The sequence below is a fragment of the Oryzophilus luti genome, assembly GCF_059726245.1.
This window is the reverse complement of sequence record NZ_AP040874.1, coordinates 2,133,093-2,594,465: the sequence shown is the minus strand read 5'-3', so window position 1 is coordinate 2,594,465 and position 461,373 is coordinate 2,133,093. Positions and strand designations below refer to the sequence as shown.

The following is a 461,373-nucleotide window of genomic DNA, read 5'->3' as shown; positions in this document are numbered from 1 at the left end:
CCCATTTATCTACCGGCTGGCGACCGAACTGGACCTCGCGGGCTGGGTAAACAACTCCTCGCAGGGCGTCTTCATCGAAGTGGAAGGGCCGCGTGAGAAGCTCGACAGCTTCCTGCTGCGCGTGCCGAAAGAGAAGCCCGCCATCGCCTTTGTGCAGAGCATGGAGAGCAGCTTTGCCGACGCCACGGGCTACACCACATTTGAAATCCGCGAGAGCTCGCAGGGCGAAAAGACCGCGCTGGTGATGCCGGACGTGGCAACCTGTCCCGACTGCCGCCGCGAAATCTTCGATCCCGCGAACCGCCGCTTCCGCTATCCATTCACCAACTGCACCAACTGCGGGCCGCGCTTCACCATTATTGAAGAGCTGCCGTACGACCGCCCGCGCACCACGATGAAGAAGTTCAAGATGTGCCCCGAGTGTGCGCATGAGTATAAGGACCCGCGCGACCGGCGCTTCCACGCGCAGCCGAATGCCTGCCCCGTGTGCGGGCCGCAACTGGAATTGTGGGCGGCCGATGGCCGCGTGCTGGCCCGGCGTGATGAGGCATTAATGCGGGCGGTGGCGGCCTTGCGCGATGGCCGCGTGGTGGCCGTGAAGGGACTGGGCGGGTTCCACCTGATGGTGGATGCGCGCAATGACGATGCCGTGCGGCTGCTGCGTACCCGCAAGCATCGCGAGGAAAAGCCGTTCGCGCTGATGATGCCCTCGCTCAAGGCCATTCGCGAAGAGTGCGAAGTGAGCGCGCTTGAAGAGCAGTTGCTGACCTCGCCGGAAAGCCCGATTGTGCTGCTGAAGCGGCATGCGGCGAGCAAACTGGCGCCGCAGGTGGCGCCGGGGAATCCGTGCCTGGGCGTGATGTTGCCTTACACGCCGCTGCACCTGCTGCTGATGGCGGAGCTGGACTGCCCGGTGGTGGCCACCAGTGGCAACTCCAGCGACGAGCCAATCTGCATTCGCAACGAAGAGGCTCTGGAGCGGCTGGCAACGCTGGCCGACGTGCTGCTGGTGCATGACAGGCCCATTCTGCGCCACGCGGACGACTCGATTGTGCGCGTGGTGGCCGGGCGGCAGATGATTCTGCGCCGCGCGCGTGGTTTTGCGCCGCTGCCGGTGACGGTGAAAGACGATGTCGGCCCGCTGCTCGGCGTGGGCGCTCACCAGAAGAACACGGTGGCGCTGGCCGTGGGCAAGCAGGTCTTCCTCAGCCAGCACATTGGCGACCTTGAGACCGAGCAGGCGTTTGGAGCCTTCCGCAGCGTGATCGAGAGTTTCGAGACGCTGTACGAGACGCATCCCGAGACGGTGGCGTGCGACCTGCATCCGAATTACATGTCGAGCGAGTACGCCCGCGCACGCAGTCAGCACCCGGTGGGCGTGCAGCACCATTACGCGCACGTAATGGCCTGCATGGCGGAGAATGGTGTGGAGGCGCCGGCGCTGGGCGTGGCCTGGGACGGCAGCGGCTACGGGCCGGACGGCACCGTGTGGGGAGGAGAGTTCCTGCGCGTCACCGCCACGGGCTACGAGCGTTTCGCGCACCTGCGCACGTTCCGGCTGCCGGGCAGTGAGCGGGCCGTGCGCGAGCCTCGTCGTTGCGCGCTGGGCCTGCTGTGGGAGATGTACGGCGAGCGGATTGGCGAGCACGAGGCGCTGGCGGCGTTGCAGGCGATTCCGGCAACCGAGCGCGGTGTGCTGCTGAAGATGCTGACCAAGGGATTGAACAGCCCGCAGACCTCGAGTGCGGGACGGCTCTACGATGCGGTAGCATCGCTGGTGGGGCTGCGGCAGGTGGCGCGGTATGAAGGCCAGGCCGCGATGGAGCTGGAGTTCGAGGCGCTGAAGGATGACGCGCGCGAGCCGTACCCATTCGCGTTGCGCGAAGGCGTGCTCGACTGGGCGCCGATGGCGGAGGCCTTGCTGTTGGAAACGCAGACGGGCGCAAGCATCGCACGCATGGCGCGGCGCTTCCACGTCACGCTGGCGGAGATGATTGCCACGGTGGCCGAGGCTTCCGGCGAAACAAAGATTGCACTCAGCGGCGGCTGCTTCCAGAACCGCCTGCTGACGGAGTTGACCCTGGGGAGGCTGGAAGAACGCGGGCTGAAGGCCTATTGGCATCAGCGAGTGCCGCCGAACGATGGCTGCATTGCGCTGGGGCAGGTGATGGCCGCAGCGCGCGCACAACGGAAGAACGAGCAGTAGAACGATTGAGCAGCAAAAAAGGATAAACGCATGTGTCTTGCGGTTCCGGGAAAGATATTGAGCACGAAGGGCGAAGACTTCGCGCGTGAGGCGCGCGTGGACTTCGGCGGCATTGTGAAGGAAGTGAACCTGGCCTACGTGCCGGATGCGAAGGTGGGCGACTACGTGATGGTGCACGTCGGCATGGCCATTAGCGTGGTGGATGAGGAAGAGGCAAACCAGGTCTTTGGATACCTGAAGGCGATGGGCGACCTCGGTGAGTTGCAGGAGCTTTCGCCGGACGCTCCGAGCGGGAAGCCGCAGAACTAGGAGCGCGCGATGAAGTTTGTTTCAGAGTACAGAGACGCCGAGGCCGCGCAGGAGTACGCGCAGACCATCCGCAAGCTGACGACGCGCCCGTGGACGATCATGGAAATCTGCGGCGGACAGACGCACTCGATCGTCAAGTTCGGCATCGACGAACTGCTGCCCAAGGAGATCACGCTGGTGCACGGGCCGGGCTGTCCGGTCTGCGTTACGCCGGTGGAGCTGATCGACAAGGCGGTGCAGATTGCCGCGCAGCCGGATGTGATCTTCTGCTCCTATGGCGACATGCTGCGCGTGCCCGGCACCGAGCATGACCTGTTCTCAGTGAAGGCCAAGGGCGGCGACGTGCGGCTGCTTTACTCGCCGCTCGACTGCATCAAGATCGCCAAGGAGAATCCCGGCAAGCAGGTGGTGTTCTTCTCCGTGGGCTTTGAGACCACGGCCCCGGCGCATGCCATGGCCGTCTTCCAGGCCAAGCAGCAGGGCATCAAGAATTTCTCCATCCTGGTTTCGCACGTGCTGGTGCCGCCGGCGATGGAGGCAATTCTCGGCGCGCCAGACTGCCGTGTGCAGGGCTTCCTGGCCGCCGGACACGTCTGCGCCATCATGGGCTATGAGGAGTACTACCCGGTGGCCGCCAAGTACAAGGTTCCCATCGTGGTCACGGGCTTTGAGCCGCTCGATATTCTGCAGGGCATTGCCATGTGCGTGGCGCAGCTCGAGCAGGGCCGCTATGAAGTGGAGAACCAGTACTCGCGTTGCGTGCGTCGCGAGGGCAACCGCCCGGCGCAGGATCTGATCAAGAGGGTTTTCTGCGTGGTGAACCGCAAGTGGCGCGGCATTGGCGAGGTGGAACACAGCGGCCTCGGGCTGACGGAGGAGTTCGCCGAGTTCGACGCCGAGCACCGCTTTGGCGTGGCCGCCTATACGGCAGAGGAAAGCTCGGACTGCATCAGCGGACAGATTATGCGCGGGCTGGCGATGCCGAGCGACTGCAAGGCGTTTGGCACGCGCTGTACGCCGGAAAAGCCGCTGGGCGCGCCCATGGTGTCGAATGAAGGCGCCTGTGCGGCTTATTATCGTTATCGTCGCGCCGAGCTTGTGACGCCCGGAAAGGTTTAGGTTCGAAGGAATGTCTGAGATTAAAGACTTTACGTTGCAGTGCCCGATTCCGATTTCTGATTACCCCTCGGTTACGCTGGCCCACGGTGGCGGCGGCAAGCTGATGCACCAGCTCATTGAGCGCATGATCATGCCGGCGTTCAAGAGCGACCTGCTGGAGACTCGCCATGACGGAGCAGTCTTCCATCTGGGCGGCGCGCGGCTGGCCTTCACCACGGACAGCTATGTGGTGCATCCGCTGTTCTTCCCGGGCGGCGACATCGGCTCGCTGGCCATCAACGGCACGGTCAACGACCTTTCCATGTGCGGCGCCAAGCCGGTTTACCTGAGCTGCGGCCTCATCCTTGAAGAAGGCCTGCCCATGGAGACCCTGTGGCGCGTGCTGCAGACCATGAAGCAGTGCGCCGAGGAAGCTGGCGTGCAACTGGTCACCGGCGATACCAAGGTTGTGGACCGCGGCAAGGGCGACGGCATCTTCATCAACACCGCCGGCGTCGGCCTGGTGGAGCACAAGCTGACCATTGCGCCGTCGAGCGTGAAGCCGGGTGACGCAGTGCTGGTCAGCGGCGACATTGGCCGCCACGGCATCGCCATCATGGCCGTGCGTGAAGGGCTGGAGTTTGAAACGCAGATCGAAAGCGACTGCGCTCCGCTGAACCGTCCGGTGCAGGCCATGCTTGCTGCCGGAGTCGAAATACACTGCCTCCGCGACATCACGCGCGGCGGCCTTGGCACCACGCTGATCGAAATTGCCGAAGCCACCAATCTCCAGGTGCAGATTGAGGAGACGAAGATTGGCGTGCGCGAAGACGTGGCCGGTGCCTGCGAAGTGCTGGGCTTCGATCCTCTCTACCTGGCAAACGAAGGCCGCTTCATCGCCTTCGTGCCGGAGGCGCAGGCCGAACTGGCTCTGGAGACCCTCTCCATGGACCCCATCACGGCGGGCGCGGCGCGCATCGGCACCGTCAGTTCCACAGCGGGCGGCATTGTGACGATGAAGAGCCGCATTGGCACCACGCGGATCATCGACATGTTGAGCGGCGAGCAGTTGCCGCGCATTTGCTAAATTTTTCGCGAATAGTATAACGGCGCACGACTCGCAGTGAGCCACATCACATCGTTACGGTTGGCGGCCCAATACACTTGCTGGTCACGGTGGTAGAAAACCGTGACCACAGGCCGCCAGCGGGCGGCAGGGTAACGGTCGATGCTGAGAACATGCGACTCCACCGGGGCTCTGATGCCGAAGTGCCTGGTCCTTCTGCCGTTGCCGAAGTGTTCCCTAAAACATTATTTGCTGATTGAACCTGGATCGCTCCGGGGCGGCTGTTATTTCGTCCCGCGGAGCGGAGAATCTCGCGCGAGGAGGTGCTATGCAGGGATTTCCTGTAAAAGCAACACCGCCGTCTGACGATAAGCGATGGAAGATCGTGGACGGCACCATGCGCCGTCACGGTCACGAGCCATACGCACTCATAGAAGTCCTGCACACAGTGCAGGAGACCTTCGGATTCCTGACCGACGATGCATTGCGCTACGTGGCGGTGTCGCTGCGCATACCGTACAGCAAGGTCTACGGAGTGGCGACGTTCTACCACTTCTTCACCATGAAGCCGCCCGGAGAGCACACCTGCGTGGTGTGCACCGGCACGGCCTGCTACATCAAGGGCGCGGCCAGCCTGATTGAAGCCGTGCAGCAGGAAGCAGGCATCGAGCCCGGCCAGACGACCAAGGACGGCCGTGTGAGCCTGCTGACCGCACGCTGCCTGGGCGCCTGTGGACTGGCCCCCGCCGTGGTCTTTGACGGCGAAGTGGCCGGCAAGCAGACGGGCGAGGCCATCAAGAGCCGCGTGCGCGACTACCTGAAGGAGCCTGCGACGGCGGAGGCGAGCGCATGAACCACGAAGAGCTGGGCAACATAGCGGTCAAGACGAAGGAGACCGAAGGCCAGTACGAGCACACCATCAAGGTGTGCATGGCGGCCGGCTGCCTCTCTTCCCACTCCGACCAGGTGAAGACCGAGCTGGAGCAGGAAGTGAAGCGCCGCGGCCTGGACCAGTGCTGCAAAGTGAAGGGCGTGGGCTGCATGGGATTGTGTGCGGCCGGCCCGCTGGTGGCTGACGGCAAGAACGAGAAGATGTTTCAGGCGGTGACGCCCGCCGACGCTGAGTCAATCGTCGACGCGGTGGTGGAGGACAAGCCGGCGCACGAGGCCATCGTGCTCGACAGCCACCTGGACTTCTTCACCAAACAGAAGAAGATCGTGCTCGAGAACTCCGGCGAAATCGATCCGGAGAAGATTGACGAGTACATTGCCGCCGGTGGCTACGAGGCGCTGTTCAAGGCCATCACCTCCATGACGCCGCAGCAGGTCATCGAGCAGGTGACCAAGAGCGGCATCCGCGGACGCGGCGGCGCGGGCTTCCCCACGGGCTTGAAGTGGACGACCGTGGCCAAGGCCGCCGGGCCGAGGAAGTTCGTCATCTGCAACGCGGACGAAGGCGATCCGGGCGCGTTCATGGATCGCTCGGTGCTGGAGAGCGACCCGCACCGCGTGCTGGAAGGCATGGCCATTGCGGCTTACGCCGTGGGTGCCGAGCGCGGCTTCATCTACTGCCGCGCCGAGTATCCGCTGGCGGTCAAGCGGCTGCGCATCGCCATCAAGCAGGCGGAGCTGAATGGGTTGCTGGGCCAGAACATCGGCGAAACGCACTTCAACTTCAAGATTGAAATCCGGCTCGGCGCGGGCGCGTTCGTCTGCGGCGAGGAGACGGCGCTGATTGCTTCGGTGGAAGGTGGCCGCGGCACACCGCGTCCGCGCCCGCCGTTCCCTGCGCAGTCCGGCCTGTGGAACGCACCGACACTGATCAACAATGTGGAGACCTTTGCCAACATCGCGCCCATCATCCGACAGGGCGGTGAGTGGTACAGCTCCATCGGCACCGAGAAGAGCAAAGGGACCAAAGTGTTCGCCCTGGCGGGCCGCGTGCGCAACACCGGCCTCATTGAGGTTCCCATGGGCATTCCGCTGCGCGAGATCGTCTTCGACCTCGGCGGCGGCATTCCGGATGAGCGGCACTTCAAGGCCGTGCAGACGGGCGGTCCCTCGGGCGGTTGCGTACCGGAGCAGTTCCTTGACATGCCGGTGGATTACGAGTCGCTGGCAAGCGTGGGGTCCATCATGGGCTCCGGCGGCATGATCGTCATGGACGACAGCTCCTGCATGGTGGACGTGGCGAAGTTCTTCATGGACTTCTGCATGTCGGAATCCTGTGGCAAGTGCGTACCGTGCCGCGTGGGCACCAAGCAGATGCTCGGCATCCTGAAGCGGATTGTGAACGGCGAAGGACGTGCGGACGACCTGGAACTGCTCGGACGGCTGACCGAGATGGTGAAGTCGACCAGCCTGTGCGGACTGGGCCAGAGCGCGCCAAACCCGACGCTGACCACGCTGCGCTACTTCATGAACGAGTACAAGGCGCACATTGAGCAGAAGGAATGCCCTGCGGGCGTCTGCCTGAAGCACAAGAAGACCGAGGAGGTGGGAGCATGAGCACTCCTGGGGTTGGCATTCTGACGCTGAAGATTGACGGCAAGGAGTGCGGCGCGCGCGAAGGACAGACGGTGCTGGAGGTCGCGGAGGAGAACAACATCTTCATCCCGACGCTCTGCCACCTGGACGGCCTGAAGGACGTGGGCGCCTGCCGCCTCTGCCTGGTGGAGATCAAGGGCAGCAACAAGCTCCAGCCGGCCTGCGTGAGCAAGGTGCAGGACGGCATGGAGGTGACGGTTAACAGCGACCGGCTGGCCAAATACCGCAAGCTGACCATTGAAATGCTGTTCAGCGAGCGCAACCACATCTGCTCGGTGTGCGTCACCAACGGACACTGCGACCTGCAGGACCTGGCGGTGAAGCTGGGCGTCACGCACATCACGGTTCCGTACCTGCATCCGCGCATGCCGGTGGATGCTTCGCATCCGCGCTTTGTGGCCGACCACAATCGCTGCGTGTTGTGCATGCGTTGCGTGCGCGTTTGCAGCGACGTGGAAGGCGCCAAGACGTGGAACATCATGGCGCGCGGCACCGACGCCCGGGTAATCACCGACTTGAACCAGCCGTGGGGTGAGAGTGAAACCTGCACCGGCTGCGGCAAGTGCGTGCAGGTGTGCCCGACGGGCGCGCTGAGCGAGAAGGGCAAGTCGGCGGGCGAAATGCGCAAGCGCCGCCAGTTCCTGCCCTACCTGACGATGATGCGGGAGGAACGGTCATGAGCAAGCTGCGATTGGCAACGGTTTGGCTGGATGGATGCTCGGGCTGCCACATGTCGCTGCTCGACATGGATGAGCGGCTGCTCCTGGTGGCCGAAAAGGCGGACATCGTCTACAGCCCGCTGGTCGACACCAAGGAGTTTCCGGAGAACGTGGACGTCACGCTGGTCGAAGGCTCGGTGAGCAGCGAGGACGATCTCCACAAGATCCTCACCATCCGCAAGAATTCGCGCATCGTGGTTTCACTGGGCGATTGCGCGGTGACCGGCAACATTCCTTCCATGCGCGACCTGTTCCCGCTCGGCGACGTGATGGACCGCGTCTACTTTGAGAACGCGAGCCTGAACAAGCAGGTGCCGACGAAGGTGGTGCCGAAGCTGCTGCCGAGGGTGAAGCCGGTGCACGAGGTGGTGAAGGTCGACTACTTTGTGCCGGGCTGCCCGCCGTCGGCGGACACAATTTTCAATGTCGTTGTCGAGCTGCTGGAAGGCCATGAGCCGGAAGCAGCCATGGCGACGCGGTTCGGAGCATGAGCCGGTGATGCGAGTGGCCACGCCCTCGGGCGCGGAGCACGTCTTCACCGGAGAGGAATAATCTATGCGAACCATCACAATTGATCCCGTCACTCGTATTGAAGGCCACGCGCGCATTACCGTGCAGCTTGACGACAGCGGCGCGGTGCAGGATGCACGCTTCCATGTGACGCAGGTGCGCGGCTTCGAGAAGATCACCGAAGGCCGCCCGTTCACGGAGATGCCTGCCATCATGGCGCGCATCTGCGGCATCTGCCCGGTCAGCCACCTGCTGGCCTCGTCGAAGGCCTGCGACGCCATCATGGCAGTCTCCATTCCGGAGACCGGCTGGATGCTGCGCCGCATCATGAACCTGGCCCAGATCGTGCAGTCGCACGCGCTGAGCTTCTTCCACCTGTCCTCGCCCGACCTGCTGCTGGGCATGGACACCGACCCGGCTGAGCGCAACATCGTCGGCGTCATCCAGAAGCATCCGGAGATGGCGCGCAGCGGCATTCGCCTGCGCCAGTTCGGGCAGCAGGTGATTGAGACGCTCGGCGGCAAGCGCGTGCACCCGGGCTGGATCGTGCCGGGCGGCGTCAGCCAGCCGCTGGAGATTGCGCAGCGCGACCTGATTCTGTCGCAGATCCCCGAGGCCATCACCATCACCAAGAAGGCGCTGGAGTGGTTCAAGGGGCAGATTGAAAACTTCCGCGCCGAGATTCGCACGTTCGCCAACTTCCCCACGCTGTTCATGGCCATGGCGAATGAGGACAACGAGTTTTCGTCCTACACGGGCTGGCTGCGGGTGATCGATTCGGAAGGCAACATTGTTGCCGACCACATCGAGGGCGCGCAGTACCGCGACTACATCGGCGAGTACGACAACGACGATTCATATCTGAAGACGACGTACTTCAAGCCCTATGGCTACCCCGAGGGCGTCTACCGCGTGGGCCCGCTGGCGCGCATGAACATGTGCAAGTCGGCAGGTACACCGCTGGCGGACGAGGAACTGGCGGAGTTCCGCGAGCTGGAACGCCACACCGTGCTCAGCTCGTTCTACTACCACTACGCGCGGTTGATCGAAGTGCTGTTCGCGCTGGAGCGCATGAAGACCCTGCTTGAGGACAAGGACATCCTGAGCAAGCACGTGCGCGCCTTCGCCTCGGTCAACAGCCTGAACGGTGTGGGCATCACGGAAGCGCCGCGCGGCACGCTCATCCACGACTACACAGTGGACGAGAACGGCCTCATCCGCAACTGCAACCTCATCATCGCCACCGGACACAACAACATGGCCATCAACAAGGGCGTGTTGCAGGTGGCCAAGCACTTCGTCAAGGGTGACAAATTGGAGCAGGGCATGCTCAACCGCGTGGAAGCCGTGGTGCGCTGCTACGATCCATGCCTGAGCTGCTCCACCCACGCCGACGGCCACATGGCGATGCAGGTTGAGCTGCGCGCGCCGGATGGCCGCCTGCTCGACAGCATTACCCGCTAAGAATGACAATGGCCCCCACCGCGTGATCTCATGCGGTGGGGTTTCTTTTTGTGCGGAGAGGGCTCGCATGCTGCTGATCATCGGCTATGGCAATCCGCTGCGGGGAGACGATGGCGCAGGGCCGGCGGTGATTGAGGCTCTGGAGCGCACGCCGCTGGCGCAGCAGGCAAGACTCTTGCAGCGTCACCAGCTTGGGCCGGAACTGGCGGAAGAACTCGCGTATGCCGAGGCCGCCATCTTCATCGATGCCAGCGCCGAGGGCGCCCCGGGCGAAATCCGCGTGCGCGAACTCGAATCCTCCTCCGGCGAAGCCAGTGCACAACTCACGCACCACATGCCTCCACCACTCCTGCTGGCGCTCGCCAGCGAGCTTTACGGTGGCGCTCCGCGCGCGTTGCTGGTCACCATCGGCGGGCAGTCCTTTGCGGCCGGTGAGCCGCTGAGCGCGGTTGCACGAGCCGCGGTGCAAGGCTGCGCCGCGCGTGTGCAACAGCTTGCAGCACAGTTGATGCAAGGTTGAGGCGATTCACAAGCTTCCGCCGTTTTCCTTCGATTTCCACCTGAAATCCACCGGAAACTGGGGCCCATGGGGTTCCGTTCGGACGGCTCCGCGCTAGTCTGTGGAAGCCATGAAGCAGCCGCACAAATTGCCGTTCGTGCAGTACGACGTTTTCACCTCGCAGCCGCTGCAAGGGAACCCGCTTGCGGTGTTTCCCGACGCACGCGGACTGACCGAGGAGGAGATGCAGGCGATTGCGCGCGAGATGAACCTGAGCGAAACCACGTTCATCCTGCCGCGTGAAGCCGACGTCGAACGGCAGCACGGCGTGCGCGTGCGCATCTTCACCGTGCGGGAAGAGATGCCCTTTGCCGGGCATCCGACGCTCGGGACCGCCTTCTACCTTTACCAGCGCTACGGCCTGGAGACGGTGGAACTGGACCTGAACGTCGGCAAGATACCGGTGCGCTTTACGCGTGACGCCGCAGGACGTGTGAGCGGCGAGATGACGCAACGCAATCCGGAGTTCGGCGACGTCTACACGCCGGAGGAAATTGCGGAAGCGACCGGACTGCCACTGGAGGCGTTCGACCGCTCGTTGCCGGCACAGACGGTGTCGACCGGCAAGGCTTTCCTGATTGTTCCGCTCAAGAACCTGCAATCCATGCGGCGGTTGAGCTTCGATCAGGGACGCGCGGCGCGGTTCCTGGCCCAGAGCGATGCCATGTCGTTCTACTGGGTGACGCGCGAAGTGGTGACGGCGGGGGCCACGTTGCATGCCCGCATGCTGTTCTACAACGGCGAGGACCCGGCGACGGGTTCAGCCGGCGGTTGTTGTACGGCGTGGGCAGTGAAGCATGGCGTGCTCGGCAGTGACGTGCCGGGTGTGATTGAGCAGGGGTTGGAGATGATGCGTCCGAGCTACCTGAGGATACGCGCGACAAGCGCAGGCGGGAACGTGACCAACGTTCGCGTGGGTGGCGAGGTCGTTGAGGTGCTGCGAGGAGAACTGACGTTCTAGGTCGGTCTGCGAAAGGCGCATTCGCACGAGGTGAGTGAGCGAATGCTGCGGCGCAAACGGCGTTTGAAGGTGTGGCGGAAGTCACACTTCCTCTCCGCGTTATTGCACAAGAAGTCACTTTACAGAGCCGGGGGCGGCCCGTAGGATGCTTGCACTTCAAGCCTGCGACCGATCCGTTCCCGCAACGCAGGCGGAGACCTGCGAAGACGATCGGGGCAGATGAAACCTAAGAGAACGATTCTTTGCGTGGATGATAACGAACAGGCACTGTCGATCCGCAAGCTGATGCTGGAAACGCGCGGCTACCGCGTGGTGGCCTGCACGGAGACGGCCAGTGCGCTGCGGACCTTTGAACAGGGCGGCATCGACCTGGTGCTGGCGGATGCCATGGCTCCGTCGATGCGGGGCGCCGACCTGGTGGCGAAGATCAAGGACGTTGCGCCGCAGACGCCGGCCATCCTGTTCAGCAACAAGATTCGTGTGTACGAGGCGGACACGCGCGCCGATGTCTTCCTCCCCCGGGGAGCGTATTCTCCCGTCGACCTTCTGGAGCGCATCCGCGTGATGCTGATACGCAAGCGCGGCCCCAAGCCTGCGGCGGCCTCGGTCTCCGCGGCGGTGACGGCGCAGTTCTCGGTGGCCTAGCCGGGCGGGCTTTTCCGTGCCCGTTCGTGTATCATCAAAGCTTTGAGATGCCGCCCATTATTCAGGTAGAAAACGTCGTCAAGACCTATCGCATCGGCAAGGTGGAAGTGCCGGCCGTGCGCGGAGTTTCCTTTGAAGTGGAGAAGGGCGAGTTCCTCTCCGTCGTGGGCCCGAGCGGCAGCGGCAAGAGCAGCCTCTTCTACATTCTGGGCGGCCTGACCAAGGCCGACGGCGGTCGCGTGCTGATCGACGGCGTGGATTTCGCCTCGCTCAACGACGCCCAGCGCACCCGCCTGCGCAAGAAGAAGATCGGCTTCGTCTTCCAGAAGTTCAACCTGCTGCCGACGCTCGATGCGCGCGGCAACATTGAGATTGCGCGCGACATCGCGGGCGAAGACGCCGACCACGATCCGGAACACTTCAAGAAGATTACGGAACTGCTTGGGATTGCCAAGCGCCTGCACCATCGGCCCAGCGAAATGAGCGGCGGCGAGCAGCAGCGCGTGGCGCTGGCCCGCGCCCTCATCAACAAGCCGGCCATTGTGCTGGCGGACGAGCCGACCGGCAACCTGGACACGGAGAACTCGCAGATTGTGCTGGAGATGCTGCGCGAGAGCAACCGCGAGCTGAACCAGACGGTGCTGATGATCACGCACAATCCTGAGGCTGCGGCCTTTGGCGACCGCATGATCCACATTCGCGATGGACGGCTGGTGCAGCCGGAGCTGGATCCGCAGTGGACGGGCGGGAAGCGCTAGGCGGCGCGCAATAATCCACAGGCCGGGCGTTTGACCGGCTCGGACGGCTTTGTTAAGATAATTGAGTCGAGCGGGAGTAACTCAGTGGTAGAGTGCGACCTTGCCAAGGTCGAAGTCGCGGGTTCAAATCCCGTCTCCCGCTCCAGAGATTTAGCCCTCGCCTCAGGCGGGGGCTTCGTGTGTACAGCCCTTCAGGCGCGGTAGCCAAGTGGTAAGGCAGAGGTCTGCAAAACCTCTATTCGGCGGTTCGATTCCGCCCCGCGCCTCCAATTTCTTCCCCCACAATTTAGGAACAACGTGCGAGGCCCTTCACTACGCTTAGGGCGTGCCTGCGAATTCGTCGCGCTGCGCAAATCTTTGAAGCGAATCACCCCGTTACTCCAGCGCGATTCTCATGGGCGTTACGCTGCACACAGCGCTAGACGAAAAGCCCCGGTTCACGCTAGCCTAATATTGTCCTTCCTCGGTCGGCGCGGTAGCCAAGTGGTAAGGCAGAGGTCTGCAAAACCTTTATTCGGCGGTTCGATTCCGCCCCGCGCCTCCAATTCCTTCTCACAATTTGCGAACCAGACGCGAGGCCTTCGCTGCGCTCAGGGTATTGCCTGTGGGACCGCGGCTCGCGTTGCTCACCTCACGCCAGAAGGGCGCGCCACAAGAGTTCATTCGCCTCACCGGGTATTTTCTGCTAAGTTGGCCTCACGATCGGCCCCGGCGAGGTGCTACCTGTTCAGTCCCCGCTTGTGCATCGTTGTTCCCGGGACTCAACTCAATTCGCGAGACAAAATGCAGGCTCGCAGAGTTACCGAGGGTCCTCTGATGCGCTCCAGTTACGTTGCCACAATCCTTTCTGTCTTGTTGCTCGTCCTTCTCTTCAATCCTGTACGGGCCGCAGCGCAGGTGCTGCCGGGGAAGGCTTCCGATGATTCCAAAGAGGCATGGATTGTGGAGCACGAGTTGACGATGATCCGTGCTGAGGAATCGGGGCAGGACGTGCGCGAACACAGCGCGGAAGTGCGGGTGCTTGCTGATGCTGGCGTGAAGCAGTTCGCGGTGCTCAACGTGAGCTATTCCAGCGCGAACGAGAATGTTGAAGTCGACTATGTGCGCGTGCGCAAGCCCGATGGAACCGTGGTCGTCACGCCGAGTTACAACATTCAGGACATGCCCGCCGACATTACGCGGACAGCGCCAATGTACAGCGATCTTCACGAGAAGCACATCACTGTGAAAGGGCTTGGCGTGGGCGATGTGCTGGAGTACAAAGTCCGCTTCCGCACCACCACACCGCAAATTCCAGGACAATTCTCCTATTCGCTGGAACCCACCACGGACGAGATCGTGCGTGATGAACAGATTGTCCTGAACGTGCCCCGGTCAAAGCACTTGACGGTGAAGAGCGACGAATTGAAGCCGGAGGTGAGCGACGAGGGAGACCGCCGCATCTATCACTGGAGGTCCAAGAACCTTGCTCGCAAGGCGGAGGATGCGCTCGAGCTCAAGAGCCAGAAAGGCACGAAGCCTCCGGCGATTGAAGTGAGCACGTTTGACACCTGGGCGCAGATTGGGCAGTGGTATTCGGATCTGCAGCGCGAACGCGTGGCAGTAACGCCGATGATCACAGCCAAGGCTGCCGAGTTGACGCGGGGGCTGAAGACGGATGACGAGAAGCTGCACGCCATTTATTTCTTTGTCGCCATGCGAGTGCACTATGTCGGCCTGAATTTTGGAATCGGGCGCTACCAGCCACACGCCGCAGAGGATGTGCTCGACAACGCCTATGGCGACTGCAAGGACAAGCACACGCTGCTGGCCTCGCTGCTGAAGGCCGCCGGATATGATGCATGGCCTGCACTGATCCACACTGCGCGACGGCTGGATCCCGACGTACCATCCCTCGGGCAGTTCAACCATGTCATTACCGTGGTGCCGCGCGGCGACTCTCTGATCTGGCTGGATACAACGAGCGAGGTAGCTCCGTTTGGTTCCCTGTTGACCGTGCTGCGTGACAAGCAGGTTCTTGTCATGCCGCCCGGGAAGCCTGCGCTGCTGATGACTACGCCCGCGAACAACGCAACGCCACAGGAACAGCGATTCACGGCCACCGCCAAACTCGGTGCCGACGGAGTACTGAAGGGCCATATTGTGCAGCGTTACCGGGGCGATGTTGCCGTGGCTCTCCGCAGTGCACTTCGGAGTCAGCCGGAGGCGAAATGGACGGAGCTTGTGCAGCGCTTCAGCTACGCCATCGGGTTCGGCGGAGAAGTCAGCAACGTCAACATCAGTCCGGTTGAGGACCTCGATCACCCGTTGGAAATCTCCTATGACTACCTGAGAAAGGACTACGCGGACTGGGAGAACCGGCAGATTCTAACCCTGATGCCATCCTTCGGCCTGATGTCCCAAACGCTGGCATGGAAGGACAAGACGCCGACCGAACCGGTATACCTTGGAGAAATTGGAGAAATCCGTTACGAGTCGGAAATCGAGCTGCCGCCGGGGAGTTCTCTGGCGTCGCCCACGGATACCGACATTGTCGAGTCTTACGCGGAGTATCATTCGCACTCTTCGCTCGACGGGCAGACCTTGAAGACCCGCCGGCAATTGGTGGTGAAGAAAGCTGAAATCCCAATTGCCGACTGGGGCAGCTTCCAGAAAATGGCGAAAGCGGAAAGCGAGGATGCGCGCCGGTATCTGCCGCTGCGGGGACTTGGAAAGAATGCGGACGGCGAGCTTCATTATGCTTCGCCGGAGGTTCTTGCCAAGCTGAACGAGGCGGAGAATGCCATACGAATGGGTGATACTTCGCGCGCCAAGGAATTGTTTGAGCAGGTGATTGCCATGGATCCCAAGGTGCCAACCGCCCACCTGAGTCTTGGCGTAATCTATGCCACTTTGGGACGACTTAAGGATGCTCTGTCGGAATTTCGCAAGGAAGAGGAGATTTCTCCGAACGACACACGCGCCTATCGTGCGGCGGCCCTGAGCGCTGAAATGGCCGATCCGGAGTCTGCACTGGATGAGTGGCGAAAGCTGCTGAAGGTGGATCCTTCCAATAAGGAAGCGGCCAGAAAGTTGAGCGGAATGTTGCTGGCTCGCAGAAGAAATGCGGAAGCGGCCGAAGTGCTGGCCAAAGGCGTGGAGCAAGACCCGCAGAACATGAGCCTGCGCTATGAACTGGGCAAGGCGCTACTTGCGGGCGGCGAGAAGGAGAAGGCATTGCCGCATCTGCGGGCCACGGCTGAAAGCGCTCTGAAGTCAGCCACGCCCGATTACTTGCAGCTGAATGAGATCGCCTACACGCTGGCGGATTCCAGCGTTGAGCTGGACCTGGCCGCCGAGTGCGCGGACAAGGCTCTGGCGGAACTTGATCGCCGCGCGCATGCCGCCGGGAATTCGGAGCAGGAACAGACGTCGGTCACAAGCGGTTACTCCATGTTGTGGGATACCGTTGGCTGGATATGGTTTCGCAAGGGCGATTCCAAACAGGCTGTCAGCTATGTTCGCAGTGCTTGGCTGCTGGGGCAGGAAGGTGTCGTCGGAATTCATCTTGCCGAGATCTACGAAAAGCTGGGAATGAAGCAGCAGGCGGCGCACACCTACTTTCTGGTATCTGCCGCCACGGCGCTGGAGCGTTCCGCGCTGCCGCCGGGCTTGGCGCGAATACAGCGGATGCAGCTCAGTATGGACGCAAGTCGCAAGGCCTCCGAGCGCTATAGGGCGCTGACGGGCAAGTCTATCAACGCAACGGAGCGCCTGCCCAACGGCAAATGGCCGATCTCTGCCACCGAAGAACTCGGGCAGATGCGCGAGGTGAAGCTGGGGACAGCGCCCGGCCCGAATGGCTCGGCTACTTTTGCACTTCGCTTTGAACCAAGTGGAGTGCTCTCCGCCACATTCATTGAGGGCGCCAAGGCAATCCAGCCTCTGAAGAAGCGGTTGGAAGCCTCGAAGTTCAAGCTGGAATTCCCGGAGGGAAGCCATGCCATGCTCTATCGGCGGGCGAGCGTGCACTGCAGCCAGTGGGCTCCCTGCAGTGCGGTTCTGCTGCCCCCGGAGGCGGCCGTGGTGCAGTTGCAGTTGCGGTAACACCCAAGGTGTCGCGCCGTGCTCGATCATGACGCCACGTTCAATTCTGACTTGGCGCGTGCGTCGAGATGACACGCCAAGCCTAGGACGCAGGTTGCCAAAGAGGTGTACCCGCCGTGGACACCAAGCGGCAGGCTTTCTTCCTTGCCAGGACTTGCCAGCGTCCATCCGAAGTTGACAGGCTCCCGCCATCCTGGTGCCATTTTTCTCGAAAAAGTCTTCTTCCCCCTCGTAACTTTTCAGCCTCAACGTCCAATGAATGAAGTGAGAAGTAGAGAAGTAAGAACGTTCCGCGGAGAGCGCCATTGAGGGCACTGAATTGCGAAGCCGATGAACGGCGGCTGGTGGAAGCCGCTCAGCGTGACCGTAGCCGATTTGCGTTGCTGTACGAGCAGAACTTTGCCCGCGTCTATGCCTACGTGGCGCGGCGGAGCCCGGGCAGGGAAGTGGCAGAGGATGTCACCTCGGAAGTATTCAAAGAGGCGCTGAGCAGCCTTCCGGAATTTGAGTGGCGCGGCACGCCGTTCATCGCCTGGCTCTACGGCATTGCGGCAAACCTGCTGGCGGAGCACTGGCGCAAAGACCGCGGATGCCGTGAAGTGCAGTGCGAATCCCTGCCTGAGGTTGGGCATGAACCGTCTGTGGAACGCGCGGCAATGTTGGCACAATTGGTGGAAGCGCTGCCGGACGACCAGCAGCTCGTGGTTCGTGCAAGGTTCGTGGAACAGAAGAGCATACGCGAGATTGCGCAGCAGTTGAGGCGCAGCGAGGGCGCGGTGAAGCAGTTGCAATTCCGTGCCCTGCAGACGCTTCGAGCGCGATTGGGAGGCGGACATGTCGGATAGCAGGCTGGCAGAAGAATTGAATGACTTGATTGATGCGCGGCTGAATGGGCGGGAGCGTGCAGGCGGCCGATCCGAGTTGATGGAGTTGCTCGATGTTGCCGATCTGTTGCGGCAACTGCCGCGCCAGGAGTTTCAGGGAGAACTTCGAGAGAAACTGTTGGCGGAAGCTGAGGTTCAGGAGCGGTCCGGCCTGCGCCCGGTGCTGGTTCGGAAATCCGCAACGAAGAAGGAACAGCAGGTGCTTCCCTCGCTGTTTGCTGCGGAGAGGCAACAGACGGCGCGAGCGCGTTGGAACTTTGCAGCCTCGTTCGCGCTGCATGCTGCCATGCTGGCACTGGTGCTGACCTCCGGCTGGTGGGTGGCCAAGCCGAAGACAGCACAGGTCAGGATTGTTTCAACCATTGCTGATCCGGGCAAGTACGTGTTCTCCGTGGGAAGCGGCAACATGGGCGGAGGAGGCGGTGGTGGCGGCCAGGACGCGCTTCCTGCCTCGCGTGGCGTGGCGCCTCGGTTCGCCGCCGAGCAACTGGCCCCGCCCGTGGTGGTGCTGCGCAATGAGGAGCCGAAGCTGGCGGTTGAAGCAACCGTGATTGGGCCGCCCCAGGTGAACGTACAGGCCGGGCAAATGGGAAATCCGCTGTCGACTCTGAGTGCACTCTCCAATGGAACAGGGCATGGCGGCGGAATTGGCGAGGGCACAGGCACGGGCATTGGCACAGGGCGCGGACCCGGTGTCGGAAATGGCTACGGCGGCGGCTATGGTGGCGGAGTGTACCGGGTTGGCAACGGCGTGAGTGCGCCGCGGCCCATCTACAAGCCGGAGCCGGAGTACTCGGAAGAAGCGCGCCGGGCCAAGTGGCAGGGCACGGTAACCTTGTGGGCAATTATCGGGACGGATGGGCGTGTGCACGAGATGCGTGTGCTGCGCGCAGTGGGCATGGGGTTGGAAGAAAAAGCCAAGGAGGGCGTGCGTACCTGGCGCTTTGAGCCGGCGATGCGGGACGGGCAGCCGGTGCCGGTGCAGGTGGCGATTGAAGTGGAGTTCCACCTCTACTAGCAGTTAGCACTTAGTGGCGAAGGCAATGCCAGCAAAGCAGCTCTCGAACGCACTCGAAAAATCGCAAGCCTCGCGATACTCCTCGCGGGGCTTTGCTGTGCAGCGGCTCCTGCCTACTGCCACCGTTTGAACTTGTTGTATTCAATGCCGAAAACATCAAGGATCTTGCCGACCATGTGGTCCGTCATGTCTGCGATGCTCGCGGGCTTGGTGTAGTAGGTGAGCACGGGCGGCATGATGATGGCGCCAGCATCGGCGGCCAGTTGCATGTTGCGGAGATGCACGCGATTGAATGGTGTCTCGCGCACCAGCAGCAGCAGCTTGCGCCGTTCCTTGAGGGTCACATCGGCGGCACGCAGCAGCAGGTTCTGCGAAAATCCGCTGGCGACGCCGGCCAGGGTCTTCATGCTGCAAGGGACAATCACCATGCCTTCGGTTTTGAAGGTGCCGCTGGAAATGCTGGCTCCCACGTCGTCGAGTTTGTAGCTGCGGGTCGCCAGGGATAGCATCTCGTCGGCGGAAATCTCGCACTCGTGAGCAATGGTCCGGCGCGCGCCCTCGCTGATCACCAGGTGCGACTCCCAGTCTTCAAGGGTCTGCAACTGCCGGAGCAGTGCCAGGGCCAGGGGAGCGCCACTCGCGCCGCTTACTCCGACGACCAATCGCTTCTTCTGCTGCATCGCGCTGTGCTCCTTCCGAGAAATCGCCTCAACCCGTGAACGTAGTGTGCAAGTGCACGAGCCGCACTCTCCTCGAAATTCTAGCTTACATGGGTTCAAATATCGCCGCCTGCCGGTGCGATTGTTGCCACCATTGTGAAGGGCGCGTCTCCCGTCGCAGGGGGAGGGGGCCGCTGCAAACTGGGTCGACGATTTCCCGGATGCGCTGTCGCGGCTTCTGCGTGCGCGGCGTGTGAGCATCAGGTACCATGACCTCATGCGTCCGGAACTGGAACAGGCAGCGACGCTGCTGCACAGTGGCAAGCGGGAAGACCTGGAGCGCGCGCTGGAGTTGATGCAGCGCACGGTTTACTCGTTCAGCATGAAGGTGTGCGGGCATCCGGAAGATGCTGAGGACACCATGCAGGATGTGCTGATGAAATCGCTGCCGCATCTGCGCAAGATCGAGAACGCCAAAGCGCTTGCGGTGTGGCTCTACAAGGTCACGCGTAATCGCTGCTGGATGAGCCGTCGCCGCAGCAAGTTCGCACCGAGCGAGACGCTCTCACTTGATGAGTTGATGCCGGACTCCGCCGAGTTGGAATCGATCACGGCGCGTGAGGGTGCCGATCCGGAGACCGAAGTGGCGCGCGAGCAGGAGTCCGAGCGCGTGCGCGCTGCCGTGCAGCGCATTCCCGCCAAGTACCGGCTCATTCTTGTGCTGCATGACATGGAGGAGCTGACGACCGGCGAGGTCGCGCTCATCATGGGGCTGACGGAAGGCGCCGTGCGTGTGCGCCTGCACCGCGCGCGACTGTTTGTCCGGCGTGAACTGGCCGCGCCATCAGTAACTCCGAAACCGAAGCGCAAGAAGCAGCCGAAGCCGCTCAGTTGCCGAGAGATGTTCGCCGGGTTGAGTGAATACCTGGACGGTCGCATGGATGAGCTGAAGTGCGAGCGCGTGCAGAAGCACCTGAAAGATTGCCCCGCGTGCGTTGCCTTCCTCAATGATTTGCGGCGTGCCGTGGAGCGTTGTCACAACGCCGAGGTGCCGTGTGAGCCGGCGGCGGCAGCCGCGCTGCGCAAGGTCCTGCTGGACGAATACACGCGCATGGCGCAGGCCTGACGTCTTCTTTACGAGCAGAAAATCAGGTGGTGAACTTAGTGTCCGCCGCGGAAGCTGATGATGCGGCGGCGGTCGCGCTTGGATGGGCGATGCTCCGGCGCGGGCTCATAGAACGCCATGCTCTTGCGCGCGGCGGCCACGCGCTGGCGGGCTTCCCGGCTGGCGTCGGTTTCATGGTAGAGCTTCTGCGCTTCGGTGGCAGGGCCGCGCAGGTCGCTCAGGCCCAGCACCTCCACTTCAAAATCGCCGCCCTCGGTGGTGATCTTCAGCATGTCACCCACGCGGACGTCGCGCGCGGGCTTGGCGTTCACGCCCTGGCAGAAAACTTTGCCCAGTTCGCAGGCCTTCTTGGCCAGAGCGCGCGTCTTGAAGAAGCGCGCCGCCCACAGCCACAGGTCCATGCGCACGCTGTTCGCGGAGGAAGCCGAATCCGTCATGCGTCCATCATACGATGCAACGGCGCACGTAGCTCAAGCGCCGCCCGATTTGGCCGATAAGCGGGACAGCCGGAGTCTTCGGCTGCGCATTGTGCCGGGGAGTAAAGTCCGGATTGACAGAGGCGCGCCAACCCGGTAGAGTAACCAGATCATGTTGAGCATCCGCCCCATTATTATTTCGATTACATCGACAGGTACATTCGTACCTGGCCGGGCGGGAGTCTCTGCATGAGTTTTTAGTTAAAACCCAGCAATCATCAGAGAGCCCACCGAGCCACAAGGCCGGTGGGTTTCTTCTTTTTGTGCGGTTTTGTGCGGAAAGTTGAGGAGCGGCGATGTTGGTGATGAAGTTTGGCGGAACGAGCGTGGAGAGTGCAGAGGCAATCGCGCGCGTGGCCTCAATTGTCCAAGGCAGGCTGGCGGCCCGGCCGGCCGTGGTGGTCAGCGCCATGGGAGGCGTGACCGACCGGCTGGTGACGATGGGGCAACTGGCGGCGTCAGGCAAACGCGCGGAGGCCGCCGCGGTGCTCGAGGAGATTCGCGAACGCCATCACCGGGCGGCGCGAGAAATGCTCGGAGCGCCCGCCGAGGCGACCTGCGCGAAGCTCGAGCCGCTGTTCGCGCAATGCGAGCAACTTCTGGACGAGCTGGCCGCAACCGGCATGGTCAGCGGCTCACGCTCCGACCGATTACTCTCCTTCGGCGAAATGCTCTCCAGCCTGCTTGTTGCCGACGCCTTCCACGCCTTCCAGATTCCCTCCTTTCACGTTGATTCCCGCGACTGCATTGTGACCGACGAACACTTCACGCGCGCCGTACCGGACCAGGCTCGCACGGAAGTTGCGACGCAGCGCGCGCTGCTTGGCCCCATGCAGGCCGGGCAGGTGCCGGTGATGGGCGGTTTTATCGCGCGCAGCGTTCGAGGCGCGGCCACCACGCTTGGGCGCGGCGGGTCGGACTTTTCCGCCGCCATCGTGGGCGCGGCCATCGGCGTGGATCGCATCGAAATCTGGACGGACGTCGACGGCATCATGACCACCGATCCGCGCCTGTGTCCGGAGGCGGAGAAGATCGACGAGATCAGCTTTGACGAAGCGGCCGAGCTTGCCTACTTCGGCGCCAAGGTGCTGCACCCGGCAACGCTGATACCGGCCGTCGATAAGGACATTCCGGTTTTCGTATTGAATTCGCGCAATCCGCAGGGCAAGGGAACCTGCATTCGTGCACGCGCCAGCCACGGCCGCAGCGCCTTCCGCGCCATCGCCGTCAAGAAGGGTGTCACGCTCATCAACGTGAAGGCCCCGCGCATGCTGATGTCTTACAGCTACCTGCGAGAACTGTTCCAGTGCTTTGAGCGCCACGGCGTTCCGGCCGATCTGGTGTCAACCTCGGAGGTGAGTGTCTCCGTGGCGCTGGAGACGGCGCGCAACGTGGAAGCGTTGGCGAACGACCTGCGCAGGCTCGGCCATGTGGAGGTCAATCCGGGCAAGGCCATCATCTGCCTGGTGGGTGAGAACATCCGCGGCATCATCGGCATCGCGTCAGAGGTGTTTGGTGTGGTGTCCCGCGCTGGCGTGAACCTGCACATGATTTCGCAGGGCGCATCGGAGATCAACATCAGCTTTGCGGTGGAAGAAAAGCAGTCCGCCGAGGCCGTGCGTGCGTTGCATCGTCACCTGTTCGGCGCCAACGCACACAAGCTGCAACTGAGAGTGGCCGACACGGCCGCACAAACGGCACAGGCATAACGCCGAGGGGATGGAGAAACAGATGTCAGCAGGAAAGAGCAATTCGGAATGTAGCGCGCCGTTGCGCGTGGCGCTGGCGGGCTTCGGCACGGTAGGCAGCGCGGTGGCGCGGATTCTGTGCGGCCCCGAGCAGGCATCGCGCCTGCAACTGACGCACGTCTTCAACCGCGGCGTGGAGCGCAAGCGCGCCCAGTGGAATGGCCCGGAACTCCGTTGGACCGAGAGCATGGACGAGGTGCTGGCCGCCGACGTGGACGTGCTGGTGGAACTGGTGGGCGGCGTGGAGCCGGCAAACCAGTGGGTGCGCCGCGCGCTTGAAAGTGGCAAGCACGTGGTGACGGCCAACAAACAGCTCATTGCGCATCACGGGCCGGAACTAGCGGAGCTGGCGCACAAGTGTGGCCGCACGCTCGCTTTCGGCGCCTCCGTGGCCGGCGGCGTGCCAGTGCTGGATGCCTTGCAGGAAGGGCTCGCCGGAGACAATCTGTTCCGCGTGCAAGGCGTGCTGAACGGCACCTGCAACTACATTCTGAGCAAGATTGAGAACGAAGGCACACCGTTCGCGCAGGCGCTGGTGGAGGCACAGAAGGCAGGTTTTGCCGAGGCCGATCCGACCGCCGACGTGGATGGATACGATGCCCGCGCCAAGCTGGTGATTCTCTCTCGCGTGGGCCTGAATGCCGTGGTGAATCCCGACGAGGTGCTTTGCGAAACCATTCGTACCATCGGGCCGGTGGACTTCGATTACAGCCACCATCTTGATTGCACGGTGCGGCAGGTCTCTCGCGCGGAACTTTGCGACGGCCAGTACAAGGCCACGGTGCAGCCGGCGCTGGTTGCCCGCGACAATCCGCTGGCGGAACTGGTCGGCGGGCAGAACCTTGTCATCTCCACCGGCGTTTATGGCGGCGACACGATTTTTGCCGGTCACGGTGCTGGCGGCAATCCGACGGCCGTGGCCGTGGTCAGCGACCTGCTTGGAATTGCGCGACTTCATCCGCACACCAGCAACGGCTGGGCGCCGCAGCCGCGCTACGCGGTGAGCGCAGACTTTGTGAACCCTTGGTATCTTCGCTTCGTGGTCAAAGACCGGCCGGGCATTGTGGCAGCTCTGGCCAGCGCGCTGGCACGGCATGAGATCAACATTGATGCGCTGCTGCAGAAGCCGGGCTACGATAAATCCGCGCTGCCGTTCGTCATTACCCTGGAGCCGTGCAGCACGCTGAAGGTGAAGCAGGCGCTGGAAGAAATCGCGAAATTCGACTTCCTTGTGGAGAAGCCGCTCAGCCTGCCGATGCTGGGCTGAGGACACACGACATGCGAGAAGGAGACGGAATGTATCTGCGTTGTCATCGCCGGGAGTGCGGCACAAAGCTGGAGTTGCATGACCGGGCGCTGGAGTGTCCGCGTTGCGGAGACCTGCTGGAAGTTGCGGTGGACGAAGCGCCCATGCCGCCGGAGGCGCTGAAGCAGTTGTGGCGCGAGCGGCGGATGTCACGCGACCCGCGTGACGTGAGCGGCGTGTGGCGCTATCGCGAACTGCTACCTGACTACGCCGCCGACAAAGTGGTGACGCTTGGCGAGGGCAACCCGCCGCTGGTGCGCGGCCAGCGCACGGCGCAGTGGGCAGGCGTGCGCGACCTGCAATTCAAGCACTTGGGTTGGAATCCGACGGGCTGCTTCAAAGACCTTGGCATGACCACCGGCATGACCGAGGCCGTGCGTGCCGGAGCGCGCGTGGTGGCCTGCGCCAGCACGGGCAATACGGCGGCCTCAATGGCGGCCTACGCGGCGCGCGCGGGCGTTGTCGGCCGCGTCTATCTTCCGGCTGGACAAGTCTCGCTGAACAAGCTGGCACAGGCGCTCGACTTCGGGGCCGAGGTGGTGGAGGTCGAAGGCAGCTTTGACGATGCGTTGAACACGCTGCTGGCGGAGACCGGCAGCGAAATCTACTTTCTCAACTCGATCAACCCATTTCGCATTGAAGGCCAGAAGACGACGATGTTCGAACTGCTAGACCAGTTGAATTGGCAGGCGCCGGATTACCTTGTGGTTCCCGGCGGAAACCTAGGCAACTCGGCGGCGTTTGGCAAGGCGTTTGAGGAGATGCTCCGCTTTGGCCTGATTGAGCGTGCGCCGAAGATGGTAGTGGTGCAGGCCGCGGGCGCCAACCCGTTCGCGCAATTGTGGCAGAGCGGGGCAAGCGAGCTTACGCCGGTCGCGCACCCGGAGACGGCGGCGACGGCCATACGCATCGGCAATCCGCGCTCGTGGCGCAAATCTCTGCGTGGTGTGCAGGCCACTGGAGGATGCGTGCTCGACGTGAGTGAGGAAGAAATCTCCGAGGCGAAGGCAACCATTGGCCGCGATGGCATCGGCTGCGAACCTGCGTCGGCCGTGACCTTGGCGGGCCTGCGCAAGTTGCGGCGCGCCGGTACGGTGGCGGAAGATGCGAGCGTGGTGGCCATCCTCACCGGACATGTGTTAAAAGACACCAATTACATCATTCAGCAGCACAAGTCCCGCGCGACGGAGAGCGCCCATGCCGAATGAGAATCTTGTGAAACTGACCGCGGCGCTGCCGCTGCTCAAGGAGGGGCGCGTGGAGATTCGCGTGCCCGCCTCGTGCGCCAACCTCGGTCCAGGCTTTGACACGCTGGGCGTGGCGCTGCGGCTGTACCTCACGCTCAACGTGGAGCTGGCCGAAGGCGAGGGCGCGCTGGAGTTCGAGTTTGTGAACCAGCGGCTCGACGGCGAAAACTATATTGAGCGCGCGTTCCGCTTCCTGGAGCGCCAGCAGGGACGCGCGTTTCCGTCTATGCGCATCAAGGTTCACAGCGACATTCCAATGAAAGGCGGGCTGGGCAGCAGTGCGGCGGCCACCGTCGCAGGGCTGCGCTTGTATGAGGCCGTGGCGGGTGCACTGCCGGAGCAGGGCCTGCTCAACGCGGCCTGTACGCTCGAAGGCCACCCGGACAACGTGGCGGCGGCGCTGCTCGGCGGGCTGACCGCGAGCTGCCAGCTCACGGACGTCTCGGTGTTCGCGGCACGCCTGCGCTGGCCGGAGAACCTGCAGTTCATGGTCATCACACCGGAGATGGCGCTGGCGACCTCGACGGCACGCTCCGTGCTGCCGGACCTTGTGCCGCGCTCGCACGCAGTCTTCAACCTGCAGCGTCTCTCACTGCTGCTTCAGGCGTTGCAGACTTCGAACTTTGCATTGCTGCGCGAGGCCCTGCGCGACCGCCTGCATCAGCCCTTCCGCCAGAAGCTGGTGCCGGGGTTGGAGCAGATCCTCGCGCTCGATCATCCGGACCTGTTGGGTGCCTGCCTGAGCGGCGCGGGACCGTCGATCATGACGTTTGCCGAGCGCAATCTCGACGATGTGGAGCGCGCGCTACGTGAGACGTACGACAAGGTCGGCCTGCCATACAAGCTGCGCCGCCTGACGGTTCATCAGGAGCCGCTGGAGCCGGAAAGCTCGCTGGCCAACGCCCGCACGCTCTGCTGCTGAAACATCACGATAGGCAACGAAGCATCTGACATGAGAAAGGCCGGGCAATCCGCCCGGCCTTGTTCGTGAAGTTGCAGTTTTAAGGCTAGTGAGATGTGACGGCAGGCAGCGTGGTGCTGGCCAGCGGGCCGGTGCCGAGACCGAGCGCCTCGGAGAGTTCGCGTACGAACAACTCCGCGTCGGTTACAACTCCGAGCGCCTGGAAGGTGCCGCGGTCGGCGAGTTTGGTGACGACTGCGGGGTTGATGTCGACGGCGACGACCTTGGTCGAGGCTGGCAGCATGTTGCCCGTGGCAATGGAGTGCAGCATGGTGGCGATCATCAGCACCAGCTCCACGCCCTGCAACGCCGAGCGCATCTTTTTCTGCGCTTCCACCGTATCGGTGATCACGTCCGGCAGTGGGCCGTCATCGCGCACCGAGCCGGCCAGCACTAGGTCCACATTGTGTTTCACGCACTCATACATCACGCCTTCGCGCAGGATGCCCTGCTCCACGGCCTTGTGGAGAGAGCCTGCGCGGCGGATGACATTGATGGCGTGCATATGATGGCGATGTCCGCCTTCGACGGGCTCGCCGCTGCGTAGAGCCACGCCGAGCGAGGTGCCGAGCAGCACGCTCTCCACGTCATGCGTGGCAATGGCGTTGCCGCCGAAGAGCGCCTGCACATAGCCGCCCCGGATGAGGCGCGCGAGGTTCGGCCCGGCGCCGCTGTGAATGATGGCGGGCCCGGCGACGACGAGGATGCGTCCGCCGCGCGAGTGCACGCCCTTCATCTGCCGCGCAATCTGCTCAATCAGCAGGCGCTTGGGCCGTTCGCTGGAAACGTCGCTGGCCATGAAGGTGAACAGCTCGCGGTCGCGCGAACGTTCGGGCGGAATCACGCGGATGCCTTCGTGCCCGATGGCAACCAGGTCGCCCTTGCGCACGCTGGCCATGGGAAGCATGCGCGCGTGCTTCTTCTCGGCATCCACCACAATGACCAGATCCATCTCGGTACCGCCCACCGGCACCCACTGGCCAAGCAGGCGCACCTGCGTGGGCATGTGCGTGGTGGAGTAAAAGTCGTCGGGCAGAGCGCCGTCGCAAGGGGCTTCGCGCAACTGCACATCACCGTGCGAAGTCAGCACGGCGCCGTACTTCTGCAGCGCGACAAGAATGGCGTCGAGCTTGCTGTTGCTGTCGCTCGCCACCTGGAGGCGCGCAAACGAGGCTTCGTTCTTGCGCCGTCCCACCTGGATTTCCATGATCTCGAACGAGCCGCCCATGTCCATGATGGTGTCAAACACCTTGGGCAGCACCCACGAGTCAATGATGTGACCTTCGAGGATGATTTCTTCTGTATAACCGCTCATGATCCCTATTGCCTTAAATACGCGTCAACCGCGGCGGCGGCCTTGCGTCCTTCGCTGATGGCCCAGACGACCAGTGACTGTCCCCGGCGCATATCGCCGGCGGCGAAGACGTCGTTCACCGAAGTCTGGTAATTCTCGCTGGTCTTCACGTTGCCGCGCTGGTCAAGCTCGAGTCCGAGCTGCTCAATCATGCCGTTGCGCACCGGGCCGGTAAAGCCCATGGCGATCAGCACGAGTTCGGCCTTGACCGTGAATTCGCTGCCCGCGACAGGCTCGAACTTCGGCGGCGGACCCACCTTGATGCACCGCAATTCGCTCAGGTTGCCGTTGGCGTCGCCCACAAACTCCAGCGTGTTCACCGCCCACTCTCGCGTGCCGCCTTCTTCGTGCGCGCTCTCCGTGCGCAGTTGCAGCGGCCACAGCGGCCACGGCGTCTGCGGAGCGCGGTCCTCGGGAGGCTTGGGCATGATCTCAAACTGGCGGACGCTCGCCGCACCCTGTCGATGACAGGTGCCAAGGCAATCGGCGCCGGTGTCTCCGCCGCCGATGATGACCACGTTCTTGCCCGTGGCGAGAATCGATTCCTGCTCCGGCACCTCATCACCAAGGAAGCGGCGCGTGGCCTGTGGCAGAAACTCCATTGCAAAATGAATGCCCTTGAGTTCGCGGCCGGGGATGCGCAGGTTGCGCGGCGTCTCCGAGCCGCCCGCCAGCAGCAGCGCGTCGTAGTCATGGTGCAACTGCTCCACGCTGACGTTGACGCCCACATGCGCGTTGGTGACGAACTCGACGCCCTCGGCTTCCATCAGCTTCAACCGCCGGTCAATGATGTGCTTTTCCAGCTTGAAGTTCGGAATGCCATAGCGGAGCAGTCCGCCAATGCGGTCGTTCTTCTCGTAGACGCGCACGGTGTGCCCGGCGCGGCAGAGTTGCTGCGCGGCCGCCAGTCCCGCGGGGCCGGAGCCGATGACGGCTACGGTGCGCGCGGTGCGATGTGCCGGAGGCTCGGGGGCAATCCAGCCCTCGGCAAAGGCGTGTTCGATGATCGTCTTCTCAATCTGCTTGATGGTCACCGGCGGCTGGTTGATGCCGAGCACGCAGGCAGCCTCGCAGGGGGCAGGGCAGATGCGTCCGGTGAACTCGGGGAAGTTGTTCGTCGAGTGCAGCCGGCGGATTGCCTCTTCCCAGCGTCCGCGATAGGTCAGGTCATTCCAGTCGGGAATGATGTTGCCGAGCGGGCAGCCGTTGTGGCAGAAGGGCACGCCGCAATCCATGCAGCGCGAACCCTGTTTCTGAATCTTCTCCTGCGGCAACTCCACGTAAACTTCGTTCCAGTCGTGCACACGCTCGGTGGCGGAGCGGCGGCTGGCGACTTCTCGCGTGACTTCAAGGAATCCGGTGGGCTTACCCATGTTGCACCTCGCTGGCGGAGGCGGCGAGGGCGCGCCCCGGAATGTAAGCCTCGGTACATCGTTCACGCCCGAGTACACGTTTGTACTCGTGCGGGAAGACCTTGATGAAGCGCGGCAGAATCGTTGACCAGTTCTGGAGAATCCAGCGCGCGCGCGGGCTCGAGGTGAGTCCGGCGTGCTTGATGATGAGGTCGCGCACAAGCTTGATATCTTCTTCGCTCTCGACCGGTTCGAGATCCACTGAAGCCTGGTTGCAGCGATGCGTGGCAAAGTCACCCGCAAGATCGAGCACGTAGGCCACGCCACCACTCATGCCGGCCGCGAAGTTGCGCCCCGTGGAGCCGAGCACTAGTACCAGACCGCGCGTCATGTATTCGCAGCCGTGGTCGCCAACGCCCTCCACAACGGCGGTGGCGCCGGAGTTGCGCACGGCAAACCGTTCGCCCGCCATGCCGGAGAAGAAGGCTTCGCCGGTGGTGGCGCCGTAGAGCACCACGTTGCCGACGATGATGTTCTCCTCGGGCAGGAACGGCGAGGTGCGCGGCGGGTAGACGACGATGGTGCCGCCGCTCAGTCCCTTGCCAACGTAATCATTCGCGTCGCCTTCGAGCGTGAGCGAGATGCCGTGCGCGAGGAACGCGCCGAAGCTCTGACCGGCCGAGCCTTGGAAGGCAAGTTGAATCGTGCCTTCGGGCAGCCCCTCCGCGCCGTAACGCCGTGCCACTTCGCCACTCAGCATGGTGCCGACCGAGCGGTGCACGTTGCGGATGGCGTTGCTCTGTATCACGCGCGCGCGCGATTCCAGCGCCGCGCGGCACTGCGTGATGAGTTGGTGATCGAGCGACTGTTCGAGTCCGTGATCCTGTTTCTGCGTGCAGCGGCGTGAGACGCGTCCCGGCACCGGGGGCGCATAAAGAATGGTCGAAAGGTCGATGCCCTTGGCCTTCCAGTGGTCGGCCGCCAGTTGCACGTCGAGCATTTCAACGTGGCCCACCATGTCGTCAAACTTGCGGAAGCCAAGCTCGGCCATGTACTGGCGAACCTGCTCGGCAAGATAGAAGAAGAAGTTGACGACGTGCTCGGGCTGCCCTTGGAAGCGTGCGCGCAACGCGGGGTCCTGCGTGGCCACGCCCACCGGGCAGGTGTTCAGGTGGCACTTGCGCATCATGATGCAGCCGAGCGCGATGAGTGGCGTGGTGGCAAAACCGAATTCCTCTGCGCCCAGCAGCGCGGCAATCACCACGTCGCGGCCCGTCTGCAGCTTGCCATCGGTTTGCAGACGCACGCGGCTGCGCAGATCGTTGAGCAGCAGCACCTGCTGCGCCTCGGCCAGTCCAAGCTCCCACGGAATGCCCGCGTGGCGGATGGAACTGAGCGGCGAGGCGCCGGTGCCGCCGTTGTCTCCGCTGATGAGGATGACGTCGGCATGGGCCTTGGCCACGCCGGCGGCCACGGTGCCCACGCCGACTTCGGCTACCAGCTTTACCGAGATGCGCGCCTCGGGGTTGACGTTCTTGAGGTCGTAGATGAGCTGCGCCAGATCCTCAATGGAATAGATGTCGTGGTGCGGTGGCGGCGAAATCAATCCGACGCCGGGGATGGAGTGGCGCACCCGAGCGATGACGTCATCCACCTTGTGCCCGGGAAGCTGACCGCCCTCGCCGGGCTTTGCGCCCTGTGCCATCTTGATCTGCAGCTCGTCGGCGTTGACCAGGTAGTGCGTGGTCACGCCAAAGCGCGCCGAAGCCACCTGCTTCACGGAAGAGCGCCGCAGGTCGCCGTTGGCGTCGCGCGTAAAGCGTGCCTCGTCTTCGCCGCCCTCACCGGTGTTGGAGCGGCCGCCAATGCGGTTCATGGCGATGGCCAGTGTCTCGTGCGCCTCCTTGCTGATGGAGCCGAACGACATGGCTCCGGTGGCAAAGCGCTTCACAATCTCCTTTGCCGGCTCCACTTCTTCGAGCGGCACCGGGTGCGTGCCTTCCTTAAGGCGCAGCAGGCCGCGCAGCGTGCACAGGTCGCGGTTCTGGTTGTCGATCAGGTCCGTGTATTCGCGGAAGGTCTTCTCATTCGAGTTGCGCACCGCATGTTGCAGCTTGCTGATGGTGTTCGGGTTCAGCAGGTGCAATTCGCCGTCGCGGCGGAAGGCGTACTGCCCGCCGACGGTGAGGTCGGTTTCCGACTGCGTGAGCGGCTTCCACGCATAGGCGTGGCGCATGGCGGCTTCGCGCGCCACCACGTCCAGGCCAATGCCTTCAATGCGCGAGACGGTGCCCGCAAAGTAGGCGTCCACCAGTTTGCGGCTGAGGCCGATGGCCTCAAACACCTGCGCGCCGCGGTAGCTCTGCAGCGTGCTGATGCCCATCTTCGAGAACGTCTTGAGCAGGCCTTTGTTGATGGCCTTGGTGTAGTTCTTCACCGCCTTGTCGGCGGTCAGGCCTTCAGGCAGCAGGTTGCGCTCGGCCAGGTCTTCGATGGTCTCAATCGCAAGGTACGGGTTCACGGCACTGGCGCCGTAGCCGATCAGCAGCGCAAAGTGCATGACCTCGCGCGGCTCTCCGGATTCGAGAATGAGCGCCACCTGCGTGCGCGTGCCTTCCTGCACCAGCAGGTTGTGCACGGCAGTCATGGCCAGCATGCTCGGAATGGGCGCGTAGTTTTCGTCCAGACCGCGGTCGCTGAGGATGAGCAGCGTGTAGCCGTTGCGCACGGCCAGCGAGGCGCGTCGGCCCAGTTCGTCGATGGCGCGCTTCAGCCCGGCCTCGCCCTCTTCGGGACGGAAGGCGATGGTCAGCGTGGTGGCCAGCAGGTCTCCGTTCGAGATGCGGCGGAGTTTTTCCAGCTGGCGATTGGTCACAATCGGCTGCTCCAGGCGCAACGTGTGGCAGTTGCGCGGAGTCTCTTCGAGGATGTTGCGCTCGGTGCCGATGTAGCTGATCAGCGACATCACCATCTCTTCGCGGATGGGGTCGATGGGTGGATTGGTGACCTGCGCAAATAATTGCTTGAAGTAATTGAAGAGCAGTTGCGGCTTGCTCGACAGGCACGCCAGCGGCGTGTCCGCGCCCATGGAGCCGATGGGCTCCTGGCCGTTGGCGGCCATGGGTTCAAGGATGAACTTCAGGTCTTCGAGCGTGTAGCCGAAGGCGCGCTGGCGGCGCAGCAGGCTGTCCTGGTCAAAGCCGTGGACGCGCGCAGGCTCCGGCAACTGGCTCAGGCGAATTTGGTTTTCCTTCAGCCACTCGGCGTAGGGATGGCGCGAGGCCAGCGTCTGCTTGATCTCTTCGTCGCCAATGATGCGGCCCGCGACGGTATCGACGAGGAACATGCGCCCCGGCTGCAGGCGGCCCTTCTTCTTCACGTCCTCGGCGGGAATGTCGAGCACGCCTGCCTCGGAGCTGAGCACCACCAGGTCATTGTTGGTGATGACGTAGCGTCCGGGGCGCAGGCCGTTGCGGTCAAGCGTGGCGCCGATCAGGCGTCCGTCGGTGAAGGCAATGGCCGCGGGGCCATCCCACGGCTCCATCAGCGAGCAGTGGTATTCGTAAAACGCTTTCTTCGCGGGGTCCATGTGCTCGGCACCGGCCCAGGCTTCGGGAATCAGCATGGCGAGCACGTGCGGCAGCGAGCGTCCGGCCTGGAAGAGCAGTTCCACCGCATTGTCGAATGAAGCCGAATCGCTGCCGCCGGGCGTGATGACCGGGAACAGCTTTTTGATGTCGTCGCCGAACAGCGGGCTGGCCAGAATCGATTCGCGCGCGTGCATCCACGCCACGTTGCCTTTAAGGGTGTTGATTTCTCCGTTGTGGGCGATGTAGCGGTAGGGATGGGCGAGTTGCCAGCTTGGGAAGGTGTTGGTGGAGAAGCGTTGGTGAACCAGACACAGCGCACTGACCAGCTCTGGGTCGCTCAACTCCTGATAGAAGCGTTGGATTTGAGGCGCCAGCAGTAAGCCCTTGTACACGATGGTTCGACAGCTCAGAGAGGGGATGTAGAACGTTGAGCGGCTCTCGGCGTCGCGGGCAATCTCGTGCTCCACGCGCTTGCGAACGATGTAGAGCCTTCGCTCAAAGCTGTCTTCATCCATCTCGTCAGGCTTGGCCAGGAAGACCTGCTGGATGTAAGGCTGAGAGGCACGGGCCACGCGGCCGATCGCTTCGCCGTCCACCGGCGTGTCGCGCCAACCGAGCACGCTCAGCCCTTCCTCCTGCGCAATGCGCTCCAGTACGCCCTCGCAGCGGAGCCGCGCTTGGCGCTCAACAGGGAAGAAGACCATGCCGACGCCGTAATGTCCGGGTTCAGGCAGCGCAAAGCCCAGCGCCGCGCACTCACGCACAAAGAACGCGTGCGGAATCTGAATCAGAATGCCGGCGCCGTCGCCGGTCTCCGGGTCGCATCCGGCGGCGCCGCGATGCGTGAGGTTGATGAGGACCTGTATGCCCTGTTCGACGATGGTGTGGCTCTTGTCGCCGCCGATGCTGGCGACAAAGCCCATACCGCAGGCGTCATGCTCGTTGCGCGGGTCATAGAGACCTTGCGCGGGAGGCAGCCCGTAGCGAGTCTGCTGCTGAAGTTCCTCGCTTGCGGGACGCTGGTGGGCCTCCGGCGAGCTGGAGGTGGATTCGATCGGTTGCATCTCGTAACCCCCTTGGGTGCTCAAAGCTGAAAGTGTCTTGCGCCTGGGCCGAAAACTGGGCCGGAAAACGAAACCCGCCGCTGGTGGCGGCGGGTAGTGAACTTTATAGAGTGACTTTCTCTTTAGCTCTCCACCCGCTTTGGAATATGGGCCGACGGCACGGCCGGAATAATGGCTGTGCGCTTCAGCGGGGCGGGAATGGAGTGCTTCGTCATTGTGACAGTGAGAATACTGGAGACTTATGCATAAGTCAATTCGCATAAGCAAAAAACATGGCCGTCGTTACCGTTTCTGATGTGCCACTAACGTTGTGCAATGCCCCGATGCGTCACCAGATAAACGGCGAAGCTGCCGAGCCAGTGCCCGCCTTCATAGTGCTCGCCGGTGACGGCCGCAAGCCCCGCTTTGCGATGCGCGTCGGCGGCGGCCTGCAATGCGGCGCGGCGGGTGTCGTGCTTTGGCAATCCGCTCAACATGCCTTCCAGCATCCACGCACGGCTCAGGTTCAGGCCGTCCAGATGCGCGAGCTTCGGATCGCTTGGGTCGGGCGAGACTGCCACCGGCAGCCAGCGTGCGTCGGCCTTTGCCGGAATCTGCGGCAGGAACTGCGTCAGCCATTTGGCGTATTCGTTCGCGGGCAGCACGCGGCGCATCAGGTCGGCCTCGGCAATGCACGGCGAGAGGAAGGCTTCGCCATCCGGTTCATAGGCGAGCGGACAGTTGCGGTCCTTCAAAAAGAACTGGCGCGCCTTCTGGTCCAGCAGCGTGGTGAACTGCGTGTCGCCCGTGGTGCGTGCGTAGTCGAACATCAGCCCCATGGCAAAGGCCGTCTGCGCGTGTTCGCCAATGCGGATGGGGTGCGGCAGCTTGGGCAGCCACGTCTTCAGGCGCGTGAGCGCGGCATCCTCCACAGGATGCAGGTTTGCCGACCACTGCTTTGCCTGCGGATCATTCCACTCGTGCAGCTCGGCCGCCAGTTGCAGCAGCCAGGCCAGTCCGTAAGGCCGCTCGAAGCTGGCGCGGCCCTCACCTTTCAGGTAGAGAGTTTCCTGCGCAAGGTTCTCCGGGGTTAGGCTCTGCGCCAGCGCGGCGCGCGCGGCGGGCGCGAACTCGGCGTTCGGGAACGTGCGCGCCAGCCGGGCCAGCAGCCAATGTCCGTGCACGGAGCTGTGCCAGTCGAGGCAGCCGTAGAAGGCTGGCGTCAGCTTGTGGGGCGCGGCTACATCGGCATCGCTGTTCAGCGTGTGCGAGATATGGTTCGGATATTCCTTGTGGGTGCAATCGAGCGCAAGCTGCGCAAAGCGCGCGGCGGCCTTGGCGTCGAAGGCCGTGTCGTTGGAGGTCTGCGCGTAAAGAGCGGTGGAAGCCAGCAGCAGAATTGCAATTGAGAGAAACTTGGTCGCGGAGTTCACGTCCGCATTGTAGCGCGCAGGGTGTGCGGTGAGACGCAACGTGATTCGTGCGAAGCGAATTGAGCTGCAAATGAAAATGCGGAGAGGTTGTTGCCTCTCCGCACTCTTGTTGCAGAACAAATCAATAACTAGCAGCAGCCCATCTTCACCGTAGCGACTTCCGGCTTGCCGAAGGCCTCCTGCGGAATCGGCTTGCCTTTGAGCGTCTGGTAGCAGCGCCACACGGCGTTGCACACCACCAGCACCACGCCCACGATGAAGATGACCATCAGCGTTGAGTCGAGCAGTCCCTGGAAGTGCTTGCCCGGCTCCATCGTCAGCGGCCAGAAGATCTTCTGGATCGACAGCACGCCGGCCGTCACTGTGGTGACGCCGACAAAGAGCATCGGCACCACGGTGAAGATCGCATACTTTGCCTTGCCCATGTTCACCAGGAAGGTGCTGACCACGGCGAGCGCAATGGTTGCCAGTAGTTGGTTGCCGGTGCCGAACAGCGGCCAGATGGTGCTGATGTTGCCGGTGTAAATCAGGTAGCCCCAACTCATCACAACCAGGGCGGTGCAGAACAGGTTGCCGGGCAGCCATGCCTGCTTCTTGAACGGCGCGTAGGCCTTGCCGAGCAGTTCGCTCAGCACATAGCGGGCAACGCGCGTACCGGTGTCGACTGTGGTCAGGATGAACAGCGCCTCGAACATGATGGCGTAGTGGTACCAGTAGGCCATCAGCTTGTCCATGCCCGGAATGCCGCGGAAGATGTGCGCCATGCCCACCGCGAGCGAGACTGCGCCGCCGGTGCGTCCGGCTAGCGTTTCGCCAATCTCCTGCGAATAGGCGTTCAGCTCGACAGTGGGGAATGTGGAAGCGATCTTCGCGTACACCGCCGGCGGGCAGTTGATGGCGAAGTAGTCGCCGGGGAACATGGAGGTGGCGGCGATCAGCGCCAGCACGGCGACGATGCCTTCGCACATCATGGCGCCGTAGCCGATAAAGCGCGCGTCGGTTTCCTTGTCCAGCATCTTTGGCGTGGTGCCCGAAGAGACCAGCGAGTGGAAGCCCGAGATGGCGCCGCAGGCAATGGTGACAAACAGGAATGGGAAGAGCTTGCCCTTGATGATGGGGCCGCCGCCGTTCACAAAGCTGGTGACGCTGGGGAACTGTATGTTCGGATGCACCACCAGCACGCCGATGATGAGCAGCGCGATGGTGCCCAGCTTCACGTAGGTGGAGAGATAGTCGCGCGGTTCCAGCAGGAACCAGACCGGCAGAATCGAGGCGATAAAGCCGTAGGCGGCCATCAGGAAGGTGATCTGGTGCTCGTTGAAGTTGAGGTAGTGCGCGGCGCCGGAGTTGGCGAAAATGTGTCCGCCCCACACGGCGGTGAGCAGCAGGATGACGCCCACCACGCTCGGCATGCCCACGTTGACTTCACCGCCGTGGCCGGTCTTAAACATGGCAATGCCCATGCCGATGGCGATGGGGATGGTCATGCCGATGGTGAAGACGCCCCACGGACTGCCCGCCAGCGCCTTGACCACGACAATGCCAAGTCCGGCGAGCGTGACCAGCAGGATGAAGAGCACGGCGATCATCGCCACCAGTCCGGCGAAGCTGCCGATCTCGGTGCGTGCGATCTCCGCCAGCGATTTGCCCTGATGGCGCACGGACGCCACCAGCACCAGAAAGTCCTGCACGCAGCCGGCCAGCACGGCGCCGAACAGGATCCACGCCAGGCCGGGCGCAAAGCCGAATTGTGCGGCCAGCGTTGGACCCACCAGCGGACCGGCTCCGGCGATGGCGGCAAAGTGGTGTCCGAACAGAACCCACTTTGGAGAAGCCACGTAGTTGTGCCCATCGGCGTACAGGTGGGCGGGCGTTGTACGGCTGTCGTCGAGCGCCAGCGCCTTTGCCGCCAGGAATGCGCTGTAATAGCGATAGCCCAGGGCAAAAGCACAAAGCACGCCGATCATCACCGGCAGTGTGTTCATGTTGGTCATCTCCTCAATGAGTGCGAATCAATCTGGGATGGCGAACACGCGGCCGTCAAGGCTCCTCTGCTGTCACACCATGCCAGCAGCATCATTCCCATCCCTGGGTATGGCGCGGAATTGTATCCGAGTTACGGGGGAAACTCACGCCACTTTTTGGGCTGGCGGGGAATTGAGGCAAACGGACAACTCTGGTAGCGTGGTCGCGGCGATTGTTCGCACTGGTTTCGCTTCGGGAGGTATGTTTTGTACACCGCGCTCGAAAGCCGATACACGCAGATGACCTACCGCCGCTGCGGGCGCAGCGGTCTTCGCCTTCCCGCCATTTCGCTGGGCCTGTGGCACAACTTTGGCGGCGTGGACACCCTGGAGAACGCGCGCGCCATGCTCTGCCGCGCCTTCGACCTCGGCATTACGCACTTCGACCTGGCCAACAATTACGGCCCGCCGCCGGGCTCGGCCGAGGAAACCTTCGGCGTCATCCTGCGCCAGGAGTTGCGCCCCTATCGCGACGAGCTGATCATCTCCAGCAAAGCCGGTTACACGATGTGGCCGGGGCCGTATGGCGACTGGGGCTCGCGCAAGTATCTGGTGGCCAGTTGCGACCAGAGCCTGAAGCGCATGGGTCTCGATTACGTGGACATCTTCTATTCGCACCGGCCCGACCCGGAAACGCCCGTGGAAGAGACCATGGCCGCGCTCGACTTTATCGTGCGCAGCGGCCGCGCGCTCTACGCCGGGTTGAGCAACTACCGCCCGGAGCAGACGCGCAAAGCCGCCGCCATTCTGCGCGAACTGGGCACGCCGTTCGTCATCCACCAGGACCGCTACTCCATGTTCGACCGCTGGGTGGAGCCGGAGTTGCTGCCGCTGCTCGATGAGGAAGGTGTCGGCTGCATCGTCTTTACGCCGCTGGCGCAGGGGCTGCTCACGGATCGCTACCTGCACGGACTGCCCTCGGATTCGCGCGCCGTGCGCTCGGGCGTCTTTCTCAAGCCGGAGCAGATCACGGAGGAAAAGCTGGCGAAGGTGCGCGCGCTGAATGAAGTTGCCAAGGCACGCGGTCAAAGCCTGGCGCAGACGGCGCTGGCCTGGGTGCTGCGCAAGCCGACCGTGGTGAGCGCGCTTATCGGCGCCAGCCGTCCCGAGCAGATTGAGCAGAACGTGGCTGCGCTCGCCCGGCTGGAATTCAGCGAAGAAGAACTTGCGCGCATTGAGCAGATTCTGCGCTGAGCACGAGCGTTTATCCGCTGGGGTGAGACGTTTCGGGGCATACGCCTGACCGCGCATGCCTCGTCCGGAAACTTCATGCTTCCGGTTGCCGCGCGAGTCTGGTAGACCAGTATCGAGAGCATGAAGCTCGTACAATAGCCGCACGTTCCTGTGTGTGTGCGGTTGTGCGGAACGCAACAGCCTTGAGCCTGCGCTCGCGTAGCGCAGGAGAGTCCGTTTTCCGGAAGGTCCCCCATGAGTTTGAGCCCGTTTGATTGGCTCGCGATTCTCGGTTATCTCGCCATCACCCTGATTCTCGGTCTCTACTTCCGCTCGCGCTCCAGCCGCAGCGTGGACGACTATTTCGTCTCCGGCCGCAACGTGAACTGGTGGCTGGCCGGCACGTCGATGGTGGCCACCACATTTTCCGCCGACACGCCACTGGTCGTTGCCGGGCTGGTTTACACGCAGGGCATCAGCGGCAACTGGCTGTGGTGGGGCTTCCTGCTCTCGGGCATGATGACCGTCTTCCTGTTCGCGCGGCTGTGGAGGCGCAGCGGCCTGCTGACCGACGTGCAGCTCGCCGAGATCCGCTATTCGGGCAAACCGGCAGCCTTCCTGCGCGGCTTTCGCGCCATTTATCTCGGCCTGCTCATCAACTGCGTGGTGCTCGGCTGGGTCACCAAGGCCATGACGAACATCGTCAGCACCACGCTCGGCGGCTCCGGCCTGTTGAACGCGGTCGGCGGCTTCTGCGCCGCGCATCTCGGAGCCATGTGGGGAACCTCGGACGGTGCAGCGCTCGCCATCTGCGTCTTCATTCTCATCCCGCTCACAGGTCTCTATGTTTCGCTCGGCGGTCTGTGGGGCGTGCTCTGGACCGACCTGTTCCAGTTCGTGCTGAAGATGACCATCGTCATCCTCATTGCGTGGTACAGCGTGGCGGCCGTTGGCGGCATGGATGCGCTGCTGGCCAAGCTGGCTGCGGCCCGCGCGCAGGCCGGTCCCGGCGCAGCCAATCCGCTCAGCTTCTTCCCGGACTTCTCGCAGGGGCTTGGCGCGCAGCCGATGTGGTCGGTGCCGGTCACGGCGTTCCTCGTCTATGTGGCGCTGCAATGGTGGGCGTTCTGGTATCCGGGTTCGGAGCCCGGTGGCGGCGGCTACATTGCACAGCGCATCTTCAGCGCGCGCAATGAGCGTCATGGTCTGCTCAGTGTGCTCTGGTTCAACATTGCGCAATACGCCGTGCGCCCGTGGCCTTGGATCGTCACTGCCCTGGCAGTCATCGTGCTCTACCCGGGCCTGCAGCATCCGGAAACCGGCTACATGCTGGCGATGAACCAGCACCTGCCGCACTCCATGCGCGGCATCGCCATCGCCGGCTTCCTCGCGGCGTTCATGTCCACTGTGGCCACGCAGCTCAACTGGGGCGCGTCGTACATTGTCAGCGACTTCTATCGCCGCTTCATTCACCGCGAGGCCAGCGAGCACCACTACGTCATCGTTTCGCGCCTCTCGACCGTGCTGCTTGTCATCGCCTCGGCTTGGGTCTCGGTGAATCTGTCCTCCATCGGCAAGGGCTGGGAACTGGTGATGGAGATTGGCGCAGGCACCGGCGCGGTTTACATGCTGCGCTGGTACTGGTGGCGCATCAACGCTTGGAGCGAAATCAGCGCCATGGCGGCCTCGCTGGTTTCGGCCGTAACGCTGCACTTTGTGCAGCCCTTCCAGGGCAGCGAGCCCAAGGTGTTTGCCCAGACCGCGCTAACAACCACCGTCTTCTCGACCATTGTGTGGGTGGCGGTCACGTTCCTTACGCCGCCCGAGCCGCGTGAAACGCTGGAGGCCTTCTACCGCAAGGTGCGGCCTGACGCGCGCATGTGGCAGCCTATCGCGCGCCTGGTGCCCGACATGGAACAGACCCGCGACATTGGCGGCAACCTTGTCAACTGGGTGCTCGGCTGCGCCATGGTCTACCTGGCGCTGTTCGGCACCGGCAAAATCATCCTGCGCGAACCAGTGGGCGGAACCGTGCTGCTTGTCCTCAGCCTGGCGGCTGCTGTTGTGCTTTACCGGCGCATTCAGCGTGGCTGGAGCGAGAGCGAAGACGAAAGCTAGGCTCGCAACAGGCCAAACAGAAAGGCACGGCGGTGGCCGTGCCTTTCTGTTTGCAGCAAACTTCGCGATCAGCGTTTGTGCGCGGCCTTGGCTTTTGCCTTCGGTTTGGCCTTTGACTTGGCTGCGGCATTGTTCTTTGCTGCCTTGTCTTTGGGGGCAACGGGCACGGCCTGCGCGGTCTTGGCGGGCTGCTCGCCGGGGGCAAGCACGCGACGCACAATCGGGCCGATCATCCGGTACTTGCGCTGGGCCTCGGTGCCGTTATCGAGCTTCACGCGAATGGTGAAGACCGGCTGCCAGCCTTCGGGGAACTGCTCTGTCGCGGTCGTGACCGGCAGGTAGCCCATAATGTTGCGCTCGCGGTAGGCGGTTTCGTAGCGGTGCCGCTTCAGGTTCCAGCTGAAGACGCGGATCTGGTTGAAGTCGTACGGCAGGCCGTCTTTCGGCTCATTCAGCACCACAAGGTATTGCGCCACCTGCTTGTCGGCGTCCTGCACGGTGTTGAGCACGAAGGCTGCCTGGATGCGCTGGCCCTCGGCGTACTGCGCCACTTCCAGCGGCACGTCCAGGTCGATCATGCGTGCCAGCACCCAGCCCACGTGGCCGTCCTTGCTGCGAACCAGCCACCAGTCGTCATACTGCTTTGGCTTCTCTTCTTCGGGAGGCTGCTGCCCGCTGGCGGTTGTGTTTCCGGCTGTGGGGTTGCTCGCGGCGCTGCCCGGCTTGGTGCTTGCGGAAGGCGGCGGCGCGACGGGGCCCTTCGGCGGACTCGGCGGAAGCTGCTTTTCCGTGGCTTTGTTGGGCGTCTGCTTCGGAGCGGTTTTGACGGGCTTTTGCGGCTCGCCGCTGGCCTTGGCAATGGCGGCGGCCTTGGCGGCGGCAATCTGTTCGGGGGTGGCGCGCTCGGTGACGCCGCGGCGGATGATCTCGACCTTTTCGGCGTCGGCGAGCTGGTAGAGCGTTTCAGTCTCGCGACCGGGGGCGACGTGCATGTTCAACTCGGCGCGCGTCAGGCCGTGTCCCTGTACCGGGGACTGCTGGTTGTCCTTGGCCATCTTCTCAAAGGCTTTGAAGGTGTCGGCGGTCACCAGGCTACGCAGCTCCACCCAGCCTTCCTGCCCGCTCATGGTGCGGACACGGGCAAAACGCTTCACCTTCTCCAATACCTCCACGCGCTCGCCATTCTTGAGCGTGCCGGTCTTGTTGTAGACGGCGGCCACGCGGTCGCGCAGAGAGGTCTGCGGGGCCGAAACGTACATGGCCTCGTGCAGTTCGCGGGAGACGCGCTTGCAGGCCGCACCGGCCAGCAGCAGGCAGGCCATCAGCAGCAGTACCACACCGCGCCGCAACGCGCGGGAAACGTCAACAGTGTTCATTGCCACGCCTTCCACTATAGCGCAAGCAAAACGGCACGCCGTAGCGTGCCGTCTCACGGAAGTACAGAGGCTACTCGTCGCCGAAGTGCACGCCAATGGAGCGGGCGGTGCGGACCAGTTCGCCGTCCGGGTCCACGCACTTCATGCGGCCCAGGGCCTCGGCAATGTCCACATAGGCGATCTTGGCGCTGCGCAGGGCCACCATCTTGCCAAAGCCGCCTTCGGCAATCAGGTCCACGGCCGCCACGCCAAAGCGCGTGCTCAGGATGCGGTCATAGGCCGTGGGCGAGCCGCCACGCTGCACATGGCCCAGCACGGTGACGCGCACTTCCTTCTTCGACCCGGCCTCAATGGCCTCGCCGATGAGGGCGCCCACGCTGACCGCCTTCGGAATGGAGCCGTAGCGCTCCTTGTAATCGCGGACGATGTCCTCGGGAACCTTCACGCCCTCGGCCAGCGAAATGATCGTGTACTTCTTGCCGAAGATGTTCCGCTGATTGATAAACGAGCAGACGCTCTCGATGGTGAAGGGAATTTCCGGGATGAGGATGACGTGCGCGCCGCCGGCGAGGCCGGCTTCGAGCGCAATCCATCCGGCGTCGCGGCCCATCAGTTCCACCACCATGACGCGGTGGTGGCTTTCGGCCGTGGTGTGGATCTTGTCGAGCGCGTCGGTGGCGGCCGTCACCGCGGTGTCAAAGCCGAAGGTGACTTCCGTGGCGTCCAGGTCGTTGTCGATCGTCTTGGGCACACCGACCACGGGCAGGCCCTTCTTGGAAAGGTCGTAGCCGATCTTCTGTGTGCCGTCGCCGCCGACCACGATCAGGCAATCCAAGCCCATCGCCTTGGCGTTCTTGATGACCTCGTCGGAAAGGTCACGCGTGACCTCGCCGGAGTCGGTCTGGATTTTGTAGGCAAACGGGTTGCCGCGATTAGTGGTGCCCAGGATGGTGCCGCCGCGCGGCATCAACCCTGACACGTCATTGAGCAGCAGCGGACGGGTCTTTTCCGGCCAGATCAGGCCGTCAAAGCCGTCGCGCACGCCGATCACTTCCCAGCGGTACTTGAGCACCGCTGTCTTGACTGCCGCACGGATCACCGCGTTCAATCCGGGGCAGTCGCCGCCTCCAGTGCAGATGCCGATTTTGCGAATCTCAGTCATGAGTTTGCTCAATAAAGACGGAGAAGTTCCGTGTAGTATGAATCACCCTAAATTGTAACCTACGGACGGCGGGCGCCATAGGCTGCGTGCCTACTGGATGAGCGAAATGGCGAGGTCGTTGGACAAAGTGGAACTGGTGGTCGTTATGGTCGCGGTGATGGTGGGGCAGGTGATCAGCGTCAGCCCACCGCAGGCCGCCACAGGGGTGACCACGCCGCTGGAGCTGACCTTGGCGTAAGAAGTGTTGGAACTGCTCCAGGTGACGTATTTGGTGACCGCCGTATTGGTGCCATTGAGCACGACCGTCGCCGAATACTGCGCGGTGCTGTTCAGCGCGATGCTGGTGCTGCCGTTGACCGTGAGAGAAGTGGGGAGCGTGCTGGTGGTGACCAGTGCGTTCGCCGTGCCGGTCACGCCGCCGCTCTTGGCGCTGATGGTGGCTGCCGAGTAGCTGGCCGAGCCTGCCACCGCCGTTACCGTGCCGGAAGCGACGCTTGCCACCGAGCTGTCGCTGGTGGTCCATGTGGCGGAGGAGGTGACGTCGTTGCTGGTGCCATCGACCAGCTTGGCGGTGGCCGTGAGGCTGACTGTGTCGCCAGCTTTCAGCAGTACAGCCGAGGGCGAGAGCGTAACGGTGTTGACCGTGCTGCCGGAGACAAAGAAGTTTCCGCAACCGGCGCAGAACACTGTGAGAACCAATAGCACCGCCAATGCCACGCGAGCCCGTGCGCGAACCATCGCCTGCCTCCCTGTGTGCGCCCCAGTCCTCTGCCCAGGCCGTGCGCCCGTGGGGCCGGACGCGGCTGCCGCCATGCTACTCCAAATCGCTGGAGCTTGCCCCACCATCGGAGCCGGGGGCGTTGGCAATCCGCTCGTCGATCGGCTTGCGTCCGGCAAAGCCCTCTTCCACGCTGTGCCAGTGTGTGATGCGCTCTTCGCCCAGCCGCCAGCAGAGCAGCACAATCTCGCCGTCCACCCGGCAGGGAAAGTCGAGCAATCCGGTGTCGATGTCCTTGACCTGCACGCCGATGGCGTCGATCTCCTGTAACAGATCCTTGGCCTTCTGCAGGGCCTTTTCGCGCTCGGCCTTGCGGAGCGCCAACTGCTTCACGTCCACCAGCGTGCCGCCGTTGATGAAGATGCGGGCGTTCAGTTCCTGAAACTCGCTTTCGATCTGTTCAATCAACTTCTTGGCGCGTATGGAGCCGCGCAGCAGGGATTCGAGCACCGGCAGCATGGCTTCGGCTTCACGCAGGCTGAACGTGCGCATGGCTCCTCCTCATCCTCAAGCGGCAGAGACGCAGAGGGCGTGCCGTGGCACGCCCTCCCGCTCAACTCTTGATTACCGTATCTCCAGCATTCTGTCGAGAGCCACGCGCGCCCAGCGCTTGGTCTCCGGAGCCACCTTGATCTGGTTGACCACGTGTCCTTCCACAAGGTTTTCCAAGGCCCAGCACAGGTGCTGCGGTGAGATGCGGTACATCGTGGTGCACAGGCAGCCGGTGCTATCCAGCGAGATGATCGGCTTGTCCGGATACTGCTTGGCCAGCCGGTTCACCAGGTGGATCTCGGTGCCGATGGCGAATACCTGTCCCGACGGGGCCTCAGCCACCAGCTTGCGCAGACGGTCGGTCGAACCCAGCTCGTCGGCCTTCTGGCAAACCTCCCAGCGGCACTCGGGATGCACAATGACCTTGATGCCCGGATGCTCGGCGCGGACCTTGTCCACATGCTCCGGCAGGAAGCGCTGATGCACCGAGCAGTGTCCCTTCCACAGAATGACCTTGGCGGCTTTCAGCCGCTCGGGTGAGACGCCGCCGCCGATCATGTACGGGTCCCACACCACCATCTGGTCGAGCGGGATGCCCATGCCGTAGCCGGTGTTGCGGCCCAGGTGCTGGTCGGGCAGGAACAGAATCTTCCTGTTGCGCTCAAAGGCCCAACGGAAGGCCGCCGTCGCGTTCGACGAGGTGCAGACCGCGCCGCCGCGCTCGCCGCAGAAGGCCTTGATCGCCGCCGTTGAGTTCATGTAGGTCAGCGGCGTCATGCCGTGGCCTTCCTCGGTGGTGATGCCGAGACGCACAAGTTGCTCCCAGCAATCCTCCACCTGTCCAATCTCGGCCATGTCGGCCATGGAGCAGCCGGCGTTCAGATCGGGCAGCACCACGCTCTGGTCGCCGCGCGCCAGAATGTCGGCGCTCTCGGCCATGAAGTGCACGCCGCAGAAGACGATGTAGCGTCCCTTGGCCTGCGAGGCAAGCTGCGAAAGCCGCCAGCTATCGCCCTGGTAGTCGCTGAAGCGGATTACCTCGTCGCGCTGATAGTGGTGTCCGAGGATGACGCAGTCCTCGCCCAGCCGTTCGCGGGCACGGGCAATGCGCTCGTCCATGGAGTGATCGGGTTGAACCAGATAGTTTTCGAGCGGACACACTTCGCCGCTCACAATGGGCGCCGGTCCTCCGGCGGTACTCGGGTACGTCGTAGCCAACTTCGTCACGCTTTCAGCCCGGAGCCAGCGCTCGCGGACGGGGATGTTGAAAGCTATTTCGCGGCTTCAGCGGATGCACATGCGCTTGTTTGCGCCCCACCCGCGGGGATGTTGGAGCCGAACTTTCTATGTAAATGATGCATGAATTCCACAGGCGGATGCAAATGCGCGGAGCCGCAGAACGCGCCAATCTTCTCCTCGGCGATGGCGCGCCTCGGCGAAGTACGAAATTACGAAAGTGCGAAAGTACGAAGTGATGAATCGCTGAATGGACGCCCCGGAGCCGCAGGCTCGCCAAGCGCAACGCCGCTGCTCCTGGGAACAGGGAACTGAGAACCGGGAACGCGGTCCTACCCCCCGATGTGCACCATGCTGCGCGAGGGCCGCTCAAAATCCTGCTCGCCAATGCGGTGGCGCGGTTCTTTCTGCTCCACCACGTGCTCAATGTAGTGGCGCAACTCGTCGTCGCTGGCACCGTCGCGCATGCGCTTGTGCAGGTCGTGCTCCAGCACGGAGAACAGGCAGGTGCGCAGCTTGCCGTCCGAGGTCAGCCGTATGCGCGAGCACTGTCCGCAGAAGGGCAATGACACGGGCGCGATGACGCCGATCTCTCCCGGCGCTCCATCGGCGAAGGCATAGCGGCGTGCGGTCTCACTGGCGCCGTGCGGCAGCTCGCGCAGCGGGTGTACGCGCTGAATGCGCTCGACCACCTCGGCCAGTGGAACGACTGTCTCCGGCGTCCACAGGCGATCTTCCTCCAGCGGCATGAACTCGATAAAGCGCACCACAAGCTGCTCGCGGCGGGCGAAGTCGGCAAAGGCCTCGATCTGGTCGTCATTAAAGCCGCGCAGCAGCACGCAGTTGATCTTCACCGGCGGCAGTCCTGCTTCGCGTGCGGCATGCAGGCCGGCCATCACGCTCTCGTAACCGTTGGGCACGCGCGTGATGCGCGCAAACAGCGCGGGATCCACGGCGTCCATGCTGACCGTGACGCGGTTCAGTCCGGCCTGCTTGAGCGGTGCCGCCAGTTTGGCCAGCAGGTGGCCGTTGGTGGTAATGGCCAGGTCGAGTGGACGGCCCTCCAGCGTGCGCAGCGTGGCCAGCTCGCGCACCAGTTCCAGCAGGTCAGGACGCAGCAACGGCTCACCGCCCGTCAGCCGTACCTTGGTGACGCCGAGCGACACGAACAGCCGCGCAATGCGCAGGTAGTCCGCCAGCGGCAGGTCATGGAACTGCGCTCCGTTGTTGCCGGTGCGGCAGTAAACACAGCGGTAGTTGCAGCGGTCTGTGATGGAGACGCGCAGGTCGTGGATGGTGCGTCCGTACTTGTCGACTAATGCCATAGGGTCCTGCCGAAAGGTGGCGCAGCGACCCCGCGCCCTGGAGCAGGCGCACTGAAAGGTGGCGGCGTTTCCTTTCCACTCGGGAGGCGTGGCCGTTTCCCGCCACACCCTCGGCGCGTTGCTCCGCGCCTCGCCGGGGAGGCCATCCTGTGGGCAGGCCGCTCCGGTCGGAAACTGTCATGTCAATTATAAGAGATGCCGGGAAAGCGTGAGGGGTTGCAATGCGCCTTTTCTGCGGATGCTCCCCACAAAAAGAAGTGGCCCGATCTTCCGGGCCACCTGTAACAGCCTCTTGAGAGAAAGAGTTGTACTTCGCTGCAGGTATCAACCCGCTGTGGCTGTTCAAGTTGCACCAAAGTTTACAAAACTTACCTCCATGCGGGTTTACGCCCTCGGCGGCAAGCGATAGAGTCAAATCGAGCCTGCAAAATTCGCTCGTTTCGCATGAAGAGTTCGTCCACCCGGTTTCTCATCGTCGTGACCCTTGCCTGCGTGCTGGCGTTTGCCGGCTGCGGCACCATCAGCCAGCCGGTTTCGCTGCCCACCGGCAACTGGCTGATGACGACGCGCGTGGCCGGGGCAGCGGCCTCAACAGGTTCGCTGGGCGCCAGTCTGCAGCAGAATGGCAGCAACCTTACAGGGGTTCTGCACAGCATCAGTTTCAGCCGGTGCTCCACGCCGCGCATGCCCGCCATCCAGACGCAGACCAACATCCCCGTTACCGGCTGGATACAAGGTTCGAGCGTGCATCTCACGTCCAATTCCGTCTACGGGCAGGTCATCACCATCGACGCGCAGTACAACGGCTCTGCACTGAGCGGCAGCTATCAGGTGCAGGGCGGCTGTGCCGACGGCGAGCAGGGCGTGCTGAGCGGGCGTCCTGTGGCGAACCTGAGCGGCACCTGGACGGGCACCACGGTTGCGGGCACACGCGTCACCGTCAACTGGCAGCAGCAGAGCTCTCCTACCGTGGACGGTGTTTTTTCGCTTGGCGGTACCGCCACCATCAGCAACGGGCCTGACTGTTACCCCTCCGGCACGCTGAAGCTGCAGCAAGGATATTCGGAGGCGGGAGCGCCGGTCTCTTCGTTCGTCACCGGCAACGCGCTCAGCGTGGCGGGTGCGGATACCAGCGGGCCGCATCACGTGGCGCTGGCCTTGGCCGGACTGGCCCACAGCCGGGGCATCACCCACAGCATCACCGGCACGCTCACGCTGTCCGGCGTCGGCTGCGGCTTCCATCCGCAGCAATTCACCCTGACCAAACAGTAAGCGCCGGGAACAATGTTCTCGCTCGCATCCGCACAAGCAGCGCATTCCGTGCCTGTTTGACTCCGATGCCACTTTGCTTTGTAATCGCTGATAGATTTTGCAACGGAAGCGAAGGGGGTCCGGTGATCCTCCCGGTCTTCAAAACCGGCGCGGGGCGTCTTCGCGACGTCCCGGGTGCGTTCGACTCGCACACGCTTCCGCCAAACGCTCTCGCCTGAGCAGAAGTTCCACTCCGCAGGCAGGATCGTCTTCTGCCCTATTCCGTACTTCGCAATTTTGAAATTTCGTATTTTGCTTAGATGCCCAGTCCGCCCTCGTGGGTGGAGTTGGCGAGCATCTGCTTGCGGAAGGTGTCAATGTCGAGGTCCTCGTCGGCCAGGCACTGGAGCGGGGTCGGCGTCTGCGCCTCCACGGCCTGGGCCACCACGCCGTCCAGCTTGTCGAGCCGCCGCTTGAGCTGCTCCACCTGCGCGCCGAGCGCAATGATGACGTCGGAGAGCGGGTCCTTGATCTGGTGAGGGTCGGTGATGAGCACACGCTGGCCGTCGCGGTAGACGATGTGGCCGGGCACGCCAACGACGGTCGAATTCGGCGGCACGTCACGCAGTACCACCGAGCCGGCGCCGATGCGCGAGTTCTCGCCGATGGTGATATTGCCGAGCACGTTGGCGTTGTTGCCCACAAAGACGCCGTTGTGCAGCGTGGGATGGCGCTTGCCCTTTTCCTTGCCGGTGCCGCCCAGCGTCACGCCCTGGTAGAGCGTCACGTCATCGCCGACGATGGCGGTCTCGCCAATCACCACGGCCATGCCGTGGTCGATGAAGACCCGGTGGCCGATGACGGCGCCCGGGTGGATCTCCGTGCCGGTGAGCCAACGGGCCACCTGCGAGAGGAAGCGCGCCAGCAGCCGCCAGTTGCGCAGCCACAGCCAGTGCGTGATGTGATGAGCCCACACCGCATGCAGTCCGGGGTAACAGAGCAGCACAGCCACCGTGGAGGTTGCGGCTGGGTCGCGCTCGAAAACCGAGCGAATATCTTCGCGGACTGAGGACAAGAAACTCATGCAGACAGTTTATACAACGGATGCGAGGCGCGGGGACGGGATTCAGTTCCGTCGAGCAACGGAAGCCTGAGAACAAGCGAAGTAGGAAATGACGAAAGTACGAAATGGAAACCTCTTCGCTCAGGCCCCTACCGCATTCACCCTACCGGTGAAAGTGCGGAAGACGCGCGCGGGGCTGTCCCAATTCGTACTTTCGAACTTTCGTCCCTTCGTACTTTCCTACATGCCCTCGTAGTTCGGGCCGCCGCCACCCTCGGGCGGCACCCAGGTGATGATCTGGTACGGGTCCATGATGTCGCACGTCTTGCAATGCACGCAGTTCGAGGGGTTCAGGTGGATCTGCTTGCCGCCACCGGGGGCATCCACCATCTCGTAGACGTTGGCCGGGCAGAAGTTCTGGCACGGGCTGCCGAACTCCTGTACGCAGCGCGTGGCGCACACGTTCGTATCGAGAATGACGAGGTGCGCCGGCTGGTCCTCCTCGTGCTTGGTGCCCGAGTGGTAGACGTCGGTCAGCTTGTCGAACGTAAGCTTGCCGTCGCCCTTCGCGGGACCAAGGAAGGTGCGGTCGTCGCCGTAGCCCTGCATGTCGACCGTGGTCTTCATGCGCGTGTGTCCGGGGTGTGATGGATAGCGCTCAAACAGGCCGCGGCCGCCGGTGAACTGCTGTAGCCCCGCATGCAGCATGCCGGGCAGCAGCCCGTTCTCAAAGCCCTGGTGGAAGTTGCGCACCGGGTAGAGTTCGTCGCGCAGCCACGAAGCATCGACCTTGGCGCGGTAGCTGCTCAACTGCGCGGTCGTGAAGTTCTGTGCCAGCAGAGCCTCGAAGGCGGTTTCCGCCGCCAGCATGCCACTCTTGATGGCCAGGTGGATGCCTTTCAGCCGCTGCGAATTCAAAAAGCCCGCCGAGTCGCCGACAATCATCCAGCCGTCACCGCCGAGCCGTGGCAGCGACCACCAGCCGCCATAAGGCAGTGTCTTCGCGCCGTAGCGAACCATTTTGCCGCCTTCAAGCAGGCGGGCGATCATCGGGTGCTGCTTGAACTGCTGGAGCACGTGCTGCGGGTCGGTGCGTGGGTCGGGGTAGTCGAGCGCCGTCACGTAGCCGAGCGAGATCGTGTTGTCCTTGCCGCCATAAATCCACGCGCCGCCGTATTCCTTGGTGGTCAGCGGGTAGCCGAGCGTGTAAATCACCTCGCCCGGCGCCACGCGTCCGGCAGGCAGCTCCCATAGCTCCTTTACGCCCACGCCGTAGGTCTGCGGATTGCGCTCGGCGTCGAGGTCGTAATGCTTCACCAACTGCTTGGTCAGCGAGCCGCGTGAGCCCTCGGCCAGCACCGTGATCTTCGAGCGCAGATCGTAGCCGGGTTCGAAGTTGCCCTTCGGCTGGTTCTGCTTGTCCACGCCCTTGTCGTCGGTGCGCACGCCCGCCACCGCGTTGCCTTCAAATAGAAGCTCGCTGCCGGCAAAGCCGGTGAAGAGCGTGACGCCGCTCTCCTCCACCTTCTGCCCCAGCCACTTGGCAAAGCGGTTGATGGAGATGACGTAGTTGCCGTGGTCGCGCATGGGCGGGGGCACAATGGGTGCTTTGAGCGCATGTTTGGCGGTCAGGAAGTAGAAGGCTTCCTTGGTGACCTCGGCCTCGATGGGCGCTTCCGTCTCCCATCCGGGCAGCAGTTCGTTCATGGAGCGCGGATCGAGCAGCGCGCCCGAGAGCAGGTGAGCGCCAACCTCGCGCGCCTTGTCGAGCAGGTAGATGTTCTCCTTCGAGATGGGCGCGTCGGGGTGGGTCGCGTTGTGCGCGTCAATGAGTTGCGCCAGCCGCAGCGCGCAGGCCAGGCCCGAAGGCCCGCCGCCGACAATGACAACATCGGCTTCCATCACGGGGTGGTCAACATTCGAGAGAGGGGTGCGGAATGTGATCATAAGCTCGCGGTTTCGAGTTTCGTGTTTCAAGTTTCAGGTTTCGAACCGAATCGCCTGTGCGACTATGCTCGCAATGAGCGGTCTCCACGGCGCAGGGAGTCCAACAGGCCATTTACTAGGCGCAAGACTTCACCACTCTGGTATTCGAAGGCATCGAGTTGTTTCTTCTTTAAGTAGTTCAGTTCAGCAGCAATTTCAGCTTGTGTTTGCAGCTCGAGCACCGAGCCACGAGAAATGCAGAGGAATTTGGCAAAGTCTGCTCTGCTTCCTCGCCCCTGACCTTCCGCAATGTTGGAAGGAATCGAGATCGCTGCTCGACGCATTTGCGCCGTCAGCCCCCATGCTTCCTTGGCCGGGAAGGTATCCGTCAGGCGGTAGACTTCCAGCGCAAGCAGCTTTGCTTTCTGCCACACGATCAGGTCACGGAAGGAATGTCCCATCGCCGAGAATCCTTTCTCGAAACTCTCAACTTGAAACTCGAAACCGAAACTTCCTGTTACCCCTTCGCCTTCTTCACTTCTTCGGTCAGCGCCGGAACAATGTCAAACAGGTTGCCCACCACGGCCACGTCGGCCACTTCAAAGATGGGCGCTTCGGCGTCCTTGTTCACGGCCACAATGTGGCGAGAGCCCTTCATACCGACCAGGTGCTGGATGGCGCCGCTGATGCCGAGCGCGAGGTAGAGCTTGGGTGCTACGGTCTGTCCGCTGCTGCCCACCTGCCGCTCCATCGGCAGCCAGCCCTGGTCGCAGATCGGGCGCGAGGCCGCTATCTCGCCGCCGAGCGCGGCGGCCAGAGCCTGTGCGATCTCGATATTCTTCTGCTCCTTGATGCCTCGCCCCACGCTGACGATGATCTCGGCCTGCGTCAGGTCCACGGCCTGCTTGGCTTCCTTGAACGGAGCTTCGGGCTTGGTGCGCGCCGTGGCAGCTTCGGCGGCGAGGTTCTCAAGCGGCGCTGGCGCCGCGCCCTGCTCGCACTGGTCTCCGCGGAAGGCGCCGGTCTGGAAGGTGGCGAACCACGGGCCGGGGCCAGTGAAGCTGACGTCGGCGGCGTACTTGCCCTGGAACATCTGGCGGGTAAATACGAGCTTGCCGCCTTCGTACTTGAAGCCGATGGAGTCGCTGATGACGGTGCTGCCGAGCGCGGCGGCCAACCGTGGCGCAAAATCGCGCACCTGGTAGGTGTGCGGCATCAGTACCAGCTTGGGTGCGTGCTTGGCCAGCAGCGACTTCAGCGCCGCAATGTAGGTGTCCGGCGTGTAGGCCGCCAGGCTTTCGCCTTCCACGCAGTAAACCTTGGAGAGCTTTGCGGCCGCGATTTCCGCGGCGACCGGCGCAACGCCTGTGCCAAGCACGGCGGCTTCCAGTGCCCAGCCAGTGGCGGCCGCAACGGCCTGCGCGCCCGTCAGCGTCTCCCAGGAGACGCGGTTCAACTTCCCATCACGCTGCTCGACTACGACCAGAATCGTCTCTGCCATTCGAATCCCTTTCGGATGCACTCTTTCGGTTCAGGCCCGGGCCTCCGCAGAGGCCACTGTGAATCTGCATCGCTGCGGCGCCGTCCGCGTTACTTCTTCATTGCGGCGTTCTTCATGCGCCAGCCGATGATGTTGAGCACCAGTCCCAGTACGGCAAGCGCAAGCACCGTGTAGAAGATCGCCGAGCCGCCCAGCCGTTGCTCCGCCGGACGGAAGAACAGGCAGAGCAGGGCAAAGCCCCACAGAATCCAACCCACCACGGTTACGGCCATGCCGCGCTCGCGGCGAGACTCCACATCCATTTCTTCCGGTTTGTTGTCGGTCATGGCGCCCCCTTGCGTCGTGCGCGCCTACAGCACGCCCATCTCGTTCTTGAGCTTCTCCACCAGCTTCTTTGCCTGCTCGGCCGGAGTGCCCTCAAGAAATTCCGTCTTCTTCGTCTTCTGCGGAACGTAAAGTCGCTCGATCTTTTGCAGGTTCTCACCCATCGCCGGAGCCACCTCGTCCCAGGTGACCTTGCGCAGCGGCTTCATCTTCGCCTGTTTGATGCCGATCAGCGTGGCGTAGCGCGGCTTGTTCAATCCGCTCTGGATGGTGAGCACCGCAGGCAGAGGCACGTTCACGTATTGGAAGTAGCCGCTCTCAAGCTCGCGCTTCACGCGCAGGCCTGCGTCGGTCTTCTCAATCTGCATGATGATGGTTGCGTGTGGCCAGCCGAGCAGCTCGGCAAGCAGCACGCCGGTCTGCGCGTAGCCGTAGTCATCCGACTGCAATCCGGTGAAGACCAGATCGAATTGCTCGTCCTTGATGGCGGCAGCGATGGCGCGCGCAATGTTCCAGGCGTCGAGGCCGACAAAGCGGTCGTCCTCAAGGTGTATGGCGCGGTCGGCGCCCTTGGCCAGCGCTTCGCGCAGCACGGTCTGGGCGCGGGCCGGTCCGGCGCTGATGACGACAACCTCGCCGCCGTGCTTCTGCTTCTGCTGCAGAGCTTCTTCCAGCGCGTAGGCGTCCGGCTCATTTACTTCGTAGGAGACATCTTCACGGATCCACGTCTGCGCGTCGTTCAGCTTCAGTGGAGCGTCCTTCTGTGGAACCTGCTTCATGCATACCAGGATCTTCACCCAGGCACCTCTCTACACAGGTCTGGGCCGCGGGCGCACCGCAGCCTTACAGCAACGTCACAAAGTCGGAAAGCAAAACGAAAGACTCAGCGGGTCCACCCCTGACCCCGGAATCGGCAACCCTTCGGCTGCGAGACTGGCGAGTATATCCCGAGGCCCGAGAAAAATGAATACCCATTCAGTCGTTGGATTCGATGCGTGCGGATTCCGCGGGTGGCAAAAAATGTGAGGAGCGTTGGCAAAGGTTTCAGGAAATCCATTCAGCCGGAGTCAGAGTGGAAAGAAGCCGCAGACACTCCCATTCGCGGAGGCGCCAGCGGGTAACTTACGAAAGGGCTTTGTACAAATCTGCTTCAGAAATGAAATCCGGCCACCGTTATGCGCGTTACCTGGCTGAAATCCCGCCGGGGAGGATTCAGAAAGAGCCTCTGAAGACTGACATTGCTGGCTGGAGCAGACGCCCATGTTTCGCATCGCTGACATCAAGTACAAAGTCAAACTCTCCCTGATCGCCGTGGCCGCGCTGGCCGGCATCGTCTCGGTCTACGGAGTTTCGTTCTTCACTATGCGCCAGGTCGAGATTGGCAGCGACCGCTACAAGCTGGAGATTCTCGACAAGGACCTGATGTCCGACATCTCGCCGCCCGACCTCTCCATGGCGGAGTTTCCCACGGTATTCCTGCAGATGGAAGGCACGCAGGACGCTGGCAAGGTGCAGAAGCTGGTGGAGCGCTTCGACAGCATGGCCGCCGCCTACGACAAGAAGCACGAGTACTACCTGCAGCATGTGAAGGCCCCACGCGTGCGTCAGTTGCTGGAAGGCGACTCGCACCGGCTGGCGGCGAAGTACATGGAGATCGCGCGCAACGAGTACCTGCCGCTGATCCGCGCCGGCAAGCCCGCCGAAGCCCGTGCCCTGCGCGAGCAGAAGATGCTGCCGCTCAATACGGCGCAGCAGGCCGCCCTGCAGGAGTTGAACACTGCCGTGCAGGAGCGCATTCAGGAGAACGAAAGCCTGGCGCAGTCGGAGGTCACGCGCGGCCTGTGGACGATGGGGGTGATGGCGCTGGGAATGGGCGGCGCGGTCAGCCTGCTGGTCTTCTTTGTTTCGCGGCACATCAACGGGCAGATTGCGAAGTTGAACGAGGCCTCGGCGGCCCTGGCCCAGGGCGATATGACGCACCGCATTGATGCGCGCTCCAAGGATGAACTGGGCGATGTGGGCCGTGCGTTGAATGCGTCATTCGAGAAGATTGGCGACACCATCACCGGCATCAGCCGCCACTCGGAGACCCTGGCCCGCGCCTCGGAGGAGATTTCCGCCTCCGCCAATAATGTCTCCACCGCCTCCGGCCTGCAGCGTGACCAGGTGAGCCAGATCGCCACCGCCATGCACGAGATGAATTCCACGGTGAACCAGGTGAGCGACAACAGCCGCGACGCGGCCTCCAACGCGGAAGCTTCCGGCAAGGCCGCCGCTGATGGCGGCAAGGTGGTGGAGCAGACCATCGGCGTTATCCGTGAACTGGCCGACGCCACGCGCGATACCGCCGGGAAGATCGAGGAACTTGGACGCTCGAGCGAATCCATCGGCAAAATCATCGGCACCATCGACGACATTGCCGACCAGACGAACCTGCTGGCACTCAATGCCGCCATTGAGGCTGCCCGCGCCGGGGACCAGGGGCGAGGCTTTGCCGTGGTGGCTGACGAGGTGCGCAAGCTGGCCGAGCGCACCAGCAGCGCTACCAAGGAAATCGCGCAGATGATTCAGACCATCCAGCGCGAGACGGGCAATGCCGTGGACGCCATGCGCCGAGGGACGACCAAGGTGGACGCCGGCGTGGCCGCCGCCACCGAGGCTGGCAACGTGCTCCAGAACATCATCAGTTCGGCCGAGCACCAGCACGACATGGTGACGCAGATTGCCACGGCAGCCACGCAGCAGGCCGCTACCGCCGAGGAGATCACCAACAACATGACGGAGATCGCGCGGATGGTGGAGCAGTCGGCCAACAACGCCGAGCAGTCCGCAAAATCCTGCCAGGACCTGTCAGGGCTGGCCTTGGAATTGCAGCAACTGGTCTCGACCTTCAAGGTGGATAACAGCCGCATCAGCCCCATGCAGGCGCAGCCGGGCGGCAACGCCGGATGGACTGGCGGCGACCTGGGCTACAAAGGCGGAGCCCAGGCGTACAGCGCAAGAGTGCAGTAGGGAAGCGTGCGGCGTGAGGCAGCCGGTGGCTTACTCGAGGAAGGCCACCGACTGCACGCCCGCGATCTCAAAGGGTTTGCGGCAGCGCATGTTCTTGCAGCCGACCTTGTCTTCGCGGCGCACCATGTAGCTGCGCCACTTGGCAAAGCGGGCGCGGTCGCGCTCGTCGGCGCGTCCGGATAGAGACTGTTTCTTGGTGCGCACCAGCCAGCTGATGTCGTACTCGGCGCTCTGCCCGCAGTGGGGACAGGTCAGGGTGTGCTTGCGGGTTTCGGCGCGCTCGTTGTAAAAGTCTCTCTCTTCCATCCCGACATTATAGGCGCGCAGAGGACCGGTTACGAAGGCTGTTTGCAGAGGCCCCCACTCCGGAAAGTCTCCCGGCCGAAACCCCGGCTTTCGCGGACGATTTTAGAACTCTCTTGCGGGCAAGAGAACCAGCGCCGAGCCGTTCAACTTCTCTGGACAACGAACAGAGTGTTGTCCAGGCCACGCGCCGTGAAACTGCTGACTACCCCACCCTCTCGCTCCGCGAGAAGGATGGGGCACCCGAAACATTCATTTCCGAAAGGCTGCGCCACCCGCCACTCCTAAACACAACGACCGTCCTCCACAGGGCGACCGTCGCTTCGATTCGCTGCAAAAGGGAGAACCGGCGGGGACCTGTCACCCATACTCCCCGTGCAGAGCACGAATAGAACTCAATCGCGAAACTGGCTTCGCTATTCCACGTCCATATTCGACAGGGCGCTGCGAACACGGTCGTCCAGTAACTCATTACCGCTGGGAACCAAGCCCTCCAGAATCTGCCTTACTGGTAGCTCTTCGAATTCGGATTCTAGTGGCCCTTCGCGTGAGAAATAGAGTCCATCAACATTCGCAACGGCAGCATACAGAACAGGAAACCGTCCACGCATCTCGGGACTTTTAATCAAGTCCACCAAGAGTCGAAGCGCCTTCTGGCTGCGGGTTGAACCTAATACGGATGCAGCTGAAGAGAGGATTTCGTCCTTCTCTTCGGGTAACAATACGGTACCGACCCGAAGGACGACCTCCGCCTCCTCTGCATTCGACATCTCCGAGCTGGCGTGCTCGTCTGCCGGACACTTCCCGGTAAGATCGATCCGGTATCGCCTCTCGATGAGTAAGGCAAGTTCCAAGAAAGCGGCTTCCCGTTGTTGCTGCGGAAACTGTCTGGAACATGCAGTACCTAACAAAGCTTCTATCTTTTCCTGCATTTTTCTCGCTCCATCAGTAACGCAAGTTCCAGCCGCTCAGATTATCAACATCGATTCGGTACTGATACCCACTACGATCTCGCCCGCCGGTAATCTCCTGAAGGAACGAGGCGGGTGGCGCACCCTTTCGTTGTGTACTCATCGTTCATAGTTCTTCGGGTGCCCCATCCTTCTCGCGAAGCGAGAGGGTGGGGGTGTTGACTCCACGAACACGAAGCACCAAACCCATCCGTCCTCTTCGTCTCGCCGTCCACTCCGACTCGATCTCAACTACTCCATCAATCCCTGTCGCATAGTGTCGAAAGCTGGCGATTGCCCGTTCAAGCCTTCCTTGGGCTTTTGGGGGCGTTCTGCTTGTGCGCCCGGAATCGATTTCTCCGCACACCATGACAGCCCCGAAGCATCGTCACAGCGTAGTGCACCAGCAAATTCAACGCGAATGAATTGTGGATGGACGGGAAGGGCTAAATCCCCGGCCGCGACGGATTCCGCCCTCGCCCGTCCAACGCTATGACTGCGGGCCTGAGCATGGCCCGAACGCGGAATTTTGTCCGGCGGTCTGTCATCAGGATGCAACATGGCTGTGGCAGGCTTGGAAGGCCGGGCTGGGGCTCGTATCTTCCCGAATTTGTGCCACTTTACAGGCCCTTCCGGGGTGCCCGCAGAATTCGCTGCAAGCAGGTTGAAATCTGGTGTGGCGAGGACGTATCGTAGTGCAATCCGGAATAGCAGTGTTTTGTCCGGATGGAGTAAGCGCGATTTTGCAAGCGCTGGCAGGCAGTACGGTTGGCTGTGGTTTGAACTACGAAGGAGAAATTAAGCGATGGATAACAAACCGGCACAGAACATTCAAGATTCCTTCCTTAACACTGCCAGAAAAGACAAAGCTGTCATCACCATCTATTTGCTCAGCGGTGTGAAGCTGTCCGGTCGCATCCGCTCCTTTGATAAGTATTCGGTCGTGCTGGAGACGAACAACCAGGAACAGTTGATTTTCAAGCACGCCATTTCTACTGTGGTGATGGCACGGGCTGCGCATCCAGAGCGCAGCATGATGCAATCGCACGCACCCGCAGCAACTCCGGCACCCACAGCGGCAGCCCCGGCGGCTCCGGCCGCACCGGCTCCCGCAACCGGAACCACGACGCAGGGGTGAGCCATCCCCAGCCGCCGCGATAAGGACGAACTTTCGCGCCGGTTCTCTCCCATGGAACGCGCGCTGGGAGAACCGGAAACAGCCTTTCTTGTAGGCGTGGAGTTCCGCAGCCGTCCGCAACGCAATGCGACGGGCGGCTCGGACTCCGGCGCAGAGGCCGCGTCGGCTTCTGTTCGCGCATCCTCCTCCCGTACATCTCAAGCCCAGGCGGTTCCGCCCGCAGCGCGCCAGGCGCGCTCGGCGGCCACCACGCCGCGTGCCGCCGCAGACGAAGACACCATTCCGTTCGACGCCGAGGAGAGCCTGGCCGAACTGAAAGAGCTGGCCACCAGCGCCGGAGCCAAGGTTGTAGGCACGCTGATGCAGCGGCGCGACCGCCCTGACGCCGCCACGTTGATTGGCAGCGGCAAGCTGGAGGAACTGGAAGGCATCATCGCCTCCACCGGCGCCGAGCTGGTCATCTTCGACCATGAGCTGACGCCCTCGCAGCTCCGCAACCTGGAGCGCACGCTGAAGGCGCGCGTGCTCGACCGCACGCAGCTCATTCTCGACATTTTTGCCCGCCACGCCCGCACCCGCGAAGGCCAGTTGCAGGTGGAGCTGGCGCAGCTTGAGTACATGCTGCCGCGCCTGGCCGGACGCGGCAAGGAGATGTCGCAGACCGGCGGCGGCATCGGTACCCGAGGCCCCGGCGAAACTCAGCTTGAAACCGACCGCCGCAAAATCTATCGCCGCATCCGCCACGTCAAGGAGCAGTTGGAGGACGTGCGCCGAATCCGCCAGCAGCAGCGCCAGCGGCGCGAGAGCGTGCCGGTGGAGGTGGTGGCGCTGGTCGGCTATACCAATGCCGGCAAGAGCACGCTGTTCAACCGCCTGACGCGCGCCGGCGTGCTGGAAAGCTCGCGCATGTTCGCCACCCTCGATCCGACGTTGCGTGGCCTGCGCCTGCCCAGCAAGCGCGAGGTGCTGCTGTCGGACACCGTGGGTTTCATCCGCCACCTGCCGCACACGCTGGTTTCGGCCTTCCGCGCCACGCTTGAAGAGGTGCAGCGCGCCTCGCTGCTGCTGCACGTGACCGACGCCACCAGCCCCACGGCGCATGAGCAGATGGCGCAGGTGGAGAGCGTGCTGCGTGAACTCGAAGTGGGCAACAAACCGTGCCTGCACGTAATGAACAAGATCGACCGGCTGCCCGAGCCCAAGCGTGCCGCGCTCAATGACGATGCGACGACCGTCCACATTTCAGCCGCCACAGGCGAGCGCATGGACGCGCTGCTGGAGGCCATTGATCGCCACCTGCAGCAGGACCCGATCCGCAAGGCCCGCCTGAAGGTGCCGCAGTCGGAGGGCAAGGCGCTGGCCTCGCTGGAGGCGCACGCGCGCATCCTCGCGCGTGAATACGCGGAGGGCGATGTGCTGCTCTCGGTGGAAGCGCCGGAGTCGCTCCTGCGGCGGCTGGCAGCCTTCATCCTGCCGGAGAAGAAGAAGCGCACCCGCAGCAAGACCTCAGCGTAATTGGCCGCAATAACACTCGGCGCGGCGTGCTGCACAGTTTCCCCTGTAACATCGGCGGCTTACAATGTCTGCCACCAAATCAGTCCTCGGAATTTCGATGCGCAACGCGCTTTGGGGGAGAAGATTCATGATGCGCAACGCCGTGCTGTTGCTGGCCTTGTCGATGCAATTCTGCTTGGGAGCGTTTGCGCAGAGCGCGGCCGCGCCTGCTCCGGTGGAAGAGACCGCGCGCCGCCACCTTGCGGAGTGGCGAGCCTCTCGAACGGGGCTGGCCGACGATTGGGGTGAACTGGTCCGATATCGCGAGGCCAACGCCAAACTGCTCGCGCAGCCGTTGGATAAGAATCGCGTCGTCTTCTTCGGCGACTCGATCACCGACGGGTGGCCCATCGCCGAGTCCTTCCCCGGCAAGCCCTATGTCGGGCGCGGCATCAGCGGGCAAACCACCTCGCAGATGCTGGTGCGCTTTCAGCAGGACGTCATCGCCCTGAAGCCGCGCGCGGTCGTCATTTTGGCCGGTACCAATGACATTGCGGGCAACACCGGCCCCATTCGCAACGAGGACATTGAAGCCAACTTCGCCTCCATGGCGGAGCTGGCGCACGCCAGCGGCATCCACGTGCTGATTGCTTCGATTACGCCGGTGCACAACTACACGGAGGCTTCGCAGGAGTACTTTGCCACCCGCCCGATGGCGCGCATTGTCGCGCTGAACAAATGGCTCAGAGCCTTTTGCGCCCGCCGCGGCATCCCATACCTGGACTACTATTCCGCGATGGTGGACGCCGATGGCAAGATGCGTCGCGAGCTGGCCGGCGATGGCCTGCATCCCAACGCTGCCGGTTACGCCATCATGAACCGCATGGTTTCCGCTGCGCTGCGCAAGCCCGCGTCCAAGCTGAAATAGCCGCAAGATTCTGGAGGGGAATGTGAATCGTCGTGAGTTGCTGAAGGGAGCCGCCGTGGCGGCTGTGGTTTACGGTGTGCCGCTGAGCCTGCTCAGCCAGTTGAGCTTTGCCGAGGAGCCGGAATTTATTCGCAAAGCAAACGAGGCGTGGGCCAAGGCCGAGATCAAGGTCACGCCCGTGGTCGAAGGGCTGTGGATGATCTCCGGCATTGGCGGCAACATCGGGGTCTTCCACGCCGGCAAGGAGACGATTGTCATTGACGCCGGGGCGCACGTCCGCACTGCCGACGTGTTGGCGAAGATTGCATCATTCGGCGTACCCGCGCCCCGGACGCTGGTGAACACGCACTACCACTTCGACCACGTGGACGGCAACGCGAACTTCGCCAAGGCCGGTTGCCTCATCGTAGCCCATGAGAACACGCGCAAGCGCCTCAGTACCGAGCAGCGGCTGGCATTCAGCGGTGCGCCGCGCGTGATGCCGCCGTGGCCGGAAGCGGCCTGGCCGAAGAAGACCTTTGCGCACGAACTGAAGCTGGCCTCCGGCGACCCCTTGCGGCTTGAGCACGTTGCCGACGCGCATACCGACACTGACATCTTTGCCGTCTTTGAAAAGCACAACGCCATACACAGCGGCGACCTGGTCTTCAACGGCCTCTATCCGGTCATCGATTTTGGCGCGAAGGGCTGGATCGGCGGCATGGCCTCGGCCGCGCAGAAGATCGTGGACTTGGCGAAGTCGGACACGAAGATCATCCCCGGCCACGGCCCGCTGGCCTCCAAGGCCGATGTGCAGGCCTTCGCCGACATGATGAAGACCCTGCACGAGCGGCTGGCCAAGCAAATGGACAAAGGCGCAACCGTTGCCGAGGCCGTCGCCGCCAAGCCTTCCGCCGATCTCGATGGCAAGTGGGGGCATGGCATGTTCACCGGCGACCAGTTCATCGAAATGGCTTACAAGGGCCTGCTGCGCCACCACGGCAAAACTGTTTAGCCGCGTCGCTCCGAGCAAGCTCCTGGAACAAGACTCTGACCCGCTACGGCGGGTCATTTCTTTTGCATTCTGATTGCGGAGTGGAGGCGGAGGACGCGGAGCGAGGTGTGGCTTGAAAAACTTCGGTAACTAAAGAATGGCGGGAAACTAAAATGGGCTTACCGGCAAGAAGCGGTGACATTTCCTTGCCCGCAAGCCCATTCGATCCGGATGGATCGGAGGTGATGCGTAAATCGTAGCGCCGGCGGAAGCGAAGTCAAGCAAAATGCTTGATTTTTGCGGCGTCTTGTCCCAAGCTAGATTCGATGCCATCCGGGGGGCTGGGGACGCTTTTCATTGACACGTCCGTTTTTGGAATGCTAGTTTTGGATGTTCCTGAACCCCTCAATCCGCAGGTCTCAAAAGCAAAAAAGGAATGGACCAGACCCTTAAACAGGTAGCCGAATTATTGCTCGGAGCCGTCCCCACGGTTGTGCTCCTGCTGTTGCTGTACGCCATCTATCACAAGCTGGTGCACAAGCCGCTGGAAGCGATTCTGGCAGAACGGCATGATCGCACGGAAGGCGCTGTCGAGCGCGCGCGCACGGACATTGCCGCTGCAGAAGCCAAGGCGCAGGAGTACGAAGAGCGCCTGCGTGATGCCAAGGCCACGATCTTCAAGTCGCTGGAAGCGCGCCGCGGTAAGGCGCAGCAGGCCCGCACGGAAGCCGTCGCCAAGGCTCGCGTCAACGCCGATCAGCAGGTAAAGGCCGCGCGTCAGCAGTTGACGCAGGAAGTTGAGACCGCCAAGGTTTCACTCAGCGCCGAGGCCGAGCGTCTCTCCAACGAAATTCTCCGCACCATTCTGCAGCCCGCCGGTGCGGGCCAAGCCCCGGCGGCAGGCGGAAATTAGAATGATTCGAACACTCCGCAATTTTCTGCTTGTTCTGGCGCTGACGACTGCGTTTGGCGCCTGTCTCGCCGTAGCCCAGGAAAACAGCTCCGCACAGGCTCCCGCCGCCACTGCTGCACAGCCGGCCCAGCCGGCAGGTGCCGTGGCCGCCGCTCCGGCGCCGGAAGCCCAGACGGCTGCCGCGCAGCCGGAAGGCAAGAAGGAAGAAGAGGGCGAAGAGCACGCCGACCTGAAGTACAACAAGGTCGTGATGTGGCTGGCGCACTCCACCGGCATGTCGCGTGAAGCGGCCTACTGGTCCTTTGTGGTGCTGAACTTCCTGATTCTGGCCGGCGCTATCTGGTTCATGCTGCGTTCGGCGGTACCGGCTGCGATGAAAGCCCGCACGGCCGCCATCCAGAAAGATTTGGAAGAAGCCCGCAAGGCCAGCGTGGATGCTGCCGCCCGTCTTGGCGAGATTGAAGCCCGCCTGAGTAAGCTCGACGGTGAAGTGGCCTCGATTCGCGCCGCTGCCGAAGCCGATTTCAGCGGCGAAGAGCAGCGCATTCAGCAGGCCGCCGAAGAGGACGCCAAGCGTGTGGTGGAAGCCGCGCAGCAGGAGATTGCCACGGCGACCCGCACGGCCCAGCGTGACCTGAAGGCTTATGCCGCCGATCTGGCGGTCGGTCTGGCGGAAAAGAAGATCAAGGTGGACGCTGCAACCGATGAAGCGCTGGTGCGCGGATTCGTGAGCAAGCTCGGAAAGGACGGCAAGTAATGGCCAGTGTGATCAGCCGCTACGCCCGCGCCTTCGCCGACGTGGTGCTTGATGCCAAGCTGGATGCCTCCGCCGTGCAGGCGCAACTCGCTTCCATCGTGGATGTCTACGAGAGCAGCGACGACCTGCGCCGCGTCTGGGATGCACCTTCGGTTCCGGCCGCGCAGAAGCACGCGCTGCTGGATGCGATTCTGGCAAAGCTCGGCTCCGTGCCGCGCCAGTTGCGCAACTTCATCGCGGTGCTCATTGATCACGGCCGCATTGTTTCGCTGCCGCTGATTGCCAAGCAGTTCCGCGCCGAACTGAATCAGCGCCTGGGAATCGTGGAGGCCGAGGTGGTTTCGGCCCGCGCTCTTGGCGACGCCGAGCGTGCGGCGCTGGTGGCGCAGTTGACGGCGAAGCTGGGCAAGCAGGTTACAGCAAGTTATCAGGTGGATTCTTCGCTGCTGGGTGGCGCCACGGTGCGCGTCGGCAGCACGGTGTACGACGGCAGTGTGCGCGGCCAGTTGCAGCGCCTCCGCCAGGAGTTGGCAAGCGAGTAGTAAGCGGCAAGGGTTCCAACGGCCTCCGGCGCCGCGCGCTGGTGTGGCCGGCGCGCAAGCGCGGTTGTGAGATTTCAAAAAGTTCGTTTTTCGAGAACGGGATATGGCTCAGATCAAGGCAGACGAAATCACAAAGCTCATACGTGAGCAGATTGAAAACTACGAGTCGAAGATCACGGTCGATGAAATTGGCACCGTGATGTCGGTCGGCGACGGCATCGCCCGCATCCACGGCCTCGACAAGGTCATGGCCGGCGAGTTGCTTGATTTTCCGCATGGCATCAGCGGCCTGGCCATGAACCTGGAAGAAGACCAGGTCGGCTGCGTGCTTCTGGGTGAAGCCACGGAGATCAAGGAAGGCGACACGGTGAAGCGCACCGGCCGCATCATGAGCGTGCCGGTTGGCGACGCCATGATCGGACGCGTGGTCGACGCCCTCGGACGCGCCATCGATGACAAGGGATCGCTCAACACCACCGAGTTCAACCCGGTGGAGCGTTTGGCCCCCGGCGTCATTGACCGCCAGCCCGTGCGTGAGCCGATGGCCACCGGTTTGAAGGCCATTGACTCGATGATCCCGATCGGCCGCGGTCAGCGCGAGCTGATCATCGGCGACCGCCAGACGGGCAAGACCGCCATCGCGCTCGACACCATCATCAACAGCAAGGGCAAGGACCTGATCTGCGTCTACGTCGCCATCGGCCAGAAGCGTTCGACCGTGGCGCAGGTGGTCAAGACGCTGGAAGACAACGGCGCGATGGATTACACCATCGTGGTTGTGGCCAGCGCCAGCGACCCCGCCCCGATGCAGTATCTGGCTCCGTACTCCGGCACGGCCATCGCCGAGTACTTCCGCGATACCAAGCGCCACGCCCTGGTAATCTACGACGATTTGTCGAAGCACGCCGCGGCCTACCGCGAAATTTCGCTGTTGCTCCGCCGTCCGCCTGGCCGCGAAGCGTACCCGGGCGACGTGTTCTATCTTCACAGCCGCCTGCTGGAGCGCAGCTCGAAGCTGAATGACAAGCTGGGCGCCGGATCCATCACCTCGCTGCCGATCATTGAGACGCAGGCGGGCGATGTGTCGGCCTACATTCCGACCAACGTGATTTCGATCACCGACGGCCAGATCTTCCTGGAAGCCGATCTGTTCAACTCGGGCGTTCGCCCGGCTGTGAACGTCGGCATCTCGGTCAGCCGCGTCGGCTTCTCGGCCGCCATCAAGGCCATGAAGCAGGTGGGCAGCAGCCTGAAGCTGGAACTGGCGCAGTACCGCGAACTGGCGGCCTTTGCGCAATTCGGCAGCGACCTCGACAAGGCCACGCAGCAGCAGTTGAACCGCGGCGCGCGCCTGGTGGAGCTGCTGAAGCAGGACCAGTTTGAGCCGCTCTCGTTCGCCAAGCAGATTCTGGCGATCTACGCCGGCACCAACGGGCTCCTGGACGATCTGGAAGTCGCCGATGTGCGTCCGTTCGAAAAGGCGCTGTATGCCTACGTGGATACCGTTAACCCGGGCCTGATCAAGACGATCGAAGAGAAGAAGGCGCTGAACGACGAGATCAAGGCCGATATGAAGAAGACGATCGTGGACGCCAAGGAACGCTATATGGCTGACAAGACCGTCGCGGCCCACTAGTCAGGACTGAGCCATGGCGAACGTATTAGACATCAAACGCCGCATCCGCAGCGTGAAGAACACGCGGCAGATCACCAAGGCCATGAAGATGGTCTCGGCGGCGAAGTTGCGCAGAGCGCAGGAGCGCGCGTTGACCGCGCGCCCCTACGCGCAAATGCTCACCAACGTGCTCAAATCGCTGGTGCGCCGCGCCGACGTGGTGGACCCGGAGACGGGTGTGGCGCGTCATCCCATGCTGGAGGAGCGTCCGGAGCAGAACATCCTGCTCGTGGTCGTCACCGGCGACCGCGGACTGGCTGGCGCTTTCAACGCCAACATCCAGAAGGCCGCACTGCGGTTTCTGGCCAGCAAGAGCACGCGCAACATCGACATCGAGTGCGTGGGCCGCAAGGGACGCGAGTTCCTGCGCCGCCGCTTCCCATTCCAGGAGCCCAACGGCGAACGCCACGCGCGCGTCCGTGTGACGGGCGAGCACATGGGCCTGCTGCAGAAGCCGGATTACGCGCATTTGCACCAGTTCGTCGAGGGCATCATCGAGCGCTACACCAGCAACAAGATCGATGCCGTCTACGTGCTGTTCAACGAATTCAAGTCGGTCATTGCGCAGCGCCTCGTGGTGGAGCAGATCATGCCCATCACCGAGATTGGCGAGCGTGACCTGGAGCAGGTGGAAGAGTTGAGCCGCGAGGAACGCGAGCGTGCCGGCGAAGCCGCCGTCACCGCCGGTGTTTCGCTCGAGGCCCATGACACGCGTGAGATTGACGAGCACGCGCGCACCATCGCCAGCTCCGAGGTCGACTACATCTACGAGCAGTCTCCGCTGGAGCTGTTCCGCGCACTGCTGCCGCGCTACATTGGCGTGCAGTTGTACCGCGCCGTGCTGGAATCGACGGCGGCCGAACACGCCGCCCGCATGACGGCCATGGATTCAGCCAGCAACAACGCGAACGAGATGATCGATTCGCTGACGCTGAGCATGAACCGTGCCCGCCAGGCGAAGATCACCACGGAGATCATCGAGATCGTCAGCGGCGCTGCCGCACTGTAAAGATCAGCGGGCTGGCAAGCACTCGCGGCCCGCAAACAGTTTTTGATTTTTATCCGGGAACTGAGTACCGGGAACTGAGAACAAAGAGATGCCTGAAAACATTGGACACGTAATCCAGATCAGCGGACCCGCGGTGGACGTGCAGTACTCCGAGGCGGCGCTGCCCAGCATTTACACCGCGATTCGCGTCGTCGGCGACGGCTTTGTCACCCCGAAGCCGGTCAACGTCATCCTCGAAGTGCAGCAGCACCTCGGCGAAGGCCGCGTGCGCTGCGTCGCCATGGAACCCACCGAGGGCATGGTTCGCGGCATGAAGGCCATCGACCTCGGCGGCCCCATCAGCGTTCCGGTGGGCAAGGGCACGCTGGGCCGCGTTATGAACGTGGTCGGCGAGCCGGTCGACGAACTCGGCCCCATCGCCAGCGACAAGCGCCTGCCGATTCACCGCTCCGCTCCGTCGTTTGAAGAACAGTCGACCCGCGCCGAAATGTTCGAGACTGGCATCAAGGTCATCGACTTGATCCAGCCCTTCCTTAAGGGCGGCAAGATCGGCCTGTTCGGTGGCGCCGGCGTCGGCAAAACGGTCGTCATTCAGGAACTGATCAACAACGTGGCCAAGCAGCACGGCGGCTATTCGGTGTTTGCCGGCGTGGGCGAGCGTACCCGCGAGGGCAACGATCTGTGGCTGGAATTCAGCGAAGCCGGCGTTATCAAGCCGGGTGTGCCGGAAGAGTCAAAGGCCGCGCTGATCTACGGCCAGATGACCGAGCCTCCTGGAGCCCGTCTGCGCGTGGCGCTGACCGGCCTGACCGTGGCCGAGAACTTCCGCGACTCGGAAGGCGCTGACACGCTGCTGTTCATTGACAACATTTTCCGCTTCACCCAGGCCGGCTCGGAAGTTTCGACCCTGCTGGGCCGCATGCCTTCGGCCGTGGGTTACCAGCCGAACCTTGCGACCGAAATGGGCGAGTTGCAGGAGCGTATTACTTCGACCAAGAAGGGTTCGGTCACCTCGGTGCAGGCTATTTACGTGCCCGCCGACGATTTGACCGATCCGGCTCCGGCGACGACCTTCGCCCACCTGGACGCCACCACCGTGCTCAACCGCGCGCTGACCGAAATCGGCATCTACCCGGCCGTTGATCCGCTCGCCTCGACCTCGCGCATTCTCGATCCGCGCATCGTCGGCCAGGAGCACTACGACGTGGCCCAGCGCGTGAAGCGCACGCTGCAGACCTACAAGGACCTGCAGGACATCATCGCCATCCTCGGCATCGACGAACTTTCCGAAGACCAGAAGCTGATTGTGTCGCGCGCCCGCAAGATCCAGCGCTTCCTCTCGCAGCCCTTCCACGTGGCCGAGCAGTTCACCGGCTTCCAGGGCAAGTACGTGAAGGTCGAGGACACGGTCCGCAGCTTCAAGGAAATCGTCGACGGCAAGCACGACGACATCCCCGAGCAGGCCTTCTACATGAAGGGTTCCATCGAGGAAGTGCTTGAGACCGCCGAGAAGATGAAGGCAAACGCCTAGCCAGCGCCGCGGCCGGAGCGGCAATGTTCGCCGCGCATCCGGCTGCAGCACAGGCATCAGCGACCAGGACTCAGGAAACGGCGGCGCTCCGCACAAGGGCGCCGCTGAAAACTGGGAACCGAGAACTGGGAACGATTCATGGCAGATACTTTAGAACTCGAAATTGTCACTCCCGACAAGCTGGTGGTGAAGGCTCAGGTCGAGGAAGTGCAGGTTCCGGCCAAGCGCGGCTACCTCGGCGTGCTGCCGGGCCACGCGCCGCTCATCGCCGAGCTGGCGGTCGGTGAGGTCACTTACCGCGTCGGCAGCACCACCGAGGGCATCTCGCTCGCGTGGGGTTTTGCCGAGGTGCTTCCGCACAAGGTCACCATTCTGGCGGAAACCGCCGAGCGCGCCGCCGATATCGACGTGGAACGCGCGGAGAAGGCCAAGACGCGGGCCGAGAAGGCCCTGCACGAAGGCCAGTCCGCCGAGGACTACAACGAGGCCGCCGCGGCCTTGGAGCGCGCGGTTACGCGACTCAAGGTGGCTGGTACGGTCGAGGCGGAAAAGAAGTAGTTTCCACTGGGTTTCGGAGGCTCCGGGTGCGCCCGGGGCCTTTTCATTTTCACGCGGCAGTTACAGGCGCGGACTCCTGCGGAATACACTGGACCTGCAACGCATCATACGGAACACAGCGCCCGCACCGGGCGCGAGGTACTCCATGAACCACAGGTCTTCCCGCGCCGAACGCGTTCGCTCATTCAGCCTGCGACTCGTCCTCTTTCTCCTGCTGGTTGCCGCGTGCGCGGTTGCGCAGTCGGCACAGCCCCGTCCCACGCTGCTGCTCATCTCCATCGACGCCTTCCGTTACGACTATCCGGAGAAGGAGCACCCGAAAAACATTGAGGCCCTGATCGCCACGGGCACGCGGGCTGACGCGCTGATTCCGCAGTTTCCGCCCATCACGTTTCCGAACCACTACACCATCGTCACCGGACTGACGCCGGCACACCACGGCGTGGTGGACAACACCATGTTTGACGCCAAGCTGAACGCGCGCTTCCGCGCCAAGGACCACTTGCAGTTCACCGATGCGCGCTGGTGGGGCGGCGAGCCCATCTGGGTGACCGCCGAAAAGCAGGGCGTGAAGGCCGCGACCGTCTTCTGGCCCGGCTCGGAGGCGCCCATCGAGGGCGTGCGGCCCAGCCTGTGGCTGCCCTACGACAAGCACACCAGCAGCCACGACCGCGCGATGAAGATTCTTGAGTGGCTCGATCTGCCCGCCGAGAAGCGCCCCGCAATGCTGACCCTCTATTTCGACGAGGTCGATACCGCCGGGCACGACTTCGGACCGAACTCTCCGCAGTTGAAGCGGGCGGTGGCCAGTGTGGACGCCGCCATCGGCGAACTCATCGACGGGCTGAAAAAGCGCGGCCTGTATGACCAGATGAACCTGCTGCTGGTGAGCGACCACGGCATGGCCGAGACCAGTTGCGATCGCGTCGTCGACATCAGCTCGTTCATTGACCGCGCATGGGTGCTCGGCGCGCACAACGCGTTCGTCAGCCTCAATGTGCCGCCGGAGAAGCTGGCGGAAGTGGAAGCGAAGATTGCCGCGCAGCCGCACGTGCGCGTCTACCGCAAGGGAGAGATGTTGCCGCGCTGGGCCTACGCGGGCAATGACCGAATCCCCAACCTGTTTGTGCTGGCCGATGAAGGTTGGAGCGTGCTGGAGTTCCCGTTCAAATATCAGGGTCCCTGCACAAAGGGCGCGCATGGCTTCGATAACATGCTGCCCTCGCAGCACGGCGTCTTCATCGCGCATGGCCCGGCATTTCCGGCGGGCAAGCGCATTGCGGCCTTCGACAATGTGGATGTCTATCCGCTGATGACGCACCTGCTCGGCCTGCGCGCCGCCCCGAACGACGGCTCGCTCGCGCCGTTCACCAGCATCCTGAAAGAAGCGGCAGCGCCTTCTGCCACGCAGGTAAAGGCCGCGAACTGAGGTGTTCGTTTTTAGGGGAGCTCGCGACCCCGGGCCAACGCCAACAACTCGGGTGCCTCAGGTTCTCTCTGCGTCGGGTGCCCCAGGTTCGGCGCGCCCGTTGTTGGCGCGGCTAACCTGGGACGCATGTTGCCAGACCATTTTTGCTTAACCATGCGTGCCGCCTGATTGAATCGCATCGGCAATCTGGCTCAGAGGCAAACAAAAGCCCCGCATTCTCGCGGGGCTTCCATCTCTTCTTGTATTCAACTTGAAACTTGAAACCTAAAACTCGAAACTGTCTCTCTTACATCTTGCGGGGCACAATGCGGTCGGTGCCCATGTAAGGCCGCAGCGCCTCGGGGATGATGACGCTGCCGTCGGCCTGCTGGTAGTTTTCCATGATCGCCACCCAGGTGCGGCCAATGGCCAGTCCGCTGCCGTTGAGCGTGTGCACCAGCTCCGTGCCCTTCTTGCCCTCGGGGCGGTAGCGTATGTTGGCCCGCCGCGCCTGGAAGCTTTCGAAGTTCGAGCAGGAGGAGATTTCGCGGAACAGCCCCTGCCCCGGCAGCCAGACTTCAAGGTCGAAGGTCTTGGCCGAGCTGAAGCCCATGTCGCCGGTGGAGAGCAGCATGCGGCGGTAGTGCAGGCCCAGCTTTTCGAGCACGGCTTCGGCGTCGCGCGTCAGCTTCTCGTGCTCGGCGTAGCTCTCTTCCGGGCGCGCGAACTTCACAAGCTCCACCTTCTGGAACTGGTGCTGGCGGATGATGCCGCGAACGTCCTTGCCATAGCTGCCAGCCTCACTGCGCCAGCACGGGGTAAAGGCCGTCAACGAAACCGGCAACTGTGCCGCGTCCAGCGTCTCGTCGCGGTAGATGTTCGTGACCGGCACTTCGGCGGTCGGAATCAGGTACAGGTTGCGGTCGCCGTGCGGAACCTTGAACAGGTCTTCCTCGAACTTCGGCAGCTGGCCCGTGCCGTACATGGAATCGGCGTTCACCAGGTAGGGCGGCAGAACTTCGGTGTAGCCCTGCTCGCGGGTGTGCAGGTCGAGCATGAAGTTCATCAGCGCGCGTTCGAGCTTCGCGCCCATGTCCCAGTAGAGGGCAAAGCGCGCGCCCGTCAGCTTCACGGCGCGTTCCAGGTCGAGCACGCCAAGCTGTTCGCCCAGCTCCCAGTGCGGTTTTGGCGTAAAGTCAAACTTCGGCGGCGCGCCCCAGCGCTTCTGCTCCACGTTGGCGCTCTCGTCGCGGCCCACCGGCACGGAGTCGTGCGGCAGGTTGGGGATGGTCGTCAGGATCTTGCGCAACTCGGCGTCGGCCTCATCGCGCTTGGCCTCAAGGTCGGGAATCTTCGCCTTCAGCTCCGCCACCTCGGCGGTCATCGCGTCCAGTTCCGATTTCTGCTCGGGCGTGAGCGAACCCTTCTTGCTGGCGCCCATCAGCGGACCAATCTTCTTGCTTAACTCGTTGCGGCGGGCCAGCGCGGTTTCCAGCGCCTGCACCTCGGCGCGGCGCCGCTGGTCAATGGCGCGGAAATCCCCCAGAACCTCGTCGGGGTTTGCGCCGCGGGCGCGCAGTTTGTCCTCAACCACGGAAAAATGTTCACGTACGTAAGCCAGATCAAGCATGGTCGCCTTAGCTCCTCGAACCTTCTACTGTAACGGAAACAGGGCACCGATGAACAGGGTTGCGCTCGGGAGCCGCCTGAAATGCACGAATTTCCGGGCATCCGGAGGCCGCAGATTTCACCGCCCTGCAACACGCCGCCGCACTCTGCCATTTCATTCGGCGGGGCCGCTCCGCTACACTAGGAAGGCTATGAAGAAGCAGATTTCGCGCGCACTCCTTCTTTTCGTGGTCGTCCTGCTTGCTCCGCTCGCGGCCTTCGCTACCGCTTACGGGCAAAAGCCCAAGGTCGTCGTCATCGTGGTCATCGACCAGCTTCGCGGAGACCTTATCGAGCGTTACCACGACGAATTCGTCCCCGGCGGCTTCCGCCGCTTCATGGACGAAGGCGCCTGGTTCAGCACCTGCTATTACCAGTACGCGAACACGCGCACCGCTCCGGGCCACGCCACGCTCGGCACCGGCACCTATTCGCTCGGACACGGCATTTACAACAACGAGTGGTTCGACCCCAAGCTGAACCACATGGTCACCAGCGTGGACGATCAGGACACGACTGTGGTCGGCGCCAACGTTCAGGGCATCAGCGCCTCGCCGCACAACCTGATGTCCGACACAGTGGGCGATGAGTTGAAGCTCGCCACCGGCGGCCGCGCGCGCGTCTTCGGCATCTCGCTCAAAGACCGCGCCGCCATTCTGCCCTCCGGACACACGGCCAACGCCGCCTACTGGATCGACCACCAGAGCGGCCAGTGGATCACCTCCAGCTATTACATGAAGGACGCGCCCGCGTGGCTGCTGGCCTACAACGAGAACGGCGACCGCGCCAAGTCCCTGCTGAACAAGAGCTGGACCGGCTCCGATGGCAAGGAAGCCTTCAACACCACGCCGCAGGCCAAGTCGAATGGCCAGCTCGCGGGCTTTTATGACACGGTGGGCGCCACGCCCTACGCCAACGACTACATGATCGCCTTTGCCGAAGAGTTGATGGAGAAGGAAGGCGTGGGCACCGGCCCGGTCACCGACCTGGTCACCATCAGCTTCTCCTCGCACGACATTCTCGGCCACCGCAAGGGCCCGGACTCGAACGAAGAGCACGAGATGCTGCTCGCCTTCGACAAGCAGTTTGCCGCCTTCTTCGGCTGGCTGGACCAGAAATATGGCCGCGACAACGTGGTGCTGGCCTTCAGCGCCGACCACGGCATTGCGCCCGTGCCCGATTACTCCATCAAGCAGCGCATGCCGGCCTTCGCCTTCGACGGCAAGGACCTCGCCGCGCAGATCAACACCATGCTGGCCGCCAAGCTGAACGTCGCAAAGCCCGCCGCGGGCAAGAAGGCCGAAACGCCGAAGTACGTTGTCGGCTTCGACTATCCGCTGGCCTTCCTTGACGAGCACGCCTGGGAGAGCACCAAGCTCAGCGAGTCCGACGCCGAGAAGATGGTTGGCGAGATCATGAAGACGCTGGGCCTGCGCGGCTACGTCACGAAGTCGCAGCTGGCCAAGGCCGAGGTGCCGAACACGATCTTCACGCGCAAGTACCTGAACAGCTATTCGCCACTCGGAAGCTGGTACGTGATGGGCATGGCGCGGCCGTTCGTGATCGGCTACACCAGTGGCACCGATCACGAAATGCCGTACTCGTATGACAGCCACGTGCCGCTGGCCTTCTCTGGCAAAATCTTCCGTCCGGGCCAGTACCGCGAGACCGCCGAACCAGTGGATCTGGCGGTGACACTCAGCTCCGTGCTCGGCGTGAACGCGCCGGCCAGCGCCGTGGGACGCGTGCTCAACGAGGCATTTGTGGACGCGCCCGCGCCCGCGGCTCCCAACAAAGGAGTGGCGCAGTGAGCAAGAACAAGCAGAAGAAGCCGGAGACAGCCAGTGCCCCGGCGGCGGTGAAGGAGCAGCCGCGCAGCGTCAGTGACCGCGCCAACGCGCTCGATATGAGCGTGGAAGTCGGCCCGCTCAAGCTGCGCAACCCGGTCATGTCCGCCTCCGGCACCTTCGGCTACGGCATTGAGTTCGAGGACATCGTTTCGCTCGAGCGGCTCGGCGGCATCGTCTGCAAGGGGCTCTCGCGCGAGGCCATGCCCGGCAACCCGCCGCCGCGTTTGTATGAGACTGCGGCGGGCATGCTGAACGCCATCGGCCTGCAGAACATCGGCGCGCGCGCCTTTATCGAAGACAAGCTGCCGCTGCTGCGCAAGGCCACCACCACGCCCATCATCTGCAACGTCTATGGCTACTCGAACCCCGATTACGTCGAGGCCATACGCATTCTGAATGAGGGCGAGGGCATTGCCGCCTACGAGCTGAACGTGAGCTGCCCGAACGTGAAGTACGGCGGCATCGCCTTCGGACAGGACCCGGTGCTGCTGGAGCAGCTTGTGGCCGACGCGCGTAACGCCAGCACCCGTCCGCTGATCGTGAAGCTCTCGCCGAACGTCACCAGCATCGCGCGCATGGCCAAGTCCGCTGAGGACGCCGGTGCCGACGCCATCTCGCTGGTGAACACGTTCCTCGCCATGGCCATTGACCCGGAGACGCGCCGCCCGCGCATCTCCAACGTCACGGCTGGGCTGAGCGGCCCGTGCATCAAGCCCATTGCGCTACGTATGGTTTACGAGTGCTCCAAGACCGTCCGTATTCCGATCATCGGCATGGGCGGCATCTCCACGGCGGCCGATATCGTCGAGTTTTTGCTGGCGGGCGCCAGCGCCGTCGAGGTTGGCACCGCGAACTTCTGGGACCCGTGCGCCTGCGAGAAGCTGGTGGACGACCTCGAACACTGGTGCCTGAGCCACCGCGTCGACAAGGTAAGCTCACTCACCGGCGGGCTGATCGTCTAGCGCGGAGACTCCGTGCCTGCGCGAAGTGGAGTTGGGTGCGCGTTGAGCAGGTTGCTGCACCTCGCCTCGGACACTCTCCTCAACGCGTCATCCTGAGGAGCGCAGCGACGAAGTATCTGCTTGGGCATCCGGCGCGCACACTGCGCCACTGAAATACGAAGGGCACGGCCAAGGCCGTGCCCGTTTCACTTGAATGGTGGTTGTTCTATTCCTGCTCGATCTTCGCCCGCAGTTCTTCGGGGATGCGTTCGCGCAGGTTTTCCGGCAGGCGGTCGTGGATGCGGCGCGCGCCAATCAGCGCAGCGTCTTTCATCACCAGTGGCGCGGGCGTGGCAATGGCCACCAGCAGCCACAGCACCACGGAGACCAGGAAGCCAAGCACGGCGCCAATTTCAAACAGCAGCGCGTGGTGCGGGTTGAAGTGGTGTATGACGGCGAAGGCCAGCACAAAGACCACGGCCGAGACCGTCGCCAGCGCAATCAGCGCAATGTCGATGGTGCGATGCAGGCGCCGGCGCGAGCGGCAATGCGCACACTCGTCAAAGTGCGCTTCATAGTCCACCGCCATTTCCGGCGCAATGCCCGAAATGTCGTACCGCCAGCCGGCCAGAATCTTGCCGACCACGGGATCAATGCATTCTTGCATAGAGGCTTACAGTGTTATCGCCGGCAAGCACTCCTCCTGGCGGGCCAGGTGGAGATGGTTGCGCAATAACGTACGGCGTTCTCCCAGGGCGCGTTCGGCCGCTGCCCGCGCAATCTCCGGAAGGTTGTTGGCCTCCGAAAGATGCGCCAGAACCAGAAACGCTGCTTCTCCATCATAGTCTTGGGTTAGGAATTCCGCCAAGGCTTCGTTGGAGAGGTGTCCCACTCTGGACATGACGCGCTGTTTGACAGCCCACGGGTACGGCCCCACGCGCAGCATCTCCAGGTCGTGATTGCTCTCCATCAGCAGGCCGTGGCAGCCCTGCAGGGCCAACCGCACGTTCTGCGAAATGTAGCCGAGATCGGTGGCGTAGCCCAGCCGAATGCCCTCGGCGCGGAAGACGAAGCCGACCGGGTCGGCGGCGTCGTGCGGCGTGGTGAACGGCGTAATGTCCAGGTCGCCGATGGCGAACGCCTTGCCCGCCTCGAACAGTTCGAGACGTTCAGCCCGCACCGGGTTGCCTTGCGAATCCTTGGCCGAGCCCGCCCAAGCCGCGTGCGTTGCGCGCGTCATGTAGACCGGCAGCCGGAACTTCTTGGCCATCACGTGCAGGCCGCCGACGTGGTCGTTGTGCTCGTGGGTGATGACGATGCCGCTCAGTGACTCGGGCGCGATGTTCGATTCGCTCATCCGACGGCAGAGTTCGCGGCAGCTCAGGCCGCAGTCCACCAGCACGCGCGTGCGCGAGCTGGCAACCACGCTGGCGTTGCCCTTCGATCCACTGCCCAGAACTGTGATGCTGACACCCACGATTGGCAGGATACCGCGAGCGGGGCCGCAAGGGAAACCCCGCGGCCCATGCTCGAAATGGGGCTAACGGTTGCCGAAGACTTCCTTTAGCAGGGAAGTGGTGCGCGCCACGGGGTCTTTGCGGATCTTCGTCTCTTCCTGCCCGAGTTCGTAGAAGAGGCCGTCGAGCGTCTTGCTCACCACGTAATTCGTCAGGTCGAACTGTCCGGCCATTTGTGAGCCGCCGGGCGCCGCGGCCAGCATGGAGTTGTACTGCTTCACCACGCCCACCTTCGCCATCGACTGCTTCACGATCGGCGTAAATGTCCGCGTCAGGTCGGCCGAGCTTGTGCGCTTGAAGTAGTCGGTGGCGGCCGTGTCGCCGCCCGTCAGAATCTGCCGCGCATCGCTGAAGGTCATCTGCTTCAGCGCGCTGATGAAGATGGCCTTGGCCTGCGGCGCAGCCTGCTCGGCGGCGCGGTTCATGCCCACTTCCAACTCATCCACCTTGGAGCCCATGCCGACCATGCGCAGTCCGCTGCCCACGGTCTTCAGCTTCGGCGGAAGCAGGATGCGGATGGCTTCGTTCTTCAGGAAGCCGTCGACGCGGCCGGTGTGCGCCACGGCGTTGCCGGTGCTTACCTGCAGGGCTTCCTTCAGTCCGGCCACCACCTTGCTATCGCTCAGTCCGGAGCTTTGCTGCTGTTGTGTGCCGAGCTTCTGCTCGGCTTTCTTCATCAGGTCGCCGAGCTGCGCCTGCGCGCATGGAGCCAGCACGCACGCGCTCAGGATCACGGTTCCGAACAGCCGCTTGAAGTTTGTCATCGTCGTCTCTCCTGTTGGGCCAACTGCGAGAACGGAATGTTACTTTTCCTGAAACAGCGTGCGGATAACCCGCCGCATGAACGAGCCGCCGTACGAGCCGGCAAAGCCTGGCAGCATGATGAGCACCGAGCCAGCAATGGTGGCGCGCGTGTATTGCAGCAGCGGGTTGATCAGCGTGCCTGCAATCATGGTCAGTGGAACCGGCAGGCCCACCAGCAGCAGCCAGCGCCACGGACGCAGCGGCCGCGCCACGCCCAGTGCCATGGTGAAGGCCGTCACCGCCAGCGCCGTGAACAGCGGGTCGGCGACAAAGATTTGCAGCAGTCCGGCCAGCACGCCGCAGGCAAAGGCCAGCGGATAGAGCACAGCAAGTTTGGTATCAGGAAACGGTTGTGCGGCTTCGGTGGCGTTCACGGTAGGTTGCTCCCCGGCCCATTGTAACCAGCGCGGCCGCGCGCTGCGAGTACAATCCAAATATGAGGCGTGTCGTTCATCTCGGCGTGTTTGTTGTGTTCGCGGCCGCATTCTGCGCGGCGCAGAGCAAGCCATGCTCTCCGCCGTTGATGGACAAGGCCGAGAAGCTGGCAGGGCAGCTCCATGACTGGGACGCCATTCATCGCTACTACAAGCTCTACGACCGCTGCGACAGCGCCAGTGCCGACGCCAACCTCAGCAACTCCATCGCCAAGGTCTTTGCCAACCGCTGGGAGACCCTGCCGCATCTTGCCGAACTCGCGCACAATAAGGACTTCCTTGAGTTCGTGCTCTGGGGCGTGAACTCCTCCGACGATCGCCGCGATCTGGTGCGAATCCGCAACCACGCCCTGCGCCGCTGCCCGCGCGGGCAGCTCTCGCTGTGCAAGGACATTGCCGAGACTGCGCAGGACGCGCTCGACGACGCCGACGACGCACAGCCCACGCGGCTCTAGCGCCGAGCATCAATATTTGTAGAACCCCCGGCCGCTCTTGCGGCCCAGCCATCCAGCATCCACCATCTTGATCAGCAGCGGACACGGGCGGTACTTCGGATCGCCCATCCCGGCGTGCAGCACGCGCATAATGTCCAGGCAAACGTCGAGGCCGATAAAGTCGGCTAGCGTGAGCGGCCCCATGGGGTGCGCCATGCCGAGCTTGAAGACCTCATCGACAGCCTCTGCGGTGGCCACGCCTTCCATCACGGTGTACATCGCTTCGTTCAGCAGCGGCATCAACACGCGGTTGCTCACAAAGCCGGGCGCGTCGTTCACCTCCACCGGCGTCTTGTCGAGCTTCTCCGCCAGTTCCTTTACCGTGGCATAGGTTGCATCGCTCGTGGCCAGCCCGCGGATGACCTCCACCAGCTTCATCATCGGCACAGGGTTGAAGAAGTGCATGCCAATGATGCGGTCCGGGCGGTTGGTCTGCGCCGCAATCTTCGTGATCGAAATGGATGAGGTGTTGCTGGCCAGAATGACCTCGGGGCGGCAGAGCTGGTCGAGCGCGCGGAACATCTCGGCCTTGATCTCAAAGCGCTCGCTGGCGGCTTCCACCACAAAGTCGCAGGCCGCGATCTCTGTGCGGTCAAGCACGCCTTTGATGCGAGCCAAAGCCGCGTCGCGCTGCTCGGCTGTCAGCTTGCCCTTGGTCAGTTCGCGCTCAAGGTTCTTGCCAATGGTGGCCATTCCGCGGTCGAGGAAGCGCTGTTCCACCTCCAGCAGCACCACGTTGAAGCCGCTGCGCGCGAACACGTGCGCAATGCCGTTGCCCATGGTTCCGGCGCCGACGACGCCGACTGTCTCTATCGCCATACCGTTCTCCCCACGCTGGTTTGCGAAACGGAAAAGTGTAGCAGAAGGCTGCCGCGGCCCACAGGCCTTTCGCGTGTTCCATCCGTGGCGTGATTTGCCGCCCCGCGCCGCCAAGCCTTTGAAACTCGGCCGCGCTTCCAATACACTAGTTAGGACATGAGCTTGGGCAAGACATTACGCAGCTACATCTGGTGGACGCACGAGCGCGGCTCCATTCACTACGACGTGATGGTGACGCTGATCCTTTTGTTCGTTTTCGTCGGGCCCATGTTCATCGACTTCAAGGACAAGCCGGTGCACCCGGCTGGCGTGGTTGTGCAGCCCGACGGCAACCAGGGCTTCGTCTACCGCATTGACGCCAAGCAGGTGAAGGGCACCAGCGATGCCGAGCTGCTCACGAGCTTCAAGAGCGTCATCGTACCCATTGCCGGCAACGTGCAGATTGACCGCTACCAGGCCGTGCCGAACCTCCGGGGCAAGGTGATTGCCTGGCGCGTGTGGGTGCATCGCGGCCAGGGCAACTAGCCGGCCGCATCCGCGGGCCGCAGACCTCACCGTTGCTTTCGTTGTTCCCCGGCCCGCGTCCAATTCCTGACAGGCAGGAGAGCCATGAAATTGTTCCGTTCCATCGTTGTGCTGGCGTCGTTGTCGGCGGCCAGTGTGTTTGCCTGCGCGCAGGGTTCGCTGCAGGAAGCCTACAAGGCCATTGACCAGGCCGCGCGTGAAGTGCGCACCGTGCAGACCGACCTCGCCACAGATCAGTACCAGGAAGTAGTGCGCGAGCACGACCGGCAGAATGGCAGCATGATGTTGAAGCGCTCGGGCTCCGAGGTGAAGATGGTTCTTCACTCCGAAGGTCAGCAGGTGCTGTTCACCGGCGGCAAGCTGCGCCTCTACCGCGAGCGCACCAACCAGATCACCGAATACGCTGCGGGCAAGAACAAGGACCTCTTCAACAGCTTCCTTGTGCTCGGCTTCGGCGGTACCAGCCACGATCTGCAACGCTCGTTTGACGTGAAGTATGAGGGCATGGAGAAGGTCGGCGGCGTTGAGACCTATCACCTCGACCTGACGCCGAAATCGCAGAACACGCGCAACATGTTCAACACCATCAGCCTCTGGATCGACGTGAAGCGCGGCGTCAGCGTGCAGCAGAAGTTTCTTTCCGGCCGCGACTACAAGCTCGTCGTATACTCCAACATCAGAATCAACCCCTCGCTGGCCGATAGCGCCTTCGAGCTGAAGACCCGGCCGAATCCTTCCGTCATTAAGGGGCAGTAAACGGGACCCGCGCGGCACAACTGCCGCGCACCATGCAACCGGATGGGAGCAAGCTTCCGGTTGGCGAGGAACTCATGGCCAAGGTGTTCATCATGCCGACGCCGGTGCGCAGGGCCAACCTGAGCACCGCCCGCATGCCCGATCCGCGCTACGTCGAGGGCCAGCGCCTGCTGGTTCGCGCCATGACCTACCTGGTGAAGAGCGGGCCGGAGGCCAATCGCGCCGCCGTCGAACTCATCAGCGATCTGGTACGTACACGCTTCCGCGCCAGCGACCGGTTGCCAGGCTTTACCGAATAGCAGTACTCCTTCAATCGGATTGGTAATAAGAAAGGCTCCCGTGAGGGAGCCTTTGCTGTGCCGTCGTTCGATGAGCCTACTTTGTGCCACCCAACCGTGCTGGAGGTGCAGTTACGGTCGCCTTGCGCTCCAGCTTGTCCCAGGCGAACGGGCGGCCGGAGATGGCGCGCAGAATCGTCTTGATCAGAACGATGGAGAACAACTGGCGGTAGGCAAAGCGCTGCAGCCAGACGTGGCCCAGCAACCACCAGTCCTGACGGTCGCGCGCGCTGTGGCGCTCGAGCGAGAAGGCGATGGTGGAGGCGATGAAGTCCACGATCAGGAACAGCAGGAAGAACATCACCAGTTGCTCAAAGCTCGCCGGGTCGGCCGTCTCCGGGTGGAAGAACTTGTCCCAGAGCAGGTACTTGAGCGAACCCACGATGAACATGATGTCGATGAACGGCGACACCAGTGGCAGCAGCACCTGGAAGACAACGATGTTCGGCAGCGCAATCCAGCCCAGCGCTCCGCCGCGCTTGACTGCCGACTTGTGTTTGTAGACGGCCTGCAGAATGCCGAATGACCAGCGGAAGCGCTGACGCATCAGGCCACCCGCGGTTGAGGGCGCTTCGGTGTAAGCCAGCGCGCGGTCCTCGTATTCGACCTTGTATCCGGCCTGCAGCAGCGCCATCGTCAGGTCGGCGTCCTCGGCCACGGTGTCGATGTGATACTGTCCAGCGGCCCGCACGCACTCCGTGCGCCAGGCGCCAATCGCGCCCGGCACCACGCTCACGCAGGAGAACATGTTCAGCGCGCGGCGCTCAAAGTTCTGGCTGGTGATGTATTCCAGCGCCTGCCAGCGTGTCCACAGGTTGATGCGGTTGCCCACCTTGGCGTTGCCTGCGATGGCCCCGAGCTTCGGGTCCTGGAAGTGTGGCACCAGGTACGCGATGGCGTCGGAGGCAATGATCGTATCGGCGTCAATGCCGACGAAAATCTCCTCCGTCACGTAAGACAGGCCGTGGTTCAGTGCGCTGGCCTTGCCGCCGTTGGTATGAGTCAGCACGGTTACGCGGCCTTCTTCAATTTCCTTGGCGAAGGTCGTGCGCGCCACTTCGTAGGTCTTGTCCGTGGAGCCGTCGTCGATGACGATGACGCGCAGGTTGGGATAGGTCGAATCCAGCACTGAGCGCACCGTGCGCTCGATGACCTTCTCCTCGTTGTAGGCCGGCACCAGCACGGCCACGGCGGGCTGGTAGTTTGAAGTGGCTTTCTCGGTGACGTGGCGGCGCAGGCGGTCGGCGGTGGCCAGCAGGCCCACGGAGACCAGTCTCCCGGTCATCAGGATGTCGCCAACGAAGAAGACGAAGACGATGAAGCTGTTGACGGCGCCGAAGATGGAGAAGCCGACAGCGTCAATGCGCGCCCAGAAGCGTTCGCTCGGCGAAATCGCCGGCATGATGTCTTCGCGCGTCTTGCCCAGCAGTGTGGAGAGCGGCACCACGTCGTAGCCGCGCGCACGCAGGCCGTCGATGATGATGGGCAGCGCTTTGACGGTTTCCTCGCGGTTGCCGCCGCCGTCGTGCAGCAGGATGACGCTGCCATCCTTGCCGAGTTGCTCAAAGATGGAGTCGGCGATCTGCTGCGCTGTGGGCCGCGGATCGTCACGCCAGTCATTCGGGTCAATCTTGTCGCCGACGGTGATGAAGCCCGCGGTCTGCGCAATCTCCAGCGGCTTCATCTGGTCGGCCGTATCCGGCTCCTGGTCGATGGAGTACGGCGGACGGAAGATGACCGGCTTGACGCCGAGCTTGCCGGCAAAGAAGCGCTCGGTCAGGTTCAGCTCGAACTGGAAGTACTTGCGCGAGATGTTGCTGATGTCCGGATGCGTGAAGGTGTGGTTGCCGATTTCGTGGCCTTCATCGTAGACGCGGCGCGTCAGGCGGCCGTACTTCTCCGCCTGCATGCCGATCAGGAAGAAGGTGGCCTTCACATTCTTCTGCTTCAGGATCTCCAGGATCTTCGGCGTCCACTTCGGGTCCGGGCCGTCGTCAAAGGTGATGGAGACCATGTGCGGCTGGAAGCCGAAGTTGCCGATGCGGTAGGGCTGCGGCAGATGGTCGAATTCCTCGTCGGTGATCAGCGCCGTCTGCGGGTCCAGCTTGATGCTGCGCTCACCGTTTGAGGGCTGGTTCTGAATGCGCACGACTTCGCCACGGCCTTCAATGTCCACATCCTCGCCCGGCAGCACCTGTGTCAGCTTCTGCTCGGCGCCCGGTTCAAACGGCTTGTCCCAGACATTCCACAGGGTGCGATCTTCCGAACCCAGCCGCCACAGTGCAAAGGTGGAGATGCCGAGGTTATGCGCGGCGCGCATCTGGTTCAGCGCCGTCGCCGCATCCATGTACCACACATCGTGCTGGTTGCCTTTGTCGTCGGCGTAGATGAAGTGCGGGTTGTAGGCATCCTGGTCAAAATCGATGATGGCCTCAGCGTCGCGCGCCTCAATCCAGGCTTCCTGCACGCTCACGTTGTGCACGCCGGCCTGACCCGGTTTGCCGCCCTTCGCGGTCGACCAGTCATAGCCGTAGTTGCCGATGGCGCAGATGATGCGGTCCTTCGGCACCTGTTTCAGCGCGCGTTGCAGGTTCTCGGTGAACCAATCCTGCGAGGCGATCGCACCCGGCTCTCCGCCCGGGTAGTGCTGGTCGTAGTTCATCAGGATGAGGCTGTCGACGTACTTCGCCATGAACGGGAAGTCAAAGTCGCTGTTCGCCACCGGCACGCTCACGTAGAGCTTCATCTGCCGCGCGTGCAGATCGTCGGAAAGCTCCACGATGAGCTGCTTGTAGTCTTTCTGCGCGTCTTCCGAGAAGCCTTCGATGTCGAGCGTGATGCCCTTGTAGTGGTCGGTCGCCAGGAAGGTCAGCAACTGGTTGCGGAAGTTCTTGCGGCCCTCCGGACTGGCCAGGAACTTGTCGACGCCTGGCTGCCACTGATTGCTGATGGGGTCAAAATTGTTGACCAGCGGGAAGACTTCGACGTTGTTCTTCTCCTGCTTCAGCAGCGGCATCACCTTGGTATCCACCGTGCTGACGTGGCCGTTGTTGATCACCGTGAACAGCGTGTTCATCTCGGTGACCGCCTGCAGGCGGCCGTCGGGCGTGAGCACGTGCAGCCATTCGGGGAAGAGCATGTCGAGCTGCGGCAGGTATTCCTTCAGTGAGCTGTAGCTGGCCGCGTCCCACTGCACGTAGAACGCACCGCGGATGCCTTCGTCCGAGTTCAGGATCACCTGCGAAGGCGCTGTGTCCGTTTTGCGGTGACGGTTCTGCGCCTTGCTGTGCTTGCGCTCCTTTACCTGCAACGCATGGTAATTCTTCTTCTGTGAAGCCAGCAGGATGCCCGGCACGCTGGCGCCGCGGAAGACCGTTACAAGGAAAAAAACTGCTAACAGGCTGAGCGTAATGATGGCCACGTCAATGGCGCGCCGGATACGCTTCCACCGCTTCTGTTTCGGATCGTAAAACACTGGAGACGAAGACATGGGAGGTTCTCTCTATTTATCGTAAGGGTGGGGTGGGGGCGCGTCAACGCAAGAGCCTCGCCCAATGTGGTTCTGCCACAGAGGTGCCCGGTCTTGTCCTGCCCCCTCGGCACCGCGCTTGGACGCTTCCGATGTGAGGATTGATACCTGTCGATGCCCGCCGCACATCTTCGATTGCGGCCAGCCGTCCGTAACGCTATATTTTTGAAGGTGATTGCGCTCCTGAAAAAATATCCGCGCTGGTTTGCCGGGTGCCTGCTCGCGGGCCTCGCCATCCGTCTTCTCATGGTGCTGCGTTTCCCGCCGGAGCCGGTCGGCGATGCCGTGGTCTACATGGACATTGCCGGTCACATGCTGCGCGACCATGCCTACGCCATCAGCGACAATCACAGCTTTCATCTGACCCTCATACGCATGCCGGGCTTTCCCGCCTATCTGACAGCGGTCTTCGCTATCTTCGGCTTGGATAACCTGTTCGCACTGCGTATGGTGCAGGTTGTCATTGATCTTGTTACCTGCCTGCTGGTCACGGATCTTGCCTTGCGGACGGTTGGCGAGCGCGCGGCGCGCTGGGCCTGTCTGCTCGCGGCCGCGTTCCCGTTCATCGCCAACTATGCCGCCACCGCCCATACCGAGGTGATGGCCGTTTTCCTGACGACGCTTGCGCTTCAGCAGGCGGCAATCGGCATCACCGGAGGTTCGCGCTGGCACTGGGCCGCCTCGGGGGCCGCCATCGGCGCCGCGATTTGTGTGCGCCCGGACAGCGGGCTGATCCTCATCACGCTCACCCTCGTGCTGGCCTGGCTGTTTCTGCGCGACCGTAAACAGCGCCGTCAGTGGCTGCTCTCGGCCATTGTGATGGGAGCCGTTGCGCTGGCGCCGCTCGTGCCCTGGACCATCCGCAACTGGCAGGTCTTCCACATCATTCAGCCGCTGGTGAATGCTGCGGCCCTGGAGCCGGGCGAGTGGGACGACGTTGGCTATGCCAATTGGATTAAGACTTTCATCTGGGACTACTCCTCGGTGGAGAAGATCGCCTTCACCGTTCCCGGCGAGCCCATCGACATCAACGATGTTCCCGCCCGGGCCTTTGATAGTCCTGAAGAACGGCAGTACGTGGCCGCACTCTTTGACCAGTACAACCAGAACCACGACATGACGCGTGAGCTGGACGCTCGCTTTGCCGAGCTTTACCAGCAGAAGTTGCGTCGCCATCCACTGCGCTTTCACCTGCTGCTGCCCGCCGCGCGTGCTCTGAATATGTGGATTCGTCCGCGCACGGAGATGCTGCCGCTGGACTCCGAGTGGTGGAAGTTCAAGGAAGATCCGCACGACAGCATAATCTCCACTTCACTGGGACTGATCAACATCGCGTACGTCATCCTCGCCCTCTGCGGAACCTGGTGGATTGGCCGCCACGTAGGGTGGGGAATTCATCAAGGGGTAACGCGCGCCGAGGGCGCGCTGCCCGCCACAGGCGCAGGGACGCTGCCCGCTGCGGGCGCACAGGTGCTGCCCGCCGCAGGCGCACAGGCCGCCCGGATCTTCCTGCTGCTGTGGGCGTACACGGTGGTGCGCACCCTCTTCTTCGCCCGCACGGGCACCACCGAGCCGCGCTACATGCTGGAGTGCTTCGCGCACGTCTTTGTCGCGGGGGGCGCCATCCTGGCTGCGTGGACCGCGCGTCGCTCATCTACGAAAACACCAGCATTGCCCGCAGAGTAAGCGCGTTTTCACCGCCGCACAGATTGGTTCCCGGTTGCACAGTGGCACGCGGTCATCGTCCATAGAGCCATGCTTCGGCCACGCCCGGCGCTGGTGTAGAATTACCTGTTTCCAACCGGGTCCGTAAGCGCACAGGGGCTGTTGCCCGGCCCACGCGCGGACCGCTGCCGAGAGGACAAAATCATGGCCAGCACTGCAACCACTCCCAACGAACTTGTGCTTCCTCAGTTCAAGAACGAACCCGTCGTTGACTTCACCCGTCATGAGAACCTGCGCAAGATGCGCGAGGCGCAGGAGAAGGTGCGCCTGCAACTCGGCCGTGAGTACGACGTCGTCATCGGCGGCCAGCGCGTCAAGACCGGCAAGACTCTCCAGTCCATCAACCCGTCCCGTCCCGCCGAGGTCGTCGGCGTCTTTCAGAGCTGTGGCCCCGAGCAGGTGGAGCCCGCGATGGATGCCGCGCAGAAGGCCTTCGTCTCGTGGAGCCGCACGCCCGTGGAAGAGCGTGCGCAACTGCTGTTGAAAGTTGCCAAGGTCATCCGCGATAAGCGCTTTGAGTGGGACGCCTGGATGTGCTTCGAGGCCGGCAAGAACTACGCCGAGGCTGACGCCGACACCGCCGAAACGATCGATTTCTGCGAGTTCTACGCCCGCGAGGCGCTGCGCCTGGCCAAGTCCGAGCCGCCCATCCAGTTCCCCGGCGAGAAGGATCGCCTGCGCTACATTCCGCTGGGCGTTGGCGCGGTCATTCCGCCGTGGAATTTCCCCTCGGCCATCTGCGTGGGCATGACCATGGCCTCCATCGTCAGCGGCAACACGGTCATCCTCAAGCCCTCGGGCGACGCGCCCGCCATTGCTGCCAAGTTCTTTGAAGTGCTGGAGCAGTGCGGCATGCCGGACGGCGTGGTGAACTACTGTCCGGGCAGCGGCTCCACCTTCGGCAACGCGCTGGTGGAGCACCCGAAAACGCGCTTCATCGCCTTCACCGGTTCCAAGGAAGTGGGCCTGCACATCAACAAGATTGCCGCCGAAACCAAGCCCGGCCAGATTTGGATCAAGCGCGCCATCATGGAGATGGGCGGCAAGGATTCCATCCTGGTCGATGCCGACGCCGATCTTGACGCCGCTGTCGAGGCCGTCGTGGGCTCCGCTTTCGGCTTCAGCGGGCAGAAGTGTTCGGCCTGCTCGCGCGCCATCATCGACGAGCGCATCTACGAGAAGTTTGTGGAGCGCGTGAAGGTTCGCGTGGACAAGCTGACGGTTGGCCCTACGGACGAGAACCCGGGACTCGGCCCGGTCATCAACAAGAAGTCGCTCGACAACTGCCTGCGCTATATCGAAACCGCGAAGAAGGAAGGCGGACGCCTCATCACCGGCGGCGAAGCCATCCAGACACCGCAGGGCGGTTTCTTCCTCCAGCCCACGGTCATTGCAGACGTGGAGCCGACGGCCACCATCGCGCAGGAAGAGATCTTCGGACCGGTGCTGGCTATCATCCCCTGCAAGGGGTTTGAGGATGGGCTGCGCATTGCCAACAATACGGAATTCGGCCTGACCGGCTCGGTCTACTCCAGCTCGGAAGACAAGCTGGAGCGCGCAGCCAACGAGTTCCATGTTGGCAACCTGTACCTGAACCGCAAGTGCACCGGCGCCATGGTGGGCGCGCATCCGTTTGGCGGCTTCAACATGTCGGGCACGGATTCCAAGGCGGGCGGCCCGGATTACCTGCTGCTGTTCACGCAGGCCAAGAGCATCGCGCGCAAGTTCTAAGCGTGTGGCACATCATCCGGCGGGGCTGCCTTCGGGCGGCCCCGTTGCTTTTCAGGCAATGTGAGGCTCTGCAATTTTGCACGGAGCATGCGGATTGCATTGACAGCCGCCGGTGGCTCGGCGAAGAATAGTGCGGCGCAATTCTGTCTGCGCACAGACCAGTACACGGGAAGCCAGATCACCATGGCCCGAATTCTTTGCGTTGACGATGAACCCAGCATGGTTACGCTGAAGTGCGCGATCCTCGAGGCCGCCGGGCACGAGGTCACCACCGCCACCTCGGCCCACGAGGCCATCGACAAGCTCAACTCCAATACCTTTGACGCTGTGGTGACCGACTGGCGCCTGGGCGATGCCGATGGCCGCACCATTGTGCAGGCCGCCAAGCAGCTCTCCGCCATGCCGGTGGTGGTCGTCAGCGGATTCGTCAATGAGGCGTTCCACGCCGCCGAGCCGCTCGCCGATCTCTACCTGGAAAAGCCTGTGAACCCGGAAGAGCTTGTCACCATCGTCAATGAACTGCTGCGCATCAATCGCGGCGAATAGTTTTTAGCTGGAAACGAAAAGGCACGGCCTAGGCCGTGCCTTTTGCGTTACGAAAAATTCCGGATTACTACTGCGGCAATGTGCCCGGCGCGGGAACGGGGGCCGGTGCCGTGGCCTGTGCCTGCTGCATGCTGGCCGCCGTGGCCGCCGCCGCTTCTGCCAGAATGCGATGGTGGATGGTGAACAGCGCCAGCTCCAGACGGTCGCTTACGCCGATCTTGTCATACACGTTGCGCAGGTAGTTCTTCACCACCTGCTCGGTGGTGCCAAGCTGCGTGGCAATTTCCTTGTTCTTGAAGCCCTGTACAATCAGCGCGACGATCTTCAGCTCTTTCGGCGTCAGGCGGTCGCGCACGCGCGCACCCACAAAATCATCGCTCTCAGTGGACCGCGTGGGCATGTGCGAATCATGCACGCACATGTCTCCGTTGGAAACCATGCGCACGCACTTCAGCAGGTCTTCACTGGCCACCGAGCGAAAGACCACGCCGCGCACACCGGCGCGAACGTAGCGCTCCGGCTGCTCGCCGTTTTCGGCGATCACCACCAGGTGGTTGCCGGCGCTGGCCAGGGCCGCGAGCTTTTCCAGGTCCGCCAGAAAGCTGCTGGCAAACACCAGAACCGAGCCGCGGAACTTGTCGGCCGCCAGCATCATCTGCTCCACGGTCTGCGCCTGGGCCACAATGCGAACGTCGTCTTCCACGGCCAGTACCTTGGCGATGCCGGCGCGGAAAATAGCCTGGTTATCGGCCAGGATGATCTTCAGCATCCTTCCTCCTGGGTGGTGCTCTGCGCCCGAACAATCTCGTAGGAATCGATCACGCACGCCACGCCGGTCTTGCCGTCTTCTTGTGCGTTATCGTTGCGTACCACGCGTCCCTGGCAGCGCAGACGTACATCGGACTGGCCGCCGGCAACGTCCTTGGGCACCATGACCTCAAACTCCACGGCCGAACCCACCGGCATCGAGTGCTCGGCCAGCAGATAGGCGCCCGCGGCGCTCATGTTTCCGGTGATAGCCGCCTGCGTTTCATGGCCGCCCTGTCCGTCGCCCAGCTTGACGTTCAGATGGACCGGAAAACGCTGACTGGTTCGGGACTCGGAATCGCGTTCGTCGGTATGTGACATATGCGTGATCTCGCGCCGATTGCTCACAGGCGCGCCCTTGGCCTGATTATCACACACGACAGTCCAATGTACTACCGGGTATCCGTAGATTACCTAAGGAGTAAATACCCAGTCAAAGCCCATCACGGAACCGTCCGCTTCCGGAATCCGCGCCCTGCCGGTGCTTGCCGTCATGTGCTTCCTGCTATTGGCGCAAAAGAAAAGACCCGGAGGATCGCTCCGGGCCTGACCGTTTCCAGTTGGTAACGCTCTGGCTGAATTGAGCGGAGTGTGTGTTCATCCTTCTCAGAGCCGGGCGAAGATGCCCGGCCTCTTCAGGGACACATCTTTCGCGATTTCGGTTTAGAAGGCGTCTCCGCCACCGCCGCCAAAGCCACCGCCGGAGAATCCGCCGCCGGAATCTCCGCCACCGGCGTCAAAGCCTGAGCCGGAAGCGCTGGCCTGCGGCGCCGCTGTGAAGGCCTCATAAGCCGCCGAACTCATATTGTTCATCGAGTTCATCAGCAGCATCGGCGTCCACATGCCCATCGGGTCGCTGCCCACATACCAGCTTGGCGGGTCCTTGATAATGCCCTGGAAGGCCTTCGCCCAGTGTTGTTCCACGCCCAGCGCCATGGCGTAGGGCAGGAACTTCTCGAACGTGTCCGGCGGCATGCGCTTCAGCCGGTCAGCTTCCACGCGGTCCATGAACTCCTTGAAGCCGAGCACCTCCACCTTGGCGCGCGCGCCGCGCAGGCTCTTGGCTGAAAGGTTCCGCCCAAAGAGGAAGACGACGAGGCCGGAGAGGAGAGCGCCAATCACCGTCAGTGCCGGAGCCAGGAAGAAGTTCACCCGCCCGCTCAGTTGCAGCAGCAGGAAGGGAATGAAGACGATCAACGCGCCCACCACCATGTAGCCGCGTCCGGAATCCGGGTCCACGCGGTACATGCTCTTCGCCTTCAGCGCGCCCATGATCTCTTCGCGCACCGTCGGCAGCGCCAGGTAAAAACGGTTCTTCAGGCTGCTGAGCGAGATGATCTGCTCGCCCGGCCCGAACATGTTCTCCAGCATCTCGCGCTCATGCGGCGCAAGTTCGCCCCACTCCGGCTCCGGCTTCATCAGGTGGAACAGGTAGTCCTTCTTCGTGAACAGCAGAATCTTCTCGCTGGTCTCCTCGATCTTGAGATAGCCGCGCACGGCCAGGTCGACAAGCGTGGAGGTGACGTCGCGCGGCTGCACCGCGTCGTCGATGAGCGCGCCCGTTTCTGCCGGGGTAAAGCCCTTCGGCGGCTCGTATATGGCGGCCACCGACATGCCCGGGTCCGGCTCGCGCCCGATCGTCCACCACATGCTGAACATCACGATCAGCGCCCACACCGGCAGGAACATGACGGCGTTCGAGCGCAGCCAGCGGAAGAAGCGCGTCAGTCCGGAAGGCTGCTGCAGCATGCCCGGCGGCACGTAGACGTCGATGGTCAGGCCTTCGCGGGCCTCCATCGGGTTGTTGCTCTCGACCGTGACCGTGCTGCCATCCACCTTTGGCTCCGCGTCGCGAGACTTCGACCCATAGCGCCCGGTAAAGGCCAGCACCTTCAGCCCGGAGACATCGCCAGGGAAGACCACCAGTGCCGATGCACCGTCGATGGGCACCGTCCAATCGTTGCCCGTTACGTTCCAGTAGAGTTCGGCGTGCCGGTCTATAAAACGCACACCGTTTTCCACCTCGTAGGCAATCTTCACGGTGCGTTCGGTATCCACCGCGCCGGGGATGTAGATGGTCAGCTCAAGCTGCTTGCCCTTGGTGTCGCTCTTGTACTTCAGCGCCTGCCCGGCGTCGTCGGTGACCGAGAGCACCTTGACGAACAGCCGGTAGTTGCTGGCAATCTTTGGATCGGGGTAGTCGAGCGGAAGCCTGCGGTGCACGCCCTGGAACGAGCCTTGGAAGACGAAGTGAATCTCCTCTTCGACGTGCAGGCTGCCGTCCTTGTTGACCACAATGCGGTCGTCAAAGCGCGAGATCCGGTAGTCGCGCGCGAAAGCCGGCGAGGCCACCGCGAGCAGCATCGCGGCCAGCAGTACGACAATGCCCCAGCCAGTGCGGCTGGGGCGTTGCGTGGAAGTCGGGTGCGTGCTCATTGGGGTTAGAACTTCACCTGCGGCACGTTGCGTTCGGCGGCGTCGGTGATCTCGAAGAATCCGCGCTGCTGGAAGTTGAACATGCCGGCAATGATGTTGGTCGGGAACGACTGAATCTTCGTGTTCAGGTCGCGCACCACGGCGTTGTAGTAGCGGCGCGAGTTCTGAATGCTGTCTTCCAGCCCGGACAACTGGCTCTGCAGGGCCTGGAAGTTTTCGTTCGCCTTCAGCTCCGGATAGGCTTCGGCCACCGCGAGCAGCCCGCGCAGGGCCTGCGTCAACTGGCCTTCCGCCTGCGCGCGGTCTTCGGCGCTGCTGGCCGCCATGGCTGCCGAGCGGTACTTGGCCACGTTCTCAAACGTGCCCTTTTCATGCGCCGCGTAGCCCTTCACGGTCTCCACAAAGTTCGGAATCAGATCATGGCGGCGTTTCATCTGCACGTCCATGTCGCTCCATGCGTTGTCTGCCCGGACCTTGAGTTGCACCAGGCCGTTATACATGCCGGCGACAATCAGGCCCACCACAACCAGAATTCCCAACAGGACTAGAACCGCAACCATGCTGCCTCCAAGTACAGAGTAAAAGTCATGCGGACAGTATCGCACCGCACGCTGCCGGGGGAATAGCCCGCTTGCGCGGAACATAGAAACTAAAGACCCGCTCAGCTCGGATGTGTTGCGATTGCATTACAGTCTGCAAAACTCTATTGCAGGCTGCAATCAGCCGCGCCCTCCGTCGGCCTTCCCTCGGGAAGACTGATACGCAGGCTTTAGCCGTAGAGTTCCTTCAACAGAGCATAGGCCCGCCGCAGGTGCGGAATCACGATGCTGCCGCCCACCACCAGCGCCACGTTCAGTGTCTCTTCCTGCTCGGCGCGCGTGGCACCCAGCCGGTAGCCCTGCACGATGTGGTAGTTGATGCAGTCGTCACAGCGCAGCGCCGCCGAAACCGCCAACCCCATCAGTTCCTTGGTCTTCGCTGCCAGTGAGCCTTCCAGATAGGTGTTGTGGTCAATGTTGTAGAAGCGCTTGACCAGGTAGTTGTCGGCCTCGGTCACGTTCTCATTCAGCCGTGTGCGCGTCTCCAGAAACTGCCGCGCGATGGCCGACCGCGCCGCCACCTGTTCTTCCGTGTAGAGGTATTCCGGCTCTTTCCGCTCAATGCTCATGCGCACAGGGTAGCAGACCTCGCGCGGAATCTCTTGGCCGCCTGCCGCGCGCCGTCGTAGCATTTCCTCATGTACGTGTCTGCTCTGCTGCTCGCTGGCTGCCGTCAGGCTCCGGCTTCCGGCCCGCTTGGCCCCACGCCGTGGGTCATCCCGGTGATGGCCCTGGTCCTGATCCCGCTCGTCGGCGGCATCATCTCGTATGCGAGCGGCTGGCGGAAGCTGGCGGAGCGTTTCCGCTACGAGCTGCCCTATGGCGGCCTCACGTTCTTCCCCTCCAGCGCCAAAATCGGCGGCTGCAATTACAACAACTGCCTCACCTTCGGCAGCGGACACGACGGCCTCTACGTGCGCGTCATGTGGATCTTCCGCTGGACGCATCCCTCGCTGCTCATTCCGTGGAACGAGATCACGGTGAGCCGCCGTAAAATCCTGTGGTGGAACTTCTGGGTGCTCACCTGCGGCAGCGGCGAACAGGTACGCCTCCAGGTTCCGGAAGCGCTCGGAGAGAAGCTGCGGCTTGCCGCCGGTCCCGCCTGGCCGGTGGAAACCCTCGGCTGAACACGCTGCCCGCGCAGTTCCCCATCGCAAACACGAAACAGCCGCGCACTGGGCGCGGCTGTTGATTTCCTGTGGAACCGTGAAGATTGCTCAGGCCTCAATCGGCTTGCGGCGGCAGAAGGCCACCAGCGTCCAACCCGCCGACAGCAGCGTGATTACCGCGATGATGCCCTGTGAGATGACGCAAAGGATGCACCAGGTCTCCAGAATGTTGGCTTCCACGTAGCTGAGCCGCAGGGCGAAGCCCAGCCCGATCAGCGCGGCACCCAGCACCAGCGCGCGACGGCGCAGCAGGGCCAGCGCGCCAATCAGCGCGTAGCCGCCAATGCCGATGATCGCCACTGGAATGTGGAACAGTTCCGCGTAGGGGCTGTGGTTGACTGCGCCGCAGTCCCACTGGTCGTTGATCTTGCAGGGTGAAGGTTCGGTGCGGTAGTGCTCGCGCAGCGCCATGCCGGAGACAATGACGCCAGCCAATGCCAGAATGAGGATGATATAGCGCATAAGGGCTCCGCCGCTATTGTAGCCTGAGCGGCTTTCTCGTGTGGCCGCGCAATGGAAAAGGGCCGCGGCGCGCGCGGCCCCTGTTTACAGACGAAACGTTTTAGCGGTACTGCTGCGGGTACGGATGGTCGCGGTGATATTCGCGGTCGCGGTCATCGTCCCAGTCGAACTGGCGGCGGTTGCGCCACTCATCGCGGTCCGGCGAGAACACGGCGATTGACGAGATGCGGTCCGCCCAGTTCTTGTACGGGTTGTCGGGCACGCGGAAGCCGCGCAGGTCGCGCGCGTCATCGCCACGCAGGAAGCTGTTCACACCACGGAAGCCCTCATCGTTGAAGATGCGCACGGCGGCGTTGCCGAAGACGCGGATCGACATGATGCGGTCATTGAAGCCCGGCGGCAGCGAGGCCATACGTTCGCCTGCGTTCATGCAGAAGAAGTCGCCCCGGAAGTTGGGTTGGTTAAAGAAGCAGGCACCGTCGCGCGGACGGTTCGGGCGGCCCCAGCGCTGCGCCGCCGCCGGCATGGCCATGCCCGCCATCACCAGAAGAGTCAAAACCAGAACTCGAAGTTTCATTGTGGCCTCCACACAAGAATTCAAACCGTTGAAAGTCTATTCCTGTTTCCGGTGGATGGAAACCCGGTCGCGACGGCTTTGTTGCGGTCGACATTGCAGTGGAAAACTTTTGGAAATGTTGCATTCGCATGAAAAAGGCCGCCGGAGTTCGGCGGCCTGGTGAGAGGTACGTTTTCAGAAATTGCGAACTACATGCCCGGCGTGGCGGTGACGGTCTGCACGTGCGCAGCCTTCGGGTGTTCGCCCTTCAGTGCGTCCTGCCCCAGACGGCACATCTTCGTGCCTTCGGTCAGGATGCGCAGCGACTCTTCCGGCGCGTGGAAGCCCATCGAGTTCTCGCTCATGATGAAGTCGATGAAGAACTGCCCCTTGCGCTGGTAGTCGCGGGCCACGGCCAGGTCGGCATCGCTGGCACCCTTTTCCTTGGCGGTCTTCAGGTCTTTGATCAGGTCCATCAACGCGTCCAGCGCCAGGTTGCGCTGCACAAAGTAGTTGTCCTGAATCTTCTCCACCTTGGCCTTGAGCTGGTCGGCTGGCATGTCATGGCAGCGGCTGCATGCGGCGCTGATCTTCAGCAGCGGGCTGTTCACCTGATGGTCGGTGACTGTCTTCTTGCCCTGCTTCATCGACGGCATGTGGCAGTCCACGCAGGCCACGCCCGCCTGCGCGTGCATGCCCTGGCTCCACATCTCAAACTCCGGGTGCCGTGGCTTGATCATCTTCGCGCCCGTCTCCGGGTGGACCCACTCGCTGACGCCGTCCTCGACCTCGACGATGTTCTCCACCTTCAGGCCCTTCGACCACGGATAAGTCAGCCGCTTGCCTACGCCCTTGAAGTAGTAAGTGACATGGCACTGCGCGCAAACGTAGCTGCGCATCTCCTCCTTGCTGGCCATGGCGTTCACGTCGTAGTCCTTCACGCCCTGGCTGGCCTTCAGCGCCCGTATGCCCTCAATAAACGCCGGACGCGTGATGCGCAATTTCATCGTCTGCGGATCGTGGCAGTCGATGCAGGCGATGGGATGCTCCACCATCGTGCGCACTTCCTTGTACGGCGGGTGAGACTTTTCCAGCTCGTCAAAGCCCTTCATAATGTCGCCCTGGCCGAGCTTCTCGTACATCTTCACCGTGGAGGCGTGGCAGTTGATGCACATCGCCGGCGGGTTCGTCTTCTGGCGTCCGGTGAAGGTCTGGTCCATCAGCATGTAGGCGTGGCCGCGGCGCTCGCGGTAGTCAACGCTGAAGGCGTAGCCCGCCCACATGGTCTTCAGCCGCGGGTCCTGCTCCAGCTTGCTGCGCGCAATGGTCGAGCGCGGGTCGGCTTCGGTCGGCGTGCGCGGCATGGCCTCGCTGCCGCCGTACTTGGTGCGCACCTGGTCCACGGTCTTCTGATAGCTCTTGTACTGCGTGGGATACTTCCTGCCCCAGACCGCCGGATCGTCGCTGTTGGCGAGGGTGGCATCGGTTTTGGCAGCAGCCTTAGCCTCAGGTTTGGCCGCTGGTTTCGCGGCCTCCTGCGCGGAGACCTCCGTCATTGGAACCACTGCAAGCGCCGCCACAGCCATCATCAGCAGCAGGCGTTTCTTGTTCAAAAAAGTGCAAATGTGATTCATTCTCTTGTCCTGGTAAGAAGAAGATTTAAGGCGGTGCCGAGCGCCGCGTTATAGGGAACTTCCAGGTCTTGCGTGAACCGACTGCACAAACCATGCAAGATGGTTGATGGTAGGGACTGTGCCGGATGCGACCTATGACAAAAGTCACAGCCATCCAATTTCGACCGGCCATCTTACCCCCGGTCGTAATGCCTGCCGAATGAAAATTCGCGGAAAGTTGTACAAGGCGGGAATGCCGGCCGTGCGGCCAGCCTGTGTTCCATTCAGGGCGCGGAGTCCGTCCGCTGAGCTACAGCGCTTCTCCGGCGGCCTGCGCGCTCGCCCACGCCCACTGGAAGTTGTATCCGCCGAGCTGCCCGGTCACGTCCACCACTTCGCCGATGAAGTACAGCCCAGGCACCTTGCGAGCCTCCAAGGTCTTTGCGTTCAGCTCGCTGGTGTCAACGCCGCCGGAAGTGGCCTCGGCCTTGGCGTAGCCCTCGGTGCCGCCAGGCACAAAGCGCCATGCGTGCAGTTCGCGCTCGAACTCCTCCAGCGCCGCGTTGGTCCAGCGCTTCGGCCCCCGTGCCTCCGCCCAGCGCTCGGCCAGCCGCGCGGGCAGTGTGCCATGCAGCGCATTGCGCAGGGCAGCCGTGTCACGCCGCGCCGCCGGATCGTGGAAGACCCGTGTGACCTCCACGCCGGGCGCAAGGTCGATCACGATCGCCTCGCCGGACTTCCAATAAGAAGATGCCTGCAAAATCGCCGGACCGCTCAGCCCCCGGTGCGTCACCAGCATCTTCTCGCGGAAGCTCCGTCCTCCGGCGGTGGCGATGACCTCGGTGGCCACGCCGGCCAGCCCGTCGAACAGTTTGCGGTCGGCCTCGCCGAAGACCAGCGGCACCAGTGCCGGGCGGCACTCGCGTATCTTCAGCCCGAACTGCCGCGCCAGAGCGTGTCCCCAGCCGGTGGCTCCCATCTTCGGTATCGAAAGACTGCCGGTGGCCACCACCAGCGCCGCCGTGCGGAATTCGCGCTCGCCGCACCGCAAAATGAACTCACCGCTCTCGTCCTCGCGCGAGACTTCGCGAACCTCGCAATCGGTGATGATCTCCACCTTGCCGCGCGCGCACTCCTTCAGCAGCAGGTCCACAATCTGCTCGGCCGAGCCGTCGCAGAACAACTGGCCCAGCGTCTTCTCATGCCACGCAATGCGATGACGCTCCACCAGCGCGAGAAAGTCGGCGGGCGTGTAGCGTGCCAGCGCGCTCTTGGCAAAGTGAGGGTTGGCGGAAAGGTAGTTCTCGGCGGTGGCGCCAATGTTGGTGAAGTTGCAGCGTCCGCCGCCGCTGATCAGGATCTTCTTGCCCACGCGCTCGGCGTGCTCCAGCACCAGCACGCGGCGTCCGCGCTGGCCGGCCACGGCGGCGCACATCAGCCCGGCCGCCCCGGCTCCTACAATGATCGCGTCGTACTGCTGCGCACGGCTCCCCATGCGCTCACTGTAGCATGCGCGCGCGCACACACGGCTCGCGCAACTCTACCTTCCCCGCGCCGGTGCGAACGGCATCTGCCCGCTGGCAAGGAACTGCTCATCGGCCAGCACCTGTATAGTGTCTCCGCTTTCGAGCACCGTGCTGCCGCTGGGGACAATGCTTTCGCTGCCGCGCGCAATCAGCAGCACCAGCACGCCGTGCGGCAGGCCAAGGTCCATGATGCGGGACTGTGCCGCCTTACACCCGACGGTCACCTCGAACTCCACCAGCTTCTTGTCCGGCAGCGTCGCGGTGTTGTAGCGCAGGTGCGCCGCCTGCTCCGGTGCGCTTGCTTCGATCACGCCGAGCCAGCGTGCCACGCGGTCGATGGTGGTGCCCTGCGCCGCCACCGAGAGCGCCGCCACGAAGAAGACCGTGTTGAACAGGTTGTCCGAATGCGGAACATGGCTGGTGACGGCGAAGGTGGCCAGGATGATGGGCGCAGCGCCGCGCAATCCTGCCCACGCCAGGAATAACTGCTCCTTCACGCGGAAGCCGAACGGAGTGAGCGCCGCAAAGACGCTCAGCGGCCTTGCCACCAGCATCAGGAAGACCGCGACCAGCGTGCCCGCGCCTGCCACCTTCCACAACTGCGAGGGAAAGACCTGCAGGCCGAGAATGAGGAACATCGCAATCTGCAGCAGCCACGCCACGCCGTCATGGAACATGAGCAGGCTGCCGCGGTGTATGAGCGTCAGGTTGCCCACCACAAGCCCCGCCAGGTACACGGCAAGGAAGCCGTTGCCGCCCAGCAGCGAGCTGGCGGCAAACAGCAGCAGCACCAGCGCCACGCTCAGCACCGGGTACAGGCCCTCCCACTGCAGCCGCATGCGGTTGATGACCGCCGCGATGGCCTTGCCGCCCGCATAGCCAAAAACCGCTCCCAGCCCCATCTCGCGGACGAAGTGCTCCACGTGTTTGAGCAGGGAAGTTTCCGGCGAGACGATGGCCGTGATGGCCGCAAAGGTGAGGAAGACGGCCATCGGATCGTTGCTGCCGGACTCGGCCTCAATCAGGTGCACCAGCGACGGCTTCAGGCTGGTCCCCTTGGCGCGCAGCACGTTGAAGACCGCCGCCGCGTCCGTGGAGGAGGCAACCGCGCCCAGCAACACGGCCTCCTGCCAGCCCAGGCGCAGCACGTAGTGCGTAAAGGCCGCCACCAGCGCGCAGCTCACAAACACGCCCACGGTCGAAAGGCTCAGCGCCGGCCACAACTGGCTGCGGAAGTCCGCCGCGCGCGTCTCAAAGCCCGCGGCATAAAGTATGTAGACCAGCGCGATGATGCCCGCGCCCTGCGCCACGCGTGGGTAGTCGAACCATACGCCGCCGACGCCTTCCGAGCCGGCCACCATGCCGAGCGCCAGAAACAGCAGCAGCGTGGGCACGCCCAGCCGCACCGCCGCCTTGCTGGCCACCACGCTCAGCACCAGCAGCAGCGCCACCACGCCAAAAACCATGTAGAGCTGTGTCATCGTGCATGCTCCTTATCAGAGAACGACGCGCGACTGTCACACCCGTCCCTTGCAGCTTAACAGGCTGCCGAACCATGCGGCGAGCGTCCGGGCGCGACGCCAAAGAGCCTGCCCGCCGAGCTGCCTGAGGCCCATGAATTGTGGACGAAGTCACCGTTAAGGAATTCTTTCCGCAGCTTGTTAGACGGGCGAAGCGCTGGTTCGGAACCGCGCTCTCCGATGGGAAAATCACTCCCGGTGGTGACCACAGGCACAGACAATGGGGTGCCTCGGGCTTCAACGTTTCCGGCGCATGCAAATCCTCACAGGCGTTGAAATCTCCGACTTCCGCATCCGTGGAAACTACTTCAGCCAGCGCAGCCTGGTCGCCCGCCGCGCGGCCCATGCCAGCAAGCGCGAGTGCTCCGACGAGTGCCCCGGTTACGCGCCGCCGGTGGTGGACTACCTGCTGGCCACCGGCGAAAAGGGCAGCCTCGTCATCAGTGATACCGATATTCCCGCGCTGGTGAATGAAGACGACGCCACCGCCAAGCGGCATCTTTCGCTCATCCTGAACGCCCGCCAGGGCGACGCCGAAGCCGCCCGGGTGCTGGCCCTGTTGAATCAGGAATCGCTGCGTGAGACTCCGCCCGCCGCGCCGAAGGAGAGCGTTTACGCCGTGCCCTCCACCAGTTGCGAGCCGCACACCGAGCAGGAGATCAGCCAGAAAGCCTACATCCTGCTCAAGCTCAGCCAGCAGGGTTACCCGGTGCCGGACTTTACCGTGCTCACTACGCGCGCCTATGAGGATCGCGTGCGCCATTTTGAAGATCGCCTCGCCGAGGGCATCGAGCAGCTTGAAGTGCTCACGATGGAAAAGCTCGGCGACCGGCGCAATCCGCTGGTGATGGCCCTGCGCTGCGCCACCGCGTATTACATTCCCGGTCTGCTGGAGACTTACCTGAACGTTGGCGTTACGCCGGCAACGCTGCCCACGCTCGAAAGCCGCTACGGCGTGGTGCCCGCGCGCAAAATGTTTTTGAACAACCTGCGCAACCTCTGCCAGTGTCTCGGACGCGAGGAGCATGAGGCCATCGCGCGCGCCGTCAGCGCCGAGCTTCCCGCTGCTCAGTCGCAGCGGCTCATTGAGCGTATCGTCGACAAGCTCGACCACAAGAACCGCAAGCTCATCGTCGATCCCTTCGCGCAGGTGCGCTTCCTCGCCGAGCGCGCCTATCAGCACTTCGAGGCCAATCAGGAGCTGGTTATTGCGCTCTGCCGCGGCGCCGAGCACCTGCCCAGCCTCATCCTGCAGAAGATGATCTGCACCGTGCGCGATGAAGTCGCCTACGTCGGCGTCATCAGCAGCCGCCACTCGCAGTTCGGCACCGGCATTGAGTTGCAGACCGCGCGCAACGTCTTCGGCGAGGAGATGATGACGGGCACGGCGGAAACGCAGTCTTGCACTTTTCAGTCGCGCGAGGCCATCAAGGAGAACTTTCCCGCCGTGCATCACTTCGTTCCGTCGCTCGCCAAGCTCGAACGCGAGTTTGAAGCGCCGGTCACCATCGAGTTCGCCGTGGAAGCCACGCGCCGCCACCAGTTGTTCGCCCTGCTTCAGTTGAACCAGACGGGCATGGTGGGCCGCGCCGCGCTCATCTCGGCCGTGGACATGCACAAGGCGGGTATCATCTCGCGCCAGCGCGTTGCCGAGCTTGTGCGCCCGTACCACATCAAGCAGATCACCAGCGACACCATCGACGAGGAGCAATTCCGTGCCTTGCACTGCTTCTGCTCGGGCGTCTCCGTGCTGCCGCGTTCGGCGGTCTCCGCACGGGTCTATTTCAGCGACTCCACGGCGCTCAACGCCAAGGCCGCCGGAGAAAAAGTCTGCCTCTGCAAGCAGACCTTCCTGCCGACGGATTCGGCCGTTATGCGCGAGATGGACGCCATCATCAGCCTGACCTCAGCGGCCGTGCATGTTGTCACCATCTGCCAGAGCCTCGGCATCCCCGGCCTGCTCAGCATGGAGAAGGGCGGCGCGCGGCTCGAAGAAGAACAGCTCGTCAACGCCAGTGGCGAGGTCATCCGCGAGGGCGACTGGATCACCATCTCCTCGCGCCGCATGAGCGTTTACGTCGGGCAGGCAAAGTTCAACGCCGGACGCCTGCTGCGCTACATGCAGGGCGAGACCCAGAACCTCAGCGACGAAGAGAAGGACAGCTTCACTGAAGTTGCATACGCCTTCCGCTACTTTCAGCAGCTCAGCAAGGGACGCGAGTACGACCAGGTGGCGACCTTCAGCGAGGTCATACGGCTGGTGAACTTCGAGTTGCGCAATGATCCCGAGGCGGCGCGCCGGCTTGTGAATGGCTGGTTTGACAGCCACCAGACGCCCTACATGGAAGAGGTGCTCAAGAGCGACATTGGCGACCACCTCGGCCAGAGCAATGTCTTCGAGATGCTGACGCTCGAGCGCAAGATCACCTTCTATAAGCAGGCGCTCGCGCGTTGCCGCCAGGAGCGCATCTCCGGCTACGAGGCGGGCGCGTTCATGCTCGGGCGCTTCCTCTGCACGCGCTATCCGGTCGCCTTCTGGCGTGCGCTGGAGCCCGTGGAAATTGCGCTGCTGGTGAACGAGTGGGTGCTGTTTGAGAAATACATACAAGTGCTGCGCAACGTGGGCGAGCGCAAGATTCTGCTGGCGCGCAAGCAGATTCTCAAGAACGGGCTGGAAGAACTTTCGCTGCACGCCGGCACGCTCACTTCAAGCCTCATCACGCTCAAGCTGAGCGGCGTGCCGCTGGAGCAGGTGCGTCAGGCGCTGCCGGAGTGGAGCGACCCGCAGTCGGCCAGCGTGCTGGAGCTTTTGCAGCAGCCCTACAAGCACTTCTACGACTACCACGCGCCGTGGTCGGTTGGGCAACTGGAGAAAATTTGCCAGGAGGAGAGCCTGCCCGTTCCCAAGCCCGACGACCGGTAGCGCATCTTGCCGGATGGAGCGGCCCGGGCGGAATCCCGGGTGCCTGCGAAAAAGCTGGGTGCCCCAGGTTCACGGAGCGAAGCGCAGTTAACCTGGGAAAACAAGCGCTTCATCTGGCCGATACTGCGGAAATATTCCAGCTTGTGTAGCATCCGCAAAGAAAGAAACGCGCAGGATACTGGCTCCTGCGCGTTTTGCACTTACAACAACTGTTACACGGTCACCGCCACCTTCTCCGGCTCCGCGGTCTGCGCTGGTGCAGGCTTCAGCCCGTAGAGGTAGTCGCGGTCAATCACCGGTTCCGTTGCACGCAACACCTCTGGCAGTTCCTTGCAGTCGCGCGCGGCAATCAGCCGCCCGAGCGCGAGTGACATGGAGAGCACGGCGTTCATGCCCAGGTTCGCCTTGCGCTGCATGATCTGTATCTTCTCCTCGGCGGTGGCGTCCTCGGAGATTTTGCCGCGCTTGGTTGCCAGGTCCAGCTCCAGCGTCAGCAGCGTGCGGTCCAGGTCCACAAGGTTGCCCAGCGCGGAGACCTTCTGCCCGAGGAAGCATGGCGCAATGATCTGTCCCACGTTGTCCACGGCGTTCAGGCAGCCCTTGCCGTTGTAGCGCTTGGCGCGGATCCACAACGCGGCCAGTTCGGTGTCCTCGCGGGCCAGCGCTGCGCCGTCCACGTCCGGCTTGAAGCGGAAGGTCTTCTCCCTTTCCTTGGCGTTGAAGTACTGCGGATACTTCCGCGTCAACGGGCTCTGCTCCACAATGCTGTCCACCAGGTGGATGGCTTCGTCGGTTCCGGCCGAGGTGCCCAGCGGCGTCGCTGCCGAGAACTTCATGCCGTTATCCAGCATGATGACCACACCCACGGTCGGAATGCCGGCGTTGGTCGGCTCCTCGTGCGCAGAGATGTCAACGATGATCGTGTCGGGGTCGATGCGGCGCGTCGGGCGGATGCCCTTCTTCGCCATCTCCATCAACTCCACAATGCGACCGTACTTCACCAGCCGCTCGGTGTTGGCGCCGCCGCCGCACTTCAGCCCCAGCGCGCCCACCGCAAAGCTGATGTCGGCCTCCATCACCTCGTTTGGAGACTTCGACCGGTGCGAGACCACCAGCGCCAGACCCATCTCCTTGGCGGTGCGCGTGGCCAGCAGCGTCTCACTCAGGGAGCCGATCTGGTTGGCCTTGATGAGTGCCGTGTTGATCAGCCCCTGCTCGGCGCAGCGTTTGATGGTCGAATCCTTCGTCGTCACCAAGTCGTCGCCGATGATGAGGATGTCCTTGTCGAGCGCGCTCATCAGCTTCTTCCAGCCTTCGTGGTCGTCCTCGGCAAAGCCGTCTTCAATGGAGACGATGGGATACTTCTTCACCCACTTCACGTACAGGTCCACCATCTCGTCGGTGGTCAGAACCTTCGGGTCTTCGGCGCGCCAGAACAGGTACTGGCCCACCGATTCCTTCTCGCCGGTCTTTTCGCGGTAGGCGTTGCTCAGTTCGCTCGCCGCCGGGTCCAGCGCAATGCACACGTCGCGGTCGGGTACAAATCCGCATTCCTCAATGGCCTGCACGGCCACGCGCAGCGCGCGCTCCTCGGGCAGCACATCGTCCTTGCCGCGCGCGTAAGAGGCCACAATGCCGCCTTCGAGGCCGATGCCGACAAAGTTCAGCCCTTCCGTGTCCTGAATGATCTGAATGGCGCGGCTCTGCAGCAGGTTCGTGACGCGCTGCGCCTCAATGTAGTCCTGCGCCGTCAGCGGCAGAAACATGAATTCCTGGAAGCTGAGGTTGCCGCCCATCTCCTCCGTGTGGCGTCCGCCCATGATCGAGTTGCGGAACTCCCACGGCGCAAATACCACCTGCCCGTCGGCCAGCTTCAACTCCTGCAAACGGTGCAGACGCAGCTTGCGGCGCAACTCTTCCGGTTTGCCCGTGCGCGCGGTGAGCGCTTCTTTCGCGGGTTCGGCGGCGCGGACGGAGGCGGCCTTCTCGGCGGCTTCCTTCTGGCGCTCGCGGAACGCTTTGTACTTGCCCGCGTCTGCCAGCAGGAAGTCAAACAGCGCCACTACGCCGATGGTGAACAGAAAGCGTCCAAAATAGACGAGTCCGGGCATGTCGGCATGGAAGCCGTAGACGCCCAGCACCATGCCCGGCAGGAAGCAGATCTGGCTCAGCACCTTGCTGAACTGCGGGCCGGCGGCTGCTACTGCCAGGTTCTGTGTCTTCACCGCCGGATGGAAGTTGCCGCTCTCCTTGTTGACGCCCGCGAATTTTCCATACGGAATCTTCACGAACATCTCCAAGTACCACAGGCAGCGATCCATGGTGCCGGCTTGCAGCTTCTTTTCGGCCTCCACCGCCAGTTCCGGGCGAAGGTTGTTGGTCTTCACCGCGGCCAGGTAGTGGCCAATCTCGTGGATGGCGATATTCGTGTGCCACGCCAGATACCACATCGCGCAGGAGATGATGACCTCAAAGCTGAGGAACATCTGCCGGATTACTTCCACCCGCGACGACACCGTGGGCGCAATGCTCATCAGCGAGGTCAGGAACGCGGCGTGGAAGGAGACAAGTTTGTGGTTCGCAATGATCCAGCCGCGATCGAGTTGCGGCTCTTCCGTCGGTTTCGGAAGCAATCTGGAAAACAACGTCCGAAGGAAGCTTCCCGAGGGGGTAATCCGGTACATGGCACTCCTTTGAATACGTCTTTTGCAATGAGGGAATCGCTCTGGCGCAATCTGGGTCGCGTAACCGAGCGCCGGGCATTTTGTCTCCGATAGGGCCAACCGTCTGTGACACGCGTCACGAGATGGAGGGGCATGCTGACGAGCCTCCGCCTGTTTTCGTCGCGCATTCTTCTTCCGTCAGAGTTCCCGGCAGCGCTTGCAGCAAGGCCTCTGCGTTCGGGCAACTGTCGACCTGATGTCACTCTGCTTGCCCGGCGACTGTCATTTCGTCGTCATTTCTGACGGCGAAGCCCCGAGTTGTAATTTGCACCATTCGTAACCTGTTGAAACTTCTAGAGTCGGTTCGTCCGGGGGAATGGACTCCTTCGTGCTACACACCCGGGTAGGGTCAGCAAGGCGTGATCTCGGCGCTGGCTGGTCCATCAGTAAAACGGTTAATCCGTGCGGTATTTGTGGGTTCCGTCTCTGATCGGTGTCTCCTAACGGCGAATACGCCTAGGGACGCACTGGCGGCGGTCGGCTCCTCTCAGGGGAGAACGATCCGAGGGTCGCGCTGGAAACCGCGCCTCCTCCCGAGTATGGAAAAGAGACATCATGCGTGCTTTAGAAATTCTCTTTTACGATTTGCGAAGCCAGCACTCTTTGCGCAGTTCACGGCCCGGCCATACCCTCTCGGCGCGCCATCAAACACCCGCACTTGATCGAACCGTTTCTCAAACACACAGCCGAGGCTTGCTCTCTGCAATGAGCGGGCTGCCGGGCCAGTGGAGGTAGAGGAATGGAGCAGGGCGGTAAGCAAGAGGCAACGACCAAGTCAGCATTTCAGGCACGACGTCGGACGATGCTGGAGGGGCTGGCGTGTGTCGGGGTGACGGTTGCGCTGGGGCCTGCGGCGCTGAGTCTGGCGCCCGGGGAGGTTCAGCGGAGCAAGCTGATCCGTCCGCCGGGTGGGCAGTTGGAGCACCACTTTGCGTCGTTGTGCATCAAGTGCAACCGGTGTGAAGAGGTGTGTCCTCGCCACGTGATCTCGACGGCGCGCCTGCGCGACGGGCTGCTGGCGGCGCGGACGCCGAAGCTGGACTTCACGCTGGGCTACTGCGACTTCTGCATGAAGTGCGTGGACGTGTGCCCGACCAACGCTTTGCAGCGCGTGGACAAGAAGACGGCGCGCATCGGCGTGGCGGCCATCCTCAAGGACCAGTGCATTCCGTGGCAGTGGGGCGGCTGCACGCGCTGCTATGAGAAGTGTCCGGAGAAGGCGATCAAGCTGGACGATCAGAAGCGCCCGATCATCGTGGAATCCAAGTGCAACGGCTGCGGACTGTGCGAGCAGATCTGTCCGGCGACCGAGTTGCGCTCCTATCAGCCCGGACAGACGCGCGGCGTCGCGATCGTGCGTCCGGGCAGCAACGTGGGGGCGTAGCCGTGGCCGCAGAGAAGAAGACTCGTGCCAGTCAGTTGCGCACCGCCACCATCACGGTGGTGGCCGTGCTTGTTGTGGCCGGAGCGATGGGCAACATCGCGGTCGGCTCGTTGTCGGGCTTCGGCGTCAAAGGCACCTCAGCCATCTGTCCGCTGGGCTACCTGGAGACGTCGCTGGCCAGCCGCACGCTGATGCCGCGCCTGCTGGTTCCGTTCCTCGCCATCGCGCTGGCGGTTCTCATCCTCGGCCGCGTGTTCTGCTCGTGGGTGTGTCCGGTGCCGCTGCTCAAGAGCTGGCTGCCGGAGAAGAAGGCGAAGGCCGCCGAGCCGTCTTCGGCTTCATCGAGCGATCCGCTGCCGCAGTTGCCGGTGCGCATCAGTAATGCCGAGCCGGACCCTGCGCCGGACAAGCCGCTGGCGAAGCAGCCTTCGACGGGCCTGCTGGTGCTGGGCGGCACGCTGCTGTCGTCGGCCGTCTTCGGCTTCCCGGTCTTCTGCCTGGTGTGCCCCATTGGGCTGACGTTCGCCACGCTGTTCGCCGTCATCCGTCTGTTCCACTTCAACGAGCCGACCATCGACCTGATTCTTTATCCGGCCATCATCGTTGCCGAACTGCTGCTGTTGCGGAAGTGGTGCAGCCGCATCTGCCCGGTGGGGGCGCTGCTGTCGCTCATCAGCCGCTGGAACCGCTCGCTGGTTCCGACGGTGGACGGCACGCGCTGCCTGGCCCTGAGCCGGGGCACCAAGTGCGACCAGTGCCACGCGGCCTGCGCCGAGGAGATCGACCTGAAGGCCGTGGACGTGAAGAGCCGGATCAACCAGTGCACCAAGTGCCGCGAGTGCGCCGAGCACTGCCCGGTGCACGCCATCAGCTTCCCCTTGTGGAGACGATCGTAATGCTGTCGAAACTGGAGTTGTTTACCGAGGCCTGCTCCCAGCTGGATAAGCGGGGAGTGGTAGTACAGAACGAGCTGTGCCTGCACACGCGTCACCAGGCCAGCAGCTGTTTGCGCTGTTCCACGGCCTGCCCCACCGGCGCCATCCGGTTCGAGGACGGGCTGGTGTTTACGGCCGACAAGTGTACCGGCTGCGGCGCCTGCACCACGGTGTGCCCGAGCGGCGCGCTGAGCGGCAAGCTGCCGTCGAACGCCGAGGTGCGCGCGCTGGTGCAGCGCCACATCGCGCAGTCGGGCGCGGTGGCCTTCGCCTGCGAGAGCTGGCTGGAGCAGCATCCCGAGGAGCGCGACCGCGTGGTGGCCCTGCAGTGCACGGCGCGGCTTGACGAGTCTCTGCTGGCTGAAGCCGTGCTGAGCGGCGCGCGCAGTGTCACGCTCATCGACGGCGCTTGCGCCGGGTGTCCGCAGGGCAAGCTGCGAGAGCTGGCGCAGCAGACGGCTACCACGGTCAACACGCTGCTGGAGCGCTGGCAGCACAAGCCAGCGGTAGTGCTCCAGCCGGAACTGCCTGCCGAGATCGTCGCGCTGCCGCAGACGCAGGAGGCAGCCACCGGGCTGTCGCGCCGCGGCTTCTTCACGGTCTTCCGCGGACGTGGTGCCGAACTGGCCACCGAGGCGCTGCCCGGCGTGCTGAGCGTCGCGCTCGGCCGCCGCACGGAGAACCCGAACGCGCACCGGCTGCTCTCGGAGTATCCCAAGCACCGGCCCGAGCGTCACCAGCGGCTGGTGGCGCTGTTGAAGCAGCAGCCGAGCAAGCCGGAGCCGGCGGCGTTCGAGAGCGAGATGTGGGGCGAGGTCACGGCCACGCACGGTTGCAGCGGCTGCGGCGGCTGCGCCGAAATCTGTCCGACCGGCGCGCTGACCGCCGTTGAGCACGACAACCTGTGGGGCATCTTCTTCGAGGGCTCGCGCTGCACCCACTGCGGACTGTGCGTGAACATGTGCTCGCGCGAGAGCCTGCAACTGAGTTCGACGATACAGCTCGACACCATGCTGAAGCAGGAGCCTCGCCTGCTGACGGTGAAGAGCCAGGAAGAAGTCGGGAGCCTGATGGAGCCGATGGAGGCGCGCATCGCTCGCCTCTTCGACGGCTACGTTACCTGGTGACGCCGCGGCCCGGGGGGAAGACGGTGCCGCGCCGGATCGGCAAGCTCTCCGGCCCGCGCACCCGCCGTCCCGCCGCCGCTGTCGCCCGGTCACACAGCCCCGCCTTCTTCCACCCTGCCCATGGCGCCTCTGGCAACGCCATGGGCGTTTTTATCGCGCGGAAATCCCGAGAAGCGAGCGACCTGCTCAGGCGCGTAGCAAGTGATTTTGCGGCGTGTGCATTTTGCCTGCGGCAGCAGTTGGAAGCCGCGCGGAGGTTATGCGATACTAAGTCATCCAGAACGGAGCAACGCGCACCAGAACTGGCCAACGTGGTTTCCATAAGCTTTGCGTGAGGACCACAACCAGCGAGGATGTTGCTCTGCCGCGGTAGTTTCTTCCCACATGCCGGGATGGCGGAACTGGCAGACGCAGCGGACTCAAAATCCGCCGAGGCTTACCCCTCGTGGGGGTTCGACCCCCCCTCCCGGCACCAACACTCTTCTCTCCAATTTTGTTCCTCTTTCGAGCGACGCTCGTTCTGAGCACAGTCGCAGTCCATTGCAATTTCAGAGTGCGAAGTTGTGCCGGTTCCTGCATACCGCGAAGATACGTGGATGATTCGCGGGACTCTCGGCGCTGCTTCCACGGATTTCAAGATGGCGGCACCCGGATGCGTCGCTGAGGGAGGTAGTCTCCACCGGGGCAGGGCGAAGGTTACTGCTGGTTGCCTTGCGTGGAGGGTGCGATCTCTGCAAGCACCAGTTCGCCACGCTCGGCAATGATGCGCACCTGAAGGTGCGCATCGTCGGCAAGGGCGTGGTAGAGGCTTGTGGGCGTGAGCAGCAGGCCGGGTTGAACGAGCGCCTCGCGAAGGGGGCGCGGCGCAGCGTAGGGGGAGTGGAGCGCGTCCTGCGTCGCTTCCCGGTAATAGGTCATCACCAGCGGGCGGCGGTTGTAGAACAGCAGCGGCTGCTTCTCGAGGAAGGTCTGGTCGAAGCAGGTGTAGAGCGGCGCGTCATTGTTACCGTAGCGTGCTGCCTGCGCCTGTTGCAGAAGAAGAAAGCTGGCGGACGTGCGCGAGTCAAACAGCCCATTCGCCGCAGGCGGTTGCTGGTAGAGCTCGCCGGGCAGGGGCGGCCGCTGGTGGAGCTGCCAGCCACAGAATAGAGGCAGCAGCAAGGCGCACGCTGAAATTGCCCAACGGCGTTGCGGCACGCGCCAGAGCATCAGTACTGCCAGCAGGCTCAGGCACGGCAGGGCTGGCATCACGTAGGCAGGCAGCTTAGTTCGAGCCAGCGCGTAAACAACGGTAATCACCGCGACGTTTGCGCCGAGGATGGCGGTTGCGTCGCGCTGCCGCCAGCACAATAGCAACCCGATCAGCCCGAGCACGGCGAACACAAACAGAGCGTGCCAGTAGACCGAGAGCGGGGAGTAGAAGGACGCCACATGGCCGTCGAGCGGCCGCAAGGTTCGCTCCATCACCTGATGGAGAAAGTACTCGTCCACGAAAGCTCGTCCATGCCGGAGCAGCATGGCCGCATGCCATGGCAGCGCGAGCGCCAACGCAAGCAGGGCGGAGCGACCCAGTTGCGGTGCCCGCCACTGCTGGCGGTCACGCATGGTCAGCGCGGCCAGCAGGAGACTGAGGGGAATGACCAGCGCGCCCGCACCCTTCATCATCAGACCAAGGCCGAAGGCGGCGCCCGTGCCGTACCACCAGCGCGGCTCGCCGGAGAGGGCGAGCACGGTGGCGAACACGGCTAGCGTAATGCAGAACGTCAGCGGCATGTCGGTGCCGCCAAAGCGCGCCAGCAGCAGGAACTCTCCGCTCGTCAGCAGCAGGAGGGCACTCAGCAACCCGGCCCAGCGGTTCATGAGGCGGCGGCCCAGTTCAAAGGTGAGCATGACGGTGCCGGCGCCGCAGAGGCTCCCGGTCAGCCGCGCGGTGAACTCCGAGACGCCGAACAGTTGATAGAAGGCGGCGGTGAGCCACATCAGCAGCGGAGGCTTCTCCAGCCACGGGCGGTAGTCGAACAGCGGCGTCAGCCAGCTGTGCCGTTGCAGCATCTCGCGCGCAATTTCGGCGTAGATGCACTCGTCCCAGCTCTCCAGCGGGCGTACGCCCAGGTGGTAGAGCGTGGCTGCCAGCGCACAGGCCAGCAGTAGCAGGCGCAGCACGACGAGCGTCCAAGCGGTGCGTGCATCGGTCGACGAGTGTGTGCCGCTGGTATCCATTGCGATGGGGTGGTGCGTTCCATTGTATCTGGGGCTTCACGCGGGCCGCAGAGGCAGCGCGCTTCGGCGTATTCATTCGCTGAAACCAAGTTTTCCGCAGGGCTGCGGTGGACGGCTTCTCAGACAGACTTTTCCTCTGCTATAATCGAAATGTTCTGATCACGGTGGGTGTAGTTCAGTGGTAGAACCCCGGTCTGTGGCACCGGTTGTCGTGGGTTCGAATCCCACCACCCACCCCAAACCTTCCTCACAATCTAGTTTTTGAAGCGCGGGTTCTTTGCTGCGCGCTTGCATAAGTGCGGCTCCTCAACTTGGGCTGTGACGCGCCCAGAGACGGGCGCGGTCGCCGACACTGCGCGTCGGCTTTCCCAGCCCTCGCCGAGGAGCTGACTATCCTTTGATTGCTGCGGTGAATTCCTCGGCCGGCCAACCCGCCCGGGCCGCCATTCCGCTCCGAATCAGCTAGTGGCTTGACTGAATCATCTGCAGAGATTTCAGAACGTGTTCAAAGGCTGCCAGCTCGCTGCTGGAGGCAGGCGTTTTTTCCTTTCCCATTGAGACGGAGAACATGAGCCCCTGTGAGGAGCCGGGATTCAAATAGGCCACGTAATCGTAGTATTCGCCTTCGGTGTAGAACAGCTCGGCGGCACAGGCATAGGAAGGATGCTTGATGGCCAGCTTCTGAAACTTGGTTTGGGGATACTTTTTCTGGTACTCGATTTCATCCTGGCGCATGTCCTCTGCCGGGGCTTCGGTGGCCTTGGGGTTGAGCCGGACGCGAATGGTCGTTCGATGTTCGCGCGACTGCCGTTCGCGGGGAAAGAAGATGAGATTTACCTGATAGCTGCGCGCGGCGTCACCACTATCTGCATCCCATCCTTCCGGCTCGCTGGCCAGGAACGTGAACCCGTCTCCGTAAAGAATGAGCCCATGTGAGTCGTGCTTCGGAGCCTCCGCTGCAGGCTTCTTCACTTTGTCTTGTGCGGGGAGCGCCAATGTCAGAAGCATCAATAGAGCGGCAAGGAGCCGGAGGATTCTCATGGCCGGTAATCTATCGCATCCATTGGGCGCTGCAAACAGGTAACTTGGTCAATCACCCTCGGACGGTGGCGATTGACCCCTCTGGCTGCGGAATTTAGAGTTGAAGCTGCGGTTGTTTCGCTTGGTGCCTGCGTTTGGCAGGCGGGCGAGGGCCGCAAGGGCGCATCTCCGCTGAAGCGGCGAAGTCGAACGCGCGCCGCGAGAGTCGATGGTGAATTCAAGTTCCAAGTGGTGGATGGTAGGCCTGCTGGCAACGACGCTGGCGGCACTGGCTTGCGCGCCGGAGGGCGAGGGCGCAGCGGCAAAGCAGTCTTCGCAGCCCACGCCGGAGATGACGGCCCCGACGCTGACGCAGCAGGAAGCCTCCCCGGCCCGGGGTACCGCGCAGGCCACGGTACCCGCAGCGGCACCGCAGCCGCAGGAGCCACAGCCCCGCACGGCCGAGCAGCTCATCTCGCACGCCGAGGCGGCCTATGCCCGCGGCCAGGCCAACTACAACGCCGGACACCTGGAAGCCGCCAAGGAAGATTTCGACCGCGCCTTCAATATTCTTGCGCGCGGCCCGGTGCCCATCCATCAGAACGAGGCGCTGGAAAAAGAGTTCGACAAGATTGTGGAGGCCGTCTACAACCTGGAGTTGGTGGCTCTCCAGCAGGGCGACGGTTTTACCGAGCGGAAGTCCGAACCGGCCCCGATCGACGAAGCCAACGACGCTACGTTCCCGGTCGATCCGGCGGTGCGCGCGCGCGCCGAGGCCGAGTTGAAGCAGACGCACTCCGACCTTCCGCTGGTGATGAACGACCAGGTCGCCAGCTACATCTCCTACTTCTCTTCTTATAAGGGGCACTTCGTCATCCAGAACGCGCTGGTGCGCGGCGGACGCTACCGCGAGATGATTCACCGGGTGCTGAAGGAAGAAGGCGTGCCGCAGGACCTGATGTACCTGGCGCAGGCCGAATCCGGCTTCAATCCGCTGGCGCTCTCGCGCATGGGAGCGCGCGGCATGTGGCAGTTCATGCCGTGGGACGGCATGCACGCCGGCTTGCAAAGAAATTGGTGGCTTGACGAACGCCAGGACCCGGAGAAATCGACCCGCGCCGCCGCCCGCCTGTTGAGGGATCTCTACAACCTGTTTGGCGACTGGTACCTGGCCATGGCGGCCTACAACTCCGGTCCGGGCACGGTGCAGCACGCGGTGGAGCGCACCGGCTATGCCGATTTCTGGGAGCTTTACCATCGCAACGTGCTGCCGGGAGAGACGCGCAACTACGTCCCCATCATCGTGGCCATGACCATTATGGCCAAGAACCCCGAGCAGTATGGGCTGGACAAACTGGTGCCGGAAAAGCCGGTGCCGTTTGAGACCGTGAAGCTCAACTATCCGCTGGATCTGCGCCTGGCGGCGGAGTGCGCCAACACCTCGGTGGACATGCTGCAGCGGCTTAACCCAAGCCTGCTGCGTATGACCACGCCCAAGGATATGGACTTTACCCTGCGCGTGCCGGTGGGCAGCGCGGAGCAGTTCGAGCAGGCCATCGCCAATATCCCGCAGGAGAACCGCACCAACTGGCGCTATCACCGCGTGCAGGGAGACGAGTCGCTGACGGCGATTGCGCGCAAGTACAAGACGACGGCTTCGGCCATTGCCGAGGTGAACAACCTGGGCGAGGACGCCAAGCTGGAGCGGGATATGCGGCTCATCATCCCGGTCAGCCGCTCGGTCAATGCCGATAGCGACAAGAGCAGCGCTTCAGCTTCGTCCTCGGCTTCCGCCGCGTCCGGCACTAAGTATTCGAAGAAGGCTGTCTCTTACAAGGTGCGCCGGGGCGACACGGTTCTCAGCGTGGCCGACGACTACGGCGTTCCGGCCACCCAGCTTCGCAAGTGGAACCACCTTTCTGGAAACAGCCTGAAGGCGGGCCGCACCCTGACCATCTACCGCCCGGTGGCCTCGAAGGAGGCTTCCAGCAAGGACGACCGCAGCGCCTCCGGCAAATCCAGCCGGTCGAAGAAGGGCTCCAAGGCCAGCAAGGGCCGCGACGCCGCCGACCAGAGCACAGCGGATGAGGCCACCAGCTCGAAGCACTCGCGCAAGCGCGGCTCCAAGCAGGCTGAAGCCGATGAGCCGAAGGATACGGTGAAGGGCAAGACGGCGGGCAAGGGCAAGACGAAGGCCTCCAAGGCGGAGACGGAGCAAGCCGAGCCGAAGTCGAAGTCGGCGAAGCACGCCGGAAAAGCGGAGGCCGACAAGGCCTCCAAGGACGAGTCCAAACGCACGGAGAAGTCTGGCAAGCAGGCTGCTGCGGAGAAGCGCTCGGGCAAGAGCACGGCCTCGGCAAAGTCCGCCAAGAGCGACAAGCCCGCCACCAAGAGCACTGGCAAGCACAAGAAGAAGAGCGAATAGCCCTGATTCAGCAAGCTTGCAGACATGCAAAAGCCCGGGCCGTCACCCGGGCTTTCGTGCGTCTGGATTGAATCAATGGAAAGCTTGCTACTACTTCTGTTGCAACCCGCGCATGTAGGCGATGACGGAGTTCAATTCGTTGGCCGACATCTCCTTCTTGAGCAGGTAGGCGTGCGGATACTGCGTGTGGCCCACGCCCTTGCCGACCGAATCGATCATCTGCTGGTCATTCATGGCCGCGATGCCGCGGGCGCGCAGGTCGGGGATATGCATCTTGGTGGCGGCGGCGGTGTGCCCGCTGCCGTCGGCGGCGTGGCAGAAGACGCAGTGCTTCTCGTAGGATTTCTTCCCGGTTCCGGCGGCGCTATCGGCTGCCAAGGCAACCAGCGAGGCACAGACCAGCAGACAAAAGAGGGGAACGGCCTTCATCGTTGACTCCAGTATCTTCGACGGGCCTCTACGGGCCCTGTCGCCGCTGTTATTTAACCTCTAACTGTCCTATTGGGGGTGCAGGAAAGCGCCAGTCGGACACACCGAAGTTGTTATTGCATCGTGCTGTAGTACATGTACTATGGGGTGCGAGAGAAATCCTATACAGGTGAACGGCATCGTGCTCCATCTCCGGTCCATTCCATGACCGTGGCGGTGGCGGGGAATGATTGCATGATGCAGTGGCCCGGAGTATCTTGGTGCGGTGCTGAGGCCGCCCGCAGGCCCGGTTTGCCTGTTTTCCAGAACTTTTCGCGGGAAGTGTGCGAAAACTCTTTTCCCATGCTCAATTCCGCGTTAGCTTGTGGCAGTGCGGCACCAGTGTTGGTGCTTGGTACTTCTCTTAAGAAAGCCGCGGCGCCGGCAAACGAAACCAGGAGGATGCTACTTTGATCGACGATACCCTGTACGGACGTGACGACGAGATGGATGATTTCGGTGACAGCGGCAATTACGATGAGGTTCTCGACGAGGAAGAAGAAGAATTCGACGAGGATGAGGAAGAGGAAGAACTGGAGAGCACCCCGGTTCGCATCGCCGAGGCCGTGATCGTGACCGAGGTTCCGGTGGAAGTGGTTGCCGAGCCTGTGGTGGAGCCGGTTGCCGAGCCGGCCAAGCCTGCCAAGAAGCCCGTGGCCAAGAAGCCGGTGAAGAAGGCTGCGCCGAAGAAGCCGGCCAAGGCCGCCAAGAAGCCCGCTGCCAAGGTGGAAAAGAAGGCCGCGAAGCCGGCTAAGAAGGTTGCCAAGAAAGCGGTGAAGAAGGCTGCCAAAAAGGCCGCAAAGCCTGTGGCGAAAAAAGCCGTCAAGCCCGTGGCGAAGAAGGCCGTGAAGAAGGCGGCCAAGCCGGTGGCCAAGAAAGTGAAGAAAGCCGCCAAGCCTGTCAAGCCGGTGAAGAAGGCGAAAAAGGCCGAGAAGAAGGCTTTGAAGAACGTGAAGAAAGCCGTCAAGGCCGTGAAGAAGGCCAAGAAGGGCAAGAAGTAGTTTTCCGCGAGGAATCGCGATCCGGGGATTCGTGATCGAAGACTCGTAACAAAGGGCTGCGCTTGGCGCAGCCCTTTTGTCTTAGCGGGAATTTTCACGGAGAGCGCAGCGCGGCGATCATGCTCCGCGCGCCGGGGTGTGCGTTACTTGGTGCGCACGGCCGTCAAGCACTGTCCGTAGAGTTCGATCAACTGGCGGGCGAACTCTTCCGGCTTGGCCGGGGAGCCACCCTGGAATCCGGCGCTGCTCTGGGCCGTCTTGCCATAGCCGGTGGTGACGGCGACAAACTTCATCATTTCAAGCGCAATTTCCTCGTCGCGACGGCTGGGCGGCATCGGGGTCGGTGTATCACTCATGGAGATCTCCTGCGGCTGAAGGGCCAACTCGAGCCGCATCATAACAGATCGTAGAGAGGCCAGCGTGGTGCGGCATGGCGGCTGGTTTGCGGAGCAGCAGCGCAGTGGAGTTCCGAAGCCGGAAGCGGCGAAGGGCGCGGAACCGGCGCAGCACGGCGCGCTAAATTGCAGAGGAATTTTCTCACCCTGTCTCCTACAGTATGCGGGAGGCGGAATCCGGCAGGACGGCATCCGCCTCCGTAGTCACATTCAGCCTCAGCGCCGGGAGACGGGCATGGCAGGATGAATGATGCCCGGCGTGGCCCGCGCCGGCGGCTTGCGCGGAGGCAACGGGAACTGGCTGGCTGCGGACGGCAGCGGGCAACGGAGCGCGGAGCCGGATTGTTCGGAGAGATCGTCATCGAATTCATCTTCCCCAAATCGGCGGCTCATCAATCCGGCCCGCAACAGCTCGCGTGTCAGGCGGTCGAGCGCGGCGGCATAACGGCGCTGCGCCTGCGTGACCGAGAGCCGCATGGCGGCTGCCGCTTCGCGCCGTTCCAGCCCCAACAGGGCAAAGGCTGCCAGTGCCTCGAGCGAATCGGCGTCGAGTTGCCGCAGGCAGCGCTCCACGTCATGGACGAAAATGATCGCGTCCTCAAAGGTGCGAAGACGGTAAGAGCTGATGCGCGCTTGCGCCTCCTGCACACGCAGGGTGCCCGGTGTTCGCGCAACCCCGGTGGAGAGTCGGACGAAGCGACGCAACAAGGCCCCGGTGTGGGCGCGATAGGCGGCCAGATGAAAATGCCGGGAGTGGATCAGGTGCAGCTCGAGGTTCCGCTGTCTCATAGGCGCACCTCGGCAGGGGCTGCTGCGGCCTGCCAGGGCGGCAGGGGAGAAGTGCGGAGCAACCGCTCGGCCACCTCGCGCGGAGTCAACTGCAACCTGCGCCGGCACGCGGCGCAGAGGGTCTGTTGCGAGTCACGCGGGCGGACCCAGAGGCCGCCACATCGCTCGCAATACTTCAATTCACGAATCTGCATCGGATGGTTCATTGTCATCTCTGCCCCTTTGACTGAGAAACGCATTGAGCCCTGCCAGAGTGAGGCGCCATGGACGCCCTCGATGCAGACAGGCGTGATGGCGCAACACCAGACAGGGCTCGTTTCAGTTACGATGACCTGCTCGGCCTATTTAGTTGTGGCTTCCGGAGCCGCTCTACCCGGCGGCGGCTTTGTTCCGGAGCGCAGGCGGCCGCTAGACGAGCCGGTCGTCCTGCCGACGTGTGAAATATCCCTCCTCGTATCCGGACTTGAGTACCTGTCCGTTCTGAATCACGATGCTCAGGCGGCCCGAAAAGCGGAGCCGGAGGAGCAGTTTTTCCGTCGCCGCGGAAAGCAACTCGGAACGTTGCACCTTGCGGCGGAATTCCGCGAAACTGGCTTCTTCACGCGGTCCTTCCTCTGTGTCCATGCGCTGCTGCGCCTCTTCGCCAGTGGGGGATTGGATTTGGGATCGTGGCCGAGCGCTACATTAGCCGCGGTAAAAATGAAAAGTCAAATGAAATATTGCTTTGAGAAATTCATTATTGTGTATGTATATCTAAGGGAAATACTTGGGGTATCACAATGCTGATACAGGATCTGCAACGGCGTTTGCGGAAGATTGTGAGTGCCAGGATCGAGTCCGGGGAGATGACCGGATCGGAGCTGGCGCGGCGAGCAGGATTTCAGCAGGCTCACATTTCCAACTTTCTCGGCGGCAGGCGGGGTCTGAGCGTGGAAGCCAGCGACCGCATCCTGCGTGTGTTGCGGCTGGAGGCGGAAGACCTTTACCAGCAGCCAGCGCAGGTGGCGAGGATGGAGGCCAGCGTTGCCGGAGATGGCGAAGCAGTGCCCGTGGTGCGCGGAGGCGCGTTGTTGCAGGCGGCGTTCTCCACGCGCGACGTGCTGCGCTACCAGAGCTTTCCGCCGCTGCTGTTGGAGCGCCTGCGTGCCGAACGCGGACATGGGCGCGGACACTGGATCCGCTGGGTGGCCTATGAAGTGGACGAGGCATCGGCGGAGGCCATGCGTCCACGCCTGATGCCGGAGGCGCTGCTGCTGGTGGACCGTCACTATGTGTCGCTGAAGGAATACCGCAGCGGCACGCGGAACCTGTATCTGGTGCGTCGCGGCGAGCAATGGATGGTGCGGTACCTGGAGCGCGAAGGAAGCCAGTTGTGCCTGCGCCCTGAGCAGAACGATGCGGCGGTTCACTGCCTGACGCTGAACTCAGGGAGAGGGCTGGGGGAATTCGTGGTGGGACGCGTGGCGCATGTGAGCTACGCCTGCTAGCCTCGACGCGACATGACAGAGGTTCGGCGATGGTTGCGCAGTGTCAAGAGGAGGATTGTGCGCGGCGGCGTTTAACTCGCTGAAAGCGGAGCAAATTGAGTTCGCGAGCGCATGGCAGGATTCCGCGCGTGCCAGTGTATCCTGTAACTACAAGTCGCCAACGGGAGAGTGCGCACGGCGGAAAGCTCACCAGAAAGCGAGAAGAGAGGCGGCCGTGCAGGCCGCCATTTTGCTTGCGGGAAGCGAGGGGCGGTGCGAACGAGACGACGGGGAGAGGTACCAGAAAAACAGGATGCCGGAGCCGGGAAAGCAGCAAAAGCTCCGGCGGGGGCAGGCAAACGAAAGGCCAGCCCGAACTCAGGGACGAAGAAAAAAGCGGGGGCGAAGGTCTCCGGCAAAGGCCCGGCAGCGAAGAGCAAGGCCAAGGCAGTGGCCAAACGCAGCACGAACCTGCGCAAGGCAGCCGAACGGGTTCGGGAAGCGATGCCGCAGATTGTGGACACGATGGTGGACAAGGCGCTGAAGGGCAACGTTCAGCACCTGAAGACACTGCTGGACGTGACGGGCGTGAAGGAGCAGTTGCAGCAGCAATGCCAGCCGGAGCCGGAAGGCTCGCTGGCGGAGTTGCTGCTGCGGGAGCTGGGCGAGGACAAGACTTCGACGGCAGAGACCGAGCCGGCGGACAAGAAAAACGGGACGCAGGATTAAGGAGCACTCGTGGCGATCGACCTGACGTGGGTGACGGAGCGGATTGCGGTCGGCGGCGGCATCTGGACGGAAGAACGGATGACGGAGCTGGCGGCGATGGGCGTGACCCACGTCATCGACATGCAACTGGAGTTTGATGACACGCCTCTGGGCGAGGCCGCTGGAGTGGCGGTGCTGTGGAATCCCGTAGACGACGACTTTGAGCCGAAGCCGCCGCAGATTTTTGAGCGCGGCGTGGGGTTCGCGCGCCGGGCGCTGGAGCAGGAAGAGACCAAGGTCTTTATACACTGCGCGGCAGGCGTGCACCGGGCACCGATGATGGCGCTGGCCGTGCTCCGCGCGCTGGGTTATACGCTGGCGGAGGCGATGCAGACCATCCAGACGCGGCGTTACGTGGCCGATTTTGCGGATGTGTATGTGCGCAGTGTGGAGCGATACATTGAGGGGATGGACCCCCGGGACAGCCGTCGCGCAGCCGAAAAATGATGGGCGCGTGGGGCGGGGTACGTGGAGAGTTGGCAAAAGAGGAGAACTGAGATGCGCATGAGCAGCCGCCTTGCTGGGCGGTTTTTCTGTTTCTGGGCGATGTGCGTGGTGCTGCTGTGCGGCGTGGCGAAGCTATCGGCGACGACACCGCAGAAGACAACGGTTGCGGACACTGTTTACCGCGCCGATGGCACGCCAGCGCAGGGCACGGTGAACATCCGGTGGAATGGTTTTACGGCGAGCGATGGGACAGTGGTTGCGGCGGGCTCGATGGCGGTGAAGTTGGGGGCGAATGGAAGCTTCTCCGCACAACTGGTGCCGAACACAGGCTCGACGCCGGCGGGCAGCTACTACAAGGTGACGATGAAGCTGGATGATGGCACCACCAGCGAAGAGCAGTGGGCTGTGCCAGCGGTGGCGCAGACGACGATTGCGGCGGTGCGCGCGACGATGACGCCGGCAAGCGTGGCGCAGCAGTACGTAGGCCGCGACTACGTGGATACGGCGATTGCCGGCACGCAACTGGCAGACGCCAGCAGCGTGGCCCGCGTGAACGCTGTGAACACGTTTACGCAGAGTCAGACGCTGCCCAGCTATAACAACCAGCTCTCTGTGGACGGAAGCGTGAACTCTACGGTGCAGGCGGCGGTGACGACGGCGGCGGGAGCGAAGAGCGTGTCTGTGCCGCCGACGTACACCACGGCGGACGTGGTGGCAGGCACTCGCGTGACTGATCCGAACGCACTGACATTCTCGAATCAAGTAGCCGGTTCGCACATCGTTGACATGCGCTTTGGCACAACGAGCGAGTACCTGTGGAACCCGGCGCTGAACACCTCGACCGGCAGTTGGACGGGCATCAGCCAGAACCGCGTGGCGCTGTCGAACTTCAATGCGTCCTATCCGCAGAATGTGCATTTCCGGGTGTCGCAGATGGATGTGCTGGACGGGGCGCAGAACTTCAATGCCAACGGCTACACGAACAAAACGAACCTGACGGCGCATTCCAGCTTTTTGAACGCCTGGAGCCGGGGACAGGTGAACGCGCACGAGTTTATTGCGAACTGCTACGGAACGGGCGACTGCATCTCGGCGAACTTTGTGGCGCGCAGCTTTGGCGGACTGGACACGCAGAGCGATGAAGGGACGCGGCCTCTCACGCAGTCGTCCGTGCAAGGCAACGTGGAATACAGCAACACGGCCGCGGCCTACAACGCGAGCACCTACAAGATCACTGGGGGCACGCCCACCAAGGGCGCGCAAACGCAGGGCACTGGGCGGCGCGTGATCCTGACCAGCGCGGGAACGTACTCGGCGGGCACCATCACTACAATCAGCGGCAGCGGGCTGGTGACGTACACCGGTAGTGGAACGGGATGGCCGGTTTCGGTTACCACGAACACCACGTCCTCGATTGTGCAGAGCAGTGGAACGGCGCGAACGGTGAGCATCCCGGTTTCAAACAGCGCGGGGTTCACCGCTGGCGCGAACCTGTGCCTTGCCGATAACGCGACCTACGAGCAGACGGTGATTGCCAGCGTTCCGGACTCGACGCACATCACGGCCACTCTGCGGAAGACCTATGCGAACGGCGCAACGGCTGCCAGCGGCGGGTTGTGCGGCTACGCCATTGCGCTGGACGCCGACACCTGGGCAACCAGCGGCAGCATGGCGTACTGGGGCTATACGGCTCCGCTGAGAATGGCTTTGCCGGTTGTGGCGACGCCTTCAGCAACCACGGCGACGGTGTGGGCGTCATCGTCGGGTGCGGCGAACAGCTACTGGGGATCGGCTGTCACCACGAGCGGCAGCAATACCTACACGGCCTATCCGTCGGCAGAGGTGTTGAGTGTGACCACCGGAGGCGTGATTGATGATTCATTCGCGCTGGAGCCGAACAAGTTCGCCTGGAGCGGCGCGAACTTCAATGAACTGCTGTATCCGGCGTTCACGAGTACGGGCGTCCGGCAACTTCAGGTGAAGGTGTTTCCGTCGCCAGGCAACAACGGGGGCGGGAACGATTGGAAGTTCTATGGCGTGTGGAGCGGCAACGACACGCTGCTGAACCTGAACAACCTCACGGCGTCGAGTTACTACACCACTCTCACGCCGCCGCTGGGGCTTCGCTTCATCGGGCGCATCCGGAGTGGCGTTTACATGACTACTGCGCCCTCTGACTATGGAATGTGGTTTGGGTGCCCGGCTGCCGGATGCACTGGAAGCGTCGGTGTGTTCGGCTTGCAGGGAGCATCCCGCTCGGACTGGTTGAACTATCACCCGGCGGATGGAACGTGGGAACTCTCGGTGAACGGCTACTACAGCAACGGCCATAGCTGGAGCTATCAGTTCGGCACGCACGGCGTGGATTTGCCGGGCGACGCGACGGCTGGAGCTTCTTACGTCAGGGGCTATGACGGAACCTACCTGCACAAGCTCCAATGGCCGACCGGCACGGCGGCGCGCACCTGGAACTTGCCGGATGCGAGCGGAACACTGTCGCTTGTGACAGCGGGAAGCTGCATGAATCAGGCGGTGACGGCCGTCAACAATGGCACTGCACCTGCGTGCGCCACGATCACCTCGGCCTATGTGGACAGCAGCGTTGCGACCGTGGCGGCAAGCAATGTATTCAGCGGGGCCAACACTTTCAGCGGCAATAACACGTTTACCGGAACCGTAACGGTGAACCAGAACCTGAACGTCGGCAATGGGGCAGATGGTGCCGTGCGGTTGAAAAACGCGTCCGGCACTACAACGATCAGCCTTTATGGTGGAGATGGCAGCGGCGTGTTCTCCAGTTTGTACGTGGGCACCTATGGCGGGTTTACGACCAGGCTGGCCGCACAGACGCTCTCGGCCAACAACACGCTGTACCTGCCGACGATCTCTACGGACTACCTGGTTTCGCGGACGAGCACGGATACGCTGACGAACAAGACGCTGACTTCCCCGATATTGACCACGCCCTCGCTGGGGGCAGCGACGGCCACGAGCGTGAATGGACTGGCGCTGACGGCAAATACATCGGGATTCAGCGTGGCGGGCGGGAGCACGACCAGCAAGACGCTGACGGTAAACAACTCGCTGACGCTGGCGGGAACCGATGGTACGACGATGACGTTTCCTGCCACGAGTGGAACAGTGTGCGCGAGCGGAAACCAGTGCACGGTGGCGGGGCTAACGGTGACGGGCCTGCTGGTGTCGAACACGGCACCGACAGTCAGCAGTGGCTTTGGAACTTCTCCAAGTGTGACGGCGAGCAATGGCACGGCGGCGTTCCGGGTGAGAGTCGGCACGGGCGGCTCGGCCAGCAGCGGCGTGCTGACGCTGCCGGCGGCGACAACCGGCTGGAACTGCTTTGCCACGGATGTGACGACGCCGGCAACGAACAACACGAAGATGACGGCGAGCACGACGACCAGCGCGACGCTGACCAACTACAACGCAAGCGGAGCAACAACGGCGTGGACAGCGAGTGATGTGCTGGCGGTGAGCTGCTTCGCGTATTAGGCAACGGTGTGGGGAGGAGAGAGGCGGCGCAATGCGCCGCCTCTTGACGTTTGGAGCTCAGTAAAACGAGAGCAGTTTGAAGTTTCCGGTTTCAAGTTTCGGGTTTCAAGAACCCACTTCTGCAAAAGACGGGCAGAAGTGGGGCACGGGGCGGTACGGGACGATGGGGGCAGGATGAGGCGGGAGCTGGAGAGAATTTTTGAGGGAGACCTGGAGACGCTGGTGCAACTGGGCGAGAGGCTGGGGCAGAGTCCGGCGCGTTTGAAGGGCGCGACGGTCCGGGAGTTCCTGGCGGAGAGCCTGTTGCGGGTGCGGAATAAGCGAGGGCGCACGGTGAAGCTGCGGGTGAATGAGGCGCAGAGGGAGTTTGAGCGGCGGGCCGGGGCCAGAAACATTGTGCTGAAGGCACGCCAAGTGGGAATGACGACATGGGTGGCGGCGCGATTCTTCCTGCATACGATCACGCATCCGGGGACGCTGGCGGTGCAGGTGGCGCATGACCGGAGTTCGGCGGAGGAGATCTTCCGCATGGTTCATCGCTTTCTGGAGAACCTGCCGGAGGCGATGCGGCGTGGCGCGTTGAAGACCTCGCGCGCCAACGTCCGACAGATTGTGTTTCCGAAGCTGGACAGCCAGTACCGGGTGGAGACCGCGGGGGACCGGAACGCGGGGCGCGGGATGACGATCCAGCGGCTGCACTGCTCGGAGGTGGCGCGGTGGGGCGCGAAGGGCGAGGACGCGCTGGCGGCGCTGCGGGCGGCGGTGACGCCGGATGGCGAGATCGTGCTGGAGTCGACGCCGAACGGCGCGAGCGGACTGTTTTACAACGAGTGGCAGCAGGCGGAGACGAACGGGTACGTGCGGCACTTCTTTCCGTGGTGGGTTGAGAAGAGCTATCGGGAGAAGGTGCTGGGGGAGATGGAATACTCGGCGGAGGAGCGGGAGCTGGCGGCGCGGGAGGGGCTGGACGCGGAGCAGATCGCCTTCCGGCGAAGGATGCGGACGAACTTTGGCGCGAGGGCGATGGAAGAGTACGCGGAGTCGGCGGAGGAATGCTTTGTGGCGAGCACGCAGGCGGTGTTCGACACGGAACGGGTAATGACGCGGATGCGCGAGGCTCCGGCGGCGACGGAGCGGCGCGAGAACGGGCGGATTGAGGTCTGGCTGCCGGTGCAGAAGGGGCGCGAGTACGTGGTGGGCGTGGACGCCGCAGGGGGCGGCGCGGCGGGCGACAACGCGTGCGCGCAGGTGCTGGACCTGGAGACGGGCTGGCAGTGCGCAGAGCTGTATGGACACTACTCCCCGGTGGAACTGGCGCGGGCGGTGGCGGAACTGGGCAGGGAGTTCAACGAGGCGCTGGTGGCGGTGGAGGCGAACAACCACGGGCATGCGGTGCTGGCGGCGCTGACCGAGGTGGAGCGCTACGGGCGGCTGTGGAGCGAGCGCGGACAGTTGGGGTGGCAGACGACGCTGGCGACGCGTCCGCGGATGATTGCGCTGGTGGGGATGACGATTGGGCGGGAGCCGGAGGCGCTGAGCAGCCGTCGGCTGCTGGAGGAGTGCCGGACGTTTGTGCGCGATGAGCGCGGACGGGAAGCGGCGGCCGTGGGTGCGCACGACGACGCGGTGATGGCCCTGGGCGTGGCGCTGGCGGTACGGGAAGAAGTGAGGAAGAAGGGGAGGCGGTGAGAGATCGCCGATGGAAAGTTTCGGGAACCCACTTCTGCCGGAGCCGGGCAGAAGTGGGGCACGGGCGCGGTACGGGGGAGGGAGTCAAGGAGTGAGGGTGGAGGAGAAACAAAAGGTTACTCGACTGCGCCCGTGCACGCGGGGCGTGCACGGACTTCGCTCGGAATGACAGGGGGAGAGGATATTGCGTCCCAGGTTAGCCACGCCAACAGAAGGCGCGCCGAACCTGGGGCACCCTTCGACAGGCTCAGGGCTGGCTCTGGGGCACCCGCTAGCCTGGGGCACCCGGCAGAAGTGGGGCACGGACAACGGCACCCGGCGGACGAGCAGGACGGGACGATAGGGACAAGGAATCTGTGTCAGCGGGTCTGGAACGAGGCGGCGCGGAAGGCGCGGCTTCGAGACGGGCCTTTTTGTTTGCGGGCGAGCCGCAAGGAAGACGAGTTCCGGACAACGGAGAAAAGGAAAGGGAGAGCAGGATGAGCACACAGTTTGTGGACATACATGCCGCGGCCGACTACATGGGACCGGGCGCGTTGGAAGTGAGCCTTTACCAGCAGGAGATCACGGACATTGTGCGGCGCCGCGGAGTGTTCGGGCAGCGCATCAAGCAGGTGCCGGCCACGGGCCACCCGTCGCGGTTCTTTGAGGAGACGGCGATTGCTTCACCGACGGCGGCCAACGCCTTTGTCGATCCGCGCAACATTGTGGCGACGGTGGCATCGCCGACGCGGGTGGAGCGCTCGGTGCCTCTGAAGGCGCTGGTGTCGCAGATCAACTACAACCTGTTCGACGTGGAGGTGGGCCAGCAGCAGAGCCAGTTCGCCTATCTGCAGGCAAAGGACCTGACCGACGCGGTGGACGGCCTGATGCGCACGCACGACGTGGCGCTGTGGAACGGCACGGACACTTCGCTGAGTTCGCCGACGACGCTGCAGTACTACGGCGCGGCGGGGCAGATCACGGCGGGCGGCAACGTCTTCAGCGTGGCGGCAGCGGCAAGCATTGTCGACGGACTGAAATCGGCGGTGGCGCAGCTGGTGGCGAACTCGAACTACGCGGCGCGACCGACGGCCATCTACGCGAACCCGATCCTGCTGGACCTGATTGATCGCGAGATGAAGACCGAGTTCAACGTGATTCTGGACCGCACGCAGATCACCAGCGGCCTGACGGTGAAGATGCTGTCGACGCAGGCGGGTGACCTGCCATTGATTCCGGAGTGGTGCATCGTCGATACGGGCACGGTCGGTTCGGGCACGGCGAACCTGCCGGCCTACATCGTGACCGAGGAGATGATCGAGTACCACTGGCTGACGGACTCGAATCCGCGCGTGTTCCGCCTGGGTACGCCTGGCTCGCTGGCGCACCAGATGGTGATTGCAAAGTTCGGCGCGGTAGTGGTGAAGGGTGCCGGCTACGCACATGCCGTGGTGAACGTGACTCGATAGGAACGTTTCAAGTTTCCACTGTCGAGTTTCGAAAACCCACTTCTGCCAAAGACGGGCAGAAGTGGGGCACGGAGCAAGAGACGAAGGAAGGACGTTGGTGGAGGAAGCATCCGCCAGCGTCCGTTCTGTTTGTGCGAGCAGTGCGCTGAGGGAGGACGAGATGGTGTACCTGGATGCGTCGGAGTACGAGCAGTACGGAGTGCAGGAGAGTGCTCCGCAGGCGTTGGTGGCGGCGGCGAGCGCGCTGATTGACGCGCACTGCCGGAGAAGTTCGATGGGGGTGGCGCAGTACACGGAGCGGTTCCGGCTGCGCAAGGCGAACACGGTGCGGTTGAGTTACCTGCCGCTAGCGGCGGCGGAGGGGGCGAGCGGGGCGATTACGCAGATGCGCGTGCGCTACGGCGCGGTGAGCCGCGACTGGTTCGACCAGGCACCGCTGGAGCGCGAACTGATGGCGTTCTCGACGCCGGGCACGTGGCTGGAACAGGACCCCAGTTCACTGGACGTGGATGCCGCGACCGGCGAGGTGATGTTCAGCCAGGGACCGCTGGGCGTGCCGATCAGCGAGGTGGAGTTCACGTACACGGCGGGATACGAGGAGACGCCGGAGGCGGTGAAACAGGCGTGCGCGATGGTGGTGCGCAATGCGCAGGCGGTGCCAGCGCTGAACGTGCGGTCCAGCACGGTGGACCGCGTGCACATGGAGTACTTCTCGGATTCACTGCTGGACGTGAATGTGAAAAAGCTGCTGGCGCCGTTTGTGGCGCAGAAGGTTGGCTAGCGATGGCGCTGCTGAATGCGAAGGCGGCTTCGATGGTGGCCGAGGCAATGCTGTGCGCGACGGGCGGCGACGCGGTGACGGTAACGGGCGCGATGCTGGCAACCGACGATGGCACGGCAGGATTGGGGCTGACGGCGGCGGTGCAGCAGCTGTGGGAGTTGCAGCCGGTGATGGTGCGGTGGCTGACTCCGCACAACCCGAAGCAGCGGGAGATTGTGGCCAGCGCCGCGACAGTGAGGCGCGTGTTTGGAGCCGAGGATCTGGCGACGCTGCGGACACTGCTGATGAAAGCCGAAGTGAAGGTTCACGACGAGGCGCTGCGGGTAGTGAGCGTGACGCCGGAGATCTATGCGGGCGAGGAGTACTTGTACCGGATTGTGGTGGAGGAGTGAGGGGAAAGGTTTCGGAAGGTTGCGAAAAGTTTCGATTTTCCAGTTTCAAGGTTCGAGAACCCACTTCTGCCAATGGGGGGCAGAAGTGGGGCACGGGTGCGTAGCCGAGCGTGGGGATGAGGCTGGCGCCCAGCGTATCGGAAACAAAAGACGATTGCGTGGGGGCGGAGATGCAGGCGACGAAAGACACGTTTTACATGGCGCTGCGGACGAGGCTGGCGCAGGTGAACGCGGCGAGGACGGCGGTGATCGGCGGCGTGAACCGTCCGGCGGTGATGTCGGCGGAGAACGAGCGGCCGGGCGAGACGAGCGAACTGTTGGAGACATTTGTGCTTGAGTGGGGCGTGCCAAAGGCGGTGGAAGCAGGCGGTCGGCTGCAGGCGATGCAATGCACAGTGAGCTATGAGAGCGCGGGCACGGAGGCGCAGGCGGGGATGGACCGCGGGCGGCGGCTGGGCGCGATGGACATGGAACTGGCGGCAATCAGTTATCCGCAGCGGGCAGACAAGTACGACTACACGCAGACACCGGCAGCGTCGCTGGGCACCAACGTGTTCTGGAGCGAGCCGGTGTTCAAGGATGCGGAGTTCGGCACGCGAACGATCAAGCGCAAGGCGGTGATGACGGTCTACTACCTACCGGAGGCGGCAGCATGACGGCGAACGAGCGGGCGGAGATGGTGCCGGTGAGCGGTGCGGCGCGGATGTTCTTTGCGCCGGTGGCGCGCGCGACGGATACGCCGACGGTGTTCGATCCGTCGCAGGGGTTCGACGTGGATGTGCCCACCGTACCGTGGGTGGACCTGGGCTGGGTGGAGAAGGTGAAGCGCTCGGCCACGACGAAGATGGGCGTGGTGCGGACGGGGAAGTCGGCGGCGGCGCGGGTGCAGTACCGGCTGGAGTCCGAGGCGCGGTTGAGCGTGGATTTCCGTGAGTGGGGCAAGCTGCAGATGGCGCTGGCGGCGAGCACGCAGCACCTGAATGTTCTGGCGAGCGATGGGGCAACGACGGCGGGCGCGGGGGGACACGCGGTGGCGGCCATCACGATTGGCGCGGCGAGCACGGCGCAGGCAATCGCGCTGGATGCAGCGTCGGCGGCGCAGTTTGCGGCGGGCGACCTGGTGGTGGTGGATGTGGATTACGTCTCGCAGAGCGGATACCTGGGCACGGGAGTGAGTGGAGCGGTGGTGAGCAGCGCAGCGAGCGTGAGTTACGACGCGGACTACGTGCGGAGAGTGAGCTTCAACGTGGGCCGCGTGGCGAGCGTGGCAAGCAACACGCTGCAACTGGAGCAACCACTGGTGGGCGGAGTTCCGGTTGCAGGGGCGAAGGTGCAGAAGGTGGTGGCGTTCGTGGACCGCGAGGGCGCGAGCTTCTTTCAGGAGTGGTCGGCGCTGGTGGTGTACCCGCAGAAGACGGGCGGGATGGTGTGCTTCTACTATCCACGGCTGCAAAGCGCGAAGCCTGCGGAAGAGACGGTGAACGAAGTCGAGCACGATGTTCGCTCGGTGGCCTTGCACGCGGAATTTGTGGCACTGCCGGTGACGGACACGCTCGACGGCGAGCAGGTGGTCTGCTACCGGAGCTACTTCCCGGCGAAGACGGCGGAAGTGTACTGAGGGGAGTTTCAAGTTTTGAGTTTCAAGTTTCGAGAAACCACTTCAGCCAAGGCGGGCAGAAGCGGGGCGCGGGCGTGGGGGCGGGGATGATCAAGTTTACGGTGGACAACCTGGACATGCTGGGGGCGCGGGATTACACCGCGTGGCTTGACGCGGAGCAGCCGCCGAGAGTGGTGAGGAAGCTGAACCAGCCGTGGACGCTGGAGGTACACCTGGTGAGCGACGAGCGCGTGGCGATGACGATCCGCGCGGGGGCACGGGTGCAACTGACGAGCGACACGGGCGAGATCTGGTTCACGGGCTACACCACGGGAATTCCGCAACGGACATACGCGGGCGACGGCGAGCACGGACAGGTCTTCCGCGTGGTGCTGAAGGCGGAGAGCGACGAGCTGCTGCTGGACCGCAAGGTGCTTCCAGCGCGTGCTCCGATGGTGGCGCGCACGGCGGCCGACGCGATTGCAACGCTGGTGGGCGACACAGGCACAGGGGTGGATGCCTCGGGTGTGACGGCGGCCGGCGCGGTGAGTTACTACACGGAGAACGCGGGGGAACGGTGGTCGGAGGCGGCGGATGCGATTGCCAACCAGACGCGGGCGAGCGTGCAGGCGCAATCGCTGGCGGTGACGACCAAGGCAATCGGCGCGGTCGAACATACGTTTGCAGAGAGCGACGAGAATTTTGCGCTGCAGAGCCTGCAACTGCGTCAGACGGGGCCGCAGGCGAACGACCTGACGCTGACGGGCGCGAAGGAACCGCAGATGTATGTGAAGGACTACTTCGTGGCGAATGGGACGAACCAGCGGTTATACCTTTCGAACACGCCGTTTCTGCGGGCGGGCGAGGTGCTGGTGGACGAAGAGTACGCGGGCGCTCTCTCGGCGCAGTACTGGAAGGTGAGCGACCCGGCGGGAGCAATTTCCGTGAGCGGCGGCAAGCTGGTGGTGAATGCCACCAACGCGGCGGATGCGAGCGCGGTGGCGCAGTGGGCCGAGCCGATGGAGTTGGGTGGAAGCTGGGTGCTGGAGCACGGCGCGGTGCAGTTTCCGACGCTGCCGGCAGGGAGCGGAGTGCTGGGCGGGATCTACAACGGGACGGTGGCGCGGGCGAACTGCCTGGCAGGCTTCGCGGTGAACGGGTCGGCGATTCAGGCGCTGGTGAATGGTGTGACGACGGGCACGGCGATGACGCTGACGAGCGGGCACCGGTACGAGCTGAAGACTCGGCTGTTCGCGCGCGAAGTCTACCGGCAGGGTCAGCGGTATTGCTCGTCGGCGGTGAACGGCGTGAGCGCCTATGGCGGCGCACAGAATGCGGCCGACCTGTGGGTGTTGCTGGAGGTGCGGGATATCAACCCGGCGGACAGCTCGACGCTGGTGGCCGAGGGAACGGTGCTCTACGACGGGATGCTGGCACAGGTGCCGGCATTTGTGATCTACGGGCTGGTGAACGGCGGGAACCTGAAGTGCTTGATTGGGTACACGCGAGTGGAGCGCGCGGCGGAGGCGCTGGTGCGGTCGACGCCGCCAATCAGTTCGTATCCGGCGTTTACGCGGAGGCTGGGCGCGAGCAGCGAGGGCGGCGAGTGCGAATTGATTGCGGGCTACAACGAGCTGTACTTCTACGCGGATTCGATTCCGGCAAACGGCGAGTTGATTGAGGTGGCGTATCGCAACTCGGGGCTGGCTTCGGCGCGAGTGACGGACGCGAGCGCAGCGGCGTTGTTGGCGGCGGTGGGCGATGACGGCGTGCGTGCGGAGGTGATGGAGGTGAAGTCCCCGGTGGCGCGCACCACGGAGGACTGCGTAAACGCGGCACTGGCGCTGCTGGACGACCTGACGCAGGCGGGCTGGGAAGGCAGCTACACGGGGTGGCGCAGCTACCTGCCGGGCGGGGCCGAGGATGTGTTTCCGGGCGAGGCGCTGACGATCAACGCACCAAGCTTCAAGGCGCAGTTTACTGCGGTGGTGCGCGAAGTGGAGTTGAGCTTTGTGGCGCTGAGTGAAAGCTGCGCGCAACTGGTGTTGAAGTTTGCGAACGAAGCCACGCTGCCGATTTGTGTAAAGACCGGGAAGCCGACGCGCAAGCAACTGGTTCCGGCGGCAAACGTGCAGCGCGGCGGGAGCGCGACGCCGGTAGCAAGCCTGGCAGCTGCGGAATACACGACGATCACGGCGTCGCAATTGACGGTCAATACGGGGACGGCCCCGGTGGCGGGTGGAGGCTTTGAGGTGCGGACCGAGGGCGACTTCGGCTGGGGCACCACGACGGACCGAAACCTGGTGGGACGCTACACAACGCAGACGTTCACGCTGCCGAAGACACAGGCAACGCAGGACTACTACGTGCGGATGTATGACGGCGCGATACCGCCGAACTACTCGCGCTACTCGACGCTGCTGCACGTGGACGCGAACCTATGACGGCGTTTGAGGAAATGGTGCTGCGCGATCTGGGCGAGATGAAGACGCACATCCGCTGGATTGTGGGCAACGGCAACGAGGGCAAGATGCAGGAGCTGGAAAGACGCGTGCAGAAGCAGGAAGCAGGGCTGCAACGGATGGCCGGACTGGGTGCGGGGCTGATGGCACTGCTGACGCTGGTGAACGTGGCCATCAACCTGTGGGGGGTGCTGAAACACGGATGACGAGAGAAGAGTTTTTGCGGCAGGCGTGGGCGGCGGCGCGCAAGGCAGGTGAGGGGAGCGGGCTTCCCGAGGCGGTGACGGTGGCGCAGGCGGCTCTGGAGAGCAACTGGGGACAGAGTGGACTCGCGCGGGCGGCGAACAACTACTTCGGTCTGAAGGCACACGGCGGGCATGAGTGGATGGAGATGCCAACGACGGAGTGCGACGCAGAGGGCGAGCACAAGACGAGAGCGCGATTCGCGAAGTACGGCTCGATGGAAGAGTGCTTTGCGGACCGCGACCGGCTGATTGCGAACTCGGCGACCTATGCGGAGGCAAAGGCGTGCGCGGGCGAGGTGGAGCAGTTTGTGCACGCGCTGGCGAAGCACTGGGCGACCGATCCGAAGTACGCGGAAAAGCTGTTGAAACTGGTAGCGGCGGTGACGGGTGAGCAGGCGGGGATGAATGCGGAGGGGCGATGAAGAACTGGAAAACGACGGCGGCAGCGCTGGCAATTGCGGGGCTCTATGCGTGGCAGAACGCGAGCGGCGGGTGGAAGCAGCAGGCTGTGGCGGTGATGATCGCGGTGTTTGGCACGCTGGCCAAGGACTTTGACGTGAGCGGAGCGAGGCCGTGAATCCGCTGTCGGCATTGGCGGAGTTTGTGCTGGGCCGCATGAAGCAGGCGATGGTGGGCGCGTGGCTGAAGCTGCTGTTCGAGATGGTGTTTTCAGCGACAGTGAGCTTCCTGTTCGTGTGCGGCACGGCGCTGGTGGCTGGCGCTGGGGCCGGGGTGGCGGTGGGGGCGGGGATGGTGATGTCGGCGATGGCGATGACGCTGCTGTTCCGGCGGTCGACGCTGACGAAGGGACTGATGGTGGCGCTGCCCGCGACGGAAGCGGCGAAGGAGCTGGAGACGCAGTTCCAGACGATAGAGAGGAAATAAGCGATGGGCGTGGTGACGGTGTTCAAGAAGATCGGGCATGGGGTGAAGGTGGCGGTGAAGTACATTGCGCGCGGCTTTGTGGCGCTGTTCGGCGAGGACGCGGCCAAGCAGTTCGCGCAGGCAAGCTACCAGTTGCTGAAGTCGGCGGCAGGGAAGATTGCGATGGAAGTGGTGGACCAGTTGAGCGTGACGAACCTGGACAGCGGCGCGAAGCGAGAGGCGGCAGTGGCGCGGATTCTGCAGGAGTGCGTGGCGCAGTCGATTGAGGTGGCCGAGAGCGAGGTGCGGCTGCTTGTGGAACTGGCGGTTCAGTTTGTGAAGGGCAAGCTGGTGGTGCAGGAGGCGTAGGAAAAAGTTTAGAAAGGTGGCGAAAGGTTTCGGGAGGTTTCAAGAGGCAAGAGGGCGAGGTGCGGTGAGCGATGAATGGGGTGGCGGGCTTAGAGCCTGCCGCCCCGATTTTTGCGTTTGGAGAGATATTGTCGATTCAGCGCAATTCCACCTTGATCATCCAACGATGACGTAAAAGACGGCCTAAGTGGGGGACATTCCTGCAACGTGGGGACGCCCCCTCAGGGCGAGCCACGCCAGCGAAACCTGCGTCCTTAAAAAGCTGACGTCAAGCTCTGTGGCAATCTTGAGGCGCAGTGTTCGAGAACCCACTTCTGCCAAAGGCGGGCAGAAGTGGGGCACGGGTGCTGACAGACAACAGCAACTTCAGGTGGAAGAGCACGGTATCCCAGGTTAGCCGCGCCGACAGAGGGCGCGTCGAACCTGGGGCACCCTGGCCAAACCTGGGGCACCCGGCATACGAGAACCCTTCTTTGAGAAATGGGCGAAAGGTGCGACTTGGAGGGCGGCGATATAATCTAAGGTTCTTGGGGTTTGCATTCCAACTAGAAAGAAGAGCGGCGGACCGGCGGCGAGAGCGAGCCGGTGAAGCGGCTCCCCAGTTCCTCGGAAGGACACCTATGCCAAGCGACGTCGTGATGCCCCAGATGGGCGAATCGATTTTTGAGGGAACCATTACCAAGTGGCTGAAGCAGCCGGGCGAGAAGGTCACGAAAGACGAGCCGCTGTTTGAGATTTCCACCGACAAAGTGGATGCGGAAATTCCGGCACCCGCGAGCGGCGTGCTGGCGGAGATACGCGCCAAAGCCGGTGAGACCGTGCAGGTGAACAGCGTGGTGGCCGTGATTGACGAGAGCGGCGCGGGCGCGGCGACGGGCAATGCACCTGCGGTGGTGCCGGCCGGTGGGGCAACGGCGGGTAACGCTCCGGAGCCGCTGCCGGCCGCTGGCGCACAGGCGGCCGCTGGCGCACAGGCAACTGCGGGCGCTGAGGTGGTGATGCCGCAGATGGGCGAGTCGGTGTTTGAGGGCACGATCACCAAGTGGCTGAAGAAGGTGGGCGACACGGTCACGAAGGACGAGCCGCTGTTTGAGATCTCGACCGACAAGGTGGACGCGGAGATTCCGGCGCCGGCGAGCGGCGTGCTGAGCGAGATTCGCGCCGAGGCCGGGCAGACCGTGCAGGTGAACGGCGTGGTGGCCGTCATTGGCGGCGTAGCGTCGGCGTCGGGTAACGCACCTGCGGTGCTGCCGGCTGCTGGCGCAATGGCTGCCGCAGGCGCAGGGGTGTTGGCCGCGGAGGATGAGCTGGGGGTGAGGTCGTCTCCGCTGGTGAGGAAGATTGCGAAGGAAAACAACGTCGACCTTAAGCTGGTGCCGGGCACGGGCTCGGGCGGACGGGTGACGAAGGACGACATTCTGGCGTTCCTGGAGAAGCATCCGGCGGGCGCGGCGGCTCCTGTTGCGGCGAAGGCTGCGGCGTCGGGTAACGCACCTGCGGTGCTGCCGACTGCGGGCGCAACGGCACCGGCTGCTCCGGCCAGCAAGTTTGCGGGGACGCCGGGAGTGATTGAGCCGATGAGCGTGATGCGCAAGAAGATTGCGGAGCACATGGTGCTGAGCAAGCGGACGAGCGCGCACGTGCATACGGTCTTCGACATCGACATGACGCGCATTGTGAAGCTGCGCGAGAAGATGAAGAAGAAGTTCCAGGAAGCGACCGGGCTGAAGCTGACCTACACGCCGTTCTTTACGCGGGCGGTGGCGCACGGGCTGCGGGCGTGGCCGATCCTGAACTCCTCGGTCGAGGGCGACAACATTCATTACAAGCGCGACATCAATATCGGCATTGCGGTGGCGCTGGATTGGGGCCTGCTGGTGCCGGTGATCAAGCACGCGGACGAGCTGAGCTTTGTGGGCGTGCAGCGGGCGCTGAATGACCTGGGCGAGCGCGCGCGCACCAAGAAGCTGAAGCCCGACGAGGTGCAGGGCGGTACCTTCACCATCACCAACCCCGGCATCTTCGGCGCAAAGTTCGGGCTGCCGATCATCAACCAGCCGCAGGTGGCGATTCTCGACATTGGCAACATTGTGAAGAAGCCAGTGGTGATTACCGACGCGGAAGGCAACGACATGATCGCCATCCGCTCGATTATGACGACGGCGATTGCCTTTGACCATCGCGTGATCGACGGCGCTGTGGCCGATCAGTTCATGATGGTGGTGAAAAAGTACCTGGAAGATTGGAACGAGCCGCTGGTGTAAAAGACCAGGGGTTAGGGGCTAGGGATTAGGGACTAGAAAAGTGCGGGGCGCGATGCGAGGGCATCGCGCCCCGTTTGGTTTTTGCCGCAAGCTTTGTAATGGCGTGCGGGTCCCTCAACCCGGGCTGTGACGCGCCTGACGGCGGGCGCGGACGGCTACAGCGCAGGTGGCGTTGGCAGCACAGGAGAGGGCCCCGCTCCTGCTTCCAATTGCTGGTCAATCTCCTCTTTGAACTGGCGGGCCGTAATCTTCTGGCCCGTGCGCAGTTCCAACTCGCGCGGGTAGTCGCCGAGCCAGTCGTAGCTTGGCCGGACGATGCGCGCTCCGATGACACGCAGCGCCATGGCGATGCCGTTCTGGCGCTTCAGTGTGTCGCGGCGGGCAACAGCCTCCCGGTTTGAACGTTCGAAGTACATCTCGATCCCTTCCGCCTTGACGACAGCGAGCCCAAGGTCCTGCGAAATCCTGCTGCGCGCGAGGAGGTGCTCGCGGAAGATGCGCTCGACGGGCGCATCCGGACGGCTGAAGCCGATCTTATGCGGAGAGCGGAGGATGACGCCGCCGCTGGTGGGCTTGCTGCCACCGTGCCCCAATGACCAGTCCTCGCCCAGATAGCTGGAGATCCAGACAACGAGTTGGCGCGGCGCCTGAGGGGCGAAGAGTTGAAACAGGCTGGCGTAACAATTCTGCTGCGGATGCACGAACATGCGGTTGATGCTCTTATAAGCGAACAAATTTTTAAGCTTGTAGTCGCCAAGGGGAATAAAGCCGAGCGTTCTCAGTTGCTGGTCCAACTCATTCCACCGCGCCAGGTTGAGTTCAGGACATTCAGCGGTGGTGGTGGGAACAAACTCGACCGTCTCCGGCGCGGTCTGCATGATGGCTGGCTTCAGGAAGATGCCCCAGACCAGCAGAAGAACGATCACTGTGGTGATGAGCGGCATAAAACCGCTACGCTCGCCAAAGCGGTTATAACCGGGCTGCAGAATGCGTCCGCCGAGAGAGGAGAGAGCCATCTTGCTGGAAACTGTTCGGGGTTCCGGGTGCGCCTGCCAAAGTGTTGTGAGCTTGCCATTGTCGCGCAGGTTCAGCGTAACGTCTGAAGGCTGCGAGCCTCGCTCGGCGGAGATTTCGAAATCGTGTCCGCCGGAAGAAAAGGTCAGGGTTTTGCCGGGCGCCAGTTTCTGCATGTTGGAGTAGGCATGCCATTCCTCGCGGGTGATGACATCCTGAATCACGTCGTAGGGCTGGGGCGAGGGCCCTGATCCAGCAGGAAAATAGTTGGCCGGGTCGTTGGGAAACGCACGGAACAAATCCTGCGCCAGGGCAGGGGCAAAGGTTGAAGTGAGGGTGCCTGAGGGAGTCACTTGGCGGAGAATTCGCAGATTGTCCCAAGAGTAAAAGGTTCCGTTAAACGGCCAGAGCGGCATATCCGCGGGCGCGGTGAAGGGCGCGATTGGGTGCTGGCTCCACGTACCGTTCTGCAGCGAGTAGATGCGAGCCGGGCCGATGCGAACGTCAGGGCGAACTTCACCGAGGTGAGCCTTCTGCTGCACCAGGCGGAAGATGTGCACCAGCGCACCCTCACTGTAGACCTCCTCGGTGGAGGTCATGGTGATGAAGGCCCGGTCGGCATTCCAATAGACGCGAGCGGAGGCCAGCGTTTCCCGTACCGTTGTGGAGCGATAACTGCCAAGCGCCGTGCAGAACAGGAAACTGGCGAGCATGATTGCAACCCACTTGAAACGTGCGGCGTTGAGCGTCATGGATGAGATGTTCCCCTGAGATGTGGCGGTAAATCGCGATTACTCTAGCGGGATTCAGCGGGTGGCGCGAATGAATTCTGGCTACAAGGGCACACCAAGGTACCTATGGTTGAGCAGAAGACGGTTTGTGAGCATTGTCACTGAGCGCGGGGCGGCGGCGGGTGCTATGCTTTGGGGGTTGCTCGAAGGGGCGAAAACATTATGTTTCCTGTAAATCGTTTACGTCGTATGCGCACATCGGAGACGATGCGCTCGCTGGTTCGCGAGACGCGTCTGTCGCCGGAAGGCTTCATTTATCCGTTGTTCGTGTGTCCGGGCGAAGGCATTCGCAAGCAGATTGGCTCGATGCCGGGCGTTTACAACCTGTCGATTGACGAAGCGGTGAAGGAAGCCGCCGAGGTCAAGGCGCTGGGCATTCCGTCGATCATCCTGTTTGGCTTGCCGGCAACGAAGGACGAAGTTGCCACCGGCGCGTGGGCCGAGGACGGCATTGTGCAGCAGGCGGCGCGCGCCATCAAGAAGGCGGTGCCGGGGCTGCTCATCATGGGCGACGTTTGCCTGTGCGAATACATGAGCCACGGCCACTGCGGCATTGTGAAGAAGAGCGGCGACGACTACGAGATCGTCAACGATCCTTCGGTGGAGATACTGGCGAAGACCGCGGTTTCGCAGGCCAAGGCGGGCGTCGACATTATTGCCCCCAGCGACATGATGGACGGACGCATTGCGGCCATCCGCGCGGCACTGGACAAGAACGGTCTGGAGATGACGCCGATCATGAGCTACGCGGCGAAGTTTGCCAGCGGCTTCTACGGCCCGTTCCGCGAGGCGGCGGATTCAACGCCGGCGTTCGGCGACCGCAGGGCCTACCAGATGGACCCGGCGAACCGCCGCGAGGCGATGCGCGAGATCAAGCTGGACCTGCTGGAAGGCGCGGACATGATCATGGTGAAGCCCGCAATCGCCTATCTGGACGTGATTGCCGAAGCGCGCCGGAAGTTTGACGTGCCGCTGGCCGCCTACCAGGTGAGCGGCGAGTACGCGATGATCAAGGCCGCGGCGCAGAACGGCTGGATCGACCACGACCGCGTGATGCTGGAGTCGCTGCTGAGCATTCAGCGCGCGGGCGCCAGCATGATCCTGACCTACTTTGCCAAGGACGTGGCGAAGCTGCTGGGATAGCTATTCAGTTTCAGGTTTCTGGTTTCGAGTGGAGGCTCCGCAAAGGCGGGGCCTTTGCTTTTGCGCGTGGTTCCTCTACTTGGACTGCGCCGCGCCTGAAGGCGGGCGCGGAACGCCGGCAAGCCGGCGCGCGCAGTCCTCGCCGAGGAATGCAGATGGCGGGGTGCGGCTGGATCCCGGGCTGAAGCCCGGGGCTACCCGGCCGGCGAGAGGATCGCGGAAAAGGCGGCGCCGGTGCAGGGTGCGGTAGGTTGGGGAGCGGTCGGCGCCTCGTCGCGGTGGTGCGGAGGGTGAGCATGAAGGCAGAGGGCCGGTTCGGACGCCTGTGGGCTGGTGGGGAGAGTCTGCGTTTGAGCTGAGGCATGCATGGCGGTGATCCGTGAGATTGGAAACCAAGCCCGTCTGCGATTGGGGCGGTCGGCTCTGAGGACGGCGGGGGGAACCTGAGGAGCACGGTTTTCCGACTCCGCTCCTCCCGCAAAAGCCCGGCCGATTGTGGCAGGGCTTTTTCTTATGCAGTGCGCAGGGCGGCCCGGGGTGTGATTTAATGACGAAAATCACTTACCTGCCGCGGCCGCTGTCCATTCCGCGCATGCTTACCACAACTGCTGGAGGGGTGTTTGATCGTGAAGATCAAGGGATTGCCGTATTTATCGAAGCTGCTGTGTTGCTGTCTGCTGCTCTGGGCCGTATGTGCGCCGCTGATGGCGCAGCCGAACCGTCCGCCGCTTGAAGGCAAGGAGAAGGAACTGGCGGAGTGGATCAAGGCGAACTACACAAAGCATGAATACAAGGTGCCGATGCGCGATGGCGTGCACCTGTTCGTCTCTGTTTACGCGCCCAAGGATGCCTCGGCGACAAACACCTACCCGATCATGTTCGACCGCACGCCGTACACGGTGGCGCCCTACGGCGAGGATGAGTACAAGACCGCGCTGGGACCGAGCGAGCTGTTTGCGCGCTCCAAGTACATCTTTGTTTATGAAGACGTGCGCGGAAAGTTCATGAGCGAAGGGACGTTCGTGGACATGCGTCCTTATATTGCTGACAAGAAGAGCAGCAAGGATGTGGACGAAGCCAGCGACACCTACGACACGGTGGACTGGCTCATCAAGAACATTCCGAACAACAACGGCAATGTGGGCGTGTGGGGCATTTCGTATCCGGGGTTCTACTCGGCGATGGCGATGATTGACGCGCATCCGGCGATCAAGGCCGTCTCGCCGCAGGCACCGATCGCGGACTGGTTTATCGGCGATGACTTCCACCACAACGGCGCGCTCTACCTGCCGCACATGTTCAACTTCATGGCCACCTTCGGGCTGCCGCGCCCGGAGCCGACAACGAAGTGGGGGCCGCGCTTTGAGCACGGCACGCCGGATGGCTACAACTTCTTCCTGAACCTTGGCCCGCTGACCAACGTGGACGCCAAGTATTACCACCACAACGTTGCTTGGTGGGATGACATCATTCAGCATCCGAATTACGACGCGTGGTGGAAGGCGCGCTCGACACCGCAATTCCTGCGCAACATCAAGCCGGCAGTGCTGACGGTGGGCGGCTGGTTTGACGCTGAGGATTTGTACGGCGCGCTGCACACCTATGGCGCGGCCAACGCGCAGTCTCCGAATGGCGATGTGAAGCTGGTGATGGGGCCGTGGTGCCACGGCTGCTGGGCGCGCACGGATGGCGACCACCTGGGCAATGCGAACTTTGAGCAGAAGACCGGCGAATTCTACCGCGCGAACATTGAGCTGCCATTCTTTGAGCACTATCTGAAGGGCGCGGCCGATCCGAAGCTGCCAGAGGCGTACGTGTTCGAGACCGGCAGCAACGAGTGGAAGAAGTATGAAACGTGGCCGCCCAAAACGGCGCAGCCTGCAGCGCTCTACTTTGGCGCGAACGGCACGCTGAGCTTTACGGCTCCGAAGAGCAAGCCAGGCTTTGACGAATACGTGAGCGACCCGAAAAAGCCGGTGCCGTTCACCACGGACACGGCGATTGGCATGACGCGCGAGCACATGACCGATGACCAGCGGTTGATGGGGCGCCGCACGGACGTGCTGGTTTACCAGACGGAGCCGCTGACCGAGGAAGTGACAGTGGCTGGCCCGTTGAAGCCGGAGCTGTTTGTCTCGACCACGGGGACGGACTCGGACTTTGTGGTGAAGCTGATTGACGTTTATCCGGATGACACGCCGGACCCGGAGCCGAACCCGCGCGGCATCAAGCTGGGCGGCTACCAGCAACTGGTGCGCGGCGAGTTGTTTCGTGGGCGCTTCCGCACAAGCTATGAGAAGCCGGAAGCGTTCAAGCCGGGCGTGGCGACGAAGATTGCCTACACCATGCCGGACGTGAACCACACGTTCAAGAAGGGCCACCGCATCATGATCCAGGTGCAAAGCTCGTGGTTCCCGCTGGTGGACATCAACCCGCAGACGTTCGTGCCGAACATCTACGAGGCGAAGCCGGCGGACTTTGTGAAGGCCACCGAGCGCGTCTACTATGGCGGCGAGAAGGGCTCAAAGCTGAACGTGACAATCAATCCTGTTCAGTAGTGGCTGAAGATGTGTAGCAGAGGCCCGTGCGAATGCGCGGGCCTTTCTGCTTTGCGGTGAGAAGTCCGGCAACACTCGCGCGGAAGTAGAGGCACAACCTCAGGGGCTAAAGCCCGTAGCATTTTGCGAGGTTAATGGCACGACTGAAGTCGTGCCCTTCCCGCTGCGGAGTTCTGTGGGTTTGCCGGTAGAGGAGATGCGCAGGCTTGCGGCACCGGGCATGAATCGAAGCGTGCGGCGTATCATCAGATCGAAGAGGAAGAATGATCTCCGTACTTGATCTCGGGATGTGCGACTACGGCACGGCGCTGCGGCTGCAGGAGCGGCTGGTGGAACTGCGCAAGGCGAACCGCATTGGCAACGTGCTGCTGTTGCTGGAGCACACGCCGGTTATCACGCTGGGGCGCAACGCGAAGGAAGCCAACATTGTGGCTCCGCGCGAGGTGCTGGAACAGCGCGGCGTGGAGATCTTCGAGATCAACCGCGGCGGCGACGTTACCTTTCACGGGCCGGGCCAACTGGTGGCCTATCCGATCTTCAACCTGCTGCAATTTGTGCCGAGAGTCGGCGTGGTGGAGTTTGTGCGGCGGCTGGAGGAAGTGCTGATCCACGTCTGCGGGCAATACCGGCTGGAGATGCAACGCATCAAGGGGCTGACCGGCGTGTGGACCTTTCCGACACCGCCACCGCGACTGGTGCGGCGCGAGATGGGACGGGATTGGGCCGCGGAAGAATCGCGTTCTGTGCCGCCGCCCGATGCCGGAGGCACCCAGCAGAAACCGCAGGAGCGCAAGGTGGCGGCGATTGGCGTGCATGTTTCGCGCGGCGTGACCTCGCACGGATTTGCGCTGAACGTGACGACCGATCTCGACTTCTTCAAGCTGATTGTGCCGTGCGGGCTGACCAAGCCGGTGACCTCGATTGAGTTCGAGAGCGGCGAGCGCCCAGAGATGGATGAAGTAAAGAAGCAGGCGGTGAAGGCGTTTGGCGACGTCTTCCAGCAACAGGTGTTGTGGCTGGAGTCGCTGGACGACCTGCTGGCAACCGTTGCCGAGCCCGAGCCGCAGGACACACCCGCCCGCGCGCCGGAAGAGTTGCGGCGGCTTCGCGAAGAAGACACCCACCTGGCGTAATTCGCAAGTGTCCTCAACATAAGTTGCGCCATACGCTCGCAGTGCGCAGCGAAGCAAATCTCCGTTGTATCCTTAGTCGATGCCGGAAGCATTACAACAGACGAGTGCGCGCGAGCTGGAGTTTGACCGGCTGCGCGAGATTGTGCGCGGGTATTGCCAGTCTCCGCTGGGCAAGAGCCGCGTGGATGCCGTGGAGCCGACAGCCGACCGTGCGTGGCTGGAACTGCAGCAGCAGCTCACGAACGAGTTGCGCGGATTCCTGCGCGCGGGCGCGAGGTTCGACTTCAGCGGGCTGAACGATCCGGGTGAGATGCTGGCGAAGTCGCGCATCCAGGGCGCAACGCTGGAAGCCGAAGAGCTACGCGAGATTCTCATCGTGGCCGGACGGGCCGTGGAGTGGCGCGAGATTGTGCTGCATCCTTCGGCGGAGATGAAGGACGGCTGGCCCGCAATTGAAGCGCTTTCGGCGGACGTTGAAGATTTCTCCGCGCTGCTTGGGTACTTCAAGGGCAAGCTGCTGCCGGACGGTACGCTCGATGATCATGCGTCGCCGGCTCTGGCCTCGATACGGCGCGAGATCGAACGGCAGCGGCGGTCGATTCAGGAGTCTCTGCGCAGCTACCTGCGGAAGTTGAGCGAGGGCGGCGTGGTACGCGACGAGTTGATCACCATCCGCGGCGAGCGCTTCGTCATCCCCGTGAAGAGCGAGCAGAAGCGTCGCGTGCAGGGCGTGGTGCACGGAGCCAGCTCGAGCGGGCAGACTGTCTTTGTCGAGCCCATTGAGACCATTGAGCAGAACAACGAACTGGTGCGGCTGCTGGAAGAAGAGCAGGCGGAGATCTTCCGTATTCTGACGGAAATGACGCGCCGCATCGGCGCCGAGAGCGTGGCGTTGGCGCGCGCGGTGGAGGTGCTGGCCGAGCTTGAGCTGCAGATGGCCAAGGCGCGCTACGCGGAGGACTACAACTGCACGGCCGTGAAGTTCCTGGCCGACGGTGCGGCGGATTCGATCATCCTGCGCAACGCGCGGCACCCGGTGCTGGAGCGCAACCTGCGCGCGCGTGGCGGGCATGCGGTTCCCATGACGCTGGAGATGACGCGCGACCAGCGGCAGCTCATCATCAGCGGCCCGAACACGGGCGGCAAAACGGTGGGGCTGAAGACTTCTGGCATTCTGGCCCTGATGGCGCAGACGGGCATTCCGGTTCCGGCCGACCGCGCGGAGCTGCCGATCTTTGATGCCGTGCTGGCCGACATCGGCGACTACCAGTCGATTGAGCAGAACCTGTCGACGTTCTCGGCGCATGTGACGAACATCGACCGCATCTCGCATACAGCCACCGCACATTCGCTGGTGCTGCTGGACGAACTAGGCTCGGCGACGGACCCGGAAGAAGGCTCGGCGCTGGCGGTCTCGATTGCCGAATACTTTTTGAAGGCCGGCGCGCTGAGTTTGATCTCCACGCACCACACCTCGCTGAAGGTTTACGCGGCGAACACGCCGGGCGTGGTGAATGCCGCAGTCGGTTTTGACGAGAACACGCTGGCGCCAACGTATGAATTGCGCGTGGGCGTGCCAGGCGCGAGCGCGGGCATCAACATTGCGCAGCGGCTGGGCATGAATCGCTCGATTGTTGCGGCGGCGCGCGAACGGCTGAGCACGCAGACGCAGGATGTGGCGCGCTTTCTCGACCGGCTGCATCAGCAGTTGCGTGAAGTGGAGACCGAGCGCAACGAGCTGCATCTCCGCGAGGCAGAGGTCAAGCGCGAGAAGCAGAGGCTGGAGCAGGAGGGCCTGCGCGAGCAGCGCGACAAGATCCGCGAGCTGGAAAAGAAGCTGGACAGCCTGCTGCGCGACCTTGAATACCACGCGCGCGAGGCGGTGAACGCCGTGCAGGACCGCGCTGCGCAGACCAAGCTGAGCAAGGATGCCGAACGGCGCATGGCCAAGGCGCGGCGTGAGTTTCGCGAGCAGTTCAACCAGGCGGTGGTGGCGCACACGACCGGCTCGGACCGCGAGGACCCGAATGCGCGCCCGCACGTGGTGCCCAGGGTGAGCGAGGGCGACACCGTGCAGTTGAAGTCGCTGGGGCGCACGGCGCGGGTGGCGCGCAAGCTCGAAGGCGAGATGCTGGAGGTTGAGGCCGGGCCGATGAAGATGCGCGTGCCGCTGGACGACGTGGCGGCGGTGATCGCGCGCGCGGCCAACAACCCGGTGGCGGCGGCGCGTCAGAAGGGCATCAGTGTGCGGCTGAAGAACGAGGACGACACGGTGGCCAGCGAGATCAACGTGATTGGCAAGACCGTGGACGAGGCCACCAGCGAGGTGGAGAAGTTCCTGGACCGCGCATTTCTGGCGGGCCTGAGCCGAGTGCGCATCGTGCATGGCTCGGGCATGGGCATTCTGCGGCGGGCGTTGCGGCAGTACCTGCGCGAGCATCCGCAGGTGGCCAACGTGACCGAGCCACCGCATAAGGAAGGTGGCGGCGGCGTGACCGAGGCGGAACTGAAAGTCTAGCGGCTGCCGGGCGGCCATCGCATGGAGTGACACGGGAGTAACTATGCCCGCCGGGCGGGCTGCGGTAGAGTCAGACAGAGGATCGCGGGCGAAGAAGACGACATGGATAAAGCAAAGATCATTTTGATTGTGGTGGTGTTGCTGCTGGTGGCTGCCGGCGTGGGGTTGAGCCAGTACAAGGCGTATGAGGCGCAGACGCAGCTGGGCAGCGTTCAGATTTATTGGAACGAGACGCAGGCGGTGGCGACGGTTTCCACCACGCTGCAGATGCGCGAGCAGAGCTACCTGCACAAGCTGCTGGCGAAGGCCAGCATCGTGCCGGAAACGCCGATGACGAAGGAATCCGGACTGGCGACGGTCTACACCTTTGCGGGCAGTTCGTGGACGCCTGCGCGCGTGCCGGGCTTGGCAAAGGCCCCCGCGCGCTTTGATCTGTGGCCGTTCAACGGCACCTTCTACACCATGGAAGAAGGCAACAAGATTCGCGAGTGGAACGGCAAAACGCTGGTTCCAGCCAAAGCGGAGCAGACCACCGAATTACGTCGCGTCTTCCCCGCGCTGCCGGAGTATTACGCCGTGGCCGGCGACAAGGGCAGCAAGCAGCCGTGGGCCGTGGTGATTGACCCGGTGACGCTCACCGAGTGGCACGCCTACCAGAACCTGGCGACGGCCAAGGCTGGCAACATGCCGTTCACGGTGGGTGGCAAGGAGCTGACGCTGAAGGTGCAGCGCTCGCCGGAGCCGACGCTGACCATCACCGGCAACGGGCAGACGGTGCATCTGTGGGACGCGACGATGAGCACCAAGACCGAAGGCTCGCGCTTCTAGACCCACGAAAGAAATAGAAATCAAAGGCCGTCCGGCGGATGCGGGCGGCCTTTTTGCTTGGTTGCAACGTGGCGGCGGTTCGCGCGTCCCGGGCGCTGGCGTTACACTGGCGGGATGGAAATGAATCCGTTGGCGCAACAGCTTGCCTTCATCGTGGAAATCGACAAACTCAAGTCCATCTTCCGGCAGACGCTGCTGATCGACCGCACGCGCCGGGAGAACTCGGCAGAGCACTCCTGGCACCTGGCCGTGATGGCGGCCCTGCTGGAGCAGTATGCGGCCGAGCCGGTGAACGTGAGCCGCGTGATGAAGATGGTGCTGGTGCATGACATGGTGGAGATCGACGCGGGCGACACGTTCGCCTACGATGCCGCCGGATACACCGACAAGGACGAGCGCGAACAGAAGGCCGCCGAACGCATCTTTGGCCTGCTGCCCAATGGACAGGGAGACGAATTGCGCGCGCTGTGGGATGAGTTTGAAGAGCGCGCGACGGCCGATTCTCGCTATGCCAACGCGCTCGACCGCATGCAGCCGCTGCTCAATAACTGGCACACGGAGGGCGGCACCTGGCGAATCCACAAGGTGCGGCGCTCGCAGGTGTACAAGCGTATGGACCCGGTGCGCACGGCAACGCCCGAGCTGTGGGCGGTGGTGACCAACATCATCGAGCAAAGTTTTGCGAAGGGCTGGATTCAGGGCGAGTAGCCCTTAGCGCGCAGCCGGAGGTTACAGCGTGGCAGGTAGTTAGCCGCGATATTGACAGGTTTTCCACGCGCGGAGCATCGAAAACGGTGCAGCCGCCGGGCGCGCGCGTGAGGCACACTAGAGCATTGCAGGAGCAGGCCGCTCCGAATCAGTTCCGAAGAACGAGGCAGCATACGGCAAACCAGGGCGATTTCTCGTACACGGTGAAGCAGCAGGCCGACATCGTCAAGATTGTTGGCGAATACGTGCAGCTGCGCCGTTCGGGTGCACAGAATTTCCAGGGACTGTGCCCCTTCCACAACGAGAAGTCACCATCGTTCAGCGTGCATGCCTCGCGGCAGTTCTTCCATTGCTTTGGCTGCGGAGTCTCCGGCGACGTCTTCAGCTTCGTGCAGAAGATCGAGAACGTCACCTTTCCGGAAGCGGTTCGCATTGTGGCGCAGAAGCTTGGCATGGAGATGCCGAAGGTGCAATTCAGCTCTCCGGAAGAAGCACGCGAAGCCAAGATGCGCGGCGCGCTGCTGGACCTGCACGAACTGGCCTGCCAGTTCTTCCAGCAGCAGTTGATGAGGCCGGAAGCTGCGCATGCGCGCGAATACCTGAAAGGACGCGGACTCGACGAAGCAGCCATCAAGCTGTTCCGCATCGGCTTTGCACCGGAATCGGGCTTCCTGCTGCGCGACCGCCTGAAGAACGAGGCCAGCGAGGAGTTGCTGCGCGAGAGCGGCCTGTTCAGTTGGAAGGATCGCGGCGAAGAGCACAGCAAGGCTTCGAGCGCGGCGCTGTATTCAAAGTTCCGCAACCGCGTCACGTTCCCCATCTGCAACGAGCAGGGCAAGGTCATCGCCTTCACGGCGCGCACGCTCTCCACCGACGAAAAGGCCGGGCCGAAGTATTTGAATTCGCCGGAGACGCCGATCTATTCCAAGTCGCGCGTGCTCTTCAACCTGAACCTGGCGAAAGAAGCGATCCGCAAACTTGGCTACATCATCCTGGTTGAAGGCCAGATGGATTGCATCAGCGTATTCAACGCGGGTCTGCACAACGTGGTGGCCTCCAGCGGCACGGCGTTCACGGAGATTCAGGCAAAGCTGCTGGGGCGGCTCAGCAAGAACATTGTGGTCAACTTTGATCCGGACACGGCGGGCGCTTCGGCAGCAGAGCGGTCGCTGGCCATGCTGGTGAGCGAAGAGTTTCAGGTGCGCATTCTGACCTTGGAGCAGGGCTTTGACCCCGACCTGTACGTGCGCAAGAAGGGCGGCGACGGCTACAAGGCCGCCCTGCGTGGAGCCGTGCCGTATTTTGATTTTCTGGTGGACCGTGCGAGCAAGCAGTTTGCGGTGCGCACGCCGGAGGGCAAAGCCAAGGCCGTTGCCTACCTGACGCCCCACCTGCACCGCGTGCCGAACCGCATCGTGCGCGAGGAACTGACGACCAACCTGGCGCAACGTCTGCATATCGACCCCGATCTGTTGCGTCAGGAGATGCGCCATGCCAGCGCCGGCGAGAAGAAGCAGATTGCCGTGCGTTCGCATGTGCCACGCCGGCCGGAGATTACCGACGATGAGCGCATTCTGCTGCGCGCTCTGGCGGGCGGGGAACTGGTGACGGCCCCCGACGAGAACGGCAACAACGTGACCTACGCGGCCGCCGATCAGGTTCACTATTCGCTGCGCTCCGAACCCTTGCACGAGAGCCTGGGAACGGCGGAGCTGATTGAGAAGCTGCTGAAGGCTTTTGAGCAGCAGATTGATCCTCTGGAGGCCGATCTAACCGAGGCCGAGCGCACGCTGGTGCACCGCGTTCTGCTCGACCAGGTGCAGGCACCGCTCTCCTCGGAACTGCTGCAGAACACTATCGAGGCCCTTCGGATTCCTCACTGGGAGACGCGGAAAAAGCAGATTACGCGGGAGATGGAGCAGGCAGTTCTGTCAGGCGACCGCGAGGCCATGCTGCGCTCACAGGCCGGATTGAAAGAGGCGGACTCGCATCTGCGCGATCATCTGGTGTTCAAGGCCGTTAAATTTGGTCGCTAGGCTGAATTTTTCGGAAAATCTGGATTAAAAACACCTGATGTGGCGTAATTGACACGCTCCCTGCGTCTTGTCCCCGTCTAACTTATTGATAAGCAATTGAATCGCCAACTTTTATTCAAAAGAAGGCGATTTCAGGGAAACTATTTCGCCGATAATTGCTCTATATATGTGGGGCGTAACTCCGGCGATCAGGGAGAGGTGTGCTCGTTTGGCTGGAAAAGCCATGCAACGGGCTGATAAAATACGAAAGTTTCTGCCTCTGCCGGCAACAGTGTTGCCGCTCCCGCCGCAGTGCGCAATTTTATTGGCAGCCGCATAGGCGCCACACAAAGGGATTTGAGTTTGGCTCTCGACGAAAAGTACGACGATATTCAGAAGTTGATTGATACGGGCAAGGAGAAGGGGTACCTGACCTACGATCAGGTCAACGACCTCATCCCCAACGATATCAGCTCGCCCGATGACCTCGAAGGCCTGCTCGACATGATTGGCTCGCAGGGTATCAACCTGCTGGAGGACTCGAAGCTGCCCTCGGAGGGCAAGTTCGAGAAAGACCTCGAGGCGGGCGAGGATGTTGAGCTGGATCTGACCCCCGGCGCGTTGGAAAAGACCAACGATCCGGTGCGCATGTATCTGCGGGAAATGGGCACGGTACCGCTGCTGACGCGCGAAGGCGAAGTGGAAATCGCCAAGCGCATTGAGCGCGGACAACTGCGTGTGCTCAAGGCACTGTCGCGTTCCACCATCGTGATCCGCGAAGTGCTGGCGATCGGCGACGACGTCCGGCGCGGCGTGCGCTCGGTGAAGGAAGTGGTGGTCTTCGACGAAGAAGAGATCACCGAGGACGTGCTGCAGAACCGTCAGAAGGACGTTCTGGGCAAGGTTGACGAGCTGGCCAAGCATTACAAGAAGGCGCAGCAATTGCTCGTCAAGCTGCTGGAGATTCCTTCCAAGGACAAGAAGCGGGCGCGCGAGTATCGCAAGCACCGCTGGGCCACCGGCCGCGCGCAGGTGCAGGTCAGCCGCTGCATCCGCAACTTCGGCTTCACCAACACGGAGCGCAAGCGCCTCATCGAGCGTGTGAACAAGACGGTCGAGAACATGAAGGCGCTCGACCGCCAGGTGCAGAACCTGGAAAAGCGCTGCGACCTGCTGAAGAACGAAGAGCAGAAGAAGGAACTGCGCAAGCAGGTCCGCACGCTGCGCACGGACATGGAGCGCATCGAGCAGGAAGCCGGTGCGAACTTCACGGACCTGAAGCGCACGCAGCGCGAGATCATCCAGGGCGACATGGACGCCGAGCACGCCAAGCGCGAGCTCATTGAGGCGAACCTGCGACTGGTGGTTTCCATTGCGAAGAAGTACACCAACCGTGGCCTGCAGTTCCTCGACCTGATTCAGGAAGGCAACATCGGCCTGATGAAGGCCGTGGATAAGTTCGAATACCGGCGCGGCTACAAGTTCTCGACCTATGCGACGTGGTGGATTCGTCAGGCCATCACGCGCGCCATCGCCGACCAGGCACGCACCATCCGTATTCCGGTGCACATGATCGAGACGATCAACAAGCTGATCCGCACCTCGCGCCAACTGGTGCAGGAGCTAGGCCGCGAGCCAACCAGCGAAGAGATCGCCAAGCGCATGGACATCCCGGTGGCGAAGGTGCGCAAGGTACTGAAGATCGCGCAGGAGCCGATCTCGCTGGAAACGCCGATCGGCGAGGAAGAAGATTCGCATCTTGGCGACTTCATCGAGGACCGCGCGGTGGTTTCACCGGCCGAAGCCGTCATCAACGTGAACCTGAAGGAGCAGACGGCGCAGGTGCTGCGCACGCTTACTCCGCGCGAAGAGAAGGTCATCAAGATGCGCTTCGGGCTGGAGGACGGCAGCGAGCACACGCTGGAAGAAGTTGGCCAGTCATTCGCCGTCACCCGCGAACGCATCCGCCAGATCGAGGCCAAAGCGCTCCGCAAGCTGCGCCACCCCTCGCGCTCGCGCAAGCTGCGCGCCTTCATGGACGGCGTGCACGACTAATCCGCCCGCAACCGGCAGCGCACACGCGTTCACCGGCGGCAAGGCGCACATGCCATCGTAAGATAAAAGGCAGGGCTTCGGCCCTGCCTCTTTTCATGTGCAAATACGTGGTTCGGGACGCGATTTCCACAGGCCCTCACAGGAAAGCCGCGATGCCCACAGGATAGCCACAGCGGGGCGGGGCTTCACGCTTGAAGCCGTGCCGGGGGCGTTGCATTCTGCCAATAACGCGACGGTGAAACCTGCCGCGCGTGGTGCTTCCCGGAGACGGGAGCGCCGAGGCAAGGGGCTTCCGGCCATGCGGGCCGGATGCGGGCCGGTGAACCTGGGACGGGCCATGCGTCCACTGCTTTGCAACCTGCGTGCTATGCGCGCCGGGAGCGGGCGGAACGCGACGCAAGCTCGAATGAGGTTCGCACAAACAGCGGTGCACTGACCATGCGGGAAACCGCAGGGCGTGAGCGCCGGGGCCGGCGCAACTGCGGCGCGGAGATCGCGACCAGGACCCTTTGCCGGGCGCAACTTGCGGGCGGAGCTTGCAGGTGGCGCCTGCCTTGGCAACAGGCGGCGCAAACAGTCTTCGGAAGGGGAACCCGGCTGCGATGCTGGCCTGCCAGCACGCATCGTGGAGCAGGCGCAAGGGCGAAGCAATTCGCCGGAGCGCAGGCACGCTGAGCGGAGCGATCCGCGCGGCGGCGGGGCACTCCCAGTTTCCGCAATACGGCGGCGGAGATGAGTCATCCACGCAGACAGGAATCACCCGAACCGGGCCCGGAGTGCGCGGCTGGCGCCTCCGGGCCCAAACTGTCTTTCATGGCAGTTTCCTGTGAAATGGCGGAACAGCAGATCCTTCGCCGCCCAGCAAGCGGGCTTCGCAGGATGACGCAGTAGGATGGATCAATGTGCGGACGCAGTGCATGAACAACGGCGATGCGCATGCTTATTTTGTTCGTCGTAACCAATTTTAGAGATTGTCCATTCAGGGGTTTTATCCGCAGCTTGGCTCACTGATCGCTAAGCGCTAGCATTGAAAGTAGTGATGGCAACTATTGACCAGACATCTCTAGAGCGCGGGCTGCCGGCGTCACCAGACGCGGAGCGGTCGATTCTCGGCGCGATTCTGCTGGACAACGATCTGGCGACCGAGGCGACGCGCGATCTTCAGCCCGACCACTTCTCGCTGGATGCGCACCGGCGCATCTTCGCGCGCATGTGCGCGCTGCATGAAGAAGCCCGCCCGATCGACCAGATCACGCTGCTTGACGAGCTGAACCGCCACAAGGAACTGGAGGCGGTCGGCGGCGTTTCCTATTTGGTTTCGCTTACGGACGGCGTTCCGCGCCGCACCTCCATCGAGCATTACATCCGCATCGTTCGCGATAAAGCGCTGATGCGCAGTCTCATCAACGTGGCCAACGGCGTGATGTCGCAGGCCATGGATGGCGCCGATCCTGCGGCCGAAGTGCTGGACGCGGCCGAGCAGGCCATCCTGAAGGTGAGCGACGAGCGCGGCGGACAGCAGTTGATGAACCTGCAGGAAGTTGCTCTGCGCAGCTTCGGCGGGAACATTGAAAAACTGTTCGAGCGCGGTGGCCGTGTCACCGGGCTGGAGACGTATTTCGCCGACCTTGACGAAATGACAAGCGGCCTGCAGAAGCAGGAATTAATCATCATCGCCGCCCGTCCGTCGATGGGCAAAACGGCATTCGCCATCAACATTGCGGAAAACGCCGCAGTGCAGGGAACGAAGAAGGTGGCGATCTTCTCGCTGGAAATGTCGGGCGAGGCGCTGTTGCACCGCATGTTGTGCTCGCAGGCACGGGTGGACAGCCACAAGCTGCGCACGGGCTTTTTGAGCAAGGAAGATCGCGGCAAGATGGCCGGAGCGCTCGACGCGCTGATGTCGGCGCCAATGTACATTGACGATACGCCGGGCATCTCGCTGACCGAGTTGCGCTCGAAGGCGCGGCGCATGAAGCAGACGGTCGGGTTGGACCTGATCGTGATCGACTACCTGCAGTTGATGTCTGCCAGCGCACCCGGCGGACGCCGCTATGAAAACCGCACGCAGGAAGTGTCGGCCATTTCGCGAGGCCTGAAGGCCATCGCCAAGGAATTGGAAGTGCCAGTCATCGCACTGTCACAGCTCAGCCGCGCCACGGAAACGCGCGGCAGCGGCAAAGAATCGGAGCCGAAGCTGAGTGATCTGCGTGAATCGGGCTCGATCGAGCAGGACGCCGATGTCGTCATGTTCCTCTACCGTCCGGAGTACTACAACCGCAACGATCCGGATCTTGAGGGCAAGGCCAAGTTGATCATCGCCAAGCAACGTAACGGCCCGACGGACACGGTGCAGTTGGCGTTTATCAAGGCCTCCACCAGGTTTGAGACCTTGAACCGCGCGGACTGGCTGAAGGATTAACTGGCGACAACTTGAAGATTGCGAGCGCGGGCGCGAAGGCGTCCGCGTTTTGCTTGCGCTGAAATGCGTGCAGCGAAGGCCGTGCTGGCTGTGGACTTCGCTGGTTCGCCGGGCTTGCACCGCAGGCTGGGATTTATAATAGTGGTCGCGGTTTTCTCAGGAAGTCTATCTTGTCATCCAATCAACAGAAGTTTTCGATGCGTACGCGGCCCAACTGGGCCGAGGTTTCGCTCTCGCGTCTGGAGAGCAATTACAAAGCGGTGGCGGAGCATGTCGGCCCAAACGTGACCGTCTGCTCGGTCATCAAGTGCGACGCCTACGGACACGGCGTGATGGAGTGCGCGCGCGCGCTGGAGCGTGCCGGCGGCACCTGGCTCGGCGTTACGTCGACGGAAGAAGGCTTGGCGGTGCGCGATGCGGGCGTGAAGACGCGCATCCTCATCATGACCGGCTTCTGGCGCGGCGAGGAAGATGCCGTGGTGCGTTACAACATGACGCCTGCCATCGCCTCGTTCGAGCACATCATCGCCCTGGAGCGCGCGGCGCAGGCGCTCAAGCGCCCCAAGCACAGCATTCCTGTTCACCTGAAGCTCGACACCGGCATGTCGCGCCTTGGCATACAGTTTCACGAATTGCCGGGCTTTCTGGCGCGGCTGAAGCAGTCGGAGTACGTCATGCTGGAAGGCGTCTTCAGTCACCTGGCTTCGGCCGAGGTGCTGAACGCGCCCGACGCGGTGGCGCAGGTGAAGTGCTTCGAGGATTGCCTCAAGACGATCCACGACGAGGGCTTTACGCCGCGTTACGCGCACCTGGCCAACACCGGCGCGGTCGAAGCGCGTCCGGAGATCTGGCACCAGATGGTGCGCCCCGGCCTGCTGCTCTACGGCTACAACCTCCCCTGCGAAGGGCCCGGTGCCGAAAAGATTGTGCTGCCGGTGGAGCCGGTGCTGAGCTGGAAGTCGCGCATCATTGCCATGCGCGATATTCCCGAAGGCCGCGCCGTGGGCTACAACGGCCGCTGGAAGGCTCCGCGTGCAACGCGGCTGGCGGCCATCGCCGTGGGTTATGGTGACGGCTTTACGCGCCACCTGAGCAACCGAGGGCGGGTCATCATTCGCGACCACTATGCGCCCATCCGCGGCAACGTGGCCATGGACTTGACCATGGTCGACGTCACGGACATTCCGCACGCCGCCATCGGCGACGAGGTGGTGCTGATCGGCGAGAGTGAGCACTGCCATGTAAGTGCCGAGGAACACGCCGAGGCCGCTGGAACCATCGTGTACGAGATTCTCTGCGGTCTCTCGCCGCGCGTGCCGAGAATCTACGTGTAGCGACCCGCGCGTATCCTGCTCGCAGTTTCCAAGGGCGAGACAGGGAAGTTATAGGTTAAAAACTTTATGCCCCACGTACACCGGTCTCTGGCGGACGTGGGGCTTTCGCTTTCAGGCCGCTCTGTTCACCGCGCGCCCGTCCACCTTCGCCCCGCGGTTTGCGCCTTTTGCTGAACATTGAATTTCACGCCCGCCGCCCTTTGTTATGATTTTCTTGGATTCTTCCGACTTTTATGTAAAGGACTGAGAGAGCACGTGGGCGCGATGTTGCGGCGGTACGCAAGCTGGATGAATGACTGGGAATACCGTTTGACGACGCGGGACACCAACCGCATTGTGCGTCCGTTTGAGTGGGGTTTTGAGTGGCTGAAGGGCTTTGACTTCGCCGCCGGACAGAACCCGCCATCGGACGACCCTAAGACGCAGCGCGAGCACTTCTTCCGCCTCAACCGCGAGATTGTCGAGCGTAGCGACGAGTTCTACGGCTACCAGAAGCCGACCGATTTCCGCCTCGAAGAGCAGCCCATCAAGGTTCACCAGACTGGCAGCAACCCCGACCCCAAGCTCGACAAGAAGTACGAAGGCAAGGTGGGCACATTCCTGCGCTTCAGCTCTCCCATCAAGAGCGGCTTCCCGGAAAACGACATGGTCAACGCGCGTTGGTTCCCGGCGAAGAAGAAGACAAAGAAGGCCATCATCATCGTGCCGCAGTGGAATTCGGATGCCATCAGCCACAACGGGCTGGGCGTGCTGTTCAACCTGCTCGGGGTCTCGGCCCTGCGGCTCTCCATGCCGTACCATGACGTGCGCCGCCCGAACGGCATCACGCGCGCGGATTATGCAGTCAGCTCGAACCTTGGGCGCACCATCCACGCCACGCGGCAGGGTGTGGTCGATATCCGCTGCTGCCTCGACTGGCTGGAGGAGCAGGGCTACACGGAGCTGGGCGTGCTCGGCACCAGCCTCGGCTCGTGCCTGGCGTTCGTCGCCAGCGCGCATGACCCGCGCCTGAGCGTGAACATCTTCAACCATGCCTCCACCTACTTTGGCGACGTGGTGTGGACGGGCCAGTCGACGCGTCACATCCGCGAGGCCGTGGAGGAGAAGATGACGCAGGACGAGTTGCGCGACGCGCTGCTCGGCATCAGCCCCATGGTTTTCTTCGACAAATACGAGCGCTGGAAGAAGAAGTCGCTGATGATCTACACGCAGTACGACCAGACCTTCCTGCCGGAATTCAGCCGCGAGATTGCCGCCGAGTTCCGCCGCCGCGGCACGGCCACCAAGGTCAAGTCACTGCCCTGCGGGCATTACACGCTGGGCGAGACACCGTACAAGTACATGGACGCCTGGCATATCTGCCGCTTCGTCGGATCGGCGTTCTCGGAAGGATAGAGTTCAGCATCCCAGGCGAGTGCCGAACGCCGGTATGAACCTGGGGCTCCAGGCTGGTCCTTCGTCACCCGGGGAGCGCGGGCTTCTGCTTGTTCCGGCGTGTGGTTTCAGAGCATAATCCGGGCATGGCCAGCACTCCTGAACTCGGACCGCTCCACTACCTGCTTTTTGAAACCGTGCAGTCGGTGGCGCACATCACGCTCAACCACCCGCCTTACAATCTGCTGACGGTTCCGCTGATGAAGGAGCTTACCAGCGTCATTGACAGCCTGAATGGCCGCAATGACGTGAAGTGCCTGCTGCTGGATAGCTCGCAGCAGGTCTTCTCCTACGGCATCTCACGCGAGGACTCGCGCTCGGAACGTGTCTTTCAGACGCTCGATGCATTCAACGAGATCTTCCGCGCCATCACCGATACCTCCAAGCCCATGCTGGTGGCCGTCGACGGCCAGGCCGTGGGCACCGGCTGCGAACTGGTCGCCTTCGGAGACATGATCATCGCCACGCCGCGCGCGCAGTTCGCGCAGCCGGAGGTGAGGCTCGGCATCTTCCCGCCGTTTGCCTCGGTCATGCTGCCGGCCGTCATCGGGCCCAAGCGCACCTACGAAATGATTTTGACCGGCGAGCCACTGACGGCGAAGGAAGCCAAAGACCTTGGTTTCGTAAACAAAGTGGTGCCGGAAGAAGAGTTGCAGGCGACGGTGCAGAACATTCTGGCGCGCATTGTGCAGTTCAGCGGGCCGGTTCTGGAAATGACCAAGAACGCCATTTCCTCCACCATGGGCCTGCCGACACGCGAGGCCATTCGCAAGTCGCAGGACATTTACCTGAACCAGTTGATGGCCCTGGAAGACGCGCAGGAGGGCATCCGCGCCGTCTCCGAGAACCGCCGCCCGGTCTGGAGAAACAAGTAGTGAGCGATTGCTGCACGGATGGATGCCATGCGGTTCCGCGCCCGTCGCGTGAGTTGCTCTGGCTGCAGGCGGTTACGCTGTGCTGGATGGTGATTGAGTGCAGCGTGGCGCTGGCTTCAGCGTGGCGTGCGCACAGTGCGGCACTGCTGGCCTTTGGCGCGGACAGCCTGGTGGAACTGCTCTCGGCTGCCGTGGTGCTGCTGCAATACTCTCCCCGATTTGCAATCTCCCGCATGCGCGCCGCAAAGATCGCGGGTGTGCTGCTGCTGGCGCTGGCGGTAATCGTCTGCGTTGGCTCCATCCGCGCGCTGCTTGGGCATGGGGAAGCCGAGGCGAGTCTTCCGGGAATTGTAATTTCCGTGGCGGCGCTGGTGGCGATGCCCGTGCTGGCCTGGGCCAAGCGGCGTGAGGCTATGCGCAGCGGAGACCGTGCGTTGAAGGCCGATGCTGCGCAGTCGGCGACCTGTGCCTGGCTCGCGTTTGTGACCCTGGCAGGGCTGGCCGCCAATGCCTTCCTGCACTGGGCGTGGATGGATTCCGTGGCGGCGCTGGTGGCCGTGCCTCTGCTGGTGAAAGAGGCGCGCGAGGCTCTGCGCGGCGAACTCTGCGAATGCGGCTGATGCTGCGAATCAAGAGACAAGGAGCCAGGGGCGCGTCACCGCTGGCGCGCCCTGTCCTTTGATCGCCCGTGTTCGGCCGAGGTCAGCAGACGTAGCTGGATTGCGGCTCGGCGGTGAGCAGCGAGGGCGACACCGGCGGCGGATCGAGCGGTACGGCAAAGCGCAGCCACAGTCCACTGCGTGAGGTTCGCAGCACCTCCACGGTGAATGCGTTGTGCGGATTCAGTTCGAGGTAGCGCCGCATGGCCCCGGCATAGCGCTCCGGAATCACCCCGGCCAAGGTCCCGTCCAGCGTCCGCAGGCATAGCCCACAGCCTTCGCGCAGCAGATCCAGCCGCTCGCCGCGAGTAAAGCGGCGGGGCGGTTCCGTCTTGTTCTGTGGTACGCGCAACGTAAAGGTTGCGATTTCTCCGGGTCTCAATCCAGCCATAATCCTCCTGCCCGGCCGCGCGGAATTCTGCGTGCCTGCTCTCTCGAACCCTACGAACGAAATCCGCGCAACCAACAGGCGGGGGCAACAGACAAAGGTAACCAGCGGTCCAGAAGAGAACTGCCGCACGCTCAAAGAGCGCGCTCCGAGGCAGAATGGGAACGATGCTGTGCATTTGCACCATTTAGTGTGCAGCCTCGGCCTGCAGTGCAAACCGGGTTAGAATTTCAGTATGAAGATTGCACTTGGCGCAGACCACGCAGGCTACGAACTCAAGAACCAGATCAAGCAGCACCTGACCGCCGCCGGCTACGAGGTGGTGGACCACGGCACCAACGCCGCCGATTCGGTCGACTACCCGGACTTTGCCCGGCTGGTGGGCGAGGACGTGGCGGCCAAGCGGGTGGAGCGCGGCATCCTCGTTTGCGGCACTGGCATTGGCATGGCCATCACGGCCAACAAGGTTCATGGCGTAAGGGCGGCCAACATCTGCAGCGAGTTTGAGGCGCAGATGTCGCGCGAGCACAATGACTTGAATGTTCTCTGCCTGGGCGCGCGCATCCTCTCGCCGGAGAAGGCCCTGGCGCTGACCGACCTGTGGCTGAAGACGGAATTTGCCGGCGGACGCCACCAGCGCCGCGTCGACAAGATGATGGCCGCCGAGTGCTAACAGCGGCCTTCTGCCGCAATCAAGCATGGAAAACACGCCGCGAACCGGCGTAAGCTATTGGTCTGCACTTTCTTCAGGAGCTTCCCCATGTCGAATGATCCGCGTTGGCAGCCGTTGAGCGCCACTGATCCCGTCGTCGCACAAGCCATTGCTAATGAAGAGAACCGCCAGCACGGTGGCCTGGAGCTGATTGCCAGCGAGAACTTTGTGAGCCGCGCCGTGCTCGAAGCTGCCGGTTCGGTCTTCACCAACAAGTACGCGGAAGGCTACCCGGGCAAGCGCTATTACGGCGGTTGCGAGTATACCGACGTGGTGGAGAACCTGGCGCGCGACCGCGCCAAGCAACTCTTCGGCGCCGAGCACGCCAACGTGCAGCCGCACTCCGGCTCCTCGGCCAACATGGCGGCCTACGCGGCCATCATCAAGCCCGGTGACACCATCATGGGCCTGGACCTGGCGATGGGCGGCCACCTGACGCACGGGCACAAGCTCAGCTTCAGCGGCAAGACCTACAAGGTCGTCAGCTACGGCGTTACGCGCGAAACGGAAACGCTTGACTACGACGAGATGGAGCGCATTGCCGAGCGCGAAAAGCCGAAGATGATCATCGGCGGCGGCTCGGCCTACCCGCGCATTATCGACTTCGCGCGCATGCGCCAGATTGCCGACAAGGTGGGCGCCTGGTACGTGGTTGACATGGCGCACTTCAGCGGGCTGGTGGCTGGTGGCGTGCATCCTTCGCCGGTGCCGCACGCCCACATCGTCACCACCACCACGCACAAGACGTTGCGCGGCCCCCGTTCGGGCCTGATTCTCTCCAAGGCTGGCCCGTTCTATGACTGCAAGGACCTTCCGGCGGCGATCGACAAGAGCATCTTCCCCGGCTGCCAGGGCGGCCCGCTGGTGCACATTGTGGCGGCCAAGGCCGTCTGCTTCGGAGAGGCGCTGCAGCCGAGCTTCAAGCAGTACGCCGCGCAGATTGTGGCCAACGCCAAGGTAATGGCTGCCGAACTGGCAGGCGAGGGCTTCCGCATCATCAGCGGCGGCACCGATACGCACCTGATGCTGGTCGATGTCTTCAGCCAGGGCATTCTGGGCAATGAGGCGGAGAACGCGCTCGGCGAGGCCGGCATCACGGTCAACAAGAACGCCATCCCGTTCGACACCAACCCACCGCTGAAGCCGAGCGGCATCCGCGTGGGCACCCCGGCCATGACGACCCGCGGCATGAAGGAGCCTGAGATGCGGCAGATCGCGCGCTGGATCAGCGAGGCGCTGCACCATCGCAATGAGGCCGACGTGCTCAAGCGCATCCGCCGCGAGGTCTTCGAACTCTGCGAGCAGTTCCCGCTCTATCCGGAACTGCGCAAGGAGCACGCTGCCGACGCCGTGCACGCATAGGACGAGTTCCCGAAGTAGCTTTCAATAAAGAAGGCCGCCTGAGATCGCTCTGGCGGCCCTTCTATTTTAAGTGGAAGTAATTCTTCCAAACTCCCGAAGATTGAAAAAGCCCTACTATTCCGGCAGTTCGGTGCGGCAGGCGATATTGTCGGGCACGTCTTTCTGCAGGTCGGCCAGGTCGAGCGTGTAGCTGTTCCGGTGGCTGAGGTTCCGTGCCATGTTCTGATAGAGCTTTTCCACCCTGGGGCCGCCGACAGGGGGCACCGCCAACGTGAAGTTCGGTCGTTCGCCCTTCAATTCGGCGTAGTTCAGCAGAGTCAGAATTTCCTTCTTGTTGCGGACTTCATAGCGCAGTTCAAAAATCCAGGAAGCACCTTCGGCTGGCTTCATCAGCAGGAAGAGGTGGGTCTCACCGGGTGAGGATTTTGCCTCGCGGAGGGTGGATATCTCAAAGTTGGCCGGGGCCGCAGCTTTCAATTTCAGCAGGTCATGTTTCTCCGTTGAGACACAATGCGCTGCGTAACGCCATTGCGCGGGAACTCGCTGTGTCTCCTGGACTACCTGGTCAAGCGAAGACTGCTGAGCAGCCAGCGCGCCGGGCAGCGCCAGCGCCATCAGGAGTGCGAACCAACATGCCGACAACCGTGTCGCGCGTTTCATCTTCTTGCCTCTGTGCGTTGAACTCTGCCCTCCTTCCACTGTAATGCGCCTTGTGCGGGACGGGCAACTACGCCATCCGGCTCATGGCCGATGCATTTTGCGCGGAGGGGGTGAACTGTTGCGGCACGGCGTGGCAAAAGACGATAGACTACGGCCGTGAAGATCGCCATCGATATCCGGCGGCTGTACGACTTTGGCGTCACCACCTATATCCGCAACGTAGTGCGGGCGCTGGCCCGCAATGACGCGCAGAATGAGTATTTCCTGCTTGGCGTCAACAGTACGTTCCAGGAAGTTGGCACGCTGCCGGCGAATTTTCACCGGGTCCCGTTTGAAAATGCCGAGGGGCTGGTCTCGCGCGTCTATGAGTTCCGCCGGGTAATTGCGCGGCATGACATTGACCTGGTGCACATTCCGCACACATTCTGGCGCCCTTTGCCGCTGCCATGCCCGTTTGTGGTGACGGCGCATGACCTGCTCGATTATCTCTACCGGGCCAACCCGCAGAGTGCCATGCAGCGCTGGATGCACGTCACCTTCACGCGGCAGGTGTTGAACCGCGCCGCTCGCATCTTCGCCGTCAGCGGTTTCACCAAGCAGGATGTTTCGCGTTGCTTCAAGATTCCGCCCGAGAAGATCGAGGTCGTCTACAACGCGCTCGACGAGAGCTTCCAGCGCGGGCACACCACGGCGGCCGAACGCGCCACCATTGTGGAGCGCTACCAGGTGAACTACCCATTCGTGCTCTACGCTGGACGCATCAGCCCGCACAAGAACGTGGTGCGCATCATTGAAGCCTTTGCGGCCTTGAAGAACCAGCTTGAAAAGCAGGGCGCGCTCCCTGACCTGAAGCTGATCATCATCGGCGACGAAATTTCCCGCCATCCTGACTTGCGTCGCGCGGTCATTAAGAGCGGCGCGCAGCAGGATGTACGCTTCTTTGGCTACGTGCCCATCGACGTGCTGCGCATCTTCTTTGACGTGGCCAAGCTATTCATCTTTCCCTCGCTGTACGAAGGATTTGGGCTGCCGCCGCTGGAGGCCATGGCGCACGGTACGCCGGTGGTTACCTCCAACTGCTCGGCGCTGCCGGAGGTGGTGGGCAACGCCGCCATCCTTGTGAATCCGGAGAACGTCTTCGAGATCAGCCGCGCCATGTTCAAGGCGCTCACCGATCAGGAACTGCGCGAAAAGATGAAGGCTGCAGGCAAGGAGCAGGCCGCCCGCTTCAGTTGGGACAAGAGTGTCTGCCGCATGCTCGATATTTACGGACAGGTGGTGGAAGAAGATCGTGACCGCGTGAAGCGCAAGAACCCCTAAGGCGAGGTCACTTCTGAAAACGAAAAAGCCTCCGTTTTGCGGAGGCTCTTTCATGTGCTGTCGGATCTGTAAGCCGAATTCTGTCCGGCGAGGCTTGCGCCGCGCCGTGGCGATCATTCCTCTCGACGCACCGTTACCGGCGCGCTCCAGCGACCTACCCGGGAGTTTGACGGGCCGAGCCGACCCGTGGGCATCTGCAATTCTGTCGGAACGCCCGATGCCGCTTCTCCCCTATTTGGTCTTGCTCCGTGTGGGGTTTGCCATGCGCCGCGCATCGCTGCCCGGCCGGTGCGCTCTTACCGCACCTTTTCACCCTTACCAGTCCTTGCGGACTTCGGCGGTATGTTCTCTGTGGCACTTTCCGTCAGGCGGCCTTGACGCCGCCGTGCCCGGACGTTATCCGGCACACTGCTCTGTGGAGTTCGGACTTTCCTCCCTTTCAAGGTTCCGGCTGGCCAAAGCCACGGTCAACCTTGTCGGGGCGATCACCCGATCCGACAGCGACCTCGATAGTATAACCCGGTTCCGGCCCGCTTCCTTCGCGCCCTTAAGCCGTACCTGTAACTTTTTGCAGCCTCATTGTTTATTCATTCGCGACTTCCGGGAACCCGGCGCGAACAGCCTCCGTATGACAGGGTGGGCAGGTGCGCGGCAGAGAATTCCTGCGAGGGCGCCAAGGTTCACCCGGTCCTCACAGGGCTTTGCTACACTGCCTGTACCTTTGGGCAGGAACACCGGACAACATGCACACCGTAGAAGCCATACGACTCGCTCTGCAATCGCTGTGGGCCAACAAGCTGCGCAGCATGCTCACGCTGCTGGGCGTCGTAATTGGCATCGCCGCGGTCATTGCCGTGGTCACGTTCGTCAACGGCATCAACGGCTTTGTCTCGGAGAAGATCTTCAACCTCGGCGCCGACGTCTTCATTGTCAGCAAGGGCGGCAACATGATCGGCAGCGTCGACGAGTGGATTGAGAACCAGAAGCGCAAGCGCGTCACCTACGACGACTTCCGCGCCGTGGCCGAGCAGTGCACTGCCTGCAAGAACGTGGGCGCTTCGGTCGGCGCCGGGCAGACCAGCAAGGTCAAATACGGCGAGCAGAACTCCAATGACACGGTCGTCCGCGGATGGACGCCGCAGATGTCCGTCATCTATGACCTCGACCTGCTGCATGGACGCATGATCACCCAGAGCGACCTCGACCAGGCCACGCCGGTCGTCATCGTCGGCTGGGACATTGTCGACAACCTGATGAAGGGCACCGACCCGCTGGGCAAGGAGATTCGCGTCGACGGCCACGTTTACACCGTCATCGGTGTGGGTGCACCCAAGGGCAAAACGCTCGGCCAGAGCCAGGACAACTGGGTGCTGCTGCCGATCAGCACCTGGTTCAAGCAATACGGCGAGCATAACGTCAGCCTGAACATCTGGGCCAAGGGCTACGGCATTGGCGCGCCCATGGACGCCGCCGTCGATCAGGTCCGGGTCATCATGCGCGCGCGGCGTCATGACATGCCGGGCCGCCCGGACACCTTCAAGATCGAGACCAACGCCAGCTTCATGAGCGTGTGGAGCGACCTGAGCGGAACGTTCTTTGTCGTCATGATCGCCATCGCCTCCATTTCACTGATCGTCGGAGGCATCGTCATCATGAACATCATGCTGGTCTCGGTGACGGAGCGCACGCGCGAGATCGGCATACGCAAGGCCTTGGGCGCGCGGCGCAGTGACGTGCTGCGGCAGTTCCTGATTGAATCCACCACGCTGGCCATCGTCGGCGGCATCCTCGGCGTGGCCTTCGGCATTGCTATTGCGCTCGGCGTGACGGCCGCCATCGGCATGCCATCGGTCATCAAGGGATGGGCTGTGGCCGCCGGGTTGATCGTTGCCGCCAGTGTCGGCATCTTTTTCGGCGTCTATCCGGCGCGCAAGGCCGCGCAACTGGACCCGATCGCCGCCTTGAGGTTTGAACTCTGATGGCACGCGGCAGCGAAGCACGCGAAATTCTGCACCTTGCCATGGAGACGCTTGCGCGCAACAAGCTGCGCAGCGGCCTCACCATTCTCGGCATCGTCATCGGCATCACCACGGTCATCGGCATCTCGTCGGTCGTCACCGGGCTGAACAACAATGTGCAGGAGATGGTGCAGTCGATGGGCTCCAACATCATCTTCGCCTTTCACATGGAGCCGTTCACCTTCGGGCGGCCTTCCACGGAGATGCTGAACCGCAAGGAGCTGACGCTGGAGGACGGGCTTGCCATGCAGGATCTGCCGCACGTGCAGTCCGTCAGCGTGGGCGTGCGCCAGTTTGTGCCGCAGTTCGGCGCCGGAACCTATTCGGTGAAGTACGAGGGCAAGACGGTGAAGAACACCATCCTCGAGGGCGACACCGTCAGCGCCGCCGATGTTTACAACGTGGACATCGAGCGCGGCCGCTGGTTCGTGCAGGCCGAGGACGACCAGCGCGCGCCGGTCATCGCCATCGGCTATGACACCTCGCACGAATTGTTCGGCGAAAGCGACCCGCTGGGCAAGCAACTCAATATCGAAGGCCAGTTATTCACCATCATCGGCGTGGCGGCCAAGCGCAAAGCCGCCTTCAGCGGTGGCTCCAACCCGGACGACAACATCATCTATTTCCCCTACCAGGTGCTGCACAAAATGCATCCGGAGCTGAAGCAGAACTGGATCAGCGTGAAGGCCACCTCGCAGCCCGCCATGGAGCGCGCCATGGACGAGATGCGTGAGCTGCTGCGCCGCCGCCGCAAGCTCGGTCCCACGCAGCCGGATAATTTCGCCGTCTTCAGCCAGAACTCGCTGGTCGACGTGTGGAACCAGGTGACGGGCGGCATCTTCGTCTTCATGTTTGCCGTCTCGAGCGTGGCGTTGATCGTGGGCGGCGTGGGCGTGATGAACATCATGCTCGTCTCGGTCACCGAGCGCACCCGTGAGATCGGCGTGCGCAAGGCCGTCGGCGCCCGCAAACGAGACATCCTGCTGCAATTCACCATGGAGGCCGTGGCGCTTACCGCTGTGGGCGGCGTCATCGGCATCGCGCTCGGCGCGGCCGTCACCGCGCTCATCACCGTGGTCTTCCCGAGTCTGCCCGCCCGCATGACTACGTTCTGGACCGTCTTCGCCTTCGGCTCGTCGGCCTTCATCGGACTGGTCTTCGGCATCTACCCGGCGTGGAAGGCCGCCAACCTCGACCCCATTGAAGCCCTGCGCTACGAGTAGGCAAGGCGCGGTGTTCTGTGTGCGCTTCTGTTACTCTGAACCAATCATGCTCGCTCAGGTTCTGCGCATCACTTCCTATGTTTTCGCCGCGCTGGCGGCGGGCGGAGCCGCATACCTGTGCATCTCCCTGGCGGGCATCAAGCGCTGGCTCGGCGAGAGCATCAGTCTGGCGCACGCGCCGGAATTCACTCCGGCTGTCAGCATCCTGAAGCCCCTGCGCGGCGCCGACCCCAACATGTACGAGGCTTTCCGCTCGCACTGTCAGCAGGACTACGCAGGCGATTACGAACTGATCTTCGGCGTCAGCGATCCGAATGACGAAGCCGTGGCCGAGGTCGAACGCCTGCGTCGCGAGTTTCCCGCGCAGCGCATCGAGCTGGTCGTCTGCCCCGGAGCCATGGGCACCAACCGCAAGGTCAGCAACCTGCAACGCATGGCGCAGCAGGCGCACCATGATTTCATCCTCATCAATGACAGCGACATTCATGTGGAGCGCAATTACCTGCGCCGCGTGATGGCTCCGTTTGCCGATGAGCGCGTGGGGCTGGTGACGGCCATGTACCGGGCGCACGCCGGGAGCACGCTGGCTTCGCGCACCGAGGCCCTCAGCATCGCCACGGACTTTGCCGGAAGCGTGATGAGCGCGCTGCTGGTGGAAGGCGTGCACTTCGCTTTGGGCTCCACTATGGCCGTGCGCCGCACTGCACTCGAAAAGGGCGGCGGCTTTGCGCCGCTGCTCAACAAGCTGGCCGACGACTATGAGCTTGGCATGCTGGTGGAGCGCGCCGGATACCGTCTGCAACTGGCGCCGACCGTCGTGGAGACCTCGTTGCCCGACTACGGCTGGGGCGCGATGTTTGCCCACCAGTTGCGCTGGGCGCGCACCATCCGCGACCGCCGAGCCGGCGGCTATCTCGGGCTGATCACCGGCTTCGGGCTGCCCTGGGCTGTCTTCTGTGCCCTGTGCGCGCAGGGAGCTCCATGGGCGCTGGCACTGCTGGTGCTTGTCGGCGGGCTGAGGCTGCTGCAAGCCTTCTCGCTGTGCAGTCTGGTGCTTGATGACCGGCGCAGCCGCCGTGATTTGTGGCTGCTGCCTCTGCGTGACTTCGCCGGCTTGGGCGTATGGCTGGTGAGTTGGTTTGGCTCGACCGTCACCTGGCGCGGCGAACGTTTCCGCCTCCACGACGGCACGCTGACCCGCCTCGAGCGCTGAGCCTCGTCTTCTTTCTTTTCAACCCGCAGGGAATCCCTGTAATATTCCAACCGGTAAAAATATCCTGATTTCTTAAATCCAGATTTGTCTATATCGTCCTGATTCTGCACAGCTTCGGGACAAAGTTTCTGCATCGTTCTCCCCTGGAGAAAATCCAAACTATGTCGTGAGTCGTTGAGCGGGGTTTCGCGATAGGATTCCGAAGCTGAGTGTTTCGTCCGGCACGGAGGCTTTCGCAAATGTGGCTCCGAGGGCATGGCGACTCACAGGAATGCGCGGTTGGTAGGCGCGCGGTTCTGCCCGGCCGAGCAGGGCTTGTCGAAGTTTGAATCAGAAGTTCAGTTGTAGAGTGTGGAGATTTCCTTGGCAGTGTGCAGGGCAGGGGGGTCTCCTGTTATAATCACCCGTTCCAGTGATTTCAGTCACACAAGCGAACGGCAGACGTCACAAAATGGTGTGACGTGTTGGGCGTGGCGCGGCCGTGCGTGACCCGCGGCTGGCATGCCTGCTTTGCTGGCTTACGCCGGAGGTGACTCCGGCCTTTCGGTGGCGTCCGCAGCCGGCCGCCACATGCAGTCAAACGGACAGCTCGATTCCATGGCGCAGATCTTTCATCGCAGCACAAACACTCTGGCCCGCGTCAGCATCATCAGCGCGGTGCTGCTGGTCGGTGGACTTCTGTGGGGCGCGTTGCAGATGCAGCGTTCGCCCTACTTCACCTACGCAGGCGTCAGCCGCATGCAGCCGGTGCCGTTCAGTCACCAGCACCACGTGGCGGGCGTCGGGCTTGACTGCCGCTACTGTCACACCTCGGTGGAAGTCTCAGGCTTTGCCGGCGTGCCGCCCACCAAGACCTGCATGAACTGTCACTCGCAGATCTGGACCAACGCTCCCATGCTGGAGCCGGTGCGCGAGAGCTATCGCACGGGCAAGCCCATCACCTGGACGCGTGCCAACGACCTGCCGGATTTCGTTTACTTCGATCACAGCATTCACATCAACAAGGGCGTGGGCTGCAACACCTGCCATGGGCCGGTGGACAAGATGCCGCTGATGTACAACTACGCCTCGCTGCAGATGGAGTGGTGCCTGAACTGCCATCGCGAGCCGGAGAAGTTTCTGCGTCCGCACCATGTGAAGGCTGACCCGAAGGATCCGGCCTCGATGAGCGACCAGGTCTTCAACATGGCCTATGAGCAGCCGACCAGGATGAAGCCGGTGACGCTGCCGGACGGCACGCAGTTTACCGACCAGCTTGCGCTGGGCCGTCACCTGGCAAAGCAGGCTGGCCTGCGCAGCACGGCCGACCTCACCAGCTGCAACACCTGCCACCGCTAACGCGTGTGGTTTTTGAAGATTGTTTGAAAGTTTGCGGCGCCCCGTGCGCCCACAGGTAGCAGAGAACCGATGAGCAACATCGAGAGCGGAATGGACAACGAGCGGAACAGCAGGAAGGAAGATGTCTGTCCGGGCAAGCACGACAAGCTCGAGCTTGCCGATGTGAAACAGAAGCTGACCGACGCGCGCGGCCCCAAGTACTGGCGCACGCTCGACGAACTGGCGGAAACCCCCGAGTTCGAGGAGATGCTGCACCGCGAATTTCCGCGCCATGCTTCCGAGTGGCGCGACAACGCATCGCGGCGCGACTTCCTCAAGCTGATGGGCGCCGGGCTGGCGCTGGCCGGCATGAGCGCCTGCACCAAGCAGCCGCTGGAGCCGATTGTGCCCTACGTGGTGCAGCCGGAAAACATCGTGCCGGGCAAGCCTTTGTTCTATGCCTCCACCATGCCGCTGGGCGTCTACGGGCTGCCGGTGCTGGTGGAAAGCCATGAAGGCCGTCCGACGAAGATTGAAGGCAACCCGCAGCATCCGGCCACGCTGGGCGGCACGGACGTCTTCATGCAGGCCAGCGTGCTCGGCCTCTACGATCCGGACCGTTCGCAGACCTGCATGAATCTGAACCAGGAGCGCACTTGGGCGCAGTTCCTTGAGGCCACGCGCCAGCCGTTCGCGCAGATCCGTCAGTCAGGTGGAGCGGGCGTGCGCTTCCTGACCGGTGCCACCAGTTCACCAAGTTTTGTGGCGCAGATGCACGAATTGCTCAAGCAGCTTCCGCAGGCCAAGTGGTATCAGTGGGAGCCGGTCAACCGCGACAACGTTTATGCCGGTACACAGCTCGCCTTCGGTCAGCCAGTCGAGCCGGTCTACGACTTCAGCAAGGCGAAGATCGTGGTCTCCCTCGACGGCGACTTCCTCTCCAGCGGCTTCGCGGGCTTCCATCGTTACGCGCGGCAGTTTGCGGCCTGCCGCAAGCCGGAGCTGAAGGAAGAGATGCTCCGTTTCTACGCCGTGGAGAGCACGCCGACTAACACCAGCGCCAAGGCCGACCATCGTCTGCCGCTACGTGCCAGCCAGGTGGAAAGCTTCGCCCGCGCGCTGGCCGCCCAGTTGGGCGTCGGCTCGCAGAGCGCGTCGCTCAGCGGACGCGCGCAGAAGTTCGCGGCCGTCGCCGCCAAAGACCTCAAGGCCAATCACGGACGAGCGCTCGTTGTTGTGGGTGACAACCAGCCTGCCGCTGTGCACGCCATTGCCGCCGCCATCAACGCCGCGCTTGGCGCTCCGGTCAGCTACATTGAGCCGATTGACGCCAACCCGGCGAGCAAGAATGAACAGCTTCGCGCACTGGCCACCGAGATGTTTGCCGGCCAGGTGCAGACGCTGATCATCTCCGGCACGAATCCGCTGTACGACGGTCCGGCTGACATTGATTTCTACGGTGCGATCGACAAGGTTGCGCTCCGCATTCACCACGGCCTCTACAACGATGAGACCGCCAAGTTCTGCCATTGGCACGTGCCTGCCTCTCACTACCTTGAGCAGTGGGGCGATGCTTTGTCCTTTGACGGCACCGCTTCGCTCGCGCAGCCGCTGATTGCGCCGCTCTACGCCGGACACAGCCAGAGCGAGTTTTTCTCGGTGCTGGCAGGGAAGCCCGAGGCCTCCAGCCACGAACTGACACAGAACTACTGGCGCACGCAGCAGGCCGCGAACTTCGACCAGTGGTGGCAGAAGTCGCTGCATGACGGCTTCATCGCCAACTCGGCGGCAAAGCCGAAGTCGGTCACGGCCAAGAGCGAGTTGCCGCCTGCTACGCCGCAGGCCAATGCTGGTGGGTTGGAGTTGATGATTCGCCGCGACCCGGCGGTTTACGACGGGCGATTTGCGAACAACGGCTGGCTGCAGGAGATGCCCAAGCCGATGACGCAGGTCTGCTGGGACAATCCCGTGCTGGTCTCTATCGCCACCGCGCAGAAGCTCGGGCTGAAAGGCGAAGATCAGGTCGAGTTGGAATACTACGGTCGCAAGGTGAAGGGCGCGATCTGGCTCTCGCCGGGCCACCCGGATGATTCCGTCACCGTCTTCTTGGGCTACGGGCGCGATCGCGGCGGCCGCGTGATGCTGGGCCTGGGCTTCAACGCCTACCGCCTGCGGACCACCACCAGCCCGTACTTCGTCAGCGGCGTCAAGCTGACGCGCACGGGCGAGCATTACGGTCTGGCCTCGCCGCAGGGACACCAGTCAATGGAGGGCCGCGCGATTGTCCGCGCCGCCACGCTGGAAGAGTTCATCAAGACGCCGGGCTTCGCGCACGAAATGGTGGAAGCGCCGCCCAAGGAACTGACGCTCTACAAGCCCTACGAGTACAAGGACCACAAGTGGGGCATGGCGATCGATCACAACGCCTGCATCGGCTGCAAGACCTGCACCGTGGCCTGCCAGGCGGAGAACAACATCGCCGTGGTTGGCAAGCTGCAGGTCAAGAGCGGCCGCCACATGAACTGGCTCCGCGTGGATAACTACCACGAGGGCGCGCCGGACAATCCAAAGACCTACTTCCAGCCGGTTCCGTGCCAGCAGTGCGAGAACGCACCGTGCGAAGTTGTCTGCCCGGTCGGCGCCACAACGCATAGCACTGAAGGCCTGAATGACATGGTCTACAACCGCTGCGTGGGCACCCGCTATTGCAGCAACAACTGCCCGTACAAGGTGCGCCGCTTCAACTTCCTGCTGTTCTCGGATTTCGACACGCAGCAGTTCAAGTTCCAGAAGAACCCGGACGTCAGCGTGCGCAGCCGCGGCGTAATGGAAAAGTGCACCTACTGCGTGCAGCGCATTACGCACGCCCGCATCACCGCTGAGGAGGAGAAGCGCAAGGTGCAGGATGGCGAAGTGATGACCGCCTGCCAGCAGGCGTGCCCGGCCGATGCCATCGTCTTCGGCGACATGAACGATCCCAACAGCCGCGTCTCCCGGCTCAAGGCCAATGAGCGCAATTACGGACTGCTGGAAGAATTGAACACTCGTCCGCGGACCACTTACCTGGCTGCGGTACGCAACCCGAACCCCGAGTTGGAGTCTTAACCGATCATGGAAACCAGTCCAGAGACGAAAGCTCTCACCACTCACGAACGGCTCTTGCCGGGGCAGTCACCGGTGTTGGCGCCGGGCCACTCGCTGGCCTCGCTGACGGACAAGATTGCCTCGATTGTCTTGCGCCGTCCGGTCACGCTTGGGTGGGTCGCGGGCTTTGCCTTCTTCTTCCTGCTGCTCAACCTGCTGCTGATCGCGGTCACCTGGCTGTTTGTGAAGGGCGTCGGCATCTGGGGCATCAACATTCCCGTCGGCTGGGGCTTCGCCATCATCAACTTTGTGTGGTGGGTCGGCATCGGCCACGCGGGCACGCTGATTTCAGCCGTGTTGCTGCTGCTCAAGCAGAACTGGCGCAACTCGATCAACCGCTTTGCCGAAGCCATGACGCTGTTTGCGGTTGCCTGCGCCGGCATCTTCCCGCTCATTCACACGGGCCGTCCGTGGCTGGCTTACTGGCTGTTCCCCTATCCGAACAGCATGGGCGTGTGGCCGCAGTTCCGCAGCCCGCTGGTGTGGGACGTCTTCGCCGTCTCGACCTACGCGACCATCTCGGCGCTGTTCTGGTTCGTCGGTCTGCTGCCTGATCTTGCCAGCTTCCGCGACACGGCCAAGAGCCCCTGGGCGCAGAAGGTTTACGGCCTGCTCGCCATGGGATGGCGCGGCTCGGTCCGCCACTGGCAGCGTTATGAGATGGCCTACCTGCTGTTGGCCGGACTGGCGACGCCTCTGGTGCTCTCCGTGCACACGGTCGTCAGCTTTGACTTTGCGGTTTCGGTCATCCCCGGCTGGCACACCACGGTCTTCCCGCCGTACTTCGTCGCGGGAGCCATTTACTCGGGTTTTGCCATGGTGCTGGTGCTCGCCATTCCCATCCGCCACTTCTACGGCGTCAAGGACATGATCACCGAGCGCCACCTGGATAATGCCGCCAAGGTCATGCTCGGCACGGGACTGATCGTTGCCTACGGCTACATGATGGAGGCCTTCTTCGCCTTCTACTCAGGCAACGCGTATGAGAAGTTCATGTTCCTGAACCGCGCCTTCGGTCCTTACGCCTGGGCGTACTGGTGCCTCATTCTGTTCAACATCCTCATTCCGCAGGTGCTGTGGATCCGCAGCGTGCGCTTCAAGCCCATCCTGCTGTTCTTCACCTCGCTGGTGGTGCTGCTGGGTATGTGGCTGGAGCGCTTCGTCATCGTTGTCACCAGTCTGCACCGCGACTTCCTGCCCTCCTCGTGGGGACACTACGTGGCCACGCGCTGGGATTATGCAATCTATCTCGGAACACTGGGCATGTTCTTCTGCGCCATGTTCCTGTTCGTACGCATCATGCCGATGATCACGATCTTCGAAATGAAGCTGCTGCTGCCACAGTCCAAGGTGAGCGAGGAGGCCGCGCATGACTAACGCCACTCCGCTCCACGGCCTGATGGCCGAATTTGAAACGCCGGATGCGTTGCTGAAGGCTGCGAAAGCCGCCCATTCGGCTGGCTACCAGCACCTGGATGCCTACACGCCCTACCCGATCGAGGAGATCTCCGAGGCCATCGGCTTCCACAAGACTGCGGTGCCACTACTCGTGCTGATCGGCGGCATCTGTGGTGGGCTCACCGGGTACATGCTGCAGTACTGGGTAAACACCACGGCTTACCCGCTGAACATCGGCGGGCGTCCTCTGAACTCCTGGCCTGCGTTCATCATCATCACCTTTGAGATGACGATCCTCTTCGCCGGTATTACCGCCGTGGTTGGCATGCTGGCCCTGAACGGACTGCCGCAGCCGTATCACCCGGTCTTCAACAACCCGCGCTTCAGCGCCGCCAGCAAGGACCGCTTCTTCCTCTGTATTGAAGCGGCCGATCCGAAGTTTGACCTTGAGGAGACAGGCAAGTTCATGAAGGGCCTCAATGCGGTGGATGTCACGGAGGTCGCTGACTGAGATGACGAACGCCACCCGGTTCACGCGCGCCGCTTCCTTCGCCGTTCTCGCCGCCAGCCTGCTTGTGTTGGCCGGCTGCCGCGAGGACATGCACAACCAGCCCAAGTTCAAGCCGCTGCGCATCAATAACTTTTACGGCGACCAGCGCGCCTCGCGTGATGTGGTGCAGGGAACGGTCGCACGCGGGCAACTCCGCGACGACCAGTACCTCTACACCGGCAAGGTCGACGGCAAGGATGGTGCCGAGTTCCCGTTCGCGATGACCAAGGATGATCTGGCGCGCGGACAGGAGCGTTACACCATCTACTGCACGCCCTGCCACTCGCGCCTCGGCGACGGTAACGGCATGGTGGTGCAGCGCGGCTTCAAAAAGCCGCCGTCGTTCCATGACGACCGCCTGATGAAGGCGCCCGTCGGACATTTCTACGACGTGATCTCGCACGGCTGGGGCTCCATGGCCGACTACTCGTCGCAGGTGCCTGTGGCCGACCGCTGGAGAATTGCCGCCTACATTCGCGCGCTCCAGTTGAGCCAGGCCGCCACCACCGCCGACCTTCCAGCCGGAGCAGCGGTCAGCGATCACCGGCCAGATTTCAAGGCCGCCGCCGAAGAGTCCGCAGCGGGCCACGAGACGGAGAAGAACTCGAAATGAGCACGACTACGGAAGTCATCAACGCGCAGCATCTCTCCGCGCCCGCGGCGGTGGCCAGCCTGCGGAACAAAGCGGTCGCACTCGCCGTGGTCGGCGTGGTGCTGGCTGCCATCGGCTCCTTTGCCTGGCCCGCGTACTTCCTGCGCGGATACCTGATGGGATTCATGCTGTGCCTCGGCCTCGCGCTCGGCTCCATGGCGCTGGTGATGATGGGGCATCTCTCGGGCGGCAACTGGTGGATGATCGGACGCCGTCCGATGGAAGCCGCCATGAAGACCCTGCCGCTGCTGGCCGTGGCCTTCATCCCCATCGCGATGAACTTGCACAAGCTCTACATCTGGTCGGACGCCTCGCTGGTGGCGCATGACAAGGTGCTTCAGGAGAAATCGTTCTACCTGAATCCGACGGGCTTTCTGGTGCGCGCCATCATCTATTTTGTTCTGTGGAACCTCTGGGCCTGGATGCTGACCTCCGGCTCGGCCAGGCAGGATTCCGACGATTCGCCGAAGGTCTGGCTGCGGCTGAAGGCCATTTCCGCGCCCGGCATCCTGATCTACGGCCTGACGGTTACGCTGGCCTCGGTGGACTGGGTGATGTCGCTGGACCCGCACTGGTATTCCACCATCTTCGGCATGATCTTCATGATCAGCCAACTGCTTTCGGTGATGGCGCTGCTGGTCGTGGTGCTTGTCGCGCTCAGCCACACCGCGCCCATCAGCGAGGTGCTCAAGGCCGACCGCCTGCACGACTACGGCAAGTGGCTGCTGGCCTTCACCATGGTGTGGGCTTACTTTAACTTCTCGCAGTGGCTCATCATCTGGATGGCCAACCTGCCGGAAGAGATCAGCTGGTACATTGACCGCATCGAGGGCGGCTGGCAGATCATCGCACTCGGACTGGTGCTGTTGCAGTTCGCCCTGCCGTTCGCGCTGCTGCTCTCGCGCGACCTGAAGCGCACGGCGCGCAAGCTGGTGCCGCTGGCGGTGCTCGTGCTCGTGATGCGCCTCGTCGATCTTTACTGGCTCATCGCGCCGAACCCGTTCCCCGGCGTCACCGACCACCATCTGACGCTGAACCCCAATTTCCTGTTCGTGCCGCTGGCGCTGATCGGCATCTGGCTGACGGCTTTCTTCTGGTTCCTTGGCCAGCGTCCGCTGCTGGTGGTGAACGAACCCATGCTGCCGCGCCTGTGGGAGGAGAGCCATGGACACTAATAAGCCGGTACACCACGGCGAAACCAATCCCGACGTCTCGTTCGACTCCACCGACTTGAGCGCGCGGGGCGTCCTGATCTTCTTCGCGATTCTCGCGGTCTCGGCCGTACTCGTGCACTTCGTCGTCTACGGCATGTACAAGGGTTATTCGGCCATTGCCGCCAAGGCTGATCCCGAGCAGAGTCCGCTGGTGAAGCCCGAGGCTCCGCCCGAGGCGAGCGTGCTGCAGAACACCCAGAGCGTTCACCTGGAGAAGTTCAACGGTGTGATGTTGCAGTCGGACGACGCGGGTGACATGCAGCATTTCCTGCGCGAGCAGGAGGCCGAGCTTCACTCCTCGGCCTGGCGCGACGAGAAGGGCAACGTCCACGTTCCCATCGAGGCCGCGATGAGCGACTTGACGCAGCCGGGCAAGCTGCCCGTGCGCGCCAACGCCGCCAAGGCCCCGGTCAATTACCCCGGAGTTGGCCCGGCGTACTCGGGCATCCCCGAGCTATACAAGATGGAGACCGCCGCTCCGGCCGCTGAAGAAGGCTCGAAGCCGGAAGAGATGGCCGCTCCAGATAAAAGTTCGGCGGAAAAGCCTGCGATGCACAAGGCTTCCGAGTCCATGGCGGAGAGCAGCGCATCGAAGTAAGAAAAGAGTTTTGAAGTCGTTGTAGCTGTCTGAATTGATACGAACTTGCATCTGCCGCGCAGCGCGCGGGGAGGCTCCGCCCAGGGCGGAGGAAAGCGAAATGCAGGGTCCCAAGCTCGAAAAACTCGGAATGGCCATCGTGCTCGCCTTCGTGCTGAGCGCCACGGCTGCCGCGCAGTTCTTTACCGCGCCAGAGACGAAAACAGTCGCGCCTCCGGGGCTGGCCGGTGTCGGCATTGACCAGCGCCTGAACGAACAGGTGCCGCTCGATCTCACCTTTCAGGACGAGACAGGCAAGACCGTGAAGCTCGGCGATTACTTCCATTCGGGCCGTCCGGTGCTGCTCTCCATCGTCTACTACCAGTGCCCCATGCTCTGCGGAGAAGTGCTCAACGGCATGTCAGCCGCGATGAAGGTGCTGAAGTTCACGCCGGGCAAAGAGTACGAGGTGCTGACCATCTCGATTGACCCGCGTGAGAAGCCCGAGCTGGCCGCCGCCAAGAAGCAGACCTATCTGAAGCGCCTTGGCAAAGCAGACGCCGCCGGGGGCTGGCATTTCCTTGTCGGGCAGAAAGAAAACATCGACAAGCTCTGCGCCGCCACGGGCTGGCATTACCAGTACGACGCCAAGACCGATCAGTTTGCGCACGCAGCCGGCATCATGCTGCTGACCCCGCAGGGGCGGCTGGCGCAGTACTACTACGGCGTGGAGTTCAGCGCGCGCGACATGCAGCTTGGCATCGTCGAGGCTTCGCAGAACCACATTGGCTCGCTCGCCGACCAGGTGCTGCTCTACTGCTATCACTATGATCCGCGCACCGGAAAATACGGCGCCGTGATCACCAACATTGTTCGTCTGTCCGGCGCGGTCACCATCGTCGTGCTGGGCGGGTTCCTGATCATTCTTTTCCGCCGCAATCCGCGCAGCACCACAGGCGCGGGAACAGGACGGGCTTAACGCACTATGTGGCAGAACCTCTGGTCCCATTCGCCGCTCTTCCCGCAACGCGCATCGTCTGTTGCCGGGCATGTTGACGCGCTGTATTTCTTTCTGATCGCGATCACCGCGTTCTTTACCGTGCTGGTGGCGGGGCTCATCCTGGTCTTCGCCGTGCGCTTCCGCAAGGAGCGCAACCCCAAGGCCACGCCCATCCACGGCTCCACGGCGCTCGAACTGCTCTGGACGGGCATCCCGCTCGCCATCTGCATGGTCATCTTCGTCTGGTCGTCGGCGGTCTACTTCATGGAGGTCCGCCCGCCGAAGGGCGCCATGGAGGTTTACGCCGTCGGCAAGCAGTGGATGTGGAAGTTCCAGCACGTTGAGGGACAGCGCGAGATCAACGAGCTGCACGTGCCGCTGGGTAAGGACGTCCGCATGATCATGACCTCGCAGGACGTCATCCACAGCTTCTACGTTCCGGCCTTCCGCATCAAGGCCGACGTACTGCCCGGCCGCTACACATCGACGTGGTTCCATGCCACGCAGGTTGGCCGCTTCCACCTGTTCTGCGCCGAATATTGCGGTACCGAGCACTCGGGCATGATCGGCGAAGTTGTCGTCATGGAACCTCAGGAATACGAGCGCTGGGCGCAGCAGGCGGCAGACGGCTCGCTGGCTTCGACCGGAGAGAAGACGTTCCAGCACTATGGGTGCGCGATGTGCCACCGCTTCGACGTGCAGGGGCGCGGCCCGAACCTGGTCGGCATCTACAACAAGCCTGTGCTGCTTGACGATGGACGCACCGTAACGGCTGACGAGAGCTATATCCGCGAGTCGATTCTTGAGCCGGGCACGAAGATTGCCTCGGGCTTCAAGAACATCATGCCGAGCTTCCAGGGGCAGCTTTCGGAAGAGGAAGTCATTTCGCTGGTTGCCTATATCAAGGCGCTGGGCAGCGGCGCCAACGCCGCGCAGCCCGTCAGCAATCCGAACCAGAACATTTACCCGGTGGCGCCGAAGCCGGAGAATTCCGTCGCCGCGCCGGACAAGCCGAACACCGCCGCGCCCAAGGCGCCGGCAAAGTAGCAGGGGAGCAACATGGCTACCGCAACTGTGCAACCCGAAGTGAAGCCGAACTACCTGAATGCCGATTACGGCATCAAGAGCTGGCTGCTGACCACCGACCATAAGCGGATCGCGTTGCTGTATCTCATCTCGGTCACGCTGTTCTTCTTCCTCGGTGGCTTCTTCGCCATGCTCATCCGTCTGGAATTGCTGACCCCGGCGGGCGATCTGGTGCAGTCGGACACCTATAACAAGCTGTTCACCATGCACGGCATTGTCATGGTGTTCTTCTTCCTGATTCCGGCCATCCCCGGCGTGCTGGGCAACTTCCTGGTGCCGCTGATGATCGGAGCCAAGGATCTGGCCTTCCCGAAGATGAACCTCGCCTCCTGGTACGTGTACATGATCGGCTCCTGCTTCGGTCTGTACTCGATCATCAACGGCGGCCTGGATACGGGCTGGACCTTCTACACGCCATTCTCCACCACGTACTCGAACACCAACGTGGTTTCTGCGGCCATCGGCGTGTTTATCAACGGCTTCTCGTCCATCTTTACCGGGTTGAACTTCATCGTCACCATCCACCGCATGCGCGCTCCCGGCATGACGTTCCGCCGCATGCCGCTGTTCCTGTGGTCGACCTACGCAACCTCGGTCATCATGGTGCTCGGCACGCCGGTGCTGGCCATCACCATCGTTCTGGTGGCTTTGGAGCGCGTCTTCCACCTCGGCATCTTCAATGCCGCGCTCGGTGGTGACCCGCTGCTCTTCCAGCACTTGTTCTGGTTCTACTCGCATCCGGCCGTTTACATCATGATTCTGCCGGGCATGGCCGTGGTCAGCGAACTGATCGCCTGCTTCTCGCGCAAGCGCGTCTTCGGCTATGACTTTGTCGCCATGTCGTCGATCGCCATCGCGGTGCTCGGCTTCCTGGTGTGGGCGCACCACATGTTCGTCGCCGGAATCAGCGTCTATGCGGCGCTGATCTTCTCGCTGCTGACGTTCCTGGTCGCCATCCCGTCAGCCGTCAAGGTCTTCAACTGGACGGCCACGATGTTCAAAGGCTCAATTCACATGGATACGCCGATGCTTTACGCCATCGGCTTCATCGGCCTGTTCACCATCGGTGGTCTGACCGGCCTGTTCCTCGCCGCCGTTGGCATCGACGTGCATGTGACCGACACCTACTTTGTCGTCGCTCACTTCCACTACATCATGGTGGGCGGAACCATCATGGCTTTCCTCGGCGGCCTGCACTTCTGGTGGCCGAAGATGTTCGGCAAGATGTATCCGGAATTTCCGTCCAAGCTCTCGGCGCTGCTGGTCTTCGTGGGCTTCAACCTCACGTTCTTCCCGCAGTTCCTGCTGGGCTACATGGGTATGCCGCGCCGCTATCACGCGTATCCCGCTGAGTTCCAGGTGCTGAATGTCTTTTCCACCGCCGGCGCCAGCATTCTGGCCATTGGCTATGTGCTGCCCATGATCTACTTCGTGTGGTCGCTGCGCTACGGCAAGGACGCCGGTCCGAACCCGTGGAACGCCGCGGGCCTGGAGTGGATGACGCAGTCTCCGCCGCTGACCACCAACTTTACCGAAACTCCCGTGGTCACCTGGGAGGCCTACAACTACGACGAAATTGACGGTCACGCAGAGGGTGACAAACAGGAGGCCACGCTTGTCGGATAGCCACACCGCCTCTCACGTTCTGAAGCACCACTTCGCCGACCTGGAGCAGCAGAAGGAGTCGGCCACGCTCGGCATGTGGCTCTTCCTTGTCACCGAGGTGATGTTCTTCGGCGGCATGTTCTGCGCCTACCTCATCTACCGGGTGATGTATTACAACGCCTGGGTGGCCGGCTCGCAGACCATGGACATCAAGCTCGGCGCCATCAACACGGCCGTGCTGCTGTGCAGCTCGCTCACCATGGTGCTGGCCGTGCATGCCGCCAAAATCAGCCGCCGTGACCTGCAGGTTATTTTCCTGCTGCTGACCATCGTGCTCGGTGGCGCCTTCCTGGTGGTAAAGGGCGTTGAGTACCACGACCACTGGGTTCATGGCGAAGTGCCCGGCAATAACTACTTCTTTGACGGCCCTGATGCACGCCACGCACAGCTCTTCTTCTCGCTGTACTTTGCCATGACCGGCATGCACGCCGTGCACATGATCATCGGCATCGGCCTGCTGGCCTGGCTGCTCATCGGCTCCCTGAAGGGCGCCTACAACAGCGAGTACCACACGCCGGTGGAGATGTGCGGCCTGTATTGGCACTTTGTCGACGTCGTCTGGATCTACCTTTTCCCGCTGCTCTACCTGATCAGCCACAAGCACGGAGCCTAGGCCATGAGCGCACACAACGAACACACGGAGCATACCGGCAGCGTCAAGACGTTCATTCTGATCTGGGTGGCATTGCTCATCCTGACGGGCGTCACCGTTGGCGTCTCGCTGCTTGACCTTGGGCCGTTGAACCCGATCGTCGCGCTCGCCATCGCCACATCCAAGGCCCTTCTGGTGGTGCTGTTCTTCATGGAGGTCCGCTATTCCTCGAAGATCACCAAGGTCGTGATTGTCAGCGCCGTCTTCTTCCTGGTCATCCTGCTCACCCTGAGCATGACCGACTACATTAGCCGCGGCTGGCCGCACTAAACCAAACCGCGCAAGTGTGAAGGGGAGCCAACCGGCTCCCCTTCTGTTTTGTTACAGCCCCGTGAATTCTTGCAGACTTTCATTGCCAATCCATCTTCCGCGGCTACAATGTCAGGCGTGAAGCCACTGATCTTTGTTGTAGAAGATGAAGCCGATATCGCGCGGCTTGTGCGGCACCATCTGGAAGCCGCGGGATACAACGTGCGGACCTTCGGGGCCGCGAACCTGGTGGTCGCCGAAGCCGAGCGCGACCGTCCTGCCCTGTTCCTGCTCGACATCATGGTGCCCGGCGGGGATGGTTTTGAGCTTTGCCGCCGCATTCGCCAGAACCAGGCATTGGCCATGACGCCGGTGATCTTCCTGACCGCCAAGAGCAGCGAGGCCGACAAGGTGCTGGGCCTTGAGCTTGGTGCCGATGACTACATTCCCAAGCCGTTCAGCCCGCGTGAGATGGTCGCCCGCGTCAAGGCCGTGCTGCGCCGCTTTGAGCGGCCGCTGGCACCCGACGTTGTCACCACCGGAGAGATCGAGATCAACTCCGGAGCCATGACGCTGACTGTCCGCGGCCAGCAGGTGGCCACCACCGCCACCGAGTTCCGGCTGCTCGAGTACCTTGCGCGTCATCCGGGCCGCGTCTTTACCCGCGACCAACTGCTTGACGCCGTCTGGCGCGACACTGCTTACGTTACGCCGCGTTCGGTGGACGTCTACGTCCGCCGCATCCGCGAAAAGATTGAGAAGGACCCCGAGGAGCCTCTGTACCTGCGCACGGTTCGCGGCGCGGGCTACCGCTTTGAGGCCCAGAAACCCGGAACGCAGGAATAAGGACGCAAGGATCATCGTGAAGAGCCGGATCTTTCTCAAGCTCGTACTGTTTTTCTCCATCGTCATCGTAGCCGCCACGGTTGGGCTTGACCTGATCATCGCCAAGTCCTGGGAGCGCTCGATCCGCAATGATGCCGAGCAGTCACTGCGGCAGAAGTCGGTGCTGCTGGCCGCCCGTGTGCGTGACACAGCCCCCGCGGATTTCGCGGCCTTTGCGCACAACTCCGCGCAGGACGCCGGCGCGCGTGTCACCATCATCCGGCGCGACGGCGTGGTGCTGGCCGATTCCGAAGCCGATCCGTCGACGATGGAGAATCACGCCTCGCCGACCCGTCCCGAGGTGCTGGCAGCGCTCGAAGGCCACGAGGGGCTGGACAGCCGCCGCAGCAAGACGCGCAGCATCGAATACATCTATATCGCGCAGCCCATTCCGCTCGGTGCGATTCGCCTGGCTTATCCGCTGGCGGAAATTGCCGCTGCCGAGCGTCTGATGGAAGGCACGCTGCTCGCCTCGTCACTGCTGGCCGTTGGATTGGCGGTGTTCCTCGCCGCAGTCTCCGCGCACATCTTCGCCAACCGGCTGAAGCGCGTGCTCGACTTCGCCTCGCAGGTTGCGGGTGGGGACTTCACGGTCAAGACCGTGGATGAGCACAATGACGAACTCGGCATGGTCGCCAGCTCGCTGGAAGCCACCGCGCAGCGCCTGCAGCAGACATTCAGCCAGTTGGAAGACAGCCGCCGCGAGATGGAGGCCGTGCTGAACTCCATGCAGGAAGCTGTTATCGCCGTGGGCAAGGGAGCGCGCGTGCAGTGGGCCAACCGCCGCATGGAAGCCCTGCTGCACACCGGCGTGCGCCTTGGCTCGGCGCTGGTGGAAACCGTGCGCGACCCCGACCTGCTTTCCGCGGTCAACAACGCCATCACTACGCAGCAGGCCGTGACCACGCGCGCCCACAGCATTGCCCCCGGACGCAGCTTCAGCGTCACCGCAGCACCCATGCCGGGCGGTGGAGCTGTTGCGGTGCTGCACGATCTTACGGAGATCGAGCGCGTGGAGCGCACCCGTCGAGACTTCATCGCCAACGTCTCGCACGAGCTGCGCACGCCTCTCACCAGCATTCAGGGCTATGCGGAGACGCTGCTTGAGACTGCTCAGGTTGACGACAACACGCGCGAGTTTCTCGAGATCATCCGCAAGAACGCCTTCCGCATGACGCGGCTGACCGAAGACCTGCTGGCGCTGGCCAAGGTTGAGAGCGGCGAGCACAAGTTGAATCTGCATGCGCTCTCGCCCGCCACGCTACTCGCGGAAGCTGCCGACTATTTCCACGATCACCAGGCCGAGACCGGTATGGAACTGGCTGTGGAGAACCATTCCACCAAGCTGGCGCTGGCCGACCGCGACTCGATCTTCCAGGTATTCAGCAACCTCATCGACAACGCGAGCAAGTACGCCGCCAGCGGGCATCGCCTTATCCTCGGAGCGCAGGACGTTGAGGAGGGCGTGCAGTTCTATGTGCGCGACTTCGGCCCCGGCATCTCCAGCGAACACCTGCCGCGTTTGTTCGAGCGCTTCTACCGCGTCGACAAGGCGCGCTCACGCGAGAATGGCGGCACCGGACTTGGGCTGGCCATTGCCAAGCACATTGTCCGCGCCCACGGAGGCACCATCTGGGCCGAGAGCGACCTTGGCCACGGCACCACATTCCTCTTTAATCTGCCGGTGGCGACCGAGGCGCAGAAGGAAAAGCTGTAGCCATCTCCCCAAACTCAAAGCACAAAGCCCCATTGCTGCCGAACAAAGGCGCAATGGGGCTTTCATATTGAAGGGAGTTTCATCGCGAGATGTGCCATCGTTGCCGTTGGCCTCTCGCTGGAATCTAGTTGTACGGGCAGTGGCCGCAGCCGCCGGCAGAGCCGCAGGGCGAAGGCATCGGCGCCGGGCTGGATTCGGTGCTGCGCGCCGCAAACGTGGAGAGCTGCTGCGCAAGGCTGGTGCTCTTGCACGCAGGGCACTCCGCCTGCTGGCTGCCCATCACAATGGCTTCAAACTTCTTTCCGCAATCCTTGCAGATGTATTCGAAAATCGGCATCCTGATTCCTCGTCGCCCGGAGCATTCGGCCCGGCGTTTGTGCGCATGAAATGCGCCTGCATTCTTGATACAGTTTAATGGATGGATCCCTATCTTCTGCAACCGTTCGTGCCGCGCCCCTTCCTGAGCAACGGACACCTGCAGACGCTGGCTGGCAATTTTCTTAAACGGCCCAATCTGCTCCCCGAACCGGAAGCCCGGCTCATTCACGTCACGCCCGATGTTCAGGTGCTTTGCCATTGCCATTGGCAGCCGCAGCGCTCCGAGCGGCTGACCATTGTCATCGTTCACGGTCTGGAGGGAAGCAGCCACTCGCAATACGTGCTGGGACTTGGCTACAAGGCTTGGCGGCGCGGCTGGAACGTGGTGCGCATGAACGTGCGCAACTGCGGCGGCACCGACCACCTTAGCCCCACGCTCTATAATTCCGGACTCTCCGGCGACGTGCAGACCGTGGTGCAGACCCTCATTGAGAGCGAGAAGCTCCAACGCATCGCGCTGGTGGGCTATTCCATGGGCGGCAACCAGGTGTTGAAGGCCATGGGAGAGTGGGGGGCGAACGCGCCTGCGGAACTAATCGGTGCGACGACGGTCTCAGCTGCCGCCGACCTGTCGGCCTCCTGCGACGTCATGCATCGCGGTGCCAATCGCATTTATGAGTGGTGGTTCCTCATCCCGCTTCGCGAGCGCATGAAGCGCAAAGCCCAGCTTTTTCCGGGGCATTACGACATTTCGCAACTCTCCCGCGTGAGCAGTGTGCGCGAGTTTGATGATATGTTCACCTCCCGTTACATGGGTTTCACGGATGCCGAGGACTATTACACGCGCTCCAGCGCCTCGCGCGTGGTGCAGAACATTGCGCGGCCCACGCTGGTCATCCATGCGCTCGACGATCCGTTCGTTGTCCTGCTTCCGGAGACCGAGCGCAAGTTGAACAACAATTCGTGCGTGACCTTTGCGCGCTGCGCTCATGGTGGACACTGCGCCTTCCTCGCTACTCCCAATGGCTACGATGGCCGCTGGGCCGAGCAGCAGGCCGTCCGCTACTTTGCGCACCTGATCGGCGAAGACGACGATCCGCATTCTCATCCGGCAGGGAACTAGCGATGGAAGCTGATTGGAGCGTCGAACTCGCTGCCGATGATCCGGCGCTGGAGATGCCTTGGGCGAGTGACGATGGGGCACTGCGCTGGGTGAGCCTGCGCGAGCATCCGGAGCAGATTACGGAGCTTTCCGAGTGCCGGGCCTATTCGGAACTCGGAGGGGTGCTGCATGCGCTCAACGCCGCAGACGGCCCATTCCTCACTGCCAAGTGCGACGTATTCGCCCCTGAGCCGGCGGAAGAGGCCGACGCCATCTTTGGCGCTTGGCGGCAGACCGGCTACATCGATTTGCTCTTCGGTGATTGCCTCACAGCCAGCTCTGCGCTCTCGCGCAACTTCAGCTTCAACGCCCACGAACAATTCGCGCGCACCTTTGCCTCGCATGCCGAAGATGTGGATCAGGAAGCGTCCGTGGAGTTGATTGTTCGCCGATGCTATTACCGCAAAAGCTTTCTCGCGGTTCGCGAAGAGAAGAGTGGGACACAGAGTGCTGTAAGCCCGCGTCAGACGGAGATCCCCGGTTCGAGCGCCAAGGACTTGAGTGCGGAAGTGATTGTCTCTGGCCACGCTGCCATCGCGGGCTTCTACTTTACGCTCTACGTCACCGGCTATGGCGAGAGCGCAGCCGAAGCTCGCGGCCAGTGGAGCCGTGCGCTGGCAGCTTGTGCGGACCTGCTGCCACAGTTGGGCGCACCCGGGCAGGCATCATGTGATAAACGGATTTCAGGCAATCGGCCGAATCTCGGCTAGAATAGGGACAAGCGCAACGGTCAGGCTTATCGGAAGGCCGCATCTGCGCATTCTTGCCGCCCTGTGGGAGCGTAGCTCAGTTGGATAGAGCATCTGCCTTCTAAGCAGATGCACTATCAGCAAGGCTCAAAGCACCTCTTTCAGCATCAACCGATTTGGCATTGGACTTGGGAGATAGTCCAGTGCTCACGCTTACCAAACAGTCAACTTCAGGCGATCACCCCGATCGCCCCGCCGTCACTCTTCTCAACCTCAGGAAAGCGGCTCCTGATCTTCTCGACCTCGCGCGACGCCTTGTCGAAGTCGACGTCGAGATCCACAAGATTCCCGACACACACTCCATGGCGTACCGAGTGGGACGCATGGAGTGTTCCCTCGCAATCCTTCGCGAGCGTGCTGAACGCGCGATCGCCATTGCCGAGGGTCGGGCATGAAGATTCCAGAGCTGATCTTCTCCAACAATCAACAGGCCCAATTCAATATGCGCGGCGCCATGCTGCAGATCTACGGCGCGCTCGCAGAAGCTGAGAAGGGAAACATCGCGGCCGCGAAGCGCGAGCTCGATGCAGTGGTCGCGACTCTTCAGGATGCGAACCTTCGCTTGGCCGCAGCACTCTCGGCCCAGGAGGGACGCGAATGCTGAAAGCGACGCAGCAGTGCGTGGAAGAGCTGCTCAAGGAAATTGAAGGTGTCTCCATCGCACCGCGTGACCTTCCTGATTCTTCGTTCGACACGATTGACGAGATCCAGACCAAGTGCGAAACCCTGCAGGCGAAGGCCGAATCGCTGGTCGGCCAGAGTTCCAGGTTGCAGACTCTGGCCAAGGACCTCCGCCGAAAGCTGCTCGAAGAAGAAATGCGGCAGATACAGATTGCCGAAAAGATGCGGCAGGTCCCGGCGCTGCCCGCATCATCCAGCCAAAGCGTGACCGGCGGAGAAACGCAAGATACGAAAAATATCGAGGAGCTTCTGCTGACCATCTCGCGTGAGTTCGGGAGCCTGATTGACTCCGCAGCTTGGTATACGAGCGAACTCGCCGAGGAACTTCAAAAACGAGGGCTAGACTGCCCCGCAATAAAAGACCTCAGTGTGGAAGCACTCCTGACTCTCGTGACGGTGTTTCACAACATGGTCTACCAGCGCGAGCTTGGCCGGCATCAGGGACGCCCATTCGTAGTGGGAGGCGCGCGATGAAGATGCTGGTGATTCGCGCGAAGTCTGCGTTCCTCGGGGAAAAGCCACTCGATGAAGCGATCGGACTCCCCGTGCGCGCAACAACCTTTCCCCAGGCAAAGCCGTCCTCGAAAACGGAAGCGCTTCTTGTTGTCCTCAGCGGAAGCATTCGTTCGGTGGTCAGCTATGCCGGCGAATGCTGCGTCTATCTGTCCCCTCGTGCCCGCTACAAACTCCACAAGCCGGACTGGGAGCAGATCAACAAAGAGCGTGCCCAACACCACAGGCTGAGCGAGAAGGTGATGGCTCAGGCATTTTCCGCCAAGGAGGCCCGATGAAGCTGGTCATCGAGATCAACGATAAAGACCTGATCATTCCGCTGCTGCAGGAGTCGGTGAAGGATCAGCGCACGGACGTCCTGCACGTCTGCATCACGGACGCGCTCGCGCGTGGAGTGGCCAGCGTCTCCCCTGTCGCTCAGGACCGCGAGTTCCTCGAGGAAGGCGGTGCAAAGTGAAATCGGCGAAGCACAGCTTCAACAGCCGAGGGAAGGACTGGGTCGCGTGCTCGGAGTGTGAGCGTGGCGGCAACGGCAAAGGCGAGAAGTGCTCACAAGGGTGGAATGTGAAGCGCGGCGGAACACTCGGCTGTTTTGCAGGGACGTTACGCGAGGGCTACACGATTGTGCTGACCAGGAATGGAGAGCGGCCATGAGTTGGGAGAAGGACGAGCTGATTGGTGAGCTGACGGCGTGCCTGGAAGGCGCGGTGCTCTCCGTCCAGTGGCGCATCGACATGCACAAGCCGGGCGGGTACCTGTCCGACGCGCAGGCCGCCGAAGCACTCACGAAGTTTGAGCGGCGCTGTAAGCGGGCGATTGAGATGGGGAAAGGTGGCGGCCAATGATCGCACACCCTCCCAGGATCGTATTCGCTGGACTTCACAACTTTGTCGAGATCACCGATCTGGACATTGTGATTCCGGCGGAGCCAAAGCGCCGTTGCGCTCATGCGGGCTGCTGCACGCTTCTGAGCCGGTACAACCGCACGCTGTTCTGCAGCGTGCACCAACGTGCGCGGAAGGCAAAGAGCGTCTCGCTGGCGAAGCGCGGCGACGTCTTCCGCTGTGAGCGCGGCCACAAGTTGCCAATGGTGCGCGGGCGTGTGCGCGAATGCGTCTACTGCCGGGCTGACAGCAAGCAACGTGCGCGCGAACGGCGCAACAGGCCGGAAGGGACGGTGAATGCCGCATGAGCCAGGTGCAAAAGAAAGTCCCCAAGGTCTATCGCCGGCCGAGTGAATCCGCGCGGCTGAAGTTGAAGGATGCGGTCCGCGAGATGTTCAAAGAAAACTTCAACTACACCGAACAGCAGCGCCTTCTGCGCGCCGCGATGTTGGAAGTGGTGTTGAAGGAAACCAAAGGCAACAAGACGCACGCGGCAAAACGCCTCGGCATCTCGCGCGACCACGTTCGCAACTATTACGAGCGCTGCAAGGAGCTGCTATGAGTTCGGGGCACGGAGTACAGCAGGCAACCTATGTCAGCGACGGACACAGTTACCAGCCGTTCGTGGTGTGTGCATGCGGGTGGGAGAGTGGCCGCTGTGGGAGCTGGGCCGAGGCCGGGCGCGCCCTGGATGAGCACATCGCGGCCGAACGCGAACAAGCGCAGATCCGTCGAGAGAACGCGAAGGCGGTGCCAAGGAATGCGCGATGAGGCACAAGCGATTCAAGTGGCGCTGTCCCGCATGCAATCAAACTGGACTGATTCCGGACGCGATGCAGCCGTACCGGGTGCGCGTTTGTGAATCGTGCAAGGGACGTGGAACGACAGACCTCACGGCGCGAGAACGTATCGATCTCGATGAACGGCTGAGGGGAGGGAGGGCGACGTGTACGGAGTTGCAGCAGCAGTGTATTTGACCGATCCAATGCTCGACATGGATGGCGCGCGGGATGAGCTCCTGTTTCCAGACGACCAACCGGTTCTGGATGTTACGGACGAACAGGTGCAGGAAGCGGAGCAGATGGTCAGCGAGTTCTATGGCGCACTAAAGACTGGCGCCCTGCACCAGTGCGCTGTGTGCGGATGCACCGAGCTGACTCCGTGCGCGGGCGGCTGCATCTGGGTGCGTCCGAATCTTTGCAGCCGGTGCGCGCGGGGCGGTGCGCAGTGAGGACGGGGAAAGGAGAGGAGATGCAGGACTACATGCGAGGGGCTCCGGAAATGCCTCTCGACAAATGCAAAGGCCGACAGCGGGTGGCACCCCGTCGCCGGCCCAGACCAGAACGCCTGGCTCAATTGCAGGCCAAGCATAACACGGAGAGGCAGACGGTGGGCTCGAGACTGTTGCGTTGGCTGTTGTGGTGGTACCCGGCGCCGATCGGCGGCAGGCGCTAGCAAATTCAAGCGCGCTTGGCGGAGCGAACACCATTGCCGGTCGCCGCCACGGTCGGAACAAACAGGAGACAAGGAGAAACTCATGAGTTTTAGTGTGTCGTTGTACGGATCAAAAGAAGCAGTGATGAACGAATTGAGCGAGCTGGCGCGCCGGACAGACGACGCGTTGTGCGCGGTGAGCGTCAGGAAATTCTCCGCTCAGGAAGATATATCCGTGAGCCTCTCCGGGTATTCCTCGCGGGGTGGCGACGACAGCATCAGCATCAGCAGCGGAATCAGCATGTCCATTACAAAGCTTGCGCCAAGCGCTGACACTGCCTCGACTGATGCGAGCAGCAGTGACGTGCCGGAGGCTTCCAGCACCGAGAGCGCCGCAGCGGCCGTCGCAACCACGGAGGAAACAACAGCGTCCGAGACTGTTGCGGCTGACGCGGCGAAATCGTAAGAGATTCCACCCGAGAAGGCCATGGCTGTGAGCTGCGGAGGAGATGCTTCCCGTTCGACGTGGGTAAAACGGGACCGGGTGGAGGATTCAAGGCCACCCGCCGGGGCAAGCCGGAGCACGGTGACCAAGCAGATAAGACACGACGAGCTCACACATCGGAGTTTGGCCGATAGCGCAGTCCCCGGGGATTTCCGGCACCCCGGAGTGGTTCATAAGTGATCAAGGAGCGACGAATGGCACGGCGGCATGGAGAGCGGCAACAGGATTACGTTCGGCGCCAGCAAGCTGAGCTGGAGCGCCGCACGGCCACGGAGGAGCGCGAGAAGGTTCCTCGGAGAGTGATATGGATTGCCCCGCCGTGCACCTGCAGCCTGCGGCCATATCCGCACTACATCACCGATCCGGGGTTGAAGCGGTATCACGATGCACCGGGGCATTGGGGGACGAGAGGATGAGCTGGAGAACGAAGAAGCTGATGCTGCGCACGCGGATGATCCTGGCCGTGACCTATGCATTCCTGGCCGGGGTGAACGCCGGGCGCGGAAGTCTCCTCGGCGTGGTGATGATACTCGTCGGAGGCAGCGCACTGTACTGGTGGATGTTGATGGTCATGAAGAAACTCGAACGAACTGGCGTGAGCGATGGAGGAGCCATAAGTGTGAAGATCGAGCTCGACAGCACGGAGGCGGCTCAGAAGCTTGATGAGCTGAAGGGGAAGGCCGCTGACTTGGGCGCGAGCCTCCGGGCTCTTCAGCCGAGGGGAGAACGAGCGCAGTGAACGAACGCGGAAAGATCAAGGCCGTGACCGTACTGACGAAAGGGAAGTGCCAGGTCTCTGTTGAGGGGATTGGGATGCTGTGCCCGCTCTGCACATCATTTATTCCGTCGGGGTACTCGCACGAATGTGAGAAAGACGGTGGTGTAGTGACGGCGCGTACCTGGAGGACGGGGGAATGAAGATCACGATCGGCGAGGTGAACGGCAAGGCTGTCGGCTTTGACCTGGAGACGCTGCTGGTCACGCGCCTGCTCATCCAGGCGAACTCAGGCGCCGGAAAGAGCTGGCTGCTGCGCAAACTGATTGAGCAGCTTTACGGCAAGGTGCAGATCCTCGTCATCGATCCCGAGGGCGAGTTTGCGACGCTCCGTGCGAAGTATGACTTTGTCCTGGTCGGTGCCGGCGGCGAGACGCCCGCGGACACCCGTTCGGCCGAGATGCTGGCGGAGAAGCTACTGGAGTTGCGGGCTTCGGCCGTGTGCGACCTGTATGAGATGAAGCCGAGCGAGCGGCACGTGTGGGTGCAGCGCTTCCTGGACGCCATGATCAATGCGCCGAAGAAACTCTGGCATCCATGCGTGGTGGTGGTGGACGAGGCACAGATGTTCTGTCCGGAGGAAGACAAGAGCGTGGCGTCGGAGGCGATGGTCTCGCTGACCACGCGCGGCCGCAAGCGCGGGTTCTGCGCGGTATGGGCAACGCAACGCCTGGCGAAGGTGAAGAAGGACGCAACCTCGATGCTGTTGAACCGCCTGGTGGGCGGCACGTTTGAAGACATCGACGTGAAGCGCGCGCTCGAGCTGCTGAGCGTTTCCAGAGAGGACAAGCGCTCAGTCTCGCAACAGATGCGCACCATGGATCCGGGGTGGTTCTTTGGTTTCGGCCGGGCGATTTCCAAGGAGCGGTTGCTATTCAAAGTTGGGCAGGTGGAGACGCCGCATCCGCAGGCGGGATCCTCAAAGCACGCGACCGAGCCTCCGCCGGCACCGGAGAAGATCCGCGCGCTGTTGCCTCAGCTCGCGGACCTGCCGGCGGCGGCTGAACAGAAGACGCGCACGATTGAGGATCTCCAGAGAGAGGTACGCCAGCTCAAGCGCGAGCTGATGGACGCCCAGCGGGCAAAACCAGCCGTCGACGTGGATGCCATGAAGGCCACTGCGGCAAAGGCCGTGACGGACGCCATCGAAAAGCGGGACAGGGCATGGGCGACACAGATACAGGGTTATCGTGACGCGATGGTCCGGTCCGCTGTGACGTTGAGCGAGACAGTTAAAAGTTCGCTGCAATCCATCGACGTTCCGTCTCTCGATAAGCCGATCAAAGATTACGTTTTTACGCACGTGCAAGAGAGCGTGCGTGAAATGCCGGCTCGGCCAACCTCCTTGGGGCGGGGGAACGAAGTTCGAAGCCCCAAGGCCGGGCCGGTGAAAGTTACAGACAACACGCTGAGCGGGCCACAGACGCGCATTCTGTCCGCTCTGGCGCAGTTCGAGGCAATTGGAAGGGTGGAGGTCTCCAAGAAGTGGGTGGCGGCCCTGGCGGGTTCCAGCCACACCAGCAGCGCCTACAGCAACAACCTGGGCACGTTGCGTTCTGCCGGCATGATCGATTACCCGACGCCTGGCAATGTGGCACTGACGGATTGCGGACGTGCCGCGGCGCCCGACGTGTATCCTCCGCGCGACGCGCGGGAGATGCTGGAGCGCTGCAAGGGGATTGTGAGCGGGCCACAAGGACGCATTTTGGAGGTTCTAGCGGAGAAATATCCGCACGCGCTGGAGAAGGCGGCGCTGGCGGATTTGGCGGGTGCGAGCCACACCAGCAGCGCCTACAGCAACAACCTGGGAGGGCTGCGTTCCGCCGGCATGATCGATTATCCGGAACCTGGAAAAGTACGGGTGGCCGGCTGGGTGGTGCTGGAGTACTAGACAGGGGCACTTATACTAAATGGGATCTGATTACAACGTGGCAGAGGGATACGAACCAATCGCACGCACGGGCCAACACGGAAGCGCGCCAACGAAGGAAGAGCAGCGCCAGGCAGGGGTGCCTCCGGCGTTGCGCCGATACGGCGTGCGGAAGAGCGCCACGGAGTTTCTGCCGCGATGGCTCTTTCACCTGCGAGGCAAGGAGTTCACTGCGCACAAGGCCCCGAAGGCCCGCGTGAGAGCGCAGAAGGACAAGAGCGCGGCGTTACGCATGGCAGGAGCTCTGCAGGCCACACGCGCTATCCCCGAGCCGACCCGAGAGAAATCCACAACGGGGCCGGTGAGCCAGGCGCGGATCGCTGCGGCCGCAGGGTACCTATCAACGAGCACGGTGGCACGGAACCTGGCACGCATGGCTCCGATTGTGAAGGTGCAGGAGCATTTCGCCGGCGCCAATACATATCACCTGGTTGCCGAGGGCAAGCATCCGCCAAAGATCCAAGCGAAGTATTACTGGCCGCCAAGCACGGCGGAGCTGCAGGAGAATGTGAAGCTCCACGACTACCTGGAGGATGCGAAGAGGGCCTCCGGATACGATGTGGCCCCAGGCTGGATCAGTGATCCACGGGCTCCATTCAAACCCAACACCCGAAGCGTGCTAAGGGTTCTAGCCAGGCGCGGCATCTTCCACGTGGACAAACGCGGGAAGCTGACCAGGCCCGAAATCGAAATTCCCCTGGAGAGCATCGCAAGCGAGACAGGGTTGGGCATCGATGCCGTGCGGGCGGCCCTTCGATCAGTGAGCCAATGGCGCTCGAAGCACTCGCGGCACGGCAAGGCCGAGTTGCGGCAGGGAGAAGTTGTTCTCTTCCAGATTGCGCAGCAAAAAGGGCGCCGCCAGGACGGGATATACAAGCAGCCGCCGAACCGGCTGATCTACGTTGGCGATCGCCTGATCGACCAGACGATTGCAGTGGCTGAGACAGAACGCATGTTGCAAGTGGCGCAGAGGAACCGGCTGCGCGACGAACTCTGGTGGGAGATGGTAGCCGCCATCCACGGGCGGAAGCTGCGGGAGTTTGTGGGGACAATGCGGACCCTCGAGACGTTCTGGCGAGAGTGCCGCGCGGAGATGGCCTCTGCAAGCATTCCGCGGGAAGCCATCGATCTGATCTTTCCCGAGCAGTCGCCAGGGTAGAAAACAAGAAACGACAATTCAGGAGCAACGAAGAAAGGCCGGAGGCGAAGTGTCTCCGGCCTCTTTTTGCATGCTGCACCGGAAACACTGCCACTTAGCAAGAAGGGGCTTTCGCAGGTGCGAACTCAAGTTCGTAATGCCGCCCTGGGAGGTGCGAACTATTGTTTGCAGTCCGGACGGTGCGAACTAGAGTATGCAGAGGAATTTGCACAAATGTGGAAATCGGGAAAAACATACGCGCAAAAACCGAGAAGCACTTTCCGGAAGAAGCCCGATGGAGTGCGCGCAGAAACCGAGATTGGAATATGGCAAGAAGCAATGGTTGTTATTTCCCCCTGTATGCTTCGCTCTCTATAAAGAACAGTCTCTTGATTTCAGGTTCATTTCGTCTGTGGATTAGTGCGGTGGCCGGCTACGCCGTCATCGGGCTTCGCCCTGTTCTCTGTTAAGGTGCGTCGCTTCGCGACGGATCAACGGCTTTCAAGTTTCGAAGGGGCTCCGCCCCTTCGAGCAACCCCGCTACCGCCAGGAGAGACGATCGCAAGCTTCATGCCAAAGGGAAGAGTACGGATCAAAGAAATGCAAGGTAGAGGGAAGAAAGAGCAACAGCAACTGCAACAACAAAAGCAGAGGATTGCGAATGAAAGTTTAGTCGCACGCCGTAATAACTGTGATGGGTAGATGAGTCTAGCCGCGTTGAGCCAGGCTGTTCCTGTCACAAACGCGAACAAGTAACCACTAAAGTGTAAATGGGCAGAAATCGTGTTCCGGCAGGGGGCGCGTTTCGGGGGCTCGTCTATGCGTTGCCTGTCGCATTCATTTTGTGGGTCGTCGCGACCCTAATTGTCTGGATTCTCGAGCGGAAACACTAATCCAGCAGGGTGCTGACGTGTGAACCAAACTCGGCATCTAGGCTCGGTCAATTTCCGCGAGCTACGGTCAAAGAATGAATTCACCGATTGCATGGCCGGGCGGAAAGCGCGCGTTGGCGCGCACGTTGCTCGAGCTGATTCCATCTCACACGCTGTATGCCGAGCCGTTCGCGGGTTCGGCGAAACTCCTGTTTTCCAAGGCCCCATCAAAGTTTGAGGTGTTGAACGACACGAACGAGGACCTGATTAACTTCTTCCGCATCTGCAAGCATCGTCCCGCTGAACTGGCGGAGCTGATGGAGCGTGAGCTGATCCACGCAGGGCGGTTCCGCGAGTTACGGGAGTCCGATGCGGTTCCGGTCGACGAAATATCCCGTGCGCTTCGGTTCGCCTACCTGGTGTGGTTCTCCTTCGGAGCGAAGGGCGAACACTTTGCCAGCGCGAGCGCCGTAAGCCCGAAGGTCAAGCACTCGCTTGATCGAATTCTTGAGATTTTCCAGGCAACAGCCGAACGCCTGCGCAATGTGCTGATCGAGCAGCGTGACTGGGAGAAGATCATCGAGCGATATGACAGCCCGGCCACGTTTTTCTATCTGGACCCTCCCTATGTGCAGTTTGAAAGCAACGGAAGATATGAACCACTCACGGGAGAACGGCGCGTGGCTCTGTTTGAAAGACTCGCACGGATCGATGGGAAGTTTCTGATGAGCTTCGATGACTGTCCCGAGATTCGCGGGCTGGCGTCAAAGCATCATTTTCAGATCCGAGAGGAACGCGTGCTTTACACGATGGCTGGAAGAGGGCGCAGTTCTAAGAAGGCCGCCGAAGTCCTGGTCGCAAATTACGGGATCGAGAACGCAAGCTGCCGTTCAAAGAAGGTAGCAGCGTGACGCCGCTGATGCGTGGTTCTCAACTGGGGGTTGACAAGCAGCCCGTCAAACAGACTACTCTGGAGCACACAACCGTTGCTGAGCTTCAACCTGGTTAACCAGGCGCGCCCTTGAAAGGCCTTCCACGCGTAGAGGGACTCGGAAGATCCGCAGTTGATCTTCTGACCGTCCTGGGATCAGTACGTTTAAAACGAGTTTCACGCCCACCGCTCACGGCGCTGGGCGTTTTTTATTGCCTTCATTCGGGGAATGGCGTGAGAAACACACGAACCAAGGTCTCATTGCGCGATGAGCGCGACAACCACATGCAGTACATCGACGAGCACGATGCGAAGCGGTACCTGGTCGCCATGGTAGCTACCTCCGTCTATAACGGGAAGCACCTGGTCGCGATACGGCTGCTTCCGCCTCCGCCGCCACCCAGTGGATCCGCACTCAGCCCGACCACCATCCTCTACTCCGACATGATGGCTTCCGTAGGCGAGCCGGTGCACGCGTCCGGATACGTGAGCCCAGGCAGGCGCCGCGCGGCACGGCAGAAAATCAGGGAGTTTCGCAAGCCGAGCATCTGTGACCGAATTGTGCCGCAGAGTGAATTCCCGGTTTCCGGCGAGATGAGCGCCTGACCATGTGGACGCCGACGGATGGAGCGTCATACGTGAGCCTCGAACTCAAGCTATGCGAGATCTGTGGACGACCATTCACGCGCGAAATCGGAGACAGCAGGTCGGAGTGCGGGACGCATGGAAACGTGCGAACGGTCCGTCACGACCAGCTACAAACCCGGGTGATGTTGCTGCGAGTGCGCGTGAGAATGGCTCGCATGCTGAAGGACGAATTCAAAGCCGGAGACCCAAGCGGCATCTGGGCGCTGGGGCTCGGCTCGGGATGCACCATCATTGACCGATTGATTGCGAGCTGCAGCGAATGCCCCTCCGTCCCAAGCAGCCATGCTTAGAGCCTGGCTGTCACCGGCTCACAGACCGGACACGCTGTGATGAGCACCGTCAGCGTAAGCGCGAGCGCCCCAGTTCGGCTGCGCGCGGCTATGACAGGCGGTGGCGAGAGTTCGCAGCCGACTATCTCCGCCGGCATCCATCGTGTGAATCCAGCAAAGGCTGCAGACGCAAGGCCACGGACCCCCACCATGTGCGACGCCTGGTCGACGGCGGCTCCAAGTATGACGAATCCAACCTGCAGGCCCTATGCGGTGAGTGCCATGACTCCCTTGGGGGAAAAGGCGGAAGACTGTGACCCGGGGGTGGGGTGGATCTCTGGCGCGGCCGCACGTTGACCGCCCCGTTCAGTCCCATTTCCACATCCGCAAAATTCACGTTTTTCAAATTCTCGCCAGGGCCGCCGAAGCGGTGGATTGGCCATTGGCTGCCCGTATAGCGGCCCTGGACGGGGCGACATAACATGGCACGGCCTCGCACCCCAACTGTAATTCTGAAGGCCCGTGGGGCCTTTGAGCACGATCCCCAGCGAGCTGCGGCCCGGGAGAATGAGCCTGTGGCAACCGGTCCTCTCGGGAAGCCGCCCGAGTGGTTCAACGCCGGCGAGCGGGCCGCCTGGGAGGAGGTTGCGCTGAACACTCCCGAGGGGGTGCTCACCAACCTGGACCGCGTCCTGCTCGAGCTCTATTGCCGCCTGATTTCTCGTCACCGCGGCAATTACGAGGACGCATCGGGCAAGCTTGTCCCGCCCGAGAACCTGAAGGCGGCCGAATACGGCCTCGTCAAGTCGTTTCTGAGCCTCATGGGCTGGACACCAGCCGATCGCTCACGCATCAATGCCCCGTCGACCAAAAAGCAAGAGTCAACCGACACCTTTAGCCGCCTCGCGCAGCAAGCCCGCGCCCGCCGCACCCAGTAGCCATTCCGCGGAGCTCGACGAGATCCTCTCGTCCATCCGCAAGGACTATGCGGTCATCTCCAAGCGGTATGCCGAGCGTGTCATAGATGGTTCGATCCCGGCTTGCAGGCAGGTTAAGCAGGCATGCCAGAGGCATCTGCATGACCTCGAGCGGTCTCGGTGGGAGCAGTTCGATTACGTGTTCGACCCGGAGTCGGCTGCCCGCGCCTGCGAATTCATCGAGGCTTTGCCGCACGTCAAGGGTGAGTGGGCGCAGCGCGGCGAACTCATCGAGCTGACGCCGTCCTGGACGTTCATTGTCAGTTCGCTCTTCGGCTGGGTGGAGCGTGATCGCCCAACGCGGTACCGTTTTCGCATCGCCTACATTTGCGTCCCGCGCAAGGCGGCAAAAACCACCGTCTGTGCCGGCATTGAGCTCTACAAGTTCTGCGCCGACGGTGAATATGCTGCCGAGGTCTACATTGGCGCCACATCGCTCGACCAGGCCAAGCGCACGGCGTTTCGCACGGCGCGCGCCATGGTCCTCAAGTCGCGATCGCTGCAGAAGGCCTTTGGCATCAAGGTCAACGTCAAGAGCCTGGTCAAGGACGATGACGGCTCGCTTCTCAAGCCGGTCATTGCGCGCCCTGGCGACGGCGACTCGCCCAGTTGCGCGGCCCTCGAGGAATTTCACGAGCATCGGACCTATGAGCTCTATAACGCCATGTACCAGGGCATGGCGGCGCGCTCCAATCCCTTGCTGCTCATCATCACCACCGCCGGCAGTGACATCTCCAGCCCCTGCTACAAAACGCAGGAGCAGGTTGAGAAGATCCTCGCCGGCACGGTCGTTGAAGAGCGCACTTTCGGCATCGTCTATACCATCGATCCGGAAGATGACTGGACCACCGAAGCCGCTCTGGTCAAGGCGCAGCCATCGCTGGGCATCACCGTCGACAAGCAGAAGCTGCTCGACGATCAGCGCTCCGCGATCAAGTTCGTTGAGAAGCAGAATGACTTCAAGAACAAGCAGCTTAACGTCTGGACGAATACCCGCGAGGCCTGGCTCGATCCTGAGCGGTGGAAATCCTGTGCGGATTACGCATTGAAGCTGGAGGATTTCCGCAACGAGCCTTGCATCATCGCCCTCGACCTCGCCGATGAAATCGACATCTGCTCCAAGGTCTATCTCTTCCAGCGGAACGTCGACGGCGTGGCCCACCAGTATCTGTTCACCAAGCACTACCTCAACGCTGCGCGCGTTGAGGAGCGTAAGCACCAGCACTACGTTCCTTGGGTCGAGGACGGGTGGCTCACCAAGACCAGCGGGAACGTAACCGACTATCCGCTCGTCAAGGATGACCTGATCGATGATTCGGAGAACTTCCAGATCAAGGCCGTCGCCTACGATCCGCATCACGCGCCGCCGCTCGTGCAGTTCGTAAAGCAGGATGAGCGCTGGGATCAGGGCATCGAGTTCGTCAAGATCGACCAGACGGCGGAGCGCCTCTCGCCGGCCATGCGCCAGATTGAAAAGCTCACCCGGTCTGAGACCGTCCACCATGACGGCGATCCGGTCCTCGCCTGGATGATGTCCAACGTCATCGCCCGCAAGGTTGGCAAGGATTCCACCGTACCCGACCGCCAGAACCTTGAATCCAAGATCGACGGTGCCGCGGCCTTCATCATGGCCGAATCCATCGCCTGGCTGTTGCCGGAATCCGGCGACGCCCCGGATATCGACGCCATCGGCGGAAACGACGAACAGGAAGAGGCGGAGAAGTCGCTTACCCCGGCCGATCGCCTCAAGCTCATGCAGAAACGACTTCTCGCACAAGTAGAAAGCGAAATATGACGAAAGCTGATTGGCTCGTTTGCACGGGCTATCTCCTCCTGATCGCGGCTGCGGCTCTCGTGTACCGTCCCGCGGGGCTGGCCGCTGCAGGCCTTGTCTTCATTCGTCTTGGAATCGCCGCCTCGCGTGGCGTTGATAAGGAAACCAAGTAGCCATGGGAATCTTCGTCAGCTCCGTGGAACACCGCGATGGTGAGCTTTCGTCTCTGGCCGCCCCGATCGGGTGGCTCTATGACGCCTTCGGTACGCATCCGACTGAATCGGGCATGGCCGTCTCGGAGCGCAGCGCCCTCAAATGCTCCGCCGTCTATGCGTGCGTCAACGTCCTCGCCCAGACCATCGCGCAAGTTCCCTGGGACGTGTTCCGCCGCGACGGCGACAAGAAGACCGTGGCGCGCGATCGCGCGGAGCACTACCTGCTGCACTCTGAGCCGAACGCCGCCATGACCTCCTACAGCTTCCGCGTCGCGATGATGACGTGTGTGCTGCTGTACGGGAATCTCTATGTGGAGATCGTTCGCGATGGCGCCAACCGGGTAAAGTTCCTGCGGTTGTTGCATCCCTCTTCGGTGCAGATCTTCCAGGCCCTTGACGGCGAGCGCACCGTCTATCGTGTCACGCGCCGTAACAGCACGGTCGACGTGCTCGATTGTTCTGACGTCATCCACGTTCCGTGCCTGTCGCTCGATGGCATTGTCGGGCTTTCTCCCATTGCGCAGCATCGCCAGGCCGTGGGCCTGGCACTCGCGGCTGAATCGGCCGGCGCTTCGTTCTTCGGTAATAGCTCCCGGCCATCCGGGTTCCTTTCAACAGCCACCAAGCTGACCGATACACAGCGTGAAAAGCTCGAGGAGAAGTGGTTCCTCAAGTTCTCGGGACCGCGCAACCACGGGAAAGTCCCCGTCTTGTCAGGCGACTTGAAGTGGAACGCACTCAGCATTCCACCGAAGGATGCGCAGTACATCGAGACCCGCAACTTCCAGCTCGGTGACGTAGCGCGCATCTACCGCGTGCCGGACATTCTGGTCGGCCTCACGGCGACGGCGACACATTCCAGTGCTGATGCCTTCTTCCTCAGCTTCGTCAAGTTCACCATCGCCCCCTGGGTGCAGGCCATCGAGCAGGAGTTTGACCGCAAGCTCTTCCCGAACACCGACGACCTCTACTGCAAGTTTGACCTGAACGGTCTTCTGCGCGGCGATGCCAAAGGGCGCGCCGAGTTTTACAGAGGCTTGTCGGCTTGCGGGGCTCTCTCTCCCAATGACATTCGCGACTGGGAGGAGCTCGATCCCATTGAAGGCGGGGACCGCTACTTCATCCAGCAGGGATTCATGCCGCTCGATAAGGTGGATGAAGTCCTCGCCGCGCAGAAGGGACGTATGCTGGCCCCGCAGTCGGAATCCGGCGCTCGCGCGGCCTCCCGGTCCGCGCACGTTGCCTGGCTGAAGGATGTACAGAATCGCGTCTCCCGCTGGGAGCGTCGCGACCAGGAGAAGATCGCGGAAGCGTTTGCTCCGGTCTTCACCTCCTACTGCCTTGCCACCACCGCCAAAGAGAAGTCCCCATCGTTCACGCCTGGCGAATTCTGCTTCCGCATGGTGAACGAGTCTGACCCTCTATCCCCTGATTTTGCCGAGCGCGCCATTGCGCGCTACGAGGAGCTCACCGCATGAAGCAAGAGCGTCGTTTTCTGCAAACCGAAGTCCGCGTACGGAAGGGGGAAGGCGACAAGCCGACCGTCATCACTGGCTATGCGGCCGTCTTCAACGTAGAGACCAGGATTGGATCCTCGTACAGCGAGATCATCCGTCCCACGGCATTCGATCGGGCGCTCAAGGAGAAGCAGGACGTCCGCGCCCTCTTCAACCACGATTCCGACAAGGTCCTCGGCCGCACCAAGAGCGAAACGCTGCATCTATCCGTCGACAAGAAGGGCTTGCGTTATGAAATCGACGCTCCCAACACCACGGTGGCCAACGACCTGCTGGAATCCATCGGTCGTGGGGATATTGACGCCAGCTCGTTCGGATTCATCAAGCGCAGTGACAAGTGGACGGAGACCACCAAGGACGGCAACACCACCTACCTCCGCGAGCTGTTTGACGTCGACTTGCTTGACGTCTCGCCTGTCACCTATCCGGCCTATGCGGCTACCTCGGCCGGCGTGCGCAGCCGCCTCTTTGAGGGCCTGGAGATCCCGCGTGAGATCCGCGCGGCCGCCGGCGAGTGCCAGTGTGAATGCGAGGAATGCCAGGACGGTGATTGCGCCAATTGTTCGGATCCTGAGTGCGACGATCCCGAGTGCCGCTGCAAGGACCGCGCTGCCGAGATCTCCGATGCCGAATTCCGCGACCGCATGGAGCTGCGCCTGAAGCTCCACGAACGCATTTAGCCACAAGTTTGATTGAGTCCCGCGCAGGGCGGACGGCGGCAGCCGTGTATCCACGCGCGGGAAGCGACGAAGCACTCGGCAGAGCGCCTGTCCTCGCACCAGAGCAACGCCGCCGGCAAGGTCCGGCCCGGGCAACCGAACGCGAAGCTCACAAATCGCTACGAGGAAACCATCATGTTGATGCTGAAATCGAAAGAACTGCGTGAAGAGCGCGCCAAGCTCATTGCGGAAAGCCGCAAGGAGATGGACGTCAAGAAACTCACCCCTGAAGTCCGCGCCAAAGTCGAAGCGATCGATAAGGACATTGACCAGCTCGACAAGGACATCGAGCTCTACGAAAAGCAGGAGCGCCGCGATCGCGAGCTCGCCGCTGCTCCGGAGAAGGACCCCATCACGCCTCCGTCCGGTGACGGCAAGGAAGCCCGCAAGGAGCAGATCGACCAGGAAGTGCGGAAGTACACTTCGGCCTTCGAATGCTACGTCCGTTACGGCGATTCCGAACTGTCTCCGGAACAGCGCTCCACCTTGAAGAAGGGCTTCATCGAGGTCAAAGCCGATCGCGAAACCCGTGCACTCGGCCTGGCCAGCGCGGCCGGCGGCTACACCGTTCCGCAGGGATTCCAGGCGGAACTGGAGCGTGCCCAGTTGGCATTCGGCGGAGTTCTCCAGATTGCCCGCCAGTTGAATACCACGAGCGGCAACCCCATCCCCTGGCCCACCACGGATGACACGGGGAACACCGGCGAAGATGAAACCATCAACGTCGCGCAGAACGAGCAGGATGTGGCGTTCGGTGCGGCGCAGCTCAATGCGTACAAGATCGGTTCCGGAGTCGTGCTGGTTCCGACTGAGTTGCTGGAAGACACCGGCATTGCGCTGGAGCCGGAACTGGGTGACATGCTCGGCGAACGTCTCGGTCGCCGCCGCAATGCCAAGTACACCACTGGCAGCGGCGTCTCCACGTTCCAGGGCTGTGCCGTTGCCGCCACAGTGGCTCTCACCACGGCGTCGCCGACGGCCATCGCCGCCGACGAGATCATCGATTTCGAGCACACCGTGGATCCTGCCTACCGCGAGAACCCCAAGTGCGCCTTCATGCTCAACGATGACACCGTGCGCCTCATCCGCAAGTTGAAGGACAACAACGGCCGCTACCTGCTCGACTACTCCACCATCCCCGGAGCCTTCACCACGCTGCACGGCAAGCGCGTGGTCATCAACCAGCAGATGGCCAAGGTGGCCGCCGGCAACGTCAGCATGCTGTTCGGCGACTTCAACAAGTTCATCGTGCGCAACGTCCGCAACGTCGTGGTGCGCCGCCTGAACGAGCTGTATGCCACCGCCGACCAGGTTGCCTTCCTGGCCTGGTACCGCGGTGACTCGCGCCTGGTCTCGGCCAGCACCAAGGCCCTTACCGCCATGCAGCAGCACGCGTAACCTTGCGCCTGCCGCGTCCTCTCTCCTTGCTGTTTGGACCTCCTGAAGGGAGCCGGTTGCTTCCGGCTCCCTGTTTTTGGAGCACATCATGAAAGTGAAACTTCTTACCAGCCTCTCCGGCACGGAAGACAACCATCCTTACGGCGCTATCGTCGACATGGAGGATGCAACGGCCGTGCGCTTCATCGAGCGCGGAATGGCCGTTCCCTCTGGCGACGTGCAGGCCGAGAAGGCCATTGCCACGATGGCAGGCCTTGAAACCCGAGACGCGGATCCGCAGGCTGTTCCTTCCGCGCCCGCCGTGGAGGAAATGACCAAGGCCCAGCTCGCAGCTCATGCCCTGGAAGTACATCAGCTTCAGCTCGATCCCAACAAGATGAAGCGCGACGCAATGATTGCAGTCATCCAGGAGCAGGCCGCAGCCGCTCCGGAGTCGAAGTAGGCCATGCCGCGCAAACTCATTGTGGCGCCCGCGAGTGAGCCGCTGGATGCCCCCGATGCGTTCTCCTATCTTCGCGTCGATGATCTTGCGACCATGACCCGCGACACCTCGCTGGTGCAGACGCTGATCCAGGCTGGCCGCGAACACGTTGAACAATGGACCGGCCGGGCGCTCATGCCGCAGACCTGGGAGGTCTATTTCGATGACTTCATCGAGCGCGACCGCCGCTACAAAACAGGTCTGAACATCAACGGGACCAATGTTCCGGTCCCATACTCGGCGCAGAGCAGGTTCGCGCAGTTGTGGCCGCGCCAGTCTTTCCTTGAGCTGATGCCATCGCCGGTCACCGAGGTGGCGTCGGTTGCCTACGTCGACCCCGCGGGTGCCAGCCAGACGCTGGATCCTTCCGTCTACCTGGCGGACCTGGCCAGTGAGCCGGCGCGCATCTACATCGCCCCGGGCAAGACCTGGCCGGCGTATCGCATGCAGCGCAACGCCGTCACCGTCACCTGCCGGTGCGGCTATGCCGATGCAAAGTCCGTCCCGGCCAATCTCAAGTTGGCCATCCTGATGTTCGTGGCGAATTTCTATGAGAACCGCGAACCCGTGTCTCTGTTGAGCGGGGCCACGCCGTATGAAATGCCGCTCGGCATTGCCCGGGTGCTTGCCCCGTATCTCACGGACTGGGTATAGCCATGCAGCCGGTGCAGGCAGGGAAACTTCGTCATCGCGTCGCGATCTATGACATTCCGTCGCAGCCGGACGCGGCGGGTGAATACGCTTCCGCTCTCAATCTGGATGCGCTCCAGCCACGGGGAACTTTCTGGGCGTCCGTTGAGCCGTTGAACGGCCGCGAGGTGCTGAATGCGGGCTTCACCATGGCGGAATCCATCCTCAAGATCACCATGCGCTATCCGGGATTCGACGTCACCCCGCGCATGTGGTTCAAGTACAAGAACCGTCTCTTTGACGTCGTCAACCCCAGCAATGTCGAGGAGCGCAATCGTCAGCTCGTCATCATGGTCAAGGAGCGTCAATAGTGGCCGCGCATGAAGTGGAATCCTGGGAAGTACAGGGCTTGAAGGAACTCGACCGCCGCCTGCAAGAGCTTCCCGAGAAGGTTGCGGCCAAGGTGCTGAAGCAGGCCACCGTCGCCGGGGCCGAGGTCATCCTCAAGGAGGCCCAGTTCCTTTGCCCGATCGGCAGCGGGCGTCACAGCGGCGAATACAAGCATGATCCCGCGGCGCTCTTGCGCTCGTTGCGCATCAAGTCCCGCATGGATGCCCGCCTTGGAACGGCCTACGCGCGCGTCGTCGCCGGCGATGCCGATGCCTACTACGCCCACATGGTTGAGTTCGGCACCCTGCCCCACCTGATTGAGGCCGGCAGCGGGTCCATCAACCATGCCGCCAAGCGGCGCGGCCTGGAGATCCGGCCCGGCATGTACGTCGAAAAGGTCCACCACCCGGGTGCCAGGGAAAACCCGTTCCTGCGTACCGCCTCCGACAACAAGATGCTGGAGGCCTCGGAGACCGTTGCGCAGGTCCTCGGTGATCTCTTGCTGGAGTTCGCCTGATGCTGATCGAGCTTGAGCTGCGCCAGTTCCTGCTTGCGGCGCCCGGCGTCAAGGCCCTCACCAAGGTCATGATGCCGTACCCACTGGACCTGCAGAACGCCCGTCCGGACGCTCTGACCTACAAGTGGATCAGCGCTCCGCCGGAGTACTGCCTCACCGGTCCGGTGAACTATCACCACCCGCGCCTGCAGGTCCGCGCGCATTCCTACACCATGGCCGGCGCCGTTGCGCTCAGCCGCGCCGTCAAGAATGCGATCGACGGCTTCAAGGGGACCTTCATCGCTGGCGGCCATCAGGTTCAATTCGTTGAAATCGCGGACGACCTTCGTACCGGCTTTGAGCCGGAAACCCGGTGCCAGACGTGCGACACCGACTACATCATCCACTTTCAGGAGCAGGAGTAAGCCATGTCTGAAAACGCAACTTCCGGTTACGGTGCCATTCTGTCGCTCGGCAATGACGCCACGCCTACCGTCTACACTGCCGTCGCCGGCATCACCAACGTCACGCCTCCGGGCATGAAGCTCGATACCGATGACAGCACCGAGCTGGCCGCGCCTGGCGCACGCAAGCAGTTCATCGTCGGCCTCATCGACCCGGGCGAAGCCCAGATCGAGGGCAACTTCCTCGGCATCAGCGCCTCCACGGGATACGCCGCGCTCGCCGCCGCCGTGGCCGCGCGCAAGCTGATCCCGGTAAAGATCGCCTCGGACGCCACGGACACCCCGGCCTGGAGCTTTACCTACAGCGGCCTCGTCACTGAGCTGCAGGTCGGCAAGATCGAACCGGGCAAGAAGATCACCTTCACCGCCAAGATCAAGGCCAGCGGCGTCGTCACGGAGGCCTAGGGAGAATGCAGCGCAATCAGAACGGCATTCCCTGTGTTCCCATCGCCCTCGACCGGGAGCGGACCGTCTGCTTTCCGCTCCCGGCCATCTTCGCCATCGAGGATGCAACCGGCGTCTCGCTCATCGCCTCCTCGCCCGAGGAAGTCGAAAAGCTATTTGCCCCGGAGACCAAGCGGCAGCAGTTTGAGAACGCCGCCATCATCCTCTGGGCGGGCCTGCAGCATGAGGATCCGGAACTCACGCGCGAGCGTGTGCTGGCCATGTTGCATCCTGGCAACATCAGCCAGGTGATTGAGGCCATCCAGTCCGCTCTGGCCGCGTTGAATGCCGGGGAGGGCGAGCATAATTCCGACCCTACGGAGGCGGCGGCCGGCAACGGGCCGGAGGCCGCTACCGACTGACCGGATGCGCTCTCTCCTGGTGGGCGTGGGCGCGCAGTGAGTTCGCGATGGGTGAGCGCGAGTTCTTCGCCCTCACCTTCCCGCGCCTCTACGCGCTCTATCAGGAGTTCCTCGCACGCGAGCGGCGCCGCGCCTATGGCCCGGCCTCGGTGGCCTACATCACCGCCGAGGTCAACCGTGATCCGGAGAGCCGTTCCCGGCCCTTTGAGGTAACGGACTTCATGCCGGCCTGGCTCGTCGCGGCCCGGAAGCCGCCCGCGCCGGAGGAGGCCGCGGAGAACATCCATGTGGCCATGAGTATGTGGGCAGCCAGCCACAACGCCTCGCTGCCTCCGGAAGAGGCTCTTTCAACTCACCAAAGTCACCTGCAGGAGTGATGCAGCGGATGCACAAAGTACCGCAAAACAGTTAATCTGTTTCCGCGCAAAGGGGGACTCTCCAAGGTGACTTCAAAATCTTTCATGTTCGTGTTGCCGGGCCTACTGCTCGCGTCGCTTCTCGCCACGGCACAGGAACCGAAACGTCCCGTCGTGTTGATTACGGGGCATGACCAGATCGTGGTCAGCAGTGACTCGACGGGAGCTGTGGTTGGGAATCGCACGGTCGCCGTTGCTCAAGGAACGAGCAAGGAGACTGTTAACAAACACAGCGAGGTGCCGGAGGTATCACGGCGTTTTCTGAAGGACTGCTCCACGGTCAAAGTGACATTGGACCCCACGGCATCCTACGATTACGCAGTGCTGGTTGATATGCAGCACTTCCGCGCGTTTATCACCGGGGCGGACGTATACCAACTGATGGTGACGAACAAGAAGAACGAACCCATCTTCGTTCACGAAAAGGGAACTCTCCGGAGCCAGATCAAGCCAGCGTGTAAAGCGATCACGGATGACTTTGCCGGGAGTCATTAGCATGAGTGCACGGAACTGCCCAACCTGCTCCAATGTCGTCGATAGCGACGCGGCAGTATGCCCGAAGTGCGGTCGCAAGAATCCCGGCAAGAGTGAAATGCCGGCCGTTGTGGCGGCCGTCATCGCGATAGTGTTCTTTTCTCTCTACCTGATGGCATCACTGGAAAAAAATTCGCCGAAGCCGGGAAATGCGTCCCCCTCGCAGGCCTCAGCCCCGGATCCAGTCCAGGCAAAAGGACCGCTCGATCGTGTCTCGTATGCCAAGCAATTAGAAGGCGCGTGGTTGAGCCGCGGTATGGATGCACATATCACGGCCGAAGGCGAAGATCGCGACACTCTCCGCCTGTCGTGGGCAGGAATGAGTCGCCCGGTTGTTTACAACTCAATGAAATCGGAAGGTACGATCCTTCAGATTCCGGCGCTCGGATTCAAGAAGATGGTCTTCACGGACGATGGCAGCTTCAGCGGTACCACCGTGACGACTTGGCGTTATTACTGGAATGGGCAGGAATGGCTGGCTGGGAATCCTCCAGCATCTTCTTCGAAGGCCCAGTCAAAAGCGGTAGTTCACAAATAGCAATAGCTGATCTCTATCGCTAAACGGCGCCTGCTGGCGCCGTTTCTGTTTGCCCCAAAATATGGCCAAAAAGACAATCGCAGAACTCGTCATCGATCTCCAGACGAACATGACGAGCTTCCAGCGCGACCTCAACACCGCGCGCAAGGAAGTTCGTGAGTTCGGCGAATCGATGACCGCCACCTTTTCAAAGTTGAAGTCTCTGGCCGTCGTTGCCGGCGAGGCATTTGCCGTCACCCAGACCTTCGAGTTTCTCCACAAGATCACCGAGGGCATGGAGGAGGTTGGCAAGGCGGCGCAGAAGGCGGGCGTCAGCATTGAGTCGATGGGCAAGCTGCGCTTTGCCGCCTACATGTCGGATGTGGATACTGACACGCTCCAGATGGGCCTCACCAAGCTCTCCAAGGCCATGCTGGGCATCGAGCAGTCGCCGAAAATGACCGCCGCCCACACGGCGCTTCAGCAGCTCGGCATTGACACCCAGAATGTGAAGAGCGCCGATGAAGTCCTGCTTCGCATCGCCGATTCCTTCTCGCACATGGAGGACGGTGCGCGCAAGACCGGCCTGGCCATGGAGATATTTGGCAAGTCCGGCGCGGCTATGATCCCGCTCCTCAATCAGGGGAGTGAAGAGATCGAGCGGCTCACGGACCAGGCGCAGAAAATGGGATTGGTGCTGAACGAGCAGGGTGTAAGGCGCGCCGAAGAGTTCGAGGATTCCCTCAAGCTGCTCAAGATGCAGATGAAGGGCATGGGGTTGGAGATTGCTCAAACCGTTCTGCCGCTGCTGAATGATCTCGCGCAGTCCTTCGTCCATGTCGGGGAGAGCGCCTCGGAGGCGGCACGTAAAGCCGGGGGGGCAGTCGGCACCATTCGCCAGGCCCTCATCCTCGCGGAGTTCGGCCACGATCAGTGGAAGCGGGAAGGGTTTGCGAATGATATTGCCGCAGCCGAGAGTTACCTCAAGGTCCTGAGGAGTCAGGCGGCATTCAGCGGCACTCCGGAAAACCAGGCAAAGGTCACTGAGCAGGAAAAGCACATTGCAGACCTGCGAAAGCAGCAGCAGGATTGGGCATCACAGCACGGCCAGAACCTTGCACAGTTGCGTGGCGATTTCGACTTCTCCGTTCCGGTCAAGGTGAATTACCAGTTTGACGAGCAGGATGAGAAGAAGGCCCGCCAGCAGGTTCGGGAGAAAATCGCGCAACTTCAGAGCTTTGTGAATGCGCTTGGCTCGGGGAACACTCCTGCTAAGGCTGAAGCGATAAAGCAGATCGGGATCCTCAATAGCAAGCTCACGGAACAGGTGCAGGGAACCGCTGGAGCAGCAAAAGCGGCTTCCGGAAATCTCCAGGCTTACTGGACGGCTTGGGAAGAGCTGGGGAAGAGAACGAGCTCGTTGCTCGACAAGGATGAGGGCGCGATCCGCAGACGTCTTGTGGACGTTACCGCACAGCTCCAGGCAATTCAGAATTTTCAGTCAGAGCACCCAACTCCAAATGGCGCCCGCGACCTGCAGCTCAATCAGCAGGTCACTGCGCTGAAGCGCGAGCAACTCTCGCTCCAGCGCCAGATTGAGGCCAACATCGATGAGACGTTGGCCAAGCTCTCGGAAGTCTTTGACCGGTTGCACGCCGCAGGTGGGACAAGCTCGTTGGCAATGCAGCGCGGCTTTTCTGGGAATGAGCAAAAGCGAAGCGAGGCCGCCGCGAAGTTCGATGTAGCGCTCAGCCAGTTAGCTGACAAAATATCGAAAGGCATTCTCCCGAAGCTCGACGAGGAGTTCTGGAAACAGGCAAAGTCTCTACCCGATACCACCCAGCGCTATGGAATAGCGCCTGACTATGTCAGGCATGCGGCAAAGGTCAGTTCCATTGCAGGCGACCCGAAAGCTCTTGAAGAAGCCGCCGATCAGATCTTCGAGCAAACGCGTACCGCATCAGAGCGAATGTACGATGAAATGACGAAGATCAAACTGCTGCAAGATGGTCACGCCATCGACGCCCAGACCGCCGCACGCGCGGTCCTGCAGATCAAGCAGCAATATGATGCAGCTACCATCGCAGCACGCGACTTCGGTTCGGCCGCCGGCAGTGCCATTCGGGAACTCATCACCCAATCCAACAACTGGAAGCAGATACTTCTGCAGCTCGCGGCGCAGCTCGTCGAGATCGGCCTCAAGATGGCCGCGATGAAGTCCGCCTCGAGCTCGTCGACCGGGCAGGCTGGCGGTGGGGGCTTCTGGGGGACGCTGATCTCCGGCTTTGCCGGCATGCGTGCCTCTGGCGGTGACGTCAATGCCGGCAGCATGTACCTGGTGGGGGAGCGAGGACCGGAGCCGTTCATTCCCAGAACCAGCGGCACCATCCTGCCCAATGACTTTCTGCGCGGCACCGGCAGCGGGCGTGGCGGAGGGGACACCTACGTCATCGATGCGCGCGGCACCAATGCCGCAGACGTCGAGTACCGTGTCCGCGAAGCCGCCCTGCAGGCCCACAACCAGGCCGTCATCACCAGCATGGCCGCCGAGCGCGAGCGCATGGCCCGTGTGCCGTCGCGGCGCAGGTTCGGGGGATAACCATTGGCCTACGCACAGTTCAACGGGTGGAACATCATTCCGCTTCCGGCCGCGCCCAACCCACGGCAGATTGATTTCACCCAGAATGATTCCGTCGGTGTCACCCGCTCGCCGTTCAACCAGAAAGCGCAGTTCCAGGTCTGGCCCGGTGCCGATTGGTGGGAGGCGAACATCTCGCTGCCGCCGCTGACCGAGTCACAGCTTGACGACTGGTCCGCCTGGTTCGGGGCCTTGCGCGGCGTGGCCAACGTCTTCCAGCTTGGCGATCCGCTCAAGGCGTCGCCGCGTGGCGCCGTGCAGATCGCGGACCCGGCTGTGGCATCCACGCTCCTGGTGAATGGTGCGCACCTGGCCACGGTCACCACCGTGAATCTCAGGAACCTCAAGCCGGGCGTGCCGCGCATTCTGATGCCGGGTGACCACCTGCAGCTTGGCTACCGGTTGCACATTGTTGCCGGCGTCACGCCGGTCAACTCGGATTCCAGCGGGCACGCAAGCGTGGAAATCTGGCCGTGCCTCCGCGAGGATCTTGCCGATGGCGCGGCGGTCCTCACGCGCAATTGCAAGGGCCTGTTCCGCCTGGCGGGCAACGCCCGCGAGTACTCGCGCAAGGTATCGCGCATCGGCACCGTCGCCTTCAAGGTCATTGAAGCCCTCTAGCTTTTCCCGATCACACCATGCCTCGTAACAACACAGACGCTGTCAACGCTGAAGTACAGGCGCGCATCATCCGCCCGTTTCTGATGGTCGCCATGATGTTCCCCACGCCGGTCTACGTGTGGAGCGGCTTCGGAAGAATCACATGGAACGGCGTCGACTGGCTCGGCCTGGGGACGGTTGGCAAGGTCAGCACCGTGACCGAGTCCTCGTCGGTGGAGGCCCAGGGAATCACCCTCGAGGTCAGCGGCGTGGATAATGAGCTGCTCACCGACAGCCTCGAGGAAATTGGTACGCGCAGCACGGCGCAGCTCTACCTCGGGTTGCTGGATGAATCCGGCGCGGTCATCCCCGACCCTATCCCGCTCTACCGCGGTTACATGGACGAACCGAAGGTCAAGATCGGCACCGAGACTTCCACCATCGTCATTGCCGTTGAAAACCAGCTAACCCACCTCAACCGCGCGCGTGGCGGCCGCTATACAGACCAGGACCAGCGCTCGCGCTACCCCAATGACGGCGCGCTCAAGTGGGTGAGCCGTAACCAGGACATTCACCTCCTCTGGAAGTAGAACCTGTGAAAAGACTCGAAGATTGGGACATCAAGCTGCACGAGTTCCTCGAGCAGCGCGCCACCGCTCCGTTCGAGTGGGGGAAGAACGATTGCTGCCTGTTCGTGGCCGATGCGGTCCTCGCGGAAACCGGCGTCGACATGGCCGCCGAATTCCGTGGAACGTACTCGACCCGGCAGGAGGCCTTCGCGCGGATCGCCGCGGTCACCGGCGGCAGCTCGCTCACCGATGTGGTTGCGCATCAGACCGCCGCGCACAGCCTCACGGAACTCAAATCGCCTCTCTTCGCCATGCGTGGAGACATCCTGCTCTATCAGGGCGGAGACGATAGCGCCGTCGGCATCGTCCACCTAGACGGACGCCACGGCCTGTTTGTAGGCGAGACCGGTTTGCGCAAACTGCCCATCCGCCAGTGCGCGCGCGCCTGGAGGGTAGGTTAATGTCCCGCATCGCCCTCGGCCTTTCCATGGTGGCCGCGGCCATGGTCGCGCCATACGCGATCGTTGCGCTGGCCCCGTCGCTGTGGACTATGACGGCCATCAACGCAATCATCGGCATCGGGGCGATGGGAGCCTCAACCACCATCGCCGGCATCGGCGATGCGTTGCGGCAGATTCCCGGAACCTCGCTTAGCGTCAAGACCTCCGCCGGCACGCGCCAGGTCATCGTCGGCCAGTTCCGTGTTTCGGGCAGCATCATCTACGAAAGCTCGGACACGGTGAACCATGACCTGCACAAGGTCGTTGCCTGGGCCTCGCATCAATGCGAATCCATCGACGTGCTTTATGCCGACGGTCGCGAGATACACCTGCTCTCAAACGGCCAGACTGCGAGCGGCTACTACTACGACAGCGCGGGGAACAAGTACACGTTCTGCAAGGACGGCAGCGGCTCTGATCCGCGCCTCTGGGCCTATAACCACCTCGGATCCAAGAGCGGCCACTGGTTCAGCGAGCTCTACAATCGCGATTCGCACTGGACCTCGGACTGCCTGCTCAATGAGATCTGCGCAACGCACTTTGCATTTCGCTACAACGCGGATATCTTCTCCGGGGATCCGAGCGTCAAGGCCGCCATCCACGGCAAGAATGACATTTACGATCCGCGTCTCGGCGACCGGCTGCTTTCCGATGGGTCGCTCAACCCTGCCTCCCATGCCTGGACGGATAACAACGCCCTGTGGATTGCCGAGTCCATCACCAATGACCAGTGGGGCCTGGGGGATTCCTGGGACAACATCGACATTGATCAGCTCATAGCCGCGGCCAACATCTGCGATGAATCTGTGCCGCTGGCCAACGGCCTCAGCGAGAAGCGGTACAGCGTCAACGGCGTGTTCGACTATAGCGAGCCTCCGGGCGACATCCTTGACGGGTTGCTCATGTCCTGTGAGGGGCGCATCTCCTACACCGGAGGCCTCTGGAAGATCTATCCGGCCGCGTGGTATGGCACCACCCTCGAGTTCGATGCGGGCGATCTGGCCGGCGACGTCGAGTGGACGCCCAAGCGCAAGGCGCGCGAGCTGTGCAACGCCGTGCGCGCCGTCTATGTGGCTCCCGTTTACCCTTACGCGGTGGTGGGCTATGACCGCAATCACAAGGATGACAACATCTGGTCGGGCGAGTACCAGGCCACCGACGCGCCCGAGTACGCGCAGGATGCGGACCACGGCTATGCCAGCGACGTGAACCTCACTGCCGACGGACAGAAGCTCTACCAGGACCGCCGCTACCGCTTCGTCACCAGTTGCTCGCAGGCTCAGCGCCTGATGAAGATCTTCCTGCTCCGTACCCGCTACCAGGGGACGGGGAACCTGGTGATGATGCCCAGCGCGCTCCAGACGAAGGCGCAGGACGTCATTCGCGTTACGTTCCCGACGCTGCAGTGGGCCAAGAAGTACCTGGAAGTCTGGAACTGGCAGTTCGTGCCGAAGATGGACTCCAAGGAAGCTCCGTCGTTCCACTGCGCCATGTCCGTCAACGAAACCGGCCCGGACATCTACACCTGGTCAACGGCCGAGGAGCGCGGCATCGAGAACACTGACTCTCCCACGCTCTACGATGACCGGCAGGTTGTGGCCCCCACCAACCTCTCCCTGGAGTCCGGCTCCAGTACGGCGGTCATTGGTACGGACGGCGTGGTGCAGCCTCGGATCCTCGCCACCTGGGATCCGCCGGAAGATCCGTTCGTGACCACCGGCGGTTTCGTCGTCGTGCAGTTTCAGAAGGATGGGGATTCGGCCTGGCAAACGGTACGGATCGCCGACGGCGGCGACACGAGCTGCTACATTCCCGGCGTCATCTGCGGGCAGCCGTACAACGTGCGCATCTATTCGCTGCGCGCCAGCGGCGCCACCAGTGACGTGCTTGAGGTGGGGCCCCACACGGTTTCGACCACGACGAGCTCGTTCACGTCGACGGTGCTCAACGGCCAGGGCTCAATCGCTCCGAGCCAGCCAATCGTCATCAACTACGCCACCACGACCAGCTCGATCACCTTCTCCTGGGCGGCGCAGAGCGTGCTGCGCGCGGATGGCAGCGTGCTGAGCGTTCCCGCCGGAAGCAAGACCTACTCCGCGCTCACCGCCGGGGCCACGTATTACACCTACTGGTACATCAGCGTTGCGGACGGAACCGTGCAGCCCACCAATGGCGATCCGCCGCCAACAACGCCCAGCGCGGTCTACGCCACGCAAACGGCCATGGACGGTCGCATCCCGGTCGGCCTGATCAAGGTCACAACCCCCAGCTCGAGCGGCGGAACTGGCGGCGGTACCGGCGGCGGCGGTGATGTGTGCCCGGAGTCGGCCGAGCTGGTGGACGTGCAGGGCCGCGGCCAGGTCGCTGCCGGCGACGTGCGGTCTGGCGACCTGATCAAGGGCCGCTGCTTTGAGACCGGGCAGGACGTCTACCGCCGTGTGCTGCAAACGTCCAGCCAGCGCTGCGGTGCGTGGCGCATGGTTGACGGCCATCGCGTCTCGCCGTGCGAAGCCATCTATCACGAGGGAGCTTGGAAGCCGGCATTCAAGGCCTCCGGGGCCACAGTGGACACCATGCAGGGTTCCAAGGTCCTCATCACCGTTGAGGCTGATGCGTATGGAGAGCAGAACTACTGGCTCGCCGCCGGGGATACCTTGCTCATTCACAACAACGTCGCAATTTCGGTCTGCTGATATGACAACCCGCTGGTTCTTTTCCGAGTGCTACACCGATTCGCAACTGAACATGATGGTGCCAGTCTGCGCCGCCTATGGCTCGCGCTGGATGTGCCCGCTTTTCCCTGGCGCCGAGAACGGCTCGGCGCTCGTCCTGATGGCCTGTGATCCATTCCAGATCGAGGCCGCGCGCCAGGACTCTCGCGTGTCTGTGATGCCGTTGACGATCGACGTCTCAACAGCCGTGGCGGATGCGGTGATCAGCGCTTACGCCGCGTTGGGCGCTTCCGCCGGCATGAGCATGCCGGCACTGCTCGCCAAGCTCGCAGAGACTGAACCCACTTACCTGCAAGGCCTTTAGTTCCTGATCCGGAGATCCCGATGAAAAGTATCCGCCTCACCGCAGCCCTGGTGGCTGCGTTCCTCTGTGTCTGTGCTCTGTCTGCTGCCGCGCAGACGTACACGCCGATCGCCGCGAGCAGCCTCGTCGACCCGGCCGGAAACCTCCTGGCGAACGCCCAGGTCTGCGCCACGCCGGTCTCGGCCAAAATGCCTGGCACGCCCATCCCGTTCAACGCCAACGGCGCTGCTCTCGCTGTCCCCGGCCGCACTGCCTGCTGGGCGGTCACGAATGGCGTGCTGTCCGGAACGAACCTGCAGCTCGCGGACTCGAACAACACGAAGCCGCAGTACGTGGCCTACATGTTCAGCGTCACGGACCTGGTGAGCGGAGACCAGTTCACGATCGGCCCCACTCAGGTTTCGTGCTCCATCACCCCGACGCCGTCCAATTGCACGAGCGGCACCTGGTACCTCGATAAGTATCAGCCGAACCTCGCCGCACTTGCCCTGGTTCAAACCGGCCCGCAGGGACCTTCAGGCACGGTATCCGTCGGAGACACCACCACCGGCGATGCCGAAACGAACGCTGCCGTTACCAACAGCGGGACGACCACCGCCGCGATCTTGAATTTCACGATCCCCAAGGGATCCAAGGGCGACACGGGGGCAACTGGCCCCCAAGGGCCAACCGGCGCAACCGGCCCGACTGGAGCGCCTGGCGCCGGCAATATCCCGAGCTTGACGGGAGACTCCGCCAGCGTCACGGTCCAGGGCATTGCCAATCTGAACGGACAAGCGTTTGGCTCCAAGCCGTTTGGCAGCACGGCCCACGGCGATTCAATCACCGCTGGAATCGGGGCGACTGCATCGTGGTCGGGGTTCCCGGCCACAGTGCTTGGATACTCGTTCCGGTTGGCACATATGATCGGCGGTTCGTACAACAATCTGTCCCAGTCCGGCGACCAGGCCGCCGACACCTCTGCCAAGATCGCGGCGATTGAGTATCCGCAGTTGAACAGCCCAGTCTCGACCGTCATGATCGGCACGAATGATGCCGGTGTCTATCAGGGCACCACCAACAAGCAGAACATCGTGAGCCGGGCACTCGCCTTCATCGTTCCGTATCTTGCGATACCGGAAGCCAACAAAGTGCGGGCTCAATCCTGCACTCTGAGCGGCTCGTGGACCTCGGATAGCGCGTATGGCCAGGGGACCGGGACATACTCCACCACGAACGGAAACACCGCGACCTGCACGATCTCCGCGCCAAAAGCGAGCGACACGCTCTACGCGTGCTATCTCATCAAGGACGCGAGCAACACCAGCACCTTTACGCTGTCGCTGGATGGAGTGCTTCAGACGGACCCGTTCAACGCCACCACCACCTGGTATGGCAATGGTGACGGCGGTGCACTGATCGCCACGCAAAACGGAGTCACCGCCGCTCCGGTATGTGCCCGCTTTACCGGGCAGGCCACCGGTTCGCACACGTTCGTCTGGACGGTGACCGGCACCACTGCAAGCACCTCGGCGGTGGAACCGCTGATGGTGATGGCGGCTCCGGTCGCGTCGGCGGCGAATCCTAACGTCGTCGTCATCGGGTTCCCCTATGCAAATTCATCGACGGCCAACTATACGTACAACTCCGTGTATTACGGGCTGGAGAGCACGGCCGCGAGCAACGCGATTGCCGATGGGCTCAACGTCACATGGGCGAACACGCAAACGGCGCTCGCCTCAAACGTTGCCGTCACTCTGCCGATTGCGTCTTCCGCCACAACCGTCACGCCGGGGGGAACGTCGGGTTGGGTCTCAAACAGCGGTGTCAGTTATTACCGGACGGGGAAGCTGTTGACGCTGGTTGCGTCGGCACCCTCTCAGGGGCAGTACGCAGTGAGCAATGGGACCTATACGCTGAACGCAGCGGATCTGAACATCCCGCTGGTCTATTCGTTTGTGGCAAACTGCGGTGCCGGGACCTCCAACGCTGTCTATGCGGCGAATTGCCTAACCGACACGTTGCATCCCAACAATCTTGGACACGCGGTGATCGCGGCGAACACTCTGGCGTCCATCAGCTCGATCGGTATTGCGATTCCGGGGGCGGTGCAGGATCCAGAGAACGGTCCCAACTCCGGCTACTATCTTCCGGGCCAGCCCATCACTCCGCACGATTTCTGGAGTCCAAACGGATACCGCGCGCGCAGCATGAGCAACGCCTTTAACCCGGGCATCGCATGGATGAAGTGGTACAACAACATCTGGGCGACCTTCTGGGATAACACCTGGGGTGTCGTAAACCTTCAACAGGGGTGGGTTGGGTTCTCATGGTGTAACGCGTCGGTGACGGCCACGCCGAAGGACATGACCGGCGTCTCCTGCCAGGGAAAGTATCAAAGCGGACTCTTCTATTTCGGCATGCCGAACACAAACTCCGCGATGATCAACGTCTCGACCAGCATCCTTAACTTGGGCTACAACTGGGCGGCTGGCGCGACCTCCGGCATTGGCACCATCAACGTGTACGCGCCAAACTCGTTTTTCCTGCCCACCGGTACAGCCACATCCTATGCAACACAGATCGGCTCGCCGAAGATTTCGTGGAGGTCTTACATTTGGACGGGCTCGGCACAGAGCACCGACCAGTACGACCTGCAGACCGTCACAAACGCCTCCAACGCAAACACCGTTTGGAAGTTGTCGCACGGCGGCACCGGGACCGGCGCGGTTGATATGTCGAGCGGCATCGCGCAATTTATCGCGCCCCCATCGGTCCGGAGCGGGTTGGCGTCGAACACGGACTTCACCGGTCGCATTACGCTGTCCGGGGGAAGCGCAACTTATACGCTGACAGGCACCTATGCGAGTGCTCCGAACTGTTTTACGGCGGATGTGACCACACCCGCGAATGCGAGCAGCGTGTTGGAAACCACAACCACGCTGACCTTCACCGGCACCGGTACCGACGTGCTGAAGTACTCCTGCACGGGCCGGAACTAGCAAGGCGGCGCCGCGGCGGCAGCAATCCCCTCTTCCACTCAATTCATTCCGTTCAAGGCGCTCTTCGGAGCGCCCTTTCCATTAAGGCCCACAATGACCACCCAGCCTCTCAGCGTCAACGTCCCCCTCCGCAAGTTCATCGTCATGGTTGTGCGCGAAGAAGTCGCGCCATTGCGTGCAGACATGGCCGTGGTCAGCAAGGACGTCAAAGGCATCACTGCACGTCTCGACCAGGTGCTCCATCCGGAATCGTCGTCCGCTGCAGCCGCGCCCGGCGAGGTCGACCAGAACACGGAGTTTCGGTTGAAGGCGAAGGGCGCATTCGTCGCGTGCGGAGCGTTCGGCGGCCTGATTTCCATCGCACTCGAAGTGGCCAAGCTGCTGCACCACTAGCGGAGGACCCCATGCGACTGACAGAACACTTTTCTCTGGAGGAGCTCGTCCACAGCCAGACGGCGGAGGAGCTTCATCTCGATAACACTGCTCCGCCCGAGGTGGTTGAGCACCTGCAGGTGCTTGCCATCGCGCTCGAGCGTGTGCGCACGCTGTTGGGAGTCCCCATCACGGTTAACTCCGGCTATCGCTCGGAGGCCCTGAACCGCGCGGTTCGCGGCGTGCCGCATTCGGCGCATAACCTAGGCTGGGCTGCCGACTGGGTGGCGCCGGAGTTTGGGCCACCGATCAAGATCGTGCGCTTCCTGCAGACGAGCGGACTCAAATTCGATCAGCTCATCCAGGAGGGAACCTGGGTGCATCTCTCTGTGGACCCGCAGATGCGGCAGGAGGTCCTTACGGCCCACTTCAGTCCCGCCGGCAAGAAGACCAGTTATACCTTCGGAGCATGACGTGAATACCCTGCTAAAAGCGCTTGGTGCCATTCTGCTGTTTTTGTCCATTGCGGGCCTTGTGCTCGTGCTGATTGCCGGCTACCAGACTAAGCGCTGGATGGAGCGGCAAGCTCCCTACTTTGAGAGCACCAATTGCAATCTGTCGATTGCCAGTGGCCATCTCGCGGCCAAGGTGGAGCAGTTTGACGTTGACCAGGTCAATGGCACACTCCGCAACGCGCAGTCGCTCACCGGCCACGCAGATGCCGTGCTTGCCGAGGTGGACGCCTCGCGCCCGCGGATCCGCAAGGGCATGTATTACCTGTGGCGCCACGCGGACCGCACGCTTGGCCACCTTGACCAGGCGTCGGACGATTACCGCGCTCACCAGCGCGACATTGCTGAGAGCACCGTGGCGTCGCTCACGTCGACCGACCGCGTCGTGCAACACCTCGACGAGCTCGTCAGCGACCCGCAGTGGCGTGAACTCGCCGCGCACGCCAACAGTTTTACCGCCCATGCCGACGACACGGCCGCGCACGTCGACCATGTTGCCGCCCATTACGACCAACAACTGACAGCGCCAAAGCGCTGGTGGAAGAGCTTGCTCGGCACGCTGCAGGCGACCGGCAACTTCGTCCTTCGGCATCTCTAAGGAGCAACCATGCTGGAAAAATTGAACGCATCCACCAACCTCATCTCGGCCGTGCTGATCATCGTCGGAGCCGGACTTTGCCTGAAGAATACCAGTGCCGGAATGGCCATGATTAGCGGCGGTTTCGGCGTATTCGGCGGCGGCAAGCTTGAAGCGTCGCGGAGCAAAACCACCAGCTCCGCTTCCGATACCACTCCCGTCGCGTAATCATCCCAACCCAACCATCAGGAGAACCACCATGAAACTGAGCAAAATCAGTGCGCTCGTGCTGTGCCTGGCGCTCGCGCTCTTTGCCGTCGCCGCATTCGGCCAGGACGCCACAAACTCGGCAACGAGCACCAGCTCGACGGCCACCGCAACTTCCTCTGACACCGGGATCTCGTTTTCCGCCAGCTCCGAGGCCATCGCGCTGTATTTTAACGGCGAGTGGACCACCGGCACCCACATCTCCGAATCGCTCGACGTGCTGGACTTCGGGGCCTCGAAAGGGAATCACCTCTACATCGAGGGGCACGAGCTCGTGGCCACCGATACCGCCGGATTCAATCTCTACGCCGCCGGCGCGAAGGTGAAGCCGGATATTTCCGGGTTGATGAAGAAGACGAACATTCCGAGCGATTCGCTTTCCGTCAGCTTCAGCGCGGCCATCGGCAACGCGACCTTGTCGGCCGGCGGCAGCAATTTCGGAGTGATTGCGGGCGCGGAGATCGAGTACAAGCTGACCTCGGCGCTTGCCTGGAAATCGCTGCACGCCAGCTATGTGCAGATCGGGAGTAGGCGAGGGTGTGAACTCACCTCCGGCCTCAGTTACGTTTTCGGCAAAAAGAACTGACACAGGGCGGCCTTCGGGCCGCTCTTTTGTTTTGGGAGGAGAGAGATGGGATCAAGATCACCAGAACAGCGTGAGCGCGATGAGCAGCGCGTGGAGCAGGCGCTCCTTGGCGAGCTGCTGCCTCCGCACGACCAGATTATCCATACCAAGGTTGTTGGCGTCATGGCCTCCAACCCGGACGGCTCCGATCGGCAACAGGTCATCGAGCAGATGCGCCAGTTTGACGTGGTGGAACTGGTGCGTAACCCGCAGGATCCCTACGACCGCAACGCCATCATGGTCCTCACCACGGTGGTCGGCGAGGAGCGCCGCCGTAAGGGCGAAGAATTCGCTCAACCTGGTCAATTGCGCAGGTTGCAGGTTGGGCACCTTGACGCGCAACTCGCGGCGCAGATTGCTCCCGAGTTGGACCGCGGCGAAAAGTGGTGGGCCATCGCAACCCGCGTCGGCGGACCGCGCACCCTTGGTGTGTGCCTGATGCTGTGCCACCTGGTCCCCGGGGCACGGAGCATGGGGAAGGGAAGCGCCGAGCTGCAGCGCCAGGTGCAGGATCTCCGCGACGCCAACGGCGAGCTCGAGGCAAAGCTACAAGCTCAGGAGCAGGGGGTTGAGAAGATTACCCGCGAACTTCTGGCATCAGAGCGTGAGCGGGATGAATGCCTGGCGCTGGAGAAGAGCCAGCCTGACTGGAAGGCCTTTCGCCGATCGCTGCGCCGCACCATGCGCGCAGCCGGCTGGAGCCGCGGACGCATCGACTATGCGCTGCGCCTGGCATCGCGCCGAGCCAAGGCGTAGTGCAATGATGTGCACTCGTGGTGCATCCATGAGGCGTAGTGGATGTTCTGCCTCTGAACTCCGTTCCCAATTCGACTGAGTCTCGGTGTCCTCCGCAGGAATGTAAAATAATTCTTGACCCGTAAAATTCTATAAATACAAAAAAAATATTGCACCAATGTCGGCTCTGGCGTATAAGAGAAAACATGCAACACGAAATAGACGAGACGGTGTATATCCCCACTTTCGAGCCTTGGGCGAAATTCCCTTCATTAACCGCAGAACGGCTTGCGGTTGTTGCGGCGACTATCCGCCGGGCCCGTCACGATGCCGTTCTGGCTCACCAGCCAGCGAAGGGCGATACGAATTGGGGACTCGGCTGTCGTGTCTACGAGAGAACTTGCTTCGAATTACGTGCCGAAGCTCCTAAATACGCGGATTGGTTTGCAATTCTTCCGGAGACACGGAATCTTCAATTTAGTTTTGCGATCGGTTCGATTCCCTTTAGGTTTTATCGAGGAACGCCAGACGATCCTCCTGAGCGTTATAAGATAACGAGCTTTGGAGAACTTCACCATCTCCAAATGTGTCTCCAACTGGAAGGTCTACGGCCTCCCGATAGTGTCCTCCGGTTGGCGGTTGAGACCAATTCTGTGACGATGGAAGTTGAGACTATAACCCTCGTCGAAGTTGACACCGCCGGAAATCCGATAAATACCTACGTAATTCCACCCGAACTGGCGCAAGCTCGCAAGGTAACTCCAATGCAAGGGCGGCCAGTCGAACTAGCCCCGCCTCCTGTCGTACCACTTGCTAATATTGGAGAAATTGCCGAGTCCGATGCAAAAGAAAACAACGCCACCGAGGCCGATACTAGCGCCTAAAGAGGTATTCTGCGGAGAGCGACTGCAGCTAGCTAGAGAGTTTAAGGGAATGACGCAAGGCGCTCTTGCCCAAGAAGTCGCAGCATCCGTCTCGCTCGTGTCGAACTGCGAATCTGGCAAGAAGCGAGAACCGTCAATTGATCTTGTCGAAGCATTTTCTGAGGTGTTAGGGTTCGAGCCGTCTTTTTTCTTCGCGCCGCTCTATGATGTCTTTAGAGACGAGGAATGCAGTTTCAGGCATCGTCGAACAACACCGGAGAAAACCAAAACACAAGTGCGTGCCCATGCCACACTCGTGGCGATGGTAATAGACAAGTTGAAAGGTGTGTTCAGGTTTCCCAAGCTGGATATTCCAGCATTCCCTGCGACTTCAGAAGAAGAAATTGAGCAGGCAGCAGAGAAGTGCCGTACTCGATGGAAACTTGGACTGGACGGACCTCTTGCTCACGTCGGAAGGGTTGCTGAACGTGCCGGGATATTTGTTGTTCCACATTTTTCGCAATCAGCCAAAGTGGACGCATTCTCCCGGCGGGGAAGCACAACTGTAATTTTTCTCAACCAGGCAATTCAAAGTACTTCTCGATGGAACTTTGATATTGCGCATGAGTTCGGCCATCTGGTTATGCATCAGAATATGGTTACTGGAGATCCTCTGACTGAGGCAGCAGCTAATCGTTTTGCTAGCGCTTTTCTGATGCCGAGGGTAGCGTTCACCCGAGAATTCAGAGCGAAGGAGTTCTCTTGGAATTTCATTTTCGAACTGAAGCGACGCTGGATGTTGAGTGCGGCTTCGATAGTGCGTCGTGCCTATGACCTTCGCCTAATTGATGCGGTTGCCTATCGACGATCCTGCCAATATTTTTCTTCGCAAGGTTGGACCAAGGGAGAACCTTATGAGCCTAGCTTTCAGCAACCAGAACTGCTCAGCGTTGCACTAGCCTCTCTTGGGAAGAAGGTGGACTTGACTGTGGATGAATTGTGCTCAGAACTGCACTTCACTCGGCGAACATTCGAGAATGTTACCGGGATCGCGCTACCAGCAAAGAGTCAGCCCGCGCGGAGTGAAGTTATTCCGTTCAGGGTTAAGTGATTTCACGAAAGTATCTTCGTGTGAGCTTCATCTTGCTGCGATTAGATGTGTGCGCTACCCCGCGCGAAAAGACTGGCACTGAAAAATGGCTATGCTAGCCTACTGGTGGACTCCCAAGTCCACTGTGTGCGTTTTTCTGGCCCCTCCGGATTGAGCACCCGGAGGGGCCTCTGCATTTCTCGCGTGATGTGGAGAATGATGATGGCGTTTATATCTTGTAAACCATATCCGTTTTCCCATTTGACTCTGCATTCAAATACTCGTAACCTTACCTCGTCCCCCAGCGCTCGCCGCTGGGGTTTTCATTTTGAGGCGAGGAAGGGGGTGTCACGTCAACTAACATGAACGAAATTCGAATTGAACTTGATCTCACTGGATGCGATCCGTTGGCTTCATTTGCCTGTGTGCTTTTCGGGCAAGTGCTCTTGCGTCGATACGAATCGCAAATTGGAGCGCGTGTCACCCTAGTTCCGAAGATCTACACCCGGGTGAAGCGACTCCCTCGGAGCTACAGCCGTAATCTCAGCCGTTAGGTGTTCGCAGAATACTTACGAGGCCTTTGCCGGCCCCTCCAGACAAAACCTGGCGGGGCCGTTGCTGATTGGATAGATGGAAAGGATGGAATCAGCCTGTCACTGATTGTTGGGGCAGAGATTCTGTCCTTCCTGCGAGCACAGCCAGGAATGTCGTGCCTGAGATGAAGCTACACAGCGCTGAAAAGAAATTCACCGCAGACCGACATGCACTCGCGACAATGACCAATATAGAGAAATCCTCTTGAGCCAATGCAGCTTGGCTAAAGACCGCTTGCTCTAATCTGGCTTCCTCCGAGAGGACAGGAGATGAAAGCGAAAACTCCGGAGATTGTGCTGCCACATTGGGTGCTTGAGATGGGTGATCTGGCACATAAAGAATAAAAACTGCGGCTTCTACTACACTCAAAAAGAAGAGAAATGACAAGATGTTGGCTGACAGGATAATTCTGAGTCCTATGCCCAACCTCTGATAGAAGAACCAGAATCCGTTTAGGATTGCCTCCGTATGTGACAAGTTCTGAAGTGTGCTAGCGTACAGCGCGGAGGCAATAAGCACAGCTTCAAGACCTTCAAGGGTGAGTCCAGTTGTGCGTTCGCCCATCATCGCCGTAATTGCAAATGAGAGTGCAATGACCAGAGCCCCCAAATACCCCGAACCTCGTGGCTCTGAATTGCATATCGATTTTGAAATCATCCCGAGGAAAGCAACGAGCAATATTCCCCAAACTGCTGAACAAAGAAACGCATTACCGCGGTCTAGATAAGACGTTCCATTCCTCAGTTGCTCTGCCCGAATAGCAGCACTTTGTTTCCGGAGAGCATCAGCGCGCTGAACCGCATCATCTATGCTCTGTTTCGCGAGTTGTTCCTTCCATTTTACTGACTGCTCAGCACGTCGTCGCGCTTCCTCAATAGCATTCTCTGCATATTTCACAGTCGCTTGGGATCCCGATGCGAGGGAGCGTGGTAAGTTAGCCTCCGCTCGTTCGATCAATAGATCACCTTCGTATCGAGCTTGCCGAACCTCAGAGTCAGCCTGTTGCCGGGCATTTGTGATTATAGACTGCGCTTGGTTCTCAAGGGCTTCTGGCGTGGGCTGCTGAGTGGTGACTTGGGTGGAGAATGGAAATTGAAGTAAAGCAGTGACCGCTGCCAGCACAATTGAAAAGGACACTATCTTCAATGTAAATCCTGCGCGAACTTGCCCGGGCGGCTCCGGCAGGCGTATGACCTTGCTGATGGAAAGCCCCCACCCAACTGCGAGCCATCTTTTTGTTTTTTTAGATTGCGCAACTCTGCTAAACAAATAGGGCAACAAAGCAGCCGTGAGGCTACTGATCACTCCGTTGAGATATTGGCCGAAAAAAGTGTTCGAGCTCACAGCGGCCTCCGGGGAGATTGATAACGACAGCTGAACAAGCCACCCAAGGAATTCTCATGATGCAAGCACGGCTGGTTTTCAACGCAGAAGTGTAGAAAGAGGGGAGCGTTATGTCAATCTCGTGCAGACCGCAGTACCAGCGTGCGGTGAGTACGCCAAATCCTCTAAACACCATTGCGTGGATAATGGAGTGCTAAGGCTACCTAAGCTGTCTTGCGTGGCTGGCTGGAGCAGCCCGCGGCCGGATTGACTAAGTGTTGCGCCTGGCGGCGCAGAGGACAAAAGGCCGCAGTAGTAAGCAAATACTGTCATTGACTCGTTCAGGAGAGGGACGTACCTTTTACGCACAGGAGGCATTATGGCCAAAGGCAATAAGTGTCCAAGTTGTGGCGAGCTTACCATGCAGAAGAAAGGTGGCATCTATAAGTGCTCGAGTTGTGGCGCTGTGGGTTGGTGGAAGCACCCAGGAACGACAGGAAAGGGCGGAAAGGGTGCAAAGTGTCAATCGTGCGGCGCGCAACAGATGCATACGCTCTACGATGGAAAATTTACAATTCGCTACTGCACCAATACCGACTGTGGAGCCACCGTAATTTCGTAGAGCGTGTTTTGAAGATTGACGATGTTATTTCCTAGATGCTTACAAAGTCAAGTTGCAAGCCTGTTCGCTTGAGTGTCGGAAATGCATCAACGATTTATGAAACACACTCTGATTTCACCTTTTTCCATCGAATAGCATTTCTTGAAAGATAGCTGTTGCAATTTGCAAGTGGTCACAAGTCCATCTTGCGCGTTCTACCGGCCCCTCCGGATTGAGCACCCGGAGGGGCCGGCGCATTGCGGGTAGGACAGAGGAATAGAGTTCTTTGCCGATAAAGGGTGATAGCATGTCCTCTCGTTTCTGTGGAGAACATGATGAGACATGCTCAGGCGGTATTCTTCCTGGCACTCTTAGTGGTAATGGCCTTTTTGGGATGCCAGTCAGAGTCGAGCGGTTCGAAGCCGTTTGTTGAGCGCTCGCTCGATGCATTTGCCGCAGTCGATGCACTGGAACCGTTTGACGAAACGTGGAACGTGAGCTATTCGCACGCTCGCAGAGAGGTCATTCGTTTGTGGCTTTCAGCAAGAAACGACCGCGACAAGGAACTGGCAAAATCCATTCATGAGTGGATGGATCAAGAATCTCTATGCCATGAGACGCGCGGAATTAACCTGAAAACATGTGTTAGGGCACAAGAGTTGCGTAGCGTGGCGCTGGAGAGACTTGGCAATCCTCCCGACTGGCGTCAAGCGTGGATTCAGAAGAAGTGAAGCCTTTATAGCCGGAGAATATTCTATCCGCCACGTTCTTGCCGATCATGTCGGGAGGACTATGTCAAGAATTCTTCTTGGGCCGTCCGCCCAGCCTTCCCCAGTCGCTCAGTTTTCCCTTATGCTTTTGCGCTGTTGTTTGGCCACCCTTCGCGGAGGTGCACTTCGCGCAGGTTAACTCGGTGTCTGGGTGGTGTTTGCAGTAGATACCGCTGCCGTGGTGGTGACCGTCAGTCTTGGACATCGTTTCCTCGCGGCCTGGTTACCTTGGTGTCCCAGGCGAAAAGATTTCATTCAGAGTTCATTCGCAAAAAGCCAGTACTGGCTTTATGGTTTCCGCATTATGAAACCAACCGTGCCAACCAAACAACTAACTCACACAACAAATCATCTTGATTGCCCCGCCTGCCGTGCCTATATGGAACGCATCCAGGAGCACGCATCTGTGGCGAACAAGACTTTTCACGAAGCTGCTCCGGTGTGGCTTGATGAGCACCGGTCGCGCATCGCGCCAAAGACGGCGAGCGATTACGAGTACTACATCCGCTCGCTGTCGGGGTTCTTCGGTGAACTGCCTCTCAACTCGATACACATCGGCCACCTGGTCGCCTACGGCGAGAGCCGTTCAATTACGGCCGGCGCAAGCTGTATCAACCACGAGCTCAATACCCTGAAACAGATACTCGAGTACGCAGGCCTGTGGAGCGAGATCAAGAAGTTCTACAGGCCCATGAAGGTTCCAAAGTCCAGCGTTGGTCGTGCGATGGAAGTCAATGACGAGAGCCGCTTGTTCGCGACGGCCTCCACCAATTCGCGGTGGAGGGTGGCTTATTGGTGCGCGATCATTACCGCCACAACGACGGCCGGTCCATCGGAGATCGCGCACCTGCACCATAACGACGTTGACTTGGGGGAGAAGCCCGGCGCGCCGTTCGGCACTCTGCGGATCCGCGATGGACTGAAGAACGGATACCGAGAGAGGGTTGTGCCGTTGAATGAATCCTCGCGCTGGGCTATCTCTCAAATCCTAAAGCGCTATCACCGAATCTGTCAGCGTTTAAGAATCGAAGTAGACAACGAGCAGTACATTCTTCCCGGGCGAGGACGCACGACGCCGTTCAATCCTGACAAGCCGATGGGGAGCTGGAAGAAAGCCTGGCGCTCGCTGCGCAAAGAAGCGGGATTACCTCAACTGCGCTATTACGACCTGCGGCACCACGCCATCACGAAGCTGATGGAAGATCCCGACGTCAGCGAACAGACGGTGGAGGAAATGGCCGGGCACGCGTTGTCCTCCCCCATGAAGAGGCGCTATTCGCACATTCGGTTGCGGCCGAAATCCGAGGCCACGGCGAAGTTGGAACTGGCGATCCCCAAGAAACCAGCGGCTTCGGAGCGCTTGGTTGCCAGGGGCGAGACGCAAGCTCGATAATCACTATGGTAATATTTTTCTTGACCGGAAGAGGTTCTTCCGAGTACAACCGACTGGACGATGCCCGAAGACGTCATCTCGAAGGCTGGCCCCTGTAAACGCTGCGGCCATACCTGGTTTCCACGGAAACCGGGTAAGCCAAAGCGCTGCGGGGGGTGCAAAAGTCTACACTGGGATGAAGATGAAGTTCGTCCGAAAGGTCGTCCAAGAAACAACGTCAGTGCCAAACGGCCCGATGCGAAAAGTGCCTCTTCCAGGCACCCTGTGGGAGCGTAGCTCAGTTGGATAGAGCATCTGCCTTCTAAGCAGAGGGTCGCAGGTTCGAATCCTGCCGCTCCTACCACTTCTTCTCAACGTTCTGCGTCGACTTTCTTTCGTAGCGGTCTGCTAGACGAACTCCAGCCCCACGTCTGCCGCATGTACGTAGCGGACTTCCACATGCACGTCGGTGCGTGCGCCGTTGTCTTCCACAACCGTCAGCTTCAGCCGCTTGCCGGCCGTAAACGCGCGTTCCTGCTCGTTGTTCTCCAAAAACAGCCGCATGCCGCCGCCGCTGACATGGGCCACAATGCCGAGGCGCTGGCCGTTTTCATCAAAAGCGGTGGCGTTGTTGGGCAGTTCCAGCCGTGGGTATCTGCGTCGCTCCTGGTTCTCGTTCGACATGCACAGCATCTTAAACGAAAGCCCCGCGGATGCACACACATTCGCGGGGCGTCGTCCTACTTGCCCAAGCACAACTTGGCGATGGTCGCCAGCTGCATGTTGCTGGTGCCCTCGTAAATCTTGCCGATCTTGGAATCGCGGAAGAACTTTTCAACCGGGTAATCCTTGGTGAAGCCGTAGCCGCCGTAGATTTCCACGCACAGGGAGGCCACCCGCTCGGCCACCTGCGAGGCAAACAGCTTGGCCATCGCTGCTTCTTTCACAAAGTCGTGTCCGGCGTCCTTCATGCGTGCCGCGTTGTAGACCATCATGCGCACTGCCTGGATCTCCGTCGCCATCTGCGCAATCTGGAATTGAACGCCCTGGAAGCTGGAGATTGGTTGGCCGAACTGCTTGCGCTCCTGCGCGTAGCGCGCGGCGTTGTCCCACGCGCCCTGCGCCAGCCCAAGCATTTGCGCTCCAATGCCGATGCGGCCTTCGTTCAGCGTCTCAATGGCGATCTTGTAGCCCTTGCCGAGCTGTCCCAGCAGGTTCTCCTTCGGCACGCGGCAGTTGTCCATCAGCAGCTCGCAGGTGGAGCTGGCGCGGATGCCGAGCTTGTCTTCTTTCTTGCCCACGCTGAAGCCGGGGAAGTCTTTTTCGACGAGGAAGGCCGTGATGCCTCGGTATCCGGCGGAAGGATCGACGGTGGCGAGCATGATGAACAGGCTCGCTTCTTTGCCGTTGGTGATCCACATCTTGCGGCCGTTCAGCAGCCAGTGGTCGCCCTTGTCCTCGGCGCGCGTGGTCAGCGCAAAGGCGTCGGAGCCGCTGCCCGCCTCACTCAGTGCGTAGCCGCCCACCCACTCGGCGGCCATGCGCGGCAGGTATTTCTTCTTCTGCTCCGGAGTGCCCCAGCGTAGCAGCGCGTTGATGCACAGCGTGTTCTGCACATCCACAATCACGCCGGCCGAAGGGTCCACGCGCGAAATTTCCTCCACCGCCAGAATCGCGTCGAAGAATTTGCCGCCGCTGCCACCGTACTCTTCGGGGACTTCAATGCCCATCAAGCCGAGCTGGAAGAACTGCTCAAGCAGCGCATGGTCAAACACGCCCTTCTCATCCATCTCGCGCACCAGCGGTTTCAAGGAGTCGTTGGCGAACTGGCGCACACTGTCTCGAAACAGTTGTTCATCTTCGCTGAGTGCGGTAAGCGGCAGGTGCAGTTGCGGTGTGCTGATGCTTGTCTCGGGCATGATGTGTCCTCACCGATCGGAATGGGAAACCGTGCATTATACCCAAAACCGGTGCGAAGACAACGCAGCCCCGCAGCATCGGTTCATGCCGCGGGGCTTGCTGGCAAAACAGGGGAGGATTACCTCAGAGCGCCTGCGGGTTCCAGCAGACGAAGCTCCGGATAGGAGATTGCCGCCACGCTGGTTGTCTCCGGAGGCAACGGCCCGCCACGCAGCGCACTGACCGCCATCTTCAGGCCCAGATCCGCCGTTGTTGGCATCATGATGGTCGCCGACAGTCTGCCTTCGCGAACCCATGCCTGACCGGCGTTGCCAAGTCCGTCGCATCCGGCAAATACCATGGAATCCATCAGCCCCGGCGCGAGCGTCTGAAAGGCTCTGCGTGCACCCATGGCCATGGAGTCATCCTGTGCAAACACGCCCGTGATGCGCGCGTCGGTGGTGGAGGCCAGTCGCAGTGCGGAAGCCACACTCTCGTAGCCGCTCTCTTCCGTCCACTTGCCTCGCAGCATCCGCAGGAAGACGTTGGCGGGCTTGGTGGAGTTCATGCCGTTGGTGCGTTCCTGCGCGGGCTGTGAGGTCGCTGGTCCTTGCAGATACAGGACGGTTCCCCCGTGCGGCAGCAGGGCCTTCATCTGCCGTCCCTGAATGCGGCCGATTTCTTCCTGATCGTCGCAGACACTGAAGACCGGAACATTGCTTCCAATTCTTAGATTGGGGACGTAATCCGCCGTTCGATTCAGCAGCACCCAGCCAATGCCAACGCGCACTGCCGCCTGCGCCGCCTGCTGCTGTGCCGTACCGACCGGCTCCATCAGGATGAGGTCCGGACGCAGATTCTGCGGTCCCTGGATTACCTTCAGCAGTTGTTCGCTCTGCTTGAGGGAGTCATTGTCGGCAAAAATAACTTGGAGATCGATGCCGAGATTCTTGGCTGCTGCTTGTGCAGCCTTGGCCTGTTCGGTCTGGTACTCGCCGTCGTCGACGGTGAGGGAGAGTAGCGCCTGAATTGCTCTTGATGGATCTACCGCTGGTCCCATGGGTCCCGTAACCTTCTTGTCTGCGATTTCCGCACGCCCCACCCTGTGTGCAGTTTCTATACGGCAAACAATCTAGATTTTCTGGAGAATCTGGAGCAACGAAAAAACGCCCCATCCCTTGCACCGTGGGCCATGTACGAGTGGTTTTTGTTACACGGAAGAAGCGGCGCGGCGGAAAACAACCTTCAATTTCTCATTCTCCACCAGGCGGCGGAGCTGATTGCGGGCATGCACGGCCCAGGGGCCGCTGCCGTCCAGCTTCAAATAAGCGCGCCAGTGCTGCACAGCCTTGCGCGACTGGCGGTTCTTCTCGTAGGCCAGCGCCAGGTTGTAGTGAGCGTCGGCATAGGTGGGCGCAATCTGCACCGCTGTGGAGTAGGCGCGGATTGCCTCCGGCACACGGCCCGTTTCATCCAGAACGTTTCCGAGATCGAAGTAGGCCAGCGCGTAACGCGAGTCGATCTCAATGGCGCGGCGATAGCTCTGCTCCGCCTTGCGGTAGTCGCCACGGTTGTAATAGAGCGTGCCCAGGTTGATATGGGCGGGTGCGTACTCCGGATCGAGTTCGAGCACCTTCCTGTAGTTCTCAATCGCTTCGTTGCGCGTTTCCGGGTCTTCCTCCAGAGCCACGCCCCGCGCGAAAAAGTCTGCGGCTGAGTCGGAGAGTGTGATGCTGCGTGGTGCCCGCTTGGTTTCCACCACGCGGTCGCCGTCCTCGAACTCCATCACAAACTGTCCGTTCAAAGGATCAATGGCATGCCCTTCGGTACGGAAGGCCACACGCGAGCCGACAGGGAACGATCCAGCTTCAAGCAGGGGATTCTGCATGCCTTCCACCTGCCGCTGCATCGCTTCGAGCGAAGCGCGGATGATCGAGGGCTTCACGCGACGGGCGCGCAGGTCACGAACTTTTTTGACTTGGAGGAGATCGAAGAAGGAAAAGGATTCGCCGACGGCAATGAGTCCTGCCCGCTGCCAGCCGCATAGTTGTCGCGGCGTGATGCGCAGGATTCTCAACACGTCATTCCGATGAAAGCTACTCTCATTCACGGGCTAGTACCGGAATAAACCGATTATGCGACCCATTTGCCACAGCCTGCAAGTGTAAAGGATTGGAACCACTAAGAAACAGAAGGAGATGCACCGCTCCTTGGGCAACGTACTCGAATTGTACGACCTGGAAGGGATTCCCCCGTTCGAACTCGAAGGCTTCTTGTGGAGTGATGGGCAGACGATCCGGGTGTTTCGCCTGCCCTGAGTGGGAGGTTCCATCGACTTTGCGCGGGATACGCCGCCGTCTTGCAGTGCACGTGCAAGCCCGGCGGTATCCGCATGCGGATACCGCGCTATTTCTCGCAGTTCAGCGATTTGCCGCGCGCGACCAGAGTGGGAAGCCCTGTGCGTCACGCAGCGTGAGCACCGCTCCTCCCTTCTTGATCTCGCGGGCAAGAACAACCTCCTTCCCGTTGATCGTGGTCTTGCAACCGGTGACTTCCACCGTGTCGCCCTTGGCGAAGGTGAAGTTCTTGCCGGAGATGTAAGCCTGCGGGCCTACATGGACCTCCAGCGGGCCTCCCTGCGCGGTGAGCATCAGGTGTGTCCCGTTGAAGCCCCGACGTCCTGTGGTGCTCAGAACGCTGTCCACCGTGCCTTGTACGGTCGTTTCCGCAGAGGTGTTGTAGAAGCGCGCCCCTCGGGGTCTTGCGCCTGAGTTCGCCTGTGCGAACACCATCGGAACTGCCAGCAGGGTGGTAAGTGCGAGAACTGCCAGAATCGTTCGTTTCATGGTGGTGCCTTTCTTGTGGCACTTTGGTGCCATTCGCAACAAACCCCTGCGGTGCAGTCATGTCGCGGCCAATCGTGCCTTGTCACACGGATCTGTGACAGGCCGGGGATGGGCTCAGATTGGAGATGGCAAGGTGCGTCTGACTGCGGAGTGAAAACGGAAAATAGAAAAGCCACGGACGGATGCCGTGGCTTTCAGAACTTGATTGAGTAGAAATGGAGCCGACGATCGGACTTGAACCGATGACCTGTCGATTACGAATCGACTGCTCTACCAACTGAGCTACGTCGGCCTACCGAAGAAGATTGTAACGGGGAGCGCTTGTGGATGGCAAGGCCCCAACGTCTTGTTCACGCGATGGCGTAAACGAATCTTCGAGGCTTGATGCGAAAGCTCCAGATGTGAGTGCCGGAAGTTTCCATTTTTGCCGCGGCAGTGAACCTGCTCACATCCTCACCGAAGTCCACCGCCTGCTCTGCATGCGCGCCTCTGCTGCGTAGAGGCGCACTCAAGCACTTGGTGGAGGTTGCGCGTGCTCGTGCACACTCGTTCTGTTCTGTGTGATCGCTCACGTCGCCGCACTGCCGGCGACGCATGTTGCATGCACTCGCACGGTCGCGCTGTGATGAGCCGATCCCGACCACCTCATGTGTCGACACACGACGTAGTGCTACGTTGTGTGTTCGTTGTGCAGTGGAGCAGAGAGCAGCGCGCGAAGAACTCGCGCACAAACAGAAAGGCCGCCCGGCAACTGGGCGACCTTCCTTCAAGGGAGAATAGTTCCAACGGAGGCTAGACCGTCAAAACTTTCTGAAAAAATACTATGAGCCTTTAAAACCGCGAGTCAAGGAATTTCTCCGACTTAAATCTCTTTGTTTTCAATAAATTACAAAATTGTCACCCCTGACGCTACAAGTGACAAAAAGTGTCAAAACTGCGGATTTCCGGGCCTAACCCGCTGGAAAGGGACACTTTAGGCCCTGTGGAAGCCCCTCGGACCCGGATGAACGGCTCATGAAAACCGGGCCCCTCGGGGCGGAACCGCCGAGGGGCCAAAAAGCGGAAATTCGTGTGTGCTACTTGTCCTTGAGGTGCAGAGAAATGACCTCATCGACTTCCGAGCGCGGACGGAAGTATTTCGGAAACAGCTTCGAGAGCACGGGACGCGTGAAGCCGAATGCGGTGCCGAGTCCGAGCGAGATGAGGAAGAGCACACCAGCCAGCGTCACGGCTTCGACGACGATGCGTCCGATGTTGTCGCGCTTGCCCAGTCCCGTGTATTCGTTCCACGTCACGTCGGCTTCGTAGTTCACGCGGCCCGCCACGCGTTCTCCCTCCGACTGGCTGATGCTGCCCCACAGGAGGACAACAATCGGGCCGGTGCGGCGCGCCACCCAGGTGGAGCCAGGCATGGGATTCGCGCCTTGCAGGGTCTTCAACTGCGCAATGGCGATCTGTGGTGTCGGATACGAGACAAGCATCAGCGTGCCGCCGCCCTGCACCGTGCTGGTCAGGATCTCCGGCTGCTTTGAGAAGTCGAGCGACTGCGCGGAGACCGGCAGTGACAGTGCGTTGTAGCCTTCCGGTCCGAGGACGTAGTGCGCCGAGTAGCGCACGGTGCCTTCGCGCGGCAGGTAATCCACCAGCGTGGGCAGCTTCGCGTCCGGTCCCTGCAATGCGGGCAGTGCTCCGGCCAGTTCGCGCAGCTCTCCGGCGGACATCGCCGTTACGCGGTCAAACTGCGCGTCTACCAGAATGTTGTCCTTGAAGAACAGAACCCGTTCGTTGGCGGAGGCGGCGGCGCGCCCAATGTCCTCAGGGTTCATGTTGGCCGCACGGTAGAAGGTGAAAGCGGAAAAGGCTCCACTGGCGTCGTTGAAGCGTGCTGCCTTCACCGTCAGCTTGCGGTCCTCACGCGTGTAGGTGGCGGTGGCAAAGTCGTGCAGGCCGTCTTCCTTGAGCACCGTGGGGTGCGCGGCGTCCGCCTGCACGGGGCTGGTGCCAGTCTGCGGCGTGCCACTCAGCGTCCACCCGGCAAAGCTTTGCGGCAGCAGCGGAGAAGCCACAGGGGCGGGTGCCTGCGCGTGCGCTACGCAGCAGCCAAGGACAAACAGAAGGGCAGAGGCCGCCATGCGGCCGAGCTGTCGAAAAACTCTCATACGGGCTTTTGCACTCACCTCTCTATTTTAGACACCGCAGCCGCGAAAATGGATTCCAACGGCTGCGGAAGAGAGGTTGTTGGAGCTATTGCCCCTGATTGCTGGCGGATTTGTTGGCCACCTTCACGCCGCTCAGGCCGGAGGTGTAGCGCGCCACGCCCTTATAGAGCGCTTCGGCAATCTTCTGCCGGTATTCGGGCGTTTCCAGCTTGCGCTCGTCGCCGGGGTTGGAGACGAACGAGATTTCCGCAAGGATGCTAGGCATGTTAGCGCCGATAAGCACCACGAACGGCGCTTTCTTCACGCCGCGGTCGGGCAGGTTCTTATCCTTCACCGAGAGTCCCGAGTAGAGTGACTTCTGCACATCGGTGGCGAACTCGCGCGACTCTTCCAGCTTCTCGCCAAGCGCAATCTTCTTCACCAAATCCTGCAGCTCGTGGATCGATTTCTCGGAGACCGCGTTTTCACGGGCCGCAACCTCGAGGGCGTCCTTGGCCTGCGTGAAGCGCAAGTAATAGGTCTCAACGCCGCGCGCGGAAGGATCCGTGCTGCTGTTGGCGTGGATGGAGATGAACAGGTCGGCGCGAGCCTGGTTGGCAATGGCCGTGCGCGTTTCCAGCGGGATGAACGTGTCGTCATCGCGCGTGTAGGTGACCTCGGCGTTCATCTTGCTCTGCAGCAAGCGGCCAAGGCGCAGTGCCACGTCCAGCACCAGGTCTTTTTCCAGCAGGCCGTTCGGGCCGATGGTGCCGGTATCGTGTCCGCCGTGTCCGGCGTCGACCACGATGCGGCCGATCTTGAGGCCGAGTGCGCGCGTCAACGACTGTTTGCCGTCGGAAGTGGGCCGCGCGACATGGGCCGACTGCGTGGAGGACTTCTCTCGCTCACGCGGAGCCACCACTTTCACCGTGGGCTCGCTGGTTGGCTCCTTCGTCGCGCGCTCGGAGCCGTTGATCTTGGCTACTTCCGTGCGTGCGGATTCCTGTGAACCAGTCGGGTGCGCGCCACTGTCTTCGGTCAGGCTGCCGCCCGACGCAGGCTCTATCGTGGGCTTGGCGGCGTGCGTGTTGCGCGCCGTGGTCTTCGGCATCTCCTTCTTGGTGGCTGCCTCAGTCTTGCCCGGCGCGGTCGCAGTGGAAGCTACTGGCTGCGAGCTTTCAGGCTTGGTTGCGCGAGGCTCGGTCGCGGCTGGCTTCTCCGCCGGTTTCTCGGCGAGCTTTTCGGCCTTGGCCACTTCAATCTGAGACTTCGGCTGGCGTCCGTGAATGTCGATAATCAGACGGTAAGGGTTCGGCAGCAGAAACGCCGAGTACTCGCTGACGTCGTCGACTTCAAGCACCACGCGCACCATGCCGCGCTGGAACTGGGCCACGCGGATGCGCCGCAGGAAGCCGTCGGCCACTTCAAAACTCTTGCCCACCAGCGTGGAGGCCAGCTTGGTGTCATGCAGGTCGAAGAAGATGCGATCCGGGTTGGGTACGCGTCCGGCTTCGTAGCGGACTTCCGACTCCAGGTCGATGGCAACGCGCGTGTAGTCTGGCGTGGACCAGTGGCGAATGCCGGTGACGAGCGGGAATGGCGAGCGCTTCTCATCCTGCACACTCAGGGCAGGTGCGCGCTCTTCCTGCTTGGCTTCGACCGCAGGCTGCTTGGTCTCGATGGCAGGTTTTGGCTCTGGCGCGGGCTTGGTGACGGTTTTGACCTCGCGCGGCTTGCGCGCAGGCTCGTCCATCTCCTTCAGCGCCTCGCGCGCCTCGGCGGCCTGGGGCATGTGCGGGTAGCGGTGGATGACCTCCTGGAAGGTCTCGCGCGCCTTGTCCGGCTCCTGCAGGTCCTGCTTGTAGATCTGGCCAATGGTGAACAGCGCGTCAAAGCGGTACTTGCTGCCGGGGTATTCGCGGCGCAGGAATTCGTACTGACCGATGGCGGCGCGCAGGGCCTTGTCGTCATTGAAGGCGCGGCCCGATTCCGCCATCAGCTCGGCCACGGCCACGATGCTCTGGTCGGCCTTGCTGCTGCCCGGCGAGAGGTAATAGACACGGCGGTAGGCGTCCATCACGCGCTGGTATTCGCGGCGCGTGCGCTCGGTCTTGGGTAGTCCGTTCAGCTCCTCGCGCATGCGCTCGGCAGTCTCAAACTGCGTGCGAGCCTCCTGCTTGCCGCGCGTGAGGCTGCGCTGTGCCGCCAGCGAGGGAATTACCATTGCGCAGATAAGCGCGAGCACACATGCACCCTTGCATGCGCGCACCATGTAACCGAAGCTGCGCCCGTATCCCATGTCTTCCTTAATCCGTATTCGTAAACCTCAGCACACCACGCTCATCGCGTGAGACGTGGATGGGTGCTGAAAGGTGAGTGGTGCGGAGAAAGCCGCTGGCAATGTCTCCACCCTGGTAAAGTCCCGTGATCTTGCGTACGTAAGCGCGTGTTTCCGCGTAAGGCGGAATGCCGTTGTTGCGCGCCACGGCACCGGCTCCGGCGTTGTAGGCCGCCAGCGTCAGCGGAATGTTGCCGTTGAAATTCTGCAGCAGCGACTTGAGGTGGCGCACGCCGCCGTCCACGTTCTGCGCCGGGTCAAGCGCGTTGCGCACGTTCAAATCGCGCGCCGTCTGCGGCATCAGCTGCATAAGCCCCATGGCGCCCTTGCTGGAAACGGCCCCGGGGTTGAAGTTCGATTCCACCTTGATGACCGCGCGCACCAGGTTCGGATCCACGTTGTGGCGGCGGGCGGCTTCATCAATCATGCGGTCCAGTTCGGTGTTGCTCACCTGGCGTCCGCGGGCAAGCTGGCGGTAATTTGGGTTATGAACCTCGCTGGCGGCGGAGGAGGGTCGCGACTCCACGCGGTTGGTGACCTCGGCGGCCGCTGTCTGCGCGGCGGTTACCGCCCGGCGCGAGCGCGGAAACACTTCCTTCCAGCGATGCGCGCTCGAACTCCAGTAGAAATAGTGGGTAGCGCCCTGCGCCACATGCTCGGAGCCGCGGCTTTCGGTGGTTCGTTCGGCGCTTCGCTCGCTGGCAGAGGACTCGTCATTGCGGAAGATGCGGCGTCCGCCTTCGTTCACCACTTGGATGCCCTGCGCGTGGCTTGCCGCCGGACTCAGGGCGACGAATGCCAGCAATGCTGACGCGGTCGCCAGGCGCGACACACGCAGCAAGGTCTCATTGGCGGACTGATGAAGGACCAATCGCAAACCCATACACAACTCGTGGCAGCCGCAATTTCCGGCTGCAAATCAAGGAGTTGGACACCATCCACTCCCCGAGGAGACCTCGTCCAGAGTGATTGGATTATAAGCGGTGCGGCAACAGCTGAGCAAAGGCGAACGCATGGGGAACCACAGGAGTGAAGGGCACAAAACCCGCCAAAACCCGGAGTTTCCCGCAACGGTTCCGCGCTTGGCTTTTGCCGCGCACATCGCCGCCCGCAACCAGCTTAAATCCGCCGGAATCCACGGGCGATATGCCGTTGGTGTGTGTACCGTGCCGCAAAGGAAAAGGGCCGGAAGTGTTCCGGCCCTTCTAGTGAAAATGGGAATGCCCGTTACGCGAGCAGGGACTCCACGATGCCGTAAGCAGCATCCAGCGCCACGCCCAGCGCCTCGGGGTCCTTGCCGCCGGCTTCGGCCATGTCGGGGCGTCCGCCGCCGCTGCCGCCAACCAGCTTGGCCACCTGGCCGACAATCTTGCCCGCCTGCACGCGGCCCGTCAGGTCCTTGGTGACGCCGACGATGATGGCGACCTTACCTTCGGTGACCGAACCGAGCACAACCACGCCCGAGCCGAGCTTGTTTTTCAGGTTGTCCATCAGCGTGCGTAGTTGCGGACGCTCCAGGTTGTCGGCGCGATGCGCCAGCACCTTTACGCCCTTCACCTCGCGAGCCTGTTCACCGGCCCCGGCCACGGCGGAAGCCGCCGATTTCATGCGGACCTGCTCAAGCTCCTTGCGCAGCTTCTTCAGCTCCTCGTCGCGACGCTCAATCTCGGCGCGCAACGCATCGGCCGGGCTGGTTTCGGTGCGGCCCACCAGCGTGGAAACCATGTTCTCCAGCTCGTGGTCCTGGCGGAAGTGCGCCAGCGAAGCCTCGCCGGCAACGGCCTCAAGGCGGCGCACGCCGCTCGAAACCGAGCCTTCCTTGAGGATCTTCACCAGGCCGATCTCGCCGGTGGCGGAGACGTGCGTGCCGCCGCAGAGTTCGGTGGAGAACTCTCCGGCGCGAATGACGCGCACGCGGTCGCCGTACTTTTCGCCGAACAGCGCCATGGCGTGGTATTCGCTCACAGCCTCGTCAATCGGCACGTCCTCGATGATGTCGACCTTGCGGTTGGCCAGCACCTCGCGGTTCACCATGTCTTCAATGTCCTGCAGCTCGCTCTCCTCCACGCCCGCAAAGTGCGTAAAGTCAAAGCGCAGGTGCGTGGGTGCCACCAGCGAGCCTGCCTGTTTCACATGCGTGCCCAGCACGCTGCGCAGCGCGGCGTGCAGCAGGTGTGTGGCGGTGTGGTGGCGCATGGTGGCACGGCGAGCTTCTTCGTTAACGACTGCGTCCACAAAATCATGTATTTTGAGTGGCCTAACGAGTCGAACGCGATGCGCACGAACACCGGCAGCGGCAAACCGACATCCCAGTACTTCCCCAACAACGTTTGTGGTTCCCGGTTCGTAAAAGTAACCGACATCACCAACTTGTCCACCGGACTCGGCATAAAAGGGGGTTTTATTGAGCATAAAGGAGACAATCTTGCCCGGTTCAATGATCCCCTTGCTCTCACTGGCTTCGAATCCAATAATCTCGCAACCGTTCGATCGCGTCGTACGGTATCCCTCGAAAATCAAAGCCTTGTCTCTTAGTTTCTGAATCTCCTTGTCAATGGTGGTTTGATGCCCGCCCTTCCACGAGGCGCGGGCCGTGGCGCGCTGCTCTTCCATGGCGTGCTCAAAGCCCGCCTGGTCAAAGCTGATGCCCTGATCGCGGGCCGCGTCGGCGATGAAGTCGAGCGGCAGGCCAAAGGTGTCATAGAGCTTGAACGCCTTCTCGCCGGAGTACATTGCGCGCGAGGCAGGGTTTTCCTGCTTGGCTGCCACCAGAGGCGCCAAGTCGTCCTCCAACCGCTTCAGGCCGATATCGAGCGTGTGCGCGAACTGCGTTTCCTCGCGCTCCAGCACCTTGATGATGCGCTCCTGCGACTCGACCAGCTCGGGGTAAGCGCCCTTCATCTCCTTCACCACGGACTTCACCATCTCGCCGAGGAAGGGGCGGTTCTGCCCCAGCAGGCGGGCGTGGCGTATGGCGCGGCGAATGATCTTGCGCAGCACGTAGCCGCGGCCCTCGTTGGAGGGCAGCACGCCGTCGCCGATGAGGAAGGTGGCCGCGCGCGAGTGGTCGGCGATGACGCGCAGGCTGGCGGCGCTGTTGTGCGCTCCGGCGGACTTGCCGTTCTTTGCGCCGGTCAACTCGGCGGCGCGTTCAATCAGCGGCACAAACAGGTCGGTGTCATAGTTGCTGACCACGCCCTGCATTACGGCCGCCACGCGCTCCAGGCCCGCGCCGGTGTCAATGGAGGGCTTGGGCAGCGGCGTCAATGTGCCGTCGGCGGAGCGGTCGAACTGCATGAAGACCAGGTTCCAGATCTCGACGTAGCGCCCGCACTCGCAGGGGAACTGGCACTCACCGGCGGCGCACTTCGGGTCTTTCTTATCGCTGCTGGCCACGCCCATGTCGTAGTGGATCTCCGAGCAGGGGCCGCAGGGGCCGGTATCGCCCATCTGCCAGAAGTTTTCCTTGGCGCCAAGCTCGAAGATGCGCTCGGCCGCAACGCCCTGCGCGCGCCAGTAGTTGTAGGCGTCTTCGTCGCGCGGCACTCCGTTTTCACCCTTGAAGATGGTGACGTAGAGCTTGTCCTTCGCGATGCCGAACCACTGGGGCGAAGTGATCAGCTCCCAGGCGTAGGCAATGGCGTTTTCCTTGAAGTAGTCGCCGAAGCTGAAGTTGCCAAGCATCTCGAAGAACGTGTGGTGGCGGTTGGTAAAGCCCACGTTTTCGAGGTCGTTGTGCTTGCCGCCGGCGCGGACGCACTTCTGGCTGGTGGTGGCGCGCGTGTAATCGCGCTTCTCCGCGCCAAGGAAGACGTCCTTGAACTGGTTCATGCCCGCGTTGGTGAACAGCAGCGTCGGGTCATTCTGCGGAACGAGGGGACTGGAGTGCACCTCGCGGTGCCCCTTCTGGACAAAGAAGTCCAGGAACATGCGTCGTACTTGATTTCCTGTGAGCATAAGGGTTGTGGAGTCCCCGCGGATTGCGTGCCTGAAAGGGGGACCGAACTTACGATTTTACCATCCGCCCGAATCCGTTCCCGAATGCCGTTTCGGGAGGACACTGTTCCAAACTTTGCTGACTGGTTTGATTACTGATACTTCGGATACAGGACGTGGAAGGTGAAGCGTAGGATAATCGGGCGAAGGTTAATAGCTATGTCCCCCGAACCTACTTGGAATCAATCCGGTCCTCGTCGTCGTGAGCCTCGCGTGAAAGCCGCTCTGCCCGTGCGTGTCTGGGGAATGGATGCCTCCGGCAATCCGTTCGTGCAGACCGTCGCCACCCTCAACATCAGCGCCTCCGGCGCGGCCATCACCGGCGTGACTGTTCGCGTCGGCATGGGCGAAATCATCGGTCTGCAGTATGGACCGGAGAAGGCGCGCTTCCGTGTCATCTGGACGGCGTCAAGCGATCGCGTGAGCTACTCGGTCGGCCTCAGTTGCATCGATATCGGCAAGTGTCTGTGGCCGGCGCAATTGGCCGCTCCGGTCGAGTCCCTCGCCGAGGTCAGCGCCTCCGACCGTCGCCGCAGCGTGCGCTTCCCCTGTAGTGGCTCCGTCGAAATCGGCCACCCCGGCAAGAACTACAAGATGTGGGGCACGGTCACCGATATCAGCGCGGGCGGCTGTTACGTCCAGACGGTCAGCACCGTGCCGCCGGAATCGGTACTGGAGCTGGCGATGACGCTGGGAAGCCAGGACCTGCGGTGCACGGCACGCGTCTGTGCCTCTCACCCGTCCATTGGCATGGGGCTTGAGTTCGAGCAGATTGAGCCAGCCGAACAGCAGAAGCTGCAAGCTATTCTCCAGAAGCTCGAGCTGTCGCTGGGAGATAAGCTGCCGCCGCACATCCGCCTGATGGCGCAGGTGGAGCGCATCCGGGAGAGCCTGCTGCAACTGGAGGAGATGGTTCGCCACGATCCGAACCGCATGTCTGCCACGCTGCCGGAATCCGTGCAGCGCGTCTACAGCCAGGTGGTTGACATGCTCCAGCAGCAGCGCGAGGCCTTTGGCAACACCAAGGAAGAGTGAACGCGCTAACGTGTCTTCTTTCGGCCGGCCGCTCGCCGGCCGTTCGTTTTTGACGCTGCCTTCTTCGGGGTCTTCTTGGAGGCAGTGTTCGCCGTCTTCCGTTTGCGCTGGAACTCCGGCTGTTCCAGCACGCGCCACATGTACCAGCTTGCTACGCTGCACCACGGCGCCCACTTCTTGCCCCGCCGGAGCATCTGCTGTTTTGTTGGCAGCTCGCGCATGCCGTAGAGCAGTTGCATCCCTTTGCGCACGCCGTAATCGTCCACCGGCAGCACGTTGGGGCGGCGCAGGCGGAAGAGCAGCAACATCTCGACTGTCCAGCGGCCGATGCCGCGCACGCGCGTGGCGTGCTCAATGATCTCTTCGTCGCTCATGGCGCGCATGCGGCGGCCGTCGGGCACGGTGCCGTCGAGAGTTTTGGCCGCGAGGTCTTTGAGCGCGAGCATCTTGGCCTGTGAAAGTCCGGCTCCGCGCAGGCTTGCTTCTTCGAGCGTAAGCAGTTGACGAGGTTCGCATTGTCCACCGTCAAACAGCGCATCCACGCGCGCCAGGATGCTGGCCGCCGCGCTGCCCGCCAGTTGCTGATAAACAATGCTGCTGGCCAGGGAATAGAAGATGGATTCGCGTGCCGGAGCAATCGTGCACGGTCCAGCCTTCTTTATCAGTGCCGCCAGTTTTCGATCGACGCCCGCCAGGTGACGTTCCGCCTCAACCCAGTCCATGCTCACTCTTCGCCCTCCGCGGCTTCTTCGGCTTCCAGCCGCTCCTGTTCAAGCGCCGTCAAGGTCTCTTCCTCAATGCGCCACTGCCGCAGCACGCTTACCGCCGCGCGCGTGGAAAAGCCCGCGCGGGCCAGCATGCGGAAGATGCGGGCGGCCTCCTTGTCGTTCTTCGGAGGCTTTACCCGCTTGCGTTCGAGGAACGCCCTAGCCTGCTCCACCTCGTTGACGCCGTCATAGGTCTGCGCGATGGTGCGGTTGATGATGTCCTTGTGCACGCCGCGCGCCTGCAGGTCGTGCGCCACGCGCAGGGCGCCGAACTTCTCGCCGTCGCGCCGCATGCCGGCGTAGTACGTGGCGTACTGCGTGTCATTCAAATAGCGCTGGTCTTTCAGGCGGGCGACCACGGCGTCCATCAGCGCCTCGGCGTTGGGCTGGTGACCGGCGCGGGTGCGCATCAGGCGCTTCAGCTCGGCCACGGTGCGCATGCGGCGGCCAAGGGCGCCAACGGCGTACTCGTAGAGCGCGTCTTCGTCGTAGTCGCGTTTTTCTTTCTTGCGGAACCCCATGCGGGCTAGTGTGCCACGACCGGGGCGGCGCGCAAAGCGGTAGAACGGAGTTTCCGGCTAGAAGCGCGTGAAGCTGCTCATGTCGCGCGTGGATTCGGCCGTGCCGCTGATGCCCTGCACGCGCAGCTTGAAGTCGTCCGGATTGCTGGCGTTTTCCAGTGCGGTCTCAAACGAGATCAGCCCGCGCTGCAGCAGGTCGTAGAGCGACTGGTCGAAGGTCTGCATGCCATACTGCGACTGGCCCTGAGCCAGTGCATCCTTGATGTTGCGCATCTTTTCCGGCGTAATGATGCACTCGCGGATGTAGGCGGTCGAGATCAGCACTTCAACGGCGGGCACGCGGCCCGGTCCGTCGCTGCGGCGCACCAGGCGCTGGCTCACGACGGCGCGCAGCGTGGCGGCCAACTGCAGGCGAATCTGCTTCTGTTCCGGCGGCGGGAAGACGGCGATGATGCGGTTGATGGTCTCAACGGCGTCCAGCGTGTGCAGGGTGCTGAAGACCATGTGGCCGGTTTCAGCCGCGTGCAGCGCGGTGGAGATCGTCTCCAGGTCGCGCATTTCGCCGACCATGATGACGTCCGGGTCTTGGCGCAGGCAGCTTCGCAGCGCGGCTCCAAAGGTCGGCGTATCCACCTCGACTTCGCGCTGGTTGACGAAGCCCTTCTTGTCGCGGTGCAGAAATTCGATTGGGTCTTCGATGGTGATGATGTGTTCCGGCCGGGTGGAGTTGATGCGGTCCACCATGGCGGCAAGCGTGGTCGACTTGCCGGAGCCGGTGACGCCGGTGACCAGCACCAGTCCACGCGCTTCATCGCAAATACGCTCAATCACCGGTGGCAGATGCAGCTCTTCGAGGGCGCGAATCTTGGTGGGAATGACGCGGAGCACGATGCCGACGTTGCCGCGCTGCTGGAAGACGTTGACGCGGAAGCGGCCGAGGCCTGCCACGCCGTAAGCCATATCGAGCTCGGCGTTCTCCTTGAACTTCTGCTTCTGCCGGTTCGACATCATGCTGAACGCCATGCTCAGCATGTCTTCGCCGGTCACGCGCGGCTGGTCCGAGAGCGGCACCAGTTCACCATCCACGCGGACGTGCGGATAGTTGCCGACCTTCAGATGAAGGTCGCTGGCCTTGCGGTCGAGAGCTTGTCGAAGCAGGTCGTCAATCAGCATACGTTTTGATCATCCAGAAGCTGTCGCGAAAGTAGCACGAACCGGCGGCAGGAGCAATGCACCCGGCACCGTTGAGTAACGCCTCGCGAGCCTTTCGTAACCGGAATCAGTGCCGAAAAGACAAACACCGCCGGAATCTCTCCGGCGGTGCCTGTACGAAAGAGACTGCGTGGTTACCGCGTGGCGGCTGGCTGCTTGACCGGAACCGGCGTGAGCCAGTTGTAGCGGTCGGCCTTCTTGCCCTCGAGGATTCCGAAGAACTCGTCGTAGAGCGCGCGGGTGATGGGGCCGCCCTTGCCGTTGCCGACCTTGATCTTGTCCACCGAGCCGATGGGCGTGATCTCAGCTGCCGTGCCGGTGAAGAACATTTCGTCGCAGATGTAGAGCATTTCGCGCGGGATCGACTGCTCGATGACCTCGAAACCGAGGTCGCGCGCCAGCGTGATGACCGTGTCGCGCGTGATGCCGCCAAGCACCGAGTTGCCGAGCGGCGCGGTAAAGATCTTGCCGCCGCGCACGAGGAACAGGTTTTCGCCCGAGCCTTCGCTGACGTGGCCGCTCGCGTCCAGCGCAATACCTTCCACGTAGCCGTTGGCCAGCGCTTCCATCTTGATCAACTGCGAGTTCATGTAGTTGGCGCCCGCCTTGGCCAGCGCCGGCAGTGTGTTTGGCGCAAGGCGGGTCCAGCTCGAAACGCAGACCGCCGCGCCTTCGCCGTCAATCGAGCCGGCCAGGTACTTGCCCCATGGGAAGTTCGCGATGTAGACCTCGATGGGGCAGTTCAGCGGATTCACGCCAAACTCACCGTAGCCGCGCAGGATAAGCGGGCGGATGTAACAGGGCCACGCCTTGTTGGCGGCCACCATTTCCACCATGCCATCCACCAGCTGCTGGCAGGTGTAGGGGCTGTCCATGCGGTAGATTTTGGCCGAGTCGATCAGCCGCTGCATGTGTTCCTTGGCGCGGAAAATGGCAGGTCCCGAAGGCAGGCTGTAAGCGCGAATGCCCTCGAACACGTTGCTGCCATAGTTGACCACGTGCGCCATCACGTGCAGGGTGGCCTCATCCCAGGGGATCAATTTCCCGTTGTGCCAAATGTTCTCCGTCTTGATGATCGCCATGACTGGCTCCTTCACAAAAATGTGTGCTGAGTTCCCCTAAAGGAAGAACAGTGATTATAGCTCCGCTGGCAAGTTCCGTGCTGAACCGGAAGATCGGCGCAAGGGTGAGCTGCGCGAGCGGTGGCGCTTCAAGGTGAACGCTTGGAGAACTTGCATGCCGGATGTTGCGCCGCTTACTTCGTCTGTTTGGAGTCGGCAGGCGCGGCGCCTGCGTTGCGTTCGTTCTGCTTCTTCAGAGCCTCGTCCACTTCATCGCCGCGGAAGTAGCGGTCACCGGCGGCCTTCATCTCCGGCATGGCGGCCAGCGGCTTGTCGTAATCGTTGCGCGCATTCCAGAAGAGAAATCCCACGCCGCCATCCTTCTTCGCCGTTTCCACCTGCGTGCGAATGTAATCGGTCGAATAGGTTTTTGTGCGCCAGCCAAACGCCTGCAGCCACGGGCGCAGCACCACGCCGCTACCCTCGGTTGTCTTCTGGAAGCGCAGCATCGATTGCGAGATGAAGTGCTCGGGCGCGTCGCCCGGCAGTTCGTAGCCGTCCATGCCGTAGAAGTGCGAAGGGTAGATCATCGGCGAGAGCACATCACACTCGCGCGCCATGCGCGCAATGTCCTGCCCGGTGTGCGAGAGATCGACGGGCCGCTCCCAGGCCATCACGCCAAACACGTCGAGTGAAAACAGCACGCCCTCTTTCTGCAGCGCCTCGTGGGCCTTCTGCAGAAATGCAGAAATCACGTCGGCGCGTTTCCAGTCCTTGTGCTCGTCCTGGAATGCGAAGTGCGCATCCTTCTGGTCGCCCTCGGCAGGGAAGCGGACGTAATCGAACTGCACCTCATCGGCACCGTTTTCTGCCGCGTAGCGCGCCAGGCCAATGTTGTAATCCCAAACCTCATGGCGCGATGGGTCGGTCCACACCAGCTTGCCGTTTTCTTTCCAAGGCTCGCCGGTGTGAGCCGAAATCACGGCCAGTTCCGGATGATTGCGCGCCATCTGCTCGTCACGGAAGATGGCAATGCGCGCGATGGCTCGCATGTTCTGCCGGTGCAGAAAGCGCGTGAACTTTGCCAGATTGTGCAGCGGCACGTTGTTGCGCCGTGGCGCCAGTTCGTGCTCAAAGGGCACGTTCAGAATGCCGTCGCTGTCCTTCAGGTCGAAGACCACGGCGTTGCCGCCCGCGGCGCGCCACTGGCGAATGATCTCCTGCCCCTTGACGCTGCCAGCCATCGTACCCGTCAGGTAGACCGCCCGGACTTCAAAACTCTTGTCGAGCACTACGGGCTTCTCGACCCACGGCATCTTCAGGTAATTCGGAATCGTGATCTCCGTGCCGGGCTTCGGATACAGTCCTTTGCCGAGCTGCGGATTGGCCTCGCGCACGGCGGCCTCCAACTCCGCCATCGTCATGTATGTCGTCTCCGGCAGGTAGCGGCGCAGGATCGCTGGCAGCGATTCTCCTTTGGCGACCGTATACACGAGGTTCGCTGGCTGTGGCGGCTGTGTGGCGGAAGTCGCGGGAGTTTGCTGTTCCGTAGGCTTGGCGGGCAGCGTCGCCGGTGTGGTCTGCGTTGGCTGCTCCGGGGCGGAACGCCCCAGCCCGGTGATCAGCAGTGGCAACCTTGGCGCAGCGCCGCTGTGAAAGAAAAGCACACCCGCCAGCGTCGCCGCGCACAACGACGCAACCCCCAACCACCAGGACTTTCTCGATTTCTGCGACATAGATACGACCGGCCCGTGAGGCTCGAATGGCCTGATGCTAGCACGCTCCCGGCTGGCTGCCGTGTGCCATTGGTCGCTGTCCATTGTCCACGTTGAGTCATGACAACCATGTCCACTTCTGCCGCATCGAATAGACTGCTATGTTGCATTCTTCTTCGGTGGGAGGCCGACGATGAATTTGCTTTCCTTGCGCGCCACGCGAATGGTGGCGCTGTGGCTCTTGTTGTGCGTTCCGGGCGCGTTCATGCCCGCGTCCGCCGTGGCCCAGACCGCGCACCTCAAGCAGGGGGCTGACGGACGTCTGACGCCCGACCTCAACGTGGGCATGAGCCCCGAGGACCAGATCAAGATCGGCCGCGAGGCCGCCGCCGAAGCGCGCAAGCAATTGCCGCTGCTGCCGGACGATTCGCCCATGACGCGCTATGTCGCCGAAGTTGGCCGCCGCATTACCGCCAAGGCTCCCGGCTACAAGTGGCCCTGGGAATTTCACGTGGTCAATCAGAAGGAGATCAACGCCTTTGCCGTGCCGGGCGGTCCGCTGTTCGTAAACCTCGGCACAATCCAGAATGCCGATGAAGGCGAACTAGCCGGCGTGATGGCCCACGAGATCAGCCACGTTGTGCTGCAACACTCTGCGCGTGAAGCCGCCAAGCAGCAGCGCGTGGGTTTGGTAGGCGCGCTCGGCGCGGTGCTGGCCGGGGCCGTTCTTGGCAACACGCTCGGCTCGCGCATGGCGCAGGTGGGCATCATGATGGGCGCCAATGGCATCGTCATGAAGTACTCGCGCACGGCCGAGACCGAGGCCGACCTGATGGGCGCGCAGTTGATGTATGACGCCGGCTACAATCCCGCCTCGCTGGTTGAATTCTTTGACAAGCTGAAGCAGCAGGGCGGCCAGGGCGTGCCGGAGTTTCTGAGCGATCACCCCGACCCGGGCAATCGCGCCGAAAACGTGCAGCACGTCATCGCGCGCTTCCCGAAAAAGCAGTTTCCGCGCTCGGATTCACCAGAGTTCGTGGCCATGCACGCCGAGGCCATGCGGATCAAGCCGTACACTTCGCAGGAAATTGCAAGCATGCAGAAATCCGGCCAGATTGCCGCCACACAGGTGAATGCCGCCAGCGTCGGCCAGTCGTGGCAGCCCTCACGCTCACAGCGCGAGTACGCTTCCGGCGGCATGCGCCTGCTCTACCCGGATAACTGGCAGGTCTTTGCGCAGAAGAACGGCGAGGCCGTGATTGCGCCGCGCGCCGGCATCGTCGGCAACGGCATCGCCTACGGGCTAAGCCTGCAACGCGCAGCAGGTGATGGCAGCGGAGCCTCGCTGGCCCGGCGAACCGGTGTGGCGCTCGAAGGCCTGCTGCATGACAACCCGCAGATGAAGGCGCTTGGTTCGCCGCAGCGTATTCGCGTCAACGGCCGCGAAGGGCGTTCCGTGGAACTGGTAGGGAAGTCTCCGCTGGCAGACGACGGCGGCCACGCGCTTGTGGAGCACGACTGGCTAGTGACGGTCGATGACGGCGCGGGCGGCACCGTGACCGTGGTCTTCATCTCGCCGGACAAGGACTTCAAATCCCTGCGTCCGAGCTTCGGTGAGATGCTGCGCAGTCTGCGGATTCAGTAGCGCTGCGGGTGCGGGCGCGACCGTGGCGCGTGGATTGTTTCACATGCCTGCTGCGCGCGCTAAGATGAGTGCTCCGCCGCTCGGGCACAGGAGACAGGGGCCTTGGACACAGATCGCGTGAAGTGGCTGGGGAGACCCCCGGGTGAAGTTAGCCACGGCCTGCTGAGGCGTTTGCTGAATGTGCTCTGTGGCCGCGGTACGCAGACCGCATTGCTGCTGGGACTGCTGGCCATCTACGCGACTCCCTGGTTTCTGAATTCAGATCCGCTCAGCCGCCAGCAGATTTTTCAGCGGTTCGCGCTCGTGTTCTTTGCCCTCGTGGTACTGCACATGGCGGCGCTTGGGCAGACGACAGAGCGCATATCGGCGGAGTCTTCCGGCGCGCATCGCTGGCAGTGGTTGCCTGCGCTTGCGGCGGGACTGCTGGCTTATGCTCCGGCGCTGCGCTTCTACTTTAATGCGGATGACTTTGATCATCTGTGGGGCGCGCGTCAACCCTTCACGCAGTCCGCGTGGCTGCAGTTCACCGCAGGGCAGTTTGACGGCCAGCGCCATATCTTCTATCGCCCCATTCCATTTCTCGACTACTTCCTTGAATACCGGCTCTGGCATGAGTGGGCGGCGGGCTTTCATCTCACGAACCTGCTTGTGTACCTGTTTTGCGTGGCCGCCGTGTATGCGCTCGCGCGTGAATTGCATCTCGCACGGAACACCGCGGGGGTGGCGGCGCTCCTCTACGCGCTGCTGCCTGTAAACGCGCAGGCAGTCGTCTGGATCGCCTGCCGCTTTGATCTGTGGGCATCCTTGTTCGGATTGCTGTCGCTGATCGCGGCCATCCGTGCGCGCCGCAGCGGCAGACTGCGCACGGCGTTGCTGGCCTGCCTCATGCTGGTGCTGGCGGTCTTCTCCAAGGAGGTCGCCTACGTCGTAGTCCTGCTGTGGGGCGCTGTGGAGTGCCTTCCGCTCTTTGTCGCGGAAGAACCTGCCGGAAACGGCAGGCGAGCACGGTTCATGCGCTGGGTTGCCTATGGCGCCACGGTGGGCGCGCTGGTGGTGCACCGCTGGCTGGTGCTGGGCGGACTCGGCGGCTATTACTACGCCAAGTCCGGTGCGTCCCAGGTGACGGACTTCAACCTGAAGACCCTGCTGGGTGTGCTCTGGAACGCTCCGGCGGAGATGCTGTTCGGGTTCAACTGGTCAATTGCCGGTCCGCGCGAGCTGGCAGCGGCAATTCTGCTGGCGATACTCGTGCTGGCCGCAGCCGTGTTCGCGCGCTTCAGCCGGGGTGAATCCTTCGCTGCCTGCCTCCTGCTGCTCCTGATCTGCATTGCACCCATGCCGGCACATTTCTACGTCAGCGGCGGCGATCCGCTTCTCACGTCTTCGCGCGCAGTCTTTTTCGGCACACCCGGTTTGGCAATTCTGCTCGCGCTCGTGTTTCAGTGCGTTCCCTGGAGCCGCTGGCAAAAGGCGGGGAGCCTGCTGGTGGTCGTGGTGGTTCTATTCGTCGGCCTGCATGCCAACCTGCGGTCTTGGAGGATCGCATCGGACGAGACGCGCAGCTTTGTCGAAACTCTTCCGCGCCAATGTCCCAATCCTCCTACGGGCGCTACGTTGATCGTCACGAGGGCTCCCTATGTGGACAGCAACGGCGTGCCCCGCTTTACCGTCGGCCTGCAGAATTCCGTTCGCTTTGCGTATGGCTGGCGCCAGGATCTGCAAGTGTTCATGCCACCAGTGAAGCACGTGCCCCCGGATGCGATTCGCGTGGAGTTCCCAACTACCACACGCAGGTAGCGCAACCGTGTTCCGCCTGAAAATCGAAAAGGGCACGGATTTCTCCGCGCCCTTTCCTGTCTTTTCCAGAAGCTTTTGATGTAGCCGCGCGGTTAGTCCGCCGAAAGCTCTTCCTGGGCGGTGCCGTCGGTGGAGATGCGGGCAACTGTGATCGGCTCCTGGCCTTCGACCGGCTCGGGCGGATGCATAGCCTTCTCCGACCGGCACGGCGCAATGTTCCAAATCTCCTTGCCGTACTCCTCGATGGTGCGGTCGCTGGAGAACTTTGGCGAACGTGCCGTGTTCAGGATCGACATCTTCCGCCACTGCGTTGTGTCGCGGTAGTCGTGGTCCACGCGCTGGTTAATGTCGATGTACTGCGGCAGGTCGGCCACGTGGAAGAAGCGGTCGCCCCGGTTGATCAGCTCGTCGAAGATCCAGCGGAACAGCCCCGGCTCGTGCGGTGAGAAGCGGTCGTTGAGGAAGCAGTCAAGCACGCGCTTCACCCGCGGGTCGCGATCATAGTAGGTGCGCGGCGTGTAGCCTCCGGCGCGCTTCATCTCCTCAATCTCCTCGGTGCGCAGGCCAAAGACGTAGATGTTCTCCTCGCCCACTTCTTCAAAGATCTCGATGTTCGCGCCGTCGTAGGTGGCCATGGTGACGGCGCCGTTCATCATCAGCTTCATGTTGCCGGTGCCGCTGGCTTCCATGCCGGCCGTAGAAATCTGCTCGCTCAAATCGGCTGCCGGAATGATCGATTCGGCCAGCGAAACGCGGTAGTCAGGCAGGAAGGCGATCTTCAACTGGCCGTCGAGCTTGGGCTCGTGGTTCACAATGTCGGCGAGGTTGTGGATCAGCTTGATGATCTGCTTGGCGGCCCAGTAGCCGGGCGCGGCCTTGCCCGCGAAAATCACGGTGCGCGGCACTTCCAGCGTCTGTCCGTCCTCCACCACGCGCAGGTAGTCGTGGATAACGCGCAGGATGTTCAGCAACTGGCGCTTGTATTCGTGAATGCGCTTGATCTGCACGTCGAACATCGACTTCGGATCGGCGAGCACCGCAAGGTCGTCGCGCAGGATGCGTGCCAGCTTCAGCTTGTTCTGGTGCTTGACCTCGGCGAACTTCTCCTGGAAGGCGGCGTCACCGGCGAACTGCTCAATCTTGCGGAGCTGTTCCAGGTCGGTGATCCAGCCGGTCCCGATGGTGGAGTTCAGCAGACGCGAGAGCGGCGGGTTGGCCTTCAGCAGCCAGCGCCGCGGAGCCACGCCGTTGGTCTTGTTGCTGAACTTCTCCGGTGTCAGGCGGGCGAATTCCGGCACCAGCGTGCTCTGAACCAGGTTGCTGTGCAGCGCGCTTACGCCGTTCACCGCATGCGAGCCAACAATGGCCAGCAGCGCCATGCGCACGTTCTTCTCGTGCCCTTCCTCAATGATCGACATGCGGCGAACCTTCTCGCCGTCCACCCATGAGTATTGCTGCAAGCCCTTCAAGAACTGGAAATTGATGTTGTAGATGATCTGCATGTGGCGCGGCAGCACGCGCTCCATCAGCGGCACGCCCCACTTTTCCAGCGCCTCGGGCAGCAGCGTGTGGTTGGTGTAGGCCAGGGTCTTCTGCGTAATCTCCCATGCCTCCTCCCACTTCATGCCGCGCTCGTCAATCAGTACGCGCATCAACTCGGCCACGCTCAGCGCGGGGTGCGTGTCGTTCATCTGGATGGCGACCTTCTCCGCGAACTGCTCGATGCTCTCGTGGTCGGCCAGGTAGCGGCGCACGATGTCATGCACCGCGCAGGAGACGAGGAAGTACTCCTGCACCAGCCGCAGCTCTTTGCCCGCCATTGCGGAATCGGACGGGTATAGCACGCGCGAAATGTTCTCGTGGATGATCTTCTGCTCGACGGCGCGGATGTAGTCGCCTCGGTTGAAGATCTCAATGTCGAAGTCGTCCGACGAACGCGCCTGGAACAGGCGCAGAAAGTTCACGGTCTCGCCGTTGTAGCCAACAACCGGCATGTCATTCGGCACGCCGACAACCACCTGGAAGTCCTTCCAGTGCTGGCGGGCGTTCAGGTTGCCGTCGCGGGGGCCTTCCACGCGTCCATAGAGCGGAATGACGATGGCTTCTTCGGCGCGTGGAATCTGGAATGGAGTGCCGTTGGCCTTCCAGCGGTCTGGTTTTTCGCGCTGGAAGCCGTTCAGTATCTCCTGCCGGAAGAGACCGTACTCGTAGTCAATGCCGTAGCCATAGCCGGGCATGCCCAGCGTCGCGAGCGATTCAAGGAAGCAGGCAGCCAGCCGTCCCAGTCCGCCATTGCCCAACCCGGCGTCGGTCTCAGCCTCCAGCACGTCGTCCAGCGGCACGCCGAAGTCGCGCATCACTTCCTGCAGCAGTTCGGTCAGGCGCAGGTTAACGACCGTATCGCCCAGCACGCGGCCCATCAGAAATTCCATGGAGAGGTAGTAGAGCCGCTTGACGTCGTTCTGCCGGTAACGCTCCTCGGTGCGGAGCATGCGGTCCACCAGTTGATCCCGGACCGCCAGCGAAACGGGCACGAGTAATTCGGCAGGCGTCAGATTGTCCTGCTGCCGTACCAGGGTATAGCGAATGTGCCGGGCAATATCCTCCCGGAGAACGTCGATGGGATTGATCGGCGGATGGGCTGAATTCATGTCAGACATAATGGCGATTGGTACCTACTGCTTAGCCCGGGCAAACCGGAGCCTGCCCCGTACTTCTACTATCGGCAGCCGCTCAGTCAATCTGCTCCTGCAATCGAAGCAGCTTCAAGTTCAAAAGGTTCCGGAACATGCATCTGGGAATGGCTGCCCTGAACTTCCCGAACGCACACCTCGAACCTCGGCTCAAAAGTTCGTTCTGGCCGCGAGGCCACGAGCCGCTCTGGCGAAGTGCCCATACCTCTACACTCCACCATCAAAAATCTTATAGGAAGCCGGAGCTAGGGGCCACTGCGAAAGATTTATGGCTTTGCCTGTGGAAAACTTGGGCAAAATTCCGACTGCCTCGCAAATTGTGCATGACGGGGTGTTCCCTCTAGAAAAAGGAGCACGAAAGCGTAGATTTACCGAATTTTCAAGGCTCCAAACCCGGAGGTACATGGCACAATCAGTGTGTCGCAATCGGCCCAAAGAACATGCCGGTCGACGTGTGCCTGAGTGCTCTCCGTATTCAGGATTACCGTTTTCCCAGAGCCAGACTGAGAACCGTTCGACGGAATCAAGTCCGGAGTGTTTGCAGTGTGGTTCCTCAGCGTGGGAAGCCGCAGCCCGAGAGGTTCCGAAAAGGGACCCGGAACGAGGAGCTGGCGGAAGCGCTGAGCCAAAGCAACGTCTGTACACCTTTAGGAGAGGACGAGACGAAATGTCTACGCTTTCTAGCCGGTTGAGCTTCAGCCGGATCCTTTTGACAGTAACATTCGTGTTCCTGTTTGCCGCTATCGGCCTGGCGCAGAGCGCCGGCTATGGTGACATTGTGGGAACAGTGACCGACCAGTCCGGCGCGGTGGTTGCCAACGCGAAGGTCCTGGTTGAAAACTCGAGCAAGGGCATTCATCGTGAGCTGACCACCAGCGGCGCCGGCGTTTACAACGCCCAGGCCCTGGTTCCGGCCGATGGCTACACGGTGACTGTGATTGCGCCCAACTTCGGCAAGTACGAAGTCAAGAACATCACCTTGATCGTCGGCCAGACCGTGACGATCAACGCAGCCTTGAGGCCTGCCGCCGCCGGTACCACGGTGGAAGTGACGGGTGAGGCTCCGGTGGTGGACTTCGCCAAGACCGACACCTCGACGGTGGTTGGCAGCCAGCAGATTCTGGACCTGCCCATCAACGGCCGCCGCGTCGACCAGTTTGTGCTGTTGAACCCCGGCGTCACCAACGATGCGGCCTTTGGCCTGCTTTCGTTCCGTGGCAACCCGGGCGGCAACACTTTCCTTACCGACGGCGTCGATACCACCAATAGCTACTACGGTGAGAACGCCGGCCGTACTCGTACCTACAACATCTCTCAGGACGCCGTGCAGGAATTCCAGGTCGTGACCGCGAACTTCGCGGCCGAATACGGCAAGGCTTCCGGTGGCGTGGTCAACACCGTTACCCGCTCCGGCAGCAACCAGTTCCACGGCAGCGCTTATGAGTTCTGGCGCAACCGCACGCTGAACGCCATCGACGCCACCACAGTCAACGGTCTGACGCCGAAGGGCATCAATCCGCCGGAATGGCGTCACCAGGCTGGTCTCAGCATCGGTGGCCCGATCAAGAAGGACAAGCTGTTCTTCTTCTTCAACGGTGAACTGTTCCGCCGCAATGCTCCGGCCGTTTCCTCGAACCTGAACGCCGGTTCCGGCAACAACCTGTTCGATGGCAGCGGAAACTATAAGACCGGTCAGGCTCCTTGTACGGATTCCACCGGCGCTGCGTTGACCTATGGCTACGTAAAGACGCCGGCCGGCGCAGTTGTGGCTGCCCCGACCGCCGCTCAGTGCCTGGCTGCCGCAACTTGGGTCCAGAGCCGTGTGGTTCCGCAGCTGATTCCCCGCCACATGGACAACAACCTGTTGTTCTTCAAGTTGGATTATCATCCGACCTCGAAGGACACCATCTCGGCCAACTTCAACTACCTTGACTTCCGCAGCCCGAACGGCATTCAGACGCAGCTCTCTCTGACCAACGGCAGCGCCATCGGCAACAATGCCGACACCAACGTCTTCGATCGTACCGGCCGTTTGAGCTGGACTCGCGTGATCGGCGCTTCGTCGCTGAACGAGTTCCGCTTCGGTATCTTCAAGGACCGCCAGATCGACCCGGCCTCGCAGTCGCTCATCCCGACCTTTGGCGCGGCGGGTTCCGCCATCACCGCCCTGACCATCAACAGCGTCAGCAACCTGGGCGACGCCACCAACTATCCGCGCGTCAACCCCAGCGAGCTGCGTACGCAGTTCGCGGATACCTTCGCTTTCGTGAAGGGTAAGCACAGCTTCAAGTTCGGCATCGACGAGACCCGTTTGCATGATCACGTCATCAGCATGCCGAGCCAGTATCCGACCTACAGCTACGGCGCGACCACCGGCACGGTGACCAGCGGCGGAAACACCGGCTACGGTGTCAATGCCATGACGCTCTTCGCGCTGGATTTCAATAGCCTGACGGGTGCCGGAACGCAAGCGTTCTCCGGCTTCTCGCAGACCGTGGGCGGCCGTAACGTTGACCTCACCATCTGGGAGAGCTCGTTCTTCGCGCAGGATGAGTGGAAGGTAACTCCGAAGTTGACCATCACGCCGGGCATCCGCTACGAGTACACCTCGATGCCGACCCCGCAGATCGGTTCTTCGACCGTCGCCGGCTGCAACACGGCGATGGACACCATGATCCAGACTGCTACCGGCGTCAAGAAGATCGGTACCTGCTACATTCCGACCTACAACGCTGCTTGGGCTCCGCGCCTTGGCATCGCCTACGCCATCAACAACAAGACCTCGATCCACGCCGGCTACGGCATCTTCCAGGATCGCTACACCACGTCGACCCTGGAGAACATGCTGGTCACCACCGGCCTGTACCAGAAGCCTTACAGCTACAGCGGAAGCAGCCTTACCACTTCCATCGCCAGCTGCCTGCCTACCTTCCCGAATCAGGAAGCCTGGGGCTGGTCGCCGACCGGTAGCTGTGCCAAGTCGTTGTCGCCGGATATTTTCTTCGCCGACAGCAAGTACCGCAATCCGTACTCGCAGCAGGCGACCGTCGCCATCGAGCGTGAAATCGCGAAGGGTACCAACCTGTCGGTGTCGTATGTCTGGAGCCGTTCGATGCACATCAACGTCCAGAAAGACACCAACATCAAGAAGGATGCCAGCAAGACCCTGCAGTACATGATGTATGGGGATGCGGCAGCCACGCAGTTCCTGCGCGCTTCGGATGTCTATCCTGTTTACAGCAGCTACAACCCAACGTACGTGGTTCCGGGAACCAGCACCCAGTACACCGGCCGCGTGACCGAGTTGCAGGCGGCTGGCAACAGCTACTACAACGCGCTGCTGGTTAACCTGACTCGCCGCTACTCGAGCTGGTTCACGGGTTCGGCGTCGTACACCTACGGACACACCATCGACTACGGTATCGGCTCCACGCCGACCTTCGGCAGCACCACGCCGAGCAGCTTCTATAACGAAGCGTACCGTCAGCAGAAGGGCTCCAGCTTCCTGGATCGCCGTCACAACCTGATCATCAACGCCACCTTCACCCCGAAGTTCACGAACAGCAACTCGCAGTTCGCGAAGCAGGTGGTGAACGGCTGGACGCTGTCTCTGGTTGAGCAGTTGGCGACCTCGCAGCCCACCAACCCGGGTTACACCACGGCCGCCAGCGGCAACTTCAGCGGTGCTGTTCGCAGCGGCCTGAACGGCTTGGGTGTTACCAGCATCGTTCCCTTCGAGTCACTCTCTGGTCTTAACATCGGTGAGGTCATCCGCACCGACGCTCGTATCAGCAAGAAGTTCGTCATCAACGAGCGTGTCAATATCCAGGCCGGCATCGAAGCTGTCAACCTGCTGAACACCATCATCGCCAGCGGCCGTACCTTTACCAAGTGGTCGGTCTGCAACGGTGCAAGCGGTTCACTGGGTTGCACTGCCAACACCGCGACGACGACGGGTACCAACACGGTCTACAAGCTGATTCCGTACACCAGCTACGGTGCGCTGACTGCCACGCAGATCACGCCGGACGGTACCACCGCCCGCCGTGCGCAGGCTGTCATCCGCATCAACTTCTAGGCCGGATTCGCGAAAGGTGTGTCCGAGATAAAGCCGGGTGCTTTCGCCCGGCGATGAGAAGAACGGACACACTCATCGCGCAGCTGATCTAGTCGGAACCAACTGCAAGTTGGCCGGGGGCGAAAGCCTCCGGCCTTTCTTTTTGCTCGCGGGAATGAGGTGATGTTTCGCGCGCGACTGACAGCCAGTCGTCGTGAAGAAGAAAGTGAACGAAAAAGAAAAGAGGCGCCGCGTGGGCGCCTCTCGGTGTCTGGTTGGATTCCTACTTCTTGACCTGTATGTGCAGTTCGCGGAGTTGTGCGTCGGTCACCGGAGTCGGCGCGTCCATCATCATGTCGGTGGCCGCGGCGGTTTTCGGGAACGGGATGACCTCGCGCAGGCTTGGTGCACCGGCCAGGATCATCACAATACGATCCAACCCGAGTGCGATGCCGCCATGTGGAGGCGTGCCGTACTGCAGGGCTTCCAGGAAGAAGCCGAAGCGCAGCTTCTGTTCGGCCTCGTCCATGCCAAGCGCGCGGAAGATCTGCGCCTGCACGTCCTGCCGGTGGATACGGATGGAGCCGGAGCCAAGCTCGGTGCCGTTCAGCACCACGTCATAGGCGCGCGAGCGAATCTCACCCAGCACTGAGTTCGGATCGTTGATCGAATCGACACCCTCGGCCAGCATGCCCATGTGGTCCTCGTGCGGCGAGGTGAACGGGTGATGCGCGAACGTCCACTTTTCCGCATCCTCGTCCCACTCGAACGACGGAAAATCCGTGACCCAGAGGAACTTGAATTGCTTCTGCTCGAAGGCCTTGTGCTTGTCCGCGTACTTCTGCGCCAGCGCCAGGCGAAGCTGTCCGGCGTTGGTGGAGACCTGTGCGCCCTGCCGCCGCGTCTTGCGCGCATCGGCAGCTTCAGCGCGCTGCGGACCGCCAACCAGCACCAGCAGATCGCCGGCCTCGGCCTTGGTTAGCTCGCGAACCTTCGCGATGGCTTCCGGCCAGCTCTTCTCCAGACGCTTGAAGTCGTCGAAGAACTTGATGACCTTGGCCTGCTTCTCGTTCAGCAACAGCTTGTGGTCGTCGCGTTCCTTGCGGCTCAGGTCGCCCACGTGCGGAATGCGTATGGCCACGAACGGCAGCTCGGGGTCCACGCCCAGCGTCTGCAGCGCATCGGCCGGGAAGACGGCCTTCACGTCGGTCATCGCGGGCAGCCGCATGTCGGGTTTGTCAATGCCGTAGAGCGCGATGGCCTCGTCGTAGGTCATGCGCGGGAACGGCCCGGCAATTTCAAATCCGGCGGCCTTGAACGCCGCGCCGAGGAAGCCTTCGACGGCCGACCAGATGACTTCTTCGGTCGGGAAAGCAAACTCAAGGTCGATCTGCGTGAATTCCGGCTGGCGGTCGGCGCGCAGGTCCTCATCGCGGAAGCAGCGCACGATCTGGAAGTAGCGGTCGAAGCCGGAGATCATCAGGATCTGCTTGAAGATCTGCGGCGACTGCGGCAGCGCGTAGAATTCGCCGGGATGCACGCGGCTCGGAACAAGGTAGTCGCGCGCGCCTTCCGGCGTCGAGCGCGTCATGTACGGCGTCTCAATCTCGTAGAAGCCCTGCTCCGAAAGGTGATTGCGGATGGCCAGCGCGACCTTGTGGCGGAGCTGTATGTTGTACTGCATCTCCGGACGCCGCAGGTCGATGTAGCGATACTTCAGGCGCACGTCCTCTGCCGGAAGCGTGGTGTCTCCGGGAAGGAACGGTGGCAGCTTGCTGTCGTTGAGAACCTTCAGGTCGTCGGCGTAGATCTCAACTTCGCCGGTATCGAGCTTGGGATTGATTGCGTCGTTGCCGCGCAGGCGGACCTTGCCGGTCACGGCCAGCACATACTCGCTGCGCAGCTCATTGGCCTTGTCGTGCATGGCGCCAACGCGCTCGCGGTCGAACACAACCTGGGTCACTCCGCTGCGGTCGCGCAGGTCGATGAAGACAAGGTCGCCGAAATCACGGCGCTTGTTGACCCACCCCATCAGCGTAACGGTCTGGCCGGCGTCAGTGGCGCGCAGCTCTCCACAACGATGCGTACGTTTTAGATCACCTAAGAAATCCAGTTCCATTGCTCTCGCCAATCGGAAAAAGGGATTCATTCATTGTACCGAAGTTGCGTGCGCTTGGCGCGGCCATCCCTCGCGTCCTTCGCGAATACGGCCTGTTTTCGGCCTGGAACGCATTTCGGAAATCGTGAGTGGCAGGCGTTTGCGGGAATGCGGTTCAGGCTGCAACATCCCGGCATGTGCTTGCGCACAAAAGAAACGCCCCGCCCGAGGTAGGTCAGGCGGGGCATCCGTGGTACTGCTGAAAAACTATTTCAGCTTCGCGGCCAGCTCCGCGCGCGGCACCGGAAGCTGCTCGCCGCTCTTGAGATTCTTGAGCGCGAAGGTCTGCGAGGCCAGTTCGTTTTCACCGACGAGAATTGCAAACTCCGCGCCCAGCTTTTCCGCGGTCTCAAAGCCCTTCTTCAGCCGGAAGTGCTCGTCGCCAATGTCGGCCGAGACGCCTACCGCGCGCAACTCATGCGCTAAGGCCAGCGCGTGCTTGTTCATGCCTTCGCCAAGCGGAATCACAAACGCCTTCAGCGGCGAGGTTGCTGCCTGCTGCTGCGCCTGCAGGGCCAGCACCAGCCGGTCTTCACCGATGGCGAAGCCAATGCCCGGAGACTTCGGGCCGCCGAGCGATTCGCTCAATCCGTCGTAGCGTCCGCCGCCGAGCACCGCGCTCTGCGCGCCCAGCTCGCCGTGCGTGAACTCGAACGTCGTCTTCGTGTAGTAATCCAGCCCGCGCACCATGCGCAGGTTGATGGTGTAGGGAACCGCAAGTGTGTCGAGCGCGGCGCGCACCTCAGCAAAGTGCGTGCGGCACTCCTCGCACAAGTACTCGCTGATCTTCGGCAGCTTTTCGATGATCGGCTGGTCCTCGGGCACCTTGCAGTCAAGCACGCGCAGCGGGTTGGTCTCCGCGCGACGCTGGCAGTCGCCGCACATCTTGTCCTTCACTCCGGCCAGCGCCTCGCGCAGAGCGGCGTTGTACGCCGGACGGCACTTGGGGCAGCCCACGGAATTCAGATACAGCGTCCAGCCGGTGAGGCCGACTTCATTTAGCAAGGCGGTCAGCATGTCGAGCACTTCGGCGTCGCGCAGCGGCAGTTCGCTTCCGGCCGAGGCGGGTCCGATGATCTCGCAGCCAATCTGGAAGAACTGGCGGTAGCGGCCCTTCTGCGGACGCTCGCGGCGGAACTGCGGCCCAATGTAGTAGAGCTTCTGCAGCAGGCCCGTGCGCTCCATGCCATGCTCAATGTAAGCGCGCACCACGCCCGCCGTGTTCTCCGGGCGCAGGGTCAGTGACTGGTTCTTCTCGCTGGCGGCGCGGCCTTTGTCCTCCCAGGTGAACATTTCCTTGGAGACAATGTCGGTCTCTTCGCCGACGCCGCGGGCGAACAGCTCGGTCGATTCGAAAATCGGCGTGCGAATTTCGTGGTAGTTGTACCGGCGGAAGACCTCGCGCACGCGGGTTTCCACAAAATTCCAGAGGTCGGTATCAGGCGGCAGCAGATCACGCGTGCCGCGTACGGCTTTGATCATCTTTATTTATCCATCCGCGTCCAGCGCGGCAAAATGGAGAGCCACTCACTCATTAGAATACTGCCGCCTGGGTTCAACGCGCGGCGGCTACCCGGGGATGCGAGCTACACACCCACCAGCGTGCCGCGACGGCGGCCTGTGGCTTCCGGATAAGCGTACTCCATCTGCATGGCGGCGTTGCGCGCCACCTCGTCTCCATAATATTGCGAAACCAGCATCAGGCTCATCTCAATTCCGGCGGCGATCGACGAACAGCTCATGATCGGCCCATCCACAACAACGCGCAGGTCGCGTTGCAGCGTGGTGGTCGGGAACTTGGAGCGGAACAGATCGCGCGAGCGCCAGTGCGTGGTGGCGCTGCGTCCATTGAGCAGCCCCGCTGCGCCCAGCACCAGAGAGCCGGTGGCAACCGAGGCGATGTGCTCCGCCTTGGTGGACTGCGCGTTCACAAAATCCAGGTAGCGCTGGTTGTTCATCAGCGCGCGCGAGCCGTGTCCGCCGGGCACGATGAGCACGTCCAGCGGAGGGCAGGTGGCAAAGTCGACGTCGGCCAGAATGCGCATGCCGCCAGCAGTGACCACCGGGCCGAGCGATTCGTTGATGAGCGTGACCTTGATGGGCGATTCGGTTTCGCGACGCGTCTCTTCATCCGTCCGCGTGGTGCTGAAGACGTTGTAGGGGCCGCAGAAATCCAGCGGCTCAACGTCCGTATAAATCAGGATGCCGAAGGTGGTCGGGCGTGCGGTTTCCGGCGTCACTTGGACGCCTCGCTCAGGTACTGGTTCTTGTACCCGATGTAGTTGGTGCCGTAATTCATGATGGAGGCTTTCTCTTCTTCAGTCAGGTAGCGGCGGAACTTGCCGGGCGAGCCCATCCAGAGCGAGCCGGGCTCCACGACCGTGCCTTCCGGCAGCAGAGTGCCGGCGGCAATGATCGAATCATGCCCGATTTTCGCGCCGTTGAGCACGATGGCTCCCATGCCGATCAGGCACCGGTCTTCCACCACGCAACCATGCAGTGTCACGGAGTGTCCCACGGTGACCCAGTCGCCCACAATTACCGGCCACTTGCCCAGCATCCCGTGCAACACGGAGTTGTCCTGGATGTTGGAGTTGGCACCGATGCGGATCATGTGCACATCGCCGCGCAGCACGCTGCAACACCACACGCTGGCATGCTCGCCGAGCACGACATCGCCGATGAGCTGTGCCGAAGGGTCTATGTAGCACGTTTGCGGGAACGAGGGCATCACGCCCTTGTAACTGCGGATCATGGCAGGCTCCGTAACCTCTCACCATAACAGATGGAGATGAGGAGGAAAATGCTGCAAGGGTTCTCAAGCCCCAAAGAGGGAACAAACGGCAAAGCCCCACCTTGGTGCAAGGTGGGGCAGAAGCGATGTCTCGGATTGTGGTGTCTTCTCAGGCTTTCACGGCCTCAATTGCCCACAAGGGCGAATCGTTGGGAACAATGCGGGTGATGCGCAGCCCCGCCTTGTTCAGCAGTTCGTGGTATTCGCGCGCGCTGCGCTCCATGCCTCCCGGCATGGCCAGCATCTCCAGGTCAATGAACTTGCCAAGGTGCGGTGCATCGCCCTCGGGCAGTATGGCTTCGATCAGAATGATCTTGCCGTTGCCGCGCATGGCGTTGGCGCAGTTGCGCAGGATGGCAATCGCCTTCGGCTCCTCCCAGTCGTGGATGATGTGCTTCATCACGTAGGAGTCGGCGGCCGGCACCGCTTTGAAGAAGTCTCCGCTGACGCACTCGCAGCGATGCTCCAACCCAGCGTCTCGCACACGCTCGCGTGTGCCTTGGATGACATGGTCAAGGTCGAAGATGATGCCTTGAAGGTCGCGGTGCTTCTTCAGGATGCTTGTCATCAGGCGGCCATGGCCACCGGCCACGTCGCACAGTGTGCCCAGCCCGCCAAAGTCGTAGGTGGCCAGCAGCGCCGGCACGGCCATCGCGGTCAGCGATGTCATGGCGCTGTTGAATTCGCGGTTGCACTCGGCGTCGGTGGGGAAGTAGTCGAAGACCGGCATGCCGTAGACCTGCTCCACGCAGGGCTCGCCGGTCTCCACCGAATGCAGAAACTCACTGTAGGTGCGGAAGTGGAAGGGGTTGGTCATCCACAGTGCGGTGTCAATGGCGCGTATGGGATGGCTGGAACGCAGCACCTCGGAGGAGAGCGTGTTCTCAAACGTGCGAGGCTCCACCTCCGTAAACAGGCCGACGGTGGCCATGGCGCGCAGGCAGCGGTACAGCGATTGCTCGTGCATGCCGGATTCGCGTGCCAGATAGCTCACGTGGCGCGGGCCGTTGGCCAGCAGGTCGGGAATGCGGGCTTTGAGTGTGGCGTGCAGGGCGGCCGCAACCATGACTCCGGTGGCAAGCTGGAACACGTGCTGAACGTGCTCGGGGCCGGGGTGTGGGCTGCGAACTTCGGCGGCATTTTGGACCGGGGCGTCGAACATGGAAACTCCTTTTCGTGGATGTTGAGCCGGGCCCGGAGTGACGTACTGTATCACAGGCAGGTGTGATATACGTCACGCCGGCGGAAATAGTTCATGGGCATGGCGGAGTGGCATGTGTTTCTATGCCGGCTCTCTACTCTGCGCAGAGCTGATTCGTCGATCCGATGGTGACTAACGCCTTTAAAATCAGCGGGAAACAGCTTGCAAAAGAGGTGCTGGCGTGTTGGGGGTTCAAGCCCGGCAGGGGGTTTGATATACTGTTCCAGCCTATAGGGCGAGTTTGGGGGTGTATCAGGCTTGGCTGAGATTCGACTCCAAGAGGGAGAATCCCTGGAGAACGCGCTTCGCCGCTTCAAGCGGAAGGTGCAGCAGGAAGACATCATTAAGGAAGTGAAGCGCCACTCCTACTACCTGAAGCCGGGCGAGAAGGCCCGTCTGAAGGAAGCCCTGGCGCGGAAGCGCAGCAGGAAAAAGGCTCGCAAAGAGCAGGACTAACGATGTAAGATAGGCCGCCGAAAATTCGGCGGCCTTTTTGCGTCTCCCTAGACACCGGAGATGCACAACGCCGTCGCTGCTTTTATCGATGTCGCAGTTGTACCGCGCGGGATTCCGCGCAAGGCCGAACCCAGGGGCAATGCAATCACCAGACCGGAGTGGGCCCGGGATGCGTTCCGGGCGGGCAGAGCGATGTACCGGTCAGGTTCTCAGCAATGAGGAACAAGGGCTGAAAGGGGTGTCTTCCATGGAATTCCAGGACCGGATTCTCAAGTGCGTGGATTGCGGCGAAGACTTCGTGTTCACCGCCGGCGAACAGCTGTTCTTCCACGACAAACAGTTCAAGAACGAACCCAAACGCTGCAAGAACTGCAAAACCAAGCGTGCATCGGCGCTCGGACTGCAGCAGGAAAGTTCCTACAAAAAGGTGGAGACCCGCACCAGTTGCTCCAATTGCGGCAAGGAGACAACGGTGCCGTTCAAACCGACCCAGGGGCGCCCGGTCTTCTGCCGGGAGTGCTTCCAGGCCTCGAAGAAGACTCCACCGGTGACCGCATAGGGCACGGTCCCATGCCTGGGGTAGCAAGATTGCCGCAAGGCACATGCTGATTGGGCAGACGATCACAGCCGTCTCTCCCCAGGAGACGGCCATTTCCCGGCAATTGAAGACAACTGTCCGAACGGCTCTCTTCCGGAGACCAGCGCCGAAGTACGGCAGCGGAAATCGAGTGAATTTGTCCCTCGAAATTCGCCACTCCCGTGCCAATTCGCGCGCACAAGCCTGAGTTCCGCCAATCCACATATAATGTAGTTGTGACGCGTTATCACGTTGAGAATTTTGGCTGCCGCGCCACTCAGGCCGACGGCGCCGCCATCGAGCACCAGCTCTCCGAGCAGGGCATGGTGCGCGCTGAAACATCGGAGGCCGCCGAGGTTGTGGTGCTGAACACCTGCACCGTCACCTCCAGCGCCGACCACGACGCCCGCGCCGCCATCCGCCGCATCCACCGCGAAAACCCGACCGCCCGCATCATTGTGACCGGCTGTTACGCGCAGCGCGCGCCGGAAGAAATTGCCTCGATCCCCGGCGTCAGCATCGTCATCGGCAATTCTCACAAACACCAATTGGCGCAGATCGCCTTCGGCCACGCGGAGCCGCAAACGCTGGTGCAGATTGCCGGAGCCGCGCCGCACGCGGAGATCGCCGTGGGCGACATTTTTGCCCACACCGAGTTGCTGGCCGCGCCGGTCTTTGACAGCGACAACGAGAAGACTCGTCCGAATCTGAAGGTGCAGGACGGCTGCAATAATCGCTGCTCGTTCTGCATCATTCCCTCGGTGCGAGGACGCAGCCGCTCACTGCCGCTCGGCGAAGTGATCGCCAATGTCAATCACCTGGTCGCCAACGGCTACCGCGAGATCGTGCTCAGCGGCATCAACCTCGGCCGCTGGGGCCGAGACCTGCAAGCGCCAGCGGCCGCAAGTGAAGACGTCATCCTGAAGAGCAAGGCGACGAAGGATCTGCTGGTGGCCGCAGAGACAGAGCAGGCGGCTGCACCGCGCCGGGCGCGCTTTGTGGACATGCTTCGCGCCATCCTGGCCCACACGGCAGCCGAGCGGCTGCGCATCAGCTCCGTGGAGCCGATGGACTGGAGCGATGAGCTGATTGCGCTGATGGCCTCGACCCCGCGCATTGCGCCGCACGCGCACGTGCCGTTGCAGAGCGGCAGCGACCGCATCCTGCGTCTGATGCACCGGCGCTACCGCCCGTGGCACTACGAGGACCGCATCAACAGGATTCACGCCGCGCTGCCCGAGGCCGCCATCGGCGCTGACGTGATGGTCGGCTTCCCCGGCGAAACCGACGAGGATTTTGAAGAGACCTTCCGCATGGTGGAGCGGCTGCCATTTACCTACCTGCACGTTTTCACCTACTCCTCACGCCCCGGCACGCCCACGGCGGAGATGAAGGATCAGGTCAACGGCAACGTGGCGCGCGAGCGCAACCGCCGCCTGCGCGAGCTGGTCGCGGCCAAGCGCACGGCGTACCAGCAGCAGTTTCTTGGACGTCGCCTGCCGGCGCTCACGCTGACCACCGTCGTCGACGGCCGCACCGAGTGCTTGACCGCGAACTATCAGAAGCTGTGGCTGGACGGCGTGCACGAGGCCAACCAGAGCATCGAGCCGCTGATTGCGGGCATTGAGGGTGAGGCGCTGGTGGGAACGCTGGAGTAACTGCTGGGTTGAGCCGTCGCCGCTTGCAAGAAACTACTTTTTCCTTGGTACTGTCATCCTGAGCGCAGCGAAGGATCTGCTTCTTTGCATTTGAAGCGTGTGGCCCAGCGAAACTCGCGCTAGCTCAGCGCAGCCAGGAAGCTTTCCAGACTGCGGCGCTCATGTTCGTCGAGCTTGGGAAAGCAGGTCTGGCGGAAGTGCTCGCGGACGGCGCGCGCGGCCTCGCGCGACTTCTTTTCCTTGATCAGTTCCAGAATGTGTTCGTGCTGGCGCAGCGCTTCGGGGCGCTTGCGCGCAAAGCCCTCGCCCAGGCTGCTGGCGATAAGCTGCCGGATCGGCTCCTCGAGCGACTCATAGACAAGCGTGAACATCTGGTTGCCGCCCGCCTCGTTAATGGCGTGGTGGAAGCGTGCGTCGAGCGCGGCAAACTGCGTCAGGTCTTCGCAGGCCTGCATCTGCTTGAAGATTTCGGCGGCCGGGGCAATGCGCGTACGAGGCTGTGAGGCGGCCAGCGCGGCCGCCGAGCTATCGAGCACAATGCGCAGTTGCAGCAGCTCCACGCGCGAAGTCAGATCGTGCCGCAGCAGTCCGTCAAAAACCTTGGAGATGCCGACCGAGGGCGTGCCCAGCACGGTGGGGCCGCCCGGGTCTCCGTGGCGCACGGAGATCAACCCGAGGCTTTCGGCCACGCGCAGGGCCTCACGCACGGTGGGCCGGCTGACGCTGAAGGTGGCCATCATGGCGCGCTCCGACGGCAGGCGCGAGCCGGGCTTGAGTTCTCCGCTCAGAATGCGTTGCTGGAGCTGTTCCACAATCTGCTCGTGGGCGCGGGTGGCGCGCACTTTTTCAAAGGCCGGAGGGGCGGCGTTTTCCATGCCCCGATGGTAGCACCGCTGTCGGCTGAGGTGGCTCGGAAAACATAGTTGACTGGTAAGACCAGTAGGGTTATCCTGATCTGCATGCGTGGGATGGCAATCCTTCTCTGTTTTCAGTTGCTCGGCGTGGGGCTGCATGCAATCGGCGTTCCCCTGCCGGGTTCAATCCTCGGTCTTCTTCTTTTCGTGGTGGCGCTGTTTGCGGGCGCGGTCAAGCTGGAGTGGGTGGAGGGCACGGCCAATGTGTTGCTTGGCAACATGCTGCTGTTCTTCGCGCCCATCATGGTTTCCACCATCCGCCTGCTGCCCAGCATTGCGGACCAGATGCGCGCCATTCTGGTTTCCTGTGTGGTCAGCGTGCTGGCCGTCATGCTGACGACCGGCCTGGTGAGCCACCACTTGCTCGCCAACGAGGAAGGCAAGCTGACGGGAGCGGAGGCCGACCATGAATGAGTTCTTCGGCACTCCAATCTTCGGCTTGGCGTTGACCATCGGTATCTATGTGGGCGCGGCCGAGCTGCACAAACGCTTTCGCTGGGCGCATCCACTGTTTACGACCTTTGGCGGCCTGCTCGGCATTTTGTGGCTGCTGCCGGTTCAGCCCGGCCAGTATGAAAAGGGCGGCGACATCATTGCGCTTTGTCTGGGGCCGGCGACCGTCGCGCTCGGCGTGCCGATGTATAAGCAGGCGCAGAAATTGAGAGAGCGGCTGCCGGTGCTGGCCACGGCCACGGTCAGCGGCGCGCTGGTGGGCATGATCACCGCCGGCGTGACGGCCAAGTTGCTGGGTGCTCCGCAGCAGGTGGTGATGAGCGCCGTGCCGAAGTCGGTGACCACGCCGATCGCGATGGAGGTCTCCCTCCAGTTGCACGGCGTGCCGGAGATCACGGCGGCGATGGCGATGGTGGCCGGAATCATGGGCAGCCTGATCGGCCCGCAACTGCTGAAGCTGGCGCACGTGCGGCATGAGATGGCCATGGGCGCCGCCATGGGCACCGCCTCGCACGCGCTGGGCACGGCCCGCGCACTCAAGGAAGGCGAACTGCAGGGTTCGACTGCCTCGCTGGCCATGGCGATGGCCGGCATTGCGACCGCGCTGATGGCGATGGCCTTCCCGTGGGCGCAGGCAATGGTGCACATGGTGCGTCTGCACCACGGAAATTAACGCAACCGGATACTCAACTGTTTTGCCAAATAAGTTTGAAAATGCCCGCTTCTGACGCTATGCAGAGGCGGGTGTTTTGTTCATGTTCCGCATTCGGAGCGCCCGATTTCTCCGCTGCTCAATTCCTTTCTGTTCTGGAGCTTGCGGTGAAAATGCTATAATCGCGGTGCTTTCAGTAGCTGGGAGGAAGATATCGATAAGCGTTTCATCCGCACGAATGAGCGCATCCGCGCACGCGAAATTCGCGTGATCGCCGACGACGGCGCACAGCTGGGCATTATGCCCCCGTTCGAAGCGCTCAAAATGGCCCGCGAAAAGGGCCTCGACCTGGTGGAGATTTCGCCCACCGCGCAGCCGCCTGTCTGCCGCATCATGGACTTCGGCAAGTACCTGTACCAGAAGGACAAGCAGGAGCGCGAGGCGAAGAAGAACCAGAAGGTCATTACCGTCAAGGAAGTGAAGTTCCGCATTAATGTGGACGATCACGATTACGAGACGAAGAGAAACCACGTGCTGCGCTTCCTCGGAGAAGGTTCAAAGGTGAAGGCCACCATCTTCTTCCGTGGACGCGAAATGACGCGCCAGGGACTGGGCCGCGAGATTCTGCAGCGCCTGGTTCAGGACATCGCCGACAAGGGCGTGGTGGAGCATATGCCGCGGCAGGAAGGCAACACGCTGCACCTGATCGTGGCTCCGCCGAAGACCAAGTAAGGCTCCGGTGTGGCGGTTGAGCCTTGCGGCTCCTGCCTTCTGCAAAAGTTCACGAGCGGCCTCTGGGGCGGAAGACTCCGCACCGGGGCCGTGGTGTGAGAGCCAGCGAAAGCTGGTACAATTAAAGGGTTGTACTTTGCGCTTCGCGCCCTTCAGGGCCGGGGCGAGATGGTTGAGACTGTTATGCCGAAATTGAAGACCCACTCGGGCGCTTCCAAGCGTTTCAAGAAGACGGCAAGTGGCAAGATCAAGTGCGGACACGCTGGTCAGCGCCACATTCTGACTTCGAAGGAAACCAAGCGCAAGCGTCAGAATGATATGCCTGGACTCGTCGACAAGGCCGACGCGCCCAAGGTGAAGAGGATGCTCCCCTACTAGTCCTACGGGACTGGTAGCGGGCCGGCGCGTAGGCGCCGGAGAAGGTCAGCCATAGTGCAAGGGCTGGCCGAGCTTCCCGCCCGGCGGCAGTGATCTGCCGGGTGTAACCAAAAGGGGCAGCCAGCGGACCGCAAGCGGTTCGCAACGTTTCAGCCCCAGGCGTGTGAAGAGGTCCATAGGTCACAAACCTCCTGCCTCCAGCCGCCTTCATTCCCGCCGCGCATAGCCGCAGGCGGAGCACAAAAAGGAGCAGCAATGCCTCGCGTAAAACGTGGTACAAAGCGTCGCCAGCGCCGCAAGAAGTTACTGGATCTGGCCAGTGGTTATTTCCTCACAAAATCCAAGCTGTATCAGGCAGCGCAGGAAGCCGTCCAGCGCGGACTGAAGTTCGCCTACACGGGCCGCAAGCAGAAGAAGCGCCAGTTCCGCTCGCTGTGGATCGCGCGCATCAACGCCGCCTGCAAGCTCAATGACGTCAGCTATTCGTCGTTCATCAACGGTCTGAAGAAGGCCGAGCTGGACATCGACCGCAAGATCCTGGCCGAAATCGCCGTGAAGGACCCGGCTGGTTTTGCCAACCTTGTGGAACAGGCCAAGGCCGCTGTCGCCTAAGCTTCTACTGGTCACAGAGCAAGCTTTTCGAGTGGGCGGTCTTCGGGCCGCCCATTCGTATTGAATAACGAATTGATGTAAGTGCGGAAGTGACGGTCTGAGAGCCGCGTGGATACCTCCTTCTGCTTTGGCGTCATTCTGAGCGAAGCGAAGGATCGGCTGTTCTACACTGAGAACTGGGAACTGAGAACCGAGAACTGATTATGTATAGCGTTCCGAAACTTGAAGATTTCTCCGCCGCCGCGCTGGATGCGGCCGCCGCCGAGCTGCTGGCGGCGCTCGAAGCGGAAGCCAAACAGGTGGAGGCCGCCAAGGCCGAGGAGTTCCGCAACCGCTGGATGGCCCGCAAGAACGGCATCCTGACGCAGATCAACGACCTGTGGCTGAAGGCCGCGCCCGGCCCGTCAAAGCGCGACGTGGGCGCACGCGTGAACCAGATCAAGGCCAAGGTGGAAGAGACGGTGGAGGCCGTGAAGAACGGCTCGGCCGCCGGAGCGGCGAAGCCAGGTAACGCGCCTGCCGCTGCTGCGTCGGCTATTGCCGATGCGGTGGATGTGACGCTGCCGGGAACGCGCCAGATCCTCGGTGTCCGCAACCCGGTGCTGCATGTGCTGGACGACCTGATCTCGGTGTTTGTGAAGATGGGCTACTCGATTGCCGAAGGTCCGGAGGTCGAGACCGACTACTACAACTTTGAGGCCCTGAACTTTCCGCCGAACCATCCGGCGCGCGACACGCAGGACACGCTGTTCGTCGCCAACCAGGAGCGCAAGGCGCAGCGCGAGCGGTTGCTGCTGCGCACGCACACCTCGCCGGTCCAGGTGCGGACGATGGAGAAGATGAAGCCGCCGGTGCGCGTCATCTGCCCGGGCAAGGTGCACCGCAATGATGCCCCGGACGCGACACACTCGCCGATGTTCCACCAGATCGAGGGCCTCTGCGTGGACACCAACATCACCTTCGCCGACCTGAAGGGCACGCTCGACCACGCGATGAAGTCGCTGTTCGGTTCGCACGTGCAGACCTCGTTCCGCCCGTCGTTCTTCCCGTTCACGGAGCCGAGCGTTGAAGTCTCGATCAGCTGCCCGTTCTGCGGCGGCAAGGGCTGCCGTCCGTGCAAGCAGAGCGGCTGGATTGAGCTGCTGGGCGCGGGCATGGTGGACCCGGCGGTGTTCGGCTTTGTCGACTACGATCCGGCCAAGCTGAGCGGCTTCGCCTTCGGCATGGGCGTGGAGCGGCTGGCGATGATGAAGTATTCGGTCGACGACATTCAGCAGTTTTACCTGGGCGACATGCGGTTCCTGGAGCAGTTCGCGTAAGAGCGCGAAGACGATGCGGTCAAGGTGCGGATGTGCTCTTGAGCCGCGTCATGGTGAGCGGAGCAAAGCGGAGTCGAACCATCTTTTGTTTGGGTTCAGGGCAGGAATTGCTTGCCCCAGTCTTCCGCCAAGTCACGCCACTCCGGGTTGTTCGCGTGAACGAGTGCTTCCTTTTTCGCACGGGTCCAGCGTTTGAGCTGCTTTTCACGGTTGATGGCCGTGCGCATGTCGGAATAGCGTTCAAGGTGGACGAGGCGCGTTGCATTGTACTTGGCACTAAAGCCTTCAAACGTGTGGTGTTTGTGCTGGAAGACGCGCTGCTCGATATTGCTGGTGACTCCGATGTAGAGAACGTGCCGCGACGGGCTCTGCATGAAATAGACATAGTAGCGGCGTTCGCGGTTCATGCGGGTGATGCTGATGGCCAGTCGCTTTCGGCGCAGTGATTGCCCGCACATGACTGAGTGACGGGCGGAGACAAAAGATGGTTCGGCTGCGGACTCGCCGTGCGGCTTCGCCGCAAAAGGGCTCGTCCTTCGCTCACCATGACGGAATGAATGGTTTGTAGGAATTAGGGTGCGTAAAGATTATGAAGATCAGTCCTACTTGGATTCGTGATTTTGTGGCGCCGAAGGAAGGCGACCGCGCGGTGAGCGAGGCGCTGACCGTCAGCGGCATTGCGATTGAAGGCTATTACGGCGAGGGCGCTGACGCCGCGTGGGAGGCGGAGATCACCACCAACCGCGTGGACGCCATGAACCACTACGGCGTGGCGCGCGAGGTCTCGGCCATCTATAACCTTGACCTGAAGCCGGTGGAGCCGAAGCTCGAGGGCGGCACGGCCGCGCCGCAGTTCTCCATTGAGATTGAGGACCCGCAGGGCTGTGCGCGGTACACGGCGCGCGTGGTGCGCGGCGTCAACATTGCGCCGTCGCCCAAGAACATTGCGCACCGGCTGGAACTGATTGACCAGCGGGCGATCAGCAACGTGGCCGACGCGACCAATTACGTGCTGAACGAGCTGGGCCAGCCGACGCACGCCTTCGATCTCGACCGGCTGGAGGGCGGCAAGATTATTGTGCGCCGCGCCCGCGAGGGCGAAGTGCTGAAGACGCTCGACGGCCTTGAGCGCAAGCTGACGCGCGACGATGTTGTGATTGCCGATGCGGTGAAGGCCGTGGCGCTGGCCGGCGTGATGGGCGGCGAAGCCTCGATGATTACCGCCGAAACGAAGAACGTGCTGATTGAATCGGCATGGTTCGATCCAGCGGCCATCCGCAAGACGGCCCGGCGGCTCGGCATGCACACCGATGCGTCGCACCGCTACGAGCGCGGCGCAGACGCGGGCATCACCAAAGTTGCCTGCGCGCGCGTCTGCGAGCTGATTCAGCAGACGGCGGGCGGCGAGGTTTCGGCGGAGATTGACGTGGTGGGCCGCAAGGTGGAGCGCCCGTCGATTGTGCTGCACCGCTCGGAGATCACGCGCATTCTCGGCGTTGAGGTTCCGGGCTCGCGCGTGGTGCGCATTCTGCAAAGGCTCGGCTTCACGCTGAGCACGATCAGCTCGGCTGCGCCGGTGGAGAACTCGGCGGAGTGGCTGGTGCAGGTGCCAAGCTGGCGGCTCGACGTGGACCGCGAGATCGACCTGATCGAGGAAGTGGCGCGCATCTTCGGGTTGATGAACATTCCGAACACGCTACCGGCCTTCCAGGGCGGGGTGGTGGAGCTGCCGAATGCAGATAAGGCGGCGCTGATCCGCAGCCGGCTGCTGGCGCTCGGCTATAACGAGTCGATTTCGACCACGTTCATTCCGCAGACGGAGGCCAAGGTCTTTGGCGGTTCCGAGCCGGTGCGGCTGGCCAACCCGCTCAGTGATGAAGCGGCTTTCATGCGCACCTCTCTAGTGCCAGGGCTGGTGGCGCAGGTGGCTTACAACCTGAACCGAGGCAACAGCGATGTGCGCCTGTTCGAGACCGGCGACATCTTTGAGCTGTTTGGCGAGAAGGTGGAAGAGCGCCGCAGCACCGTGTTTGTGGCCACCGGACTGGCGGGCGCGCGCGGCGTGCAGGGCAAGGCCCAGCCGTATGGCTTCTTCGACATGAAGGGCGATATCGAGGTGCTGCTGGCGGCCTTCGACTTCCGCAACGTCTACTTTGACCGCTTGGTGCCGGAGTACTATCACGCGGGCCGCGCGGCGCGCGTGGTCATCGACGGCATTACGGTGGCGCGCTTCGGGCAGCTCAAGCCGGAGATCGCCGCCGAACGCAGCAAGTCCAAGCAGGATGTGTTTGTGGCCGAGCTGCTGCTGGACCGCCTCTATCAACTGGCGCTGAAGGAGCCGGTCTATGCGCCGATTCCGCGCTTCCCGGCCGTGGAGCGCGACTTCTCGCTCGTCTTTGCCAAAAGCGTCGAGTTCGCGAAGATTGCACAGGTGGTTGCGGGGCTCAGCATCGCCGAGATGGAGACGTTCGTTCCGGTCGAGGTCTTCGAGCCGAAGCCGGGCTCCCCGGCGGCCAAGAACCTGGGCGGGGGCAACTACTCGCTGCTGGTGCGCGCCAAGTTCCAGTCTCGCGAGCGCACACTGCGCGACGAGGAAGTGAACGCATGGTCGCAGCAGATTGTGGGTAAGTTGGAAGAACTGGGCGGCAAGCTCCGCGCATGACAATCATTCGTTCTAAGCGAGCGGCCGGGCACATGCGCCCGGCCGTTTTGTTTTGCGCAAGAGGGCGGCTCCATCTCTACTGAACACGCCGGAGTTTTCAGTTGCCTGGCGAAGAAGTCCGCCGCAAAATGTGACGAAAATTCAGATGCGGCGTCCAATTTGACAGGAACCCAGCAGAGCCGGAAGGCAGTCCGGCAGCGCTGGAAAGTTGGCCTGAAGGTGCCATTGCGCCGAAAAGAGCGAACTTTACCAGCGCAACTGCGAGAGGTTTGCGGTGTTCTTACTGCTGACGGGAAGGCAGCTCGTGGCAGGCAAGCATGCACCGGGGAGAGCGAGGTAGAGAGATGATCTGCCAGGGGATTTCGAAGAAACTACTGATATTTACTGCGGCTGCACTCGGCACAGTGGCCGTCGCGGTGGCGCAGGAACCGGCTCCACAAGAGCCGCCGATGCCGCCGCAACAGGAGCAGGCGGAAGTTCAGCCTGCCGCAGAGCAGCCGATGGTTCCGCCGGAAGAGCCGGCAGCCATGGAACAGGTTCCGCAGCAGGAGCCGGTGGGGACCGCGCCGCTGCAGCTTCCAGCGGGGACGCTGGTCAGCATTCGCATTGACCAGTCGCTGGCGTCGGATCGCAACCAGCCGGGCGACACCTTTACCGGCACCCTGACGCAGCCGCTGGTGGCGCAAGGCATTGTGGTGGCGCAGCGCGGGCAGATGGTTCTGGGCCGCGTTGTGGACGTGAAGAAGGCAAAAGGCTTTGGCGGCAGCTCGCAGTTGAAGCTGGCGCTGACCAAGCTGATTCTGGTCGATGGCCAGAGCCTGCCGGTGGCAACGCAGTTGATGGTGACACGGTCGGGCTCCACGGCCGGACGTGATACCGGCGTTGTGGCGACCACCACGGGCGCCGGAGCTTTGATTGGCGCGGCTGCCGACGGTGGCGCGGGCGCAGGCATTGGCGCCGGCGTCGGACTGGCGGCTGGCCTGGCTGGCGTGCTGGCCACCAAGGGACACGACACCGTGGTTTACGCCGAAACGCGGTTGTTGTTTGAGACGACTGCGCCGGTGGAAATCAACACCAGTGCGGCTCCGCAGGCGTTCCACGCGGTGGACTCGAACACCTACACCAAGGCAGCGGCGGAGGAGCGCATTGAGTCTCCGCGGCAGCAGCCCACGGCCGGCCCGCGGCCTTATCCGGCCTATGGCTGGTGCGGCCCTTACTGGGATCCGTTCTGCTACGGTCCGAACGTGTGGGTTGTTGGCGGCTACTGGCATGGTGGTGGACATTGGCGTGGTGCGCCGTATCGCGGGGGATGGCATCACCGCTAAACACGAATGATTATGAATGCGAGAAGCCCAGCCGAAGAGGCTGGGCTTTTTCGTGTCGCCAGAAAATGGAAGCCGGTTAGTTGTCGAAGATCACGCGGCGGCCTTCAATGCGGTAGCGCCCTTCGAGCACGAGGCCGATGGCCTCGGTGTACGCCTGGTGTTCCTGCTCGAGAATGCGGTCGGCGAGCGCGTGTGCGTCGTCGCCGGGAAGAACCGGCACCACGCGCTGCACGAGGATGGCGCCGTGGTCCAGATGCTCATCCACAAAATGCACGGTGCAGCCGCTGACGCGCGCGCCGTAGTCAAATGCCTGCTGCTGCGCATCGAGCCCGGGGAAAGCAGGCAGCAGCGAGGGATGAATGTTCAGGATGCGTCCGTGAAACTGCTCCACAAACCACGGGGAAAGCAGGCGCATGTATCCGGCGAGGATCACCAGGTCAACTCCGGCCTCACGCAGCGCGTTCACCACGTCGCGGTCGTGCTCCTCACGCTTGCGGCCCTTGCTGGGGAGGACCTTGACGTTCAGCCCGCGCTCGCGTGCGGCGGCAACGCCACCGGCGTCAGGCTGGTTGCTGATGACGATGGCGATTTCTGCGGCCAGTGCGCCGCGCTGGATGTTGTCCGCGATGGCGACGAAGTTGGAGCCGCGTCCGGAGAGCAATATGCCGAGCTTCTTCACCCTTTGATTGTAAAGCAGGCGGGCTGGGCGCGTGGAGCAGGTGCATTGCGGCGGTTGCATCGCCCTGCAGCATTCGCTATCGTGGGGGCCTGTGAACACGCGGCATACAGCACCGTCGGTTGTGGCCTCGCGCGGCGCGGAGCTGGCGGCGCGCTTTGCACTGCTGCTGGAGGCGATGCCGGAGTCGGTGTCCGCCGAAGAAGTGCATCGGCTCCGCACCACCATACGACGGCTTGAAGTCGCGCTGGGCCCGCGTCGCGGAGGTCCGAGGCTGGCCCGCGAACTGCGGCGTTTGCGCCGGGCAGCGGGCAGGGTGCGCGACCTCGACGTGCAGCAGGCGCTGCTGAAGACGATTCGTAGCGAGGCCGCCGGACGTGCGAAGGCGCGGTTGGCTGCGCGACTTGGGCACCGGCGCCAGAAGCGTGCCGAAGGTCTGCGGAAGTTGCTGCGAAAGGAACTGGCAAACGATTTGACTGCGCGATTGCAGCGCGCGGCGGTGCGGAACAATGTGCCGCAACACGCGGCAGAAAGCAGCCAAATGCACGCTGCCTCCGCACGGCGGCAGTATCTGGCGCTGACCGCGCAGCCGCCCGCGGACGATACTGCGTTGCATCGGCTTCGCATTGACTGCAAACGCCTGCGCTACGCGCTGGAGCCGCTGGCGTCTGCGGAAGTCGTACACGCCGCAAATCAGCAGTCTGCGTTGCAAAGGCTGGTGGAGCAGTTCAAGTGTGTGCAGGACGCCATCGGGCTCTGGCATGACTGGGCGACGCTGCGGGATGATCTGATACAGCGGGCGCACGGCAGGAGTGATGCGGCGCTCGTGGCCATTCTGCGGCGTCGAACCCGTCTGCATGAATCCAAGGCAAGAAGTGTGGTGCGCGAGCTGAGAGACGAATTCGCGCGGCACGCCATCAAACGGTCACCCACAACAGCCGCAGGCAGCAGGGAGCGGCAGAGCCTGGCAGGCTGATGATGCCCATCCTCGGCGCCGTGGATATCGGCGCGAACTCCGTAAGGTTGAAGATTGCAAAACTTGTACGCAGCCGGCTGGTGACGCTGCACGAAGATCGCGAGGTCATACGGCTGGGCGAGAGCGTCTTCCGCACCGGAGCGATTGACCCTGAGGCGATGGCCGCTGGCGTGAAGGTGATGCAGCGCTTCCACCGTGCCGCGCAGAGCTTTGGCGCCGAGCGAGTGCGCGTGGTGGCCACCAGCGCGCTGCGCGACGCGAGCAACGCCGAGGCCTTCACGCAGTGGGTGCGCGCAGCCACCGGCTGGCGGGTTGAGGTCATTAGCGGACTGGAAGAAGGCCGCCTGATTCATCTCGGCGTGATGGCGAATACGCGCATTGCGGGGCGCATGCTGCTCATCGACCTTGGCGGCGGCAGTTGCGAGCTGACAGTTTCCAGCAAGGGGCAGATCGAGCGCATTTATAGCCTGCCGCTAGGGGCCGTGCGCCTGACGCGCGACTTTCTCATGCACGATCCGCCGCAGGAAGAAGAAGTAAACAAGATGCGCGCGCTCATTGCCGAGGAAGTTTCGCGCGTGCGCGAAAAACTCGTGCGCAATCCCATACGGTTGACCGTGGCGACCTCCGGCACGCCAGCCGCGTTGAGTGAAGCATGGACGAGCGCGCACGGAGGGCAGACGGTGCCGCGCGCAGGGGTGTTGCGCATGGCGCAACGGCTGGCTGCGATGAACGTGGGACGGCGCCGCGCGGTGAAGGGCATTGGCCCGCGTCGCGCGGAGATCATCGTGGCCGGGGCAAACGTCTTTTGCGAGCTGCTGACGCAGTTAAAGCTGCCGAGCTTCCGCTACCTGCCCTATGGTTTGCGCGACGGCCTTCTGGCGCAGATGGCCACCGACTACGGCACGGGCGCGAGCATGCGCAGCCGCGTCCGCAATGAGCGCGAACACTCGCTGCAACAACTGGCGAAGCACTATGACGTGGATTTGGCGCAGGCCGAGCGGGTGCGCGCGCACTGCGCCACGCTGTTCCGCTCGCTGCAGCCGGTTCACGCGCTGCCCGCCGATTATGCTGACTGGCTACAGGCGGCGGCGATGCTGCAGGAATCCGGTTCGTTCATCAACCGCTCGGGGCGTCGGCGCCACACGTGGTACATCATCGCCAACTCGGAGCTGTTCGGTTACACCGAGCAGCAGCGCAAGGTCATTGCGGCCATCGCGCGTTTCGTGGGCAAGTCAAAACCCGCCGAGGGCTCTCCGGCGATGATGGCGCTGCCCGTGGCGGACCGCCTGCTGGTACCGCGCGCGGTGATGCTGCTGCGGCTGGCGCGCGCGCTCGAACAGGGACGGCGTGGCGCGGTCAGCGGCGTGCGCGTGCGCACCTCGCCTCGTCGCGTGGAGTTGCATCTGAAGACACGCGGCGGTGGCGCGGACCTGGAACTGTGGGCGGTGGAGAAGGAACGCGCGCAGTTCAAGGAGATCTTTGGCCGCGAATTGGTGTGCGGCTAGCGCGTGCGCGCTGGCGGGGCCATACGTGTGAGTTGAAATGAAAACGCCGCGCGGGGTTCCTCAACTCCGGCTGCGCCGCGCCAACATCAGGCGCGCGCATGGGCATGCGGCATCGCGAAAAACCTTCTTTCGCTCTGCGCGTGTGGTGAGCGCAGCCCTCGCCGAGGAACACTATTTTCAAGCGTGAGCATGAGAAACCCCGGGCTGAAGCCCGGGGCTGCCCGATGTGCATTCTGAGATGAACGCTCAACGCTTGATGATGCGAACGAAATACTGAGCACTGGCGATGACGCGCCTGCTATCGTCCTACGGTAGTTTTGGCCGCCTTGGGGTCTTCCTTGTCCCAGTAGTGGTGGTCGCGGAGGAAGTAGCCTTCATTGAAGGTGTTGAAGGCGGTGCGGAAGAACATGCGCACCATCTTGAAGCGGCCCATTTTCTTAAAGCGGCGGTTGGAGGTGAGGATGCCTCCGGTGACGATGCCGAAGCGCAGCGGCGAGACCTGCTTACTCAGCAGGTAGTCCTCGGCAAAGAGGCATTTCTCGTTGAAGCCGCCGAGTTTGTCGAAGACCGGCTTGCGGAAGAGCATGAACATGCCGGTGGCGAACGGCTTGGTCCACGAGGCGAAGTACTGGATGGCGTTGTTGCCCGCGTAGAGCGCCTGGTCCAGCAGGTTGCCGCCCGTGCACCAGACGTTGGTGGTCAGGCAGTTGAGGCGGCGGCGCTTCATGGTCTGCATGGCGCGGCGCAGCAGGGTGCGGCGCTTCAGCACAATGTCGGCGTCCATGAACAGGACGAACTCGGTGGTGGCCCGCGCGGCTCCGGCGTTGCGGCCCACCGCGGGCAGTCCGCCGGGAATTACTTCGATATCGAGCTGGCCTTTGTAGGAGTTGGCGATGGCGACGGTGTCGTCGGTGGAGCCGGCGTCAGCAACGTACACTTTCGTAGACGGCAAGAGCGGGTAGTCTTGCCGGCTCAAAGAAGTCAGCAGCCGTGGCAGGTTCCGCGCTTCGTTCTTCGCTGGGATTACTATCGTCAGCTCGGCGTTCGTGCTCACGGATGTCGACTCCTTGTTCATTTACGGTGACGTAGGTGGCGTGGTTGCCCGTCCAACTGCCGGTATTGTAGTACCAAACGCCATCCTGGAACATGGAAGTCGCGGTGTGGGTATGGCCGCAGAAGACGCGGTCGATGCGGGCAAAGCGCGCGAAGGCCAGGGCGCCGCGTGCGACCTTGCCTTCCATGCGCAGCCAGCGGGTGTTGATGCGGTCGATGACGCGCGAGAGGCATCCGGCGCGGTCGAGCTTCTGAATCTCCGCATAAAGGCGTTCGCCCCAGGTGCTGAGAAACTCGTTCTTGCACACAAAGCGGTCGAACTGGTGTCCGTGGATGGCGAGATGGCGGTAGCCGTTGTACTCCCAGGCGTAGCGCTGGTACACCGGCACACCCACCAGGTGAGACATGATCTGCGACAGCCCCTTGTCGTGGTTGCCCTCCACCCACACCACTTCCACGTTGCGCTTGGGGTTGGAGAGCTTGCGGATGCAGGAGAGGAACTTCCAGTGGTCACCGGTGAGGCGGCGGAAGTTCAGGTCGCTGAAGATGTCTCCCAGCAGGATGAGACGGCGATAGCTCGCGTTCTCCAGCAGGTTGACGGCTTCGCGGGCGCGGCTAACCTCGGAGCCCAGATGAACGTCAGAGAGAATGAGCGTATCGAACTCGGGCATGGTAATAGTTTCGTCGGAACCGGTTACGCTCGTATCAATTGCGTGTGAAAGGGTGGTAAAACGTTCCACGTAATCAGGATGTTAACCATTCGTATGGCCTTTTGGTGGCGGATGGCGGTGACTATCCTCACAGACATTGGCTGATTTATCGGCTATTCATGAAAGAGTCACGGTGCAGCAACCGCCGTGCAGATATTATTGAAGAGTATGCAACTGGGACGTAACACTCGCAGCAGCGCCCCTCAAACGCGCGCGGTGGATGTGATGGTAGAGCAGGCGGGCTGGGCCAAGCCCCTGCTGCCAATCCGCCGGCTGAATAACTTGTATGACACCGCCCGCCAGCATGGCCCGACGGTGTTTGACGGCTTTCTGGAAGCCCTGGATTCGCGCTACGAAGTTCGTGAGCGCGACTTGGAAAATGTTCCGCGCACCGGCCCCACGGTCGTCTTCTGCAATCATCCTTTCGGCCTGCTCGACGGCATGATGGTTGGCTCGCTCCTGCTGCGCTTGCGGCCGGACGTGAAGATCCTGACCAACCAGATGCTGGGCGGTTTCCCTGAGCTGGAACAGTACTGCGTTTATGTGGACCCGTTGATGGGCTCCGACCACGAGAAGGTGAACCGCAGCGGCATTCGCGGCGCGCTCGACCATCTGGTGAACGGCGGCTGCCTGGTGGTGTTCCCCTCGGGCGAGGTGGCGCACTGGGTGACGCGCGAGTGGCGCGTGCGCGAGCCGGAGTGGAACCCGAACATGGCGCGGCTGGCGCGCCTTGCGCGTGCAACCTGTGTGCCGCTCTACGTGCGCGGACGCAACAGCCTTGGCTTCCAACTGGCGGGCATTGTGCATCCACGGTTGCGCACGTTCCGCCTGCCGCATGAGTTGCTGAACAAGCGCGGCACGCGCGTGGACATCCGCATTGGCGCACCGGTTCCGCCGGAGGCGCTCGCGGCCGTGCAGGACGACCGCAAGGCCATTGCCATGATGCGCTGGCACAGCTATCTGCTCTCGCTGAACAACGAGAAGATGAGCAAGCGGGCCAAGCTGAAGATGGCCATGCACTGGCCTCCGCAGCGCCCCGTGGCCCCGGCCATTCCGGCGCAGACGCTGGCCTCCGAACTGGCCGCGCTGCCCGCCGATGCGAAGCTGGCACAGGCCAACGCGTTCGACGTTTACATCCTGACCGCGCGACAGGCCCCCTCGGTGGTGAAGGAATTGGGCCGTTTGCGCGAGATCACCTTCCGCGCCGCTGGCGAGGGCACCGGCAAGCCGCGCGACCTCGACCGCTACGACGCGCATTACAACCACATTGTGCTGTGGAACCGCGAGCAGCAGGAACTGGTGGGCGCCTACCGCATCGGCAACGTGCAGCACATCCTGCGCCGCTACGGCCTGCGCGGGCTGTACACGGCCACGCTGTTCCGTTTCGAGGAAGGCTTCTTTGATAAGGTTCCGCCGTCCTTTGAACTGGGCCGTTCATTCGTGCGGCTGGAGTATCAGCGGCAGTTTTCTCCGCTGCTGCTGCTGTGGAAGGGCATTGGCACGCTGATCGTGCGGCATCCGGAGATTCCAATCCTGTTCGGCGCCGTCAGCATCTCCAACGATTACTCGCCGGCCTCGCGTGAGCTGATGACCAGCTTCCTGCGGGCGCAGGCGGCGGCTTCGCCGGAACTGGCGGACATGGTTTCTCCGAAGCATCCGCCGAGAATTTCGCGCGAGGCCAAGCTGCATCAGGAGATCTTTGCCAAGGCGCTGACGCTGGAGAGCGTGAGCGACCGCGTGGCGGATTTCGAAACCGATGGCAAGGGCATCCCCATCCTGGTGAAGCATTACCTGCGGCTCGGCGGCAAGATTCTGGGCTTCAACATTGACGCCAAGTTCAGCAACGTCATCGACGGTCTGCTGATGGTGGACCTGCGCGAGGCGAACCCCGACTTGCTCGGCAAGTATCTCGGCCGTCAGGGCGTGAAGGATTTCCGCGCCTACCACCACGTCACGTCAAAAGACGCGCAGGCAGATTCGTAATCTTGAGCGTTCACGCGAGACAGGGGCTTCGGCTCCTGTCTTTTTGTTTTTGAACCAAGACCGTACCCAACACACAGGAAGAAGCTGGGATGGATGTTCGCCGCGCTGGGATAGAATCAGCAAAGATGCGGCGAGCAGTGTCTGTGCTGCTTTCCGGCTCTGGGACCGGCTTGACTGCGGTACTGCTGTTCTCTGGTGCGTTGGAGGTCATGGATGCTTCGCGGCTCGGTGGAGACGTTTGCGGCGCGGTGTGCGCGCTGGGTAGCGCTGTGGATTGTGCTCGTCGGAGCCGTGGTGGCTTCGGCGCAAGTCCAGCAGTTGTCGAGTGACTCCGGAAAAGTTGAATTGTTCGGCGGTGTTGCCTACCTGCAGCCGAACGGCAACTATTCGGCGGCTACGCCGGTCAAAGCCAAGAGCATGTCGGGGGCGGGCGTATCGGCCACCTTCTGGACCTCGCGCAACTGGGCGCTGCAGGCAGATGCCGCCGGACAGAGCGGAAGCGGCGACCGCTTTGCGACCATGATGGTTGGCGTGCAGTACAAATGGCGCCAGCTCCGCGTGCAACCGTTTGCGGAGGGCATGATCGGCGTCATGTGGCGCATGCCAAAGGCCGCGGTCAACACCAGCGGCACGGCAGTGTCGTTGGGCGGCGGCGTGGATGTTCGTCTGCAATCCCGCTGGTCGCTGCGTCTGCTCCGGGCCAACTACATTCATTCCTTCGATAATCCGCGGACGATCGACGGCAACAAAGTTCAGTCATTCTGGAACAGCATGCGGGTGGAGAGCGGCGTGGTTTGGAGTGTCGGCCAGCCAGCACCGCCGCCAGCCAGTGCCGCCTGCACCGCCACGCCGGCCTCCGTGCTGGCGGGCGAGCCGGTGACTGTCGCTATCAAGGCAAGCGGACTCTCGCGACGCTCCGCCAGGTATCAGTGGGCGACCACGGGCGGCAAGCTGACGAGCACCTCTGAAACCGGTGTGGTGGAGACTGCGGGCGTCGACGCCGGAAACTACGAAGCCACCGGCACCGTGACCGGCGGGAGCAAGAAACATCCGCAGACAGCCACCTGTGTAGCCAAGTTTGAGGTGAAGGCCGTGGCGGCGCCCAGCAGCGAGACGGCAGCAGCGGAAGCGGCGAAACCCGCCGAGGAAGCTGCCAAAGCGCCGGAGGCGGAAGCCGCCAAGTCGGCAGAGCCTGAAGCCGCTAAACCTGCGGAAGAAGCGGCCAAGCCCACCGAAGCGGAAGCGTCGAAGCCTGTAACGACGGAGCCGGCCAAATCGCCCGAAGGCGAAGCCAGCAAGCCTGCTGCTCCGGAAGCAGTGAAGTCCGGAGACGATTCTTCCAAGCCAGCGGAGAGTGTCGCAAAGCCGAACGAGTCCCAGGCCAGCAAGTCCGCGCCGAAGGCGAAGGGCAGACCTGCGCTGACGGTGACGGCCACGCCGGATGCCGTGGTCTCCGGCGACGCGGTGAGCATTACCGCCGTTACGACCGGTCTGAAGCGCGCCATTGCCGAGCAGTGCACTGCCAGCGCCGGACACCTGCAAGGCTCCAAGGGCATGTACACGCTCGACACCACGGAGTTCAAGCAGGGAACCATCACGGTTGCCTGCCGCGTGGGAGCGCTGCGCAGCAAGGCGCTGGTGACGGTGACGCCGCGCCAGAAGCAGGTTGCCAAGGCGCGCCGCGTGCAGACCGTCAACTTCCTGAACGTGGCCAAGCCTGGGCGGCTGGACAACGTGGCGAAGCAGATGCTCCGCGACGCGGCCCACGCGCTGCAGCAGAGTGAAATCGGCTCGCGCATCATTCTGGTGGGCAACGCGTCCACGGTGGAACGCCACGACAAGAACCAGAAGGTGGCCGCGCAGCGCGCCATCAACGCCCGCGAGTTCCTGATGGACAAGAAGAATGGCGGCGGCGTGGAGCCGTCGTCGATCTCGGTCTATGAGGGCGATGCGAAGATGAAGAGCGTGATGCTCTACATTGCGGCGCCGGGTGCGGAATTCAACACCAAGGGGCTGAAGGCTGTTGAAGGCGGGGCACCGACCTACGACACGCTCGACGCTCCCAAGGTGATGAAGAAGCACGCGGCGGTTCATCGCAAGGTTCGGGCGAAGAAGTAAGCAGTCGGCTTCACGATCAAATACAACGCCCCCGGAACTCCGGGGGCGTTTCTGTCTCGTGCGAACGGTGAGTGCCGCGCGCGGCTACAGGCTAAGCACCAGCAGCTTTTCTTCCGTCATCTCCTGGATGGCGGAGCGGACGCCTTCGCGGCCCTGGCCGCTGTCCTTGGTGCCGCCGTACGGCATGTGGTCGATGCGGAAGGAAGGAATGTCTCCGGCGATAACGCCGCCGACCTCGAGCTGTTCGTAGGCGCGGAAGATGAGCTGTGCGTCGCGCGTGAAGAGGCCCGCCTGCAGGCCGTAGTTCGTGTCATTCACGCGGGCCAGCGCCTCGTCGAAGGTGGCATAGGGCTCCACGGTCACCACAGGCGCAAAAATCTCGGCGCAGTTGACGTGCTCGGTGGGCAGCGTTCCGGTCAGCACCGTCGGTTGCAGCACGGTGCCGGTGCGGTGCCCGCCGCAGAGCAGCCGCGCGCCACGCGAGACGGCTTCGGCAATCCAATCGTCGACGCGGTGCGCATCTTCTTCGCGGATCATGGGGCCAACATCGGTGGCCTCGTCGCGCGGATCGCCCACGCGCAACCGCTCCACTGCGGGCAGGAACTCCGCGAGGAACGGCTCAAAAACTGTTTGCTCCACCAGAATGCGCTGCACCGAGATGCAGGTTTGTCCGGCGTAGCTGAAAGCTCCGGTAACGCAGCGGGCGGCGGCGTGCGACAGGTCGGCGTCAGAGTGCACGATGCATCCGGCGTTGCCGCCCAACTCCAGCGTCACGCGCTTCTTGCCTGCGCGGGCCTTCAAAGCCCAGCCCACGGCGGCGCTTCCGGTGAAGGTCAACAGCTTGGTGCGCTCATCTTCCACCAGTGGCGCGGCGTCGGCGCCCGACATGGGCAGCACGCTCAGTGCGCCTGCGGGCCAGCCGGACTGCTCCACGGCCTTGGCCAGCAGCAGCGCCGAGAGCGGTGTTTGCGAGGCAGGTTTGAGCACCACAGGGCATCCGGCGGCGATGGCCGGGGCCAGCTTGTGGCACACAAGGTTCAGCGGAAAATTGAAGGGCGTGATGGCCGCGATAGGGCCGAGCGGAAAGCGGCGTACCATCCCCAGCCGTCCGGCGGCGAAGGGCAGCAGGTCGAGCGGCAGCACCTCGCCGTAGATGCGCGTGGCCTCCTCGGCCGCTACCTGGATGGTGAACAGTGAGCGGTCCACCTCGCCGCGTGCCGTCTTGATCGGCTTGCCGGCCTCCATGCAGATGGTCTGTGCAAAGTCTTCCTTGTGCTCGGAGACGTAGCGGTGAATGGAGTAGAGCACACGCTGGCGTTCGTGCGCGGGCAACTGGCGCGTCTGCGCAAAGGATGAAACAGCGGCGTCGAGCGCCGTGTTCACCGCCTCGCGGCTGGCGAGCGCAACCTGCGCCACCACCTGTCCGGTGAACGGAGAATGAATCGCGAGCGGTTCGCCCTCCAACTGCCATTTACCGGCGCAGAAGAACGGGCGAAGATGCAACGCATTCGGGGGATTGACCATAGCGCAACGATGGTACACCGAAAGCGAGCTTCAGGTTTCGAGTTTCGAGACGCAAGGCAAAATGGCTCGGGCGCTGCGGCAGGCTGTAAATAGAAGGCCCCGCGCAGGCATGGCCTGAACGGGGCGGAATGAATGATGGTTGCGAACTATTCGGCGGCGGTTGCGGTGTCGTCGGTGTCCACGTTGACGTTGGTTTCGTCGGCCGGGATGAGACGCACGGAGCAGCTGCCCTTAACGCACTTCAGCAGGCCTTTGCGGACGTAGTGCGGCGTGCTCTCGTCGGGCAGAGTCGCCGGCAGCTTCAACGCTTTGAGCACAACCTCCTGGCTCGCGAACTTGTCGCGGCCGCTCAGGAAGCGCACGCTCTCCGTGTTGCCCAGCGCGTTGAGCACAAAGACCAGTTCGGCCTCGCCGTCCCCGGCACTGAGATTGACCGGCAGGGTACGCAGCGCGAGCAGCTTCGGCTTGTACTCCGCCGCCAGCTTGTCGAGGGCCTTGTCTTTCATGCCGAGGGCCTTCAGGTGTTCGCGTGTTTCCGGCACCGCGCGCCGGGCGGCCAGGGAGAGCGAGTAAGTCTCAAGGGCCTTGTCCTTCATGCCCTGCTTTTCATACACCTGCCCAAGGTGGTCGCCCACTTCGCCGTGCAGCGTATTGATCCACGCGGCGTAGAGGAACTTCTCGGCCTTCGGGTAGTTGCCCTGCTGGAAGTAGACCCAGCCGAGCGTGTCCCAGTAGGTGGCAAGCTGGCCGCTGATCTGCGCGCCCATCCAGTCGGCCTGGTCGGGCGACAAGTTTTTGAGCAGCGAGGAGGTGGTGCTCACTGCCGACTCCGCGTACTGCTGCGCGCGATCCAGCTTCTGGCGTTCGCAGGCCAGCACGTAGGCGATGTTGTTCCAGATGATCGGTTCCGGCTGTTTCTCCGCCGCGCGGTCCATGGCGTCGATGGCCTTGTCGGCCTCGCCGGTCTTCAGGTAGGCCTCGCCCAGCATCTGCAGGTTGAAGGCGTTGTCGGGCGTGATCTGGACGGCGGTCTCCAGCTCAGGAACGGCGTCCTTAAAGCGGCGCGCACGCATCAGCGCCTGGCCCATGCCAGCGTGCGCAAACTTGTCGAGCGGGTTGATCTCGAGCTGCTTGCGGTACTGTGCCATCGCGTCATCCCAGCGCTCCTGCTGCGCATAGAGTTCGCCCAGGTTGTTGTAGGCGTATTCGTCGTAGGCGTTGACCTCGATGGCCTTCTTGTAGGCCGTCTCCGCCTTGGCGAACTGGCCGAGCGTGGTGTAGGCGCGGCCAAGGTTGTTCCATGCGCGCGGATGCTTCGGGTCCTTCTCCACCAGCTTGGCATAGAGGTCGGCGGAGAGCTTGTATTTACGCGCGTTGAAGGCGTTGTTGGCGGCTTCCTCGATCTCCTCCGGAGTCGCCTGCTTGCTGACCACGGCGTCGCGGTCGCCGGTGAACTGCGCGCTCACCATCTGTCCTTCATCGGCGCGCAGCACGCGCACAAAGGCCATGAATTCGCGGGCACGTGCCGGAGCCATTTCAAACACGTTCACCTTGAGCACCCTCTGCGTGCTCAGCACGCCGTCCTTGAGAGAGGTGTTGTCGCTGTACTCGGCAAAGTCGCGCTTGGTGCTGACCGGCACCGGCAGCGTGAGCTTCACGCTCTCCGGCACGGTGATGCGCACGCGCGATTCAATCGTCGTGGGTCCGCCGAGCGTGGCCGGGTCGGTATCGTCTTCATCCAGTTCCGGCATGATGGAGCGAGGAATGGGCAGCGCCAGCTTGCTCTCCTTCGCCGTCCAGTCAAAGTAGCCGGAAACCTCAATGTCGTATTCAAAGCTGAACGGCTTGCTGGTGTCGGCCAGTTCGCTGCTCTTTACGTTGCTGACCTTGCCGGCGATGCCTTCCAAGCCGCTTCCGTATTCGATCAGTTCCTTCCAGTGGCCTTCAGGCACGCTGCGGAAGGCCGCGCGGATGCTCACTTCCTGGTCGCCGCGGACGCTGCGCTTGACGTGCGCCATCAGGCGGCCGAGGTCGGTGACCTTGCCTTCCAGTTCATAGACGTTGCGCTGTTCCACCGGCACGGTTGAAGGCGTGCGCACCAGTTCGGTCTTGGCGTTGGGGGCAATCTGCATGGCCAGCTTGTTACGCAGCGGCAGCACCAGCATGCCGATCGGCGCAACCTCGCTGGTGGTGTCCATCCAGACGACATCGCCGCCGAGCTTCAGGTTGCCGATGACGTGGTCGAACTGCGACGGCGAAGGCACTTCCTCATCCAGCTTGTGCGAGGAGTGGATCAGCACCGTGTTCGGGTGGAAACCGATGGAGCGCAGCATGGAGGCCAGCAGCGTGTGCTTGTCCTTGCAATCGCCGTATTCCTTCTTAAATACGTCGGCGGCGGCATGCGGCTGGTAGCGCCCCACGCCAAAGGAGAGGCTGATGTAGCGGTAGTTGAGCGCCACGTAGTCGTAGAGCGCCTTCACCTTCTCGCGGTCGGTCTTCAGGTTCTTGGTCAGCTCCTGCGCCTTCTGCTTGATCTCGTCGGAAGGCTGCTGGCGCTCCTGCTCAAGCTTGCTGTACCACGTGCCCATCTCCTGCCAGGATTTGAACGTGGTCATCTGCACGCTGTCGGTATCGTCGCGCTTTGTCTTCTTCTGCTTCTTGCCGCTCTTGGTGGCGGCGTCCTTCTCAGCGCGCTCGCGGTCCATGCGCGTGATCAGGTTTGAGTACTTCCAGGTGTAGATGCGGCGGCCGTTGTTTTCGCTGGTGGTGTACTTGAACTCCGGCTGAACCTTCAGCTTCACCTCGCGCGAGGCCGGCACGTCGACCGTCAGCGTTTCATCCAGGATGATGGCGTCCTTGTTGAAGTCGTGCTCCATCCAGAAATTGTTCTCGGCCAGTGCGGCGGTGGTCTCGGTGATGATCTCGTATTCGAGCTTGTCACCGGGGCGGAGCGCGGGCATGGTCACGTGCTTCTCGCGGTAGTCGGTGTACATGGGGGCCACGCGCGCCACCGGACCGGTCATGTCCTGCACGGCGCTGGCGTCGGCGGTCACCACGGTGCCATCCGCCTTGCGCACGCGTGCATAGGTGATGGTGATCTTCTGGTTGGCTGAGCTGTAGCCGAAGCGCAGTGTGCCCAGCTGCTGCACGCCCGCCTCATTCTGCACGCGCACCACCATGCGCTCCGTCTTGCTGCCGGTGCCGTCGTTCTCAAAGCGGTAAATAGTCTCAGCCTTTTCCACCACGGCGGCCTGCGACGAAGGATCGGAGGGCTTGGCGACTTCCGGCGAGGCCATCGGCTCGGGAGCGTCCGGAGCAGAGGCCGATTGGGCGGCGAGCGAGAGCGAAACAAGCAACAGCGCTGCCAGGGTCAGGAGACGGGCAAAGGTGCGCATCATGCAGCTATTCCACTCCATAACTCAATGCCGCGCAAGGGTGCCGCAATGAAGCCGGAATGAATTCTGCTGAATTCATGCGGTGGCGTGGCAGGGCGGACTCGGGATGCCGGAGGAGCCCGCTGGCCGCAGACGCCGGGTTTCCACAAGGGGGAGTGGGGTATACTCGGCCTGAAGAAGTGGCATCTTCAGATGGAAGAAGATGCGGGACGTGAGCATGTCGGAACAGAGTGAACAGTTTGCATTCCAGAGTACCCCCAGCGAATTTGTCTCGCTGGAGGAAAAGGTTTATCGCACAATCGAGCTGCTGAAAGGCGCGCGGGAGGCCAAGGCGGCCGCCGAGCGCGAGCTCGAACAGGTCCGCGAGCAGATGGAGGCGCGCGATCAGGAGACCGACCAGTTGAAGGCCGAGATTCTGGCGCTGCGCAAGGAGCGCGAGGAAGTGCGCTCGCGCGTGACCAAGCTGCTGGAGCAAATGGACGCACTCATCGGCCAGTAGGGAGGCGAGCGTGGCACAGAACGACAGCATTCGCGTGGAAATCTACGATCAGGTCTACAACCTGCGCGGCAGCGATGAGCAGCACATACAGAAGCTGGCCGAGTATGTGGACCGCAAGATGCGCCTGGTGGCCGAGCACACCAGCACGGTCGACTCTCTCCGTGTAGCGGTGCTGGCCGCGCTCAATATTGCGGACGAGCTGGCAGCCGTGCGCGCCAAATACGAGAACGCCAACACGCAGTACAGCGAGCGTGCACAGACCCTGCAGGACGCTCTTGACCACGCGCTGGAAGACGCCCTCGGCGACACCCGCCGCGCCGGCTGAAGCTTACAAATCTTAAGGACCTGAGCGCGGCTGCGGCCGCGCTTTGCTGTTGCACGCAACAGCGCAAAGCGTTATCAATGCTTAATCCCTTCTCACAGGAGCCAGCATGAAACGGTTTGCCTTCCTGGCGCTGACAGTCGCGCTATTCATCTCCTATTCAGTGGCACAAGATAAGGCCGCAACGGCCAAACGGTCGGTGAAAGTCGTTACCGAGGACACTGCGGAGAAGTCCTCCGACGAAAAGAAGACCGAGGTTCGCACCGAAGAAATCAAGGTAAACGTGGCGCAGGCGGAAAGCCCCAAGCCCGGCGAAAAGGGCGCGCATTGGGACATGAAGGAAGTGGCGCCCGTCAGCAGCAAGCACCAGATCACCGTGAACGGCAAGCTGCTCCGCTACACCGCCACCGTCGGCCGCCTGCCCATCAAGGACAATCAGGGCAACATTGAGGCCGAGATGTTTTTTGCCGCCTATACGCTTGACGGCGCCGACCCGGCCAAGCGCCCGGTGACGTTCTCCTTCAACGGCGGCCCCGGTTCGGCCAGCATCTGGCTGCACATGGGCGCGCTCGGCCCGCGCAAGGTCGTGTTGCAGAAGCCCGAAGGCACGCTGCCGCAACCGCCTTATAAGTTGGAAGACAATCCCTACACGCCGCTCGATAAGACCGACATCGTGATGATCGACGCCATCGGCACCGGCTTCAGCCGTCCGGCGGACGTGGAGAAGGGTAAGAAATTCTGGGGGCTGCGCGGAGACATTGAGGCCTTTGGCGAGTTTGTGCGCATGTACATCACGCGCTATGACCGCTGGTCCTCGCCGCTGTTCCTGCTGGGCGAGAGCTACGGCACCACGCGCGCGGCGGGCATCGCCGGATACCTCAGTGACAAGGGTATCAACTTCGCGGGCGTCACGCTGCTCTCCAGCATCATCGACTACGAAAGTGTCATCACCACGCGCCGCAATGACGAGGGCTACGTGAACACGCTGCCCTCGCTGACCATGATCGCCGCCTACCACAAGAAGCTCTCGCCGGAGCTGATGCAGGACCTGGCGAAGACGCGCGCCGAGGTGGAGCACTTTGCCGCCAATGACTACACGCTGGCGCTGGCCAAGGGAGACGCGCTCAGCGACGCCGAGCACGCGGCCATTCTCGACAAGCTGGTGGCCTACACGGGCCTGAAGAAGGACGTGGTGGAAGCGGCCAACCTGCGCGTCGATGTGCGCACCTTCACCACCAATCTGCTGGCCGATCAGAAGCTCGTGGTGGGCCGTCTGGATGGACGCTACGCCGGTCCGGCACCGACCACACCAGGCGATCTGCGCTTCCCCGGCGGCGGCTTCTTTGATCCGACCAGCGCCAACACCACCGCGCCGTTCAACGCCGTCTTCAATGACTATCTGCGTCGCGAACTCGGCTACAAGACCGACGTGGAGTACCTGCTCTCCGCCGGACAGCTCACCGAGCAGTTCCGCTGGGATTGGGGCAACCAGCAGGGCTTTGCCGATACCGCCACCTATCTGCGTTCGGCGATGGCCAAGAACCCGTGGCTGAAGGTGCAGGTGCTGGAAGGCTACTACGACCTGGCGACGCCGTACTTCGCGGCGAACTACGCCATGAACCACCTCGACCTGCTGCCGCAGTATCGCAAGAACATTTCGTATGCGACCTACGAGGCCGGTCACATGATGTACCTCCACACGCCCTCGCACGCCAAGCTGCAGAAGGACTACGAAGGGTTTATGGAGTCCTGCCTGCCGAAGGAGTAGTCGCGCGGCAAGCCGGTGCGCTCAACCGCGCAGGTTTCCGGCTGGCTCGCCAAACCTCGTTGCATGAAGCCGAAGGCCGCCCACCGTGGGCGGCCTCTTGCGTTGGCTTGCGAAGTGGAGTGGTTCTGTTACCAGCTACGGTCATGCCAATCGCGGTCATGATCGTAGCGGTCACGGTAGCGGTCGCGCATCCAGTGTTCGGTGCGCTCGTAGCTCTCGTGGTAGCCGCGCAGGTAGCCCTCTCGGTAGGCGCGGTTATCGGAGTTCCGGAAGTGACTGTGCAGGTTCGGGTCTGGCCGGTAGCTCCTGCGCGCGTCCTTTGCGCCCTCGTTCATGCCGTCGCGGTAGCCATGATCGAAATGCCTCTGGTAATAATCACGGTCGGCGTACGTGGGTCCGTAGTACGGCCCCTGCGCGTACGCCTTGGCGGTGAACGTGCCTGCGCTCAACGCCAGGCCCAGTGCCAGTGCTGCAACCTGCCAGCGGTTCTTCATCGTCTCCTCCTGGCGCTTCGCGGTCTCTGCCGCGAGCGGATGACGGGAGAAACCCTGCCTGTCTGCGGAAGTTGCGAACCATGCCCGCGCAGACGGCAACTAAATTTCTTTCCCGGCGCGCAACTATTTTCGTTTTGCTCCGTTCGCTGGCGGGATTTGCATGAGCTGAATTTTCACAGGAAAGTTCGTGCTTCGCCTTGCGCGACCTGCGGCGGTCGCCTAGCATCTAACTCATGAAAGCCGGCCTGCGAAGTTGGTGATCGGTGGTACACCACTGCGAACCGATAGTGATACTTCGGGAGCCTGACTCGACATATGGTCTGGTGTGCTTATCCCCAGTCGGATCGGCCTAAAGGACCACGGCGGGCGCCCACCTGGTGACGAGGGTTCACAGAACCCCACTGTACACGGCCAAGCGGGCCGGCCTTTCTGTTCAAGTAGAATAGTTCCGTGCATCCACAACTCATCCACATCGGCAACTTCGTCCTCCCTACCTACGGTTTCCTGTGCGCGCTCGGCATGGTGCTGGGCCTTTGGGTTGTGTTTGTGCTTTCGCCCCGCCAGCGGCTTGATCCGGACAAGATGTGGAACCTGGCGGCCATCGCCATCTTCAGCGGCATCATCGGCTCCAAGCTGCTCTACATCATCAATGAGTGGCCGGACCGCTACTCAAAGAATCCGGCGGAAATCTTCAGCACGGACACCTTTCAGGCGGGCGGCGTTTTCAGCGGCGGACTGCTGCTGGCGATCCTGTGCTCGTGGCTCTACATGCGCTACGCCAGGCTGCCGTTCCTGCGCGCGTGCGACGTGTTTGCTCCGGGCCTTGCGCTTGGCCATGCCGTCGGACGCCTCGGCTGCTTCAGCGCCGGATGCTGCTACGGCAGGCCAACGCACGTTGCCTGGGGCGTCACCTTCACCAATCCTGTGGCCGAGCAGATCACCGGCGTGCCGCTCAACGTGGCGCTGCACCCGACGCAACTTTATGAGTTCGTCGCCGAGCTGATGAACTTCGTCATTCTCTTCTGGCTCATCCGCCGCAAGAAGTTTGAAGGCCAGATCATCGGCCTCTACCTGTTCCTCTACGGCATTGAGCGCTACATCGTCGAGTTGTTCCGCGGCGATCCTGGACGCGGCCAGTTTGCGGCACTGCACGGCATGATTACCGGTACGCAGATCATCTCAATCTGCCTGATTGTGACCGGCGCCATCCTGTGGGCGGTGCGTCCAGCGCTGAAAGAATCCAAGGCAGAGTAGCTCGGCGCAGAACCGGAAGGCATTTCTGCGCGACCTGCAAACCAGGAAGAGGGCTGTTCGGAGAGGTGCTTCCCGCCTCTGATCCCTAATCCCTGTCCCCTAGGCCCTGCTTTCAGTTATCCTGAGCGCGATGACGCGTAACGATTTGCCCAACAAGTTTCAGACGCAATTGCCCGAACCCGCTGCCGCCGACGAGCTGCTGCTCGATGACTCAGGGGACGAAGAACTGGCCGCCGCCGATGCCGCGGAGGCCGGGGACGCCGCTTCCGGCGCAGACACACAGACCTTTACGGCCACCGATGAGGATGCCGGCTTCCGGCTCGACCTGTACCTTGTAGCGCAACTCGGCGACGTCAGCCGCGTACGCGTGCAGCAGTTGATTGAGCAGGACAAGGTCACGGTCAACGGACGCACGGCGAAGGCTTCGCTGCGTCTCAAGGGCGGAGAGCAGATTGCCGTCACCGGTGAAGTCACGGTGCCGCCGCTGAAGGCCGTGCCCGAAGATATTCCGCTTGACGTTGTTTACGAAGATGACGATCTGGCGGTCGTCAACAAGCCCGCCGGCATGGTGGTGCACGCAGGCAACGGCGCCTCGGACGACGTGCGCAACCGCGGCACGCTGGTGAACGCACTGCTGTTCCGCTTCAACCGGCTTTCGCACGTCGGCGGGGAGCTGCGTCCCGGCATCGTACACCGGCTCGACAAGGACACCAGCGGCCTCATCGTGGTCGCCAAGAATGACCGCGCCCACCGCAAGCTGGCCGAACAATTCGCCACCCGCAAGGTGCGCAAGCAGTACGTGGCGCTGGTGCACAACTGGCCCGGCGCGGATACCGGCACCGTGAACGCACCCATCGCGCGCGACCCGCAGAACCGTACCCGCATGACCACCCGCGATCCCTATGGGCGCGAGGCGGTTTCGCACTACACAGTGCGTGAACGCTTTGCCTCGCGTTACGGTCGTTTCGCACTGGTCGACGTGAAGATCGACACCGGCCGCACCCACCAGATCCGCGTGCACATGGCCTCAATCGGCCATGCGGTTGTGGGCGACACACTCTACGGTGCGCCCAGCGCGCTCTCGCCGCACACGCTGGACCGCGAGCGGCAGGGCACGCCCATTGCGCTCAAGGCGCGCATGAAGACCTCGCCCACCGGCGCTACGCTCGTACTGGGCCGCAACTTTCTCCATGCCGCCCAGCTTGAGCTTGACCAGCCGCGCACGGGCGAGCGGCTCAGCTTCTACGCCGAACTGCCTTCGGAGTTGCAGGAGTACCTGCAGAAGCTGCGTCCAGAGCCGGAAGCCGAGGCGCAACCGGCGGTGAAACCGGAGAGCGTGGCGAAGGCCGCTGCTCCCGCACGGAAGAAGCCAACGCCCGCACAGGCAAAGAAGAAAGCGGTGGCTAGAAAATCGGCGAAGAAGCCGATGAAGAAGCCAGCGAAGAAGCAGCCCGCGGCGGCCAAGGCGAAACCTGTTGCAGCGGCCGGTGTTTCCAAGAAGAAGCCCGCAACGAAGAAGACTGCGGGGGCGAAGGCAGGGAAGAAGCCTCAGGCGAAAAGGGCGGCGCGAGTGAAGGCCACGCCGAAGAAGGCCGCCAAGCGCGTTGCGGTAAAAGCCGTCCGGAAGACCGGGGCGAAAGCCGCGAAGAAGGTGACGGGTGGCAAGCGAGCCCGCACCGCTAACGCAAAGCCGAAGACCGTGGCGAAGAAGAAGATTGATGCGCGAAAAAGGAAGCCGTAACCGTTGACCGTTCGTGCTGCGCGGCCCGGCCGTGGGGGCTTGCCGCGCCGGTCCGGGCGATATAATGAGGGTCCGATGAAGAGAACACTGTTGTTGCTTGCGATGGCCTTGAGCGCAGTCAGCCTGTGGGCGCAGAACGACGCGCAGCAGCCCCTGCCCGAGGCGCCCTCCGTCACGCGCTTTCCCGGCGGAAAGGCGCAGACGACGCAGAGCGCGCCGCAGACGGCGGAGCCGCTGCCCGCCACATCTGCTCCCGCGGCGGCCACGGCGCCTGCCGCGCAGGATGCGGCAAAAAGCGCGGAGCAGAAGGCCGGTACTCCGGCTGTGCCTCCCGCCGCCGCGCAGGACGCACCGGCCGACACGCCCAAGCAGGCCGCTCAGCCGCAACGCCAGCAGCCAGCCTCTGAGCCGGAGGACGCAGGACTGGAGACGATCCGCTCCAGCGTCGACCGCGTCAGCCTGATCTTCACCGTCACCGACAAGCACGGGCGCTTTATCAAGGACCTGACCGCCGCCGACCTGCACCTGCTCGACGACAATCGTCCGGTCGAGAAAATTGACAGCTTCCATGCGGAGACCAACCTGCCGCTACGCGTGGGCCTGCTTGTGGACGCCAGCAGCTCCGTGCGCGACCGCTTCCGCTTTGAGCAGGAAGCAGCCATCGAATTTCTCAACCAGATCATCCGGCCCAAGGTCGACCAGGCGTTTGTGGTCGGCTTTGACTCCGTGCAGGACTTGACGCAGGACTTCACCGACGACCAGCAGAAGCTGGCGGCGGGTGTGCGTGCGCTGCGCCCCGGCGGCGGCACCGCGCTCTACGACGCCATCTTCAATTCCTGCAAGGACAAGCTGGCGGAGACCTCCGTAAAAGGCCCGGTGCGCAAGGCCATCATCCTGCTCAGCGACGGCGAAGACACCTGGAGCCGTGCTCTGCGCGAAGAGGCGCTGGAGCAGGCACAGCGCGCCGAAGTCATCATCTACGCCATCAGCACCAACACCGCCAACATGGAGAGCAAGGGCGACAAAGTGCTGGCCGAGTTGGCGCGCAGCACCGGCGGGCAGGTCTTCCACCCCTACAAGCTGGAGGAAGTCTCCGACGCCTTCCGCGAAATTCAGGACGAGTTGCGCAGCCAGTATGCCATGACCTACAAGCCCGCAAACCTGGCCGCTGATGGACGCTTCCGCACCATCTTGTTGGAAGCGCGCAATAAGAGCCTGCGCGTGCGCACCCGCCGCGGATACTACGCGCCGCGTCCGGCACGCCCGACCGGCATGGTGCCGACCGGTGCGCCTGCCCCGGTGAACAAGAAGAAGTAAGAACGCGTCGCGCACGCGAAAGAAAAGGCCAGCCTTCGGGCTGGCCTTCTGTTTTGCAAAGCGAAGTTACTGGTCCTGCGCGCGGCCCTTCCACTGGCCTCCGTGCCCCTGCCAGTAGTGGACGGCTGATTGCACGGTGGCGCCGAGATAGAACAGCGCGGCCAGCGGGAGTGTGAGAGCCCACCACGCAGGCTGCCGGTAGAACCGCACCATCGGCGCATAAACGCCGCACATCAGCACAAGCGCTGCGGCGGCCAGGCACTGCACCGCGCGCGCGGGCGCAAACAGCAGCGCCACCGGAACAAGGTAGACGAGTGCCAGCCCCATCACCGCACCGAGCAGCAACAGCGTGGAATGCTTGAGTTGGTTGAAAGCCGTGCGCGAGATCATGCGGCCGATTTCGGCAAAGGTGTCATAGGGACGGATGCTGGCCGTTTCGTCGGCGAGGCCGAGAAAGAGCCGTGCTCCACTCTGCTTGGCGCGGCGCGCCAGCGCACAGTCGTCAATGATCTCGCCGCGAATGGCCTCAATGCCTCCGGCACGCGCCAGCGTCTCCGGACGGATCAGGATGCAGCCGCCTGCGGCTCCGGCCATGCGGCGGCACGGGTTGGCGATCCAGCGCGGCGGATAGAGCATGAAGAAGAAGAACACGAATGCCGGTATCAGCAGCCGCTCGGCCAGTGAGCGGCAATGCAGCCGCACCATCAGCGAAACCATGTCGAAGGCACCGTCGACGGAATTGGCCTTGGCCACTAGCGAGGCGACACTCGTAGGTGCGTGCTCAATGTCGGCGTCGGTCAGCAGCAGGAAGTCCGGCTTCCAAGCGAGCGCCTGCTCTACGCCCTGATGAACGGCCCACATCTTGCCGCTCCATCCGGCGGGCAGCGGGTGGGCGTGGACGATGGTGAATGAGCGATGGGCGCCGGTCGGAAGTGTAGCGCCCTCGCGCAGGGGCAGCAGCGGTTCGCAGCCGCAGTCTTGGGCGGCCTCGCTGGCGTAGAGGTCCGTGTGGTCCGTGCAGTGGTCGCTCACCAGGGTGACGTGCAATTCGCCGGGAAAGTTCTGGGCCAGCAGCGAGCCGACCGTGCGTGCAATGGTTGCTTCTTCATCGCGTGCGGGAATCACCACGGCCACGCGCAGGTTTCGGATCGCGGCGAGTTGTTGATCGTCCGGCGCGGGCAGCAGCAATCCGCGCGTGCTCCAGAAGCGTCCGTTGCACAGCAGCAGATAGAGCCAGGCGCAGAGGCTGGCTCCGGCGGTGAGAATCAAGGCCAGGGGCATGCGTAGAGTAGTTTCAAGTTTCAGACGGCAAGTTGCAAGCGCGCCGCGTCGCCTGGCAAGCTGTGCCTCTCGTGCGCAGACTCGGCGGAATTCACGAGAAATTGAACTTCACCAGCTAGTCGTCGCTGCCGGCTTTCTTGGCGTAGTAGCCCTTGCGAGACTGCACTTTGTAGTCGCTGTTCGCGGCCTTGATTTCCACCTTGCGGAAGGTGCCGTCGCGCTTAGCGTTGGTGGGCGTGTAGCCAAGGTTGTACTGCGTGCGCAATTCCTCGGAGATCTGCCGGAAGGCCTTGTTCAGCTTGTCGGAATTGTTGCCCACGTCGATGACGCGGCCGCCGGTTTCCGTGCAGAGCTTGCGCATCTCGCTGTCGCCGGAGGGATACCCGCGGTCGGCTTCGAGGATGACGTAGACGATCGTGTCCGCTTTCTGCGCCGCCTCAATTGCGTCGTGAATCTTCACGCGGCTGCCCTGGTCCTCGCCATCGGTGAGGATGATGACGGCCTTGCGTCCAGTCTCTCGCCGCAGTTTTTCGTTTGCCGCCAGGTAGACGGCGTCATAGAGAAGTGTGCCGCGCGGGTTGGAGGTTGGAATCGGCCCGCCGCCAAGTCCGGGCAACCCACTGCTGCCCCAGCCGGAGTTGACACGCGTGTTCTGCAAGGCCGAACGCAGGCGGCTCACCGAGTTGGTGTAGTCCTGCAGCAGATCCACATTCACGTCAAAGCCGATGAGGAACGCCATGTCCTTGGCGCGCAGCACGTCGCGCAGGAAGGCCGCGCCGATCTCGCGGGTCATGGGCAGTACGTTGGCTTGGCTGCCGCTGGTGTCAATCAGCAGGCCGAGCGTGAGTGGCTGGTCGGCTTCGCGGTTGAAAAACTTTGCCGTCTGCGGCTTGCCGTCCTCGTAGATTTCAAAGTCCTGCCGTCCCAGTCCGCCGATGAGCCCGTTATGGCGGTCACGAACATTGAAGAACAGATTCACCACGTTGACGTCGACGCTCAGGGTCGTAACCGGCTCATCTTCCCCGGGTGGTGGCGTTTTTGAGGGCGGAGCCGGCGGTACCGAGCTTTGCGGCGGCTGGTCGCCGTAGTCGGTCTGGGCCAAGGCCTGCGAGGTCAGCACAAGGCAGACGGCGGCCAGCGCCAGGAGGAGAAGCAACCCGGTGGAAGCTGACTTACGGGGGCGGATGCTGTATGCCGTCAACATGATTTTCCTGTCTTTGGTACGGTAGTCTACACTGTTCGCAGTGCTCCGTCGGCGGTCCTGCCCCGGGCGGCGGCAGCTTCCAACGGGAGGCGCCTGCCGTCTAATAGAGAGGCAGCGACGCACGCCTACGGACTTAGACGCAGGGCGGCATGAACCGCCGTGAATTTCTTTGGGAAAACGGGATAAGCGGGAAGGAACTTATGAAGCAAATTTGGTTGGCGGCAGTCATTCTGGCAAGCCCGCTGGTGTGGGCGCAACAGTCTCTACCGGACGGTCCTACACCGCAGGCCAACGCGCAACAGCAGACGCAGCAGAGCACTCCAGATGCTCCCACGCCCGCAGTGCCTTCCAAGCTCTCCATGCCCACCAGCAGCCCGTCCGCTCTTGCCAATCAAACGGCCCCGTCGGCCCAGGAGCCCAGTTCCGACGTCAAGACCGTGCCTGCCGGGCAGGTGCCGGAGCCGCAGGGCAACGGCCCTGAGCAGGTTGGCTTCGCCATCCGCTCCTCGGTCAATTTCGTGCAGGTGCCCGTTCGCGTCAAAGACAAGAGTGGCCATGATATGCCGGGCCTGACGGTCGAAAACTTCAGCATTTACGAGAACGACAAGAAGGTTCCCATTCGCTTCTTCACCAGCGACCCGTTCCCGCTTTCGGCGGCCGTGATCCTCGACCTCGGTATCGGTGACGTGGAGTTGAAGAAGGTGCAGCAGACCTTCTCGGCGCTCATTGGCGCCTTCAGCAAGTACGACGAAGTCTCCATCTACACCTACTCGAACACGGTGCGCCAGCAGCAGGACTACATTGCGGCCACCAGCGAGCACACTTCGCGCACCCTGACCGCGGTGAAGACGATCCCCGGCGCAACCTCCGGCGGCTCGGTCTATAACCCCATGACGGTCGGTCCCACGGTGAATGGCCGTGTCTTCGATCCCGGCCAGCAGCGCTCAGTCGACTACGCGCCGCCGAAGAACGCGGACCCCTCGCATGTGCTGAATGACGCCATCCTGCGTGCCGCCGTCGACCTTGGCCGCCGCGACCGCAACCGCCGCAAGATCATCTTCGTCATCTCCGACGGACGCGAGCGCGGCAGCAACGCCAGCTATTCCGACGTGCTGCGCGTGCTGCTGACCAGCGAGATTTCCGTCTACGCCATCGCCACCGATGCCGCCGCCATCCCGGTCTACAACCGCATTGGCCGCATCCACATCCCCAAGCGCGAGGAGATGACCAACATCCTGCCGAAGTACGCTTCAGCCACCGCCGGCGAGATCTTTACCGAATTCACCCGCGAGGGCATTGAAAACGCCTACGCCGTCATTGCCGGTGAGGCGCGCAACCAGTACACCATCGGCTACTACAGCCCCACGCCGTTCAACGTCTCCTCCGCCTACCGCTCGGTGGAGTGCCGCGTGAACCAGCCTGGGTTGAAGGTGTTTTGCCGCTCCGGATACTACCCGCTGCCGCCGCGCCGCATCGTTGCTCCGCCCTCCAGCGAACCCAGAAAGTAGCTTTCGCCGGGTCTGCCCTCGGGCAGACCCGGAATGGCATGGCCGGATGGCAACTGATCAGTAACCTTCCGGAATGTAACGAAAGCTTGCTTCTGTGGGAGAATCTGTCGGCGGGCCGGTATCGCTATGGTATAAACCAAATTAGCCGTTTCCGAGCGTCCGGGCAGGCAAAAGGTGGCTTGAAACTGGACACCACGTTGTATGATCAGGCTTCGCGCAGGGGCTTCGCGGCAACTGCGTGATTCCCCGGGGATTCGGGCGGTTCATCGAGGGACTTCGTTGAGCTTTATCAACTTCGCCGCGCGCGAGATCAATTGCAAAATCGTCTACTATGGCCCCGGTCTCGGCGGCAAGACGACGAATTTGCAGTGCATCTATGACAAGACGGCGGAAGGCCAGAAGGGCAAGATGATCTCGCTGGCCACCGAAACCGACCGTACCCTGTTCTTCGACTTCCTGCCGCTCGATCTGGGTACCATCCGTGGCTTCAAGACCCGCTTCCACCTCTATACCGTCCCCGGACAGGTTTTCTACGACGCTTCGCGCAAGCTGATTCTGCGCGGTGTCGATGGCGTGGTCTTCGTTGCCGATTCGCAGGCCGAACGTGAAGACGCCAACATGGAAGCGCTCGACAATCTGGCCGACAATCTGAAAGAGCACGGCTACGATTTCCAGACCATTCCTTACGTGCTCCAGTTCAACAAGCGCGATCTGCCCAACGCCCTGCCGGTGGAGCAGTTGAAGAAGGAATTGATGCGCCGCGATGAGGCTGTTTACGAGGCTGTGGCCGTCAACGCCACCGGCGTCTTTGAGACCCTCAAGGAAGTCGCCCGCCAGGTCCTCATCGAGTTGAAAAAGGGCTAGCCGCCCTCGAATTCGCGCCGTACCCATCGCCCGGAGAGCCTCCGGGCATTTCTGTTTTTGTGCGAACTCTGGCGCCCTAGGTTCTTCTCACAATTCCGTGTGGCCGGGGCCTCAGATTCGGCCGGGTGCCCCAGGTTCGGCACGCCCCAAAAGGCGTGGCTAACCTGGGATGAGGTGCCCCCCCCAAGGCCGCATGATCTCCTGCCGAGGTGCAAGAAAAACCCGCCTTCCGGGGAAGGCGGGATCCGTTTTACCGTGCTGTTTCTGTTATTGGCAACTGGTGAAGGCCATGTTCTTGGCCGTCACCGTCAGGCCCGAGGTCAGTGCCAGCGCCGAGGTTCCGTCGGTCTGCACGCTCACCATCTGTTCGCTCGGTGAGCAGGTTGCCGTGCCGGAGGAGCCCGGCGTGTAGGCAATGCCGTCGACCGAGTACGCCACGGAGGTTCCCGTCGCCTGCATCCAGGTGGTGCCGCTTGCACTGAAGGTGCCAACGTAGGGCAGTGCCGCCGGGAGCGTTAGCGAATAGCTGCCGCAGTCGGTACCGGTCGGGCAGGAGTTGCTGCTGGCGGTTTCCACCAGGATTGCGGTGTTCAGGTAGTCCACCAGCGGAATGGTGAACTGCGTGGTGGTGCTGCCGATGGTCAGCGTTTGCAGCGCGGAGACGGCTACATCCTCCGCAATGCCCGCGGACGACGCGCTTGCCGTTGTAACCAGCCCGTTGATGATGCCCGGCTGCGTGCTGAGCGAGGGCTGTGCGTGCATGGGTATCTTGCCCACGGCGTTGCCCGCCTGCACCCCGGTGGTGATGGTGGCGGAGTACGAGGTGATGGCGCCGCCGCTCGTGGATTCCACTACCGCAACCAGGTCAAAGCTGCCGGCCGGGACCGGGCAGAAGATGAAGTTGCCGTTGGCGTCCGGAGTGGTCTGCATCACAAGCCGGTCAATGCCGTTGGCGTCACGGGCTTCCAAGGCGACAATGCCAGTGGCGCTGGTCACGGCCACGCCGGTCACGGAGTCCACCAGTTGGCCGGTGACGGCCGTGGCGCTCGTGGAGGCCTCCCCTGCATGCAGCACCGGTTTCAGCCGGAACTGCCCGTTGCCTTGCTGCACCAGCGAGGCGCAACCGTCAAAGTCGATGACCAGTCCCCGAACCTCGCCCGCCGCGACCGTGAAGCTGCCGCCCGCAATCTGGCCCGAAGGAATCTTGATGCCGGTCTGCGATTCAGAGGAGAGATTCAGCGTGTGGATGGTGTTGTTATAGACAACGCAGTTGGCGGTGCCGTTGCACTGGTTGTTGGTGACGCTGGTGGAGTTCGGCGCCAGGTAGATGCGTATCTGCTGGTAGGTGCCCGGCTGAATCATCGTCTTTGAGCCAAGCTCTGCCAGGATGCATCCGTCGCCGCCCAGCGCGAGCAGGTCCACCTGCTTGGGGCTGGCTGCAAGGTTCGGTGTCAGGTCAACCCAGCCTGAGTCCGACGCGCCCGCCGAGGCACTCTGGTGAATCTTCACATCCGTAATGGTGACGTAAACGTGATTGAAAGCTCCGCCGGAGCTTGTGGAGCAGGTGGGCGGGTCGCTCAGGCTGACGCTCACCGTGGCCATGGAACTGGCCGAATTCGAAGGACTGCTGCTGCCGCCGCAGGCGTTCAATACCGCCATCACGAGCACCGCGGCCGCCACGCCGAGGAACAACACATGCTTCGTCTTCAACATTTTGCCTCCCGTGGAGAATGATGCACGCGTTTTGCCAAGCAGCGGAATCGCAGAAGTCCAATCCTTTCAATTGTCTTGCCGGACAATCATGGCCGCGCATTGGGACAGCTATGCAATTCTTGCCACACCACTGCGGTATCTGTGTAGTTTCTGCCCGCGCCACCTTCAGGCCGAATTGCAGCCGTGTTTTGTAACTTTCCAGGCCCCGCCAACGTCGAATCAGATATCACGGGTGGGGTGAGGGCATGTTGATTCGAATCAAGACCGCGCTGGACATTCCGTACTCGGAAGTAACCCCCGAGTCGCGCTATTTGAACCGCCGCCAGTTCCTCACGGCTGCTGCAGCATCCGGGGCCGTGGCGCTTGCCGGGGGCACGGTGATGAGCCTGCTCTCGCCGGAGACGGCGTTTGCAGCCAGCCGCCTGCAATACCGGCAGGGCTCGCTCAGCACGCATGGCGAGAAGCTGACCACGCGCGAAGATGTGACGCACTACAACAACTTCTACGAGTTCTCCACCGACAAGGAGAGTCCAGCCTCGCTGGCGGCACGCTTCAACCCGCAGCCGTGGACGGTGAGCGTTGAGGGCATGGTGACCCACCCGCAGAAGTTCGACTACGACTCGCTGCTGAAGCTGGCACCGCTCGAAGAGCGCGTCTACCGGCATCGCTGCGTTGAAGGCTGGTCGATGGTCATCCCGTGGATCGGCTTCCCGATGAAGGCGCTGCTTGACCGCGTGCAGCCCACGTCAAAGGCGCGCTTTGTGGAGTTCATCACCATCGTGCGTCCGAACGAAATGCCCGGGCAGCGCGGCCGCGTGCTCGACTGGCCCTACGTCGAGGGGCTGCGGCTGGATGAGGCGATGAACCCGCTGGCGCTGTTCGTCGTCGGCCTTTACGGAGACGTGCTGCCGAACCAGAATGGCGCGCCGTTCCGCGCCGTTATCCCGTGGAAATACGGCTTCAAGAGCGGCAAGTCGATTGTGAAGATTCGCCTGACGGACCAGATGCCGCGCACCACCTGGGCTCTGTCCAATCCGCGCGAGTACGGCTTTTACAGCAACGTGAACCCGAAGGTGGACCACCCGCGCTGGTCGCAGGCGCGCGAGCGCCGCATCGGCGAGCTCTTCAAACGCGACACGCTGATGTTCAACGGATACGGCGACTGGGTTGCCTCGCTGTATAACGGCATGGATTTGCGGAAGGATTTCTAGAAAGGTTTAGACAAGTTTCGGAAGGTTTCAGAAGGTTGCGAAAGGTCACGAAAGGAAAGCCTCGGAGAGTGTGTTTTTTTGTTCTGTCCCGTGGAGGGCGGCTGAAAGTGATGCCAGCAGAATGCTTGCCGCCGTTGCATTTGAAACCTTCTGAAACATTTCGAAACCTTTTGAGACCTTTTCACTCAGAGAACTATGGCCATTAAACGCAACACTATCCTTAAGCCACTCGTCTTTCTTCTCTGCCTGGTGCCGCTGGCGGGCCTTGTCCTGGCCGCCGTGCAGGGGCACCTCGGCGCTGACCCTGTGATGCGCGTGCTGCATCGGACGGGCGGCTGGGCGCTCAAGCTGCTGTTGGCCTCGCTGGCCATCACGCCGCTGCGGCGCATTCCGCGACTCAACTGGCTTATTCAGTACCGGCGCATGCTCGGTCTGTTTGCGTTCTTCTATGCCAGCCTGCACCTGTTGACCTACGTCATCTTCGACCAGTCGGTGAGCCTCGGACGCATCGCGCACGATATTGGCAAGCGTCCGTTTGTGACCGTGGGCTTTGCGGCCTGGGCGCTCATGGTGCCCTTGGCGGTCACCTCCACGCAGGCCTCCATACGACGCCTGGGCAAGCGCTGGCAAACGTTGCACCGCATCGTCTACGGCGTGGCCGTGCTCGGTGTGCTGCACTTCTTCTGGCTGGTCAAGAAAGACCTTGACGAGCCGTTGAGCTACGCGGCGGTGCTGGCCGTGCTGCTCGGCGTGCGTGGCGTCTACTACCTGATGGAGCGCTCACGACGGGCGGAGCTGGCGCGCGAAGCAGCGTAAATACAGGACCGCTTTGCCGAGGGAATCACTCGGTACCCGGTACTGGCTCCGTGGTTCAAGCTTCCCGGTGGCACTCCCTCCCAGATGCGATTCTGGGAGGGCATTGCTTCCCGTGTTCAACGATTTTTCATATCTCGAAATTTCAGGAACCCTCCCGCCCCCGGAGGCATCAAACTGTACGTATCGAGTTTGGCGGTTTTGCCCGTTCGCTGCCGTGCCGTTGCGCGGCCCCCTGCCGATCCGCCTTCCACGAATTTGGTTTTGATTGAGGAGATAGAGATGGCATTTGAACTTCCTGCGCTGACCTACGCCTACGACGCCCTTGAGCCTTACATCGACCAGCAGACCATGCATCTGCACCACGACAAGCATCACCAGACCTACACCGACAATTTCAATGCCGCCGTGGCCAAGGTGCCCGCGCTGGCCAGCAAGAGCGCCGAAGAGATCCTGAAGGAACTCAACACGGTGCCCGAGGAATTCCGCGGAGCCATTCGCAACAACGGCGGCGGCTACTACAACCACAAGCTGTTCTGGTCCATCATGGGCCCGAACGCGGGTGGCGCGCCGACCGGCCCCATTGCCGAGGCCATCACCAAGACCTTTGGCGACTTCGCGCAGTTCCAGGAGAAGTTCAATGACGCCGGTGCCAAGCAGTTCGGCTCTGGCTGGGCGTGGCTGGCCATCGGTGAAGGCGGCTTGAAGGTCTTCTCCACCGCCAACCAGGACAGCCCGCTGACGCAGGGCCTGTACCCGCTGCTGGCCAACGACGTGTGGGAGCACGCCTACTATCTGAAGTACCAGAACCGCCGCGCCGAGTATCTGAAGGCGTGGTGGAACGTGGTCAACTGGAACGAAGTGAACGCGCGCTACGCAAAGTTCACGAAGTAAGCGCAAGGAACGGCCCGGGCCGCGTGCAGAACCTGGCCGCAGCCTCCGCCGTTCAGGCTTTGCCCATGGGGATGGGTGAAACAAAGGCGTCCGCCGAAGCGGGCGCCTTTTCATTTCTGCGGAAGCAGGACAGCATCACCGGCTTGCACTTACCAGGCTCACTCTCTGGCGCACGCCTCATTAATGGCCATTCGCACTGCCGCCAGTAATGCGTCGTTGGTGTAAGGCTTCTCCAGCAGGTGGAAGTCGCCCTGCCCGCCCAGATGAGCCAGCGCCTCCCCGCTGTAGCCGGAGAGGAACAGCACCCCGCACCTCGGACGCAGTGCCAGGAAGCGTGCCGCCAACTCCGTACCGCGCATGTGCGGCATCACCACGTCGGTCACCAGCAGGTCGATCAGCCCGGGATGCTTCTCCGAGAGCGCCAGCGCCTCCAGCCCATCGGAGGCTTCCACCACCGCATATCCGGCGCGCTTCAGCAGCTCGCAGGTCAGCTCGCGCAGCGGCGCGGAGTCTTCCACCACCAGCACGGTCTCCTTGCCGGAGGCTTCCTTCCTCGCTGCCTGCGGCGTTGGCTGCGCGCTCAGCGGCTGCTCGCAGCATGGCAGGTAGACGCGGAAGACCGTGCCTACCTCCGGCTCGCTGTAGACCCAGATATCGCCGCCCCATTGGCGCACAATCCCGTGCACCGTGCTCAGTCCAAGGCCCGTGCCCTTGCCGGTCTCCTTGGTGGTAAAGAACGGCTCGAAGATGTGCTCGACGGTCGCCGCGTCCATGCCGCTGCCGTTGTCGCTCACGGCCAGCATCTGGTATCGGCCCGGTTGGAGCGTGGGGTGGTGGCGCAGGTAGCCTGAGTCAAGGTCGGCCGGGCGCACCTCAATGGTGAGGTTGCCGCCGTGCGGCATGGCGTCGCGCGCGTTCACCCCCAGGTTCAACAGCACCTGCTGCAACTGGCCGTTGTCAGCCATGACGGCGCATGGCTTCTCGGCGGTGCGCACCGTCAGCTCAATATCTTCTCCCAGCATCCGAGCCAGCATCGGCTGCATGTCACGGGCGATCTGGCAAAGGTCCAGCACCTGGGGCGTCACGCTGTTGTGGCGGCTGAAGGCCAGCATCTGCCGCGTCAGCAGCGCGCCGGTCTGCCCGGCCTTGGAGATCTGCTGCACGCGGTCACGCCGCGGATCGTCCGGCAGCAACTCCTCCTGCAGCAACTCGGCGTTGCCAAGGATGACGTTGAGCAGCGTGTTGAAGTCGTGCGCAATGCCGCCCGCCAGCCGCCCAATGGCCTCGATGCGTTCCACCTGTGCCAGCCGCGCTTGCAGCAGGCGGCTCTCGGACTCCGCACGCTTGCGCTCGGTGATATTGCGGGAGATACCAATCAGCCCGATGATGTTGCCCTCAGCATCGCGGTAGGGCATCTTGCGCGCCAGCCAGATGGTGGGCGCCTGATTGGGCAGGGTGATTGTCTCTTCAAATTCGTGCGCCACACCGGTGTCCATCACCTGGCGGTCGTGCTCCATGATCTCGCCACCGCCCACGGGATCGCAGGTGAACTCCGGCGTCGTCCGGCCGAGCACTTCGTCGTTGGTTCGTCCAAAGGCGGCCAGCAGCGCCGGGTTGGCAAATAGCATGTGCCCCTGCAGGTCCTTGGCAAAGATGACGTCCTGCGCGGAGTCGCTGATGTCCTGCAGCAGACGGTTGCTGCGGAACAACTCCTCGTGCGCAAGCTGTGTATCGGCTTCGGCAGCCAGTTGTGCCTTGTGCAGATGGTGGATGCGTGCCGCCATCAGCCACGTCACGCACACGAATACGACATTGCAGCCCAGCACAAGGTCGGCCACGCTGGCCGGCAGAGAGCCTCTTGTGCCATGCGTCAGGATTACCACCCAGCCAATCAGGAATGGTCCCAGGATGGAGACCGGCAGGAAGCTGCGCGCGATGGTTCCGCCTACGCCGGGATCGCTGACCACTTCCATAAAGCCACTCTGCGGCCGCGCCCAGAACATGGCCGTGGCCAACAGCAGGAAGCCGACTCCGGAGTGCAGGGCCATGGCCGTGAACTGCACGCTGCCATAGCTCATGGGTACGCCGAAGAGATAACCGATCACTGCCAGCATTGCCAGGAAGGCCGCGAACAGAGCCGTAAGCTGGTACCGCAGCACGTTCTTCTCGGAGATGGCCAGCGCCGCAATGCCCAGCCCGATCACCAGAAAGTTGACCGCCGAGCTTTCCGCCATGCGTCCGGGGAAGGGGAACTTGACCGGATCACGGAACAGCATCTGATCAATACCCAGCTCCCAACCCGCCACGTACTCAAGCGCGGTGCCTCCGGCCAACGCCAGCACCACCAGCAGGCAGCCTCCGATGATCATTCCCCGCCTGCCATCGCGCGGAAGAACGATGAGTACCGCCAGCGCCAGCGCGGTGAAGAACAGGCACAAGGCCGTATTCACCTTCATGGCGTAGTAGCCCACAAAAATTGTTTTGAGTAGTTCAGTCCCGGTTGCCCAGCCGAGCAGCACCGCGGCGCTCAGCAGCAGTGTTGCCGCCAGGCAAGCCAGCGCCATGCGCTGCAACAGATGAAGGTGCCTGAGCATGGGAGCCTCCCGGTGCCGGTCGAGAGATTAGGGGTCTTCCAGCACTCTGCCCGTGGGTGATAGGTGAGCTTACCCCAACCTTGGTGCCGCATGGCCGCTTTTCCGATGGAAAAGGGAAATGGATTCCCTCTTAGAGATTCGGCGAAGGAAGAATTCGAAACGAGATTTTCAGTCGTTGCGGCTAAGCCGGGTCTATGCCTTGGCGCGAGGCGATGGGGAGGATTGCGCAATCTTCACAAGGGGCGCGGCCGTGGTTGGCTGGGCGCACTCCTGCTGCAGCCGTGCAAGGTCATCGCACATCAGCTCGTCCGTCTTGAGGCAGGCCAACGCCTGGCGCAGAACCGCACGCAGAGAACTCTCCGCAGGCTCCTGCAGCCGGTAGTGCATCCACTTTCCCTCGCGGCGGGCACTCACCAGCCCGGCGCTGCGCAGGTTCGCCAGGTGCTGCGAAACCTTCGGCTGCGGCAACTCCAGCACCGAGACCAGATAGCACACGCAGACCTCCTGCCCTTGAACAAGGTTCAGCAGGCGCAACCGCGTACGGTCGGCCAGGGCGCGAAAGAGTGCTTCGGGAGAAAGTTTTGTCATATCAGGCTTGACGAATATATCACGTTGGCAATATATTCAAAAAATCGAATATGAAGGAGGCTTCCATGAAAGCCGACGACGTGAAACAGGCAGTGCAGGATCATTATGGTGCAGTGGCGCGCGGCGAGCAGCACGGCTGCGGTTGTTCCAGCCCGGTGCAGTTGGCGACGGCCGTTGGGTACTCGAAGGAAGAGGCGGAGACGCCGGGGAACCTGGGGCTTGGCTGCGGCAATCCGCTGGCCCTCACCGAGGTGGGCGCAGGCATGACGGTGCTTGATCTGGGCAGCGGCGCGGGCTTCGACGCGTTTCTGGCCATGCGCCGTGTCGGACCCACGGGCCGTGTGATCGGCGTGGATATGACCGATGACATGCTGGCCAAGGCGCGCGAAAACGCCGCAAGCATCGGCGCCACCAACGTTGAGTTCCGCAAGGGCGTCATCGAGCATCTGCCTGTCGAGGACAATTCGGTCGACTACGTCATCAGCAACTGCGTCATCAACCTCAGCGTCGACAAGCCTGCGGTCTTCCGCGAAATTCAGCGCGTGCTCAAGCCGGGTGGCCACTTCGCGGTCAGTGACATTGTGCTCCTCAAGACCCTGGAAGACGATGTGCGCCACGATGTGAGCGCTTATGTCGGCTGCATCGCCGGAGCCATCCCGATGGGCGATTACATCCGTCTGGCGTTGGAGGCCGGCCTCACCGACCTGACCATTCCACAGGTGCAGTACGGCTCCAAGCTGGCTTCGGTGCTGGCGCCCAACGGCGGCAAGTCCACCTGCTGCGGCAGCGATATGGCCACAACGGCTGCGGCTTCAGTCGCCTCCATCAAACTGCACGGCAGGAAGCTGTAGCTTCAAATCAGCGATTATTCACGTGTTGAAAGGGTGCCGGGCATAGTCCCGGCATTTCTCTTTATGCGGGCTGCCTGGCTAGTGTTTCAAGGCGGTGGGGTCAAAGACTTTGTCAGGCTCGGAAACCAGCTTGCAATTGATGAGCGAACCCAGCATGCCGATTGCACCAATCGTGAAGGCAATGGCTGCCAAGCTGAATTCACACGTGTTGTTGCGGAAGAGATGCCCAACCCAGCCACCGGCAATCAGTGCGACCAGCAGCGATGTGATGCGGCAACTGCTCTGGATGCTGATGCTGGTGCCGCAGTGAACGCAGCGTTGCGAGGCGAAAGCTGCCATCACAGCCATCCGATGCCAAGGCTGCCGGTGTCCGCATTGTGGGCAGAGGTGCATGATGCACTTACCCATCAAGTGGTCGGTGGTTCCGAAATGTGACGTCTCGAATTCGAATTCTGTGCAAAAACAGCTGGGGCGCCCGCAGACGCCCCAATTTCGGTGCACATTGAGACTGCTACGGAATCAGCTCGCCGCCCTTCCAGGTCTGTTGCACATGTTCCAGTGCAGTGACGTCCTTCAGCGGATCTCCCGCGACGGTGATGACGTCGCCGAACTTGCCCGGCTCCAGTGAACCGGCCAGCTCGGACATGCCGAGCAACTCCGCGCCGGTCACCAGCGAGGTCTGCATGGCCTGCTTCGGCGTCATGCCCAGCCGCACGAGTGTTGCGAACTGTTTCGCCGGGGTGACGGACCAGTCGAAGCCGCCGATATCGGTACCGAAGGCAATCTTCACGCCGGCCTTCATCGCGCGCTTCACGGTTTCCTCATTCACGGCGATCATCTTCGGCCACACGCCGCCGCGACCCTCGGCCACCATTTCACCAGCCAGCGTGGTGGGCACGTAGTAGATGCCCTTCTGCTTCATCATCGCCAGGTCTTCGTTGGCGATGTAGTCGCCGTGCTCGACGGAGTCCACTCCGGCGACGACCGAGTTGTGCACGCCGTTCAGGGCCGTCGCATGCGAGGCCACCTTGTGGCGCTGTCGGTGCGCCTCGTCCACGATGGCGCGCAGTTCGTCCACGGTGAAGGTAGGTATGTCATCCAGCACGCCGTCCGAACGCAGCACATAGGAGCGGTCGCTGTAGACCTTGATCCAGTCAACGCCGTAGCTGAGTTGCTCGCGCACGGCCTTGCGCGCGCCTTCCACGCCATCCACCTCCTGCACGCCGTGCGGCAGGTGCGGCTGCAACTCCCAGGCGTAGCCCAGCACCGGATAGGCGCCGGTTACATCCATGGCGCGGCCGCTGGTGAACATGCGCGGGCCCACGATGATGCCCTGGTTGATAGCCTTCTTGATGTCGACGTCGGCGTAGCCCGCGCCCTCGGTCTCCATGTCGCGGATGGTGGTGAAGCCGTGCTTGAGCGCCAAGTGGGCGCTGCGCGTGGCTCGCAGTGCGCGGAACGCCACCGACTCCTTCAGGATCTGTTCGTCATAGTCGGCGGAGGTCACGTCGCCCTGCAGCAGCACGTGGGTGTGGCCCTCAATCAGGCCGGGCATGCAGGTGGCGGCGGGTTCGGCGGTGTAGAGCATGGCCTTGCTGCCCGGAGCGGCCAGCTTGTCGGCTTCGGCGGGCTTCAGCAGCCCGTCAACGAGCTTTGCCACGCGGTCACCCTGTATGACGATAGAGACGTTGTGGCGCACGGCGTCGGCCCGTCCGTCCCAGAAATTGGGGCAGGCGATGACCACGGTGCGTGCGGGCACAGGTGCCTGCTTTTCAGGGCGTGGGGCCTGGGCAAACAGGCTGGCGGAAAGTGCGAATGCCAAAGCGACAGAAAGACTCAAATTACGATGCATGGGCAGAGACCTCGGAGAGTGTTGCACCGAGTTTAAAGAAAAATTCTGCCCCCGGCGCAAACATTTCGGGCGGGCACAGACGGGCGGGCTGCAAACGTTAACGCGCGGCCTCAGCCCGTTCATACTTCGCGATGATGATTCCTGATTTTGCCGCCGTGCTGCTCATGAGCTTCATGGTCACAGGATGGCTTGTCTGGCCAAACAGCTTTTTGCCTTTGCCCAGCAGGATGGGGTAGATCAGCAGGTTCAGACCGTCGATGAGGCCGGCCTCCAGCAGCGGCGGATAGAGCGTCGAACTGCCCCACACCACAATGTCCGGGCCTTCGCCCGCAGCAATTTCCTTCAGCTCGTCAAGGCTGCCCAGCTTGTGGCTGTTGGCCCATTCAAGTTCTGACTTGCCGTGGGTGAACACGTACTTGTTCGCCTTGTTGAAAGCGGCGAAAGGGCTGTTGACGGGAGCGTTGGGCCAGTAGCGCGAGAAATTGTCATACGTCCGGCGGCCAAGGAGCAGGTCATTCGGTTTTTCCAGCGAGCCGACCATGCCCATCATGGCCGCCCTCGCCGCATCGTCTGCAAACTTCCAGGTCCACCCTCCGAGATCGAAGCCATTGCTGGGATCTTCCTCGGCGCCGCCCGGTCCCTGCATCACGCCATCGAGCGACAGATGCGCACTCGCGAGAATCTTCCGCATATTTATTCTCCTGATCGCGCCCAAAGCGATCTTCGTCTAACGGGTGTGCCGCCACCTGCGTGTCTCCGCACCGTGCTAGTGAGGCGTGTTCGTTGGCTGCTCTGCGAGAGAACGCTGGTAGGCCTTCCAGCCCGGACACCATCCGGTGTGCCAGCGCCAGAGCCGTGCCAGCAGGCTGCCCGGCTTACGCTCCGCGCGGGCTCTCATCGGACACGTTTCACAGCGGTATGTCTTCGGTATCGTCATGGGGCTCCTCTGGCCGGATATTTTCGCACGGGTGGCAAACCGTCGCACGATTGTCTGGTTTGGGCTAATATTTTCCAATTCATTCCCCGCAGTGCTGGCGCATTGCGGAGATACACGGAAAGAGGACGGAGGGCGGCCGTCCAACAGACGATGCGGTTGCGCCAGTGAGGTTCCCCCCAACCCGAAAGCGGCAACGGCTGGCAAAGGAGAAGCACGGTGGATCTGACAGGCAATCATTCAAAGACAGTGGCAGCGGTGAAGATTATTCGATCTGCTGTTCTGTTGTTGGCGTTCGGCAGCATGGCTTCTCCCGCCGTTGCTCAAACGAGTCGAAGCGCTCCAGCTCCGGGCCGGACCATCTCCGGGGGCGGCTCGCACATAGATCAGGGAATTGAAAATGACACACACCCGCGCACAGTGGTGCCCGACCGCGTGAAGGCGAAGAAGGAGAGTTATACCTACAAGGTTTCCTCCAACCTGGTCACCATCGACGTGGTCGCGCTCGACAAGCAGGGCAACCCGGTGACGGATCTGAAGCCTGAGGATTTCGAAGTCTTCGACAACAAGAAGGCACAGAGCATCACGCGTTGCACCCTCGAAAAACGCGCGACTGTCGCGTCATCAGAGGCTGCGGCGGCTTCCGGCGCACGCGCTGCGGGCAAGAGTAAAGCTTCCGCGACTTCGCCCGACGGATTCATCAGCAACAGCGCCGGCATCTGGGACGGAGCGGTCAACATCATCCTGTTCGACACGCTCAACACGCCGCTGGAGGCGCAGCCCTACGCGCGGCGCTCGGTGGTCAAACTGCTGCAGCAGTTTGACCCCAAGCAACCGGTGGCCATCTACACGCTTGGCCGCGAACTGCGCCTGTTGCAGGACTTCACGCCCGATTCGGCCGCTCTGCGCAAGGCCGCCGGCGGTATCAAGATCGAGGCTCCGCTGGATCAGAGCGTCTCGGTGTCCGGCAATGAGTTCGTCAGCGACGATGTTGCCCAAGGCATGTTCGGCCAGATGGCGACGTGGTTCAACGAAGATGCGGCATTCAACAATGACGATCGCATCCGCCGTACGCTCTCCGCATTTCAGGATGTGGCGAACCACACCATGGGCTACCGCGGCCGCAAGAACATCATCTGGGTCTCGGCGGCCTTTCCTCTCTCATTCCTGACCGACTGGGCCGCGGAAGACAATTCGCAGCGGCTGTATTACCAGTCGCTGCATGACCTGGCGGCGCAGCTGGCCACGGCCCGCATCTCCGTCTACCCGGTGGATGCACAGGGGCTGATGACCTGGGCCAGCTACAGCCCGAAGAAGTTCATGGCGATGAACTCTGCGCGGCGCGGTGCCACCGACCGCAATGGCCGTCCCATTGGCGAGCGTATGACGACCTCTCTCTCCGACGATGACGCACAGGCCTGGGCCATGCACAGCGCCATGCAGCAAATCGCCGACGAGACCGGTGGCAAGGCGTTCTATAACACCAACGACATCACCACCTCCATTGAAACGGCGCTCGACTCCGGCTCGCAGTATTACGCCATGGCCTTTGTGCCGCAGAATTACCAGCCCGACGGACGCCTGCACGATCTGAATGTGAAGGTGAAGCGCGGCGGTGTGACCCTGCAATTCCGCAAGGGCTACTACGCGGTGCAACCGGCTGACAGCGAGCACCCCAGCGAGGAGCGTCGCAAGCTGATGGCCGCCGAGATGATGGAAGTGATGCGCGACAGCCAGCTCGCCACCGGCATGCCGCTCAAGGCGCGGCTTGACCCGGCGGGCGCGGCATTGATGACAATTCCGGTCGAAGCCTTCAATCCGCTGGCTACTGACGAGAACAAGCATCGCCTGCTCGTTGAGTTCGCCTACGAGGTTTTTGACGCCAGCAACAAGTCGCTGCAATTTGACAGCAAGAGCGGCGGCTATGACCTGGCGGAGGAGCAGTGGAAGTATTTGCAGCAGGTGGGGGTGAATCAGAAGCTGCGTGTGCTGCTGCCCGCGGGCGCCGCGCGCGTGCGCGTGGCCGTGCGTGACCTGGTCACGGACCGGATTGGCGCGGTGGACCTCGCCGTACCCAGGCCATCCGCCTCGGCAGCGCCTGCTCCACAGGCGAAGCCCTGAGCTTTGACTCAGCCACAAACTTCTTCAAGCAGGGCGGCCGCGTGCCGCCCTTTTTCCTGCCGTGAAATTCGTCCGTCTTTTGCACAGGGAATCCACATAAGTCCCTGTATACCAGTCAGTTTGCACAATTCTCGGGGATTGACCGGTCGTCGTCCGGAAGCTAGTGTTGGGAGAGATTTCGGCCAAAAGCAGTTGGCGAACCGGATGCGCCGCAGTGGAAACCTAGATCGTTCCAGCCACCTTCTCTGCGGCACTTGCGAGCCCGAAAAAAAGTCTGCGGCAACTAACCCGTTGCCGGAGTGTGGCTTCGGTTGATTTCCACAAAAGGCGTTCCGGCGGTGAGGCAGTTTTCCTAGGGCTAAGGGATTAAAATACAACATATTGCGGTACCCCCTTGACAGGCACTATTCGTGGGAGTACTGTTCGCTTCCCAAGGGTTGCTCAAGTTGTTCCCCCCGAGCAGCACTTCAGGGATGGGCAAGGAGGGTCGACGCCGCCGCAAGCGGAGGCCTTCAATCGTTTTGCCGGAGGCGCGGATCTGGGCGCTTCTGGCGGGGCAAGCTCAAGCTTTTGCGAGCAGCTTGTCCGGCAGGAATCAGGGCCAGAGGTGACCCGGGGTTCCGCGGTAGCAGTTCCAGAGGTAAGCCTGCTGTCGAGTCTTCCGGAAAAGCGCTAAACGCTAATCCGTCAGGCAACAGATCAAGGTTCCGTCATCTGCGAATGACGGATTCCGCAAGCGTTCCTTGCAAAGTGCCAGTCCGGTGCCATAGCGGTGGCCGCCGGACCGGCAGAAGACTCCTCGCTCGGAGAGGAGGCCCGGATACGGCGGTGATTTCACCGTCGTTCCCGGCAGGGATTTCTGTCCCCAAAAATCCGGGCTGCCGGACCAGAGACCGGCGGGCAGTAACTCGTTTCAGGAGATGGCAGTCTTCGGGACGATGGCAGCAAAGCGGGCCGGCGTGAGTCCGGCATTGAGCGTAGAGAGAGTTCAGGAGTAACAAGATGGCAGAAGTCAGTGAAAAGACATCCGCGGCAGCAAAGACCGCGACGCCAATGACGCAGAAGAACAGGAAATTCGCCGGGCTGAGCTTCAAACGCATGTTCACCAAGGCGGGCGTTTCCCCATACGATGAAGTGGAGTGGGAGACGCGCACGGCGTCGATTACCGACGCCAAGGGCAACACAATTTTTGAGCAGAAAAACGTCGAAGTCCCCAAGGACTGGTCGATGACGGCGACCAACATTGTCGCCAGCAAGTATCTGCACGGGCAGCTTGGCACGCCGGAGCGTGAGACAGGCGTGCGCCAGTTGATCTCGCGCGTGGCCGAGACCATCTGCAACTGGGGCAAGCACGACGGCTATTTCCACAGCGACGACGACGCGCAGACCTTCCATGACGAGCTGGCCTTCCTGCTGCTGCATCAGTACGCGGCCTTCAATTCGCCGGTCTGGTTCAACGTGGGCTGCGAGCGTATTGAGCCTAAGTCCGACGCGCAGAACTGGCACTGGAACGCCGAAAAGGGCGGCATCGAATTTGCCCCCGTGGGCTACCGCAAGCCGCAGTGCTCGGCCTGCTTCATCAACTCCATTCAGGACACGATGGAGTCGATCCTGACCCTGGCCAAGACCGAAGGCATGCTCTTCAAGTGGGGCTCGGGCACCGGCACCAACCTGTCTCCGCTGCGCGGCTCCATGGAGAAGCTCTCCGGCGGCGGCACGGCCAGCGGCCCGCTCAGCTTCATGAAGGGCTTTGACGCCTTTGCCGGCGTCATCAAGAGCGGCGGCAAGACGCGGCGCGCGGCCAAGATGGTGATCCTCAACATCGATCACCCGGACATCATCGACTTCATCGAGTGCAAGCGGAAGGAAGAGGAGAAGGCCTACGCGCTGATGCGCGAGGGCTACGACGGCACCAGCGGCCCGGATTCGGAAGCCTACTCGTCGATCTTTTTCCAGAATGCGAACAACTCCGTCCGCGTTACCGACGACTTCATGGAGTCCGTCATTAAGGACGAAGAGTTTGCCACGCGCGGCGTGCGTACCCGCGAGGCCATCCATAAGTATTCGGCGCGCGAGCTGCTGCACAAGATTGCCGACGCCACCTGGCAGTGCGGCGATCCGGGCATGCAGTACGACACCACGATCAATCGCTGGCACACCTCGAAGAACACGGCGCGCATCAACGCCTCGAACCCGTGCTCGGAGTACATGTTCCTCGACGACTCCGCCTGCAACCTGGCATCGCTGAACCTGCTGAAGTTTGCGCCGAACGGCTCGTTTGACGTTGCCGGCTACCGCCACGCAGTCGACCTGCTGATCACCGCGCAGGAAATCTTGGTGGACAACTCCGGCTACCCGACCGAGTCGATTGCAAAGAACTCGCACGACTACCGCCCGCTCGGCCTGGGCTACGCCAACCTTGGCGCCCTGCTGATGGCCAGTGGCCTGCCCTATGACAGCGACACCGGCCGCTCCTACGCAGCCTGCGTCACGGCCATCATGTGCGGCGAGGCCTACGCGCAGAGCGCGCGCATTGCCGAGAACTGCCCGACGCTGACTCCGATTACCGAGCCGACCAAGCAGGGCGAGATCACCGGCGGCGCCTGCCCGGGCTGGTACATCAACCGCGAGCCGTTCCTCGACGTCATCCGCATGCACCGCGCGTCGGTGAACAACATCAACAAGAACAACGTGCCGAAGGAACTGCTGGACGCCAGCCGCGTCTGCTGGGACGAGGCGCTGGCGGCGGGCGAAAAGTCCGGCTACCGCAACTCGCAGGTGACTGTGCTGGCCCCGACCGGCACCATCGGCTTCATGATGGATTGCGACACCACCGGCGTGGAGCCTGACCTGGCTCTGGTGAAGTTCAAGAAGCTGGTGGGCGGCGGCATGATCAAGATCGTGAACAACACGGTCTCCTCGGCGCTGTTCAAGATCGGCTACACGCAGGAGCAGGCGTCGAAGATTGCCAGCTACATTGATGCCACCGGCACAATCGAAGGCGCGCCGCACATCAAGGAAGAGCACCTGGCCGTCTTCGATTGCTCGTTCAAGCCGGCCAAGGGCACGCGCTGCATCCACTACATGGGCCACCTGAAGATGATGGCCGCGGTGCAGCCGTTCATCTCCGGCGCCATCTCCAAGACGATCAACATGCCGGAAGACGCCACGGTGGACGAGGTTGCCGAGGCCTACGTGGAAGCCTGGAAGCTCGGGCTGAAGGCGGTGGCCATCTACCGCGACGGCTCGAAGAAGGCGCAGCCGCTTTCGTCGAAGGGCTCGGCCACGGCCGAGGGTAAGTCCGAGCCGGTGGTGACGACCGCCGTGGTGGAAGACGAGAACATGCAGGCCCCGCCGCGCGCACGCCGCCACAAGCTGCCCGACGAGCGCCGCGCCGTCACGCACAAGTTCAACATCGGCGGACACGAAGGCTACATCACCGTCGGCACCTATCCGGAGGGGCAGCCGGGCGAAATTTTCATCACCATGGCCAAGGAAGGCTCGACGGTCAGCGGCCTGATGGATTGCTTCGCCACCGCCTGCTCGCTGGCCCTGCAGCACGGCGTGCCGCTCAAGCTGCTGTGCGAGAAGTTTGCGCACACCCGCTTTGAGCCCAGCGGCTGGAGCCACAATCCGGACATCGGCTTTGCCAAGTCGATCATGGATTACATCTTCCGCTGGCTGGAACTCCGCTTCCTCACCGGCGAGCAGCAGTCGCTGTTTGCCGACATGCGGATGATTCCGCAGCCGGCCGTGGCCTCCACGGAGACCGTTGAGAAGGTGCAGGCCGTGGCCGAGCCGGTCAAGAAGCCGGTGCACGCCACGCAGGCGCTGAAGGGCATGATCGACCTTGGCGACGCGCCAAGCTGCTCGGTCTGCGGCGCCATTATGACGCGCAACGGCAGCTGCTACCGCTGCAATGAGTGCGGCTCCACCTCGGGCTGCTCGTAGGCTGCGGGCGGGCCACAGAAGCCCGCATCGCGCCAAGCCTGAATGACACAAAGGCCCCGGATCTCCCTCCGGGGCCTTTTCTCCATAGGCTGGAACACAGCGGACACAATCAGAGATGAGTCCGGCAGTGCCTCTCTGACAGAATCAGCGCCATCATTCTGCAGAGCAGGAGCAGGTGCCTGACAAGCCTGATCGCGTACGTGGTTCCTCCTATCGCTCCACTTCTTCGTGTTTGGTCTCGAACCAGCGATAGAGCGTGGGCAGAACGAACAGAGTGAGCAGCGTGGAAGTAACCAGTCCTCCGATGACGACGGTTGCCAATGGACGCTGAACTTCAGCGCCGGCACTGGTGGCAACAGCCATTGGGATGAAGCCGAGGCTGGCGACAAGTGCCGTCATCAGCACGGGCCGAAGTCGCGTAATTGCGCCTTCGGTCACCGAGTCTTCAAGCGACGCCCCCTCCCTGCGCCGTTGGAGGATGTAGGAGATCAGCACTACACCGTTCAGCACGGCAATGCCTGATACGGCGATGAAGCCCACTCCGGCAGAGATGCTGAGCGGCAGTCCGCGCAAGGCAAGCGCGATGACGCCTCCGCTGGCAGCAATGGGCACGTTCAGGAAGATCAGCAGCGCTGGTCGCATCGTGTTAAAGGTTGTGTGAAGGAGAATGAAGATCAAGAACATTGAGAGCGGCACGACGATCATCAGTCTCTGCGTCGCGCGCTGAAGGTTCTCGAATTGTCCGCCCCACGTCACCCAATATCCGGTCGGCAAAGGAACTTTGCTTCCAACTGCCGCCTGCGCGTCCTTGATGAAGCTGGACAGGTCGCGCCCGCGCACGTTGGCCTCAACGCTAATGCGACGGTGAATGTCAGAGCGGCTGATCTGTGCGGGGCCCTCCTCCACCTTGAGTTCCGCTAATTGGCTGATTGGAATGAGGCGGCCTTGTGGATCAGCGACCTTGAGGTTGCCGATCTTTTCGACCGCATCGCGATCTGTCTTGGCAAAGCGGACCTGCAGCGCAAAGCGTTTCTGTCCTTCAAGGACCTGCCCGACTTCCTTGCCTCCGATGGCTTCCACGGCATCGAGCACGTCCCGTGCATTGATTCCGTAGCGCGCAATCTGATCCCGCTTGATGTTCACGCGGAGGTACGGCAGGCCGCCGGTCTGCTCGGCCTTCACATCGGCGGCGCCCGGGATCTGTGACACGACGCGCACGAGTTCGTCTGCCTTCTGTCGAAGCGTGTCAAGGTCGCTGCCGTAAAGGGTGATTGCAACATCTGAGCGCACGCCGGCGATCAGCTCCTGCATTCGCAATTCAATCGGCTGAGAGTAGCTGAAGATGTTTCCCGGAACCTTCTCGCGGAGCGCCTTGTCAAAGACTTCGATTAATCCCTCCCGGGTCGAAGCGGTCTTCCACTGAGCGTGCGGTTTGAGGATCACATAAATGTCGCTGACCTCTACTCCCATTGGGTCTGTGGCAATTTCCGCGCGGCCGGTACGCGACACCACTGTCTGCACCTCTGAAAACTGCTTCAAAACGTTCTCTACCATCGTGGTGCTGTGAATGGATTCAGACAGTGCGACGCTAGGCAGGCGCCAGCTTTGAAGAGCGATTGTGCCTTCGTCCAACCGGGGAATAAACTCAGCCCCCATGAACATTGTTGTTACACCGCCAGCGGCCAGCACAAACGCTGCGGCAGCAGCCGTGAGTTTTGGACGCGCAACGACCTCATTCAGCCAGGGTACGTACCGTTCCTTCACTTTGTGGATCAGTTTCGACTCCTCTTCTTTTACGTTCTTCGTCAGGAAGAAGGAACTGAGCACCGGCATAAGGGTTAACGCAAACACGAGCGAAGCGATCAGCGCAAAGATGACCGTCAGGGCCATTGGACGGAACATCTTGCCCTCGATGCCTTCGAGAGTGAGGATCGGAACGTAGACAACGATGATGATCAGAACGGCGAAGAACACCGGTCGCGCTACTTCGCGTGCAGAATCAAGCACGACGGCGAACGTGTTCTTCGCGCCACGCGATTTTGCCTCTGCCAGGTGACGGATGATGTTTTCAACCATCACCACGGAGCCGTCGACAATCAGGCCGAAGTCGATGGCGCCGAGGCTCATCAGATTTCCGCTGATGCCGAACCACACCATTCCGGCGAACGCAGCAAGCATCGACAATGGAATCGCGGCCGCCACGATCAGCGCTCCCCGGACGTTGCCGAGCAGAAGCAGCAGGATCACGATCACCAGCAGAGCGCCTTCCAGCAGGTTTTTCTCCACGGTCTTGATCGTCTTTTGAACGAGTGTGGTGCGGTCGTAGTACGTTTCGACCGTGACTCCCGCGGGCAACGTCTTCTGAATTTCCTGCAGCTTCTGGTCAACCCGCTTGGCGACAACGCGCGAGTTCTCACCAATGAGCATCATGACCACGCCGGTGACAACCTCGCCCCGGCCATCTCGGGTCGCCGCACCCTGGCGGAGCATCGGCGCGAACTGAACGTTTCCGAGGTTCTTGATGTAGATGGGTGTGCCATTCTTCGTGGCGCCTACAACGATGTTGCCAACGTCTTCCAGAGAGCCAACCAGGCCCTCGCCGCGAACCACATACTGCTCCTGATTATGCTCAATGTACCCGCCGCCGGAATTGAAGTTGTTCCGTTCCAGCGCCTCGAATACCTTTGCCAGCGGGATGTTGTAACTGACCAGGCGGTTCGCGTCGAGTTGCACTTCGTATGTCTTCAGCTCACCTCCGTAGCTGTTCACCTCGACGACGCCAGGGACCGAGCGCAGGAGCGGGGAGATATCCCACTCCAGGATGCTGCGAAGCTCCATCAGCGACTTGCCATCGCCACGAACCTCGAACTGGTATATCTCGCCCAAGCCTGTGCTAATTGGACTCATCTCCGGGATGCCAAACCCTGCGGGGATTGCTTCTTTCGCCTGCGGCAGGCGTTCCATCACCAGCCTGCGGCAGAAATAAACATCCATGCCTTCCTTGAAGAAGATCGTCACCGAGGAGAGGCCGAATCGCGATATCGAACGAATTTCGGTAACGCCCGGCAATCCGCTCATGGCGGTTTCCACGGGGAAGGTGACCAGGCGCTCGACCTCCAGCGGACCGAGGCCGGGCGAGTTTGTCAACACCATGACCTGGTTGGGCGTCACATCAGGGACCGCATCAACCGGGAGAGCCTGCATGGCCCAGATGCCCACGCCGATCACGAGAAGCGCGAAGACGATAACGAGAAAACGATTGCGCAGTGCGAGTTCAACGACCTTATTCATCGCGCTACTCCCCCTCGCCGATCTGCTCACGCAGGAAGGCTGCCTTGACGTAGAAGCTTCCGTTCGTCACCACCTTCTCGCCGGCCTTTATGCCGGACCGAATCTCAATTGCGGACGTGGTGCGCTCGCCGAGTTCAACCACGCGCTTTTGGAACTTGGAAGGCTCGGTCTGGATGAAGACAACTGGCTGGCCGTTGATCTCCTGCACGGCCGTAGCCGGGACACTGATTGCCGTGCGTGACTCCTTCGTCGGGAGGGAGACAGTGGCGAACATCTCCAGCTTGAGGCGCCCATCCGTGTTCGGCAGCACACATCTCAGTTTTGCCGTACGCGACGCCGGATCAAGGGTGTCGCTCAGATGAGCGATGGTTCCCTTGAAGATTTCGCCGGGATAAGCGGATAGCGTGACATCGCATTGTCCGCCGCGTCCGACGTAGCGTATGTCTTTCTCGTAGACATCGGCCAAGGCCCACACGGTACTCGTGTCCACTACGGTGAGTAGTTCCTTGTCACGGTTGATCACTTCGCCCCTGGAAACTTCAAACCTGGTGACTACACCGGACAGAGGCGAGCGCAATGTGGAGTGGGAAGAAGTCCTGTGGAAGGATCTTTCTGAGCCGCGCTCCGGGCTGTTAAGCCGGCGAATCTCCGGGTCGGTGAGTCCAAAACGGTGGAGCTTTTCCTCTGCCCGCGCCAATTCCGCTCTGCGGCTGTCGACCTCCGCGTTTGCCTGCTGGTATTCGGCGCGCCGAAGATCGAGTTCGCGCGGCGAGATTGCCTCGACAGCAATCAGCGAGTTCGCGCGGTCCAGCGATTTCTTCGCGACATCGCGTTGCGCTTCCGTCTTCCGCAGCAGTCCCGAGAGATTGTTGTATTCACCGACGTATTCTCCAAGCTCCACGTTGTCGTAGACGATCAGCCGCTGGCCCTTGCCGACGCGGTCTCCAAGCTGAACCAGCACATCTTCAACAACACCTTGTGAAAGGGGCGCGATGTGTGAGACGCGGCCCTCATCGGCGGAGATTACGCCTGTTGTCGCGATTGTCTGCTCCAAGGTCTGGGTGGTGCTTTCGGCAATTTGAATTCCGCCATTCTTCTGCGCCGCAAGACTGATCTCAACGGCATTGGGCTCGGACTTTTCATCCGCTTGCTTTGACGGCTTGTTGCGAGTGCGAAGCAACAACGAACCAGCGGCGACGGAGGCGACAATAATCAACCCGAAAATCAATGCTTTCTTGTTCACTCTAGAAGTCCTTTCCGACCGAAGCCGCAAGCTGGAACGAGGCGATGTTGTAATTGAACAGAGCGAGGTTGTAGGCCCGCAGGGTTTCGCGATAAATGCGCTCGGCATCAAGCAGTCCGATCAGGTCGAGTTCGCCCAGCCGATACGATTGCTGCGCGGTCTCATGTGCCTTTCGCGCGGCGGGAACGTACTCCTGTTCGAGCGCGCGCAACAGGTCAGCCTGCCCCTGAAGCGTCTGATAGTTCTGCTGGACTTCGCGCCGCACAGCGAGTGACGCTCGAGTGACCTCAAACCCCTGCTGTTCAATCCGCGCATTAGCCCGCTCAACACCGCCTTGGTTGCGGTTAAACAGCGGCAATGGAAGATTCAGTCCGAAAACGGCGGTGTTTAGCCCTGTATCGCGTTTGTATCCGAAGGACGGCGTGACATTGGGCAGAGCTTCTGCCCGTTGCAGGCTGAGTTCGCGACGGTCACGTTCAAGTCGCTGCCGGGCAGCAGCCAGATCGGGGCGATTTTGCAATGCGGCCTGTTGAAGCTCGGCCAGGTCGAAGGAGGCGGCACTGGCGGTGAGCGGCTCCGTCACATCAAACTCGGCGGCTAGGTTGGGAGAACCCAGAACCTCGAGCAGGGCAGTTCGCGAATTTTGGAGTTGAAGTCTCGACTCAAGAACATCGGTGTAAAAGCGCAAACGCTCGGCGCGCACGCGATTCATCTCGAGTCCCGAGAGCTCGCCCTGCTTGAAGCGCGCCTCGTTGAGCCGGATGATCTCGTCGAACTGTTGCAGGATGTCGCTGGCAAGTGCGGACTGCGCTTTGGCCAGGACAACTGTGTAGTAGCGCTGTTTGACTTCCAGACGGACCTCGCGCTCTGTATTGAGCACGTCCGAGTCGGTTGCGCGAAGTTCATACTGCGCGATCCCGGTCCGCTTTGAACGTTTGCCGCCTGTTTCGAGCGTCTGCCCAACGCGGAAACTCAGCTCCTGGTTATTCCAGAATGAGCCTTTGTTCGATTCAAACAATGGATAGCTTTCGGAGTTGATATCGAGGCTGGGGTTGGGCAAAAGACGCGCTTGCCGCAGGCTCGCCCGGGCAATCGCCACACCTCGCCGGTCACGTTGCAGAGTCGGATTCTGCTTCAGTGCGATCTCAAGCGCATCCTGAAGAGAAAGCTGTTGGGGAACGTCAATCTGTTCCTGTTGTGCGACGGCCCGGGGGAGGCCGCCGAGCAGAGCTGTAGCGCAAAGCCCGATCACAAGTATCGAGCAGCTTCTTGACAGCCACTTCGGCAGGAAGTGGCGCGCGTTCGGCTGAACGCTTCGCATAGTAAGCATGGGGTATCGTCCGTTTCATCAAAATGCCTTGGATGGGCCAACAAGACACACATGTACCTTGGTTGGCCAAGACAGAGAACGGACTAAGCGCGTGGGGGGCGGTAATAGGGAGAAGAGAAATTCAGGTGCGCGGAGGAAGGTGTGTCCTGCACAAATTCGCCGGAAAAGGGGAGTGCTGCTACTTCAAAGTATGGGCTTGCGGTGATGTGCGAACAGCAGCAGAAGCAGTCGTCCTCCGGGGAACTCGGAGAAGAGTGAGAATCGCCGCCAGAGGTGACGGAGACCGCCTTCGACTGAAGGCTCGAAATTCCCAGATCGTCGGTCTGGCACACAGACGGCACACTGGTATCCACCACTGCCCACAGCAGCAGGAGTATCGCCAGGAATCTGTGGCATCGCCGAAGCATACTGATTCATAGCATACGAGAAGCCGGTCGCCTCGACAAGCGAACGCCCGGCTTTAGCGAATCGATCGGAGAGGTCAACACAAAGCACTCTGAGGTGTCTCGCGCTTGAAGGCCTCGTGTTCAAGATGCCGCTGGGGAAGAGGATCAGATGCCATTGCCTCCAGCTCCGCGCACCAAGGCGTACTTTGTCGCTTTGTAGCCGAAGTCACTGCGCGACAGATTCAGCATGCGCGCCGCCTCCGCCTGCACACCGCCGGCACGTGTCAACGCCCTTTGCAGCAGGCAACGCTCAACGTCTGCAAGCACGGCGCGAAAGTCCAGGTTTTCCGGCAGTGCTTCCAGGCAGCGCCAAACGTCGGCATGGCGCTCCGGAACCTGCCCTGTCTCGGGCGTGACCGGCACCTCGTCAATCTCCGGGCCAAGCGCCAGGATGTGCGCGCGTTCCAGCAGATTTCGTAGTTCCCGCACATTTCCCGGGAAGGAATATTCCATGAGGGTTCTTAAGGCCTCAGCGCTCAGGGAGCGAGGTTGCACCTTGAGATCGCGGGCAATCTGCCGGGAGAGCAACTCGCAGATCCCCGGAATATCCTCTTTGCGATCCCGCAACGGCGGCAACGATATGGGGAAGACCGCGAGGCGATAGTAGAGGTCTTCGCGGAACAACCCCTGCTTCACGCGCTCCTGCAGGTTCTGGTGGGTTGCGGCAAGCACGCGTACGTCAACCTTGCGCGTTTTTGTGGAGCCCACGCGCTGCACCTGCCCGTCCACGAGCACGCGCAGAAGCTTGGCCTGCGCTCCGGGCGACATTTCGCCCGCCTCATCCAGAAAGAGCGTGCTTTCATGCGCGGCTTCAAACAGGCCCGCATGCGCCTTGTCCGCTCCGGTAAACGCTCCTCGCTCATGGCCAAAAAGCTCGCTTTCCAGCAGCGTTTCAGTGAATGCCGCGCAGTTGACGGCGATCAGCGTTTTCCCGGCGCGGCGGCTGTTGCGATGGATGGCGCGGGCAACAAGCTCCTTGCCGGTGCCGGTTTCTCCTGTGATGAGCACCGTCGCATCGGTCGGAGCAACGCGGGCAATCTTGGCGCGAACATCCGCCATGGCCAGTGCGTTCCCGTACAACTCGTCGGTGCCAGCGAGCTGCCCGACCGTGCTTCGCAGGAGAGAGTTCTCACGCACGAGCTGCGTGCGCTCGCAGGCGCGACGCACCGTGGCCTTCACCACCTCCGGCGAAAAGGGTTTGGTGATGAAGTCGAACGCTCCCTGCCGCATGCTTTCCACCGCAAGTTCGATGGTTGCGACTGCGGTAAGAAAGATTACGGCAACCGTGGGGTCGAACTCATGGGCTGCGGACAGCACAGCAAGCCCTTCTCCGTCAGGCATCTTCTGATCGGTAATCACGGCATCGAACTCATGTTCGTCCAACTGCCGCGTTGCCGCGTTCACGCCTTCAGCCTCTGCAACGGAGTGCCCCTCCATGACGAGGTTGGAGGCGAGAATCCGGCGCATATTTGGCTCATCGTCGACGATCAGTATCCGGCCCATGCTATTGCTCTCCTTTGTCTGGAGCGTCGTCCTGTTTCAAAACCATTGTGAAGCAGACACGTCCGCCTTCGTTGGTGGAAACGAAGAGATCGCCTCCGTGTGCGCAGGCGATATTGCGCGCAATTGCCAGCCCCAGGCCGGTTCCATGAGCCTTGGTCGTATAAAACGGCTCGAAGATCCGTGCCAGAACCTGCTCGGGAATTGGCGTTCCCTCATTTTCCACCTCAAGGCTCAGCAACCCGTTTTGCCAACATGTCCCACGCAGGTGGACTGTGCTCTGCGGGGAGGCTTCATCGAGCGCATTCATTAAGAGGTTGAGCAACGCGCGCTGAAGCTGCGCGGCATCAACATTCCCGAAGAGTTCACTGTCGGCTGTGCAGTCAACTCGCAAGCCCTTCTGCATTGCATGCGGCCCGGCGATTTCAACAATATAGCCGAGCAAATCCGCAATCGAGGTGCGCGCGCGGTTCGGTGTTCCTGGCCGTGCATAGGAGAGAAAGTCGGTTGTCAGCCGCTCCAGCCGTGCGGCTTCCGAACTGGCGATTGCGTACATCTCCAGGCGCGCCTCGGCCGTGACGCCGGGAGAGTCCGCGGTGGACATGGCGCTGGCGATCATCGCCACCGGGTTGCGAATTTCATGGGCAATGGCACTCGACAGCCGCCCGACAGCCGCCAACTTCTCCTCGCGTGCCAGTTGCGTGCGGGTCTGCTCCAATGCCTTCATGCTCTCCTGCAGTTCAGACTGGTCCCTGCGAATCCGCCGGATCAGCGACCACACCAGCAGGCCAACCAACGAATAAATCAGCGCAATGACGCCGGCTTCCAGATACTCCCCCACTGGGACCGGCGGATGGTAGGTTGAAAAATGCCAGACCCAGAAGAACATCATGGAGTCTGCTATGACGATAACGGCAAGCAGGGACACGAGGCCGAAATAGAAGGCAGCCTGAAGCACCGGCAGCGCCAGCAGTACGAAATACGGACTCTCAATTCGATTGGTCAGCAGAGTGAACAATAGGGCGAGGCACAGATTGAGCGCGATGGAGGCCCAGTTGAGCCATGCGGCCGTGGAAGATGACACACTTCCTGCGCGCGCCTGAAGCCAGAGCAACTCCATCAGCTTCAGCAGGAATGCGCCACCAAGGGCCACCAGCAACAACGGCGCCGGACTGCCGAGAACCTCCGAAAACAAGGTGTGCAGCAGCAGCAGCGCCGCCAGCACGAAGAGATTCAGTACGGCAAAGATGCTCTGCTGCGGATGAAATGACTCAGGCTCGATGTGTGTTAACACCGGATATCCCGCGTCCCTTTCGTGGAGTGATTTCACAGCGTCATAAGAGTACGTCAGCCCAGGTGAGAACAAAAGGGAGCCGAAGCTCCCTCTTGGAAGACATTGCTAATCCTTGTCGCCCTCATGCTGCTCAGGAGTCACAGCAGTGGGCGCGGCTGCCCCAGGCGATGCCGGCATGATGGCGCGCACCCCGAACTCATGCACCAGGCGCCCGCCGTTATGTGCCGTATTTACGAGCAGGAGCGCACCTGCCGAGTAGAAGATAAGAAACGCCAGCGGCAGTATGCTGGAGACAAGCCGCCCCTGAACACTCTTGATCCAGCGTGGTACGAACAGCAACGCCGCGTAAATAATGGTGAGGACGCTGAAGACCGCACGGGTTTGTTCGGCAAGATTCTCGTGCTTCTCCAGAATCTGGTTGATCTCCGGAGTGCGTTCGGCGAGTTCCCCCGCAGCCTCTCCGCTTCCAACCGAGACGAAGACAGCAATCGTCCCCAGCGCCATCAGCGCAAGGCCGATGAGATGGTAGGGACGCGCCTTCTCCGGCGGCACGACTGCTCCCACAATGACCAACAGCGGAGCAATCAGCAGAAGCACAATTGGAAAATGAATAATCAGCGGATGAAGGCCGTCCCAACTCGGAATTGGCGGAAATTGAAACATATCGATGCTCCTCGATCTAAATGTGCGGGGCCGCCACTGCGGCGGCCCGTTGGCTTTCGCACTAGCTGACCTTTACGTACTTGTCCTTGGGATTAAAGCAGGAGGGACACTTGGCAAAGTTCAGGTTGGTTGTGGTGTATCCGCACACGGTGCAGACAAAGAAGTCCTTCGCCTTGGAGCCCTTCAACTGCGGAAGCTTGTTCAACGCCTCGGTGTAGAGCTTCGCGTGCTCGGCTTCTGCCGTACGCGCGTAGTTCAACGACTTGATGGCGTCCTTCTGGCCGTCAGCGCGCGCCTGCTTCAAGAAGTCCGGATACATCGTGTCGCGTTCATAGGTCTCGCCCTTGTTGGCTGCTTCCAGATTTTCTTTTGTGGACTTCACCACGGGCTTTTCGATGTTTGCCTGGGGCGTTGCACCAAGCTTCTTGATGACCTCGGCATGATTGGCGGCATGAATCTCTTCAGCGCGCGCGGCGGCTCGGAACAGGCTGGCAACTTCTCCGTAGCCTTCCTTGGCGGCCTGGTCGGCGAAGGCCAGATAGCGGGCGTGGGCGTTGCTCTCGCCGTTGTAGGCGGTCTGCATGTTGGCCAGCGTCTTGGCAGTGGTGGACGCCGCAGCCGTGCAGGCGAGCGCGAGGATTGCGATGGCGAGTACTCCAAAGTGGGTGCGAAGCTTGCTCATGTTCATCTCCTCCGGGGAGGCCACAGCATGACGGCCATCCCTCTGTGAAGGAGAAAAGCATTCACACTGCCAAAGTGTGATGCCGCTAAGTGCTTGATTGTCCGTGGGACATGGAAGGCGAAGCCAAGCGGCCGCTCGCTTTGTCAAAAACCTTGGACAACGAATGTCAAAGGATTCGGACGATGAGCACAGGAACCCACGTCCCGCGCGAGCCTGAACGACACAAAGGCCCCGATCTCCATCCGGGGCCTTTCCTTTTGCGTTGGCTTTACTCTGTGTAATCCAACCACAATTCATTCGCGTTGAAGTTACTGTTGCACTACGCTGTGGAAGTGCCGCAGAGGCGGGCATGGTGTGCGGGCATGTACCCATTGCAGGGCGTGAGCAGAACCGCCCCGCTCAAGCCAACAGCGGGGTTGAACGGGCCACCAGCAGGGCTTCGAGTTCGTGAAACGAACGACCCCACCCTCTCGCTTCGCGAGAAGGATGGGGCACCCGAAGAACGATGAGTGCAGACCGAAAGGGTGCGCCATCCGCCAGCGGACTGCTGAGAGGATGGACAATGAGAACAAGCACAAGTAAATGGGGCATTTCTGTCTTTGCCCTGTTAATGCTAGTTGGCTGTTCGCATCGTGCTGTCGAGGTGGCGAAAGTTGCATCGAATCCGTCCGCTTACAACGGCAGAGTGGTAAATGTCTCAGGGTGCTTTAAGGCGGACGATGAAATCTCGGTTCTGCTTCCTTGCGGCGAACTTACAAAAGACACACTTCGCCAGGCCGTCTGGGTGGAGAATCTTGCAGCTTTCGAACGCTTTGAATCCATCGCTCCAGCCGGACAGCCCCGGCGTGCTAGTCACGAGGGTACTTTGACAAAAGCAGATCAGGACCGCATGGAACGACTCTTCTCATCGAGAAACCGCAGTCCCTTTCGGGTGACATTGGAAGGAGAGTTTCAAGCGGGTCAGAAATATGGCCATCTAGGTGGTTTCGACAAACAGTTGATTTTGTACAAAGTACTAGCTGCAGAGTGGTAGGCGGGTGGCGCACCCTTTCCGTCTGAGTAAGCAAGTGGGTGCCCTACCCTTCTCGCGCAGCGAGAGGGTGGGGTAGTTAGCAGCTTCGCTGATAACGTAGATTTTGCGCTTGACAGGGAGGGTGGCCCGGACAACGTTCTGTTTGTTGTCCGGGGAAGTTGAACGTCTATGCCGCTGGTTCTCCGACCCGCAGGAGAGTTCTAAAATCGTCTGCTAAGGCCGACCATTATTACTTCCTTCCATTCCATCCACAATTCATTCACGGGGAGCGGACGTCGTGGTTTGCAGGGCGCGCGAAGGGAAGTGTGCCTCTCTTCGGATGTGGGGCGCGCCTCTCCTGCGCGGGTGTGATGGCGCTTACGCTCAGGTCTCGTGTTCGACGTGGCGGGCCTGTGCGCGGGTGATGAGAAAGCCCGCGAAGAGCGCACATTCGGCGGCGAGCACGACGGAGAAGCCGGCCAGCAGCCGCTGCGTTGCCGAGGAGACCATGCCCACGCAGTAGGGCACGGCCGCGCCGCCCAGCCCGGCGGCGGCAAACATCCATCCCAGCCGCGTGCCGGCCTGCGCGCCTAGGTGCCGCGAGAGGTAGCCGATGGTGGTGGGGAAGACCGGCGCAAGCCCCAGTCCGGTGACGAAGACCGCCGCAAACAGCATGGCGCTGCCGCGTGCGCATAGAATGCCCAATGTGCCGAGCGTGGCCAGCGCGATGCTGGCGCGCAGCACGGGCGGCTCGGAGCTTCGCTCAAGCGCCAGCGGAGCCAGCAGGCGTCCGGCCAATAGAGCCGTCCAGAACGTGCCCTGCAGCCAGGCCATGTCGTTGGCGGTGAACTGGTGGAGGCGGCTGGCGAGTGTTGGCAGCCAGCCGGCCACACCGTTTTCAATGCCCACGTAGAGGAAGATCATGACGCCAGTGGCGACGATCAACCGCAGCAAGCTGGCGGAAATCCTTGTCGCCGGTTCAGCCGGAGTGGCGCGCGCATCGCGCGTCTGCGGAAAGACCACGGCCGCCAATGCGAAGGCTGCGCAGAGCAGCAGCATGGCTCCGCCGAATCCGGCGCGCGGCGTGGAGGCCAGCTTTACCAGCAGCGCCGGAGCGAGAATGGCTCCGATGCTCCAACTGAAGTTCAGCACATTGAGCGCGGAGGAACTGCGCGCGCCCGCCTCGCCCGTGACGGCCGCCGTGATGGTGGGCGAGCAGAAGCCGATGCCGACGCCGTAAACTCCGATGGCTGCAACCACCATCGTCAGCGAAGGCGCGGCGGTGGCCAGCGCACCAGCGCCGATGACCAGCAGGCCCAGCCGTATGGTGTGCCGCAGGCCGATGCGGCGCGTCAGCTCCGTGGAAAGGATGGAGCCGGCAAAGCCGCCGAAGAACTGTGCCAGAAACAGAATGCCGGATTGGCGGTCGCCGAGTGCGAAGCGTGCCGCATAGAGTGGCAGCAGTGGACCAAGCATTGTGGTGGCCACTCCGACCAGCACAAACACCAGGTTCGCAATCAGAGGCAGGGAATTCATCCGAGAGCGGCTTGCAGGGCTTCGGCCACCGGGCAGCGGCCGCTTGATTCGCGCACCACCAGCTCCGGCTCAACCTGCAATTCTCCGGGCACGAGTTTGTCCGGGTCGCAGATGCGCTCGACGATGGTTTGCGCCGCCAGCGAACCCATCTGCACCAGAGGCTGGCGGATGGTGGTCAGCGCCGGGTTGTAGAAGGCCGCGCTGGCAATGTCGTCGAAGCCGACGACGGAGACGTCGTCGGGCACATGGCGGCCCGTCTGCTGGATGGCGCGGATGGCGCCGATGGCCGAAACGTCATTGAAGGCCAGAATGGCGGTGAAGTCCGAGGTCTGCGCGAGCAGGCGGCGCGTGGCGTCATAGCCCGTTTGCGGCGAGGGCGAGTCACCCTCAAGCTGCACCACGTGGTCAGGCTCAATGGGCAGGGAGAGCCTCTTCGCGGCGCGCTGAATGGCGTTCCAGCGCACGGCCGTGTCCGAGCTGAACGACTGGCCCTTGATGAAGGCGAGTTTGCGGTGGCCCAACTCGAGCAGATGCTCCAGGGCGAGCGAGGCCGCACAGTCGTGGTCGAGCACAATGTTGGTGACGCCGGGAATCCGCTTGTGTCCGGCGACGCAGACGATGGGGATTGAGAGCTCTTCCTGGTACGGCGTATCGATCAGGATCAGCCCCTCGATGGCGCGGTCAAACAGCAACCGGGGATAGTCCTTGATCAGGTTCTTCTTGTGGCGGTGGCTGCCAGCCAGCCAGGCATAGCCGTTCTGCAGCAGGTAGTCCTCAATGCCACTCAAAATAAGCGCTGAGTAGCCATCACTCAGCTCCGGCAGCAGCACGCCAATGGTGTAGGAACGTTGCTGGCGGAGCGACCGGGCGAGCAGGTTGGGCCGGTAATTCAGCTTGGCGGCGGCGGCGAAGATCTGGTCTTTGGTGCGCTGAGGAATCGAGTTGGCCACCGGAGAGCGGTTGATAACCAGGGAGACGGTCGCCGGGGACAGTCCCACGTAGGCCGCAACTTCCTTCAGCGTGACAGGCTTTTTGGCTGTGCTGGAAGGCGAGTTTTTCCGGGTCGGCACAGCCAAAGTCTTGCACAAAGCTCCGGGGACGGCAACGCAATTCGGCGGCAGAGCAGGGCGAGTGGAGCTTTGACCAAGAGAAAAACGATTTACCTTGCAAGTCCCACAGTTGGAACAGCTTGGGTTTCGACGAAAGAATCGCTTGACTCGGGGAGGGCGAACGAGCTATAAGCTCCAGTGCTAAATCGATTTGATACCGGTTTAGCACTTGTTCGAACCCTTCCAGGGACTCGACATGCCCGTCGGCTCCTATGAAGCATGGACTTCGAATACGGAGGGCAATATGCAGAAGCACATTCTGCTAAAGATTTTCGCTGTTGCATTCTGTCTCTTGACGCTCGTTTCCCTCTCGCAGGCACAGTACCGTGGATCACTTCGTGGCGTGGTCACGGATCCTCAAGGCGCGGTGGTTCAAGGCGCTACGGTAACCCTGCTGAACACCGACACCAACGCCCGGATGACGGCCAAGTCCGATATCGCCGGCATCTATGTCTTCAACGCACTTTCCACCGCCAATTACCGCCTCACCGTCGAGCAGGCCGGCTTCAAGAAGAAGGTTCTGGAGCGGGTGCTGATCATCCCCGATCAGCTCAATGGCCTCGACGTGCAGCTTGAGGTCGGTCAGGCGCAGGAGACCGTGATGGTCTCCGGCACCACGCAAACTCTGGACACCGAAACCGCCACGGTCGGCACCACCATCACCAGCTCGCAGGTGGCCAACATGCCGTCGTTCGGCCGTGACGTCTTCAAGCTCCTGCAGCTTGCGCCGGGCGTCTTTGGAACCAACGCACAGGCAGCTGGCGGCGACGGGTATAACCTCCCCGGAACGCAGGGGCCGGGTGCCACCGGCGGAAACGCGGGCATCTTCCAGACGGAAAATGGTCCTCAAGCGTTGGCCGCCGGCCAGCAGTACGAGAACAATAGCTACCAACTGGACGGCATCAGCACCACCAGCGCCGTCTGGGGCGGCACCACCATCATCACGCCCTCGCAGGATGCTGTGCAGGAAGTGAAGGTCGTTTCCCACGCCTATGACGCCGAGAACGGCCGTTTTGCCGGCGCCCAGGTGCAGGTGACCTCCAAGAGCGGCAGCAATCAGGTGCACGGCGGAGCATTCTTCACCGCTCACCGCCCGGGGCTGAACGCCTACCAGAAGTGGAATGGTTACGCCAATCCGGTCTACAGGGACACAAACTTCTTCAGTCAATTTGGCGGCAACATCGGTGGCCCCATCTGGAAGAACAAGGTATTCGCGTTCTTCAACTGGGAAACCGTGCGCAGCAATAAGGCGCAGGTAGAGTTCGCCAATGGCTGGTATGAGACCACTTCGTTTGCCAGCTCCGCCAGCGCTAGCAGCATCGCCAATCGGTACCTGACGCTGACCGGCTCGCGTCCGAACGGCTCGACCATCAAAGAGATTTCGTGCTCCCAAATCGGACTGGTGGAAGGTTCCAACTGCAACACCATCGCCGGGCAGGGGCTTGATATCGGCTCCCCCCTAACCACCGGACTGGGAACCCAGGATTTGAGCTGGAACACCACCAGCAACCCGGGGGTCGGCGGCGGTCTTGACGGTATTGCAGATATCGCCAACTACAACACCAGCTCTACCCGCAGCTACGTAAAGAACCAGTACGTCGGCCGTGTCGATGCCAATGTGACCGGCAAGGACCGCTTGGCGGGTTCCATCTACTGGATTCCGCAGTCAACGGATTCCTTGAATGGTCCGGCGCGCCTGTACAACCTCTTCCACCACAGCCAGGTCAACAACGCGTTCGCGCTCATCTGGAACCACACGGTTTCCGATACGTTTGTGAACGAAGCACGTTTCAACGCCGCCGGCTGGCGCTGGAACGAAGTGACCTCCAATCCGCAGTCGCCGGTGGGCCTGCCTTCGGACAGCATCGGCAACATTGGCAACGCCAGCATCAGCAGCTTTGGCCCGAATGTGGGCAGCATCCTCAACCAGTGGACGTACAGCTACAAGGATGTGGCCACCAAGGTTTGGGGACGCAACACCATCAAGTTCGGTGGTGAACTCACGCGGTTGCATTACTTGAACCAGTGCGTTGGCTGCGGCGTGCCCAGCTACAACTTCTTCAACCTCTGGAGCTTCCTGAACGATGCACCGCGCAGCATCAACGCGCAGTTCGATCCGGCAACGGGTTCTCCCACGGCCAATCGTCAGGATGACCGCGAAAACCTCTGGGGCTTCTTCGTGCAGGATGACGTTCGCCTGCGCAAGAACCTGACCATCAACGCTGGCCTGCGCTGGTCGTACTTCGGCGCACTACGCGACAAGGGCGGTCGTATGTATCGCGCCACCCCAGGGGAAGGCTCGGCATACCTGACCGGTTTGACGGTTGCCACCGGCCACTCCTGGAATCCGGAGTGGAATAACTTTGGACCGCAGATCGGCTTCTCCTGGAGCCCGGAGATGTTCAAGGACAAGATGGTGGTCCGCGGCGGTTATGGTCTGAGCTTCAACCAGATCGAAATCGCCATTTCGGCCAACATCGCCTCCAACCCCGGACTGGGACTCTGGAGCAATGCGAACATCTCGGTCCCGACGGACAGCAATCCGGCGATCGTCTACGAGACGGCTGCCAACATCAGCTCCTACTCGTATCCGGCGATCCCGTACTTCCAGACCTCGTTTGGCTCCGATGGCCTGCCCGTCAGCAGCTCGGCCAACGTCGGACTGTTCCCGACGGTGATGCCGACGATGCGCGTGCACCACTTCTCGTTCGACGTGCAATATGAGCTGCCCCAGGGCTGGATCGCTTCGCTCGGTTATCAGGGCAGCCTCTCCCACAACACCTACTTCCACACCAATCCGAATGCGTATGCCGCAGGCAAGGGCTACGCGCTCAATTCGAAGATCAGTGGTGGGGACCTGTGGGGCGTCAACGGTTACGGCAACTACAACGCCATGCTCGCCGAGTTGAAGCACAACTTCTCCAAGGGCTTCCTGCTCGACGTGCAATACACCTGGGCGAAGAGCCTGGATGCCAGTTCGGCTCCGTACTCCGAGCAGGTCTACGCCTATGAACCGAGCCTGAATTACGGGCGCTCCGACTACGACGTGCGCAACGCGTTCAAGCTCTACGGCTCCTATTCGCCAACATTCTTCAAGGGCCATAAGGGATGGCTTGAGAAGGTGGCGGGCGGCTGGACCGTCAGCGGCATCTTCAACTGGCACTCCGGCTTCGGCTGGACCCCGGTGGCCAACATCAGTGGCAGCCTCTATTGCGGGAGCTGCGGCTACAGCACCTTGGTTCCGGGCAAGTATCTTGGCGGCGCAGGAACCAGCACGAGTAATGACGCCTTCAAGACCGGCTCCAACTATCCGAATGGTGGCGCGGCGTACTTCACGCTGCCTACCTATACCGCGTACAGCGGAAGCAACTACGGCAGCTCCAACCCGGGGCGCAGCCTCGGCCGCAACTTCCTGAACGGTCCCGGCTATAAGGCCGTCGATATGACGCTGGTCAAGGCTTTCGGTCTGCCCTCGAACAAGATCCTTGGTGAAGCTGCCAAGTTTGAGTTCCGTGTGGATGCCTATAACTTGTTCAACACGATGAACGTCAAGGCTGACTCGATCGTCAACAACATCAACGACAGCAACTTTGGCAAGGCCCAGAATGGCCTCGGTGGCCGCACCGTGACCCTTGGGGCGCGCTTCAACTTCTAATCTCTTCCATTCCTTTCCTCCGGGCGGTGATATCCTCGCCGCCCGGAGCTTTTCCAACTTCACAGTCTTCGTGATGGGCCTATGGCATTGAAACCTTCTGTTTCCCGCCGTTCCTTCCTCGCCTCGTCCGCGCGCATGCTGGCCCTGCTTCCTCTCGCTCCCGGGCTGTGCATGCAGTCCTGCGGCGGAAGCTCAAGCAGCACTTCGCAGTCCTCGTTGCCCGGCCCGTACCAAGGCACGGACGATCAGCTTCTCAATGAAATTCAGCAGACGTCCTTCCAGTTCTTCTGGGAGCAGGCAAACTCCGCAACCGGCCTGATCAAGGATCGCGCCCACGCCTCCGGCACCGACAGCTACACGGCGTGCAGCATCGCCTCGGTCGGCTTCGGCCTGTCGGCCCTCTGCATTGGCGACGCGCGCGGCTACCAGACCTCCGCGGCCATTCAGCAGCGCGTTGTCACCACGCTGACCACGCTGCTCAACTCCGCCGCCGGAAATCAGGGCTTCTTCTACCACTTCCTCGACTGGTCGACCGGCCAGCGCATGTGGAACTCCGAGCTGTCATCGATCGACACCGCGTTGCTGATGTGCGGCGTGCTCACCGTGCGCCAGTATTACAGCGCGAACCAGCAGATCGTGGATCTCTCCACACAGCTTTATAACCGCGTCAACTGGCCGTGGATGCTCAACGGCGGCGCCACGCTCTCCATGGGCTGGACACCCGAATCCGGCTTCCTCGCGGCGCGCTGGGAGCACTACTGCGAGCTGATGATGCTCTACCTGCTCGGCATCGGTTCCACCACCTATCCGCTGCCAGCTTCGAGTTGGAGCGCGTGGACGCGCCCGACGTACACCTATCAGGGCATCACCTATATCTCCGCCGGAGACCCGTTGTTCACGCACCAGTACTCGCATGCATGGTTCGACTTCAAGAACAAGCACGACGCCTACGCCGATTACTTCCAGAACTCGGTGAAGGCCACGCAGGCGCACAAGCTCTTCTGTCTCTCGCTGAACTCGCAGTTCTCCGACTACGCGGACGATCTGTGGGGTATCACCGCATCGGATTCCGCCAGCGGCTATCAGGCGTGGGGCGGCCCTCCGGCCACCGGCAGCATCGACGGCAGCATTGTGCCGTGCGCCGCGGGTGGCTCGTTGCCGTTCCTCTACTCCGATTGCATGAAGGTACTGCGCCGCATTCGTGGCACCTATGCCGCCGGTGCCTGGGGCCGCTACGGCCTGCTCGATGCCTTCAACCCGCTCAAGAGCTGGTACAACAATGACGTGCTCGGCATCGACCTCGGCATCACCATGCTGATGGCGGAGAACCAGCGTACCGGGCTGATCTGGTCAACATTCATGAAGAATCCCGAGACGCAGCAGGCCATGACCGCCGCCGGCTTCACGGCCAACACGTAGCGCGAAGCAAAGAGCGCGCGTTTTTCATTCAACTCAATGAGAAGCAAAAAAGAAGGTCCGCCACGTGGCGGACCTTTTCAGTGTTCGTCTGTTTACCGTTTACCGCTGAATCGTGAACTTCACGGGTGCACCGCTGGCGGAGTCCTTGGAGACCCACACGCTGACTTCTTCCGGTTCCACCGTTTCCTTCATCTCTGCATTCCAGAAGCTGAGTTCCTCGCGTCCGAGCGTGAAGCTGACGGTCTTCTGCTCGCCCGGCGCCAGCGCCACACGCTCAAAGCCTTTCAGTTCGCGCACCGGCATGGAAACGCTGGTGCCGCGACGTTGAATGTAAAGCTGCACAACCTCGTCGCCCGCCATGCTGCCCGTGTTGCGCACAGTGGCCGTTACGCGGATCGCTGCATCTTTCTTGCCCTCGTTGAGTGCCTTTGCGCTGGTGGTGGTCGCGCTCAGCGACGGTGCGGAGTATTCGTACTTCGTGTAGGAGAGTCCGTAGCCGAAGATGTAGGCCGGAGCGTTCACCTCGTCGATATAGCGCGAGACGAACTTGGTCTCCGTGCTGTAGGGAAAGCGCGTCAGGTCCGCGCCGTCGGCCGGGCGGCCTGTGGTCAGCGCGTTGTAGTAGAGCGGCTCCTGGCCGGGCGCGCGCGGGAAGCTCACCGTCAGACGACCGCTCGGGTTCACATCTCCGAACAGCGTACGCACCAGCGCCGGACCGGCTTCCACGCCGGGGAACCACACGGCCATCGCCGCCGCCAGCTTCGGTTCCAGGTCGCCAAAGATCAGCGGACGTCCGCTGAACAGCAGCATCACCGTCGGCTTGCCAGCGTCTTCCATGGCGCGGATGAGCGCGTCCTGCGCGGGCGGCAGACGCAGCTTCGTCACCGAGGAGGCTTCGCCCGTCTGCTCCGGAGGGTCTTCCCCCACGGCTAGCAGAACAACGTCGGCGTCCTTGGCCAGCGCCACCGCAGCCTGCACGTCGCAGGTGGCGGACATCGGTTTCTCGCAAGCCTGCAGGTATTCCACTTTGATTCCGTGTGCGCTGGCGTAGCTCTCCAGCGAGGTTCGCAAGGTCACGGCGTCCGGCGCGCGGCCCTGTCCCTGCCAGGAACCGAGCATTGCTGCCTGGTTGTCTGCCAGCGGTCCAATCAGCGCGATGGTGTGCACCCCGCGCAGAGGCAGCACCGGCTTGCCATCCACATCATTGTTCTTGAGAAGCACGAAGGACTTTTCCGCCGCCTCTCTGGCAACCGCGCGAGAAGCCTCTGGAATCGGCCCCTCAAAGACCGGGTGTGTAGCCTCTGCGTAAGGCTTGTCGAAGAGGCCGAGCGCGAACTTCACGCGCAGAACCTGTCGCACGCCCTCGTCAATATCGGCCTGCGAAACTTCGCCGGTCTTCAGCAGATCGGCCAGATAGAGACCATAGCTGTTGTCCTGCATGTCCACGGTGAGGCCGCCGTTGAAGGCGCGCATCGCGGCCATGCGCTGGTCCAGCGCCACGCCGTGGCCAATCAACTCTTTCACGCTCTCCCAGTCGCCCACCACCAGCCCGCGGAAGCCCCATTCCTTGCGCAGCACCTGGCGCATGGTGAACGGGTTGGCTGAGGCTGGTACGCCGTTCAACGAGTTGAAGGCGGCCATGTAGCACATCACGCCCTGCTCGCGCGCGGCCTGGAACGGGCGCAGGTAAACCTCGCGCAGCGTGTGCTCGGAAATCTCCGTGGTGTTGTAGTCGCGTCCAGCTTCGGCGGCGCCGTAGCCCACAAAGTGTTTGGCACAGGCGGCGCTTTCGGCGACCGGGCCGGTGCCCTGGTAGCCGCGAACATAAGCCTTGGCAAACGCCGACGCCAGGTAGGGGTCTTCGCCCTCGCCCTCGGTCATGCGCCCCCAGCGCGCGTCACGCGCAATGTCCAGCATGGGGGAGAACAGCCAGTTGATGCCGTCGGCGCGGGCTTCACGCGCGGCAACCCGCATGGCCCGCTCGGCCACTGCCGGGTCCCAGGTTGCGGAGATCCCAAGCGGAACCGGGAACGTGGTGCGGTAGCCGTGGATCACGTCGAGTCCGAAGAGCAGCGGGATATGCAGTCGCGATTTCTCAACGGCGATGCGCTGCATCTCGTTCGTCTCTTTGGTGCCGCTGTAGTTGAACAGCGATCCGGCGCGTCCGCTGGCAACCATCTCTGGATACGGCAGCAGGCCGGTGCCGGGGCCAGTCGGTGTGCCTGCCGAGTAGGTGTTCAACTGCCCGATTTTTTCTTCGAGCGTCATCTGCTTCAGCAGTTGGTTGACGCGCTTTTCAATCTCCGGGGAGGACAGCGAACTTGGGGGTTGCCCGAAGGCAAACGCGCAGACAAACAGTACGGTCAGCAGGCAGAGGGCGCGATGCGTTCTCATCTCTCAGGTCTCCTGGAACGATCACTGGCCGGCGGACGGGGCACTCAGGGAAGCGCCTTGCGTGGTCCGGCGGCGAACAACATAGTTGTACCCCAGCGGAATGCGGTTCGTCACGCACTAAATCGATTCACTGGCCGATTTTGCTCTCTCTCCCGCCCGGTTTGGTGCTACCCTTCCGGCGGAGAATTCTGCCATGCGCCCAACGCTGCTTCTCCCCCTTTTGCTGCTCGGTAGCGCGTTTTCGTTCAGCCTGCCGGCGAATGCCCAGGCGGTTCCGGTTGTCATCGACGCCAAGGCTCCCGCGCATCCCTTTCCGCACTTCTGGGAGGAGATGTTCGGCTCCGGCCGTGCCATCCTCACTTTGCGCGAAAGTTACCGCAATGACCTGCGCGACGTAAAACGCGTTACCGGCTTCCGCTACGTGCGCTTTCACAACGTGCTGCATGATGAAGTCGGCGTTTATGACGAGGATGAGCGTGGCAACCCGCTCTACAACTTCACCTATGTCGACCAGATCTATGACGGCCTGCTGGCCAACGGCGTGCGCCCGGTGGTGGAGATCAGCTTCATGCCTCGCAAGCTGGCCGCCCGGCAGGACGTGCATCCCTTCTGGTACAAGCAGATCGTGGCGCCGCCCAAGGACTACTCCCGGTGGGACGCGCTGATCCGGGCCTTTGCCGCGCACCTTATCGAGCGCTACGGCCTGGAGGAGGTTGCCACGTGGTACTTCGAAGTCTGGAATGAGCCGAACATCGACTTCTGGACCGGCGAGCCCAAGCAGGCGACTTACTTTGAACTGTACGACCACACGGCGCGTGCGCTGAAGGCGGTGAATCCGCGCCTGCGCGTGGGCGGCCCCGCCAGTTCCTCCGCGCATTGGGTGGACGACTTCCTGGCGCATGCCGCGAGGGAAAACGTCCCTGTCGATTTCGTTTCTTCACACGGCTATGCGGACGACACAACCGAAGACCTGTTTGGGCAAAAGTTCGATATCCCGATGAGCCAGCGCGTCTGCCGCGCCATTGGCAAAGTGCGCGGGCAAATCGCCAGCTCCGCCATGCCCAGCCTGCCGCTGTTCTGGACGGAGTGGAGCGTGCCATCCTACGGCGAACTGCACGCGCGGGACAACGTATACGTTGGCGCGGCGCTCGCGTCGGACATACTCCAGTGCGATGGGCTTGTCGATCAAATGTCATGGTGGACGTTCAGCGACGTCTTTGAAGAAGAGGGCCCGCGCCGCGAGCCGTTCGACGGCGGCTTCGGACTGGTTGCCGCCGGAGGCATCCGCAAGCCGAGCTTCCACGCCTTTGAACTGCTGCATAGGCTGGGTACGGAGCGGCTGGAGAACAAGAACGAGGTGCTGGTGACGCGCCGCGCCGACGGCACGCTGGTCATTGCCTTGTGGAACCAGGTCGAGATGGATGTTCTCGCCAGCGGCAGGCCAAAGACGTTTGCTCTGCGGTTCGAACACGTAAAGCCGGAGGCGGAGATTTCGCTGCTCCGGCTCGACGCCGACCATGGCAACACGCAGGCGGCCTACACCGGGCTGGGCAGTCCGCGTTATCCCACTCTCGCGCAGGTGCGGCAGATGAACGCCGCGACGGAGCTGGGAGCGCCACGGAAGCTGCGATTGCGCGGCGGCAAACTTGAGTTGCAGGTCCCCGTCAATGGGTTGGTCGTGCTGGAAGTACGTCCGTAGCCTCCGCGCGTGACCGCTGGCGTCTACAATGCTGCTAGCGGAGAGAGGGAATGTCCGGAACACTACGAGCCAAGCATAGCGGGAAAAAATCAGCAAAGAGCACCTCGGCAACCACACGCAGGAGCCCGAAGAAGGCGGCAAAACGCGCAGTCAACGACGAGCAGAAAGCCTCCACCAACGTCTGCGTGCTGCGCCGCATCGGCACCATACACACGCCGTTCGTGGCACCCAAGGGGACGCCGCTGGGGCCGTCGCGTGCCGATGGCGCTCGTGGCACCGTGTGGATTCAGAAGCCCTACCGCGCCGCGCTCAAAGACCTGGACGGCTTCGACCGTGTGTGGCTGTTGTTCTGGCTGCACCGCGCGCCGCGTGGCAAGGCGCTGGTCACGCCGTTTCTCGACGTGGAGTTGCGCGGACAGTTTGCTACGCGCACCCCGGCGCGCTTCAATCCCATCGGGCTCTCCTCGGTGCGCCTGCTGGCGGTGCACGAGGACCGCATCGAGGTCGGCGATGTCGACATGATTGACGGCACGCCGCTGCTCGACATCAAGCCCTACGTCGCGGAGTTCGACAGCCACCCCGGCAGCCGTCAGGGCTGGTACGCCAAAAGCACCAAGTCCACCCGCGTCGCAGACGCGCGCTTCATGAAGAAGCCATCCAAACGCAGGCGTTAGCGCTCCGCCCAGCCGCAACCAGCTTCTTGACCTGCACCGCCATAGGACCGTTGGCCGGGAACTATGTTGTCGAAGTCTATGGAGCTGACTCGACGCATGCCAACGGCTCCACCACGCAGGCCACCCTGGCAGCCATCCCGTTCGTGGTGCAGTAGGGAGCGCTGGCTTTTTGGTTCAGAAAATTCGGTAACTCCGCTGCCGTCTGGCGGAGATGAAAACTGTAAAGCCCCGCGGACACCCTCTGCGGGGCTTTCTTTATGCCGGTGATCTGTCGCGTGACAAAAGGCGCGTTCTGAAGACGCTTGGCCGGGCTTTGGAACTCAACTGTAAAGTTTTGTTTCAACCGGAAAGCTGCAACGTGACGCATGTCACGGATATGACACGTTATCTAGATCGCTGGCGCATCGAGCGCCGACCTCTTCGCATTTCCTCTGCTCTCAATAACATGCAGGAGAGGGAAGAGCTTTTATTCACACTTCTCGATTTAGGCGTGACTGTCACGCGCAAATACACTTCCCGGTTCACCTGCTAGTTGCTTTCACCCACGCGCCGCATAACTCCTGTTTGTTTTCAAAGGCATATCGCCGCGATAGAGGAAATTTATCGCTTGGCGCTCCGAATGCAAGAAGGGAACGCGGATGCGAAAGCACCGCACCGATCGTCTCCGGCTCTCACGAAAAGGGCTGGAACAAGGAGCTTCACATGGGTAAGAAACTTTCCGAGGTGTTGGAACAGTCCGGCCTTTCGTTGAACTTCGAAGCCGGCGGTTCCGCACCGGAAACGGTCGCAGACCGTGAGGTAAAGCAGGAGCCATGTCCCCGCGCCAAGAAGTTGCGGGAGCTTTATTACAACACGCTCTCTTCGGCAACGAGTGAGTTCCCCTACTGGTACACCCGCTATTTCAAATCCCTGGATGGTGAACTGCCGATCATGCGCCGCGCCCTGGCGCTGAAGCAGGCCTTCAGCCACCAGACTCCGACCATCTACCCTGGCGAACTGATCGTGATGGGTCGTGCCCACTACTATCGCGGTTCGTACCCCATGCCGTGGCTCTCCGAGGGCTACTACATGGCCAAGGAAGATGAGCTGCACAAGGCGGCCATGGCCACCGGTGGCGCCAGCGCCGACGAACTCTCCAAGTTCGGTACAGGCGGCGGCAACGTCACCAAGAGCTTTGGCACGGTCGTCTCCCTCGCCGGCAAGTTCGGCATGCGTCAGGAAGAAGTTCCGGCCACCCTGCGCGTGGCGCGCGAGTGGGTCAACAAATCCGCGGACGACGCCTGCCGCAAGTACGAAAAGATGGTGCCCGAGTATCCGATCAAAGAGTCGATCATGCGCAACGTGGTTTGCATCATGGACTCTGGATATACCCTGCCGCAGGGCCGCGAGGTCATCAACTACTTCTATCCGCTGCAGTGCGGCTTTGACGGCGTCATTCGCATCTGCGAAGAGCGCAAGAAGGCCGTAGCCGGCCGCGCCGATGGCGACGGCATCACCGGCATGAACCGCCTCTACAACTACGAGGCGATCAAGCAGGTGGTCGAAGGCGTTCAGGCCTGGATCCTGAACTACGCCAAGGAAGCCCGCCGTCTGGAGATCTTCGAGAAGGACGCCACCCAGAAGCGCGAGTACAAGGAAATTGCCGAGCGCCTCGAGTGGATCGCCCACAACCCGCCACGGAATTTCCGTGAAGCCATCCAGCTTTGCTGGACCAGCCATCTGGCCGTCCTGAACGAGGATGTGGCCAGCGGCATGTCGCCGGGCCGTATGGGCCAGATCCTGTTCCCGTATTTCGACCAGGACAAGGCCACCGGCAAAATCACCGACGACGAAGTGCTCGAGTGGTTGCAGTTGCAGCGCGTGAAGTTCACCTGCATCGACGTCTTCGGCTCGGCCGGCGTCGTGGGCGGCGTGCTCAGCGGCAACACCTTCAACAACCTCTGCACCGGCGGACAGAAGAAGAACGGTCAGCCGGCAGCCAACGACCTGGAGAAGCTCATCATCGAAGCTGGCATCCGTTGCGTCACCACCCAGCCCACCCTGAGCGTGCTCTATGACGAGAAGCTGCCCGAGGACTTCCTGCTGAAGGCCATCGAGTGCAACAAGACCGGCACCGGCTATCCGGCCTGGATGAACAACGACAACGCCATCGACTTCATGCAGCGCCAGTACGGGCGCGAAGGCATGACCATTGATGAAGCGCGTGCGTGGTCCGTCGGCGGCTGCCTGGAGAGCTCGGCTGGTTCCTGGTACACCCTTGAGCTGAACGGAAAGAAGTACGACATTCCGGGCGGCAGCGGACAGCCCACCAGCGTCGGCGTGCACTTTGTCGGCCTGCCGAAGATCCTCGAACTGGCGCTGTTTGATGGCATCGACCAGCGCACCGGCGACCGGGTCTTCCCGGCCCACGGCAAGAAGCTGGAGACCTACGAAGAACTCTGGGCTCAGGTCCAGGAGTACTTCCGCATCGCCTGCGACTGCCTGGCCACCACCAACAACATCCAGCACGACATCTGGCGCAAGCAGAACATGTCGATCTTCACCTCGATGTTGAAAGCCCGTTGGATTGAGACCGGCCGCCTGATTCACGAGCTGGGCTACAAGTACAACGGCACTTACAACATTGAGACCTGCGGCACCGTCACCCTGGTCAACTCGCTGATCGCCCTCAAGAAGGTGGTCTACGAGGACAAGCAGTTCACGCTCGACCAGATGAAGGACGCCCTGAAGAACAACTTCGGCTTCAAGAAGGCCGAGGAAGTCGGCTCCTACTCGCTGGCTGACCAGGAGAAGCGGGACGACAGCGGCAAGTACGACAAGATCCACTTTGCCGTGCTGACCGCCCCGAAGTATGGCAACGACGATCCGTACGCCGACTCCATCATGCAGCAGTGGGAAGAGTGGTTCTGCCCGATGTGCTCGGATTACGAGTCGCTTTACGGTCTGCCGATGTATCCCTGCCAGATCTCGGTGTCGACGCACGCTCCGATGGGCGCGGCGACGGTTGCCACTCCTGACGGCCGTCTGTCCGGCACCACGTTCAGCGATGGTTCGATGTCGGCCTATGCCGGAACGGATCGCAACGGGCCATACGCCCTGTTCAACTCCGCCACGGTGTGGGATCACACCATGTCCCAGAACTCGCAGATGAACTTGAAGATCCACCCGACCGCCATTCAGGGTCTGGAAGGCTCCAAGAAGCTGCTGGATCTGACCCGCTCCTACATGCGCAAAGGCGGCTTCCACGTTCAGTTCAACGTCGTGGATTCCAAGGTGCTCCGCGAAGCGCAGAAGGAACAGGAAAAGTACCGCGATCTGGTCGTCCGCGTTGCCGGCTTCACCCAGTACTGGTGCGAAATCGGTAAGCCGATTCAGGACGAAGTCATCGCCAGAACCGAATACGAGGGGATGTAGCCATGAGCAAACAAGCTGAACGTCATTGCGATTGCCGCAACTACGCCCCGGTGGATGTCGTGAAGGGCATTTGCCACCGGACCAAGGACCTCATCCTGGGCGACGAAGCGCACTGCGAGCACTTTGTGGAACTGCACAAGTGCAAGAACTGCGGAAATTTCACCGCCGCCAAGGAAGAGTTCATGGGAACCTGCAACGCCGATCCGAACAAACCGTGGACCTACCCGGATCTGATTGCGGTCACCTGTGGCATGTACAAGGCCTAACAACCTCTAGCGCGGAGGAGGGCCCTCACCCTCCTCCGTTCGTTCTCGTGGAGCTGCACGATGACTGAGAGTCAAGCAAAACGCACGGCCATCCTGGTCGTGATGGCCTCGTGGCTGGCGGTGTTCTGTCTGTTCGGGTTCCGCGCCACGTTTGCCGTTCTCAAAGTGCCCATGGGCAAGGATATGCACTGGTCGGCCGCTAACATCTCGGCCGGCTACTCGCTCATGATGACCATCTACGCTGTCACGGCATTCTTCAGCGGTTACATCATCGACCGCTGGGGCACCAAGCCCGCTTATTTCCTGGCTGCAATCTTTGGAGCATTGGGCTTCTTCGTTACCTCCGGCGTCAACACCCTGCCGGCGTATTACGCCGCCTACGGCGCATTGGGCGGAATCGGCACCGGCATGTTGTGGGTCTCCTCGACCGTCTCGGTGCGCAAATGGTATGTCGGTAAGGATTACGCCAAGATGTGGGGCTTCGCCTTCATGGGCGGTCCGATGGCGCAGATCATCCTCAGCCTGATCAGCAAGCAGGTCATCCCCACGATGGGATGGCGCTTCTGCTGGCGCATGCTTGGCGTCATCGTCCTGTTCGCCATGCTGCTGGCCACGGTGCTGGCTAAGAAGAATCCGGAAGACTACGGCGTCAAGCCGTTCGGCGCCATGCCCGGCGCGCCCAAGGAAGAGTACGTCTGGGGCGTGGGCGAAGCCTTCTCGCGCTGGGCCATCTGGGCCGTCATCTTCACCTTCCTCGGCAGCCTGGTGGCGGAGTTCCTCGTCTGGTCGCAGGCGGTCAGCTTCTTTGTTCAGGACCTCGGCATGAGCCTGGGCAAGGCCGTGAACATCTACTCGACGATTGGCCTGGTCGGCATCTTCAGCATGCCCATCATGGGCATTGTGGCCGACAAGATCGTGCAGAACGTGGGACACGAAGCCAAGGGCCGCAAGATCAGCCTCATCATCGGACCGCTGGTTGGAGTGGTGGCCTGCATCTGCCTGCTGCAGACGGGGGCCTCTCTTGCGCTCGGCCTGGTGGCCTGCTTCCTGTTCGCCGTTTACTGGGCCATGATTCCCGGCGGCGTGGTGGGCTACACCGGCGCCGTTTACGGACGCAAAACCCTGGGCAAGATCTGGGGCCTGGCCACGTTGATCTGCATGGGCATCGGGCCGGCGACCGGTTCGTTCCTCGGCGGATACTTCCGCGACCTGACCGGCTCGTACAGGGCTTCGATCCTGTTCGCGATGGCAGCATTCGCATTCTCCGCTCTGGCGGCCTCGAGCCTGCCCATGGCGGCCGTACCTCGCAAGCAGCCCACGCCAGCCCGTGAAGCGGAGCTGGTGGGAGCCGGTAAGTAAATCCACTTTGGGGAACCGAGTATGCGAGCAGTAGACCCCCTGGAGACAGGGCTCATTTTCGACATCCAAGGTCATTCGGTGCACGACGGGCCGGGTACACGGACGCTGATCTTCCTGAACGGCTGTCCATTGCGGTGCACCTGGTGCGCCAACCCGGAAGGGCAGAAGATCCGCCAATGCCTGATGTTCAAGGAACAGTTCTGCAAGGGCTGTCCGACGCGTTGCGTGGAGGCGTGCGCACAGCACGCCGTCACGCGCAGCGACAACGGGCATGGGCTGGTCAGCTTCGATCGTTCCAAGTGCGACGTCTGTACCACGCAGGAGTGCCTCGACGTCTGCTACATGCGCGCCCTCCAGAAGAGCGGAAAGTGGTACACGGTCGATGAGGTGATGAAGATCCTCAACCGTGACCGTTACTACTGGGGACCGCAGGGCGGAGTCTCCTTCAGCGGCGGAGAGCCGCTGATGCAGCGTAACTTCATTCTCGCCATACTGCGCCGCTGTCAGGAGGCCTACATCACGGCCGCCGTCGAAACCAGCGGGTACGTCAACCGCGAGACGCTGGAAGAGGCTTCGAAGTACGTCCAGTGGTTCTTCATCGACGTCAAGCACATGGACCCGGAGCGCCACCGCGCCGGAACCGGTGTCGACAATGACCTGATCCTCAACAACATTCGCTGGCTTGCGGGCAGCGGATGGAAGGGGCGTCTGCTGCTGCGCATGCCGGTCATCCCCGGCTTCAATGACAGCAAGGAAAACGCGGCGCAGACCGCGGCATTCATGAAGGAATGCGGGTTGACCGAAATCAACCTGCTGCCCTTCCACCGGCTGGGCGCCACCAAGCACAACCAGCTCGGGCGCGAGTATGAGTACGCGGAGCAGCCGGCCACCAATCCGGAGGCGCTCCGCCCGCTCGCGGAGATTTATACACAGCAGGGCTTGCGGTGTTACATCGGCTCCAATACGCCGTTTTAAGTCTTCATGTGAAACGAGGCTTCATGAAAACGTTCTTGAAAGTTCTGTTGGTTCTCGCACTGGGTTGCGGAATGGCCTGGGCTGGCGAGAACGCCAGTGCGTCGGCAAAAGCAGACCCCACCCCCTCGTCAAAGCCGGCAGCCGCCCCCACGGTCGAAGCCCCCTCCATCAGCTTCGGCTTCCAGGAGCGTATCCGCACCGAGGATTGGAACAACATCACCGACATGAATTCGGCCAATGACGATGAGCGCCGCCAAATGCGCTATCGCACCCGGCTCTGGTTCAACTACAAGAGCTCGCCGCTCGACGTTAACGTTGGCGTGGTCGACGAGGTCAATAAGAAGTACGCACTCAAGCCGGCCGACGTCACCGCCAACCGCTTCAACTCCGACGAAGTCATCTTCGAAACCCTCAACCTGAAGCTGAAGAACCTCGGCGTCCCCGGCCTGACCTTCACCTTTGGCCGCCAGGACATTCAGCGTGGCGAAGGCTTCATCCTCTTCGACGGAACCTCGGGCGACGGTTCGCGCACGCAGTATTTCAACGCCGCCGTGCTGACCTATACCCGCAACAAGCAGTCGCTCGACCTCATCGGCATCCTGGACCCGCGCCAGGACCGCTTCCTCGGCATCATCCACGACCAGCGCAAATACATGAATGAGTGGGATGAGCAGGCCGTTGGTGCTTACTACACCAACCGTCAGCGCAAGGACACCGACGTCGACGCCTACTACTTCCACAAGAAGGAAATTCACGATTACCGCGCTGCCACCAACGTGCAGTTCCGGCCGGACCGCCACATCGAGACCCTCGGTGCGCGGGCCGTCCGCCGGCTGCCGCAGGGCTACTCGGTGACCGGTGAGTTCGCCGGCCAGTGGGGCGAGCAGCGCGCCAACACCGTCACCGGCGCTTCTGCGATGAATATTCGCGCCTGGGGCGGCTACGTTTACGGCAAGAAGATGTTTGCCACCTCGTGGAAGCCTTATGTGCAGGTCGGCTTCTGGGCGCTTTCCGGAGACGATCCGAAGAACGCCTCCACCCTCAACGGCTTCGATCCGATCTTCTCGCGCTGGCCCAAGTGGAGCGAGCTGGAGATCTACTCGCTGGTGCCGGAGCGTGGCGTGGCCTACTGGACCAACAACAAGATGCTGCAGATTGAAGGCGGCATAAGCCCCACCAAGAAGCTCAACCTGCGTGCCACCTTCTACGAGCAGTACGCTTTCCATCCTTACACGCTGAACGCAAAGCTGGCCTCCGGCACCGGCACCCACCGTGGCGAGAACTACCAGGTGCGCGGCGACTACACCTTCAATCCCCGCTGGAAGTGCCATGCGCTGTTTGAGAGCTTTGCGCCCGGCGACTTCTATACCAACAAGAGCTCGGCTTTCTTCGTGCAGGCCCAAGTGTTGTACACCTTCAACCGAGTACTGGTGTCCTTTAAGTAGGCAGTTGGCTCTCCTGGCCCCGGTTCCGGCCGGGGCCTCTCTTGCACCGCACATTGTTCTGTGATGTGGAACCACGCAAGATTCCCCGGGGAGACGTAGAATGCACAATCTCGCAGTTGAGCAGGTTCGCAAGATGATGACGGGTCCGGAGCATCCGAAATTGCTTGACTCGCTGGAACAGACGCTGATGGAACTGGACTGCATGGCGGCTGTCACCACCGAGCAGGGTGCCATCGTCGTATCCAACCCCTTGTTCCGCGCCTTCTTCACGCAGGTCACGGACAATATCTGCCATATTCCGCAGTTGCGTCCGCTGTTCGACACAGGCCACCCAACGCTGGACCGCGTGCGCCTGCTCACCATGGACGACCGCAGCCTGATGGCCCTGCGCCTGCCTGTGCCGGAGCACGTGCCCACCAATGGCCGCAAGCTCTCGCTGGTGGTCTTCGCCGATGTCAGCAGCGAGACCTTCGAACTTACCGCAGCCAAGGCCGTCAAAGAGCGTATGGAGCTGCTCGAGCTCATCCTCGATGCCTCCGCCGAAGGATTGATGTTCGTCAATCCGGAAGGCATCATCACCTACATCAACAAGAGCTACGAGCGCATCCATCACGTGAAGGCCGAGAACGTTATCGGCCATCACGTCACCGAGATCATCGAAAACACGCGCATGCACCTGGTGGTCAAGACCGGCATTCCGGAGATCGCCGACTTCCAGTTGGAGAGCAAGCGTCGCTACATCGTCAGCCGCATCCCGGTTTTCAAGGGCACCAAGGTCATCGGCGCCATCGGCGAAATCATCTTCCGAGACTTCGACAAGGTGGATGCGCTGGCCTTCAAGCTCGAACGCCTGCGCAAGCAGTTGGAGTTCTACCGCAACCAGCCGGACGCGAACCCCGACATCAAGTACACGGCCGAGGACATCGTTGCCGTGTCGCCGCGCAGCTCGGCCACCAAGGCCACCGCTCTGCGCGTGGCCCCGTCGGATTCCACCGTGCTGCTGCTCGGCGAGAGCGGCGTGGGTAAGGAAGTTTACGCACACGCCATCCATGCCACTAGCCCGCGCGCGCGTGGCCCGTTCATCCGCGTCAATTGCTCGGCCATCGTGGAAAGCCTCTTCGAGTCCGAGCTGTTCGGCTACGCGGAAGGCGCGTTTACCGGCGCCTCAAAGGGTGGCAAGCGCGGCAAGTTCGAGCTGGCCAACATGGGCACCATCTTCCTTGACGAAATTGCCGACATGCCGTTGGAGGCGCAGGCCAAGCTGCTGCGCGTGCTTCAGGAGCAGGAGGTGGAGAAGCTCGGCGGAGGCAAGCAAATCAAGGTGGACGTGCGCGTCATCGCCGCCACCAATCAGGATTTGGAGCGGCTGGTGCAGGAAGGCAAGTTCCGCAAGGATCTCTACTTCCGCATCAACGTCATCCCCATCGTCATTCCGCCGCTGCGCCAGCGCGTGGCCGATATCCCCGAGCTGGTCGACGCCTTCTGGGACAAGCTGACCAAGGCGCAGGGCGTCTATTACAAAACGCTTAGCGATGACGCAATGGTCTTCCTGGAAAACTATGCGTGGCCGGGCAACGTGCGCGAGTTGCACAACCTGCTGGCCCGCGCCATCGCCGTCGTGCAGGATGACACCATCACCGCCGACCAGTTGCGCATGCTGCTGCAGGGCGGCGTGGCCGAGCACGATTGCCAGGCTCCGGTGGACAAGGTGCCACTGGCGGGCATTGTCGAAATGGCCGAGCGTCGCGCCATCTCCACGGCACTGGCGCGCTGCAACAACAACCGCGCCCAGGCCGCCAAGCTGCTCGGCATTACGAGGCCGCTGCTCTACAAAAAGATGCACCAGTTCGGGATTCAGTAACGCGACTCCACGCGAGGGAACCGATGAGAATCCTGATACTGGGCGACAGCATGGGCTTGCCGCGCTTCCACCACGAGCGCGATGAAGTTGAGTGCTATTACGACGAGACCTACCCGGAGCGGCTGCGCCGCATGGCGCAGTGTGAGTGGCCCGGCGAAGAGGTGCAGGTGCTGAATCGCTGCGCGCACGCCGCCACCTCCTTGTCTTTGAAGAATGGCGCCGCCAGCGAGGTCATCTTCTTCCGCCCGGATTACGTTGTGCTTCAGCTTGGGTTGGCCGATCTGTGGCCTCGCGAGGGCCGCGGCGGTGCGCCTGAGCCTGCCAACGGCGGCAGCACGCGCGATCCCTGGGTGGACCTGGAGACCTTCGAATCCGGCATCGGACGCTTCCTCGGCTTCTGCTCCACGGTGGAAGCACTGCGGCCCGTCATTGTGAATGCGCCGCGCGTCAGTGACGACCAGTATCGCCGCCACCCCGGCGCGCTCGAGCGCTCCAAACAGTACAACGAGGTGCTCCGCCGGCTGGCCATGCGCCACAATGCCAGCCTTGTCGACGCCTTTCAACTGTTTCTTGATCTTGGCCCGGCGGCCTGTGGCAGCGACGGCATCCACCCGACGCCCGAGGCCGCCCGCAAGCTTGCCGAGAGGATTCTGCATGAGATTCGCCACGCCCGCCGCGCGCGGCAATTTGAAGTAGGGCTGGAGGCCATTCACCTATGAACGAAAACGATACCCGCAAGCAGCTGCTCGATGAGGTTGTGGAACTGGAACGCCGCATGTTCGTTGCGGTCAAGGCCGAGGAGCCTTCCGCCTGCCAGTCTCGCCTGAACACCTTTGCCGTCATGCGCCGCATGGCGCACAGCGTGCTCTCCGATGACACGCTGCGCTCCTACCACGCGGACCTGGAAGCGGCCTTCACGCAGCCGAAGGACAAGTCCTGCTGCGTGGCGCCCAACCTCTCCAACCTGTGCCCGCCGGAGAGCCCGGTGATGATGCGCAACTTCTTCACCGAAAAATACGCGCGCGTGCAGGGCCTGATTCCGCCGCTCAAAGAGAATCCGCTCATCGAGGAGATTGTTGCCTACGAGCTGCACTGGGCTTCGGAGCTGCGCGAGCAGTTCCCGCGGCTGCTCGGTTCGGGAGAAGCGCTGGAGCGCTACGAGCACGCCGAGTTGGAAACGTACTCGGACGAGACGCTGGACCTGCTGGTGCTCGACGTGCGCGCTGCCGCCAAGGCGGGCCGCAACCTCGTGCGTGAGCGCTATGAGTACCTGGCGGAGTCGCTGGGTGCACCGTCCATCGCGGCTCTGATGAGTTCAGCGGAGAAATAGAACCGCGCCGCAAATGGCAATTACCTGATGCCGCCGGATCTCTCTCCCCGGCGGCATGGTGCGGTGCAAGGACTGTTCTGGAACCCTGGAGGCTGGAATGTCAGCGGAAGTTCTGAATGCAATTGTGGATCTTGAAACTGAAATGTATCGCGGGCTTAACACCAACCCGCCCATCACCGACGACAAGGTGCCGCCATTCCGCATCATGCGCTGGATGACCTACTCGGTGCTCTCCGACGAGACGCTTTCCTCGTGGATGCGCGATCTGTGCGAGGCCAAGTCGAGTGGCCGCAACGTGCTCACCGAGAAGTACGCGCTCTTCGACGGCCAGCTTGAGCACTTCCATCTCTCGCCGCTCATCCCGCAGATCGTGGATGCCGAGGTCGCGTGGATGGACGAGCTGCACGCACGCTATCCACACATCATCCAGCGCAAGCCCAAAGACGCCGAGTTCTTCCACAAGTACGCGCTCTGCGAGCTGGAGAGCTGGTCGGACGCATCGCTGGAGCTTTACTGGAAAGACGTCTGCGCCGCGAAGGCCGAGAGCCGCAACTTGTGCGAGGAGCGCTACAACAACCTGCACAAGCGGCTTGGCAAGCCGATGCTGAAGGAGATGGAAGAAGCTGCCGCCGTTTCCCACTGACGTTACCGGAAGGCTCGGAAGATGCGGCTGAACTGCCAGTTCTGTTGCTCCACTCCGCTGCACGTTGGGCGCAGCAGGCCGTTGCAGCCGCCGTGGTCGCGGCCCAGCGACCAGAATGCCAGCAGAGAAATATCGCTGTGCTGCATTGCGTAGTTCACGACCGCCTGCGCGTCCTTCAGTGTGAAGGTTTCTCCCGGCGAGTCATTCATGCCGATCATGGGCGTGATGCCAAGCCGTGCGCTCACGCCCAGCTTTCGCAGTTGCGCGCGCGTTGCATCCGCTGCGGCAATGGCCGCGTGCGACATGCCGCCTTCGGGCATCGGCACGGCAAAATCCATTGCCATCACGTTCACGGCAGCCACCGGCAGCCGGTTGCGCTTCGCTGCTGCCAGCACCTCGAGCGCGCTCTGCGTCAGCCCCTGCGGTGAAGCCGGGAAGGTGAACTGCACGCGCAGCTTTGGCTCGCTTCGCGTCACCAGCTTCAGTGCCCGTATGCGCCGTGTGGTCGATGCGGGCGTTTCGCTGTCAAAGTGCTCCAGGTCGAAGTCGAGCACCTCGGCATGGAAGCGCCGCGCGGCCTCCAGATAGGCGTTGGCCAACGCATTGTCATCCGTGCAGGTCACGGCCAGTTCCGTGCCGGTGTAGCCGCCAAACGCCAGAATGAAATGACCACCCTGCCGTCGGGCTTCTTCCGTCTGCGCGGCAATTGCCTCGGAGGCCTCGGGTTTCCGTGCCTGCCACTGTATCGCACAGCCTCCACCGCTGTTCAGAAATCCGAGCGTCATCCAGTGCACGCCGCTCTCGCGCTGCACGCTGGGAATGTCGATGCCGCTCAATCCAAGATCGAGATAGGGCGCGAAGGTGCGTTGAGGTGCCTGAGCGTGCAGCGCCGCACAGAGCGCGACCAGTAACGCCGGAAGGAGGATGCGCCTCCACATTATGGAGCGAGCAATACTCACAGCAGGTCCTCGCCATCCTCGGCGCGAAGTTCAAGCTTCGTGCCCAACCGGGTGGCATTTGATGTGTAGCGCAGCCAATCCGGACGGAAACTGTAGAGCCGCATCTGTCCCAAGGCCAGCCGCAGCACGCGTCCGAGCCTGAAGCGCTCGCAATAAATTTCGGTCACCGTGCCGCGCAGAACCTCGTCCGTCTCTTCACTGGCGGCGCCCTTCATCTGCACGCCGCAAATCTCGCGCCACGCAAAGGTTGAACGGTAGACCGAGACTGCCACGCGTCCGCCGTGCGTCAGGTTCACGCTGTGTTCGCTCTTTGCGGCGGAGAACCAGTAGAGCGCACCCGCGTGCCGCACGTAGAACAGCGGTGCGCCCGCCGCGCCTTCGTCGCCTTCCGTGGCGAGCGTCAGCGTACTCTGCTCGTTCAGCAGTGCCCGCACAAGCTCCGTCTTCTTTGCCGCTCCGCGCATAGTGCGTCTGCTCCATCCCGCTCGGCGGGGCAAATCCCTGTGCCGCCGATGCCTCGAATATATACCGGGCGCTTTGTAGCGGGCGAACTCCTCAGCGTGCTTTGGGCAGGTCACTCCAATCGATTTGATTTTGGCGCGTTGTGCCGCCGGAGACAGCCTGCGCACGCAGCCTTGGGTTTATAACTATGGCTGTCATTCTTCTGCGGAGCCTTCCATGCCTCTGACGCATCTTCGCCGCGCACTTCTGCTCCTGACCCTCGCCGCTGTTTCGTGCGCTCCTGCACTGCGGGCGCAGGAGGGGCTTTCGTCCGAACCCGCCAAGGTTACGCCGGTCTCCGATGAAACGCAGAGCCGCATGCGGGCGTTGCTGCCCGCGACGCTTCCGGCCGCAGCCGTGCCGACTGCTTCCGCCGAGTTTTATTCGCCGGAGACGCTCTACCGCTACATGGATGGCGGTGCCGACGCCTTCGTGCTCTATGACGTTGAGGCCATGTTGCATCAGGACTTCAAGGCCGGAGAGGTCGACGTCACGGTTGATCTGTTCGACATGGGCAACTCCGACAACGCCTTCGGCATCTACGCCTCCGAGCGCTCGCCCAGCTACGACTTCATCGCGCTCGGTGCCGAGGGCTACCGCAATCAGGGCATCCTCAACTTTCTGCAAGGGCGCTACTACGTCAAGCTCGCGGGTTTTGGCGCGGGTGCCGACGCCGTGCTTGACCAGTTCGCGCGCGCCATCTCCGCCAGGATCGCCGGTCCCGCGGGGTTTCCGCCGCTGTTGCAGAAACTGCCGCAGGACTCGCGTAAGCCGCGCTCCGAGCAGTACCTGAAGAAAGACCCGCTGGGGCACTCGTTCCTCGGCCCCGCCTACACGGTCGTCTACACCACCGCCAAGGGCGAGGCCACGCTGCTGGTCTCCGTGGCCACCAACGCCGACGACGCCCAAGCCCGCCTTACAAAGCTCGCCGACCACTTTCGCAAGTCTGGGAAATGCGACAACGCGCCCGAGCTTGGCACGGGAGCCATTCGCGCCAGCAACAGCTATGAAGGTTCGGTGGTCGCGCGTGCCAAGGGGCGTTACGTGCTGGTGCTGTTTAACGCCAGCGCGGCCTCGGAGCCGGTCTTCACGCAGGCGGCCTCACAGTTGGAATAGCCAGATCTTGCACAACGCGCCAAACTTCCACCACGTGCGCTGCGTCACAGCACCCGTGTGCGCGTTGCTGTACAAGAGTGTGCATCGCCGCCGCACCCAGGAAAGTGGAGTTCTCGTAGCAGCAAGCGCCAAGGGACCCGTGCAGGACGGCAGAGGAGAGCTTCCATGTCTGATTCCACCCGCAGAGAGTTCCTGGCCGCCTGTGCCGCCGCCGGTGCCGCGCTCCAGCTTGGTCCGTTCGCGCTTGACGCTCTTGCCGCAGGTCCCGCACTCAGCATTGCCCACTACCGTACCTCGCCGCAGGACCCCGCAGCCATCGCCGAGGAAGCCCGCCGCCTGACGCAGCAGGCCATCAACGGCCTGGGAGGCATGCAGCGCTTTATCAGCCGCGGAGATGTCGTGTGGGTGAAGCCCAACATTGGCTGGAACCGCCAGCCCGAGCAAGCCGCTACTACCAATCCCGACGTTGTGGCCACGCTGGTTTCGCTCTGCTACTCGGCGGGCGCAAAAAAGGTCATCGTCAGCGACAACTCCTGCAACGCGGCCAACGCCTCCTTCGCACGCAGCGGCATCCAGAAGGCTGCGCAGGCGGCCGGTGCCGACTGCTTCATCCTTGACGACCGCCACTACCGCCAGACGGCGCTCAACGGCAAGGTGCTCAAGTCGTGGCAGGTCTACGGAGATGTGCTCGGCGTCAACAAGCTGATCAACGTGCCCATCGTCAAGCATCACGGCCTTTGCAAGGCCACACTTGGCATGAAGAACCTGATGGGCATCATGGGTGGCGACCGCAACCGCTTCCATCAGGACTTGAACAACACGCTCGTTGACCTGGCCACGTTCTTCAAGCCCACGCTGGTGGTCATGGACGCCATTCGCGTGCTGGTGGCCAACGGCCCCGTCGGCGGCAATCTGGCCGACGTTCGCCGCAAGGACACCGTCGCCGCCGGCACCGATCAGGTGGCCGTTGATTCATTCGGTGCCTCGCTGCTCGGCCACAAGCCGCAGGAGATCGGCTACATTGCCGAGGCCCACGCACGCCGCCTCGGCACCATGGACTTCGAATCGCTTCGGCCGCACCGCGTCGAGGTCTAAGACGCTATGAAGGGCACGCTTTGAAAGGGCACGGTTCCAGCCGTGCCGCAGGGTGTTTGATGAAGCGCGGCTTTAGCCGCTGAGGTAATAGCGCTCAAGACTCTTCCGCACCGTTCGTCCAGCTCCACGGCGGTGCCGCTGTATTCGAGGACCCCGGATGGCACGAAGTAAAACCAGTTGGCCGGTGTGGCTGCGTCGCGTAAGCCAGACGGCCTTCACGCTCATATTCCTCTACCTGCTGTTGCAGGCCGTTTACCGTCCGGTGAACACCACCGGGCGCGGCGTGCGCTTCTTCTTCCAGCTTGATCCGCTGGTGCTCGTCAGCTCGTGGATCGCCTCGCACCAGATCGCGGGCGGCCTGCTGCTTTCGCTCGTGACATTGGCGGTCACACTGCTCGCCGGACGCTGGTTCTGTGGCTGGGTGTGTCCGTTCGGAGCCCTGCACAACCTGTTCACCGCGCTGCGTTCGCACAAGGGCAAAGCCAAGATCGAGAGCGCCTCCTACACAGGCTGGCAGCGCAGCAAGTACTACGTGCTGGCGGCCCTGCTCGTGGCCTGTATCTTCGGCCTGAACCTGACCGGCTGGATTGATCCGTTCTCGTTCCTCTATCGCGGCACGGCCATGGTCGTTTACCCCATGCTCGACGACGCCACGCGCTCCTCGTTCGGCGCCGTCTATCAGGCCGACCCCGGCATCGGCGGCTTCAAGGTCACGCGCGTTACCGAGCCTGTGTATGACGTGCTCCGCCAGCACGCGCTCACAGCCGCGCAGCCGCACTACTACGGCACGCTGCTGCTGGCCACGCTCTTCTTCTGCGCGCTGCTGCTGAACCTGTTCCGTGCGCGCTTCTGGTGCCGCTACATCTGCCCGCTTGGCGCGCTTCTCGGTGTGGTGGGCAAAAATCCTCTGGTGCGTGTGACCCGGAATGAGGCCGCCTGCAACCAGTGCCGCGCCTGCGTGGCCGATTGCCAGGGCGGCGCGAAGCCGGATGTGGCCGACGGCTGGAAGCCCTCCGAGTGCTTCTTCTGCTACAACTGCGAATCCGTCTGCCCGTCAAAGGCCATCACCATCAAGCTCAACGTGCCGGGAGGGAAGAACTGATGAACGCTTTCCTGCGCTGGCTCAAACACTTCTTTGTTCCGCCCCAGGGCGCCAAGCTCGACCTTACGCGCCGCAACGTCCTGCTGGGCGGAGCCGCCGGTCTGGGGACGGCCTTGCTGGTGCGTAGCAGCGCGCTCGGTGAAGACCGCACCTTCAGTCCGTCGCTCATCCGTCCGCCGTGCTCGGTGCCGGAGGCGGACTTCCTCTCCAAGTGCATTCGCTGTTCGGAGTGCATGCGCGTCTGCCCCACCAACGCCATACAGCCCGCGCTCGCCGAAGGCGGAATCGCCGGCCTGTGGACTCCGGTGATGAAGATGAAGCTCGGCTATTGCGAGTACGAGTGCAATCTCTGCTCGCAGGTCTGCCCCACGCAGGCCATCAAACACACCTCGCTGGCGGAGAAGCAGCAGGTCCACATCGGCCTTGCCTTCTTCGACAAGAACCGCTGCCTGCCCTATGCCTCCGCGCGTTCGTGCATCGTGTGCGAAGAGCATTGCCCCACGCCGAAGAAGGCCATCTGGTTTCAGGAAGTGCAGGTGATGGCCCCCGACGGCAGCATGGTCACCGTCAAGCAGCCGCGCGTGGACCCAACGCTCTGCACCGGCTGTGGTATCTGCGAGAACAAGTGTCCGATTGCGGACCAGCGCGGCGTCTACGTCACCAGCGTGGGCGAAACGCGCAACCCGAAGAACCAGGTCCTGCTCGACAACGGCCCGTACTCCGGGCTTGGCAACTGATGTGTACTTTTAACTGCATCGCGTAAACGCGCGAACGGAGAGTCCGACATGACGTTCAAGCCGTGGAACCGCAGGGAATTCATCGCCAAGCCGCTTACGCTGGCCGCCGCCGCGCCGTTGCTCGGCCGTGCCAGCCTGCTGCACGCCGCCGTTTTTGGCGAGACGCAACCGAAGGTCCTGACCCGCACGCTCGGCCGCACCGGCCTTACCGTGCCCATCGTCAGCATGGGCGTGATGAATGCCAACATGCCCGCCGTGGTGCGCCGCGCCTATGAGGTTGGCATCCGCCACTTCGACACCGCCGCAGGCTACCAGGCCGGACGCAACGAGGAGATGCTCGGCGCGGTCATCAAAGAACTCGGTGTGCGCGGCAACGTCGTCATTGCCACCAAGGCGCACGTGCAGGCCGCCCGCCGACGCGAGCCTACTGCCAAGCAGGAGTTCCTCAACATCTTTGAGGGAAGCCTCAAGCGCCTGCAGATGGACCACGTCGACATTCTCTATTACCACAACGTCGACAACGCCGATGACGTTGCGCTGGAAGGCCCGCTGGAGGCCCTGACCATGCTCAAGAAGCAGGGCCGCACGCGCTTCATCGGCATCTCCACGCATGCGCACCAGCCCGACGTGCTTAACGCCGCGACAAAGCTCGGCGTCTACGACGTGGCGCTCGTCTCCTACAACTACGTCATGTCCGGCAACAAGGACCTGCAGCAGGCCATTGAGAACGCCGCCGCCAAGGGCATCGGCCTGGTGGCGATGAAGACGCAGGCCGGAGGACTGGCCAAGCCGAGCAAGGAGCTGGGCACCAATCTGCCCGAGCACAGCCAGACGGCGCTGCTCAAGTGGGTGCTGCAGAACCAGCACATCGCCACGGCCATCCCGGGCTTCACCAACTTTGACCAGCTTGAGCAGAACTTCACCGTCGCGCGCGGCATCGCCTACACGCCCGCCGAGCAGCAGTTCCTTTCCGACAAGAAACAGCTCGCGCAGGCCGAGTTCTGCGTGCAGTGCGGGCAGTGCCGCGCCGACTGTCCGCTCGGCGCCAACATCCCCGAGCTGATGCGCTCGCACATGTACGCCGTGCAGTACCGCAACCAGGAGCACGCCGCGCGGACTTTGGCAGCCATTGCGCCCGGCCGCGGTCTCGACGCCTGTTCTGGTTGCTCCACCTGCAAGGCGCAGTGCCGCAACTCGGTCAACATCGCGCGCAAGCTCACGGAGCTGAAGCACCTGGCTCCCACGCTGCTTGCCTAGCTGGCTGCAATCCGTATCGCAACAATAAAGCCCCATGCCATCGCATGGGGCTTCGTCTTCCTCACATCCAAATTGATCCCGGGTGCCCCAGGTTCGTCGCGCCTGCTGTTGGCGCGGCTAACCTGGGATGCTGTGCTACTTCAGCCGCAGCGCGTCCGCCCACGTTCCACGGAACAGATACTTCTGCGCGTAAATGGTCTTCGTGAACTTGCCATAGCGGAAGTCCGCGCCACCGTAGATGCCGAGCACGATCGTCTCATCGTTCACCTTGAACGTGTCTTTCACCGTCTGCGTCTTCAGCTTGCCATCGAGCGTGCCTTTGAATACTGGCCCGCCCTCCCAGTTCTTGTGCGGGGCCACGGCATAGCGCAGGTCGCTCGCCAGCTCCAGCGGCCCGTTGTTGGTCAGCGTGAACTCCATCGGCAAATCATGCGTGCCCTCAAGGTCGTTCGCGCCGGTTGCCACCGTCAGTGTCGGCCACAGCACCGCGTCCTTGCCGGTCAGAACAATGATGGTCTCAGCCTTCACCACTTTGCCCCGCGCGTCCAGGCTCTCGATGACCAACTCGCGGTCGGTCAGTCCTTCGTTGCCGAATGAGAGCTTGCCGCTGTAGTAGCCATGCGCATCCGGCGTGCCTTCCAGCAGCACGCCATCCAGGTACACCACGCGAATCTTCTTCACCTCGGGCAGGCAGAAGACCTCGACCGGCACCTCGTTCTGGTAGAACTCGTGGTTGCGCGGCTGGCTTGCCAGCGCCTTGTTGTACTGCTCCAAGGCGTACCACACCGGGCGCGGATGACCCGCCTTGTCGCCCAGATTCTTGTAGCCCCAGAAGCCGAACCACTCCTCCGGCGTGTCATTGTGATTGCCCGGCTCGCCGCCCTTCCACCAGCCGTCCGCGTAATAGAAAGGCACAACGCCGGCCACGCCTGAATCCAGCAGCCCGCGATAATCGGCCACCACCGCGCGCGCCTGCTCTTCCAGCGTGTTGCCGCCATAAACGCCAAAGCCCTTGCGTGAAACCGAACGCCCGAACTCCGTCACCAGCACCGGCTTGTGTGCGCCGTTCAACTCGTCCACAAATTTGTTGGCGTTCACGTAGCGGTGCGTGTAGTTGGCGCCCTCGTGCTCGTAGTCGTAGGTGTTGTGCCCGTAAACGTCGAACAGGTTCATGTCCACCCAGCCGGTGATGGCCGTGTTGCCGGAGATCGTCACGGGCACGCCCGGGTGCTCGGCGTGGATGGTGTCGCGCAGCTTCGTCCACAGCTCGCGCGTCGGCGCGGCGCCCATCTTGTGTATGTGCGCCGGCATTGGCTCGTTCATTACCAGGTAGGTGATGATGCAGTCGTACTTTTTTGAATACGCCAGCGTTTTGTGCAGCCACGCCAGGTCGGCGTCGACAACCTTCGGATCGCTCCAGTTGCCGTCCGGCGCAATGTTCACGCCGAAGATCAGCTTCAGTCCCGAGGCCTGCACCACCTTCAGTTCGTCCTCGGTCAGGTCGCTCCAGGTGCGTATGGTGTTGAAGCCCGCAGCCTTGATGTTCTTCAGGTTCTGCCGCAGCAGTTCAAGGTCAACCACGCGTTTGACGTACGGTGCCTCGCCCGGACGCGCCCCCGGCTCATAGCCCAGCGCGTTGACAAAGAATTTATGTCCATCAATATAGTACGAGCCGTCTTTCAACTCGATCTTGGATGGGTGAGAGGCGGCGAACGCCGTGGCGGTAAACAATACGATCAGGCAGAGAACGGCAAGGCGGAGGGGAAGGGAGCGCATAGTCGTTTTGTCCTTATCTAAACCGGTACAGGTCAAATCCGGAATAACCATACTCCTGTTGCCCACAACGCGCCACGGAAAGCTTCCACCCGCTTCTTTGTCGCCCTTTGACATGAAAAAGCCCCGCGCCGGAGCGTCGCCAGTGACGTCCATTTCTCCCGTTGTCATCCTGAACGAGAGGGGAGGCCGAAGGCCGACCCTCGAAGGGAAGGACCCCAGTGCTGCATGCTTGCTTCGCCCTGCCGCAGAGCTTTTTCTCCATGCGGCTGACCGGCTTTTCCAATAGAAACTCTTTGCGTCCCTTCGTCAGAAGCGTCACAGGGCTCCTTCGCTGCGCTCAGGATGACAGCGCGGGAGAAGTTCGCGTAGACAGACCAAAGCCCCGCGCCGGAGCGCAGGGCTTTGGTCTGTCTGTTCGTCGGCAGCGTTGAAAGATTCGTCGCCCCCGTCGTTGGCGCGGCGAGCCTGGGATGCCAATGCGTCTACAGCGTCAACTCCGCCAGCACCAGGTTGTCCTCCAGGTCCGGCGCGCTGATCTTGAATCCGAGATGCTGGCACAGCGCGCGCATCTCGCGGTTCTCGCCCAGCATGTTGGAGTGCACCTTGCGCAGGCCGGTGTTGCGCGCCACCTCCAGCAGCCGACGATACAGCTCCGTACCCAGCCCGCTGCCCTGGAATCCGTCGCGCACCAGTGCCGCCAGCTCCGCCTCCGGAACGCCGTGCAGCTTGCTCAGGCGTCCCACGGCGATGATCTCCTTCGCGCCGCTTTCGGTCTTGCGCTCCGCCACCAGCGCCATCTCGCGGTTGTAGTCGAGGAAGCAGATGCGCGTCAGCCGTTCGTGCGCCACGCGCTGTGAGAACTTCAGCGGCTGGAAGTAGCGCAGGTACACCGTGCGCTCGCTCAGCTTTTCGTGGAACTCCACCATCAGCGGCTCGTCCTCTGGCCGGATCGGCCGGATGAGCACCTCTTCGCCGTTCTTCATCTTCCACGGCGAAACATACTGCGCCGGGTAGGGACGGATGGCGGGCTTGGGCAGCTCGGCATCCGGCACGCTTGCCTCATGCAGAACCACGCGCGCATCCAGCGCCAGCAGCCGCTCCGGAGACGCCAGCAGTGGGTTGATGTCGATCTCCTTGATGCGCGGATTTTCAATCACCAGCTCGCTGAAGCGCACCAGCAGGTGTTCGAGCGCGTCAAGGTCCACGCTCTTGCGGCCGCGCACGCCCTTCAGCGCCTTGTAGACCTTCGTCTGCTCCATCATGCGGCGCGCCAGTGTCGAGTTCAGCGGCGGCAGCGCCAGGGCCTTGTCCTTGAAGACCTCCACCAGTTGACCGCCCGTGCCGAACAGCAGCACCGGGCCGAACTGCCGGTCAAGGCTCGCACCCAGAATGATCTCGTAGCCGTCGAGCTTCGCCATCGGCTGCACGGTCACGCCCTGGAAGTGCTCGGCGCCCACCTTTTCCGTCACCGACTGCTTGATCTCCGCGAAGGCCTTGCGCACCATCTCCGGCACGCGCAGGTTCAGCACCACGCCGCCCACATCGGTCTTGTGCGTAATGGTCAGCGAGTGCAGCTTCAGCACCACCGGGTAGCCCATCTTCTCGGCCAGCGCTACCGCTTCGTCTTCGCTCATCGCGATTTCGGTGGGTGTGGTTGGAATCGCGTAGGCTTCCAGCAGCTTCTTCGATTCGTACTCGGTCAGGATCGTGCGTCCGCCGTCGAGCACTTGTTTAATCAAGCCGGTGGCTGCCGCGCGGTCGGGCGTGCCCTCGTCGCCAATCTGCGGAGTCTCGTACAGCCCCTTCAGGTTGTAGGCGTACTTCCACATGTAGTTGAAGGCGTGCACGGCCGTGTCCGGATAGTGGAAGGTCGGAATGCCCGCGTCATGCAGAATGGTCTCGCCGTCGGCAACTGTGGTGCCGCCCATCCAGCTCGCGATCACCGGCTTGCCCAGGCTGTGTGCGTAGGGCTTCAACTGTTCGGCAATCTTGGTCGGGTTGGTCATGCCCTGCGGCGTCAGAATCACAAGCATGGCGTCGATGTCCGGGTCTTTCGCGGCGATTTCGAGCGACTTGGCATACCGCTCCGGCTCGGCGTCACCCAGAATGTCGACCGGATTGTTGTGGCTCCACGCCGAAGGCAGCAACTGGTTGAAGGCCTCCATCGAGGTGTCCGAGAGTGGAGCCAGTTCGCCACCGCCTTGCACCAGCGCGTCCGTGGCAAGCACGCCCGGGCCGCCGGCGTTGGTCACAATGCACAGCCGGTTTCCGCGCGGACGGGGCTGCTTGCTCAGCAGGTCGGTCATGTAGAAAATGTCGCTGATCGAGTCCACGCGCAGCACACCCACGCGCCGGAAGGCCGCATCCAGCACATCGTCGGAGCCTGTGAGCGAGCCCGTGTGCGAAGCCGCCGCCTTGGCTGCGGCCGCCGTGCGTCCGGCTTTGATGACGATGACCGGCTTGGTCAGCGAGACCTCGCGCGCCGCCGAAAGGAAGGCCGCCGCGTCGCCGATCGACTCCATGTAGATGACGATCGAGTGCGTGCGCGGGTCATTGCCGAAGTAGTCGATCAGGTCGCCCCAGTTCACGTCCAGCATGGAGCCGATGGAGACGAACGAACTGAAGCCGACTTTCTCGCGCAGGCTCCAGTCCAGCACCGCCGTGCACAGCGCGCCGCTCTGGCTGATGAAGGCCACGTTGCCCGGCCGCGCAATGGCGGCGGCAAACGTCGCGTTCAGCCCCTGCACGGGGTTCATCACGCCCAGGCAGTTCGGGCCGATGATGCGCATCTTGCCCTGTATGATTTCGCTGATCTGCCGTTCCAGCTCCACGCCGTGCGGACCCGTCTCCTTGAAGCCGGCTGAAATGACGATGCCGCCGGGGATGCCGATCTCCACGCAGTCGCGCAGCACGCCCGGCACGGTCTCCGCCGGGGTTGTGACCACCACCAGCTCCGGCACCTCGGGCAGTTCCTTCACGCTCGGATAGGTGCGCACGCCCAGCACGTTCGTACGCCGGTTATTGACGGGAAAAATCGTTCCGCCGAACGGGGAACTCAGCAGATTCCACAACACGTTGCGGCCCACGCTTCCGGCGCGCTCGGTGGCGCCCACCAGGGCAACGCTGCGAGGCGCAAAAATGGGATCTAACGGATGCCGTTCCGTGCGGAGTACGTCGTGTGCGGGCGAACCGCTCAACTTGCCGACTGCTTTGCCAGTTGGTGCCATTTCTGGGGTCCCTTTCATTGGGTGGAAGGATGAAATTGTACGCCCGGAGCCCTGTGCAATGCGCAGCCCACTGCCGAAAACAGCCTAGTGTGCACCCGGGCCGTCAACTTTTCCAGTCCTTCGTGCGGGCCGCTGTTCATGCGGTCCCGGGCCGGAAAATCGCGGCTTTCCGCGCCGCGGATGCTACAATGAGCAGGTAGTCCGGTGCTTCCCCACACTTTTTCTGAACAGGTTCAAACACAAGCAATGGCCAAAAAAAGCATTACCTATGCGGACGCGGGCGTTGACATTGACCAGGCAAACCGCGCCAAACAGCGCATTAAGTACCTCGCCCACCGTACCTTCAACAAGAGCGTCCTGAGCGAGATTGGCGGATTTGGCGGCCTGTTCCAGGTCGACAAGCGCAAGTTCAAGGACCCCGTGCTGGTCTCCAGCGTCGACGGCGTCGGCACCAAGCTGAAGGTCGCCTTTGAGATGGGTGTGCACCACACCGTCGGCGGCGATCTGGTGAACCACTGCGTCAATGACATTGCCGTGCAGGGAGCCACCCCGCTGTTCTTCATGGACTACCTAGCCGTCGGCAGCCTGAACCCTGAGATCGCCGAGAAGATCGTCAGCGGCGTGGCCGATGCCTGCAAGCACAACGGCTGCGCGCTCATCGGTGGCGAAACCGCCGAGATGCCGGGCTTCTACCCGGGCGACGAGTACGACCTGGCCGGCTTCATCGTCGGCGCCGTCGACCGCGACCGCATCATTACCGGCAAGAACGTGCAGGTGGGCGACGTGCTCATCGGCCTGCCCTCCACCGGCCTGCACACCAACGGCTATTCGCTGGCCCGCAAGCTGCTGTTTGAGGTGGCCAAGTACACGCCCGATACCTACGTCAACGAGATCAAGGGCAAGGTCGGCACCGAGCTGATGAAGCAGCACAAGAGCTACTGGCCGGTCGTGCGCCGCGCCGTCGAGGCTGAGGCCGTCAGCGCCATGGCCCACATCACCGGCGGCGGCATCACGGAGAACCTGCCGCGCGTGCTGCCCAAGACGGTTTCCGCCGTCATTGAGATGGGCACCTGGCCGGTCCTGCCGCTCTTTGAGCACCTGCAGAAGCTCGGCAACATTGAGCATGACGAGATGATGCGCACCTTCAACATGGGCATCGGCATGATTCTTGTGGTGCCGGCCAAGAAGTTCAAGCGCATGCAGGGCATCCTCGACCGCGCCGGCGAGAAGGGCTACGTCATCGGCCGCATCGTCAAGGGTGACCGCAAGGTCATCTACAGCTAGGAACCAGTTTCGTTATCCTCTTCTGCGCCCATGTCTACTAGCATGGGCGCGATGCTTTTGCGCCAGAAATTCCATCTTGGTTTCTTCGCTGCTCTCCTGCTGGCGCTGCCTGCCTGCCGCCATGCTGCGCCGCCCGTCGACCACGCGCGCAGTACCCGGAACATTGCCGCCGCCGGTGTCACGGCCGAGGAGGTTACGTTTTACAGCGCCTCGCTCAACCGGCGAATGCGCTATCTTGTGCTGCTGCCGGAGCACTACGCCGAGCAGGCGCAGTCGAGTTATGCCGTGCTCTATCTGCTCCACGGCGGCAACGGAGCACCGGAAGACTGGCTCAACCAGTCGAGCCTGCCACAACTCTGGAAAGCGCAAAACTGGATCGCCATCATGCCCGAAGGCGACGACTCCTATTACGTCAACGCCGCCCGCGCCCCAGAGGATCGCTATGAGGACTACATCGTCAACGACCTCCGTGCCGACGTGGAGACGCACTACCGCACCACTGCCACCGCTGGCGGGCGCGGCATCGCGGGCGTCAGCATGGGTGGCTACGGCGCCATGCTGCTCACCATCAAGCATCCGGAGATTTATTCCTTCGTCGGCTTGATGAGCGCCGCCATCGACGCGCCGCGCCGCAAGTTCAGCCTCCGCCGCTTTGGCCAGAGCATGCGTTATCGCAAACTGTTTGGCCCGTGGAATGACAGCCGCAATGCATTTGATCCGTTCCGGCTGCTGCCCGCTTTTCACACCCCGCACAGTTCGTTCTTCATTTGGACGAGCGCAGGGCGGCAGGACCCGCTGCTTGAGCCGAATCGCCGCTTCGCCTCGGCGCTTACGCATGCCGGAATTGCCCATCGCTTCGTCACCACGGAGGGTGCGCACGCCTGGAACAGTTGGAATCTTCAGCTTCCCCAATTGCTCGCCACCTGGAACGACCACCTCCGCTAGCTCGATAGGTGTCCTGGAACCTGCTCTGGCTTGTCGATTGGATGTGGGTGCCCCAGGTTCGCGCCCGTAGTTGGCGTTAACCTGGGACGCAGGTCACTCAGCCCGCTTTCGACCACGCAACGCGTGACCTGCCGCGATGTTCGCCGTGGGCCGAGCCTTGTGCGCTGCGTCACTGCAAAGCCGTCCGTCTGGAGGTGAGATAGCGCCAGTAAAGTAGGCACCGCAGCGGCCCGAGCCGTTGTGCCGGGATGCGCGGGGAAAGGAGCACACCGTATGAAGCGCGCAATTCTGGTCCTGCTGGCATTGTTGGCCTTACTGCTGTTTGTCTCCGTTGCTGTCGCCCAGAACAAACCGGCCATGAACAACCATCAGCCGGTTGAACTCACCGAGGAAATGACGCCACCTGTCCTGCTGGAGGTGGCCAGCCCGTTCTATACCGACATTGCAAAGAAGAAGAAAATTGAAGGCGCTGTTGTGCTCGATATTGTTGTGGATGCCAACGGCAAAGTCACCGAGGCAACCGTGAAGAAGGGCCTCGGCTTCGGGTTGGATGAGAACGCCGTCGCCGCCGTGAAGGAGTGGCTCTACAAACCGGCGCGCGACCGCAATGGCAACCCCGTGGCCGTCAAAATGGAAGTCACCGCCGACTTCGTTCTGCGCGACTGAGCGGCCTTGGGAAGGGAAAAGGCACGGCTGCGGCCGTGCCTTTTCCCTTCTGTTCACGCCGCCCCGGAATCCCCGCCTGTTCTTCGGGATTGACGTGTACGAAACACGCCTTTGGGTTGTCATCCTGAACGAGAGGCGCAACCGCAGGTTGCACCTCGAAGGGAAGGACCCCCGCGACGTGCGCTCAGTCCACGCCGCTTCAGGCTTTCTCTCTGAATCATCATTCGGAGGAGCCTGCCTGGAGCCTGTCGCAGGTCATTGGGTGCCCCAGAGCCTGCCCTGAGCTTGTCGAAGGGGTCGCGCCCGTGTTGGCGCTAACCTGGGATGCCGCATCACTCCTCGCGCACGCTCAGCGTCGCTTCTTTCGGCAGGTAGCTCTTGCGCCGGAACCAGTCCTCCATGCGCTCGCGCAGCAGCGCAAGCGGTACGCGCGCACCAATCTCAATCAGCCCGTCGGCCACCGGCAGTGTGTCGTCAAACACCGAGTCATTGGTGAAGCTGCGCATGGCAAAGCTGTCCAGCCACTTGAGCGGTGCCGCCAGCTTCTGCCCATTCTCTTCATAGGTAACGTGTATCTTCCGCGCAAACATGGCTGACCAGTATAAAGCCAAGCGGGTTCCGTTTCTCAGAGAGCCATGTCCCCTGCAAAAGTTCATTTGACGTTCTTACCCGGCAGCCCTATAACTGCGCACATGAATCGCAGGCTCATCCTCGCTTTGCTCATGCTCTTCACCGGCATTGCCGTCGCGCAGGCACCCGCGGCAAAACCCGCCGCCAAGCCCGCTATCAAGCATGCGGCAAAGTCACCCTCCGCGAAGACCGCCCCCTGCAAGACGGAGCAGAACGCGAGTCAGTGTTTCTGGGTGCATGGACGACTTGCTTTCTCCAACGGTTCCCCCTCTTTGCGTTTGTGGCATGTTGGTACGAACCATGTGTTTGGAATCTACGCCAACGTCCCTCGCTTTCGAGACGATATTGAAAACGAGAATCCATCACTGCCTCGCAACCTGTCTATTTGCCCATTTGGCAGTCGAGTGTGGGCAGATTATGAAATTTGCCCGCTAGAGACGTACCAGAGAGGGCACATGCAGGCAGCATGTGTGGCCTCGGCGAAGAATATCTTTGAGGAAAAGTTCGAACCTGTGCCGGCGTGGTGTGAAAAGCCCTAGAGTATCTTCACAACCACGGTGGGCCTCGAAGCGGCCGAAAGTTTTTGAAAGGGCACGGCTTCAGCCGTGCCGCAGGAGGCTGCTGCAAACGGCTGAAGCCGCTGAGGGCAGAACCTCAGGGCCTGAAGGCCGACGATCGCTGCCCGTAGCGGCACGACTAAAGTCGTTTTCTTCCAAGTCCCAAACCGGTTCGGATTCTCGGCCTGCAGCAACACTGAATCCGCCTTAAGTCGCCCGCTCATCTTCAAATTGCGTGAGCAACTCCGCAAGTTTTCTACGTAGTAAGCAACGGGCCGCTGCTTGCGCAGCGGCCCAACTTTGAAACTTGAAACTGGAAACTGGAAACCCGAAACTCAATCCCTATTTCTTTGGCTTCGGTCCGGCGGCCCGCACTTCGTCCGGCACGTCAAACTTGGTGATGTTCTTGTCGAACAGCTCGGTCAGGTGCGAGGCGGTCTTGTCGTACTCCGCCTTGTCCTGCCAGCTGTTGCGAGGCATCAGCACTTCATCCGGCACGCCCGGCACATGCTTGGGCACGCTCAGCCCGAAGGCCGGATCATGCACAAATTCCGCGCCGCGCAGGCGGCCTTCCACGGCGGCAGAAACCATGGCGCGCGTGTAGGGGATGCTCATGCGCTTGCCCACGCCGTACTTGCCGCCCTGCCAGCCGGTGTTCACCAGCCACACTTCGGCGTTGTGCTCGGTCATGCGCTCGCGCAGCAGCTCGGCGTAAACCTTCGGCGCCTGCAGCATGAACGGCGCGCCAAAGCAGGTGGAGAACGTCGCCTGCGGCTCGGTCACGCCCGCTTCGGTGCCGGCAACCTTGGCCGTGTAGCCGCTCACAAAGTGGAACATCGCCTGTTCGGGCGAGAGCTTGGAGATCGGAGGCAGCACGCCGAAGGCGTCGGCCGTCAGGAAGATGACGGTCTTCGGGTGCCCGCCCACGCTCGGAATCACTGCGCCGTCAATGAACTCGACCGGATAGTTGGCGCGCGTGTTTTCCGTTAGCTTCGCGTCGTCGTAATCCGGCACGCGCGTCGCGGGATCGATCGTCACGTTCTCCAGCACGGAGCCAAAGTGCAGCGAATTCCAGATCTGCGGCTCGTTCTCCTTGCTCAGCTTGATGCACTTGGCGTAGCAGCCGCCCTCGAAGTTGAAGATGCCCTTGTCGCTCCAGCCGTGCTCGTCGTCGCCGATCAGCTTGCGCTCCGGATCGGCCGAAAGCGTCGTTTTTCCCGTGCCGCTCAGGCCGAAGAACAGTGCAGTCACGCCGTCCTGCCCAATGTTGGCCGAGCAGTGCATCGGAAACACATTCTTCTGCGGCAGCATGTAGTTCAACACGCTGAAGATCGACTTCTTCATTTCGCCCGCATAACCGCTGCCCACCACCAGGATCATCTTGCGCGCGAAATTCACGCCGATGAACACTTCGGACCGCGTGCCGTCCACCTTCGGGTCCAGCTTCAGGTCGGGCACGGCAATCACCGTAAAGTCAGGCGCAAAGCCGTTGCGCTCGGCCGCCGAGGGCCGCACGAACTGGTTGTGCACAAAGACGCTGTGCCACGCCTTCTCGTTCACAAAGCGCACCTTCAGACGGTAGGTGGTGTCGGCGCCCGCATAAAGGTCCTGCACAAACAGTGCCTCGCGCGACTTCAGATGCGCCAGCACCTTTTCGTAAACGGCGTCAAACAGCGCGGCGTCGCAGGCCAGGTTGTTGTCATTCCAATTCACCTGCGCGGCTTCGGGACCGTTGACGATGAAGCGGTCCTTGGGCGAGCGGCCGGTGCGCGAGCCGGTGTTGCAGACCAGCGCGCCGTTCTCAGCCAGCGTGCCTTCCGCACGGCGGATTGCGATTTCATACAGGGCGGCAGGAGCTAAGTTGTAGTGCACATTGTCGCCGCGAAGGATTTCGGCGATCTCAAGGGTTTGCGTGGCGTGGGGCATAAAATGGCTCTCCTTGGTGACGTAACAAGCTACACCAACTCGCTTTCAGGCGGCAAGAAAACTTGCGCTCCAAAAGTGAATTGGGCGTGCAGGAAATCTCAGGAAAAAGGATGCGTACCGCTGGTTAACCGGCGGCGACTGCAGAGGGGTTCAGCACGGCATCAAGGTGCTGGAGCGTCTCATCCAGCGTGGCCGTGTAAATCTCCCGGCCATCCTCGTCGCCGCTCTCAATCAATGTCTTCAGGAAGTGTCCCGCGGTCTCAATCGCCAGCGCGTCGGTAATGATTTGGCCGCTGCGGCGGGTGTATTCGGCCCACGCCGGATGCGGCAGCGCAATCCATACCGTGCGCCCATTCACGACAAACTTCACGTCGACAGCGTCGGCGTGGCGCGTGGCAATGGCCGTCACGACGGCCTGGAATACACAACGAACCTCTTGGCCCGTCCAGCGGTTGGTGGCGCGGAAGTCTTCAAACATGACTGAAAATCATATGTCAGCACGCCAGTTTGAGGCAATGAAGAAGTGTTGCAACCCGTCATCGCCAACCTCGGTTCTCCCGGCCTCCTTTACAATGGAGAGCAGTGAAGACCCGTAAAGACAGCACCGCTCGCAAAACCCGCAAGCCAGTGGCGAAAAAATCCGCCGCGTCCGTCGATCTCAGTTCGCGCACCGTAGAGGCCATTGACGTGGCCGTGCCCGGCTATGCCGCCGAGCACGCGCGCAAATCCGCGCCCGACGCAACGCCCTCGGCCATTAAGAGCCGCCGCGGCCTGCGTGACCGCGAGCGCCGCGCGCGCAAGTCCGCACAGGGAAAGCTGGAGATTCTGCACGCCGAAAATCTTTCGGCCTTGCCGTGGCTCGTCCACGGTTTCAGCACGCGCATGGGAGGCGTCACGCCCGAATACGGCGGCCACCAGCTCAACCTCGGCATTACCGAAGAGGACACGCGCGAGAACGTGCTGCGCAACCGCGCCCGCTTCCTTGAAGCCGTTGGCGCCAAGACCGGCCGCGGCAATCTCTGGCCGGTGAATGCGCTGAACCAGCGGCACACGGCCATCATCCATCGCGTCACTGGCGGAAAGACCTTTGGCACGCTGCGCAAGGGCGCGCCCGCCAAGGTCGGCGACGGACTCATCACCAACCTGCGCGGCGTCACGCTCAGCGTGCGCATTGCCGACTGCTACCCCGTGCTGCTGGCCGATCCCCGCCACAAGGCCATCGGCATCTTCCACGCCGGATGGCGCGGAACCACGCAGCGCATTGCGGAAAAAGGTGTGGGCGAAATGCGGCGTGCCTTCGGCTCTCGGCCAGAGGAGTTGCTTGCGGCCATTGGCCCCGGCATCGGCACCTGCTGCTATGAGATTGGCGAAGAGGTCGAAAACGAATTCGACTCGCAGTTCGCCTATTCCAAGGAGCTGTTCAGCGACGTCTTCGATTCCTGGTCGCTGCACAACAAGTACCCGCTGCTGTTCCTCAACCAGCGCGCCCCCGGACACGGCGAGCCCGCGCTCTCGCGTCACCTCGATTTGGCTGAGGCCAACCGCCGCCAGTTGCTCGATGCGCGCCTGAAGCTGGAGAACATTGAGGTGCTGGGCCAGTGCACGGCCTGCCGTACCGACCGCTTCTTCAGCTATCGCAAGGAGCGCGTCACCGGCCGCATGATGGCCGTCATCGCCATCAAACCGTAAGCCGTCTCCTGCTTTTGTTTTGTGTTTTTTTGAGGTGGGGTTTTCGTCCGTGCCCCATTTCTGCCCGCTTTTGGCAGAAGTGGGAATGCGCCGTCGACGATGATTCCTACAGGCCGTTGCGTCCCACAATGATGGATGTGCCGCAGGTCAGCGTCCACGCCTCGTGCCCGGAAGGATTGTTGACGATCTGCAACTCGCGCTCGCCAAAGCGCAGGGTCAGGTCGTTGCTCGCCCCATCGGTTTCAACTTCCGTCACCGTCTGCTCCAGCAACACGTTCACTCGCTCGGCAATGTTCGCCGGCTCGGTCTGCCCAAAGCGCTCGGCCTCGTCTTCACTGCTCACTTCGACGCGTGCGGCGTGCACCAGCCGCCACAGGCATTCCACGGTCAGCCTCGTCTCCCCGCTGAAGACGAACTGCCAGCCATGCTCCCAGCGATGGATCGCTTCGAGCGTGTGGCCCAGCAGAACTTCGCGGGTACGGCTCATGCGGTAGCTCTCTAAACGGTTGCGTCCTTCTTGCGGCGGAACAGCGTTGCGCCCTTGCGGTTCTTGGCGGCCTCTTCGTCAATCTTTGACCAGAAGCCCCAGAAGTAGTCGCCCGCGCTGAACAGCGAGACCGCCACCATGAACCAGATGGAGGTGATGGCAATGACCTTGACCGGGAAGATGTACGGGCCGATGGGCCAGTAGTCCCAGCGGTGCGCCAGCAGCACGGCCACCACCGAAACAATCTGCACCACCATTTTGAACTTGCCCACGTCGCTGGCGGTGATGGTGAAGCCCTGCTGCGCCGCAATGGAGCGCAGGCCGGTCACCAGGAACTCGCGCCCGATGATGATGACCACAATCCATGCGGTCACAATCTTCGGCGCATATTGCACCAGAGACACATAGGCGGCGCACACCAGCAGCTTGTCCGCCATCGGGTCCAGCAGCATGCCCAAGGTTGTTACCTGCTGACGCTTGCGCGCCAGGTACCCGTCGAGCCCGTCCGTAATGGAGGCCAGTATGAAGACAGCCGAGGCCAGCAGCTCCTGCTCGCCGTGCGTCCCTTGAAACGAATGGCTCGAGATCACCCACAGGAAGAGGGGGACGCAGCAGATCCGGGCCAGCGTGATGGAATTCGGAAGATTCAACGCAATTCTCTCGATTGTAGAACTCGATTATGCCCCTTCCGGCAAGCACATGGCAACGCAGCGTGCACGGGCGCCGCGGTTTCACCGGATCACGATGGCACCTTTCCCCTGAGCCTCGGGTGCTCCAGGTTTGCGGAGCCGGGTGCCCCAGGTTCGTCGCGCCTGTTGTTGGCGCGGCTAACCTGGGATACGGAGACTCTCACTCGGAATGCCGCACAGGAAGCGGGAGCCTGCCCCATTCATTTGCGTGCAAGAAAAAGGGCACAGCCGTGACCGTGCCCTTTCCTGATGAACCGTTTGTTTACGCGTAAATGCCGGAGCGGCATCTGTTGCCGCGTACCCGGCTTGCCAGCGACCGTCTGCCTTCGAGTCGCGCAGGGCGCTAGGCGTAAATGCCGCGCTGCACGATGGTGTACGCCACGCGGTCAATGGCCAGCATGTAGGCCGCGATGCGGTTGTTCACCTTGTGCTTTTCCGCGTAGCTGAGGACGTCATCAAACGCGCCGTCCATGATGTCCTGCAGGCGCGAGTTCACCAGCTCTTCCTTCCAGAAGAAGCCTTGGCGGTCCTGCACCCACTCGAAGTAGCTGGCAGTGACGCCGCCGGCGTTGGCCAGAATGTCCGGAATGACGAAGATGCCCTTGTCGGCCAGGATCTCGTCGGCCGCCGAAGTGGTCGGGCCGTTGGCGCCTTCCACCAGGATGCGGCAGCGCAGCTTCGGTGCATTCTGCGAGGTGATGACGTTTTCCGTTGCCGCCGGAACCAGCATGTCGCACTCGCCGGTCATCAGTTCGGCGGAATCCGCCTTCTCCGCGCCGGGGAAGCCGTGGATGGTGCCGTTCGCCTTCTTGTATTCAACAAGCGCGTTGATGTCGATGCCGGTCGCGTTGTGCAGGCCGCCATCCCACTCGGCAATGCCGATGATCTTGTACCCGGCCTGGTGCATCAGTTGCGCGGCGTTGGAGCCCACGTTGCCGAAGCCCTGCACCACCACGCGCGTGGTCTCCGGACGCATGCCCAGCTTGAGCAGTGCGCGGTTGGCCACCATCATCACGCCGCGCCCGGTTGCCTGCAGCCGTCCGCGGCTGCCGCCCATGTTCACGGGCTTGCCGGTCACCACGGCCGTCACCGTCTTGCGCTTGTGCATGGAGTAGGTGTCCATCATCCACGCCATGGTCTGCTCGTTGGTGTTCATGTCGGGGGCGGGCACATCGCGCTCGGGGCCGAACACGTCCAGCAATTCGGCGGTGTAACGGCGCGTCATGCGCTCCAGCTCCCCACGGGACATCCGCTTGGGATCGCAGATAATGCCACCCTTGGCGCCGCCGAACGGAATGTTCACTACGGCGCACTTCCAGGTCATCCACGCGGCCAGCGCGCGCACTTCGTCAAGGTTCACTTCCGGCGAGAAGCGCACGCCGCCCTTGGCCGGTCCGCGTGCAATCGAGTGCTGCACGCGGTAGCCCGTAAAGACCTCCAGCGAGCCGTTGTCCAGCATCACCGGAATGTGCACGGTGATTTCGCGGCTCGGCTGGCTCAGGATCTTCCACAGGCCGGGATCGAGGTTGAGTTTCTGTGCGGCGAAATCAAAGCGCGCCGCCTGGGCTTCCCACGGGTTCATCTCCGCGGTTGTCTGCTTGGTGGTCATCACATCTCCGGATTTTTTCGGTCCCGCGCCTCTTGCGGCCAGGACTCTTGGTTCAATTCACTGAGCGCCGGACGCACAAGGCGTCCTCTCCGGCCAGGGTCGCCGGAACGCATTTGGTTCTTCTGGGTCTCACCCCATGCCGTTGCCTGCCGTGCGCCAGAGCGCACCCTTTTCGTGCCAGGCAACAACCCGGAAGTATATGACTCGCCCCGAAGCATGGGCAAGCCGAAGCGCTCGCTTCCATGGTGAAAAAGGACAAATGACGGCATCAAGAATGGGCGGAATCCCCAGCGCCGGGTGCCCCCTGAGTGGGTGCCCCGGAGCCTGTCCTGAGCTTGTCGAAGGGTTCGCCGAGAAAGCAACACCGGGTGCCCCAGGTTCGCGTCTTCTGTTGACGCTAACCTGGGACGCGCGACCTCATCCCTCCGCCCGAAATTCTTTGTTCGCCATCCTGAACGAAGGGCGCAGCCGCCCAGTTGCGCGACGAAGGGAAGGACCCCCTGCGACGTCTGCTCTCCCTGCGCGCTTCAGGAGTACTCTCCGAAAAGCCATCGGCGCCTGTCATCCGGGCAACGCGGATCGTGTCTCTACCGCTTCCCGCCCTCCCATGCCAGGTAGGCGTGGCACGGCTGTCCGCCCGGCGGGCAGAACTCAAAGGTTCCATACATGGTCTTGTCGCGCAGTTCGTAGGTCAGCCGGAACTGCGGCGCGCCCGCTGCGGCTTCCGAGAGGAACACCGCCTTATTCGGCTGCGGCACCGTCACCGCGTAGTGGATGACGTGGCCTTCATTGTCGAAGTAGATCGCCTTCAGCGCCTTGTCTTCTTCGTAGAGGTAGAGCAGGTCGGAGTGGTTGCAGTCGAAGTCCTGCGGCCCGCTGCACTTTGCGCCCGAATCCGTGTGGCGCGCCATCACATGCTGCTTCAGTTCCAGGGTGAAGCTGTAGCTGCCGGTGACGGCGGCATTCGCGCTGCCACCCTTGGTCTGCGCCGTCCAGGAGCCGGCGAGAAAGCGCACTCCGTCCCACGGAGACGCTTCGGCCTTCGCGGCCGGGGCCGTCTGGGCAATCAATGGCAATGTGTTCAGCAGTGCGGCAAGGAAGAGAATGCAACGGATCATCCGCGGATTCTAGCACGCGGCTCTGTCGTTACAGCTCCATCTCCAGCCCCTCGTGGGCTGCGCGCACCTTCGGGTAATAATCGCTGGCGCATTTCACAATGCGGTCCACTTTCTCGTCGTCGCTGTCCGGGTCGTGGTGGTAGAGCACCAGTTCGCGCGCACCCGACTGCATGGCGATGTTCACTGCTTCGCGCCAGTGGCTGTGTCCCCAGCCGCGCCGCTTGGCCTCGTAGTCCTCGGGCAGGTATTGCGCGTCGTAAATCAGAATGTCGGCGCCTTCGGCCAGTTCGCGCACGTTCTTGTCGAACACTGCGTGGCCCGGCTCGTTGTCCGTGGCGTAAACCAGCACGCCCTCGGGCGTCTCAAAGCGGAAGCCGAGGCAGCCCTGCGGGTGGTTCAGCCACATCGTGCGGATCTTGCATTGGTCGAACTCCAACTGGCCTTCTTCGAGCGCGAAGAAGCTGCGGTTGGCCGTCATCTCGGACATATCCACGGGGAAGTACGGGTCTGCCATCTGGTCTTCCAGTGCGCGCTGCAACCCGCGTCCACGCGAATTTGAGTGGAAGAAGAAATGGCTGTCGGGGTTTTCGTAGAGCGGCGTAAAGAACGGGATGCCCTGAATGTGGTCCCAGTGGAAGTGCGAGAGAAAAACGTGCGCGTAAATCGGCTTCTCGCCGTATTCGGCCGAGAGCGCCTTGCCCAGGTTGCGGAACCCGGTGCCGCAGTCAAGGATGTAAAGCTGCCCGCCCAGCCGCAGCTCTACGCAGGAAGTGTTGCCGCCGTAGCGCATGTTCTCCGGCTGCGGCGTTGGCGTCGATCCTCGTACACCCCAGAACTTGATCTTCATCAGAACACTCGAATCGTGTCGGTTTGCTACGGCTCTCTTCAAAACGCACAGCACTCCTGCCGCGCATGGAGCCGAAAGCGCACAGATCTCCTCGGGGAGTAGGAGTCCGGTGATTATACGTCACCTTGGGGGCGGTTTCGAGTCTCCCCCACTGAACGAAAATGCTATGGGCCTAGGTCACCGGTTTTCATTGCAGAACGGTTACTTCCGACGTATTCCAAAACCGGAACCATCGTACACAGATTGATTCCGCGTCTTGACAGTCCCCGCCGCCAGCCTCAAAGTTCTAAAACTGGGTGGACCTATACGTTATGGATGCATTGAATCAAATGCCCGTCACTCCCGCACCGCCGGAAGAGAAGCGTGCCCTGCGCCGCTTTACCCTGCAGTTGCCCATCGTCGTCCGCGGCGAGCACACCAACACCCTGTTCGGTGAGACCGAAGACGTCAGCTCCCAGGGCGTTCGCTTCGTCATCGACAAGGAAATTGAGCCGGGCTCCACCATCGACTTCATCCTGACCCTTCCGCCCGAGATGACCATGACCGAGGCCATCCGCGTGCGCTGCCAAGCCAAGGTTCTCCGCATTGGCGACGCCGAAGAGGAAGGGAAGAAGGCCATCGCCGCCCAGATCAGCCGCTACGAGTTCGTTCTGCCCAACGAGTAGCCGCCTGCTTCTCACATTTGCTCGCGATTCATCGCACGATCCGTCCGGAATGTGTTTGAATGGTGCGCGTGAAGCAGCTTGCCTGCATCGTCAAATCCCTGTGCCTTCCGGCCCTGCTCGGTGCGTTCTCGTGCGTTGCGCTGGCGCAGGACCCTGCCGATATCGGTGAGGTCTACGCCGCCGACGCCAGCGTGCGCGGCTCCGTGGTCTTTGCCGGCGGCGGAACCCGCGTCATGAGCGGCTCGCAGGTCTCGGCCGGCACCAGTCCGGCACGCCTGCAACTGGCGCGCGGAGGATCGCTTCGCATCTGCCCCAAGACGGTGGTCTCCGTTGTCAGCGGCCCCAAGAAGGAGTTCCTCTTCGGCATGAACTCCGGCGCCGTGGAACTGCATTTCGCCAGCGGTGCTGTGACCGACGCGTTGGTCACCCCCGATTTCCGCCTGCAACTGACCGGTCCCGGCGAGTTCGACTTTGCCGTGCGCGTGGAGCAGGATGGCACCACCTGTATTCGCTCGCTCAAGAACAATGCCGCCGGCATCATCGTCATGGAATTGCTCGGCGCGGGTTTTTATCAGGTCACGCCCGGACGCGCCATACTCTTCCGCAAGGGCAGCATCAAGGATGCGGTGCCTCCCGAGGGTGTCTGCGGTTGCTCGGCCGATGAGGTTCCTCTGCCGCCTGCCTCTGCCGAAGGCGTTGCCGCCGATGGCTCGGCCCCGGACGGCCTGCATGTGGAGGCCGAAGCGCCGCTTACCTACCACGGCGCTGCCGAGGAGCCTGAACCAGCCGCGCAGATCATCCGGCTGAGCGCGCGGTCTGATAACACCGGTCTTTTCAAGTCGATACAGCCGAGCGGTAAGCCCGTTGAGCAGCCCCGGGCGAACTTCTTCCAGCGCCTTGGCCGTGCCTTGCGAAAGATCTTCGGCGGCCACTAGAGCCGTTTCCGGCGTTTTTTCCTCGGGTGGTAGTCAACTTGGCAATCACAAAATCTTGCAAGTGATTGTAAAATCTGCCATTGTAGCGATTCATGGAGTCTGGTTCGGGGTTGCAGGTGCAACCTCGAGAGGGAGAACGGGCAATGACCAAAGCCGACTTGATCGAAGAAGTCTCTCGCCTGGCGGAGTTGACCCGCAAGGATAGCGAAGTGATTGTCGAAACCATTTTTGATAGCGTGGTTCGCTCACTGCGCGCCGGAGACAAGATTGAAATTCGCGGGTTCGGCAGCTTCCGCACGCGTCAACGCAAGGCGCGCGTGGGCCGCAACCCCAAGACCGGCGACCGCGTCGAGGTTCCGCCGAAGAAGATCCCGTTCTTCAAGCCCAGCAAGGAATTGAAGGACCTGGTGAACGACTACGTGGAACCGGCAGCGCCGGCACCGGCTCCCGCCGAGGCCGTTCCGCCAACCAACTCGTAAGTCCGACCTTTGCGCGGGCGGAGCCGCTCCGCCCGCCGCACATCGAGGCCACCTCCTATGGCCGAGTATTCTTCGGAAGAACGCAGGCAATTGCTTGCCTTGGCGCGTCAGTCCATCATCGCCCGCCTCTCCGGGCGTTCCTTCTCCGAGCCTGTCCCCTCCGAACATCTTGATCAACCGCGCGGCGCTTTCTGCACTCTGCACAAGCAGGGACAACTGCGCGGCTGCATCGGCTACGTGGAGCCGCTCTATCCGCTTTGGCGCACGGTGCAGGAGACCGCTGTGGAGGCTGCGCTGCATGACCCGCGCTTCTCGCCCGTGGAGTTGCCGGAGATGGATGAGATCACCATCGAGCTGAGCGTGATGTCGTTGCTCAAGCCCATCAAGCCCGCCGACGTCAAGGTGGGTGTGCACGGGCTGCTCATCTCGCGCGGCTTCTATCGCGGACTGCTGCTGCCGCAGGTGGCTACCGAGTGGGGCTTCGACCGTGAGACCTTCCTCGGCGAAACCTGCCGCAAGGCCGGCCTGCCGCCCGACGCCTGGCGCCACGGCGCTTCCATCGAGGCATTCACCGCCGAGGTCTTCGGCGAGAACGAGTAGCATCAAATCCTGGCACCGGGCATCTAAATAAAACAGAAGCGGCAGGCTTGTGTATCCTGTTGTGTCTTTTGCCGTCTTTGCGCTTCTGCCGGATGTTTGGATGTTGCCAACGTCCGCCGCCATTGCATGAGACGTCTCACTTCCATCGCGCTCTTGCTGGTCTTCTGCTGGCTCATGTCCGTGCCCATGGTTGGCGCGGCGGGCGGCGGAGAACACGGCGGATGCCACTGCAAGCAGTGCGGCAAGAACTGTGCGTGCTGTCGGCGGCATTCCTCCAACAGCGGAGCGCCGGGCTTTGCCACCGTCTCCAAGCGGTGTTCATGCCCCGCCGGCATGACGACTGTTGCTCACTCTTCCGAGTTCGCGCAGGATGAAAAGCGCGGAGTCGATGAGCTTCTTCCTCAGATTGCCGTTGTTTCCTCCTTCGGTCCTCGCACCCTCCGTGTAACCGGCACCGAGACGGCATATTTCCGCGGTCCTCCTCCGGTCCTTTTCTAGCCACACGTACATTTTTTCTGCGTAGCCGTTTTGTTTCTGGCGGCTGCGTGTGCTCGCGCGTGTTCGCAACCCGGAAAAGGCCCGATACCTATGAGAAACGCATTCATCGCCGTCTTGTTGGCGGCTCTCTGTCTGCTTGTGCAGACCTCTCCTGCCTCGGCACAGCAAGCCTTGGCTCCTCCTTCATCGTCTTCGCAACAGGGAGCCGTCACCGGTGTCCTCAAGGACCCCAGCGGCGCCGTGCTGGCCTCAACCTCCGTGGAGCTTCTCAATCTGGCCACCGGGAAGCATTCCACCCAGCGAACCGATCCGCAGGGGCGCTTTCATTTTGCCCAGCTTGCGCCCGGCCGTTATGAGCTGACGGCGCAGGCCCGCGGGTTTGCTCAGGCCGCACCGGTGAAGGTTACCGTCGAGGCGGGCCGGGAAGTGAGTGCCAACCTCACGCTTCGCCTTGCTGCGGCGCACACCACCGTGCAGGTTGATGGCAATCGTGGCGATTCGCTTGCCACGCCCCCTATAGCCGCTTCTGCCGCCGAACGCAGTCAGGCGCGGAACAGTGCCGAGCTGCTTTCAGAGACCCCGGGCGTCAGTCTGCGCGGCAATGGTGAGTTGGCCTCGGCTCCCATGCTGCACGGGTTCGGAGACGAGCGCGCGAAGGTTGTTGTCGATGGCGTGACTGTTGGCAACTCCTGCCCGAACCATATGAATCCGCCGCTTTCCTATGTGGCTCCGGCTCAGGTCGCGCAGGTCAGCGTCATGGCCGGCATCACGCCGGTCAGCCTTGGCGGAGACAGCATCGGAGGCACTGTCGTCGTTGATTCCCGCCTGCCTGCCTTCGCTGAACGCGGCCAGGTGCGTGAGGAAGGCAACGTCACCACCTTCTACCGCTCCAATGGCGACGGGTACGGCGGCTCGGCCAGCGAGTGGGTCGCCGGAAACATCTTCGGCTTCGGCTATACCGGCAACTGGGCCACCACAGACAACTACACAGACGGCGCGGGACACAAGGTTACCTCCACTTATTCGCAAACCACCGAGCACACTTTGACCTTGGCGGCGCAGCATCGCGGCAACCTGTTCGTGCTCCAGGCGGGTTTGCGGCATACGCCTTACGAGGGCTTTGCCAACGCTCAGATGGACATGGTGCGCAACTACGCCGAAACCCTCAACCTGCGCTACCGTCGCTCCATCGGCAATGGCACGCTTGAAGCCCGCGTTTATTGGCAGAACAGCTTCCATGAAATGAACATCGGCCACGACAAGTCAACCTTCCCCATGCCCATGAACATGCCGATGAATACGCATGGCCGCGATCTTGGCTACGCCGTTCGTTACGAGCTGCCGTTGAGTGCGCAGCACGTCCTGCGCGTGGGGAATGAACTGCATCGGTTCGCCCTCGACGACCGCTGGCCGCCGGTCGCCGGCACCGAGCCTCACATGGCCCCGAACACCTTCGTGAATATCAATGGCGGACATCGCCTGCGCCTTGGCAGTTACGTCGAACTCGACAGCCGCTGGTCTCCGAAGTGGACTACGCTGCTCGGGGTACGCAATGACACGGTTTGGAGCAACGCCGGACAGGTGCAGGGCTACTCGATGATGTACGCCACTGATGCCGTGGCCTTCAACTCCGTGCACCGCGCCAAGGTGGACGCAAACATTGACCTGACCGCGCAGGCGCGCTACGACGCCAACCGCTCCACCAGCCTTGAATTCGGCTATGCCCGCAAGAGCCGCGCGCCGAACCTCTACGAGCGCTACTCCTGGTCCACGAACTGGATGGCCAGCGGCATGATTGGCTGGTTTGGCGATGGCAACTATTACGTTGGCAACATCGACCTAAAGCCCGAAGTCGCCCACACCGTGAGCGGTACGCTGGCCTTGCGAGGCTCCGGCGCACACGCCTGGGAGATGAAGCTGACGCCGTATTTCACTTACGTCGAGGATTACATCGATGTGAACACGCTGGCCACGACCATGTACGGCATGAGCACCTTTGCCAAGCTGCGGTTTGCCAACCACGACGCGCGCCTGTTCGGCGGGGATCTCTCCGGCAAGCTGGCACTCTGGGATGGCGCGGCCGGGCGGGGAACCCTCGAAGCCGTTGGCAACTGGGTGCACGGTTCCCGCACGGATACCGGTAAGGGGCTTTACCAGATGATGCCGTTGAACCTGAAGATCAACCTCGACGAACAGTTCCGTGCGCTGACTGCGGGCTTGGGCGTTGAAGCTGTGGACCGCAAGTCCCGGCTCGACCCCCATCGTTTGGAGCAGGCCACGGCGGGTTATGCCTTGTTCAATCTGCACGCTGGTTATCGCCGCGGACCGGTCGAGGGCAGCTTCCGCGTCGACAATTTGCTGAACCGCGCTTACGCTCTTCCACTCGGCGGAGTTAATTTTGATGACTTCATGGCCTCCATGTGGATGGGGCAGGTCAAACCGCTTACGGGGCGTGGCCGCTCTGCGTCGCTCAGCCTCAATTATCGCTTCTGATCGCCATTGCATGCCACAACCAGCGAAGGCCGCCTCCCCGGGCGGCCTTTTCAATTCCCATTTCGTCTGTCATTCAGAACACAGCGAAGGCCCTCTCTATCGCATCCTTCGCGGAGGAAGAATTCTCAAGATGTGACGCTGATGCCAGCATGAAGGAAATGCTTGGCAAAACTCCAAGTCTAGAAAACGGGGAGCCTCGGTGACCTACAAAGGAGCGGTCAGTCGCGCTCTGCGCACAGGAACTTCACTTCGTCATCAGCTATTGAGTGAAGGATAGATCAGGTACTGATTGCTAATGTTGGGCCTGTGCACTGGCCCTCGCCTCTGCTTCGATAATTTCGTCGGATTTCTCGACGAGTGTTTTGATGTTCCCCACATTCGCTAGGAGTTTTTGCCAGGTTAAATCCCCAATTAAATCGTGTTGACTGTGCGCTAGGCAGTTTCGCAAATCCTCTACACCACCAAGAAAATTCTTGGCCATTGCCTCGTCGCCTAAGCCTAAGTTTGTTCGCAAGTCTTCCACCCTCACCACCAGGTCGCGAATGTCACAAATCTGAAGGCAATCCAAGAGCGAGATGTCCGTGTTGTGCTTTTGGCGCAGTCGCAGAAGTCTCTTGGCAGATTCAACTCTCCTTCCGGCTAGGGCTCCCATCCATGATTCGCCATCGTAGGATCGTCGCACCCAAAAGCGAAGGTGCATTTCAAGCAAAGACACGAGTCCAAATAAGTAAACCCGAACTGGTGGCTTGTTGAGGTCCGCGCGCGTAATGATGCCTTTTATTCCCGAACCAGCCACTACAAAGACGTGAGGCCTTGTCCCCAAGATCGCGAGGATTTCTTCGATAGTGGTTGAGTCTGAGATCAAGTCCTCGGTAGGAATCTGGGTCACATATTGTTGAATTACTCCGCCGGCGAGTCGTTCTCGTCGCACGAAGCCAATTACTGGGCCGTCATGCTTTTCTCTTACCCCTGCAACATCAAAGCCTTGATCTTCCAATAAACACTTCATTTCTTCTGCAGGCGCGTTCATTTGGCAGCATTGAATAGGTTCGAAGATCGCGGCCGCCTGAATTCCACCTGCTACTGCCGTGCGTAGCTCTGACAATCGCGTGCCGGTCCTGCGATAACCTGTGATTGGAGATGTCCAGAGTTCGTATCCCATTGGTCCTCCGTCGGGAAGCAATATAGCGCAGAGAGACACCGGGAGTGGCACAACCTGTTTGGCGTCGGGCGGGCCGAATCGTCCTTCGCCGGTAAATGCAGAAGCCGCGCATGGTGCGCGGCTTCAGTAGTCTTGCGGAGAATCTTTAGCGTGGCGCGGCTATCTCGGCTCCAGGTCCACTTCGTCGCCGAGCTGGATGAGGTCGTCGGAGCGCACGATCAGGGCGGTGGCGCTGTCGGGTGTTACCTTCAGCACAATGGCCTCACCCACGCCGCGCGCCGGCATCTTTTCCAGGTCATGGTTGCTGGTGGCGGCCGGGTCCTTCTGCGTGTCCTCGCCCACCTCGGCCTTCAGCGAAATGCGATCAATCTCCGGCATGTTCTTGGCCGCATAGTTGCGGACGATGCGCAGGTAGTCGCCCGGTTCCACACCGGCGTTGGCCCCGAGGTTCACGTAGACGATGCTCTCGGTGCCAAGCATGGTGTCAAAGCCCTTGGAGAGCAGAATGCTGCCATGTTTCTCCGCGCGCGGCACGCCGTACTTCTTGAACTCATGCGAGGCGCGATAGTACAGCTCCGGCTCCGGTTCGTAAGGAACCAGGAAGTCTCCGGCCACGATCGATTCGCAGGTGGAGATTACTTTGGCGGCAATACCCTGATCCGTATTGGTCACCCGCACAATGCCGATCTCCTGGTACAGGGCGCCCAGCTTCTTGGTTTCCTTCAGCTGTTCGCCAAAGTTGGTCTGCCGATTGCTGTCCTTCATCTCGCGCAGCACCTGATACTTTTTGCCAACCTCAACCTGGCCCCCGGCAAGGAATACGTCCTGGCCGAGGTCAAAACGCGAGGCGTTCGGAGACTCAGCGCCGCCAATCACATGCAGGCTCTTGGAGATGCTGGCATGGGTGATGAAGCCGGAGCACTGCATCTGCGTGCGGCTGGGGCGGTTGGAGGCGGCGGCATAATACTCACGGTTCGTCCGGGGCGATTGCGCGTACAGTGCCCCGCTGGCGAGCAAGAAAACAATTAAAAGCTTCTTCATTCAGCCTCCTCGTTACCACTCGGTAAACAGACTGCGGCACCTACCCCGCGCCGGTACTGCCGAAACGTAACAAACCGAAGCCCCCCGGTCAAGGTATCCAAGGTCCAGCTAAGTTACTGACTGGATACATTTTCGGGATTGTCCCTCGGTTTCTTTACACGCGACAGTTGCAACTCTGGTGAGGCACTTGTACCATTCCCCCGAAGATGAACGCACCGAACGTCAATTTTGCCGCCCGTACTCTGCGCCTGCGTATGCCCCGGGTCTGTGTTGCTGTTGCCAGCCCCGATGCCAACGCCATGGTGGAGCGCGCCGAAGCCTTGGCGCGCGAGGCCTCCCTGCTTGAGTTCCGCCTCGACTATCTCGCCAACCCATTGGCTGGGTTGCAGAAGATCAAGCGCCTGCTCGACTACCGGCCCGACATCATTGCCATAGCCACCTGCCGGCGCGTGGTCGCCGGCGGACGCTTCAAAGGCTCCGTCGCCAGCGAGTTGGAAGTCTTGAAGAAGGCCGCCGAGATTGGCTTCCAGGCCATCGACCTTGAACTGGAGACCGCTGAGACGCTCAAGCCTGAGGCTTTCGAGCAGCTCAAGGACCTGGCCGCCATCATCGTCTCGCACCATGACTTCAAGTCGACCAAGCATCTCGACGAGACGTTTGAACGCATGAAGGCCTATCCGGCTGACTTCTACAAGGTCGTCGGCACCGCCACCTGTCTTTATGACAACGTGGTGATGATGAAGTTCCTGCAGCGCACCAGCGAGAACTACGCCATGGTCGGCCTCTGCATGGGCGAGCAGGGCCTTATCAGCCGCGTGCTCTCCGTGCGCGCCGGCAGCGTCTTCACCTTTGCCTCCACCGGCGCGGGCGAAGAGACTGCTCCCGGCCAGATTCAGTTCCGCGAGATGCGTGACCTCTACCGCATCGAGCAGGTTGATGCCGTTACCAAGGTTTACGGCGTGGTCGGCGACCCGATTTCGCACTCCATGTCGCCGCTCATCATGAATTCGGCCTTCCGCCGCGAGAACGTCAACGCCGTCTACTTGGCGCTGCACGCCAAAAAGCTCAGCGACATGCTTGGCTGCCTCAAGGACATTCCTCTCTCGGGCGCTTCGGTCACCATGCCCTACAAGCAGGAGATCCTCGAGCACCTGGACAACACGGACATTCAGACGCAGCAGTCCGGCGCCTGCAACACCGTGGTCCGCGGACACGACGGCCGCCTCTTCGGCTTCAACACCGATGTCTACGGTCTGGTGGCGGCCTTGGAAGCGCGCGTGGCGCTGAGTGGCGCCAAGGTTCTGGTGCTTGGTGCTGGCGGCGCGGCCCGCGCTGCTGTCTTTGGCTGCAAGTCGCGCGGGGCGGAGGTCTTCCTCAGCAACCGCACGCCGGCCACCGGTCAGGCGCTGGCCCGCAAGGCGGAGGCCACCTGGGTCAAGCGGTCGGACCTCGCCAAGTCGCAGTTCGATGTCATCATCAACGCCACGCCGGTCGGCATGGGCGCCAACAAGCAGTCTCCGCTGGAAGAGAAGGAGCTGAACGCTCGCCTGGTCTACGATCTGGTCTATAACCCGGTGGAGACCAAGCTGCTGAAGATGGCCCGCGCCAAGGGCCTGGCCACCATCAGCGGTGTGGAAATGTTTGTGCAGCAGGCCGCACGCCAGTTTGAGATTTGGACCGGCAAGCCCGCGCCCATCGAAGGCATGCGCCAGGTGGTGATGCGCCAGCTTGGCGTGCGTTCCGCCTCCGAACTGGCGGCCGAACGCATGGCCGCCGCCGAACGTGCCGCCGAAGAGGCCGAGCAGAAGGCTGCCGAGGAAGCTCCCGAGCCGGAAGCCGAGGAAGCCCACGTCGAGCCTAAGCCAGTGTCGAAACCGGCGTCGAAGGCAGCACCGAAGCATGCCAAGGCTGTGCCCGCGCCCGTCAAGGCTCCGGCGAAGAAAGAAGCCAAGCCCGAGGCGAAGACCACGAAGAGCAACGGCAGCAAGCCGAAGGCCGCCGTCAAGGCCGTGGCAGCCAAGTCCAAGCCAGCGCCAAAGCCTGCCGCGAAGTCTGCGGCCAAGCCGGCAAAGAACGGCTCCAAGCCTGCGGGCAAGCCGAAGCCGGCCGCGGCGAAAAAGCCCGCCAAGCCCGCCAAGAAGGCGGCGAAGAAGTAGCTGCTTGTTTCACCGGAAACAGTCGAGTTTCACCCAGGCCGCCGAATCCTTCGGCGGCCTTTTCGTCTTCGCCAGCGTCAACGAGTGATTCTTCGCAAGAGTCGCCCCGAAGCCCGCACCGTAGCTTGCAACGAGCTTTGCGTAGAAGCCATGCACAGAGGTCTTCCGCCGGAGTTTCATCCTAAGTCTGCTTGCCCTGCATAAGTCAGGTCACTCGTTTTGAGCAAGTGAGTTCCTGAAGAATTCATTCGCGGTCCGCGTCCTGACCTCGTACTCTTTGTGTGAGCGTTCGGAGTCTGCATATTTGCGAATCGCATGTGAGTATGGAACACGCGCGTGAAGTCAGATATGGAGTTAAAAGAACTGGAGGGGCGCAGCATGAAAATTATGGAAAGCTTGGTTCAGGCCACTAGTGCCGCTGACCTGCCCCCATTCTCCGCACGGTGAGTTTACAACTTAACTGACCGCCACTTCTTGAAAGGCCCACCCCGTGCACCCCAGCGACTCGAACAGCCTCACAAACCTCTCGGACACGTAAATTGGTCGCAAATACTCACGGGTGCGTATTATATCGACCTGTCGTATCTTCTCTCGTCTGAGAACCACGTGAGCCACGCCGGAGATCAATCCTCTCCGTTCAAGGATGAAGTAATCGGTAGGAAATCTCTCGACCGCAGACTCTTGCAGATCCATTGCCAGCGGGGTATTCAAAATGTTAGCAATCGCAAATTCTCCTGCATCCGCCCCATCTGCGTGTAAAACCTTAATAGGAAGATACTGTATTCCCGCTATCGAATTTTCTTCCAAATGTGAACGGAGACGCCTGGAAAAAATGGGGAGTCCTAAATGATTTTGCAAAGCATCATCCGGTACTCCATCGCATGATCTATCAGCACTTTGTATAAATGCACCTACCATCCAGCTCTGAACAGGTTTACCAGCCCAGAGATCGTCGCTTTCAATGCCCATTAGCATGTGCCGTTCAGACACGTATGCGTTCTCGAACGGACTACAGCAGCTGATGACCCAATACCATTTCATTTCCATCGTAGTATCTCAGGAGCTTTTTCAATTCTTGCTCTGATCTCGCCAAGGGCGTGAACCAAAGCCTGTTGCGCTCTTTCACCAGATAAGCCCTGAACTGCATTATTGAGTTTATCAAGAACCATCTGATGATATGCTGACGGGTGCGATGTGCGGTGAAGCACATTGCTTATAGGTATCTCATTTGCGCTGTTCCCGAGTGTCATACCTGCCAGGTGCCTCAGGTTCGCGCCCGTAGTTGGCGCTAACCTGGGATGAGATTGCCGGATGGCCTCAATCTGTCGTACCCCCAACTCTGGGCAGTTGCGGAGAGAGGCAAAGTGCCCCACACTTACGGCGTACGACTCTAACTGGATTGGGCATTGAAACGCATGTTCTCGATTGAATTCACGGACGAACCGCTGGAATACCTCTTCGATGACGTAACCATTCCCTCTGCTCCGGGCCGACTCATGCTGGGAAATTGCATGGAAGAATTCGTGGCCAATGTGTCCGTCTGGAGCAAAGCGGACTACGAGGCTCACTGGCTACGCGAATTGAAGGCGCTTTGTGAAGGAAGACCAAAGGTCGCATTGATTGTCGACTATGATGACCCAAAATGCATGCCCAATTGGGAAATCTGGCGCGCCTATCGCGAAGATGAGTGGGTTTATTTCCAGAACCAATTGCTGTTTCTTGGCAATCTCCCACAGAATTTCGATGTTCTCAATTTGGACAACCTAATTAGTGATCGAATAATCATCAATTCGGATGGAAACCGTATTTCAGAATGGCCCGTATCGGTCCGGGATATTGAGTACTTTCTCCACCGCCGGGGTTCCATCTAGCGACTGATCCATTGAGTGGGTCATGGTTGGCACGGCTCTCCTCGGAAGCGGGGTGCCCCAGGTTCGCGCCCGTAGTCGGCGCTAACCTGGGATGAGATTGCCGGTGCCCCAGAGTTGGCGCATCCCCTCCTCCGGACTGAAGTGATAGGGTGTGCGGGCGTTCGTTTGCCTGTGTGTTCCATTCTGCTCAACTGCCCGAAAATACACTTTGTCCGCAAAGGTAGCGCGTTTGCCAATTCTCATCTTCCGCGCTAGAGTAAACAAAGCAGTAGTCTGGCCGCTGCACGATGAAAATGTACCGTAGCGGCTATGTGCAGGCGATCATAGAACGTGCTGGGCATCATCACCCCGCGGCGTTAGTCAATCCCCCCGCCCGGAATCGTTGGAGAAACGAAGATGGCGTGGTACGCATACTGCATCACGGAGCAGGCCGCGTTTCAGCAAGGCCGAGTCCGTCGCCCATTCCCCATTGAACCTCTCAAAGGCCTCTCAGGCCAGGCAGTCAAAGGCTTTCCCAGCGGAGATTTTGTAGTGCTGGTGAGCGAACTTGCTGCCGGAACCCAGTTCACGCAACAGTCCATTCTCGACCACGCGCGCGTGGTGGGCGAGTGCTTCCGGCTGTCCACCGTGCTGCCCTTCCGCTTCGGCACGGTCTTTGAATCCGATGAAGCGCTGCGCCACGCCGTTCGCACCAACAAAAAAACGTTCGCTGAGAGCATGGCCCATCTGCGCGGCAAGGCGGAGATGCACATCAAGGTCATGGTGCCCGAAAACGCCGCCATTCCGGAGGCCCTCGTGCACGCGCTGCCCTCCAAGGTCGGCGGCGAATACCTGAGCGCCCTGCGTGAGCAGGCCTCGCGCGACCGCGAACGCCAGAGCAAGGCCCGGGCTCTCTCCGTGCAGGTGCACAAGCTGTTTAACCCGCTGCAGGAAGAAATCGTGTGCAAGAAGATGGATCGCGGCGTCATGATCGATATTGCCCACCTCATCGACCACGACACGGTTGCCAAGTACCAGAATCGCTACTCCAGCGCCATGCACCAGTTCAAGAACTGCGAAATCAGCTTGAGCGGTCCCTGGCCGCCGTACCACTTCATGCCCGGCAAACTGCGCACAGTCGCCAACGCCGCCAGCAACTAGGCAGAAGCATCGGGTAACCCTGCAGGCCGGCCACGTGCCGGCCTTCTGTTTTGCCGCCTTCTTTCGTCATCTCCATGTGCAACCATTCTGCAATGTGAATCACGCTACCCACAGTGGATATTCCGCTTCCAATCCGCCAAGGGCTGAATACAATGGCGGCAAGCCTCGCCGGGGTGGTCTGATAGCTCGGACATTGGCAGAACGCTGAACGCAGAGGATCGGTTGAATGAGTGTGGTGGGCAAAATGCGGCTGCTGGTGGTCAGTGGCGATGCGGGCGTGGCGAGCGCTGTTTCCAGCTCGCTGGAGCGCAAGGACCGCGAGGTGAATTACTCCGGCTATGGCGACGACGCGGAGCGCACGCTGCGCCAGGTGGAGCCGTCGCTGGTGCTGCTGCATGTGGGCCGCAAGCCGGAAGCGTCGCTGGCGGCGTTGGAGCGCGTTCGCCAGTTGCGTCCCCAGACCGCCGTGCTGCTGCTGGGCACCAGCCTGGAGCCGGAGCTGGTGCTGAAGGCGGGACGCCTGGGCGCCGACGACGTTCTCGGTTATCCCTGCCCGAATGAGGAGTTGCAAACACGTGTCTGCCGTCTGCTGGAGAAGAAGCAGGGCGCCTCGGAAGCATCGCAGATGCGCTATCAGGTGCGTCGGCAGGGTGACTTTACGCTGATGTTCGGCACCTCGCCGAGCATGGAGGATGTGAAGAACACGATCGAGCAGGTGGCCGATACAACCGCCACGGTGCTCATACGCGGCGAGAGCGGCACGGGCAAGGAAGTGGTGGCGCGCATGATCTACAGCCAGTCCGGACGCCGCGACAAACCCTTCGTCAAGGTGAACTGCGCAGCCATTCCCTATGAGCTGCTGGAAAGCGAACTGTTCGGCTATGAGCCGGGCGCCTTCACCGGCGCCAGTCGCCAGAAGCTCGGCAAGTTCGACCTGGCCAACAACGGCACGCTGTTTCTCGACGAGATCAGCGAGATGCATCCCGCGCTGCAGGCCAAGCTACTGCACGTGCTGCAGGACGGCGAATTCTCGCGGCTGGGCGGCAAGCGCGACATTGCTGTGGACGTGCGCGTGCTGGCCGCGACGAACAAGCAACTGGAGCGCGCCGTGGAAGAAGGGACCTTCCGCGAAGACCTGTTCTACCGCCTCAACGTGGTCAGCATACAGATTCCTCCGCTGCGCGAGCGGCGCGAGGAGATCCCGTTGTTCCTCGACTATTTTCTGCGCAAGTACAGCGAGTCTTACGGCAAGCCGGCGGTGCCGTTCAGCGAGCAGGCTGTGGCGCGCATGATGGACTACCACTGGCCGGGAAACATACGCGAGCTGGAAAACCTTGTGAAGCGTTACGTCATCGTGGGCAAGGAGGAGCAGATCGTCCGCGAGCTGCATGCGCACAAGCCCGCCGAAGCTGCAATTCAGCAGGCCCCTGCGGGTATGTTTTCTCGCACCGAGAGCGAAGCTGGCGCCCGCGATGGAAACGCAGCCAGCACACTTCATCCGGAAGGAGCGCGGCCGCTGTCCGAGGTCCCAGCGGCAGGCGACGCGGAGCCGGTTTCGTTGCTGGAGATTGGACGGCGTGCGGCATGGCAGGCCGAGCGCGAGGCCATGCTGCGCGTGCTGGAACAAACGAGATGGAACCGCCGCGTCGCCGCGAAGATTTTAAATTTGAGCTACAAGGCTTTGCTCAATAAGATAAAAATCCTTGAGGGTAACTTAATGCAGAATAAGGGTAAATAGATTAATAATAGTGGAACTTATTTGCCACTATTGAGCGGCTGTCAAGCGGTAGATTGTGTCGAGAATCCGGCCGTTGGACCTAAGTAACACTGGGTAAGCTGCTCAAATTCCGACGGATAGTTGAAGGAAAAGGATTCATCGGAGGGGAAGGGGAGTTTGGCGGTTTGGGTGCACAGATAAAGGCACACGAAAGAGGCAATTCTGTGTTGATGACGACTTCAATCTGCCGTCCCACGCGACGGTGCCGATCCTTGCGCTCCCCCTGGGGAGTGCAACGCGCTTAGTCTCCTCAGAAGTACCCTCCCCGCCTTACTTGCCTCTTGAAAGAGCGGTCCGCAAGCGGACCGCTTCTTTTTTGCCCGAGCGCGGATTTATCCCAGAGTGACCAGCAAGCAGTCAGTTTCAAGGAGGCGGATCAATACGAGCTTTGTTCTTCAGCTTCCGGTTGACGGGGTGAGGGGGCGCGCATATGATTCCGAGTTTGCCGGTGGCGGAAAACCACGGCCCCGAGCGCGAGGGCGTATGGACAAAAAGCAGCTGGACTTCTTCAAGCACTTGTTGGAAGAGCGGATTCACGGGCTGAAACAGAACGTGGTGCGTACCGCAGAAGACGGCCGCCACACGGAGGAAACCGATATTGCGCAGGACATTGGAGACCGTGCGCAGAGTTCCTACCAGAAGGAGTTTCTGTTTCACCAGAGCAGCAATGACCGCCAGTTGATGCAGATGGCCGAGGCGGCGTTGAAGCGCATTGGGAAGGGCACCTACGGCGAGTGCGTCACCTGCGGCGGCCCCATCAATCCCAAGCGGCTGGAGGCGGTGCCGTGGGCGCAGCATTGCCGCGACTGCCAGGAGAAGCTGGAACGCGGCGAACTGCAAGAGGAAGAAACCGGGAGCTAGCCGCTGCCCTCACAACATTCCCAGCAAAACGAGGAGAGCCGCGTAGGACGTGCGAAGCTCCTCCACTCATCCTGCCCCGCGCCAACCACGGCGCGGGGTTTGCCCTGCATACACAGATACGGAAGTGAAGAGGCTCCGGCAGGTGGCTGGAGCTACGCCATGACAGGTCTCGCCGAGGAGCGAAAATTCTTTCTTGCCTTCGTAAGAGACCCCGGGCTGAAGCCCAGGGCTACCCGATGAGAAAGCCCCGCGCGAGCGGGGCTTTGTGCTGTTCAGAAAACAGAGCAATACGCTAGCGGGTCACGGCCTGTTCAATTGTGACATCGTGGATGCCCTCAAGGTGCGCCTTGGCCTTTGCGGCTTCGGCGGCGGGCAGGTGCGCGGCCAATAGGTGCAGCGCCAGCGGATCGGCGGGGACTTCCTTCAGCCGCGCGATGCCCTCGGCGGTTTTGCCATGCGCGAGGTGCACGGCGCCGTCGGCGACTTCGTAGGCGGCCAGCACGTCCTCGCGGTTGGCTTCGTCGGAGAGCGCCTGAAGCTGCTGGAGCCAGCGTTCGGCATCGGCGATGTGTTTGGCGCGGACGGCGCGCAGAACGCGGTCGCGCAGCAGCGGCGCGAGCGAAGCGGCGCGTGTGGCCTTGGAAACTTCGCCGGCATTGAGCACCTTCTCGGCACGGTCAAGCAGTGAGAAAGCCTTGGTGTTGTCCGGCTGGTAGAGGGCCATGGCGCGCAGGGTGTCAGCCTCGACGCTCGGCATCTGGTCGCGATGCGCGCGCTCGGCAATGGCGATATGCGCCTTGTCAGCGGCGGAGAAGTTCTTCTCGCGCACCCAGGTGATGGCCTGGCGCTGGAGATAGATGATCTTGCTGGCTTCGTCGGGGACGATGGCGATGGCCTTGTCGTATTCCGGGCGGGCTTCGGCCTGGCGTCCCATGAGTTGCAGGGTGTCGGCGATGCCGGCCTGCGAAGAGTCAAAGGTGGCGTCGAGAGCGAGCGCCTTGCGGTAGTGGTCGAGCGCGGCGTTGTAGCGGCCGTTCATGCGCAGGATCTCCGCGTAGGAGTCCTCGGGGTTGGGCTCGCCGGGCATCAGCGCAATGTAGCGCTCCATGACCGGAATGGCCTTCTCGATCTGGCTCGTGTAGGCGTACTCATAGCCAAGCTGATTGAGCGCCGTGGCGTAATTCGGGTCGATGGCGAGCGCGCGATTGCAGGAATCGAGTGCGCGGTCGTAGGCCTTCTGGTTGCCGTAGAAAAGTGCCGCAGCGTAGAGCAGGCGCTTGTTCTGCGGATACTTACCCAGCAGCTCGTTCATGGCGGCGATGGCGGAGACGAAGCGGCCTTCCTCGGCGGCAACGTGCCACTCGATGTAAAGCTGCTCGTCCTTGCTGGCGCGGGCGGCGAGCGACTTGGCGGTGGCGTACTCATGCTGGCGCTCGGTCGGGTCGTAGCTGATGCGGCCAATGAGCAGGTGCGCCATGGCAAAGTCAGGGTCGGCCTTGACCGCCGCACGCATGCTCGCGATGGCCTGCGGAAGCTGGAGCTTTTCGAAGGCAAGCTGCCCTTCGGCCAGGCTCTTGAGCGCGGCGGGCGACGACGAGGTCAACGGAAAGCCGAACAACTTGGAAGAGTCGGAAAGCTCCTCGGGCGCGGTGACCGCCGAGGCCGACACGACGACAGCAAGCAAAACGAGGATGGGGGCTAATTTGTGCATGGGTGACTCCAGATTAGCAAATTCGGGAGGGAGAGGTGCAGATTTTGAGAGGCAAGGCAATGGCGGCGAAGAACCGGAAGTAACCACGGTAAATCCTCTGTTGCGGAAAGAACGGGTGCCGCGAAATGACGCTATGGAGAGAAAGCCTGAAACGCCACGGAAGAGTGCGCGTCCACGGGGTCCTTCACTTCGGCGTGCAGCCTGACGGCTGCGCGCCTCGTTCAGGATGACAAGAGAGGGAAGCGGTGCTTCCTTGCGATTGTGCATTGTGGAAGAGAAGAAGAAGCAATGGATGTGAGCGCCTGCTGCAGACCAGAAAAAGCCCCGGCGTGAGCCGGGGCGGAGAGCAGGGAGAGAAGTCTGCTCAATTTGCAGGAACCAGTTCGCCGCCTCCGGCGAGCGGGTAGCGCTTGCCCGCGAGCCAGAAATTATGCGGGTCGGAGGCGTGATAGGTGACGTTGTGCCCGTTGCCGACAATGCCGGTGATGCGCCCATCCTTGCCAAGCGTAGCGCCGTCGAGTGCGGCGAGTGAGGAGTCGGCGGTGAGCGTCCACTGGCTGCCGGGCTCCAGCGAGAGCGAGGCTCCATGGATGGCGCCCGTGAGATGGCTGTGGCCGGTGAGCGTGGCGCGGATGGCGCTTGTGGAATCGGAGACGATCAGGTCGCCGGTGAGCTGCTGATGATCGGCGATCAGGATGGCGGTGCCACCGTTGGAGCCTTTGCGCCCCCAGCGTCCGGCAGAGGACTTTACGAGAACGCCGCTGGCGGCGTTGAGCTTGACGCCATTCAGATGAATGGTGCCAGTGGTGTTGGTGACGTAGAACAGCGGGCCCTGGGCGGCAGAGAGTTCGCCGCCGGTCATGGTGAACTGGCTCTGGCGGCCCTGAGCGTCGCCGCTGAAGCTCTGGTAGAGCATGACGCCCCACAGCTTCTGCCCGGCCAGCGTGCTGTCGCTGACGGTGATGGAGTTGGAACCTTCGATGACGGCGGCCTCCGAACCGGCGGCGAGCATGCGGGCATTGCTGACCGTGATCTGGCCGGTGGAATAGAGCGCGGGCGAGCCTTCGCCGTGGCTGATGAGCGTGCCGCCAGTGGCGGTGATGCTGCCGCCGCCGCGGTCGGTGGCGATGGGCGCGCCGTGTTCGCCAAAGGTCTCCATGGAAACGTTGGTGAGTGACATGGCGCCACCGCCGGCAACCATCACGCCGTGTCCGCCGCCAGCCGTGGCGCGGATGTTGACGTTGGTGAGGCTGAGGCGCGCGCCGTTGCCGCTGGCGAAGGCGCCGTTGGCTCCGGTGCCGGTGGTACTGATGTTGCCTCCGGTGATGGAAATGCTGCCGCCCGCTCCGGCCAGCACCCCGGCGTTGAGGCCGAAGAAGCTGGAGTTCTCCTGCGAGGAGGTGGGGCCGCTGGTGGAAACTTCGGCGTCGGTGAGCGAGATGCTGCCGCCGTCATGCGCGTAAATGGCGGAGACATCCTGGGCGTCGGACTTATAGGTGCCGCCGCGTTCTAGCTTCGCCTCGCCGGTGCCGGCGGAGAAGACTCCACTGAGCTTGTAAGCGGATCGGCGCATGCCGCCGGGGCCTCCCGGGGGAGGGCCTTGCATCTCGCCATCGGGCGGCGGTCCCGGAGGCCCGTCTTGGCCGTCTGGCGGCGGACCGGGAGGGCCATCGAATTGGCCGTCGGCGGGAGGCGCCTGCGGTGCGGGGGCGCTGGAGGAGGAAGGCTTGGTAGATGTTGCCTCCTGCGCGTACATCAGCGGAATAAGCGAGCAGAAGAGCAAGGCGAGAAATGTCGCGGTGGCGAGAGTGCGAAGGAACCGATTGACGATCGTAAAGTTCATGATGTTGTGCTTGATCTGCGGATTGATCTCTACAGTTTGGACGCGGAGAGGCGCGCAGTAGTGTTGCGAAGTGCAAAGTTGAGGTGGCGGGTACTGGATGGGAACGGTAACAACAGGTTCTTCGTCGCCGGAAGGACTGGCTCCTCAGAATGACGCTTTGGAGAGAAAGCCTGAAACGTCACGGGATGAATGCGCATCACCGGGGCCCTTCGCTTCGGTGTTCAGCTTGGCGGCTGCGCGCCTCGCTCAGGATGACAGCCCGAGAGGAATCGGCGCTCCCTCGCGATTGCCAATGGCAGAAGGGAAGAAGAATCAACGGAAGTGAGCGACGGTTGCAGACCAGAAAAACCCCGGCGCAAGGCCGGGGCTTTCTTGTGAAACTCAGAGACGCCGCCGCTACTTGTCGTAGTGCAGCAGGCTGACCACGTCATACTGGCCAAGCTGCCGGCGGCCGTTGAGGAAGTCGAGCTCGATGATGAAGGCCATGCCCTTGATGTCGGCGCCGAGCGAAGAGACCAGCTCCGCGGTGGCCTTGGCGGTGCCGCCGGTGGCCAGCAGGTCGTCGACGATGAGCACGCGCTGACCGGGTTTGATGGCGTCCTTGTGGATCTCAAGAGTATCGGAGCCGTACTCGAGTTCGTAAGTCCACTTGACGGTCTCGGCAGGCAGCTTTTTGGGCTTGCGCACGGGGACAAAGCCGGCGTTGAGGCGGTAGGCGAGCGTGGGCGCGAAGATGAAGCCGCGCGCTTCCATGCCGACAACGACGTCGATCTTCTTGTCGAGATAGTTGGCCGAGAGGGCGTCGATGACCTGTGCGAAGCCGGTCGCGTCCTTCAGCAGCGTGGTGATGTCATAGAAGAGAATGCCGGGCTTGGGGAAGTCGGGGACGGCGCGGATGATCTTCTTGAGCTCGGGCTGATTGATGGTCAACTTGGCGGACATTAGCAGGTCCCTTCGATGGAGAATGAATTAGATCCGGTGAAATCCGGCGCCGGCGAAACCTCAACTTCATCGACCCGCGCGGCAGGCGGGCCAATGTGGAGCCTGGAGAAGAAGGCGGAGAGCTGCGCGTCAGTGCCGCAGGCCACGGCCTCCACCGAGCCGTCGTGCAAGTTGCGCACCCAGCCCGCGACGCCGATGATCTTGGCCTCGCGCTCGACGAACCAGCGGAACCCGACACCCTGAACACGACCCTTGACGAGATACCTGCGCGTTTCGTTCTTCGCGCTTTCAGCTTTTGACATAGTCAATTTTTCGAATCTTCGAATTTCAATATCTTCAAATTTAACGGCTCCCTCGCCCCCGCTGTTTGGCGGTGAGCTGAGAAGCGGTGAAAATTGCGAGCAGTTCGGACGCCTCTTTCGTGAGCGACTCTACCCGTCGCGTTGGGACGATACCGCTGGCTGTCATCAGGTCGAGCCAAAGTACGGTTTCGTCAATTTCTTCCACTACAACCCCGAGTCGAGCCAGAAACTCCTGATGGGAGCGTGAGCGGCAGGTGGCGCGGTAATTGGCCGCCACAGAGGTTCCACTGCGAAGCAACTGCCTTCCCAAAACCGGGGCTTCCGGAGACTTGGGAAGAGCCTTGAACAAAAGAACAAGACGAACTGCAAAATCACGAGTGCGTTTCTGCAATTCGTCCCGGTTCATAAAGCTCGTGCTCCCGTTGGATTTTCAAATTCGAAAATATTGAATTTCGAAAATTCGAAAATCCAGAAGTTCACTCTGCAAGGCCCGGAAAAACAGAGCCCTACGCGCGGCTCAGGTAGGCGCCTTCGCTGGTGTCCACCTTGATCTTGTCGCCTTCGTTGATGAACGGCGGCACGTGCACCACGAGACCGGTTTCAAGCTTGGCCGGCTTGGCCACGCTGGAGGCGGTCGCCGACTTCAGGCCCGGCTCGGTCTCGATTACGGTCAGCTCGACGGTCTGCGGCAGCTCGATGCCCACCGGCTTGTCATCGTAGAACTCGACGGTGATCTCGAGGTTGGCGATGAGGTAGTCGACGGCGTCGCCGAGCATTTCGCGCTTCAGCGGCAACTGCTCGTAGGTCTGCATGTCCATGAAGTAGAAATCGTCGCCGTCGGCGTAGAGGAACTCCATCTTGGTTTCGTCCACGGTGATCTTCTCGATCGCGTCGGCGGAGCGGAAACGGTGTTCGAACATGGCGCCGGACTTGAGGTTGCGCAGCTTGGCCTGAATGAAGGCGCGCAGGTTGCCGGGCGTGCGGTGCTCGACGGAAAACACCGAGTGCAGCTCGTTGTTGTGCTTAATGATCATGCCGGGACGCAGTTGAGTGGCGGGAATCGCCATGACGAGAAGCTCCTTGTACCAAAAACTTGATGAATTCCTGGGCGCGACGCGGGCCGCGCAGCAGCAGGCGGGTCGCCAGGGGCGCCAGCAAAGCCAGCGGCAGGGGCGAACAGTTCATTGTATCAATTTTCAGAGGCGGGGATGCGATGGCGGCGCGGGGGTGCCACCGGACCCGTGCGAGGCGTCATCCTGAGCGCAGCGAAGAACCTGCTTGGAAATGGTGGCGGAGATTGGGAACAGCAGCAGATTCTTCGTCGCCGGGGAAGCCGGCTCCTCAGAATGACGCTGCGGAGAGAAAGCCAGAACTGTCACGGGATGAGCGCATGTCACTGGGGGCCTTCGCGTCGGCGCCAGCCTAACGGCTGCGCGCCTTGTTCAGGATGACAAAGGGAACGGTGATGGCGGCCTACTGGCAGCAGGCAGGGCGGCTGCTGGGGCGGCGCGGCAGTTCGCGGGCGCAGAAGGCGAGCATGGCGAGGAGCGCGAGCATCAGCAGCCACGCCTTGGGGTCTCCGGCAAAGTAGTAGAAGAAGCTCTCGGCTGGTTCACCTTGCTGGAAGACGCGGCGAAAGAGCAGCGGCATGGCGAAGTCGGCGGCAAGTGGCAGGCCGCTGAGCGCGCCAAGCGCGGCGGCAACCGCGCCCATCTTTGGACGGGCGAAGCTGAAGGCGATGGCGACCAGGAAGAGCACGGAGCCGAATTGTGCCAGCCCGAGCACGCGCTCGGTCATGCCGCGGGCGACAAAGCCCTGCGCGATCTGGCTGGTGTAAAGCATGAGAGCCATGGCGCAAACCAGAGCGCCGGTGGCGAGCACGAGCTTACGGGTTCGGTCGGTGAAAGTCATGGGCATGGTGTTTGGATGATCCGCGTCCCAGGTTAGGCTCGCGTTGATCGCCGAAGCCTTCCGAGGGGGGCAGCCCAGGTTAGCTTCGCGACCCCTTCGACAAGCTCAGGGCAGGCTCTGGGGCACCCGAGTGCGATTCGCGAACCCTTCGACAAATTCAGCGCAGGCTATGGGGCACGCAAAGAGCAGGTGTTCACGCACGGCCAACAGTGAAGCAGAAAACGCGCGCGATGAACACTACTTTCTGCCGCTGGAGCCAAAGCCTCCGTCGTTGCGGCTGCTGGCACTGAGGTCGTCGCAGACTTCGACCGGCGTGGTGAGTACGGGGTAGGGGATGAGATTGACGAGCTTGTCGCCGGCGTGGATGACGGCCTCGGTGTCGCCAAGGTTCTCGATGAGCACGCGGATTTCGCCGCGGTAGCCGGAGTCGATGACGCCGCCGGTGCAGGTCAAGCGGCGGGCGGCCATGGAGCTTTTGTCGCGGAGCAGCGCGCCGAGCGGCTCGCCCGAGGCGGAGGTCAGCTCGATGGCGACGCCGGTGGGAACAATGGCGTTGCCGCGCGCGGGGAGCGTGACGTCGGCGGCGGAGAACAGGTCGTAGCCGAGGTCTTCGCCCGGATGCGCGATGGTGGGAGCCTTGGCCGAGGGGGAGAGCAACTTCACTTTGAGCATGACCGACTATAACAAGCGGGCGTGGCGAGGCCAAAACGCGCGGGTTCCTCAATTCGGTCTGCCACGCGCCCACAGCGGGCGCGGGGGCATGGCGTTGACGAGGCAGTGCGGAGGTGAATGCGTTGCGGGAGTTGGCAAGGTTGTGCCATGGCAGACCTCGGTGAGGAGCGGAATCCTCTGGGGCAGGGAATATCCCCCGGGCTGAAGCCCGGGGCTACCCGGAGGCAGGTGATATGCGGCGTGCCGTGATCGCTTGCTCCTGTAGCGGGGAGGAAGGAGTTGAGTGAGGAGGAAAGTTAGCGCTCATGGTTCCCCGCCCAGAGGCTGACGCGCGTCAGGTGCGTCTCCTCAGAGGGCGTTTTCGGAGAGAAAGCTTGAAGAGCCACGGGGCGAGTGCGCGTCACTGGGGTCCTTCACTTCGACGTGCAGCCTAACGGCTGCCGTCTCGTTCAGGATGACAAGGGAAAAGAGGATTCTTCGGCAATGCGCGGGAAGCGGGTGCGCAAGAAGCAGTCACGCGGGAAGCAATCACAGCAGATTCTTCGTCGCCTGCAGAACAGGCTGCGCAGAATGACGATTTGCAAAGGACGGCGCTACTCCATGCTCAACGCGCGGGCGATGAGACGGGAGAGCTGCTCCGGGTCGGCGAGGTGTGCCATGTGGCGCTGGCCTGCGATGGGCAGCACCGTCGCGCCGGGGATGCGCTCGAGCAGTGCGGCCGTGGAGTTGCGCAGAGGACGCCGCTGCGTGAGTTCGCCAAGCAGGAAATACGTGCGGCAGCGGAGCGCCGATAGTTCGTCGTACGAGGGGCGGAAGCTGTCGATGGCCTCGGCCTCGCGCACGAAGACCGGCAGCATGGAGCACTGCTTTTTGTAGAGCGGGTGCGGGCGGAAGGCGTCGATGTCCTCCTGCCGGGTGCGGATGATCTCGGCGGCCACAAGCTGGTAGGCGTCGTCGGTGGCATTGGCGGCGAGCAGTGCGCGCAACTGCGGCAGCAGGCCTCGGCTCATCTGTCCGCCGTGCGAGGTGGGAGGCTCGTAGAGCACCAGCCGCCACGGGTAGCCGCTCTGCACGGCCCAGGCAAGGGCGAGCGAGGCTCCGAAGCTGTGCCCGACGAGTTGCGCGTCATTGCCGGCCTTGCGCATCATGCAGTCGAGGTCGGCAATCTCCGAGGCGAACTGATAGGGCTGGTGGTCACCGCTCTGACCGCGCCCTCGGCGGTCAAAGACGTAGACGGTGTACTGCGCGGCGAGCCGTTCGGCCACCATGAACCAGTCACGCTGGTCGGTGAGTGCGCCGTGGCTGATGACCAGCGGCGGGTGCTCCTCTTCGGTGGAGATGCGGGTGTAGGCGATGCTGGTTCCGTCGTCGGAGAGAAACGAGCCAGGTTCGTGGATGACCGTCATGGATGCGGGCCTCGTGGGGAGTTCGGCGCGACGGAACATCATCGTCTGTTGAAGGCGAATCTGCAATAATCATTACGTTATGCCGCAATTCAAACCCGTAGACGAACAACTAGCATACCTGCGCAAGGGCTCGGTGGAGATCATCCGCGAGAGCGACCTGCGCGAACGCCTGGAGCTGTCGCTGAAGAGCGGCCGACCGCTGCGCATCAAGGCCGGCTTTGACCCGACGGCGCCCGACCTCCACCTGGGCCACACCGTGCTCATCCGCAAGCTGAAGCACTTCCAGGACATGGGCCACACGGTCATCTTCCTGATCGGCGACGGCACCGGGTTGATTGGCGACCCGACGGGCCGCAACGCCACGCGTCCGCCGCTGACGCGCGAGCAGATTGACGCCAACGCCGAAACCTACAAGGCGCAGGTCTTCAAGATCCTCGACAAGGACAAGACCGAGGTTCGCTACAACACGGAGTGGCTGTTCAAGCTGAACTACGAGGGCTTTGTGCGGCTGGCGGCCAAGTTCACGGTCTCGCAGATGCTGGAGCGCGAAGACTTCAGCAAACGCTTCCAGGAAGAGAAGCCGATCAGTTGCCACGAACTGCTCTACCCGATGATGCAGGGCTACGACAGCGTGGCGCTGGAGTGCGACGTGGAGCTGGGTGGCTCGGACCAGAAGTTCAACCTGCTGTGCGGCCGCGAGCTGCAACGGCAGTACGGGCAGACGCCGCAGATCGTGCTGATGATGCCGCTGCTCGAAGGGCTCGACGGCGTGCAGAAGATGTCAAAGAGCTACGGCAACTACGTGGGCATCACGGAAGAGCCGCAGGAGATGTTCGGCAAGCTGATGTCAATCAGCGACGAGCTGATGTGGCGCTATTACGAGCTGCTGACCGATGCAACGGTTGCTGAAATCGCGCAGATGAAGGCTGACGTGGCGGCTGGCAAGCTGCATCCGATGAAGGCCAAGAAAGACCTGGCCAAGCGCATCATCGCCGACTTCCACAGCAAGGCCGCAGCCGAAGAGGCTGATGCAAACTGGGCGAAGCAGTTCCAGAAGGACGAAGTGCCGGAGAATCTGGAGGAAGTGACGCTGGAGGCGGCAATGCTGCAGGCGGGCGAGAACGGCTCGCGCTCGGCCAAGCTCGCGGCGGTGCTGGTGCACGCAGGGCTGGCGGCCTCCAACGCCGAGGCTTCGCGCAAGGTGAAGGAAGGCGCGGTCTCCGTGGACGGCAACAAGGCGACGGAGCTGTACGTGCAGATTCCGGCGGAGATGAAGGACTTTGTGCTGCGCGTGGGCAAGCGCATGAAGCGCGTGGTGATCGGGTAGGCCGGATTCGGCAGGCATGGGGAAGATGGAAGTTGCGATCGCGCGGCTCCTCAACTCGGCCTGCCACGCGCCAACCGCGGGCGCGGAGTTTTGTGCTGAGCCGTGAGAACGGACGTGGACACGCCGTGGCAGGTGGCTGAGGCACGCCATGGCAGGCCTTGGCGAGGAGCGGGACTTTTTGTGATTGCTGGAGAACCCCGGGCTGAAGCCCGGGGCTACCCGGAGGCAAAGAGTCACCCGGAGGCGGGGGGGCTGGCGTCCTTGCAGGAGAAGTTGACGGCTTGCAGTGAGTGTTGCGAGCGAAGACAGGATGCGCGAAACACGGCGTTGGCCATGCGGAAGGACGGGGAGTCTTCGCGATCGGTGTGTGTCCACACTTCCAAATGAAGTGACGGAGAGAAAGCTTGAAGCGCCACGGGATGACCGCACGCCACTGGGGTCCTTCGCGTCGGTGTGCAGCCTGACGGCTGTGCACCTCGCTCAGGATGACAACTGGAAGAGGGATGAGTGACGTATCTGTGTATGGTTCCTGCATCCCAGGTTAGCGCCAAATACGGGCGCGAACCTGGGGCACCCGGCAAGCGCGCAGAGTCCTTCGGCAAGCTAAGGAAAGGCTCTGGGGCACGCAGCGTCTTTTAGCTAGACACTCCGGGCAGGGGCTAGACTCCGGCGTTCCCTTTGCAAGCTCAAGGGCCGTCCGCTGCATCCCTTAGCGTTTCAAGTGGATATGGCACTGTGGTGGGGGTGGCTGCTTACCTTGGGTGGGGCGGTGCGTCCTTAACTGGAAGATATGCGCGGGGCGGGTGCCGGGTGTGGGCCTTCGCCGCGGGAGAGTTGCCCGGCCAGGAAAATGCGTAGTGTGCGTTCGCGTTTTCCGAATCTTTTGCAGTGACGCACGGTCTATAATTTTGAAGAACGCTAACATGCCCGATTCGTCGATGACAACTCAGCCCACTCCGGAAAAAATCAAGCCGCAGGACATGGTTCTGCCAACACTGTTTGGCGAGGGCTACGGCACTTACAAGGTCCAGAAGGGGTCGTTTGTCGCCTCGTTCCTGCTGGAAGGCCTGATGATTGGGCTGGTGCTGCTGCTGGGAACCATCGTGGCCAAGAACCCCGTCAAAGTGCAGCAGATCATTGCCCTGACGGATGACTCCGTGCCGCTGGTGATGAAGCCCGGCAGCAAGGAGATGGGCGGCGGCGGTGGCGGCGGCGGCAATGACAAGCTGCCGGCTCCGAAAGGCAATCCTCCCAAGGCGAGCACCGAACAGTTCACCCCGCCGAGCGTGGTGAAGCTGAACAACAATCCCAAGCTCCCGATGGAGCCGACGGTGGTGGCGCCGAACCTGCCGCTGCCTCAGCAGGGACAGCTGGGCGATCCGTTCTCGAAGCTCTCGGGTATTATGTCGAACGGTACAGGCTCGGGCGCTGGCATCGGCTCGGGACGCGGGACGGGCGTAGGCCCGGGCAGTGGTCCGGGCGTTGGACCGGGACACGGCGGCGGATATGGTGGCGGTGCCTATCGCGTGGGCAACGGCGTGAGCGCGCCGAAGGTGCTGGCCAAGCCGGATCCTGAGTTCAGCGAAGAGGCCCGCAAGGCAAAATGGCAGGGGTTGGTGGTATTGCAGGCTGTGGTCGGCGTTGATGGCCGCGCACATGATATCCGTGTGGTTCGGGCCCTAGGAATGGGGCTGGATGAAAAAGCCATGGAGACGGTGGCGCGCGATTGGCGCTTTGAGCCGGGACAGAAGAACGGCCAACCGGTGCCGGTTGCGGTTCTGATTGAAGTTAACTTCAACCTCTACTAATCAAGTTCACAGGAAATACAAAGGGCAGCCGCAGAGGCTGCCCTTTTCGTTTGTATGCAAGAACTCTGGCTACTCTTCCGGCGGCTCAGGGGCTTGGAAGCGCCGGACATCGGCCTGCCGCAGGAACTGGGCGCTTTCCTCCGGCGAGGTTGGATTGATGTAGAAGCCGGTGCCCCACTCAAAGCCTGCGGTCTTGGACAGCTTGGGCATGAACTCAACATGCCAGTGGTAGAACTCGTTGTCCTGATTTTGCAGGGGCGAGGAGTGGATGACCAGGTTATAGGAGGGCGAATCGAGCGCGACGTCGGCCTTCATGAGCAACTGCTTCACCGCCGCAGCCAGGCCGCGGAACATCTGCGACGAGGCGTTCTCGAACGACGACTCGTGGCGGCGCGGCAGAATCCAAGTCTCGAAGGGGAAGCGCGGCGCAAAGGGCGCAAGGGTGACGCACTCGTTGTTCTCGGCCACGATGCGGACGGGGTCTTCCATCTCCTGCCGGATGATGTCGCAGTAGATGCAGCGTTCCTTGATGAGGAAGTACTGCTTGGAGCCTTCCAACTCCTCGGTGGCGTGCTTGGGCACGATGGGCAGGGCAATGAGCTGCGCATGCGGGTGCTCGAGCGAAGCGCCGGCGGCATCGCCGTGATTCTTGAAGATGACGATGTACTTGAAGCGGCGGTCGCGGCGGAGGTCGACGATGCGGTCGCGCATGGCCCAGAAGACGCGCTCAATGGCTTCTTCCGAAAGCGAGGCGAGCGAAGAGTAGTGGTCGGGCGATTCGACGATGACCTCATGCGCGCCGATGCCGGTCATCTTGTCGAACATGCCTTCGGCCTGGCGGTTGAGCGTGCCTTCAATGCCGAGGGCGGGAAACTTGTTGGGCACCACGCGCACGGTCCAGCCGGGGCCGTCGCGACGGGCGTCAGGGCCATTGCGGTAGGCGAGAACTTCGGGCGGAGTCTTGCTCTCGTGGCCTTCGCACAGCGGGCAGAAGCCGCCGTTGGGTTTGACGGGGGCGTGGACAAACTCGGAGGGGCGCTTAGCTCGGTCGCTGGAGATGATGACCCAGCGTCCGACGATGGGGTCTTTCCTCAGTTCCGGCACGTTTGACCTCGATGCTTGCGTAACTCCGCCTGTGCTCCGGAAAACAGGAAGCGCGACAACGGCGGGAGGGCGAAACCGTACAGTCTACTTCATCCTACGCCACGAAAAAGCGTTCTTGAACAGATGCACGTCGACTTTCTGCTCGCCTGAAACATAGACGCTGACAACGTCAAAACGGAACGGAGTTTCGGCTGGAATGCGGCGCATGTATTCACGGGCCATGTCGATCAGCTCGCGCTGCTTGTCCTGGTCGACGGCGGCCTCGGCGGGCTTGACGGCGCGAGAGGAGCGGGTCTTTACCTCGATGAAGCAGAGGACGCGGTCATGCCATCCGACCAGGTCAATTTCACCGCGGCGGCGGCGGGTGCGCCAGTTGCGGGCGACAATTTGATAGCCTTCGCGGCGCAGGTGGAAGTAGGCGATCTCTTCGCCATGTTCGCCGGTTTCGGCCGTGGGCTGGGCAGGCGCAGACTCGGGCTGCTGGGCCCGCGAACGCTGAATGACGCGCGAAACGCGGTCCAGGGCCTTGGCCACCATCTCCACCATGCGTCCGGAACTCATACCTCAGAAAGTCTAAGGGCAGGCGGGGCGGCTGGCACGCACGAGCGTCACAGACGAGTGTTTACCTTCGATGTTCGGGTGCAGCGAAAGCCTGGGGAGGGCTTTTTAGTTGGCAGCAAAAGTGGACTGGAGCATGCGCTCCAACTGGTCTTCGATGTCGATGTCCTTGAAGATGATCTGATCGGCCCGCGCTTCCTCGACCATGTCATCAGCGCTGCGCCGGGCTGCCAGCACGACAATGGGAGTGTCCTGGTATTCGGGGCGGCGCTTCAATTCTCCAATGAGCTGGCTGCCGGTCATCTTCGGCATCGAGAGATCGGTGACGATGATGTCCGGGCGTATGCCGGAGAGCAATTTCAGAGCTTCCAGGCCATTCATGGCGGCTTCCACCACGAAGCCCCTCTCCTCAAGGAATCGGCACACGGTATGGCGGATCAACATGGAGTCATCCACCACGAGCGCGACACGACAAGCGGTACTTTCGGAGGTCATAAGCGGTTCCTGCGGGCGATGCGGCTGGGTGCGCCGGATCTCGCCTACAAGTAGGTATACACCGTTCTATAGGGCATGCTAGAGAATTGGCCTACTAGACGTGAACGTTGGTAACGTAGGTAAAAATTACCTTGAGTCGCAGGTCTAGATTTCGAGGGGGCCAGCTTGGACGTGCTTCGTCAGCTGGCTTCTTCCTCGGGGGCGTTCTCCTCAATGGACATGTCGCGGAATTCGCTGGAGTCGAAGACCTCGCGGCAGTCGACGCACTCGACGAACTCCTGATCGTCATTGCGGGCGACGACCTGAACACGAGGATGCTGGCAGGGTTTGTTGAATGGCTGGTTCGGGGCGGGCGAAGACGGCTGATTGCTTGCGGCTGGCATATCGATTGATTTCACTCACCGGCTTCCGGGCAGCTTTTGCGCATGCGGGAAGGATGTGCGAGGGCTGTATTTTCAGGGGCAAAACAGGCGATGTCAAGGAGAATGCGAAGGAAAAACATGAGTGAAGGTTCATTCAAATCCGGCGCAGAACAGCCTTATCCGGGAGTTTCATGGCAGAAGATGCGCGGTGTGACATAAGTCATTCCGGGTGGGCAGGGCGCCCCGTAGTCTGCTGCCTGTAGCTGATTCCCGATCAGGCAGGAAAAATCAAAATGTTCTGTTTCCAATGTGAACAAACCGCCAAAGGCCAGGGATGCACGTCACTGGGCACCTGCGGCAAGGATGAAACCACCGCAGCCCTGCAGGATGTGCTGCTTTACGCGCTGAAAGGCGTTTCGCAGTACGCGCATCGCGCCCGCCAGATGGGCGCCGCCGACGCCAAGCTCGATGCCTTCGTGGTGGAATCGATTTTTGCCACGCTGACCAACGTGAATTTTGACGCCGAAAAGCTGGCCAAGATTGTGGCCGAAGCCGTGACCAAGCGCGAGGAAGCCCGCAAGCTCTACGAGAACGCCTGCGCGGCCAAGGGCGTGACGCCGGAGAAGCTGGTTGGCCCGGCGCAGGCCGTGTTTGCCAAGGGCGTGGACGCGCTGGTGCAGCAGGCCGAGCCGGCGACGATTCCGGCGCGCCAACTGGCGAGCGGAACCGAAGTGGCCAACCTGCAGGAGATGATCACCTACGGCATCAAGGGCGTGGCCGCCTACGCGGAGCACGCGCGGCAGCTCGGCGGGGAAGACCCGGCGATCTACGCGAAGGTTCACGAGGTGATGGACTTTTTGACCCGCCTGAATCCGACGGCGGAGGAGTTGCTGGGCTGCGCGCTGGGCGTGGGCGAGCTGAACCTGAAGGTAATGGAAGTGCTGGACAAGGCGAACACGAGCGCCTACGGCAACCCGGTGCCGACCTCGGTCCGCATCCACCCGAAGAAGGGCAAGGCCATCCTCGTCAGCGGACACGATCTGGCCGACCTGGGCGCGCTGCTGGAACAGACCGCTGGAACGGGCATCAACGTCTACACGCACGGCGAGATGCTGCCCGCACACGGCTATCCGAAGCTCAAGGCCTACACGGAGCTGGCTGGCAATTACGGTGGCGCATGGCAGGATCAGGCGGCGGAATTCGCGGCCTTCCCGGGTGCCATCCTGATGACCTCAAACTGCATCCAGAAGCCGCGCGAGAGCTATCAGGCGCGCATCTTCACCAGTGGCGCCACGGAGTGGCCGGGCGTGGAGCACGTGGAGCGCAAGGACTTCAGTAAGGTAATTGCGGCGGCACTGGCCGCTCCGGGCTTTGCCGAAGACGGGCCGGATGAGGAGATCCTCGTCGGCTTTGGACACGACGCCGTGCTGGGCGCCGCGCCGGTGGTGATTGACGCGGTGAAGAAGGGCGAGATCCGCCACTTCTTCCTCGTCGGCGGCTGCGACGGCGCACGCTCTGGCCGCGACTACTACACGGAACTGGCGGAGCAGATTCCGCAGGACTGCCTGGTGCTGACGCTGGCGTGCGGCAAGTACCGCTTCAACAAAATGCAGTTTGGCACGGTCGCGGGGCTGCCGCGCCTGCTCGACATTGGGCAATGCAATGACGCGTACTCGGCCATCAAGATTGCAGTGGCGCTGGCGGACGCCTTCAAGTGCGGCGTCAATGATCTGCCGCTCTCGCTGGTGCTGAGCTGGTACGAGCAGAAGGCGGTGGCCATCCTGCTGACGCTGCTGTACCTCGGCATCAAGAACATTCGCATCGGACCGACACTGCCGGCCTTCATCACGCCGGGCGTGCTGGCCTTGCTGCAGGAGAACTACAACCTGATGCCGATCACGACGCCGGAACAGGATTTGGCGGCGATGCTGAAGTAGACGTTTCGAAAGGTTTCAGAAGGAGAGGCCGGAGCAATGCTCCGGCCTTTTCGTGTCTGAAGGGTTCGGACGTGCGAGCATTTCGCGTCCCAGGTTAGCCGCGCCAACAGCGGGCGCGCCGAACCTGGGGCACCCAACTTCGCTCGGAGGACAAGGGCTCGCACTCTGCGCGATCCTCGTCCTCCTAAGGACGGTACGGAGAGAAAGCCTGAAGTGCCACGGGATGAGGATGCGTCACGGGGATCCTTCACTTCGGCGTGCAGCCTGAGGGCTGCGCGTCTCGTTCAGGATGACAACTTGAAGGGGGCGGAGTGGAGTGAAGTGTGTGGAGTGACGGTCTGGAATTCACGCGTCCCAGGTTAGCCGCGCTACGCTTGGCGAACCTGGGGCACCCGATTTCTGGGGCACCCAATGAAACGTGCTGTGTTCGGCGAATGCATCGGTTGGCTCAGGGCAGGCTTGGGGTGCCCGGAGAATTCCTAACCCCTAGCTCTTACCCCTAGACCCTAATCCCTGCCTTGCCTCAGAACAGCCAGTCGAAGTCGATGGTGATGCGGCGGTTGGTGGTGCCGAAGAATGTACCGTAGAGCGGATCCGCCTGATTGCCGTGCACCTCAAGGTAGTTCTTGTGGTTGGTGAGGTTGTTGGTGGTCAGCGCAAGGCGGATGGCGTGCGTCTTGAGCACGGTGAGGTCCTTGCTCACGCGCAGGTCAAACTGGAAGTAGCGCGGGAAGCGCGGCTGCGCCCCGGCGAGCGTCGTGACGTAATCCTGCGCGACGGTGGTGGGCTGCCACGGGAAGCCGTTACGAAGCTCCAGCTTGGGCAGCACGCGGATGCGCATGGGCAGCGAGTAGAGTCCCCAGAGCAGAAAGCGGTTGGGAATCTCATTGGCCAGGCTGGCGTGGAAGTCACTGCGCACGACGGGGAAGGGGAAATCACTGAGGTAGCTGGCGGCGTCATTGACGGTGCCGCGCGCGTGCTGGCGAACGTAGCTGAAGTAGAAGCGGCGCTTATCGGTGGAGCCTATCTGCGCGGTCAGCTCAAGCTGGCGCGTGTGCGAGGAGCCGCTGGAGCCGAGCACCAGCGCGTCCTGATTCTCGAAATATTCCTGCTTGAGCGTGAGCAGGTTGTTGGCCATGCTCTGCAGGTACTTGGCGCGGACGACGAGCAGCGGATTGATGCGGCGCTCGAACTCGATGTGCCAGGCCACGGAATAGGGCGCGAAGTTGCCGTCATGCTGCGAGCGGTCGACGAAGAGGAAGCCCTTCTCGGCCACGGTCTGCACCACGTTTACGTAGGTGCGCGGGCCGTCGACGATGGTGCAGGCGGCGATGTTCGCCGGGTCGCAGCCGGCCATGTAGGTGGTGATGGTCTGCTCGGGATAGCTGCGGAAGCCGTAGACGTTGAGCGGCACGGAGTCATAGAAAACTCCGGCGCCGCCGCGAACGACGGTGCGCTGGCTCTTGTCGGGGCTCCAGATGAAGCCGGCGCGCGGCGCGGTGCGGACGGTGCGGGTGACACTCTGCGACTCCAGGCGCAGGCCGAGGTCGAGCGCGGTGTGCTGCGTCAGCATCCAGTGATCCTGAATGTAGGCGGCAGGCGCCACGTCGCGCACGGAGTAGCTTTTTTCTCCGCCGCTGAAATTGATCTGCTTGAGCAGGTAGCCGTTCGCGTCCTGCAGCATGACACTGTGCGGGTTGAAGTGTCCTTCGTCGGCGGCTCCGGCCACCACGGTTCCGGCGTGCAGCGTGTGATCGGTGCCGAGCCAGTGGTAGGTGCGCGTGGTGAAGTTCTCAATCCACTCGACGCGGTGCGCGCGGCGCTGCTGGTCGCTGTAATAGTTGCCGCTGTTGCCCGTGGGGGAGAGGACCATGTCCGCGGTGCCCTTGGGCGAAACATTGCTGTTCACCTGCGTGTAGGCAAAGATGCTCTGCAGAATGCCGCCGCCAACGGCGAGCCGGTCGGTCACAGTGCCGGTCAGCGGGTGGAAAGCCGCGTTGGGCGTGACCGGAATGGGATTGAAGAAATTCAGCCCGGAGTTATCGACCGAGTGCGGCGCAATGTGGAAGCTGCCGGTGAGCGTGTGCGTCGGCGACAGGATGTAATCCAACTGGGTGAAGCTGTTGATGGCCTGGCTGGTGGACTGGTTGAACGGATAGGGCAGGGTGCGCGCCGACGACTTGACGATGGAATACTCTGCGCCTTCGACGAGATAGAGCTTGTTCTTGACCAGCGGACCGCTGAAGTTGACGCGCGGCGTAGCCGTGCGCAGGCCTTCGAGGTGGCCGCTGCGGATGCGGAACTCCGGCAGCGGATCATTGATGCTGTAGTCCCACTTTTCGCCGCCTCGCCGGGTCTCGGCGGTAACGACTCCGGCGGTGAAGCGTCCATATTGTGCAAGGTACGGCGACTCGCTGACGGCGATGGTTTCCACGCTGTCGATGGGGACTGTGAGGCCGAAGTTGCCGGTGGCGGGATCGGTGACGTCGACGGAGTTGATGAGCAGCGTGCTGTGATTTTCGGCCATGGCGGCAATGTGCACGCTGCCATCGGCGGAGCGCACCACGCCGGGCACGAGCGGCAGAGCGTCGGTGACGGTGGCGGCTTTGCCGGGAGCCTCCTTGGCCTCGACGGCCTGCACGGTCTGCTGCACAGGCGCCATTTCGGTCACGGGGTTTTCGGCGGTGGCGGTGACTTCCACCTGCTGCTGGCTGAGCGCAGCGGCGGCGATGACCACATCAACATCCTGTGTGGGCGTACCGGCGGCGATGGTGAGTGTGGTCTGCTCCTTGAGGTAGCCCTTCTTGCTGATGGAAACCTGATAGGTGCCGGACGCAACCGTCGTGGAGACCTTGCCATTTTCGGCGGTGGTAAGCGTGTGCACGAGCTTGTCGGCTAGGCGGACCTCGATGGTGGCACCGGCGACGGGCTGGCTCTTGTCGTCCGTGACGCTGAGATTCAGCGCGGTGGGCTTGGCCTGCGCCAGGGCGGCAGCGGCAGCGAGGACAACACACACGGTGAGCGCGACGATGAGCGCGACAAGGCGCGAAACATGACGGCGCAGGCCGCCAGCGAACAAGCTACGAGCAGACTTTCTCATGAGACTCCAAATGCTGTTTACAATGCCTGATTCCGCACCCCTGCCATGGCTGCCGCGCAGGACGGAACGCATTCATGGAGGGTCTGATACAACTTGCGGGGACCGACCGGCTGGGAGAAGGTCAGTCACGCGGCCCATGCCGGCGCAACCCAAGACGCGCCAAGCAGGCACCCTCACTGATAGGATAGACGAAGACGAACAAGGAAAGTGTAAACGTTGAGCACAATTTCTGTGGCATCCACCCCTCAACCAAAGTGGCAGTCGGGCGCACGCTTGGCCGTTGCGGCGCTGCTGATCGTATTCGCAATCATCTATCTCGGTTCCATCTTCTCGCCGCCCTTGCAGGACGACGCGGACTCGACGCACGCCGAAGCGGCGCGCGAGATGAGCCAGACGCACGACTACGTGACGCTGAAGGTGAACGGCAACCGGTACCTGGAGAAGGCTCCGCTGCCGTACTGGCTGGTGTCCTTCAGCTACACGCTGTTCGGTGCCAATGAAGCGGCGACGCGCGTGCCGAACCTGCTGGCCATGCTGGGGCTGGTGCTGCTGGCGGTGAAGTGGGGCGGACGCGCATTCGGCGCGCGCGCGGGCATCTACGGCGGCCTGTTTGTGGCGACGACCGTGGGCTACTACCTGTTCACGCGCATCTTCATCCCCGAGGCCATCCTCAGCTTCTTCATTGCGGCGTCGTTCTATTGCTTTACCGCGGCGCTGGAAGACGGCAAGGCGTGGCACTGGTATGGCGGCTACGCGCTGATGGCGCTGGCGGTGCTGACCAAGGGGCTGGTGGCGCTGGTGCTGGTGGGCTTTGCCATGCTGCTGTATCTGGCGGTGAGCGGCGAGTGGCGGCGCTGGCGCGAGTTCCGGCTGGCGACGGGGCTGCTGCTGTTCCTGCTGATTGCCGTGCCGTGGCACGTGCTGGCCAGCGTGCGCAATCCCAAGTTTTTCTGGTTCTACTTCATCAATGAACATGTGATGCGCTTCCTGGGCAAGCGCATTCCGCACGATTACAACAAGCAGACGAACTCGCTCTATTGGCTGCTGCACATGGTGTGGCTGTTCCCGTGGAGCCTGTATCTGCCGGTGGCGCTGCGCAAGCCCGTGACGGAGTGGTGGGCGCGCCGCAAGAGCGGTGAGAAGCGCGCGGCGCAGCCCATGGACTTCAAGCGGCGCACGCAACTGGTGTGCTTCATCTGGGCGGCGGTGCTGCTGGTGTTCTTCTCGCTCTCCACCAACCAGGAGTACTACACGTTCCCGGTCTACTTCCCGGTGCTGGTGCTGATCGCCTCGCGCGTGGCGGAGGAAGAAGAGTCGACGCAGAAATGGCTGGCGTGGACGAGCGGTGCCCTGGCGCTGGCGAGCATCGCGTTTGCCGCCGTGCTGGTGGCGGGGCTGTGGTCCTCGCGGCAACTGGCGTTCGTGCCCGATATCGGCACGGTGCTGGCCAAGCCGGACCTGCAGGCTGACACACTCTCCATGGGACACATTCTGGACCTGACGGGCGAATCGTTCGCAGCGCTGCGGCTGCCGGCAATTCTGGCGGCCATCGCACTGGCCCTGGGGCCGCTGGCAGCGTTTGTGCTGCGCCGCAAGGCGAAGCACTACGCGGCAACCTGGGCGACGGCGCTGACGATGATGGTCTTCCTCATTGCCGCGCACATTGCGCTGGTGCGCTTCGATCCCTATCTTGGCTCGCACACGATGGCCGAGCAGATTCGCCCGATACTGAAGAGCGACGACCGGCTGATGATCTACGGCGACCAGTCGTTCGGCTCGTCGCTGCTGTTCTACCTGCACCGTCCGATTGAGCTGGTGAACGGCAATACGACGTCGATGTGGTGGGGCTCAACCTATCCGGATGCGCCGAAGATATTTGTGGACGACGCGAAGCTGGCGCAGGCATGGCAGTCGCAGACGCGGGTGTTCCTGTTTGTTCCGCAGCACGAACGCGAGAAGGTGGACAAGCTGGTGGCACCGCGCTACGTGGTGAGCGAAAGCTCCGGCAAAGTGATTTACAGCAACAGACCGTAGGAAAGGTTTCGAGAGGTTTCGAAAAGTTTCGGAAGGAGAGCCGGGCAGGTGCCCGGCTCTCCTTATTTGTTTCTGCGTTGTACGGAGTCATAGTGGCTGCTCTCTTTCAAGAGGTGTCATCCTGAGCGCAGCGAAGGATCTGCTGTTGGGGCGCTTGTGGAGGATGGAGAGTCTTTGGGATCGGTGTGTGCCCCCTCCGAATGACGGCACGGAGAGAAAGCTTGAGGTGCCACGGGATGAGTATGCGTCACGGGGGTCCTTCACTTCGGTGCGCAGCCTGCGGCTGCGCACCTTGTTCAGGATGACATTCCTAATAGGATGACAACTTGAAGGGGACGGTGTGGAGTGAGGTGCGTAAAGGAAGAGCCGGGCGGGTGCCCGGCTCGTTGTGTTTTTGCGGTAAGGCTGTGTGCGGCTACTGTTCGAGCGTGGTGACGACGTTGCCTTCGCGGTCGCGCATGCGGACGCGGCCATCCTCGATCAGTTCAAACTGGCCGTTGCGCCAGGTCATCTTGCGCTCCAGGTAGCTGGCGCACCAGACGGCGAAGCCGAGCAGGTCGCGCACGGGATAGAGCCAGGGCTGCGTGAGGCAGACGCGGTCGCGCGTGACGCCCCATCCGATGGCAACCGACTCAATCATGCGGTTGACGAGCGACCAACCCAAGACCGCGAGGCCGAGGATCGGATGGCCGAGCATGGCTCCGGCGATGGCGGCGAGGATACCCGCCGGAACCGCATAAACAAAGACTGTTCCGAGGTGGCCCATGGGACGCGAGCGGCGCGTGCCGCCGGCCCAGCGCACCTGGCGCTGCCACATCCGCTTGAAGGTCATGGGCGGCACAACGTGCGAGATGATGTGGTGCGAGAGCGCCACGTCAAAGCCCTTGGCCGCGATGAAATTGCCGATGATGAAATCGTTGGAGAAGTAGTCGCCGGTGGCGGCATAACCGCCGATGGCGTTGAGCGCGTCGCGGCGGACGACGATGGTGGGGCCGAGGCCGAACTTCATGCCCTCCATCCAATTGGCGATCATGACTCCGGCGGTCATCTCCACGCTCATGCCGATGGCGTCCATCAGCGACCAGAAGCCGCCGGTGTTGAGTCCGCGGTAGACGCAGGTGGACATGCCGGTGTTCTTCTGGAGCAGCGGCGGAACGACGGTGCGCAGGTAGTCGCGTTCGACGATAACATCGCTGTCGCTGGTGACGAGGATGCGCGCGCGCGCGATCTTCGCCATGTTGTGGAAAGCGAAGGCGGGCGGATTCGGCCACGGCGGCTCGCCCTGCACGATGACCTCGGAGTGGCGCTCGGGATGTCGGGCGGCGACGCGGCGCGCAACTTCCGCGGCGGGATCGTCGGGCGTATCGACGGCGAACAGAACTTCAAAGTCCGGGTAATCCTGCGTGAAGAAGCTCTCGATGTTCTCTTCGAGCTGCGGCTCAAGGCCGTGCAAAGGCTTCATCAGCGAGACGAACGGCAACTGGTCTTCGCGCAGCGCACGCTCAAGCTGCTGCTGCTCGCGCGCCAGGCGGTGAAAGTAGCGCGTGCCGAGCAGCGCCAGCACAAGAACAATGGTGGAAGAGAGCGTGCCGATGGCGGCAATCACGGCAAGCACGATGGCAAGAATATGCATGGGGGTTAGCTTTCTATTCCGTTGGACGCGGCAAGGTGCGCGGCGGCAGCGAGCAGGTCGTCAAAGATAAGTTCAGGCTGCACGGGGTAGCGATGGTCCTGACCGCCGATTCCTGTGCGCACGAGGATGGGCCGCACACCGGCGGCCTGCGCGGCGGCCAGGTCGGCGGTGCGGTCGCCGATGAGCCAGCTCTGCGCAAGGTCGAGATTCAGCTCGCGCGCGGCGCGCAGCAGCATGCCGGGCTTCGGCTTGCGGCATTCGCAAAGGATCTTGTATTCGGGGCGCTCGCCCTCAAAGCCCTTGTCGGGATGATGCGGGCAGTAGTAGATGCCGTCGAGGAAGGCGCCTTCGCGGCTCAGCTCCATCTCCATGTGGTCATGAATGCGGAGCAGGTCGGCCTCGGTGGCGGTGCCGCGCGCAACCACCGGCTGGTTGGTGACGACGACCACGCGATAGCCCGCCTGACGCAGCAGGCGAATGCCGCGCGCCGCGCCGGGCAGCAGCTTCAACTGCGCAGGCTCCCAGATATAGCTGGCTTCCTCGTTGATGGTGCCGTCGCGGTCGAGAAAGACGGCGGGGCGCTTCACATCCAGCGAGCCGCGCGCGACAACGCCGCGGCGCACGTCGGCCTCTACGTGGTCGAGCCGGTCGGGCGTGCCCGCGTCCTTGATGTACTCCGGGCTGCGGTAGCCGTGCAGAGGAACTCCGGCGGCGAGCATGCGGGGAAAAACGTGCTTGGCAAAATCGAGCGGCGACTCCGGCACGCTGTAGCCGGCGAGTGCGGAGCGGTTCATCACGTAGAGCGCGGCGTTCACCTGGTTGGGCAGCAATACGCCCTCGGGGTGCGGGTAGCCGTGCAGGGCAATAATGCGTCCGGCGAGGTCGCTCTCCACCAGGTCGGAATCCTGCGGATGATCGTTGGGATGCAGGAAGAGAGTGGTTTGGGCGCGGCTGGCGCGGTGCGCGGCGTGCATGCGCGCAAGGTCCACGTTCAGCATGGTATCGCCGTAAAGGACGAAGAATTCTTCGGGCAACTCGCCGAGCGCGGCGATGACGGCTCCGGCGGTGCCGAGCGGCTGCTGTTCGTCAATGCAGCGGAGGTTGAGGCCCCAGCGCGAGCCGTCGGCGCAGTATTCGCGGATCTGCGCGGCGCCGTAGCCGCACAGCAGCACGACCCCGTCGGCCTTGTGGCGGGCCAGCAGCTCAAGCTGATAGGCGAGCAGAGGCTTGCCGTCGACGGGAACGAGCGGCTTGGGCAGACCGTTGGTGCGCGCGGCCAGACGCGAGCCTTTGCCTCCGGCCAGAATGACGGCTTTCACAGATCGGGTCCCTTCGCGAGGCGAAGCGGCGCGGGCGTCGCTCACAGGCCGGAGCGGCGCGCCAGCTCCTGTTCTTCGTCCTCGACTTCCTCGCGCTCGGGGTCGAGCGTTGTGGGCTGATAGAAGATGATCTTGCTGCCTTCGCGCTCGAAGCGGAAGGGGATGCGGCGCAGCCCCTTGAGGGCCTGTTTGACGGCTTCGCGCTGCTCCGGGCGGACGTAGATGAGCAGGAAGCCGCCGCCGCCGGCGCCAAGAATCTTGCCGCCGAGAGCGCCAGCCGCGCGTGCCGCGTCGTACCAGGAATCAATGGCCGCATTGGAGATGCTGGCGGTGAGCGAACGCTTCAGCAGCCAGCTCTCATGCAGAATTTCTCCAACGCCGTCGGGGTTGCCAGCCTCAAGCTCGCGGCGCACGTCATAGGCGTGCTGCACCATGCGGTGCATGGTGGCAATCTTGTCCTGCTTGCTGCCGAGCACCTGCGTTTGCTCCTTCAGAATGTCTCCGGCGCTGCGCGTGATGCCCGTGTAGAACATGAGCAGGTTGCGGTGCAGGCGGTCGAGCGTTTTGGTGGAGCAGATGAGCGGCTCCACGGCGACGGTGCCATCGGGATGGAAGCGGTACATGCGCAGGTCGCCAAAGGCTGCGGCGTACTGGTCCTGCTTGCCGATGGGGTCCTTGTTCAGGTCGATCTCAACGTGGCAGGCGCCTTCGGCAAGGTCCTGTGGCGAAACGCGGCGTCCCTGAAAGGCCTGCAAGCCGTTGAGCAGCCCGACGGTGAACGAGCTGGACGAGCCGAGGCCGCTGCCCTTCGAGGGAATGTCGGCATGCGAGGTGATTTCGATGCCCTGTTTCGGGCCCAGCAGGTTCAGGCAGTGGCGGACGATCGGGTGCTGAATGTCGTCGACGCGCTCGACTTCCTCGGTGCGCGAGTAACCGATGCGGATGCTGTGGTCAAAGCGCTGCTGGAGCGTGAGGTAGACGTACTTGTCAATGGCAACGCTGACGACGGCGCCACCGTGCTCGCGGTAGTAGCTGGCGATGTCGCTGCCGCCACCGGCAAAGCTGAGGCGCGTAGGCGTCTTGCTGATGATCATGGCTAGTGTGCGCCCTGGGCGGCGACGAGGCGGTCGCGCGTGATCTTGAGGTCGACGACGGCGTGAATGAGCGCCGTGTGCGCCACCTCGACGATGCCGTAGTGCTCGACGGTGACGTGGAAATTGACGTCGCCGAGAGCGCGGAGCTTGTTGTCCGGGCGGAAGCCGCTCATGGTGACGACGCGGCAGCCGATCTCGCGGGCTTTGGCCGCGGCCTTCAGGATGTTGGGCGAGTTGCCGGAGCTGGAGATGGCGTAGAGCAGGTCGCCGCGATGGGCGTGGAAGCCGATCTGGCGGGCAAAGACCTCTTCGTAGCCGAAGTCGTTGCCGAGGCAGGTGAGAGCCGCGCCGTCATTGAAGCACATGGCGGGCATGCCGCCGTTCTTGGAGAAATCGATGGCCATGTGAGCGGCGATGGCCGCCGAACCGCCGTTGCCGATGAACATGATCTTGTCGCCGCGCGAGATGGTCTCCAGCGAGAGGGCGAGGGCGCGGTCGTAGGCGGCGGCGCGCGTCAGCCCCTGGCCGTCGAGGCCGGTGCAGTCAACGGTCTCCAGCGCGCGCGCCAGATCCTGAAAATACGTGTCTACTTCGTGGCTCAAAACGAAGGGCCCTCCTGCGGGTCCGAATCCAGATACTCCGAAACTCTAGCTTCATTATATAGGGATGCTACGGGTTGGGAGCAGGGCACGGAGGTGCGGAGGAAAAGCAACGGCTCATGAATGAAGGAGAAAGGTCGCAGCTTCGGCGGACGGAGTGCTTAGTCGGCTTCGGAGACTTCCGGCGTCAAGGGCGTGGCGGGCGCGGGCTGGTTGGCCGAGTGGTAGCGGTGGATGCTGAGCGCAGCCAGGCCTCCGCTGACAAGCATGAGGACCTTGAGCAGCTGGATGGGGTGTACCGCAGGGTCGCCAATGATGCCGCGGAGGATGCTGAGCGCCGCCGAGGTGGCGCAGAGGCCAAAGTACATGCGCTCGCGCCAGCAGCGGGCCATGGCAAACAGCCAGACCAGCAGGGTGGTAACAATGCCGTAGATGGCGTAAAGCATGATGCCGCCGGTGGTGTGCAGGGGGAGCGGCGCCTTGGCGCCTCCGCGCAACCCCATGCCCGCGATGAGCAGGAAGAAGAAGGCGTGGATGAGCGCGATGACGGCGCGCTTGCGGCTATTCAAAAGAAAGTACTGTTCCATCCGGTACGGCTCGTTTCGAGGGGAATTGCCACTCCTATTCTACTTGAGGTAGATGCCACTCCAGAAACGGCGATGCTATTTCGGGTCGATAGGGCGGCGGTCATCGGGAGTGGAATGGGGCGGTTCCTCGTCGTTCAGATGCAGCACAACCTTGCCCTCGTTCGGGTCCTTGATCGGCACCTGCTGGTAATACCAGCGCAGTCCGAGGGCAATCACCAGCCCGATGAGGACGCTGACACCGAAAAAGAAACGGAAGCCGGGGTAACGCATCAGCAGCACAACCATGAGGACGGCGCCGCACGCGATGCCGAACGGACCGCGCGTCCAAAGGCTGCCTTCCAATCGGTGATGGGTGAAGCGTGCCATGCGGGAATTGTAGCCGAAAAGCGAAGTTCAGAGGCTTGGCACGAAGGTGCAGCTGGGCTAAACTGGCGGCATTATGAAAGGCAATCCTAAAGTCATCGAAAAGCTGAATGAGGCCCTCGCCGAGGAATTGTCGGCGGTTCATCAATATTTCGTCCACTCCGAGATGTGCGAGAACTGGCAGTACGAGAAGCTCGGAGGGATTACCAAGAAGCGCGCCGTGCAGGAGATGAAGCACGCCGAGAAGCTGATTGAGCGCATCCTGTTTCTGGATGGCACGCCGGTGGTGAACAAGCCGCTGGTGCTGACCATTGGCGCCAGCGTGCAGGAGCAGCTCAACAACGACTTCAAGGGGGAAGTGGACGCCATCGCCTCCTACAACGCCGGCATCAAGCTGGCGCGCGAACTGGGCGACAATGCCACAGCCGAGGTCTTCCTCGCGAACCTGAAAGACGAGGAGACGCACGCCGACTGGCTGGAGTCGCAACTGCACCTGATCAAGGAAATCGGCTACGAACGCTACCTGTCAAAGCAGTTGGAAGACGAGTAGGAGAAGTTTCAAGTTTCGGAGTTTCGAGTTTCAAGTTTTGATGCAAAGGCCCTTCCGAGTGGGAGGGCCTTTGACGTAGCTCGGAAAGGAGCGGATGGTGGCGATTTCCGCACTTGGCAGGCTGGCGGGTGCGGGCTACACTGTTCGGACTATGAAGGGAAACGCGAAGGTCATCGAAAAGCTCAATGAGGCACTCGCCGAGGAGTTGACGGCGATCAACCAATATTTCATCCATGCTGAAATGTGCGAGAACTGGCACTACGAGAAGCTGGGCGAGTTCATCAAGAAGCAGTCGATCGACGAGATGAAGCACGCCGAAAAGCTGATCGAGCGCATCCTGTTCCTGGACGGCACGGCGAACATGACCAAGCCCATGACGCTGAACATTGGACAGACCGTCAAGGAACAACTGGCCAGCGACCTGAAGCTCGAAGAGGACGCCGTGGCCATGTACAACGCAGGCGTCAAGCTGGCACGCGAACTGGGCGACAACGTCACAGCCGAGCTGTTTGTGAAGCTGCTGGCCGACGAGGAGAAACACGCCGACTGGCTGGAATCGCAGCTGCACCTGATCAAGGAAATTGGCTACGAGCGCTACCTGGCGCAGCAGTTGGAAGAAGACTAGGTGGAGTTTCAAGATTCGAGTTTCAAAGCGAAGGCCCTCCCGCATTCGGGAGGGCCTTTTTGCGTGGTGCGGTATCGCATCCCAGGTTAGCCTCGCGGTGCTCGGCGAACCTGGGGCACCCATGAAATCGCGGTGCTCGGCAAAACCTTCTACAAGTTCAGGCGCAGCCTCTTAGGCCAGCGGCGACTCGCGGTGCACTCCTGTGGATATCCGACTGATTTGCTCGCCTATCATCTAAGTTATAGATTCCATAGAAAATATAGTTGAGTTTCTGGCGCGATTTTCGGTTGCGCGCGAAAATTTGGAGGGCTATGCTTAAAGCCGACCAAAAAAGTCGGCAATATTGGCGACCAATTCGGTCTGGAATGAGTCCAACGAGCAGGGATTGGCCGGGGACTCTTCCGAGCAAGCGGCGCGAGGGCAAGGTGTGAAAAGCAGATCCTCGGCGGCGAAGCTCCTCAGGATGATGCCCTGAGCGATGGAGACAAGGGCAGACAGGTTGAAGCCGGACGGCGCGGCGTGAGTGGGATGCGGCGGCGGTCCGAAGCAGGCAGTACGAGAGAAGTGCAGAGGGACAGAGAGAAGCAAGGATGCTGAAGCTGACGAAGAAGGCGGATTACGGGTTGATTGCGATGCGGCACCTGGCGGAGAACCCGGCCAGCGGCGCCTGCAGCGCCAAGGACCTGGCCGATCTGTACAGCATTCCACAGGAAGCGCTGGCGAAGATTCTGCAGCGGCTGGCGAAGGCGCGTCTGCTGGTTTCGCTGCAAGGCACCAACGGTGGCTACGTGCTGGCGCGCGACGCCAAGACGATTTCGGCGCTGGAAGTGATTCGTGCCATTGAAGGGCCGCTGTTTTTGACCAGTTGCAGCAGCTCCAAGGGCGACTGCGGGCAGAGCGACCGTTGTACGGTGCGCGAGCCGCTGCGCAAGGTGAGCCGCACGATTGAAGAGGTTCTGGAGCAGTTGACGGTGTGGGAGCTGACGGCTCCGGCGCCGGAGATGCACGTGGCGCTGGTGACGATTGGTGCGGGCGACGCGGCAGCGGAAGCAAAGGTTCAAGCCCGGTTCCAGCAGAAACCGGCGGAAACGGGCGAGCAGGAAAATTTTGTGCAGTTGGTTGCCGCGGGGAACACGGCAAAGATCGAGGAGAACTAGATGTCTACGGAAACGATCACGAAGGAAGCACTGGCCGAAGCGAGCGGCGTGAAGCTGCCGATTTACCTGGATAACCATGCGACGACGCGTCCGGACCCGCGGGTGGTGGAAGCGATGTTGCCGTACTTTGGCGAGATATTTGGCAACGCCGCCAGCCGCAACCACGAATTCGGCTGGGTGGCGGAAGAGGCCGTGGAGCGCGGCCGCGAGCAGATTGCGAAGCTGATCGGCGCGTCGGCAAAGGAGATTGTCTTTACCAGCGGCGCCACCGAGAGCGACAACCTGGCGATCAAGGGCGTTGCCGAGATGTACGGCGAGAAGGGCAACCACATCATCACCCAGGTGACCGAGCACAAGGCAATCCTGGACACCTGCAAGCGGCTGGAGAAGCATGGCTTCCGCGTGACCTACCTGCCGGTGCAGAAGGACGGGCGCATCAGCCTCGACGATTTGAAGGCCGCGATCGACGACAAGACGATCCTGGTTTCGATCATGGCGGCGAACAACGAAATCGGCGTGTTGCAGCCGATCCGCGAAATCGGCGCCATCTGTCATGAGAAGGGCATCATCTTCCATACTGACGCCGTGCAGGCCGTGGGCAAGGTTCCGTTCAACGTAATTGAAGACAACGTGGATATGGCGTCGATCTCCGGCCACAAGATTTATGGGCCGAAAGGCGTGGGTGCGCTGTATGTGCGCCGCAAGAATCCGCGCGTGCAACTGGTGGCGCAGATGGACGGCGGCGGACACGAGCGCGGCATGCGTTCGGGCACGCTGAATGTGCCGGGCATTGTGGGGCTGGGCAAGGCGTGCGAGATTGCGCGGCTGGAGATGGCCGAGGAAGCCAAGCGCGACGCGGCACTGCGCGACAGCCTGTGCGAACAGATCATGTCGAACCTCGACGCGGTGTACATCAACGGCAGCATGGAGCATCACCTGCCGGGAAACTTGAACATCAGCTTTGCGTTTGTGGAAGGCGAGTCGCTGCTGATGGGCATCAATGATATTGCGGTCTCGAGCGGTTCGGCCTGCACCAGCGCCACCTTGGAGCCGAGTTACGTGCTGAAGGCCTTGGGCGCGGGTGATGACCTGGCGCACAGCTCCATCCGCTTCGGCATCGGACGCTTTAACACGCAGGCTGAAATCGATTACGTGGCCAAGCGTGTGGTGGACGTGGTGAAGCGCCTGCGCGAACTGTCGCCGCTCTACGACATGCACAAGGAAGGCGTGGACCTGGCGAAGGTGAAGTGGGCGGCGGGCGAGCAGCACTAAGGAACTGATGTCCCGGGTTCGCGAGAAGTAAAGGCATAACCCCCGGACGCATCAGAACGAAGGTTTGTAAGGATTCAGCGTTGACCGCGCCTGCGTGGGGTGGGCGCGGCAACCGAACAGAGAAGGAGAAATTGGGATGGCATACAGCGATAAGGTTCTGGACCACTACACCAACCCGCGCAACGTAGGCACGCTGGACAAGGCGAGCCAGGAAGTCGGCACCGGGCTGGTAGGCGCGCCGGAGTGCGGCGACGTCATGAAACTGCAGATCAAGGTAAACCCGGAGACGAAGGTGATTGAGGACGCGAAGTTCAAGACCTTCGGCTGCGGCTCGGCCATTGCCAGCTCGTCGCTGGCGACCGAGTGGGTGAAGGGCAAGACGGTGGATGAGGCGCTGGCGATCAAGAACACGGACATAGTCAAGGAGCTTTCTCTGCCGCCGGTGAAGATTCACTGCTCGGTGCTGGCGGAGGACGCGATCCGCGCCGCCATCGGCGATTGGAAGAAGAAGAACAACGGCTAGGAAAGCAGGGATCAGGGGCTAGGGATTAGAAATTTGTACTGGAACTCCGAGCCATAACGGCTGCGTGGTTGCAGCAGGAGATGCAGATGGAAGCAGTGCAGGGAGCACCACAGGCGGCGCCGCCGAAAGGCATCACGATTACCGATAAGGCGCTGGAACACATACGGGTGGCGATGCAGAAGGAAGGTATTGCGCCGGAAGAAGGCGGGCTGCGCCTTGGCGTGCAGGGCGGCGGATGCTCGGGACTGAGCTACGTGATCAAGTTCGACACGCAGCCGCGCGAGCGCGACCGCGTGTTTCAGTACGGAGACGTGCGCATCTTCGTCGATCCGAAGTCGTTCATCTACCTGCACGGCATGACGCTCGACTGGCAGGAGACGCTGATGCACAAGGGCTTCGTCTTCAATAATCCGAACGCGCAGAAATCGTGCGGATGCGGGAGCTCGTTCTCATAATGGCAGACGTGAAGCAGGGAACGAACATTGCGCTCCAGGTGGAGGAGCGCCCGAGCGAGCACCAGTGCTGGAGCTGCGGCGACATGCGTGCCACGCGCTTCTGCAACTCCTGTGGCAAGGTGCAGCCACCGCTGCCGGCCGACTACTTCAGCTTCTTCGGGCTGAAGCGCAAGCTCGCGGTCGACACCAAGAAGCTGGAACACGACTTCCACGTGCAGAGCCGCAAGCTGCATCCGGACATGAACGCGCTGGCAACGTCGAAGGAGCAGGAGTGGAGCCTGCAACTCACCTCGCAGCTCAACGACGCCTACCGCACGCTGCGTGACCCAATCTCGCGAACCGAATACCTCCTGAAGCTTGAAGGCCGCGAACTGGAAGAACAGTCGCGGAACGCAACCGATGCGGCCAAGGCCAGCGGTGCGCAGAAGAAGCAGATTGTTCCGCCGGATCTTCTGGAAGAAGTGTTTGAGCTGAACATGCTGCTGGAGGAGGCTCGCGCGAACAAGAAGATGGGCGAGCACGACGAAGATGTAGCCGAACAGTTGCAGGGCATGAAGCGCACGCTCGAAGAGCGCATGAACACCCTGATGAACGAACTGCACGAGGCGTGGAAGCAGTGGGATGCGCTGATTGAGCGCGGCCTGATTGGCCCAACCGACCGCGAGCGCGCGCTCAACAAGATGGTCGATGTGCTGAATCGGCGCAGCTACATCCGCAACCTGGTGCGCGACGTGAATGAAGTGTGCGAGGGCTGAGACCCTCGCATTGATTTTTCGGATTTTGGAATTTCAATATTCTCGAACCTGCGCCTGATTGCGGCGGTATCGCGACGGCGAGAGCGGTTTGAGAGTGTTGAAATTCGAGAGTCTCCAAATTTATAGATTCGAAAACAGGACTCATGTCTGAACGTGTGATAGGAATCGACCTGGGAACCACGAACTCGCTGGTGGCCTACATGGAAGGCGAGCGGCCGATGGTGATCCCGGGCGAAGATGGTTCGAACCTTGTGCCCTCGGTGGTGGCGCTGGAAGCAGACAGCCACGTACAGGTGGGCAACCTTGCGCGCAAAGCGCTGATTGAAACCCCCGAACGCGCCATCTACAGCGTGAAGCGGCTGATGGGCCGCGGCGTGGAAGATGTGCAGGACGAGCTGAAGCTGTTCCCCTTCCACCTGGCCGAGGATTTGGCCGCCGGCGAGGTGCTGCGCATCAAGCTGGGCGAGCGTACGTATACACCGCCGGAAATTTCCGCACTCATCCTTCGCCAGCTCAAGCGCAACGCCGAGCGGTTTTTCAACGCACCGGTAACGAAGGCGGTCATCACGGTGCCCGCGTATTTCAACGACGCGCAGCGGCAGGCCACACGCGACGCCGGACGTATTGCCGGACTGGAAGTGATGCGGCTGGTGAATGAACCGACGGCGGCATCGTTGGCCTATGGGTTGGATAAGAAGCGCAACGGCACGGTGGCGGTTTACGACCTGGGCGGCGGCACCTTCGACGTTTCCATCCTGAAGTTGAGCGATGGAATTTTTGAAGTGGTGGCCACCAACGGCGATACGCACCTGGGTGGCGACGACATCGACAACCTGCTGATCGGCATTGCGCTCACCGATATTGCCGGTGACATGCAGCTGGACCTGCGCTCGAGCGGCGAGGCCGTGCAGCGCATCCGCAAGGCTGTGATCGAGGCGAAGATCGCGCTCAGCTCGAAGGAACAGGCGACGATCGACGTCGACCTTCCGGGCGGTGTGAAGTATCAGCGGGAGATTACGCGCGCACAGTTTGAAGAGCTGATTGAGCCGGTGGTGGAGCGCACGGTGGCTCCGTGCCGCCAGGCCATGCGAGACGCGGGCCTGACGCCACAGGAGATTGACGAGGTCGTGCTGGTGGGCGGCTCCACGCGCATTCCGCTGGTGCGCCAACTGGTGAAGCAGTTGTTCCAGCGCGAACCCCATTGCGACATCAATCCGGACGAGGTGGTGGCGTTGGGCGCGGCGGTGCAGGCCAACATTCTGGGCGGCGGCAGCGCGGCCACGGAAGACATGCTGTTGCTGGACGTGACGCCGCTTTCGCTGGGCATTGAAGCCCTCGGCGGCGTGGTGGCAAAGATCATCCACCGCAACTCGACGATTCCGGCTTCGGCAACCGAGCACTTTACAACCGGTGTTGAAGGGCAGACGAGCGTGGCAATCCACGTGGTGCAGGGCGAGCGCGAGCTGGCGAAGGATTGCCGTTCGCTGGCGCGGTTCGACCTGAAGGGAATTCCTCCGATGCCGGCCGGACTGCCGCGCATTGAAGTGCGATTTCTGATCGACGCCAACGGTATCCTGCATGTTTCGGCGCGCGAGGCTCGCAGCGGCAAGGAAGCCGAGATTGACGTGCAGCCAAGCTACGGCCTGACGGACGAGCAGGTGGAGAACATGATTCTCGAGTCGTTCGACTTTGCCGAGCAGGATTTTGAGCAGCGCCAGGTGATTGAGGCGCGCAACGAGGCAGAGACGATTTTGACCGCGCTCGGCAAGGGCCGTGCAAATGAAGCATGGCAACTACTGAGCAAGGACGAGCGCACGTCGATTGACCGGCTTGAGGCCGAGCTGAATGCGGCGCGCGCAGGCAGCGACTACAAGACAATTCGCGGGGCGATTGACGCGCTGAACCAGGCAACCATGCGGCTGGCCGAACTGATGATGGACACGGCCGTGACGAGCGCGCTGCGCGGCAAGAACATGACCGAGGTCCGCGACGAGGGACCGGCGGCGCCGCACCCGATTGGCAAAGCAGAGTTTGAATAAGACAAGCGAACCTATGAGCGAACAAAACGAAAAGCAGAGCAACACGGCGACGGCAGCTTCGGAAAAGACGGTGAAGGTCACGTTCCTCCCCGGTGGGCAGACGGTGGAGTTTGAGCACGGCAAACTGGAGTACCAGGAGCATGGCAAGCCGCAGTCGCTGCTGGATGTGGCGATGAACTTCGGCGTCCACCTGGAGCACGCGTGCGGTGGCAACTGCGCGTGCACAACCTGCCACGTGGTGGTGAAGAAGGGCAAGGAACTCATCAGCGAGATGGACGATGACGAGGCCGACAAGCTGGACATGGCGGCCGACCTGCAACTGAACTCGCGGCTGGGCTGCCAGGCGGTCATCACCAAGCCCGGTGAGATTGTTGTCGAGATCCCCTCGTGGAACCGCAACTACGTGAGCGAGGGCGGAGACCACTAATGGCCAAGCTGAGCTGGGACAACGCGGAAGACATTGGCATTGCGCTGGCCGAAGCCTACCCGGAGGAGAACCCGCTGGAGGTGCGCTTTACCGACCTGCACAAGAAGGTTACGGCGCTGGCGGAGTTCGGCGACGATCCGCAGAAGTCGACCGAGGGTAAGCTGGAAGCGATCCAGATGGCCTGGTACGAGGAATGGAAAGATAGAGAATAGGAATAGATCTATCTTCACTGCGGCATGTTGTCTGCTGTCAGTTGTGGACTGCGCCTGTACAAATTGATTTGATGTGAGCACCTTGGCAAGCCAAGGTACTCACCCCTCTCATAGAGCCGTTTCTATCTTTTAAAGCAATTGATCTTTGGCTTGACCGGACCTGCACCCAGTTTGACGGTGACACTGATATGGTCACTCGGTTTTAGCCTTCAGCATTCTTGCGGGTCAGCTGTTTTCAGAGGGCGCGACGTTGAACGTGCCTCTGGCAGAACTGGTTCCGTTCTGGACGCATACCCGGCCGCAACCAATTGCGACGCTCAAGAGCACGGAGAAGGACCACATCCTGCATGCTCTGCGGGAGTGCAACGGCATCGTGTCCGGTCCGCGGGGCGCTGCCCTCCGTCTGGGAGAGAAGCGCAGCACGCTGATTGCGAAAATGCGACGCCTGGGCATATCACTGGCCGAATTCAAGGCCCAGAGCCTGCAAGCGTAGGCAGCGACTGGCGAGCCTATGCGAGTGCGGCTCCCCGCCGTGGGGCAGGGACAGTGCGGCGGCAGCGAGAGTGAGGCCTCCCGAGGCAAGGCATTGAACCTGCCCGGGAGGCCTATATTTACAGATTCCTAAGTTAGCGTTTGCGCTTGCCGGATTTGGCCGGCGGCAGCACGGCGGGTGCCGCCGTCTCCGGCGTTTCGACGATGGGGCCGTTGCGGCGCGAGCGAATTTCCACCCACACCAGGAACGCTACGGCGATCAGGGTCATGACCAATACAACAATTTTCGATGCGAGCATAGATCACCTCATCAGGGCTGACAGGTTGGCGAACAGGCACGAGGCCTGAGGGTTGTTAGCTGAGCGATGAGGAGAACTGCGGCGGAGCGCGTGAAGCAACGGTGCGCACATCCGTAGAGGCCGGACGTAGCGGTTGCGGCTGCGTATGTAGAAGTGCGGCGACGGCACTGTGCGCGATGGGGAGTGAAACGAGTGCTGCCAGGTGTGCGAAAGCTGCTCCACTGGCATGCTGCGAGCGGTAGACGCCGTTGGGCGGCCGCGTGGGCAGCGATGAGAATGCAGGCGCGGAGCTGGTTACGGAGGCGACAGCCGGGCGTACCTCTCCGGGCGCGGCGGGCCTCAACCGAACCGACGGCGTGAGACCGAGCAACAGCAACGCCAGCACGAGCAGGCACGACAGAGCCGCATTGTGACGTTGGTTGCGCATTCCTCCTATTATAAAAGATGCGGGTTCCTCCCGGAGGATTCGGCGAGCGCGCCACGCAAAAGGTGCGGGATGCCTCAGAAATGAAGGGAGCCTGCCGCTGATCTCATCCGCCGATGCGGCTCATGACGTACTCCGTATCCATCTGCTGAGGCGCATGCTTTCCTGACAAATATTGATGAAATCCGTCGATGGAATACTCGTCGTCGGAGTGAGTGCGCAGGGCAGGGAGATCAAGCGTGACGGGGTCCATGAGGCAGCGGCGGAGCTGCCCCGTGGCGTCCATGCGCAGCCGCTCGCAGGCGGCGCAGAAGGGATGCGAGCGCGGCGAGATCCAGCCGACGGTGATACTGTGGCCTCGCCAGAGAATACGGGTGTTGCGCGCCGGAGTGTGGCCGACGGACACGATGGGTTCAACTACGGTGCGGCGCATCAGCCACGCCAGCACCTCATCCACGGCCACGAACTCCGATTCGCACCATGGACGCTCGGTGCCGGTGCGCATCAGTTCAATGAAGCGCAGCTCAAAGTCGTTGGCGGCCGCGTAGTCAAGCAACGGGTAGAGTTCATCCTTCCATGTTGACCGGCGAAGCACCGTGTTGAGTTTGATGGGCTGGAAGCCTGCATCGCGGGCGGCATCAATTCCGCGTAGCGTCTGCTCCAGGCGTCCGCCGCGCGTGATCTCCGCAAAACGCGTGGGGTTCATGGAGTCGAGCGAGATGTTCACCCGGCTGAGGCCGGCGGCCTTCAAGGCAGCGGCCTTCTTTTCGAGCAGCGTGCCGTTGGTGGTGAGCGAGACTTCGCGAAGCTGCGGCAGAGTGCGGAGGTTGCGCACCAAGTCCTCCACCTGCGGGCGCACCAGCGGCTCTCCGCCGGTAAGGCGCACGCGCTCGATCGGCGTGTGTTTCAAAATCCACGCGGTGTGGGCAAATAGCTGCTGCAGGGGCAGTGCCGGGTCCGGCTGCTCGGCCGTGCCGCTCCTCGCAGGCATGCAGTAGCAGCAACGGAAGTTGCAGCGGCCAGTGACGGAGAGGCGAAGCACGCGGAGACGCTTGACCGGGTCCGGGGCGAGCGGCTTATCCGTGGCGCTGGGGAACAGGAGTTGCAACGGAGGTTGAGGAATCGTCATGGCGTCTCTTCTCCGGCAAGGAGTCTGTGCGGCTTCTGCATGCAACGCAGCAGGCGGCGCGGCTCCACGCGGCTTAGCTCACAAGGCCTTCCTGCATGGCCAGACGAACCAACTCTGCCGTGCTCTTCAACCCGTAGTCCTCCATGATGCGGTACTTGTGAAACTCAACGGTGCGCGGCGAAATGTTCAACACCGAAGCGGTTTCCTTGGCGCAGCGGCCCTCGGCGAGCAACTGGAGCACCTGACGCTCGCGCGGAGTCAGGCGAACTTCCGAGGCACCTCCGGCGGGCGCGGTGCGGAACTGTTCGAGCAGCGGCCCCGCCAGGACCGGGGGAACATACTTTTCACCGCGCAGCGCGATGTTGATGGCGCCGATCAGCTCTTCCGGCGATGAGTGCTTGAGAACGTAGGCGGAAGCGCCGAGCTCATAGGCCTTGGCGGCGTAACTCACCTCGCGATGCATGGTAAGGAAGACGATTTTGGCAGTGTGTCGAGACTTCTTGAGCAGGGCGGCGGCGTCCAGCCCATTGAGAAGCGGCATGGAAATATCAAGCAGGACGACATCGGGCTGCGCGGTCTCGAATGCATCCAGCAGGGCACGGCCATCACCAACGTTTCCGGCGTATGCGAAGTGCCGGGAGAGGATGACCTGCAGGGAATCAGTGATCATGCGGTGGTCATCGGCGTGAAGAATGCTTGGCAGCGGCATGGGGGATCTCCATCGGTATACTGGTATACCACTATTCCCCAAACGTGCCAATTATTTTTTGCGGGAGGCAGAGGCGCTGGCGCTCAACGTGGGCACCATGTGGCGGACGTCATGCAGGTGGTGAAGCATGGCGGCACGGGCCGCGTCAGCGTCCTGCCTGCGGATGGCGTCAAAAATCTTGCGGTGTCCGGCGAGGGCCTCCATGCGCTGCTTGCGGGTGCGGAGGGTTTCCTGCCGCGAATGCAGCAACATGGTGTGCAGCATTTCATTGATGCGGATGACAATCTCATTGCGCGAGGCAAGGATGACCGCGTTGTGGAACTTGACGGAGGCCTGGCGCACCGGGCGGTCGCGCAGAATCTCCAATTCGTGCTCGACCATGTACTCTTCCATGCGCTCCAGCTCCTCGGGCGTGCGGCGCTGTGCGGCCAGCCCGGCGGCAAGGCCTTCGATGGCCTCGCGCACGTCGAACAGATCATAGAGGCGCGCAACGGGATCGAGCAGCGGGTCCATGTTGCTGATGACGTCGCTGATTGGAGCCTTGCGGATGACCACCCCTTGGCCGCGAACGTTGGAGACAATGCCGAGCAATTGCAATGACTTCAGGGCTTCGCGCACCGGCACGCGGCTGACGCCGAAGACCTCCGCCAGTTCGCGCTCGGAGGGGAGCACATCGCCTTCCTTCAAATCGCCTTCGCGAACCCACTGCTTGATGCGGTCGACGATCTGCGAATAGAGCGCACCGGCGTTTTCGGTGGTGCGGTCAAGCGATTGCTGTTCCTTCTTCAAGTTCATGGCTGCGCGTAAGTTTACCACCTTTGTTTCCCGCACAATCCAGTCTCCTCGGCACGGCGGAAATGTGGCGTCTCCGCTCCATGTGACCTGCCTTGGAGCCGAACCCCGTGGTGTTGAACCCGTAATTTCAGTTGGCACACCTCGTAAATGCCCGAGTGGGCAGGCATGCACGGCAGGGGGATGCTGAAAGTGATGAAAAGCAGGTGCACATCAGAGAGCCTGCGGCATTCATTCGCGTAAGTGGTCGTGAGGAGAAATCATGGACGAAAACAAGCCTCTATCCCGGCGAGGTTTTCTAAAGTTCGCGGGTGTGGCAGCGGTGAGCCCGGCATTTGCCGGCTTCCCCTTCCAGAACCTGAAACAGGTTGGCGAATTCAAGCGCCATCCCCAGGAAGAGTACGCAGTCAAAGTCACGAAGAGGATTCCGCAGGTGTGCGCCCGCGCCTGTGAAGCCAACTGCTTCTTCAACGTTGTTGTGGGCATCGACCCGAAGACCGGCATGGAGCGCGCACTGACGATTGAAGGCCGCCCGGAAGACCCGGTCTCCAAGGGCAAGTACTGCATCAAGGCGCTCGGCTACGTGGATTCGCTCTACGATCCTGACCGCCTGATGGTGGCCCTGAAGCGCACCAACCCCAAGAAGGGCACGGACGAGGACCCGGGCTGGGTGACGGTGAAATCCAGCGACGCGGTGACCGACATCATCCGCGTGATGAAGAACCACAAGCGCGACGAGATTCTGATCTGCTCGCCGGGCAACCCGGCCACCAACAAGATCTGCAAATCGCTCGGCGTTATCCGCAGCGACCAGCGCACCGAGTGCTTCGGCACGCACTACTACATCAACTGCCTGACGCTGACCAACCCGCCGAACTCGGTTTATTCGAGCACCTACACGCCCTCGCACCACGTGCCGGCCTTCGACTTCGACATGTGCAAGTACCAGGTGTGGTTTGGTTATGACTCCATGACCAAGCTGGGCAAGGCCGCGCTGCTCAACCACTTTGCGGAAGTGAAGCGCAGAGGCGGCAAGATCGTCATCCTGAACCCGATGCGCACGCCTTACGCCGATACTTACGCAACCGAGTATCACGCGATCAAGCCGGGCACCGACCTGGCGGTGGCGCTGGCAATTATCCACACCATCATTGCCAGCAAGGGCTACAACACGGACTTCCTGAAGAACTACAGCGACGCTCCGGCGCTGGTGGACGTGAACACCAAGCTGGCGCTCAAGACCAAAGACGGCGCCTTCATGGGCTGGAATACAGCGAGCGGCAAGGCCGAGTCGATCAACGACTGCAAGGAGCCTGCACTCGCGGGCGGCCCGTACAAGGTCACGGTTGACGGCAAGGAAGTAACGGCCAAGCCTGTGCTGCAACTGCTCGGTGAGTCGACCAAGAGCTTCACGCCGGAATGGGCGTCGAAGATCAGCGACGTGCCTGCCGCAGCGATCCGCCGCATGGCAACCGAACTGGCGGCAAACGCGCCGGAAGCGATGATTCCTTCCAACAAGCGTGACGCTGCTGGCCCGAACTACGCCAACAGCTGGCGCCTGCGCCACGCCATCAGCGTGGTCAATACGCTGCTCGGTTCCATCGACCACGAGGGCGGCGTGCTGATGCAGCACGACGTGAAGATTCCGTGGTTCGAAGACCTCGGCGGCCCGAACAAGCCGTATCCGGAACTGCCGTCTACACCGGCGGACTTCCGCACGGAGTTCCCGGTCACCAACAACATCTATCGCTACAAGGATTTCTCGGCGCCGGGTCACTACGGCATGGTGGGCTGGGGCTTGTACAAGACCAACCGCGCGAAGGTCGTCTTCTTTGTGAACCCGCACCGCGGCATGTTCGCAACAATTCAGCCGCAGATGGTTGAGAAGGGCCTGGAGAACAAGGACCTGGTGGTTGACTGGAACCTGTTCCTCGACGACATCGGCTACTGGTGCGACTACGTGCTGCCGGCCTCGCATCAATTCGAGGACTCCAAGCTCGACGTTCGCTCCTACTTCCCGAAGCAAGCTTGCCTGGTGGGCGGCGCGCCTGTGCAGAAGCCGGCGGGCGACGTCATCGGCTGGGGCAACATCGCGTTCCGCATGGGTCTGGAAATGGCTCCGGAGTACTGGACCACGGATGGCAGCGGCGACCCCAAGAAGGCCTATCCGATGAACATCACCGATGTGGCCGTGCGGCAGGTTGGCGCAGCGGAAAACACCAAGGACTTCATCGCCAAGGGTGCCTTCTGGATCGACGACAAGCCGTATGAGAACTACAAGCACATCCGCCAGTTCGGCTACGGCCGACCGTACGGACGTGTGCGCATGTTCCTCGACGAGTTCACGCAGGTGGGGCACGACGCGCTGCCCAACTGGCACGCGCGCTGGCAGGCACCGGAGGGCGAGTACCGCTATTCGATGCTGGTGACGCGCGCTCCGTGGTACATGCACGCCGATCCGAACTTCATCAACAATCCGGTGCTCAAGCAGATCACCACCAAGAACTACATGGACTGCGTGTGGGTGAGCAAGAAGCACGCGGAGAAGCTGGGCTTGAAGGAAGGCGATGAAGTCATCCTGACCAGCAATCCGCGCTACATGAAGGACCTGCCGCGTCCGGTGAAGGCGAAGCTGCACCTTACGAGCCGGATTACGCGCGAGGACTGCGTGCTGCTGTATCACGGCATCGGCCACCGCGCGAAGAACCTGCGGTACGCCAAGGGATTCGGCTACCGCGACGGCGATCTGGTTCCGCAGAAGGATCCGATGATGAGCAAGAAACTGGACCCGCTTGGCATGGGCTGGGTGGAAGACGTGTACGTCAGCCTGAAGAAAGCGTAGAGGGAACAAGCGATGAAAGAATATGCCATTTTGTACGACAGCACCTACTGCACCGGGTGCAACACGTGCAGTTATCGCTGCATTCAGGAATTCCGCGAGCACGATGTCGCGGCGCGAGGGACCTTCCGCAACCTTGTCGAGATCAAGGACGAAGGCATGTATGACCAGCGCTGCATGCAGTGCTCCGACCCGCAGTGCGTGCAGGCCTGCTCGGCGGGCGCGCTCAGCAAGTCGGAATACGGCGCGGTCCTGTTCAACAATGACAAATGCACTGGCGACGGACACTGCGTCTCGGCCTGTCCGTTCCACGGCATCAAGCTGGACACGGTGACGCGCAAGGCCGTGAAGTGCAACATGTGCGCGCACCGGCTGGTGGAAGACAAGGCTCCGGCGTGCGTGGAGGCCTGCCCGGCGAAGGCGCTGCAGTTCGGCGAACTTGCACCGATGCTGGCCTTGGCGCAGGAGACTGCCAAGAAGGGGAACCTGAAAATCTACGGCGCCAAGGAGAATGGTGGAACGCACTTCATCATCCTCACCAAGGAAGCGCCCGCGACGCTCGGGTACCCGGTGGTCGCCGCTACCAAGCACGGTGGCAAACATGTAGCCGGCATGAAGCTGGGCGCGCTGCCACTGGTGGCGGGCATGGCCCTGGCCGGTTTGCAGAAGCTGACCGAGCGGCGTGACGACGTGGCACGCAGCGAGCAGGACGCCAGCACGGGGAACGACTAAGCAAGCAGCAGGCCCCGGCCGGGTTCGCCCGACCGGGGCTTTGCACGCAAGAGGTTTCTATGTCGATGACAGCGCAAGTTGCGGCTACTCCGTGCACGAGCGGAGAAGCCACGCACACCGAACAACAGGCACTTCACTATTCACTGCTCGCGCAAGTGATGAACTATCCGGACGCGACGCTCTACGGCATGCTACACGAGGAAGCGATGCTGGACGCCCTGCTGCGTTCCTTTGAGCAGGCCACCGGCAAGGCTCCGAGCGAGGCCATGCGCGCGCTGAGCACGGACTGTGCGCACGCAGTGGAAGGCGACGCCGCCGAGGCGTTACTGACCTTGGAGCGTGATTACACGCGTCTGTTCTTTGCCTCCAAGCCGCGCCTGGCATACCTGTTTGAGTCCGTCTACCGCGAGGGCCGCCTGATGCAGGAGTCGACCTTCCAGGTGGCGCGCCTTTATCAGGACGCGGGGCTCACACTCTCCGAGGACTTCCGCCTGCCGCTGGACCACATCGCGGTGGAACTGGAGTTTCTATCGTTTCTCTATACAAAAGAGCTTGAAGCGGGCCACAAGGGCGATGCCGATACCGTCGCCTACGCGCAGGAGCTGCGCGTCGTCCTGCTGACGAAGCACCTGACGGCTTTCGCCCTGGCGCTCGCCGAGCGCATGGGCAAACATGCGCGCCATCCGCTGTACCGCCTCGCGGCCGCGATTCTCGCGGAGGACTTTGCCGCCGGGGCGGCCGTTGCACCGAAAGATCAGGAGAAGAATGCATGAGTGAGTCAAACCGTAGAGACGTTCTCAAGCTGATGGGCGGCGTGGTTGGCGTCACGCTGGGCGCCGAGGTTCTGCTGAGCGCAACGAACGATGCGCCGCAGGCCGTCGCCGCGAGCAAGCTGCGCCAGATGCCCTGGCCTTACAAGCCGCTCGATCCTGCCGTTATCGGGCAGCGCGCCTTTGAATCGTTCAAGAAGGGCGATTGCATGTACGGCGCCTTCGAGGCCATTGCCGGCGCGGTTGCCGATCAGCTCGGCGAACCCTACACGGATTTTCCGTTCCTGATGTTTCGCTTTGGGGCTGGCGGCATCAACGGCTGGGGCACGGTGTGCGGCGCGCTGTCGGGCGCCGCGGCGGCGTTCCAGTTGCTCTCGCCCACGCCGGGGCCGCTCATTGACTCGTTGTTCGCGTGGTACGAAGCCGAGCCGCTGCCGAACTTCAAGCCCACGGGCATGAAGTTCCCGCAGGTGCACTCGGTCTCCACCACGCCGCTCTGCCACTCGTCGGTCTCCAATTGGTGCAAGGCGTCGAAGAAGAAGACCTACTCGCCGGAGCGCGTGGAGCGCTGCGCCACCATTGCGGCCTCGGTCGCCTACAAGGGCGTGCAGTTGCTCAACGACCAGGTGGCGAAGAAGCCGATTCTGGCTGTCTTCCCGCGCGAGACCAAAGGCTGCATGGATTGCCACGAGCGCGGCGGCATGTTGGAGAACACCCGCGGCAAGATGGATTGCGGCGGCTGCCACTCGCAGCGGATTGGCAAGCACCCATAGCCGGAAGCCCGGCATTGCAGCCGCCCGCGGCTGGGGGAGCAGGTTCGCGCCGCGCACGTGAATGCACAGGAGATCGTGCGCGGCAGTTCCTGGTATCCGCCGGGGCGGGCTAATTTCTCTGGCAGGGAAGCGGTGTGGGCTGGATGCGTTGTCCGGCCCACGTCGAGGCGTGTGTTTGGGCGCGGAATATTCGTGCGCACGCGTCTCCTCAACACAGGCTCAACGAACAGTAGAAACACGGATTTGACGTGGCGCGAGAGCGTGGCCTTTCGCGCGCAGGGGAAGCTCTGCGCCAAATGAGCCACAGGACGACGCCGCAAAAGCAGTTGCAGCAGTTGCGAAGCTCGAAGTCGAGAGCACGCTGCCCAGGCGGGCGGCGTTGCACGTCATATAAGGAGAAATCATGCTACATCCCGTTCATCGTGGTGCCATAGCAGTCTTATTGTGCGGGTTATGTTGTACATTGCCATGCGCGGCGGAAGGTCCGCAGGCTGGCAAAACAGCGGCGAAGCATGTCGCGGCAAAGAAGGCAAAAGCTCCGTCGGCTACCGAACAGTCGATGCAGGAGCTGAAGGAGATGGTTCTTCGGCAGCAGGCCAAGACCGACGAGTTGCAGAACCAGCTTCAGCAGACGCAGCAGGAGTTGAAGGAGACGCGGCAGAAGTTGTCGCAGACGGAAGCGGCGGCGCAGGAAGCTCGCGCCAAAGCGTCCACGGCCGATGAGGCCAGCACGCAAATCAAGCAGGTGCAGAGCGACCTGAGCAACGTGAAGACTGTGGTGGCCACCAGCACCCAGAGCATTGCCGCCACGGAAACGCGCGTGAAGAAGCTGGAAGAGCCGACCACGCTGCGCTACAAGGGCCTGACGCTGACGCCGGGCGGTTTCCTCGAAACCGACTTTGTCGTCCGTGCGCGTAACCAGAATGCCGACATTGCCAATGGTTACACGACCTCGCCGCTTGATCATTCTTCGAACGCAAACCTCACCGAGTTCCGCGGAAGTGCCCGTGCTTCCCGCCTGACGCTGCTGGCAGAAGGCAAGGCCGGCTCAACGAAGCTCAGTGGCTATTACGAAATGGACTTCCTCGGTGCCGCGCCAACTTCCAACCAGGTGCAGGTCAACGCGTGGGTGCCGCGTCTGCGCCAGGCATGGGCGCAGGCTGAGTTCCCTGGCGGATGGACGGTGTCGGCCGGCCAGTTCTGGAGCCTGATCACCACCAACCGCAAGGGCATCGCCCTCCGCACGGAGTTCCTCCCCCTGGTCGCCGATGGCAACTACCACGTCGGCTACAACTTCGTGCGGCAGGCCGGTGTTCGCCTCACCAAGAACTTCAATAACAAGGTGTGGGCGGCCGTCGAAGTGGCCAACCCGGAGACCACCGTGACCGGCGTTGCGCCGGCGAACCTGATGGGCCTGGCCAATAGCGCCACAGACGCGAGCGGCGTGCTGATTCTTCCGTACTCGGCCAACTACAGCAGCGGCGTAGCGGCCAACAAGCTGCCGGACTTCCTCGGCAAGATCGCCATCGAGCCGGGTTGGGGACACTATGAAATCAAACTGATCGGCCGCACCTTCCGCGACCGCGTTGCAGCCACGGCAACCACCGAGGCGAAGAGCAACGTGAGCTACGGCGGCGGCATTGGTGCTGCGTTCATTCTCCCCGTGGTGGCCAAGAAGGTGGATATTGTCGGCGAAGGTCTCATCGGCCGCGGCATTGGCCGTTATGGCGCCTCCGGTTTGCCTGACAATACGCTGAACCCGATCACCGGCGAACTGCTGCCGTTGCGGGAAGCGCACTTCATGGGCGGCATTGAAATCCATCCGAATCCGAAGGTGGACTTCTTCGCCTATGGTGGCGATGAATATGCGCAGCGGCTGGCGCAGGTGACCGCGACGGGAACCGCCGCTGGCTACGGCTCTCCGCTGACGTCGTTCGCCTCCTGCACCAACGAGGTGGCGATCAACTCCTGCGCGGGCTCGAACAAGAACATCTACGAGGCCACGGGCGGCTTCTGGTACCGCTTCTACAAGGGAGCGGCCGGAACCGTGCAGTACGGCAACCAGGTGGCCTACTTCCATCGCAGCTTGTGGCGTGGCGTGGGCACGGCTCCCACGGGCAGCAACGTGGTGGTCTACACCACGCTGCGCTACTACCTGCCTTAAACCTCCAAGACGGGCGGTACTCACTTCGGGATGGTGCTTCGGCACCATCCCCTTTTTTGTTTGCAGCAGTGAAGGAGAAGACGTGCGAGGTGTGGCGTAGCTGATAGGTGAAAGGAGGCCGTGCTGCACGGCGAGGCACAGCGACGAGCGAAGTGTGGGCGCTTGTCCCACTGCACATCCGGGGTGGCGCAGTCTCAGGGGCGTCCTTGCAGGTGCGGATCACGAACGCATCGGAGACAAGAAAAGGCCCGTCGCATCGACGGGCTTCAATTTCTACTGCGCAGGCATTGCATCGGAAGTACTACGAGAGAGAATTAACCACCAATTCCGCCGAGGTCACCATCGCCGCCGCCAGGGCTCTGCGTATCAGGGGCCTTGGCGGGTTCCTTCGGTTCGGTGCTCTTGGCGTTGTCTTTGTTCTGGTCTTGCTTTTCCGCCGGTGTGGCGGAGTCATTCTTGGCGTCGTCGGCCTTCTTCTGGTCCTTCTGCTCGTCCGCCTTCTTGTCGTCGGTGGCGGCCTTGGTGTCCTGGAATTCGGCGCCTGCGCGCAGGTCGGCCCAGGCCTGGTCGGAGAGGGCAAAAACCTTCACCGAAGGCTGTGGGTGGTGGCGCAGAGCAGGGAAGACACGGGCAAAGGTGGTGCGGGTAAAGGTGAGCAGAAACATCAGAAAGAGGACGACGTAATTCGGTACTTTCTTAAGCGCACTCATGGGGGTTACCTCTGCACTGGATGCGGCGCGGAGGCCTTGGGCCTCTGGCACGAAAGTAGTGTATCACTCTCTGGCATACCGGTATACCACTTTTCCAGTTTTCTTCTTATAATGCCTTTCATGGGCAGCCTTCAGAACTTTCGCTACCACGGAGAAGCGCCCGGCTTCCCCACGCATGAGTCCGAGTTCGGCTTTTCACACTGCACGCGCCAGCCGCAAAGCTGGATGCAGGAATTGGAGCAGGCGGCGGTGCGCATCGCCGAATCCACGCGCCGCCCCATCTGGCTCTGCTCCAGCGGAGGCGTGGACAGCGAGACGATGTGCGAGATCTTCCTGCGCAGGCAGATTCCGTTCCAGGTGCTGACCATCGAGTTCGCCGACGGAAAGAATTCGCACGATATTGAATACGCCAAGCAGTGGTGCAAGGCGCACCGCGTGACGCACAAGCTTCATCAGCTCGACGTATTCGACTTTGTGCGCGACGAGATTGAACGCTACGTTTCCCAGGGCTACGCCGCCATCGAGCCTTTCCGATTCATGATGATCAAGGAGATGGAACTGGTGGAGGAGATGGGCGGCCTGGCGGTGCTGGCCGGTGGCGAGCAGTTGTTCGAGGTCGACACCAGCAAGCCCGTGCTGACGGCCGCCGACCCGTATCTCAGTATGGACATCAGCTACACCACGCCACTCGAATTCTGCCGCCGCAACCAATTGCCGCACGAGCCGTACTTCTATTTCAGCGCGCCGGAGATCATGCTGGCCTGGCAGCGCATCCCGATCATCGACTTTGTGCTGCACAACCCGGATTTTCTACGCCATCCGACGAACAAGCACGCTCTGAAGAATTCGGTCATCCGCTATCACTTTCCGCAGCAGCAGTGGCGCAACAAGTATCACGGATTTGAGCAGGTGCAGAACCTGGCGCACATGGCAAAGGCGAAACTCGCGGAGTATTTTGGCGACCGCATTCACAAGCGCAAGATCTATGTGCAGGATTTGCAGCGTCAGCTTGAGCCTGTGCAGCACTAGGCAGAGCATAGGCGACCGGCCCTGATGGTTCGTGCGCGACGCAGGATCCCCGGCTCGAAGGAAGGAACGCAATGAGAGACTACGGCACGCCGGTGCTCGCACTGTGCGGCTTCTCCGGATCGGGCAAAACCACGCTGCTGGAGGCCGTGCTTCCGAAACTCGTCGAGCGCGGGCTGGCGGTTGCCGTGGTCAAGCATGACGAGCATGGCTTCCAGGTCGATCATCCGGGGAAGGACTCCGACCGCTTCTTCCGCTGCGGTGCGACTGTTGCGCTCAGTGGCCCCGAGGAACAGTTCCTGCGCCGTCACGGCGCCAGCGCGCTGGATCTGAATACAACTCTGCTGCAGCTGGCTGCCGACCATGACCTCATCCTCGTGGAGGGGCACAAGTACACGCCTCTGCCAAAGCTGTGGGTGCAGAGCGCGGACCGCGCACCGATTCCGGAGAGCGTCACCGAAGTGATTGCGTCGCTCGAGTGGGACAGCGACCGTCCGGCGGCGATGCTCAATTTCCTGCAAGAGTGGCTTCCTCGTCAGTGGAGCACGCGAAGTCTCCACTGCGGGGTTCTCCTCGGTGCATCTCGCATTGAAGCTGAAGCGCATCCGCAGAGTTCGCAGCCGGCTGGCGCGGCCGTGGCGGAGGCCTTCGTGGAACTCCGCCACGGCGGGCTGCCCGTTGGAGAGATTGCGTTGCTGGGTGGAGACGTCCCGGCGTATCCAACCATGTCGTTCGCGCAGCTTCCCCCGGTGCCGGATGCTTCGGGAGAGATGGCGGCACTGCTGGCTGCGCACCGCTGGGCGCCGCGCTCAGCGTGGATGATTGTTTCCAGCACATGGTTGCCATGCAATCTTGCCGAGGTGCAGAGCCTGATCGCGATGCGGCGGCCTAGCTGCTGGGCCATCGTGTCGCATGCGGTATGCGACGGCGGTTGGCCTGCTCTTGCGATTTACGAACCGCAGGCGATGCACTACCTGGAGCGGTTGCTGCTGGCCGACCACCTGCATCCTGCCTTGCCGGGCGACCTGCTGCGGCACCCGCGGACCGTGACGCTGCATCGCGAACAGGCGCGTTGATTTGTGCGTGCCTCCGTTCGGAGGTGACTGCGCGTGTCCTTCAAGTTGGAAGAATCACCTGATTTTTGGACAGTCTCTTTGGTGCCAAATTTTTGTAGTTGCCAATTTCCGGCGCGTGTATAGTAAGAACTGCAAGACTGAATTTCGTCTTCAGGGCGGGGTGTAATTCCCCACCGGCGGTATAGCCCGCGAGCGCCTGCCAACGGCAGGGTCAGCAGATCTGGTGAAATTCCAGGGCCGACGGTTAAAGTCCGGATGGAAGAAGACGCGACCACGCCATACGTGTAGGTACGTGTGTGCAGGGTTACATCTGCAATGCCCTGAAACGATCTTTCGTTGAATTCATAAACGAGGAGCGTTTCACAAATGTCCTGCCTTACCAGCACCACATCATCCCTGGAATTTTCTACCCTTCCTTTTGAAGTCCGTTTGCAGCGTGCCATTGCCGACATGCGTCGCGGACACCCGGTTCTTCTTGTCGATAACTTTGACCGCGAAAACGAGGCGGACCTAATCGTGGCCGCCGAGCGCCTGACGGTTCCGGCCATGGCCACCATGATCCGCGAGTGCAGCGGCATCGTTTGCCTGTGCCTGACGGGCGAGACCTGCGACCAGCTTGGTCTGCCGATGATGGTGGAGGAGAACGGAAGCCGCTACGGCACCGCCTTCACCGTCACCATTGAAGCGCGCAACGGCGTTACCACCGGCGTTTCGGCGGCCGACCGCGTGACCACCATCCGTGCGGCCATTGCTCCCAATGCCACGCCGGACGATCTGGCCCGCCCCGGCCATGTCTTTCCGCTGCGCGTGGCGGATGGCGGCGTTCTGGCACGCCAGGGACACACGGAAGGCTCGGTGGAAATGGCGCGACTGGCCGGACTGAAGCCGGCGGCCGTGCTCTGCGAGCTGACCAACCCCGACGGAACCATGACCAAGGGCGATCAGATTGTGCGCTTTGCCGAAGACAATGACATGGTCATCCTGAGCATTGACGAGCTGGTGGCGAATCGCCGCCGGTTGTCGGCAAAGGAGCAGGCATGAACTGCCGGGAGTACGGCCAGAGCCTGCGGCCGATTGCGGATGTAAAGATGCCCACCAAGTGGGGCGAGTTCCGCGCACTCGGCTTTGAACACATCAACCACGGCAAGAAGGAGAGCGCCGTCGCACTGGTGATGGGCGACCTCAGCGAGGGTGTGCCGCTGGTGCGCATACACTCCGAGTGCCTGACCGGCGACGCCTTCGGCTCGCAGCGCTGCGACTGCGGCGAGCAGCTCCAGTTCGCAATGAAGACGATTGCCAAGGAAGGCTGCGGCGTCGTCATCTATGAACGTCAGGAAGGCCGTGGCATTGGCCTGATGGCGAAGCTGCAAGCCTACGAGCTGCAGGACCAGGGCCTCGACACCGTGGAGGCCAACGTACGCCTCGGCTTGGCCGTGGATGCGCGCGACTATCTGCTGCCGGTACGAATCCTTGAGTACTTCGGCATCGGGCGTGTTCGCCTGCTCACGAATAATCCGGGCAAGGTGATTGCGGTGAAGCAGGCTGGCATTGAGGTTGTGGAGCGCCTGCGTTGCGAAATCACGCCGAGCCGCCATACCATTCCGTACCTGACGACCAAGAAGTTGAAGCTGGGTCATTTGTTGACGACCGTCTAGACCGAATGCGCGGAAGGTGCAGCAAGCATTCCGGCCCGGTGGCCGGAGCGGCTGCATCAACGCCAGCATCGCTCGATAAGGAAAGCCATGTTTACCGGAATCATTGAAGAAACTGGAAAGATCACCGCCATTACGAATGGCGAAGGCATGCGCCGCATCCGGATTGAGGCGCCAACCATTGCGAAGGACCTGAACCTCGGCGACAGCGTCGCCGTCAGCGGCGTCTGCCTCACCGTGGTGGAACATGACGCCAAGGGTTTCTCCGCGGATCTCGCGGCAGAAACCTGGGTTCGCACCTCGTTTTCGCGCATCCAGCAGGGTGCGGTGGTGAACCTGGAACGTGCGCTGAGCGCCAATGCGCGGCTCGGCGGACACATGGTGCAGGGCCACGTTGACGCCACCGGAAAGTTTCTCGGCAGCGAGGACATTGCGGGCGCCGACGACAAGTGGCTGCACTTTGAAGTGCCGGCCGAACTCGATCCGCTGCTGGTCTACAAAGGCTCGGTGGCCATTGAGGGTGTGAGCCTGACGGTGGCAAAGCTGGAAGGCAACCGCCTGACCATCGCTGTCATTCCTCACACGCTGGAGGCGACAAACCTTTCAACCCTTAAGCCGGGCGATCCGGTGAACCTGGAGACGGATGTGCTGGCCCGCTACTTTGCCAAGTGGAACGAGCGCGGGGAGGCTGCTGCGGTTACGCCGAAGAAGTCTGCGGCCGCGCCGCGCTTCGGCATCGTGGTCAGCCGCTTCAACAAGCTCATTACCGACCGGCTGCTGAGCGAGGCGCTGGCTGCGTTGAAGGAGCACGAGGTCACCGACGACCGCATTGAGGTCTTCCATGTGCCGGGCGCATATGAGATTCCACTGATAGCGAACAAGCTCGCCAAGTCCGGGCGCTTCGACGCCGTACTTTGCCTCGGCTGCGTCATCCGCGGCGAGACTTTCCACTTCGAGCTGATCTCGCAGGAGGTGGCTCGCGGCGTCAGCCAGTCGGCGATGGAAACAGGAATTCCGCATGCCTTCGGCGTCATCACCTGCGATACGCAGGACCAGGCGCTGGCGCGCGTGGGGCTGAAGGGCGGCAACATTGGCGCAGAAGCTGCCGAAGTTGCGCTCACCATGGTGAAGGTCAGCCAGTCTATCTAACGGTTGCAACAAAAAACGCCTTCTGTCGTGCGCGCCCCCACGCCGCGGCAGAGGGCGTTTTGTTTTTGTCCTCAATCCGTTCTCTCATTCCGCTGCAACTCTGTCGACAGGCCCCCGAATCGCATCTTCCTGCTGTCGACAGGACTCATCTTGGTGGACGAATCCCGCGCGCAAAAATCCCCAGCTTGTTTCTTCTCGAAGACAGTCGCGCTGTCGACAAGAATCGGTATGCGAGGAGGTGTTTCTCCATGACGACGGGCCGACATGTCGACAAAAATCCGTCTGATTTTGTCGACTGTGTCGACAAAATTCGCCAATACTTTCGTGCTTAGCGATCTAAGTTATTGAAACTACATATCGAGAATAAATGGTTGAACAGTTGCATTCGTCGACGTTGTAATCATGGTTGTTCCTGCACGTGAAAGGCTGTCATTTATATGGAACTGGCGACGGTTGCAAGCTTGGACGAGGGCGGGGAGGAAATCATCCTGCCTTCAGCCGTTCACAAGAAAGAATGTATGTCGGGGCAATACCGGGCGCTGCTGGATGTTGCCCGGCTCATTGCCGCGCATCGTGATCTTCCCTCCCTGCTCGAAGCCCTGACGGTGTTGCTGCACAGTGTGGCGCCGTTCGACTACCTCTCCCTGATGATCTACGACCCGACCGACGATCTTTTCTGCGTCATCTATCCGGGCCTGCCCTCGCGCTCCATTCCGCGCTCCTGCGGATTCGGATTCGAGGACGGGCCTGGCGGCTGGGTGTGGGAACATCAGCGCCCCATCGTTTGCGACATCGACGAGATTGAGAAAAACTACCCAAAGATTGCACAGCGCCGACGCGAACAGAATATTGTCTCCTCCTGCGTGGTGCCGTTGACCACCGCCGTCCGCAAGGTCGGCGTGCTGGAGTTCCTCAGCACCCACAGCGATGTCTACCGTGAAGAAGACGTGGAGTTCATGGAGCAGGTGGGATCGCAGGTGGCCGTGGCGGTGGATAACGCGCTGCACCACGAGAGCGCCCGTCTGACCCAGGAGCGCATCTCCACGCTGCTCGACGTGAGCAACGCGGTTGTCTCGTCACTCGATCTGCAGGAATTGCTGACGGCGGTTTCCAAGACGATTGAGCATGTGCTCGGTGCTGGATATTGCAGTCTGGTGCTGCATGACCCAAAGGCGAACGTGCTGCGCTGCATGGCGGTCTACTCGGTGAACAGCAAATCCAAGCTGGCGCCGGGGCGCATCATTCCCGTGGAGGACTCGCCGATGGCGCAGGCCTTCAAGCTGCGCCGCCCCATCAACCTCTGCGAGAAGGAACTGCATGGCGCCATCAACCTGAGCCCGCACGCGGCGCAGGCGGTCAAGGATGGTATACGTTGCGTCTGCCTGGTGCCGTTGACTGCGCGCGGCCGCGTGCTCGGCGTGCTCAGCATCGGGCACTTCGGCAAGGAATATTTCGACGATGCCGAAGTGCAGTTGCTGGTGGAGATTGCCAACCAGATTTCGGTTTCTGTCGACAACGCGCGCGCCTATGTCGAAATCTCAAAACTGAAGGACACGCTGTGCAGCGAGAAGTTGTACCTCGAAGAGGAAATCCGCACGGCATACAACTTCAAGGAGATGATCGGCGAGAGCGCCGCGCTCAAGCGCGTGCACGAGCAGATTGCGATGGTGGCGGCCAGCGATGCCACGGTGCTCATCCTGGGTGAGACCGGCACAGGCAAGGAACTGGTGGCGCGCGCCATCCATGACCTGAGCCAGCGCAAGTCCCGCACGCTGGTGAAGCTGAACTGCGCGGCCGTGCCCAGCGGCCTACTTGAAAGCGACCTGTTCGGACACGAGAAGGGCGCGTTCACCGGAGCCATCGCGCAGAAGATTGGCCGCTTTGAGATGGCCAACAACGGCACGCTCTTCCTCGACGAAATCGGCGACCTGCCGCTGGAACTTCAACCGAAACTGCTGCGTGCCATTCAGGAAGGCGAGATCGAGCGGCTGGGGTGCTCGCGCTCGTTCAAGGTGAATGTGCGGCTGATTGCCGCAACGCACCGCGACCTGGATGAGATGATTGCGCACGGTGAATTCCGTCGTGATCTTTTCTATCGCCTCAACGTCTTTCCCATCGTGCTGCCGCCGCTGCGCGAGCGCGCGGAGGACATCCCGCTTCTGGTGCGGTACTTCACCGCGAAGTACGCCAAGCAACTCAGCAAGAACATCGAAAGCATTCCGTCGGAGACGATGGAGATGCTGAAGAGCATGCCGTGGCCTGGCAACATCCGCGAGTTGGAGAACCTGATCGAGCGCGGCGTCATTGTGACCCAGGGGCCGGTACTCCACGTTCCGCTGCCGGACTCGCGCCCGGTGGAGAATACGCTGCTGTACTCGTCGCGCTTCCGCAAGCCGACGGTGGTGGCCGAGTTGCCAAGTAGGGAAGATCATGGCGAGCGCGATGCGATTCTGGAGGCGCTGCGCGAATGCAAGTGGCGCATCTCGGGGCCGAATGGCGCGGCGGACAAGCTGGGCATGAGCCGCAGCGAGTTCCTCTCGGCCACGCAACGCCTGCGTATTTCGCTTTATCCGCAGGGTGTGGGTGAGCAGGAGCGCGATTTGATCGTGCGGACACTGCGCGAGTGCAACGGCCAGATTGCTGGCAAGCGCGGCGCGGCCGCACGGCTGGGCCTGAACCGTACCACGCTGTATTCACGGATGCAGCGGCTGGGAATTCCCAAGAACTTCTAATTGGTATTTATCGAAGTCATTCCTTATTAATGAAGAGCCGGGCATCACGCCCGGCTCTTCTATTTTGCGGCGTGACACCACCGGCACGCCCCTTTTGTCGTCGCTCTTCGTCTGTGAGTGTTGTCAACACATGACGACAAACCCGGCAGCGACACTGTTCTTCCTCCTCCTCGTGGCTCTGCAAAACCCGCGCAAAACCAGTGTTTTCGCGGTTTCGCGGATTGGTACGCCAGTTGCAATTCCCCTACCGGAATCACAAGTTCATAGCGGCCGTCGCGGGGGCAAAGACTTCCGTTACCGCCAAGGATTTCGGTGAGTCATGGATTCATTCATTGAACAGCAGCAGGAAATGCCAGAGCCGCAGCCATTGGAAGCAGGAATGGCCCGGCTGGACGAATTGTTTGTGTCGGCATCGGCACTGCGCCACGTGCTGCGCACGGCATTGGAAGTCTGCCGCGAACCCAAGCCGGGCGCGGAAGTCGACCAGGCCATGAAGGAACTGCTCGATCAGCAGGTCTCCGTCTTTGCTCCAGTCACGCTTCGCGGGTGGCTGGTGAATGCCGGTGGATTGAGCTCGACCCGGCAGCAGCCGGAAGGTGAGGGCGAGGCGATTGAGATCTGCCAGACGACCGAGGTGGGCATCCAGTATCTGGACGAAGCCGATCCGGCCAGCGATGTGCGCAGACTTCTCGATTCCGACCCGGAATACCGTTCTCTTTACCTATTCATTCTCGATTTCTGCCGTACCCCGAAAGACAAGCAGGAAATAGAAGACGCGGTGTATGCGCAGAACCTTCTTCCGAAGGGAAAGTCTCCGTACCCGACGGCGTTCCTCGGTGTGCTGGAGGAAGCCGGTGGTGTTCGCTGGGCGGAGAAGTGGTTGACGACGGAAGCAGGCAGGCAGGTGTTGTAAGGCGCTGGGAGGCCACCGTCCCAGAGGTTTCATTTTTCAAGGAGTCATTCACATGAACGATCTCAAACTCACGCGGCGAAACTTCCTGACCCTGACTGCGGTCAGTGGTGCAGCCGCTGCGTTGCACTCCGACGCCGGGGCGCTGACGGCCGCACTATCGCCGCAGCATCCCGCTACGACGGGGCACATCGAAAAGGTCCGTTCCACTTGTCGCGGTTGCGGCAAGATGGAATGCGGCGTCTGGGTCACGGTCAAGGACGGTCGCGCCATCAAAATTGAAGGCGACGAAAGCTGTCCGACCAGCCGCGGCAACTGCTGCACCAAGAGCATGTCGTCGCTGCAGGCCTGCTATCACCCCGAGCGTCTGAAGTACCCGATGAAGCGCACCCATCCCAAGGGACACGATGCCGGCTGGGTTCGCATCTCCTGGAACGAAGCGCTTTCGACCTCCGCGAAGAAGTTCATGGAGATCAAGCACAAGTACGGTGGCGAGAGCATCTTCGGCATGTGCGGCACCAGCCGCATCTGGTCGATGGCTCCCTACGCGTCGTTCAAGCAGTTGGTGCAGACGCCGAACGCCGTCGTCGCCTATCAGATCTGCAAGGGCCCCCGTCACTGGGGAACCCAGATGACCGACTTGTACGCCTCCGCCTGGATGGCCACGGTCGATCGTCCGAAGGTCTATGTGCAGTGGGGCGCCGCGCCGGAAATCTCCAACTACGATGACTCGGGCCGCGTGACGGTTGACGCCATGATGGAAGCCGAGCACCACATTGTGGTGAACCCGCGCCTGCAGAACACGGGCACGCACGCCGACATCTGGCTGCCGCTTCGTCCCGGCACCGACGCCGCCCTGGCGCTGGCCTGGATGGACGTGCTGATCAAGAACAAGCTGTTTGACGATGCCTTCGTCCGTCGCTGGACGAACGGCCCGTTCCTCTATGTGCAGGAGCTGGAGCCGAGCGGTTTTGACTTCCCGGGCCGTGGCGAAATCGTCAAGATCAAGACCCGCCTGCTGAAGGAAAGCGACATCAAGCAGGGCGGCGACCCCAAGAAGTTCATGGTGTGGGACGAGCTGTCGAAGTCGCTGAAGTACTTCGACGCCGAGACCGGCTACTGGCAGGGCGATCACAAGCGTCCGCTGGCGAAGGGCACGCCGTACAAGCACGGCGGCACGCTGCTGCCGATCTCGAAGTTCGATCCGATGATGAAGCCGGCGATCTTCGGTCACTACATGGTAAAGCTGAAGGACGGCCGCACGGTGAAGGCTGTGCCGGTCTTCCAGAAGCTGGCCAATCGCGCCGACGCCTATGCTCCGGAAAAGTCCGCGAAGATCACGGGCGTTCCGGCAGACAAGGTCATCAAGGCCGCCAAGACCTGGGCAGGCAAGCCGCTGCAGGGTGGCATTCTTTACGAGCTGGGCATCGAGCAGTCTGGCAACGCGATTGAGAACGTGCGCGCCCTGGCTTGCCTGGTGGGCATCTCCGGCAACTTTGATACGCCGGCCGGCAACCGTGGACCGACCTTCTCCAAGGTCAACCCGCTGGCGGGCGAATTCGCCTTTGGTGCGCCTCCAGTGCCGATGTCGCAGTACGAGAAGATCCTTGGCGGCGAGCGCTTCCCGCTGTTGAAGTGGTGGGGCAAGTGGGCGGATGCCAACTCCGTGTGGGACACTGTCGCCACCGGCAAGCCGTATCCGGTCAAGGCCTGCTTCCACGAGTCGGGCAGCTTCTTCAACCAGACGAACGCGAAGTTCGCGGGCGAATGCATGAAGAAGCTCGAGTTCCAGCTCTCGCTGGAGCTGTGGCACACGGTTACCTCTGAATCCGCTGACATCGTGGTTCCGGTCCGTCACTGGCTGGAAATCGATTGCCCGCGTGTTTCGCAGGGTTCCAGCGGCGGTATCGGCGCCACCTGCGCCGCCGTCAAGCCGCTGGCTGAGTGCAAGCACGACGCCGAAGTCGTACAGGAACTGTTCCATCACGCCGGTGTGCCGTGGAGCACGGACAAGAACAACCCGTGGCCCGGTCTGGAAGGCGAGCTGGATATCTGCGTCAAGGGTTCCGGCATGACGTGGAAGCAGTATCGCGCCCACTTCCAGGAGCACGGCTGGTGGGATGCCAAGAAGGTGGAGCCTGAAGCTTGGGGCACCTTCCGCCGCTACGAGAACGGACAGCTTCGCCCCGGCAAGCTGTGGTTCATGTACGGTGACGGCAAGCCTGGCTTCGCCACGCCGACCATGAAGATGGAACTGTGGTCGACGCTGATTGAGACCAAGCACCCGAATCAGGACCTGGCGCTGCCCAAGCACCTTGAGCCGTACGAGAGCCCGGTCGCCGATCCGAAGCTGAACCAGAAGTACCCGCTGACGATGATCACCGGCCGCCGTATTCCGGTGTACTTCCACTCCGAGCACCGTCAGCTGCCGTGGTGCCGCGAATTGTGGCCGGTCCCGAAGGTGGAAATCCATCCGGAGACCGCCGCGAAGATCGGCGTCAAGCAGGGTGACTGGGTGTGGGTTGAGAATGATCGCGGTCGCGTCCGCCAGACCGTCGACATCTACGCCGGCATTCCGGTCAATGTCATCAACGCGGAGCACGCGTGGTGGTATCCGGAAAAGCCGGGTCCAGACCATGGCTTCCATGACTCGAATATCAACATCCTGGTCAACCGCTATGCGCAGTGCGTCATCTGTGGCTCATCCACGCTGCGCGGTTACCCGGTCAAGGTTTACAAGGCGAAGGAAGGCGCGCCGGAAGGCATCATCAAGTCGCACAACGACAAGCGCCTGAAGCAGTGGCTGCCCGTGTACGAAGGGAGGAGCTAACAATGCAACTTGGAATCGTTACCGACCTCACGAGGTGCGTGGGCTGTCTGGCTTGTTCGGTGGCATGCAAGATGGAGAATGGCGTTGCCGTCGGCAATTACTACAACAAGGTGCTGCGCATTGGACCGAACCCCCGCTATGCGGGCGCGAAGTTCCCCGACGTGGAAATGTACTTCCTTCCGCTCGGTTGCCAGCACTGCAAGAACCCGTCGTGCGTGAAGGTCTGCCCGACCGGAGCTTCGCAGAAGAAGGCCGACGGCACGGTGCAGATCGACAAGTCGAAGTGCATCGGCTGCAAGCTGTGCGTCAAGGCGTGTCCGTACGGTGTCCGCTACCTGAACCCGGAAACGAACGTGGTGGAGAAGTGCACCATGTGCGAACAGCTGGTTCAGCAGGGCAAGGTGCCGATGTGCGTCTCCGATTGTACGGGCCGCGCCCGCTTCTTCGGTGACCTCGACGATCCGAACAGCCTGCCGAACAAGAAGCTGCGTGAAGCTGGCGCCGCCTCGGTTCATCAGCTGCCGGATACGGGTACGCATCCGTCCTATAAGTACATCCTGAAGCGGGCCACCTGGCGCGGAGGCGTCAAGGCCGACTTCGAACCGCAGTTGAAGTCCTAGAAGGGAACGAGCGATGGAAACCCAATTTCCTTGGGATGTTCTCTTCGCTGTACTGATCTGCCTCGCCGCGGTGTTGTTTGCCGCGGCGGGTGCAGTGACCTTGCTGAACAAGCTGGGCCGCTGGCAGTTCCGCATTTCTGCGGCCGCGCTGGTGTCCATGCTCGTCGGCTTGGCCTGCGGTGCCATTTACCTCGGGCACCCGGAAAGAATCTTCGGCGCCTTCGCCAACACGAACTCCGTGCTCTCGCGCGAGCTCATTGCGGTGCTGGTGCTGCCGATTCTGATGGCGGTGTTCGTTTACAAGCAGTGGCGCACAGCGGGTGCGCCGAAAGTTCTTTCCGCGTTGGCAATTGTCGCCGCAATTGCGGCACTGGTCCTGACCGTGCAGTTGATCAAATTCTGGACCGCCGACGGAACTGATGAAAGTTACCTGTTGCAGCCGGCAGTAAGCTCCTGTTCGCTCCTAGAGTCTCTGCTTACGTAGTGCAACGGTCGTGCGCCGGCATTCGGAGTGCCGGCGCGCATTTTCATAATCATGCAGGAGTCATACTTATGAGCCCGACCGCTGAATCCGTGACCTTTTCCGAGCTGCTTGCCAGCCGTGCTTCCACCTACGAACTGTTAGGCCGCCTCTTCCGGCAGGAAGTTGACGCGCCGTTGCTCGACGACCTGAAGAAGCTCGACTGCAACGTCGCTGTCGACAACGCCGACATCGACGAGGGCTATGCCCTGTGGCGCAGCTTCCAGCAGAACCTGACGGACCAGACCCTGGTGGATCTCGCCGTCGATTACGTGAAGACCTTCATTGGCACCGGCAAGACCAGCAGTGGCGCGGCCTATCCCTATGAGTCGGTTTACACCAGCCCCATGCGCCTGCTGATGCAGGAAGCCCGCGACCAGGTGCTGGAACTGTACGCCGCCGAGGGCATCGGCAAGGCGCCGAACTTTGTCGACCCCGAGGACCACATCGCCCTTGAGCTGTCCTTCATGGTCTTCCTCAACAAGCGCTGCCATGAGCTGTTCACCGCCGACAAGCCGATGGAAGCCCTCGAATATCTGAAGAAGCAGCAGAGCTTCCTCACCGACCATCTGAACCGCTGGGCTCCGACATTCTGCAATGACATTCCGCGCTTCTCGCAAAGCAACCTGTATCTCGGACTGGCGAAGATCACCAAGGGCTTCCTTGAGGTCGATGCCGCCGCGCTTGCCGAGCTGATCGAAGAAGTGCAGCGCCCCGCCGCGTAACAGGCGGTGTGTCGACACTCCGGCGGGCCGCCTGCCGGAGCTGACAACCTGATGCCGGTGCGGGAAGTTCCAAGCTGCACCGGTTTCATAGCCATAACCACGACGATTCCGATTCACTCTCCAGCCGCACGCTCCTGTGCGGCTCTTTTCTTCTTCGTTCCGCAATCAACAGCAGCACCGTCAGCGTATGCATCCGGCACCTTCAGGGCAGGCTGTCGTCGTTGGTGTTTTGCGCGTCGGCAAAGTGCCGACATGGACACCTGCTGTGTCACGAACGGAAAACAGATGCGCCGCACTTTCAACAACATAGACGGGCGCAAATGCCGTGACGCGTGGCACGGCGAATGCCTCAGCAAGTGTGCGGCTCCACGATGTCGATTCTGTGGGCAGGCTGAATAGATCTCCCGCCTTGCTCAAGAAGGGGCGCCGCCACTTCATTGCAGTTGTAAGGTCACGATACTCATGATGAATCAATACGAGATTTGCACGTTCACTCCGCGGTCCAGCCGTTCCGGCCGGGCATGGAGATTGGCTCTGTGCCTGTTCACCGTAGCGGCCATCCTGCTTGCCGGAGGAGCGCTGGCGTTTGCTGAAGGACCGGATGTATCCACGGAGTCGTCTTCACGGACGACTGCGGTTGCACCCGATGCCCCCTCGGCGGCAAAGCCTGCGAAGACGGCCGATGCCCCCAGGCTCGGCATCAAGTTCGGCTTTGACGAGCGCATGCGCCAGGAGGACCTGAACAACAACTCCGACCACATCGGCTCGAAGGAAGACGACCTGCGCTACTACCGTTTCAAGACGCGCGTGTTCGCCAACTTCAACGTGGGCCGGAACCTGGATATCTATGTGCGCCTGGCAAACGAAGCCACGAAGAAGACCAAGGACCCGTCGCGTCCGAACGATATCGCTTCACCGTTCGCGATGAACGAAATCTTCTTCGACAATTTCTACATGGACTTCAAGAAGCTCCCGGTGGTGAACGGTCTCAGCCTCAAGGTCGGCCGTCAGGATATGTACCGCGGAGATGGCTTCCTGTTCTTTACCGGCGGCACCGGCGTGGCGTCGCGCTCCATCTACTTCAACGCCTTCGACCTGGCCTACACAAAGAAGAAGTACAAGCTCGAATTTATCGGCATCTTCAACCCCAAGTACGATGAGTTCCTGCCGGTTATCAACGCGGCGGAGGGCACGGCCGCCACGCACTACCACCGCGGCAAGCAGTTGACCGAGTGGGATGAAACCGCAGCGGGCCTCTACTTTACCGACCGCAATCACAAGAACACCGATTGGGACGCCTATTACTTCTTCAAGCGCGAGTACAACGACATGCGCGCGCACACCAACTACCTGTTCCAGCCGGATCGCCACTTCAACACCATCGGCGGCCGCATTGTGCAGCGTGTACCAAAGTCTCCGGGCCTGAAGCTGGTGACTGAGTGGGCCTATGAGTTCGGCACGCAGAACAGCATGACCACCGGCGTTGCCAACACGGATATCCGCGCCTGGGGCGGCATCGGCTATGCCAAGAAGACCTTCCAGGTGAAGACGCAGCCCTGGTTGCTGGTGGGCTTCCGCGCCTACTCCGGCCAGAAGGCCGGCGACAAGACCAGCACCAACTGGGACCCGCTTTTCTCGCGCTGGCCGGGTTGCCCGCAGTTTCCGGGCGATGACATCCCGTGCGTGAATGAAGGCTATCCATTCACGCAGGTCTACGAAGTGGGCGTGGCCTACAACACGAACCAGAAGGTTCTAGACGTGCAGGCCGGCTTCCAGCCCACCAAGAAGATCAAGGTGACCGGCTACTACGGCTACCTGGGCGCCATGAACCCGTTCACCATGAACCCCTACCACGTGTATGTAAACCTGATCGCAACGCCGACCTCGGTGAGCACCTACTTCTCCAACGGTACGCGCCGCGGACAGATGGTTTCGGCACGCTCGGAGTTCACCATCAGCAGCACCGAGAGCGCCTACCTCTATCTAGAGAAGGCGTACTTCGGCAACTTCTACGTGAACAAGAACAGCTCGTACTACTTCCGCGTGGAGTGGATGCACAAGTTCAACAAATTCCTGCCGTACAGCAAGAACTAAAGACAGTAAGACCTCCTGAAACAGTGGTGCAATACCTGGGTCCGGCTTCGGCCGGACCCTTGTTCTGTGGAAGCAAAGCCGCACGGACGCAATTGACGGCTGCGGTATCTGGCGACAAAGAAGGCCACCCGAGGGTGGCCTTTTGTTTTGCGGAGGAGGATGCGTTACTCGTGGCGCAGGGCTTCAATCGGGTCCAGCCGCGCGGCACGCTTGGCCGGAACATAACCAAAGACCACGCCGATGAGCGCTGAGATGCCGAAGGCGAGCAGGTTGATCGACGGGCTAAAGACATACGGCATGGAGAGCAGCTTGGTCAGCAGCAGAGACGCACAGGTGGCGAGGATGATGCCAATGGTCCCGCCAAATGCCGAGAGCGTCACCGCCTCCACGAGGAATTGGAGCAGCACCTCGCTTTCCAGGGCGCCAATGGCGAGCCGCGTGCCAATCTCGCGGGTGCGCTCGGTGATGGAGACCAGCATGATGTTCATGATGCCGATGCCGCCGACCAGCAGGCTGACGGCTGCCACCGCACCCAGCAGCGAGGTAAGCACCTTGGTCGCGCCGGACATGGCCGTGGCAATCTCGCGCGTGTCGAGCACGTCGAAGTTGTCCTCCTTGCCTGCGATGATGTGGCGGCGCTCACGCAGAAGCTGCACAAGGTCTTCCTTGACTTTGCTCGTGGAGCTGCCGTCACGCGCGGCGATCATGATGCCGGCAACGTCCTGCGAGCCGCTGAGTCGGCGCTGCACGGTGCGCAGCGGCATCACGATGACGTCGTCCTGATCGCGGCCCATGGAGGCCTGCCCCTTGGACTTCAGCAGCCCGATGACGTCGCAGGAGAAATCCTTGACGCGGATGCGGCTGCCGACCGGGTCGGCATTGTCAAACAGGTTCTTCCGCACGGTCTCGCCAATCACGCAGACAGACTTTCCTGCGCGCAGCTCCATCTCCTCGAATTGGCGGCCGCTGGCCAGCGTCCAGTTGCCGGCGACAAAGTAATCGTTGGTAGTTCCGGTGACGGAGGTTGACCAGTTCCTGGCGCTGGCAATGGTCATCACACTGCTGCTGACGGTGGGCGCAATGGCCTTGACGTTGGCGATCTGGTTGCGCACGGCCTCCACGTCCGCCAGCTTGAAGTTCGGCGCAGCGGTTGTGTCACGTGAAGCTCCGGGGCGCTGGCCGGGCATGGCGATGACCAGGTTGCTGCCGAGGCTTGAAATCTGGTCCGAGACCGACTGCGTGGCACCGTTGCCGAGCGTGACCATGGTGACCACGGCCGAGACACCGATGACGATGCCCAGCATGGTGAGGAACGTGCGCATCTTGTTGCGGCGCATTTCCTTCAAAGCGAGTAGTACGGCATTCCACAGCATCAGGCCACGCTCCCATTCTGCGTTTCGCGGTCCACCACGCCGTCGAGAAAGTGCACGGTGCGTCCGGCGTAAGCGGCCGCCGCGCCTTCGTGCGTCACCATCACCACGGTGATGCCGCGCTCGCGGTTGAGCCGGGTGATCAGCTCCATGATTTCGCGGCTGCGCTTGGAGTCGAGGTTGCCGGTGGGTTCGTCGGCAAGCAGCACGGCCGGGTTCGTGACCAGTGCGCGCGCAATGGAGACGCGCTGCTGCTGTCCGCCGGAAAGCTCCGCGGGCGTGTGCGTCTCCCAGCCTTCAAGGCCCACAAGCTTCAGCGCCTCGCGCGCGAGCTGACGGCGTACGTGTGCAGCCTCGTGACGGTAGAGCAACGGCAACTCCACGTTCTCCAGCGCCGAGGTGCGCGCCAGCAGGTTATAGCCTTGGAAGACGAAGCCGAGAAAGTTGCGGCGCAGCAGCGCGCGCTGGTCACGCGTCAACTGCTCCACATGCACGCCCTTGAAGAGGTACTCGCCGGAGGTAGGCGTGTCGAGGCAGCCGAGCGTGTTCATCATCGTCGATTTGCCCGAGCCGCTTGGCCCCATGATGGCAACGAACTCGCCGGGATAGATGCACAGGTCCACGCCGCGCAGGGCTTGGAATGCCGACTCGCCCTGCCCGTAAACCTTCGTGATGTTGCGCAGCTCAATGACCGGTTGCGGCGCACTGTTTGCGCCGCCCGTCATGTTGCCCGCCTGGGGTGACAGCGTACTCATTTCTGCTCCGCCGTGTTGGTAATGACGGCCATGCCTTCCTTGAGGCCGTCGCCGGTGACTTCCGTGAGCTGCCCATCGGTGGCGCCAACCACAACCGAGATGGCAACGGGCTGGCCGTCGCGCAGTGTCCACACCTTCTGCGTACTGCCTTTGGTGATGGTCTGCGTCTTGGTGGCATTCTCCCCCGGAGGGCCGGGGAAGATGCGGAAGCCGCTCTTCTTTGCGGTGGCTGTCTGCGGCGGCGTAAAGCGCAGCGCCGTGTTCGGAACCAGCAGCACGCCCTTGTGTGCCAGCGTGGCAATGGCCGCCGTGGCCGTCATGCCGGGGCGCAGGCTCAGGTCATCGTTCTTCACCTTCAGCACGGTGGAGTACGAGACCACGTTGTTCGACGTGGTCGAGCCGTAGGCAACGCGCGCTACCGTAGCGTTGTACTTGCGGTTTGGGTAGGCATCGACGGAGAACGTCGCCGTCAGTCCGTTGCTCACGCTGCCCACGTCGGCTTCGTCCACATAAACCTTCAGGTCCATCTGGCTGAGGTCTTCGGCGATGGTGAACAGCGTGGTGACTTCCATCTGCGCGGCCACCGTCTGGCCCTTCTGCACGTCGCGCGCCAGCACCACGCCGTTGATGGGCGAGCGTATGGATGACTTGTAGAGATTGATCTTTGCAGTGCTCAACTCAGCTTCGGCTTCCTTGACCGAAGCGCGGTAGTTCGCCACATCGGCCTGGTCCTTCGCCACGGTTGTCTCCGCCGAAGTCATCTCCGCCTTGGACGGCACCTTGCCGTTGGAGAGCCGCGAAACTTCCTTGTAGCGGTCCAGGTTTACCTGTGCGTCCTTCAGCGTGGCCTCGGCCTGTGCAAGCTTCGCCTTTGAAGATGCGAGCGTGGCTTCAGACTGCGTGATGGCGTCGTTCAATTTCGCGGGGTCGAGCCGCGCCAGTACCTGCCCCTTGGTGACATGGTCGTTCTCTTCCACCAGCACGTCTTCCACGGTGCCGCTCAATTCGCTGCCGACGTTCACCCTGTTGGTCGGCGCCAAATTGCCGGTGGCCGTGACGGTGACGTTCAAATCTCCGCGCGTGATGGGCGTGGAATCATAGCGCGGCATGGCCGCCGCCTCCTGCCTGCCGAAAAATGCGCGCGCGGCAAACAGGATGACCATCAGCGCGATCGCCGAGTAGATCCAGCGCGAATACCTGCGCCATCCTTTGCGTGCACTCGGCGGCGCAAGCAGCGCGTTGATGTCGTTCTCCGGTTGGTTGGCGTAGCTGCTCATAATTGCTCCCGTAATCTGCTATTGGCTCTGCGACCAGCCGCCGCCAAGCGCCTGGTAAAGCTCGATGACTGCCGTGGTGCGATCCGCCTGCGTGGTGGCCACGCTGTCTTCCAGCGTGAGCAGTGTGCGCTCGGTGGTCAGCACTGTTTGAAAATCGATGAGTCCGGCAGCGTAGCGATCGCGCGCCAGGGTGAAGGCGTTGCGCGCCGCGTCCGTGGCGGTGCCCAGCGACGCGAGCCGGTCGCGGCTCTTCACGTAGGCTGTCATCGCGTTCTCCACGTCTTTGAGCGCTGTGAGCACCGTCGATTCGTAGCTGATGACGGCCTGCTGCTGCACCTCGTTCTGCACGTCGATGTTGGCGCGGATTTTGCCCGAGTCGAACAGCGTCTGCGAGAGCGTGCCCGCCACGCTGGTGACCAGGTAGTTCACTGCGCCGTAGCCGGTGATGATCTCCGGCCCGAAGCTGCCGCTCAGGTTCAGGCTCGGGAAGCGTGCGGCTTCCTGCTGCTTCAGGCGGGCGGTCTCTGCCAGAATGCGGTATTCGGCGGCACGCACGTCGGGACGCTGACGCAGCGTCTCTGCTGGAATGCCCACGGCAAGCGCTTCCGGCGGAGAGGGAATCTTCGCCTCCGCAGAAAGTTCCTGGTTCAGCGTGCCAGGCGCCACGCCCAGCAGAAGTTCCAGCGCGTGCTGCTGTTGCGCAATGTTCGATTCGAGCGTCGGAATGGTTGCGCGTGTCTGGTCGCGCTCGGAGCGTGCCTGTTCTACATCGACTGCGCCCACCAGCCCGGCCTTCTCGCGCCACTCGGTCAGTTGCAGCGTCTCGGATTCACTGGCCTCGTTGCGCTTTGCGACCTCCAGCCGCGCCTGATATGCGCGCGACTGCACATAATCCAGCGCAACCTGTGCGGCCAGCGAGACCTGCGTGTTGTGCAGGTCGGCTTCGGTGGCGTGCAGGTCGGCCTCGGCGCCTCGGGCGGCGTTGCGCTTGGCTCCGTTCACGTCAGCGTCCCAGCTTACGGCGGCTTGCACGGACGTAGTGCCGGAGTTGCTTGAGGTCGAGCCGGAGCCAAGCGTCGTGTTGTTTCCGTAGCTTGGCGAAGCGGAAGCCGTAACGCTCGGGCCGCGGTTGGCTCCTGCCAGCCGACGTTGCGCCTGAGCCTCACGCAATTTGGACTGCGCCGTGCGCAGGTCGGGACTCGACTTCAAGCAACGCTCGATGAGGTCGCTGAGCGTTGAATCACCGAGCTTCTCCCACCAGCGCGTAAGGTCTTCCACTGTCTGCGTGTTGATGGCCTTGTCGGTGGCGGTCCACTGTTCGGGGAGTGCCACGGAAGGCTTGGCTGGTTGCTTGCTCGCGGCGGCGGCAGGGAGCGCCAGCCCGGCTAGAGCCAGGCCGAGCAGCAGCGTGCGCGCCGGGGGACGGAAGCAATCGCGGAATCTGGAATTCACAGGTATGAACATAGTGCCCATTCGTATTCGTTGCAGCGTTGTTCCTGCCTCTATGTTGACGGCTGCGGAAGGGAAGCGCCTATTAAGATTCGTAAAAGAGAATGTATTTGGCGGGTAGTGCGGGAAACCCTGTATTTATGCGGCTAAAACGAATATTGAATGTGAAGAAATGTGTAGCGCAGATGTTAAGAAAAGTGAAGTACGGAGATTGCGTCTGCGGGGACAAAAAAGGCCGCCACCCCGAGCAGAGCGGCGGCCAGTGGAGCGACGTCTAGTAGCGATAACGAAGGTTGATATACCAGTTGCGGCCCGGCTCAGGATAGCCGGCCGTGAAGTAGTAGAGGCGGTCGAAGACGTTCTTGACGCCGGCCTGTGCGCTGAAACGCTCGCCCACCGGAACCGTACCGCCAAGGTCGACGGCCGCGAAGGCGGAGCCATGCGGGTGGTAGAGCGCTGAGCTGCTGGAGTAGCTGGTGTCCTGCAGGGTGACGCCGCCATCGTAGCGGGCCACCACCATGCCGGTGATGCGGCGCGGCAACTGCACCGTGGCCTTGCCAACCAGCGCGTGTTTCGGAATGCCGATGGTGGTGGTCAGCGAGCTGAGCACGGTGCCGGTTGGCAGCGTGGCCGCGCCCACTTCACGGTTCAGGAACGTATAGCTGCCGTCAAAGAGCAGGCGCGGCAACGGACGGCTGTGCAACTCGAACTCCACGCCCTCATGCGTTTCCTTGCCGATATTGACATTCATCGAGCAGTAGCCGGTGGTGCTGTTATTAGGGCACAGGCCGTTGGAGTCAACCACCAGGCCGCCTTCAATGGCGTTGCGCAGGCTGCTGTGGAACAGCTCCACCTGTGTCGAGAGTTTGGGGCTGAAGGTCTTGGCGTAGCCGATGTTCCAGGTGCGGGCGTTCTCGCCCTTCAGGTCCGGGTTCGGCAATGCCGAGCCCATGCCGGAGGAGTAGCGCTGCTTCAGCGTGGGGAAGCGGCCGCGGTCGGCGTAGGTGACGAACAGGTTGCTGGTGTCGGTGAGCGTGTAGGTCAGCGCGCCCTGCCAGTTGTTGTTCCAGTAGTGCGCGGTGCAGCCGTTGAACGAGGTGTTCGAGGACTCACTGGCGCACTTGTAGGGGATGACCGTGATGGTGGTGCCGGTGCCGTAGGTCGAGGCCTGGCGCCCGTTCAGGTGGTCTGAGCTGAAACCGAGCGTGCCGCGCAGGCGCGAGGTGATGGTGATCGAATCCTGCAGGCCGATTGAAGTGACCTGGTCGCGCAGCACTTTGTCGGGGATGGTCAGGGGAGTCGTTGAAGTTGGCCCGTAAATGCCGTTCTCGCGGTGTGTGTCGTCCTTGAAGAAGAACGATGCCCCGATGTTGTGCCGGTTGATGGAGTGCGAGTTCAACTCCGTGGAGAAGCCGTCGGTGTGGTCATGGTACCGGCTGATTTCCGAGCCGCTATAACCGCTCTTGCTGCTGTAGGTGTAATTGGTCATCGTCGTGTACTTGGAGTTGTCGTACATGTTGATGCCGTTGTCGAACTGGTCATAGAAGATGCGCGTCTTCAGCGAGGTCTTCTCGCTCAAGCCAGTGTTGCCGATGAAGTAGTAGCTGTTCTTGTTCCAGAGCGGCCACTTCCAGAAGGCCTTGAAGCTGGCGGCGGCGTTCGGACCCATGTAGAGCGGCGAGCCTTTTTCGCCCTTCTGGTTGATGTAGCTGAAGACGTACTGGTCGCCGGCCTTCGGCGTCCAGCCCATGCGGCCGCTGAAGCGCTCGTCGCGGCTGTAGGAGTTGTTCATCTCGTCATTCAGCGTGTAGGGAATATTGGGCGAGGTGTTTAGTGCGGTGTAGCCGCCGGTCGGATATTTCAGGTTGCCGGAGAGCGGAATGTAGTCGGCCTGTGCCCAATCCAGCCCGCCCTGCAGAAAGTACTTGGTGCGGCGCATGCCCAGGTTCAGGGAGGCCAACAGGCCGTTGCCGGAATAGGTTCCGATCAGCGCATCGCCTTCATACTTGCGCATCGGCTCGCGGGTCACCAGGTTGACGGAGCCGCCCATTGCGTTCGGTCCCAGCAGCGGCGAGGAGTAGCCCTTGGCCACTTCGATCTCCGCCAGGTCGCTGGTGAGGAAGCGGTTCATGTCCAGGTAGCCGTCATAGGGGACGTACATCGGGATGCCGTCCTGGTAGAGCGGCACCTGGCCGTTGCTGCTGAAGCCGCGGATCATGAACGAGGCTTCATTGCGCTTGCTGGCGAGGTTGGAGATCTGCACGCCCGGCAGGTCGGCAATGGCCTTGGTGACGTTGATGGCGTTGTTGGACTGAATCTCGCTCTGGCTGATGCTCATCGCCATCGGCGAGACGGCCGAGACCGTCGAGGTCACGTCAATTTCCGTCTGGCCCAGATGGAACGGGTGCGCCGGGTCCTTCTTGACAATCTCTTCCACAGCCGCGCGCAGCGCCTGAACTTCCTGCTGAGGTGTGGTCTTGGGCGAGGTTGCCGCCAGCTTGATGCCGCTGTTCGGGTGCACCTTCAGCCACTCCTCCACCTCATGGCGAATCTGCTTGATCGCTCCCTGTTGGGCCGCGGTCTCCGAGGGGGAGAGCTTCTCCAGGTAGGCCAAATCCTGCTCCCAGGTCAGGGGGCGTCCATTTTGTGCAAGCGCAGTGGTGACGAACAGACCGGCGCACAGCGCCAGCCCCAGGCCGATGCGTGTCGCGGCGACCGATATGTACTGAATAAATTTCATTGTAGTTTTACCTTGACACTCAAGATATGCTCGAAGGTAGCCCAAATGAGCGCGCGTGACAAGAAATATTTGCAATGTTTACAGAACCTATGTAGTCTATGCGCGACATTGACCGCGCCCCGGCGCGGCGGAAGGTGCACTCATCTATGTGGAAGCTGTACGACGAATTGATTGCGGCGGTCCCCGAAGACCTGGTGGTGGAGGATTGCCTGGCAGGCTTGAGCTGGTTTC

396 protein-coding genes, 8 tRNA genes, 2 other RNA genes and 3 riboswitches (2 of these 409 running past the window's edge) are annotated in these 461,373 nt (G+C 62.0%); of the genes, 262 read left to right on the top strand and 144 right to left on the bottom strand.

The genetic code is table 11. The features are described from left to right. The 19 genes from hypF to AC6IZO_RS11050 form a co-directional block, all read left to right on the top strand. Nucleotides 1-2,206 carry the 3' portion of a carbamoyltransferase HypF gene (gene hypF, locus AC6IZO_RS11140; RefSeq protein WP_497804868.1) on the top strand. Its footprint begins 113 nt before the window's first position, so only the last 2,206 of its 2,319 coding nucleotides appear in the window; its start codon lies beyond the left edge, outside the window; the stop codon is at nucleotides 2,204-2,206. Nucleotides 2,207-2,236: 30 nt separating this feature from the next. Continuing rightward, entirely contained in the window at nucleotides 2,237-2,515 is a 279-nt protein-coding gene (locus AC6IZO_RS11135) for a HypC/HybG/HupF family hydrogenase formation chaperone (protein WP_497804867.1), read from the top strand. 9 nt (nucleotides 2,516-2,524) lie between these two features. Continuing rightward, nucleotides 2,525-3,634, top strand: a complete 1,110-nt coding sequence (gene hypD, locus AC6IZO_RS11130) for a hydrogenase formation protein HypD (protein ID WP_497804866.1) — start codon at nucleotides 2,525-2,527, stop codon at nucleotides 3,632-3,634. Between the two features lie 10 nt (nucleotides 3,635-3,644). Then, nucleotides 3,645-4,700, top strand: a complete 1,056-nt coding sequence (gene hypE / locus AC6IZO_RS11125; protein WP_497804865.1) for a hydrogenase expression/formation protein HypE — start codon at nucleotides 3,645-3,647, stop codon at nucleotides 4,698-4,700. Between the two features lie 307 nt (nucleotides 4,701-5,007). Beyond that, nucleotides 5,008-5,532, top strand: a complete 525-nt coding sequence (gene hoxE, locus AC6IZO_RS11120) for a bidirectional hydrogenase complex protein HoxE (protein ID WP_497804864.1) — start codon at nucleotides 5,008-5,010, stop codon at nucleotides 5,530-5,532. Then, nucleotides 5,529-7,187 carry a NuoF family protein gene (locus AC6IZO_RS11115; protein ID WP_497804863.1) on the top strand — a complete coding sequence of 553 codons (1,659 nt, stop codon included), beginning with the start codon at nucleotides 5,529-5,531 and terminating at the stop codon, nucleotides 7,185-7,187. Before hoxE ends, AC6IZO_RS11115 begins: the two co-directional genes overlap by 4 nt. Then, complete coding sequence (gene hoxU / locus AC6IZO_RS11110; RefSeq protein WP_497804862.1) at nucleotides 7,184-7,906, top strand: bidirectional hydrogenase complex protein HoxU; 723 nt, start codon at nucleotides 7,184-7,186, stop codon at nucleotides 7,904-7,906. Before AC6IZO_RS11115 ends, hoxU begins: the two co-directional genes overlap by 4 nt. Beyond that, nucleotides 7,903-8,436 (top strand): NADH-quinone oxidoreductase subunit B family protein, encoded by a 534-nt coding sequence (locus AC6IZO_RS11105; protein WP_497804861.1) that lies wholly within the window; start codon nucleotides 7,903-7,905, stop codon nucleotides 8,434-8,436. The genes hoxU and AC6IZO_RS11105 overlap by 4 nt, the downstream gene beginning before the upstream one ends. Nucleotides 8,437-8,500: 64 nt before the next feature. Beyond that, entirely contained in the window at nucleotides 8,501-9,919 is a 1,419-nt protein-coding gene (locus AC6IZO_RS11100) for a Ni/Fe hydrogenase subunit alpha (RefSeq protein ID WP_497804860.1), read from the top strand. 67 nt (nucleotides 9,920-9,986) lie between these two features. Next, nucleotides 9,987-10,439, top strand: a complete 453-nt coding sequence (locus AC6IZO_RS11095; RefSeq protein WP_497804859.1) for a hydrogenase maturation protease — start codon at nucleotides 9,987-9,989, stop codon at nucleotides 10,437-10,439. Between the two features lie 109 nt (nucleotides 10,440-10,548). Continuing rightward, nucleotides 10,549-11,439, top strand: coding sequence for a PhzF family phenazine biosynthesis protein (locus AC6IZO_RS11090; RefSeq protein ID WP_497804858.1), 891 nt, complete (start codon nucleotides 10,549-10,551; stop codon nucleotides 11,437-11,439). 246 nt (nucleotides 11,440-11,685) lie between these two features. Continuing rightward, nucleotides 11,686-12,084 (top strand): response regulator, encoded by a 399-nt coding sequence (locus tag AC6IZO_RS11085; protein ID WP_497804857.1) that lies wholly within the window; start codon nucleotides 11,686-11,688, stop codon nucleotides 12,082-12,084. Between the two features lie 47 nt (nucleotides 12,085-12,131). After that, entirely contained in the window at nucleotides 12,132-12,842 is a 711-nt protein-coding gene (locus AC6IZO_RS11080) for an ABC transporter ATP-binding protein (protein WP_497804856.1), read from the top strand. Nucleotides 12,843-12,912: 70 nt separating this feature from the next. Next, nucleotides 12,913-12,987 (top strand) — tRNA-Gly (locus AC6IZO_RS11075). Between the two features lie 49 nt (nucleotides 12,988-13,036). Then, nucleotides 13,037-13,111: transfer RNA gene (locus AC6IZO_RS11070), tRNA-Cys, on the top strand. 200 nt (nucleotides 13,112-13,311) lie between these two features. Then, a tRNA-Cys gene (locus AC6IZO_RS11065) sits at nucleotides 13,312-13,386 on the top strand. Nucleotides 13,387-13,658: 272 nt separating this feature from the next. Further along, nucleotides 13,659-16,928 (top strand): DUF3857 domain-containing protein, encoded by a 3,270-nt coding sequence (locus tag AC6IZO_RS11060; protein WP_497804855.1) that lies wholly within the window; start codon nucleotides 13,659-13,661, stop codon nucleotides 16,926-16,928. A gap of 305 nt (nucleotides 16,929-17,233) precedes the next feature. Continuing rightward, complete coding sequence (locus AC6IZO_RS11055; protein WP_497804854.1) at nucleotides 17,234-17,773, top strand: sigma-70 family RNA polymerase sigma factor; 540 nt, start codon at nucleotides 17,234-17,236, stop codon at nucleotides 17,771-17,773. Then, nucleotides 17,763-18,830: an energy transducer TonB gene (locus AC6IZO_RS11050; protein ID WP_497804853.1), complete on the top strand. Its 1,068-nt coding sequence runs from the start codon at nucleotides 17,763-17,765 to the stop codon at nucleotides 18,828-18,830. The genes AC6IZO_RS11055 and AC6IZO_RS11050 overlap by 11 nt, the downstream gene beginning before the upstream one ends. Before the next feature lie 113 nt (nucleotides 18,831-18,943). Here AC6IZO_RS11050 and AC6IZO_RS11045 read toward each other — a convergent pair whose 3' ends face one another. Continuing rightward, nucleotides 18,944-19,750, bottom strand: a complete 807-nt coding sequence (locus tag AC6IZO_RS11045; protein WP_497804852.1) for a UbiX family flavin prenyltransferase — start codon at nucleotides 19,748-19,750, stop codon at nucleotides 18,944-18,946. Between AC6IZO_RS11045 and AC6IZO_RS11040 the strand changes: the two genes are divergently transcribed. Further along, entirely contained in the window at nucleotides 19,743-20,615 is an 873-nt protein-coding gene (locus tag AC6IZO_RS11040; RefSeq protein WP_497804851.1) for a sigma-70 family RNA polymerase sigma factor, read from the top strand. The two genes, AC6IZO_RS11045 and AC6IZO_RS11040, sit on opposite strands and share 8 nt — an antisense overlap. Before the next feature lie 35 nt (nucleotides 20,616-20,650). Here AC6IZO_RS11040 and AC6IZO_RS11035 read toward each other — a convergent pair whose 3' ends face one another. After that, nucleotides 20,651-21,052: an RNA-binding S4 domain-containing protein gene (locus tag AC6IZO_RS11035; protein ID WP_497804850.1), complete on the bottom strand. Its 402-nt coding sequence runs from the start codon at nucleotides 21,050-21,052 to the stop codon at nucleotides 20,651-20,653. A 335-nt stretch (nucleotides 21,053-21,387) separates the two neighbouring features. On the opposite strand from AC6IZO_RS11035, the gene lysC reads away from it, so the two are divergent. From lysC to thrB, 4 genes are read left to right on the top strand one after another with little or no spacing between them, the layout of a single operon-like run. Next, nucleotides 21,388-22,800 carry a lysine-sensitive aspartokinase 3 gene (gene lysC, locus AC6IZO_RS11030; protein ID WP_497804849.1) on the top strand — a complete coding sequence of 471 codons (1,413 nt, stop codon included), beginning with the start codon at nucleotides 21,388-21,390 and terminating at the stop codon, nucleotides 22,798-22,800. A 22-nt stretch (nucleotides 22,801-22,822) separates the two neighbouring features. Further along, nucleotides 22,823-24,106, top strand: coding sequence for a homoserine dehydrogenase (locus tag AC6IZO_RS11025; protein ID WP_497804848.1), 1,284 nt, complete (start codon nucleotides 22,823-22,825; stop codon nucleotides 24,104-24,106). 29 nt (nucleotides 24,107-24,135) lie between these two features. After that, on the top strand, nucleotides 24,136-25,353 hold the full coding sequence (gene thrC, locus AC6IZO_RS11020; RefSeq protein WP_497804847.1) for a threonine synthase: 1,218 nt from the start codon (nucleotides 24,136-24,138) through the stop codon (nucleotides 25,351-25,353). A gap of 7 nt (nucleotides 25,354-25,360) precedes the next feature. Continuing rightward, nucleotides 25,361-26,314 (top strand): homoserine kinase, encoded by a 954-nt coding sequence (thrB, locus tag AC6IZO_RS11015; protein WP_497804846.1) that lies wholly within the window; start codon nucleotides 25,361-25,363, stop codon nucleotides 26,312-26,314. Nucleotides 26,315-26,399: 85 nt separating this feature from the next. Here the strand turns inward: thrB and AC6IZO_RS11010 are convergent, their stop codons facing one another. The 5 genes from AC6IZO_RS11010 to AC6IZO_RS10990 form a co-directional block, all read right to left on the bottom strand. Next, a complete protein-coding gene (locus AC6IZO_RS11010) occupies nucleotides 26,400-27,668 on the bottom strand; it encodes an ornithine cyclodeaminase, nickel-pincer nucleotide-dependent (protein WP_497804845.1) in 1,269 nt (422 codons plus the stop codon). Nucleotides 27,669-27,673: 5 nt separating this feature from the next. Continuing rightward, complete coding sequence (locus AC6IZO_RS11005; protein ID WP_497804844.1) at nucleotides 27,674-29,080, bottom strand: glutamate synthase subunit beta; 1,407 nt, start codon at nucleotides 29,078-29,080, stop codon at nucleotides 27,674-27,676. Next, nucleotides 29,073-33,713, bottom strand: coding sequence for a glutamate synthase large subunit (gltB, locus tag AC6IZO_RS11000; protein WP_497804843.1), 4,641 nt, complete (start codon nucleotides 33,711-33,713; stop codon nucleotides 29,073-29,075). Before gltB ends, AC6IZO_RS11005 begins: the two co-directional genes overlap by 8 nt. Before the next feature lie 302 nt (nucleotides 33,714-34,015). Further along, nucleotides 34,016-35,125: a DUF2891 domain-containing protein gene (locus AC6IZO_RS10995; RefSeq protein ID WP_497804842.1), complete on the bottom strand. Its 1,110-nt coding sequence runs from the start codon at nucleotides 35,123-35,125 to the stop codon at nucleotides 34,016-34,018. A 128-nt stretch (nucleotides 35,126-35,253) separates the two neighbouring features. Next, entirely contained in the window at nucleotides 35,254-37,110 is a 1,857-nt protein-coding gene (locus AC6IZO_RS10990; protein WP_497804841.1) for a carbon starvation CstA family protein, read from the bottom strand. 246 nt (nucleotides 37,111-37,356) lie between these two features. On the opposite strand from AC6IZO_RS10990, the gene mgrA reads away from it, so the two are divergent. Next, nucleotides 37,357-38,343, top strand: coding sequence for an L-glyceraldehyde 3-phosphate reductase (gene mgrA, locus AC6IZO_RS10985; RefSeq protein ID WP_497804840.1), 987 nt, complete (start codon nucleotides 37,357-37,359; stop codon nucleotides 38,341-38,343). A 234-nt stretch (nucleotides 38,344-38,577) separates the two neighbouring features. After that, nucleotides 38,578-40,440, top strand: a complete 1,863-nt coding sequence (locus tag AC6IZO_RS10980) for a sodium:solute symporter family protein (protein WP_497804839.1) — start codon at nucleotides 38,578-38,580, stop codon at nucleotides 40,438-40,440. A gap of 68 nt (nucleotides 40,441-40,508) precedes the next feature. Here AC6IZO_RS10980 and AC6IZO_RS10975 read toward each other — a convergent pair whose 3' ends face one another. From AC6IZO_RS10975 to moaA (AC6IZO_RS10950), 6 genes are all read right to left on the bottom strand, one after another. Continuing rightward, nucleotides 40,509-41,816, bottom strand: a complete 1,308-nt coding sequence (locus AC6IZO_RS10975) for an SH3 domain-containing protein (protein ID WP_497804838.1) — start codon at nucleotides 41,814-41,816, stop codon at nucleotides 40,509-40,511. Between the two features lie 70 nt (nucleotides 41,817-41,886). Continuing rightward, nucleotides 41,887-42,978: a 6-phosphofructokinase gene (locus AC6IZO_RS10970; RefSeq protein WP_497804837.1), complete on the bottom strand. Its 1,092-nt coding sequence runs from the start codon at nucleotides 42,976-42,978 to the stop codon at nucleotides 41,887-41,889. A 90-nt stretch (nucleotides 42,979-43,068) separates the two neighbouring features. After that, the gene (locus AC6IZO_RS10965; RefSeq protein WP_497804836.1) at nucleotides 43,069-43,716 is read right to left on the bottom strand and encodes a hypothetical protein; all 648 of its coding nucleotides are present in this window, start codon (nucleotides 43,714-43,716) and stop codon (nucleotides 43,069-43,071) included. A 76-nt stretch (nucleotides 43,717-43,792) separates the two neighbouring features. Then, nucleotides 43,793-44,248 carry a DUF2203 domain-containing protein gene (locus tag AC6IZO_RS10960; protein ID WP_497804835.1) on the bottom strand — a complete coding sequence of 152 codons (456 nt, stop codon included), beginning with the start codon at nucleotides 44,246-44,248 and terminating at the stop codon, nucleotides 43,793-43,795. Nucleotides 44,249-44,320: 72 nt separating this feature from the next. Further along, nucleotides 44,321-45,475 carry a quinolinate synthase NadA gene (gene nadA, locus AC6IZO_RS10955; protein WP_497804834.1) on the bottom strand — a complete coding sequence of 385 codons (1,155 nt, stop codon included), beginning with the start codon at nucleotides 45,473-45,475 and terminating at the stop codon, nucleotides 44,321-44,323. Between the two features lie 341 nt (nucleotides 45,476-45,816). Further along, nucleotides 45,817-46,809 carry a GTP 3',8-cyclase MoaA gene (gene moaA / locus AC6IZO_RS10950; RefSeq protein ID WP_497804833.1) on the bottom strand — a complete coding sequence of 331 codons (993 nt, stop codon included), beginning with the start codon at nucleotides 46,807-46,809 and terminating at the stop codon, nucleotides 45,817-45,819. 52 nt (nucleotides 46,810-46,861) lie between these two features. After that, nucleotides 46,862-46,994, bottom strand: a riboswitch (molybdenum cofactor riboswitch). A gap of 259 nt (nucleotides 46,995-47,253) precedes the next feature. On the opposite strand from moaA (AC6IZO_RS10950), the gene AC6IZO_RS10945 reads away from it, so the two are divergent. Continuing rightward, complete coding sequence (locus AC6IZO_RS10945) at nucleotides 47,254-48,081, top strand: hypothetical protein (RefSeq protein WP_497804832.1); 828 nt, start codon at nucleotides 47,254-47,256, stop codon at nucleotides 48,079-48,081. A gap of 104 nt (nucleotides 48,082-48,185) precedes the next feature. Further along, nucleotides 48,186-48,284 (top strand) — tRNA-Sec (locus AC6IZO_RS10940). A 92-nt stretch (nucleotides 48,285-48,376) separates the two neighbouring features. Here the strand turns inward: AC6IZO_RS10940 and cysE are convergent. The 6 genes from cysE to AC6IZO_RS10910 form a co-directional block, all read right to left on the bottom strand. Then, on the bottom strand, nucleotides 48,377-49,144 hold the full coding sequence (gene cysE, locus AC6IZO_RS10935) for a serine O-acetyltransferase (RefSeq protein ID WP_497804831.1): 768 nt from the start codon (nucleotides 49,142-49,144) through the stop codon (nucleotides 48,377-48,379). Between the two features lie 219 nt (nucleotides 49,145-49,363). Further along, nucleotides 49,364-51,070 carry an electron transfer flavoprotein-ubiquinone oxidoreductase gene (locus tag AC6IZO_RS10930; RefSeq protein ID WP_497804830.1) on the bottom strand — a complete coding sequence of 569 codons (1,707 nt, stop codon included), beginning with the start codon at nucleotides 51,068-51,070 and terminating at the stop codon, nucleotides 49,364-49,366. 62 nt (nucleotides 51,071-51,132) lie between these two features. Next, nucleotides 51,133-51,510 (bottom strand): four helix bundle protein, encoded by a 378-nt coding sequence (locus AC6IZO_RS10925; protein ID WP_497804829.1) that lies wholly within the window; start codon nucleotides 51,508-51,510, stop codon nucleotides 51,133-51,135. 56 nt (nucleotides 51,511-51,566) lie between these two features. Then, nucleotides 51,567-52,550 (bottom strand): electron transfer flavoprotein subunit alpha/FixB family protein, encoded by a 984-nt coding sequence (locus AC6IZO_RS10920; RefSeq protein WP_497804828.1) that lies wholly within the window; start codon nucleotides 52,548-52,550, stop codon nucleotides 51,567-51,569. A gap of 89 nt (nucleotides 52,551-52,639) precedes the next feature. Further along, nucleotides 52,640-52,876 (bottom strand): hypothetical protein, encoded by a 237-nt coding sequence (locus AC6IZO_RS10915; RefSeq protein ID WP_497804827.1) that lies wholly within the window; start codon nucleotides 52,874-52,876, stop codon nucleotides 52,640-52,642. A gap of 24 nt (nucleotides 52,877-52,900) precedes the next feature. Further along, nucleotides 52,901-53,653, bottom strand: coding sequence for an electron transfer flavoprotein subunit beta/FixA family protein (locus AC6IZO_RS10910; protein ID WP_497804826.1), 753 nt, complete (start codon nucleotides 53,651-53,653; stop codon nucleotides 52,901-52,903). A gap of 481 nt (nucleotides 53,654-54,134) precedes the next feature. Here AC6IZO_RS10910 and AC6IZO_RS10905 point away from each other — a divergent pair, with 481 nt between their 5' ends. Further along, complete coding sequence (locus AC6IZO_RS10905) at nucleotides 54,135-55,886, top strand: methyl-accepting chemotaxis protein (RefSeq protein WP_497804825.1); 1,752 nt, start codon at nucleotides 54,135-54,137, stop codon at nucleotides 55,884-55,886. 30 nt (nucleotides 55,887-55,916) lie between these two features. On the opposite strand, the gene AC6IZO_RS10900 is transcribed toward AC6IZO_RS10905, so the two are convergent. Together AC6IZO_RS10900 and AC6IZO_RS10895 are read right to left on the bottom strand one after the other, a co-directional pair. Further along, the gene (locus tag AC6IZO_RS10900; protein WP_497804824.1) at nucleotides 55,917-56,192 is read right to left on the bottom strand and encodes a hypothetical protein; all 276 of its coding nucleotides are present in this window, start codon (nucleotides 56,190-56,192) and stop codon (nucleotides 55,917-55,919) included. Nucleotides 56,193-56,605: 413 nt separating this feature from the next. Continuing rightward, nucleotides 56,606-57,121 carry a hypothetical protein gene (locus AC6IZO_RS10895; RefSeq protein WP_497804823.1) on the bottom strand — a complete coding sequence of 172 codons (516 nt, stop codon included), beginning with the start codon at nucleotides 57,119-57,121 and terminating at the stop codon, nucleotides 56,606-56,608. Nucleotides 57,122-57,944: 823 nt separating this feature from the next. Here AC6IZO_RS10895 and hfq point away from each other — a divergent pair. The 12 genes from hfq to AC6IZO_RS10835 all read left to right on the top strand — a co-directional run bounded on the left by hfq (nucleotide 57,945) and on the right by AC6IZO_RS10835 (nucleotide 70,086). Then, nucleotides 57,945-58,277, top strand: coding sequence for an RNA chaperone Hfq (hfq, locus tag AC6IZO_RS10890; RefSeq protein WP_497804822.1), 333 nt, complete (start codon nucleotides 57,945-57,947; stop codon nucleotides 58,275-58,277). 51 nt (nucleotides 58,278-58,328) lie between these two features. Next, on the top strand, nucleotides 58,329-59,792 hold the full coding sequence (hflX, locus tag AC6IZO_RS10885) for a GTPase HflX (RefSeq protein ID WP_497804821.1): 1,464 nt from the start codon (nucleotides 58,329-58,331) through the stop codon (nucleotides 59,790-59,792). Nucleotides 59,793-59,919: 127 nt separating this feature from the next. After that, nucleotides 59,920-60,699 (top strand): SGNH/GDSL hydrolase family protein, encoded by a 780-nt coding sequence (locus tag AC6IZO_RS10880; RefSeq protein WP_497804820.1) that lies wholly within the window; start codon nucleotides 59,920-59,922, stop codon nucleotides 60,697-60,699. Between the two features lie 22 nt (nucleotides 60,700-60,721). Beyond that, nucleotides 60,722-61,693 (top strand): MBL fold metallo-hydrolase, encoded by a 972-nt coding sequence (locus tag AC6IZO_RS10875; RefSeq protein WP_497804819.1) that lies wholly within the window; start codon nucleotides 60,722-60,724, stop codon nucleotides 61,691-61,693. Between the two features lie 415 nt (nucleotides 61,694-62,108). Then, on the top strand, nucleotides 62,109-62,585 hold the full coding sequence (locus AC6IZO_RS10870) for a F0F1 ATP synthase subunit B (RefSeq protein ID WP_497804818.1): 477 nt from the start codon (nucleotides 62,109-62,111) through the stop codon (nucleotides 62,583-62,585). 1 nt (nucleotide 62,586) lies between these two features. Beyond that, complete coding sequence (locus tag AC6IZO_RS10865; RefSeq protein ID WP_497804817.1) at nucleotides 62,587-63,342, top strand: F0F1 ATP synthase subunit B; 756 nt, start codon at nucleotides 62,587-62,589, stop codon at nucleotides 63,340-63,342. Further along, on the top strand, nucleotides 63,342-63,884 hold the full coding sequence (atpH, locus tag AC6IZO_RS10860) for an ATP synthase F1 subunit delta (RefSeq protein ID WP_497804816.1): 543 nt from the start codon (nucleotides 63,342-63,344) through the stop codon (nucleotides 63,882-63,884). The genes AC6IZO_RS10865 and atpH overlap by 1 nt, the downstream gene beginning before the upstream one ends. A 103-nt stretch (nucleotides 63,885-63,987) precedes the next feature. Continuing rightward, nucleotides 63,988-65,520: a F0F1 ATP synthase subunit alpha gene (gene atpA, locus AC6IZO_RS10855; protein ID WP_497804815.1), complete on the top strand. Its 1,533-nt coding sequence runs from the start codon at nucleotides 63,988-63,990 to the stop codon at nucleotides 65,518-65,520. A 13-nt stretch (nucleotides 65,521-65,533) separates the two neighbouring features. Beyond that, on the top strand, nucleotides 65,534-66,568 hold the full coding sequence (gene atpG, locus AC6IZO_RS10850) for an ATP synthase F1 subunit gamma (RefSeq protein ID WP_497804814.1): 1,035 nt from the start codon (nucleotides 65,534-65,536) through the stop codon (nucleotides 66,566-66,568). Between the two features lie 88 nt (nucleotides 66,569-66,656). Next, nucleotides 66,657-68,099 carry a F0F1 ATP synthase subunit beta gene (gene atpD / locus AC6IZO_RS10845; RefSeq protein ID WP_497804813.1) on the top strand — a complete coding sequence of 481 codons (1,443 nt, stop codon included), beginning with the start codon at nucleotides 66,657-66,659 and terminating at the stop codon, nucleotides 68,097-68,099. 138 nt (nucleotides 68,100-68,237) lie between these two features. Next, on the top strand, nucleotides 68,238-68,657 hold the full coding sequence (locus AC6IZO_RS10840) for a F0F1 ATP synthase subunit epsilon (protein WP_497804812.1): 420 nt from the start codon (nucleotides 68,238-68,240) through the stop codon (nucleotides 68,655-68,657). A 145-nt stretch (nucleotides 68,658-68,802) separates the two neighbouring features. After that, complete coding sequence (locus AC6IZO_RS10835) at nucleotides 68,803-70,086, top strand: alkaline phosphatase family protein (protein ID WP_497804811.1); 1,284 nt, start codon at nucleotides 68,803-68,805, stop codon at nucleotides 70,084-70,086. 286 nt (nucleotides 70,087-70,372) lie between these two features. Here AC6IZO_RS10835 and serS read toward each other — a convergent pair whose 3' ends face one another. Beyond that, nucleotides 70,373-71,695, bottom strand: a complete 1,323-nt coding sequence (gene serS, locus AC6IZO_RS10830) for a serine--tRNA ligase (RefSeq protein WP_497804810.1) — start codon at nucleotides 71,693-71,695, stop codon at nucleotides 70,373-70,375. A gap of 190 nt (nucleotides 71,696-71,885) precedes the next feature. Here serS and AC6IZO_RS10825 point away from each other — a divergent pair, with 190 nt between their 5' ends. Both AC6IZO_RS10825 and AC6IZO_RS10820 read left to right on the top strand, forming a co-directional pair. Further along, nucleotides 71,886-73,544, top strand: coding sequence for an alkaline phosphatase family protein (locus AC6IZO_RS10825; RefSeq protein ID WP_497804809.1), 1,659 nt, complete (start codon nucleotides 71,886-71,888; stop codon nucleotides 73,542-73,544). Further along, on the top strand, nucleotides 73,541-74,545 hold the full coding sequence (locus AC6IZO_RS10820) for a dihydroorotate dehydrogenase (protein WP_497804808.1): 1,005 nt from the start codon (nucleotides 73,541-73,543) through the stop codon (nucleotides 74,543-74,545). Before AC6IZO_RS10825 ends, AC6IZO_RS10820 begins: the two co-directional genes overlap by 4 nt. A gap of 205 nt (nucleotides 74,546-74,750) precedes the next feature. On the opposite strand, the gene AC6IZO_RS10815 is transcribed toward AC6IZO_RS10820, so the two are convergent. The 4 genes from AC6IZO_RS10815 to AC6IZO_RS10800 form a co-directional block, all read right to left on the bottom strand. Further along, a complete protein-coding gene (locus AC6IZO_RS10815) occupies nucleotides 74,751-75,191 on the bottom strand; it encodes a hypothetical protein (RefSeq protein ID WP_497804807.1) in 441 nt (146 codons plus the stop codon). Nucleotides 75,192-75,197: 6 nt separating this feature from the next. Further along, nucleotides 75,198-76,001, bottom strand: a complete 804-nt coding sequence (locus tag AC6IZO_RS10810; protein ID WP_497804806.1) for an MBL fold metallo-hydrolase — start codon at nucleotides 75,999-76,001, stop codon at nucleotides 75,198-75,200. 63 nt (nucleotides 76,002-76,064) lie between these two features. Further along, nucleotides 76,065-76,805: a DUF4197 domain-containing protein gene (locus AC6IZO_RS10805; protein ID WP_497804805.1), complete on the bottom strand. Its 741-nt coding sequence runs from the start codon at nucleotides 76,803-76,805 to the stop codon at nucleotides 76,065-76,067. Nucleotides 76,806-76,844: 39 nt separating this feature from the next. Continuing rightward, a complete protein-coding gene (locus tag AC6IZO_RS10800) occupies nucleotides 76,845-77,219 on the bottom strand; it encodes a hypothetical protein (RefSeq protein WP_497804804.1) in 375 nt (124 codons plus the stop codon). A 62-nt stretch (nucleotides 77,220-77,281) separates the two neighbouring features. Here AC6IZO_RS10800 and AC6IZO_RS10795 point away from each other — a divergent pair, with 62 nt between their 5' ends. Then, on the top strand, nucleotides 77,282-77,734 hold the full coding sequence (locus AC6IZO_RS10795) for a hypothetical protein (protein ID WP_497804803.1): 453 nt from the start codon (nucleotides 77,282-77,284) through the stop codon (nucleotides 77,732-77,734). Between the two features lie 9 nt (nucleotides 77,735-77,743). Here the strand turns inward: AC6IZO_RS10795 and AC6IZO_RS10790 are convergent, their stop codons facing one another. Beyond that, entirely contained in the window at nucleotides 77,744-78,592 is an 849-nt protein-coding gene (locus AC6IZO_RS10790; RefSeq protein ID WP_497804802.1) for a 3-hydroxybutyryl-CoA dehydrogenase, read from the bottom strand. 162 nt (nucleotides 78,593-78,754) lie between these two features. On the opposite strand from AC6IZO_RS10790, the gene AC6IZO_RS10785 reads away from it, so the two are divergent. The 3 genes from AC6IZO_RS10785 to AC6IZO_RS10775 all read left to right on the top strand — a co-directional run bounded on the left by AC6IZO_RS10785 (nucleotide 78,755) and on the right by AC6IZO_RS10775 (nucleotide 80,172). Continuing rightward, complete coding sequence (locus AC6IZO_RS10785; RefSeq protein ID WP_497804801.1) at nucleotides 78,755-79,117, top strand: hypothetical protein; 363 nt, start codon at nucleotides 78,755-78,757, stop codon at nucleotides 79,115-79,117. 84 nt (nucleotides 79,118-79,201) lie between these two features. Continuing rightward, a complete protein-coding gene (locus tag AC6IZO_RS10780) occupies nucleotides 79,202-79,873 on the top strand; it encodes a LolA family protein (RefSeq protein WP_497804800.1) in 672 nt (223 codons plus the stop codon). A gap of 74 nt (nucleotides 79,874-79,947) precedes the next feature. After that, nucleotides 79,948-80,172, top strand: coding sequence for a hypothetical protein (locus AC6IZO_RS10775; protein WP_497804799.1), 225 nt, complete (start codon nucleotides 79,948-79,950; stop codon nucleotides 80,170-80,172). 76 nt (nucleotides 80,173-80,248) lie between these two features. Here the strand turns inward: AC6IZO_RS10775 and AC6IZO_RS10770 are convergent, their stop codons facing one another. Further along, on the bottom strand, nucleotides 80,249-83,701 hold the full coding sequence (locus AC6IZO_RS10770; RefSeq protein ID WP_497804798.1) for a trifunctional glycoside hydrolase family 18/polysaccharide deacetylase/glycosyltransferase family 2 protein: 3,453 nt from the start codon (nucleotides 83,699-83,701) through the stop codon (nucleotides 80,249-80,251). A 210-nt stretch (nucleotides 83,702-83,911) separates the two neighbouring features. Between AC6IZO_RS10770 and AC6IZO_RS10765 the strand changes: the two genes are divergently transcribed. The 3 genes from AC6IZO_RS10765 (at nucleotide 83,912) to AC6IZO_RS10755 (ending at nucleotide 87,742) form a co-directional block, all read left to right on the top strand. Further along, complete coding sequence (locus tag AC6IZO_RS10765) at nucleotides 83,912-85,426, top strand: ArnT family glycosyltransferase (RefSeq protein ID WP_497809948.1); 1,515 nt, start codon at nucleotides 83,912-83,914, stop codon at nucleotides 85,424-85,426. A 183-nt stretch (nucleotides 85,427-85,609) separates the two neighbouring features. Beyond that, the gene (gene pruA / locus AC6IZO_RS10760) at nucleotides 85,610-87,196 is read left to right on the top strand and encodes an L-glutamate gamma-semialdehyde dehydrogenase (RefSeq protein ID WP_497804797.1); all 1,587 of its coding nucleotides are present in this window, start codon (nucleotides 85,610-85,612) and stop codon (nucleotides 87,194-87,196) included. 183 nt (nucleotides 87,197-87,379) lie between these two features. After that, nucleotides 87,380-87,742, top strand: a complete 363-nt coding sequence (locus AC6IZO_RS10755) for a response regulator (protein WP_497804796.1) — start codon at nucleotides 87,380-87,382, stop codon at nucleotides 87,740-87,742. Between the two features lie 67 nt (nucleotides 87,743-87,809). On the opposite strand, the gene AC6IZO_RS10750 is transcribed toward AC6IZO_RS10755, so the two are convergent. From AC6IZO_RS10750 to AC6IZO_RS10730, 5 genes are all read right to left on the bottom strand, one after another. Then, nucleotides 87,810-88,511 (bottom strand): response regulator transcription factor, encoded by a 702-nt coding sequence (locus AC6IZO_RS10750; protein WP_497804795.1) that lies wholly within the window; start codon nucleotides 88,509-88,511, stop codon nucleotides 87,810-87,812. Next, nucleotides 88,505-88,870, bottom strand: a complete 366-nt coding sequence (locus tag AC6IZO_RS10745) for a PilZ domain-containing protein (protein ID WP_497804794.1) — start codon at nucleotides 88,868-88,870, stop codon at nucleotides 88,505-88,507. Before AC6IZO_RS10745 ends, AC6IZO_RS10750 begins: the two co-directional genes overlap by 7 nt. Before the next feature lie 342 nt (nucleotides 88,871-89,212). Then, nucleotides 89,213-90,985, bottom strand: a complete 1,773-nt coding sequence (locus AC6IZO_RS10740) for a DUF2207 domain-containing protein (protein ID WP_497804793.1) — start codon at nucleotides 90,983-90,985, stop codon at nucleotides 89,213-89,215. A 5-nt stretch (nucleotides 90,986-90,990) separates the two neighbouring features. After that, nucleotides 90,991-91,545 (bottom strand): LemA family protein, encoded by a 555-nt coding sequence (locus AC6IZO_RS10735; RefSeq protein WP_497804792.1) that lies wholly within the window; start codon nucleotides 91,543-91,545, stop codon nucleotides 90,991-90,993. Between the two features lie 209 nt (nucleotides 91,546-91,754). After that, nucleotides 91,755-92,216, bottom strand: coding sequence for a carboxymuconolactone decarboxylase family protein (locus AC6IZO_RS10730; RefSeq protein WP_497804791.1), 462 nt, complete (start codon nucleotides 92,214-92,216; stop codon nucleotides 91,755-91,757). 6 nt (nucleotides 92,217-92,222) lie between these two features. Here AC6IZO_RS10730 and AC6IZO_RS10725 point away from each other — a divergent pair, with 6 nt between their 5' ends. Beyond that, the gene (locus tag AC6IZO_RS10725) at nucleotides 92,223-92,711 is read left to right on the top strand and encodes a hypothetical protein (RefSeq protein ID WP_497804790.1); all 489 of its coding nucleotides are present in this window, start codon (nucleotides 92,223-92,225) and stop codon (nucleotides 92,709-92,711) included. A gap of 90 nt (nucleotides 92,712-92,801) precedes the next feature. On the opposite strand, the gene AC6IZO_RS10720 is transcribed toward AC6IZO_RS10725, so the two are convergent. The 5 genes from AC6IZO_RS10720 to AC6IZO_RS10700 all read right to left on the bottom strand — a co-directional run bounded on the left by AC6IZO_RS10720 (nucleotide 92,802) and on the right by AC6IZO_RS10700 (nucleotide 98,391). Next, complete coding sequence (locus AC6IZO_RS10720) at nucleotides 92,802-93,215, bottom strand: vitamin K epoxide reductase family protein (RefSeq protein ID WP_497804789.1); 414 nt, start codon at nucleotides 93,213-93,215, stop codon at nucleotides 92,802-92,804. 100 nt (nucleotides 93,216-93,315) lie between these two features. Further along, entirely contained in the window at nucleotides 93,316-93,792 is a 477-nt protein-coding gene (locus AC6IZO_RS10715) for a beta/gamma crystallin domain-containing protein (protein ID WP_497804788.1), read from the bottom strand. A gap of 188 nt (nucleotides 93,793-93,980) precedes the next feature. Further along, entirely contained in the window at nucleotides 93,981-95,384 is a 1,404-nt protein-coding gene (locus AC6IZO_RS10710; protein WP_497804787.1) for an ammonia-forming cytochrome c nitrite reductase subunit c552, read from the bottom strand. A 310-nt stretch (nucleotides 95,385-95,694) separates the two neighbouring features. Next, nucleotides 95,695-96,879: a BaiN/RdsA family NAD(P)/FAD-dependent oxidoreductase gene (locus tag AC6IZO_RS10705; protein WP_497804786.1), complete on the bottom strand. Its 1,185-nt coding sequence runs from the start codon at nucleotides 96,877-96,879 to the stop codon at nucleotides 95,695-95,697. A 45-nt stretch (nucleotides 96,880-96,924) separates the two neighbouring features. Then, on the bottom strand, nucleotides 96,925-98,391 hold the full coding sequence (locus AC6IZO_RS10700; protein WP_497804785.1) for a potassium/proton antiporter: 1,467 nt from the start codon (nucleotides 98,389-98,391) through the stop codon (nucleotides 96,925-96,927). 292 nt (nucleotides 98,392-98,683) lie between these two features. Here AC6IZO_RS10700 and AC6IZO_RS10695 point away from each other — a divergent pair, with 292 nt between their 5' ends. Then, nucleotides 98,684-101,353 carry a hypothetical protein gene (locus AC6IZO_RS10695; RefSeq protein WP_497804784.1) on the top strand — a complete coding sequence of 890 codons (2,670 nt, stop codon included), beginning with the start codon at nucleotides 98,684-98,686 and terminating at the stop codon, nucleotides 101,351-101,353. A gap of 212 nt (nucleotides 101,354-101,565) precedes the next feature. Here the strand turns inward: AC6IZO_RS10695 and AC6IZO_RS10690 are convergent, their stop codons facing one another. Then, nucleotides 101,566-103,998 (bottom strand): hypothetical protein, encoded by a 2,433-nt coding sequence (locus AC6IZO_RS10690; protein WP_497804783.1) that lies wholly within the window; start codon nucleotides 103,996-103,998, stop codon nucleotides 101,566-101,568. 490 nt (nucleotides 103,999-104,488) lie between these two features. Then, nucleotides 104,489-104,642: riboswitch (molybdenum cofactor riboswitch) on the top strand. Nucleotides 104,643-104,815: 173 nt separating this feature from the next. Between AC6IZO_RS10690 and AC6IZO_RS10685 the strand changes: the two genes are divergently transcribed. The 4 genes from AC6IZO_RS10685 (at nucleotide 104,816) to AC6IZO_RS10670 (ending at nucleotide 107,997) form a co-directional block, all read left to right on the top strand. Beyond that, nucleotides 104,816-105,460, top strand: coding sequence for a 4Fe-4S dicluster domain-containing protein (locus AC6IZO_RS10685; protein ID WP_497804782.1), 645 nt, complete (start codon nucleotides 104,816-104,818; stop codon nucleotides 105,458-105,460). Between the two features lie 2 nt (nucleotides 105,461-105,462). Beyond that, nucleotides 105,463-106,356, top strand: coding sequence for a 4Fe-4S binding protein (locus AC6IZO_RS10680; RefSeq protein WP_497804781.1), 894 nt, complete (start codon nucleotides 105,463-105,465; stop codon nucleotides 106,354-106,356). After that, a complete protein-coding gene (locus tag AC6IZO_RS10675; protein WP_497804780.1) occupies nucleotides 106,356-107,522 on the top strand; it encodes a 4Fe-4S binding protein in 1,167 nt (388 codons plus the stop codon). The genes AC6IZO_RS10680 and AC6IZO_RS10675 overlap by 1 nt, the downstream gene beginning before the upstream one ends. Nucleotides 107,523-107,908: 386 nt before the next feature. Continuing rightward, nucleotides 107,909-107,997: transfer RNA gene (locus AC6IZO_RS10670), tRNA-Leu, on the top strand. Between the two features lie 221 nt (nucleotides 107,998-108,218). Here the strand turns inward: AC6IZO_RS10670 and AC6IZO_RS10665 are convergent. Beyond that, nucleotides 108,219-109,742, bottom strand: coding sequence for an ArnT family glycosyltransferase (locus AC6IZO_RS10665; RefSeq protein ID WP_497804779.1), 1,524 nt, complete (start codon nucleotides 109,740-109,742; stop codon nucleotides 108,219-108,221). A 164-nt stretch (nucleotides 109,743-109,906) separates the two neighbouring features. Here AC6IZO_RS10665 and AC6IZO_RS10660 point away from each other — a divergent pair. Beyond that, nucleotides 109,907-109,981, top strand: a tRNA-His gene (locus tag AC6IZO_RS10660). A gap of 223 nt (nucleotides 109,982-110,204) precedes the next feature. On the opposite strand, the gene AC6IZO_RS10655 is transcribed toward AC6IZO_RS10660, so the two are convergent. After that, nucleotides 110,205-110,714: a hypothetical protein gene (locus AC6IZO_RS10655; RefSeq protein ID WP_497804778.1), complete on the bottom strand. Its 510-nt coding sequence runs from the start codon at nucleotides 110,712-110,714 to the stop codon at nucleotides 110,205-110,207. 277 nt (nucleotides 110,715-110,991) lie between these two features. Between AC6IZO_RS10655 and AC6IZO_RS10650 the strand changes: the two genes are divergently transcribed. After that, nucleotides 110,992-113,187: a lytic transglycosylase domain-containing protein gene (locus AC6IZO_RS10650; protein ID WP_497804777.1), complete on the top strand. Its 2,196-nt coding sequence runs from the start codon at nucleotides 110,992-110,994 to the stop codon at nucleotides 113,185-113,187. Between the two features lie 90 nt (nucleotides 113,188-113,277). Here the strand turns inward: AC6IZO_RS10650 and AC6IZO_RS10645 are convergent, their stop codons facing one another. After that, nucleotides 113,278-113,616, bottom strand: a complete 339-nt coding sequence (locus AC6IZO_RS10645; protein WP_497804776.1) for a c-type cytochrome — start codon at nucleotides 113,614-113,616, stop codon at nucleotides 113,278-113,280. A 449-nt stretch (nucleotides 113,617-114,065) separates the two neighbouring features. Here AC6IZO_RS10645 and AC6IZO_RS10640 point away from each other — a divergent pair, with 449 nt between their 5' ends. After that, nucleotides 114,066-114,656, top strand: a complete 591-nt coding sequence (locus AC6IZO_RS10640) for a hypothetical protein (RefSeq protein ID WP_497804775.1) — start codon at nucleotides 114,066-114,068, stop codon at nucleotides 114,654-114,656. A gap of 143 nt (nucleotides 114,657-114,799) precedes the next feature. On the opposite strand, the gene AC6IZO_RS10635 is transcribed toward AC6IZO_RS10640, so the two are convergent. Both AC6IZO_RS10635 and AC6IZO_RS10630 read right to left on the bottom strand, forming a co-directional pair. Beyond that, nucleotides 114,800-115,012, bottom strand: a complete 213-nt coding sequence (locus AC6IZO_RS10635; RefSeq protein ID WP_497804774.1) for a hypothetical protein — start codon at nucleotides 115,010-115,012, stop codon at nucleotides 114,800-114,802. 255 nt (nucleotides 115,013-115,267) lie between these two features. Continuing rightward, nucleotides 115,268-115,840 (bottom strand): hypothetical protein, encoded by a 573-nt coding sequence (locus AC6IZO_RS10630; protein ID WP_497804773.1) that lies wholly within the window; start codon nucleotides 115,838-115,840, stop codon nucleotides 115,268-115,270. Nucleotides 115,841-116,131: 291 nt separating this feature from the next. Between AC6IZO_RS10630 and AC6IZO_RS10625 the strand changes: the two genes are divergently transcribed. The 18 genes from AC6IZO_RS10625 to AC6IZO_RS10540 all read left to right on the top strand — a co-directional run bounded on the left by AC6IZO_RS10625 (nucleotide 116,132) and on the right by AC6IZO_RS10540 (nucleotide 134,145). After that, nucleotides 116,132-116,626 (top strand): hypothetical protein, encoded by a 495-nt coding sequence (locus AC6IZO_RS10625; RefSeq protein WP_497804772.1) that lies wholly within the window; start codon nucleotides 116,132-116,134, stop codon nucleotides 116,624-116,626. A 59-nt stretch (nucleotides 116,627-116,685) separates the two neighbouring features. Beyond that, complete coding sequence (locus AC6IZO_RS10620; protein ID WP_497804771.1) at nucleotides 116,686-117,327, top strand: helix-turn-helix domain-containing protein; 642 nt, start codon at nucleotides 116,686-116,688, stop codon at nucleotides 117,325-117,327. Nucleotides 117,328-117,756: 429 nt separating this feature from the next. Beyond that, the gene (locus AC6IZO_RS10615; RefSeq protein ID WP_497804770.1) at nucleotides 117,757-118,035 is read left to right on the top strand and encodes a hypothetical protein; all 279 of its coding nucleotides are present in this window, start codon (nucleotides 117,757-117,759) and stop codon (nucleotides 118,033-118,035) included. A 9-nt stretch (nucleotides 118,036-118,044) separates the two neighbouring features. Next, nucleotides 118,045-118,521 (top strand): dual specificity protein phosphatase family protein, encoded by a 477-nt coding sequence (locus AC6IZO_RS10610; RefSeq protein WP_497804769.1) that lies wholly within the window; start codon nucleotides 118,045-118,047, stop codon nucleotides 118,519-118,521. Between the two features lie 57 nt (nucleotides 118,522-118,578). Next, complete coding sequence (locus tag AC6IZO_RS10605; protein WP_497804768.1) at nucleotides 118,579-122,031, top strand: beta strand repeat-containing protein; 3,453 nt, start codon at nucleotides 118,579-118,581, stop codon at nucleotides 122,029-122,031. Nucleotides 122,032-122,205: 174 nt separating this feature from the next. After that, a complete protein-coding gene (locus tag AC6IZO_RS10600; protein WP_497804767.1) occupies nucleotides 122,206-123,720 on the top strand; it encodes a terminase large subunit in 1,515 nt (504 codons plus the stop codon). A gap of 479 nt (nucleotides 123,721-124,199) precedes the next feature. After that, the gene (locus tag AC6IZO_RS10595) at nucleotides 124,200-125,171 is read left to right on the top strand and encodes a hypothetical protein (protein WP_497804766.1); all 972 of its coding nucleotides are present in this window, start codon (nucleotides 124,200-124,202) and stop codon (nucleotides 125,169-125,171) included. A 160-nt stretch (nucleotides 125,172-125,331) separates the two neighbouring features. Continuing rightward, on the top strand, nucleotides 125,332-125,952 hold the full coding sequence (locus AC6IZO_RS10590; RefSeq protein WP_497804765.1) for a hypothetical protein: 621 nt from the start codon (nucleotides 125,332-125,334) through the stop codon (nucleotides 125,950-125,952). Between the two features lie 2 nt (nucleotides 125,953-125,954). Next, nucleotides 125,955-126,344, top strand: a complete 390-nt coding sequence (locus AC6IZO_RS10585; RefSeq protein WP_497804764.1) for a hypothetical protein — start codon at nucleotides 125,955-125,957, stop codon at nucleotides 126,342-126,344. A gap of 170 nt (nucleotides 126,345-126,514) precedes the next feature. Next, nucleotides 126,515-127,000, top strand: a complete 486-nt coding sequence (locus AC6IZO_RS10580) for a hypothetical protein (protein WP_497804763.1) — start codon at nucleotides 126,515-126,517, stop codon at nucleotides 126,998-127,000. Further along, nucleotides 126,997-127,962, top strand: a complete 966-nt coding sequence (locus AC6IZO_RS10575) for a hypothetical protein (RefSeq protein WP_497804762.1) — start codon at nucleotides 126,997-126,999, stop codon at nucleotides 127,960-127,962. The genes AC6IZO_RS10580 and AC6IZO_RS10575 overlap by 4 nt, the downstream gene beginning before the upstream one ends. Nucleotides 127,963-128,048: 86 nt before the next feature. Continuing rightward, nucleotides 128,049-130,385, top strand: a complete 2,337-nt coding sequence (locus tag AC6IZO_RS10570) for a hypothetical protein (RefSeq protein ID WP_497804761.1) — start codon at nucleotides 128,049-128,051, stop codon at nucleotides 130,383-130,385. Next, a complete protein-coding gene (locus tag AC6IZO_RS10565) occupies nucleotides 130,382-130,609 on the top strand; it encodes a hypothetical protein (protein WP_497804760.1) in 228 nt (75 codons plus the stop codon). The genes AC6IZO_RS10570 and AC6IZO_RS10565 overlap by 4 nt, the downstream gene beginning before the upstream one ends. After that, nucleotides 130,606-131,070 carry a glycoside hydrolase family 73 protein gene (locus AC6IZO_RS10560; protein ID WP_497804759.1) on the top strand — a complete coding sequence of 155 codons (465 nt, stop codon included), beginning with the start codon at nucleotides 130,606-130,608 and terminating at the stop codon, nucleotides 131,068-131,070. The genes AC6IZO_RS10565 and AC6IZO_RS10560 overlap by 4 nt, the downstream gene beginning before the upstream one ends. After that, a complete protein-coding gene (locus tag AC6IZO_RS10555; protein ID WP_497804758.1) occupies nucleotides 131,067-131,225 on the top strand; it encodes a hypothetical protein in 159 nt (52 codons plus the stop codon). The genes AC6IZO_RS10560 and AC6IZO_RS10555 overlap by 4 nt, the downstream gene beginning before the upstream one ends. Continuing rightward, a complete protein-coding gene (locus AC6IZO_RS10550; protein ID WP_497804757.1) occupies nucleotides 131,222-131,533 on the top strand; it encodes a hypothetical protein in 312 nt (103 codons plus the stop codon). The genes AC6IZO_RS10555 and AC6IZO_RS10550 overlap by 4 nt, the downstream gene beginning before the upstream one ends. 3 nt (nucleotides 131,534-131,536) lie before the next feature. Continuing rightward, a complete protein-coding gene (locus tag AC6IZO_RS10545; RefSeq protein WP_497804756.1) occupies nucleotides 131,537-131,881 on the top strand; it encodes a hypothetical protein in 345 nt (114 codons plus the stop codon). Nucleotides 131,882-132,501: 620 nt separating this feature from the next. After that, nucleotides 132,502-134,145 (top strand): 2-oxo acid dehydrogenase subunit E2, encoded by a 1,644-nt coding sequence (locus tag AC6IZO_RS10540; protein ID WP_497804755.1) that lies wholly within the window; start codon nucleotides 132,502-132,504, stop codon nucleotides 134,143-134,145. A gap of 155 nt (nucleotides 134,146-134,300) precedes the next feature. Here the strand turns inward: AC6IZO_RS10540 and AC6IZO_RS10535 are convergent, their stop codons facing one another. Continuing rightward, nucleotides 134,301-135,911 carry a hypothetical protein gene (locus AC6IZO_RS10535; RefSeq protein ID WP_497804754.1) on the bottom strand — a complete coding sequence of 537 codons (1,611 nt, stop codon included), beginning with the start codon at nucleotides 135,909-135,911 and terminating at the stop codon, nucleotides 134,301-134,303. 198 nt (nucleotides 135,912-136,109) lie between these two features. Here AC6IZO_RS10535 and hemB point away from each other — a divergent pair, with 198 nt between their 5' ends. The 13 genes from hemB to AC6IZO_RS10470 all read left to right on the top strand — a co-directional run bounded on the left by hemB (nucleotide 136,110) and on the right by AC6IZO_RS10470 (nucleotide 155,593). Then, complete coding sequence (hemB, locus tag AC6IZO_RS10530) at nucleotides 136,110-137,093, top strand: porphobilinogen synthase (RefSeq protein ID WP_497809946.1); 984 nt, start codon at nucleotides 136,110-136,112, stop codon at nucleotides 137,091-137,093. A 626-nt stretch (nucleotides 137,094-137,719) separates the two neighbouring features. Continuing rightward, nucleotides 137,720-139,651 carry a CocE/NonD family hydrolase gene (locus AC6IZO_RS10525; RefSeq protein WP_497809944.1) on the top strand — a complete coding sequence of 644 codons (1,932 nt, stop codon included), beginning with the start codon at nucleotides 137,720-137,722 and terminating at the stop codon, nucleotides 139,649-139,651. Nucleotides 139,652-139,914: 263 nt separating this feature from the next. Next, nucleotides 139,915-140,784 carry a lipoyl(octanoyl) transferase LipB gene (locus AC6IZO_RS10520; protein WP_497804753.1) on the top strand — a complete coding sequence of 290 codons (870 nt, stop codon included), beginning with the start codon at nucleotides 139,915-139,917 and terminating at the stop codon, nucleotides 140,782-140,784. Between the two features lie 79 nt (nucleotides 140,785-140,863). Then, complete coding sequence (locus AC6IZO_RS10515) at nucleotides 140,864-143,302, top strand: endonuclease MutS2 (protein ID WP_497804752.1); 2,439 nt, start codon at nucleotides 140,864-140,866, stop codon at nucleotides 143,300-143,302. Nucleotides 143,303-143,404: 102 nt separating this feature from the next. Further along, the gene (locus AC6IZO_RS10510; RefSeq protein ID WP_497804751.1) at nucleotides 143,405-144,130 is read left to right on the top strand and encodes a hypothetical protein; all 726 of its coding nucleotides are present in this window, start codon (nucleotides 143,405-143,407) and stop codon (nucleotides 144,128-144,130) included. 120 nt (nucleotides 144,131-144,250) lie between these two features. After that, nucleotides 144,251-144,838 (top strand): HD domain-containing protein, encoded by a 588-nt coding sequence (locus tag AC6IZO_RS10505; protein WP_497804750.1) that lies wholly within the window; start codon nucleotides 144,251-144,253, stop codon nucleotides 144,836-144,838. A 203-nt stretch (nucleotides 144,839-145,041) separates the two neighbouring features. Beyond that, nucleotides 145,042-146,874, top strand: coding sequence for a DNA primase (gene dnaG / locus AC6IZO_RS10500; protein ID WP_497804749.1), 1,833 nt, complete (start codon nucleotides 145,042-145,044; stop codon nucleotides 146,872-146,874). A gap of 336 nt (nucleotides 146,875-147,210) precedes the next feature. Further along, a complete protein-coding gene (rpoD, locus tag AC6IZO_RS10495; protein WP_497804748.1) occupies nucleotides 147,211-148,908 on the top strand; it encodes an RNA polymerase sigma factor RpoD in 1,698 nt (565 codons plus the stop codon). A 1,039-nt stretch (nucleotides 148,909-149,947) separates the two neighbouring features. Further along, nucleotides 149,948-151,330 (top strand): replicative DNA helicase, encoded by a 1,383-nt coding sequence (dnaB, locus tag AC6IZO_RS10490; protein ID WP_497804747.1) that lies wholly within the window; start codon nucleotides 149,948-149,950, stop codon nucleotides 151,328-151,330. Between the two features lie 197 nt (nucleotides 151,331-151,527). Continuing rightward, entirely contained in the window at nucleotides 151,528-152,664 is a 1,137-nt protein-coding gene (alr, locus tag AC6IZO_RS10485; RefSeq protein ID WP_497804746.1) for an alanine racemase, read from the top strand. A 309-nt stretch (nucleotides 152,665-152,973) separates the two neighbouring features. Continuing rightward, nucleotides 152,974-154,059 (top strand): RcgR family putative quorum lactone hydrolase, encoded by a 1,086-nt coding sequence (locus tag AC6IZO_RS10480; protein ID WP_497804745.1) that lies wholly within the window; start codon nucleotides 152,974-152,976, stop codon nucleotides 154,057-154,059. A gap of 125 nt (nucleotides 154,060-154,184) precedes the next feature. Next, the gene (locus AC6IZO_RS10475; protein WP_497804744.1) at nucleotides 154,185-154,973 is read left to right on the top strand and encodes an enoyl-CoA hydratase/isomerase family protein; all 789 of its coding nucleotides are present in this window, start codon (nucleotides 154,185-154,187) and stop codon (nucleotides 154,971-154,973) included. After that, a complete protein-coding gene (locus AC6IZO_RS10470; protein WP_497804743.1) occupies nucleotides 154,973-155,593 on the top strand; it encodes a cation efflux transmembrane domain-containing protein in 621 nt (206 codons plus the stop codon). The genes AC6IZO_RS10475 and AC6IZO_RS10470 overlap by 1 nt, the downstream gene beginning before the upstream one ends. An 82-nt stretch (nucleotides 155,594-155,675) precedes the next feature. Here AC6IZO_RS10470 and AC6IZO_RS10465 read toward each other — a convergent pair whose 3' ends face one another. Next, entirely contained in the window at nucleotides 155,676-156,023 is a 348-nt protein-coding gene (locus AC6IZO_RS10465) for a hypothetical protein (RefSeq protein WP_497804742.1), read from the bottom strand. 232 nt (nucleotides 156,024-156,255) lie between these two features. Here AC6IZO_RS10465 and rpiB point away from each other — a divergent pair, with 232 nt between their 5' ends. Together rpiB and glyA are read left to right on the top strand one after the other, a co-directional pair. Further along, the gene (gene rpiB / locus AC6IZO_RS10460) at nucleotides 156,256-156,693 is read left to right on the top strand and encodes a ribose 5-phosphate isomerase B (RefSeq protein WP_497804741.1); all 438 of its coding nucleotides are present in this window, start codon (nucleotides 156,256-156,258) and stop codon (nucleotides 156,691-156,693) included. Between the two features lie 87 nt (nucleotides 156,694-156,780). Further along, nucleotides 156,781-158,094: a serine hydroxymethyltransferase gene (gene glyA / locus AC6IZO_RS10455; protein WP_497804740.1), complete on the top strand. Its 1,314-nt coding sequence runs from the start codon at nucleotides 156,781-156,783 to the stop codon at nucleotides 158,092-158,094. 114 nt (nucleotides 158,095-158,208) lie between these two features. Here the strand turns inward: glyA and AC6IZO_RS10450 are convergent, their stop codons facing one another. Continuing rightward, on the bottom strand, nucleotides 158,209-158,754 hold the full coding sequence (locus AC6IZO_RS10450) for a hypothetical protein (protein WP_497804739.1): 546 nt from the start codon (nucleotides 158,752-158,754) through the stop codon (nucleotides 158,209-158,211). Between the two features lie 156 nt (nucleotides 158,755-158,910). On the opposite strand from AC6IZO_RS10450, the gene AC6IZO_RS10445 reads away from it, so the two are divergent. Further along, nucleotides 158,911-160,074 carry a glycosyltransferase family 4 protein gene (locus AC6IZO_RS10445; RefSeq protein ID WP_497804738.1) on the top strand — a complete coding sequence of 388 codons (1,164 nt, stop codon included), beginning with the start codon at nucleotides 158,911-158,913 and terminating at the stop codon, nucleotides 160,072-160,074. Between the two features lie 53 nt (nucleotides 160,075-160,127). Here the strand turns inward: AC6IZO_RS10445 and rnpB are convergent. Beyond that, nucleotides 160,128-160,575: RNase P RNA component class A (gene rnpB, locus AC6IZO_RS10440), an RNA gene on the bottom strand. 242 nt (nucleotides 160,576-160,817) lie between these two features. On the opposite strand from rnpB, the gene AC6IZO_RS10435 reads away from it, so the two are divergent. The 17 genes from AC6IZO_RS10435 to AC6IZO_RS10355 all read left to right on the top strand — a co-directional run bounded on the left by AC6IZO_RS10435 (nucleotide 160,818) and on the right by AC6IZO_RS10355 (nucleotide 180,634). Next, complete coding sequence (locus AC6IZO_RS10435) at nucleotides 160,818-162,053, top strand: ABC transporter permease (protein WP_497804737.1); 1,236 nt, start codon at nucleotides 160,818-160,820, stop codon at nucleotides 162,051-162,053. Next, complete coding sequence (locus tag AC6IZO_RS10430; RefSeq protein ID WP_497804736.1) at nucleotides 162,053-163,315, top strand: ABC transporter permease; 1,263 nt, start codon at nucleotides 162,053-162,055, stop codon at nucleotides 163,313-163,315. The genes AC6IZO_RS10435 and AC6IZO_RS10430 overlap by 1 nt, the downstream gene beginning before the upstream one ends. A 46-nt stretch (nucleotides 163,316-163,361) precedes the next feature. After that, nucleotides 163,362-164,528, top strand: coding sequence for a bacteriohopanetetrol glucosamine biosynthesis glycosyltransferase HpnI (hpnI, locus tag AC6IZO_RS10425; RefSeq protein ID WP_497804735.1), 1,167 nt, complete (start codon nucleotides 163,362-163,364; stop codon nucleotides 164,526-164,528). A gap of 501 nt (nucleotides 164,529-165,029) precedes the next feature. Further along, nucleotides 165,030-165,866, top strand: coding sequence for a cytochrome c3 family protein (locus AC6IZO_RS10420; protein WP_497804734.1), 837 nt, complete (start codon nucleotides 165,030-165,032; stop codon nucleotides 165,864-165,866). A 69-nt stretch (nucleotides 165,867-165,935) separates the two neighbouring features. Beyond that, complete coding sequence (locus tag AC6IZO_RS10415) at nucleotides 165,936-168,950, top strand: TAT-variant-translocated molybdopterin oxidoreductase (RefSeq protein ID WP_497804733.1); 3,015 nt, start codon at nucleotides 165,936-165,938, stop codon at nucleotides 168,948-168,950. A 6-nt stretch (nucleotides 168,951-168,956) separates the two neighbouring features. Continuing rightward, nucleotides 168,957-170,366 (top strand): NrfD/PsrC family molybdoenzyme membrane anchor subunit, encoded by a 1,410-nt coding sequence (nrfD, locus tag AC6IZO_RS10410; protein WP_497804732.1) that lies wholly within the window; start codon nucleotides 168,957-168,959, stop codon nucleotides 170,364-170,366. After that, nucleotides 170,359-170,898: a DUF3341 domain-containing protein gene (locus AC6IZO_RS10405; RefSeq protein WP_497804731.1), complete on the top strand. Its 540-nt coding sequence runs from the start codon at nucleotides 170,359-170,361 to the stop codon at nucleotides 170,896-170,898. The genes nrfD and AC6IZO_RS10405 overlap by 8 nt, the downstream gene beginning before the upstream one ends. 1 nt (nucleotide 170,899) lies before the next feature. Next, a complete protein-coding gene (locus tag AC6IZO_RS10400) occupies nucleotides 170,900-171,550 on the top strand; it encodes a c-type cytochrome (RefSeq protein WP_497804730.1) in 651 nt (216 codons plus the stop codon). Continuing rightward, nucleotides 171,547-172,764: a hypothetical protein gene (locus tag AC6IZO_RS10395; protein ID WP_497804729.1), complete on the top strand. Its 1,218-nt coding sequence runs from the start codon at nucleotides 171,547-171,549 to the stop codon at nucleotides 172,762-172,764. The genes AC6IZO_RS10400 and AC6IZO_RS10395 overlap by 4 nt, the downstream gene beginning before the upstream one ends. Next, nucleotides 172,754-173,401: a hypothetical protein gene (locus tag AC6IZO_RS10390; protein WP_497804728.1), complete on the top strand. Its 648-nt coding sequence runs from the start codon at nucleotides 172,754-172,756 to the stop codon at nucleotides 173,399-173,401. The genes AC6IZO_RS10395 and AC6IZO_RS10390 overlap by 11 nt, the downstream gene beginning before the upstream one ends. A gap of 100 nt (nucleotides 173,402-173,501) precedes the next feature. Continuing rightward, on the top strand, nucleotides 173,502-174,359 hold the full coding sequence (locus AC6IZO_RS10385; RefSeq protein ID WP_497804727.1) for an SCO family protein: 858 nt from the start codon (nucleotides 173,502-173,504) through the stop codon (nucleotides 174,357-174,359). Between the two features lie 6 nt (nucleotides 174,360-174,365). Beyond that, the gene (coxB, locus tag AC6IZO_RS10380) at nucleotides 174,366-175,427 is read left to right on the top strand and encodes a cytochrome c oxidase subunit II (RefSeq protein ID WP_497804726.1); all 1,062 of its coding nucleotides are present in this window, start codon (nucleotides 174,366-174,368) and stop codon (nucleotides 175,425-175,427) included. A 12-nt stretch (nucleotides 175,428-175,439) separates the two neighbouring features. Next, a complete protein-coding gene (gene ctaD / locus AC6IZO_RS10375) occupies nucleotides 175,440-177,092 on the top strand; it encodes a cytochrome c oxidase subunit I (protein WP_497804725.1) in 1,653 nt (550 codons plus the stop codon). Beyond that, the gene (locus AC6IZO_RS10370) at nucleotides 177,082-177,744 is read left to right on the top strand and encodes a cytochrome c oxidase subunit 3 family protein (RefSeq protein ID WP_497804724.1); all 663 of its coding nucleotides are present in this window, start codon (nucleotides 177,082-177,084) and stop codon (nucleotides 177,742-177,744) included. The genes ctaD and AC6IZO_RS10370 overlap by 11 nt, the downstream gene beginning before the upstream one ends. A gap of 3 nt (nucleotides 177,745-177,747) precedes the next feature. Continuing rightward, entirely contained in the window at nucleotides 177,748-178,053 is a 306-nt protein-coding gene (locus AC6IZO_RS10365) for a cytochrome C oxidase subunit IV family protein (protein WP_497804723.1), read from the top strand. A gap of 108 nt (nucleotides 178,054-178,161) precedes the next feature. Next, complete coding sequence (locus AC6IZO_RS10360; protein WP_497804722.1) at nucleotides 178,162-178,878, top strand: winged helix-turn-helix domain-containing protein; 717 nt, start codon at nucleotides 178,162-178,164, stop codon at nucleotides 178,876-178,878. 307 nt (nucleotides 178,879-179,185) lie between these two features. Then, a complete protein-coding gene (locus tag AC6IZO_RS10355) occupies nucleotides 179,186-180,634 on the top strand; it encodes a sensor histidine kinase (RefSeq protein WP_497809942.1) in 1,449 nt (482 codons plus the stop codon). Between the two features lie 124 nt (nucleotides 180,635-180,758). On the opposite strand, the gene AC6IZO_RS10350 is transcribed toward AC6IZO_RS10355, so the two are convergent. After that, nucleotides 180,759-180,971 carry an FmdB family zinc ribbon protein gene (locus AC6IZO_RS10350; RefSeq protein ID WP_497804721.1) on the bottom strand — a complete coding sequence of 71 codons (213 nt, stop codon included), beginning with the start codon at nucleotides 180,969-180,971 and terminating at the stop codon, nucleotides 180,759-180,761. An 81-nt stretch (nucleotides 180,972-181,052) separates the two neighbouring features. Here AC6IZO_RS10350 and AC6IZO_RS10345 point away from each other — a divergent pair, with 81 nt between their 5' ends. From AC6IZO_RS10345 to AC6IZO_RS10110, 48 genes are all read left to right on the top strand, one after another. After that, nucleotides 181,053-182,075: a YheT family hydrolase gene (locus tag AC6IZO_RS10345; protein WP_497804720.1), complete on the top strand. Its 1,023-nt coding sequence runs from the start codon at nucleotides 181,053-181,055 to the stop codon at nucleotides 182,073-182,075. Nucleotides 182,076-182,077: 2 nt separating this feature from the next. Beyond that, nucleotides 182,078-182,824: a hypothetical protein gene (locus AC6IZO_RS10340; RefSeq protein WP_497804719.1), complete on the top strand. Its 747-nt coding sequence runs from the start codon at nucleotides 182,078-182,080 to the stop codon at nucleotides 182,822-182,824. A 430-nt stretch (nucleotides 182,825-183,254) separates the two neighbouring features. Continuing rightward, on the top strand, nucleotides 183,255-183,467 hold the full coding sequence (locus tag AC6IZO_RS10335) for a hypothetical protein (protein ID WP_497804718.1): 213 nt from the start codon (nucleotides 183,255-183,257) through the stop codon (nucleotides 183,465-183,467). Continuing rightward, nucleotides 183,461-184,018 (top strand): hypothetical protein, encoded by a 558-nt coding sequence (locus tag AC6IZO_RS10330; RefSeq protein WP_497804717.1) that lies wholly within the window; start codon nucleotides 183,461-183,463, stop codon nucleotides 184,016-184,018. Before AC6IZO_RS10335 ends, AC6IZO_RS10330 begins: the two co-directional genes overlap by 7 nt. After that, nucleotides 184,015-184,335 carry a hypothetical protein gene (locus AC6IZO_RS10325; RefSeq protein WP_497804716.1) on the top strand — a complete coding sequence of 107 codons (321 nt, stop codon included), beginning with the start codon at nucleotides 184,015-184,017 and terminating at the stop codon, nucleotides 184,333-184,335. Before AC6IZO_RS10330 ends, AC6IZO_RS10325 begins: the two co-directional genes overlap by 4 nt. Then, nucleotides 184,332-184,514: a hypothetical protein gene (locus tag AC6IZO_RS10320; protein WP_497804715.1), complete on the top strand. Its 183-nt coding sequence runs from the start codon at nucleotides 184,332-184,334 to the stop codon at nucleotides 184,512-184,514. Before AC6IZO_RS10325 ends, AC6IZO_RS10320 begins: the two co-directional genes overlap by 4 nt. A gap of 193 nt (nucleotides 184,515-184,707) precedes the next feature. After that, complete coding sequence (locus AC6IZO_RS10315; protein WP_497804714.1) at nucleotides 184,708-184,902, top strand: hypothetical protein; 195 nt, start codon at nucleotides 184,708-184,710, stop codon at nucleotides 184,900-184,902. After that, on the top strand, nucleotides 184,899-185,249 hold the full coding sequence (locus AC6IZO_RS10310) for a hypothetical protein (RefSeq protein ID WP_497804713.1): 351 nt from the start codon (nucleotides 184,899-184,901) through the stop codon (nucleotides 185,247-185,249). The genes AC6IZO_RS10315 and AC6IZO_RS10310 overlap by 4 nt, the downstream gene beginning before the upstream one ends. Next, nucleotides 185,246-185,503, top strand: coding sequence for a helix-turn-helix domain-containing protein (locus tag AC6IZO_RS10305; protein WP_497804712.1), 258 nt, complete (start codon nucleotides 185,246-185,248; stop codon nucleotides 185,501-185,503). Before AC6IZO_RS10310 ends, AC6IZO_RS10305 begins: the two co-directional genes overlap by 4 nt. Nucleotides 185,504-185,887: 384 nt before the next feature. Further along, entirely contained in the window at nucleotides 185,888-186,172 is a 285-nt protein-coding gene (locus AC6IZO_RS10300) for a hypothetical protein (RefSeq protein ID WP_497804711.1), read from the top strand. Nucleotides 186,173-186,520: 348 nt separating this feature from the next. Next, the gene (locus tag AC6IZO_RS10295) at nucleotides 186,521-186,841 is read left to right on the top strand and encodes a hypothetical protein (protein WP_497804710.1); all 321 of its coding nucleotides are present in this window, start codon (nucleotides 186,521-186,523) and stop codon (nucleotides 186,839-186,841) included. A 451-nt stretch (nucleotides 186,842-187,292) separates the two neighbouring features. Continuing rightward, on the top strand, nucleotides 187,293-187,619 hold the full coding sequence (locus AC6IZO_RS10290; protein ID WP_497804709.1) for a hypothetical protein: 327 nt from the start codon (nucleotides 187,293-187,295) through the stop codon (nucleotides 187,617-187,619). 175 nt (nucleotides 187,620-187,794) lie between these two features. Beyond that, nucleotides 187,795-189,546, top strand: coding sequence for a helicase HerA domain-containing protein (locus tag AC6IZO_RS10285; RefSeq protein WP_497804708.1), 1,752 nt, complete (start codon nucleotides 187,795-187,797; stop codon nucleotides 189,544-189,546). Nucleotides 189,547-189,970: 424 nt separating this feature from the next. Beyond that, nucleotides 189,971-190,744, top strand: coding sequence for a hypothetical protein (locus tag AC6IZO_RS10280; protein ID WP_497804707.1), 774 nt, complete (start codon nucleotides 189,971-189,973; stop codon nucleotides 190,742-190,744). A 946-nt stretch (nucleotides 190,745-191,690) separates the two neighbouring features. Further along, nucleotides 191,691-192,506 carry a DNA adenine methylase gene (locus tag AC6IZO_RS10275; RefSeq protein WP_497804706.1) on the top strand — a complete coding sequence of 272 codons (816 nt, stop codon included), beginning with the start codon at nucleotides 191,691-191,693 and terminating at the stop codon, nucleotides 192,504-192,506. Between the two features lie 254 nt (nucleotides 192,507-192,760). Next, a complete protein-coding gene (locus AC6IZO_RS10270) occupies nucleotides 192,761-193,132 on the top strand; it encodes a hypothetical protein (RefSeq protein WP_497804705.1) in 372 nt (123 codons plus the stop codon). A gap of 301 nt (nucleotides 193,133-193,433) precedes the next feature. Continuing rightward, nucleotides 193,434-193,760 carry an HNH endonuclease signature motif containing protein gene (locus tag AC6IZO_RS10265; protein WP_497804704.1) on the top strand — a complete coding sequence of 109 codons (327 nt, stop codon included), beginning with the start codon at nucleotides 193,434-193,436 and terminating at the stop codon, nucleotides 193,758-193,760. 258 nt (nucleotides 193,761-194,018) lie between these two features. Then, nucleotides 194,019-194,381, top strand: coding sequence for a hypothetical protein (locus tag AC6IZO_RS10260; RefSeq protein ID WP_497804703.1), 363 nt, complete (start codon nucleotides 194,019-194,021; stop codon nucleotides 194,379-194,381). Nucleotides 194,382-194,559: 178 nt separating this feature from the next. Then, nucleotides 194,560-196,215: a terminase large subunit gene (locus AC6IZO_RS10255; RefSeq protein WP_497804702.1), complete on the top strand. Its 1,656-nt coding sequence runs from the start codon at nucleotides 194,560-194,562 to the stop codon at nucleotides 196,213-196,215. Continuing rightward, nucleotides 196,212-196,367 (top strand): hypothetical protein, encoded by a 156-nt coding sequence (locus tag AC6IZO_RS10250; RefSeq protein WP_497804701.1) that lies wholly within the window; start codon nucleotides 196,212-196,214, stop codon nucleotides 196,365-196,367. The genes AC6IZO_RS10255 and AC6IZO_RS10250 overlap by 4 nt, the downstream gene beginning before the upstream one ends. A gap of 2 nt (nucleotides 196,368-196,369) precedes the next feature. Continuing rightward, on the top strand, nucleotides 196,370-197,887 hold the full coding sequence (locus AC6IZO_RS10245; RefSeq protein WP_497804700.1) for a phage portal protein: 1,518 nt from the start codon (nucleotides 196,370-196,372) through the stop codon (nucleotides 197,885-197,887). Further along, nucleotides 197,884-198,606 carry an HK97 family phage prohead protease gene (locus AC6IZO_RS10240; RefSeq protein ID WP_497804699.1) on the top strand — a complete coding sequence of 241 codons (723 nt, stop codon included), beginning with the start codon at nucleotides 197,884-197,886 and terminating at the stop codon, nucleotides 198,604-198,606. The genes AC6IZO_RS10245 and AC6IZO_RS10240 overlap by 4 nt, the downstream gene beginning before the upstream one ends. Nucleotides 198,607-198,780: 174 nt before the next feature. Beyond that, on the top strand, nucleotides 198,781-200,043 hold the full coding sequence (locus AC6IZO_RS10235) for a phage major capsid protein (protein ID WP_497804698.1): 1,263 nt from the start codon (nucleotides 198,781-198,783) through the stop codon (nucleotides 200,041-200,043). An 88-nt stretch (nucleotides 200,044-200,131) separates the two neighbouring features. Beyond that, a complete protein-coding gene (locus tag AC6IZO_RS10230) occupies nucleotides 200,132-200,485 on the top strand; it encodes a hypothetical protein (protein WP_497804697.1) in 354 nt (117 codons plus the stop codon). A 3-nt stretch (nucleotides 200,486-200,488) separates the two neighbouring features. After that, a complete protein-coding gene (locus AC6IZO_RS10225; protein ID WP_497804696.1) occupies nucleotides 200,489-201,178 on the top strand; it encodes a head-tail connector protein in 690 nt (229 codons plus the stop codon). A gap of 2 nt (nucleotides 201,179-201,180) precedes the next feature. Then, nucleotides 201,181-201,525 (top strand): phage head closure protein, encoded by a 345-nt coding sequence (locus AC6IZO_RS10220; protein WP_497804695.1) that lies wholly within the window; start codon nucleotides 201,181-201,183, stop codon nucleotides 201,523-201,525. After that, entirely contained in the window at nucleotides 201,525-202,061 is a 537-nt protein-coding gene (locus tag AC6IZO_RS10215; RefSeq protein ID WP_497804694.1) for an HK97-gp10 family putative phage morphogenesis protein, read from the top strand. Before AC6IZO_RS10220 ends, AC6IZO_RS10215 begins: the two co-directional genes overlap by 1 nt. Further along, nucleotides 202,061-202,465: a hypothetical protein gene (locus AC6IZO_RS10210; protein WP_497804693.1), complete on the top strand. Its 405-nt coding sequence runs from the start codon at nucleotides 202,061-202,063 to the stop codon at nucleotides 202,463-202,465. Before AC6IZO_RS10215 ends, AC6IZO_RS10210 begins: the two co-directional genes overlap by 1 nt. Before the next feature lie 3 nt (nucleotides 202,466-202,468). Further along, nucleotides 202,469-202,909 (top strand): phage tail protein, encoded by a 441-nt coding sequence (locus AC6IZO_RS10205; protein WP_497804692.1) that lies wholly within the window; start codon nucleotides 202,469-202,471, stop codon nucleotides 202,907-202,909. Nucleotides 202,910-202,914: 5 nt separating this feature from the next. Then, the gene (locus AC6IZO_RS10200; protein WP_497804691.1) at nucleotides 202,915-203,310 is read left to right on the top strand and encodes a hypothetical protein; all 396 of its coding nucleotides are present in this window, start codon (nucleotides 202,915-202,917) and stop codon (nucleotides 203,308-203,310) included. Between the two features lie 47 nt (nucleotides 203,311-203,357). After that, the gene (locus AC6IZO_RS10195; protein ID WP_497804690.1) at nucleotides 203,358-203,687 is read left to right on the top strand and encodes a hypothetical protein; all 330 of its coding nucleotides are present in this window, start codon (nucleotides 203,358-203,360) and stop codon (nucleotides 203,685-203,687) included. An 84-nt stretch (nucleotides 203,688-203,771) separates the two neighbouring features. Further along, nucleotides 203,772-204,221: a hypothetical protein gene (locus tag AC6IZO_RS10190; RefSeq protein WP_497804689.1), complete on the top strand. Its 450-nt coding sequence runs from the start codon at nucleotides 203,772-203,774 to the stop codon at nucleotides 204,219-204,221. A 1-nt stretch (nucleotide 204,222) separates the two neighbouring features. Beyond that, complete coding sequence (locus AC6IZO_RS10185; protein ID WP_497804688.1) at nucleotides 204,223-204,798, top strand: zinc ribbon domain-containing protein; 576 nt, start codon at nucleotides 204,223-204,225, stop codon at nucleotides 204,796-204,798. Between the two features lie 61 nt (nucleotides 204,799-204,859). Beyond that, nucleotides 204,860-207,376 (top strand): hypothetical protein, encoded by a 2,517-nt coding sequence (locus tag AC6IZO_RS10180; RefSeq protein WP_497804687.1) that lies wholly within the window; start codon nucleotides 204,860-204,862, stop codon nucleotides 207,374-207,376. A 3-nt stretch (nucleotides 207,377-207,379) separates the two neighbouring features. Then, nucleotides 207,380-208,036 carry a hypothetical protein gene (locus AC6IZO_RS10175; protein WP_497804686.1) on the top strand — a complete coding sequence of 219 codons (657 nt, stop codon included), beginning with the start codon at nucleotides 207,380-207,382 and terminating at the stop codon, nucleotides 208,034-208,036. Between the two features lie 17 nt (nucleotides 208,037-208,053). Beyond that, complete coding sequence (locus tag AC6IZO_RS10170; RefSeq protein ID WP_497804685.1) at nucleotides 208,054-208,605, top strand: hypothetical protein; 552 nt, start codon at nucleotides 208,054-208,056, stop codon at nucleotides 208,603-208,605. Nucleotides 208,606-208,610: 5 nt separating this feature from the next. Next, a complete protein-coding gene (locus AC6IZO_RS10165) occupies nucleotides 208,611-209,045 on the top strand; it encodes a DUF6950 family protein (RefSeq protein WP_497804684.1) in 435 nt (144 codons plus the stop codon). Then, nucleotides 209,045-211,777 carry a phage tail protein gene (locus tag AC6IZO_RS10160; RefSeq protein WP_497804683.1) on the top strand — a complete coding sequence of 911 codons (2,733 nt, stop codon included), beginning with the start codon at nucleotides 209,045-209,047 and terminating at the stop codon, nucleotides 211,775-211,777. The genes AC6IZO_RS10165 and AC6IZO_RS10160 overlap by 1 nt, the downstream gene beginning before the upstream one ends. A 1-nt stretch (nucleotide 211,778) precedes the next feature. Beyond that, a complete protein-coding gene (locus AC6IZO_RS10155) occupies nucleotides 211,779-212,120 on the top strand; it encodes a hypothetical protein (protein WP_497804682.1) in 342 nt (113 codons plus the stop codon). Between the two features lie 20 nt (nucleotides 212,121-212,140). Beyond that, on the top strand, nucleotides 212,141-215,101 hold the full coding sequence (locus AC6IZO_RS10150) for an autotransporter outer membrane beta-barrel domain-containing protein (RefSeq protein ID WP_497804681.1): 2,961 nt from the start codon (nucleotides 212,141-212,143) through the stop codon (nucleotides 215,099-215,101). Nucleotides 215,102-215,194: 93 nt separating this feature from the next. Continuing rightward, nucleotides 215,195-215,494, top strand: a complete 300-nt coding sequence (locus AC6IZO_RS10145; RefSeq protein ID WP_497804680.1) for a hypothetical protein — start codon at nucleotides 215,195-215,197, stop codon at nucleotides 215,492-215,494. Nucleotides 215,495-215,505: 11 nt separating this feature from the next. Beyond that, entirely contained in the window at nucleotides 215,506-215,946 is a 441-nt protein-coding gene (locus AC6IZO_RS10140) for a D-Ala-D-Ala carboxypeptidase family metallohydrolase (RefSeq protein WP_497804679.1), read from the top strand. A gap of 1 nt (nucleotide 215,947) precedes the next feature. Further along, nucleotides 215,948-216,583 carry a hypothetical protein gene (locus AC6IZO_RS10135; protein WP_497804678.1) on the top strand — a complete coding sequence of 212 codons (636 nt, stop codon included), beginning with the start codon at nucleotides 215,948-215,950 and terminating at the stop codon, nucleotides 216,581-216,583. A 9-nt stretch (nucleotides 216,584-216,592) separates the two neighbouring features. Continuing rightward, nucleotides 216,593-216,790, top strand: a complete 198-nt coding sequence (locus AC6IZO_RS10130; RefSeq protein WP_497804677.1) for a hypothetical protein — start codon at nucleotides 216,593-216,595, stop codon at nucleotides 216,788-216,790. A gap of 31 nt (nucleotides 216,791-216,821) precedes the next feature. Beyond that, nucleotides 216,822-217,415: a hypothetical protein gene (locus AC6IZO_RS10125; protein ID WP_497804676.1), complete on the top strand. Its 594-nt coding sequence runs from the start codon at nucleotides 216,822-216,824 to the stop codon at nucleotides 217,413-217,415. 45 nt (nucleotides 217,416-217,460) lie between these two features. Then, nucleotides 217,461-218,210, top strand: a complete 750-nt coding sequence (locus tag AC6IZO_RS10120) for an HIRAN domain-containing protein (RefSeq protein ID WP_497804675.1) — start codon at nucleotides 217,461-217,463, stop codon at nucleotides 218,208-218,210. Nucleotides 218,211-218,395: 185 nt separating this feature from the next. After that, a complete protein-coding gene (locus AC6IZO_RS10115; protein WP_497804674.1) occupies nucleotides 218,396-219,073 on the top strand; it encodes a hypothetical protein in 678 nt (225 codons plus the stop codon). Further along, entirely contained in the window at nucleotides 219,030-220,163 is a 1,134-nt protein-coding gene (locus tag AC6IZO_RS10110; RefSeq protein ID WP_497804673.1) for a helix-turn-helix domain-containing protein, read from the top strand. Before AC6IZO_RS10115 ends, AC6IZO_RS10110 begins: the two co-directional genes overlap by 44 nt. Nucleotides 220,164-220,787: 624 nt before the next feature. On the opposite strand, the gene AC6IZO_RS10105 is transcribed toward AC6IZO_RS10110, so the two are convergent. Further along, complete coding sequence (locus AC6IZO_RS10105; protein ID WP_497804672.1) at nucleotides 220,788-222,080, bottom strand: hypothetical protein; 1,293 nt, start codon at nucleotides 222,078-222,080, stop codon at nucleotides 220,788-220,790. 912 nt (nucleotides 222,081-222,992) lie between these two features. Here AC6IZO_RS10105 and AC6IZO_RS10100 point away from each other — a divergent pair. From AC6IZO_RS10100 to AC6IZO_RS10090, 3 genes are all read left to right on the top strand, one after another. Continuing rightward, nucleotides 222,993-223,391, top strand: coding sequence for a hypothetical protein (locus tag AC6IZO_RS10100; RefSeq protein WP_497804671.1), 399 nt, complete (start codon nucleotides 222,993-222,995; stop codon nucleotides 223,389-223,391). Between the two features lie 193 nt (nucleotides 223,392-223,584). Then, nucleotides 223,585-224,823, top strand: coding sequence for a tyrosine-type recombinase/integrase (locus tag AC6IZO_RS10095; protein WP_497804670.1), 1,239 nt, complete (start codon nucleotides 223,585-223,587; stop codon nucleotides 224,821-224,823). Between the two features lie 266 nt (nucleotides 224,824-225,089). Then, nucleotides 225,090-225,166: transfer RNA gene (locus AC6IZO_RS10090), tRNA-Arg, on the top strand. A gap of 44 nt (nucleotides 225,167-225,210) precedes the next feature. Here the strand turns inward: AC6IZO_RS10090 and AC6IZO_RS10085 are convergent. The 10 genes from AC6IZO_RS10085 to alaS form a co-directional block, all read right to left on the bottom strand. Further along, on the bottom strand, nucleotides 225,211-225,486 hold the full coding sequence (locus tag AC6IZO_RS10085) for a PilZ domain-containing protein (RefSeq protein ID WP_497804669.1): 276 nt from the start codon (nucleotides 225,484-225,486) through the stop codon (nucleotides 225,211-225,213). A gap of 56 nt (nucleotides 225,487-225,542) precedes the next feature. Further along, nucleotides 225,543-226,721: an acyl-CoA dehydrogenase gene (locus AC6IZO_RS10080; protein WP_497804668.1), complete on the bottom strand. Its 1,179-nt coding sequence runs from the start codon at nucleotides 226,719-226,721 to the stop codon at nucleotides 225,543-225,545. A gap of 119 nt (nucleotides 226,722-226,840) precedes the next feature. After that, complete coding sequence (locus AC6IZO_RS10075) at nucleotides 226,841-227,761, bottom strand: substrate-binding domain-containing protein (RefSeq protein WP_497804667.1); 921 nt, start codon at nucleotides 227,759-227,761, stop codon at nucleotides 226,841-226,843. A 150-nt stretch (nucleotides 227,762-227,911) separates the two neighbouring features. Further along, a complete protein-coding gene (locus AC6IZO_RS10070; RefSeq protein WP_497804666.1) occupies nucleotides 227,912-228,781 on the bottom strand; it encodes a tetratricopeptide repeat protein in 870 nt (289 codons plus the stop codon). A gap of 340 nt (nucleotides 228,782-229,121) precedes the next feature. Then, nucleotides 229,122-229,547, bottom strand: coding sequence for a MamS/MamX family magnetosome protein (locus tag AC6IZO_RS10065; RefSeq protein ID WP_497804665.1), 426 nt, complete (start codon nucleotides 229,545-229,547; stop codon nucleotides 229,122-229,124). A gap of 216 nt (nucleotides 229,548-229,763) precedes the next feature. Continuing rightward, nucleotides 229,764-229,839, bottom strand: a tRNA-Thr gene (locus tag AC6IZO_RS10060). Between the two features lie 784 nt (nucleotides 229,840-230,623). Further along, on the bottom strand, nucleotides 230,624-231,706 hold the full coding sequence (locus AC6IZO_RS10055) for a DUF6599 family protein (protein WP_497804664.1): 1,083 nt from the start codon (nucleotides 231,704-231,706) through the stop codon (nucleotides 230,624-230,626). An 85-nt stretch (nucleotides 231,707-231,791) separates the two neighbouring features. After that, a complete protein-coding gene (locus AC6IZO_RS10050; RefSeq protein ID WP_497804663.1) occupies nucleotides 231,792-233,984 on the bottom strand; it encodes an N-acetylmuramoyl-L-alanine amidase in 2,193 nt (730 codons plus the stop codon). Nucleotides 233,985-233,991: 7 nt separating this feature from the next. Next, a complete protein-coding gene (locus tag AC6IZO_RS10045) occupies nucleotides 233,992-234,906 on the bottom strand; it encodes a lytic transglycosylase domain-containing protein (protein WP_497804662.1) in 915 nt (304 codons plus the stop codon). 344 nt (nucleotides 234,907-235,250) lie between these two features. Next, nucleotides 235,251-237,953, bottom strand: a complete 2,703-nt coding sequence (alaS, locus tag AC6IZO_RS10040) for an alanine--tRNA ligase (RefSeq protein ID WP_497804661.1) — start codon at nucleotides 237,951-237,953, stop codon at nucleotides 235,251-235,253. Between the two features lie 279 nt (nucleotides 237,954-238,232). On the opposite strand from alaS, the gene AC6IZO_RS10035 reads away from it, so the two are divergent. Further along, a complete protein-coding gene (locus tag AC6IZO_RS10035) occupies nucleotides 238,233-239,054 on the top strand; it encodes a PilZ domain-containing protein (protein ID WP_497804660.1) in 822 nt (273 codons plus the stop codon). A gap of 5 nt (nucleotides 239,055-239,059) precedes the next feature. Here AC6IZO_RS10035 and AC6IZO_RS10030 read toward each other — a convergent pair whose 3' ends face one another. The 5 genes from AC6IZO_RS10030 to AC6IZO_RS10010 all read right to left on the bottom strand — a co-directional run bounded on the left by AC6IZO_RS10030 (nucleotide 239,060) and on the right by AC6IZO_RS10010 (nucleotide 244,249). Continuing rightward, nucleotides 239,060-239,776 (bottom strand): DNA-3-methyladenine glycosylase family protein, encoded by a 717-nt coding sequence (locus tag AC6IZO_RS10030; protein ID WP_497804659.1) that lies wholly within the window; start codon nucleotides 239,774-239,776, stop codon nucleotides 239,060-239,062. Nucleotides 239,777-239,778: 2 nt separating this feature from the next. Continuing rightward, nucleotides 239,779-240,342 carry a regulatory protein RecX gene (locus AC6IZO_RS10025; protein ID WP_497804658.1) on the bottom strand — a complete coding sequence of 188 codons (564 nt, stop codon included), beginning with the start codon at nucleotides 240,340-240,342 and terminating at the stop codon, nucleotides 239,779-239,781. A gap of 57 nt (nucleotides 240,343-240,399) precedes the next feature. Beyond that, nucleotides 240,400-241,515 carry a type IV pilus twitching motility protein PilT gene (locus AC6IZO_RS10020; protein ID WP_497804657.1) on the bottom strand — a complete coding sequence of 372 codons (1,116 nt, stop codon included), beginning with the start codon at nucleotides 241,513-241,515 and terminating at the stop codon, nucleotides 240,400-240,402. Between the two features lie 173 nt (nucleotides 241,516-241,688). Continuing rightward, complete coding sequence (locus AC6IZO_RS10015; protein ID WP_497804656.1) at nucleotides 241,689-242,636, bottom strand: branched-chain amino acid transaminase; 948 nt, start codon at nucleotides 242,634-242,636, stop codon at nucleotides 241,689-241,691. 173 nt (nucleotides 242,637-242,809) lie between these two features. After that, nucleotides 242,810-244,249, bottom strand: a complete 1,440-nt coding sequence (locus AC6IZO_RS10010; RefSeq protein ID WP_497804655.1) for a putative glycoside hydrolase — start codon at nucleotides 244,247-244,249, stop codon at nucleotides 242,810-242,812. Between the two features lie 274 nt (nucleotides 244,250-244,523). Here AC6IZO_RS10010 and AC6IZO_RS10005 point away from each other — a divergent pair, with 274 nt between their 5' ends. Together AC6IZO_RS10005 and AC6IZO_RS10000 are read left to right on the top strand one after the other, a co-directional pair. Then, on the top strand, nucleotides 244,524-245,975 hold the full coding sequence (locus AC6IZO_RS10005) for a M48 family metallopeptidase (RefSeq protein ID WP_497804654.1): 1,452 nt from the start codon (nucleotides 244,524-244,526) through the stop codon (nucleotides 245,973-245,975). Between the two features lie 102 nt (nucleotides 245,976-246,077). Beyond that, nucleotides 246,078-247,772, top strand: a complete 1,695-nt coding sequence (locus AC6IZO_RS10000; RefSeq protein WP_497804653.1) for a glycosyltransferase family protein — start codon at nucleotides 246,078-246,080, stop codon at nucleotides 247,770-247,772. Between the two features lie 92 nt (nucleotides 247,773-247,864). On the opposite strand, the gene AC6IZO_RS09995 is transcribed toward AC6IZO_RS10000, so the two are convergent. Continuing rightward, nucleotides 247,865-250,432: a glycogen/starch/alpha-glucan phosphorylase gene (locus AC6IZO_RS09995; protein WP_497804652.1), complete on the bottom strand. Its 2,568-nt coding sequence runs from the start codon at nucleotides 250,430-250,432 to the stop codon at nucleotides 247,865-247,867. 742 nt (nucleotides 250,433-251,174) lie between these two features. Here AC6IZO_RS09995 and AC6IZO_RS09990 point away from each other — a divergent pair. Continuing rightward, nucleotides 251,175-254,543, top strand: coding sequence for a TonB-dependent receptor (locus AC6IZO_RS09990; protein WP_497804651.1), 3,369 nt, complete (start codon nucleotides 251,175-251,177; stop codon nucleotides 254,541-254,543). 262 nt (nucleotides 254,544-254,805) lie between these two features. On the opposite strand, the gene aspS is transcribed toward AC6IZO_RS09990, so the two are convergent. The 5 genes from aspS to AC6IZO_RS09965 all read right to left on the bottom strand — a co-directional run bounded on the left by aspS (nucleotide 254,806) and on the right by AC6IZO_RS09965 (nucleotide 260,636). Beyond that, nucleotides 254,806-256,641 (bottom strand): aspartate--tRNA ligase, encoded by a 1,836-nt coding sequence (gene aspS / locus AC6IZO_RS09985; protein WP_497804650.1) that lies wholly within the window; start codon nucleotides 256,639-256,641, stop codon nucleotides 254,806-254,808. Nucleotides 256,642-256,887: 246 nt separating this feature from the next. Further along, entirely contained in the window at nucleotides 256,888-258,162 is a 1,275-nt protein-coding gene (hisS, locus tag AC6IZO_RS09980) for a histidine--tRNA ligase (RefSeq protein ID WP_497804649.1), read from the bottom strand. Between the two features lie 104 nt (nucleotides 258,163-258,266). After that, entirely contained in the window at nucleotides 258,267-258,920 is a 654-nt protein-coding gene (locus AC6IZO_RS09975) for a DJ-1/PfpI family protein (protein WP_497804648.1), read from the bottom strand. Further along, complete coding sequence (locus AC6IZO_RS09970; RefSeq protein ID WP_497804647.1) at nucleotides 258,917-259,435, bottom strand: gamma carbonic anhydrase family protein; 519 nt, start codon at nucleotides 259,433-259,435, stop codon at nucleotides 258,917-258,919. The genes AC6IZO_RS09975 and AC6IZO_RS09970 overlap by 4 nt, the downstream gene beginning before the upstream one ends. 148 nt (nucleotides 259,436-259,583) lie before the next feature. Then, nucleotides 259,584-260,636, bottom strand: a complete 1,053-nt coding sequence (locus AC6IZO_RS09965) for a methyltransferase (RefSeq protein WP_497804646.1) — start codon at nucleotides 260,634-260,636, stop codon at nucleotides 259,584-259,586. Between the two features lie 297 nt (nucleotides 260,637-260,933). Between AC6IZO_RS09965 and rpsU the strand changes: the two genes are divergently transcribed. From rpsU to AC6IZO_RS09950, 3 genes are all read left to right on the top strand, one after another. Then, nucleotides 260,934-261,131, top strand: coding sequence for a 30S ribosomal protein S21 (gene rpsU, locus AC6IZO_RS09960; RefSeq protein ID WP_497804645.1), 198 nt, complete (start codon nucleotides 260,934-260,936; stop codon nucleotides 261,129-261,131). 169 nt (nucleotides 261,132-261,300) lie between these two features. Next, nucleotides 261,301-261,690, top strand: coding sequence for a zinc-ribbon domain containing protein (locus tag AC6IZO_RS09955; protein WP_497804644.1), 390 nt, complete (start codon nucleotides 261,301-261,303; stop codon nucleotides 261,688-261,690). 254 nt (nucleotides 261,691-261,944) lie between these two features. After that, on the top strand, nucleotides 261,945-263,366 hold the full coding sequence (locus tag AC6IZO_RS09950) for a MiaB/RimO family radical SAM methylthiotransferase (RefSeq protein WP_497804643.1): 1,422 nt from the start codon (nucleotides 261,945-261,947) through the stop codon (nucleotides 263,364-263,366). 119 nt (nucleotides 263,367-263,485) lie between these two features. Here AC6IZO_RS09950 and AC6IZO_RS09945 read toward each other — a convergent pair whose 3' ends face one another. Then, the gene (locus AC6IZO_RS09945) at nucleotides 263,486-264,241 is read right to left on the bottom strand and encodes a FadR/GntR family transcriptional regulator (protein WP_497804642.1); all 756 of its coding nucleotides are present in this window, start codon (nucleotides 264,239-264,241) and stop codon (nucleotides 263,486-263,488) included. Nucleotides 264,242-264,334: 93 nt separating this feature from the next. On the opposite strand from AC6IZO_RS09945, the gene AC6IZO_RS09940 reads away from it, so the two are divergent. The 6 genes from AC6IZO_RS09940 (at nucleotide 264,335) to pheS (ending at nucleotide 268,426) form a co-directional block, all read left to right on the top strand. Beyond that, complete coding sequence (locus AC6IZO_RS09940) at nucleotides 264,335-264,694, top strand: CidA/LrgA family protein (RefSeq protein WP_497804641.1); 360 nt, start codon at nucleotides 264,335-264,337, stop codon at nucleotides 264,692-264,694. Then, complete coding sequence (locus AC6IZO_RS09935; RefSeq protein WP_497804640.1) at nucleotides 264,687-265,406, top strand: LrgB family protein; 720 nt, start codon at nucleotides 264,687-264,689, stop codon at nucleotides 265,404-265,406. Before AC6IZO_RS09940 ends, AC6IZO_RS09935 begins: the two co-directional genes overlap by 8 nt. Before the next feature lie 192 nt (nucleotides 265,407-265,598). Then, on the top strand, nucleotides 265,599-266,117 hold the full coding sequence (infC, locus tag AC6IZO_RS09930) for a translation initiation factor IF-3 (protein WP_497809940.1): 519 nt from the start codon (nucleotides 265,599-265,601) through the stop codon (nucleotides 266,115-266,117). Nucleotides 266,118-266,300: 183 nt separating this feature from the next. Next, nucleotides 266,301-266,495: a 50S ribosomal protein L35 gene (gene rpmI, locus AC6IZO_RS09925; RefSeq protein WP_497804639.1), complete on the top strand. Its 195-nt coding sequence runs from the start codon at nucleotides 266,301-266,303 to the stop codon at nucleotides 266,493-266,495. Nucleotides 266,496-266,750: 255 nt separating this feature from the next. Beyond that, complete coding sequence (rplT, locus tag AC6IZO_RS09920; protein WP_497804638.1) at nucleotides 266,751-267,107, top strand: 50S ribosomal protein L20; 357 nt, start codon at nucleotides 266,751-266,753, stop codon at nucleotides 267,105-267,107. Nucleotides 267,108-267,310: 203 nt separating this feature from the next. Then, complete coding sequence (gene pheS, locus AC6IZO_RS09915) at nucleotides 267,311-268,426, top strand: phenylalanine--tRNA ligase subunit alpha (protein ID WP_497804637.1); 1,116 nt, start codon at nucleotides 267,311-267,313, stop codon at nucleotides 268,424-268,426. 95 nt (nucleotides 268,427-268,521) lie between these two features. Here pheS and AC6IZO_RS09910 read toward each other — a convergent pair whose 3' ends face one another. Beyond that, nucleotides 268,522-268,833 carry a GIY-YIG nuclease family protein gene (locus AC6IZO_RS09910; protein WP_497804636.1) on the bottom strand — a complete coding sequence of 104 codons (312 nt, stop codon included), beginning with the start codon at nucleotides 268,831-268,833 and terminating at the stop codon, nucleotides 268,522-268,524. A gap of 182 nt (nucleotides 268,834-269,015) precedes the next feature. Between AC6IZO_RS09910 and pheT the strand changes: the two genes are divergently transcribed. Continuing rightward, complete coding sequence (pheT, locus tag AC6IZO_RS09905; RefSeq protein ID WP_497804635.1) at nucleotides 269,016-271,088, top strand: phenylalanine--tRNA ligase subunit beta; 2,073 nt, start codon at nucleotides 269,016-269,018, stop codon at nucleotides 271,086-271,088. A 449-nt stretch (nucleotides 271,089-271,537) separates the two neighbouring features. Further along, nucleotides 271,538-272,413, top strand: a complete 876-nt coding sequence (locus AC6IZO_RS09900; protein WP_497804634.1) for a hypothetical protein — start codon at nucleotides 271,538-271,540, stop codon at nucleotides 272,411-272,413. Nucleotides 272,414-272,489: 76 nt separating this feature from the next. Here the strand turns inward: AC6IZO_RS09900 and purN are convergent, their stop codons facing one another. Beyond that, entirely contained in the window at nucleotides 272,490-273,092 is a 603-nt protein-coding gene (gene purN, locus AC6IZO_RS09895) for a phosphoribosylglycinamide formyltransferase (protein ID WP_497804633.1), read from the bottom strand. A gap of 91 nt (nucleotides 273,093-273,183) precedes the next feature. Here purN and AC6IZO_RS09890 point away from each other — a divergent pair, with 91 nt between their 5' ends. Both AC6IZO_RS09890 and AC6IZO_RS09885 read left to right on the top strand, forming a co-directional pair. Beyond that, on the top strand, nucleotides 273,184-274,065 hold the full coding sequence (locus AC6IZO_RS09890) for a CHAD domain-containing protein (RefSeq protein ID WP_497804632.1): 882 nt from the start codon (nucleotides 273,184-273,186) through the stop codon (nucleotides 274,063-274,065). Then, the gene (locus AC6IZO_RS09885; RefSeq protein WP_497804631.1) at nucleotides 274,065-275,570 is read left to right on the top strand and encodes a Ppx/GppA phosphatase family protein; all 1,506 of its coding nucleotides are present in this window, start codon (nucleotides 274,065-274,067) and stop codon (nucleotides 275,568-275,570) included. Before AC6IZO_RS09890 ends, AC6IZO_RS09885 begins: the two co-directional genes overlap by 1 nt. Nucleotides 275,571-275,868: 298 nt before the next feature. Here AC6IZO_RS09885 and AC6IZO_RS09880 read toward each other — a convergent pair whose 3' ends face one another. After that, the gene (locus tag AC6IZO_RS09880) at nucleotides 275,869-276,558 is read right to left on the bottom strand and encodes a glycosyltransferase family 2 protein (protein WP_497809938.1); all 690 of its coding nucleotides are present in this window, start codon (nucleotides 276,556-276,558) and stop codon (nucleotides 275,869-275,871) included. Then, nucleotides 276,494-277,294 (bottom strand): UDP-2,3-diacylglucosamine diphosphatase, encoded by an 801-nt coding sequence (locus AC6IZO_RS09875; RefSeq protein ID WP_497804630.1) that lies wholly within the window; start codon nucleotides 277,292-277,294, stop codon nucleotides 276,494-276,496. The genes AC6IZO_RS09880 and AC6IZO_RS09875 overlap by 65 nt, the downstream gene beginning before the upstream one ends. A gap of 207 nt (nucleotides 277,295-277,501) precedes the next feature. Between AC6IZO_RS09875 and AC6IZO_RS09870 the strand changes: the two genes are divergently transcribed. Together AC6IZO_RS09870 and AC6IZO_RS09865 are read left to right on the top strand one after the other, a co-directional pair. Further along, nucleotides 277,502-279,316, top strand: coding sequence for a bifunctional lysophospholipid acyltransferase family protein/GNAT family N-acetyltransferase (locus tag AC6IZO_RS09870; protein ID WP_497804629.1), 1,815 nt, complete (start codon nucleotides 277,502-277,504; stop codon nucleotides 279,314-279,316). A 213-nt stretch (nucleotides 279,317-279,529) separates the two neighbouring features. After that, nucleotides 279,530-281,434 carry an OmpA family protein gene (locus AC6IZO_RS09865; RefSeq protein ID WP_497804628.1) on the top strand — a complete coding sequence of 635 codons (1,905 nt, stop codon included), beginning with the start codon at nucleotides 279,530-279,532 and terminating at the stop codon, nucleotides 281,432-281,434. An 84-nt stretch (nucleotides 281,435-281,518) separates the two neighbouring features. Here the strand turns inward: AC6IZO_RS09865 and AC6IZO_RS09860 are convergent, their stop codons facing one another. Further along, on the bottom strand, nucleotides 281,519-282,958 hold the full coding sequence (locus AC6IZO_RS09860) for an aldehyde dehydrogenase family protein (protein ID WP_497804627.1): 1,440 nt from the start codon (nucleotides 282,956-282,958) through the stop codon (nucleotides 281,519-281,521). 146 nt (nucleotides 282,959-283,104) lie between these two features. After that, complete coding sequence (locus tag AC6IZO_RS09855) at nucleotides 283,105-286,356, bottom strand: DUF3857 domain-containing protein (RefSeq protein WP_497804626.1); 3,252 nt, start codon at nucleotides 286,354-286,356, stop codon at nucleotides 283,105-283,107. Between the two features lie 214 nt (nucleotides 286,357-286,570). Between AC6IZO_RS09855 and AC6IZO_RS09850 the strand changes: the two genes are divergently transcribed. From AC6IZO_RS09850 to AC6IZO_RS09840, 3 genes are all read left to right on the top strand, one after another. Beyond that, nucleotides 286,571-286,852: a hypothetical protein gene (locus tag AC6IZO_RS09850; protein ID WP_497804625.1), complete on the top strand. Its 282-nt coding sequence runs from the start codon at nucleotides 286,571-286,573 to the stop codon at nucleotides 286,850-286,852. 10 nt (nucleotides 286,853-286,862) lie between these two features. Continuing rightward, entirely contained in the window at nucleotides 286,863-287,177 is a 315-nt protein-coding gene (locus AC6IZO_RS09845; RefSeq protein WP_497804624.1) for a cell division protein ZapA, read from the top strand. 106 nt (nucleotides 287,178-287,283) lie between these two features. Continuing rightward, entirely contained in the window at nucleotides 287,284-288,942 is a 1,659-nt protein-coding gene (locus AC6IZO_RS09840; RefSeq protein ID WP_497804623.1) for a S10 family peptidase, read from the top strand. A gap of 128 nt (nucleotides 288,943-289,070) precedes the next feature. Here AC6IZO_RS09840 and AC6IZO_RS09835 read toward each other — a convergent pair whose 3' ends face one another. Continuing rightward, on the bottom strand, nucleotides 289,071-289,436 hold the full coding sequence (locus AC6IZO_RS09835; protein ID WP_497804622.1) for a hypothetical protein: 366 nt from the start codon (nucleotides 289,434-289,436) through the stop codon (nucleotides 289,071-289,073). A 239-nt stretch (nucleotides 289,437-289,675) separates the two neighbouring features. Here AC6IZO_RS09835 and ssrS point away from each other — a divergent pair. The 4 genes from ssrS (at nucleotide 289,676) to AC6IZO_RS09815 (ending at nucleotide 293,748) form a co-directional block, all read left to right on the top strand. Continuing rightward, nucleotides 289,676-289,862, top strand: a non-coding RNA gene (ssrS, locus tag AC6IZO_RS09830) — 6S RNA. A gap of 24 nt (nucleotides 289,863-289,886) precedes the next feature. Continuing rightward, the gene (gene lgt / locus AC6IZO_RS09825) at nucleotides 289,887-290,690 is read left to right on the top strand and encodes a prolipoprotein diacylglyceryl transferase (protein ID WP_497804621.1); all 804 of its coding nucleotides are present in this window, start codon (nucleotides 289,887-289,889) and stop codon (nucleotides 290,688-290,690) included. Nucleotides 290,691-290,820: 130 nt separating this feature from the next. Further along, nucleotides 290,821-292,431: an RluA family pseudouridine synthase gene (locus tag AC6IZO_RS09820; RefSeq protein ID WP_497804620.1), complete on the top strand. Its 1,611-nt coding sequence runs from the start codon at nucleotides 290,821-290,823 to the stop codon at nucleotides 292,429-292,431. A 75-nt stretch (nucleotides 292,432-292,506) separates the two neighbouring features. Next, nucleotides 292,507-293,748: a VWA domain-containing protein gene (locus tag AC6IZO_RS09815; protein WP_497804619.1), complete on the top strand. Its 1,242-nt coding sequence runs from the start codon at nucleotides 292,507-292,509 to the stop codon at nucleotides 293,746-293,748. A 66-nt stretch (nucleotides 293,749-293,814) separates the two neighbouring features. Here AC6IZO_RS09815 and AC6IZO_RS09810 read toward each other — a convergent pair whose 3' ends face one another. Continuing rightward, nucleotides 293,815-295,029, bottom strand: coding sequence for a glycosyltransferase (locus tag AC6IZO_RS09810; protein WP_497804618.1), 1,215 nt, complete (start codon nucleotides 295,027-295,029; stop codon nucleotides 293,815-293,817). Nucleotides 295,030-295,144: 115 nt separating this feature from the next. Next, nucleotides 295,145-296,233, bottom strand: coding sequence for a VWA domain-containing protein (locus AC6IZO_RS09805; protein WP_497804617.1), 1,089 nt, complete (start codon nucleotides 296,231-296,233; stop codon nucleotides 295,145-295,147). A 200-nt stretch (nucleotides 296,234-296,433) separates the two neighbouring features. Between AC6IZO_RS09805 and AC6IZO_RS09800 the strand changes: the two genes are divergently transcribed. Together AC6IZO_RS09800 and AC6IZO_RS09795 are read left to right on the top strand one after the other, a co-directional pair. Then, nucleotides 296,434-297,741 carry a VWA domain-containing protein gene (locus AC6IZO_RS09800; protein ID WP_497804616.1) on the top strand — a complete coding sequence of 436 codons (1,308 nt, stop codon included), beginning with the start codon at nucleotides 296,434-296,436 and terminating at the stop codon, nucleotides 297,739-297,741. Nucleotides 297,742-298,020: 279 nt separating this feature from the next. Beyond that, entirely contained in the window at nucleotides 298,021-298,605 is a 585-nt protein-coding gene (locus AC6IZO_RS09795) for a GTP-binding protein (protein WP_497804615.1), read from the top strand. A 267-nt stretch (nucleotides 298,606-298,872) separates the two neighbouring features. On the opposite strand, the gene AC6IZO_RS09790 is transcribed toward AC6IZO_RS09795, so the two are convergent. Continuing rightward, on the bottom strand, nucleotides 298,873-300,318 hold the full coding sequence (locus AC6IZO_RS09790) for a DUF4382 domain-containing protein (protein WP_497804614.1): 1,446 nt from the start codon (nucleotides 300,316-300,318) through the stop codon (nucleotides 298,873-298,875). A 245-nt stretch (nucleotides 300,319-300,563) separates the two neighbouring features. Between AC6IZO_RS09790 and msrP the strand changes: the two genes are divergently transcribed. The 3 genes from msrP to AC6IZO_RS09775 all read left to right on the top strand — a co-directional run bounded on the left by msrP (nucleotide 300,564) and on the right by AC6IZO_RS09775 (nucleotide 303,236). Beyond that, nucleotides 300,564-301,529, top strand: coding sequence for a protein-methionine-sulfoxide reductase catalytic subunit MsrP (gene msrP / locus AC6IZO_RS09785; RefSeq protein ID WP_497804613.1), 966 nt, complete (start codon nucleotides 300,564-300,566; stop codon nucleotides 301,527-301,529). Nucleotides 301,530-301,724: 195 nt separating this feature from the next. Then, the gene (msrQ, locus tag AC6IZO_RS09780) at nucleotides 301,725-302,345 is read left to right on the top strand and encodes a protein-methionine-sulfoxide reductase heme-binding subunit MsrQ (protein WP_497804612.1); all 621 of its coding nucleotides are present in this window, start codon (nucleotides 301,725-301,727) and stop codon (nucleotides 302,343-302,345) included. A 279-nt stretch (nucleotides 302,346-302,624) separates the two neighbouring features. Next, nucleotides 302,625-303,236 (top strand): superoxide dismutase, encoded by a 612-nt coding sequence (locus AC6IZO_RS09775; protein ID WP_497804611.1) that lies wholly within the window; start codon nucleotides 302,625-302,627, stop codon nucleotides 303,234-303,236. Nucleotides 303,237-303,394: 158 nt separating this feature from the next. Here the strand turns inward: AC6IZO_RS09775 and AC6IZO_RS09770 are convergent, their stop codons facing one another. Both AC6IZO_RS09770 and AC6IZO_RS09765 read right to left on the bottom strand, forming a co-directional pair. Continuing rightward, nucleotides 303,395-305,830 (bottom strand): ATP-binding protein, encoded by a 2,436-nt coding sequence (locus tag AC6IZO_RS09770; protein WP_497804610.1) that lies wholly within the window; start codon nucleotides 305,828-305,830, stop codon nucleotides 303,395-303,397. A 192-nt stretch (nucleotides 305,831-306,022) separates the two neighbouring features. After that, nucleotides 306,023-306,418 carry an ArsR/SmtB family transcription factor gene (locus tag AC6IZO_RS09765; RefSeq protein WP_497804609.1) on the bottom strand — a complete coding sequence of 132 codons (396 nt, stop codon included), beginning with the start codon at nucleotides 306,416-306,418 and terminating at the stop codon, nucleotides 306,023-306,025. Nucleotides 306,419-306,483: 65 nt separating this feature from the next. Between AC6IZO_RS09765 and arsM the strand changes: the two genes are divergently transcribed. After that, complete coding sequence (gene arsM / locus AC6IZO_RS09760; RefSeq protein WP_497804608.1) at nucleotides 306,484-307,269, top strand: arsenite methyltransferase; 786 nt, start codon at nucleotides 306,484-306,486, stop codon at nucleotides 307,267-307,269. Nucleotides 307,270-307,347: 78 nt separating this feature from the next. Here the strand turns inward: arsM and AC6IZO_RS09755 are convergent, their stop codons facing one another. The 3 genes from AC6IZO_RS09755 to AC6IZO_RS09745 form a co-directional block, all read right to left on the bottom strand. Then, on the bottom strand, nucleotides 307,348-307,608 hold the full coding sequence (locus tag AC6IZO_RS09755; RefSeq protein ID WP_497804607.1) for a hypothetical protein: 261 nt from the start codon (nucleotides 307,606-307,608) through the stop codon (nucleotides 307,348-307,350). Between the two features lie 172 nt (nucleotides 307,609-307,780). Further along, nucleotides 307,781-309,028: a metal-dependent hydrolase family protein gene (locus AC6IZO_RS09750; RefSeq protein ID WP_497804606.1), complete on the bottom strand. Its 1,248-nt coding sequence runs from the start codon at nucleotides 309,026-309,028 to the stop codon at nucleotides 307,781-307,783. A 190-nt stretch (nucleotides 309,029-309,218) separates the two neighbouring features. Further along, nucleotides 309,219-309,812: a dihydrofolate reductase family protein gene (locus tag AC6IZO_RS09745; RefSeq protein ID WP_497804605.1), complete on the bottom strand. Its 594-nt coding sequence runs from the start codon at nucleotides 309,810-309,812 to the stop codon at nucleotides 309,219-309,221. Between the two features lie 678 nt (nucleotides 309,813-310,490). Between AC6IZO_RS09745 and AC6IZO_RS09740 the strand changes: the two genes are divergently transcribed. Continuing rightward, a complete protein-coding gene (locus tag AC6IZO_RS09740) occupies nucleotides 310,491-312,176 on the top strand; it encodes a VWA domain-containing protein (RefSeq protein WP_497804604.1) in 1,686 nt (561 codons plus the stop codon). A 1,002-nt stretch (nucleotides 312,177-313,178) separates the two neighbouring features. After that, nucleotides 313,179-316,127, top strand: coding sequence for a vitamin B12-dependent ribonucleotide reductase (locus AC6IZO_RS09735; protein ID WP_497804603.1), 2,949 nt, complete (start codon nucleotides 313,179-313,181; stop codon nucleotides 316,125-316,127). A 210-nt stretch (nucleotides 316,128-316,337) separates the two neighbouring features. On the opposite strand, the gene AC6IZO_RS09730 is transcribed toward AC6IZO_RS09735, so the two are convergent. The 7 genes from AC6IZO_RS09730 to AC6IZO_RS09700 form a co-directional block, all read right to left on the bottom strand. Beyond that, entirely contained in the window at nucleotides 316,338-319,418 is a 3,081-nt protein-coding gene (locus AC6IZO_RS09730; RefSeq protein ID WP_497804602.1) for an efflux RND transporter permease subunit, read from the bottom strand. 4 nt (nucleotides 319,419-319,422) lie between these two features. Beyond that, complete coding sequence (locus AC6IZO_RS09725; RefSeq protein ID WP_497804601.1) at nucleotides 319,423-320,661, bottom strand: efflux RND transporter periplasmic adaptor subunit; 1,239 nt, start codon at nucleotides 320,659-320,661, stop codon at nucleotides 319,423-319,425. 1 nt (nucleotide 320,662) lies between these two features. Then, complete coding sequence (locus AC6IZO_RS09720; protein WP_497804600.1) at nucleotides 320,663-321,982, bottom strand: TolC family protein; 1,320 nt, start codon at nucleotides 321,980-321,982, stop codon at nucleotides 320,663-320,665. A gap of 560 nt (nucleotides 321,983-322,542) precedes the next feature. Next, a complete protein-coding gene (locus tag AC6IZO_RS09715; RefSeq protein WP_497804599.1) occupies nucleotides 322,543-323,940 on the bottom strand; it encodes a sigma-54-dependent transcriptional regulator in 1,398 nt (465 codons plus the stop codon). A 1-nt stretch (nucleotide 323,941) separates the two neighbouring features. Continuing rightward, nucleotides 323,942-325,231: a sensor histidine kinase gene (locus AC6IZO_RS09710; RefSeq protein WP_497804598.1), complete on the bottom strand. Its 1,290-nt coding sequence runs from the start codon at nucleotides 325,229-325,231 to the stop codon at nucleotides 323,942-323,944. Between the two features lie 105 nt (nucleotides 325,232-325,336). After that, the gene (locus AC6IZO_RS09705; RefSeq protein WP_497804597.1) at nucleotides 325,337-325,894 is read right to left on the bottom strand and encodes a DUF2231 domain-containing protein; all 558 of its coding nucleotides are present in this window, start codon (nucleotides 325,892-325,894) and stop codon (nucleotides 325,337-325,339) included. 61 nt (nucleotides 325,895-325,955) lie between these two features. Then, nucleotides 325,956-326,576 (bottom strand): rubrerythrin family protein, encoded by a 621-nt coding sequence (locus AC6IZO_RS09700; protein ID WP_497804596.1) that lies wholly within the window; start codon nucleotides 326,574-326,576, stop codon nucleotides 325,956-325,958. A gap of 562 nt (nucleotides 326,577-327,138) precedes the next feature. On the opposite strand from AC6IZO_RS09700, the gene AC6IZO_RS09695 reads away from it, so the two are divergent. After that, entirely contained in the window at nucleotides 327,139-327,609 is a 471-nt protein-coding gene (locus AC6IZO_RS09695) for a hypothetical protein (RefSeq protein ID WP_497804595.1), read from the top strand. 363 nt (nucleotides 327,610-327,972) lie between these two features. Here the strand turns inward: AC6IZO_RS09695 and AC6IZO_RS09690 are convergent, their stop codons facing one another. Together AC6IZO_RS09690 and AC6IZO_RS09685 are read right to left on the bottom strand one after the other, a co-directional pair. After that, on the bottom strand, nucleotides 327,973-329,124 hold the full coding sequence (locus AC6IZO_RS09690) for an MFS transporter (protein ID WP_497804594.1): 1,152 nt from the start codon (nucleotides 329,122-329,124) through the stop codon (nucleotides 327,973-327,975). Next, the gene (locus tag AC6IZO_RS09685; protein ID WP_497804593.1) at nucleotides 329,121-330,194 is read right to left on the bottom strand and encodes a LacI family DNA-binding transcriptional regulator; all 1,074 of its coding nucleotides are present in this window, start codon (nucleotides 330,192-330,194) and stop codon (nucleotides 329,121-329,123) included. Before AC6IZO_RS09685 ends, AC6IZO_RS09690 begins: the two co-directional genes overlap by 4 nt. A gap of 382 nt (nucleotides 330,195-330,576) precedes the next feature. On the opposite strand from AC6IZO_RS09685, the gene AC6IZO_RS09680 reads away from it, so the two are divergent. Both AC6IZO_RS09680 and AC6IZO_RS09675 read left to right on the top strand, forming a co-directional pair. Further along, nucleotides 330,577-333,888, top strand: coding sequence for a TonB-dependent receptor (locus AC6IZO_RS09680; RefSeq protein ID WP_497804592.1), 3,312 nt, complete (start codon nucleotides 330,577-330,579; stop codon nucleotides 333,886-333,888). 81 nt (nucleotides 333,889-333,969) lie between these two features. Further along, nucleotides 333,970-335,307, top strand: a complete 1,338-nt coding sequence (locus tag AC6IZO_RS09675; protein WP_497804591.1) for a glucoamylase family protein — start codon at nucleotides 333,970-333,972, stop codon at nucleotides 335,305-335,307. A gap of 99 nt (nucleotides 335,308-335,406) precedes the next feature. Here the strand turns inward: AC6IZO_RS09675 and bglX are convergent, their stop codons facing one another. Continuing rightward, entirely contained in the window at nucleotides 335,407-337,701 is a 2,295-nt protein-coding gene (gene bglX / locus AC6IZO_RS09670) for a beta-glucosidase BglX (RefSeq protein WP_497804590.1), read from the bottom strand. Between the two features lie 193 nt (nucleotides 337,702-337,894). On the opposite strand from bglX, the gene AC6IZO_RS09665 reads away from it, so the two are divergent. From AC6IZO_RS09665 to AC6IZO_RS09610, 12 genes are all read left to right on the top strand, one after another. After that, nucleotides 337,895-339,400, top strand: coding sequence for a GH39 family glycosyl hydrolase (locus AC6IZO_RS09665; RefSeq protein ID WP_497804589.1), 1,506 nt, complete (start codon nucleotides 337,895-337,897; stop codon nucleotides 339,398-339,400). A 50-nt stretch (nucleotides 339,401-339,450) separates the two neighbouring features. After that, the gene (gene tsaA, locus AC6IZO_RS09660; protein ID WP_497804588.1) at nucleotides 339,451-340,074 is read left to right on the top strand and encodes a tRNA (N6-threonylcarbamoyladenosine(37)-N6)-methyltransferase TrmO; all 624 of its coding nucleotides are present in this window, start codon (nucleotides 339,451-339,453) and stop codon (nucleotides 340,072-340,074) included. Nucleotides 340,075-340,100: 26 nt separating this feature from the next. Further along, complete coding sequence (locus tag AC6IZO_RS09655; protein ID WP_497804587.1) at nucleotides 340,101-340,229, top strand: hypothetical protein; 129 nt, start codon at nucleotides 340,101-340,103, stop codon at nucleotides 340,227-340,229. A 547-nt stretch (nucleotides 340,230-340,776) separates the two neighbouring features. Continuing rightward, a complete protein-coding gene (gene hpdB, locus AC6IZO_RS09650; RefSeq protein WP_497804586.1) occupies nucleotides 340,777-343,488 on the top strand; it encodes a 4-hydroxyphenylacetate decarboxylase large subunit in 2,712 nt (903 codons plus the stop codon). A 2-nt stretch (nucleotides 343,489-343,490) separates the two neighbouring features. Next, complete coding sequence (gene hpdC, locus AC6IZO_RS09645) at nucleotides 343,491-343,754, top strand: 4-hydroxyphenylacetate decarboxylase small subunit (protein ID WP_497804585.1); 264 nt, start codon at nucleotides 343,491-343,493, stop codon at nucleotides 343,752-343,754. A gap of 60 nt (nucleotides 343,755-343,814) precedes the next feature. Continuing rightward, on the top strand, nucleotides 343,815-345,113 hold the full coding sequence (locus AC6IZO_RS09640; RefSeq protein WP_497804584.1) for an MFS transporter: 1,299 nt from the start codon (nucleotides 343,815-343,817) through the stop codon (nucleotides 345,111-345,113). Nucleotides 345,114-345,134: 21 nt separating this feature from the next. Next, entirely contained in the window at nucleotides 345,135-346,088 is a 954-nt protein-coding gene (gene hpdA, locus AC6IZO_RS09635; RefSeq protein ID WP_497804583.1) for a 4-hydroxyphenylacetate decarboxylase activase, read from the top strand. Between the two features lie 23 nt (nucleotides 346,089-346,111). Beyond that, complete coding sequence (locus tag AC6IZO_RS09630) at nucleotides 346,112-347,533, top strand: alginate export family protein (RefSeq protein ID WP_497804582.1); 1,422 nt, start codon at nucleotides 346,112-346,114, stop codon at nucleotides 347,531-347,533. A 100-nt stretch (nucleotides 347,534-347,633) separates the two neighbouring features. Beyond that, on the top strand, nucleotides 347,634-349,394 hold the full coding sequence (locus AC6IZO_RS09625; protein WP_497804581.1) for a sigma-54 interaction domain-containing protein: 1,761 nt from the start codon (nucleotides 347,634-347,636) through the stop codon (nucleotides 349,392-349,394). A 23-nt stretch (nucleotides 349,395-349,417) separates the two neighbouring features. Continuing rightward, nucleotides 349,418-350,113, top strand: coding sequence for an SGNH/GDSL hydrolase family protein (locus tag AC6IZO_RS09620; RefSeq protein ID WP_497804580.1), 696 nt, complete (start codon nucleotides 349,418-349,420; stop codon nucleotides 350,111-350,113). Continuing rightward, nucleotides 350,110-350,724, top strand: a complete 615-nt coding sequence (locus AC6IZO_RS09615; RefSeq protein WP_497804579.1) for a DUF4125 family protein — start codon at nucleotides 350,110-350,112, stop codon at nucleotides 350,722-350,724. The genes AC6IZO_RS09620 and AC6IZO_RS09615 overlap by 4 nt, the downstream gene beginning before the upstream one ends. A 97-nt stretch (nucleotides 350,725-350,821) precedes the next feature. Further along, complete coding sequence (locus tag AC6IZO_RS09610) at nucleotides 350,822-351,367, top strand: DUF4125 family protein (protein ID WP_497804578.1); 546 nt, start codon at nucleotides 350,822-350,824, stop codon at nucleotides 351,365-351,367. Nucleotides 351,368-351,369: 2 nt separating this feature from the next. Here the strand turns inward: AC6IZO_RS09610 and AC6IZO_RS09605 are convergent, their stop codons facing one another. Both AC6IZO_RS09605 and AC6IZO_RS09600 read right to left on the bottom strand, forming a co-directional pair. Beyond that, on the bottom strand, nucleotides 351,370-352,305 hold the full coding sequence (locus AC6IZO_RS09605) for a glycoside hydrolase family 18 protein (RefSeq protein WP_497804577.1): 936 nt from the start codon (nucleotides 352,303-352,305) through the stop codon (nucleotides 351,370-351,372). Between the two features lie 17 nt (nucleotides 352,306-352,322). Further along, nucleotides 352,323-352,790 carry a pyridoxamine 5'-phosphate oxidase family protein gene (locus tag AC6IZO_RS09600; RefSeq protein WP_497804576.1) on the bottom strand — a complete coding sequence of 156 codons (468 nt, stop codon included), beginning with the start codon at nucleotides 352,788-352,790 and terminating at the stop codon, nucleotides 352,323-352,325. 214 nt (nucleotides 352,791-353,004) lie between these two features. Between AC6IZO_RS09600 and AC6IZO_RS09595 the strand changes: the two genes are divergently transcribed. The 5 genes from AC6IZO_RS09595 to AC6IZO_RS09575 all read left to right on the top strand — a co-directional run bounded on the left by AC6IZO_RS09595 (nucleotide 353,005) and on the right by AC6IZO_RS09575 (nucleotide 358,134). Next, nucleotides 353,005-353,943, top strand: a complete 939-nt coding sequence (locus AC6IZO_RS09595) for a DUF6599 family protein (RefSeq protein ID WP_497804575.1) — start codon at nucleotides 353,005-353,007, stop codon at nucleotides 353,941-353,943. Between the two features lie 165 nt (nucleotides 353,944-354,108). After that, nucleotides 354,109-355,038 carry a DUF362 domain-containing protein gene (locus tag AC6IZO_RS09590; RefSeq protein ID WP_497804574.1) on the top strand — a complete coding sequence of 310 codons (930 nt, stop codon included), beginning with the start codon at nucleotides 354,109-354,111 and terminating at the stop codon, nucleotides 355,036-355,038. Between the two features lie 157 nt (nucleotides 355,039-355,195). Continuing rightward, a complete protein-coding gene (locus AC6IZO_RS09585; protein WP_497804573.1) occupies nucleotides 355,196-356,140 on the top strand; it encodes a 4Fe-4S binding protein in 945 nt (314 codons plus the stop codon). Next, the gene (locus AC6IZO_RS09580; protein WP_497804572.1) at nucleotides 356,140-356,877 is read left to right on the top strand and encodes a 4Fe-4S dicluster domain-containing protein; all 738 of its coding nucleotides are present in this window, start codon (nucleotides 356,140-356,142) and stop codon (nucleotides 356,875-356,877) included. The genes AC6IZO_RS09585 and AC6IZO_RS09580 overlap by 1 nt, the downstream gene beginning before the upstream one ends. 48 nt (nucleotides 356,878-356,925) lie before the next feature. Further along, nucleotides 356,926-358,134, top strand: a complete 1,209-nt coding sequence (locus tag AC6IZO_RS09575) for an aldo/keto reductase (RefSeq protein ID WP_497804571.1) — start codon at nucleotides 356,926-356,928, stop codon at nucleotides 358,132-358,134. A gap of 135 nt (nucleotides 358,135-358,269) precedes the next feature. On the opposite strand, the gene AC6IZO_RS09570 is transcribed toward AC6IZO_RS09575, so the two are convergent. Together AC6IZO_RS09570 and AC6IZO_RS09565 are read right to left on the bottom strand one after the other, a co-directional pair. Beyond that, nucleotides 358,270-359,910, bottom strand: a complete 1,641-nt coding sequence (locus AC6IZO_RS09570) for a glycoside hydrolase family protein (RefSeq protein WP_497804570.1) — start codon at nucleotides 359,908-359,910, stop codon at nucleotides 358,270-358,272. A 482-nt stretch (nucleotides 359,911-360,392) separates the two neighbouring features. Then, complete coding sequence (locus AC6IZO_RS09565) at nucleotides 360,393-363,137, bottom strand: bifunctional acetate--CoA ligase family protein/GNAT family N-acetyltransferase (RefSeq protein WP_497804569.1); 2,745 nt, start codon at nucleotides 363,135-363,137, stop codon at nucleotides 360,393-360,395. A gap of 246 nt (nucleotides 363,138-363,383) precedes the next feature. Between AC6IZO_RS09565 and purM the strand changes: the two genes are divergently transcribed. The 3 genes from purM (at nucleotide 363,384) to AC6IZO_RS09550 (ending at nucleotide 366,032) form a co-directional block, all read left to right on the top strand. Then, entirely contained in the window at nucleotides 363,384-364,421 is a 1,038-nt protein-coding gene (purM, locus tag AC6IZO_RS09560) for a phosphoribosylformylglycinamidine cyclo-ligase (RefSeq protein ID WP_497804568.1), read from the top strand. 51 nt (nucleotides 364,422-364,472) lie between these two features. Beyond that, nucleotides 364,473-365,366 carry an alpha/beta hydrolase gene (locus AC6IZO_RS09555; protein ID WP_497804567.1) on the top strand — a complete coding sequence of 298 codons (894 nt, stop codon included), beginning with the start codon at nucleotides 364,473-364,475 and terminating at the stop codon, nucleotides 365,364-365,366. A 273-nt stretch (nucleotides 365,367-365,639) separates the two neighbouring features. Further along, the gene (locus tag AC6IZO_RS09550) at nucleotides 365,640-366,032 is read left to right on the top strand and encodes an energy transducer TonB (RefSeq protein WP_497804566.1); all 393 of its coding nucleotides are present in this window, start codon (nucleotides 365,640-365,642) and stop codon (nucleotides 366,030-366,032) included. A 332-nt stretch (nucleotides 366,033-366,364) separates the two neighbouring features. Here AC6IZO_RS09550 and AC6IZO_RS09545 read toward each other — a convergent pair whose 3' ends face one another. From AC6IZO_RS09545 to AC6IZO_RS09535, 3 genes are all read right to left on the bottom strand, one after another. Next, nucleotides 366,365-366,622, bottom strand: a complete 258-nt coding sequence (locus AC6IZO_RS09545; RefSeq protein WP_497804565.1) for a hypothetical protein — start codon at nucleotides 366,620-366,622, stop codon at nucleotides 366,365-366,367. A 939-nt stretch (nucleotides 366,623-367,561) separates the two neighbouring features. Further along, on the bottom strand, nucleotides 367,562-369,145 hold the full coding sequence (pckA, locus tag AC6IZO_RS09540; protein ID WP_497804564.1) for a phosphoenolpyruvate carboxykinase (ATP): 1,584 nt from the start codon (nucleotides 369,143-369,145) through the stop codon (nucleotides 367,562-367,564). A gap of 124 nt (nucleotides 369,146-369,269) precedes the next feature. Next, nucleotides 369,270-369,623 (bottom strand): hypothetical protein, encoded by a 354-nt coding sequence (locus AC6IZO_RS09535; protein WP_497804563.1) that lies wholly within the window; start codon nucleotides 369,621-369,623, stop codon nucleotides 369,270-369,272. A 104-nt stretch (nucleotides 369,624-369,727) separates the two neighbouring features. On the opposite strand from AC6IZO_RS09535, the gene pgeF reads away from it, so the two are divergent. After that, on the top strand, nucleotides 369,728-370,834 hold the full coding sequence (gene pgeF / locus AC6IZO_RS09530; RefSeq protein WP_497804562.1) for a peptidoglycan editing factor PgeF: 1,107 nt from the start codon (nucleotides 369,728-369,730) through the stop codon (nucleotides 370,832-370,834). Nucleotides 370,835-370,940: 106 nt separating this feature from the next. Here the strand turns inward: pgeF and AC6IZO_RS09525 are convergent, their stop codons facing one another. The 5 genes from AC6IZO_RS09525 to AC6IZO_RS09505 form a co-directional block, all read right to left on the bottom strand. Beyond that, nucleotides 370,941-371,321, bottom strand: coding sequence for a hypothetical protein (locus AC6IZO_RS09525; RefSeq protein WP_497804561.1), 381 nt, complete (start codon nucleotides 371,319-371,321; stop codon nucleotides 370,941-370,943). An 11-nt stretch (nucleotides 371,322-371,332) separates the two neighbouring features. Next, entirely contained in the window at nucleotides 371,333-371,971 is a 639-nt protein-coding gene (pgsA, locus tag AC6IZO_RS09520; protein ID WP_497804560.1) for a CDP-diacylglycerol--glycerol-3-phosphate 3-phosphatidyltransferase, read from the bottom strand. A 382-nt stretch (nucleotides 371,972-372,353) separates the two neighbouring features. Then, nucleotides 372,354-373,619, bottom strand: coding sequence for a Glu/Leu/Phe/Val family dehydrogenase (locus AC6IZO_RS09515; RefSeq protein WP_497804559.1), 1,266 nt, complete (start codon nucleotides 373,617-373,619; stop codon nucleotides 372,354-372,356). 587 nt (nucleotides 373,620-374,206) lie between these two features. After that, nucleotides 374,207-374,737 (bottom strand): hypothetical protein, encoded by a 531-nt coding sequence (locus tag AC6IZO_RS09510; RefSeq protein ID WP_497804558.1) that lies wholly within the window; start codon nucleotides 374,735-374,737, stop codon nucleotides 374,207-374,209. 28 nt (nucleotides 374,738-374,765) lie between these two features. Beyond that, nucleotides 374,766-375,584: an MBL fold metallo-hydrolase gene (locus tag AC6IZO_RS09505; RefSeq protein ID WP_497804557.1), complete on the bottom strand. Its 819-nt coding sequence runs from the start codon at nucleotides 375,582-375,584 to the stop codon at nucleotides 374,766-374,768. Nucleotides 375,585-375,913: 329 nt separating this feature from the next. Here AC6IZO_RS09505 and AC6IZO_RS09500 point away from each other — a divergent pair, with 329 nt between their 5' ends. The 5 genes from AC6IZO_RS09500 (at nucleotide 375,914) to AC6IZO_RS09480 (ending at nucleotide 381,254) form a co-directional block, all read left to right on the top strand. After that, nucleotides 375,914-376,249 carry a PilZ domain-containing protein gene (locus AC6IZO_RS09500; protein ID WP_497804556.1) on the top strand — a complete coding sequence of 112 codons (336 nt, stop codon included), beginning with the start codon at nucleotides 375,914-375,916 and terminating at the stop codon, nucleotides 376,247-376,249. Between the two features lie 68 nt (nucleotides 376,250-376,317). Then, nucleotides 376,318-377,184: a hypothetical protein gene (locus AC6IZO_RS09495; protein WP_497804555.1), complete on the top strand. Its 867-nt coding sequence runs from the start codon at nucleotides 376,318-376,320 to the stop codon at nucleotides 377,182-377,184. Nucleotides 377,185-377,327: 143 nt separating this feature from the next. Beyond that, nucleotides 377,328-377,663: an HU family DNA-binding protein gene (locus AC6IZO_RS09490; protein WP_497804554.1), complete on the top strand. Its 336-nt coding sequence runs from the start codon at nucleotides 377,328-377,330 to the stop codon at nucleotides 377,661-377,663. A 57-nt stretch (nucleotides 377,664-377,720) separates the two neighbouring features. Then, on the top strand, nucleotides 377,721-378,263 hold the full coding sequence (gene amrA / locus AC6IZO_RS09485) for an AmmeMemoRadiSam system protein A (protein ID WP_497804553.1): 543 nt from the start codon (nucleotides 377,721-377,723) through the stop codon (nucleotides 378,261-378,263). A gap of 588 nt (nucleotides 378,264-378,851) precedes the next feature. Beyond that, nucleotides 378,852-381,254 (top strand): TonB-dependent receptor, encoded by a 2,403-nt coding sequence (locus AC6IZO_RS09480; RefSeq protein WP_497804552.1) that lies wholly within the window; start codon nucleotides 378,852-378,854, stop codon nucleotides 381,252-381,254. 292 nt (nucleotides 381,255-381,546) lie between these two features. Here the strand turns inward: AC6IZO_RS09480 and AC6IZO_RS09475 are convergent, their stop codons facing one another. After that, a complete protein-coding gene (locus tag AC6IZO_RS09475) occupies nucleotides 381,547-382,416 on the bottom strand; it encodes a CBS domain-containing protein (RefSeq protein ID WP_497804551.1) in 870 nt (289 codons plus the stop codon). Nucleotides 382,417-382,575: 159 nt separating this feature from the next. Next, nucleotides 382,576-383,457, bottom strand: a complete 882-nt coding sequence (locus AC6IZO_RS09470; protein WP_497804550.1) for a hypothetical protein — start codon at nucleotides 383,455-383,457, stop codon at nucleotides 382,576-382,578. A 206-nt stretch (nucleotides 383,458-383,663) separates the two neighbouring features. On the opposite strand from AC6IZO_RS09470, the gene aroE reads away from it, so the two are divergent. Continuing rightward, nucleotides 383,664-385,613: a shikimate dehydrogenase gene (aroE, locus tag AC6IZO_RS09465; protein WP_497804549.1), complete on the top strand. Its 1,950-nt coding sequence runs from the start codon at nucleotides 383,664-383,666 to the stop codon at nucleotides 385,611-385,613. A gap of 456 nt (nucleotides 385,614-386,069) precedes the next feature. On the opposite strand, the gene AC6IZO_RS09460 is transcribed toward aroE, so the two are convergent. Together AC6IZO_RS09460 and AC6IZO_RS09455 are read right to left on the bottom strand one after the other, a co-directional pair. Next, nucleotides 386,070-386,588, bottom strand: a complete 519-nt coding sequence (locus tag AC6IZO_RS09460) for an imm11 family protein (protein WP_497804548.1) — start codon at nucleotides 386,586-386,588, stop codon at nucleotides 386,070-386,072. A 62-nt stretch (nucleotides 386,589-386,650) separates the two neighbouring features. Continuing rightward, on the bottom strand, nucleotides 386,651-386,986 hold the full coding sequence (locus AC6IZO_RS09455) for an AHH domain-containing protein (RefSeq protein ID WP_497804547.1): 336 nt from the start codon (nucleotides 386,984-386,986) through the stop codon (nucleotides 386,651-386,653). Nucleotides 386,987-387,028: 42 nt separating this feature from the next. On the opposite strand from AC6IZO_RS09455, the gene AC6IZO_RS09450 reads away from it, so the two are divergent. The 4 genes from AC6IZO_RS09450 (at nucleotide 387,029) to AC6IZO_RS09435 (ending at nucleotide 391,262) form a co-directional block, all read left to right on the top strand. After that, a complete protein-coding gene (locus AC6IZO_RS09450; protein WP_497809936.1) occupies nucleotides 387,029-387,484 on the top strand; it encodes a hypothetical protein in 456 nt (151 codons plus the stop codon). 396 nt (nucleotides 387,485-387,880) lie between these two features. After that, nucleotides 387,881-388,624 carry a GvpL/GvpF family gas vesicle protein gene (locus AC6IZO_RS09445; protein ID WP_497804546.1) on the top strand — a complete coding sequence of 248 codons (744 nt, stop codon included), beginning with the start codon at nucleotides 387,881-387,883 and terminating at the stop codon, nucleotides 388,622-388,624. Nucleotides 388,625-388,850: 226 nt separating this feature from the next. After that, on the top strand, nucleotides 388,851-390,362 hold the full coding sequence (locus AC6IZO_RS09440; protein WP_497804545.1) for a sigma 54-interacting transcriptional regulator: 1,512 nt from the start codon (nucleotides 388,851-388,853) through the stop codon (nucleotides 390,360-390,362). 522 nt (nucleotides 390,363-390,884) lie between these two features. Continuing rightward, nucleotides 390,885-391,262, top strand: a complete 378-nt coding sequence (locus tag AC6IZO_RS09435) for a TraR/DksA family transcriptional regulator (protein WP_497804544.1) — start codon at nucleotides 390,885-390,887, stop codon at nucleotides 391,260-391,262. A gap of 292 nt (nucleotides 391,263-391,554) precedes the next feature. Here the strand turns inward: AC6IZO_RS09435 and AC6IZO_RS09430 are convergent, their stop codons facing one another. The 9 genes from AC6IZO_RS09430 to AC6IZO_RS09390 all read right to left on the bottom strand — a co-directional run bounded on the left by AC6IZO_RS09430 (nucleotide 391,555) and on the right by AC6IZO_RS09390 (nucleotide 400,049). Next, entirely contained in the window at nucleotides 391,555-392,973 is a 1,419-nt protein-coding gene (locus tag AC6IZO_RS09430) for a tetratricopeptide repeat protein (RefSeq protein ID WP_497804543.1), read from the bottom strand. A gap of 364 nt (nucleotides 392,974-393,337) precedes the next feature. After that, nucleotides 393,338-394,546 (bottom strand): hypothetical protein, encoded by a 1,209-nt coding sequence (locus AC6IZO_RS09425; RefSeq protein WP_497804542.1) that lies wholly within the window; start codon nucleotides 394,544-394,546, stop codon nucleotides 393,338-393,340. Nucleotides 394,547-395,212: 666 nt separating this feature from the next. Next, on the bottom strand, nucleotides 395,213-395,758 hold the full coding sequence (locus AC6IZO_RS09420) for an adenine phosphoribosyltransferase (protein ID WP_497804541.1): 546 nt from the start codon (nucleotides 395,756-395,758) through the stop codon (nucleotides 395,213-395,215). Continuing rightward, nucleotides 395,758-396,060, bottom strand: coding sequence for an acylphosphatase (locus AC6IZO_RS09415; protein ID WP_497804540.1), 303 nt, complete (start codon nucleotides 396,058-396,060; stop codon nucleotides 395,758-395,760). Before AC6IZO_RS09415 ends, AC6IZO_RS09420 begins: the two co-directional genes overlap by 1 nt. 40 nt (nucleotides 396,061-396,100) lie before the next feature. After that, nucleotides 396,101-396,466 carry a four helix bundle protein gene (locus tag AC6IZO_RS09410; RefSeq protein WP_497804539.1) on the bottom strand — a complete coding sequence of 122 codons (366 nt, stop codon included), beginning with the start codon at nucleotides 396,464-396,466 and terminating at the stop codon, nucleotides 396,101-396,103. A gap of 100 nt (nucleotides 396,467-396,566) precedes the next feature. Next, nucleotides 396,567-397,127 carry an elongation factor P gene (gene efp / locus AC6IZO_RS09405; protein ID WP_497804538.1) on the bottom strand — a complete coding sequence of 187 codons (561 nt, stop codon included), beginning with the start codon at nucleotides 397,125-397,127 and terminating at the stop codon, nucleotides 396,567-396,569. A gap of 406 nt (nucleotides 397,128-397,533) precedes the next feature. Next, entirely contained in the window at nucleotides 397,534-397,977 is a 444-nt protein-coding gene (locus tag AC6IZO_RS09400; protein ID WP_497804537.1) for a hypothetical protein, read from the bottom strand. Between the two features lie 231 nt (nucleotides 397,978-398,208). Then, nucleotides 398,209-398,643, bottom strand: a complete 435-nt coding sequence (locus AC6IZO_RS09395; protein WP_497804536.1) for a dUTP diphosphatase — start codon at nucleotides 398,641-398,643, stop codon at nucleotides 398,209-398,211. 593 nt (nucleotides 398,644-399,236) lie between these two features. Further along, on the bottom strand, nucleotides 399,237-400,049 hold the full coding sequence (locus AC6IZO_RS09390; RefSeq protein WP_497804535.1) for an alpha/beta fold hydrolase: 813 nt from the start codon (nucleotides 400,047-400,049) through the stop codon (nucleotides 399,237-399,239). Nucleotides 400,050-400,128: 79 nt separating this feature from the next. Between AC6IZO_RS09390 and tyrS the strand changes: the two genes are divergently transcribed. Next, nucleotides 400,129-401,376: a tyrosine--tRNA ligase gene (tyrS, locus tag AC6IZO_RS09385; protein ID WP_497804534.1), complete on the top strand. Its 1,248-nt coding sequence runs from the start codon at nucleotides 400,129-400,131 to the stop codon at nucleotides 401,374-401,376. A gap of 923 nt (nucleotides 401,377-402,299) precedes the next feature. Continuing rightward, nucleotides 402,300-403,184, top strand: coding sequence for an energy transducer TonB (locus tag AC6IZO_RS09380; RefSeq protein ID WP_497804533.1), 885 nt, complete (start codon nucleotides 402,300-402,302; stop codon nucleotides 403,182-403,184). A gap of 69 nt (nucleotides 403,185-403,253) precedes the next feature. Here the strand turns inward: AC6IZO_RS09380 and galT are convergent, their stop codons facing one another. The 4 genes from galT to AC6IZO_RS09360 all read right to left on the bottom strand — a co-directional run bounded on the left by galT (nucleotide 403,254) and on the right by AC6IZO_RS09360 (nucleotide 405,739). Next, the gene (gene galT / locus AC6IZO_RS09375) at nucleotides 403,254-404,288 is read right to left on the bottom strand and encodes a galactose-1-phosphate uridylyltransferase (RefSeq protein WP_497804532.1); all 1,035 of its coding nucleotides are present in this window, start codon (nucleotides 404,286-404,288) and stop codon (nucleotides 403,254-403,256) included. Between the two features lie 84 nt (nucleotides 404,289-404,372). Further along, entirely contained in the window at nucleotides 404,373-404,849 is a 477-nt protein-coding gene (locus AC6IZO_RS09370) for a YraN family protein (RefSeq protein WP_497804531.1), read from the bottom strand. Nucleotides 404,850-404,954: 105 nt separating this feature from the next. After that, entirely contained in the window at nucleotides 404,955-405,341 is a 387-nt protein-coding gene (locus tag AC6IZO_RS09365; RefSeq protein ID WP_497804530.1) for a response regulator, read from the bottom strand. A gap of 179 nt (nucleotides 405,342-405,520) precedes the next feature. Then, on the bottom strand, nucleotides 405,521-405,739 hold the full coding sequence (locus tag AC6IZO_RS09360; protein ID WP_497804529.1) for a hypothetical protein: 219 nt from the start codon (nucleotides 405,737-405,739) through the stop codon (nucleotides 405,521-405,523). A gap of 257 nt (nucleotides 405,740-405,996) precedes the next feature. Here AC6IZO_RS09360 and hcp point away from each other — a divergent pair, with 257 nt between their 5' ends. Next, nucleotides 405,997-407,640 (top strand): hydroxylamine reductase, encoded by a 1,644-nt coding sequence (gene hcp, locus AC6IZO_RS09355; protein ID WP_497804528.1) that lies wholly within the window; start codon nucleotides 405,997-405,999, stop codon nucleotides 407,638-407,640. 523 nt (nucleotides 407,641-408,163) lie between these two features. On the opposite strand, the gene AC6IZO_RS09350 is transcribed toward hcp, so the two are convergent. Beyond that, nucleotides 408,164-410,740, bottom strand: a complete 2,577-nt coding sequence (locus tag AC6IZO_RS09350; protein ID WP_497804527.1) for a TonB-dependent receptor — start codon at nucleotides 410,738-410,740, stop codon at nucleotides 408,164-408,166. Between the two features lie 216 nt (nucleotides 410,741-410,956). Here AC6IZO_RS09350 and AC6IZO_RS09345 point away from each other — a divergent pair, with 216 nt between their 5' ends. After that, on the top strand, nucleotides 410,957-412,774 hold the full coding sequence (locus tag AC6IZO_RS09345; RefSeq protein ID WP_497804526.1) for an ArnT family glycosyltransferase: 1,818 nt from the start codon (nucleotides 410,957-410,959) through the stop codon (nucleotides 412,772-412,774). A gap of 415 nt (nucleotides 412,775-413,189) precedes the next feature. Here the strand turns inward: AC6IZO_RS09345 and AC6IZO_RS09340 are convergent, their stop codons facing one another. The 6 genes from AC6IZO_RS09340 to AC6IZO_RS09315 all read right to left on the bottom strand — a co-directional run bounded on the left by AC6IZO_RS09340 (nucleotide 413,190) and on the right by AC6IZO_RS09315 (nucleotide 418,372). After that, nucleotides 413,190-414,407: a glycosyltransferase gene (locus AC6IZO_RS09340; RefSeq protein WP_497804525.1), complete on the bottom strand. Its 1,218-nt coding sequence runs from the start codon at nucleotides 414,405-414,407 to the stop codon at nucleotides 413,190-413,192. A 5-nt stretch (nucleotides 414,408-414,412) separates the two neighbouring features. Beyond that, nucleotides 414,413-415,726, bottom strand: a complete 1,314-nt coding sequence (gmhB, locus tag AC6IZO_RS09335; protein ID WP_497804524.1) for a D-glycero-beta-D-manno-heptose 1,7-bisphosphate 7-phosphatase — start codon at nucleotides 415,724-415,726, stop codon at nucleotides 414,413-414,415. Between the two features lie 41 nt (nucleotides 415,727-415,767). Beyond that, a complete protein-coding gene (locus AC6IZO_RS09330) occupies nucleotides 415,768-416,820 on the bottom strand; it encodes a GHMP family kinase ATP-binding protein (protein WP_497804523.1) in 1,053 nt (350 codons plus the stop codon). Nucleotides 416,821-416,822: 2 nt separating this feature from the next. Beyond that, a complete protein-coding gene (locus tag AC6IZO_RS09325) occupies nucleotides 416,823-417,422 on the bottom strand; it encodes a D-sedoheptulose-7-phosphate isomerase (protein WP_497804522.1) in 600 nt (199 codons plus the stop codon). 158 nt (nucleotides 417,423-417,580) lie between these two features. Then, nucleotides 417,581-417,988, bottom strand: a complete 408-nt coding sequence (locus tag AC6IZO_RS09320) for a hypothetical protein (protein WP_497804521.1) — start codon at nucleotides 417,986-417,988, stop codon at nucleotides 417,581-417,583. A gap of 93 nt (nucleotides 417,989-418,081) precedes the next feature. After that, entirely contained in the window at nucleotides 418,082-418,372 is a 291-nt protein-coding gene (locus AC6IZO_RS09315; protein WP_497804520.1) for a hypothetical protein, read from the bottom strand. A 73-nt stretch (nucleotides 418,373-418,445) separates the two neighbouring features. On the opposite strand from AC6IZO_RS09315, the gene bfr (AC6IZO_RS09310) reads away from it, so the two are divergent. The 11 genes from bfr (AC6IZO_RS09310) (at nucleotide 418,446) to AC6IZO_RS09260 (ending at nucleotide 426,877) form a co-directional block, all read left to right on the top strand. Next, nucleotides 418,446-418,919, top strand: coding sequence for a bacterioferritin (gene bfr / locus AC6IZO_RS09310; protein ID WP_497804519.1), 474 nt, complete (start codon nucleotides 418,446-418,448; stop codon nucleotides 418,917-418,919). A 97-nt stretch (nucleotides 418,920-419,016) separates the two neighbouring features. Continuing rightward, nucleotides 419,017-419,544: a bacterioferritin gene (bfr, locus tag AC6IZO_RS09305; protein ID WP_497804518.1), complete on the top strand. Its 528-nt coding sequence runs from the start codon at nucleotides 419,017-419,019 to the stop codon at nucleotides 419,542-419,544. A 590-nt stretch (nucleotides 419,545-420,134) separates the two neighbouring features. Further along, nucleotides 420,135-420,701, top strand: a complete 567-nt coding sequence (locus tag AC6IZO_RS09300; RefSeq protein ID WP_497804517.1) for an RrF2 family transcriptional regulator — start codon at nucleotides 420,135-420,137, stop codon at nucleotides 420,699-420,701. Then, on the top strand, nucleotides 420,702-421,973 hold the full coding sequence (locus AC6IZO_RS09295; RefSeq protein WP_497804516.1) for an IscS subfamily cysteine desulfurase: 1,272 nt from the start codon (nucleotides 420,702-420,704) through the stop codon (nucleotides 421,971-421,973). 136 nt (nucleotides 421,974-422,109) lie between these two features. After that, nucleotides 422,110-422,496 (top strand): Fe-S cluster assembly scaffold IscU, encoded by a 387-nt coding sequence (gene iscU / locus AC6IZO_RS09290; protein WP_497804515.1) that lies wholly within the window; start codon nucleotides 422,110-422,112, stop codon nucleotides 422,494-422,496. An 86-nt stretch (nucleotides 422,497-422,582) separates the two neighbouring features. Next, nucleotides 422,583-422,951 carry a HesB/IscA family protein gene (locus AC6IZO_RS09285; protein WP_497804514.1) on the top strand — a complete coding sequence of 123 codons (369 nt, stop codon included), beginning with the start codon at nucleotides 422,583-422,585 and terminating at the stop codon, nucleotides 422,949-422,951. Beyond that, complete coding sequence (gene hscB / locus AC6IZO_RS09280) at nucleotides 422,951-423,706, top strand: Fe-S protein assembly co-chaperone HscB (RefSeq protein ID WP_497804513.1); 756 nt, start codon at nucleotides 422,951-422,953, stop codon at nucleotides 423,704-423,706. The genes AC6IZO_RS09285 and hscB overlap by 1 nt, the downstream gene beginning before the upstream one ends. Nucleotides 423,707-423,849: 143 nt before the next feature. Beyond that, on the top strand, nucleotides 423,850-425,745 hold the full coding sequence (gene hscA / locus AC6IZO_RS09275; protein ID WP_497804512.1) for a Fe-S protein assembly chaperone HscA: 1,896 nt from the start codon (nucleotides 423,850-423,852) through the stop codon (nucleotides 425,743-425,745). Between the two features lie 13 nt (nucleotides 425,746-425,758). Next, the gene (locus AC6IZO_RS09270; RefSeq protein ID WP_497804511.1) at nucleotides 425,759-426,172 is read left to right on the top strand and encodes a 2Fe-2S iron-sulfur cluster-binding protein; all 414 of its coding nucleotides are present in this window, start codon (nucleotides 425,759-425,761) and stop codon (nucleotides 426,170-426,172) included. After that, nucleotides 426,172-426,384, top strand: a complete 213-nt coding sequence (gene iscX / locus AC6IZO_RS09265; protein ID WP_497804510.1) for a Fe-S cluster assembly protein IscX — start codon at nucleotides 426,172-426,174, stop codon at nucleotides 426,382-426,384. Before AC6IZO_RS09270 ends, iscX begins: the two co-directional genes overlap by 1 nt. A gap of 250 nt (nucleotides 426,385-426,634) precedes the next feature. Then, complete coding sequence (locus AC6IZO_RS09260; protein WP_497804509.1) at nucleotides 426,635-426,877, top strand: hypothetical protein; 243 nt, start codon at nucleotides 426,635-426,637, stop codon at nucleotides 426,875-426,877. Between the two features lie 133 nt (nucleotides 426,878-427,010). Here AC6IZO_RS09260 and AC6IZO_RS09255 read toward each other — a convergent pair whose 3' ends face one another. The 5 genes from AC6IZO_RS09255 to AC6IZO_RS09235 form a co-directional block, all read right to left on the bottom strand. Next, complete coding sequence (locus AC6IZO_RS09255) at nucleotides 427,011-427,175, bottom strand: hypothetical protein (RefSeq protein WP_497804508.1); 165 nt, start codon at nucleotides 427,173-427,175, stop codon at nucleotides 427,011-427,013. A 55-nt stretch (nucleotides 427,176-427,230) separates the two neighbouring features. After that, on the bottom strand, nucleotides 427,231-427,602 hold the full coding sequence (locus tag AC6IZO_RS09250; protein ID WP_497804507.1) for a hypothetical protein: 372 nt from the start codon (nucleotides 427,600-427,602) through the stop codon (nucleotides 427,231-427,233). Between the two features lie 103 nt (nucleotides 427,603-427,705). Continuing rightward, nucleotides 427,706-428,728, bottom strand: coding sequence for a GTP 3',8-cyclase MoaA (gene moaA, locus AC6IZO_RS09245; protein WP_497804506.1), 1,023 nt, complete (start codon nucleotides 428,726-428,728; stop codon nucleotides 427,706-427,708). 73 nt (nucleotides 428,729-428,801) lie between these two features. Beyond that, the gene (locus AC6IZO_RS09240) at nucleotides 428,802-429,437 is read right to left on the bottom strand and encodes a response regulator (protein WP_497804505.1); all 636 of its coding nucleotides are present in this window, start codon (nucleotides 429,435-429,437) and stop codon (nucleotides 428,802-428,804) included. 51 nt (nucleotides 429,438-429,488) lie between these two features. Then, the gene (locus AC6IZO_RS09235; protein ID WP_497804504.1) at nucleotides 429,489-430,232 is read right to left on the bottom strand and encodes a FadR/GntR family transcriptional regulator; all 744 of its coding nucleotides are present in this window, start codon (nucleotides 430,230-430,232) and stop codon (nucleotides 429,489-429,491) included. 259 nt (nucleotides 430,233-430,491) lie between these two features. On the opposite strand from AC6IZO_RS09235, the gene AC6IZO_RS09230 reads away from it, so the two are divergent. The 5 genes from AC6IZO_RS09230 (at nucleotide 430,492) to AC6IZO_RS09210 (ending at nucleotide 437,507) form a co-directional block, all read left to right on the top strand. Further along, complete coding sequence (locus AC6IZO_RS09230; protein ID WP_497804503.1) at nucleotides 430,492-433,071, top strand: molybdopterin-dependent oxidoreductase; 2,580 nt, start codon at nucleotides 430,492-430,494, stop codon at nucleotides 433,069-433,071. Between the two features lie 12 nt (nucleotides 433,072-433,083). Further along, the gene (locus AC6IZO_RS09225; protein WP_497804502.1) at nucleotides 433,084-433,800 is read left to right on the top strand and encodes a 4Fe-4S dicluster domain-containing protein; all 717 of its coding nucleotides are present in this window, start codon (nucleotides 433,084-433,086) and stop codon (nucleotides 433,798-433,800) included. Between the two features lie 59 nt (nucleotides 433,801-433,859). Next, nucleotides 433,860-434,573: a TorD/DmsD family molecular chaperone gene (locus AC6IZO_RS09220; RefSeq protein ID WP_497804501.1), complete on the top strand. Its 714-nt coding sequence runs from the start codon at nucleotides 433,860-433,862 to the stop codon at nucleotides 434,571-434,573. After that, complete coding sequence (locus AC6IZO_RS09215; RefSeq protein ID WP_497804500.1) at nucleotides 434,570-435,343, top strand: C-GCAxxG-C-C family (seleno)protein; 774 nt, start codon at nucleotides 434,570-434,572, stop codon at nucleotides 435,341-435,343. The genes AC6IZO_RS09220 and AC6IZO_RS09215 overlap by 4 nt, the downstream gene beginning before the upstream one ends. Nucleotides 435,344-435,920: 577 nt before the next feature. Continuing rightward, on the top strand, nucleotides 435,921-437,507 hold the full coding sequence (locus AC6IZO_RS09210; protein WP_497804499.1) for a hypothetical protein: 1,587 nt from the start codon (nucleotides 435,921-435,923) through the stop codon (nucleotides 437,505-437,507). Nucleotides 437,508-437,821: 314 nt separating this feature from the next. Here AC6IZO_RS09210 and AC6IZO_RS09205 read toward each other — a convergent pair whose 3' ends face one another. Continuing rightward, nucleotides 437,822-438,217: a hypothetical protein gene (locus AC6IZO_RS09205; protein ID WP_497804498.1), complete on the bottom strand. Its 396-nt coding sequence runs from the start codon at nucleotides 438,215-438,217 to the stop codon at nucleotides 437,822-437,824. Between the two features lie 120 nt (nucleotides 438,218-438,337). Between AC6IZO_RS09205 and AC6IZO_RS09200 the strand changes: the two genes are divergently transcribed. From AC6IZO_RS09200 to AC6IZO_RS09145, 12 genes are all read left to right on the top strand, one after another. Next, nucleotides 438,338-439,246: an asparagine synthase-related protein gene (locus AC6IZO_RS09200; protein WP_497804497.1), complete on the top strand. Its 909-nt coding sequence runs from the start codon at nucleotides 438,338-438,340 to the stop codon at nucleotides 439,244-439,246. A gap of 71 nt (nucleotides 439,247-439,317) precedes the next feature. Beyond that, nucleotides 439,318-440,319, top strand: coding sequence for a molybdopterin-guanine dinucleotide biosynthesis protein B (mobB, locus tag AC6IZO_RS09195; protein ID WP_497804495.1), 1,002 nt, complete (start codon nucleotides 439,318-439,320; stop codon nucleotides 440,317-440,319). 142 nt (nucleotides 440,320-440,461) lie between these two features. Beyond that, nucleotides 440,462-440,590: riboswitch (FMN riboswitch) on the top strand. 158 nt (nucleotides 440,591-440,748) lie between these two features. After that, nucleotides 440,749-441,360 (top strand): 3,4-dihydroxy-2-butanone-4-phosphate synthase, encoded by a 612-nt coding sequence (ribB, locus tag AC6IZO_RS09190; protein WP_497804494.1) that lies wholly within the window; start codon nucleotides 440,749-440,751, stop codon nucleotides 441,358-441,360. Beyond that, on the top strand, nucleotides 441,357-441,974 hold the full coding sequence (ribA, locus tag AC6IZO_RS09185; RefSeq protein ID WP_497804493.1) for a GTP cyclohydrolase II: 618 nt from the start codon (nucleotides 441,357-441,359) through the stop codon (nucleotides 441,972-441,974). Before ribB ends, ribA begins: the two co-directional genes overlap by 4 nt. Before the next feature lie 87 nt (nucleotides 441,975-442,061). Further along, nucleotides 442,062-443,120: a riboflavin synthase gene (locus AC6IZO_RS09180; RefSeq protein ID WP_497804492.1), complete on the top strand. Its 1,059-nt coding sequence runs from the start codon at nucleotides 442,062-442,064 to the stop codon at nucleotides 443,118-443,120. Between the two features lie 518 nt (nucleotides 443,121-443,638). Beyond that, a complete protein-coding gene (locus tag AC6IZO_RS09175) occupies nucleotides 443,639-445,852 on the top strand; it encodes a sigma 54-interacting transcriptional regulator (protein WP_497804491.1) in 2,214 nt (737 codons plus the stop codon). Between the two features lie 319 nt (nucleotides 445,853-446,171). Further along, on the top strand, nucleotides 446,172-446,765 hold the full coding sequence (locus tag AC6IZO_RS09170; protein WP_497804490.1) for a hypothetical protein: 594 nt from the start codon (nucleotides 446,172-446,174) through the stop codon (nucleotides 446,763-446,765). 52 nt (nucleotides 446,766-446,817) lie between these two features. Continuing rightward, nucleotides 446,818-449,592 carry a molybdopterin dinucleotide binding domain-containing protein gene (locus tag AC6IZO_RS09165; protein WP_497804489.1) on the top strand — a complete coding sequence of 925 codons (2,775 nt, stop codon included), beginning with the start codon at nucleotides 446,818-446,820 and terminating at the stop codon, nucleotides 449,590-449,592. Between the two features lie 2 nt (nucleotides 449,593-449,594). Next, nucleotides 449,595-450,212, top strand: coding sequence for a 4Fe-4S dicluster domain-containing protein (locus AC6IZO_RS09160; protein WP_497804488.1), 618 nt, complete (start codon nucleotides 449,595-449,597; stop codon nucleotides 450,210-450,212). Nucleotides 450,213-450,225: 13 nt separating this feature from the next. Beyond that, nucleotides 450,226-450,696, top strand: a complete 471-nt coding sequence (locus AC6IZO_RS09155) for a hypothetical protein (protein ID WP_497804487.1) — start codon at nucleotides 450,226-450,228, stop codon at nucleotides 450,694-450,696. A 68-nt stretch (nucleotides 450,697-450,764) separates the two neighbouring features. After that, a complete protein-coding gene (locus AC6IZO_RS09150; protein ID WP_497804486.1) occupies nucleotides 450,765-451,457 on the top strand; it encodes a TorD/DmsD family molecular chaperone in 693 nt (230 codons plus the stop codon). A gap of 528 nt (nucleotides 451,458-451,985) precedes the next feature. Next, nucleotides 451,986-453,551 carry an alginate export family protein gene (locus tag AC6IZO_RS09145; RefSeq protein WP_497804485.1) on the top strand — a complete coding sequence of 522 codons (1,566 nt, stop codon included), beginning with the start codon at nucleotides 451,986-451,988 and terminating at the stop codon, nucleotides 453,549-453,551. 164 nt (nucleotides 453,552-453,715) lie between these two features. Here AC6IZO_RS09145 and AC6IZO_RS09140 read toward each other — a convergent pair whose 3' ends face one another. The 5 genes from AC6IZO_RS09140 to AC6IZO_RS09120 form a co-directional block, all read right to left on the bottom strand. Beyond that, nucleotides 453,716-454,888, bottom strand: a complete 1,173-nt coding sequence (locus tag AC6IZO_RS09140) for an ABC transporter permease (protein ID WP_497804484.1) — start codon at nucleotides 454,886-454,888, stop codon at nucleotides 453,716-453,718. 35 nt (nucleotides 454,889-454,923) lie between these two features. Then, nucleotides 454,924-455,676 carry an ABC transporter ATP-binding protein gene (locus tag AC6IZO_RS09135; RefSeq protein WP_497804482.1) on the bottom strand — a complete coding sequence of 251 codons (753 nt, stop codon included), beginning with the start codon at nucleotides 455,674-455,676 and terminating at the stop codon, nucleotides 454,924-454,926. Then, nucleotides 455,673-456,953, bottom strand: coding sequence for an efflux RND transporter periplasmic adaptor subunit (locus tag AC6IZO_RS09130; protein WP_497804481.1), 1,281 nt, complete (start codon nucleotides 456,951-456,953; stop codon nucleotides 455,673-455,675). The genes AC6IZO_RS09135 and AC6IZO_RS09130 overlap by 4 nt, the downstream gene beginning before the upstream one ends. An 18-nt stretch (nucleotides 456,954-456,971) precedes the next feature. After that, on the bottom strand, nucleotides 456,972-458,405 hold the full coding sequence (locus tag AC6IZO_RS09125) for an efflux transporter outer membrane subunit (RefSeq protein ID WP_497804480.1): 1,434 nt from the start codon (nucleotides 458,403-458,405) through the stop codon (nucleotides 456,972-456,974). 271 nt (nucleotides 458,406-458,676) lie between these two features. Beyond that, nucleotides 458,677-461,142, bottom strand: coding sequence for a TonB-dependent receptor plug domain-containing protein (locus AC6IZO_RS09120; protein ID WP_497804479.1), 2,466 nt, complete (start codon nucleotides 461,140-461,142; stop codon nucleotides 458,677-458,679). A gap of 146 nt (nucleotides 461,143-461,288) precedes the next feature. Between AC6IZO_RS09120 and AC6IZO_RS09115 the strand changes: the two genes are divergently transcribed. Then, a protein-coding gene (locus AC6IZO_RS09115) for a Rossmann-like domain-containing protein (protein ID WP_497804478.1) crosses the window boundary here: on the top strand, nucleotides 461,289-461,373 show its 5' portion. It continues 677 nt past the right edge of the window; only the first 85 of its 762 coding nucleotides appear in the window; the start codon lies at nucleotides 461,289-461,291; its stop codon lies beyond the right edge, outside the window.

Coding starts and splice junctions, on each gene's coding strand:
- AC6IZO_RS11135 (WP_497804867.1), top strand. CDS start 2,237: ATGTGTCTTGCGGTTCCGGGAAAGATATTGAGCACGAAGGGCGAAGAC.
- hypD (WP_497804866.1), top strand. CDS start 2,525: ATGAAGTTTGTTTCAGAGTACAGAGACGCCGAGGCCGCGCAGGAGTAC.
- hypE (WP_497804865.1), top strand. CDS start 3,645: ATGTCTGAGATTAAAGACTTTACGTTGCAGTGCCCGATTCCGATTTCT.
- hoxE (WP_497804864.1), top strand. CDS start 5,008: ATGCAGGGATTTCCTGTAAAAGCAACACCGCCGTCTGACGATAAGCGA.
- AC6IZO_RS11115 (WP_497804863.1), top strand. CDS start 5,529: ATGAACCACGAAGAGCTGGGCAACATAGCGGTCAAGACGAAGGAGACC.
- hoxU (WP_497804862.1), top strand. CDS start 7,184: ATGAGCACTCCTGGGGTTGGCATTCTGACGCTGAAGATTGACGGCAAG.
- AC6IZO_RS11105 (WP_497804861.1), top strand. CDS start 7,903: ATGAGCAAGCTGCGATTGGCAACGGTTTGGCTGGATGGATGCTCGGGC.
- AC6IZO_RS11100 (WP_497804860.1), top strand. CDS start 8,501: ATGCGAACCATCACAATTGATCCCGTCACTCGTATTGAAGGCCACGCG.
- AC6IZO_RS11095 (WP_497804859.1), top strand. CDS start 9,987: ATGCTGCTGATCATCGGCTATGGCAATCCGCTGCGGGGAGACGATGGC.
- AC6IZO_RS11090 (WP_497804858.1), top strand. CDS start 10,549: ATGAAGCAGCCGCACAAATTGCCGTTCGTGCAGTACGACGTTTTCACC.
- AC6IZO_RS11080 (WP_497804856.1), top strand. CDS start 12,132: ATGCCGCCCATTATTCAGGTAGAAAACGTCGTCAAGACCTATCGCATC.
- AC6IZO_RS11060 (WP_497804855.1), top strand. CDS start 13,659: ATGCGCTCCAGTTACGTTGCCACAATCCTTTCTGTCTTGTTGCTCGTC.
- AC6IZO_RS11050 (WP_497804853.1), top strand. CDS start 17,763: ATGTCGGATAGCAGGCTGGCAGAAGAATTGAATGACTTGATTGATGCG.
- AC6IZO_RS11045 (WP_497804852.1), bottom strand. CDS start 19,750: ATGCTCACACGCCGCGCACGCAGAAGCCGCGACAGCGCATCCGGGAAA.
- AC6IZO_RS11035 (WP_497804850.1), bottom strand. CDS start 21,052: ATGACGGATTCGGCTTCCTCCGCGAACAGCGTGCGCATGGACCTGTGG.
- lysC (WP_497804849.1), top strand. CDS start 21,388: ATGTTGGTGATGAAGTTTGGCGGAACGAGCGTGGAGAGTGCAGAGGCA.
- AC6IZO_RS11025 (WP_497804848.1), top strand. CDS start 22,823: ATGTCAGCAGGAAAGAGCAATTCGGAATGTAGCGCGCCGTTGCGCGTG.
- thrC (WP_497804847.1), top strand. CDS start 24,136: ATGTATCTGCGTTGTCATCGCCGGGAGTGCGGCACAAAGCTGGAGTTG.
- AC6IZO_RS11010 (WP_497804845.1), bottom strand. CDS start 27,668: ATGAGCGGTTATACAGAAGAAATCATCCTCGAAGGTCACATCATTGAC.
- AC6IZO_RS11005 (WP_497804844.1), bottom strand. CDS start 29,080: ATGGGTAAGCCCACCGGATTCCTTGAAGTCACGCGAGAAGTCGCCAGC.
- gltB (WP_497804843.1), bottom strand. CDS start 33,713: ATGCAACCGATCGAATCCACCTCCAGCTCGCCGGAGGCCCACCAGCGT.
- AC6IZO_RS10990 (WP_497804841.1), bottom strand. CDS start 37,110: ATGAACACACTGCCGGTGATGATCGGCGTGCTTTGTGCTTTTGCCCTG.
- AC6IZO_RS10980 (WP_497804839.1), top strand. CDS start 38,578: ATGAGTTTGAGCCCGTTTGATTGGCTCGCGATTCTCGGTTATCTCGCC.
- AC6IZO_RS10975 (WP_497804838.1), bottom strand. CDS start 41,816: ATGAACACTGTTGACGTTTCCCGCGCGTTGCGGCGCGGTGTGGTACTG.
- AC6IZO_RS10970 (WP_497804837.1), bottom strand. CDS start 42,978: ATGACTGAGATTCGCAAAATCGGCATCTGCACTGGAGGCGGCGACTGC.
- AC6IZO_RS10965 (WP_497804836.1), bottom strand. CDS start 43,716: ATGGTTCGCGCACGGGCTCGCGTGGCATTGGCGGTGCTATTGGTTCTC.
- AC6IZO_RS10960 (WP_497804835.1), bottom strand. CDS start 44,248: ATGCGCACGTTCAGCCTGCGTGAAGCCGAAGCCATGCTGCCGGTGCTC.
- moaA (WP_497804833.1), bottom strand. CDS start 46,809: ATGGCATTAGTCGACAAGTACGGACGCACCATCCACGACCTGCGCGTC.
- AC6IZO_RS10945 (WP_497804832.1), top strand. CDS start 47,254: ATGAAGAGTTCGTCCACCCGGTTTCTCATCGTCGTGACCCTTGCCTGC.
- cysE (WP_497804831.1), bottom strand. CDS start 49,144: ATGAGTTTCTTGTCCTCAGTCCGCGAAGATATTCGCTCGGTTTTCGAG.
- AC6IZO_RS10930 (WP_497804830.1), bottom strand. CDS start 51,070: ATGATCACATTCCGCACCCCTCTCTCGAATGTTGACCACCCCGTGATG.
- AC6IZO_RS10925 (WP_497804829.1), bottom strand. CDS start 51,510: ATGGGACATTCCTTCCGTGACCTGATCGTGTGGCAGAAAGCAAAGCTG.
- AC6IZO_RS10920 (WP_497804828.1), bottom strand. CDS start 52,550: ATGGCAGAGACGATTCTGGTCGTAGTCGAGCAGCGTGATGGGAAGTTG.
- AC6IZO_RS10915 (WP_497804827.1), bottom strand. CDS start 52,876: ATGACCGACAACAAACCGGAAGAAATGGATGTGGAGTCTCGCCGCGAG.
- AC6IZO_RS10910 (WP_497804826.1), bottom strand. CDS start 53,653: ATGAAGCAGGTTCCACAGAAGGACGCTCCACTGAAGCTGAACGACGCG.
- AC6IZO_RS10905 (WP_497804825.1), top strand. CDS start 54,135: ATGTTTCGCATCGCTGACATCAAGTACAAAGTCAAACTCTCCCTGATC.
- AC6IZO_RS10900 (WP_497804824.1), bottom strand. CDS start 56,192: ATGGAAGAGAGAGACTTTTACAACGAGCGCGCCGAAACCCGCAAGCAC.
- AC6IZO_RS10895 (WP_497804823.1), bottom strand. CDS start 57,121: ATGCAGGAAAAGATAGAAGCTTTGTTAGGTACTGCATGTTCCAGACAG.
- hfq (WP_497804822.1), top strand. CDS start 57,945: ATGGATAACAAACCGGCACAGAACATTCAAGATTCCTTCCTTAACACT.
- hflX (WP_497804821.1), top strand. CDS start 58,329: ATGGAACGCGCGCTGGGAGAACCGGAAACAGCCTTTCTTGTAGGCGTG.
- AC6IZO_RS10880 (WP_497804820.1), top strand. CDS start 59,920: ATGATGCGCAACGCCGTGCTGTTGCTGGCCTTGTCGATGCAATTCTGC.
- AC6IZO_RS10870 (WP_497804818.1), top strand. CDS start 62,109: ATGGACCAGACCCTTAAACAGGTAGCCGAATTATTGCTCGGAGCCGTC.
- AC6IZO_RS10865 (WP_497804817.1), top strand. CDS start 62,587: ATGATTCGAACACTCCGCAATTTTCTGCTTGTTCTGGCGCTGACGACT.
- atpH (WP_497804816.1), top strand. CDS start 63,342: ATGGCCAGTGTGATCAGCCGCTACGCCCGCGCCTTCGCCGACGTGGTG.
- atpA (WP_497804815.1), top strand. CDS start 63,988: ATGGCTCAGATCAAGGCAGACGAAATCACAAAGCTCATACGTGAGCAG.
- atpG (WP_497804814.1), top strand. CDS start 65,534: ATGGCGAACGTATTAGACATCAAACGCCGCATCCGCAGCGTGAAGAAC.
- atpD (WP_497804813.1), top strand. CDS start 66,657: ATGCCTGAAAACATTGGACACGTAATCCAGATCAGCGGACCCGCGGTG.
- AC6IZO_RS10840 (WP_497804812.1), top strand. CDS start 68,238: ATGGCAGATACTTTAGAACTCGAAATTGTCACTCCCGACAAGCTGGTG.
- AC6IZO_RS10835 (WP_497804811.1), top strand. CDS start 68,803: ATGAACCACAGGTCTTCCCGCGCCGAACGCGTTCGCTCATTCAGCCTG.
- serS (WP_497804810.1), bottom strand. CDS start 71,695: ATGCTTGATCTGGCTTACGTACGTGAACATTTTTCCGTGGTTGAGGAC.
- AC6IZO_RS10825 (WP_497804809.1), top strand. CDS start 71,886: ATGAAGAAGCAGATTTCGCGCGCACTCCTTCTTTTCGTGGTCGTCCTG.
- AC6IZO_RS10815 (WP_497804807.1), bottom strand. CDS start 75,191: ATGCAAGAATGCATTGATCCCGTGGTCGGCAAGATTCTGGCCGGCTGG.
- AC6IZO_RS10805 (WP_497804805.1), bottom strand. CDS start 76,805: ATGACAAACTTCAAGCGGCTGTTCGGAACCGTGATCCTGAGCGCGTGC.
- AC6IZO_RS10795 (WP_497804803.1), top strand. CDS start 77,282: ATGAGGCGTGTCGTTCATCTCGGCGTGTTTGTTGTGTTCGCGGCCGCA.
- AC6IZO_RS10790 (WP_497804802.1), bottom strand. CDS start 78,592: ATGGCGATAGAGACAGTCGGCGTCGTCGGCGCCGGAACCATGGGCAAC.
- AC6IZO_RS10780 (WP_497804800.1), top strand. CDS start 79,202: ATGAAATTGTTCCGTTCCATCGTTGTGCTGGCGTCGTTGTCGGCGGCC.
- AC6IZO_RS10775 (WP_497804799.1), top strand. CDS start 79,948: ATGGCCAAGGTGTTCATCATGCCGACGCCGGTGCGCAGGGCCAACCTG.
- AC6IZO_RS10770 (WP_497804798.1), bottom strand. CDS start 83,701: ATGTCTTCGTCTCCAGTGTTTTACGATCCGAAACAGAAGCGGTGGAAG.
- pruA (WP_497804797.1), top strand. CDS start 85,610: ATGGCCAGCACTGCAACCACTCCCAACGAACTTGTGCTTCCTCAGTTC.
- AC6IZO_RS10755 (WP_497804796.1), top strand. CDS start 87,380: ATGGCCCGAATTCTTTGCGTTGACGATGAACCCAGCATGGTTACGCTG.
- AC6IZO_RS10750 (WP_497804795.1), bottom strand. CDS start 88,511: ATGCTGAAGATCATCCTGGCCGATAACCAGGCTATTTTCCGCGCCGGC.
- AC6IZO_RS10745 (WP_497804794.1), bottom strand. CDS start 88,870: ATGTCACATACCGACGAACGCGATTCCGAGTCCCGAACCAGTCAGCGT.
- AC6IZO_RS10740 (WP_497804793.1), bottom strand. CDS start 90,985: ATGAGCACGCACCCGACTTCCACGCAACGCCCCAGCCGCACTGGCTGG.
- AC6IZO_RS10735 (WP_497804792.1), bottom strand. CDS start 91,545: ATGGTTGCGGTTCTAGTCCTGTTGGGAATTCTGGTTGTGGTGGGCCTG.
- AC6IZO_RS10730 (WP_497804791.1), bottom strand. CDS start 92,216: ATGCTACGACGGCGCGCGGCAGGCGGCCAAGAGATTCCGCGCGAGGTC.
- AC6IZO_RS10725 (WP_497804790.1), top strand. CDS start 92,223: ATGTACGTGTCTGCTCTGCTGCTCGCTGGCTGCCGTCAGGCTCCGGCT.
- AC6IZO_RS10720 (WP_497804789.1), bottom strand. CDS start 93,215: ATGCGCTATATCATCCTCATTCTGGCATTGGCTGGCGTCATTGTCTCC.
- AC6IZO_RS10715 (WP_497804788.1), bottom strand. CDS start 93,792: ATGAAACTTCGAGTTCTGGTTTTGACTCTTCTGGTGATGGCGGGCATG.
- AC6IZO_RS10705 (WP_497804786.1), bottom strand. CDS start 96,879: ATGGGGAGCCGTGCGCAGCAGTACGACGCGATCATTGTAGGAGCCGGG.
- AC6IZO_RS10700 (WP_497804785.1), bottom strand. CDS start 98,391: ATGACACAGCTCTACATGGTTTTTGGCGTGGTGGCGCTGCTGCTGGTG.
- AC6IZO_RS10695 (WP_497804784.1), top strand. CDS start 98,684: ATGCAAATCCTCACAGGCGTTGAAATCTCCGACTTCCGCATCCGTGGA.
- AC6IZO_RS10685 (WP_497804782.1), top strand. CDS start 104,816: ATGGAGCAGGGCGGTAAGCAAGAGGCAACGACCAAGTCAGCATTTCAG.
- AC6IZO_RS10675 (WP_497804780.1), top strand. CDS start 106,356: ATGCTGTCGAAACTGGAGTTGTTTACCGAGGCCTGCTCCCAGCTGGAT.
- AC6IZO_RS10665 (WP_497804779.1), bottom strand. CDS start 109,742: ATGGATACCAGCGGCACACACTCGTCGACCGATGCACGCACCGCTTGG.
- AC6IZO_RS10650 (WP_497804777.1), top strand. CDS start 110,992: ATGGTGAATTCAAGTTCCAAGTGGTGGATGGTAGGCCTGCTGGCAACG.
- AC6IZO_RS10645 (WP_497804776.1), bottom strand. CDS start 113,616: ATGAAGGCCGTTCCCCTCTTTTGTCTGCTGGTCTGTGCCTCGCTGGTT.
- AC6IZO_RS10635 (WP_497804774.1), bottom strand. CDS start 115,012: ATGAGTGATACACCGACCCCGATGCCGCCCAGCCGTCGCGACGAGGAA.
- AC6IZO_RS10630 (WP_497804773.1), bottom strand. CDS start 115,840: ATGAGACAGCGGAACCTCGAGCTGCACCTGATCCACTCCCGGCATTTT.
- AC6IZO_RS10625 (WP_497804772.1), top strand. CDS start 116,132: ATGGCGCAACACCAGACAGGGCTCGTTTCAGTTACGATGACCTGCTCG.
- AC6IZO_RS10620 (WP_497804771.1), top strand. CDS start 116,686: ATGACCGGATCGGAGCTGGCGCGGCGAGCAGGATTTCAGCAGGCTCAC.
- AC6IZO_RS10605 (WP_497804768.1), top strand. CDS start 118,579: ATGAGCAGCCGCCTTGCTGGGCGGTTTTTCTGTTTCTGGGCGATGTGC.
- AC6IZO_RS10600 (WP_497804767.1), top strand. CDS start 122,206: ATGAGGCGGGAGCTGGAGAGAATTTTTGAGGGAGACCTGGAGACGCTG.
- AC6IZO_RS10595 (WP_497804766.1), top strand. CDS start 124,200: ATGAGCACACAGTTTGTGGACATACATGCCGCGGCCGACTACATGGGA.
- AC6IZO_RS10590 (WP_497804765.1), top strand. CDS start 125,332: ATGGTGTACCTGGATGCGTCGGAGTACGAGCAGTACGGAGTGCAGGAG.
- AC6IZO_RS10585 (WP_497804764.1), top strand. CDS start 125,955: ATGGCGCTGCTGAATGCGAAGGCGGCTTCGATGGTGGCCGAGGCAATG.
- AC6IZO_RS10580 (WP_497804763.1), top strand. CDS start 126,515: ATGCAGGCGACGAAAGACACGTTTTACATGGCGCTGCGGACGAGGCTG.
- AC6IZO_RS10575 (WP_497804762.1), top strand. CDS start 126,997: ATGACGGCGAACGAGCGGGCGGAGATGGTGCCGGTGAGCGGTGCGGCG.
- AC6IZO_RS10570 (WP_497804761.1), top strand. CDS start 128,049: ATGATCAAGTTTACGGTGGACAACCTGGACATGCTGGGGGCGCGGGAT.
- AC6IZO_RS10565 (WP_497804760.1), top strand. CDS start 130,382: ATGACGGCGTTTGAGGAAATGGTGCTGCGCGATCTGGGCGAGATGAAG.
- AC6IZO_RS10560 (WP_497804759.1), top strand. CDS start 130,606: ATGACGAGAGAAGAGTTTTTGCGGCAGGCGTGGGCGGCGGCGCGCAAG.
- AC6IZO_RS10555 (WP_497804758.1), top strand. CDS start 131,067: ATGAAGAACTGGAAAACGACGGCGGCAGCGCTGGCAATTGCGGGGCTC.
- AC6IZO_RS10545 (WP_497804756.1), top strand. CDS start 131,537: ATGGGCGTGGTGACGGTGTTCAAGAAGATCGGGCATGGGGTGAAGGTG.
- AC6IZO_RS10540 (WP_497804755.1), top strand. CDS start 132,502: ATGCCAAGCGACGTCGTGATGCCCCAGATGGGCGAATCGATTTTTGAG.
- AC6IZO_RS10535 (WP_497804754.1), bottom strand. CDS start 135,911: ATGACGCTCAACGCCGCACGTTTCAAGTGGGTTGCAATCATGCTCGCC.
- AC6IZO_RS10520 (WP_497804753.1), top strand. CDS start 139,915: ATGATCTCCGTACTTGATCTCGGGATGTGCGACTACGGCACGGCGCTG.
- AC6IZO_RS10515 (WP_497804752.1), top strand. CDS start 140,864: ATGCCGGAAGCATTACAACAGACGAGTGCGCGCGAGCTGGAGTTTGAC.
- AC6IZO_RS10510 (WP_497804751.1), top strand. CDS start 143,405: ATGGATAAAGCAAAGATCATTTTGATTGTGGTGGTGTTGCTGCTGGTG.
- AC6IZO_RS10505 (WP_497804750.1), top strand. CDS start 144,251: ATGAATCCGTTGGCGCAACAGCTTGCCTTCATCGTGGAAATCGACAAA.
- dnaB (WP_497804747.1), top strand. CDS start 149,948: ATGGCAACTATTGACCAGACATCTCTAGAGCGCGGGCTGCCGGCGTCA.
- alr (WP_497804746.1), top strand. CDS start 151,528: ATGCGTACGCGGCCCAACTGGGCCGAGGTTTCGCTCTCGCGTCTGGAG.
- AC6IZO_RS10475 (WP_497804744.1), top strand. CDS start 154,185: ATGGCCAGCACTCCTGAACTCGGACCGCTCCACTACCTGCTTTTTGAA.
- AC6IZO_RS10465 (WP_497804742.1), bottom strand. CDS start 156,023: ATGGCTGGATTGAGACCCGGAGAAATCGCAACCTTTACGTTGCGCGTA.
- rpiB (WP_497804741.1), top strand. CDS start 156,256: ATGAAGATTGCACTTGGCGCAGACCACGCAGGCTACGAACTCAAGAAC.
- glyA (WP_497804740.1), top strand. CDS start 156,781: ATGTCGAATGATCCGCGTTGGCAGCCGTTGAGCGCCACTGATCCCGTC.
- AC6IZO_RS10450 (WP_497804739.1), bottom strand. CDS start 158,754: ATGAAACGCGCGACACGGTTGTCGGCATGTTGGTTCGCACTCCTGATG.
- AC6IZO_RS10435 (WP_497804737.1), top strand. CDS start 160,818: ATGCACACCGTAGAAGCCATACGACTCGCTCTGCAATCGCTGTGGGCC.
- AC6IZO_RS10430 (WP_497804736.1), top strand. CDS start 162,053: ATGGCACGCGGCAGCGAAGCACGCGAAATTCTGCACCTTGCCATGGAG.
- hpnI (WP_497804735.1), top strand. CDS start 163,362: ATGCTCGCTCAGGTTCTGCGCATCACTTCCTATGTTTTCGCCGCGCTG.
- AC6IZO_RS10420 (WP_497804734.1), top strand. CDS start 165,030: ATGCCTGCTTTGCTGGCTTACGCCGGAGGTGACTCCGGCCTTTCGGTG.
- AC6IZO_RS10415 (WP_497804733.1), top strand. CDS start 165,936: ATGAGCAACATCGAGAGCGGAATGGACAACGAGCGGAACAGCAGGAAG.
- nrfD (WP_497804732.1), top strand. CDS start 168,957: ATGGAAACCAGTCCAGAGACGAAAGCTCTCACCACTCACGAACGGCTC.
- AC6IZO_RS10405 (WP_497804731.1), top strand. CDS start 170,359: ATGACTAACGCCACTCCGCTCCACGGCCTGATGGCCGAATTTGAAACG.
- AC6IZO_RS10400 (WP_497804730.1), top strand. CDS start 170,900: ATGACGAACGCCACCCGGTTCACGCGCGCCGCTTCCTTCGCCGTTCTC.
- AC6IZO_RS10395 (WP_497804729.1), top strand. CDS start 171,547: ATGAGCACGACTACGGAAGTCATCAACGCGCAGCATCTCTCCGCGCCC.
- AC6IZO_RS10390 (WP_497804728.1), top strand. CDS start 172,754: ATGGACACTAATAAGCCGGTACACCACGGCGAAACCAATCCCGACGTC.
- AC6IZO_RS10385 (WP_497804727.1), top strand. CDS start 173,502: ATGCAGGGTCCCAAGCTCGAAAAACTCGGAATGGCCATCGTGCTCGCC.
- coxB (WP_497804726.1), top strand. CDS start 174,366: ATGTGGCAGAACCTCTGGTCCCATTCGCCGCTCTTCCCGCAACGCGCA.
- ctaD (WP_497804725.1), top strand. CDS start 175,440: ATGGCTACCGCAACTGTGCAACCCGAAGTGAAGCCGAACTACCTGAAT.
- AC6IZO_RS10365 (WP_497804723.1), top strand. CDS start 177,748: ATGAGCGCACACAACGAACACACGGAGCATACCGGCAGCGTCAAGACG.
- AC6IZO_RS10360 (WP_497804722.1), top strand. CDS start 178,162: ATGTCAGGCGTGAAGCCACTGATCTTTGTTGTAGAAGATGAAGCCGAT.
- AC6IZO_RS10355 (WP_497809942.1), top strand. CDS start 179,186: ATGGAGAATCACGCCTCGCCGACCCGTCCCGAGGTGCTGGCAGCGCTC.
- AC6IZO_RS10350 (WP_497804721.1), bottom strand. CDS start 180,971: ATGCCGATTTTCGAATACATCTGCAAGGATTGCGGAAAGAAGTTTGAA.
- AC6IZO_RS10345 (WP_497804720.1), top strand. CDS start 181,053: ATGGATCCCTATCTTCTGCAACCGTTCGTGCCGCGCCCCTTCCTGAGC.
- AC6IZO_RS10340 (WP_497804719.1), top strand. CDS start 182,078: ATGGAAGCTGATTGGAGCGTCGAACTCGCTGCCGATGATCCGGCGCTG.
- AC6IZO_RS10335 (WP_497804718.1), top strand. CDS start 183,255: ATGAAGATTCCAGAGCTGATCTTCTCCAACAATCAACAGGCCCAATTC.
- AC6IZO_RS10330 (WP_497804717.1), top strand. CDS start 183,461: ATGCTGAAAGCGACGCAGCAGTGCGTGGAAGAGCTGCTCAAGGAAATT.
- AC6IZO_RS10325 (WP_497804716.1), top strand. CDS start 184,015: ATGAAGATGCTGGTGATTCGCGCGAAGTCTGCGTTCCTCGGGGAAAAG.
- AC6IZO_RS10320 (WP_497804715.1), top strand. CDS start 184,332: ATGAAGCTGGTCATCGAGATCAACGATAAAGACCTGATCATTCCGCTG.
- AC6IZO_RS10315 (WP_497804714.1), top strand. CDS start 184,708: ATGAGTTGGGAGAAGGACGAGCTGATTGGTGAGCTGACGGCGTGCCTG.
- AC6IZO_RS10310 (WP_497804713.1), top strand. CDS start 184,899: ATGATCGCACACCCTCCCAGGATCGTATTCGCTGGACTTCACAACTTT.
- AC6IZO_RS10305 (WP_497804712.1), top strand. CDS start 185,246: ATGAGCCAGGTGCAAAAGAAAGTCCCCAAGGTCTATCGCCGGCCGAGT.
- AC6IZO_RS10295 (WP_497804710.1), top strand. CDS start 186,521: ATGAACGAATTGAGCGAGCTGGCGCGCCGGACAGACGACGCGTTGTGC.
- AC6IZO_RS10290 (WP_497804709.1), top strand. CDS start 187,293: ATGAGCTGGAGAACGAAGAAGCTGATGCTGCGCACGCGGATGATCCTG.
- AC6IZO_RS10285 (WP_497804708.1), top strand. CDS start 187,795: ATGAAGATCACGATCGGCGAGGTGAACGGCAAGGCTGTCGGCTTTGAC.
- AC6IZO_RS10275 (WP_497804706.1), top strand. CDS start 191,691: ATGAATTCACCGATTGCATGGCCGGGCGGAAAGCGCGCGTTGGCGCGC.
- AC6IZO_RS10265 (WP_497804704.1), top strand. CDS start 193,434: ATGCCCCTCCGTCCCAAGCAGCCATGCTTAGAGCCTGGCTGTCACCGG.
- AC6IZO_RS10250 (WP_497804701.1), top strand. CDS start 196,212: ATGACGAAAGCTGATTGGCTCGTTTGCACGGGCTATCTCCTCCTGATC.
- AC6IZO_RS10245 (WP_497804700.1), top strand. CDS start 196,370: ATGGGAATCTTCGTCAGCTCCGTGGAACACCGCGATGGTGAGCTTTCG.
- AC6IZO_RS10240 (WP_497804699.1), top strand. CDS start 197,884: ATGAAGCAAGAGCGTCGTTTTCTGCAAACCGAAGTCCGCGTACGGAAG.
- AC6IZO_RS10235 (WP_497804698.1), top strand. CDS start 198,781: ATGTTGATGCTGAAATCGAAAGAACTGCGTGAAGAGCGCGCCAAGCTC.
- AC6IZO_RS10230 (WP_497804697.1), top strand. CDS start 200,132: ATGAAAGTGAAACTTCTTACCAGCCTCTCCGGCACGGAAGACAACCAT.
- AC6IZO_RS10225 (WP_497804696.1), top strand. CDS start 200,489: ATGCCGCGCAAACTCATTGTGGCGCCCGCGAGTGAGCCGCTGGATGCC.
- AC6IZO_RS10220 (WP_497804695.1), top strand. CDS start 201,181: ATGCAGCCGGTGCAGGCAGGGAAACTTCGTCATCGCGTCGCGATCTAT.
- AC6IZO_RS10210 (WP_497804693.1), top strand. CDS start 202,061: ATGCTGATCGAGCTTGAGCTGCGCCAGTTCCTGCTTGCGGCGCCCGGC.
- AC6IZO_RS10205 (WP_497804692.1), top strand. CDS start 202,469: ATGTCTGAAAACGCAACTTCCGGTTACGGTGCCATTCTGTCGCTCGGC.
- AC6IZO_RS10200 (WP_497804691.1), top strand. CDS start 202,915: ATGCAGCGCAATCAGAACGGCATTCCCTGTGTTCCCATCGCCCTCGAC.
- AC6IZO_RS10195 (WP_497804690.1), top strand. CDS start 203,358: ATGGGTGAGCGCGAGTTCTTCGCCCTCACCTTCCCGCGCCTCTACGCG.
- AC6IZO_RS10190 (WP_497804689.1), top strand. CDS start 203,772: ATGTTCGTGTTGCCGGGCCTACTGCTCGCGTCGCTTCTCGCCACGGCA.
- AC6IZO_RS10185 (WP_497804688.1), top strand. CDS start 204,223: ATGAGTGCACGGAACTGCCCAACCTGCTCCAATGTCGTCGATAGCGAC.
- AC6IZO_RS10180 (WP_497804687.1), top strand. CDS start 204,860: ATGGCCAAAAAGACAATCGCAGAACTCGTCATCGATCTCCAGACGAAC.
- AC6IZO_RS10170 (WP_497804685.1), top strand. CDS start 208,054: ATGCCTCGTAACAACACAGACGCTGTCAACGCTGAAGTACAGGCGCGC.
- AC6IZO_RS10160 (WP_497804683.1), top strand. CDS start 209,045: ATGTCCCGCATCGCCCTCGGCCTTTCCATGGTGGCCGCGGCCATGGTC.
- AC6IZO_RS10155 (WP_497804682.1), top strand. CDS start 211,779: ATGACAACCCGCTGGTTCTTTTCCGAGTGCTACACCGATTCGCAACTG.
- AC6IZO_RS10150 (WP_497804681.1), top strand. CDS start 212,141: ATGAAAAGTATCCGCCTCACCGCAGCCCTGGTGGCTGCGTTCCTCTGT.
- AC6IZO_RS10145 (WP_497804680.1), top strand. CDS start 215,195: ATGACCACCCAGCCTCTCAGCGTCAACGTCCCCCTCCGCAAGTTCATC.
- AC6IZO_RS10140 (WP_497804679.1), top strand. CDS start 215,506: ATGCGACTGACAGAACACTTTTCTCTGGAGGAGCTCGTCCACAGCCAG.
- AC6IZO_RS10130 (WP_497804677.1), top strand. CDS start 216,593: ATGCTGGAAAAATTGAACGCATCCACCAACCTCATCTCGGCCGTGCTG.
- AC6IZO_RS10125 (WP_497804676.1), top strand. CDS start 216,822: ATGAAACTGAGCAAAATCAGTGCGCTCGTGCTGTGCCTGGCGCTCGCG.
- AC6IZO_RS10120 (WP_497804675.1), top strand. CDS start 217,461: ATGGGATCAAGATCACCAGAACAGCGTGAGCGCGATGAGCAGCGCGTG.
- AC6IZO_RS10115 (WP_497804674.1), top strand. CDS start 218,396: ATGCAACACGAAATAGACGAGACGGTGTATATCCCCACTTTCGAGCCT.
- AC6IZO_RS10110 (WP_497804673.1), top strand. CDS start 219,030: ATGCAAAAGAAAACAACGCCACCGAGGCCGATACTAGCGCCTAAAGAG.
- AC6IZO_RS10100 (WP_497804671.1), top strand. CDS start 222,993: ATGATGAGACATGCTCAGGCGGTATTCTTCCTGGCACTCTTAGTGGTA.
- AC6IZO_RS10085 (WP_497804669.1), bottom strand. CDS start 225,486: ATGTCGAACGAGAACCAGGAGCGACGCAGATACCCACGGCTGGAACTG.
- AC6IZO_RS10080 (WP_497804668.1), bottom strand. CDS start 226,721: ATGCCCGAGACAAGCATCAGCACACCGCAACTGCACCTGCCGCTTACC.
- AC6IZO_RS10075 (WP_497804667.1), bottom strand. CDS start 227,761: ATGGGACCAGCGGTAGATCCATCAAGAGCAATTCAGGCGCTACTCTCC.
- AC6IZO_RS10065 (WP_497804665.1), bottom strand. CDS start 229,547: ATGAAACGAACGATTCTGGCAGTTCTCGCACTTACCACCCTGCTGGCA.
- AC6IZO_RS10055 (WP_497804664.1), bottom strand. CDS start 231,706: ATGAGAGTTTTTCGACAGCTCGGCCGCATGGCGGCCTCTGCCCTTCTG.
- AC6IZO_RS10050 (WP_497804663.1), bottom strand. CDS start 233,984: ATGGGATACGGGCGCAGCTTCGGTTACATGGTGCGCGCATGCAAGGGT.
- AC6IZO_RS10045 (WP_497804662.1), bottom strand. CDS start 234,906: ATGGGTTTGCGATTGGTCCTTCATCAGTCCGCCAATGAGACCTTGCTG.
- alaS (WP_497804661.1), bottom strand. CDS start 237,953: ATGTTCCTGGACTTCTTTGTCCAGAAGGGGCACCGCGAGGTGCACTCC.
- AC6IZO_RS10030 (WP_497804659.1), bottom strand. CDS start 239,776: ATGGACTGGGTTGAGGCGGAACGTCACCTGGCGGGCGTCGATCGAAAA.
- AC6IZO_RS10025 (WP_497804658.1), bottom strand. CDS start 240,342: ATGGGGTTCCGCAAGAAAGAAAAACGCGACTACGACGAAGACGCGCTC.
- AC6IZO_RS10020 (WP_497804657.1), bottom strand. CDS start 241,515: ATGCTGATTGACGACCTGCTTCGACAAGCTCTCGACCGCAAGGCCAGC.
- AC6IZO_RS10015 (WP_497804656.1), bottom strand. CDS start 242,636: ATGGCGATCATCAAGACGGAGAACATTTGGCACAACGGGAAATTGATC.
- AC6IZO_RS10005 (WP_497804654.1), top strand. CDS start 244,524: ATGAATTTGCTTTCCTTGCGCGCCACGCGAATGGTGGCGCTGTGGCTC.
- AC6IZO_RS09995 (WP_497804652.1), bottom strand. CDS start 250,432: ATGTCTGACATGAATTCAGCCCATCCGCCGATCAATCCCATCGACGTT.
- aspS (WP_497804650.1), bottom strand. CDS start 256,641: ATGGAACTGGATTTCTTAGGTGATCTAAAACGTACGCATCGTTGTGGA.
- hisS (WP_497804649.1), bottom strand. CDS start 258,162: ATGATCAAAGCCGTACGCGGCACGCGTGATCTGCTGCCGCCTGATACC.
- AC6IZO_RS09970 (WP_497804647.1), bottom strand. CDS start 259,435: ATGATCCGCAGTTACAAGGGCGTGATGCCCTCGTTCCCGCAAACGTGC.
- AC6IZO_RS09965 (WP_497804646.1), bottom strand. CDS start 260,636: ATGTTCGACGCCCCGGTCCAAAATGCCGCCGAAGTTCGCAGCCCACAC.
- AC6IZO_RS09955 (WP_497804644.1), top strand. CDS start 261,301: ATGCGTTCCGGGCGGGCAGAGCGATGTACCGGTCAGGTTCTCAGCAAT.
- AC6IZO_RS09945 (WP_497804642.1), bottom strand. CDS start 264,241: ATGGAAAACGCCGCCCCTCCGGCCTTTGAAAAAGTGCGCGCCACCCGC.
- AC6IZO_RS09940 (WP_497804641.1), top strand. CDS start 264,335: ATGGCAATCCTTCTCTGTTTTCAGTTGCTCGGCGTGGGGCTGCATGCA.
- AC6IZO_RS09935 (WP_497804640.1), top strand. CDS start 264,687: ATGAATGAGTTCTTCGGCACTCCAATCTTCGGCTTGGCGTTGACCATC.
- rpmI (WP_497804639.1), top strand. CDS start 266,301: ATGCCGAAATTGAAGACCCACTCGGGCGCTTCCAAGCGTTTCAAGAAG.
- rplT (WP_497804638.1), top strand. CDS start 266,751: ATGCCTCGCGTAAAACGTGGTACAAAGCGTCGCCAGCGCCGCAAGAAG.
- pheS (WP_497804637.1), top strand. CDS start 267,311: ATGTATAGCGTTCCGAAACTTGAAGATTTCTCCGCCGCCGCGCTGGAT.
- AC6IZO_RS09910 (WP_497804636.1), bottom strand. CDS start 268,833: ATGAACCGCGAACGCCGCTACTATGTCTATTTCATGCAGAGCCCGTCG.
- pheT (WP_497804635.1), top strand. CDS start 269,016: ATGAAGATCAGTCCTACTTGGATTCGTGATTTTGTGGCGCCGAAGGAA.
- AC6IZO_RS09900 (WP_497804634.1), top strand. CDS start 271,538: ATGCCGCCGCAACAGGAGCAGGCGGAAGTTCAGCCTGCCGCAGAGCAG.
- AC6IZO_RS09885 (WP_497804631.1), top strand. CDS start 274,065: ATGATGCCCATCCTCGGCGCCGTGGATATCGGCGCGAACTCCGTAAGG.
- AC6IZO_RS09875 (WP_497804630.1), bottom strand. CDS start 277,294: ATGCCCGAGTTCGATACGCTCATTCTCTCTGACGTTCATCTGGGCTCC.
- AC6IZO_RS09870 (WP_497804629.1), top strand. CDS start 277,502: ATGCAACTGGGACGTAACACTCGCAGCAGCGCCCCTCAAACGCGCGCG.
- AC6IZO_RS09865 (WP_497804628.1), top strand. CDS start 279,530: ATGCTTCGCGGCTCGGTGGAGACGTTTGCGGCGCGGTGTGCGCGCTGG.
- AC6IZO_RS09860 (WP_497804627.1), bottom strand. CDS start 282,958: ATGGTCAATCCCCCGAATGCGTTGCATCTTCGCCCGTTCTTCTGCGCC.
- AC6IZO_RS09855 (WP_497804626.1), bottom strand. CDS start 286,356: ATGATGCGCACCTTTGCCCGTCTCCTGACCCTGGCAGCGCTGTTGCTT.
- AC6IZO_RS09850 (WP_497804625.1), top strand. CDS start 286,571: ATGTCGGAACAGAGTGAACAGTTTGCATTCCAGAGTACCCCCAGCGAA.
- AC6IZO_RS09840 (WP_497804623.1), top strand. CDS start 287,284: ATGAAACGGTTTGCCTTCCTGGCGCTGACAGTCGCGCTATTCATCTCC.
- AC6IZO_RS09835 (WP_497804622.1), bottom strand. CDS start 289,436: ATGAAGAACCGCTGGCAGGTTGCAGCACTGGCACTGGGCCTGGCGTTG.
- AC6IZO_RS09820 (WP_497804620.1), top strand. CDS start 290,821: ATGACGCGTAACGATTTGCCCAACAAGTTTCAGACGCAATTGCCCGAA.
- AC6IZO_RS09815 (WP_497804619.1), top strand. CDS start 292,507: ATGAAGAGAACACTGTTGTTGCTTGCGATGGCCTTGAGCGCAGTCAGC.
- AC6IZO_RS09810 (WP_497804618.1), bottom strand. CDS start 295,029: ATGCCCCTGGCCTTGATTCTCACCGCCGGAGCCAGCCTCTGCGCCTGG.
- AC6IZO_RS09805 (WP_497804617.1), bottom strand. CDS start 296,233: ATGTTGACGGCATACAGCATCCGCCCCCGTAAGTCAGCTTCCACCGGG.
- AC6IZO_RS09800 (WP_497804616.1), top strand. CDS start 296,434: ATGAAGCAAATTTGGTTGGCGGCAGTCATTCTGGCAAGCCCGCTGGTG.
- AC6IZO_RS09790 (WP_497804614.1), bottom strand. CDS start 300,318: ATGTTGAAGACGAAGCATGTGTTGTTCCTCGGCGTGGCGGCCGCGGTG.
- msrP (WP_497804613.1), top strand. CDS start 300,564: ATGTTGATTCGAATCAAGACCGCGCTGGACATTCCGTACTCGGAAGTA.
- msrQ (WP_497804612.1), top strand. CDS start 301,725: ATGGCCATTAAACGCAACACTATCCTTAAGCCACTCGTCTTTCTTCTC.
- AC6IZO_RS09775 (WP_497804611.1), top strand. CDS start 302,625: ATGGCATTTGAACTTCCTGCGCTGACCTACGCCTACGACGCCCTTGAG.
- AC6IZO_RS09770 (WP_497804610.1), bottom strand. CDS start 305,830: ATGCTCAGGCACCTTCATCTGTTGCAGCGCATGGCGCTGGCTTGCCTG.
- AC6IZO_RS09765 (WP_497804609.1), bottom strand. CDS start 306,418: ATGACAAAACTTTCTCCCGAAGCACTCTTTCGCGCCCTGGCCGACCGT.
- arsM (WP_497804608.1), top strand. CDS start 306,484: ATGAAAGCCGACGACGTGAAACAGGCAGTGCAGGATCATTATGGTGCA.
- AC6IZO_RS09755 (WP_497804607.1), bottom strand. CDS start 307,608: ATGGCAGCTTTCGCCTCGCAACGCTGCGTTCACTGCGGCACCAGCATC.
- AC6IZO_RS09745 (WP_497804605.1), bottom strand. CDS start 309,812: ATGCGGAAGATTCTCGCGAGTGCGCATCTGTCGCTCGATGGCGTGATG.
- AC6IZO_RS09735 (WP_497804603.1), top strand. CDS start 313,179: ATGGCAGAAGTCAGTGAAAAGACATCCGCGGCAGCAAAGACCGCGACG.
- AC6IZO_RS09730 (WP_497804602.1), bottom strand. CDS start 319,418: ATGAATAAGGTCGTTGAACTCGCACTGCGCAATCGTTTTCTCGTTATC.
- AC6IZO_RS09720 (WP_497804600.1), bottom strand. CDS start 321,982: ATGCGAAGCGTTCAGCCGAACGCGCGCCACTTCCTGCCGAAGTGGCTG.
- AC6IZO_RS09715 (WP_497804599.1), bottom strand. CDS start 323,940: ATGGGCCGGATACTGATCGTCGACGATGAGCCAAATATGCGCCGGATT.
- AC6IZO_RS09705 (WP_497804597.1), bottom strand. CDS start 325,894: ATGTTTCAATTTCCGCCAATTCCGAGTTGGGACGGCCTTCATCCGCTG.
- AC6IZO_RS09700 (WP_497804596.1), bottom strand. CDS start 326,576: ATGAGCAAGCTTCGCACCCACTTTGGAGTACTCGCCATCGCAATCCTC.
- AC6IZO_RS09695 (WP_497804595.1), top strand. CDS start 327,139: ATGAGAACAAGCACAAGTAAATGGGGCATTTCTGTCTTTGCCCTGTTA.
- AC6IZO_RS09690 (WP_497804594.1), bottom strand. CDS start 329,124: ATGAATTCCCTGCCTCTGATTGCGAACCTGGTGTTTGTGCTGGTCGGA.
- AC6IZO_RS09675 (WP_497804591.1), top strand. CDS start 333,970: ATGGCATTGAAACCTTCTGTTTCCCGCCGTTCCTTCCTCGCCTCGTCC.
- bglX (WP_497804590.1), bottom strand. CDS start 337,701: ATGAGAACGCATCGCGCCCTCTGCCTGCTGACCGTACTGTTTGTCTGC.
- AC6IZO_RS09665 (WP_497804589.1), top strand. CDS start 337,895: ATGCGCCCAACGCTGCTTCTCCCCCTTTTGCTGCTCGGTAGCGCGTTT.
- tsaA (WP_497804588.1), top strand. CDS start 339,451: ATGTCCGGAACACTACGAGCCAAGCATAGCGGGAAAAAATCAGCAAAG.
- hpdB (WP_497804586.1), top strand. CDS start 340,777: ATGGGTAAGAAACTTTCCGAGGTGTTGGAACAGTCCGGCCTTTCGTTG.
- hpdC (WP_497804585.1), top strand. CDS start 343,491: ATGAGCAAACAAGCTGAACGTCATTGCGATTGCCGCAACTACGCCCCG.
- AC6IZO_RS09640 (WP_497804584.1), top strand. CDS start 343,815: ATGACTGAGAGTCAAGCAAAACGCACGGCCATCCTGGTCGTGATGGCC.
- hpdA (WP_497804583.1), top strand. CDS start 345,135: ATGCGAGCAGTAGACCCCCTGGAGACAGGGCTCATTTTCGACATCCAA.
- AC6IZO_RS09630 (WP_497804582.1), top strand. CDS start 346,112: ATGAAAACGTTCTTGAAAGTTCTGTTGGTTCTCGCACTGGGTTGCGGA.
- AC6IZO_RS09625 (WP_497804581.1), top strand. CDS start 347,634: ATGCACAATCTCGCAGTTGAGCAGGTTCGCAAGATGATGACGGGTCCG.
- AC6IZO_RS09620 (WP_497804580.1), top strand. CDS start 349,418: ATGAGAATCCTGATACTGGGCGACAGCATGGGCTTGCCGCGCTTCCAC.
- AC6IZO_RS09615 (WP_497804579.1), top strand. CDS start 350,110: ATGAACGAAAACGATACCCGCAAGCAGCTGCTCGATGAGGTTGTGGAA.
- AC6IZO_RS09610 (WP_497804578.1), top strand. CDS start 350,822: ATGTCAGCGGAAGTTCTGAATGCAATTGTGGATCTTGAAACTGAAATG.
- AC6IZO_RS09605 (WP_497804577.1), bottom strand. CDS start 352,305: ATGTGGAGGCGCATCCTCCTTCCGGCGTTACTGGTCGCGCTCTGTGCG.
- AC6IZO_RS09600 (WP_497804576.1), bottom strand. CDS start 352,790: ATGCGCGGAGCGGCAAAGAAGACGGAGCTTGTGCGGGCACTGCTGAAC.
- AC6IZO_RS09595 (WP_497804575.1), top strand. CDS start 353,005: ATGCCTCTGACGCATCTTCGCCGCGCACTTCTGCTCCTGACCCTCGCC.
- AC6IZO_RS09590 (WP_497804574.1), top strand. CDS start 354,109: ATGTCTGATTCCACCCGCAGAGAGTTCCTGGCCGCCTGTGCCGCCGCC.
- AC6IZO_RS09585 (WP_497804573.1), top strand. CDS start 355,196: ATGGCACGAAGTAAAACCAGTTGGCCGGTGTGGCTGCGTCGCGTAAGC.
- AC6IZO_RS09580 (WP_497804572.1), top strand. CDS start 356,140: ATGAACGCTTTCCTGCGCTGGCTCAAACACTTCTTTGTTCCGCCCCAG.
- AC6IZO_RS09575 (WP_497804571.1), top strand. CDS start 356,926: ATGACGTTCAAGCCGTGGAACCGCAGGGAATTCATCGCCAAGCCGCTT.
- AC6IZO_RS09570 (WP_497804570.1), bottom strand. CDS start 359,910: ATGCGCTCCCTTCCCCTCCGCCTTGCCGTTCTCTGCCTGATCGTATTG.
- AC6IZO_RS09565 (WP_497804569.1), bottom strand. CDS start 363,137: ATGGCACCAACTGGCAAAGCAGTCGGCAAGTTGAGCGGTTCGCCCGCA.
- purM (WP_497804568.1), top strand. CDS start 363,384: ATGGCCAAAAAAAGCATTACCTATGCGGACGCGGGCGTTGACATTGAC.
- AC6IZO_RS09555 (WP_497804567.1), top strand. CDS start 364,473: ATGCTTTTGCGCCAGAAATTCCATCTTGGTTTCTTCGCTGCTCTCCTG.
- AC6IZO_RS09550 (WP_497804566.1), top strand. CDS start 365,640: ATGAAGCGCGCAATTCTGGTCCTGCTGGCATTGTTGGCCTTACTGCTG.
- AC6IZO_RS09545 (WP_497804565.1), bottom strand. CDS start 366,622: ATGTTTGCGCGGAAGATACACGTTACCTATGAAGAGAATGGGCAGAAG.
- pckA (WP_497804564.1), bottom strand. CDS start 369,145: ATGCCCCACGCCACGCAAACCCTTGAGATCGCCGAAATCCTTCGCGGC.
- AC6IZO_RS09535 (WP_497804563.1), bottom strand. CDS start 369,623: ATGTTTGAAGACTTCCGCGCCACCAACCGCTGGACGGGCCAAGAGGTT.
- AC6IZO_RS09525 (WP_497804561.1), bottom strand. CDS start 371,321: ATGAGCCGTACCCGCGAAGTTCTGCTGGGCCACACGCTCGAAGCGATC.
- AC6IZO_RS09515 (WP_497804559.1), bottom strand. CDS start 373,619: ATGACCACCAAGCAGACAACCGCGGAGATGAACCCGTGGGAAGCCCAG.
- AC6IZO_RS09510 (WP_497804558.1), bottom strand. CDS start 374,737: ATGATCCGTTGCATTCTCTTCCTTGCCGCACTGCTGAACACATTGCCA.
- AC6IZO_RS09505 (WP_497804557.1), bottom strand. CDS start 375,584: ATGAAGATCAAGTTCTGGGGTGTACGAGGATCGACGCCAACGCCGCAG.
- AC6IZO_RS09500 (WP_497804556.1), top strand. CDS start 375,914: ATGCCCGTCACTCCCGCACCGCCGGAAGAGAAGCGTGCCCTGCGCCGC.
- AC6IZO_RS09490 (WP_497804554.1), top strand. CDS start 377,328: ATGACCAAAGCCGACTTGATCGAAGAAGTCTCTCGCCTGGCGGAGTTG.
- amrA (WP_497804553.1), top strand. CDS start 377,721: ATGGCCGAGTATTCTTCGGAAGAACGCAGGCAATTGCTTGCCTTGGCG.
- AC6IZO_RS09480 (WP_497804552.1), top strand. CDS start 378,852: ATGAGAAACGCATTCATCGCCGTCTTGTTGGCGGCTCTCTGTCTGCTT.
- AC6IZO_RS09475 (WP_497804551.1), bottom strand. CDS start 382,416: ATGGGATACGAACTCTGGACATCTCCAATCACAGGTTATCGCAGGACC.
- AC6IZO_RS09470 (WP_497804550.1), bottom strand. CDS start 383,457: ATGAAGAAGCTTTTAATTGTTTTCTTGCTCGCCAGCGGGGCACTGTAC.
- aroE (WP_497804549.1), top strand. CDS start 383,664: ATGAACGCACCGAACGTCAATTTTGCCGCCCGTACTCTGCGCCTGCGT.
- AC6IZO_RS09460 (WP_497804548.1), bottom strand. CDS start 386,588: ATGCTAATGGGCATTGAAAGCGACGATCTCTGGGCTGGTAAACCTGTT.
- AC6IZO_RS09450 (WP_497809936.1), top strand. CDS start 387,029: ATGTTCTCGATTGAATTCACGGACGAACCGCTGGAATACCTCTTCGAT.
- AC6IZO_RS09445 (WP_497804546.1), top strand. CDS start 387,881: ATGGCGTGGTACGCATACTGCATCACGGAGCAGGCCGCGTTTCAGCAA.
- AC6IZO_RS09440 (WP_497804545.1), top strand. CDS start 388,851: ATGAGTGTGGTGGGCAAAATGCGGCTGCTGGTGGTCAGTGGCGATGCG.
- AC6IZO_RS09435 (WP_497804544.1), top strand. CDS start 390,885: ATGGACAAAAAGCAGCTGGACTTCTTCAAGCACTTGTTGGAAGAGCGG.
- AC6IZO_RS09430 (WP_497804543.1), bottom strand. CDS start 392,973: ATGCACAAATTAGCCCCCATCCTCGTTTTGCTTGCTGTCGTCGTGTCG.
- AC6IZO_RS09425 (WP_497804542.1), bottom strand. CDS start 394,546: ATGCGCCGATCCGCTTACAAGCTCAGTGGAGTCTTCTCCGCCGGCACC.
- AC6IZO_RS09420 (WP_497804541.1), bottom strand. CDS start 395,758: ATGTCCGCCAAGTTGACCATCAATCAGCCCGAGCTCAAGAAGATCATC.
- AC6IZO_RS09415 (WP_497804540.1), bottom strand. CDS start 396,060: ATGTCAAAAGCTGAAAGCGCGAAGAACGAAACGCGCAGGTATCTCGTC.
- AC6IZO_RS09410 (WP_497804539.1), bottom strand. CDS start 396,466: ATGAACCGGGACGAATTGCAGAAACGCACTCGTGATTTTGCAGTTCGT.
- efp (WP_497804538.1), bottom strand. CDS start 397,127: ATGGCGATTCCCGCCACTCAACTGCGTCCCGGCATGATCATTAAGCAC.
- AC6IZO_RS09400 (WP_497804537.1), bottom strand. CDS start 397,977: ATGCCCATGACTTTCACCGACCGAACCCGTAAGCTCGTGCTCGCCACC.
- AC6IZO_RS09395 (WP_497804536.1), bottom strand. CDS start 398,643: ATGCTCAAAGTGAAGTTGCTCTCCCCCTCGGCCAAGGCTCCCACCATC.
- AC6IZO_RS09390 (WP_497804535.1), bottom strand. CDS start 400,049: ATGACGGTCATCCACGAACCTGGCTCGTTTCTCTCCGACGACGGAACC.
- tyrS (WP_497804534.1), top strand. CDS start 400,129: ATGCCGCAATTCAAACCCGTAGACGAACAACTAGCATACCTGCGCAAG.
- AC6IZO_RS09380 (WP_497804533.1), top strand. CDS start 402,300: ATGCCCGATTCGTCGATGACAACTCAGCCCACTCCGGAAAAAATCAAG.
- AC6IZO_RS09370 (WP_497804531.1), bottom strand. CDS start 404,849: ATGAGTTCCGGACGCATGGTGGAGATGGTGGCCAAGGCCCTGGACCGC.
- AC6IZO_RS09365 (WP_497804530.1), bottom strand. CDS start 405,341: ATGACCTCCGAAAGTACCGCTTGTCGTGTCGCGCTCGTGGTGGATGAC.
- hcp (WP_497804528.1), top strand. CDS start 405,997: ATGTTCTGTTTCCAATGTGAACAAACCGCCAAAGGCCAGGGATGCACG.
- AC6IZO_RS09350 (WP_497804527.1), bottom strand. CDS start 410,740: ATGAGAAAGTCTGCTCGTAGCTTGTTCGCTGGCGGCCTGCGCCGTCAT.
- AC6IZO_RS09340 (WP_497804525.1), bottom strand. CDS start 414,407: ATGCATATTCTTGCCATCGTGCTTGCCGTGATTGCCGCCATCGGCACG.
- AC6IZO_RS09330 (WP_497804523.1), bottom strand. CDS start 416,820: ATGATCATCAGCAAGACGCCTACGCGCCTCAGCTTTGCCGGTGGCGGC.
- AC6IZO_RS09315 (WP_497804520.1), bottom strand. CDS start 418,372: ATGGCACGCTTCACCCATCACCGATTGGAAGGCAGCCTTTGGACGCGC.
- bfr (WP_497804519.1), top strand. CDS start 418,446: ATGAAAGGCAATCCTAAAGTCATCGAAAAGCTGAATGAGGCCCTCGCC.
- AC6IZO_RS09300 (WP_497804517.1), top strand. CDS start 420,135: ATGCTGAAGCTGACGAAGAAGGCGGATTACGGGTTGATTGCGATGCGG.
- AC6IZO_RS09295 (WP_497804516.1), top strand. CDS start 420,702: ATGTCTACGGAAACGATCACGAAGGAAGCACTGGCCGAAGCGAGCGGC.
- iscU (WP_497804515.1), top strand. CDS start 422,110: ATGGCATACAGCGATAAGGTTCTGGACCACTACACCAACCCGCGCAAC.
- AC6IZO_RS09285 (WP_497804514.1), top strand. CDS start 422,583: ATGGAAGCAGTGCAGGGAGCACCACAGGCGGCGCCGCCGAAAGGCATC.
- hscB (WP_497804513.1), top strand. CDS start 422,951: ATGGCAGACGTGAAGCAGGGAACGAACATTGCGCTCCAGGTGGAGGAG.
- hscA (WP_497804512.1), top strand. CDS start 423,850: ATGTCTGAACGTGTGATAGGAATCGACCTGGGAACCACGAACTCGCTG.
- AC6IZO_RS09270 (WP_497804511.1), top strand. CDS start 425,759: ATGAGCGAACAAAACGAAAAGCAGAGCAACACGGCGACGGCAGCTTCG.
- iscX (WP_497804510.1), top strand. CDS start 426,172: ATGGCCAAGCTGAGCTGGGACAACGCGGAAGACATTGGCATTGCGCTG.
- AC6IZO_RS09255 (WP_497804508.1), bottom strand. CDS start 427,175: ATGCTCGCATCGAAAATTGTTGTATTGGTCATGACCCTGATCGCCGTA.
- AC6IZO_RS09250 (WP_497804507.1), bottom strand. CDS start 427,602: ATGCGCAACCAACGTCACAATGCGGCTCTGTCGTGCCTGCTCGTGCTG.
- moaA (WP_497804506.1), bottom strand. CDS start 428,728: ATGACGATTCCTCAACCTCCGTTGCAACTCCTGTTCCCCAGCGCCACG.
- AC6IZO_RS09240 (WP_497804505.1), bottom strand. CDS start 429,437: ATGCCGCTGCCAAGCATTCTTCACGCCGATGACCACCGCATGATCACT.
- AC6IZO_RS09235 (WP_497804504.1), bottom strand. CDS start 430,232: ATGAACTTGAAGAAGGAACAGCAATCGCTTGACCGCACCACCGAAAAC.
- AC6IZO_RS09230 (WP_497804503.1), top strand. CDS start 430,492: ATGGACGAAAACAAGCCTCTATCCCGGCGAGGTTTTCTAAAGTTCGCG.
- AC6IZO_RS09225 (WP_497804502.1), top strand. CDS start 433,084: ATGAAAGAATATGCCATTTTGTACGACAGCACCTACTGCACCGGGTGC.
- AC6IZO_RS09220 (WP_497804501.1), top strand. CDS start 433,860: ATGTCGATGACAGCGCAAGTTGCGGCTACTCCGTGCACGAGCGGAGAA.
- AC6IZO_RS09215 (WP_497804500.1), top strand. CDS start 434,570: ATGAGTGAGTCAAACCGTAGAGACGTTCTCAAGCTGATGGGCGGCGTG.
- AC6IZO_RS09210 (WP_497804499.1), top strand. CDS start 435,921: ATGGTTCTTCGGCAGCAGGCCAAGACCGACGAGTTGCAGAACCAGCTT.
- AC6IZO_RS09205 (WP_497804498.1), bottom strand. CDS start 438,217: ATGAGTGCGCTTAAGAAAGTACCGAATTACGTCGTCCTCTTTCTGATG.
- AC6IZO_RS09200 (WP_497804497.1), top strand. CDS start 438,338: ATGGGCAGCCTTCAGAACTTTCGCTACCACGGAGAAGCGCCCGGCTTC.
- mobB (WP_497804495.1), top strand. CDS start 439,318: ATGAGAGACTACGGCACGCCGGTGCTCGCACTGTGCGGCTTCTCCGGA.
- ribA (WP_497804493.1), top strand. CDS start 441,357: ATGAACTGCCGGGAGTACGGCCAGAGCCTGCGGCCGATTGCGGATGTA.
- AC6IZO_RS09180 (WP_497804492.1), top strand. CDS start 442,062: ATGTTTACCGGAATCATTGAAGAAACTGGAAAGATCACCGCCATTACG.
- AC6IZO_RS09175 (WP_497804491.1), top strand. CDS start 443,639: ATGTCGGGGCAATACCGGGCGCTGCTGGATGTTGCCCGGCTCATTGCC.
- AC6IZO_RS09170 (WP_497804490.1), top strand. CDS start 446,172: ATGGATTCATTCATTGAACAGCAGCAGGAAATGCCAGAGCCGCAGCCA.
- AC6IZO_RS09165 (WP_497804489.1), top strand. CDS start 446,818: ATGAACGATCTCAAACTCACGCGGCGAAACTTCCTGACCCTGACTGCG.
- AC6IZO_RS09160 (WP_497804488.1), top strand. CDS start 449,595: ATGCAACTTGGAATCGTTACCGACCTCACGAGGTGCGTGGGCTGTCTG.
- AC6IZO_RS09155 (WP_497804487.1), top strand. CDS start 450,226: ATGGAAACCCAATTTCCTTGGGATGTTCTCTTCGCTGTACTGATCTGC.
- AC6IZO_RS09150 (WP_497804486.1), top strand. CDS start 450,765: ATGAGCCCGACCGCTGAATCCGTGACCTTTTCCGAGCTGCTTGCCAGC.
- AC6IZO_RS09140 (WP_497804484.1), bottom strand. CDS start 454,888: ATGCGCCGCAACAAGATGCGCACGTTCCTCACCATGCTGGGCATCGTC.
- AC6IZO_RS09135 (WP_497804482.1), bottom strand. CDS start 455,676: ATGAGTACGCTGTCACCCCAGGCGGGCAACATGACGGGCGGCGCAAAC.
- AC6IZO_RS09130 (WP_497804481.1), bottom strand. CDS start 456,953: ATGAGCAGCTACGCCAACCAACCGGAGAACGACATCAACGCGCTGCTT.
- AC6IZO_RS09120 (WP_497804479.1), bottom strand. CDS start 461,142: ATGAAATTTATTCAGTACATATCGGTCGCCGCGACACGCATCGGCCTG.